This window comes from Arthrobacter crystallopoietes, from assembly GCF_017603825.1.
GTDB classification, from domain to species: domain Bacteria; phylum Actinomycetota; class Actinomycetes; order Actinomycetales; family Micrococcaceae; genus Crystallibacter; species Crystallibacter crystallopoietes_B.
In genome coordinates this window covers 3660212-4121584 of the sequence record NZ_CP072014.1, presented here as the reverse complement: position 1 = coordinate 4121584, position 461373 = coordinate 3660212, and the positions used below count along the sequence as shown (strand labels likewise).

General features: G+C 63.8%; 440 protein-coding genes, 3 tRNA genes, 1 other RNA gene, 1 pseudogene and 2 riboswitches (2 of these 447 only partly in view). Of the genes and pseudogenes, 282 read left to right on the top strand and 163 right to left on the bottom strand.

The window, feature by feature from the left end; all coding sequences use genetic code 11:
• The 28 genes from rplP to J5251_RS18800 all read left to right on the top strand — a co-directional run.
• Window positions 1–116, top strand: partial view of a 50S ribosomal protein L16 gene (rplP, locus tag J5251_RS18935; protein ID WP_074701292.1) — the 3' end only. 301 nt of this gene lie to the left of the window's left edge; only the last 116 of its 417 coding nucleotides appear in the window; its start codon lies off the left edge, out of view; it ends in the stop codon at window positions 114–116.
• A gap of 2 nt (window positions 117–118) precedes the next feature.
• Window positions 119–451: a 50S ribosomal protein L29 gene (gene rpmC, locus J5251_RS18930; protein ID WP_139005746.1), complete on the top strand. Its 333-nt coding sequence runs from the start codon at window positions 119–121 to the stop codon at window positions 449–451.
• Window positions 448–738, top strand: a complete 291-nt coding sequence (gene rpsQ / locus J5251_RS18925) for a 30S ribosomal protein S17 (protein WP_074701294.1) — start codon at window positions 448–450, stop codon at window positions 736–738. Before rpmC ends, rpsQ begins: the two co-directional genes overlap by 4 nt.
• A 396-nt stretch (window positions 739–1134) precedes the next feature.
• Window positions 1135–1503 carry a 50S ribosomal protein L14 gene (gene rplN, locus J5251_RS18920; RefSeq protein WP_139005747.1) on the top strand — a complete coding sequence of 123 codons (369 nt, stop codon included), beginning with the start codon at window positions 1135–1137 and terminating at the stop codon, window positions 1501–1503.
• A 3-nt stretch (window positions 1504–1506) separates the two neighbouring features.
• Window positions 1507–1875: a 50S ribosomal protein L24 gene (gene rplX, locus J5251_RS18915; RefSeq protein WP_074701296.1), complete on the top strand. Its 369-nt coding sequence runs from the start codon at window positions 1507–1509 to the stop codon at window positions 1873–1875.
• A complete protein-coding gene (rplE, locus tag J5251_RS18910) occupies window positions 1875–2444 on the top strand; it encodes a 50S ribosomal protein L5 (protein ID WP_139005748.1) in 570 nt (189 codons plus the stop codon). The genes rplX and rplE overlap by 1 nt, the downstream gene beginning before the upstream one ends.
• An 82-nt stretch (window positions 2445–2526) precedes the next feature.
• Window positions 2527–2925 (top strand): 30S ribosomal protein S8, encoded by a 399-nt coding sequence (rpsH, locus tag J5251_RS18905; RefSeq protein WP_139005749.1) that lies wholly within the window; start codon window positions 2527–2529, stop codon window positions 2923–2925.
• Between the two features lie 18 nt (window positions 2926–2943).
• Window positions 2944–3480: a 50S ribosomal protein L6 gene (gene rplF / locus J5251_RS18900; RefSeq protein ID WP_139005750.1), complete on the top strand. Its 537-nt coding sequence runs from the start codon at window positions 2944–2946 to the stop codon at window positions 3478–3480.
• A gap of 2 nt (window positions 3481–3482) precedes the next feature.
• Window positions 3483–3854 (top strand): 50S ribosomal protein L18, encoded by a 372-nt coding sequence (gene rplR, locus J5251_RS18895; protein ID WP_139005751.1) that lies wholly within the window; start codon window positions 3483–3485, stop codon window positions 3852–3854.
• Window positions 3851–4567: a 30S ribosomal protein S5 gene (gene rpsE, locus J5251_RS18890; RefSeq protein ID WP_139005752.1), complete on the top strand. Its 717-nt coding sequence runs from the start codon at window positions 3851–3853 to the stop codon at window positions 4565–4567. Before rplR ends, rpsE begins: the two co-directional genes overlap by 4 nt.
• Window positions 4567–4785 carry a 50S ribosomal protein L30 gene (gene rpmD, locus J5251_RS18885; RefSeq protein WP_208574855.1) on the top strand — a complete coding sequence of 73 codons (219 nt, stop codon included), beginning with the start codon at window positions 4567–4569 and terminating at the stop codon, window positions 4783–4785. The genes rpsE and rpmD overlap by 1 nt, the downstream gene beginning before the upstream one ends.
• Before the next feature lie 2 nt (window positions 4786–4787).
• A complete protein-coding gene (gene rplO, locus J5251_RS18880; protein WP_139005754.1) occupies window positions 4788–5243 on the top strand; it encodes a 50S ribosomal protein L15 in 456 nt (151 codons plus the stop codon).
• A gap of 198 nt (window positions 5244–5441) precedes the next feature.
• Window positions 5442–6755 (top strand): preprotein translocase subunit SecY, encoded by a 1314-nt coding sequence (gene secY / locus J5251_RS18875; protein WP_139005755.1) that lies wholly within the window; start codon window positions 5442–5444, stop codon window positions 6753–6755.
• Window positions 6752–7327, top strand: a complete 576-nt coding sequence (locus tag J5251_RS18870) for an adenylate kinase (RefSeq protein WP_139005756.1) — start codon at window positions 6752–6754, stop codon at window positions 7325–7327. The genes secY and J5251_RS18870 overlap by 4 nt, the downstream gene beginning before the upstream one ends.
• Window positions 7328–7427: 100 nt before the next feature.
• Window positions 7428–8255 (top strand): type I methionyl aminopeptidase, encoded by an 828-nt coding sequence (gene map, locus J5251_RS18865; protein ID WP_139005757.1) that lies wholly within the window; start codon window positions 7428–7430, stop codon window positions 8253–8255.
• Window positions 8256–8592: 337 nt separating this feature from the next.
• Window positions 8593–9324, top strand: coding sequence for a hypothetical protein (locus J5251_RS18860; protein ID WP_208574854.1), 732 nt, complete (start codon window positions 8593–8595; stop codon window positions 9322–9324).
• Window positions 9325–9921 carry an RNA polymerase sigma factor gene (locus tag J5251_RS18855; protein ID WP_208574853.1) on the top strand — a complete coding sequence of 199 codons (597 nt, stop codon included), beginning with the start codon at window positions 9325–9327 and terminating at the stop codon, window positions 9919–9921.
• A gap of 2 nt (window positions 9922–9923) precedes the next feature.
• Window positions 9924–10520: a hypothetical protein gene (locus tag J5251_RS18850; RefSeq protein ID WP_208574852.1), complete on the top strand. Its 597-nt coding sequence runs from the start codon at window positions 9924–9926 to the stop codon at window positions 10518–10520.
• 7 nt (window positions 10521–10527) lie between these two features.
• Complete coding sequence (locus tag J5251_RS18845) at window positions 10528–11334, top strand: phosphotransferase enzyme family protein (RefSeq protein ID WP_244250729.1); 807 nt, start codon at window positions 10528–10530, stop codon at window positions 11332–11334.
• A 9-nt stretch (window positions 11335–11343) separates the two neighbouring features.
• Window positions 11344–12324, top strand: a complete 981-nt coding sequence (locus tag J5251_RS18840) for a P1 family peptidase (protein ID WP_208574851.1) — start codon at window positions 11344–11346, stop codon at window positions 12322–12324.
• A 161-nt stretch (window positions 12325–12485) separates the two neighbouring features.
• A complete protein-coding gene (gene infA / locus J5251_RS18835) occupies window positions 12486–12707 on the top strand; it encodes a translation initiation factor IF-1 (protein WP_005267757.1) in 222 nt (73 codons plus the stop codon).
• A gap of 72 nt (window positions 12708–12779) precedes the next feature.
• Window positions 12780–12893, top strand: a complete 114-nt coding sequence (gene rpmJ / locus J5251_RS18830; protein ID WP_005267758.1) for a 50S ribosomal protein L36 — start codon at window positions 12780–12782, stop codon at window positions 12891–12893.
• 152 nt (window positions 12894–13045) lie between these two features.
• Entirely contained in the window at window positions 13046–13420 is a 375-nt protein-coding gene (rpsM, locus tag J5251_RS18825; RefSeq protein WP_139005762.1) for a 30S ribosomal protein S13, read from the top strand.
• Window positions 13421–13464: 44 nt separating this feature from the next.
• Window positions 13465–13866, top strand: coding sequence for a 30S ribosomal protein S11 (gene rpsK / locus J5251_RS18820; protein WP_074701315.1), 402 nt, complete (start codon window positions 13465–13467; stop codon window positions 13864–13866).
• A gap of 153 nt (window positions 13867–14019) precedes the next feature.
• Entirely contained in the window at window positions 14020–15030 is a 1011-nt protein-coding gene (locus J5251_RS18815) for a DNA-directed RNA polymerase subunit alpha (RefSeq protein ID WP_074701316.1), read from the top strand.
• 68 nt (window positions 15031–15098) lie between these two features.
• Window positions 15099–15656 carry a 50S ribosomal protein L17 gene (rplQ, locus tag J5251_RS18810; protein ID WP_139005763.1) on the top strand — a complete coding sequence of 186 codons (558 nt, stop codon included), beginning with the start codon at window positions 15099–15101 and terminating at the stop codon, window positions 15654–15656.
• Between the two features lie 34 nt (window positions 15657–15690).
• Complete coding sequence (locus J5251_RS18805; RefSeq protein WP_208574850.1) at window positions 15691–16617, top strand: tRNA pseudouridine synthase A; 927 nt, start codon at window positions 15691–15693, stop codon at window positions 16615–16617.
• 159 nt (window positions 16618–16776) lie between these two features.
• Window positions 16777–17634: a Rieske 2Fe-2S domain-containing protein gene (locus J5251_RS18800; RefSeq protein WP_208574849.1), complete on the top strand. Its 858-nt coding sequence runs from the start codon at window positions 16777–16779 to the stop codon at window positions 17632–17634.
• Here J5251_RS18800 and J5251_RS18795 read toward each other — a convergent pair.
• The 10 genes and pseudogenes from J5251_RS18795 to J5251_RS18750 form a co-directional block, all read right to left on the bottom strand.
• On the bottom strand, window positions 17620–18255 hold the full coding sequence (locus J5251_RS18795; protein WP_208574848.1) for a prepilin peptidase: 636 nt from the start codon (window positions 18253–18255) through the stop codon (window positions 17620–17622). The genes J5251_RS18800 and J5251_RS18795 overlap by 15 nt on opposite strands.
• A gap of 22 nt (window positions 18256–18277) precedes the next feature.
• Entirely contained in the window at window positions 18278–19162 is an 885-nt protein-coding gene (locus J5251_RS18790) for a type II secretion system F family protein (protein ID WP_208574847.1), read from the bottom strand.
• Between the two features lie 13 nt (window positions 19163–19175).
• The gene (locus J5251_RS18785) at window positions 19176–20111 is read right to left on the bottom strand and encodes a type II secretion system F family protein (RefSeq protein WP_208574846.1); all 936 of its coding nucleotides are present in this window, start codon (window positions 20109–20111) and stop codon (window positions 19176–19178) included.
• Window positions 20112–20113: 2 nt separating this feature from the next.
• Window positions 20114–21565: a CpaF family protein gene (locus tag J5251_RS18780; RefSeq protein ID WP_244250728.1), complete on the bottom strand. Its 1452-nt coding sequence runs from the start codon at window positions 21563–21565 to the stop codon at window positions 20114–20116.
• Window positions 21562–22758: an AAA family ATPase gene (locus J5251_RS18775; RefSeq protein ID WP_208574845.1), complete on the bottom strand. Its 1197-nt coding sequence runs from the start codon at window positions 22756–22758 to the stop codon at window positions 21562–21564. The genes J5251_RS18780 and J5251_RS18775 overlap by 4 nt, the downstream gene beginning before the upstream one ends.
• The gene (cpaB, locus tag J5251_RS18770) at window positions 22755–23492 is read right to left on the bottom strand and encodes a Flp pilus assembly protein CpaB (protein ID WP_208574844.1); all 738 of its coding nucleotides are present in this window, start codon (window positions 23490–23492) and stop codon (window positions 22755–22757) included. The genes J5251_RS18775 and cpaB (J5251_RS18770) overlap by 4 nt, the downstream gene beginning before the upstream one ends.
• A gap of 23 nt (window positions 23493–23515) precedes the next feature.
• Window positions 23516–24532, bottom strand: coding sequence for a Tad domain-containing protein (locus J5251_RS18765; protein WP_279633603.1), 1017 nt, complete (start codon window positions 24530–24532; stop codon window positions 23516–23518).
• A complete protein-coding gene (locus J5251_RS18760; RefSeq protein WP_208574842.1) occupies window positions 24520–24924 on the bottom strand; it encodes a TadE/TadG family type IV pilus assembly protein in 405 nt (134 codons plus the stop codon). Before J5251_RS18760 ends, J5251_RS18765 begins: the two co-directional genes overlap by 13 nt.
• A 99-nt stretch (window positions 24925–25023) precedes the next feature.
• Window positions 25024–25245 (bottom strand): Flp family type IVb pilin, encoded by a 222-nt coding sequence (locus J5251_RS18755; RefSeq protein WP_208574841.1) that lies wholly within the window; start codon window positions 25243–25245, stop codon window positions 25024–25026.
• A 257-nt stretch (window positions 25246–25502) separates the two neighbouring features.
• Window positions 25503–27137: pseudogene (locus tag J5251_RS18750) on the bottom strand (putative PEP-binding protein).
• A gap of 131 nt (window positions 27138–27268) precedes the next feature.
• On the opposite strand from J5251_RS18750, the gene J5251_RS18745 reads away from it, so the two are divergent.
• The 7 genes from J5251_RS18745 to glmM all read left to right on the top strand — a co-directional run bounded on the left by J5251_RS18745 (window position 27269) and on the right by glmM (window position 35282).
• A complete protein-coding gene (locus J5251_RS18745; RefSeq protein ID WP_208574840.1) occupies window positions 27269–27994 on the top strand; it encodes a TetR/AcrR family transcriptional regulator in 726 nt (241 codons plus the stop codon).
• A gap of 64 nt (window positions 27995–28058) precedes the next feature.
• Window positions 28059–30083: a PTS mannitol transporter subunit IICBA gene (locus J5251_RS18740; RefSeq protein ID WP_208574839.1), complete on the top strand. Its 2025-nt coding sequence runs from the start codon at window positions 28059–28061 to the stop codon at window positions 30081–30083.
• Window positions 30083–31231, top strand: coding sequence for a mannitol-1-phosphate 5-dehydrogenase (locus J5251_RS18735; protein ID WP_208574838.1), 1149 nt, complete (start codon window positions 30083–30085; stop codon window positions 31229–31231). The genes J5251_RS18740 and J5251_RS18735 overlap by 1 nt, the downstream gene beginning before the upstream one ends.
• Window positions 31232–31303: 72 nt before the next feature.
• Window positions 31304–32389, top strand: coding sequence for an inositol-3-phosphate synthase (locus J5251_RS18730; RefSeq protein ID WP_208574837.1), 1086 nt, complete (start codon window positions 31304–31306; stop codon window positions 32387–32389).
• 388 nt (window positions 32390–32777) lie between these two features.
• Window positions 32778–33221 carry a 50S ribosomal protein L13 gene (gene rplM / locus J5251_RS18725; protein ID WP_074701333.1) on the top strand — a complete coding sequence of 148 codons (444 nt, stop codon included), beginning with the start codon at window positions 32778–32780 and terminating at the stop codon, window positions 33219–33221.
• A 39-nt stretch (window positions 33222–33260) separates the two neighbouring features.
• Window positions 33261–33761, top strand: coding sequence for a 30S ribosomal protein S9 (rpsI, locus tag J5251_RS18720; protein WP_139005780.1), 501 nt, complete (start codon window positions 33261–33263; stop codon window positions 33759–33761).
• A 153-nt stretch (window positions 33762–33914) separates the two neighbouring features.
• Window positions 33915–35282, top strand: a complete 1368-nt coding sequence (gene glmM, locus J5251_RS18715; protein WP_208574836.1) for a phosphoglucosamine mutase — start codon at window positions 33915–33917, stop codon at window positions 35280–35282.
• A gap of 15 nt (window positions 35283–35297) precedes the next feature.
• On the opposite strand, the gene J5251_RS18710 is transcribed toward glmM, so the two are convergent.
• Window positions 35298–36290 (bottom strand): SMP-30/gluconolactonase/LRE family protein, encoded by a 993-nt coding sequence (locus tag J5251_RS18710; protein WP_208574835.1) that lies wholly within the window; start codon window positions 36288–36290, stop codon window positions 35298–35300.
• A gap of 181 nt (window positions 36291–36471) precedes the next feature.
• On the opposite strand from J5251_RS18710, the gene J5251_RS18705 reads away from it, so the two are divergent.
• Entirely contained in the window at window positions 36472–37866 is a 1395-nt protein-coding gene (locus tag J5251_RS18705; protein WP_208574834.1) for a cation:dicarboxylate symporter family transporter, read from the top strand.
• A gap of 150 nt (window positions 37867–38016) precedes the next feature.
• Here the strand turns inward: J5251_RS18705 and mscL are convergent, their stop codons facing one another.
• The 3 genes from mscL to coaA form a co-directional block, all read right to left on the bottom strand.
• A complete protein-coding gene (gene mscL, locus J5251_RS18700; RefSeq protein ID WP_139005785.1) occupies window positions 38017–38397 on the bottom strand; it encodes a large conductance mechanosensitive channel protein MscL in 381 nt (126 codons plus the stop codon).
• 65 nt (window positions 38398–38462) lie between these two features.
• A complete protein-coding gene (locus J5251_RS20425; RefSeq protein WP_244250727.1) occupies window positions 38463–39356 on the bottom strand; it encodes a M15 family metallopeptidase in 894 nt (297 codons plus the stop codon).
• Window position 39357: 1 nt separating this feature from the next.
• Window positions 39358–40335: a type I pantothenate kinase gene (gene coaA / locus J5251_RS18690; RefSeq protein ID WP_139005786.1), complete on the bottom strand. Its 978-nt coding sequence runs from the start codon at window positions 40333–40335 to the stop codon at window positions 39358–39360.
• Window positions 40336–40482: 147 nt separating this feature from the next.
• On the opposite strand from coaA, the gene glmS reads away from it, so the two are divergent.
• Together glmS and J5251_RS18680 are read left to right on the top strand one after the other, a co-directional pair.
• Window positions 40483–42405: a glutamine--fructose-6-phosphate transaminase (isomerizing) gene (gene glmS / locus J5251_RS18685; protein WP_208574833.1), complete on the top strand. Its 1923-nt coding sequence runs from the start codon at window positions 40483–40485 to the stop codon at window positions 42403–42405.
• Between the two features lie 107 nt (window positions 42406–42512).
• On the top strand, window positions 42513–42863 hold the full coding sequence (locus tag J5251_RS18680) for a holo-ACP synthase (protein ID WP_139004653.1): 351 nt from the start codon (window positions 42513–42515) through the stop codon (window positions 42861–42863).
• Window positions 42864–42866: 3 nt separating this feature from the next.
• Here J5251_RS18680 and J5251_RS18675 read toward each other — a convergent pair whose 3' ends face one another.
• Window positions 42867–43412: a hypothetical protein gene (locus tag J5251_RS18675; protein WP_208574832.1), complete on the bottom strand. Its 546-nt coding sequence runs from the start codon at window positions 43410–43412 to the stop codon at window positions 42867–42869.
• A gap of 127 nt (window positions 43413–43539) precedes the next feature.
• Between J5251_RS18675 and J5251_RS20420 the strand changes: the two genes are divergently transcribed.
• Window positions 43540–44697 carry a DUF6226 family protein gene (locus J5251_RS20420; protein WP_244250726.1) on the top strand — a complete coding sequence of 386 codons (1158 nt, stop codon included), beginning with the start codon at window positions 43540–43542 and terminating at the stop codon, window positions 44695–44697.
• Between the two features lie 43 nt (window positions 44698–44740).
• Here J5251_RS20420 and J5251_RS18665 read toward each other — a convergent pair whose 3' ends face one another.
• Entirely contained in the window at window positions 44741–46417 is a 1677-nt protein-coding gene (locus J5251_RS18665; protein ID WP_208574831.1) for a glycoside hydrolase family 10 protein, read from the bottom strand.
• A gap of 102 nt (window positions 46418–46519) precedes the next feature.
• On the opposite strand from J5251_RS18665, the gene J5251_RS18660 reads away from it, so the two are divergent.
• Entirely contained in the window at window positions 46520–46903 is a 384-nt protein-coding gene (locus J5251_RS18660) for a VOC family protein (RefSeq protein ID WP_139004656.1), read from the top strand.
• A 35-nt stretch (window positions 46904–46938) separates the two neighbouring features.
• Window positions 46939–47148, top strand: coding sequence for a hypothetical protein (locus J5251_RS18655; RefSeq protein WP_208574830.1), 210 nt, complete (start codon window positions 46939–46941; stop codon window positions 47146–47148).
• A gap of 19 nt (window positions 47149–47167) precedes the next feature.
• On the opposite strand, the gene J5251_RS18650 is transcribed toward J5251_RS18655, so the two are convergent.
• The gene (locus tag J5251_RS18650; RefSeq protein WP_208574829.1) at window positions 47168–47533 is read right to left on the bottom strand and encodes a TfoX/Sxy family protein; all 366 of its coding nucleotides are present in this window, start codon (window positions 47531–47533) and stop codon (window positions 47168–47170) included.
• A gap of 148 nt (window positions 47534–47681) precedes the next feature.
• Between J5251_RS18650 and glgX the strand changes: the two genes are divergently transcribed.
• Genes glgX through J5251_RS18630 form a run of 4 tightly spaced genes read left to right on the top strand, consistent with a single transcriptional unit; the run spans window position 47682 to window position 55523 of the window.
• Window positions 47682–49871, top strand: coding sequence for a glycogen debranching protein GlgX (gene glgX, locus J5251_RS18645; RefSeq protein WP_208574828.1), 2190 nt, complete (start codon window positions 47682–47684; stop codon window positions 49869–49871).
• The gene (gene treY / locus J5251_RS18640; protein WP_208574827.1) at window positions 49868–52171 is read left to right on the top strand and encodes a malto-oligosyltrehalose synthase; all 2304 of its coding nucleotides are present in this window, start codon (window positions 49868–49870) and stop codon (window positions 52169–52171) included. Before glgX ends, treY begins: the two co-directional genes overlap by 4 nt.
• Window positions 52168–53928: a malto-oligosyltrehalose trehalohydrolase gene (gene treZ, locus J5251_RS18635; protein WP_208574826.1), complete on the top strand. Its 1761-nt coding sequence runs from the start codon at window positions 52168–52170 to the stop codon at window positions 53926–53928. The genes treY and treZ overlap by 4 nt, the downstream gene beginning before the upstream one ends.
• Window positions 53929–53933: 5 nt before the next feature.
• Window positions 53934–55523, top strand: coding sequence for an NAD(P)H-hydrate epimerase (locus J5251_RS18630; protein ID WP_208574825.1), 1590 nt, complete (start codon window positions 53934–53936; stop codon window positions 55521–55523).
• Between the two features lie 42 nt (window positions 55524–55565).
• Here the strand turns inward: J5251_RS18630 and J5251_RS18625 are convergent, their stop codons facing one another.
• The gene (locus J5251_RS18625) at window positions 55566–56237 is read right to left on the bottom strand and encodes a helix-turn-helix transcriptional regulator (RefSeq protein ID WP_208574824.1); all 672 of its coding nucleotides are present in this window, start codon (window positions 56235–56237) and stop codon (window positions 55566–55568) included.
• Window positions 56238–56328: 91 nt separating this feature from the next.
• On the opposite strand from J5251_RS18625, the gene J5251_RS18620 reads away from it, so the two are divergent.
• Window positions 56329–56739 carry a hypothetical protein gene (locus J5251_RS18620; RefSeq protein WP_208574823.1) on the top strand — a complete coding sequence of 137 codons (411 nt, stop codon included), beginning with the start codon at window positions 56329–56331 and terminating at the stop codon, window positions 56737–56739.
• Between the two features lie 45 nt (window positions 56740–56784).
• Window positions 56785–57822, top strand: a complete 1038-nt coding sequence (mgrA, locus tag J5251_RS18615) for an L-glyceraldehyde 3-phosphate reductase (protein ID WP_139004665.1) — start codon at window positions 56785–56787, stop codon at window positions 57820–57822.
• Here the strand turns inward: mgrA and J5251_RS18610 are convergent.
• Window positions 57800–58531: a hypothetical protein gene (locus tag J5251_RS18610; protein WP_208574822.1), complete on the bottom strand. Its 732-nt coding sequence runs from the start codon at window positions 58529–58531 to the stop codon at window positions 57800–57802. The genes mgrA and J5251_RS18610 overlap by 23 nt on opposite strands.
• Window positions 58532–58794: 263 nt before the next feature.
• Between J5251_RS18610 and J5251_RS18605 the strand changes: the two genes are divergently transcribed.
• The 4 genes from J5251_RS18605 to J5251_RS18590 all read left to right on the top strand — a co-directional run bounded on the left by J5251_RS18605 (window position 58795) and on the right by J5251_RS18590 (window position 63256).
• Entirely contained in the window at window positions 58795–59361 is a 567-nt protein-coding gene (locus J5251_RS18605) for a hypothetical protein (RefSeq protein ID WP_208574821.1), read from the top strand.
• A 63-nt stretch (window positions 59362–59424) separates the two neighbouring features.
• Window positions 59425–60063: a TetR/AcrR family transcriptional regulator gene (locus J5251_RS18600; RefSeq protein ID WP_139004668.1), complete on the top strand. Its 639-nt coding sequence runs from the start codon at window positions 59425–59427 to the stop codon at window positions 60061–60063.
• Between the two features lie 3 nt (window positions 60064–60066).
• On the top strand, window positions 60067–62685 hold the full coding sequence (locus J5251_RS18595) for an MMPL family transporter (RefSeq protein WP_208574820.1): 2619 nt from the start codon (window positions 60067–60069) through the stop codon (window positions 62683–62685).
• Between the two features lie 76 nt (window positions 62686–62761).
• Entirely contained in the window at window positions 62762–63256 is a 495-nt protein-coding gene (locus J5251_RS18590) for a GNAT family N-acetyltransferase (RefSeq protein WP_208574819.1), read from the top strand.
• Here J5251_RS18590 and J5251_RS18585 read toward each other — a convergent pair.
• The gene (locus tag J5251_RS18585; protein ID WP_208574818.1) at window positions 63253–63567 is read right to left on the bottom strand and encodes an MmcQ/YjbR family DNA-binding protein; all 315 of its coding nucleotides are present in this window, start codon (window positions 63565–63567) and stop codon (window positions 63253–63255) included. The genes J5251_RS18590 and J5251_RS18585 overlap by 4 nt on opposite strands.
• 233 nt (window positions 63568–63800) lie before the next feature.
• On the opposite strand from J5251_RS18585, the gene J5251_RS18580 reads away from it, so the two are divergent.
• Window positions 63801–64019 carry a hypothetical protein gene (locus tag J5251_RS18580; RefSeq protein WP_139004672.1) on the top strand — a complete coding sequence of 73 codons (219 nt, stop codon included), beginning with the start codon at window positions 63801–63803 and terminating at the stop codon, window positions 64017–64019.
• A 9-nt stretch (window positions 64020–64028) separates the two neighbouring features.
• Here the strand turns inward: J5251_RS18580 and J5251_RS18575 are convergent, their stop codons facing one another.
• Window positions 64029–65381 (bottom strand): helix-turn-helix domain-containing protein, encoded by a 1353-nt coding sequence (locus J5251_RS18575; RefSeq protein WP_244250725.1) that lies wholly within the window; start codon window positions 65379–65381, stop codon window positions 64029–64031.
• Window positions 65382–65557: 176 nt separating this feature from the next.
• On the opposite strand from J5251_RS18575, the gene J5251_RS18570 reads away from it, so the two are divergent.
• Window positions 65558–67348 carry an NAD(P)/FAD-dependent oxidoreductase gene (locus tag J5251_RS18570; protein ID WP_208574817.1) on the top strand — a complete coding sequence of 597 codons (1791 nt, stop codon included), beginning with the start codon at window positions 65558–65560 and terminating at the stop codon, window positions 67346–67348.
• Between the two features lie 139 nt (window positions 67349–67487).
• Here J5251_RS18570 and J5251_RS18565 read toward each other — a convergent pair whose 3' ends face one another.
• Window positions 67488–68828, bottom strand: a complete 1341-nt coding sequence (locus J5251_RS18565; RefSeq protein ID WP_208574816.1) for a 6-phospho-beta-glucosidase — start codon at window positions 68826–68828, stop codon at window positions 67488–67490.
• A gap of 72 nt (window positions 68829–68900) precedes the next feature.
• On the opposite strand from J5251_RS18565, the gene J5251_RS18560 reads away from it, so the two are divergent.
• The 13 genes from J5251_RS18560 (at window position 68901) to tsaD (ending at window position 79019) form a co-directional block, all read left to right on the top strand.
• Window positions 68901–69998, top strand: coding sequence for a carbohydrate kinase family protein (locus J5251_RS18560; protein ID WP_208574815.1), 1098 nt, complete (start codon window positions 68901–68903; stop codon window positions 69996–69998).
• Window positions 69999–70073: 75 nt separating this feature from the next.
• On the top strand, window positions 70074–71309 hold the full coding sequence (alr, locus tag J5251_RS18555) for an alanine racemase (protein ID WP_208576228.1): 1236 nt from the start codon (window positions 70074–70076) through the stop codon (window positions 71307–71309).
• A gap of 23 nt (window positions 71310–71332) precedes the next feature.
• On the top strand, window positions 71333–71941 hold the full coding sequence (gene tsaE / locus J5251_RS18550) for a tRNA (adenosine(37)-N6)-threonylcarbamoyltransferase complex ATPase subunit type 1 TsaE (RefSeq protein WP_208576227.1): 609 nt from the start codon (window positions 71333–71335) through the stop codon (window positions 71939–71941).
• Window positions 71942–72101: 160 nt separating this feature from the next.
• Window positions 72102–72563 (top strand): hypothetical protein, encoded by a 462-nt coding sequence (locus tag J5251_RS18545; protein WP_208574814.1) that lies wholly within the window; start codon window positions 72102–72104, stop codon window positions 72561–72563.
• 152 nt (window positions 72564–72715) lie between these two features.
• The gene (locus J5251_RS18540) at window positions 72716–73420 is read left to right on the top strand and encodes a hypothetical protein (RefSeq protein WP_208574813.1); all 705 of its coding nucleotides are present in this window, start codon (window positions 72716–72718) and stop codon (window positions 73418–73420) included.
• A gap of 173 nt (window positions 73421–73593) precedes the next feature.
• Window positions 73594–73914, top strand: coding sequence for a DUF6507 family protein (locus J5251_RS18535; protein ID WP_139004678.1), 321 nt, complete (start codon window positions 73594–73596; stop codon window positions 73912–73914).
• Window positions 73911–75107, top strand: coding sequence for a hypothetical protein (locus J5251_RS18530; protein ID WP_208574812.1), 1197 nt, complete (start codon window positions 73911–73913; stop codon window positions 75105–75107). The genes J5251_RS18535 and J5251_RS18530 overlap by 4 nt, the downstream gene beginning before the upstream one ends.
• A complete protein-coding gene (locus tag J5251_RS18525; RefSeq protein ID WP_208574811.1) occupies window positions 75086–75451 on the top strand; it encodes a hypothetical protein in 366 nt (121 codons plus the stop codon). Before J5251_RS18530 ends, J5251_RS18525 begins: the two co-directional genes overlap by 22 nt.
• Complete coding sequence (locus J5251_RS18520; RefSeq protein WP_208574810.1) at window positions 75451–75915, top strand: hypothetical protein; 465 nt, start codon at window positions 75451–75453, stop codon at window positions 75913–75915. The genes J5251_RS18525 and J5251_RS18520 overlap by 1 nt, the downstream gene beginning before the upstream one ends.
• Entirely contained in the window at window positions 75916–76731 is an 816-nt protein-coding gene (locus J5251_RS18515) for a hypothetical protein (protein ID WP_208574809.1), read from the top strand. It begins immediately after the preceding gene.
• A gap of 34 nt (window positions 76732–76765) precedes the next feature.
• Window positions 76766–77434 (top strand): tRNA (adenosine(37)-N6)-threonylcarbamoyltransferase complex dimerization subunit type 1 TsaB, encoded by a 669-nt coding sequence (gene tsaB, locus J5251_RS18510; protein WP_208574808.1) that lies wholly within the window; start codon window positions 76766–76768, stop codon window positions 77432–77434.
• 41 nt (window positions 77435–77475) lie between these two features.
• Complete coding sequence (rimI, locus tag J5251_RS18505) at window positions 77476–77955, top strand: ribosomal protein S18-alanine N-acetyltransferase (RefSeq protein ID WP_139004683.1); 480 nt, start codon at window positions 77476–77478, stop codon at window positions 77953–77955.
• A complete protein-coding gene (gene tsaD / locus J5251_RS18500) occupies window positions 77952–79019 on the top strand; it encodes a tRNA (adenosine(37)-N6)-threonylcarbamoyltransferase complex transferase subunit TsaD (protein WP_208574807.1) in 1068 nt (355 codons plus the stop codon). The genes rimI and tsaD overlap by 4 nt, the downstream gene beginning before the upstream one ends.
• Window positions 79020–79051: 32 nt before the next feature.
• On the opposite strand, the gene J5251_RS18495 is transcribed toward tsaD, so the two are convergent.
• On the bottom strand, window positions 79052–80200 hold the full coding sequence (locus J5251_RS18495; RefSeq protein ID WP_208574806.1) for a glutamate--cysteine ligase: 1149 nt from the start codon (window positions 80198–80200) through the stop codon (window positions 79052–79054).
• A gap of 111 nt (window positions 80201–80311) precedes the next feature.
• Here J5251_RS18495 and J5251_RS18490 point away from each other — a divergent pair, with 111 nt between their 5' ends.
• The gene (locus tag J5251_RS18490; RefSeq protein ID WP_208574805.1) at window positions 80312–81955 is read left to right on the top strand and encodes a glycoside hydrolase family 3 N-terminal domain-containing protein; all 1644 of its coding nucleotides are present in this window, start codon (window positions 80312–80314) and stop codon (window positions 81953–81955) included.
• A gap of 4 nt (window positions 81956–81959) precedes the next feature.
• Here J5251_RS18490 and J5251_RS18485 read toward each other — a convergent pair whose 3' ends face one another.
• Window positions 81960–83222: a THUMP-like domain-containing protein gene (locus tag J5251_RS18485; RefSeq protein WP_208574804.1), complete on the bottom strand. Its 1263-nt coding sequence runs from the start codon at window positions 83220–83222 to the stop codon at window positions 81960–81962.
• 81 nt (window positions 83223–83303) lie between these two features.
• Here J5251_RS18485 and J5251_RS18480 point away from each other — a divergent pair, with 81 nt between their 5' ends.
• On the top strand, window positions 83304–83903 hold the full coding sequence (locus tag J5251_RS18480) for a maleylpyruvate isomerase N-terminal domain-containing protein (RefSeq protein ID WP_208574803.1): 600 nt from the start codon (window positions 83304–83306) through the stop codon (window positions 83901–83903).
• Between the two features lie 3 nt (window positions 83904–83906).
• Here the strand turns inward: J5251_RS18480 and J5251_RS18475 are convergent, their stop codons facing one another.
• Window positions 83907–85061: a sulfite oxidase gene (locus J5251_RS18475; protein WP_244250724.1), complete on the bottom strand. Its 1155-nt coding sequence runs from the start codon at window positions 85059–85061 to the stop codon at window positions 83907–83909.
• Between the two features lie 31 nt (window positions 85062–85092).
• Complete coding sequence (locus J5251_RS18470) at window positions 85093–85275, bottom strand: hypothetical protein (RefSeq protein WP_139004690.1); 183 nt, start codon at window positions 85273–85275, stop codon at window positions 85093–85095.
• Window positions 85276–85470: 195 nt separating this feature from the next.
• Here J5251_RS18470 and J5251_RS18465 point away from each other — a divergent pair, with 195 nt between their 5' ends.
• Window positions 85471–85848, top strand: a complete 378-nt coding sequence (locus J5251_RS18465; protein WP_139004691.1) for a VOC family protein — start codon at window positions 85471–85473, stop codon at window positions 85846–85848.
• Between the two features lie 39 nt (window positions 85849–85887).
• On the opposite strand, the gene J5251_RS18460 is transcribed toward J5251_RS18465, so the two are convergent.
• The 4 genes from J5251_RS18460 to J5251_RS18445 form a co-directional block, all read right to left on the bottom strand.
• Entirely contained in the window at window positions 85888–86646 is a 759-nt protein-coding gene (locus tag J5251_RS18460; protein ID WP_139004692.1) for an iron ABC transporter ATP-binding protein, read from the bottom strand.
• Window positions 86643–87650, bottom strand: a complete 1008-nt coding sequence (locus tag J5251_RS18455; RefSeq protein WP_432264408.1) for an iron chelate uptake ABC transporter family permease subunit — start codon at window positions 87648–87650, stop codon at window positions 86643–86645. The genes J5251_RS18460 and J5251_RS18455 overlap by 4 nt, the downstream gene beginning before the upstream one ends.
• The gene (locus tag J5251_RS18450) at window positions 87643–88659 is read right to left on the bottom strand and encodes an ABC transporter permease (protein WP_139004926.1); all 1017 of its coding nucleotides are present in this window, start codon (window positions 88657–88659) and stop codon (window positions 87643–87645) included. The genes J5251_RS18455 and J5251_RS18450 overlap by 8 nt, the downstream gene beginning before the upstream one ends.
• A 66-nt stretch (window positions 88660–88725) precedes the next feature.
• The gene (locus J5251_RS18445; RefSeq protein WP_208574802.1) at window positions 88726–89679 is read right to left on the bottom strand and encodes a siderophore ABC transporter substrate-binding protein; all 954 of its coding nucleotides are present in this window, start codon (window positions 89677–89679) and stop codon (window positions 88726–88728) included.
• 442 nt (window positions 89680–90121) lie between these two features.
• Here J5251_RS18445 and groES point away from each other — a divergent pair, with 442 nt between their 5' ends.
• From groES to J5251_RS18395, 10 genes are all read left to right on the top strand, one after another.
• Window positions 90122–90418 (top strand): co-chaperone GroES, encoded by a 297-nt coding sequence (gene groES, locus J5251_RS18440; RefSeq protein WP_074701392.1) that lies wholly within the window; start codon window positions 90122–90124, stop codon window positions 90416–90418.
• 63 nt (window positions 90419–90481) lie between these two features.
• Window positions 90482–92092, top strand: a complete 1611-nt coding sequence (groL, locus tag J5251_RS18435; RefSeq protein WP_139004695.1) for a chaperonin GroEL — start codon at window positions 90482–90484, stop codon at window positions 92090–92092.
• A gap of 246 nt (window positions 92093–92338) precedes the next feature.
• Window positions 92339–93844, top strand: coding sequence for an IMP dehydrogenase (guaB, locus tag J5251_RS18430; protein ID WP_208574801.1), 1506 nt, complete (start codon window positions 92339–92341; stop codon window positions 93842–93844).
• A 247-nt stretch (window positions 93845–94091) separates the two neighbouring features.
• The gene (locus tag J5251_RS18425) at window positions 94092–95231 is read left to right on the top strand and encodes a GuaB3 family IMP dehydrogenase-related protein (RefSeq protein WP_139004697.1); all 1140 of its coding nucleotides are present in this window, start codon (window positions 94092–94094) and stop codon (window positions 95229–95231) included.
• Window positions 95232–95260: 29 nt separating this feature from the next.
• Window positions 95261–96985: a glycerol-3-phosphate dehydrogenase/oxidase gene (locus J5251_RS18420; RefSeq protein ID WP_208574800.1), complete on the top strand. Its 1725-nt coding sequence runs from the start codon at window positions 95261–95263 to the stop codon at window positions 96983–96985.
• 38 nt (window positions 96986–97023) lie between these two features.
• Entirely contained in the window at window positions 97024–97494 is a 471-nt protein-coding gene (locus J5251_RS18415; RefSeq protein ID WP_139004699.1) for a PTS sugar transporter subunit IIA, read from the top strand.
• A gap of 78 nt (window positions 97495–97572) precedes the next feature.
• On the top strand, window positions 97573–98409 hold the full coding sequence (locus tag J5251_RS18410) for an SURF1 family protein (RefSeq protein WP_244250723.1): 837 nt from the start codon (window positions 97573–97575) through the stop codon (window positions 98407–98409).
• Between the two features lie 8 nt (window positions 98410–98417).
• Window positions 98418–98915 (top strand): DUF3817 domain-containing protein, encoded by a 498-nt coding sequence (locus J5251_RS18405; RefSeq protein ID WP_074703308.1) that lies wholly within the window; start codon window positions 98418–98420, stop codon window positions 98913–98915.
• Window positions 98916–99084: 169 nt separating this feature from the next.
• Window positions 99085–100674 (top strand): glutamine-hydrolyzing GMP synthase, encoded by a 1590-nt coding sequence (gene guaA, locus J5251_RS18400; protein ID WP_139004700.1) that lies wholly within the window; start codon window positions 99085–99087, stop codon window positions 100672–100674.
• A gap of 115 nt (window positions 100675–100789) precedes the next feature.
• On the top strand, window positions 100790–104812 hold the full coding sequence (locus tag J5251_RS18395; RefSeq protein ID WP_208574799.1) for a DUF4011 domain-containing protein: 4023 nt from the start codon (window positions 100790–100792) through the stop codon (window positions 104810–104812).
• Between the two features lie 3 nt (window positions 104813–104815).
• On the opposite strand, the gene cpaB (J5251_RS18390) is transcribed toward J5251_RS18395, so the two are convergent.
• From cpaB (J5251_RS18390) to J5251_RS18380, 3 genes are all read right to left on the bottom strand, one after another.
• A complete protein-coding gene (gene cpaB, locus J5251_RS18390) occupies window positions 104816–105475 on the bottom strand; it encodes a Flp pilus assembly protein CpaB (RefSeq protein WP_208574798.1) in 660 nt (219 codons plus the stop codon).
• 161 nt (window positions 105476–105636) lie between these two features.
• The gene (locus tag J5251_RS18385) at window positions 105637–105918 is read right to left on the bottom strand and encodes an FmdB family zinc ribbon protein (protein ID WP_139004703.1); all 282 of its coding nucleotides are present in this window, start codon (window positions 105916–105918) and stop codon (window positions 105637–105639) included.
• Window positions 105919–105998: 80 nt separating this feature from the next.
• Window positions 105999–106613, bottom strand: coding sequence for a 5-formyltetrahydrofolate cyclo-ligase (locus J5251_RS18380; protein WP_171059313.1), 615 nt, complete (start codon window positions 106611–106613; stop codon window positions 105999–106001).
• Between the two features lie 104 nt (window positions 106614–106717).
• On the opposite strand from J5251_RS18380, the gene galU reads away from it, so the two are divergent.
• The 4 genes from galU to J5251_RS18360 all read left to right on the top strand — a co-directional run bounded on the left by galU (window position 106718) and on the right by J5251_RS18360 (window position 110689).
• The gene (gene galU / locus J5251_RS18375) at window positions 106718–107620 is read left to right on the top strand and encodes a UTP--glucose-1-phosphate uridylyltransferase GalU (protein WP_139004705.1); all 903 of its coding nucleotides are present in this window, start codon (window positions 106718–106720) and stop codon (window positions 107618–107620) included.
• Window positions 107621–107639: 19 nt separating this feature from the next.
• Window positions 107640–108263: a GNAT family N-acetyltransferase gene (locus J5251_RS18370; RefSeq protein ID WP_139004929.1), complete on the top strand. Its 624-nt coding sequence runs from the start codon at window positions 107640–107642 to the stop codon at window positions 108261–108263.
• 269 nt (window positions 108264–108532) lie between these two features.
• On the top strand, window positions 108533–109342 hold the full coding sequence (locus tag J5251_RS18365) for a hypothetical protein (protein WP_208574797.1): 810 nt from the start codon (window positions 108533–108535) through the stop codon (window positions 109340–109342).
• Between the two features lie 114 nt (window positions 109343–109456).
• Window positions 109457–110689, top strand: coding sequence for an aminoglycoside phosphotransferase family protein (locus tag J5251_RS18360; RefSeq protein ID WP_244250721.1), 1233 nt, complete (start codon window positions 109457–109459; stop codon window positions 110687–110689).
• Here J5251_RS18360 and J5251_RS18355 read toward each other — a convergent pair.
• From J5251_RS18355 to J5251_RS18340, 4 genes are read right to left on the bottom strand one after another with little or no spacing between them, the layout of a single operon-like run.
• Window positions 110665–111333 carry a response regulator transcription factor gene (locus J5251_RS18355; protein WP_139004707.1) on the bottom strand — a complete coding sequence of 223 codons (669 nt, stop codon included), beginning with the start codon at window positions 111331–111333 and terminating at the stop codon, window positions 110665–110667. The genes J5251_RS18360 and J5251_RS18355 overlap by 25 nt on opposite strands.
• Window positions 111330–112766 carry a sensor histidine kinase gene (locus tag J5251_RS18350; RefSeq protein WP_244250720.1) on the bottom strand — a complete coding sequence of 479 codons (1437 nt, stop codon included), beginning with the start codon at window positions 112764–112766 and terminating at the stop codon, window positions 111330–111332. The genes J5251_RS18355 and J5251_RS18350 overlap by 4 nt, the downstream gene beginning before the upstream one ends.
• Before the next feature lie 26 nt (window positions 112767–112792).
• Window positions 112793–113224 (bottom strand): hypothetical protein, encoded by a 432-nt coding sequence (locus J5251_RS18345; RefSeq protein WP_208576239.1) that lies wholly within the window; start codon window positions 113222–113224, stop codon window positions 112793–112795.
• 43 nt (window positions 113225–113267) lie between these two features.
• Entirely contained in the window at window positions 113268–114983 is a 1716-nt protein-coding gene (locus tag J5251_RS18340; RefSeq protein WP_208574796.1) for a hypothetical protein, read from the bottom strand.
• A gap of 204 nt (window positions 114984–115187) precedes the next feature.
• On the opposite strand from J5251_RS18340, the gene J5251_RS18335 reads away from it, so the two are divergent.
• From J5251_RS18335 to J5251_RS18305, 7 genes are read left to right on the top strand one after another with little or no spacing between them, the layout of a single operon-like run.
• The gene (locus J5251_RS18335; protein WP_171059315.1) at window positions 115188–115709 is read left to right on the top strand and encodes an NUDIX hydrolase; all 522 of its coding nucleotides are present in this window, start codon (window positions 115188–115190) and stop codon (window positions 115707–115709) included.
• Between the two features lie 47 nt (window positions 115710–115756).
• Window positions 115757–116824, top strand: coding sequence for an ABC transporter ATP-binding protein (locus J5251_RS18330; protein WP_139004933.1), 1068 nt, complete (start codon window positions 115757–115759; stop codon window positions 116822–116824).
• Complete coding sequence (locus J5251_RS18325; protein ID WP_139004709.1) at window positions 116824–117579, top strand: ABC transporter permease; 756 nt, start codon at window positions 116824–116826, stop codon at window positions 117577–117579. The genes J5251_RS18330 and J5251_RS18325 overlap by 1 nt, the downstream gene beginning before the upstream one ends.
• Window positions 117566–118285: an ABC transporter permease gene (locus tag J5251_RS18320; protein WP_139004710.1), complete on the top strand. Its 720-nt coding sequence runs from the start codon at window positions 117566–117568 to the stop codon at window positions 118283–118285. Before J5251_RS18325 ends, J5251_RS18320 begins: the two co-directional genes overlap by 14 nt.
• A 40-nt stretch (window positions 118286–118325) precedes the next feature.
• Window positions 118326–119246: an ABC transporter substrate-binding protein gene (locus J5251_RS18315; RefSeq protein WP_139004934.1), complete on the top strand. Its 921-nt coding sequence runs from the start codon at window positions 118326–118328 to the stop codon at window positions 119244–119246.
• 27 nt (window positions 119247–119273) lie between these two features.
• Window positions 119274–120488 carry a pyridoxal phosphate-dependent aminotransferase gene (locus J5251_RS18310; RefSeq protein ID WP_139004711.1) on the top strand — a complete coding sequence of 405 codons (1215 nt, stop codon included), beginning with the start codon at window positions 119274–119276 and terminating at the stop codon, window positions 120486–120488.
• 25 nt (window positions 120489–120513) lie between these two features.
• On the top strand, window positions 120514–121365 hold the full coding sequence (locus tag J5251_RS18305) for a PPK2 family polyphosphate kinase (RefSeq protein WP_139004712.1): 852 nt from the start codon (window positions 120514–120516) through the stop codon (window positions 121363–121365).
• Window positions 121366–121375: 10 nt separating this feature from the next.
• On the opposite strand, the gene J5251_RS18300 is transcribed toward J5251_RS18305, so the two are convergent.
• Window positions 121376–121642, bottom strand: coding sequence for an exodeoxyribonuclease VII small subunit (locus tag J5251_RS18300; protein ID WP_139004713.1), 267 nt, complete (start codon window positions 121640–121642; stop codon window positions 121376–121378).
• Between the two features lie 32 nt (window positions 121643–121674).
• Complete coding sequence (gene xseA, locus J5251_RS18295; protein ID WP_139004935.1) at window positions 121675–122877, bottom strand: exodeoxyribonuclease VII large subunit; 1203 nt, start codon at window positions 122875–122877, stop codon at window positions 121675–121677.
• Window positions 122878–123103: 226 nt separating this feature from the next.
• Here xseA and J5251_RS18290 point away from each other — a divergent pair, with 226 nt between their 5' ends.
• Together J5251_RS18290 and J5251_RS18285 are read left to right on the top strand one after the other, a co-directional pair.
• Complete coding sequence (locus J5251_RS18290) at window positions 123104–123928, top strand: hypothetical protein (RefSeq protein ID WP_139004714.1); 825 nt, start codon at window positions 123104–123106, stop codon at window positions 123926–123928.
• Window positions 123929–123944: 16 nt separating this feature from the next.
• Window positions 123945–125030, top strand: a complete 1086-nt coding sequence (locus J5251_RS18285) for a 4-hydroxy-3-methylbut-2-enyl diphosphate reductase (protein ID WP_139004715.1) — start codon at window positions 123945–123947, stop codon at window positions 125028–125030.
• Between the two features lie 33 nt (window positions 125031–125063).
• On the opposite strand, the gene rmuC is transcribed toward J5251_RS18285, so the two are convergent.
• Window positions 125064–126275, bottom strand: a complete 1212-nt coding sequence (gene rmuC / locus J5251_RS18280) for a DNA recombination protein RmuC (RefSeq protein ID WP_139004716.1) — start codon at window positions 126273–126275, stop codon at window positions 125064–125066.
• A 113-nt stretch (window positions 126276–126388) separates the two neighbouring features.
• Here rmuC and ychF point away from each other — a divergent pair, with 113 nt between their 5' ends.
• The 5 genes from ychF (at window position 126389) to J5251_RS18255 (ending at window position 132838) form a co-directional block, all read left to right on the top strand.
• A complete protein-coding gene (gene ychF, locus J5251_RS18275; RefSeq protein WP_139004717.1) occupies window positions 126389–127474 on the top strand; it encodes a redox-regulated ATPase YchF in 1086 nt (361 codons plus the stop codon).
• Window positions 127475–127503: 29 nt separating this feature from the next.
• Window positions 127504–127872: an iron chaperone gene (locus tag J5251_RS18270; RefSeq protein ID WP_139004718.1), complete on the top strand. Its 369-nt coding sequence runs from the start codon at window positions 127504–127506 to the stop codon at window positions 127870–127872.
• A gap of 390 nt (window positions 127873–128262) precedes the next feature.
• The gene (locus J5251_RS18265; RefSeq protein WP_139004719.1) at window positions 128263–130074 is read left to right on the top strand and encodes an ABC transporter family substrate-binding protein; all 1812 of its coding nucleotides are present in this window, start codon (window positions 128263–128265) and stop codon (window positions 130072–130074) included.
• A gap of 191 nt (window positions 130075–130265) precedes the next feature.
• Window positions 130266–131807 (top strand): ABC transporter permease, encoded by a 1542-nt coding sequence (locus tag J5251_RS18260; RefSeq protein ID WP_139004720.1) that lies wholly within the window; start codon window positions 130266–130268, stop codon window positions 131805–131807.
• Window positions 131804–132838, top strand: coding sequence for an ABC transporter permease (locus J5251_RS18255; RefSeq protein ID WP_208574795.1), 1035 nt, complete (start codon window positions 131804–131806; stop codon window positions 132836–132838). The genes J5251_RS18260 and J5251_RS18255 overlap by 4 nt, the downstream gene beginning before the upstream one ends.
• Before the next feature lie 34 nt (window positions 132839–132872).
• Here J5251_RS18255 and J5251_RS18250 read toward each other — a convergent pair whose 3' ends face one another.
• Window positions 132873–133496, bottom strand: a complete 624-nt coding sequence (locus J5251_RS18250; RefSeq protein ID WP_139004722.1) for a PH domain-containing protein — start codon at window positions 133494–133496, stop codon at window positions 132873–132875.
• A gap of 88 nt (window positions 133497–133584) precedes the next feature.
• Here J5251_RS18250 and J5251_RS18245 point away from each other — a divergent pair, with 88 nt between their 5' ends.
• The 8 genes from J5251_RS18245 to J5251_RS18210 all read left to right on the top strand — a co-directional run bounded on the left by J5251_RS18245 (window position 133585) and on the right by J5251_RS18210 (window position 144295).
• Window positions 133585–135402, top strand: coding sequence for an ABC transporter ATP-binding protein (locus J5251_RS18245; RefSeq protein WP_240793026.1), 1818 nt, complete (start codon window positions 133585–133587; stop codon window positions 135400–135402).
• Window positions 135403–135513: 111 nt separating this feature from the next.
• On the top strand, window positions 135514–136050 hold the full coding sequence (locus J5251_RS18240; RefSeq protein WP_139004724.1) for a hypothetical protein: 537 nt from the start codon (window positions 135514–135516) through the stop codon (window positions 136048–136050).
• A gap of 308 nt (window positions 136051–136358) precedes the next feature.
• The gene (locus J5251_RS18235; protein ID WP_208574794.1) at window positions 136359–137990 is read left to right on the top strand and encodes a peptide ABC transporter substrate-binding protein; all 1632 of its coding nucleotides are present in this window, start codon (window positions 136359–136361) and stop codon (window positions 137988–137990) included.
• A gap of 125 nt (window positions 137991–138115) precedes the next feature.
• Window positions 138116–139042, top strand: a complete 927-nt coding sequence (locus tag J5251_RS18230; RefSeq protein WP_208574793.1) for an ABC transporter permease — start codon at window positions 138116–138118, stop codon at window positions 139040–139042.
• The gene (locus J5251_RS18225) at window positions 139035–139991 is read left to right on the top strand and encodes an ABC transporter permease (RefSeq protein WP_139004727.1); all 957 of its coding nucleotides are present in this window, start codon (window positions 139035–139037) and stop codon (window positions 139989–139991) included. Before J5251_RS18230 ends, J5251_RS18225 begins: the two co-directional genes overlap by 8 nt.
• Window positions 139988–141679 carry a dipeptide ABC transporter ATP-binding protein gene (locus J5251_RS18220; RefSeq protein ID WP_208574792.1) on the top strand — a complete coding sequence of 564 codons (1692 nt, stop codon included), beginning with the start codon at window positions 139988–139990 and terminating at the stop codon, window positions 141677–141679. The genes J5251_RS18225 and J5251_RS18220 overlap by 4 nt, the downstream gene beginning before the upstream one ends.
• Before the next feature lie 192 nt (window positions 141680–141871).
• On the top strand, window positions 141872–143794 hold the full coding sequence (typA, locus tag J5251_RS18215) for a translational GTPase TypA (RefSeq protein WP_208574791.1): 1923 nt from the start codon (window positions 141872–141874) through the stop codon (window positions 143792–143794).
• 9 nt (window positions 143795–143803) lie between these two features.
• Entirely contained in the window at window positions 143804–144295 is a 492-nt protein-coding gene (locus J5251_RS18210; RefSeq protein ID WP_208574790.1) for a hypothetical protein, read from the top strand.
• Here J5251_RS18210 and J5251_RS18205 read toward each other — a convergent pair.
• Together J5251_RS18205 and J5251_RS18200 are read right to left on the bottom strand one after the other, a co-directional pair.
• On the bottom strand, window positions 144292–144786 hold the full coding sequence (locus J5251_RS18205) for an ArsR/SmtB family transcription factor (protein ID WP_139004731.1): 495 nt from the start codon (window positions 144784–144786) through the stop codon (window positions 144292–144294). The two genes, J5251_RS18210 and J5251_RS18205, sit on opposite strands and share 4 nt — an antisense overlap.
• Before the next feature lie 72 nt (window positions 144787–144858).
• Window positions 144859–145101: a hypothetical protein gene (locus J5251_RS18200; RefSeq protein WP_240793009.1), complete on the bottom strand. Its 243-nt coding sequence runs from the start codon at window positions 145099–145101 to the stop codon at window positions 144859–144861.
• A gap of 91 nt (window positions 145102–145192) precedes the next feature.
• Here J5251_RS18200 and fdxA point away from each other — a divergent pair, with 91 nt between their 5' ends.
• The 3 genes from fdxA (at window position 145193) to J5251_RS18185 (ending at window position 148123) form a co-directional block, all read left to right on the top strand.
• Window positions 145193–145516, top strand: coding sequence for a ferredoxin (gene fdxA, locus J5251_RS18195; RefSeq protein ID WP_139004732.1), 324 nt, complete (start codon window positions 145193–145195; stop codon window positions 145514–145516).
• A gap of 2 nt (window positions 145517–145518) precedes the next feature.
• Window positions 145519–146646, top strand: coding sequence for a succinyldiaminopimelate transaminase (gene dapC / locus J5251_RS18190; protein WP_208574789.1), 1128 nt, complete (start codon window positions 145519–145521; stop codon window positions 146644–146646).
• A gap of 193 nt (window positions 146647–146839) precedes the next feature.
• Window positions 146840–148123, top strand: coding sequence for a citrate synthase (locus J5251_RS18185; RefSeq protein ID WP_139004734.1), 1284 nt, complete (start codon window positions 146840–146842; stop codon window positions 148121–148123).
• Between the two features lie 155 nt (window positions 148124–148278).
• Here the strand turns inward: J5251_RS18185 and galE are convergent, their stop codons facing one another.
• Window positions 148279–149292, bottom strand: a complete 1014-nt coding sequence (galE, locus tag J5251_RS18180) for a UDP-glucose 4-epimerase GalE (RefSeq protein WP_139004735.1) — start codon at window positions 149290–149292, stop codon at window positions 148279–148281.
• A gap of 108 nt (window positions 149293–149400) precedes the next feature.
• Between galE and J5251_RS18175 the strand changes: the two genes are divergently transcribed.
• Entirely contained in the window at window positions 149401–150012 is a 612-nt protein-coding gene (locus J5251_RS18175) for a hypothetical protein (RefSeq protein WP_208574788.1), read from the top strand.
• 22 nt (window positions 150013–150034) lie between these two features.
• Here J5251_RS18175 and J5251_RS18170 read toward each other — a convergent pair whose 3' ends face one another.
• Window positions 150035–150883 carry a hypothetical protein gene (locus J5251_RS18170; RefSeq protein ID WP_208574787.1) on the bottom strand — a complete coding sequence of 283 codons (849 nt, stop codon included), beginning with the start codon at window positions 150881–150883 and terminating at the stop codon, window positions 150035–150037.
• Window positions 150884–150901: 18 nt separating this feature from the next.
• Window positions 150902–151870 carry a 2,3,4,5-tetrahydropyridine-2,6-dicarboxylate N-succinyltransferase gene (gene dapD / locus J5251_RS18165; protein WP_208574786.1) on the bottom strand — a complete coding sequence of 323 codons (969 nt, stop codon included), beginning with the start codon at window positions 151868–151870 and terminating at the stop codon, window positions 150902–150904.
• A gap of 54 nt (window positions 151871–151924) precedes the next feature.
• On the opposite strand from dapD, the gene dapE reads away from it, so the two are divergent.
• The gene (gene dapE / locus J5251_RS18160; protein WP_208574785.1) at window positions 151925–153016 is read left to right on the top strand and encodes a succinyl-diaminopimelate desuccinylase; all 1092 of its coding nucleotides are present in this window, start codon (window positions 151925–151927) and stop codon (window positions 153014–153016) included.
• Between the two features lie 74 nt (window positions 153017–153090).
• Here dapE and J5251_RS18155 read toward each other — a convergent pair whose 3' ends face one another.
• The 4 genes from J5251_RS18155 to J5251_RS18140 all read right to left on the bottom strand — a co-directional run bounded on the left by J5251_RS18155 (window position 153091) and on the right by J5251_RS18140 (window position 156430).
• Complete coding sequence (locus J5251_RS18155) at window positions 153091–153954, bottom strand: amino acid ABC transporter permease (protein ID WP_208574784.1); 864 nt, start codon at window positions 153952–153954, stop codon at window positions 153091–153093.
• Window positions 153951–154646: an amino acid ABC transporter permease gene (locus tag J5251_RS18150; RefSeq protein ID WP_139004741.1), complete on the bottom strand. Its 696-nt coding sequence runs from the start codon at window positions 154644–154646 to the stop codon at window positions 153951–153953. Before J5251_RS18150 ends, J5251_RS18155 begins: the two co-directional genes overlap by 4 nt.
• Before the next feature lie 69 nt (window positions 154647–154715).
• Window positions 154716–155564: a glutamate ABC transporter substrate-binding protein gene (locus tag J5251_RS18145; protein ID WP_208574783.1), complete on the bottom strand. Its 849-nt coding sequence runs from the start codon at window positions 155562–155564 to the stop codon at window positions 154716–154718.
• A 50-nt stretch (window positions 155565–155614) separates the two neighbouring features.
• Window positions 155615–156430 carry an amino acid ABC transporter ATP-binding protein gene (locus J5251_RS18140; protein WP_431188543.1) on the bottom strand — a complete coding sequence of 272 codons (816 nt, stop codon included), beginning with the start codon at window positions 156428–156430 and terminating at the stop codon, window positions 155615–155617.
• Window positions 156431–156586: 156 nt separating this feature from the next.
• Here J5251_RS18140 and J5251_RS18135 point away from each other — a divergent pair, with 156 nt between their 5' ends.
• The 5 genes from J5251_RS18135 to J5251_RS18115 all read left to right on the top strand — a co-directional run bounded on the left by J5251_RS18135 (window position 156587) and on the right by J5251_RS18115 (window position 161025).
• Complete coding sequence (locus J5251_RS18135; protein ID WP_208574782.1) at window positions 156587–157396, top strand: TIGR00730 family Rossman fold protein; 810 nt, start codon at window positions 156587–156589, stop codon at window positions 157394–157396.
• Window positions 157397–157426: 30 nt separating this feature from the next.
• Window positions 157427–157801, top strand: coding sequence for a DivIVA domain-containing protein (locus J5251_RS18130; RefSeq protein WP_139004743.1), 375 nt, complete (start codon window positions 157427–157429; stop codon window positions 157799–157801).
• Window positions 157798–159030, top strand: a complete 1233-nt coding sequence (locus tag J5251_RS18125; RefSeq protein ID WP_208574781.1) for a glycosyltransferase family 39 protein — start codon at window positions 157798–157800, stop codon at window positions 159028–159030. The genes J5251_RS18130 and J5251_RS18125 overlap by 4 nt, the downstream gene beginning before the upstream one ends.
• 181 nt (window positions 159031–159211) lie before the next feature.
• Window positions 159212–159391: a DUF3117 domain-containing protein gene (locus J5251_RS18120; protein WP_074703315.1), complete on the top strand. Its 180-nt coding sequence runs from the start codon at window positions 159212–159214 to the stop codon at window positions 159389–159391.
• Window positions 159392–159402: 11 nt separating this feature from the next.
• Window positions 159403–161025 carry a leucyl aminopeptidase family protein gene (locus J5251_RS18115; protein WP_208574780.1) on the top strand — a complete coding sequence of 541 codons (1623 nt, stop codon included), beginning with the start codon at window positions 159403–159405 and terminating at the stop codon, window positions 161023–161025.
• A gap of 2 nt (window positions 161026–161027) precedes the next feature.
• Here J5251_RS18115 and J5251_RS18110 read toward each other — a convergent pair whose 3' ends face one another.
• Window positions 161028–161660: an O-methyltransferase gene (locus J5251_RS18110; RefSeq protein ID WP_208574779.1), complete on the bottom strand. Its 633-nt coding sequence runs from the start codon at window positions 161658–161660 to the stop codon at window positions 161028–161030.
• A gap of 254 nt (window positions 161661–161914) precedes the next feature.
• Between J5251_RS18110 and sigE the strand changes: the two genes are divergently transcribed.
• From sigE to J5251_RS18095, 3 genes are read left to right on the top strand one after another with little or no spacing between them, the layout of a single operon-like run.
• Window positions 161915–162532, top strand: a complete 618-nt coding sequence (gene sigE / locus J5251_RS18105; protein ID WP_139004747.1) for an RNA polymerase sigma factor SigE — start codon at window positions 161915–161917, stop codon at window positions 162530–162532.
• A gap of 7 nt (window positions 162533–162539) precedes the next feature.
• Entirely contained in the window at window positions 162540–163556 is a 1017-nt protein-coding gene (locus J5251_RS18100) for an anti-sigma factor family protein (RefSeq protein WP_208574778.1), read from the top strand.
• 50 nt (window positions 163557–163606) lie between these two features.
• Window positions 163607–164071, top strand: coding sequence for a twin-arginine translocase TatA/TatE family subunit (locus J5251_RS18095; RefSeq protein WP_139004749.1), 465 nt, complete (start codon window positions 163607–163609; stop codon window positions 164069–164071).
• Here J5251_RS18095 and J5251_RS18090 read toward each other — a convergent pair.
• The 3 genes from J5251_RS18090 to J5251_RS18080 are packed head-to-tail and all read right to left on the bottom strand — an operon-like array spanning window position 164068 to window position 167092.
• Window positions 164068–165216 carry an Mrp/NBP35 family ATP-binding protein gene (locus J5251_RS18090; RefSeq protein ID WP_240793010.1) on the bottom strand — a complete coding sequence of 383 codons (1149 nt, stop codon included), beginning with the start codon at window positions 165214–165216 and terminating at the stop codon, window positions 164068–164070. The genes J5251_RS18095 and J5251_RS18090 overlap by 4 nt on opposite strands.
• Before the next feature lie 3 nt (window positions 165217–165219).
• On the bottom strand, window positions 165220–165816 hold the full coding sequence (locus J5251_RS18085) for a DUF1003 domain-containing protein (RefSeq protein WP_139004750.1): 597 nt from the start codon (window positions 165814–165816) through the stop codon (window positions 165220–165222).
• The gene (locus J5251_RS18080; protein WP_208574777.1) at window positions 165809–167092 is read right to left on the bottom strand and encodes a magnesium transporter MgtE N-terminal domain-containing protein; all 1284 of its coding nucleotides are present in this window, start codon (window positions 167090–167092) and stop codon (window positions 165809–165811) included. The genes J5251_RS18085 and J5251_RS18080 overlap by 8 nt, the downstream gene beginning before the upstream one ends.
• A 119-nt stretch (window positions 167093–167211) precedes the next feature.
• On the opposite strand from J5251_RS18080, the gene J5251_RS18075 reads away from it, so the two are divergent.
• A complete protein-coding gene (locus tag J5251_RS18075; protein WP_208574776.1) occupies window positions 167212–168108 on the top strand; it encodes a general stress protein in 897 nt (298 codons plus the stop codon).
• A 123-nt stretch (window positions 168109–168231) separates the two neighbouring features.
• Here J5251_RS18075 and J5251_RS18070 read toward each other — a convergent pair whose 3' ends face one another.
• On the bottom strand, window positions 168232–169689 hold the full coding sequence (locus J5251_RS18070; protein ID WP_244250967.1) for an aminopeptidase P family protein: 1458 nt from the start codon (window positions 169687–169689) through the stop codon (window positions 168232–168234).
• 196 nt (window positions 169690–169885) lie between these two features.
• On the opposite strand from J5251_RS18070, the gene J5251_RS18065 reads away from it, so the two are divergent.
• The 3 genes from J5251_RS18065 to J5251_RS20415 all read left to right on the top strand — a co-directional run bounded on the left by J5251_RS18065 (window position 169886) and on the right by J5251_RS20415 (window position 172965).
• The gene (locus tag J5251_RS18065; RefSeq protein WP_208574774.1) at window positions 169886–170767 is read left to right on the top strand and encodes a PHP domain-containing protein; all 882 of its coding nucleotides are present in this window, start codon (window positions 169886–169888) and stop codon (window positions 170765–170767) included.
• Between the two features lie 354 nt (window positions 170768–171121).
• On the top strand, window positions 171122–172822 hold the full coding sequence (locus J5251_RS18060) for a sodium:solute symporter family protein (protein WP_208574773.1): 1701 nt from the start codon (window positions 171122–171124) through the stop codon (window positions 172820–172822).
• An 11-nt stretch (window positions 172823–172833) separates the two neighbouring features.
• A complete protein-coding gene (locus J5251_RS20415; protein ID WP_240793011.1) occupies window positions 172834–172965 on the top strand; it encodes a putative transporter small subunit in 132 nt (43 codons plus the stop codon).
• Between the two features lie 97 nt (window positions 172966–173062).
• Here J5251_RS20415 and J5251_RS18055 read toward each other — a convergent pair whose 3' ends face one another.
• The 3 genes from J5251_RS18055 to J5251_RS18045 all read right to left on the bottom strand — a co-directional run bounded on the left by J5251_RS18055 (window position 173063) and on the right by J5251_RS18045 (window position 177509).
• Window positions 173063–173968, bottom strand: coding sequence for a DNA-methyltransferase (locus J5251_RS18055; protein WP_208574772.1), 906 nt, complete (start codon window positions 173966–173968; stop codon window positions 173063–173065).
• 38 nt (window positions 173969–174006) lie between these two features.
• Complete coding sequence (locus J5251_RS18050; protein ID WP_244250719.1) at window positions 174007–175725, bottom strand: DEAD/DEAH box helicase; 1719 nt, start codon at window positions 175723–175725, stop codon at window positions 174007–174009.
• Between the two features lie 299 nt (window positions 175726–176024).
• Complete coding sequence (locus tag J5251_RS18045) at window positions 176025–177509, bottom strand: RNB domain-containing ribonuclease (RefSeq protein WP_208574771.1); 1485 nt, start codon at window positions 177507–177509, stop codon at window positions 176025–176027.
• A gap of 51 nt (window positions 177510–177560) precedes the next feature.
• On the opposite strand from J5251_RS18045, the gene J5251_RS18040 reads away from it, so the two are divergent.
• Window positions 177561–178268, top strand: coding sequence for a ferritin-like fold-containing protein (locus tag J5251_RS18040; RefSeq protein WP_139004757.1), 708 nt, complete (start codon window positions 177561–177563; stop codon window positions 178266–178268).
• A 32-nt stretch (window positions 178269–178300) separates the two neighbouring features.
• On the opposite strand, the gene thiE is transcribed toward J5251_RS18040, so the two are convergent.
• Window positions 178301–178942, bottom strand: a complete 642-nt coding sequence (gene thiE / locus J5251_RS18035) for a thiamine phosphate synthase (protein WP_208574770.1) — start codon at window positions 178940–178942, stop codon at window positions 178301–178303.
• Window positions 178943–179046: 104 nt separating this feature from the next.
• Window positions 179047–179181, top strand: a riboswitch (TPP riboswitch).
• Between thiE and thiO the strand changes: the two genes are divergently transcribed.
• From thiO to J5251_RS18015, 4 genes are all read left to right on the top strand, one after another.
• On the top strand, window positions 179177–180328 hold the full coding sequence (gene thiO / locus J5251_RS18030; RefSeq protein WP_208574769.1) for a glycine oxidase ThiO: 1152 nt from the start codon (window positions 179177–179179) through the stop codon (window positions 180326–180328). It overlaps the preceding riboswitch by 5 nt.
• On the top strand, window positions 180325–180561 hold the full coding sequence (thiS, locus tag J5251_RS18025; protein ID WP_139004760.1) for a sulfur carrier protein ThiS: 237 nt from the start codon (window positions 180325–180327) through the stop codon (window positions 180559–180561). The genes thiO and thiS overlap by 4 nt, the downstream gene beginning before the upstream one ends.
• Window positions 180562–180564: 3 nt before the next feature.
• Window positions 180565–181332, top strand: coding sequence for a thiazole synthase (locus tag J5251_RS18020; protein WP_208574768.1), 768 nt, complete (start codon window positions 180565–180567; stop codon window positions 181330–181332).
• 14 nt (window positions 181333–181346) lie between these two features.
• On the top strand, window positions 181347–181679 hold the full coding sequence (locus tag J5251_RS18015) for a 4a-hydroxytetrahydrobiopterin dehydratase (protein WP_139004762.1): 333 nt from the start codon (window positions 181347–181349) through the stop codon (window positions 181677–181679).
• A gap of 22 nt (window positions 181680–181701) precedes the next feature.
• On the opposite strand, the gene J5251_RS18010 is transcribed toward J5251_RS18015, so the two are convergent.
• From J5251_RS18010 to J5251_RS18000, 3 genes are read right to left on the bottom strand one after another with little or no spacing between them, the layout of a single operon-like run.
• Entirely contained in the window at window positions 181702–182001 is a 300-nt protein-coding gene (locus J5251_RS18010) for a hypothetical protein (protein ID WP_139004763.1), read from the bottom strand.
• A gap of 14 nt (window positions 182002–182015) precedes the next feature.
• Window positions 182016–182240 carry a DUF3107 domain-containing protein gene (locus J5251_RS18005; protein WP_074701505.1) on the bottom strand — a complete coding sequence of 75 codons (225 nt, stop codon included), beginning with the start codon at window positions 182238–182240 and terminating at the stop codon, window positions 182016–182018.
• A 47-nt stretch (window positions 182241–182287) separates the two neighbouring features.
• Window positions 182288–182908 (bottom strand): TetR/AcrR family transcriptional regulator, encoded by a 621-nt coding sequence (locus tag J5251_RS18000; RefSeq protein ID WP_139004764.1) that lies wholly within the window; start codon window positions 182906–182908, stop codon window positions 182288–182290.
• 149 nt (window positions 182909–183057) lie between these two features.
• On the opposite strand from J5251_RS18000, the gene moeB reads away from it, so the two are divergent.
• Window positions 183058–184242 carry a molybdopterin-synthase adenylyltransferase MoeB gene (gene moeB / locus J5251_RS17995; RefSeq protein ID WP_244250718.1) on the top strand — a complete coding sequence of 395 codons (1185 nt, stop codon included), beginning with the start codon at window positions 183058–183060 and terminating at the stop codon, window positions 184240–184242.
• 10 nt (window positions 184243–184252) lie between these two features.
• Here moeB and J5251_RS17990 read toward each other — a convergent pair whose 3' ends face one another.
• Window positions 184253–185596: a glutamyl-tRNA reductase gene (locus tag J5251_RS17990; protein ID WP_208574767.1), complete on the bottom strand. Its 1344-nt coding sequence runs from the start codon at window positions 185594–185596 to the stop codon at window positions 184253–184255.
• A 158-nt stretch (window positions 185597–185754) separates the two neighbouring features.
• On the opposite strand from J5251_RS17990, the gene hemE reads away from it, so the two are divergent.
• From hemE to J5251_RS17945, 9 genes are all read left to right on the top strand, one after another.
• Entirely contained in the window at window positions 185755–186816 is a 1062-nt protein-coding gene (gene hemE / locus J5251_RS17985; RefSeq protein ID WP_139004767.1) for a uroporphyrinogen decarboxylase, read from the top strand.
• A 2-nt stretch (window positions 186817–186818) separates the two neighbouring features.
• The gene (gene hemG / locus J5251_RS17980) at window positions 186819–188336 is read left to right on the top strand and encodes a protoporphyrinogen oxidase (RefSeq protein ID WP_208574766.1); all 1518 of its coding nucleotides are present in this window, start codon (window positions 186819–186821) and stop codon (window positions 188334–188336) included.
• A gap of 67 nt (window positions 188337–188403) precedes the next feature.
• Window positions 188404–189111: a hydrogen peroxide-dependent heme synthase gene (gene hemQ / locus J5251_RS17975; protein WP_208574765.1), complete on the top strand. Its 708-nt coding sequence runs from the start codon at window positions 188404–188406 to the stop codon at window positions 189109–189111.
• Window positions 189112–189164: 53 nt separating this feature from the next.
• Entirely contained in the window at window positions 189165–190307 is a 1143-nt protein-coding gene (locus J5251_RS17970) for a ferrochelatase (RefSeq protein WP_208576219.1), read from the top strand.
• The gene (gene hemC / locus J5251_RS17965; protein WP_244250717.1) at window positions 190304–191275 is read left to right on the top strand and encodes a hydroxymethylbilane synthase; all 972 of its coding nucleotides are present in this window, start codon (window positions 190304–190306) and stop codon (window positions 191273–191275) included. The genes J5251_RS17970 and hemC overlap by 4 nt, the downstream gene beginning before the upstream one ends.
• 2 nt (window positions 191276–191277) lie before the next feature.
• Window positions 191278–192213, top strand: coding sequence for a uroporphyrinogen-III synthase (locus J5251_RS17960; RefSeq protein ID WP_208574763.1), 936 nt, complete (start codon window positions 191278–191280; stop codon window positions 192211–192213).
• Complete coding sequence (hemB, locus tag J5251_RS17955) at window positions 192200–193183, top strand: porphobilinogen synthase (RefSeq protein WP_208574762.1); 984 nt, start codon at window positions 192200–192202, stop codon at window positions 193181–193183. Before J5251_RS17960 ends, hemB begins: the two co-directional genes overlap by 14 nt.
• 3 nt (window positions 193184–193186) lie before the next feature.
• Window positions 193187–194512, top strand: a complete 1326-nt coding sequence (gene hemL / locus J5251_RS17950; RefSeq protein WP_208574761.1) for a glutamate-1-semialdehyde 2,1-aminomutase — start codon at window positions 193187–193189, stop codon at window positions 194510–194512.
• Between the two features lie 27 nt (window positions 194513–194539).
• The gene (locus J5251_RS17945; protein WP_139004774.1) at window positions 194540–195667 is read left to right on the top strand and encodes an AI-2E family transporter; all 1128 of its coding nucleotides are present in this window, start codon (window positions 194540–194542) and stop codon (window positions 195665–195667) included.
• Between the two features lie 123 nt (window positions 195668–195790).
• Here J5251_RS17945 and J5251_RS17940 read toward each other — a convergent pair whose 3' ends face one another.
• The 4 genes from J5251_RS17940 to J5251_RS17925 all read right to left on the bottom strand — a co-directional run bounded on the left by J5251_RS17940 (window position 195791) and on the right by J5251_RS17925 (window position 199345).
• Entirely contained in the window at window positions 195791–196624 is an 834-nt protein-coding gene (locus J5251_RS17940) for a MetQ/NlpA family ABC transporter substrate-binding protein (protein WP_208574760.1), read from the bottom strand.
• A 133-nt stretch (window positions 196625–196757) separates the two neighbouring features.
• Window positions 196758–197501, bottom strand: coding sequence for a methionine ABC transporter permease (locus tag J5251_RS17935; RefSeq protein WP_139004776.1), 744 nt, complete (start codon window positions 197499–197501; stop codon window positions 196758–196760).
• Window positions 197498–198490, bottom strand: coding sequence for a methionine ABC transporter ATP-binding protein (locus tag J5251_RS17930; protein WP_139004777.1), 993 nt, complete (start codon window positions 198488–198490; stop codon window positions 197498–197500). The genes J5251_RS17935 and J5251_RS17930 overlap by 4 nt, the downstream gene beginning before the upstream one ends.
• 126 nt (window positions 198491–198616) lie before the next feature.
• Window positions 198617–199345: a 3'-5' exonuclease gene (locus J5251_RS17925; RefSeq protein ID WP_139004778.1), complete on the bottom strand. Its 729-nt coding sequence runs from the start codon at window positions 199343–199345 to the stop codon at window positions 198617–198619.
• 92 nt (window positions 199346–199437) lie between these two features.
• Here J5251_RS17925 and J5251_RS17920 point away from each other — a divergent pair, with 92 nt between their 5' ends.
• The 3 genes from J5251_RS17920 to J5251_RS17910 are packed head-to-tail and all read left to right on the top strand — an operon-like array spanning window position 199438 to window position 206434.
• A complete protein-coding gene (locus J5251_RS17920; protein WP_139004779.1) occupies window positions 199438–199815 on the top strand; it encodes an MGMT family protein in 378 nt (125 codons plus the stop codon).
• Window positions 199816–199823: 8 nt separating this feature from the next.
• Window positions 199824–203075 (top strand): ATP-dependent helicase, encoded by a 3252-nt coding sequence (locus J5251_RS17915; RefSeq protein WP_208576218.1) that lies wholly within the window; start codon window positions 199824–199826, stop codon window positions 203073–203075.
• Between the two features lie 47 nt (window positions 203076–203122).
• A complete protein-coding gene (locus J5251_RS17910; protein ID WP_208576217.1) occupies window positions 203123–206434 on the top strand; it encodes an ATP-dependent helicase in 3312 nt (1103 codons plus the stop codon).
• A gap of 2 nt (window positions 206435–206436) precedes the next feature.
• On the opposite strand, the gene J5251_RS17905 is transcribed toward J5251_RS17910, so the two are convergent.
• A complete protein-coding gene (locus J5251_RS17905; protein ID WP_208574759.1) occupies window positions 206437–207774 on the bottom strand; it encodes a macrolide 2'-phosphotransferase in 1338 nt (445 codons plus the stop codon).
• 151 nt (window positions 207775–207925) lie between these two features.
• Between J5251_RS17905 and nudC the strand changes: the two genes are divergently transcribed.
• Window positions 207926–208879: an NAD(+) diphosphatase gene (gene nudC, locus J5251_RS17900; protein ID WP_240793014.1), complete on the top strand. Its 954-nt coding sequence runs from the start codon at window positions 207926–207928 to the stop codon at window positions 208877–208879.
• Complete coding sequence (locus J5251_RS17895) at window positions 208876–211005, top strand: ATP-dependent DNA helicase UvrD2 (RefSeq protein WP_208574758.1); 2130 nt, start codon at window positions 208876–208878, stop codon at window positions 211003–211005. The genes nudC and J5251_RS17895 overlap by 4 nt, the downstream gene beginning before the upstream one ends.
• An 18-nt stretch (window positions 211006–211023) precedes the next feature.
• On the opposite strand, the gene J5251_RS17890 is transcribed toward J5251_RS17895, so the two are convergent.
• Window positions 211024–212094, bottom strand: a complete 1071-nt coding sequence (locus tag J5251_RS17890) for a TOMM precursor leader peptide-binding protein (RefSeq protein WP_208574757.1) — start codon at window positions 212092–212094, stop codon at window positions 211024–211026.
• 132 nt (window positions 212095–212226) lie between these two features.
• Here J5251_RS17890 and J5251_RS17885 point away from each other — a divergent pair, with 132 nt between their 5' ends.
• A complete protein-coding gene (locus J5251_RS17885; protein ID WP_208574756.1) occupies window positions 212227–212853 on the top strand; it encodes a M48 family metallopeptidase in 627 nt (208 codons plus the stop codon).
• Here the strand turns inward: J5251_RS17885 and J5251_RS17880 are convergent.
• Window positions 212850–214256, bottom strand: a complete 1407-nt coding sequence (locus tag J5251_RS17880; protein WP_139004784.1) for a zinc-dependent metalloprotease — start codon at window positions 214254–214256, stop codon at window positions 212850–212852. The genes J5251_RS17885 and J5251_RS17880 overlap by 4 nt on opposite strands.
• Before the next feature lie 320 nt (window positions 214257–214576).
• On the opposite strand from J5251_RS17880, the gene J5251_RS17875 reads away from it, so the two are divergent.
• The 3 genes from J5251_RS17875 (at window position 214577) to J5251_RS17865 (ending at window position 218994) form a co-directional block, all read left to right on the top strand.
• The gene (locus J5251_RS17875) at window positions 214577–215671 is read left to right on the top strand and encodes a YlbL family protein (RefSeq protein WP_240793015.1); all 1095 of its coding nucleotides are present in this window, start codon (window positions 214577–214579) and stop codon (window positions 215669–215671) included.
• 187 nt (window positions 215672–215858) lie between these two features.
• The gene (locus J5251_RS17870) at window positions 215859–218870 is read left to right on the top strand and encodes a UPF0182 family membrane protein (RefSeq protein ID WP_432264407.1); all 3012 of its coding nucleotides are present in this window, start codon (window positions 215859–215861) and stop codon (window positions 218868–218870) included.
• Window positions 218871–218920: 50 nt separating this feature from the next.
• Window positions 218921–218994, top strand: a tRNA-Met gene (locus J5251_RS17865).
• A gap of 162 nt (window positions 218995–219156) precedes the next feature.
• Here the strand turns inward: J5251_RS17865 and J5251_RS17860 are convergent.
• Window positions 219157–219897 carry a PspA/IM30 family protein gene (locus J5251_RS17860; protein WP_074701538.1) on the bottom strand — a complete coding sequence of 247 codons (741 nt, stop codon included), beginning with the start codon at window positions 219895–219897 and terminating at the stop codon, window positions 219157–219159.
• Between the two features lie 69 nt (window positions 219898–219966).
• On the bottom strand, window positions 219967–222018 hold the full coding sequence (locus J5251_RS17855) for a TPM domain-containing protein (protein WP_208574755.1): 2052 nt from the start codon (window positions 222016–222018) through the stop codon (window positions 219967–219969).
• A 301-nt stretch (window positions 222019–222319) separates the two neighbouring features.
• Between J5251_RS17855 and J5251_RS17850 the strand changes: the two genes are divergently transcribed.
• Complete coding sequence (locus J5251_RS17850; protein ID WP_208574754.1) at window positions 222320–223987, top strand: S1C family serine protease; 1668 nt, start codon at window positions 222320–222322, stop codon at window positions 223985–223987.
• 205 nt (window positions 223988–224192) lie between these two features.
• On the top strand, window positions 224193–224960 hold the full coding sequence (locus tag J5251_RS17845) for a PIG-L deacetylase family protein (RefSeq protein ID WP_208574753.1): 768 nt from the start codon (window positions 224193–224195) through the stop codon (window positions 224958–224960).
• 49 nt (window positions 224961–225009) lie between these two features.
• On the opposite strand, the gene J5251_RS17840 is transcribed toward J5251_RS17845, so the two are convergent.
• The 6 genes from J5251_RS17840 to J5251_RS17815 form a co-directional block, all read right to left on the bottom strand.
• Window positions 225010–225621: an anti-sigma factor gene (locus J5251_RS17840; RefSeq protein WP_208574752.1), complete on the bottom strand. Its 612-nt coding sequence runs from the start codon at window positions 225619–225621 to the stop codon at window positions 225010–225012.
• 60 nt (window positions 225622–225681) lie between these two features.
• Window positions 225682–226149, bottom strand: a complete 468-nt coding sequence (locus J5251_RS17835; RefSeq protein WP_208574751.1) for a tRNA (cytidine(34)-2'-O)-methyltransferase — start codon at window positions 226147–226149, stop codon at window positions 225682–225684.
• Window positions 226150–226183: 34 nt separating this feature from the next.
• Complete coding sequence (locus J5251_RS17830) at window positions 226184–227122, bottom strand: J domain-containing protein (protein WP_208574750.1); 939 nt, start codon at window positions 227120–227122, stop codon at window positions 226184–226186.
• 142 nt (window positions 227123–227264) lie between these two features.
• Window positions 227265–228065, bottom strand: coding sequence for a pyrimidine reductase family protein (locus J5251_RS17825; protein WP_139004791.1), 801 nt, complete (start codon window positions 228063–228065; stop codon window positions 227265–227267).
• 16 nt (window positions 228066–228081) lie between these two features.
• Window positions 228082–229014: a dihydropteroate synthase gene (gene folP / locus J5251_RS17820; protein ID WP_171059318.1), complete on the bottom strand. Its 933-nt coding sequence runs from the start codon at window positions 229012–229014 to the stop codon at window positions 228082–228084.
• A complete protein-coding gene (locus tag J5251_RS17815) occupies window positions 229011–230234 on the bottom strand; it encodes an NAD(P)/FAD-dependent oxidoreductase (protein ID WP_139004792.1) in 1224 nt (407 codons plus the stop codon). Before J5251_RS17815 ends, folP begins: the two co-directional genes overlap by 4 nt.
• Window positions 230235–230382: 148 nt before the next feature.
• Here J5251_RS17815 and J5251_RS17810 point away from each other — a divergent pair, with 148 nt between their 5' ends.
• The 4 genes from J5251_RS17810 (at window position 230383) to J5251_RS17795 (ending at window position 234487) form a co-directional block, all read left to right on the top strand.
• Complete coding sequence (locus J5251_RS17810) at window positions 230383–231609, top strand: cysteine desulfurase family protein (protein WP_208574749.1); 1227 nt, start codon at window positions 230383–230385, stop codon at window positions 231607–231609.
• Between the two features lie 69 nt (window positions 231610–231678).
• Window positions 231679–232815, top strand: coding sequence for a tRNA 2-thiouridine(34) synthase MnmA (gene mnmA / locus J5251_RS17805; protein WP_139004794.1), 1137 nt, complete (start codon window positions 231679–231681; stop codon window positions 232813–232815).
• 206 nt (window positions 232816–233021) lie between these two features.
• Window positions 233022–233423 (top strand): chorismate mutase, encoded by a 402-nt coding sequence (locus J5251_RS17800; protein WP_139004795.1) that lies wholly within the window; start codon window positions 233022–233024, stop codon window positions 233421–233423.
• A complete protein-coding gene (locus tag J5251_RS17795) occupies window positions 233420–234487 on the top strand; it encodes a hypothetical protein (protein ID WP_208574748.1) in 1068 nt (355 codons plus the stop codon). Before J5251_RS17800 ends, J5251_RS17795 begins: the two co-directional genes overlap by 4 nt.
• Before the next feature lie 60 nt (window positions 234488–234547).
• Here J5251_RS17795 and J5251_RS17790 read toward each other — a convergent pair whose 3' ends face one another.
• Genes J5251_RS17790 through J5251_RS17765 form a run of 6 tightly spaced genes read right to left on the bottom strand, consistent with a single transcriptional unit; the run spans window position 234548 to window position 240913 of the window.
• On the bottom strand, window positions 234548–235192 hold the full coding sequence (locus J5251_RS17790; RefSeq protein WP_139004797.1) for a DUF4166 domain-containing protein: 645 nt from the start codon (window positions 235190–235192) through the stop codon (window positions 234548–234550).
• 9 nt (window positions 235193–235201) lie between these two features.
• The gene (locus tag J5251_RS17785) at window positions 235202–236494 is read right to left on the bottom strand and encodes a DUF58 domain-containing protein (RefSeq protein WP_208574747.1); all 1293 of its coding nucleotides are present in this window, start codon (window positions 236492–236494) and stop codon (window positions 235202–235204) included.
• Window positions 236495–236509: 15 nt separating this feature from the next.
• Window positions 236510–237577, bottom strand: coding sequence for an AAA family ATPase (locus tag J5251_RS17780; RefSeq protein ID WP_208574746.1), 1068 nt, complete (start codon window positions 237575–237577; stop codon window positions 236510–236512).
• Window positions 237574–238815, bottom strand: coding sequence for a DUF4350 domain-containing protein (locus tag J5251_RS17775; protein WP_208574745.1), 1242 nt, complete (start codon window positions 238813–238815; stop codon window positions 237574–237576). The genes J5251_RS17780 and J5251_RS17775 overlap by 4 nt, the downstream gene beginning before the upstream one ends.
• On the bottom strand, window positions 238812–239516 hold the full coding sequence (locus J5251_RS17770) for a DUF4129 domain-containing protein (RefSeq protein WP_139004800.1): 705 nt from the start codon (window positions 239514–239516) through the stop codon (window positions 238812–238814). The genes J5251_RS17775 and J5251_RS17770 overlap by 4 nt, the downstream gene beginning before the upstream one ends.
• On the bottom strand, window positions 239513–240913 hold the full coding sequence (locus J5251_RS17765; protein ID WP_139004801.1) for a glycerophosphoryl diester phosphodiesterase membrane domain-containing protein: 1401 nt from the start codon (window positions 240911–240913) through the stop codon (window positions 239513–239515). Before J5251_RS17765 ends, J5251_RS17770 begins: the two co-directional genes overlap by 4 nt.
• Window positions 240914–241155: 242 nt before the next feature.
• Here J5251_RS17765 and mtrA point away from each other — a divergent pair, with 242 nt between their 5' ends.
• The 7 genes from mtrA (at window position 241156) to secA (ending at window position 251239) form a co-directional block, all read left to right on the top strand.
• Complete coding sequence (gene mtrA / locus J5251_RS17760) at window positions 241156–241833, top strand: MtrAB system response regulator MtrA (RefSeq protein ID WP_139004802.1); 678 nt, start codon at window positions 241156–241158, stop codon at window positions 241831–241833.
• Window positions 241834–243537 (top strand): MtrAB system histidine kinase MtrB, encoded by a 1704-nt coding sequence (gene mtrB, locus J5251_RS17755; RefSeq protein WP_139004803.1) that lies wholly within the window; start codon window positions 241834–241836, stop codon window positions 243535–243537.
• Window positions 243518–245248 carry an LpqB family beta-propeller domain-containing protein gene (locus J5251_RS17750; RefSeq protein WP_171059319.1) on the top strand — a complete coding sequence of 577 codons (1731 nt, stop codon included), beginning with the start codon at window positions 243518–243520 and terminating at the stop codon, window positions 245246–245248. The genes mtrB and J5251_RS17750 overlap by 20 nt, the downstream gene beginning before the upstream one ends.
• Before the next feature lie 106 nt (window positions 245249–245354).
• Window positions 245355–246167 (top strand): ComF family protein, encoded by an 813-nt coding sequence (locus J5251_RS17745; RefSeq protein WP_208574744.1) that lies wholly within the window; start codon window positions 245355–245357, stop codon window positions 246165–246167.
• Window positions 246168–246415: 248 nt separating this feature from the next.
• The gene (gene hpf / locus J5251_RS17740; RefSeq protein ID WP_139004806.1) at window positions 246416–247141 is read left to right on the top strand and encodes a ribosome hibernation-promoting factor, HPF/YfiA family; all 726 of its coding nucleotides are present in this window, start codon (window positions 246416–246418) and stop codon (window positions 247139–247141) included.
• A 40-nt stretch (window positions 247142–247181) separates the two neighbouring features.
• Complete coding sequence (locus J5251_RS17735) at window positions 247182–248453, top strand: winged helix-turn-helix domain-containing protein (protein ID WP_139004807.1); 1272 nt, start codon at window positions 247182–247184, stop codon at window positions 248451–248453.
• A 44-nt stretch (window positions 248454–248497) separates the two neighbouring features.
• Window positions 248498–251239, top strand: a complete 2742-nt coding sequence (gene secA / locus J5251_RS17730) for a preprotein translocase subunit SecA (RefSeq protein ID WP_139004808.1) — start codon at window positions 248498–248500, stop codon at window positions 251237–251239.
• 18 nt (window positions 251240–251257) lie between these two features.
• Here secA and J5251_RS17725 read toward each other — a convergent pair whose 3' ends face one another.
• Both J5251_RS17725 and J5251_RS17720 read right to left on the bottom strand, forming a co-directional pair.
• Window positions 251258–251863 carry an Rv3235 family protein gene (locus tag J5251_RS17725; RefSeq protein ID WP_139004809.1) on the bottom strand — a complete coding sequence of 202 codons (606 nt, stop codon included), beginning with the start codon at window positions 251861–251863 and terminating at the stop codon, window positions 251258–251260.
• 38 nt (window positions 251864–251901) lie between these two features.
• A complete protein-coding gene (locus J5251_RS17720) occupies window positions 251902–252636 on the bottom strand; it encodes a LysM peptidoglycan-binding domain-containing protein (RefSeq protein ID WP_139004810.1) in 735 nt (244 codons plus the stop codon).
• Window positions 252637–252793: 157 nt separating this feature from the next.
• Between J5251_RS17720 and J5251_RS17715 the strand changes: the two genes are divergently transcribed.
• Window positions 252794–253360, top strand: a complete 567-nt coding sequence (locus J5251_RS17715) for a hypothetical protein (protein ID WP_139004811.1) — start codon at window positions 252794–252796, stop codon at window positions 253358–253360.
• Between the two features lie 60 nt (window positions 253361–253420).
• Here J5251_RS17715 and J5251_RS17710 read toward each other — a convergent pair whose 3' ends face one another.
• Window positions 253421–253639 carry a helix-turn-helix domain-containing protein gene (locus tag J5251_RS17710; protein WP_139004812.1) on the bottom strand — a complete coding sequence of 73 codons (219 nt, stop codon included), beginning with the start codon at window positions 253637–253639 and terminating at the stop codon, window positions 253421–253423.
• 267 nt (window positions 253640–253906) lie between these two features.
• On the opposite strand from J5251_RS17710, the gene J5251_RS17705 reads away from it, so the two are divergent.
• The 4 genes from J5251_RS17705 (at window position 253907) to J5251_RS17690 (ending at window position 262230) form a co-directional block, all read left to right on the top strand.
• On the top strand, window positions 253907–254554 hold the full coding sequence (locus tag J5251_RS17705; protein WP_244250716.1) for a hypothetical protein: 648 nt from the start codon (window positions 253907–253909) through the stop codon (window positions 254552–254554).
• Window positions 254551–255840, top strand: a complete 1290-nt coding sequence (locus J5251_RS17700) for an AAA family ATPase (RefSeq protein ID WP_139004814.1) — start codon at window positions 254551–254553, stop codon at window positions 255838–255840. The genes J5251_RS17705 and J5251_RS17700 overlap by 4 nt, the downstream gene beginning before the upstream one ends.
• Window positions 255841–255917: 77 nt before the next feature.
• Window positions 255918–260750: an NAD-glutamate dehydrogenase gene (locus J5251_RS17695; protein ID WP_139004815.1), complete on the top strand. Its 4833-nt coding sequence runs from the start codon at window positions 255918–255920 to the stop codon at window positions 260748–260750.
• A gap of 1 nt (window position 260751) precedes the next feature.
• A complete protein-coding gene (locus tag J5251_RS17690; RefSeq protein ID WP_139004816.1) occupies window positions 260752–262230 on the top strand; it encodes a sensor histidine kinase in 1479 nt (492 codons plus the stop codon).
• A gap of 61 nt (window positions 262231–262291) precedes the next feature.
• On the opposite strand, the gene J5251_RS17685 is transcribed toward J5251_RS17690, so the two are convergent.
• Entirely contained in the window at window positions 262292–262540 is a 249-nt protein-coding gene (locus J5251_RS17685; RefSeq protein ID WP_026818945.1) for a WhiB family transcriptional regulator, read from the bottom strand.
• 317 nt (window positions 262541–262857) lie between these two features.
• Here J5251_RS17685 and J5251_RS17680 point away from each other — a divergent pair, with 317 nt between their 5' ends.
• Complete coding sequence (locus J5251_RS17680; RefSeq protein ID WP_346764114.1) at window positions 262858–263226, top strand: hypothetical protein; 369 nt, start codon at window positions 262858–262860, stop codon at window positions 263224–263226.
• 12 nt (window positions 263227–263238) lie between these two features.
• On the opposite strand, the gene J5251_RS17675 is transcribed toward J5251_RS17680, so the two are convergent.
• Complete coding sequence (locus tag J5251_RS17675; RefSeq protein WP_208574743.1) at window positions 263239–267168, bottom strand: FtsK/SpoIIIE domain-containing protein; 3930 nt, start codon at window positions 267166–267168, stop codon at window positions 263239–263241.
• Window positions 267169–267358: 190 nt separating this feature from the next.
• On the opposite strand from J5251_RS17675, the gene J5251_RS17670 reads away from it, so the two are divergent.
• Genes J5251_RS17670 through J5251_RS17650 form a run of 5 tightly spaced genes read left to right on the top strand, consistent with a single transcriptional unit; the run spans window position 267359 to window position 272685 of the window.
• Window positions 267359–268648 (top strand): nucleotide sugar dehydrogenase, encoded by a 1290-nt coding sequence (locus tag J5251_RS17670; protein ID WP_208574742.1) that lies wholly within the window; start codon window positions 267359–267361, stop codon window positions 268646–268648.
• A gap of 59 nt (window positions 268649–268707) precedes the next feature.
• On the top strand, window positions 268708–269346 hold the full coding sequence (locus J5251_RS17665; RefSeq protein WP_208574741.1) for an acyltransferase: 639 nt from the start codon (window positions 268708–268710) through the stop codon (window positions 269344–269346).
• Window positions 269347–270441, top strand: a complete 1095-nt coding sequence (locus J5251_RS17660; protein ID WP_139004820.1) for a DegT/DnrJ/EryC1/StrS family aminotransferase — start codon at window positions 269347–269349, stop codon at window positions 270439–270441.
• Between the two features lie 3 nt (window positions 270442–270444).
• Window positions 270445–271470, top strand: coding sequence for a Gfo/Idh/MocA family protein (locus tag J5251_RS17655; protein WP_139004821.1), 1026 nt, complete (start codon window positions 270445–270447; stop codon window positions 271468–271470).
• A gap of 6 nt (window positions 271471–271476) precedes the next feature.
• A complete protein-coding gene (locus tag J5251_RS17650; RefSeq protein WP_139004822.1) occupies window positions 271477–272685 on the top strand; it encodes a glycosyltransferase in 1209 nt (402 codons plus the stop codon).
• Between the two features lie 26 nt (window positions 272686–272711).
• Here J5251_RS17650 and J5251_RS17645 read toward each other — a convergent pair whose 3' ends face one another.
• A complete protein-coding gene (locus J5251_RS17645; RefSeq protein ID WP_139004823.1) occupies window positions 272712–273854 on the bottom strand; it encodes a glycosyltransferase family 4 protein in 1143 nt (380 codons plus the stop codon).
• 180 nt (window positions 273855–274034) lie between these two features.
• On the opposite strand from J5251_RS17645, the gene J5251_RS17640 reads away from it, so the two are divergent.
• The 6 genes from J5251_RS17640 to J5251_RS17615 are packed head-to-tail and all read left to right on the top strand — an operon-like array spanning window position 274035 to window position 279580.
• The gene (locus J5251_RS17640; RefSeq protein WP_139004824.1) at window positions 274035–275150 is read left to right on the top strand and encodes a glycosyltransferase; all 1116 of its coding nucleotides are present in this window, start codon (window positions 274035–274037) and stop codon (window positions 275148–275150) included.
• A gap of 52 nt (window positions 275151–275202) precedes the next feature.
• On the top strand, window positions 275203–275868 hold the full coding sequence (locus tag J5251_RS17635) for a glycosyltransferase family 2 protein (RefSeq protein ID WP_240793017.1): 666 nt from the start codon (window positions 275203–275205) through the stop codon (window positions 275866–275868).
• Window positions 275869–275872: 4 nt separating this feature from the next.
• Window positions 275873–276241, top strand: coding sequence for a DUF2304 domain-containing protein (locus tag J5251_RS17630; RefSeq protein ID WP_074701598.1), 369 nt, complete (start codon window positions 275873–275875; stop codon window positions 276239–276241).
• A complete protein-coding gene (locus J5251_RS17625) occupies window positions 276234–277397 on the top strand; it encodes a glycosyltransferase (protein ID WP_139004825.1) in 1164 nt (387 codons plus the stop codon). The genes J5251_RS17630 and J5251_RS17625 overlap by 8 nt, the downstream gene beginning before the upstream one ends.
• Window positions 277394–278533, top strand: a complete 1140-nt coding sequence (locus tag J5251_RS17620) for a glycosyltransferase (RefSeq protein WP_240793018.1) — start codon at window positions 277394–277396, stop codon at window positions 278531–278533. The genes J5251_RS17625 and J5251_RS17620 overlap by 4 nt, the downstream gene beginning before the upstream one ends.
• Before the next feature lie 3 nt (window positions 278534–278536).
• On the top strand, window positions 278537–279580 hold the full coding sequence (locus tag J5251_RS17615; protein WP_139004826.1) for a glycosyltransferase: 1044 nt from the start codon (window positions 278537–278539) through the stop codon (window positions 279578–279580).
• On the opposite strand, the gene J5251_RS17610 is transcribed toward J5251_RS17615, so the two are convergent.
• On the bottom strand, window positions 279577–281400 hold the full coding sequence (locus J5251_RS17610; RefSeq protein ID WP_139004827.1) for an ABC transporter ATP-binding protein: 1824 nt from the start codon (window positions 281398–281400) through the stop codon (window positions 279577–279579). The genes J5251_RS17615 and J5251_RS17610 overlap by 4 nt on opposite strands.
• A gap of 158 nt (window positions 281401–281558) precedes the next feature.
• Between J5251_RS17610 and J5251_RS17605 the strand changes: the two genes are divergently transcribed.
• The 13 genes from J5251_RS17605 (at window position 281559) to ssrA (ending at window position 292017) form a co-directional block, all read left to right on the top strand.
• Window positions 281559–282785: a CpaF family protein gene (locus J5251_RS17605; RefSeq protein WP_208574740.1), complete on the top strand. Its 1227-nt coding sequence runs from the start codon at window positions 281559–281561 to the stop codon at window positions 282783–282785.
• Entirely contained in the window at window positions 282782–283645 is an 864-nt protein-coding gene (locus J5251_RS17600) for a type II secretion system F family protein (RefSeq protein ID WP_208574739.1), read from the top strand. Before J5251_RS17605 ends, J5251_RS17600 begins: the two co-directional genes overlap by 4 nt.
• Window positions 283642–284583: a type II secretion system F family protein gene (locus tag J5251_RS17595; protein ID WP_208574738.1), complete on the top strand. Its 942-nt coding sequence runs from the start codon at window positions 283642–283644 to the stop codon at window positions 284581–284583. The genes J5251_RS17600 and J5251_RS17595 overlap by 4 nt, the downstream gene beginning before the upstream one ends.
• A gap of 100 nt (window positions 284584–284683) precedes the next feature.
• A complete protein-coding gene (locus tag J5251_RS17590) occupies window positions 284684–284872 on the top strand; it encodes a hypothetical protein (protein WP_244250966.1) in 189 nt (62 codons plus the stop codon).
• A 1-nt stretch (window position 284873) separates the two neighbouring features.
• Window positions 284874–285284 (top strand): TadE/TadG family type IV pilus assembly protein, encoded by a 411-nt coding sequence (locus J5251_RS17585; protein ID WP_208574736.1) that lies wholly within the window; start codon window positions 284874–284876, stop codon window positions 285282–285284.
• Between the two features lie 43 nt (window positions 285285–285327).
• Window positions 285328–285759, top strand: a complete 432-nt coding sequence (locus J5251_RS17580; protein WP_208574735.1) for a hypothetical protein — start codon at window positions 285328–285330, stop codon at window positions 285757–285759.
• Entirely contained in the window at window positions 285756–286265 is a 510-nt protein-coding gene (locus tag J5251_RS17575) for a Tad domain-containing protein (RefSeq protein ID WP_208574734.1), read from the top strand. The genes J5251_RS17580 and J5251_RS17575 overlap by 4 nt, the downstream gene beginning before the upstream one ends.
• 80 nt (window positions 286266–286345) lie before the next feature.
• The gene (prfB, locus tag J5251_RS17570) at window positions 286346–287461 is read left to right on the top strand and encodes a peptide chain release factor 2 (RefSeq protein ID WP_208574733.1); all 1116 of its coding nucleotides are present in this window, start codon (window positions 286346–286348) and stop codon (window positions 287459–287461) included.
• A gap of 360 nt (window positions 287462–287821) precedes the next feature.
• A complete protein-coding gene (gene ftsE / locus J5251_RS17565) occupies window positions 287822–288523 on the top strand; it encodes a cell division ATP-binding protein FtsE (protein ID WP_208574732.1) in 702 nt (233 codons plus the stop codon).
• Window positions 288520–289434 carry a permease-like cell division protein FtsX gene (gene ftsX / locus J5251_RS17560; RefSeq protein WP_074701616.1) on the top strand — a complete coding sequence of 305 codons (915 nt, stop codon included), beginning with the start codon at window positions 288520–288522 and terminating at the stop codon, window positions 289432–289434. Before ftsE ends, ftsX begins: the two co-directional genes overlap by 4 nt.
• Before the next feature lie 4 nt (window positions 289435–289438).
• Window positions 289439–290914 (top strand): M23 family metallopeptidase, encoded by a 1476-nt coding sequence (locus J5251_RS17555; protein WP_139004836.1) that lies wholly within the window; start codon window positions 289439–289441, stop codon window positions 290912–290914.
• A gap of 76 nt (window positions 290915–290990) precedes the next feature.
• Window positions 290991–291467, top strand: a complete 477-nt coding sequence (smpB, locus tag J5251_RS17550) for an SsrA-binding protein SmpB (RefSeq protein ID WP_139004837.1) — start codon at window positions 290991–290993, stop codon at window positions 291465–291467.
• Window positions 291468–291647: 180 nt separating this feature from the next.
• Window positions 291648–292017: a transfer-messenger RNA gene (ssrA, locus tag J5251_RS17545) on the top strand.
• A 75-nt stretch (window positions 292018–292092) separates the two neighbouring features.
• On the opposite strand, the gene J5251_RS17540 is transcribed toward ssrA, so the two are convergent.
• Window positions 292093–292464 (bottom strand): hypothetical protein, encoded by a 372-nt coding sequence (locus tag J5251_RS17540; RefSeq protein ID WP_139004838.1) that lies wholly within the window; start codon window positions 292462–292464, stop codon window positions 292093–292095.
• Window positions 292465–292902: 438 nt separating this feature from the next.
• Between J5251_RS17540 and J5251_RS17535 the strand changes: the two genes are divergently transcribed.
• A complete protein-coding gene (locus J5251_RS17535) occupies window positions 292903–293577 on the top strand; it encodes an AfsR/SARP family transcriptional regulator (protein WP_171059321.1) in 675 nt (224 codons plus the stop codon).
• A gap of 10 nt (window positions 293578–293587) precedes the next feature.
• Here the strand turns inward: J5251_RS17535 and J5251_RS20550 are convergent, their stop codons facing one another.
• The 14 genes from J5251_RS20550 to J5251_RS17470 form a co-directional block, all read right to left on the bottom strand.
• A complete protein-coding gene (locus J5251_RS20550) occupies window positions 293588–294166 on the bottom strand; it encodes a carboxylate-amine ligase (RefSeq protein WP_279633602.1) in 579 nt (192 codons plus the stop codon).
• The gene (locus J5251_RS20545; RefSeq protein ID WP_279633601.1) at window positions 294114–294686 is read right to left on the bottom strand and encodes a carboxylate-amine ligase; all 573 of its coding nucleotides are present in this window, start codon (window positions 294684–294686) and stop codon (window positions 294114–294116) included. The genes J5251_RS20550 and J5251_RS20545 overlap by 53 nt, the downstream gene beginning before the upstream one ends.
• A gap of 74 nt (window positions 294687–294760) precedes the next feature.
• On the bottom strand, window positions 294761–295147 hold the full coding sequence (locus J5251_RS17525; RefSeq protein WP_348272939.1) for a fluoride efflux transporter FluC: 387 nt from the start codon (window positions 295145–295147) through the stop codon (window positions 294761–294763).
• Window positions 295144–295605 (bottom strand): fluoride efflux transporter FluC, encoded by a 462-nt coding sequence (locus tag J5251_RS17520; RefSeq protein ID WP_208574731.1) that lies wholly within the window; start codon window positions 295603–295605, stop codon window positions 295144–295146. The genes J5251_RS17525 and J5251_RS17520 overlap by 4 nt, the downstream gene beginning before the upstream one ends.
• Window positions 295602–296333 (bottom strand): metal-dependent transcriptional regulator, encoded by a 732-nt coding sequence (locus J5251_RS17515; protein WP_208574730.1) that lies wholly within the window; start codon window positions 296331–296333, stop codon window positions 295602–295604. Before J5251_RS17515 ends, J5251_RS17520 begins: the two co-directional genes overlap by 4 nt.
• 8 nt (window positions 296334–296341) lie before the next feature.
• Entirely contained in the window at window positions 296342–297235 is an 894-nt protein-coding gene (locus tag J5251_RS17510) for a metal ABC transporter permease (RefSeq protein ID WP_171059322.1), read from the bottom strand.
• Complete coding sequence (locus J5251_RS17505; RefSeq protein ID WP_208574729.1) at window positions 297222–298001, bottom strand: metal ABC transporter ATP-binding protein; 780 nt, start codon at window positions 297999–298001, stop codon at window positions 297222–297224. The genes J5251_RS17510 and J5251_RS17505 overlap by 14 nt, the downstream gene beginning before the upstream one ends.
• Window positions 297998–298915: a metal ABC transporter substrate-binding protein gene (locus J5251_RS17500; protein WP_171059323.1), complete on the bottom strand. Its 918-nt coding sequence runs from the start codon at window positions 298913–298915 to the stop codon at window positions 297998–298000. The genes J5251_RS17505 and J5251_RS17500 overlap by 4 nt, the downstream gene beginning before the upstream one ends.
• Before the next feature lie 104 nt (window positions 298916–299019).
• A complete protein-coding gene (locus tag J5251_RS17495) occupies window positions 299020–299784 on the bottom strand; it encodes a class I SAM-dependent methyltransferase (protein ID WP_139004952.1) in 765 nt (254 codons plus the stop codon).
• Between the two features lie 147 nt (window positions 299785–299931).
• Entirely contained in the window at window positions 299932–301311 is a 1380-nt protein-coding gene (locus J5251_RS17490; protein ID WP_139004845.1) for an aminotransferase class V-fold PLP-dependent enzyme, read from the bottom strand.
• 41 nt (window positions 301312–301352) lie between these two features.
• Window positions 301353–301465, bottom strand: a riboswitch (SAM riboswitch).
• Between the two features lie 114 nt (window positions 301466–301579).
• Window positions 301580–302467 carry a histidinol-phosphatase gene (hisN, locus tag J5251_RS17485; RefSeq protein ID WP_208574728.1) on the bottom strand — a complete coding sequence of 296 codons (888 nt, stop codon included), beginning with the start codon at window positions 302465–302467 and terminating at the stop codon, window positions 301580–301582.
• 68 nt (window positions 302468–302535) lie between these two features.
• Window positions 302536–303639 carry a ribosome small subunit-dependent GTPase A gene (gene rsgA, locus J5251_RS17480; RefSeq protein ID WP_139004847.1) on the bottom strand — a complete coding sequence of 368 codons (1104 nt, stop codon included), beginning with the start codon at window positions 303637–303639 and terminating at the stop codon, window positions 302536–302538.
• Window position 303640: 1 nt separating this feature from the next.
• Window positions 303641–304987, bottom strand: coding sequence for a 3-phosphoshikimate 1-carboxyvinyltransferase (gene aroA, locus J5251_RS17475; RefSeq protein WP_208574727.1), 1347 nt, complete (start codon window positions 304985–304987; stop codon window positions 303641–303643).
• 5 nt (window positions 304988–304992) lie between these two features.
• Window positions 304993–305541: a DoxX family protein gene (locus tag J5251_RS17470; RefSeq protein WP_208574726.1), complete on the bottom strand. Its 549-nt coding sequence runs from the start codon at window positions 305539–305541 to the stop codon at window positions 304993–304995.
• 321 nt (window positions 305542–305862) lie between these two features.
• Between J5251_RS17470 and J5251_RS17465 the strand changes: the two genes are divergently transcribed.
• Window positions 305863–306549 (top strand): sigma-70 family RNA polymerase sigma factor, encoded by a 687-nt coding sequence (locus tag J5251_RS17465; protein WP_139004850.1) that lies wholly within the window; start codon window positions 305863–305865, stop codon window positions 306547–306549.
• Window positions 306546–306821 carry a mycothiol system anti-sigma-R factor gene (gene rsrA / locus J5251_RS17460; protein ID WP_139004851.1) on the top strand — a complete coding sequence of 92 codons (276 nt, stop codon included), beginning with the start codon at window positions 306546–306548 and terminating at the stop codon, window positions 306819–306821. The genes J5251_RS17465 and rsrA overlap by 4 nt, the downstream gene beginning before the upstream one ends.
• 112 nt (window positions 306822–306933) lie before the next feature.
• Here rsrA and J5251_RS20710 read toward each other — a convergent pair whose 3' ends face one another.
• The 3 genes from J5251_RS20710 to J5251_RS17450 all read right to left on the bottom strand — a co-directional run bounded on the left by J5251_RS20710 (window position 306934) and on the right by J5251_RS17450 (window position 311638).
• Window positions 306934–307008: a 50S ribosomal protein bL37 gene (locus tag J5251_RS20710; protein WP_369299106.1), complete on the bottom strand. Its 75-nt coding sequence runs from the start codon at window positions 307006–307008 to the stop codon at window positions 306934–306936.
• 128 nt (window positions 307009–307136) lie between these two features.
• A complete protein-coding gene (locus tag J5251_RS17455) occupies window positions 307137–307736 on the bottom strand; it encodes a GDSL-type esterase/lipase family protein (RefSeq protein ID WP_139004852.1) in 600 nt (199 codons plus the stop codon).
• Window positions 307737–307819: 83 nt separating this feature from the next.
• Window positions 307820–311638 carry a multifunctional oxoglutarate decarboxylase/oxoglutarate dehydrogenase thiamine pyrophosphate-binding subunit/dihydrolipoyllysine-residue succinyltransferase subunit gene (locus J5251_RS17450; protein WP_208574725.1) on the bottom strand — a complete coding sequence of 1273 codons (3819 nt, stop codon included), beginning with the start codon at window positions 311636–311638 and terminating at the stop codon, window positions 307820–307822.
• A 293-nt stretch (window positions 311639–311931) separates the two neighbouring features.
• Here J5251_RS17450 and J5251_RS17445 point away from each other — a divergent pair, with 293 nt between their 5' ends.
• The 6 genes from J5251_RS17445 to J5251_RS17420 all read left to right on the top strand — a co-directional run bounded on the left by J5251_RS17445 (window position 311932) and on the right by J5251_RS17420 (window position 318951).
• A complete protein-coding gene (locus J5251_RS17445; protein WP_139004854.1) occupies window positions 311932–313386 on the top strand; it encodes a GuaB1 family IMP dehydrogenase-related protein in 1455 nt (484 codons plus the stop codon).
• Between the two features lie 243 nt (window positions 313387–313629).
• Complete coding sequence (locus J5251_RS17440; RefSeq protein ID WP_139004855.1) at window positions 313630–314988, top strand: hemolysin family protein; 1359 nt, start codon at window positions 313630–313632, stop codon at window positions 314986–314988.
• Entirely contained in the window at window positions 314985–316046 is a 1062-nt protein-coding gene (locus tag J5251_RS17435) for a hemolysin family protein (RefSeq protein WP_139004856.1), read from the top strand. Before J5251_RS17440 ends, J5251_RS17435 begins: the two co-directional genes overlap by 4 nt.
• A 155-nt stretch (window positions 316047–316201) precedes the next feature.
• A complete protein-coding gene (locus tag J5251_RS17430; protein WP_208574724.1) occupies window positions 316202–317179 on the top strand; it encodes a metal ABC transporter solute-binding protein, Zn/Mn family in 978 nt (325 codons plus the stop codon).
• Window positions 317180–317248: 69 nt separating this feature from the next.
• On the top strand, window positions 317249–318046 hold the full coding sequence (locus tag J5251_RS17425) for a metal ABC transporter ATP-binding protein (protein WP_240793019.1): 798 nt from the start codon (window positions 317249–317251) through the stop codon (window positions 318044–318046).
• A 2-nt stretch (window positions 318047–318048) separates the two neighbouring features.
• Window positions 318049–318951, top strand: a complete 903-nt coding sequence (locus J5251_RS17420; protein WP_139004858.1) for a metal ABC transporter permease — start codon at window positions 318049–318051, stop codon at window positions 318949–318951.
• Here J5251_RS17420 and J5251_RS17415 read toward each other — a convergent pair.
• Window positions 318938–319375, bottom strand: coding sequence for a Fur family transcriptional regulator (locus tag J5251_RS17415; RefSeq protein WP_139004859.1), 438 nt, complete (start codon window positions 319373–319375; stop codon window positions 318938–318940). The genes J5251_RS17420 and J5251_RS17415 overlap by 14 nt on opposite strands.
• Before the next feature lie 111 nt (window positions 319376–319486).
• On the opposite strand from J5251_RS17415, the gene J5251_RS17410 reads away from it, so the two are divergent.
• The 4 genes from J5251_RS17410 to J5251_RS17395 all read left to right on the top strand — a co-directional run bounded on the left by J5251_RS17410 (window position 319487) and on the right by J5251_RS17395 (window position 322700).
• Window positions 319487–320143, top strand: coding sequence for an MBL fold metallo-hydrolase (locus J5251_RS17410; RefSeq protein WP_208574723.1), 657 nt, complete (start codon window positions 319487–319489; stop codon window positions 320141–320143).
• Between the two features lie 76 nt (window positions 320144–320219).
• Window positions 320220–321119: a sulfurtransferase gene (locus tag J5251_RS17405; protein WP_208574722.1), complete on the top strand. Its 900-nt coding sequence runs from the start codon at window positions 320220–320222 to the stop codon at window positions 321117–321119.
• A gap of 25 nt (window positions 321120–321144) precedes the next feature.
• Window positions 321145–322275: an NAD(P)-dependent alcohol dehydrogenase gene (locus J5251_RS17400; protein WP_208574721.1), complete on the top strand. Its 1131-nt coding sequence runs from the start codon at window positions 321145–321147 to the stop codon at window positions 322273–322275.
• Complete coding sequence (locus J5251_RS17395; protein WP_208574720.1) at window positions 322272–322700, top strand: HIT family protein; 429 nt, start codon at window positions 322272–322274, stop codon at window positions 322698–322700. Before J5251_RS17400 ends, J5251_RS17395 begins: the two co-directional genes overlap by 4 nt.
• A 28-nt stretch (window positions 322701–322728) precedes the next feature.
• Here J5251_RS17395 and hrpA read toward each other — a convergent pair whose 3' ends face one another.
• Window positions 322729–326682, bottom strand: a complete 3954-nt coding sequence (gene hrpA, locus J5251_RS17390; RefSeq protein ID WP_208574719.1) for an ATP-dependent RNA helicase HrpA — start codon at window positions 326680–326682, stop codon at window positions 322729–322731.
• A gap of 340 nt (window positions 326683–327022) precedes the next feature.
• Between hrpA and J5251_RS17385 the strand changes: the two genes are divergently transcribed.
• The 3 genes from J5251_RS17385 to J5251_RS17375 are packed head-to-tail and all read left to right on the top strand — an operon-like array spanning window position 327023 to window position 329745.
• Window positions 327023–328027, top strand: coding sequence for an ABC transporter substrate-binding protein (locus J5251_RS17385; RefSeq protein ID WP_208574718.1), 1005 nt, complete (start codon window positions 327023–327025; stop codon window positions 328025–328027).
• A 19-nt stretch (window positions 328028–328046) separates the two neighbouring features.
• Window positions 328047–328952 carry an ABC transporter permease gene (locus tag J5251_RS17380; RefSeq protein ID WP_208574717.1) on the top strand — a complete coding sequence of 302 codons (906 nt, stop codon included), beginning with the start codon at window positions 328047–328049 and terminating at the stop codon, window positions 328950–328952.
• A gap of 1 nt (window position 328953) precedes the next feature.
• A complete protein-coding gene (locus J5251_RS17375; protein WP_208574716.1) occupies window positions 328954–329745 on the top strand; it encodes an ABC transporter ATP-binding protein in 792 nt (263 codons plus the stop codon).
• A gap of 61 nt (window positions 329746–329806) precedes the next feature.
• Here J5251_RS17375 and J5251_RS17370 read toward each other — a convergent pair whose 3' ends face one another.
• Window positions 329807–330757 carry a helix-turn-helix transcriptional regulator gene (locus J5251_RS17370; protein ID WP_208574715.1) on the bottom strand — a complete coding sequence of 317 codons (951 nt, stop codon included), beginning with the start codon at window positions 330755–330757 and terminating at the stop codon, window positions 329807–329809.
• A 131-nt stretch (window positions 330758–330888) separates the two neighbouring features.
• On the opposite strand from J5251_RS17370, the gene J5251_RS17365 reads away from it, so the two are divergent.
• Window positions 330889–331446, top strand: a complete 558-nt coding sequence (locus J5251_RS17365) for a DinB family protein (protein ID WP_208574714.1) — start codon at window positions 330889–330891, stop codon at window positions 331444–331446.
• Window positions 331447–331488: 42 nt separating this feature from the next.
• Here the strand turns inward: J5251_RS17365 and J5251_RS17360 are convergent, their stop codons facing one another.
• The gene (locus J5251_RS17360) at window positions 331489–331650 is read right to left on the bottom strand and encodes a hypothetical protein (protein ID WP_171059325.1); all 162 of its coding nucleotides are present in this window, start codon (window positions 331648–331650) and stop codon (window positions 331489–331491) included.
• 81 nt (window positions 331651–331731) lie between these two features.
• Between J5251_RS17360 and J5251_RS17355 the strand changes: the two genes are divergently transcribed.
• Window positions 331732–332706, top strand: coding sequence for a GlxA family transcriptional regulator (locus tag J5251_RS17355; RefSeq protein WP_139004870.1), 975 nt, complete (start codon window positions 331732–331734; stop codon window positions 332704–332706).
• 94 nt (window positions 332707–332800) lie between these two features.
• Here the strand turns inward: J5251_RS17355 and J5251_RS17350 are convergent.
• A tRNA-Arg gene (locus J5251_RS17350) sits at window positions 332801–332873 on the bottom strand.
• Window positions 332874–333115: 242 nt separating this feature from the next.
• Here J5251_RS17350 and argS point away from each other — a divergent pair.
• From argS to murA, 23 genes are all read left to right on the top strand, one after another.
• Entirely contained in the window at window positions 333116–334759 is a 1644-nt protein-coding gene (gene argS, locus J5251_RS17345; protein WP_139004871.1) for an arginine--tRNA ligase, read from the top strand.
• Between the two features lie 4 nt (window positions 334760–334763).
• Complete coding sequence (gene lysA, locus J5251_RS17340; protein WP_139004872.1) at window positions 334764–336239, top strand: diaminopimelate decarboxylase; 1476 nt, start codon at window positions 334764–334766, stop codon at window positions 336237–336239.
• A gap of 69 nt (window positions 336240–336308) precedes the next feature.
• A complete protein-coding gene (locus J5251_RS17335; RefSeq protein ID WP_208574713.1) occupies window positions 336309–337628 on the top strand; it encodes a homoserine dehydrogenase in 1320 nt (439 codons plus the stop codon).
• The gene (gene thrC / locus J5251_RS17330; protein ID WP_139004874.1) at window positions 337629–338729 is read left to right on the top strand and encodes a threonine synthase; all 1101 of its coding nucleotides are present in this window, start codon (window positions 337629–337631) and stop codon (window positions 338727–338729) included.
• 7 nt (window positions 338730–338736) lie between these two features.
• The gene (gene thrB / locus J5251_RS17325; protein WP_208574712.1) at window positions 338737–339699 is read left to right on the top strand and encodes a homoserine kinase; all 963 of its coding nucleotides are present in this window, start codon (window positions 338737–338739) and stop codon (window positions 339697–339699) included.
• A gap of 310 nt (window positions 339700–340009) precedes the next feature.
• Complete coding sequence (rho, locus tag J5251_RS17320; RefSeq protein WP_208574711.1) at window positions 340010–342142, top strand: transcription termination factor Rho; 2133 nt, start codon at window positions 340010–340012, stop codon at window positions 342140–342142.
• A 130-nt stretch (window positions 342143–342272) separates the two neighbouring features.
• The gene (gene prfA / locus J5251_RS17315; protein WP_139004876.1) at window positions 342273–343352 is read left to right on the top strand and encodes a peptide chain release factor 1; all 1080 of its coding nucleotides are present in this window, start codon (window positions 342273–342275) and stop codon (window positions 343350–343352) included.
• Between the two features lie 6 nt (window positions 343353–343358).
• A complete protein-coding gene (gene prmC / locus J5251_RS17310) occupies window positions 343359–344204 on the top strand; it encodes a peptide chain release factor N(5)-glutamine methyltransferase (RefSeq protein WP_208574710.1) in 846 nt (281 codons plus the stop codon).
• 28 nt (window positions 344205–344232) lie between these two features.
• Entirely contained in the window at window positions 344233–344955 is a 723-nt protein-coding gene (locus tag J5251_RS17305) for an L-threonylcarbamoyladenylate synthase (protein ID WP_208574709.1), read from the top strand.
• Window positions 344952–346769, top strand: coding sequence for a polysaccharide biosynthesis protein (locus tag J5251_RS17300; protein ID WP_139004879.1), 1818 nt, complete (start codon window positions 344952–344954; stop codon window positions 346767–346769). The genes J5251_RS17305 and J5251_RS17300 overlap by 4 nt, the downstream gene beginning before the upstream one ends.
• Window positions 346766–347770 carry an MraY family glycosyltransferase gene (locus J5251_RS17295; RefSeq protein WP_139004880.1) on the top strand — a complete coding sequence of 335 codons (1005 nt, stop codon included), beginning with the start codon at window positions 346766–346768 and terminating at the stop codon, window positions 347768–347770. Before J5251_RS17300 ends, J5251_RS17295 begins: the two co-directional genes overlap by 4 nt.
• 107 nt (window positions 347771–347877) lie before the next feature.
• Window positions 347878–348375: a hypothetical protein gene (locus J5251_RS17290; protein ID WP_208574708.1), complete on the top strand. Its 498-nt coding sequence runs from the start codon at window positions 347878–347880 to the stop codon at window positions 348373–348375.
• A complete protein-coding gene (locus tag J5251_RS17285) occupies window positions 348375–348641 on the top strand; it encodes an AtpZ/AtpI family protein (protein ID WP_208574707.1) in 267 nt (88 codons plus the stop codon). Before J5251_RS17290 ends, J5251_RS17285 begins: the two co-directional genes overlap by 1 nt.
• 86 nt (window positions 348642–348727) lie before the next feature.
• Entirely contained in the window at window positions 348728–349534 is an 807-nt protein-coding gene (gene atpB, locus J5251_RS17280; protein WP_139004883.1) for a F0F1 ATP synthase subunit A, read from the top strand.
• 65 nt (window positions 349535–349599) lie between these two features.
• A complete protein-coding gene (gene atpE, locus J5251_RS17275; protein ID WP_074701684.1) occupies window positions 349600–349803 on the top strand; it encodes an ATP synthase F0 subunit C in 204 nt (67 codons plus the stop codon).
• Between the two features lie 46 nt (window positions 349804–349849).
• Window positions 349850–350413: a F0F1 ATP synthase subunit B gene (locus J5251_RS17270; RefSeq protein WP_139004884.1), complete on the top strand. Its 564-nt coding sequence runs from the start codon at window positions 349850–349852 to the stop codon at window positions 350411–350413.
• Window positions 350413–351228 (top strand): F0F1 ATP synthase subunit delta, encoded by an 816-nt coding sequence (locus tag J5251_RS17265; RefSeq protein ID WP_208574706.1) that lies wholly within the window; start codon window positions 350413–350415, stop codon window positions 351226–351228. Before J5251_RS17270 ends, J5251_RS17265 begins: the two co-directional genes overlap by 1 nt.
• Before the next feature lie 113 nt (window positions 351229–351341).
• Window positions 351342–352979, top strand: coding sequence for a F0F1 ATP synthase subunit alpha (gene atpA / locus J5251_RS17260; RefSeq protein WP_139004886.1), 1638 nt, complete (start codon window positions 351342–351344; stop codon window positions 352977–352979).
• Between the two features lie 94 nt (window positions 352980–353073).
• A complete protein-coding gene (locus tag J5251_RS17255; RefSeq protein WP_139004887.1) occupies window positions 353074–353967 on the top strand; it encodes a F0F1 ATP synthase subunit gamma in 894 nt (297 codons plus the stop codon).
• A gap of 73 nt (window positions 353968–354040) precedes the next feature.
• Window positions 354041–355501, top strand: a complete 1461-nt coding sequence (gene atpD / locus J5251_RS17250) for a F0F1 ATP synthase subunit beta (RefSeq protein WP_139004888.1) — start codon at window positions 354041–354043, stop codon at window positions 355499–355501.
• 4 nt (window positions 355502–355505) lie between these two features.
• Complete coding sequence (locus J5251_RS17245) at window positions 355506–355793, top strand: F0F1 ATP synthase subunit epsilon (RefSeq protein ID WP_074701693.1); 288 nt, start codon at window positions 355506–355508, stop codon at window positions 355791–355793.
• 18 nt (window positions 355794–355811) lie between these two features.
• Window positions 355812–356243, top strand: coding sequence for a DUF2550 domain-containing protein (locus tag J5251_RS17240; RefSeq protein ID WP_139004889.1), 432 nt, complete (start codon window positions 355812–355814; stop codon window positions 356241–356243).
• 74 nt (window positions 356244–356317) lie between these two features.
• Window positions 356318–357619 (top strand): UDP-N-acetylglucosamine 1-carboxyvinyltransferase, encoded by a 1302-nt coding sequence (murA, locus tag J5251_RS17235; protein WP_208574705.1) that lies wholly within the window; start codon window positions 356318–356320, stop codon window positions 357617–357619.
• A 76-nt stretch (window positions 357620–357695) separates the two neighbouring features.
• Here murA and J5251_RS17230 read toward each other — a convergent pair whose 3' ends face one another.
• Both J5251_RS17230 and nucS read right to left on the bottom strand, forming a co-directional pair.
• Window positions 357696–357899, bottom strand: coding sequence for a cold-shock protein (locus tag J5251_RS17230; protein ID WP_074701697.1), 204 nt, complete (start codon window positions 357897–357899; stop codon window positions 357696–357698).
• 289 nt (window positions 357900–358188) lie between these two features.
• Window positions 358189–358884, bottom strand: a complete 696-nt coding sequence (gene nucS / locus J5251_RS17225) for an endonuclease NucS (RefSeq protein ID WP_208574704.1) — start codon at window positions 358882–358884, stop codon at window positions 358189–358191.
• A 58-nt stretch (window positions 358885–358942) separates the two neighbouring features.
• Between nucS and J5251_RS17220 the strand changes: the two genes are divergently transcribed.
• Complete coding sequence (locus J5251_RS17220; protein WP_139004892.1) at window positions 358943–359269, top strand: hypothetical protein; 327 nt, start codon at window positions 358943–358945, stop codon at window positions 359267–359269.
• A 21-nt stretch (window positions 359270–359290) separates the two neighbouring features.
• On the opposite strand, the gene J5251_RS17215 is transcribed toward J5251_RS17220, so the two are convergent.
• Window positions 359291–360577 carry an AI-2E family transporter gene (locus J5251_RS17215; protein ID WP_431188545.1) on the bottom strand — a complete coding sequence of 429 codons (1287 nt, stop codon included), beginning with the start codon at window positions 360575–360577 and terminating at the stop codon, window positions 359291–359293.
• Between the two features lie 281 nt (window positions 360578–360858).
• Here J5251_RS17215 and J5251_RS17210 point away from each other — a divergent pair, with 281 nt between their 5' ends.
• The 8 genes from J5251_RS17210 (at window position 360859) to J5251_RS17175 (ending at window position 370895) form a co-directional block, all read left to right on the top strand.
• Window positions 360859–362580 carry a hypothetical protein gene (locus tag J5251_RS17210; protein ID WP_208574703.1) on the top strand — a complete coding sequence of 574 codons (1722 nt, stop codon included), beginning with the start codon at window positions 360859–360861 and terminating at the stop codon, window positions 362578–362580.
• A 59-nt stretch (window positions 362581–362639) separates the two neighbouring features.
• Window positions 362640–363608: a tetratricopeptide repeat protein gene (locus tag J5251_RS17205; RefSeq protein ID WP_139004894.1), complete on the top strand. Its 969-nt coding sequence runs from the start codon at window positions 362640–362642 to the stop codon at window positions 363606–363608.
• Window positions 363609–363619: 11 nt separating this feature from the next.
• On the top strand, window positions 363620–364732 hold the full coding sequence (locus J5251_RS17200) for an NADH:flavin oxidoreductase/NADH oxidase (RefSeq protein ID WP_139004895.1): 1113 nt from the start codon (window positions 363620–363622) through the stop codon (window positions 364730–364732).
• 48 nt (window positions 364733–364780) lie between these two features.
• Window positions 364781–365644 carry an ABC transporter ATP-binding protein gene (locus tag J5251_RS17195; RefSeq protein WP_244250714.1) on the top strand — a complete coding sequence of 288 codons (864 nt, stop codon included), beginning with the start codon at window positions 364781–364783 and terminating at the stop codon, window positions 365642–365644.
• Window positions 365626–367197 (top strand): transporter, encoded by a 1572-nt coding sequence (locus J5251_RS17190; protein WP_208574702.1) that lies wholly within the window; start codon window positions 365626–365628, stop codon window positions 367195–367197. Before J5251_RS17195 ends, J5251_RS17190 begins: the two co-directional genes overlap by 19 nt.
• A 99-nt stretch (window positions 367198–367296) precedes the next feature.
• Window positions 367297–367605 (top strand): DUF3039 domain-containing protein, encoded by a 309-nt coding sequence (locus J5251_RS17185; protein ID WP_074701707.1) that lies wholly within the window; start codon window positions 367297–367299, stop codon window positions 367603–367605.
• 84 nt (window positions 367606–367689) lie between these two features.
• A complete protein-coding gene (locus J5251_RS17180; protein WP_208574701.1) occupies window positions 367690–369117 on the top strand; it encodes an MFS transporter in 1428 nt (475 codons plus the stop codon).
• The gene (locus tag J5251_RS17175; protein ID WP_208574700.1) at window positions 369114–370895 is read left to right on the top strand and encodes a DEAD/DEAH box helicase; all 1782 of its coding nucleotides are present in this window, start codon (window positions 369114–369116) and stop codon (window positions 370893–370895) included. The genes J5251_RS17180 and J5251_RS17175 overlap by 4 nt, the downstream gene beginning before the upstream one ends.
• A 27-nt stretch (window positions 370896–370922) precedes the next feature.
• Here J5251_RS17175 and J5251_RS17170 read toward each other — a convergent pair whose 3' ends face one another.
• Window positions 370923–371555, bottom strand: a complete 633-nt coding sequence (locus tag J5251_RS17170) for a nicotinamidase (RefSeq protein WP_208574699.1) — start codon at window positions 371553–371555, stop codon at window positions 370923–370925.
• Window positions 371552–372892 carry a nicotinate phosphoribosyltransferase gene (locus tag J5251_RS17165; RefSeq protein ID WP_244250713.1) on the bottom strand — a complete coding sequence of 447 codons (1341 nt, stop codon included), beginning with the start codon at window positions 372890–372892 and terminating at the stop codon, window positions 371552–371554. The genes J5251_RS17170 and J5251_RS17165 overlap by 4 nt, the downstream gene beginning before the upstream one ends.
• A 90-nt stretch (window positions 372893–372982) precedes the next feature.
• Here J5251_RS17165 and clpS point away from each other — a divergent pair, with 90 nt between their 5' ends.
• The 7 genes from clpS (at window position 372983) to J5251_RS17130 (ending at window position 377974) form a co-directional block, all read left to right on the top strand.
• The gene (gene clpS, locus J5251_RS17160; RefSeq protein ID WP_431188547.1) at window positions 372983–373333 is read left to right on the top strand and encodes an ATP-dependent Clp protease adapter ClpS; all 351 of its coding nucleotides are present in this window, start codon (window positions 372983–372985) and stop codon (window positions 373331–373333) included.
• Window positions 373334–373335: 2 nt separating this feature from the next.
• Window positions 373336–373911 carry a DUF2017 domain-containing protein gene (locus J5251_RS17155; RefSeq protein WP_208574698.1) on the top strand — a complete coding sequence of 192 codons (576 nt, stop codon included), beginning with the start codon at window positions 373336–373338 and terminating at the stop codon, window positions 373909–373911.
• A gap of 117 nt (window positions 373912–374028) precedes the next feature.
• Window positions 374029–374997: a glutamate racemase gene (murI, locus tag J5251_RS17150; RefSeq protein ID WP_244250712.1), complete on the top strand. Its 969-nt coding sequence runs from the start codon at window positions 374029–374031 to the stop codon at window positions 374995–374997.
• On the top strand, window positions 374994–375788 hold the full coding sequence (locus tag J5251_RS17145) for an MBL fold metallo-hydrolase (protein ID WP_208574696.1): 795 nt from the start codon (window positions 374994–374996) through the stop codon (window positions 375786–375788). The genes murI and J5251_RS17145 overlap by 4 nt, the downstream gene beginning before the upstream one ends.
• 28 nt (window positions 375789–375816) lie before the next feature.
• Entirely contained in the window at window positions 375817–376587 is a 771-nt protein-coding gene (rph, locus tag J5251_RS17140; RefSeq protein WP_208574695.1) for a ribonuclease PH, read from the top strand.
• The gene (rdgB, locus tag J5251_RS17135) at window positions 376584–377219 is read left to right on the top strand and encodes an RdgB/HAM1 family non-canonical purine NTP pyrophosphatase (protein ID WP_208574694.1); all 636 of its coding nucleotides are present in this window, start codon (window positions 376584–376586) and stop codon (window positions 377217–377219) included. Before rph ends, rdgB begins: the two co-directional genes overlap by 4 nt.
• A 74-nt stretch (window positions 377220–377293) precedes the next feature.
• Entirely contained in the window at window positions 377294–377974 is a 681-nt protein-coding gene (locus tag J5251_RS17130) for a DedA family protein (RefSeq protein ID WP_208574693.1), read from the top strand.
• Between the two features lie 16 nt (window positions 377975–377990).
• Here J5251_RS17130 and J5251_RS17125 read toward each other — a convergent pair whose 3' ends face one another.
• Complete coding sequence (locus J5251_RS17125; protein WP_208574692.1) at window positions 377991–378593, bottom strand: HAD family hydrolase; 603 nt, start codon at window positions 378591–378593, stop codon at window positions 377991–377993.
• Between the two features lie 63 nt (window positions 378594–378656).
• Between J5251_RS17125 and J5251_RS20540 the strand changes: the two genes are divergently transcribed.
• Window positions 378657–378785 carry a hypothetical protein gene (locus tag J5251_RS20540; protein WP_279633600.1) on the top strand — a complete coding sequence of 43 codons (129 nt, stop codon included), beginning with the start codon at window positions 378657–378659 and terminating at the stop codon, window positions 378783–378785.
• Between the two features lie 219 nt (window positions 378786–379004).
• Complete coding sequence (locus J5251_RS17120) at window positions 379005–380024, top strand: exonuclease domain-containing protein (protein ID WP_208574691.1); 1020 nt, start codon at window positions 379005–379007, stop codon at window positions 380022–380024.
• 54 nt (window positions 380025–380078) lie between these two features.
• Here J5251_RS17120 and J5251_RS17115 read toward each other — a convergent pair whose 3' ends face one another.
• Both J5251_RS17115 and J5251_RS17110 read right to left on the bottom strand, forming a co-directional pair.
• Window positions 380079–381005 (bottom strand): SDR family NAD(P)-dependent oxidoreductase, encoded by a 927-nt coding sequence (locus J5251_RS17115; RefSeq protein WP_139004909.1) that lies wholly within the window; start codon window positions 381003–381005, stop codon window positions 380079–380081.
• Between the two features lie 29 nt (window positions 381006–381034).
• Window positions 381035–382087, bottom strand: coding sequence for an ADP-ribosylglycohydrolase family protein (locus tag J5251_RS17110; RefSeq protein ID WP_208574690.1), 1053 nt, complete (start codon window positions 382085–382087; stop codon window positions 381035–381037).
• A gap of 173 nt (window positions 382088–382260) precedes the next feature.
• Here J5251_RS17110 and J5251_RS17105 point away from each other — a divergent pair, with 173 nt between their 5' ends.
• The 4 genes from J5251_RS17105 (at window position 382261) to J5251_RS17090 (ending at window position 389061) form a co-directional block, all read left to right on the top strand.
• On the top strand, window positions 382261–383298 hold the full coding sequence (locus J5251_RS17105; protein WP_208574689.1) for an MIP/aquaporin family protein: 1038 nt from the start codon (window positions 382261–382263) through the stop codon (window positions 383296–383298).
• 136 nt (window positions 383299–383434) lie between these two features.
• Window positions 383435–384595 carry an exonuclease SbcCD subunit D gene (locus tag J5251_RS17100; protein WP_208574688.1) on the top strand — a complete coding sequence of 387 codons (1161 nt, stop codon included), beginning with the start codon at window positions 383435–383437 and terminating at the stop codon, window positions 384593–384595.
• Window positions 384592–387669 carry an AAA family ATPase gene (locus J5251_RS17095; protein ID WP_208574687.1) on the top strand — a complete coding sequence of 1026 codons (3078 nt, stop codon included), beginning with the start codon at window positions 384592–384594 and terminating at the stop codon, window positions 387667–387669. Before J5251_RS17100 ends, J5251_RS17095 begins: the two co-directional genes overlap by 4 nt.
• Before the next feature lie 192 nt (window positions 387670–387861).
• Window positions 387862–389061 carry an MFS transporter gene (locus J5251_RS17090; protein ID WP_348272938.1) on the top strand — a complete coding sequence of 400 codons (1200 nt, stop codon included), beginning with the start codon at window positions 387862–387864 and terminating at the stop codon, window positions 389059–389061.
• Here J5251_RS17090 and J5251_RS17085 read toward each other — a convergent pair whose 3' ends face one another.
• A complete protein-coding gene (locus J5251_RS17085; RefSeq protein ID WP_139004915.1) occupies window positions 389062–389826 on the bottom strand; it encodes an IclR family transcriptional regulator in 765 nt (254 codons plus the stop codon).
• A gap of 355 nt (window positions 389827–390181) precedes the next feature.
• Between J5251_RS17085 and J5251_RS17080 the strand changes: the two genes are divergently transcribed.
• Entirely contained in the window at window positions 390182–391570 is a 1389-nt protein-coding gene (locus J5251_RS17080) for an MFS transporter (protein WP_139004916.1), read from the top strand.
• 966 nt (window positions 391571–392536) lie between these two features.
• Here the strand turns inward: J5251_RS17080 and J5251_RS17075 are convergent.
• The 3 genes from J5251_RS17075 to J5251_RS17065 all read right to left on the bottom strand — a co-directional run bounded on the left by J5251_RS17075 (window position 392537) and on the right by J5251_RS17065 (window position 395894).
• Window positions 392537–393952, bottom strand: a complete 1416-nt coding sequence (locus tag J5251_RS17075) for an APC family permease (protein ID WP_346764117.1) — start codon at window positions 393950–393952, stop codon at window positions 392537–392539.
• 250 nt (window positions 393953–394202) lie between these two features.
• Entirely contained in the window at window positions 394203–395174 is a 972-nt protein-coding gene (locus tag J5251_RS17070) for a helix-turn-helix domain-containing protein (protein ID WP_244250711.1), read from the bottom strand.
• A 123-nt stretch (window positions 395175–395297) separates the two neighbouring features.
• Window positions 395298–395894 carry a TetR/AcrR family transcriptional regulator gene (locus tag J5251_RS17065; protein WP_139004918.1) on the bottom strand — a complete coding sequence of 199 codons (597 nt, stop codon included), beginning with the start codon at window positions 395892–395894 and terminating at the stop codon, window positions 395298–395300.
• A gap of 151 nt (window positions 395895–396045) precedes the next feature.
• Between J5251_RS17065 and J5251_RS17060 the strand changes: the two genes are divergently transcribed.
• The 3 genes from J5251_RS17060 to J5251_RS17050 are packed head-to-tail and all read left to right on the top strand — an operon-like array spanning window position 396046 to window position 400050.
• Window positions 396046–397956: a primary-amine oxidase gene (locus tag J5251_RS17060; protein ID WP_208574685.1), complete on the top strand. Its 1911-nt coding sequence runs from the start codon at window positions 396046–396048 to the stop codon at window positions 397954–397956.
• Between the two features lie 42 nt (window positions 397957–397998).
• Entirely contained in the window at window positions 397999–398460 is a 462-nt protein-coding gene (locus tag J5251_RS17055; RefSeq protein ID WP_208574684.1) for a hypothetical protein, read from the top strand.
• Window positions 398461–398505: 45 nt separating this feature from the next.
• On the top strand, window positions 398506–400050 hold the full coding sequence (locus J5251_RS17050) for an MFS transporter (protein ID WP_208574683.1): 1545 nt from the start codon (window positions 398506–398508) through the stop codon (window positions 400048–400050).
• A gap of 137 nt (window positions 400051–400187) precedes the next feature.
• Here J5251_RS17050 and hpaD read toward each other — a convergent pair whose 3' ends face one another.
• The 11 genes from hpaD to J5251_RS16995 form a co-directional block, all read right to left on the bottom strand.
• Window positions 400188–401261 (bottom strand): 3,4-dihydroxyphenylacetate 2,3-dioxygenase, encoded by a 1074-nt coding sequence (gene hpaD, locus J5251_RS17045; protein WP_208574682.1) that lies wholly within the window; start codon window positions 401259–401261, stop codon window positions 400188–400190.
• A 26-nt stretch (window positions 401262–401287) separates the two neighbouring features.
• On the bottom strand, window positions 401288–402805 hold the full coding sequence (gene hpaE, locus J5251_RS17040; RefSeq protein ID WP_208574681.1) for a 5-carboxymethyl-2-hydroxymuconate semialdehyde dehydrogenase: 1518 nt from the start codon (window positions 402803–402805) through the stop codon (window positions 401288–401290).
• A 41-nt stretch (window positions 402806–402846) separates the two neighbouring features.
• Complete coding sequence (locus J5251_RS17035) at window positions 402847–403530, bottom strand: GntR family transcriptional regulator (RefSeq protein WP_240793269.1); 684 nt, start codon at window positions 403528–403530, stop codon at window positions 402847–402849.
• Between the two features lie 16 nt (window positions 403531–403546).
• Complete coding sequence (locus J5251_RS17030; RefSeq protein ID WP_244250965.1) at window positions 403547–405013, bottom strand: fumarylacetoacetate hydrolase family protein; 1467 nt, start codon at window positions 405011–405013, stop codon at window positions 403547–403549.
• A gap of 105 nt (window positions 405014–405118) precedes the next feature.
• Window positions 405119–405523, bottom strand: coding sequence for a hypothetical protein (locus tag J5251_RS17025; RefSeq protein ID WP_208574679.1), 405 nt, complete (start codon window positions 405521–405523; stop codon window positions 405119–405121).
• 122 nt (window positions 405524–405645) lie between these two features.
• Window positions 405646–406602: a serine/threonine-protein kinase gene (locus tag J5251_RS17020; protein ID WP_139007169.1), complete on the bottom strand. Its 957-nt coding sequence runs from the start codon at window positions 406600–406602 to the stop codon at window positions 405646–405648.
• Between the two features lie 147 nt (window positions 406603–406749).
• Window positions 406750–407556 carry an alpha/beta fold hydrolase gene (locus tag J5251_RS17015; RefSeq protein WP_208574678.1) on the bottom strand — a complete coding sequence of 269 codons (807 nt, stop codon included), beginning with the start codon at window positions 407554–407556 and terminating at the stop codon, window positions 406750–406752.
• Between the two features lie 4 nt (window positions 407557–407560).
• Complete coding sequence (locus J5251_RS17010; RefSeq protein ID WP_074701752.1) at window positions 407561–407890, bottom strand: biotin/lipoyl-containing protein; 330 nt, start codon at window positions 407888–407890, stop codon at window positions 407561–407563.
• Window positions 407883–408863, bottom strand: coding sequence for an alpha-ketoacid dehydrogenase subunit beta (locus J5251_RS17005; RefSeq protein ID WP_432264429.1), 981 nt, complete (start codon window positions 408861–408863; stop codon window positions 407883–407885). Before J5251_RS17005 ends, J5251_RS17010 begins: the two co-directional genes overlap by 8 nt.
• A gap of 115 nt (window positions 408864–408978) precedes the next feature.
• Window positions 408979–410025, bottom strand: coding sequence for a thiamine pyrophosphate-dependent enzyme (locus J5251_RS17000; protein ID WP_208574676.1), 1047 nt, complete (start codon window positions 410023–410025; stop codon window positions 408979–408981).
• A 206-nt stretch (window positions 410026–410231) separates the two neighbouring features.
• On the bottom strand, window positions 410232–411557 hold the full coding sequence (locus tag J5251_RS16995; protein WP_240793270.1) for an amino acid permease: 1326 nt from the start codon (window positions 411555–411557) through the stop codon (window positions 410232–410234).
• Between the two features lie 243 nt (window positions 411558–411800).
• Here J5251_RS16995 and J5251_RS16990 point away from each other — a divergent pair, with 243 nt between their 5' ends.
• On the top strand, window positions 411801–412292 hold the full coding sequence (locus J5251_RS16990; RefSeq protein WP_139007165.1) for an Lrp/AsnC family transcriptional regulator: 492 nt from the start codon (window positions 411801–411803) through the stop codon (window positions 412290–412292).
• Window positions 412293–412404: 112 nt separating this feature from the next.
• On the opposite strand, the gene J5251_RS16985 is transcribed toward J5251_RS16990, so the two are convergent.
• Window positions 412405–412980 carry a recombinase family protein gene (locus J5251_RS16985; protein WP_208574675.1) on the bottom strand — a complete coding sequence of 192 codons (576 nt, stop codon included), beginning with the start codon at window positions 412978–412980 and terminating at the stop codon, window positions 412405–412407.
• Between the two features lie 846 nt (window positions 412981–413826).
• Here J5251_RS16985 and J5251_RS16980 point away from each other — a divergent pair.
• From J5251_RS16980 to J5251_RS16925, 12 genes are all read left to right on the top strand, one after another.
• Complete coding sequence (locus J5251_RS16980) at window positions 413827–414558, top strand: hypothetical protein (RefSeq protein WP_208574674.1); 732 nt, start codon at window positions 413827–413829, stop codon at window positions 414556–414558.
• 215 nt (window positions 414559–414773) lie between these two features.
• The gene (locus tag J5251_RS16975) at window positions 414774–415262 is read left to right on the top strand and encodes a hypothetical protein (RefSeq protein WP_208574673.1); all 489 of its coding nucleotides are present in this window, start codon (window positions 414774–414776) and stop codon (window positions 415260–415262) included.
• 196 nt (window positions 415263–415458) lie between these two features.
• A complete protein-coding gene (locus J5251_RS16970) occupies window positions 415459–415710 on the top strand; it encodes a hypothetical protein (protein ID WP_208574672.1) in 252 nt (83 codons plus the stop codon).
• Window positions 415711–415729: 19 nt separating this feature from the next.
• Window positions 415730–415876, top strand: coding sequence for a hypothetical protein (locus J5251_RS16965; RefSeq protein ID WP_208574671.1), 147 nt, complete (start codon window positions 415730–415732; stop codon window positions 415874–415876).
• 218 nt (window positions 415877–416094) lie between these two features.
• A complete protein-coding gene (locus J5251_RS16960) occupies window positions 416095–416745 on the top strand; it encodes a hypothetical protein (protein ID WP_208574670.1) in 651 nt (216 codons plus the stop codon).
• A 197-nt stretch (window positions 416746–416942) separates the two neighbouring features.
• Window positions 416943–417644, top strand: a complete 702-nt coding sequence (locus J5251_RS16955; RefSeq protein WP_208574669.1) for an NUDIX hydrolase — start codon at window positions 416943–416945, stop codon at window positions 417642–417644.
• Between the two features lie 42 nt (window positions 417645–417686).
• Window positions 417687–418979 (top strand): quinolinate synthase NadA, encoded by a 1293-nt coding sequence (nadA, locus tag J5251_RS16950; RefSeq protein ID WP_208574668.1) that lies wholly within the window; start codon window positions 417687–417689, stop codon window positions 418977–418979.
• Window positions 418976–420604 carry an L-aspartate oxidase gene (gene nadB / locus J5251_RS16945; RefSeq protein ID WP_208574667.1) on the top strand — a complete coding sequence of 543 codons (1629 nt, stop codon included), beginning with the start codon at window positions 418976–418978 and terminating at the stop codon, window positions 420602–420604. Before nadA ends, nadB begins: the two co-directional genes overlap by 4 nt.
• Complete coding sequence (gene nadC, locus J5251_RS16940) at window positions 420601–421470, top strand: carboxylating nicotinate-nucleotide diphosphorylase (protein ID WP_208574666.1); 870 nt, start codon at window positions 420601–420603, stop codon at window positions 421468–421470. The genes nadB and nadC overlap by 4 nt, the downstream gene beginning before the upstream one ends.
• Before the next feature lie 20 nt (window positions 421471–421490).
• On the top strand, window positions 421491–422633 hold the full coding sequence (locus J5251_RS16935) for a cysteine desulfurase family protein (RefSeq protein ID WP_208574665.1): 1143 nt from the start codon (window positions 421491–421493) through the stop codon (window positions 422631–422633).
• A 107-nt stretch (window positions 422634–422740) separates the two neighbouring features.
• The gene (locus tag J5251_RS16930) at window positions 422741–423538 is read left to right on the top strand and encodes a hypothetical protein (RefSeq protein WP_208574664.1); all 798 of its coding nucleotides are present in this window, start codon (window positions 422741–422743) and stop codon (window positions 423536–423538) included.
• Window positions 423535–424341: a transglutaminase-like domain-containing protein gene (locus tag J5251_RS16925; RefSeq protein ID WP_208574663.1), complete on the top strand. Its 807-nt coding sequence runs from the start codon at window positions 423535–423537 to the stop codon at window positions 424339–424341. The genes J5251_RS16930 and J5251_RS16925 overlap by 4 nt, the downstream gene beginning before the upstream one ends.
• A gap of 20 nt (window positions 424342–424361) precedes the next feature.
• Here J5251_RS16925 and J5251_RS16920 read toward each other — a convergent pair whose 3' ends face one another.
• The 5 genes from J5251_RS16920 to J5251_RS16900 all read right to left on the bottom strand — a co-directional run bounded on the left by J5251_RS16920 (window position 424362) and on the right by J5251_RS16900 (window position 432690).
• A complete protein-coding gene (locus J5251_RS16920) occupies window positions 424362–424823 on the bottom strand; it encodes a MarR family winged helix-turn-helix transcriptional regulator (RefSeq protein ID WP_139007155.1) in 462 nt (153 codons plus the stop codon).
• Complete coding sequence (locus J5251_RS16915) at window positions 424816–425922, bottom strand: LLM class flavin-dependent oxidoreductase (protein WP_139007154.1); 1107 nt, start codon at window positions 425920–425922, stop codon at window positions 424816–424818. The genes J5251_RS16920 and J5251_RS16915 overlap by 8 nt, the downstream gene beginning before the upstream one ends.
• A 135-nt stretch (window positions 425923–426057) precedes the next feature.
• Window positions 426058–429369, bottom strand: a complete 3312-nt coding sequence (locus tag J5251_RS16910; protein WP_244250710.1) for an efflux RND transporter permease subunit — start codon at window positions 429367–429369, stop codon at window positions 426058–426060.
• 9 nt (window positions 429370–429378) lie between these two features.
• Window positions 429379–430872: a malate:quinone oxidoreductase gene (locus J5251_RS16905; RefSeq protein WP_139007153.1), complete on the bottom strand. Its 1494-nt coding sequence runs from the start codon at window positions 430870–430872 to the stop codon at window positions 429379–429381.
• 138 nt (window positions 430873–431010) lie between these two features.
• The gene (locus J5251_RS16900; protein ID WP_244250709.1) at window positions 431011–432690 is read right to left on the bottom strand and encodes an ABC transporter substrate-binding protein; all 1680 of its coding nucleotides are present in this window, start codon (window positions 432688–432690) and stop codon (window positions 431011–431013) included.
• A gap of 126 nt (window positions 432691–432816) precedes the next feature.
• Between J5251_RS16900 and J5251_RS16895 the strand changes: the two genes are divergently transcribed.
• Window positions 432817–434538 (top strand): dipeptide ABC transporter ATP-binding protein, encoded by a 1722-nt coding sequence (locus J5251_RS16895; RefSeq protein ID WP_244250708.1) that lies wholly within the window; start codon window positions 432817–432819, stop codon window positions 434536–434538.
• The gene (locus tag J5251_RS16890; RefSeq protein ID WP_139007150.1) at window positions 434513–434785 is read left to right on the top strand and encodes a hypothetical protein; all 273 of its coding nucleotides are present in this window, start codon (window positions 434513–434515) and stop codon (window positions 434783–434785) included. The genes J5251_RS16895 and J5251_RS16890 overlap by 26 nt, the downstream gene beginning before the upstream one ends.
• A gap of 12 nt (window positions 434786–434797) precedes the next feature.
• On the opposite strand, the gene J5251_RS16885 is transcribed toward J5251_RS16890, so the two are convergent.
• From J5251_RS16885 to bcp, 5 genes are all read right to left on the bottom strand, one after another.
• The gene (locus tag J5251_RS16885; RefSeq protein ID WP_208574660.1) at window positions 434798–435742 is read right to left on the bottom strand and encodes an ABC transporter permease; all 945 of its coding nucleotides are present in this window, start codon (window positions 435740–435742) and stop codon (window positions 434798–434800) included.
• Window positions 435739–436743, bottom strand: a complete 1005-nt coding sequence (locus tag J5251_RS16880) for an ABC transporter permease (RefSeq protein WP_208574659.1) — start codon at window positions 436741–436743, stop codon at window positions 435739–435741. Before J5251_RS16880 ends, J5251_RS16885 begins: the two co-directional genes overlap by 4 nt.
• Window positions 436744–436867: 124 nt before the next feature.
• A complete protein-coding gene (locus J5251_RS16875; protein ID WP_208574658.1) occupies window positions 436868–438565 on the bottom strand; it encodes an ABC transporter substrate-binding protein in 1698 nt (565 codons plus the stop codon).
• 280 nt (window positions 438566–438845) lie between these two features.
• Window positions 438846–438930 (bottom strand) — tRNA-Leu (locus J5251_RS16870).
• A 114-nt stretch (window positions 438931–439044) separates the two neighbouring features.
• A complete protein-coding gene (gene bcp / locus J5251_RS16865) occupies window positions 439045–439515 on the bottom strand; it encodes a thioredoxin-dependent thiol peroxidase (protein ID WP_139007146.1) in 471 nt (156 codons plus the stop codon).
• Window positions 439516–439611: 96 nt separating this feature from the next.
• Here bcp and J5251_RS16860 point away from each other — a divergent pair, with 96 nt between their 5' ends.
• Window positions 439612–440094 (top strand): MarR family winged helix-turn-helix transcriptional regulator, encoded by a 483-nt coding sequence (locus J5251_RS16860; RefSeq protein WP_171059499.1) that lies wholly within the window; start codon window positions 439612–439614, stop codon window positions 440092–440094.
• Between the two features lie 155 nt (window positions 440095–440249).
• On the opposite strand, the gene J5251_RS16855 is transcribed toward J5251_RS16860, so the two are convergent.
• Together J5251_RS16855 and J5251_RS16850 are read right to left on the bottom strand one after the other, a co-directional pair.
• The gene (locus J5251_RS16855; RefSeq protein ID WP_208574657.1) at window positions 440250–440981 is read right to left on the bottom strand and encodes a DUF72 domain-containing protein; all 732 of its coding nucleotides are present in this window, start codon (window positions 440979–440981) and stop codon (window positions 440250–440252) included.
• Window positions 440982–441549: 568 nt separating this feature from the next.
• Window positions 441550–441852 carry a DUF4193 domain-containing protein gene (locus J5251_RS16850; RefSeq protein ID WP_139007144.1) on the bottom strand — a complete coding sequence of 101 codons (303 nt, stop codon included), beginning with the start codon at window positions 441850–441852 and terminating at the stop codon, window positions 441550–441552.
• A 495-nt stretch (window positions 441853–442347) separates the two neighbouring features.
• Between J5251_RS16850 and J5251_RS16845 the strand changes: the two genes are divergently transcribed.
• Window positions 442348–442509, top strand: a complete 162-nt coding sequence (locus J5251_RS16845) for a hypothetical protein (protein WP_171059521.1) — start codon at window positions 442348–442350, stop codon at window positions 442507–442509.
• Between the two features lie 390 nt (window positions 442510–442899).
• Here J5251_RS16845 and J5251_RS16835 read toward each other — a convergent pair whose 3' ends face one another.
• From J5251_RS16835 to J5251_RS16815, 5 genes are all read right to left on the bottom strand, one after another.
• Window positions 442900–444258, bottom strand: coding sequence for an MBL fold metallo-hydrolase (locus tag J5251_RS16835; protein ID WP_208576210.1), 1359 nt, complete (start codon window positions 444256–444258; stop codon window positions 442900–442902).
• A 39-nt stretch (window positions 444259–444297) separates the two neighbouring features.
• The gene (locus J5251_RS16830; RefSeq protein WP_171059520.1) at window positions 444298–444453 is read right to left on the bottom strand and encodes a hypothetical protein; all 156 of its coding nucleotides are present in this window, start codon (window positions 444451–444453) and stop codon (window positions 444298–444300) included.
• Between the two features lie 53 nt (window positions 444454–444506).
• The gene (locus J5251_RS16825) at window positions 444507–445376 is read right to left on the bottom strand and encodes a sulfite exporter TauE/SafE family protein (RefSeq protein WP_208574656.1); all 870 of its coding nucleotides are present in this window, start codon (window positions 445374–445376) and stop codon (window positions 444507–444509) included.
• A 37-nt stretch (window positions 445377–445413) separates the two neighbouring features.
• Window positions 445414–445710, bottom strand: coding sequence for a rhodanese-like domain-containing protein (locus tag J5251_RS16820; RefSeq protein WP_139007372.1), 297 nt, complete (start codon window positions 445708–445710; stop codon window positions 445414–445416).
• 83 nt (window positions 445711–445793) lie between these two features.
• Window positions 445794–446387: a rhodanese-like domain-containing protein gene (locus tag J5251_RS16815; RefSeq protein ID WP_240793287.1), complete on the bottom strand. Its 594-nt coding sequence runs from the start codon at window positions 446385–446387 to the stop codon at window positions 445794–445796.
• Window positions 446388–446511: 124 nt separating this feature from the next.
• On the opposite strand from J5251_RS16815, the gene J5251_RS16810 reads away from it, so the two are divergent.
• The gene (locus tag J5251_RS16810) at window positions 446512–446769 is read left to right on the top strand and encodes a metal-sensitive transcriptional regulator (protein WP_139007370.1); all 258 of its coding nucleotides are present in this window, start codon (window positions 446512–446514) and stop codon (window positions 446767–446769) included.
• A 100-nt stretch (window positions 446770–446869) separates the two neighbouring features.
• Here J5251_RS16810 and J5251_RS16805 read toward each other — a convergent pair whose 3' ends face one another.
• From J5251_RS16805 to J5251_RS16790, 4 genes are all read right to left on the bottom strand, one after another.
• Window positions 446870–447571, bottom strand: coding sequence for an MFS transporter (locus J5251_RS16805; protein ID WP_431188610.1), 702 nt, complete (start codon window positions 447569–447571; stop codon window positions 446870–446872).
• Window positions 447526–448935, bottom strand: a complete 1410-nt coding sequence (locus J5251_RS16800) for an MBL fold metallo-hydrolase (RefSeq protein WP_139007369.1) — start codon at window positions 448933–448935, stop codon at window positions 447526–447528. The genes J5251_RS16805 and J5251_RS16800 overlap by 46 nt, the downstream gene beginning before the upstream one ends.
• A 155-nt stretch (window positions 448936–449090) precedes the next feature.
• The gene (locus J5251_RS16795) at window positions 449091–449426 is read right to left on the bottom strand and encodes an HAD family hydrolase (RefSeq protein ID WP_139007368.1); all 336 of its coding nucleotides are present in this window, start codon (window positions 449424–449426) and stop codon (window positions 449091–449093) included.
• Window positions 449410–450504: a zinc-dependent alcohol dehydrogenase family protein gene (locus J5251_RS16790; RefSeq protein ID WP_348272937.1), complete on the bottom strand. Its 1095-nt coding sequence runs from the start codon at window positions 450502–450504 to the stop codon at window positions 449410–449412. The genes J5251_RS16795 and J5251_RS16790 overlap by 17 nt, the downstream gene beginning before the upstream one ends.
• Window positions 450505–450656: 152 nt before the next feature.
• Between J5251_RS16790 and J5251_RS16785 the strand changes: the two genes are divergently transcribed.
• From J5251_RS16785 to J5251_RS16770, 4 genes are all read left to right on the top strand, one after another.
• A complete protein-coding gene (locus J5251_RS16785; protein WP_139007367.1) occupies window positions 450657–451091 on the top strand; it encodes a four-helix bundle copper-binding protein in 435 nt (144 codons plus the stop codon).
• Window positions 451092–451180: 89 nt separating this feature from the next.
• Window positions 451181–453568 carry a phosphoenolpyruvate synthase gene (gene ppsA / locus J5251_RS16780; RefSeq protein ID WP_208574655.1) on the top strand — a complete coding sequence of 796 codons (2388 nt, stop codon included), beginning with the start codon at window positions 451181–451183 and terminating at the stop codon, window positions 453566–453568.
• Window positions 453565–454020: a universal stress protein gene (locus J5251_RS16775; RefSeq protein ID WP_208574654.1), complete on the top strand. Its 456-nt coding sequence runs from the start codon at window positions 453565–453567 to the stop codon at window positions 454018–454020. The genes ppsA and J5251_RS16775 overlap by 4 nt, the downstream gene beginning before the upstream one ends.
• A gap of 230 nt (window positions 454021–454250) precedes the next feature.
• On the top strand, window positions 454251–455606 hold the full coding sequence (locus J5251_RS16770) for a wax ester/triacylglycerol synthase domain-containing protein (protein ID WP_208574653.1): 1356 nt from the start codon (window positions 454251–454253) through the stop codon (window positions 455604–455606).
• A gap of 40 nt (window positions 455607–455646) precedes the next feature.
• Here J5251_RS16770 and J5251_RS16765 read toward each other — a convergent pair whose 3' ends face one another.
• Window positions 455647–456504, bottom strand: a complete 858-nt coding sequence (locus J5251_RS16765; RefSeq protein WP_139006564.1) for a hypothetical protein — start codon at window positions 456502–456504, stop codon at window positions 455647–455649.
• Here J5251_RS16765 and J5251_RS20630 point away from each other — a divergent pair.
• The 3 genes from J5251_RS20630 to J5251_RS16755 all read left to right on the top strand — a co-directional run bounded on the left by J5251_RS20630 (window position 456461) and on the right by J5251_RS16755 (window position 457788).
• Window positions 456461–456973, top strand: a complete 513-nt coding sequence (locus J5251_RS20630) for a pyridoxamine 5'-phosphate oxidase family protein (RefSeq protein ID WP_348272936.1) — start codon at window positions 456461–456463, stop codon at window positions 456971–456973. The genes J5251_RS16765 and J5251_RS20630 overlap by 44 nt on opposite strands.
• Complete coding sequence (locus J5251_RS20405) at window positions 456873–457079, top strand: hypothetical protein (RefSeq protein ID WP_244250970.1); 207 nt, start codon at window positions 456873–456875, stop codon at window positions 457077–457079. Before J5251_RS20630 ends, J5251_RS20405 begins: the two co-directional genes overlap by 101 nt.
• A gap of 301 nt (window positions 457080–457380) precedes the next feature.
• Window positions 457381–457788 (top strand): CPBP family intramembrane glutamic endopeptidase, encoded by a 408-nt coding sequence (locus J5251_RS16755; protein ID WP_348272935.1) that lies wholly within the window; start codon window positions 457381–457383, stop codon window positions 457786–457788.
• Between the two features lie 278 nt (window positions 457789–458066).
• Here J5251_RS16755 and J5251_RS16750 read toward each other — a convergent pair whose 3' ends face one another.
• Entirely contained in the window at window positions 458067–459518 is a 1452-nt protein-coding gene (locus J5251_RS16750) for a multicopper oxidase family protein (protein ID WP_139006563.1), read from the bottom strand.
• Complete coding sequence (locus tag J5251_RS16745; RefSeq protein WP_139006562.1) at window positions 459515–459763, bottom strand: SHOCT domain-containing protein; 249 nt, start codon at window positions 459761–459763, stop codon at window positions 459515–459517. Before J5251_RS16745 ends, J5251_RS16750 begins: the two co-directional genes overlap by 4 nt.
• 510 nt (window positions 459764–460273) lie before the next feature.
• On the opposite strand from J5251_RS16745, the gene J5251_RS16740 reads away from it, so the two are divergent.
• Window positions 460274–460528 carry a magnesium transporter gene (locus J5251_RS16740; RefSeq protein ID WP_205676849.1) on the top strand — a complete coding sequence of 85 codons (255 nt, stop codon included), beginning with the start codon at window positions 460274–460276 and terminating at the stop codon, window positions 460526–460528.
• A gap of 277 nt (window positions 460529–460805) precedes the next feature.
• On the opposite strand, the gene J5251_RS16735 is transcribed toward J5251_RS16740, so the two are convergent.
• The gene (locus J5251_RS16735; protein ID WP_139007412.1) for an IS3 family transposase occupies window positions 460806–461373 on the bottom strand (it continues 622 nt past the right edge of the window). Within the gene, window positions 460806–461373 belong to an annotated coding region that runs on past the window's edge; the region does not span the whole gene.

The following is a 461373-nucleotide window of genomic DNA, read 5'->3' as shown; positions in this document are numbered from 1 at the left end:
GGGTTCTGTTCGAACTCTCCGGTGTCAGTGAAGAGGTAGCTCGCGAGGCACTGCGCCTGGCGATCCACAAGCTCCCGTTGAAGGCACGCATTGTGCGTCGCGAAGGTGGTGAATAGAAATGGCAATTGGTTCAAAAGAATTGGCAACAGACCAGCTCGAGACTTTCGATAAGGACCGTCTCGTAGAAGAGCTGCGCAAGGCCAAGGAGGAACTGTTCAACCTCCGTTTCCAGTCCGCCACCGGTCAGCTGGAGAACCACGGCCGCCTCAAGGCAGTCAAGCGTGACATCGCCCGCATCTACACGGTGCTGCGTGAGCGCGAGCTGGGCATCCGCCCCGAGGTCGTAGCTCCCGTTGAGGAAGCTAAGACCGAGAAGAAGGCAAAGAAGTCCAAGAAGGCCGAGCCTGCAGAAGAAGCAGAGACTCCGGCCACCGAGGATGATGCCAAATGAGTGAGAAGGAAGCATCTGTGACTGAAGCAGCACAGGCTCGTGGCAACCGGAAGACCGCCCGCGGCTACGTTGTCTCGGACAAGATGGATAAGACCATCGTCGTCGAGATCGAAGACCGCAAGAAGCACGCCCTTTACGGGAAGGTTCTTCGTCGGAACTCCAAGATCAAGGCCCATGACGAGCAGAACACCGCCGGCATCGGCGACCTGGTCGTCGTCGCCGAGACTCGTCCGCTGTCCGCTACCAAGCGGTGGCGCCTGGTCGAGATCGTCGAAAAGGCTAAGTAAACCCTAGGGTTTACGGTTGGGCCCGTCCGTTTCGACGGGCGGGCCCAACCCCTTAGATTTCCCGCCCCATAGCTGGTTTCCGGCAGTTGCCGCAAACCAGTCGGGACCGGGTTTGAAGGGGAGCGATCCCCTTGAAAAATACGAGCCCCTGGCCGCTTAGTTCTCGGAAAAATCCGGTGAATTTCGCGTCTGGGGTGTCTTAGTAATAAACTAGTAATCTTGCCTGTGCCGTTTGGAAAGACTATCCACCTTTCCGTATGGACAGAATAGGCAAATTCCCACTTCCGCCTTCGGCCCACGCTTGCGCGCGGGCAGGGGGAGTCCGGGGTGGGGGTATCCCATATCCGTTCCGCAAGGCTCACATGATGAGAACCAGCGCGACGACAGGAGTAATAAGTGATTCAGCAGGAGTCGCGGCTTAAGGTCGCCGACAACACGGGTGCCAAGGAAATCTTGACCATCCGCGTTCTCGGTGGATCCGGACGTCGCTACGCAGGCATTGGCGACGTCATCGTTGCCACCGTCAAGGACGCAATTCCCGGCGGCAACGTCAAGAAGGGTGACATCGTCAAAGCTGTCATCGTTCGTACCAAGAAGGAACGCCGCCGTGCGGACGGTTCCTACATCAAGTTCGATGAAAACGCTGCAGTGATCCTGAAGAACGACGGCGACCCCCGCGGTACCCGTATCTTCGGCCCGGTTGGCCGTGAGCTTCGCGATAAGAAGTTCATGAAGATCATCTCGCTTGCTCCGGAGGTGCTGTAGTCCATGGCTGCAAAGTTCAAGATCAAGAAGGGTGACCTGGTTCAGGTCATCACCGGTGCCAAGCAGGAGCGCGGCGGCGACCGCGGCAAGCAGGGCAAGGTCCTCAAGGTTTTCCCGGAGACCAACCGCGTACTGGTTGAAGGCGTAAACACCGTCACCAAGCACACCAAGGTCGGTCAGTCGCAGCGCGGCACGAAGACCGGTGGCATCGAGACCGTAGAGGCCCCGCTGCACATCTCCAACGTTGCCGTTGTTGACCCCGAGACCAAGAAGCCGACCCGTGTTGGCTACCGCACCGAGACCGTCGAGCGTGATGGCCGTGAGCGCACTGTGCGTATCCGCGTTGCCAAGAGCTCCGGGAAGGATCTCTAATGACTGAGACCGTCACCAAGATCGTCCCCCGTCTGAAGACCCGTTACGCAGAAGAGATCAAGCAGACTCTGCGCGACGAGTTCAAGTACGTCAACGTCAACCAGGTTCCGCGCCTTGTCAAGGTTGTTGTGAACATGGGTGTTGGAGATGCCGCCAAGGACTCCAAGCTCATCGACGGCGCAGTGCGCGATCTGACCCAGATCACCGGCCAGAAGCCCCAGGTCACCAAGGCCCGCAAGTCCATTGCACAGTTCAAGCTGCGCGAAGGCATGCCGATCGGCGCGCACGCAACACTGCGCGGCGACCGTATGTGGGAATTCGTTGACCGTCTGGTCAGCCTGGCTCTGCCCCGTATCCGCGACTTCCGCGGCCTCAACGGCAAGCAGTTCGATGGCAATGGTAACTACACCTTCGGTCTGACCGAACAGGCAATGTTCCACGAGATCGATCAGGACAAGATCGACCGCGTCCGCGGTATGGATATCACTGTAGTGACTACCGCAAAGACCGACGACGAGGGTCGTGCGCTGCTCAAGGCGCTTGGCTTCCCGTTCAAGACCGAAGATTAATTCAACTACGTAAAAGGTCCCGTTCCGCTGGTTGAGCCTGCCGGAACAAGGAAACCGTTACGAGGAAGGGCAAGAGCCCACAATGACTATGACAGATCCTGTCGCAGACATGCTGACTCGTCTGCGCAATGCAAACTCGGCTTACCACGAATCCGTGTCCATGCCGTACAGCAAACTCAAGGCACGCGTTGCCGACATCCTGAAGGCCGAAGGTTACATCGCCGGCTGGAAGGAAGAGGAAGCTGAGGTTGGCAAAAAGCTGACCATTGAACTGAAGTTCGGCCCGAGCCGGGAGCGTTCTATCGCCGGTATCCGCCGTATTTCCAAGCCCGGTCTCCGCGTCTACGCGAAGTCCACCAACCTGCCGCACGTGCTGGGTGGCCTGGGTATCGCAATCCTGTCCACCTCTTCCGGGCTGATGACTGATCGTCAGGCCGGCAAGAAGGGCGTGGGCGGCGAAGTCCTCGCTTACGTCTGGTAACGGAAAGGAAGAGATAAAATGTCACGTATTGGACGTCTCCCCATCACCGTTCCCGCCGGCGTAGAGGTCAAGGTCGACGGCAACGTTGTCTCCGTCAAGGGCACCAAGGGAGAACTGACCCACGCGGTTGCTTCCCCGATTCAGGTAGCCCTGGACGAGAGCACGCTGACCGTGTCCCGCCCGAACGACGAGCGCGAATCCCGTTCCCTCCACGGCCTGACCCGCACCCTGATCAACAACATGATCATCGGTGTGACCGAAGGCTACAAGAAGGACCTCGAGATCGTTGGTACCGGTTACCGCGTACAGGCCAAGGGTTCGGACCTCGAGTTCGCCCTGGGCTACAGCCACCCGGTTGCCATCAAGGCACCCGAAGGCATCACCTTTGCAGTAGAGGGTCCGACCAAGCTCTCTGTATCGGGAATCAATAAGCAGCAGGTCGGCGAGGTTGCTGCCAACATCCGCAAGCTGCGGAAGCCGGACCCCTACAAGGGCAAGGGCATCCGTTACGCAGGCGAGCAGATCCGCCGCAAGGTCGGAAAGGCTGGTAAGTAACCATGGCTCTCGGAATTAAGGGTAAGAGCAAGTCCGCTGCACGCGGCCGCCGCCACCTGCGCGTCCGTAAGCGCATCACCGGCACCGCGGTCCGTCCGCGTCTGGTTGTCAACCGCTCCGCACGCCACGTATTCGTCCAGGTTGTCGATGACAGCAAGGGCATCACCGTGGCTTCGGCTTCCACCATGGAAGCTGACCTGCGCGGATTCGAAGGTGACAAGACCGCAAAGTCCAAGCGCGTTGGCGAGCTCGTAGCCGAGCGCGCCAAGGCTGCCGGCATCGAGGCCGTTGTCTTCGACCGTGGTGGTAACAAGTACCACGGCCGTGTCGCAGCTGTTGCCGAAGGCGCACGTGAAGGTGGGCTGGCACTGTGACCGCAGAGAATAACGAAAAGGATACTCAGGTGACTGAAGCAACTGAGACCGCCGCAGCCGCGGGTACCGCCGATAAAGCTGCTTCTTCCCAGGATGACCGCCGCGGCGGCCGTCGTGGAGAGCGTGGCGACCGCGGTGGCCGTGGCGAGCGTGGTGGCCGTGGTGGCCGCGACAACGCACGCGATGCCGAGAAGGACAAGTACCTCGAGCGCGTCGTTACCATCAACCGTGTTTCCAAGGTCGTCAAGGGTGGTCGTCGCTTCAGCTTCACCGCTCTGGTAGTTGTCGGCGACGGCAACGGCCTGGTCGGCGTTGGTTACGGCAAGGCGAAGGAAGTTCCCGCAGCTATCGCCAAGGGTGTTGAAGAAGCCAAGAAGTCCTTCTTCCGCGTCCCGATCATCGGCGGCACGGTGCCCCACCGTGTCCAGGGTGAGGCCGCTGCAGGCGTCGTCATGCTCCGTCCGGCCGCTGCCGGTACCGGTGTTATCGCCGGTGGCCCGGTCCGCGCCGTACTTGAGTGCGCCGGTGTCCACGATGTGCTCTCGAAGTCGCTCGGCTCGGCCAACGCGATCAACATTGTGCACGCAACGGTGGACGCACTGCGCCGTCTCGAAGAGCCTCAGGCAGTAGCAGCCCGTCGTGGCCTGCCGCTGGATGAGGTTGTTCCTCCGATCCTGCTCCGCGCAATGCAGCAGCAGAAGGCAGGTGCGTAATGATCCAGACGACTCGTAGCAACTTGGTTGCGTCTGATGCACAGTTGGAAATCACCCAGATTAAGTCCGTCATTGGCGGCAAGCAGAATCAGCGCGACACGCTGCGTTCACTGGGCCTGAAGCGTATCGGACACACCGTTGTCCGTAACGCCGACGCCGTGACCGTGGGCATGCTCAACACTGTTTCTCACCTGGTAAAGGTTGAGGAGGCGAAGTAGAGATGGCAGAAGAGAACAACACTCTGAAGGTCCACCACCTGCGTCCTGCCCCCGGTGCCAAGACCGCCAAGACCCGTGTTGGTCGTGGTGAAGGCTCCAAGGGTAAGACTGCAGGCCGTGGTACCAAGGGTACGAAGGCGCGCTACCAGGTCAAGGCAGGTTTTGCAGGCGGCCAGCTGCCGCTGCACATGCGCCTGCCGAAGCTGCGCGGCTTCAAGAACCCGTACAAGGTGGAATTCCAGGTTGTGAACCTGGATAAGCTCAACGAGCTGTTCCCCGAAGGTGGCGAGGTCACCGTGGAGAACCTGGTCGAAAAGGGCGCGGTTCGCAAGAACCAGCTCGTCAAGGTTCTGGGTACCGGCGACATCACCGTCAAGGTTGATGTGAAGGCTCACGCCTTCTCCGCCAGTGCTGCTGAGAAGATTGCCGCCGCCGGCGGTTCCGTCACGGAGCTGTAGCCAAACGGCTTCGGTAGTGATCTCTCACAACCAATGACTAAACTCTTGGTGGTCGGTGTATTCCGGCCACCAAGAGTTTCATTGGGTTAAAGGCAGTTTACGTTTTAGTCCGCGAGTTATTCCGGACGCGGCCGAGCAGATAGACTCGGTTCTTGTGCATCGCCGCTCGGCGGCATCAAAGACTTTTCAGGAGGACGCTTGCTCAGCGCAATTGGCCGGGTTTTCCGGACGCCGGACCTGCGGCGCAAGTTGTTGTTCACCCTCGCCATCATCACCATTTACCGCGTGGGTGCCTTCATCCCTGCCCCCGGTGTTGATTACGGAAACGTGCAGCAATGCTTGGCGCTCGGCAACACCAGCGGCGGGCTGTACCAGTTCGTCAACCTCTTCAGCGGCGGCGCCCTGCTGCAGGTGTCCATCTTCGCCCTCGGCATCATGCCGTACATTACGGCGAGCATCATCGTGCAGTTGCTGCGGGTGGTCATTCCCCGCTTCCAGGAGCTGCATCAGGAAGGCGCGCAGGGCCAGTCCAAGCTGACCCAGTACACCCGCTACCTGACCATTGCCCTCGGCCTGCTCAACGGCACCACGCTCGTCTCGCTGGCCCGCTCCGGTGCCCTCCTGGGCGACTGCCCGGTACCGATCATTCCGGACGACAGCCTGATCGTGATCGTGCTGCTCATCCTCACGCTGACGGCCGGTACCGGCCTGATCATGTGGATGGGCGAACTGGTCACCGAAAAGGGCGTCGGCAACGGCATGTCCCTGCTGATCTTCGTTTCCATCGCTGCCGGCTTCCCGAGCTCGCTGGGAGAAATCCTGCGGGCACAGGGCGTCAACATCTTCATCGGCGTGATCATCATCGGCCTGTTCACCGTGGCCGCGGTCATCTTCGTGGAGCAGTCCCAGCGCCGCATCCCGGTCCAGTACGCCAAGCGTATGATCGGCCGCCGCACGCTCGGCGGCACCAGCACCTACATTCCGATCAAGGTGAACATGGCCGGTGTTATCCCCGTCATCTTCGCCTCGTCGATGCTCTACCTTCCCTCCCTGGTAGCCCAGTTCAACACCCCCACAGATGGCACCACCCCGCCGCCGGAATGGGTCAACTGGATCAACACCTTCCTGGTCAGCGGAGACCACCCGGTCTACATGGCCGTGTACTTCGCCCTGATCGTTTTCTTCACCTACTTCTACGTGGCCATCACCTTCAACCCTGAAGAGGTGGCGGACAACATGAAAAAGTACGGCGGTTTCATCCCGGGGATCCGGGCCGGCCGCCCCACCGAGGAATACCTCTCCTACGTGCTGTCCCGGATTACCCTTCCGGGCGCGCTTTACCTCGGCGTGATTTCTCTGATTCCGCTGATCGCCCTGGTGCTGATCAACGCGAACCAGAACTTCCCGTTTGGCGGCGTCTCGATCCTCATCATGGTTGGTGTTGGTCTGGAAACCGTGAAACAGATAAATGCCCAGCTACAGCAACGTCACTATGAAGGACTACTGCGATGACAAAGATGCTCATTATTGGCCCGCCCGGATCCGGCAAAGGAACCCAGGCATCACGTATCTCCGAGCGGTTGGGCATCGTCGCCATTTCCACCGGTGATATCTTCCGCGCGAACGTCAAGGAAGAGACCCCGCTGGGCCTCGAGGCGAAGAAGTACATCGACAACGGCGACTTCGTTCCGGACAGCGTCACCAACAACATGGTGCGCGACCGCCTTTCCAAGGACGACGTCGAACCGGGTTTCCTCCTCGACGGCTACCCGCGCACCACGGCGCAGGTAGATGAGCTGGACAGCATCCTGGCCGAGAGCGAGGATCAGCTGGACGTCGTCCTGCAGCTGACTGCCGACGACGAGGAACTGGTCAAGCGTCTGCTGGGCCGCGCGGCGCAGGAAGGCCGCGCCGACGACAACGAAACCGTCATCCGGCACCGCCTGGATCTGTACCACGAGCAGACCGAGGCAGTCGTCTCGCGCTACGAGGAACGCGGCATCGTGACCAAGGTGGACGGACTGGGCGCCATCGACGACGTCACCAACCGCATTATGGAAGCACTCAAGAGCGTCACCGCTTAGCAACGGGAGCTGCCGCTCCAACCTAGGCCCAGGCCCTGATCCTTCGGATTCGTTGGACAGGGCCTGCGGCATTTCGCAAAACAGAAGGAACACAGAACACATGGCATTCGGCCAGCCCAGCATCGAGTACAAGACCAAAGACCAGATCCGCAAAATGCGCAAAGCGGGTCTGGTGGTCAGCCGCGCCCTCGATGCTGCGGTGGCCGCCGCCGTCGTCGGTGCCACCACCAGTGATGTGGACGCAGCCTTCGAAGCCGTCCTCAATGAGGCCGGCGCCAAGAGCAACTTCAAGGGCTACCACGGTTTCCCTGCCACCGTCTGCGTTTCGGTAAACGAGGAAGTTGTCCACGGCATCCCCGGCAACAAAGTGCTCGAGGACGGGGACATCCTCTCCATTGACGGCGGCTGCAGCATCGACGGCTGGCATGGCGACTCCGCGCGGGGCGTCATTGTGGGCACGGCCGATCCCGAAGACCAGCGGCTCTCCGATGTGACCGAGGAAGCCATGTGGCGTGGGATAGCAGCCCTGGCCAACGGCTCGCGCGTCGGCGACATCGGCAACGCCATCGATGACTACGTCAGCAGCGTCGAGGGCAAGCCGCTGGGCATCCTCGAGGACTACGTGGGCCACGGCATCGGCACCGCCATGCATCAGGCGCCCGACGTGCTGAACTACCGCACCAGCCACCGCGGCCCGAAGATCCGTCCTGGCCTGTGCCTGGCCATCGAGCCCATGCTGGTCCGCGGGGACATCGAGACCAAAACCCTGGCCGATGACTGGACGGTCGTCACCACCGACGGCTCGCGCTCGTGCCAGTGGGAACACACGGTTGCCGTGCATGACAAGGGTATCTGGGTTCTCACCGCCGAAGATGGCGGCGCTGCCAAGCTGGCGCCGCTGGGCGTCACCCCGGTTCCGCTGGACTGACCGGCCTCAGTTTCAAGCGAACGACGGCGGCTCTTGGCTTGGTCTTGGAGCGTTGCGTTCGGCGGGTCTCGCCCGGGATGAAAAAACTTTCATCCCAGGCGAGACCTTTTGCGTCCCCGGCACATTAGATAAGTAGATGGCCCGCAAGGGACCTGATTCCGGCTGAGGAACGAACGGCTTCGGCCCGTCAGGATGCATTGCGTGGAGAGTGGTCATCGAGGGTATGGCCGCGGGGCGGTGGGAGCGAACGGCTCACCGCTCCGTGGGCCGGCCACACTTTTCCTCCCAATCCACAGGGCTTTAGGAGCCCGGGAAGGGGCTCTTATATGGTGGAAACATGGGCCGCCAAGTACTGAAACAGCGCAAGTATGCCGTCTTCGCGGCAGTGATCACGGCAGGACTGATCGGAATAGGGGCCGTTCCGGCCGTCGCCGCGGCCAGTCCAGCTCCCCCCGGAACCTCGGAGACGACCTCGACTAAGCAGTCCACCGGCGCGGAACATTGCTGGTTCAACGCCGTTACCTCGGCGTCTGAATGCTACGGAACCGAAGCCGCCTTGGACACCGCACTCGAGCAGCTGGGCGTGGACCAACTGGCCGGCACCGTTGAGCAGACCGCAACCACGCAGTTGGCTGAACCGGCCGTGGCCACCCATGCGGCTGAGCCGGCCGTGGCCACGCAGCAAACCGCCGAGCCGGCCGCAGTAACGCCGGCAACAGCTGGGCCTGCGATGGCAACGCGGCCAATAGCTGCTCAAGCGCCCGTGACCGAGGAGGCGCCGCCGTCGTCGTTTGTTACGGCGGCAATTGTGTACGCGAACGCTGGGTACTCCGGGGACTCGTACCGGATCCTGAACTACGGGGGCTGCTTCGCGGGCGGCTCGGCCTTCATCAATCTGGCCGACGTCGGCTGGAATGACCAGGTCACGTCCTTCCGCGGCTACAACGGCTGCAGCGTGCGGCTGCACGAAGACCGCGACGGCGAAGGGGCTACCTATGGTGACTACCAGTTCTCGAGCTGGATCGGTGCTTTCAATGACCAGGCTTCATCCGCCAGTTTCTTCGGCTAGATGGCAGTCGATGACGAGCCGGCGGCCGACGGGTCGCCGGATGAGTCCGTGCTGCTCCGGCGCTGCGGACGCAGGGACGAAGACGCGTTCGGCGTGCTCTACGAGCGCCATGCCGACGGTGTGCTGCGGTACGTGGGCAGGATCACCGGCGACGTCGGGGCAGCGGAGGAGCTTGCCCAGGAAACCTTCTTCCTCATGTGGGAGAAGGCGAAGCGCATCAAGTGCGTCAACGGCTCCGTCTTCCCCTGGCTCTACACCACAGCCAAATACCTGGCGGCGAACCACCTGCGCAAAAAAGGCAACCAGCACATGCTGGACATCGACCGGATGGACATCGGTCGGGTCCTTGCCGAGGTCTCGACCGAAGAGAAGGTCATTGCGCAGGACACCCTCAACCGGGTCCACCGCGCCGTGTCGGCCATGCCCGAAGCAGACCAGCGGATCTTCCTGGTCCACTTCGTCGGCGGCCGCCCGCACGGCGACATTGCCAAGGAACTCGGCCTGACCAAGGCCGCCGTCAAAAACCGGGTGCTGCGCCTGCGCAACCGGCTGAAAAACCAGTTTTCGGACGTGCTCACAGCGGAAGAAGGTGAATAGGAATGGACGAACTCCAGCTCAGTAAAGCGCGCGTGCGCTCGGCGCTGAATGCTCGGATCACGCGGGACATCGCCCGCCACAAACGACGACGGCGGGTGGTCACCGCTGCGGTCGCCGTGCCGGTGCTGGCCGGTTCCGCCACCGCCGGCTTTGCCATTCTGAACCTCACCGACGACCAGAAGCGCTTCACCGCCATCTGCTACATGGGCTCCACCCCCGATGCCCCGCAGCAGGAGGCGGGCTTTGCCAGCGGCGGCGAGATCGTCGGCACCAATCCGGACGGCAGCGTCATGGTGGACCTGACCGGGGTGCCGCAGCGGATCGACCCGCAGGAACTCTGCGGGGCACTGTGGCGGGAGGCCCCGCTGCCGGAGCCGGGACAGTCTTCGCCGCAGGAACCGGCGCCGGGGGAGGCCCGGTCCGAGGAAGGACGGGACCAATCGGCACCGGGAAGCGAACCGCCGGCCATGGTGACCTGCGTTCGGGACGATTGGCGCTACGCCGTCTTCGCCACGCCGGACGGATTGCCCGCGAATGTCCAGGAGTTCTGCGAAGCCATCGACATGAAGCCCGGCACCATCGACGTCACCAAGCTCTGAGGATCCAATGAACGACGGCGGAGGGCAGCAGCTGGGCGAGGGCGGCTGGACCACGGTGGTCAGAATCGGGGACACGGTCCGCCGGCCGGTCCGCCCGTTCACCGCAACCGTCCAGGAGTACCTCGCACACCTGCACGCCCAGGGCTTCGACGCCGCTCCGGTCCCGCTTGGCTACGACGACGCCGGACGGGAAGTCCTCTCCTATGTCCCGGGCGATGTCCCCGTGGAACCGCTGACCGCAGAGGCAACGGGCCCGGAGGTACTGACCGCGCTGGCCCGGCTCATCCGCCGGATGCACGACGCCGCCCAGGGATGGGTGCCGCCGGAGGATGCGGTGTTCGGCAGCCTACCCGGCATCCGTCCGCCAGAGGTCAAGCCCCTGTTCACCACGCCCGAACTGGTCTCCCATCAGGACTACTGCCCGGGCAACGTCGTCTTCCGCAACGGCGTTCCGGCGGCGCTGATCGATTTCGACCTGGCCAGGCCAACCACCCGGGTCGCCGACGTCGTCAATGCGCTCTACTGGTGGGCGCCGCTCCTGCACCCGGCAGACCGGCCTCCGGCATTGGCGGAAGCTGACATCCCGGCACGGGTGCGGTTGTTCGCCGACGCCTACGGCATGAACGCCGAGCAAAGAAGCACGTTGGTTGATGTCGCCATCCAGCGCGGCCGCAATGCGTCACTCACCGCCAAAGCCGCCGCCGACGCTGACCCGGTCTTCCGGCGCTGGTGGAACGAGGGCGTGAAGGACCGGGTGCCGAGGGCCGAAGCCTGGCTCAGCGACAACTCCGGTCTGATAAGGGCAGCCCTCTAGAGTGAAGGCATGACTTCCTCCATCACCGATGTCCCCGGAATCAAGGTCGGCCAGGTCCAGCGGATCGGCGGGGGCTGGCTGTCCGGCGTCACGGTAGTGCTGCCGCCGCCGGGAACCATCGGTTCCGTGCACGTGGGCGGGGGAGGGCCCGCCACCCACGAAACCGACGCGCTCGATCCAACCACCCTGGTCCCAACAGTGGACGCAGTGGTCCTCACCGGCGGCAGCGCCTTCGGGCTGATCACCGCCCACGGCGCGCAGCGCTGGCTCGAGGAGCAGGACAGAGGCTTCCGGACGGACGCCGGCGTAGTCCCGATCGTGCCCGCGGCAGCGATCTTCGACCTCGGCCGCGGCGGCGATGCCAAGGCCCGCCCGACCGAACAGATGGGGTACGACGCTGCCGCTGCAGCGGGTGCCTCTCCGTACTTTGCGCCGGTGCAGCGGGGCAACGCGGGTGCCGGCACCGGAGCGGCACTGGACTACCAGCGCTATAAAGGGGGAGTGGGCAGCGCTTCGCTGCGGATGAGTGGCGGCAACTCCGATGTGGTCATCGGTGCTATCGCGGTGGTCAACGCGGCCGGCGCCCCCGTTGGCCTCGGTACCGAACAGGTCTCGAGATCAGCTCCCGCACTGCCGCCGCTGCCCACCCAGGCATCGCCACCCAGCCAGGCCCCGCTGAACACGACGCTTTGCGTCATCGCCACCAACGCTGTGCTGGATCCCGCACAGGTCAAGCGCACTGCTTCGGCCTCCCATGCGGGACTGGCAAGAGCGCTCAACCCCTCCCATACCCTCGGAGACGGGGACGTGGTCTTTGGTTTGGCCACCGGCGAGAAGCAACTGGTGCAGGAGGGTCCGGTGACTCCGGTCCTGGAACTGCAGATTTTGGCGGCGGAAGCCGTCCGCCTTGCCATCCTTGACGCGGTGGCGAGTGCCGAGACGGTGGAAACTCCCGCCGTCGTACTTGCAAAGCATCCCGATTTAACTTAAAGCGGCGCGCGGAGTACAGTTATCTGTTGGTTGTCTCTACTTTCGTGCCCGTTGCCGGGCCCGGGGCCGCTCTTTGAGCGCATTCCACCGGAAGTCTAGTGGCAAGCAAAACCCAAAAACTAGCCCCACGCAAGTGGTGGTTACTGACGTTAGCGGAGGATATGGCTAAGAAAGACGGTGTCATAGAGATTGAAGGCACTGTGCAGGAAGCTCTGCCCAACGCGATGTTCCGCGTTGAGCTGACTAACGGACACGTTGTGCTTGCTCACATCTCGGGAAAGATGCGTCAGCACTACATCAGGATCCTCCCAGAGGACCGTGTTGTAGTGGAACTCAGCCCGTACGACCTCTCACGGGGCCGTATCGTCTACCGCTACAAGTAAAGACTTAGCTCCGCGGGCCACCGCGGAAATAGGTAGTTACGCAAGCGACAACTGCAAACGCAAAGGATAACCATGAAGGTCCAGCCGAGCGTCAAGCGGATCTGTGATAAGTGCCAGGTGATTCGTCGCAAGGGCAACGTCATTGTGATCTGCGAGAACCCGCGCCACAAGCAGCGCCAGGGCTAAGCTTCCTGCTTCGAAGCAGGAACTACCCACGCGTAGTAATTCAATAGGCAGTGCAGCAGGATTTCCTGCACACCCCCGGGCTCGGAGGCCGGGGACCTGGTAACAGGGATGCATTGCTTCAGACCTCCGGATACAACAAGGAGAACCGCCATATGGCTCGTCTCGCTGGCGTAGATATTCCCCGCGAAAAGCGGGTAATTATCGCCCTGACTTACATCTACGGCGTGGGTAAGACCCGTGCAGAGCAGATCATCGCGGACACCGGCATCAGCCCGGACACCCGTGTTAAGGACCTCACCGATGCAGAGCTCGTGCAGCTGCGTGACAACATCGAGGGCAACTACAAGGTAGAAGGTGACCTCCGCCGTGAGGTTGCCGCCGACATCCGCCGCAAGGTTGAGATCGGTAGCTACGAAGGTATTCGCCACCGTCGTGGCCTGCCCGTTCGCGGTCAGCGCACCAAGACCAACGCTCGTACCCGTAAGGGCCCGAAGCGCACCGTCGCCGGTAAGAAGAAGACTCGCTAAACAGCCGGTCTGCTAGCTACCAACCAACTTTGTAGGAGAAATATATGCCCCCCAAGACTCGTGGAGCGGTACGTAAGCCGCGTCGCAAGGATAAGAAGAATATCGCGCTCGGACAGGCGCACATCAAGAGCACCTTCAACAACACCATCGTGTCCATCACGGACCCGAACGGTGCTGTTATCTCGTGGGCTTCGGCCGGCGAGGTTGGCTTCAAGGGCTCGCGTAAGTCCACCCCGTTCGCAGCGCAGATGGCTGCTGAGTCCGCTGCAAAGCGTGCCCAGGAGCATGGCCTGAAGAAGGTCGACGTTTTCGTGAAGGGTCCGGGATCCGGACGCGAGACTGCAATCCGTTCGCTGCAGGCCGCTGGCCTCGAGGTTGGCTCCATCTCGGATGTCACCCCCAGCGCCCACAACGGTTGCCGTCCCCCGAAGCGCCGCCGCGTCTAACCAGCCGCCGTTAGGTTCCTTCGGCCGCCGTCGATCCCCATGTAAATGGGAATTACGACGGCGGCTGAAGGTTCCGCTCCCGGCTGTCTAGCCGTTCTTTTCCACCAATTCGTGCTGCGTCATATAGCGGACGCTCGCTGAAAGGAAATCTAAGTGCTCATTGCACAGCGCCCCACCCTTACCGAAGAAGTAGTGGCCGACAACCGCTCACGGTTCGTTATCGAACCGCTTGAGCCGGGCTTTGGCTACACCCTGGGAAACTCTCTTCGCCGCACCCTGCTGTCCTCGATCCCCGGTGCTGCTGTAACCAGCATCCGGATCGACGGTGTGCTGCATGAGTTCACCACCGTTCAGGGTGTGAAGGAAGATGTCACCGAGATCATCCTGAACATCAAGAACCTGGCAGTCTCCTCCGAGCATGACGAGCCAGTGGTCGCCTACCTGCGCAAGCAGGGACCCGGTGTTGTCACCGCTGCGGACATTGCACCGCCGGCCGGCGTGGAATTCCACAACCCGGATCTGCACATCGCCACGCTGAACGAGAAGGGCAAGTTCGAGCTCGAACTGACCATCGAACGCGGCCGTGGCTACGTTTCGGCGAGCCAGAACAAGTCCGGCGACTCGGAGATCGGCCGCATTCCGGTTGACTCCATCTACTCGCCGGTCCTGAAGGTTACCTTCAAGGTTGAGGCAACCCGTGTTGAGCAGCGCACCGACTTCGACCGCCTGATCGTCGACGTCGAAACCAAGGACTCCATTGCACCGCGCGACGCCGTCGCCTCTGCCGGAACCACCCTGGTTGAGCTGTTCGGCCTGGCACGCGAGCTGAACACCCAGGCTGAAGGTATCGAAATCGGCCCGAGCCCCACAGATGCCGCCCTGGCGGCTGACATGGCTCTGCCGATCGAGGACCTTGAGCTGACCGTGCGGTCCTACAACTGCCTCAAGCGTGAGGGCATCCACACCGTGGGTGAGCTCGTTGCCCGCTCCGAGGCTGACCTCATGGACATCCGCAACTTCGGTGCGAAGTCCATCGATGAGGTCAAGGCAAAGCTTGTTGAGCTTGGTCTGTCCCTGAAGGATTCCCCTCCAGGATTCGACCTTGCCGCGCGTGCCGCAGCCATCGAAGAGGACGAAGAAGCCTTCGGCGAGGACGAACTCTAAATCGCAAGAATTCTGCCGTCATGGTGCTCTGTAGCGCCAAGAGCGGCACCATTTGAGGAGAAAACATAATGCCTACCCCCGCTAAGGGTCCGCGCCTCGGAGGCGGTCCGGCTCACGAGCGACTGATGCTCGCCAACCTGGCCGCTGCTCTGTTCGAGCACAAGCGCATCACCACCACTGTTACCAAGGCAAAGCGTCTGCGTCCGTACGCCGAGCGCCTGGTCACCTTCGCCAAGCGCGGAGACCTGGCCTCGCGTCGTCGCGTGCTGTCCCTGATCAGCAACAAGGGCATCGTCCACGAGCTGTTCACCGACATCGCTACCGCCGTCGAGAACCGTGATGGTGGCTACACCCGCATCACCAAGATCGGCAACCGCAAGGGCGACAACGCTCCCATGGCTGTCATCGAACTGGTCCTGGATCCGGTATCCCCGAAGCAGGCCGTTGTGGCCGAAGCTGAGAAGGCTGCCGCCAAGTCCGCTCCGGCTCCGGTTGAGGAAGAGGCCGTTTCGGCCGAATCCGCTTCCTCTGCTTCGGCTGAGTCCGCTGACTCGCCGGCTTCCGCTCCCTCGGCTCCTTCCGCCGAAGAAGCTGCTGAGGCTCCGGAAGCTGACGAGAAGAAGTAATTCTTCGAGTCTGAATCCGGCTAGCATTTAGAGCATGCATTCCCAGAAGCCCGCTGTCCCGCAACCGGACAGCGGGCTTCTGCGTGTCCGGATGAATTTAGCGTACGACGGCGGTCCGTTCAGCGGGTGGGCAATCCAACCGGGATTGCTGACCGTCCAGGGAGTGCTGGAAGAAGCACTTGCCACGCTGCTGCGCCGGCCCATCCGGCTGACCGTGGCCGGCCGGACCGATGCAGGTGTCCACGCCCGCGGCCAGGTGGTGCACTTCGATCTGGAACCGGGGGAGTGGGAGTCGCTCGCCCGCGGCAAGATGATCGATCCATCGGCCTCCCTGCTGCGCCGGCTGCGCGGCGTCATTACCAAGGTCCTCGGCGGCCGCGTCGGCGCACCGGTGCCGTACCGCGATCTCGCCGGCGCCATCGAAGTGCATACTGCCGAGCTGGCCCCGATCGGCTTCGACGCCCGGTTCTCCGCCCTCTGGCGCCGGTACAGCTACCGCATTGCTGACCGCGCCGAGTCGTGGGATCCGCTGACGCGCAACATCACCCTCTGGCACAAGCACGCCCTCGACGTCGATGACCTGAACTCCGCGGCGAGGCGGATTCTGGGAGTGAACGACTACCTGTCCTTCTGCAAGCCGCGCCAGTTCTCCACGACCATCCGCGAACTCCAGGACTTCAGCTTCACCCGCAATAACGACGGCGTTGTGGTCGCCACGGTGCGCGCGGACGCCTTCTGCCACAACATGGTCCGTGCCCTGATCGGTGCGTCGTTAGCTGTTGGTGCGGGGGAGGAGCAGCCGGATTGGCTGCATGAACGCCTCGTCGCCAAGGTCCGGGACTCCAAAACCATACTGGCCCCTCCGCATCCGCTGGTCCTCGAAGAAGTGAAATATCCGGACAACTCCGCTCTGTTCGGCCGCGCCGAGCAGACGCGGGCCCTGCGCACCGCGGAAGACTGACGTCTCCGCCGGCGTACCTTCGCTGAGTGGCCCCGCCTAACGGTCTCTGTCCCTTGCCCACCTTCCGCCGCGATGGCAGACTCGGGTGGACTGGGATGATGCCCGTTGTGATGGCTTCGTTCCGAAACCGACATCGGGCGAGGGCCTCAGGAGGCTGCAATGAACGTGCTGCATCAGGTCGTGGAGAAGCTGGAAGACCTCGAAATACTGGACAAGGTAGCCGAACCGTATGCCGCCATCGTCCATCGGGTATACAAACCCCGATTCTTGCGCAACGTGCTCAGCGGTACGTATCTGGGACACCCGTTGCATCCGCTACTGACCGACCTGCCCATCGGCGCGTGGAGCATGGCTACCCTGCTCGACACTCTGGGCGGAGAGTCTTCCGAACCGGCGGCCGATCTGCTGGTGTTGGCCGGGATTGCCACGGCGATTCCGACTGCCGCATCCGGTTCCAACGACTGGTCCGATACGCAGGGCAAGGAGCGCCGCGTCGGACTGGTGCACGCACTGTCCAACTCAACCGCTGTGAGCCTTTACGCAGCATCGCTTATCGCCCGCAAGAAGGGCAATCGCCAAGCAGGCAAGGTCCTCGGGCTGGCCGGTTTCGGTGTCCTGACGGTCGGCGGCTATCTCGGCGGCTACCTGTCCTACTCCAAAGGGGTCAACGTCAACCGCACCGCCTGGCGCGAAGGTCCTGCAGAATGGCAGACGGTACTTGCGGAGTCCGAGCTGAGCGAGGGCCACCTGCGCAAGGTTGATCTGGACGGAGTTTCCGTGGTGCTGTACCGCGACGGCGGACAGATTCATGCCCTGGACAGCGTGTGCAGTCACATGGGTGGGCCGCTGGAAGAGGGAACTGTCAGCGACGGCTGCGTGACCTGCCCTTGGCACGGCAGCACCTTCCGGCTCTCAGACGGTGGCATAGTCCGCGGCCCGGCGAGCAACCCACAGCCGGTCTACGAGGCGCGCGTCATTGACGGTGGGATCGAAGTCCGCCGGTCACCCGACTCCTGAAACAAGCGGAACTAGTAGCGTTGCCGCAATCATCGACGGGCCAAAGGGGATTTCGGATTTCCTGTTCAATACACGCGCCAGCATGAGGACCACTATCGCCAGTGCGTTCAGGACGAAGGCCCCTACCAGCACCAGCAACCAGGCGTTCAAACCAAGATAGCCCGCATAAAGCCCGACGACGGCGGCTAGCTTCACGTCGCCCATGCCGAGCCCACCCGGCTTGATCAGCGCCATGAGCAGGTACACGGCGAACATTGCCACGCCACCCGTTAGACCCCCGAGCAACTGTAGCCATGAGCCGCTGATCAGGCTGGCGATTCCGAAAAGAGCGAGTGCACCGAGCAGGAACGGCAGCACCAGTCGGTTGGGCAGGAGCTTATGTCGGGCATCGATCGCGCCAAGCGTTATCCCCATTACCGCGAAGTAGAGGAACCCCGGCAGAGCGGGGGCAGTGCCAAACATCCATGCCACCAGTCCGCAGAGCAGCCCGGCCAACACTGCCAGCGGCCCGCGCCAAGTCTGCGGCATCGGTGTACGCTCCTCGCGTTGTGCCAAGGGAAACAGCAGCCAGGCGGCAATAGTTCCGGCAAGGACACATACAAGATCAGGTACAACGGTCATGGCCTGGATCTGACAGTTGCTATCACTGGCTGCTGAATGTGTTGAGGGTGTTGATGGCGGCAGGTCCGAGAATCGCGATGAAGAGGACCGGGAAAATGAAGAAAAGTAGTGGAAAAAGAACCTTGACGGGTAACTTCATGGCCTTCTCTTCGGCACGTTGGCGCCGTTTGACCCGCATGACCTTGGCTTGGGTCCGAAGCACACCGCTGAGGGCGATGCCGTATGAGTCCGCCTGCACTATCGCCTTGACGAAGCTCTTGAGCTCGGGAATGCTCGTCCGTTCGGCTAGAGCGAGATAAGATTCTCTCCGGCTTCGGCCTACCTGCATATCTTGTAGCGTCCGGACGAGTTCCTCGGCCAAGGGTCCCTTTCCGTTGGTTCCGGCTCGAGCCATGGCCGCTTCGAAGCCAAGACCCGCTTCCACGGAGATCAGCATCTGGTCAAGTGTGTTGGCCAATTCCAACTGCATAGCCTGCTGGCGCTCTTGTCCTTTGCTATATAGCAGCAGATCTGGGATGAAGTATCCCAGTGCAACCATGAACATTCCGAGCAAGAACATGGTCGACGTCGGGTTCGCCCTGATTATCACGAACGCAAGAAGAGCGCCCAGCAGAGCCAACGTGGGTTTTGCCGCCAGCAGTCGGTTTAACGGCATGGTCGCCGGTCTACCAGCCAATGCCAACAAGCGGTCCAGCTTCTTGACATACCCTTCGGGCGTGAGCCTTTTCCCAATCTGATATAGAACTCCTAGATTACGTCGGCCCTGGACTCCCGTGGATTCAAAGCCGCGCGTCAGATTGGCTCTGACGGCGTTCAACCCCTTCTTGTCGTATGCGAAAAGGATCCAGACGACAAACCCGGTTGAGCCACAGACCAGAGTGGCTCCTATTATCACTAGTGCGTTCATTTTCGATTCGCCATCAGAATTTGAGATCGATTATTTTGCGCAGCCACAGCCCGCCAATGACCATAAGGATGACTGATACGCCGATCATTACCCAACCAAGCGGCTCAGTGTACAAAACGCCGATATACTCCGGGTTCGCGACGCTAAGCATTACGACAATACCCAAGGGCAATGCCATCAGAATGTACGCGGAGAACTTGCCTTCCGCGGCCAAAGCCTTGATATGTCCCTTGATCTCAGTCCGCTCACGAATAGTGCCACTCACCTGGTCCAGCACCTCCGCGAGGTCTCCACCGACTTCCCTGTTGATCTGGATGGCTTGGGCGATCCACATGAAGTCCTCGCTAGCCATGCGGTCCGAGGTGTCATTCAGTGACTGCTGCAGGTCTTTGCCGAGGCTTGTCTCCGTGATTATTCGGCGCATTTCCTCGGATGTAGGGCTGTCAGCTTCAACAGCAGCTGCATCGATAGCCCGAAGTATGCTATGGCCCGCGCGGAGTCCTCCGGTCAGCAGTTGCAGCGTATCCCCTAGCTGAGCATCGAACTTGGTGCGCCGTTGCATTGTAAGTACCACGAGAACAAACTGCCCAGCGAACGGGGCACTTAGGAAAAACAGCAGCGCGAGGCCGATGCCGCTGAGGAGGAGCCCAATCAGGCCGCCGACGATGCTCCCTGACATGACGAGGATTATGTAGTCCGCTTGGCTGAGCTTAAGGCCAGCCATCTCAAGAAGCTCTCGCCGGTAGAACCTTGTGGGCCGACGTGCCAGTTGTTCTTCGATAATGCGCACGGCAGATCCTGCGAAACGGGAAAGCTGGGAGGTGGAATCTTCTTCGAACGGTCGGCGGCGGTCCCGTGGGATGCTCGCCTTCGGTGGTTGGAGGGCAAAATGACCTAGGAAGAGACCCCCGAACAGCAGCAGGGTGCCGACGAATAACAGTGCGCTCATGATCAGTGCCCGCCTGGCGCGCTCATCGCACTTCCAAAGACTGCTGGCGAGACCTTTATACCCATGTCCTCAAAACGTTCGATGAAGCGTGGACGGATGCCAGTTGGAACAGGCTTGCCAAGGAATCTGCCGTGAGCGTCAACACCAGCAGAATAGTCAAAAACAAAGGCATCTTGGAGGGTGACTACATCACCTTCCATACCCTGAACCTCGGTGACATGGGTGATCCGCCGTGTGCCATCGCGCAGGCGCGCAATCTGGATGATCAAGTCGACAGCGGAGGCTATCTGCTCCCTAATGGCTCGGAGTGGCAGGTCCATGCCGGCCATGAGAACTAGTGTTTCCAGCCGGGCGACCGCGTCGCGTGGCGAGTTCGAGTGCACCGTGGAAAGGGAACCGTCGTGACCGGTATTCATGGCTTGGAGCATGTCCAGGGATTCTCCGCCGCGGACCTCCCCGACCACGATGCGGTCCGGACGCATTCGCAGTGAGTTTCGCAGCAGATCACGGATGGTCACCGCGCCTTTCCCCTCGGTGTTAGGCGGCCGGCTCTCCAAACGGACCACGTGCTGCTGCTGAATCTGCAGCTCAACAGCGTCTTCAATAGTGACGATCCGGTCAGTTGCAGGCAAGAACGAGGATAGAACGTTCAGCAAAGTAGTCTTACCCGTTCCGGTACCGCCGGAAACGATAATGTTTAGTTTGGCTTTGACGCAGGCATCCAATAGCTCGGCCATCTCCGGCGTCATCGTTCCGAAATCGATTAGGTTTTGGACCGTCAGTGGAACCTTGCTGAACTTACGAATAGTCAGGGACGACCCGTTGACTGCCAGTGGCGGGATGACAGCATTCACACGTGAGCCATCTTCGAGACGCGCATCCACAAGTGGCGAGGACTCATCGATTCTGCGTCCTACTTTCGACACGATACGCTCAATGACCTTCCGCAGGTGCTCCTCTGAGCTGAATCGGCCGTCCGTCAAAGTCACGAGCCCTTTACGTTCCACGTAAATCTGATCCATGCGATTCACCATGATTTCTGTGACGCTTGGATCATCTAGGAAGCGTTGCAACGGGCCGTAACCCATGACATCGTCAGCGACATCTCTGATAAGGCGACGTCGTTCGTCGGCAGAGAGTGGGACTTGTTCCTCGTCAATAATCTGACCGAGCTCTTCGCGCGCAGCAGCACGCAGATCCTCTTCGCTCAGGGTCGAATCATTGAACCGGGCACCCATTCGGTCAAACAGAGAATTCGCGGCCCGGCGTTTGAGCCCTGACAGCGCATCAATGGGCACCGCAGTAATATCAATAGTTGCGGGGGCAGCGGCTGCAGACTTGACGGCTACTTCAACCAGCGCTGCAGGTACCGCTGCATTTGTCGATTCCCCGGACGACTCATGGACGAGTTGTTGCTGCTTGAGCGCTGAATTCATACGGTCGGAGAGCTTCATTGGACAACCGCCCTTCGATGCTGCTTGCGCCGTTTCTCCTTCGTTTTCGGATCAAATCGCTGCACAAGAGCTTTCAGACTTTTCGTCGCAGGATCTTTCGCATCGTCCTGTAATACTGGAATCCCACGATTTGTCGAGTACGACAGAGCCTTGGAACGTGGGATTGCAATATCGATCGGAGCAGCGAGACTCGCTTCGATGTCTTGAACGCTCAAACCGGACTTCGCATCCGCAAAGTTTAGGACCACATGGCGGTTTTCTGGCGTAAGCTCAAGCTTCCTCAGGACGTCAAGTCCAGTACGAAGGCTTCTTACACTGGAAACGTCCATTCCCGCAACCCAGACTGCGTCCGTGCACTGCTCAAGAGCAGCCAATGTATGTTCGGTCAGTCCAGGACCGGTATCGACGATCACATATTTGAACTGTGCTGTCAGTTGCTGTAGCACGTGCGTAATTTGATCGGCCGTTATCAAATCGGCAGATACTGGATCCCGCGGCGCGCACAATGCGTAGATGTTCGCCGGGTGAACGGTCAGGAATGCCTTGAGCACCATGGAATCCTGGCTCGCAGAATTCGAGACGGCGTCTGTCATGGTGTGCTCAGGGTTCAGGTAGAGGCCCGAAGCGACATCGCCGAACTGCAGATCCAAATCCACAATGACGACATTCATCGGGGCTACTTTGCCGAGCCCGACGGCGAGGTTGGTGGCTATGGTCGTTTTGCCGACACCGCCCTTTGGCGAAAACACACCAATCACGAGCCCCAGTTCGCTGGGTGGCATCGTCCCTTGAGACCCTGATCGGTATCTACTGGCGAAAACGTGACCCGCCCGCTCCAATAGGATCCGGATCGACGGTATGTCGGCTAGTGGACTCATGACGTCCCGGACGCCGGAACGCATTGCCTGGAGAACGAGTTCAGGGGTCGTTTCGGCGACTAGGACGACGCTTAGTCCAGGGAACTGGACGTCTAGAACCATCGCGAGTCTCAATGCGTCCTCTGTCACGAGATCGGGGCCAAGGATAATCACTTCGGGTCGATTATCCGCCACCAGAGATAGCAGCTGTTGTGCCTCCCTCATGGCGGTGCTCGAACTGACTCTTGCCACGTCACCCGGCAGCCCGCCAGCTACAGCCAGTCGAAGCTTCTCCTCGAAGGAGTCATCTGAGCCGATGAAAAGGAAGCGGCTCATCGGTATACCTTCGTCTTTTGTACTACTTCCGATTTGCTTTCCTTGGCATCACTCGGTTCCTTGCTCAACCAAAGTTTCGCAAATTCAGCGGCAAAAACAATTTTCTGCGCCTGAAGATCATCGACCGCGACAGTTAGAAGGAGGGAACCCTGAGGGAGGGCTTGCGCCGCTTCCTCGGCACTTTCCGATACAACCTCAGGAGCACGTTGGACAGCAGTCACTAGGACCTTGCGAAGTACTAACTGCGTTGTCTGTTCTTCAGGAGCATCCTCTAACGCACCACCATCGAAGGAGATGAATATCCCCACGTGGTCTCCTGGAACGAGGCGTCCGCCTACAACTTTCTGAGGTTCCAGTTGAAAGGACACCTCCTGCAACCCCTTCGGCACTTCGATTGTGCCGCCCGTCAAGTCTTCGGGAGCGACCATACGCTCAGCAAGCAACTGCTCGCCAGGCACTAGATCCACGGCGGTAACTTTGCCCTCGAACCCTGACAAATCTCTGATTGCAGAAGCAGCAATGGCGGTGCTAGGAAGGGACGTTGTCTGGACGTATTCTCCCAGGGCTTCGACGGCAGTGCCTGCAGGGACCTGTGAAGCAACGACTAGGACATTTGCCGGCTCCATTTCCGCCATGGCCCTGTCGTTTGCATTTCCCGCATATGCGAAGACGAGTAAACCTCCGACCAGGGCGAGCACGACGGCAAGGAAGCCAGCCAGCAAACGAGATTTCATGATTATTTCCCCCAACTTACGAATCACTCAGTGAGCGATACGATTTTGGCGCCGTATTTTGTACTACCGCCAAATTCCATGCTGTCATCGATTGCGACATATTCGACGAACTTTCCGATAAACCCAGTCTCGCTGTAACCAGAAGACGGCATGTAGGGCTGAGCTTCAGAAAGGGCGAACTTGCCGGTGCCGTTGTAGAAATTCCAGCCCCGAACATCAAAGGCGGCAAATGCCTCGATTCGATACTGCCCGTTGACGATCTTGTCGAATACGGGGAAGAACGCTATAACTGGTTCGCCCTTTTCGAGTTGCTTCTTCCAATATTCAAGAACAGCCTCACAACCGGTTTTGAAGTTGCTGCCGGGATCTCCGGTTTCTAGTGGGCTTGACAGCGTGATGCTGACACTGCAAGAGAGTTTTGGTTCTTGAACTAACCAGCCGAAGCCGCCAGGAAGTTCTTGACCAGAAGATGTCGATGTACAGGCCTTGTCATTGGAACCAACACCATGGGCTCGTAGGAACTGCAAAGAACCGTCATCGGACGGTCCTGAATCGATCTCGCATTGAGAGAAGGCGATTGAGAAAGGGGCCGAACCTGCGGAAGGCCCTCCCCAACGCGCCACGGCAGAGGCATTCACCGAAATGAACTCGATCCCGAATACAGGTGCGAACAGCATCGTAATGCTGTTTGGTTCATGGCCTGGCTCATGAGCGTCAGTTCTAACCGTGACTGACCCAACTGATTTTTCGACGACGAGCTCTTGAAGTTCACTGAGACCGTCATTCGCATTCGCACTTGTGAGCATTTTGCCGACGCTGGACATAGTCTCACATCTTGTATCCGCCGAATTTGCTGCGCATATTTGAGCTACGCCAAGTGCGGCGGCATCAGCTCCGTTCTGCAACTGTGCCTTCTCGGCATAAATTCGTCCGATATCCAAAGCGAGCGCTGCGAAGCCGAGCAGAGCTACTAACAAAAGTGCTACCACGACTCCGACAGCGCCCCGCTGAGACTCGGATGCCTCACCTACCCGCCGCATCTCATCGTTCCGATGCCTCTTATCTTATAAGCATTGAAAAATCCTGTTATGGAAGCGAGATCGTATTCAATCTGGACAGTGACATCATGTTCAGGCCTACAATCATCAACGATCACTGTTCCTGACGGGTCTCTTGGATCTTGTGCCGTAATGTCAATCGTCATTAGTGTGGGGTCAAGCAACCCTGACGAGCGCGTTGCGGCGCTGCGGGCAGCTACATTGTCGTCAGCTATAGCCATGACCCGGACACTTTCTCGAGCACCTTGTGACAGTGTAATTTGGGCGTTGTATGCGCGCCCGAATTCGATAATTCCTAAGAAAAGGAATAAGAGAATCGGAAGTAGGATTGCAAATTCGATTGCCACAGCCCCGCGCTCGGATGACTCGCGCATCTTGAGCCTTTCAATCGTTGCGGAAGCTGCGGGACGAGCGGAAACCCGCCCCACAGCCGTTGCCACACAGAGGCGGACGGATGCCTTCGATTAAGGCTGCTAGCAGGTCTTGCCTGCAGCGGTAGCGCCGGTTTTGTCGAGTTCGCATGCGACACCGTCGAAAGCATCGCTTAGGGAACCACCGATGAGGTTAACCGCGACAATAATGACCACGGCGATGAGTGCGACCATGATGCCGTATTCGACGGCTGTAGCTCCTTTTTCCTCGCGGGAAAGACGGGTGGAAACGAAATTGCGCGCGTTCATGTAAAGTCCGAGCATGAGATTCAACTCCTGAAAAGCAAATGACCATAAAGGCCATTGGACGGATATAGACCAATGGCAGGAGGTTTTGCAGAAATTGCCCCCAACTATCTCGAGAGGGAAGTCTCGAAAGGAGTTGTTTGATCGCCCCCAACCGAGAATATCGTAAGGGGTAAGTGGAAGGTTTCACCAGCCTTGTTCGCAGCCGTTATGAAACCGTTATCATAATCTCGTCACTTTTTGGCAGCAGAGCAGGTACTGACTAGGGCTGAGGGTCAGGGCGGCTGGCGATAATGGCAGTGGCGGCGTTGTAGGTCGAGTTCTTCGAGTCGGGCAGATTGGCGCGGACGCAGGACCTCGCATCGAGCGCGTCGGGGGCGGTCAGGGCCAGACGGGGCAGCTCCTGCGCCTGTTCCAGGGTGACCGACTTCAATCCCGCCGGTGGCCAGGAAACGCGGGGTCATCGAGAGCGTCGAAGCGCCCAGTCCAACCAGCACGACGGCGGGGGCCGGATCTGCAGCCGCCTCACCGCAGACGCCTCCAGGTTTGCCATTGCCTTCCGCCACGGTACCCGCCACCGTCAGCTGGATGAGGCGCAGCACGGCTGGCTACCACGGGGAATCGAGCTGGGCAAGGGAACGAGTTGCCGGTCCGCGGCCATGGCGTACTGGGTCAGGTCGTTAGTGCCGATGAATGCAAAGCCCAGGTGGCGAAGCACCGAGGCTGCGGTCAGTGCGGCGGACGGAACTTCCACCATGACCCGGGCGTCCGGAGTCCGGCGGCGGCGCACAGCGAGGCAGACCACGCGGCTGCGGCCGCCGTCGAAATCATCGGGGCCATCACCCACACATCAGCCGACGAGGCCGCCGCGGCTTCGGCAATTGCATCCAGCTGGCGCTCCAGCACCCCGGGGTTGGTGAAGTCGGTGCGGTAGCCGCGGACGCCGAGGGCCGGGTTGGGCTCGGTGGCGTCGGTGAGGAACGGCAGTGGCTTGTCGGCCCGGCATCGAGCGTCCGGAGCGCTGCCTTCTTCCCGGGAAAGGCGTCGAAAACGCCCTGATAGGCGGCAGCTTGTTCCTCGACGCTCGGTTCGGTGTCGCGATCGAGGAAGCAGAATTCCGTGCGAAAGAGTCCCACGCCTTGGGCTCCCAGCGCTACGGCAGCCACCGCGTCCTTGGCTCCACCCACATTGGCGAGGAGCGGGATCAAGTGGCCGTCCGCCGTCGTGCCGTTGCCGTCAAAGACGGCAAGGGTGGCCGCAGTGTCGGCCCAGGCCCTGGCGGCGGCGTGCTGTTCCTCCGACGGGTCAACCGTAACGCTGCCGGCGGCACCGTCCACAAAGACTTCCGTGCCGTCTGATAGTTCGTCCACGCCGGGAGCGGCGACGACAGCGGGCAGCCCGAGCGAGCGGGCGATGATGGCAGTGTGGGACTGCGGCCCACCGCCTGAGATCACGAGCGCGAGCACGACGTCGGGTCCAGCGTCGCAGTGTCGGCCGGGGCCAGGTCCTCGGCCACCAGGATGACGGGCTTGTCCGAGGCCGGCGTGCCGGGGCGGGAACTACGCGCAGTTGGGTGACGACCCGGGCTCGGACGTCGAGGACATCCGTGGCGCGTTCGGCCATGTAGCCGCCTAGACTGTGCTGCGTTTCGGCAATGGTGGCTCCTGCTTTCCAGATGGCGCGCTCCGCCGAAGTGCCCGAGTTGATGAGTTTGGCGGCCGACTTCAGCAGCATGGTGTCCGTGGCCATCAGGGCGGTGGCATCCTGTACGGCCGTGCCGTCTCCGCCCGGGCCTTGAGCTCGTCGTGCACGGCTTTCGCACCCGTTTGAGGCTGGTGACGGCGTCCTCCGTGCTGGTCTAGGCATTGAGGCGCTCGCCGATCGTCGGCTCTCTGATTGGGTTTAGCCATCTGTTGGACGGTGCTGGTGAAGCGGCGGGGCCTGACGCTTACTCCAAAAAGTCTCGAAGGTGGAGACTGCGGCCCGCAAAATCCTGTGATTCACTTCATATAGCGGCGCTATAGGTGCTAGGGTAGCGGCTATGAGTGTCGAGGACCGGCTTCCGGCGAAAACCCGGTTGCTCCGTGCGGCTGCCGAGCTGTTGGCGGATGCGCAGGGCTCGGCGGTCTCTACCCGACAGATCACGAAACTGGCCGGCGTTACGGCGCCTACGCTCTATCACCACTTTGGCACCAAGGAAGGCCTTTTCGACGCCGTCGTTGCCGGTGGGTTCGAGGAGTATGTGGCGCGGGAGCGGAAATTTGCGCTGACAGGGGATCCTCTGGAGGACATTCGGCGGATGTGGGACAACCACGTCCAGTTCGGCCTGAGCCAGCCGCACCTCTATCTGGTGATGTTCGGGAACATCCGCCCCGAGAGCCGCCCGGCCCTTGTGGCAGATGCCGAGGCACTCATGGAGGAGATGCTCAACAAGGCGGCCATCGCGGGGAAGCTCAATGTGCCGCCGCGGGAGGCAGCAAGGAGCATCCTCGCGGCCAACGTGGGCGTGACCCTCATGCTCATCTCGGAACCCGCCGAGGAGCGGAACCTGGAATTGTCCACCATGACCAGGGACTCCATGATCTCCGCTATCTCGGCCGACCATGCCAATGCGGCTGCAGCGGAAGACTCCGGCAAGTCTTCCGTTGTCGTTGCAGCCATCGCCCTGAATGCGGCCCTCCAGGCCTCGCATTCGGATCAACTATCCGGCTCGGAATTGAGGCTCTTCCTCGAATGGCTCCACAGAATATCGAGCAGCTCGGCATGAGCTCACTCCTTCGACAGGTATCCGCTGACCCCGCATCGCTGCGGGACTCACGTTAGGAATTCACATGGCAACAGAGACCGCTGCGAGGCCCAAGACAAGCTTGCGCGTGGGTGTCCAAAAGTTCGGCACCTTCCTCTCCGGCATGATCATGCCCAACATCGGGGCCTTCATCGCCTGGGGCATCATCACAGCCCTCTTCATTCCCGACGGGTTCCTGCCGAATGAGACACTGGCAGCCCTGGTCGGGCCGATGATCTCCTTCCTGCTGCCGCTGCTCATCGGCTACACCGGCGGCCGGATGGTCCATGGCATCCGCGGCGGAGTGGTGGGTGCTGCCGCCACCATGGGGGTCATCGTGGGAACCGATATCCCGATGTTCATCGGCGCCATGATCATGGGTCCGCTGACGGCCTGGATCATGAAGAAGCTGGACAAGGTCTGGGAAGGCCGGGTCAAGCCGGGCTTCGAGATGCTGATAGACAACTTCTCTGCCGGCATTCTCGCCTCCATCATGGCCATTGTCGGCATGCTGGTGATTGGCCCCGTAGTGACGATTTTCAGCAACGCTGCAGCCGCCGTCGTCGAATTCCTGGTCAATAACGGCCTCTTGCCGCTGACCAGCATCCTCATCGAGCCCGCCAAGGTGCTGTTCCTCAACAACGCCATCAACCACGGCATCCTGACCCCGCTCGCCACAGAACAGGCGCTCGCCGAAGGCAAGTCCATCCTGTTCCTGCTCGAGGCCAACCCCGGCCCGGGCGTGGGTATCTTGCTCGCGTACATGGTCTTCGGCAAGGGGCTGGCCCGCGCGTCTGCACCCGGCGCCGCGCTGATCCAGTTTGTTGGCGGTATCCACGAGATCTACTTCCCGTACGTCCTGATGAAGCCGATCATCATTCTTGCTGCCATCGCCGGCGGCATGACGGGTATCTTCACCCTGGTGCTCACCGGTGCGGGCCTGCGTTCGCCGGCAGCACCCGGCAGCATTCTCGCGGTCTATGCGGCCACGGCGAGCGACAGCTACTTCGGCGTCACTTTGTCCGTGGTGCTTGCCGCGGCCGTATCCTTCCTGATCGCTTCCGTCATTCTGAAGGCCAGCAAAACCACGGACGTGGACGGTCTCGGCGAGGCAACCGCCAAAATGGAAGGGCTCAAGGGCAAGAAGAGCTCTGTTGCTTCCGCCCTGGGCGGAGGAACCGGGGACACCGCAGTCCTGGCCGGTCCCATCCGGAACATTGTGTTCGCGTGCGACGCTGGCATGGGCTCCAGCGCGATGGGCGCCTCTGTTTTGCGCAACAAGATCAAGGCGGCCGGCTTCCCGGACGTGAAGGTCACCAACTCGGCCATCGCCAATCTGAGCGACACGTACGACGTCGTCGTTACCCACCAGGACCTGACCGAGCGCGCGCGCCCGGTCACCTCGAGTGCGGTGCACGTCTCCGTGGACAACTTCATGAACAGCCCGCGCTATGACGAGATCGTGGAGCTGGTCAAGGACAGCGCCGAAGGCTCGAGCGGAGTGCCCGCCGCAGAAGCTGCAGCCGAAGAGCTGACCGCAGACGGCGTTGCCGCTGCCGGCAAGGATCCGGCCGCTGTGGCCGCAGCTCCAGCCGCCGAGGTGGCTGCGGGAGCACATGCCGCGGAACCGGCCGTCGGCAGGGGAGTCCTGTTGGAGGAGAGCATTGTCCTCAACGGCACTGCGAAGGACCGCGATTCGGCGATCGATGAGGCGGGCCAGCTGCTGCTGGACCGCGGCGCCGTCGATATGAGCTACGTGCACTCGATGCATGAGCGCGAGGAATCCGTCTCCACATATATGGGCAGCCTCCTGGCCATCCCGCACGGTACCAACGCCGCCAAGGACCACATTATGAAATCGGCAGTGTCGCTGGTCCGCTACCCCGAGGGCATCGACTGGGGCGGCAAGCAGGTCAAGTTCGTAGTGGGCATAGCCGGCGTCGACAACGAGCACCTCCAGATCCTGGCCTCCATCGCCAAGATCTTCACCAACAAGGCGCAGGTGGCCCAGCTCGAGCAGGCCACCACGGTGGAGGAAGTCATGGAACTCTTCGGAAAGGTCAACGCATAGTGAAGGCAGTGCACTTTGGAGCAGGCAATATCGGCCGCGGCTTCGTGGGGCTGCTGCTTCACGAAGCAGGATATGAAGTGGTGTTCGCTGACGTGGCGGACGCCCTGATCGACCAGCTCTCCGCGGCGTCCTCGTACGAGGTCCACCAGGTAGGCGAAAACCCTTCGGTCAAGACGGTTAACAACTTCCGTGCGCTGAATTCCGGCAAACAGGAAGCGGACGTCGTGGCGGAAATAACGACGGCGGACGTGGTCACCACCGCTGTGGGCCCACACATCCTCAAGTTCGTGGCGCCGGTCATTGCGCGTGGACTGGCCGGACGCGGACCGGAACAGCGGCCGCTACAGGTGATGGCCTGCGAGAACGCGATCAACGCAACCGATATTCTGCGCCGGGAGATCGAGTCCGTCTGGGATTCGTCGGCGGGGGAGCTGTCCGACGTGGCGGTGTTCGCCAACACCGCCGTGGACCGGATTGTGCCTAACCAGGCGGAGGGCCATGGCCTGGACGTGACAGTGGAGACGTTCTTCGAGTGGGTCATCGAGCGCGCACCATTCGGCGCGGCTACACCGGAAATCCCGGGAGCAACGTTCGTGGACGAGCTGGGACCGTATATCGAGCGGAAGCTGTTCACGGTCAACACCGGCCATGCCTCCGCCGCCTACTTCGGTTACGCCGCGGGCGTCGAGAAGATCTCGGACGCCATGGCGGACCCAGCCGTGGCCGCCAAGGTGAGCGCCGTGCTGGATGAGACCAAGCAGCTTCTGGTGGCTAAGCACGATTTCGCCGGGGCCGAGCAGGAAGCCTACGTGCAGAAGATCCTCTCCCGCTTCACTAATCCGTACCTTCCGGACACGGTGAACCGGGTGGGACGGGCCCCGCTGCGCAAGCTGAGCCGGCACGAACGGTTTATCGGTCCGGCCGCCGAACTCGCCGAGCGCGGCGTGGTTCCTGTGGCACTGCTCGAGGCGATGGCCGCTGCCCTGAGGTTCGACGACCCTGCGGACGCGGAAGCCCAGGAGCTGGCGCGGATCCTGGCCGATTCCGAACCTGCCGCAGCCGCCGAACGGATCACCGACCTGACAGCAGAGCACCCGCTGTTCCCGCAGGTGCAGAAGCTGATCGAAGCCCGTCAGGCCGAGCTGTAACCCTGCCGCTAGAATGGACTGGCCGCTTCCACCGGAGGCGGCCCCCATCGCAGTGTTTGTCGAAGGAGAACCGTGGCAGAGAACCCCATCAGGGTAGCGATCGTTGGCGTTGGTAACTGTGCGGCCTCGCTGGTGCAGGGCGTGCAGTACTACCGGGATGCGGATCCGGATTCGACCATTCCCGGCCTGATGCATGTGCAGTTCGGCAAGTACCACGTGAACGACGTCGAGTTCGTTGCCGCGTTCGATGTGGACAGCAAGAAGGTCGGCCTGGACCTGGCCGACGCCATCGGCGCGAGCGAGAACAACACGATCAAAATCGCCGATGTCCCGGCCACGGGCGTGACGGTCCAGCGCGGCCACACCCTGGACGGCCTGGGCAAGTACTACCGCGAAACCATCGTCGAATCCGACGACGAGGCCGTGGACATTGTGGCGGAGCTGCGCGCGGCGAAGGTCGATGTGCTGGTCTGCTACCTGCCGGTCGGTTCCGAGGCCGCGGCGAAGTTCTACGCCCAGTGCGCGATCGACGCCGGCGTGGCGTTCGTCAACGCCCTGCCGGTGTTCATTGCGGGGACCAAGGAATGGGCGGATAAGTTCACCGCCGCCGGTGTCCCGATTGTCGGCGATGACATCAAGAGCCAGATCGGCGCGACCATCACGCACCGGGTGATGGCGAAGCTGTTCGAAGACCGCGGCGTGACCCTGGACCGCACGTACCAGCTGAACGTCGGCGGGAACATGGACTTCAAGAACATGCTCGAGCGGGACCGGCTGGAGTCGAAGAAGATCTCCAAGACCCAGGCCGTGACCTCCAACGTCGAGGCGGAGCTGCACGCCGACGATGTGCACATCGGCCCGTCCGACTACGTGGCCTGGCTTGATGACCGCAAGTGGGCCTTCGTCCGGCTCGAGGGCCGCAACTTCGGCGACGCCCCGGTGTCGCTGGAGTACAAGCTCGAGGTCTGGGACTCCCCGAACTCCGCCGGCGTGATCATCGACGCGGTGCGCGCGGCGAAGATCGCCCTGGACCGCGGCGTGGGCGGCCCGATCCTGTCGGCGTCGAGCTACTTCATGAAGTCCCCGCCCGAGCAGTACAACGACGACATCGCCCGCGACAAGGTCGAAGCCTTCATCCGCGGCGACGTCGAACGCTAAAAACCACGCTCAGTACACAAGGCGTCCGCAGTAGTTGTCTGGAATGGGCCGATTTCCCGCCCTGTTCCGGCCATAACTGCGGACGCGTTTGTGTTCCTCCGGCGGCTGTGTCCGGGGCCCGGTGGATCAACTCTCAGGTCCTTTTGACCTGATCCACTCAAACACGGTAACCTTGGTAGTCGTTGTGCGTGTCCAACCTCGATACGTCTATGTCCGTGAGACGGCTCAGTTGCAGAGTCACCTGGTCCATGGAAATAGCCGAGATTCTCTGGACCACTGGTTACATTTCAGTCCTCACCTGAAGTTCCGGTAGCGCATAGATGAACTTGCGTGCGTGTCCGCTACGGATGCGCCGCTACCCTGAGAACAACAAACGAAGGCAAAAACCGTGCGTACGTACACCCCGAAGCCCGGCGATATCAACCGCCAGTGGCACGTCATTGACGCCACCGACGTTGTCCTGGGTCGTCTTGCCAGCCAGACCGCAACACTGCTGCGCGGAAAGCACAAGCCGACCTTTGCTCCGCATATGGACATGGGCGATTTCGTCATCATCATCAACGCTGAGAAGGTTGCCCTGACCGGCGCCAAGCTCGAACAGAAGCGTGCCTACCGCCACTCCGGTTACCCGGGTGGCCTGTCCTCCGTCAACTACGCCGAACTGCTGGAGAAGAACCCGGTTCGCGCAGTCGAGAAGGCAATCCGCGGCATGCTGCCCAAGAACTCCCTGGCTGCCCAGCAGTTGGGCAAGCTGAAGGTCTACGCAGGTGCCGAGCACCCGCACGCTGCCCAGCAGCCGAAGACCTTCGAAATCACCCAGGTCGCCCAGTAGTCCTGGCCACCAAACTAAAGAATTTATTCAAGGAGAATCGTGGCTCAGAATACTGAAGAGCTGAACACCGCTGGCGAGAACCTCACCAGCTACACCTCGGAAAGCAGCTCCGAAGCAACGCAGGCCGTTGCCAAGGAACGCCCGGCCCTGACCGTTTCCGGTTCCGCTGTTGGCCGCCGCAAGGAAGCTGTTGCCCGCGTGCGCATCGTTCCGGGTTCCGGCAACTGGACCATCAACGGCCGCGAACTGGCCAACTACTTCCCGAACAAGCTGCACCAGCAGGAAGTCAACGATCCGTTCAAGCTGCTTGATCTGGATGGCGCTTACGACGTGGTTGCACGCATCAACGGCGGCGGCCCCTCCGGCCAGGCCGGTGCGCTGCGCCTGGGCATCGCCCGTGCGCTGAACGAGGTTGACCGCGAGAACAACCGTCCGGCCCTGAAGAAGGCCGGCTTCCTGACCCGCGACGCCCGTATCATCGAGCGTAAGAAGGCTGGTCTCAAGAAGGCCCGTAAGGCACCGCAGTACTCGAAGCGCTAAATCTGCGCTTTCCGGAAGCAGCGCTACCAGCGTTACCCGGACTGCTTCAGAACCCCGCCCAGTGCAATCCACTGGGCGGGGTTCTGGCGTTAACACGGGCTTCGAGGGCAACATGTCATGCTGCTCTGTTTCCCTCCCGTAAAATGGTCTCCTGTGTCTAGATTATTTGGTACCGACGGTGTCCGCGGATTGGCCAACGGACTGATCACTGCAGAACTGGCGATGGAAGTTTCCCAGGCCGCTGCAGTAGTCCTTGGCCACCGGCAGGTTCAAGACGGAAAGCGGCCCACCGCCGTGGTTGCGCGGGATCCCCGTGCCAGCGGCGAGTTCATCAGCGCTGCCGTCTCCGCAGGGCTCGCCAGTGCCGGCGTGGATGTGTACGACGCCGGGGTGCTGCCGACCCCTGCGGCCGCCTACCTGGTCGCGGACCTGGGTGCGGACTTCGGCGTGATGATCTCCGCCTCCCACAACCCAGCGCCGGATAACGGCATCAAGTTCTTCGCCCGCGGCGGCCACAAGCTGCCGGACGAGGTCGAGGACGCCATCGAGGCCGAAATGAAGAACCCCCGCCACCGTCCCACGGGCGCCGAGGTCGGGCGTATCCAGCGCTTCGCCGACGCCGAGGACCGCTACATCGTCCATCTGCTGCAGACCCTGCCGGCCCGCCTGGACGGCCTCAAAGTCGTTCTCGACTGCGCGCACGGTGCGGCCAGCGGCTGCTCTCCGCAGGTCTTCTCCGACGCCGGCGCCGAAATTGTTGTCATCGGCGCCGACCCCGATGGACTGAATATTAACGACGGCGTGGGCTCCACCCACCTGGAGGAGCTGCAGAAGGCCGTGGTAGCCCACGGCGCGAACCTCGGCATCGCGCACGATGGCGATGCCGACCGCTGCCTGGCGGTGGATGAGAACGGCACCGTGGTTGACGGTGACCAGATCATGACCATCCTGGCCCTGGCCATGAAGGACGCCGGCAGGCTCAAGGACAACGTCCTCGTGGCCACGGTGATGAGCAACCTGGGCATGAAGCTGGCCCTCCAGGAAGCCGGTGTCCGGATCGAAGAGACCGCGGTAGGGGACCGCTACGTGCTCGAAAGCATGCGCGCCCACGGCTACTCCCTGGGCGGCGAGCAGTCCGGCCACGTGATCTTCTCCGACTACGCCACTACAGGCGACGGAGTCCTCACCGGCCTGCAGGTCGCGGCCCAGATCGCGAAGACCGGCAAACCGCTCTCAGAACTGGCCAAGGCCATGAACCACCTTCCGCAGGTGCTGATCAACGTCAAGGACGTGGACAAGGCCGCGGTGAAGACCAACGCCGAGCTGCAGGCCGCCATCGCCGCCGCCAGCGCGGTCCTTGGTGAAACCGGACGTGTGCTGCTGCGCCCCTCGGGCACCGAGCCCGTGGTCCGCGTGATGGTCGAAGCCGCCGACATGGCAACCGCCCAGACCACCGCTGATCAGTTGGCTGCTGCCGTCAAGCAGCATCTAGGGTTGCCGCAGCCGGTCGCCGCAGACTAGCGGCCTCGCAAAGGATCAGTCTTCGCCGAAGGCGTCTACGATGACGAACTCGTAAGTGTCGGCCGTCGGTGGGAGGCCGGTGTCGAACTTGGCGTTGACCACGGCCAGATCATCGTCGATGAGTGCCGCCGTCGTTGGTGTTTGGAAGAGCTTGTCGGTGATGACTTCCTTTACTTCGCCGCGGCGCAGGTCATCGGAGACTCTGATCCGGCTCACCTGATTAATCATGTTCTGAACGGCCCACACATTGCGGCCGTCGACGACGATGCCGTCCACGTGGGGCAGGTCCAGATTGCGAATGAGCCTGCTTTCCCCGCTCCGGGTGTTCACGGTGAAGAGCGATGCCTTGGCCGAGTGCGCGACCACCAGTGTGCGGCCGTCGTCGGCTACGGCTATGCCGTTGAGGTTGAAGTCTCCGGGTGTCTCGCCAGCCGGCCCCTTCAGGTCCAGTGTTCTTGCCTTCCTAAGGCCGCCATCGTGGCGGTCGATGGGTACGAAGTACAACTCGCCCCGCAGCGAGTTGGTGAACCAGGCGCCGCGTCGGGTCAGCGTGACGTCATTGATGAAGGATGCTCCCGCCTTGGCCAATTGGTACTTGGCCACGGTTTCCCCCGTGTCCGTGTCGTAGAAGTAGGCCTGGCCGGTATCACCGCCGGCCACGGCGAGCAGTTCATGCCGTTTGCTGAAGTCCATACCGACTGCCTTACGGCCGTCCGGGGCGTCAATGATCTCCTCGGCAGATCCGCTGCGCAGGCTGCCGCGGTAGATGTCGCCCTCGAAGAGGTCACCCGCGTAGAAGGAGCTGCCCCTTCCGGCGGTGATGCCTTCGGCCGACGAAGCGTCGGGAAGTTCAATGCTGTCCGGCGGACTGTCTGGACGGTCATGGTGGCTGGGGTGGGCCGAGACGGGTCCGGCCGAGGCGATCAGGGCAGCTATCCCGAGAAGTCCTGCGGCGGTCTTGCCGAGCCGCGGGCGCCGGGAGGGAATCGGGGCTGGGGTGTTGTGCATGGGTGTCTCCGTGCGGAAAGAAGTCCGGGAGTCACCGGAGCGGGCTCCCAGTGTCTTCTCCAATGCTACGCGGGAAAGAACGCCTTTGACCCTTGTAATTGGCCCTTTTCTATGGTGCTGGAACATGGCCGGTGGGACAGTTATTACATCAGCAGGAACAGCGGTGACAAAGGAGAAAGCTATGTCTTCCCCGGCTGAACGCCCGTCGCAAGAACCGGCAACGGCAGGTGGCCCGACTAAAAAGAAGGACCGTACACATCTGCTCTACGTGTCCGTCATCGTGGCTGTGGTGCTCGGCATCATCATCGGCTTCGTGGCGCCAGACTTCGCCCAGCAGCTCAAACCCTTGGGCACCGCGTTCATCGGGCTGATCAAGATGATGATTGCGCCGGTGATCTTCTGCACTATCGTGCTCGGCGTGGGCTCGATCGCTAAGGCAGCCACGGTGGGCAAGGTCGGTGGGCTGGCGCTAGGCTACTTCATCCTGATGTCCACCTTCGCGCTGGCGATCGGCCTGATCGTGGGCAACATCATCCAGCCGGGAGCTGGACTGGACATCGGCGCTACCGAGTTCGAAGCGGGTGGTGGCGAGGAAGAGGCTGGCGGGACCGTGGAGTTCCTGCTGAGCATCATTCCGACCACGCTGTTCTCCGCGCTTACTTTCGGCAGCATCCTGCAGACGCTGTTCGTCGCGCTGCTGGTGGGCTTCGCGCTGCAGAAAATGGGACCCAGCGGTGTACCGATCCTGAGGGGGGTTGGCTACCTGCAGACCCTGGTCTTCCGTATCCTTGTCATGATTATGTGGCTCGCTCCGATCGGCGCCTTCGGTGCCATCGCCGCCGTCGTCGGTGAAACGGGACTGGATGCGATCATCAGCCTGGGCACCTTGATGATCGCCTTCTACATCACTTGCGCCCTCTTCATTGTCGTTATCCTCGGCGGCCTGCTGAAGCTCGTGACGGGGATAAACATCTTCATGCTCATGCGCTACCTCGCGCGGGAGTATCTGCTGATCGTGTCCACCTCGTCCTCCGAGGTTGCACTGCCGCGGCTGATCGCGAAGATGGAGCATCTGGGTGTGGCCAAGCCGGTGGTCGGCGTCACGGTGCCAACGGGCTATTCCTTCAATCTGGATGGCACAGCGATCTACCTGACTATGGCTGCCTTGTTTGTCGCCGAGGCTCTGGGCAAGCCCCTCCAGTTGGGAGAGCAGATCTCGCTTCTGGTCTTCATGATCATTGCCTCGAAGGGCGCCGCCGGCGTCACCGGAGCCGGACTCGCTACATTGGCCGGCGGCCTGCAGTCCCACCGGCCTGACCTTGTGGAAGGCGTAGGCCTGATCGTGGGCATCGACCGGTTCATGTCGGAGGCCCGTGCCTTGACCAACTTCACCGGGAACGCAGTGGCCACGGTCCTGATCGGCAAGTGGACCCAGGAAATTGACCCGGAGCAGGTGGACAGGGTCCTGGCCGGTTCTGATCCCTTCGATGAGACCACCATGGACGAGGACCACGGCTACACCGGAACAGAGCCGGTTGGCACGCCGGGGCACCCCTACAAGGCGCACGCACACTAGCTCCTGCCGGCGGCAGGGGTAAATCCGGAGGACCGGACCGCACAACGGAAAGTGGCCCCCATCCGAATGGATGCGGGCCACTTTTTCGGTAACCGTCCGGCTGGATAGCCTAGGGGGTTGAGCCGGTTGGTAGGCGGACAGGTCGGATTACTACTGGCGGGCGCGCAGTGAATCGCGGATTTCGGTCAGCAGGACGACCTGCGGATCGGCTTCTTCTGCTGCCGGGGTGATGCCGAGGCGGCGGTTGCGGCGTTCAATCATGTGGTTCATGGGAACAACGACGACGAAGTAGATGGCGGCGGCTACGAGCAGGAAGTTGATGACTACGGTCAGGAAGGCGCCGAACCTGACTGCACCGAAGACCAGGAAGTTGCTGAAGTCGGGCTCTCCGACCAGCATCGAGATCAGCGGCATAAGGACGTCTCCGACGAGGGAGTTGACCACGCCGGCAAAGGCGGCGCCGATGACCACAGCGACGGCAAGGTCTACGACATTGCCCTTCATGATGAATTCCTTGAATCCTTGTAACATGCGCCCCAATGTACCGCTTGTCGTACTGAATGCAATGGATACTTAGCGGCTTTTAGGAAAACAGCTCAAAGATAATCAGGTGCTGCAGGCAGTCCGTAGTAGGTCTCCAGGGCCTTGGCACCGCTGTTGTACATGTCGGCCGCGTCGGCTTTGCCGATGAAACGCAGGTGCCATGGCTCAGGCGAATAACCCGTGATGTCTTGCTGCCCGGACTGGTAGCGGACCACGAAACCGAAGCGGTGGGCGTTCTGCGCGGCCCAGCTGCCGGCGGCGGTGTCCGCGAAGCAGGCGCTGAGATTGCAGGCTCCGCTGCTGTCCCCGATGTCCAGGGCAAGGCCGGTCTGGTGTTCCGAGTAGCCGGGGCGCGCCGATACTTCGTCGGCCCCGGCCTTGCCATTGACATTGACCCAGTGCTGGTAAGTGGAGACCTGCGTGTCGTAGGAGCGGAAGCCGCTCACGATGGTCATGCCCACGCCCTCCGCAGCGGCGGCGGCGAACATCTCCTCAGCGGCACCCGCAGCGGCAGCGCGCAACTGGGCACCGGCGCCGCCCGGACCAGTGGTCACGTTGGGGGAGCGGAGGTCGGCCGGGTAGTAATCTGCCGGTTCCAGCGGCCGGGTCTTATTAACAACGACGTCGATGCTCGCCGGATCGTCGTGACCTTCCGCGCCGGGCTGGTCGGCTTGCTGGTCTGGTTCCTCTGGCTCCCCGGGCTGCTCGGTCTCCTCCGGCTCGACACGGGCTTGGGGCTCGTCCGTCTCGGGCACGCTGGTTTCTCCCGGTTCCGGGGCAGCCGTGCCCTCGTCGCGCCCCGCGCCCGACGGCGACGGTGACGACGCAACGGAGGATGACGCCGTCGTGCTTTGGCTGGAAGGTTCAGGGGACGGGCCTGCGCAGCCGGTGAGCACGGCAATGGCGGCGGCGATGGCTAGCGTCTTGATGGCAGTCCTGCTATTCATCTCAGGTTTTCCGCAGCAGCATCCGGCGGACCGAGTGGTCCGCGTCCTTGGTGAGCACCAGTTGTGCCCGGCCCCGGGTGGGAAGCACGTTCTGCTCCAGGTTCGGCTCGTTGATGCGGCGCCAGATGCTCAGCGCCGTTTCCACGGCTTCCTCGTCCGTCAGAGAGGCGTAGCGGTGGAAGTACGATTCCGGATTCGCGAACGCGGAGGTGCGCAGCTTCTGGAACCGGTTGACATACCACTGTTCAATATACGAGGTCTTCGCGTCCACATAAATGGAGAAGTCGAAGAAATCACTCAGGGCCAGGCCGGAGCGGCCGTCCGCGCGGGGCCGTGCCGGCTGCAGCACGTTCAGCCCCTCGACGATCAGCACGTCGGGACGGCGGACCACAACTTCCTTGCCCGGGACAATGTTGTAGGTCAGGTGCGAATACCAAGGAGCCCTGACTTCCTCGGCGCCGGACTTGACCTCGCTGACAAAGCGCAGCAGGGCGCGGCGGTTGTAGGACTCGGGGAAGCCCTTGCGGTCCATCAGGCCACGGCGCTGAAGTTCCTCGTTCGGGTAGAGGAAACCGTCCGTGGTGATCAGCTCGACATTGGGCGTGCCCTCCCAGCGGCGCAGCATCTCGCGCAGCACGCGGGCGGTGGTGGATTTTCCGACGGCGACGGAGCCGGCAACGCCGATGACAAAGGGAGTGCGGCGGGTCTGTTCACCCAGGAAGGTGGTGGTTGCCTTGTGCAGTTCGCCGGCCGCGCCCACGTAGAGGTTCAGCAGCCGGGACAGCGGGAGGTAGACCTCGCGCACCTCGTCCATGTTCAGTTGTTCGCCCAGACCGCGCAGCCGCTCGATATCTTCCTGGTTGAGGGGCTGTTCGATCTCGTTGGAAAGCCGGGACCATGTCTGCCGGTCCAGCTCGACAAAAGGTGTGACGTTACTCTCACCATTGGATGACGCCGTCTTCGGTGTCTCTTCACTCACTTAACGAATTGTGCCTGTTGGGCGGCACATTACCCAATATCAAGACGACGTATACCCGGCGGCCGAAATCGGGTGCTAGCTGGTGGTGCCGCGTTTCATGCCCGCCCGGTGCGGTGCTCGGCCGGTGGGGCAGGTACGCTTTATGGCATGTGTGGAATCGTAGGTTATGTAGGCCGCCGCGACATGCCGGCCGTAAGCAGCAGTGCTGATCTTGCTCCCGGAATTGACAGCCACAGTGCTCTCGACGTGGTGCTGGAAGGTCTGCGGCGTCTGGAGTACCGCGGGTACGACTCTGCCGGCGTTGCCGTTATTGCCGACGGCGGCATTGAGTCCCGTAAGAAGTCCGGCAAGCTGAGCAACCTGGTCACCGAGCTCGAAGAGCGCCCGCTGCCGGTGTCGCTGACCGGCATTGGCCACACCCGCTGGGCCACTCACGGTGGTCCGACCGACCAGAACGCCCACCCGCATCTGGCCGATGACGGCAAGCTCGCCGTCATCCACAACGGCATTATCGAAAACTTCGCCGAGGTCAAGGGATCGCTGCTGGCCAAGGGCCACACCTTCCTCTCCGAAACGGACACCGAGGTGGCCGCCGTACTGCTCGGCGACATCTACCGCTCGCTGGTCAAGACGAACACCGGCTCCGGTGCCCTGGCGCAGGCCATGCAGCAGGCCTGCCAGAAGCTCGAAGGCGCGTTCACGCTGCTGGCCATCCACGCCGATGAGCCCGACGTCGTCGTTGCCGCCCGCCGCAACTCCCCGCTGGTAGTCGGCCTTGGCGAGAACGAGAACTTCCTCGGCTCCGACGTTTCCGGCTTCATCGACTTCACCCGCCGCGCGGTGGAACTGGGCCAGGACCAGATTGTCACCATCACCCCGGACAGCTTCGAGATCACCGACTTCTTCGGCAAGCCGGCCGAAGGCACCGAGTTCCATGTGGACTGGGACGCCGCGGCAGCGGAAAAGGGCGGCTTCCCCTCCTTCATGGAGAAGGAGATCAACGACCAGCCCGAGGCCGTGGGCCAGACCCTGCTGGGCCGCTCCGACGCCGACGGCCGGCTCACCCTTGACGAGGTCCGAATCGACCCGGCCGAGCTGAAGAACGTCAACAAGATCATCGTGCTCGCCTGTGGTACCTCCGCGTACGCCGGGCAGGTGGCGAAGTATGCCATCGAGCACTGGGTCCGGATCCCCACCGAGGTGGAGCTGAGCCACGAGTTCCGCTACCGCGACCCGATCGTGGACGAGCGCACCCTGATCGTCTCGATGTCCCAGTCCGGCGAGACCATGGACACCCTGATGGCCGTGCGCTACGCCAAGGAACAGGGCGCCAAGACCCTGGCGATCTGCAACACCAACGGGTCCACCATTCCGCGTGAATCCGACGCCGTGCTCTACACGCACGCCGGTCCGGAGATCGCCGTCGCCTCCACCAAGGCGTTCCTGGCACAGATCACCGCCGCTTACCTGCTGGGCCTGTACCTGGCACAGTTGCGCGGCAACAAGTTCCAGGGCGAGATCAAGGACATCCTCTCCGATCTGGCTGCCATCCCGGCCAAGATCCAGTCCGTCCTGGACAACGCGGACCAGATCAAGAAGCTGGCCCGTGAAATGGCGGAAACCCGCTCCGTGCTGTTCCTGGGCCGCCACGTCGGCTTCCCGGTCGCCATGGAAGGCGCGCTGAAGCTCAAGGAACTGGCCTACATCCACGCCGAGGGCTTCGCCGCCGGTGAGCTCAAGCACGGCCCGATCGCGCTGATCGAGGAAGGCCAGCCGGTCTTCGTGGTGGTGCCTTCGCCGCGCGGGCGCCACTCGCTGCACTCCAAGGTTGTCTCCAACATCCAGGAGATCCGGGCCCGCGGCGCCAAGACCATTGTCATCGCCGAAGAGGGCGACGAAGCGGTCAAGGCCTACGCCGAGCACGTCTTCTACATCCCGGAGACCCCGACCCTGCTTGCACCGTTGCTGGCCACCGTGCCGCTGCAGATCTTCGCGTGCGAGCTGGCGAACGCCAAGGGCTACGACGTCGACCAGCCGCGCAACCTGGCCAAGAGCGTCACCGTCGAGTAGAGGCTTCCCGCCAAGTACGTAAACGATAGCTGTCCGATGGGATCTCCCAACGGGCAGCTATTGTTCATTCAAGGCCTGTGCGGCCGCTGTGTGGATAGGTATGAATCATGATCGTGGGAATCGGCGTTGATGTGGTGGAGGTTTCGCGCTTCCGGAAGCAGCTGGAGCGGACGCCTGGATTGGTGGACCGGTTGTTCACGCCGGCCGAACGGGTCCTGAATACCCGCTCCTTGGCAGCGCGCTTCGCCGCCAAGGAAGCCATTGCCAAGGCCCTTGGGGCACCCGCAGGGATGAACTGGCAGGACTGCACTATCTGCATTGACGACGGCGGAGACCCGTACCCGGAGTTCACCGGGACTGTGGCTGCGGCATCCGAGGCCAAAGGCGTGAAATTCTGGCACCTGTCCATGAGCCACGACGGGGACCTGGCTACCGCAATGGTTGTCGCCGAGAGGTAGCTTCTACTCCGAATTGCTCGTCTGCCTGCATCTGAACCTGCGTTTTGTGCGCATCAGCAGGTTCGGAGGCGGAGGTTCCCCAGTCTGAACGAGGCCTGACGCCTCGGTGCGTGAACGGTAGGCCCTCGCTAACTCATGGATGGTGGCGGTATCGACACCCGCGCTCTTGGTCAGGGTGTCACGCACCCATCCCGACTGCAACAGGCGGCTGATTCGTTTCCTGACGGCATCCCTGGAAGGTGAGCCAGCCAAGTAGTCCCATGCCATTGGTGCGCGGAAATCCGGCCTCATGAGCAATTCCCGAAAGGCGGAGGCTTCCTCGTGATTCCCGGCGGTTTCAAAACTTCGTTCTGCCTGCGCAGTAATCACCCGGTAGGTCCGCTCCAGCAACAGGTCCAGACGCACCTGCTCACTTTCGGGGGCATCCGCTAACAATCCGTTGCAGTACTCCAGGACGTTGATATCCGTATCTGGAGAGCCATCCTCACGGTGTTGATCTGCAGACGTTCGAGGCAACAGCGGTCCGTCCTGAAACGGGGAAGAGTGCATGGGCCGAGACTAGTGGCCGGTTCTTGAAGCAATCTTGGGTGCTCTGACAACGGCAACGGCAACGGCAACGGGACGTGGGGGTTCTCTGGCCACTGCGGCAGCGGAGGCTACCGGCTAGGATCTGGTCATGGGAGATGCTGAGGATGTTTTCGAGGGACCAGCGGTAGAACTGCCTGAACCGATGCAGCGCTCGCGGGCGCTCTACCGGCCAGAGTCCGAAGTCCAGCCGCCGGTCCGGCACGCGCGAGGGTACGCTCCGTTCGTGGCCTTCTGCAGGGAGCAGGACGTGGACGCAGCGCAGCTGGGAACCGATCCCGCCAGGCTCGTGGAATTCCTGCACTCGTCCGGTGGCCGGATCGCCAACGACAGTGCGCTCGAAGCCGCGGCGGGAATGTTCGCCGGAAACGTGCTGGCCAGCCTGAGGCCGGACGCGCAGTGGCGGACCTTCGAGGGCAGTTCACCGACCGTCGGAAACGATGATCTGCAGTTCGAGATCGAGGGCCTGCCCACCCGGATCCGCGATGCCGACGCCGAGTGGCTGCAGGGCTTCATCTCCGTTATCCAGGAGTGGGAGAGTGAAGAGGCCGAAATCCTGCCGGCCATGCAACTGAAGCCGGTGCCGCCTGCGCCAGACCAACCGCCGTACATCCGGCCGACGCTGCCGGTGCAAGAGTTCAGCTCGCCGGACGGGCAGCCCATTCCGTACGGGAGCAGGTGGGGCGACGAGGGTCCGCCGGCGGAGGCCTACACCATGGACAGCAATACGGAGCGCTTCGCCGGGCTGCACACCGTGGCCCGTGCACTGATCGAGCACCTTTGCGAGGTGTACGACGTCGATGTGGATCCTGACCCTGAGCGCGTGCCGGATCTGCTGGTGCACTCCGATGAGGTGCGGGAAGCGGTCCGACTTTGTCCCCGCGACCCTGGCGCAGCGGTCCTGACTTTCGGACTTACCAGTTACCCCGGCGTGGTGGTGCATGCCGGGCTGCTGCACGAGTTCATCTTCCCGTCCTGCGGCTGCGACGCCTGCGACGAGACAGCCGAATCGGAGGCGGACAGGCTGGAACGGCTGGTGCTGGCGGTAGCCGCCGGCGGCTACGGTGAACGCTATCCGGTGGGCCGGCGCGGGTGGAGCGAATATGCGTTGACGGCGGCGGACGGTTCCTGGGAGGAAGGCGGCAGAGGAGAGCCCGATGCCGTCGCCGGGATCCGGCTCCGCGAGGCTGAGCTGAAGCTGCAGGAAGTTCCGGAGGGCTGGCGTCCCTGGCCGCTACGGACTGGTTGATGGGCAGGGCCGTCCAAGCGGGCACCCGGTTTGTCCGGTGCCCTCAGGCCCGGATGAAGATTGCGGAGGCGGCGGCGGACTCCACCATCAGGTCGCTCAGTCCGACGACGACGTACCAGTACGTACGTCCCCGCACCACTCCGGTATCCACGAACTTTTCGGGGTTGCCGCGGCGGCGGTGCACGCGGCGCAGGGCCCCGGCCTGTGAGGGGATGAATGCGCTGGAATCCGCCTTGGCTTCCCAGCGATAGATAGCGTAATGCCGCGGCAGCGTCCCGCTGTTGGAACCGCGCCAAATAAGCTCGACGCCAGAGCCGTTCCAGCGCGCACTGCTGATCACGGGGGTGTAGGGACGCTGGGCGCCAAGATGGGACATGACCGGCGTCATGGCCACCCGCTTGTAGTATTTGTCCTTCACCAGGCCGATGCTGCCCAGCTTGTTGGCCCGCACGGACTTGGCCGAGAAGTACACCTGGCCGCTGACCCGCGCCGTTGCCCGGCACTTGGCGGTGTGGTTGTACAGCTCCCGCCGGTCCTGCCAATCGGCGCCCTGGGCAGGGTCGCCGACCTTGTAGGCGGCCTCGCCGATGTAGAGCTTGCAGCTGGTGCCGCTGACCTGGGCCGACCACCAGTTGACCAGCGTGTTGTAGTCCGCGGCTGGATTGCCCTGGTGCCAGTAGAGCTGCGGCACCACGTAGTCCAGCCAGCCCTGCTTCACCCAGAGCCGCGAGTCCGCGAAGATGCCGTCGTAGCTCTGGAATCCGGAGGTCGCGGAGCCGCGGCTGTCCGTCGACTGGTTGCGCCAGATCCCGAACGGGCTGATGCCGAACAGCATCCGCGGTTTGGTAGCGGCGATCCTCGCGCTCAGGTCTCGGACAAAGACGTTCACGCTGCGCCGCCGGAAGTTCGCCAGGCTCTCACCGGGCAGCCGGTAGGCGTTGTAGGCAGCCGAGTCCGGAATGCTTTGGCCGGTCACCGGATAGGGATAGAAATAGTCGTCCAGATGCACGCCGTCGACGTCGTACTTCGCCACGACCTCCGCAATCACTTTGATGATGAAGCTGCGTACGGCGGGGATGCCGGGGTTGTAGTAGCGGCGGCCGCCATAGGCGAAAGTCCAGCTGGGGTTCTTCCGCGCCGGATGCCAGGAGATCAGGTCGGCCAGGTTCGCCGTCATGCCGGCTCGGAACGGGTTGAACCAGGCGTGCAAATGCAGGTTCCGGGCGTGGGCCTGGCTGACCGCGTAGGCCAGCGGATCGTAGCCGGGATTCCTGCCCTGGGTGCCGGTCAAGTAGCGGGACCACGGTTCGCCGACTGTGGACGGCCAGAAGACGTCGCCGGCCGGGCGCACCTGCAGCATCACGGCATTCAGGTTCCGGCTGCGGGCCAGGTCCAGCCAGCCGCGGAGCTCGGTCTGCTGGACGGCGGCGGTCAGCCCGGAACGCGACGGCCAGTCGATATTGACCACGCTGGAGAGCCAGAACCCGCGGAACTCGTGCTTCGGCGCGTCCGTGACCCGGGCACGCTCCCGCGCGGTGATGCGGTAGACCCTGTTGGGGACCGCCGCGGCGAGGCTGACCTCGAGCGGCCGCGGACCTGCCGCCGTCACCGCCCTGGACAGGCTGCCGCCGAGCAGACCTGCGGCGCCAAGCACGGTTACGGCCGCCGCGGCATTGAACTGCCGCCGCGAGAATGTAGACCCCAAATCGCTGCCAGTCATGGCCAGCTCACCTCGATAAAGAATGCTGCTAGCTCAACGATACGCTTGCGATCATCACCGCAACAGGGGAGTGTTGAAGTCGTGTCCGAAGGAGAATAAGCCATGACAGCACCGAATGAATACGCCAGTGTCCGGTACCTCGTCGACGATGTTCAGGCCGCCGTCGACTTCTACACAACGCACCTCGGCTTCACCGTTAACATGCAGGCGCCTGCCTTTGCCGACGTGATCCGTGGCCCGCTGCGGCTGCTGCTCTCCGGGCCAGCAAGCTCGGGCGCCCGCGCCACCCCGGCGGAGTATGGCGCTCCCGGAGGCAACCGCATCCACCTGATTTTTGCGGACCTCGACGGCGAGATCGAGCGGCTGCGCGGTGCCGGCCTGTCGTTCCGCAGCGACGTGGTGGCCGGACCGGGCGGGCGCCAAATCCTGCTCGCCGACCCCGCAGGGAACCTCATCGAACTCTTCGAAGCCGCCCAGCGGCCCTGACCCCGCAAACGACTCTCGAAAGGGACGGACGCCTCATGACGACCAAGATTTCCAAGGGTATCGCCACCCTGGTGGCGCTGTGCGCACTGCTCCTGACCGGCTGCGATAACCCCAACGAGGACGAAGGAAACAATCAGGACGTCCAACAGGAACAGAACGGGAACAACGGCGAGGAACAAGAGAACGACGGCGGCGATCAAGGCGGCAACGAGCAGGACAGGGAAGGCGGCGAAGCCGACGATTAGGGGATAGCCTGCCCGAAAGTCACTCGGGCCCGAGACTTTTCACATAGGCATACGCTTCATCGACAGCGCGGGCGCAGCACTGCTCGGTTTCCTGCGGATCTTCCCAGACCGCAGGGTAGGCCACCCATTCCTTCATCGTCCTGGTTCCCATCGTGACAGGCTCTGCTTCACCGGCCGCAACGGCCGCCTCCGCCCGGTGCCGCGGGATCCTCACGATCAGCCGGTCGGCGCCGCCCAGGAACGCGAAGACCGTCCTGCCCACTTTTATGCCGGGGCTGCGGAACATGGTGCCGCGTTCGACCAGCGGGTCTTCGGAAAACCGCACCGTGAGCGTATCCAGGAGCGCAAGCGAGGCCTCATTGCCGGGCCGGTGCTGGTCCGTCATGATACGGTCCTTTCTTCCTGCCTCGGTGGGATTCGAGCGGTAGCCGCTTCCCGCCGTCGTAATTCGTGCGATCTGCCCGAATCATCATCAAACTGTCTTTCGCATACTGTATGAAAGATACAGAAGCGTCTAATGTCAGGAGCAGTACATGGAAGTTTGGCCCGGAGAAGCCTATCCGCTGGGTGCCACCTACGACGGCAATGGAACTAACTTTGCCCTGTTCAGTGAAGCAGGCGAGCGTGTTTACCTCTGCCTGTTTGACGACGACGGCGAGGAAACCAGGGTTGAACTTAAGGATGTGGACGGCTACGTCTGGCATTGCTACCTCCCGCATGTTTTGCCGGGCCAGAAGTACGGTTTTCGCGTTGACGGACCGTATGAGCCGGCGAACGGGCTGCGCTGCAATGTCAACAAGCTGCTGCTGGACCCGTACGCCAAGGCCGTGCACGGGGAGATCGACTGGGACCAGTCGTTGTTCGGCTACAACTTCGGCGACGAGAACTCGCGCAACGACGAGGACTCCGCCGCGCACATGATGATGGGCGTGGTGGTCAGCCCGTTCTTTGACTGGGACGGGGACCGCAAGCCACGTATTCCGTACCACCGTTCGGTCATTTACGAGGCGCATGTGAAGGGCCTGACCCAGCTGCACCCGGACATCCCCGAGGAGCAGCGCGGAACCTACGCCGCCATTGCGCATCCGTCGGTGATCGCGCACCTGCAGAAGCTGGGCGTCACAGCCATCGAGCTGATGCCGGTGCACCAGTTCGTCAATGACAGCACGCTGCAGGAGAAGGGGCTCTCCAACTACTGGGGCTACAACACCATCGGCTTCTTCGCCCCGCAGAACACCTACTGCTCCACCGGGGACGCCGGGCAGCAGGTCCAGGAGTTCAAGGCGATGGTGCGCGAGCTGCATCTGGCCGGCATCGAGGTCATCCTGGACGTGGTCTACAACCACACCGCCGAGGGTAACCACATGGGCCCCACGCTGTCCTTCCGGGGCATCGACAACTCCGCGTACTACCGCCTCATGGAAGATGAGAAGCAGTACTACATGGACTACACCGGCACCGGAAACTCGCTCAACGTGCGCCACCCGCACTCGCTGCAGCTGCTGATGGACTCGCTGCGGTACTGGGCCACGGAGATGCACGTGGACGGTTTCCGCTTCGACCTGGCCTCCACGCTGGCGCGCGAGTTCTACGATGTGGACCGGCTGTCCACCTTCTTCGAACTCTGCCAGCAGGACCCGGTGGTTTCGCAGAGCAAGCTCATCGCCGAACCGTGGGACGTTGGCCCCGGCGGCTACCAGGTGGGCAACTTCCCGCCGCTGTGGACGGAATGGAACGGGCTCTACCGGGACACCGTCCGGGACTTCTGGCGCGGCGAACCTTCCACCTTGGGCGAGTTTGCCTCGCGCATCACCGGTTCGGCGGACCTGTACGAGAGTTCCGGCCGCCGCCCCGTGGCCTCGATCAACTTCGTCACCGCCCATGACGGCTTCACGCTGCGGGACCTGGTCTCCTACAACGAGAAGCACAATGAGGCCAACGGCGAAGACAATAACGACGGGGAATCGCACAACCGCTCGTGGAACTGCGGCGTGGAGGGGGAGACGGACGACTCGAAGGTGCAGGGCCTGCGCGCCCGTCAGCAGCGGAATTTCCTGGCCACCCTGCTGCTGAGCCAGGGCGTGCCGATGATCGCGCACGGCGACGAGCTGGGCCGCACCCAGCAGGGCAACAACAACGTGTACTGCCAGGATTCCGAGCTGTCCTGGGTTGACTGGGACAAGGTGGACCAGCCGCTGCTCGAGTTCGTCGCTGCGGTCAACAAGCTGCGCACCGAACACCCCACGTTCCGTCGACGTCGCTTCTTTGACGGACGGCCGGTGCGCCGGGGCGAAGGCGAGGCGCTGCCGGACATTGTCTGGCTGACCGCGGACGGCACCCTGATGGAGCCCGAGGACTGGGATGCGGCGCTGGGCCGGTGCATCGGCGTCTTCCTTAACGGCCAGGGTATCCCGGGCCGGGACGAGCGCGGGCAGCGGATCACGGACGAGAACTTCCTGATCTACTTCAACGCGGACGACAACGACGTGGAGTTCGTCCTGCCGCCCAAGGAGTACGCGGCCAAGTGGGACCAGGTGATTGACACCGCCGGCAAATACGCTGATTCCGAACCGATCGCGGCCGGGAAGCCCATGACCGTGCAGGCCAAGGCGATGGTGGTGCTGCGGGCCTACACGCCGCCGGCCGAAGAGCCTGACCACTCCGTGGCAGCGTCTCTGGCAGCGATGGCTGACGCCAAGGGCACCGGCAAGGGATCCGCATGAAAACCCCGCTCTCCACCTACCGGCTGCAGATCCGTGAGTCCTTCAACCTGTTCGACGCGGCGCGGCTGGTGCCGTACCTGCGCGAGCTCGGGGCTGACTGGGTGTACCTCTCGCCGATCCTCACCGCCGAGCCCGGCTCGGACCACGGCTACGACGTCGTCGACTTCACCGCGGTGGACCCGGCGCGCGGCGGAGCCGAGGGGCTGAAGGCGCTCTCCGAGGCCGCGCACGCCGCCGGGATGGGCGTGCTGGTGGACATCGTGCCCAACCACATGGGCGTGGCCACGCCGGTGAACAACCGCTGGTGGTGGTCGCTGCTGGCCGAGGGGCGCGGATCGCGCTATGCGGAGGCGTTCGACGTCGACTGGGACGCCGCGGACGGGAAGCTTCGGCTGCCGGTCCTCGGCGACGGCGGCGCAGAACTGGACGCGTTGGAGCTAGTGGACGGCGAGCTGCGCTACTACGAGAACCGCTTCCCCGTGGCAGCCGGAACGGCCGATGACGGCGCGGATGCCCGCACCGTTCATGAGCGGCAGCACTACCAGTTGGTGAACTGGCGCCGGGCGGACAGCGAACTGAACTACCGCCGGTTCTTCGGCGTGAACTCGCTGGCCGGAGTGCGCGTGGAAGTGCCATGGGTGTTCGAGGAATCGCACGCCGAAATTCGGCGCTGGTTCACCGAGGGGCTCGTGGACGGGCTGCGCATCGACCACCCGGATGGTCTGGCGGATCCTGGCGGTTACCTGCGCCAGCTGCACGAGCTGACCGGCGGGGCGTATGTGCTGGTGGAGAAGATCCTGGAACCGGGGGAGAGCCTGCCTTCGGGTTGGTTCTGCCACGGCACCACCGGATATGACGCGCTGGCGGACGTGGACCGGCTGTTCGTCGACCCGGAGGGCCGGGAACAGCTGACCGATGTGGCGCCCGTGGAACCCTACCGGCACATGATCCACGACACCAAGCGTGCTATTGCGGACGGTATCCTGCGCTCCGAGGTGCTCCGGTTGACCCGGCTCATCCCGGCCGAGGCGGACCTGGAGCAGGACATTGCCGCAGATGCGCTCGCCGAACTGCTGGCCTGTTTCCCGGTCTACCGCAGCTACCTGCCGCAGGGCGCGGAGTATCTGGAGGAAGCGGTGATCGCCGCGCAGGTCCGTCGCCCGGATCTGGCCGAAACGATCGTCGCACTGCAGCCGCTGTTGAACCCTGAAGGAGAGCTGACGGCGCTGGCCGTCCGGTTCCAGCAGACCTCGGGCATGGTGATGGCCAAGGGAGTGGAGGACACTGCGTTCTACCGCTACTCGCGGCTGACCTCGCTGAACGAGGTTGGCGCGGACCCGTCCATCTTTGCCATCGAGCCGTTCGACCTGCAGACCAAGCTGGTCCGCCGGCAGCTGGAACAACCGTTGGCCATGACCGCGCTGAGCACACACGACACCAAGCGCAGCGAGGACACCCGAGCGAGGATCAGCGTCCTCTCCGAGATGGCCGGCGCGTGGTCCGGGAAGTTCGCGGAGCTGGATGCGGCCGCGCCGCTGGGTGACGTGCCGTTCGCGGACCTGCTGTGGCAGGCTGCCTTGGGCGCGTGGCCGTTCAGCCGCAAGCGCGCCCACGCCTACGCGGAGAAGGCGGCGCGGGAAGCAGGAAACAGCACCTCCTGGCTGGACCCGAACGAGCAGTTCGAAGAACAGCTGCATGCCGCCGTGGATGCCGCGTTCGACAACCCTGAAGTCAACCGGATCCTGAGCACGCTGGCGGAAGAGACCAAGCTGCCCGGCTGGACCAATTCGCTCTCGGCCAAGCTGGTGCAGCTGACCATGCCCGGTGTTCCCGATGTCTACCAAGGCACCGAGTTCTGGGACCATTCGCTGGTGGATCCGGACAACCGGCGGCCGGTGGATTTCGACGCCCGGCACAAGGCCCTCGCCCGGCTCGGCGAGGGGACGGTTCCGGTCATCGACGAGGGCGCGCAGGCTAAGATGCTGGTGGTGGCCCGGGCTCTGCGGCTGCGCCGCGACCGGCCGGATCTGTTCATTGGTTACGAAGCCGTCAACGCCGAGGGCGCCGCAGCGGAGCATGTCTTCGGTTTCGACCGCGGCGGAGCCATCACGCTGGTCACCCGTTTGCCGCTGGGACTGCAAAGCGGCGGCGGATGGCGGGACACCGCCGTCGTCATTCCGGCCGGACGTTACCAGGACGTGCTGACCGGGCTGGTCTTCAGCAGCACCGGGTCGCTCCCGGTTGGTGACGTTTTCGCCGGCCTGCCCGTGGCCCTGCTGGTCAAGGAGGAAGAACAGTGAGTAACGGATTTGCCCCGGCACGCTTTGACGTCTGGGCTCCGCTGGCCAAGACCGTCGAGCTGAAGGCCGCCGGACAACTGCTGTCCATGGAGCAGAGCCAGGACGGCTGGTGGACGCTGGCCGACCCGGCGGCTGTTCCGGCGGGGGAGACGGACTACGGCTACCTGCTGGACGGCGAAACCACGCCGCTGCCGGATCCGCGGTCGCGCCGCCAGCCGGACGGCGTGCACGGGCTGTCCCGCAGGTTCGACGCCGATGCCCACCAGTGGGCGGACGGCGGCTGGCAGTCACCGGGACTGAACGGCGGCGTGATCTACGAGCTGCACCTGGGCACCTTCACTCCCGAGGGGACGCTGGATGCCGCCGCTGCCAAGCTGGACTATCTCGCCGGACTCGGCATCGACTTCGTGGAACTGCTGCCGGTCAATGCGTTCAACGGCACGCACAACTGGGGCTACGACGGCGTGCACTGGTACGCGGTGCAGGAAACCTACGGCGGTCCCGCGGCCTACCAGCGGTTCGTGGACGCCGCGCACCGCCACGGCATCGGCGTGATCCAGGACGTGGTCTACAACCATCTGGGTCCCAGCGGGAACTACTTGCCGCGCTTCGGCCCTTACCTGAGCGCTGCCGGGGGCAACAGCTGGGGTGACTCGGTGAACCTGGACGGCCCGGATTCGGACGAGGTCCGCCGCTACATCCTGGACAACGTGCTGATGTGGTTCCGCGACTACCACGTGGACGGGCTGCGGCTGGATGCCGTCCACGCGCTGCAGGACGAGCGCGCCGTCCACATCCTCGAGGAGTTCTCGGCCGCCACGGATGAATGTTCCCGGGAGCTGGACAAGCCGTTGTTCCTGATCGCGGAATCGGATCTTAACAATCCGCGGCTGCTGGAGTCCCGGGCTGTGAACGGGTACGGGCTCACCGGCCAGTGGAGCGATGATTTCCACCATGCCGTCCATGTGAACCTGACGGGCGAAACCGCCGGCTACTACGCGGACTTCGAGGGCCTGGATGTGCTGGCGAAGGTGCTCACGGAGGGCTTCTTCCACAACGGCACGTACTCCTCCTTCCGGCACCGGCACCACGGCCGGCCGATCAACAAGGAACGGGTGAAAGCGCGCCAGCTGGTGGTCTGCACGCAGAACCACGACCAGATTGGCAACCGCGCCGCGGGGGACAGGCTGTCCTCCACACTGGGCTATGGTCGGCTGGCGATGGCTGCCGTGCTGAACCTGACGTCGCCGTTCACGCCCATGCTCTTTATGGGCGAGGAGTTCGCCGCGTCCACCCCCTGGCAGTTCTTCACCTCCCACCCGGAGCCGGAACTGGGCGAGGCCACGTCGGCCGGCCGGCTCCGGGAGTTCGAGCGGATGGGCTGGGATCCGGACCTCGTGCCGGACCCGCAGGCCGAGACCACCTTCACCAACTCCAAGCTGGACTGGTCCGAGCCGGAGCGCGGGGACCACGCGCGGCTGCTGGCGCTGTACAAGGACCTGATTGCGCTGCGCCGGCAGACCCCGGAACTCACGGACCCGGATTTCGCTTCCGTCCAGGTGGAGTTCGACCAGGATCACGGCTGGTTCATTCTGCGCCGCGGCCGGATCAGCGTGTGCTTGAACTTCGCGGACCGGACCTGCACCGTGGATGCGGGCACCGGCCGGTTGCTGCTGGCCACGGAAGACGAAGCGAAGCTGGACGGTGTGCTGACGCTGCCGGCCAACTCCGCCGCCATCATCCGGGGGCAGGGCTAAGGGGCATGATCAGCGCCTGGACCGGTCGCCAGATCCGCGCCGCCGAGCAACCGCTGCTCGACGCCGGGCACGGCGACCGGCTCATGGCCACCGCCGCCCAGGGGCTGGCCAACGCCGTGGTCCGTGCAGTGCGGGAAAACCGCGGACGGATCTACGGCGCGCGGCTGGCAGTGATCGCCGGCAGCGGCAACAACGGGGGAGACGCGCTCTTCGCCGCCGCCACCCTCGCGCGCAGGGGAATGAGTACGACGGCGGTCCTCACCTCGGCGCGCAGCCACCCGCAGGCGTTGGCCGTGTTTGAGAAGGCCGGCGGGACTGTGCTGCGGCTGGCCGCTGGTGGTGCCGGTACGGGCGCGGGTGGTGACGATTCCGCCGCCGCGGCAGCCGGTCCTTTCGTCACGCCCGACGAAGCCGCAGCCAGCTGCTCCCGTGCGGATGTGCTGATCGACGGGATTCTCGGAACCGGAGCCTCGGGCGGTTTGCGCAGCCCGGGCAAGGATCTGGTGGAGAACATCATCGCGCGGGGAACCCCGGCCCTGACCATCGCCTGCGACCTGCCCAGCGGAGTCTCTGCCGATACCGGGGAAGTCTTCGGGCCCGTCCTGCCGGCCGACCTCACCGTGACTTTCGGTGGAGCCAAAGCCGGACTGCTCACCGATCCCGCCGCAGAGGTTGCAGGCAGGGTGCTGACCGTAGACATCGGCCTCGGTCCGCTTCTCCCGGTGCCGGAACTTCGGCGGCTGGAACCGGCGGATCTGGCCGACTGGTGGCCCGTACCGCAGAGAACCAGCCACAAGTACACGCGCGGCGTGCTCGGAATCGTCGCCGGGTCGGCCCAGTATCCGGGCGCCGCACTGCTGTGCACGCAGGCGGCCGCAGCCACGGGCGTGGGCATGATCCGCTATCTGGGCCCCCAGGAGATCTGCCGCCTGGTCAACCTCTCGACGCCGGAAGCGGTTTGCAGCCAGGGCACCGTGGGGGAGAGCCGTGTGCAGGCCTGGCTGGTGGGACCAGGCGCCACCGGGGATCGGGACCAGCAGGTCCGCGTTCGGGACGCGCTCGCTTCCGGACTGCCGGTGGTGGCGGACGCCGGCGCGCTGGACAGCCTTCCGGCCGACCTGGGCCCGCAGGTGATCCTGACGCCGCACGCCGGTGAACTCGTCCGAATTCTTGCCGAGCAGGACGTGGAGGTGACGCGCGAGCAGGTGGAGGCATCGCCGTCGGACTTTGCACGCCTTGCCGCCGGGCTTACCGGTGCCACCGTGCTGCTCAAGGGAGCAGCCACCGTCATTTCCTCACCGTCCGGTGCTCTCTTTACCCAGGACAACGCCACGCCCTGGCTGGCAACGGCAGGTTCCGGGGACACGCTCGCCGGGATCCTCGGCGCGCTCGCCGCCACAGTCCAGCGCGACCGCCTGACCGAAGCAGGCCTTCCCGAGCCCGACCATTGGGCGGCCGTGGCTGCCATGGCCGCCGCTGTGCATGGGATCGCCGGAACCGAGGCCGCTGCCGGAGGACCCGTCGCCGCCTCGGACTTCGGCCGGGCCGTGCCCGAAACCGTGCGGACGCTGCTGGAACTCCGTCAGGACGGCTAACGCTCTCACCTGGCGGCTGGACCTTGGGCGGAGTCGCGGGGTTCAGGCGGGATCGGGCGGCAGGATCCTGACGCAGCAGCGCCCGGGCGCAGGATCCAGCACCGCGGTGCAGCCGGCAGGCCCGGTCTTGCCGGTCACCGCCGACAACAGATCCAGGTTCAGCCCGCAGATGGTGGCCGTGTGGCTTTGGGACAGGCGGTGGAACGGACAGTTTTGCAGGACGACGCTGCCGTCCGCTTCGCTCTCGGGCTTGAACCCGTACTTCTCCAGGGCATGCTCAAGATTGTCCGCGTCCTCGCCGATGGCACTACCCGCCTCGGCGGCCACCCGCCGCAACGACTCGTCCACCGGGGCTCCGGTTCGGTGGGAATTCTCGACGGCGGCCGCAAGAAGTTCGGCCGCCAGGTCGTAGTGTCGTTGCGGCAGGCTGACCGAGACCTCTCGGACCGCCGGAGCATACAATTTGGTCGGCCGGCCCGACCCTGGACCGCTGCGCCCGGACAACCGCCGGTAGCTCACCGTCAGCAGTTCTTCCCGCGCCAACCGGTCCAGGTGGAAGGCCGCCGTGCCGCGCACCATGCCCAGCGCGCCGGCGACGTCGTCCCGGCTGACCGGTCCCTCCGCCTCAAGGATGTATTCATAGACCCCACGCCGGGAGGAATCCGCTAAAGCGGCAACTGCGCTGACCGAATCGGACTCCGTGCGTGCTTTCATACCTGCAATTTTACTCTAAAAACAACAACCATTGACATAACAGCCCGCTCTTTCTAAAGTCAAGTATTACTACTTTTAGAAAGGAACGGTCATGGTCACCCACCAGCCCCGCCTTACAGACCGCCCCGGTCTGCGCAGCCATACGCACCAGGCCTTTTTGCTGCTGCGTACCGTCTTCACCATCGCGCCGATTCTCTTCGGCCTCGATAAGTTCTTCAACGTGATGGTCGATTGGACTAGCTATCTGGCCCCCATTGCGACCGACATCATCCCGGTTTCTCCGCAAGCGTTCATGTATGCAGTCGGCGTCATAGAAATCCTCGCCGGCATTCTCGTGGCATGGAAGCCGCGGATCGGCTCGCTGGTCGTAGCTGCCTGGCTCGCCGGCATCATTATCAACCTGCTGTTGGTGCCCGGCTACTTCGACGTCGCCCTGCGTGATTTCGGACTCCTCGTGGGCGCTCTGGCCCTTAATCGCTTGTCCTCTGACGACAAGCACTGAATTTTCGATTTGAAAGGGACCGGGGGGTAAACGCATGATGGACGAATGACGTTTGAGGCTGCGGGCAACCGCTACGAGAAGATTCCATACCGCCGGGTAGGACGCAGTGGGCTGCGGCTCCCGGCGGTTTCTCTGGGCCTGTGGCACAACTTTGGCGACGACAAGCCTTTCGAAACCCAGCGCGCTATCCTGCGCCGTGCCTTCGATCTGGGTGTTACCCACTTCGACCTCGCCAACAACTACGGCCCGCCCGCCGGCAGTGCCGAGACCAACTTCGGCCGGCACATGCGCGAGGACTTCCTGCCGTACCGCGACGAACTCATCATCTCCACGAAGGCGGGCTACCTGATGTGGCCCGGCCCGTACGGCGAATGGGGATCGCGGAAGTACTTGCTTTCCAGTCTCGACCAGTCCCTCAAGCGGATGGAACTGGACTACGTGGACATCTTCTACAGCCACCGGCCGGATCCGCAGACCCCGCTCGAAGAGACCATGGGCGCTCTTGACCAGGCCGTCCGCTCGGGCAAGGCACTGTATGCCGGCATCTCCTCCTACACCCCCGAGCAGACCCGCGAGGCCGCACGGATCATGCGCGGGCTCGGCACGCCGCTGTTGATCCACCAGCCGTCCTACTCCATGCTCAACCGCTGGGTCGAAGATGGCAGTCCCAACCTGCTCGAAGTCCTCGAGGAGGAGGGCCTTGGCTCCATCGCTTTCTCCCCGCTGGCGCAGGGTCTCCTGACCGACCGCTATCTCGGCGGGATCCCGCAGGACTCGCGGGTTGCACAGAACAAGTCCTTCGCGGCGGACTGGCTGAATGAAGATCGGCTTTCGCGGGTCCGTGCCCTGAACCAGATTGCCGCCGGACGCGGCCAGTCCCTTGCGCAGCTCGCCATCGCCTGGGTGCTCCGCGAGCAGCGCAAGGGCGGCCAGGTCACCTCGGCGCTCATCGGTGCCTCAAGCGTGAAGCAGCTCGAGGATAATCTTGCCGCCGTCGAAAACCTGGACTTCTCCCTGGAGGAGATCGACATGATCGACCAGTATGCGGTGGAATCCGGCATCAACCTCTGGGCCCAGCAGTAGCGCCAGGCCTGGCGGTTCCGGACTGATCGGGTTCTGAAGTCGCGGCCACGCCATTCGCCTGCGGTGGCCGCAGCAGGAACGTGTATTTGTCGAGCAACTGGGCCAGCAGATCCAACGCCGCGTCTATGTCCGACGGCGGCGGCATGGCCGAGTGCGGATCCAGCTGGGCATGGGTTATGTGCTGGTCCACGTAGCACTTGATCCCCGCGGTCTTCTCGCTCAGCGCGGCCAGGTCCGCGCGCGGCACGGCCGGGTTCAGATGCCCAAACTTCAGCGTGTCTGCTTCTGCCATGAAAGCAAGTTCCAAATCACGACGGCGTTCTCCGGTTGCATCGCCGAGGAACCACTCACCGGCCAGCACCCTGGGCTCTTCCGCCATCTTCTGCAGGAGCCGCTTGAGGGAGCCGGTCCGGCGGTCGCCGTCGAGCATCCGCCGAATCCCCAGCGCCGCATCGCGGTAGTAGAGCGCATCCAGCCAGCTTTGCCCGTCCGGTGAAGCTGCAGCGCTGCCCCGTCCATCGGCACCCTGGAAGTGCTTGTCGGTCTCCTGCTCTGTAGAACGTGCAGTCGTTCTCAACCAGATCTGCCGGTTCTCCAGCAGTTCCCTGATCTCAGCGGTGATTCGCGCCAGCAAGACGAACCAGTCGGCAGGGGGCTGCCGGAGTGCAGCCTGCCCTTTTTCCTTCTCCCCGCCGTGAAGTGATGGCATGAATCCATCCTGACAGTTCGCCACGTCCGTGGGCCAGAGCCGCCCGTACCGCGGGGAAGCCATCCCTCAATGCTTGCCTGCCGACGCATGATCTCAATCGGACCGTAACAGTCGCAGTGGAGGCGTGTCGTAAGTGACGGGTCACCTATTCTTCTTAGGTCATTCACCCTTTTCTTGATGCATGGCCTTTGGCGGTCACCCTGCGAGCCGACGGCCTGCAAGGCTGAGAATCTACCTTGTATTTGCTAGGAGCGGTTATTCCTGTGTCACTGGCTGAAATCAGTATCGAAGTATTAAGCGCGGGCATCTGGATACTGGCAATCCTTGTGGGGCTGTCGATGCACCTGTGGCATCCGGGTGAGCGTCTGTCGCATCTGCCAAAATACCTGCGGCAGGCGCGAAAACTGCTCGCGGGGGCCCTTGGGGCCGTGACCACCTTCATTGCTGCCAACATCGCTTCCGGAATCTACGTGGTTGCGCATCCGGGGGATCCACGCTGGTCTGACAATGCTCCGCTGGCCGCCCCATCATTGTCAGGCACTCCGATGATTGGGCAGCACCTGCAATCGCTCGACTCTGTCATGGACGACGTCGTGGCGAGGATCAATGATGTCCGGGATATTCAGCAGGCCATTCCCGTTGCTCTCGACTTCTTCGCTGCGGCCGGCTGGGGATTCCTTGTGGTGATTCCGTTGGCACTTTTCGCCCTCGCCACCAGCTACCGCGAGAAGAAATGGCAGAAGGCTGAGTTCGCGCGCTACAAGCGGACCATGGAAGATCTCCAGCAGGAGCTCGACGACGTCAAACGGTTCGTGAATTACCAAGGCTGACCGATAGACAATGCCTCGTGTGCAACTTTGCATCCTGTGCAAGTTTAGGTTTATCGTAGACGAGTGCCATCCGAACAACTATCACCAGCCGACTCCGGCGGCCGGCGGGAGCTGAACAAGCGCGCCACCCGGACCGCCATATCGACGGCGGCGCTTAGCCTTGCCCGTGCCCATGGGCCCGGCGGCTTCACCGTCGACCAACTGGCCGAAGAAGCCGGAATCTCCCGCCGCACGTTCTTCAATTACTTCCCGTCCATCGAGGCCGCGCTCACGCGTCCGGTGGAGGAGTTCCTGGAGGGTGCCTTCGCCCAGCTCTACGACCGGCCGGCCGACGAGCCGATCATGGACGCCGTGCTCGCCACCTTGGGCGGGGACGTATCCCAGGAACAGATGGCGCTGCTCTGCGAGATCTATGCCATGGGCGAGGACGATCCCCAGCTGGAGCGGGTGCAGCTACAGGTCTGGAACAAGGCCCAGCAGAAACTCGAAGAGGGCCTGCGTGTCCGTTTATCCCGCTCCGAGAGCGACCTGCTGATCAATTCGCTCGCCGGTGCCCTGATCGCCTGCGGCCAGGCGGCCATGCGGGAAGCCGCCGCCGAAACTGCCGGCCGCTCGCCGGACACGGGAGCATTCCAAAAGTATCTGCTGGCGAGCATCGGGATGCTCCGCACCGGCTTCAATTCACTTTCGAAGGATTCCTGACGCATGGCCTCGTTGCTGTATGCCCTTGGCAAGTTCGCCGCCCGCAAGCGGTGGTGGTTCGTCTCCGCCTGGCTGGCCGTCATGGTGGCGGTCGGCGGTTCCCTCGTTGCGTTCAGCGGCACGCTGTCCAACAGCTTCACCATCCCCGGCACCCCTGCGCAGGGCGTGCTGGATGAGTTGAAGGAGAAGATGCCCGAGGCCTCGGGCGGCCTCGGCACCATTGTCTTCACCACTGAGGATGGCAAGGCCTTCACTGCTGAGCAGGAAGACGCGATCGCCGCGATCTCGGAGGAACTCACGGACAACGACGCCGTCAAGAGCGCCACCGATCCGCTGGAACTGCAGAGCTCCCTGGACGCTGCGCCGGAAATGATCGACGACGGCCTAGCCGAGCTGGACGCAGCCAAGCAGCAGCTGGAGGCAGGCCAGACCGAACTGGACGCAGGCAAGGCTCAGCTTGCGCCGGCCCAGCAGCAGCTCGAGACTGCCGAGGCACAGATCCAGCAACTCGAGGCGGCCGGCCAAACTGCCATGGCGGAGCAGGCCCGCGCCCAGCTGGAGCCGCAGCGGGCACAGCTGGAAGCGGCCCAGGACCGGTTGGCCGAAGCCGAGCAGCAGCTCGAAGACGGCCGCGCGGAGTATGAGTCCGGCGTCGCCGAGCTTGAAGCAGCCAAGCTGCAGCAGCAGTCCTCCGAGGGCCTGCGCTTCGTTTCCGAGGACGCTTCCGCCGCCTTTGTACAGGTCCAGTTCGAGCAGCCCCTGATGGAGGTCGCCAGGGCTGACCGCGACCAGGTCCAGCAGATCACCGAGGCGGGCCTCGTCCCGGGCCTGCAGGCGGAGTACAGCAAGGACATCGTCGAGGACATTTCGCAGCTCTTCGGCGCCGCGGAGATCATCGGTATTGCCGTTGCCGCAGCCGTCCTGATCCTCATGCTCGGCACTCTCATCGCCGCCGGACTGCCGCTGCTGATGGCGGTCATCGGCGTCGGTGTTGGCGTCGGCGGAACCATGGCGCTCAGCGGCGTGGTGGAAATGAGCTCGATCTCGCCGGTCCTGGCCCTGATGCTCGGTCTGGCCGTGGGGATCGACTACTCGCTCTTCATCGTCAACCGCCACCGCACCCAGCTGCTCTCCGGCGTCCCGCTGGTCGAGTCCATCGGCCGCGCCACCGGAACCTCGGGCAACGCGGTGCTTTTCGCGGGCCTGACGGTGATCATCGCCCTGGCCGCGCTCGCGGTCCCGGGCATCCCGTTCCTGACCGTGCTGGGACTCGCCGGTGCCGCGACGGTGGCGGTCGCCGTCGTCGTTGCTTTGACGTTGACCCCGGCCATGCTGGCCATCATGGGCAAACGGATTCTGTCCAAGCGGGCGTGGGCAAAGGCCGGAATGAGCGGACCCGTGAGTGAAAATACCGCTCAAACAACGACGGCGGGTGGGCAGTTCCACAACGACCCCAAGCGCAGCTGGGGCAAGGCCGTCACCCGGCATCCGTGGCTGTCCTTGGTGGCCGGCGTCGCCGTTCTTGGAATCATGGCGGTTCCCGCCGCCGAACTGCGTCTGGGTCTGCCGGACGGCAGTTCCGAGCCTGCGGATTCCACGGCGTACCAGGCCTACACGCAGCTCGGCGAGAACTTTGGCGAAGGCATTAACGGCCCGCTGATCATCGTGGCTGACCTGCCGGAAGGCCTTGAAGGCACTGCCAAGGACGAGGCGCTGCTGGAGCTGTCGCAGGAACTGCGCGCCATGGACCACGTCTCCGCCGCGGTGCCCACCGGCACCAGCGAGGACGGCCGCACCGCCGTACTGCAGGTCATCCCGGAGGAAGGTCCGGCAGCGGAGAGTACCGAGGACCTAGTCCACAACCTTCGCGCTGAAGCCAGCGCGCTCGAGGCGACCACCGGCGTCGGCGTTTCGCTGACCGGCCAGCCCGCCATGCAAATCGACGTCTCGGACAAACTTGCCGACGCCATGCCCATTTACTTGGCCATTGTCATCGGGCTCTCGCTGATCCTGCTGCTGCTGGTCTTCCGCTCCATCCTGGTGCCGCTGCTGGCGACGGCCGGCTTCCTGCTGTCGCTCGGAGCCAGCTTCGGTGCCGTCGTGGCGATCTACCAGTGGGGCTGGCTGAGCGAGGTTTTCGGCGTCCACCATCCGGGCCCGATCCTGAGCTTCCTGCCGATGATCCTGATAGGCGTGCTCTTCGGCCTGGCGATGGACTACCAGATGTTCCTGGTCTCGGGCATGCGCGAATCATTTGCGCACGGCGAGGACGCGCGCGCCGCGGTCGTCAGCGGTTTCAACCACGGCGCCAAGGTGGTCACGGCCGCCGCGATCATCATGGTCTCTGTGTTTGCCGGCTTCATCTTCTCCCACCTGACCATGGTCCGGCCCATCGGCTTCGCGCTGGCGCTGGGCGTGCTGCTGGATGCCTTCGTGGTGCGCATGACGCTGATCCCCGCGGCCATGCACCTGCTGGGCAAATCTGCGTGGTGGATGCCGAACTGGCTGGAGAAGATCCTGCCGGACGTCGATGTCGAAGGGGCGAAGCTGGTTCCGGGCGGCCCTGCCTCCGCAGCTGCCCACGGCGCCACGGATACGCTTGAGGAAGCGACCGTCCGCTAACAGCTTTTGGCGGGCGAGCCGAAACTTTCGCCCGCCATTCGGCTATCCGACAGGCGGGCTTGGAAAGAGGAACAACATGCACATCCGCGACGCCACGTCCACCGACTGGGCCGGCATCTGGTCCGTCATGGAACCGATCATCCGGGCGGGGGAGACGTACACCCTGGACCCGGACAGCTCGGAAGAGTCGCTGCGCGCCAAGTGGCTGCATCTGTCCGGCCGGGGACGCACCTTTGTCGCAATTGACGACGACGGTGCGGTCGCCGGGACAGCCGAGCTCCACCCGAACTACGGTGGGGCTGCGGCCCAGGTTGCAAACGCCGGGTTTATGGTGCACCCGGGCCGCGGCGGCAAAGGCATCGCGAGGGCTTTGGCCAACCACGTCCTGGAGCAGGCGCAGGCAGACGGCTACCGCGCGATGGTGTTCAACGCCGTTGTTGCTTCCAACGTCAGGGCTGTGCGACTGTGGCAGTCACTGGGCTTCGAAATCCTCGCGACCATTCCGGACGCCTTCGACCATCCGGTTGACGGGCTGGTGGGGCTGCACGTGATGCACCGGAAGCTGGATTAGCGGGCTTTCCTGACCGTACCTGCGATGCGGTAGGAATCGTCCAGCAGCTCGGCCAGCTCCTCAGCGGAGATCCGACCCAGCCGCACCAGCACCAGCTCGGGCGAGCGTTCATGGTGCGGCGTCCAGAAGAAGATATCCGGGGACGTACCGGCGAGGGCATCGCGTTCCCGGGTCTTGACCGTGAGCACACCATCTTCCCAGATGCGGGCCATCAGGGTCCGCGCGAACCAGGCCGGATTGCCCCAGCTGAGCCTTTCGGTAACTCCGGGAAATGAGAGGCAGATGCGGCGGACGTCGTCCAGGGTTTGCATGGGACTACCTTTGCACGCCGTTGGGGGAGCGTCTACGAACCTGTCCGCAGACGCTCCTGCCGGTGCTATTTTCGGCAATGGCAGGCAGTATCCGACGGTCTGCAGATTTCCCCTGCGATGACTATTGCCAGTTTGGCGGAACGGCGGTCAAATGGAGAAGTCGACACGGCATCAGCCGTTCGCCGAAATCACTGAGGAGGCCCAGCGCGGGGTAGCTGGAGAAGGGATCTGTCATGCCGTTCTCTGCTCTAAAGCCATCGGACGAGTTTCCGAAAGATCTTTCAACCCTGTCGGAGCCGGCTCTGGAAGTTTTGCAGAGGCGGGTGAATGAGGAACTCTTTCGCGAATGCAATGAACGTCTGGTAGCGGACGCTGAAACCGTGTTTAGGTTCAACGCAGTCGCCCACGAAGTTGCCATCCGCGAAGCCTTTCGCGATCTTAAGGGTCTTTAGCCGTTGCGGTCAGCTGCGTAGAGTCCGGTCCAGTAAATCGATCCGGGCGCGGAAGGCAGAGCATCGGGGGTGCGAAGGGCCCAGCAGGTGTTCCAGAGCATCCACAGCGCCGGCATCGCCCGAGCCCATGTCCGTGGCCAGCCACCGGCTGATCAGTTCGGCGGAGCCACTGGCGCGTACGGCGGCGCCGACGGCGAGGTTCAGTTCTTCGCGCAGGAGCTCCACGCAGAGCAGACTTGAGCGGGGCAGCAATGGCGCACTATAGGCATCGAGCGCCTCGCGTAGCTTGCCTTGGCGCAGCAGTTCCATCACCTGGCGGGCATCTGAACCCCGTTCCTTTGACCCGGTCAGCCTGTAGGGCGACGACGCGACGGCATTGCCGAGCGCAGCTCGGATCCGGTGCATTTCTATGCGGACCGTTGAGGGCGTGCCTGTGTCGCCGTACAGCTCGAACGCAAGCTCGTCCGCGCTCCAACCCTGTCTGCGGGAATCCAGCAGTGCCAGGATCTCGGCCCGTCGCAATGTCAGGGGAACCTGCGAGCCATTGGCTAGCACTGCGGCAGGCTTGTCGCCCAACAGTTCCAACCGCACACCCTCGGACGATTGCTCGGCGGCAGGCCCACGGGAAGCCTTGCGGCGCTCCGGTGGAATGGCGGAAGCTGTAGCCCGCGCGCCGTCGTCGTGCTTTGCCAGCAGTTCCTCGGCCACCCGGACGCCGCAGCGCACCATGCGCAGACTGTCCGTGGTCAGCGTGTCCAACGGTCCGGAGACATCCAGCACTCCGAGGATGCGGCCGGTTCGCGGATCCCGGATCGGCGCCGCCGTGCAAGCCCATTCGTGGTGGGTGCGGACCAGATGCTCGGCGGAGAACAGCTGGACCGGAGCGCCCGTGGTCAGAGCCTGGCTGATGGCGTTGGTACCGATGCCGGCCTCGGACCAGTCCGCACCCTCGATAAACTCCAGCGAGTCAGCCCTGCGCAGCACCGAGGCACTGCCGATCCGCCACAGCACCTCGCCCTGCGCATCCGTGATGATGAGCAGGTGCCGTCCGTCGACGCCATCTTCGGCCAGCAGGTCTGTGAGCGCGGGCAGCGTTGTCTGGAGACGGTGGCCGCGGCGGAGATCGGCGACGTCGGCCGGATCGTGCAGGTGCCGGGGGCTGTGCTGATCCGGGTCGATGCCCAAGGCCATGGAGCGACGCCACGAGGCGACCAAAGCGGAAGGAATTTCAGGACGGTGCACCCCGCCGATGACCTGTTCGTGCGCGGTGCGCAGCAACCGGGCGTACTCACGCGGCGCAGTGAAACGCAGCCCCGGTTCCAACGCAGCACCCGTAGTTGGATAGGGCGGGCTTGCAGGCAACCGTGGCTCCTTCGTTCGATGCCAGCCGGAGTGAACGGGGTGCGGCCGCCGTGTAACGCCGTTGCAACCCCCGCGGGCTGACACTGGTGATGTCGATCACGTTCGCACCAGCATACGCGTACCGCCGAAGCTGTTGCGACCCTCAGGACACGAGCAATTGACACAAAGGAGTGGACATGGCGGATTCACCGAACGACGTCGCGCAGGCGTGGCTGGACAACCTGGACGAAGCGCTGCAGGCCGGAAATATCGACGGCGCACTGGAACTCTTCGATGACGAGTGTTTCTGGCGGGACTTTGTTTCCTTCACCTGGAACCTGAAGACCCTGGAAGGCAAGGCGGAGATCCGGCGGATGCTTGAAGCCAGGCTGGCCGATGTGCAGCCCTCCGGCTGGAAGCTGGCGGAGGTCGCCACCGGGGACGCGGCGGCGACCGAGGCCTGGGTCAATTTCGAGACCGGGACCGCCCGAGGCTGGGCCCATCTGCGGCTGCGCGACGGCAAATGCTGGACCTTGCTGACCACCATGCAGGAGCTCAAGGGGTTCGAGGAGAAAAAGGGGCCAAACCGGGACAAGGGCGTAGCGCACCACATCACCAAGGGCCGCAAGTCCTGGCTGGAACTGAAGGAGGAGCAGGAGGCCCGGCTCGGCTACGAGGAGCAGCCCTACACCGTGATTGCCGGCGGTGGGCAGGGCGGGATCGGGCTGGCGGCGCGGCTGCGGCGGCTCGGCGTGCCCACCATCATCATCGAGAAGAACCAGCGGCCGGGGGACTCCTGGCGCAACCGGTACAAGTCCCTGCACCTGCACGATCCGGTCTGGTACGACCACCTCCCGTACCTGAAGTTCCCGGATGACTGGCCGGTCTTCGCAGCCAAGGACAAGATCGGGGACTGGCTGGAGCACTACACGCGGATTATGGAGCTGAATTACTGGTCCGGCACGGAGTGCACCAAGGCCCGGTTCGATGAGGCCGCAGGCGAGTGGATCGTGGACGTTGTACGCGACGGCGAACCGGTCACGTTGCGGCCGAAGCAATTGGTCTTCGCCCTCGGCGTTTCCGGTTACCCCAACATCCCGAAGTTCGACGGCGCGGACTCCTTCCTGGGCCAGCAGCACCATTCCTCCCGGCACCCCGGTGGCGGGGACTGGACCGGCAAGAAGGCCGTGGTCATCGGCTCCAACAACTCCGCGCATGACATCTGCGCCGACCTGTGGGAGCACGGTGCGGACGTGACGATGGTGCAACGTTCCTCCACGCACATCTCCCGCAGCGAATCGCTGATGGACCTGGGGCTGGGCGATCTGTACTCGGAAAAGGCGCTGGCCAATGGTGTGACCACGGAGAAGGCCGACATGCTCTTCGCCTCGCTGCCGTACCGGATCCTGCCGGACGCGCAGAAACCGGTCTACGAGAAGATGGCAGAACGTGACGCAGAGTTCTACTCCCAGCTCAAGGCCGCGGGCTTTGACCTGGACTTCGGCGAAGACGGTTCCGGCCTGTTCGTGAAGTACCTGCGTCGGGGCTCTGGCTACTACATCGACGTAGGCGCCTCCCAGTTGATCATCGACGGCCGGGTCAAGCTGGCCAACGGGCAGGTGGACAAGATTACCGGCAATGCCGTGGTGCTCGACGACGGCACGGAGCTGGAGGCGGACCTGATCGTCTACGCCACCGGCTTCGGCTCAATGAATGGTTGGCTGGCGGACTTGGTGTCGCCGGAGGTGGCCAACCAGGTGGGCAAATGCTGGGGATACGGTTCCGACACGCCCAAGGATCCGGGACCCTGGGAGGGCGAACTGCGCAACATGTGGAAGCCCACGAATGTGGAGAACCTGTGGATCCACGGCGGCAACCTGCACCAGAGCCGGCACTACTCCACCTACCTGGCCCTCCAGCTGAAGGCCCGGATGGAAGGTCTGGAGACGCCGGTGTACGAACTGCAGCAGTCCCACCACGCGCGCTAGCCGGGCAATTCCCGTCCAGGGGAATCTACGGCAGAAGCAATAAAGAACGACGCCGGCCGGTCGCCTCACAGCGATCGGCCGGCGTCGTTTCCCGGTCAGCCTTGTGAGCGCGAATCCTAGCGCGGGCTGGACCTCGTTCCTAGGCCCACTTGTAGCCGTGGGCCTGTTCATAGGCCTCGAGCAGCCGGTGCGCCACGTGGCCCGACAGGATCAACGGGTGGATCATGAAGGCCCGCAGGGCTGCATCGCGGTCTCCATGGGCTGCCTTGATCGTCTCCTGTTCCACCGCCTTCAACTGCGCCATGAGCCCCGCCTGGTGAAGAGTCAACGGCTGCCGTACCGGCAGCGGGCGGGCGCCCTCGGCCGTCACTTCCGAAGGGACCTCTATGACGGCGTCCTCAGGAAGCTGGGGCAGGGTGGAGCTGTTGCGGACGTTCAGGATCAGCTCGGTCCGTTCCCCGGAGAGCAATCCCCGCATGGTCTGGAGCGCCACCCGTTCATACCCGCCGCCGGCCACATCGCACTCGTCCCGCGACCCGCCTTCGGGCCTGGCTTCGGCCAGATAGCCCTCTTCGCGCGACCGTCGGACAGCATCCCAGTCCTGGAACGGCGTCGGCGAAGAGTGCAGTTTGGCGTAGAGGTCCTGCTGCTGATCGTGGATGGACTCGCCGCGGGTCCGGGCTGCCCCGGCCATGGCCAGCGTCGCTTCACGGCGGAAGTAGTAGTAAAACAAATACTCGTTGGGCACGGTTCCGAGTACCCGAAGCATTGGCGCGCCGAACACCCGGCCCTCTTCGAAGGAAGCCAGCGCCCGCTCATCGGACAATAATTTGGGAAGCCGATCCTCGCCGTCGTAATTCAGGGCGCGCAGCCAGCCCAAGTGGTTGAGGCCCACGTAATCGACGCCTGTTAACCGCCCCTCCCGAAGAGGAATCCCGACAGCCTGGGACGCGCGCCTGACCAATGCGACGGGGGAGTCGCAGATGCCAATGACCTTCCGGCCAAGGATCTTGTGCAGTGCCTCAGTGACCATGCCCGCGGGATTGGTGAAGTTGATGAGCCACGCGTCCGGACAGTGGACCTGCATCTGCCGGCCGATTTCCAGCACGGCGGGGATGGACCGAAGGGCATAGGCGATGCCGCCGGCACCGGTGGTTTCCTGGCCAAGGATGTTCAGCCGCGCCGCAACGCGTTCGTCGACAGTTCGGCCGGCAGTGCCGCCGGGCCGGATGGCGCAAAAAACCACATCCGCACCGGCCAGAGCGTCCTGGAGGTTTTCGGTCAGCGTGAACCGGGGAGGCTGGGCGCCGCCGGGCAGGGGAAGGTCACCGAGTACGCGTGCGATGGCCTGAAGCCTGCTGCCGTCCGTGTCCTGCAGCACCAGCTCATCTATGAGCCCCGCGTAAGGTCCGGTGGAAAGGGCGCGGTAGACCAACGGCACCCGGAAACCTCCGCCGCCCAGAATTACCAGCTTGACCACAGCACCCCTTTGAGACGATTTACCCGGCTGGATCAAAAATGACAGCCAGCCCCCTGCTTGTATTGTGCCAGTATGACCAACATCCTCAACCAACCACACGGATATGACCCGCTGGCTGCAAGCCGCACGCCGGAAAGCCCGGCTTTCGACCTGCTGCTGACGGGTCCGGTCTTTCTGGACATTATCTTCACCGGTCTCAGCTCCCTGCCGGAGCCGGGGGAAGAATTGTGGAGCGAGGGAATGGGATCCTGCCCCGGGGGTGTGGCGAACCAGGCCATTGCCGCCAGCAGGCTGGGATTGAACACCACGCTCGCCGCGGCTTTTGGGGACGACGCGTACGGCGAGTTCAACCGCGACACCATCGGCGCGCAGGAGTACGTTGACCTGTCCCTGTCGCGGAACTTCCCCGGATGGCACTCGCCGGTTACGGTCTCCCTCTCCACCACGAGGGACCGTTCGTTTGTTACGCATGGGCACGCCGCCCCGCTCAGCGCATCCGAACTGGTCGGCAATCCGCCGCCGTGCAGGGCCGCCATCACGTCGCTGGCGCCGGACCTGGAACCGTGGGCACTTGCCGCTGCGGCAAACGGGACAAAACTCTTCGGCGATGTTGGCTGGGACCCCACCGGCCAGTGGTCTAAGTCCACCCTGGCCAATCTCGAAAGATTCCACGCCTTCCTGCCGAACGACGCGGAGGCCATGCGCTATACAGGAACCGACGATCCGTGGGCGGCACTGTATGCCCTCGCGGACCGGGTTCCGGTGGCCGTGGTGACCTTGGGCTCGCGCGGGGCGATTGCCATCGATTCGATCACCGGCGAAGAGGACTGGGTTCCCGCACTGCCGGTGAAGGCCTACGACTCCACCGGTGCAGGGGACTGTTTCAGCGCGGCGTTCCTGATGGGCACGCTGGCCGGATGGAGGCTGGCCGACCGCCTCGCATTTGCCAATCTGTGTGCTGCTCTGTCTGTCCAGCAATTCGGCGGATCGCTCGCGGCGCCGGGCTGGGGCGACGTGGCGGACTGGTGGCAGCGGGTCAACGATGCGCGCGAGGGAGTCCGCGGCCAGTGGCTGCGCCGGTATGCCTTCCTGGAAAAGATCGTCCCCGAGATTCCGCCGCTGGCAGTCCGCCGGGCCACCGCCACCGTGGCGCGGCATTCGGACGTCTGACGTGGGCCGGGGGCGGGCCTGAGCCGGATTCCGGGCTGCTGATGAAAGAATGGACTGGTGAGTTCTCCAGCAGGCATGAGTTATGACCGCCAGGCAGTAATTGACCTGGACGCCATCCGGGCCAACGTCCGGCACTTCCTCGAGATCGCCGCCCCCGCGCGGGTGATGGCCGTGGTCAAGGCGGACGGCTACGGACACGGCGCCCTTGAGGTTGCCCGCGCGGCGTTGGAAGCCGGGGCAAGCTGGCTTGGCACCGCGCACATTTCCGAAGCGCTCAAACTGAGGTCGGCGGGCTTCGACGCCCCGATCCTGGCCTGGCTGCACACTCCCGACAGCGATTTCGACGCCGCCATCAACGCGAACGTGGATCTGGGCATATCCGGCTGGGAGCTGGAGTACGTGGCGGCGGCGGCCAAGCGGCAGGAACGGCCGGCGCGCGTGCAGCTCAAGATCGATACCGGCCTGGGCCGCAACGGCTGCCCGCCTGCCCAATGGGAGCCGCTGGTCAGCCGGGCCGTGGAGTTCCAGGAGGAAGGGCTGCTGCGCGTGGTCGGGGTCTTCTCGCATCTGGCCGTCGCCGATGAACCGCACCGGCCGGAAACGGATGAGCAGATTGACCGGTTCCGGGAGGCGGTGGCGGTGGCCGAGAACGCCGGCCTGGACCTTGAAGTGCGCCATCTGGCGAACACGCCCGGGACCCTGACCCGACCGGATTCGCACTTCGACCTGGTGCGGGTTGGCCTTGGCCTGTACGGTCTTTCACCTTTTGAAGGGCAGGTGCCGGAGGAACTCAAACTCAAGCCGGCGATGACCCTGCGTGCCCGGGTGGCCAACTGCAAACTCGTTCCCGAGCACCAGGGTGTTTCCTACGGCCTGCGCTACCACACCGAGGAGCCCACAACCCTGGTCCTGGTGCCGATGGGATACGGCGACGGCATTCCCCGCAGCGCCAACGGAGCCCAGGTTGCCATCGGCGGCAAGCGCTACGACGTGGTGGGCCGGGTAGCTATGGACCAGTTCGTGGTGGACCTGCGCACCTCCGAGGCCGAGGACCTTGTCGGCGCGGAAGTCATTCTGTTCGGCCCCGGCGAGGATGCGCCGGGGGCGGAGGACTGGGCCGCAGCGGCCGGGACCATCAACTATGAGATCGTCACCAGGGTCAGCCCGCGCGTGCCCCGCGTCTACATCGGCCAGGACCTCGCGACAGGTGCGGCGGCCGGCATGGAGCCTTCCGTGGACTTCACCGCGAATTACGACGGCGGGGCCTCCGCCGCTGCAGACGGCAGCAATGGCGCGGGGGACCGCGAGTGACTGAACCCGAGGAACCGACACAGATGTGGGAAACGGAGTATTCCGTAGCCAGTGCGGAAGAAACCCAGGCTCTGGCCGCCCGGATCGGTGCACAGTTGCAGGCCGGGGACCTGATCGTCCTGACCGGGGAACTCGGGGCAGGCAAGACCACTTTCACCCAGGGGCTGGGCGAAGGTTTGGGCGTGCGCCCCGGCATCATCTCGCCCACTTTTGTGCTGGTGCGGGTACACCCCAGCCTGGGAGACGGGCCGGACCTGGTGCACGTGGACGCCTACCGGCTGGAGTCGGCCGGCGAGATTGACGACATTGACCTGGAAAACACCCTGGACACCGCGGTAACAGTGGTCGAGTGGGGCCGCGATCGGGTGGAACACCTGGCAGAGAGCCGGCTGGACATCACGCTGGTGCGCGCCACCGGAGCTGACCTGGCCGCAGCAGAAACAAACATCGCAAAGAACGGGAGCACCGCGAGCACCGCGAGCTCAGCCAACTTAGCGGGCACAACAGACACTGCGGAAGCTGGCGGCAGCCCCGCCGTCGTACTTGATTTTGATGAACCGGACGAGGCTGAAGATCGGCAGATCCGCATCGTCGCGCACGGTCCACGCTGGGCCGGCGGCATTCCTTTCTAGGAGCCTCGCCGGAGGGTGCCTTCGTTAGGTCCATGCTCGCCCGCATGCCGGCGTTGCGGTGTCAACGAGCAGGCATGGGCAGTCCTCCCCATCGCGCGGGCACGGCCGGTCTGCCTACGCTGGAGAGCACAATTGAACGGGTTGATCGAGGAGCTCCAGCGTGGCCGGATGGGTGAAAAGGACTATCCGTCCGCCCCTCGAAGTATCCGTAAGCGCCCCCGCCGGTTGGGAACGGATCGACGTCGAACACACCGAGCTGGTTCTGGCGCTGGCCGGCATGCCCGCCGGGGTGTTCCGCCCCAGCCTCGTGGTGGTGAGCTACTTCTCCGAAGAACCGCTGCCGCGGATCGCGCTGCGTGCCGCCGAGGAGGCCCAGCAGCAGTACGAGGACCCGCTGCTGATCTCCAGCGATTACCTGGAACATTTTGGCCGGGCGGGCCGAAGGATCGAGTTCACCTACCGGATCGGCGAGACCACGGTGTTTGTGCGCCGCTGGATCCTGAAGCTCGACAGCCGCTGCCTGGATGTCATCGCCAGCAGCACGGTCGGGCAGGTGCCGCTGGTCCGGGGCAGCTTTGAGGCGATGTTCAGCTCGCTGGCGTGGGAAAGTGCTGCCGCGTGAGCGTGCTGATGCAGCCGGAGTCGCCGGCCAAGGCAGCCGATGTGCAGCCTTCTGGACCCGCAGAATCGGCGCCCGAAGACCTGGCTTCCCTCGCCGGACGCTAGGGCTACTTTTCCACCGGGCCTTGGTTGTCGGCGGATGCGACGGAAGTCTTGATTGACAGTGCCTCACGCGGCTCGGCCAGATTCGGCCGGACCGCGGCGCTCCAGCGTCCGGACATCGCCCGCGAGTTCGCCAGCTGGGGTTTCACCAATTCGCGCGGCGCATACACAACGGACAGCAGGTTCTTCCGCCACGCCATCCTGGCCGCCCGCACAACGGCCCGGATCGATGGCTGGCATTTGGGGAAGCGGACAAGCCTGCGGCTGTGGGTCGGCAACCGCTGGACCGCCGTCGTTGCGGGAAGCTCGGCGGGTGCCCTGCTACTCGGGTACGAATCCGGCCACCGCGGAACGATGGTCCAACTCGATGTCGCAGGCGTGGACGATGCCGCTTCCGTCATGGCCGCCTGGACCGGGCTCGCCCCGGCATGGCCCATGGCCGGAACCGCCGGCACCATCAACACCGTCAACAGTGGACTGTTCGAGCGCAGGCTCCAAGATGCGAAGGTGCCCGTACCTTCCAACGCGGACGGCCAGCTGCGCAGCCTGTGGCAGGAGCCTTGGTTCGTCTGGGTAGTCACCGTAGGACGGGAAAGATTCCGCCGTGGTTTCATCAACGCCGGGGCCGCCGGGCATTTCCTGTTCGGCCTGAATAACGACGGCGATGTGCAGTTGGCGCCGCAGGCCTCCTCCCTGGTTTGGCACACACTGCGCGACGCCGTGGAAGACGCACGGTTCCACGAGCTGCAGTATTGACCGCCCACATCCGGCAGTCGTCCTGGAGCCGCCGTATCGGGCAGAGGCGGTATTCGGGTTTCATCAGGGCATGGATAGTTGTCCCCATCGCGGCCGGACAGCCGTTCACATATTGTGTAAAAGGCGTCTGACGTGCATGGATAGCAATGGGACAAGACAAGCAAAGGTTGGTAATGGTCGACTGGGATATCGATGTGGCAGCAGCCAGCGGAATCGTGGCCCAAACGGTGGATGAAATGCTGAAGTTCCACCAAGTGGAGAAGGACATGCAGGCCGCGATCGACGGAGCAGCCGGGGCCAGTGCCAGTGCGGGGATTAAGGCTGCCCTCGAATCTGCCCAGAACGACTATCTGGGCCTGCTGCTCTCCAACGCAACAGCCCGTTCCACCAACGCGTGCAACGGCACTGCCCAGGCGATTAACTGGTACAACGCCGGGAACCTGGAAATGGCTGCCAACGCGCAGCGGAACGCTTCCAAGGTGCCGCAGCCATGACTGTCTCCTTCGCCAGCGTCCCGGTCTTTGCCGACCCGGATGCGCTCGAGACCCAAGCCGACGACATTGCCGCAGCCGGAACTGAAGCCAACACCATCGGTGTCAACTGCCACAGCACGTGGTCAGGTCTGGCAGCTGTTTACACTGCACCTGAGGCAGAGCAGGCCGTCCGCGCGTTCGACAAGGTCAAGGCCTACGGCGATGAAGCCCTGACGGTGTCCGGCCTCATCAAAGCGGCCCTGACTACCTTCGCGGGCCAGGTACGCGGCTTCAAGACGCGGTATGACGCCCTGGTCCTCGCTGCCGGAGCATGCACGCCTGACGGCGAGGAGCAAACCGATGAGGAAGCCGCTGCCGAACGGGAACTCCAAGGCAAGGTGAACCAGCTTGTCCGGGAGTATGAAGAAGCTGAAGCCCAGTGCATCTCGGCCATTGGAGGAGCCACCGGCCAAATCAGCACGCCGGGCTGGGCCGACGGTCTCGGTACCGGCACGACCGTCGCTGACACCATCCGGGAGCACATTCACCAATCCCCGATCCATGTGCGTAAACCCCTGGAAGTGGTGACCAGTCCAACCGTATTCGACCTGGAACTGGGCCCGCCTCTCCGGCTGGAGGGACCGCTGCACATGGATGACATGCCGTACGACTATATCGACGGCAACGGCAACAAATTCGTGAAAACCGCGTCCGGAATCCTGGCACCGGTCGGATCGGCGGTGGACGTGAACCGGCCGCCGATTGATCCGGGTGCCTACGAACGGCCGGGACCAACCCTGAGGCTGGATCCGGACGCAGTTGTTCCGCCGGACTGGGCCAGGAACGCTGGCCGCGGACTGTTTGTGGTGGACGCTGGCCTGACGGTCTGGGAACAAGGATCGTCACAGTACAACGAGGATCTGGCAAGCCATCCGGACTGGGACAGCGGACAACGTGCCGCCAGCGTGACGGAAAATGTGGTCATTGTCGGTGGCATGTCGTTAGCCGGTGGTGCCGCGGGTGCCTGGGCCGGGGCGAAGGGCGGCGCGCTTCTGGGCGGCGCCATCGGCTCCATCTTCCCCGGGCCCGGCACGGCAATCGGCGGCGTTGTCGGCGGTATCGTGGGGGGTCTAGCCGGCGGTATCGTGGGCAGCGGCCTCGGTGAAAAAGTCGGCGAAGGGATCAAGAGCGCGTGGAACTCTCTGTGGGATTAATGGCCATCGCGGCAGGTGCCGCCATGGTGCTGGCCGGCTGGAGGGCCTACTCCGGCCGCTGGCGCAGATGGCTCGCCTACGGCGGCTTGTTCCCGAACCTGCGCAGCTACCCGGGGCTCGGCCTGCTCTATGGCGGAATCAGTTTCCTGCTGGCGCCCGCGGCGGCGTGGGCCTCTGAAGCCGGTGCACCGAAGGCAGCCGTGGCCGCGCTGGTTCTTCCCGTCATTGCCGGCATGCTGATTTGTCTGCTGAGCCTTGCCTGGCTTCCCCGCTTCATGACGCCGGCGTGGGTGCGCACCGCCGTACAGGAGCAGATGCCGCGCGTACGGCAGAAAGGGCGTTGATGAGCACGTCGAATGCCCAGGCCTTTCCACTTGAAGCTTCGGAGGACATCACGATTCCCCGCCCGGCAGACTGGACCCGCCAGGATACGGAAGGCACCGACATGGTGTTGCTGTCCCCTCCGGTCCGCGCAGGTGTGTTCCGCCCCAACGTCGTGGTAACGAGCCAGCCCTATGAGGGATCCATCGCCAAATTGTCCACCTTCGCCATGGCGGCAGCCCTCGGAGAGCTGACGAGCCCGCACCTGATTGCGTGCAACATCTGGCCGCACCCTGCCGGCGACGGACGCCAGATCGAGTACACCCACCAAATGGGCAACCAGATCCTGCATGTTCAGCGCTGGACCTTCGCCGTCGACGGCAAGGCTGTTGACGTCACGGCCACCTGCAGTTCGACCCAGCTGACCGCAATCGACGAGCTGTTCGGCTATATGGCCGCGAACATTGAATTCCGGAAGGCTGCCTGAGTGACCGAGTTTCCGCATAAAGAACCCCGGACCGAGGTCTTCGCGTCCTCCCACACGGGCGAGCAGCTTGAGCAACTCTCGGGCATCGTGGGCAAACAGCCCTACGTCTCGGACGGCCCGTGGATTTCCGCCACGGGGCTGGAGCTATTGCAGACCGCTGCCGAGGCAGGCAAGCTCGGCCGCTTTGGCATTGCCGGCAAGTCCGCCGAACTGGCACCGCTGGTGGATGCCGGGCTGCTCACGTCGAAGGGTGCGCTGACGGGACAGGGACGCCTGGTCACCAGCCCGTGGAAAGACTCGCTCGCCTCGTTGAGGATTTCGGCGCAGTTCCGTGGCCACGCTGCGGCCTTCCAGGCCTGGCTTGCGCCGGAAGGATGTCTGGTGCTGGCAGGCCCGTCCTACAGCCAGTTCCTGGCCGGAACGCCGCGTACCGGCTTCCACCAACTGGATTTCCTGGCTCTTGACCATCTGTACCCGGCCATCGCGGCCTGGACCGGAATCGCACCGGCCTGGAGCCTGGCCGCGGCGCCGCTCGCGGTGGATCCGCAGGTTCTCCAAGCCCGGTTTACCAGCGAAGCCGTTCCCGTCCCAGCGGGCGCGGATGCACCGCTGGCGAATATGTGGCGCCAGCCCTGGTTCATCTGGCAGCTGGTGCTGGAACCGTCCTCCGGCCCGCCCCTGACCTACGTCAACGCCGGCGAGGCAGGCCATTACCATCTGGGCAGGGACGACGCCGGAGCCCACCTCAATGTCCGCCCGTCAAGCAGGCTGTACCGGGACATTGCCACTGCCGTCGACCGCGCCGTCCACCGCTGACACGGGAGCTACCCAAACCGCGTAAAATGGTCTGGTGCTGATTCTCTCCATCGATACCTCCGCCATTGCCAGCGCGGCTCTCATCACCGGAGACGGAGAGACCCTGCAGGCATTTGCCACCGAGGACACCCGGACCCATGCCGAGGTGCTGGCCCCCGGCATCCAGGAAATACTGACGACGGCGGACGTCACCGCCGCCGATATCGACGCCTTGGTCGTGGGCGTGGGGCCCGGTCCTTTCACCGGGCTGCGGTCCGGGATCGCCACGGCCCGATCGCTGGCGTTCGCGTGGAACAAGCCACTGCATGGGGTGATGAGTCTGGACGCCATCGCCGTGGAGGCAGCACTGGATGCTTGGCGGCTGGGGATCGACGAATTCATCGTGGCCACGGACGCGCGACGCAAGGAAGTCTACTGGGCGCAGTACCGCAGCACCGGCGGAACCCCCGAATTGCTGGACGGTCCGCACGTCTCCGCGCCGGCGGAGGTGCCGGAGCTGCCGGCCTACGGCAAGGGGGCGGGAATCTATCCGGACCAACTGCACGCCGTCGCGGACTTCAGCGGCACCCAACCGACCGCTGAAGCGCTCGGCCGCACCGCCGTCGTCAAGCTGACACGGGGCCTGCCCCTGCTGGAAACCACACCCCTTTACCTGCGCGAATCCGATGCGAAGGTCCCCGGGCCGCGGAAGCGTGCGCTGTGAAGGCGGCGGACAGGGCCGTGCAGCGCGGAAGCATCCGGCCGATGACCGAGGCCGACATACCCGAGGTCGACGCCCTGGAGAAGAGCCTGTTTCCAATGGACGCCTGGCCCACCCAGATGTTCTTCGATGAGCTGTCCCAGCCCGAAACCCGCAGCTACTATGTCGCCGTCGACGCCGCTGGAACGGTGATCGGGTACGCCGGACTGATGTGCATCGAGCCGATCGCGGATGTTCAGACCATCGCCGTGGTGCCGGAGCGGGAAGGGCAGGGGATCGGCAGCCTGATGCTGACCCGCCTGATCGAGGAGGCCGCGGGGCGCAAGGCCAAGGACGTGCTGCTTGAGGTCCGGGCGGATAACCCGCGGGCGCAGCGGCTGTACCAGTGGTTCGGGTTCGAACAGATCCACCGCCGCCCGCGCTACTACCGTGACGGCGCGGATGCGCTGATCATGCGGCTGGAACTCGCCGGCTGGACCGGAGCGCCCGGCGCAACCACAACCACTTCGGAGGAGACCCGATGAACCGCAGCGAACCGCTGGTACTGGGCATCGAGTCCTCCTGCGACGAAACCGGTGTAGGCATAGTCCGCGGCGACACCCTGCTGACCAACACCGTCTCCTCCTCGATGGAGGAACACGTGCGATTCGGCGGCGTGATTCCGGAGATTGCCTCGCGGGCCCATCTGGATGCGTTTGTCCCCACGCTGCAGCAGGCGTTGGACGAAGCCGGGGTGACCCTGGACGAAGTCGACGCTTTGGCTGTGACCTCCGGTCCGGGCCTTGCCGGTGCACTGATGGTGGGAGTCTGCGCGGCCAAGGCGCTCGCCGTCGCAACGGGCAAACCGCTCTACGCGATCAACCACCTGGTGGCGCACGTGGGCGTGGGCCTGCTGGACGGCGGGGAACTGCCCGAAAACCTCGGCGCGCTGCTGGTCTCCGGCGGTCACACGGAGATCCTGCGGGTGAAGTCCATTACCGACGACGTCGAACTGCTCGGCTCCACCATCGACGACGCCGCCGGCGAAGCCTACGACAAGGTGGCCCGCATCCTCGGACTCGGATACCCGGGCGGGCCGGTGATCGACAAGCTGGCCAAGGAAGGCAACCCCAAGGCCATCCGTTTCCCGCGCGGCCTGAGCCAGCCCAAGTACATGGGCTCAGCGGAGCAGCCCGGCCGGCACCGGTACGACTGGTCCTTTTCCGGGCTGAAGACCGCCGTGGCCCGCGCCGTGGAGCGGTTCGAGGCGGCCGGCCAAGTGGTCCCGGTGGCCGACATCGCCGCATCCTTCCAGGAAGCGGTGGTGGACGTGATCACCGCCAAAGCCATGCTCGCCTGCACCGAACACGGCATCACCAATCTGCTGCTCGGCGGGGGAGTGGCCGCCAATTCGCGGCTCCGGGAGCTGACTGCGGAACGCTGTGCGGCCAACGGGATCACGCTGCGCGTCCCGCCGATCAACCTCTGTACAGACAACGGCGCCATGGTCGCGGCACTGGGCTCGCAGATCGTCATGGCCGGGGGAGAACCGTCCGGGATCGCCTTCGCCCCGGACTCCTCCATGCCGGTGACCAGCGTCCACCTGTAAGCGGCGCGCCTCATTCGAGGAGGCGGTGGTAGTTAGGCTTCGCCGCGCATCTGCCGGACGACATCGAGCACGACGGCGCGCAGATCGCCATCGTTCTCTGCGGCAATCCGGCGCTGGCGCTGGTAGCCGGCGCCGCGCTCGATAATCTTCTCCACGTCCGCCAGTTCGTTGCTGCAGCCGAGCTTCTTCGCCACCGGTTCCAGCCGGTTGAGCACGTCTTCGCGCAGGTGCTCGGTGACCAGCTTTTCCTTGCCGGCGCCGTCGAGGATGACGATCGCTTCCATGCCGTACCGGGCCGCGCGCCACTTGTTCTCCTGCACATGCCACGGCGGCATCGTGGGGATGGCCCAGCCGTCGTCGAGCACGGTGGAGAACTCGTCCACCAGGCACTGGGTCAGCGCGGCGATGGCGCCGACATCCTGCAGCGAGGACATGCCGTCGCAGATGCGCATCTCGATGGTGCCCAGGGCGGCGACCGGGCGGACGTCCCAGCGGATCTCGCTGAGCGTGTCGATCACCCCGGTGTTGAACATGTCCTGCACATAGTCTTCATAATTGGCCCAGGCGGGGAACTGGAACGGCAGGCCGGCCGTCGGCAACTGCTGGAACATCAGCGCGCGCTGCGAGGCATAGCCGGTATCTTCGCCGCCCCAGAAGGGGGAGGATGCGGACAGTGCCTGGAAGTGCGGGAAGTAGTTGACCAGGCCGTCCAGCACCGGCAGGGCCTTGTCCCTGTGGTCCAGACCCACGTGGACATGCACGCCGTAGATCACCATCTGCTGGCCCCACCACTGGGTCCGGTCGATCAGCTTCGCGTAGCGCTCCTTGTCCGTCACCGGCTGGGAGCGCGGGGCGGCAAAGGGGTGGCTGCCGGCGCAGAACAGCTCCACGCCCATCGGATCCGTCACATCGCGCACCGCCGTCAGCGCATCGCTTAGTTCGCCCTTGGCCTGCTCCACCGACGTGCAGATCCCGGTTACGAGCTCCACCGTGTTCAGCAGCAGCTCCTGTTTGATGTGGGGGTGCTCGTCGTCGTCCTTGAGTTCGGGATGCCCGGCCGCGACGTTGCGCAGCACCTCTGAGGCCGCGGAGACCAGCTCGCCGCTTTGGCCGTCCACCAGCGCCAGTTCCCACTCGACACCGAGGGTGGACTGGGCGGACGGTGCGAACTCGATATTCAAACTGACTCCTGATCTGCGCGGCTTGCCGGAACTGCCCCGGCTGTGCTCCCGTCACGCGGCTTGCGGCAGAGAACCCAAGTCAGATTCTACGGCAGTGGTACCGTCAAAGACGTGAAAAAGTTCGGTTCCCGGCGTCTGGCGCTGGGTGTGTTGGCGGCCACGTCCGCACTCCTCATTTCCTCCTGTACCGCCCCTGGCCCCGCGCCCGAAAGCGGCAGTTCCGCGCCGCCGTCGTCCGTTGCCGCGCCCACCGAAGCGCCCGCGCTGTCCTGGGGGCCGAGCCAGGATCATTACGACGACGCCGCTGCCGCCGTCGAGGCGATGAGCCTTGAGGAAAAGGCCGGGCAGGTCATGGTGTCCTTCTACTCCGGAACGGATCCGGCACCGCAACTGACGGCCATTGAGGAACTGCATCTGGGCGGCAGCATCATTATGGGCGACAACGTCCCGCTGACCGCTGACGGCACGGTGGATGTGGCGGCGATGGCGCAGATCAACAAGTCGCTGCAGGACGCAATGTTCAACGCTCGGGACTGGCCCGGGATCATCTCGGTGGATCAGGAAGGCGGGATGGTGGCCCGGCTGGGCGCGCCGCTGACCGAGTGGCCTACGCCGATGACCTACGGCGCCGCTGCGGAAGAGACCGTCTCGCGGGACTCCATGGCGGCGATGGCCACCGAACTGGCCGCGCTCGGCTTCACGATGGACCACGCGCCGGGCCTGGATCTGACCATCGGACCGGCGGATCCGACCATCGGGGCGCGCTCCCTGGGCAGCGACCCGGAGCGGGCGTCGGCACAGGCCCCGGCGCTGCTGGAGGGCTTCGAGAAAGCCGGGGTCATGCCCAGCGTGAAACACTTCCCGGGCCATGGCTCCGTGACCACCGATTCCCACCTTGCCCTGCCGGTGCAGGACGCCTCCGTGGCGGAACTGCAGGCGCGGGACTGGAAACCGTTCAAAGCGGCGATCGACGCCGGGGCACCGGTCATGATGATGGGCCACATAGCCGTTCCCGCGCTGGAGCCGGGTGTTCCGTCGTCGTTGTCGGCACCGAGTTACCAGGCGCTGCGGGACCTGGGGTTTGAAGGCGTCATCATCACGGATGCGCTGAACATGGGCGCGGTGGAGAACCAGTACCCCGGCGGCCAGGCTGCCCCGATGGCACTCGCCGCGGGCGCCGACCTGCTGCTGATGCCGGCGGATCCGTATGCCGCGCATGCCGCGATTCTCGCCGCAGTGGAGGACGGCACGCTGGCCGAGGAGCGGCTGGATGAGGCCGCCACCCGGGTAGTCACCATGCAGCTGTGGCAGAAGTCCATCGCGCAGACGCCGTCGCTGGCGGAAATCGGTACCCACGCGCAGGACTCGCAGGACGCCTCGGCCACGGCGCTGACCATCCTGACCGGGCAGTGCTCGCGCGAGGACCAGTTGGACGGTTCGCTGACCATCCAGGGAGCAGACCCGGTGGCCAACCAGCGGCTGGCGGAGGCCGCCGAGGCGCGCGGGCTGACAGTAGGTTCGGGGCCAACGGTCACGCTGCTGGCCGGGCCCGAGAGCGGAACCGGGGACATCGTTGTCTCGCTGGATGCACCGTGGGGCCTGGAACTGTCCTCAGCCGAGGTAAAGGCCGCGCTCTACGGCGACACCCCGGCAGCGTTCGAAGCGCTGCTGGACTACCTCACGGGCGAGGCCGGTGCACCCGGGACCCTTCCGGTGGACGTCGGCGAATACGAAACCGGCACCGGCTGCCGGTAGCATGCTACGGCCGGGCGCTGCGGCTTCGGCTGCGGTGGCCGGCTGTCGGGATGGGCTCGACGACAATGGCCACCCGCTCCTCGCCCATGCGGGTCAGCACCAGCGTGGCCTTGTTCGGTCCCTTGCCGGAGCCGGTGAGCAGGGTCTTGCGCAGTTCCTCCGGCGTGACCGAGGTGCCGCGCTTCTTGATTTCCAGCGTCCCGATCCTGCTAGCCTTCACCCACGCCTTGAGCTTCTTGACGTTGTACGGGCGGACCTCCAGCACTTTGTAGGCACGGGCAAACGGAGTCTGAAGCAGGTCCGGCGCGCAGATGTAGGCAATATGCTCATCGAGCAGGTGCCCGCCGAGCTGCCGTGCCACATCAGCCACCAGTCCCGCCCGGATCACCGCGCCGTCCGGTTCATACAGGTAGCCCTCTGCCGGCCCAACCGACACATCCTGCTCTGCGGGCACGTAGCCGATGTCGCTGGTGAGCTCGGCCGAACCGCCGTTCGAGATGACCAGGGCGGCCCGCCGGACACCTGGCCGGGCCAGGCTGTTGAACCACAAGGTCGCCTCGGTCACGTCGCCGTCCACCGAAACCCATTGGGCCTCGCAGTCCGCCGGCAGCGCGTCATGCGGAATGCCAGGTCCCATTTTGACGCCGACCGGAAGTCCTTGGTCCGCCAGTTTTTCGACAAAGGACAGCGGCGGTGAGAAAGCCTCCGGATCGAACAAGCGGGTGGTGCCGGACGTCGTCGTCGTTCTTCTGGCCGGATCCAGCCAGACGCCGTCGACGCCGTTCAGGTCCACGTGCTCCGCGTCGGCATTAACGACGGTGGCGTTGGGCCAGGGCATAAGGTTAATGGTGGCCACCGCGGCCGTGGTCTCATCACGTTCGACGGCGGTGACTTTGCGTTCCAGCGTGGCCAGGGCCAGGGCGTCCGCGCCGATTCCGCAGCCAAGGTCCGCGACATGTTCGACGCCGGCCTGGACGAACCGCTGGGCATGCAGCGCCGCGATATTGAGTCGGGTTGCCTGTTCCAGGCCCGCCTTGGTAAACAGCATCTGCTCGGCAAACGGACCGAATTTCGCGGCGGCCTTGGCCCGGAGCTTGGATTGGGTCAGGGCAGCCGCGACCAGTTCGGGGGAGTGGCCGGCCTTGCGCAGGGCGGTGCTGGTCTTGAGGCTGTCGGCTTCCGAATACGGCTCCAGGGAGTTCAGCAAGTCCCAGCCTTCCGGCGTGAGGATGGGAGCAATATTCTCGGCGGAGGTCTCGGATGCCATGCTTTCAAGCCTAGACCAGCGCGTGCCATCGGCTGGACACGGTTGATAGTAGAGGTCTCCTTGCGGTGGCATTATGAGGTCATGATTCAGGGAGCGGCAACATACCTAGAGGCGGCACGGCACTTCCACGAGGTGCTCGCCGGGATCCCGGACAGTGCCTGGGACGAACCGGGGCTGGGGGACTGGAGCGTGCGGACGCTGGCCGGACATACCAGCCGTGCGCTGATTACGGTCCTGACCTATTTGGAGCGTCCGGCTCAAAATATCGACGTCGGATCCACCGCAGAATACTACTCCGGGCTGGACTTCACCTCGTCGCCGGAGATTACCGCCCGGGCGGTGGCGGCCGGGGAGGATCTGGGAGCCAAGCCCGTTGAGACCGTGGACCGGCTGCTGGCGCAACTGGAGAACGTGGTGCCGGTAGTCTCGGATCGCGTCATCGAGACGATTGCAGGCGGGATGCGGTTCAGCGATTATCTGCCCACCAGGATTTTCGAACTGGCGGTCCACAGCCTGGACCTGGCGTCCGCGTGCGGAGTTCCGACGTCGTTGTCTTCTGAAGTGGAGAAGGCGGCCATGAACGTGGCGGTGGAAATTGCCGCCGCGCGGGGCGAGGGCAGTCTGTTGTTGCGGGCATTGACCGGCCGGACGGCTCTGCCACCCGGTTATTCCGTCGTGTGAAGGCTAAGGCAATGCCGTACCGTCGGAAATCGATGGCAGCACGGTGACTTGCAACCGCTGCACCGCGTTGTTGGCCATGCCCTGGTAGTTCCACTCCGGTTCCAGCGGCTGGATGTTCCCTGCGTCGTCTTCGGCACGGCACATCAATTCATGATCGCCCTCCTCGGCCTGCCAGAAGCAGGACCAGCCCCGCCAGGCGTGCCTGCCATCCTGCTCGTCCAGCTGTGCTGGCAACCAACGGCCGTCGACGCCCACCTGCACAGACTTGATGAGGCCGTAGCCGGACCAGGCGCGGCCCACGAGTTTGGTCGCGCCGGCGGGAACAATGGGCCGGCGGGACATGAAATCGGGAATGCCCGGGGGAGCCATGAGCGAGCGGACACGTATCCGCGAGACCGGTTCGCCCGGATCGTCGGCGTCCTGCTGCAATCGGTAGGCAAAGCGCTGCTGGAACCCCTCGAAAGCCTGGGTGACGGCGTCGATGCGGTGCAGCCACTTCACGCTCGCCATGCCGTACCAGCAGGGAACCACCAGGCGAAGGGGAAAGCCGTGCTGCGGCGGGAGCGGCTGGCCGTTCATTTCGTAGGCCAGCAGGACATCACCGGAGACGGCGGCGCGGACGGGCAGACTGCGTTCGTACGCGTGCGCCACTCCGCCCTGAAATCCGCGGTCCAGTGCGCTGAAGACCAGCTCCACCGCGTCCGGCCGCAGCCCGGCTTCGTCCATCAGGGCTACGAGCGGGGTGCCCGTCCACTCCGCCGTGCTGACACCCCCATGGATCCAAGGCTGTGATACCGGGCGTGGCTGGAACAAGCTCCGGCCGTTGCCTGCGCACTCAAGGGTCACACCCATGGACATCCTGTCCCGGGCACGGAGGTCAGCCAGCGAGAACTCCACTGGCTCGGCGACCGCTCCGCCGATCTTCAGTCGCCAGGCCGCCGGATCGACCATCGGAACATCCCAGTGTATGACCAGATAGTGCATGCCTGCCGGCGTCCGGTCCCAGCGCAGCAGCTCCAACGGCATCGCGTGGTTGCGGGATGCCAGCAGCACCTCTTCCCTGCTGAAGTCGCCGGTAGTGGGTTCCGCGGCGTGCGGCCGTGGCGTGCTGCTGGCCGCGCGCTCCGCAGAGTGCACTCGACCGGTTGTCGTCGTCATGGTTTGATAATGCGCTTCTTCTGCCCGCATGTCAGTGCCCTGGGTTCCATTTGCTCAGTTCGTTGAGCAGATCCGGCTCGAGCATCACGATGCGGTCCCGTTCGCTGCCGGTCAGCAGCTCACCGAGCAGTTGGGGCGGGAGCTGGCGCAGGCGGGAATCAGCTATGGCCCGGGCCATGGCAGCATCCGCAGTGGCCGATTCCAACCTGACCATGCTGTCCTCCGTGTCAAGGGGAGACAGCCCGCGGCGTCTCCTCGTTCCATGGTAGGAGTCTTCAGAAAGAAGATCGAGGGGCCTCCGGTGGCCGAAAGGCGCCGGGCTGAAGAGCGCTGCCCGTGGTATGGCAAACGCGACGTCACGGTGCCAAGCTGGGTAATGTCCAGCTATCCGTCCTCAAGGGAGAACACCATGTTCACTGCCAAGCAAGCGGTCAGCAGCTTTAGCGTCAATGACACAGCTGCAGCGAAAGACTTTTATGGCCAGACCCTCGGCCTTTCTGTCCAGGACGGGGACATGGGCACGCTGGACGTGACCATTCCAGGCGGGGCCACCGTCATGATCTACTCCAAAGAGAATCACGAGCCTGCTTCGTTTACCGTCCTGAACTTCGTCGTGGACGATGTCGAAGCCGCCGTGGACGAGCTCAACCAGGCCGGGGTGGAAACGGCTATCTATGACCGCCCGGATCTTCCCACGGACGCCAAGGGGATCATGCGCGGCAACGGCCCGGACATTGCCTGGTTCAAGGACCCGGCAGGGAACGTCCTGTCAGTGCTCAAAGCCTGAAATAACGACGGCGGACGGCTGTCCTTAACGCACAGTGCCTTAGGCGAAGTAGACGCCGATCCGGTTGCCTTCGATCTCCTCGATGCGGATGTCGATCTCGTAGACATCGCGCAGCACCTCCGGCTGCATGATCTGTGCGGGTGCGCCCTGATGCACCAGCCGGCCATCGCGCATGGCCACAATGTTGTCCGAATAGCAGGAGGCGAAGTTGATGTCGTGGATGACCAGGACCACCGTCTTGCCTAGCTCGTCCGTCAAACGCCGGAGCAGGCGCATCATCTCCACCGCGTGCTTCATGTCCAGGTTGTTCAGCGGCTCATCGAGCAGCAGGTAGTCCGTGTCCTGCGCGAGCACCATGGCAATGAACGCGCGCTGGCGCTGGCCGCCGGAGAGCTCGTCCACGAACTTGTCTGCCAGGGCGCCCAGATCCAGGTATTCCAGCGCCTGGTCAATGTACGCCTTGTCCTCGATGCGGGGCCGCCCGCCGTGGTGGGGAAAGCGTCCGAAACCCACCAGATCGCGCACCGTCAGCCGGACCGTGAGCTGGTTGTCCTGCCGCAGGATGGCCATTTTCCGCGCGAGTTCCCGGCCGGGGGTGTCGTTGACGTCGAGCCCGTCGATGGTGACGGAGCCGGAGTCCATATCCAGCAGCCGACTGATCATGGACAGCAGCGTGGATTTCCCGGCACCGTTGGGGCCGATGATCGAGGTAATGCCGCCGTCCTTGATGTAGCAGCTGACGTCGTCGACGACGGTCTGTGTGCCGTAGCGCTTGGAGACGCCGGAGACGTGGATCATTTGACTTTGCCTTTCAGCAGCAGGGCGATGAAGACGATGCCGCCCACAAATTCAATGACGATGCTCAGCGCCGTGTCGAAGGCGAAGACCTGTTCCAGCACCAGCTGGCCGCCCACCAGGGCGATGATGCCGAGCAGGACGGCGATAGGCAGTACGTACGCGTGCCGGAAGTGCGAGCACAGCTGGTAGGCCAGGCTGGCAATCAGCAGCCCGAAGAACGTGATCGGACCGACCAACGCGGTGGACACGGCCACCAGCACAGAGCAGATGATCAAGACCGAGATGACGGACCGCTTGTGGTCCACGCCGAGGTTGATCGCGGTTTCGCGGCCCAGCGAGAGCACGTCCAGCTGGTGGCGCATGCGCCAGGCGAGCGTGCTGACCGCGGCGACAGCCAGCGCAGAGACGAGCAGCAGCAGTCCGTCCACATTGTTGAAGCTGGCGAAGAAGAGGTCCTGCAGGATGATGAACTCGCTGGGATCGATCAGCCGCTGCAGCAGGGAGGAGATGCCGCGGAACATCGTGCCGAAGACGATGCCTACCAGCAGCATCAGATGCAGGCTCTTGCCGCCGCCGGTGAACAACCAGCGGTAGAGCAGGAAAGAGAACCCCACCATAAGGGCCACTTCGGTGACAAACCGGGCCGGGGCGCCCATGGTCAGCAGCGCCTGGCCGCCAATGGCGAAAGTCAGCCCGGTCTGGATGAGCATGTAGAGGGCGTCAAAACCCATGATCGACGGCGTCAGGATCCGGTTGGACGTGACCGTCTGGAACAGCACGGTGGAGACGCCGACGGCGTAGGCCACCAGGATCATCGAGCCCACTTTAATGGCCCGGCGGGGGAGGATGTAGCCGATGTTCCCGCGCAGGTCGATCAGCATGAAGGCCGCCACCACGGCCACGGCGACAACCGAGAGGGCGATGATCCACGTCTTCGGGGAGATGCCCTTGATGGGCCGGCGCTGATGCTGGGTCAGTGCCGTCGGCAGGCCGGTGCTAACCACGGCGTTCACGCTTTCGAAGGAGCAGGTACAGGAACATGGCGCTGCCGATCGCCGAGACGATGACTCCGACGGGGATTTCGTAGGGGAAGCGGATAGTCCGGCCGATGATGTCGCAGACCAGGACAAACCCCGCGCCGAATACGGCCACCCAGGGCACGGCCCGGCGAACATTGTCGCCAAAAATAATGGACACCAGGTTCGGCACAATCAGCCCAAGGAAAGGAATGGAACCGATATTGACAACGACGACGGCGCTGATCAGCGAGACAATGATCAGGCCGAGGGTCATCACCCGGTTGTAGTTCAGTCCGAGGTTGGTGGAAAACTCCTGGCCCATGCCGGCCATGGTGAAGCGGTCCGCGCAGAGGTAGCCGACCAAAGTCAGCACGGCGACAATCCAGAGCAGTTCGTAGCGGCCGCGCAGGACGCCGGAGAAGTCGCCGATCATCCAGCTGTTCAGCGTCTGCAACAGGTCGTAGCGGTAGGCGAAGAAAGTGGTGATGGCGGCAATTACGCCGCCCAGCATGATTCCAACTAACGGAACCAGCAGCGTGTTGCGCAGCGGTATCCGGCGCAGCACCAGCAGGAAGAGCGCGGTGCCGGCGGCCGCGAAAACGGTGGCCGTGGACATCTTTGCCAGCAAGGAAGCGCCGGGGACCGCCACCGTGACCACGAGGATGCCCAGCGACGCGGATTCAACCGTGCCCACGGTGGAGGGTTCGACGAATTTGTTGCGCGCCATGAGCTGCATAATCAGGCCCGCAACGCTCATGGCCATACCGGCCAGGATGACGGAGATGGTCCGCGGCACCCTGCTGATCCAGAAAATATCCCATGCCGTCCGGTCGCCCGCGAGCAGCGCGGGCAGTGAAACGTCGCTGACCCCAACAAACATGCTGGCAATCGCGAGGGCGATAACGGCGGCACCGGCCACCGCCAACTGGCCGCCGGAACCGCGCGGGCGGGCCAGAGCTACCCGGCCGGAGACTGCCGGGGTGGATCGGGTCATCGTCGAGGAAGCCATGGTAGATGTCTTCCGCTGCGGGCCGGATGCGCCGGCCCGCAGCGGTATTGACTACTTGACCAGTGCTGCCTGTACGGCGCCGACCATGGAGTCGACGTTGTTCAGGCCGTAGCCCACCAGGTACCAGGAAGCGGAATCCAGGTAGGTGATGTTGTCGTTCTTGGCGGCGTCGGTGCCCGCGACCAGTTCGTTGTCCAGGACCGCGGCGGCGGCCTTGCCGGCAGCCTCGCCGATGGCCGCATCGCGGTCGATCACGAAGAGATGGGCCGGGTTCTTCTCGGCGATGTACTCGAAGGAGATGGCCTCGCCGTGTGATCCCTCGGACTTGACGTCGGCCGCGGTCTCCACGCCCAGGACATCGTGGACGATGCCGAAGCGTGAACCGGCGCCATAGGCGGTCAGTTCGCCGCCGCTGGTCATCACCACCAGGCCGGTGCCTGCGTCGGCAGCGGCGGCCTTGGTCTCCTCGATCTTGGTATCGATCGCGGCCAGCTGCTTCTCGACCTCGGCTTCCTTGCCGAAGATCTCGCCGAGCGTGGTGGAAACTTCTTTGAAGCTCTCCACCGGCGTGGCGGCATCAACGCTGACGTCGATGGTCGGAGCGATCTTGCTCAGTTCCTCGTACGCACCGGCGGTGCGGCCCGAAATGATGATCAGATCCGGAGCGCCCTCGCTGATCGCTTCGAAATCCGGTTCCTTCATGGAACCGATCTTGGTGACGGCATCCTCGCCGTACTTGGCCAGCGACTCCGGGTACTGCGCGGTCGGAGCGCCGTCAACCTCTACGCCGAGGGCATCCAGGCTGTCCAGCGCGCCAAGGTCAAAGCTGTAGACGGTTTCCGGGTTGACCGGAACCTCGGTGGAGCCCTGCGCGTGCTCAACGGTGATGGTCTCCGTGTTGGCGTTGGCGTCGGCTGCCCCGGCGTCCTGGCCGCAGGCGCTCAGCGCCAGCAGCGAGGCAACGGCCGAGACTGCCAGGAGGCGGGACTTCACGGACTTATTCATATATGGCTCCAGGAAAATCGGTGCTCGGGCACCTCCCGGTACCCGCCGCAATAGATCACAAAATCATTGGCTAATTCTTACGCGCCTTCGAACCGTATCGGGTTAGGTTAGCCTTAGGCAACTTTCTTGCAGAATAATGTCCTCAAGCAACAACGGCATCAATTAACGACGGCGAATGGCGCCATCCGTGTGGACTCTCGTTGGCGTTTGGGGCCATCAGCGGGCCGGCTATAGGGGCTGATGTTGGGGGTCGGGCAAGGGGGCGTTGCGACGCTTTTGGCACTCACCTTGACCGAGTGCTAATCCGGCACATAGAGTCTTATTAGCACTCTCCCCGTGCGGGTGCTAATTACTCAAGGAACCTCCTGCCGGCACCGCGACGACGGCAGAAAAGTCCTTGGCCAAAGAACCTATTCGTAGCTCATGCAAAGGAGAGAGCCGAGTGTCGGTCTCTATTAAGCCTCTTGAGGATCGTATTGTTGTCCGCCCGCTCGAAGCAGAGCAGACCACGGCTTCAGGCCTGGTCATCCCGGACACCGCCAAGGAAAAGCCGCAGGAAGGTGAAGTTGTTGCAGTAGGCCCCGGCCGCGTTGACGACAACGGAAACCGCGTCCCGGTCGATGTAGCCGAGGGCGACGTCGTTATCTACTCCAAGTACGGCGGAACCGAAGTCAAGCACAGCGGCCAGGAGTACCTCGTACTCTCCGCCCGCGACGTACTGGCGATCGTCGTCAAGTAGTTTTCCGATGACCCCGGCCAGGTGACTGGCCGGGGTTTTTGGTCCAATAAGGAGAATTAATAAATGGCAAAGCAGTTGAAGTTTGACGATGCCGCCCGCAAAGCTCTGGAAGCCGGCGTCGACAAGCTGGCCAACACCGTCAAGGTGACCCTGGGCCCGCGCGGACGCAATGTCGTGCTGGACAAGAAGTGGGGCGCACCCACCATCACCAATGACGGCGTGACCATCGCGCGTGAGGTTGAGCTCGAGGACCCGTACGAGAACCTGGGCGCACAGCTGGCCAAGGAAGTTGCCACCAAAACCAACGACGTAGCCGGTGACGGAACCACCACGGCTACCGTCCTGGCGCAGGCGCTGGTCAAGGAAGGCCTGCGCAACGTAGCCGCTGGCGCAGCTCCCGGTGCCCTCAAGCGCGGCATCGAGGTGGCTGTCGAGGCTGTTTCCGCACGCCTGCTGGAGAACGCCCGCGAGGTCGAGGGCAAGGTCGCCGAAGTGGCAACCATCTCGGCCCAGAGCCCCGAGGTCGGCGAGCTGCTGGCCAAGGCTTTCGAGCAGGTCGGCAAGGACGGTGTCATCACCATCGAGGAGGCCTCCGGTCTTCAGACTGAGCTGGTCCTCACCGAAGGCATGCAGTTCGACAAGGGTTACCTGTCGCCGTACTTCGTCACCGACGCTGAACGCCAGGAAGCTGTCCTGGAAGACGCCCTGATCCTGATCAACCAGGGAAAGATCTCCACCGTGCAGGAATTCCTGCCGCTGCTGGAGAAGGCGCTGCAGGCCGGCAAGCCACTGTTCATCATTGCCGAGGACATCGACGGCGAAGCGCTGTCGACCCTCGTGGTCAACAAGATCCGCGGCACCCTGAACGTGGTTGCCGTCAAGGCTCCGGGCTTCGGCGACCGCCGCAAGGCCATGCTGCAGGACATTGCTACCCTGACCGGCGCCCAGGTTGTTTCCCCGGACCTCGGTCTGAAGCTGGACCAGGTCGGCTTGGAAGTTCTGGGTTCGGCACGCCGCATCACCGTGACCAAGGATGCCACCACCATCGTTGATGGTGCCGGCTCCGAATCCGATGTTGCAGACCGCGTCGCGCAGATCCGCGCTGAGGTCGAGCGCACCGATTCCGATTGGGACCGCGAGAAGCTGCAGGAACGCCTGGCCAAGCTGGCAGGCGGCATCGGCGTTATCAAGGTCGGCGCAGCCACCGAAGTTGAGATGAAGGAAAAGAAGCACCGCATCGAGGACGCAGTGTCCTCCACGCGTGCTGCCTTGGAAGAGGGCATCGTGGCCGGCGGCGGTTCCGCACTGGTCCACGCCGCCCAGGCCCTGGACACCGATCCCAACGTTCTGGCGCTCGAAGGCGACGCAGCCACCGCTGTCGGACTTGTCCGCCGCGCGTTGGTCCAGCCGTTGCGCTGGATCGCCGAGAACGCCGGCCACGAAGGCTTCGTCGTTGTGTCCAAGGTGGGCGAGCTTGAGGTCAACCACGGCTTCAACGCCGCCACCGGGAAGTACGAGGACCTGGTTGCTGCCGGCGTCATCGACCCGGTCAAGGTCACCCGTTCGGCGCTGGTCAACGCGGCATCCATTGCCGCGCTGGTCCTGACCACCGAAACTCTGGTCGTCGACAAGCCGGCCGAGGACGAGGACGCCCACGCAGGCCACAGCCACTAAGACCGCAGCGCCCGCGCTTCGGTTCCAGTAGCCGCAGAGGGGATCCGGCCAGTTCGCACTGGCTGGATCTCTTTTGCATTTTAAGCCGTTAAGGTTCGAAGTTGAGTTAGTTCCACCACATGGCTGCGGGAACGAAATAGAGCCGGGTGGCAAATGGTTTTAGGATGTAACTACCCACCTCTGTACCGGTAACCCCCGCGACATTGGCCGCTCCCCATTTCCGGTGTATCTCCGAAAGGCCGCACAGTGACTGAAGAATTTAACCCGTTCGCCTTCGAGGGCTTGACCTACGACGACGTGCTGCTGCTGCCCGGCCCGACAGATGTCATCCCCTCCGAGGCTGACACCAGCTCCCGGTTGTCGAAGCGCATCACGGTCCAGACTCCGCTGCTCTCGGCGGCCATGGATACCGTGACCGAGTCCCGGATGGCCATCGCGATGGCACGCCAGGGCGGTCTCGGCGTTATCCACCGCAACCTCTCCATTCAGGATCAGGCCGAGCACGTGGACCGGGTCAAGCGCAGCGAATCCGGCATGATCACCAACCCCGTGACCATCTCCCCGGACGCGACCCTGGCCGAACTGGATGAGCTCTGCTTCAACTACCGCGTGTCCGGCCTGCCCGTGGTGGACACGGACGGGAAGCTGCTGGGCATTTGCACCAACCGGGATACCCGCTTTGTGCCGCGCGCGGACTACCCGACCACCAAGGTGCACGAGGTGATGACCGCGATGCCGCTGATCACCGGCAGGGTCGGCATCAGCCGGCCAGAAGTAATCGAACTGCTGGGCAAAAACCGGATCGAGAAGCTGCCGCTGGTCGACGACGCCGGAATGCTGCAGGGCCTGATTACGGTCAAGGACTTCGACAAGGCCGAGCAGTACCCGCTGGCCACCAAGGACGATGAGGGCCGCCTGCGTGTCGGCGCCGCAATCGGCTTCTTCGGTGACGGTTACGAACGCGGCATGGCCATGATCGACGCCGGTGTTGACCTCCTCGTGGTCGATACGGCCAACGGCCATAGCAGCGGTGTGCTGGACATGATCGCTCGGCTAAAGAAGGACCCGGCTGCGGCACATGTGGACATTATCGGCGGACAGGCCGCCACCCGCGAGGGTGCCCAGGCCCTCATCGACGCCGGTGCCGATGCCATCAAGGTCGGCGTGGGCCCGGGCTCGATTTGCACCACCCGCGTGGTGGCCGGCGTCGGCGTGCCGCAGGTGACCGCGATCTACGAGTCCGCCAAGGCGGCTATCCCGGCCGGTGTGCCGCTGATCGCCGACGGCGGCCTGCAGTACTCGGGCGACATCGGCAAGGCCCTGGTTGCCGGCGCCGATACCGTGATGCTGGGGTCGCTGCTCGCCGGTGCTGCCGAAAGCCCGGGCGACTTGGTCTTCGTCAACGGCAAGCAGTTCAAGGCCTACCGCGGCATGGGTTCGCTGGGCGCCATGCAGACCCGCGGCAAGAACACGTCCTACTCGAAGGACCGCTACTTCCAGGCTGACGTGCCGGACGACGAGAAACTCATCCCCGAAGGCATCGAAGGACAGGTGCCGTACCGCGGCCCGCTCTCCGCCGTCGCACACCAGCTCGTCGGCGGTCTGCGCCAGACGATGTTCTACACCGGCGCCCGCACCATCGCCGAACTCAAGGCAAAGGGCAAGTTCGTCCGAATCACCGGTGCCGGGCTCAAGGAGTCCCACCCGCACGACATCATGATCACGGCGGAGGCACCGAACTACAAGCGGTAGCCAACAACAGTACAAGCAGTAGCCGCACTGCGCGGCGCCCGGTTTCCAGCAACCGATGGCGCCATTGCCAGTAGCGTCAGACGAAGGCCCGGAGCAAGTCCGGGCCTTCGTCGTGGTTAATCGCATCCGGTTGCCGCATGCGTTTCGCGCTCTATCTGCGCCGTGTTGTGCTGCCGGTGGTGCCCCGGCTGTCCACAGTCCGCGCCCCGGGCCCGGTATGCGCGCCGTGGTGGGATAACCTAGAGCCGTGACTTACGAGATTGAGATTGGCCGTGGCAAGCGTGGGCGCAGAGCCTACTCCCTGGATGACGTAGCGATTGTTCCCTCGAGGCGCACGCGTGACCCCAAGGATGTCTCCGTCAGCTGGCAGATCGATGCCTACCAGTTCGACATGCCGGTGATCGCCGCGCCGATGGACTCGGTCATGTCCCCGGCCACCGCGATCGCGGTCGGCAGGCTCGGCGGCCTGGGCGTGCTCAACCTCGAAGGTTTGTGGACCCGCTACGAAGACCCGGAACCGATGCTTGATGAGATCACGGCACTGAGCGAAGAGAGCTTCAGTCCCGCCGCCACCAAGCGGATGCAGGACATCTACGAGGCTCCGATCCAGGCTGACCTGATCACCTCGCGCCTGGCCGAAATCCGCGAAGCCGGTGTGACGGTGGCCGGCTCCCTGACCCCGCAGCGCACCCAGGAGTTCTACAAGACCGTGCTCGCCGCCGGCGTGGACATTTTCGTGATCCGCGGCACCACGGTTTCTGCCGAGCACGTTTCCCGCGAGCACGAGCCGCTGAACCTCAAGCAGTTCATCTACGAACTCGACGTTCCCGTGATCGTCGGCGGCGCCGCGGGCTACACCCCTGCGCTGCACCTGATGCGCACCGGTGCAGCAGGTGTGCTGGTGGGCTTCGGCGGCGGCGCAACAACGACGACGCGGCGCGCGCTGGGTATCCATTCGCCCCTCGCCTCGGCGATCTCCGACGTGGCCGCGGCACGCCGCGACTACATGGACGAGTCCGGCGGCCGCTACGTCCACGTGATTGCCGACGGCGGACTGGGCACCAGCGGGGACATCGTCAAGGCCATCGCCATGGGCGCAGATGCCGTCATGCTCGGTGCCGCCCTGGCCCGCGCCGAAGAGGCTCCGGGCCGCGGCTGGCATTGGGGCCAGGAAGCCCACCACCACGAGCTGCCGCGCGGTGACCGGGTCAAGATCGGTACGGTGGGTCCGCTGTCCGAGGTGCTCTATGGGCCCTCACACCACACCAACGGCACATCCAACCTGGTGGGCGCGCTGCGCCGGTCCATGGCCACTACCGGCTACTCGGACCTGAAGGAGTTCCAGCGGTGCGAGGTAGTCCTCTCGCCGTACATATCCAACGAGTGATCCGCCGACATCTGGAGGGCTAACTGAGTATGAGTTCCGGAGCCATGAGTCCTGAAAGCCGTGAGGAGGCCCTGGCCGCCCTGCGGGCCACGCAGGACCACGACCGGGAGCTGGACATACTGATCGTCGGCGGGGGAGTGGTCGGCGCCGGCGCCGCGCTGGACGCCGTCACCCGCGGCCTCGACGTCGGCATTGTGGAGGCCCGGGACTGGTCGTCCGGCACGTCTTCCCGGTCCTCCAAGCTCATCCATGGCGGGCTGCGCTACCTGGAGATGCTGGACTTTGCCCTCGTCCGTGAAGCCCTGCAGGAACGCGGCCTGCTGCTGCAGCGCATCGCGCCGCACTTGGTCCGCCCTGTGCCTTTCCTCTATCCGCTGACCAAACGGTTCGTTGAGCGTCCCTACGTGGGTGCCGGCGTCGCGCTTTATGACGCGCTGTCGGTGGCCAGCGGCCACGGGCGCGGGGTGCCGTTCCACAAGCACCTGTCGCGGCACGGCACCTTGCGGGCGGCGCCGAGCCTGAAGAAGGACGCCTTCGTTGGTTCCATCCGCTACTACGATGCGCAGGTCGACGACGCGCGGCTGGTAGTCAACCTTGTCCGGACGGCGGCGGAGTACGGAGCGCATGCCGCCAACCGGCTGAAGGTCATCAACTTCCTGCGCGAGGGCGAACGCGTGGTCGGCGCACGCGTCCGCAACCAGGAGGACGGCACCGAGTTCGACATCCGGGCCAAACAGGTGGTCAATGCCACGGGAGTCTGGACCGACGAAACCCAGGCCATGGTTACCGAGCGCGGCCAGCTGAAGGTGCGGGCCTCGAAGGGCATCCACCTGGTGGTGCCCCGCGATCGCTTCCAGTCCACCGTGGGGCTGATCCTGCGGACCGAAAAGTCCGTGCTGTTCGTTATCCCGTGGGGCCGGCACTGGATCATCGGCACCACGGATACCAGCTGGGACCTGGACAAGGCCCACCCAGCGGCGTCGTCCAAGGACATTGACTATCTGCTCGAGCACGTGAACCAAGTGCTCAGCCGCCCGCTGACCCGCGAGGATGTGGAGGGCGTTTACGCCGGACTGCGGCCACTGCTGGCGGGCGAGAACGACGACACGGCCAAGCTCTCGCGCGAGCACGTGGTTGCGCATCCCGTTCCCGGGCTGGTGGTGGTGGCGGGCGGCAAGTACACCACCTACCGTGTTATGGCCAAGGATGCGGTGGACGAAGCAGCGCGCGCCCTGGACGAACGCGTGCCGCAGAGCTGCACGGAGATTGTTCCGCTGCTCGGCGCCTCCGGGTTCAAAGCGAAGTGGAACAAGCGCAGCCGCATGGCCGACCGCGCGGGAATCCATGTGGCACGGGTGGAGCACCTGCTCAACCGCTACGGATCCATGACGGACGAAGTGCTGGACATCATCACCGGCAGCCCGGAACTGGCCGAGCCGCTGCCGGGCGCCGATGACTATCTGAAGGCCGAAATCGTCTACGCCACCACGCATGAGGGTGCCCGCCATATCGACGACGTGCTGACCCGGCGTACCCGGATCTCCATTGAGGCGTGGGACCGCGGTGTCTCCGCCGCCCCCGTGGTAGCGGCGCTGATGGCGCCGCTGCTGAAGTGGAGCGACGAGCAGGAAGCGCGGGAAGTTAAGCACTACCTTGCCCGGGTGGAAGCCGAACGGCTGAGCCAGGAACAGCCTGACGATGTCACCGCGGACAGCGCACGCATGGGTGTGGAAGACATTGTTCCGCTCAGCTGAGGCGCCGGCTGTGAGCACGGACGGAGGCGCTGACGCGAATGACTGAGCTCGATCTCACCACGCCGGCACTGGTGCTGCTGGACCTGGTGGCGGTGGACAAGCAAGACGCCGCAGCGCAGCTGGCCGGAACACTGCATGCCGCCGGCCGCATCTCGGATCTGGAGGGTTTTCTGGCGCAGGTCAATGCCCGGGAACACCAGTTGGCCACAGGACTCCCCGGCGGCGTGGGCCTGCCGCACGCACGCAGCGAGTTCGTGCAGCACACATCCATCGCCGTGGGGGTGACGAAATTCGGCCACAGCCTCGATTTCGGCGCCGTGGACGGGCCAGCCAACCTCGTACTGCTGATGGCGACGCCGGCCGCGTCGTTTTCGGAGCATCTCGAGGTGCTGGCCACGCTGGCGCGGTCCCTGATGAAAGAGAACTTCCGGGAGTCGCTGCGCCGTGCCTATGACCCGGGCGTCATTGCCGAGCTGATCAACTCCACGATCGACTTCTCCGATTCCTGAGTCACCGCCGGTCCCGGGAAGGCTTCCGGATGCGCAGGCAGATTCGTTTTCTACAGAGGCACGAAGTAGGGTTAATAGGTGCTGAAAACTGCCCTCAAACCCCGCTGGATCGCGGCGTTGGTGCTGGCACTGGTCGTTTCGACAGTCTTTGTACTCTTGAGCCAGTGGCAGTTTTCTGCATCCCAAAGCGAGGCCCCGCCGCCGCCCGGCCAGACCGAAACGGTCCAGCCGCTGACCGAGGTCTTTGAGCCCGGCACGCCGATGCATGCGTCGCAGGCCGACCAGATGGTCAGCCTCGGCGGCCGGTTCCGCCCGCGGGACCAGGTGCTGGTGCAGACCCGGCTGCAGGACGGCGAGGAGGGGCACTGGGTAGTCACCGCGTTTACCGTCGATGGTGCTCCCGAACAGAACGGCGAAGACGTTTTCATCCCCGTAGTCCGCGGTTGGGTGGCGGATCCGGCGGACGCGACGACGGCACCGGAGGGTGAGGCGACCGTCGTCGGACGCCTGTTGCCGACCGAAGCACCAGTGCCGGGGCAGACCCCTCCGGGGGAAGTGGCCACCCTGTCCGTGGCGGAACTGATCAACCTCTGGAACGCCCCGGCGTATGCAGGTTTTGTGGTCGGCACCGACTTCACCGTGGCGGGCGAGGATCTGGACACGGCCACCGCCGGCACCTCCATGGAGCCGGTTGTCGTGGGCCCGCAGCCGCAGGAGACACCGGTCAACTGGATGAACATCTTCTACGCGGTGGAGTGGGTAGTCTTCGCCGGCTTCGCCATCTTCCTTTGGTGGCGGCTCGTCGCTGACGACTACCGCCGGACGCTCGAGGACGAAGAATTCGCCGCCGAAGAGGCCCGCTATCTGGCCGGCCTTCCAGGCGGCACCGATAAAAACAACGAGGTAAGCAAGTGACAGATAACGTGAACCAGCCGAACCCGGATGCCCCGCAGGCTCCCGCCAAGGCCCGCCCTGCCAAGCGGCGGTACGGCGGCACGCACGCGCAGATCCGCTCGGCACTGACGTTCTACAAGGTCACTTCCTACATCACCGGCGTCATGCTGCTGCTGCTCTGCGCGGAGATGATCCTGCGCTACGGCTTCAACCTGTTCCTCTTCGCCGGAGCCACCAATACGCTCACCGGGGAGACGTTCGCGCTCGGTCTGGCGCAGGCAGAACCGTCGGTGGTAGAAGGTGTGAATCTCTCCATCGCCGTCCTGATTGCCCACGGCTGGCTGTACGTGCTGTACCTGATCGCCGACTTCCGCCTGTGGTCCCTGATGCGCTGGCCCTTCACACGGTTCATCCTGATCGCTTTGGGCGGTGTCATCCCGTTCCTCTCGATCCTGCTGGAAAAGCGCGTCCACCGGCAGGTGGAAGAAGACCTGGCCGAACATCCCGAAGCGGCCAAGCGCTACTAAGCCAGCAAGGCCAACCCAAACGGATAAACCTCAACGCATCAAACCCAAGCGGACGACGGCGGGTACCCACCCGCCGTCGTCCGCTTGGCGTTAACAGCCGGATCAGTAGGTGGCGGCTCCGCTCGAGCCCAATGTGCAAGCAGCCGCGCGCGGCGACTATCCTTAGTGGGTGACTAATCCAGCCCCCGCCGCCACGGACCACCGGCCCGTACTTGTCGTTGACTACGGGGCCCAGTATGCGCAGCTGATCGCCCGCCGCGTACGCGAGGCCAACGTGTATTCCGAAATCGTTCCGCACACCCACACCACAGAGCAACTGCTGGCCAAGAACCCGGCCGCGATCATCCTCTCCGGCGGGCCGTCCAGCGTCTACGCCGACGGCGCACCGCGCGTCGGCGCCGACCTGTTCGAAGCCGGCGTGCCGGTGCTTGGCATCTGCTACGGCTTCCAGGCCATGGCAAACGCCTTGGGCGGCAAGGTCGCCCAGACCGGACTTCGCGAATACGGAGCTACGGACACCACCACGGTGGGCCAGGCACGCTCCATTCTCGAAGGCGTGCCGGAAACGCAGAACACCTGGATGAGCCACGGTGACTCGGTGCACGAAGCTCCGGATGGCTTCGAGGTTCTCGCCAGCACTGCCGGCGCCCCGGTAGCCGCCTTCGCCAACGAGGAGAAGGCGCTGTACGGCGTGCAGTGGCACCCGGAGGTAAAGCACTCGGTGCACGGCCAGCAGGTTCTGGAGAACTTCCTGTTCAAGGGCGCCAAGGTGGAACCGAACTGGACCACCGGCAACATCCTCGAAGAGCAAGTCGAGCGGATCCGCGAGCAGGTCGGCACTTCCCGCGTGATCTGCGGACTCTCCGGCGGCGTGGACTCCGCCGTGGCCGCCGCCTTGGTGCAGCGCGCCGTGGGGGACCAGCTGACCTGTGTGTTCGTGGACCACGGTCTGCTGCGCGAAGGCGAAGCCGAACAGGTGGAGCGGGACTTCGTTGCTGCCACCGGCGTGAACCTGTACGTGGCCAACGAGCAGGAGCGCTTCCTGAGTGCGCTGGCCGGTGTCAGTGATCCGGAAACCAAACGCAAGATCATCGGCCGCGAATTCATCCGCGCCTTCGAAGAGGCCGAACGCGCCATCATTGCCGAAGCCGCGGCTGAGGGCGAAAGCATCAAATTCCTGGTCCAGGGCACGCTGTACCCGGACGTCGTCGAGTCCGGCGGCGGCGAGGGTGCTGCCAACATCAAGAGCCACCACAACGTCGGCGGCCTGCCCGAGGACCTGCAGTTCGAGCTGGTGGAGCCGCTGCGCACCCTGTTCAAGGACGAGGTCCGCTCCGTTGGCGCCCAGCTGGGCCTGCCGGCCGAGATCGTCGGCCGCCAGCCGTTCCCCGGCCCCGGGCTGGGCATCCGCATCGTCGGCGACATCACGGCCGAGCGCCTGGAGCTGCTGCGCAAGGCGGATGCGATCGCCCGCGCTGAGCTGACCGCGGCCGGCCTGGATAACGAAGTCTGGCAGATGCCCGTCGTGCTGCTGGCCGACGTACGCAGTGTCGGGGTCCAGGGCGACGGCCGCACCTACGGACATCCGATTGTGCTCCGCCCGGTCTCCAGCGAGGACGCCATGACCGCGGACTGGTCACGGCTGCCCTACGACCTGCTGGCGCGGATCTCGAACCGCATCACGAACGAGGTCGACGGCGTGAACCGCGTGGTCCTCGACGTCACCAGCAAGCCGCCGGGAACCATTGAGTGGGAGTAACCCTGACGGGTGGCCGCAGCCTCGCAGCAGGTAAAGCTGTGAACTCCCCGGCAAATTCTGCCGGGGAGCGTTGCGGTCACCCGTTTGCCATGTCCTATCGGATAGTTTGAGACACATGCCAATTTGGTCAAGGCTTGTGCCCGAGAGTGAAGAAAAGAGAGTAGCCGTGTCGCGCGATCGCACTGACGAGGCTGCCGAGGATATTCTGACGCACTGGCTGAAACAGCTGGGCCAGCACGCGGGAACAGATACCCTGCTGTACTTCGCGCCATCCTCGACGAACAGCATCGACCTCACCCATGCCCATCCGTCCGGTCTTGCCCAGCTGCTGACCGGTCGGCGTACCCGGCTGTCCACGTTGCTGCGGGACCAGGCGCAGTACTCGGCGGCGATGAAGACCGCCCGCAGCCTACGCTCCAAAATCTTCGAGCTCGGCACGGAGCGCGGCATCGACGTCGGCTATCTTGCGGCGGGCACGGCCTCCTGGCGTGTTCCCGAGGTTGGCCGGTCCGAGACCCTGAACGCCCCGATCATGCTCACCCCGGTGGCGCTGACGGTCCGGCCCAGCCAGGATGACTACGAACTCCAGCTCACAGACCAGGCCAGGCTCAACCCGGCGCTGGTGAGGCACCTTGAAGCCGAACAGGGCCTCGACATCGACCCCGAAGGCGTGGCCCGGCTGGCGTACAGCACCGCACGGTTCGATCCGCATCCGGTGCTGGAGCGGCTGCGGTCGCTGACGCAGGATGTGCGCAGCATGACCATCGAGCATCACCTGCTGGTCTCCACCTTCGCCGATGTGGCGAACACTGCCGATACCTCCGTGCTGGATTCCGCGCATCCGCTGCTGAACGCCATGATGGCGGCAGATCTGGATCCGGAAACCGGCTACCACGTGCCCGTGCCCGAGGTGGACCTGCCGCCGCTGGACGAGCGCGCACCGCAGGACGAGTTCCTGGTGCTTGACGCGGACCCGGCCCAGCAGCACGTCCTGGATCTGGTCCAGAGCGGCCACTCGGTGGTCGTCTCCGCGCCGCCGGGCACAGGCCAGACCCAGACCGCCATCAATGCCGCGGCGACGCTGGCCTTCGAAGGCAAATCCGTCCTGGTGGTGGCGGAGCGGCGCACTACGCTGAACCAGTTCGCCAAGCAGCTCGACGAGCTCAAGCTCGGTTCCCTGGTGCTGCAGCTGAACGCCAATATCACCAGCCAGCAGCTTAAGGACCAGCTGGTCCGGGCCATCATGCGCAATGAGCAGGCCACGGCGCCGCAGCTGGAAAAACTGCACAGCACGCTCAACGACCACCGCCACCAGCTGATGGACCATGTTCAGTCGCTGCACAATGTCCGCAAGCGCTGGAACTGCTCGCCGTACCAAGCCATGCAGTCGCTGGCCAAGCTCACCTCGCTGGATCCGGCTCCGGCCACCACAGTCCGGCTCAAGCGCTCCGTGCTGGACAGCATCGCCGACCGGGCCGAACTGACCGGCCGGCTGCGCCGCGCGGCGGAACTAGGCAGCTTCAGCAAGTCCTCGACCAACAGCCCGTGGTTCGGTGCCAAGCTGCTCAACCGCAAGGAAACCGAAGACGCCCACCAGCTTTCTGTTGATCTGGCTCGCGACATTCCCAAGCTGCGCGAGCAGATGAACCGGGTGGCGGAGCATTCCCAGATTTCCCTGGGTACCAGCTTCCGCGAATGGGGGCAGCAGCTCCTGCTGCTGGTCGCCGTGCGCGGCAGCCTGGACAAGTTCACGCCGGACATTTTCGACAGGCCGGTCACGGACCTGATTTCCGCAACGGCCTCTTCCGGGTGGCGGCGCGAGCGCGGGATCGAAATGAGCTCCATGACCCGGTCCCGACTGCGGCGGGTGGCCAAGGAATATGTGCGTCCCGGCGTTCATATCTCGGACCTGCACGAGTCCCTGGCGGACGTGCAGCAGCAGCGCAGCAAGTGGGCCGAATACGCCACCACGCAGCGTCATCCGTCGGTGCCGTCCGGCTTGGCGGAACTGAACAGTTTCTACCTCGGCATCCACAAGAAGCTGCAAAAGCTTTCCGGGCTCCTTGCGGAACCGGCCGACGGCGTGCTGCTGGCCGACCTGGACCAGGACGCACTGGTGGAGCGGTTGGAAGCACTGGCGGCGGACCGCGAGACGCTGGTGAACCTGCCGGAGCGGACCCTGCTGTTGGAGCAGATGCGCGAGCACGGTCTGGGCGAACTGCTGGATGATCTGGCCGAGCGTGAAGTGGCTACCGAGAATGTCGGCGCCGAACTGGACCTTGCTTGGTGGCAGTCGGCCCTGGAAGCCATGATCAGCGGTGACGACTATCTGGCCATGTCCGACGGCGACAACCTGCGCAAGCTGGAAGCGGTCTACCGGCTGGCCGATAACGCCCATATCGCGTCCGGCGCGGCACGTCTGCGGTGGGAGCTGGCCCAGAACTGGCGGCACGCCATCAAGAGCCAGCCCAAGGCGGCGGAGCGGCTGCGGGAGATGCTCAAGACCTCCGAACCGACCCTGCGGTCCTTGAGCGAGCAGTCGGGCCAGTTGGTATCGTCATTGATGCCTGTCTGGGCGGCCTCACCGCTGGTTCTGCCGATGGTACTGCCGGCCCAGAAACGGTTCGATGCCGTTATTATTCTCGACGCCGAAGCCACTAGCCTGCAGTCCGCGGTCGGAGCCATGGCACGGGCAGAGCAGGTCATCGCCTTCGGCGACGGCCAGCTGGGCATGGCGGAACCGTTTGAAGTCAATGTGGACCGGAAGCGCGACCTAGCGCCGGGCACCGAGACGGATCCGGTCATCAGCAGCTATCACGCGCTGGCACGTGTCCTGCCGGTACTTCCGCTGACCACCTTGTACCGCGCGGTCGACATGGAACTGGCGCAGTCGTTGAGCAAGGAATTTTACGACGGCGCCCTCACCCGGCTCCCCTCCGCCTGCGAAATCACCGGCGGTGATGGACTCGTGGTGGAATACCTGCCGGACGGAACAGGCCTGCCCGGTGCCGGCCATGAGGGTGTTGAAAGCGTTCCGGCGGAAATCAACCGGGTTGTGGATCTGGTGTTTGAACACGCACGTCACCGGCCCCAGCGTTCGCTTGCCGTCATCACCTCCACGGTCCGCCACGCGGCACGCGTGGCTGAGGCGATCCGTCTGCAAATGCCCAATTATCCTGCGGCTTCGGAGTTCTTCAAGCGGGCGGAGGATTCCTTCCGCGTGGTTCCCGTGGAGCGGTCCTCCGGGCTGGTCCGAGACGACATCGTCTTTTCACTTGGTTACGGCCGCACGCCGCATGGCCGGGCAGTGCATAACTTCGGCCCTTTGTCGGAGCCGGATGGCCGGAGCAGGTTCGCCATGGCTATGACGCGGGCCCGGCGTTCGCTGCGGGTGCTCACATGTTTCCGACCCGAAGACCTTGATCCCGATCGGCTGAGCCATGGTGCCATCGATTTCTATGAACTGATCAACCGCAAGCTCGGTACCGGCGGGGTAACCGTATCAGCTGCCTCTGCCGGGATTGATGATCCGCTCGTCGCGGATCTGGTCGAGCGGATCCGCAGCCGCGGCGCGCAGGTGCAGGACCACTACCGGGGAATCCTGGACATTGTCGCAGCGGCAGACCCCTTGCAGTTGCCGGGAGACCACCATCCGACCCTGCCGGTGGCGTTGGAGTCGGACGGCACGTCGCAGTACCGGAAGATGAGTGTGCGCGAGCGCAGCCGGCTGCGGCCACAGCTGCTGGAGCGGCTCGGATGGCGTCCGCTGACGTTGTGGACCATCGAAGTTTTTGCCGACCCGGAGAAGTGCGCGCGGCTGATCGGAGGATACTTGGGACTACAGGATCCGGATCAAGAAGGGACGGGAAGGCACTTGGCCAAGGAGGACAAGCCTGCGGAACGTTCCGGGGACCGGCAGGCAGGCGGCACGGACAATTCCGTCGACCCCACCGAAGGCGCCGCAGCCCAGGCGGAACCCCAGGACCAGCAACCGCAAACACGGAAGGCCGCCGCGGCGGCGCTTCGCGAAAGTGCCATTCCGGACCGGGCCAAAGAGGACGATCCGAGTGCCTGGGGCGACAACCGGGAGGACCGGGACGCCTGGCTGAAGGAACAGCGCCCGCCTCACTGGGGCTGACTCCTAACCCACAAGGACCAGGAAGACCGTGCCCCGGCTCGACGCACTTGCCAGCGCCGTGGCTTCGGTCGGTGATGCTGCCACCACCACGAGGCCTTCGCTTTCCTGGCGGCCCAACAGCCCGGAACCGTCGGTGGTGCTCCCGGCCTTCCACAGCACGGGCACGTCGCTTGCCAGCACTTCCGAGGCTGCCGGTTCTTCATAACCGTTGCCGGTGCTGAGCACGATGTCCACCCGTTGGCCGGGGCTGAGCAGTTGCACCGTCGACTGGTCAGCCGGCCTAACCGGAACCGCGACGGTGCCCGGCGGGCTACCGGCCAGGAGCCCGGGACCCACGATCGAGGTATCCAGGACAGGGGAACCGGCCCGCAACGCCGTGGCCAGCCGTTTTCCCGTCAGGTCGTGGACTGAAGCAGTTGATCCGGAGGGCACGGCCGAGGCGGGAAGTCTGCCGGTCACCAGATCCGAATCGGCCAGGACGGTTCCCGCAGCCAGGTCTGCGGCCGCAGTGACCACGGGAACGGTCTCATGCGGGGCCGGAGTGAGCTCATGGACCGTGAGTCCGGCGGCTGCGCAGAGCAGGGCAGCTGCGATAAGTCGGTAATGGCGCCTGATCAGACGCCGGACAAGGAACGGGAGGGTCGCCCGGGGTGAATGCTGCATAGGGCCACAGTAAGGACGCCGGGAGCCAGCGGGGCAGGGGTTTGCCGCGGATTGTGCACGGGGGCTGCGGTAGTTCCTGTTGTGGAGGAAAGGAACGTCACCGGACGCAGAACACCCGGGGTGCCGTGGCATCCCGGGTGGCGTACTGCTAAGGCAGGTTTCTAGCTGGCAGCGGGGGCGGCAGTGGCCGGTGCGGGTGCCGCGGCAGGCGCCGACGCCGGGCTTTCGGACTTGCTGGCGGCCGGAACCGTGCTGGTGCTCTTCGTATCGCGTGAATCGGTCCGGTAGAAGCCGGAACCCTTGAAAACGACGCCGACACTGTTGAACTTTTTGCGCAGGTTGCCGCTGCACTCAGGGCAAACGCTCAGCGAGTTATCGCTGAAGGACTGCTGGATCTCGAAAGCGTGGCTGCAATCTTTGCAGGCATAGGCGTACGTGGGCACTTGAATCCTCCTGAAAATTCCCGGGGAACATATCCGGGGCTACCCCCTGGGCTGGCACTCGATAGTTCCGAGTGCTAATTCTACACTGTCCCGGGCCCGAACCATATCCAACCCTCTGCGGTCACGGCACCGTCCAGCGGGGCGTCCAGTTCAGTGACCTCGAAGCTGCCGGGAGCCACGACCTCGTGAGGGTAAAAGACCCCGACTTCCTTCGGTTGCTCGGGCAGCCGGGCGACCCCTGCAAGGAAACGGTCGTAGTAACCGCCGCCCTGGCCTATCCGGTTGCCATCGGCGTCGACCGCCAGACCGGGTAGCAAGATCAGCGGGACATCGGCCATGATGGCTGACGGCAGTCGTTCCCCAACCGGCTCATAGACCCAGGCCCGTGGACTGCGCACCAGCTCCACTCCGTCGTACCACTGCACCCAGCTGAGCTGGTACTCCGGCTCGCAGACGGGGACGACCACTCGGTAACCGGCCCGGGTCAGAGCAGGCAGCAGCAGTTCGGTGGAGGGCTCCGCGCCGGTTGAGAGATAGCCGGCAACGGTACTGCCGCGTTCCGCCCCGGCCGCTTCCAGCCCCGCCATGACGTGGCTGGCCAACTGTTCGGCAGCCGCGCGCCGGTCGGTCTCGGGCAGATCCTGCCGCAGCTTGCGGAAATGTGCACGGGCGGAGTCTTTATCCAGAGGTGTCACGGCAATCCTTGTTCGAAGGGCTCATTGCCGCCGTCGAATGCACTTAGGCGGCAGCTGTCATGCTAATTCATATTTTGACGCCGCGGATGGGTAATCTTATTTCCATGAAGTCTCTTCGCACCGTACGTAAGGCCGTCATTCCGGCCGCCGGTCTCGGCACCCGCTTCCTGCCCGCAACCAAAGCCATGCCCAAAGAGATGCTGCCGGTAGTGGATAAACCGGCCATCCAGTATGTGGTTGAGGAAGCGGTCCGCGCGGACATCACGGACATCCTGATGATTACCGGACGGAACAAGCGACCGCTGGAAGACCACTTCGACCGGGTGCCCAACATCGAGTTCGTCCTCGAGGAAAAGGGTGACCTCGACAAGCTGGCCTTGGTGCGCGAGGCATCGAACCTGGCTGATATCCACTACGTGCGCCAAGGCGATCCCAAGGGACTGGGACATGCCGTGCTGCGCAGCCGCCAGCACGTTGGCGACGAGCCCTTTGCCGTGCTGCTCGGTGATGACCTGATCGACGAAAACGATGAGCTGCTGCGCCGGATGATCGACGTCCAGGAGAAGACCGGTGGATCCGTCGTCGCACTGATGGAGGTCGAGCCCGCGCAGATCAGTGCCTACGGTTGTGCCGACGTCAGCGAGATGGACGGTATCGACTGCGTGCAGGTCAACCGGCTGGTTGAAAAGCCGTCGCCCGAAGAGGCCCCCTCGAACCTGGCCATCATCGGTCGGTACGTACTGCATCCGTCGGTCTTCGACGTGCTGGAAGAGACCGGTCCCGGACGGGGCGGAGAAATCCAGCTCACCGATGCGCTCGAGACCCTGGCGTCCCGTGAAGGCGAAGGCGGGGGCGTCTACGGTGTGGTCTTCCGTGGACGGCGGTACGACACCGGTGACAAGCTGAGCTACCTGAAGGCTGTAGTGACCATCGCCTCGGAACGCGCCGACATCGGTGAGGATCTGCGCTCCTGGCTGAAGGAATTCACCGAAGGCGCACAGGGCTGAGACCAGGCGGGCGGCGGTGCTGAGTTCGGCCATCTGGCCCGTCAGAGTTGAATGCGGTAGTTTGGCGCTGCGCCCGATCTCCCGTCGGGACAAGCGTGAGTGGCTGCAGTTGCGCCAGCAGAACGCGGCGTGGCTCGCCCCTTGGGAAGCCTCCAATCCGGATCCCAACGGTTCCTTGCCGCAGTTCGCCGAGATGGTTCGATCGCTGAACAGGCAGGCGAAGCTGGCAACAGCGCTGCCGTGGATCATCACCGAGATCCAGCCGGGCCGGCCTGCACCGGTGATCGTCGGGCAGTTGACCGTATCCAGCATTGTCTGGGGATCGGCCATGATGGCTACGCTCGGTTATTGGGTGGATCAGGCGTCGGCCGGTCGCGGCATCGCGCCAACGGCAGTAGCAATGGCCACGGACCACTGCTTTCGCGATCTGGGGCTGCATCGGATGGAAATCAATATCCGACCGGAGAATTCCGCCAGCTTGCGGGTAGTGGAAAAACTTGGCTTCCGGGATGAAGGGCTGCGTCCGCGATACCTGCACATCAATGGTTCATGGGCCGACCACAGGTCTTTCGCGCTGACTGCGGAGGAAGTTCCGGACGGACTTCTTCCCGGCTGGCTCGAAAGTAGCGGACGTTCGTGCTGACCTGCTGGTTTATCAATTTCCGGTGACTTTCGCCGACACACCGTGACTAATACCGCATCCGGCATGTTTTAGCTTCTACGGTTTTGATTGTGGACATTCAAAGCTCAGTGATCTTCGTGGTGATCGTGGGGCTTTGGCTTGTCTGGGTAGGACCGTACTTACTTCGCTTTCTTGGAACCGCAACGCTGGCCGAGGCGCTTCCGGGCCAGGGAATATCATTCGACTCAGGACCCGTCACGGCCACAGGCAGTGCAGCTCAGGGGATCATCATGGAAAACAACGCCCATTCCGGAACAGCCCGCGCCGCCTCCGGGCCTGGGCGCGTCGCCCCGGAGGGCGCTGCCCCGGAGCAACATGCGCCCGCGCCCTTGAACATCCGCTACGGCCGTACTGTTCTGGCTCTGGTGGGAGCCGGTGCATTGCTGACTTTCGTCATCGGCGGGGGACTGGCCCTCTTCGGGGTGGTCTCGGGCAGTGTCCCGGGGGTCGCACTGCTGGCTGTTGCCACCGTCGTACTTATGCTGCGTGCGCTGGTGCGGCGTGACCGGCGCCGCCGCGCAGCCGCCCGCGTGAACAGGGCCTTCGAAGAAGCGATGAATCCGCCGGTCCACCATCTTTCACCACTTCCGCAGAGGGAAACGGTGCTTTTCGATGCGGCGGCCGAAGCGGAAGCCGAAGCAGCGTCGGGTTCGGAAAACCAGGAACAGGCTGCCGCGCCTGAACCAAGGCGTCTGACACCGGAGGAACTCCGCGCGGAAGCACTCAAAGTTGCTGCCGAAGCCGAGTCAAAAAACGCAGCGAATTCCGCGCCCGGAACCGGTCCCACCTGGGAGCCCGTAGAGGTGCCGAAACCGACCTATGTTGCATCGGCCAAAGCGGAACGGCCGGCCCCCGCACCGCTTCCGGCCCCGGAAGTAAAAAAGCCAACGGCGAAGACGCCCATCAAGCAGGGCGCCGTGGCTCCGAAAACCGATCTGCCGGTCGCCGCGAAGGACGGCGCGTCTCCGGCTGCCAAGGAAGCGGCGTCGCCGGCGGGCAAGATCAATCTGGACGCGGTGCTGCAGCGGCGCCGGGCGTGACGGCCGCAGCGCTGGCAAGTGGCGATCAGAGGGTCCGCTCCGGTAAGGGCGGGCCTTCTGCTTTTCTCCGGCCGGAGGAAGCCGTTCCTGCGCCGGGATGATATGAAAAGGAGTATGAACGCTCCGAGCCGCGACCTGATGCGGGCCGAGACCGATGGCATCGACCTGTTGGAGAGCAGGAAGATGCAGCAGCCGCTGGAAATCGCGGTCGGCACTCTCGGCGCAAGTATCCAGGGATGGAAACTGGCCAAGCTGCAGCACCGACCGGGCGCCGGAGCGACCGGGATCTACAGTGTGGACGTGCGGGTCCCTGACGGGACTGTACGCACCGAATACGTCTGCATCACTACTTCAGTGGTTCCGGATACTGGCGTTCCCGTGGTGCGGCTGGATGACGGGAACATGGCGTTGACCGCTTGGCTGTATCCCGCGGATCCGGTGTTGACCGGGTTGGCGACTGCCTGTGATTCCGCCGCTATGGCACGCGCCGCCTTCGGCGGTGGAGACGCCGACCTGCGGATGGTCAACTACCGTCCTCTCCGCCGGGCGGTGTTGGAAGCCTCGCAGGGAGCATCGCGCGTGTTCATTAAAGTGGTCCGCCCCGACAAGGCCGACGCGTTGTTGCGGCGCCATCGGCTGCTCACGGAGGCCGGACTCCCGTCGCCGGAGCTGATTCCCGGCCCGGCTACCGGCGTGGTGCTGCTGCGTGAGGTCCAGGGCACGCCGCTGGCCCAAGGGCTGATGAATGACGGTGCATCGCAATTGGCCCCCGACACCCTGCTGGAGCTTCTGGACCGGTTGCCCGCCGGGGTGATGAAGCTGTCCCGCCGCCCGGCATGGGCCGAACGCGCGGCAGACTACGCTCGGGCGGCCGCAGCCGCTCTTCCGCTGGAGCAGGATCGGATTTTCCGCCTGGAGGAGAAGATCTCGAAAGTGCTGGCGGCGACGAGGTCTGGTCCGTTGGTACCAACGCACGGCGACTTTTACGAAGCGAATCTGTTGATCGACGGCGGCACGGTCACGGGAGTGCTGGACGTGGACTCGCTGGGGCCCGGCTACCGGATCGATGATCTCGCCTGCTTCATCGGCCACCTGGCGGTACTGCCGGCTGTTCATGAGGGATACATCCACGTACCGCAGGCTATGGAGCGTTACCTGGCCGCCTTTGACAAAGCTGTCGATCCGGCAGGGCTGAGAGCCCGCTCCGCCGGCGTGGCCTTGTCCCTGGTGGCCGGCGCCAAGACCTTTGGCCAGGGCGAAGGCTGGCAACGTGACGCACTGGAGCGCCTGGCCATTGCGGAGCGGCTTGCTGTCGAAGCGGTTCAGCTGTCCGAGGCCAGCCGGTAACCCATGCCCCGTACCGTGGCGAAGCGCTCGGCCCCAAGCTTGTTGCGCAGGTAGCGTACGTACACATCGACCACATTCGAACCGGGGTCGAAATCGTAGCCCCAGACACGGGAGAGGAGCTGCTCGCGGCTGAGGACCTGGCCGGGGTTGCGCAGAAAGGCTTCAGCCAAAGCGAATTCGCGGGCCGACAGGTCTATCTCTTTGCCGTCAATGGCGGCACGCCGGGTGCGCAGGTCGAGCTGCAGGTTTCCGCTGCTGAGAGTGCTCATATCCGACGTCGGTGCTTCCGTCCGCAGCCGTAAGCGCACCCGGGCGAGCAGCTCTTCAAAGCGGAAGGGCTTGGCCATATAGTCGTCGGCACCGTTTTCGAGGCCGGCCACCGTGTCGTCGACGGAACTGCGTGCGGTCAGGATGATGACCGGAGTATCGTTCCTGGCCTCGCGGATCCGGCGGAGCACCGTAAAACCATCCTGGTCCGGCAGACCGAGATCCAGCACGATCAACTCGAAATCACCCGTCATGGCCAGGTGATAGCCCTCACGGCCCGTGGCTGCAACAGTAGGTACGTAGCCGGCCGATTTCAGGCCCTTGGCGACAAACGAACTGATCCTGTCCTCGTCCTCGATAACCAGAATCTGGCTCATACTTGATCCTCCTGCTCAGGCTCGTGTTCTTGGATAACGATGGTGAAAGTGGAACCGTGTCCGGGCGCGCTGGCCAGTTCAACCGTCCCGCCGTGGGCATGGGCGATGGCGTTGACGATGGTCAATCCCAGTCCGGATCCTTCGGCCCTGGTCCCGTTGGCGCCGCGGGCGAAGCGCTCGAAGATCCGGCTCTGGTCCTCGGAGGCGATGCCGGCGCCCTCGTCGCGGATCCAAAGGCGCAGTTCTCCAGGGGTGGCACGGGATCCGACGGCAATGGTTGAACCTATCGGCGAAAACTTGACCGCGTTCGCAGCCAGTTGCAGCCAGGCTTGGGTCATGCGTTTCGGATCGAGGCTCCACATGTGTTCGGCGCGGGAGTCGACAACCCACCGCCGGTCGCCCAGTGTGCGGGCTTTGTCCAGCACGTCATCCGTCAGCTGCCCGACCTCCAGAGGGCGGGGTTTGACGAATTCGGGACGTTCGGCGCCCGCGAGCGTAACAAGGTCATCAACCAGCAGCCGCATGCGGTCCAGTTCGTCGAGGGCAATAGCGCGGACGGAGTCAACATCTTCCGGATCGCGCGAGTCCTGCAGTTCCAGGTGCCCCTGGACGATCGTGATCGGCGTACGCAGCTCGTGTCCGACGTCGTCGAGCAGCTGGCGCTGGGCTGTCATTGAGCCCTGAAGCCTGTCCAGCATCTCGTTGAAGGTCTGCGAAAGCTCGGAGAGGTCATCGTTCCCACTGACCGGTATGCGGCGGGACAGATCGGTTTCGGTGATCTTCTGGGCGGTTTCCCGCACTAGTCGGATAGGTGCCAGTAACCTTCCGGCCACCAACCAGCCCACTCCGGAAATGAGTACAAGCGCGGCCAGGCTGATCAGTGTGTAGGTCCGGAAGTTGTCGCCGAGCTCCTCGAGTTCCGCATCGTAGTCGAAGGCCAGCAAAAATATGCTGTGGGTGGGATCCGAGGAGAGCTGGACAGGTACCGTCACGGCCCGGTACGTAGTCTGCTCGGTTTGGATGGAGGTGAGGATGATCCGTTCAGTCTCCGGCTGAGCCACGACTTTGTCGATAAGTTCCTGATCGTTTTCCAGCCGCAGCTGGACCGAGTTGTTGGCGGTCAGCGCAACCTGACCATTAACGATGCCAACCATGCCTTCGTTTTCCGCCGGTGCCGTACGCGCCATCACGGTCCGGACCAACTGGCTGCCCCGGGTGAATTCCTGTCCCGTTTCGGGGTCGATGCCGATGTCGGCCAAGGTATCGAACTCTTCGACGGACCGTCTCAGCGAGTCATCGATGCGTTGAATAATCTGCCCACGCTGGAGACCAAAGAGCACGGCGCCGGCTACTGCGAGGCCCAACGCGGAAAGTGCGAGTACGGCCGCGAGGACACGGGTGCGGACGGACAGGCCGTCCAGGCGCCTAAACATCCGTCCCGGTCATCATCAGGTCGATTTTAGTCGTCATCGTCACCGCCGTCGTCATCATGGAAATCGTCGTCTCCGTCGTCGTAATCAACCGGCGGTGCGGGTGGCACCGGGACGGGCGCAGGAGCGGGGGCAGGTGGCGGAGCGGGCGCGGGAGGCGGCTCGGGGGCAGGGGTCGGGGCCGGCGCAGGATCAGGTGCCGGGTCGGGATCCGGCGCTTCCGGCTTCGAAGGCCTTCCGGCGTCGGGATCGGGTGCTGCCGAAGCGTTGTCCCCGGAACCGGCACCCGGCGATTCAGCCGGCGCCGTGGAGGCCGAGGGGGAGGGCGTGAAGACTATCGACGGTCCCAGATCGGAGGGGGCCGGGCTGCGGAGAGTGCTCGCCACGGCATAGCCTGCCAGCCCCATGACGAGCACGATGCCAACGGCCATGAGCACATAACGGATGGTCGCGCGCTGCATGCTTCAAGTATTCCGACGCAAGATGAGACGAATATGAGAAGCGTCAGTTCTCGGCTGCTTCTTCCGCCGCGCGGCGTGCCTCCTCGGCCTCATCCTTGCGGCCGAGCGAGTCCAGGGCCGCTGACAGCCCGAGGTTGGCAGCCACACGCAACATTCGGCTGACCTCGGGTTGGGCCAGCACCATCCGGAACATCGGTACCGCGTCCGCGGGACGGTCAAGCTCCGCCAGGACGTGCGCGGCGAAAAGTTCGGAGTTGCCGGCCGAGGCAGCGTCGTCCGCCGCGGAGTACAAGTCCGCGGCCTGCAGAGCCGCGGAGACGGCGGCAGGCCCATGGTCGAGGGCCCACAGCCCGCGTGCCCTGGTGTCGCTGTAGTCCGCCTCGTACCAGTGCGCGCCGTAGTCCCGCGCCAGCCGGATTGCCTCGTCCAGCTGGGTGATCCCGTCCTGGTCACCGGCTTCGCACATCGCATGGCCGAGGGCATGGAGGGCCTGCGGCAGGGCCGCTGCGTCGTCGGAAGACTTGCGGGCGGCAGCAACGGCCGCCTCGAAGCAGACGATCGCGTCAGCGTCATGGTCTTCCCGCGACAGCAGGGTGCCGATGGCCAGCAGCGACCGGGCGGCCTCGCCGTACTCTCCGCCGCCAGTGAACTCGGCTACTGCCTCGCGCCAGCAGTCCAGGGTGTCGGCGGTGCGTTCGGCATGGCGGTGTGCATGTCCCAGGCTCATCAGGGTTCGGGCCTTGTCCGAGTGCGGGGCGTCGGTCAGCCGCTGTCGCTGCAGCAGCTTGCCCAGTACCTGGGCAGCGAGTTCATACTCCTCCGCCTCCAGCAGTTGGTTGCCCAGCGCCAGGCGCAGAGTCAGTTCCTCCTGGACTTCGCCGCGTTCGGCCTGCTGCACGGCCGCGCGCCAGGCCAGTACCGAACTCTCCGCGTCCCCGGCGGCAGCACAGAGCTGTGCCACGACGACCGCCGCGGAAATGGCGCCCTTGCGGACGCCGCAGGCAGCGTAGAGTTCAAGAGCCGTCAGGGCATACTCGATGGCGTCGTCGTCATGCTCCCCGGTGTTGGCGAGGTTGGCCTTCAGCAACCACATGGAGGCCGCCAGTGCGCGGTTGGCCGGAATGGCGAGCAGCCGGTCTGCCGCGGCGACAGCCTGCCCGGGCTGGTCCATCTGCAGGTAGGTGTGCGCCAGATACATCAGTGCCCCGGCGAGACTGTCGGTGCGCTCGCCGGCAGCATAGCCCTCCACCGCGTCCTCAAGCAAGGCGACCGCCGTGGATCTCACCCCTTTTTGCGAATGTGCGACGGCGATGGCCAGCTTGACGTCGGCCAGGACGCCAACGGGGGCCTTGGCTGCCTGAAGCTGCTCCAAAGCCGCTTCGAGCACGGGCAGTTCCGCGGCGGTCGCTTCGCGGAAGAGGACCGTCCCGAGGTCCGCCTCGACGGAGGCTTGGACATTGCGTCCGGCGCTGCGCAGCCGGTCCACCCGCTGCGCCAGATAGTACTCGGCATCCGAAGTCTGGTCTTGGATCTGGGCCACGGCTATCAGGACCGAATACAACGCCAGCACGGTGTCGGTGTCGGATTCGGTAGCCTGCTCAAGTCCGAGGCGTGCCAAGGTAACCGCGCCATGGTGGTCCTCCGCGTAGGCCGCTTCATAGGCCCGGTCCAGGCAGTCACGGGGATTCGCCGGCGTTGCGGCAGGGTCCGGCCCGGCGGCAGCGAGGACTTCCAGAAGCCGCCGCTCGATGGCGGGCATAGCCACGCTCCAATCCGGCGGGACGGGGTCCGCGCGATGCCTTGCTGGCCTGATCCCCATGCATTCAGTTGTAGTCCCCGCTGGCCCCGGACGCAACGCTCGGGCCGCCAAAGATACGTTGGCGAAAGCATGGCTGCGGATTCATTGCCAAACGCGGCCCGGCACTTCCGGGGTGCAGGATGAAGCCCGCATAGACTGAAAGGCATGTCCTTCGATACCCGCATCGGCGCCTACGGCGTGATTGTTCAGGAGAATGCCGTGCTGCTGGCACGATGGACCGGATCGGGCACCCCGCGCTGGACGTTGCCCGGCGGAGGGCTTGAAGCGGGGGAAGATGCTCCCACGGCCGCCTTGCGGGAAATCACCGAAGAAACCGGCTACACCGTGGAACTGGGCCGCCTGCTCGGCGTCGACAGTAAATTCATCCCGGCGGAACGACGGCTGCACGGCCGGAATGTGCCGCTGCACGCGCTGCGGATCATTTACGCTGCGACGGTAACCGGCGGCGATTTAACCCATGAGCTCCAGGGGTCCACGGACCAGGCAAAGTGGATCCCCTTGGACGAGGTGCCAGCACTCGACCGGGTGGACCTGGTGGACGTCGGCCTGAACCTCTATTTTGCGGAACCTGCTGCGGCGCCAGCCGCCGTCAGGCAAGCTGTCAGCAGTTCCGAGGCCGCCGTGCAAAACGGTTCCCCGATCAGGACAGAGAGCGAAACGCGATGACCGAAGCACAGTCGATGGCCCCGCTGGCCAGCCCGGGCAACTCGCCCATGGTCCAGTTCCGCAACGTATCGAAAAGCTATGCTTCGGGGCAGCCGGCGGTGCATGACCTGAACCTGGAGATCAACCGCGGTGCCATCACCGTGTTTGTCGGTCCGTCCGGCTGCGGCAAGACTACATCCTTGCGGATGATCAACCGCATGGTGGAGCCCACGCAGGGAACAGTTCTGGTGGACGGGCAGGACGTCTCGGAGCAGCCCGCTGCGGCACTGCGGCGTTCAATGGGCTACGTGCTGCAGTCCTCGGGCCTGTTGCCCCATCGTAGCGTGCTGGACAACATCGCCACCGTTCCCCGCCTCAATGGTGTCCCTCGGCGGCAGGCGAGAATCCGCGCCGAGGAGCTGCTCGCCGTCGTCGGTCTTTCTCCGGCGCTGGGTAAGCGCTACCCGGCGCAGCTCTCCGGTGGCCAGCAGCAGCGGGTGGGCGTAGCACGGGCGCTCGCAGCGGATCCGCCGATCCTGCTGATGGACGAGCCCTTCAGCGCAGTGGATCCGGTGGTGCGCGCGGAACTGCAGCAGGAGTTGCTGCGGTTGCAGCAGGAACTGGCGAAAACCATCGTGTTTGTCACCCACGACATCGACGAGGCCACGGTCATCGGGGACAAGGTGGCCGTCTTCGCCACCGGCGGCCGCCTGGCGCAGTACGCGCCGCCGGAGGAGCTCTTGCGTGCGCCGGTGGACGATTTCGTGGCCGGGTTCGTCGGCCGGGACCGCGGATTCCGCTCGCTCTCGTTTGCCTCCGCCCGGAACTTGCCGCTGCAGCCCGCGGTCACGGCGACGGCTGGGACGCTGGCGTCTGCGCCTGCCGAAGGCTGGCTGCTGATAACCGACGACGGCGGTGCTCCCCTCGGGTGGCTGCCGCCCGGACAGCGCACGTCCGCAGCCGTGGTCACCGGCGGCTCGCTGTTCACCGTAGGCAGTTCGCTCCGGCAGGCGCTGGATGCTGCGCTGTCCTCTCCCTCCGGCCAAGGCGTGGCAGTGGACGCCGCCGGCAAGGTAGCAGGGCTGGTGGACGCCGGCGAGTTACTGCAACGGCTGGACGCGGAGCGCCGCGGCTGATGGACTGGTTCCTGGCCAATCTGCCCTTTGTGCTGGAGCTCTCCGGGCACCATCTCTACCAGTCGGTGCTGCCGCTTGTGCTGGGCTTGCTGATATCGGTACCCCTCGGCTACCTGGCCTGGCGGATTCCGATGGTCCGCGGCGTCATCCTGTCGGCCAGTTCGGTGCTCTACACCATTCCGTCCCTGGCCCTGTTCGTCATTCTTCCGGTCATCCTGGGCACCAGGATCCTGGATCCGGCCAATCTGATTGTCGCCCTGACCGTCTATGCCGTCGCCTTGCTGGTACGCTCCGTCGTGGACGCGCTGGAGTCCATTGACGACGGCGTCCGGCAGGCCGCCGTGGCCATGGGATACCGGCCGTTGAGGCGGTTCTTCGCCGTGGACCTGCCGCTGGCCGTGCCTGTCCTGTTTGCCGGCCTGCGCGTGGTGTCGGTCAGCAATATTTCGCTGGCCAGCGTGGGCGCACTGATCGGGATACGAAATCTCGGCGTGCTCTTTACGGACGGGCTGCTGCGCCACTTCCTGACCGAGATCGTCGTCGGTATCGTGATGACGCTGGTCCTGGCGCTGTTGATGGACTTTGTCCTGGTGGGCCTGGAGCACCTGCTGACGCCCTGGAACCGGCACCGCAAGGCCGGACGCAAACAGCGGACGGCCACGTCCGGTCCCGGGAACCACGGCAGTGGGGACAGCGCCGGTACCGCGCGCCGTCCAGATGCGGCTGAAACGGCGGTGCTGCATGAATCTCTTTGAGCAGGTTGGTCTGTGGTTCGCAGACCCCGCGCAATGGGCCGGGCCCGCCGGAATTCCGGCCCGGCTGGGGGAGCACCTCTGGTATACGGTCCTGACGCTGCTGATCGCCGCAGCGATCGCGATTCCCGCCGGAATGTACGTCGGGCACACTGGCAAGGGCAAGGTCGCCGTCGTCTCTGTGGCCAGCGCACTGCGGGCACTGCCCACGCTGGGCCTGCTGACGCTGTTTGTCATCCTAATGGGCCTGGGCCTGATGCCACCCATTTACGCGCTCGTCATCCTGACTGTCCCGCCGCTGCTGGCCGGCACCTACTCGGGGATCGCGGCGGTGGACCGGCAGTTGCTGGACGCCGCACGCGGTCTCGGCATGACCGAGTGGCAGGTTCTGCTGCGGGTGGAACTGCCCAACGCCCTGCCGGTTATGCTCGGCGGTCTGCGGGCCGCGGTACTGCAGGTCATCTCCACTGTCGCCGTCGTTGCTTATATCAATCTCGGCGGGCTGGGCCGGTATTTAATTGACGGATTGGCCGTCAGCGACCCCGTCCGGCTGTTTGCGGGCGCTATTCTGATTGCGGTGCTGGCGCTGATTGTCGATTTGATCCTGTCATTGGTGCAAAAGTACGCGGTGTCACCAGGTTTGAAGTCTTCCCCGGCCTCGCCGGGGCAGGGAACGAAGAATGTTGGCGCCACGGGTGCCGGCCAGTAAAGGAGAAGCCTTGAAGAACCAGACATCCTCCCGCCGGGCAATGTTGGCGGCAGCAGCCATGACTGCCCTGACCGTCACGCTGACGGCATGCGGCGCCAATTCCAATCCGTTGGAGGGTTCATCCGATATGGCCGCCTCTTCAGGCGCAACCGGTTCGCTGGTGGTCGGATCCGCCAACTTCCCTGAAAGCCAGATCGTCGCCGAGATCTATGCCGGGGCGCTTACCGCTGCTGGTTTCGACGCCACCACCAAGCCCGGCATCGGCTCCCGTGAGGTGTATGTCAAGGCGGTCGAAGAAGGATCTGTGGACATCATTCCGGACTACAGCGGCAACCTGCTGCTGTTCCTGGATCCGGAGGCAACGGCCGCTTCCGCCGGGGACATCATGGATGCCCTGCCCGCGGCCCTGCCGGAGGGGCTGGGCGTCCTGGAGGCGGCGTCAGCCGAAAGCAAGGACGCCATGGTGGTCACCAAAGCCACCGCTGAAAAGTACCAGCTCAAGAGCATCGCAGATTTGGGGCCGGCGTGTGACGAACTGGTGCTCGGCGCCAATCCTGAATTCGCCGAGCGGGAATACGGATTGCCCGGGCTGAAGGAGAATTACGGCTGCGAGCCGAAATCCTTCGAACCGATTAACGACGGCGGCGGCCCCGCCACTCTGCAGGCGCTGATTAACGACCAGATCCAGATCGCCGACATCTACACGACCACCCCGTCGATCGAGGATAACGACCTGGTGGTGCTGGAGGACCCGAAGAACAACTTTATCGCCCAGCAGGTGCTTCCTTTGGTTAGTCAGGACAAGGTCAGCGAGGAAGCAGCAGAAGTGCTGAACGACGTTTCGGCCGCGCTGACCACCGAAGACCTGGTTGACCTCAACCGACAGGTCAGCGGGGACGAAAAGCGCAATCCGGCAGACGCGGCGGCCGACTGGCTGAGCGAAAACGGGCTGACCAAGTAAACCCATCCGATATGCGAAGATGCTTAAATGGCCCAGTTCAAGCAGTCCAACAAGCTTCATAACGTCCTTTACGATATCCGCGGTCCATTGCTTGAGCATGCCCACCGCATGGAGTCCGAGGGCCACCGGATCCTGAAGCTGAATATCGGCAATCCGGCGCCCTTCGGGTTCGAAGCGCCGGATGCCATCCTCGTGGACATGATCCGGAACCTGCCCGATGCCCAGGGCTACAGCGATTCCCGCGGGATCTTCTCGGCCAGGACCGCGGTCTCGCAGTACTACCAGACCCGCGGCATCCAGGACATCGGCGTTGACGATGTCTACCTGGGCAACGGAGTCAGCGAACTGATCACCATGAGCCTGCAGGCTTTGCTCAATAACGGCGACGAGGTGCTGATCCCCGCGCCGGACTATCCCCTCTGGACTGCCTCCGTGAGCCTGGCCGGCGGCCATCCCATCCACTACCTGTGTGTGGAGGAAGAAGGATGGCTGCCCGATCTGGAGGATCTGGAACGGAAAATCACGCCCAATACCAAGGGCATCGTGATCATCAACCCGAACAACCCCACCGGCGCGGTGTACCCGAAGCAAGTGCTCGAGGGCATGCTCGAATTGGCCCGGAAGCACAATCTGGTGGTGTTCTCGGACGAAATCTACGAGAAGATCCTTTATGAGGATGCCCAGCATATAAATACAGCTTTGCTGGCCGACGACGTGCTGGTCATGACCTTCAGCGGGCTGTCCAAGGCCTACCGCGTCTGCGGATTCCGCAGCGGGTGGATGGCCATCTCCGGGCCGAAACACCTGGCTACGGATTACATCGAAGGCATCAACCTGTTGACCAACATGCGTTTGTGCGCGAACGTTCCCGCACAGCATGCCATCCAGACAGCACTCGGGGGCTACCAAAGCATCAACGATCTGATCCTGCCCGGGGGCCGGCTGCTGGAACAGCGGGACAAGGCCTTTGAGATGCTCAACGCCATTCCAGGCGTCAGCACCCAGCAGGCCAGGGGGGCGCTCTACCTGTTTCCCAAGCTGGATCCGGAAGTGTACCCGATCAAGGACGACGAGAAGTTTGCGCTGGATCTTCTCAAGCAGCAAAAGATCCTCGTCTCCCACGGGAGCGCTTTCAACTGGCATAAACCGGACCATTTCCGGCTGGTGACCCTGCCCAATGTCGGCATCCTCGAGGAAGCCGTGAACCGGATCGCCGAATTCTTGAGTACGTACAAACCGTAAGCGGCACGCGCAGAGGAAGGCCACCTTGGAGACAACCGCGTTCAGCCAGAGTCCGACCGCCCTGCTGCGCGTGCAGCAGGGCTTCGACCTGCGCCATGTCGACGCCGGATCGACCCCGGGGTTCACCGGCGATAAGGATGCTGGCAAGGAACTGCTCGGCAGGGAGGACGAACAGCTCACGGAACTGCAGGAGAAGCTCTTCGCGCAGAGCCGGTTCGGCGCCCGCGACAGCGTGCTGCTGGTCCTGCAGGCCATGGATACCGGCGGCAAAGGCGGCATCGTCCGCCATGTCATCGGCGCGGCCGACCCGCAAGGCATCCACCACAAGGCGTTCAAGGCACCGACGGCGGAAGAACAATCCAAGGGCTTCCTATGGCGGATCGAAAAAGAGCTGCCGGAGCCTGGAATCATCGGTGTCTTCGACCGCTCGCACTACGAGGATGTGCTGGTTCAGCGGGTCCGCAAGCTCTCTCCGGCCGACGAGATCGAACAGCGCTACAACCTCATCAGGGACTTTGAGGCCAAGGTCGCCGCGGGCGGTACCCGCATCATCAAAGTCATGCTGCACATCAGCAAAGACGAGCAGAAACGCCGCCTGCAGGAACGGCTGGACCGGCCGGACAAGCACTGGAAGTACAACCCCGGCGACGTTGATGACCGCTCATTCTGGGACCAGTACCAGCAGGCGTACCAGATCGCCCTGGAGCGTACCAGCACAGCTACCGCGCCCTGGTACGTGGTCCCGGCGGACAAGAAATGGTACGCCCGGATTGCCGTCCAGCAGTTGCTGATCGACGCACTCGAAGACATCAATCCCCAGTGGCCCAGCGCGGATTTCGACGTGGCGGCAGAGAAAAAGCGCCTGGCTGAAAGCTGACCCGCGAAGGTCAGTCGCTGCCTGGTTCCGTCATTCCCGTCGCCGCAGTTCCGTCTGCCGCGTTGGCCCTGGCTGCGTCGAGGCGTTGCCTGGCCCCTTCCAGCCACGCTTCGCAGCGGGCCGCCAGGGCTTCGCCGCGTTCCCACAAGGCCAACGACTGTTCGAGACTGGCTCCGCCGGTTTCGAGCTGGCTTACGACGGCGACAAGCTCCTCCCGTGCCTGCTCGTAGCTCAGCGATGCGACATCGGCATTTTCGACGGAATTCTTTGCATCCACGCTGGTTCCCGCTTTCGGATTGATGGTGTTGTTCAGTGTTTCGGAGCGACGTCGGCTGACAGTTCGCCGACGGCAACACGCACGCGCAGCCGCGTTCCAGCTGCAGCGTCAGAGCTGTTGCGCAGGACGCTGCCATCCGGAAGCTGTACGACGGCGTAGCCGCGGTCCAGAGTGTTTTGCGGCGAGAGGGATCGAACCTGTGCCCTGAGATGGGCGATCCGGTCCGAGTCCCGGTGTACGGCGGCCGAGATGCAGTTATAGGCGCGTGTGGTCAGTCGCTGCAGGTCTTCGTGCCGGGCTTCCACCATGCTGGCCGGATTGGCCAGCACGGGACGGGAACGGATTGCGGTCAGCCGCTCGCTCTCGACCCGGATCAACTGGTCCACCCTGCGGTCCAGCATCTGCCGTGCCTGGGCTATCCTGGCGAGCTCCTCGTTGACATCCGGGACAATTCGCTTTGCGGCATCCGTGGGAGTGGAAGCGCGCAGATCCGCCACCTCGTCCAGCAGGGGACGGTCCGCTTCGTGTCCGATGGCGCTGACCACCGGCGTGCGGGCAGCAGCAACCGCGCGAATCAGATCCTCGCTGCTGAACGGCAGCAGGTCTTCAAGGGACCCGCCGCCGCGGGCGATGACGATGACGTCGACATCCTCGCGGGCGTCCAGCTCCACGAGTGCGCGCTGGATCTGGGTTACGGCATTTACACCCTGGACAGCGACCTCCCGTACTTCGAAGGCCACTGCGGGCCAGCGCAGGGAAGCGTTGCGGATAACGTCTTTCATGGCATCCGAATCGCGGCCGGTAATCAGCCCGATGCGGTGCGGCAGCATGGGAAGCGCTTTCTTTCGTTCGAGCGCGAAGAGGCCCTCGGCAGCAAGGGCCTGGCGAAGCCGTTCGAGCCGCGCCAGCAGATCGCCCAGCCCCACAGGGCGGATATCGCGGGTCTGCATCGAAAGCCGGCCCGTCTTTACATACAGGTCCGGCTTCAACTGCGCCACGACGCGCGATCCGGGCTCAAGGGGAAACTCCAGCCGGGCCATGACACTGCCCCAGGCCACGAGGCTGAACGATGCTTCCGCTTCTGTGTCCCGCAGGGTGAGGTACGTGACATTGTTTCGCCTGTTGAGCTCAATGACCTGGCCTTCGATCCAGGTGGGCGGGACACGGTCAATGTGGCTCTTGAGCTTTTGCGAAAGTAGCCGCAATGGCCAGGGGTTCTCCGCCGACGTCTCCATGGCGGTAGCAGGCAGCGTGGATGGCTTGGCCGGGGCATCCAGCTGGCCACCGGTGGGTGGCCCCGGGTTCTGGTTCACGTAGTGTCCCTCTCGGCGGTGCTTGGCGCAGCTGCAGTACAGCGATCCTTACATTCTTATCAGCTATCGCAGACATTATTGATTCTGTTCTACTTATCCCAAGAGGCATCCTGCGCCTCTCGGGAAGCCGGCGGAGAGGAGCCTGCGGATGCGTTCCGTCCTTGCCTTGGTGATTGGCCTGGTCACATTGGTGATGACAGCCGTCGCGGTGCCGGCGGCATGGACCAGCCAGCACCTGACGAACCAGCAAGGCTTCGTTGAATTGGCGGCACCCATGGGGCAGGACGCCAAGTTCCGCAGTGCCCTGGCAGCGGCGATTGCGGAAGAGGTGCGCAATCAAAGCCAGTTGCCGCCGGGGCTCCAGGAGCTGGTTGATCCGATTATCGCCAGGGCGGCCGGAGCCGTCACCGGACTGGAAGAGTTCCCGCAGGCGTGGAATGAAGCTTTGGCGAAGTCCCATGCCCTGACGCTGGAGGCCGAAGGCCCGGGTGAAGGGGCCCTCCGGCTTGATATCGCTCCCATTGTGGCCTTGGCGATTCAGCGCGTAGCGGACACCTTGGGCACAGAGATCCCCGTGCAAGAGGAGCTGATCGTCGATATCGGCCAGGCAGGTCAGCAGCAATCCATCGACCTTGTACAGCGTATTGCCAACGAGTGGCGCTGGATCGCGGCAGGAGCGTTGGCCGGCCTGTTGCTGACCCTGTTGGTAGCGCGGAGGGCGTCGACGGCCCTCGCCTGGCTTGGTATTGGCGCCGTCATTCTAGGCGTCGGGTTCTGGCTGGCAGCAGAGGCGGCCCCGGATACGGCGGCGCAACACGATGCCGCCGGCCCTGTTGCCGATGCGTTCACGTCTCGGTTCGTCGAACTCGCGGCAACGTCATTCCAGCCCTGGGCCGTTGTGCTCGCGGGGGCGGGATTGGCTGCTGCGGTGATTGGTGTAACAGCCCGCCAACTCTCGGGTCGAAGGGCCTAACGGCTAGCATGGAGATATGAGTAGCACTGCTGTCTCCGTTCCGATGCCCACTATTCCGCGCAGGCGCCGCAGCCCCGAAGACATTGCCTCCGCCGCACCGGTCGAAGGCCGCCGCAAGGTCCTGCTTGCTGCCCCGCGTGGATATTGCGCCGGGGTGGACCGCGCCGTCATCGCCGTCGAAAAGGCCCTCGAGCATTACGGCCCGCCGGTTTACGTGCGTAAGCAGATTGTGCACAACCTCCATGTGGTCAGCACATTGGAAGAAAAGGGCGCGATCTTCGTCGAGGAGACGGACGAGGTGCCCGAGGGCGCACTGGTTATCTTCTCCGCCCACGGTGTATCGCCGGCCGTCGTGCAGTCTGCCAACGATCGCGGACTGCAAACGATCGACGCGACGTGCCCCCTAGTGACGAAGGTGCACCGGGAGGCCGTCCGTTTCGCAAAGGACGATTTCGACATTCTCCTCATCGGACATGAGGGCCACGAGGAGGTCGAGGGAACCGCCGGGGAGGCTCCCGAGCACATTCAGATCGTGAACGGCCCTGAAGATGTCGACAAGGTTGAGGTCCGGGATCCGAACAAGGTGATCTGGCTGTCGCAGACCACGCTGAGCGTGGACGAGACAATGCTGACCGTCAACCTGCTCAAGGAGCGCTTCCCGACCCTGCAGGATCCGCCCAGCGACGACATTTGCTATGCAACCTCGAACCGGCAGGCTGCGATTAAGAAGATCGCCCCGCAGGCGGAACTGGTCATCGTGGTGGGGTCTGCGAATTCCTCCAACTCCGTGCGCCTGGTGGAAGTGGCTCTGGAATACGGCGCCAAGGCTTCCTACCGCGTCGACTTCGCGAACCAGGTCGACGAGTCTTGGTTTGAAGGCATCTCCACCGTCGGGGTGACCTCAGGAGCCTCCGTGCCGGAGGTCCTCGTGCGCGAAGTTCTGAGCCTGCTCGCTGACTACGGTTATGCCGATGTTGAGGAAGTCGTTACCGCAGAAGAAGACATCTTGTTCTCGCTGCCCAAGGAATTGCGCGCCACTCTGAAGGAAAAGGGCGACGTTTCACGCGGTCTTGGCGGCAGGGGCGCCCGGCCCGCACGCTAGAAGTGGCGGGACAGGGCACCTGCGCTTCGATGGCTAGGCGCTGCGCTCCTGGTCTGCAATGAGCTCCGGTGCGGCCAGCAGCCGCGGGGTGCTCTCCAACGACTGGGGCGCGGGTGCTTCCTTCAGCGAAGACGGATCATACGCACTGATCTTCCGCGCTGTCGGCAGGACCCTCGACTCCAGTGTTCCGACGAAGGCGTTGTACTTTTCCACCGATCCCTTCAGGGACGAGCCGAGCTTCGTCACATGCTCCCCAAGGGTGCCCAGCCGGTCGTAGAGCTGGCGCGAGAGCTCGAAGATCTCCCGGGCGTTCTCGGTGAGGACTTCCTGGCGCCAGGTGAAGGCAACCGACTTCAGTGTGGCCAGAAGGGAGACGGGGGAGACCAGAGCGACATTGCGCGAGAACGCGTAATCCAACAGGCCCGGCTCACTGTGCAAGGCTGCTGAAAGAACGGACTCGGCGGGCAGGAAACACAGCACGAGTTCTGGCGAGGCGTCCACTACGTCCCAGTATTTCTTGTTTGCCAGGGCATCAACGTGTGACTTGACGGCCTTGGCATGTGCAGTCAGCAGGCTGGCACGCTTTTCACGTTCCTCAGCCGATCCGAAGGACGGAAGTTCCTGGGCTTCCAGATATGCCCGCAGCGGCACCTTGGCATCCACCACGAGGGATTTGGAGCCGGGCAAATGGATCAGCATGTCGGGTCGAAGGGTGCGCTCGGTCCCCACCAGATGGACCTGCTCGCTAAAGTCCACGTGGGCCAGCATGCCGGCGGCCTCCACCACCCGGCGGAGCTGAACCTCTCCCCACTGTCCGCGGGCGGAGTTGGACTGCAACGCCGCAGTCAGGGTCTGTGTGGAGCGCAGCAACTGCTCGTCGTTGAGTTGGGCAGCGCGCAATTGTTCGGCCAGCTGGCCGAATTGCTCGACGCGGTCCCGCTCGAGCACATTGACCTGCTGCTGGACGGTCTTCAGTTTTTCCCCGACCGGGACCAGGGCGCGGAGGACGGAGTTGTCCTGCTCGCTGCTGGCGGTAAGCTGCCGGTTCTGCTGGGCGAGCAAACGGCTTTCCGCCTCGGCTGCCGCCAAACGGGCCGTTGCGTTGCCGAGCCGGGCACCGGCGTCGTCAATTTCTTCCACCAGCACTGCGACCCTACGCCGGTATGCCACCGCAGTTCCCGCAGCCCCGGCCGCTGCCCCTAAAACCAGCATGAGCAATGTGAGCACAATCTGAAACGCATCCATAGCTCAACCATGCCAGCCGGCTATGACAATTTAGGCGAAGCCGAAGCGTCGTTTGCGCTACCGTTTCCCGCCGAATCGCTCAGCCGGGTACCTCACCGGTATCCTTGGATACCGTGGCTCTTACTATTGGCATCGTCGGACTGCCCAACGTCGGCAAATCAACTCTCTTCAACGCACTGACCCGCAACCAGGTCCTGGCGGCGAATTACCCGTTCGCGACCATCGAGCCGAATGTCGGCGTAGTGCCCCTGCCGGATTCCCGGCTGGATAAGCTTGCGGAAATCTTCGGCTCGCAGCGCATCCTGCCGGCGACCGTGTCTTTTGTCGACATCGCCGGGATCGTCCGGGGTGCCTCCGAAGGCGAAGGGCTGGGCAACCAGTTCCTTGCCAACATTCGTGAAGCCCAGGCCATTGCCCAGGTCATCCGCGTGTTCGATGACCCCGATGTGGTCCACGTAGAAGGCAAGGTAAATCCGCGTTCCGACCTGGAAACTATCAACACCGAACTGATCCTCGCGGATCTGCAGACGCTGGAAAAGGCACTGCCCCGGGTTGAAAAGGAAGTGAAGATCAAGAAGCGCGACGCCGCCGAACTGGCCGCCATGGAGGCAGCCCGGAAGGTGCTTGAGCGCGGGGATACGATCTTCTCGTCTGTCGAGAGCGACAAGCTCGACGTCGAGAACCTGCGTGAGCTGAGCCTGTTGACGGCCAAGCCCTTTATCTATGTCTTCAATGTCGATGACACTATTTTGGGCAGCGCCGAGCGCCAGGCGGAGTTGCGCGAACTGGTTGCTCCGGCGGACTGCGTGTTCCTTGACGCGAAGCTGGAGTCGGATCTGGTGGAGCTGGAACCGGAAGAAGCCCGTGAGATGCTGGAGATGAACGGCCAGGACGAATCCGGCTTGGACCAGCTGGCAAGGGTCGGATTCCATACGCTGGGCCTCCAGACTTACCTGACGGCCGGGCCGAAGGAAGCACGCGCTTGGACGATCAACCAGGGCGATACCGCTCCACAGGCAGCCGGTGTTATCCACTCCGATTTCCAGCGTGGCTTCATCAAAGCTGAAGTCGTCTCCTTCGCTGACCTCGTAGATGCCGGTTCGATGGCTGAGGCTAAGGCCCGCGGCAAGGTCAGGATCGAAGGCAAAGAGTACGTCATGTCCGACGGCGACGTCGTGGAGTTCCGCTTCAACGTTTGAGTTTGTATCGATGCCGGCAAGGTAGTCCTATGGCGATACAACATAAGAGCGTTGACGAGTACATAGATTCGTTCCCCGTGGCCGTCCAACCGCGGCTTCGGGAATTGCGAAGAATAAGCCGCGCCGGCGCTCCACATGCGACCGAAGGACTCAAGTGGGGTAGCCCGGCCTACTCGCTGGGAACAATCCTGTTCGTCTTCAGCGGACATCAAAAGCACGCAAATTTCGTCTTTACTCCGTCCACCCTGGCTACTTTCAGCGGCAGGCTCAGTGGATACAAGACCGGCAAAGGATCGGTACAGCTTCCGTACGATGCGCCTGTACCCACAGACGTTCTCACCACAATGATTGCCTACCGGATACAGGAGTACGAGGAAGACGGCGTGAAGTGGATGTAGCTGCCCGCGTGTCGGCGCCACACATGCAAACCGGTTAGCGGCCAATAACTAAATATCGACTTGCCCAGCGGCTCCGTTTCGAATAGAACCGGGCCGCTGGGTCTTTTGTGCCCCGTTCTGCCCCGTGATTGCAGGGATTAGTCTGCTTTGTGTTCGATGCGAAGAAGCTGTTTCAGGGCGCTAGCTTGCCAGCCGCTTTGATTGCATCTCTATAACAACCCGTTCTGAAGCAACTTTTTTATACCCATGAGTAGGTATCGCGGTTTACGCTCTTATGCATGTGAGGCACGCCACTTTACGGCAGTCTTTCGGGGGGCAGCCAAATCGTGCTTCCCGGATGCCTATCGGCGAACCGGCCACACACATCACTCTGAGGAACTAGGAGGCGGAATGCGTTTCGGACGTACTTCCAAAGCAATCGGTGTTGCTGCTGTTGCGGCCATGGCATTGAGTGCCTGCGCGTCGACGGGTGGCGGAAATACCGCATCCGAAGGCGCAGGTGATACCGCGGCTGCCGGTGGAACCATTAGTGTCGCTGAGACCAATGCGTTCAGTTCGTTCAACTCGGACACCGCCGCAGGCAACGTTGATATCAACGGCAAGATTGCTTACATGACCCGCGGCGGTTTTTACCACATCGATAGTGAACTCAACGTCGTCCGGAACGAAGAATTCGGAACGTACGAAAAGCTTTCCGACGACCCGCTGGTCGTGAAATACACCGTCAACGAGGGAGTCCAGTGGTCTGACGGCAATGCTGTCGACGCGGCTGACCTCATGCTGAACTGGGTCTCCGAATCCGGCTACGCCAACGATGCGACTGTCGATCCTGAAACCGGCGAAGTAACCGAAGGGACTTCCTACTTCGATTATGCCGGCGACACCAGCGGCCTGGCACTGACCGAGATCCCCGAGATCGGCGACGACGGGCGCTCCATCACATTGACCTACTCCAAGCCGTACGCCGACTGGGAAATTGTCTTCGGCGGACTGAACGACGGCGGGGTCGGCATGCCGGCCCATGTCATTGCAGAAAAGGCCGGCCTGGCTGACGAGCAAGCCCTCATTGATCTGATCCAGGGACTCGAACGCGGTGACGCGGCCAACCCTGCGGATCCGAATGCCGAGCTGCAGTCAGTCGCCGACGTTTATAACACCGGATTCGACACGAAGTCGCTGCCCAACGAGGAATCCCTGTACCTCTCCAGCGGGCCTTTCGTAGTGGACAGCATCACGCCGGACCAGTCAATCACTCTGGTACGCAATGAGTCCTATGACTGGGGCCCGACCCCGAACGTGAACGAAATTACCGTCCGGTTCATCGGCGCTGCCCCCGACCAGGTCCAGGCCCTGGAGAACGGCGAGGTGGACATCATTGCACCCCAGCCCTCCGCGGACACAGTCGAGCTGCTCGAATCCATCGAAGGCGTCACGGTAGAAGTCGATGACCAGCTGGCCTATGACCATATCGACCTCAATTACACCGGCGTTTTCGCGGACGAGAACGTCCGGGAAGCCTTCATGAAAGCTGTTCCCCGGCAGACCATCGTGGACCGCATCGTGAAGCCGCTGAAGGAAGACGCTGCACCGCTGGACTCGCAGTTCTTCGTTCCTGCCCAGGAAGCCTATGAGACGTCCGCTGCCTCCAACGGCTCCGACGCCTACCAGGAGGCTGACATCGAGGGCGCCAAGAAGCTGCTCAACGGTGAGACTCCCGAAGTTCGGATCATGTACAACAAGGACAACCCGAACCGCGTGGATGCCTTCGCACTGATTCAGGAATCTGCCGAGCAGGCAGGGTTCGAAATTGTCGACGGCGGTCTGGGAGCCTCTGACTGGGGTGCTGCTCTGGGAACCGGCACCTATGATGCATCCATCTACGGCTGGATCAACTCCGGCGTCGGTGTCAGCGGCGTGCCGCAGATCTTCCGCACGGACAGCGGCTCAAACTACAACGGCTTCTCCGATCCCGAAGCCGACAAGCTGATGGACGAACTCATGGTGACGACGGACGCTGCTGCACAGGATGAGATCATCACCAAGATCGACAAGCTGGTGTGGGACTCGTTCTATGGCCTGCCGCTCTTCCAGTCGGTAGGGCTGGATGCTTACAACAGCGAACGTGTCGAAGGCGTTGTTTACCAGCCGAACCAGACCGGTGTCTTCTGGAACTTCTGGGACTGGAAAGTCAAGGGCGAGTAACTCCCTAACGTTCTAACGCGCAGGCTACTGCAAGGCGCTGGGACCATATGCACCAACGGTCCTGGCGCCTTTGCAGTCTCCTGAAACGTCCCTGACCCATTGCGGCCCTGGTTCTCCCCTCGCTGAACGGGGTGCCAGCGGCGGGCAACCGGATTACGTCGTCCGGGAAGTGAAACGAGGTTATACAAACGATGGTGACCTATATTGTGCGGCGGCTCTTCACAGCCGTACTGATTCTCCTGGGTGCCTCATTCTTGGTCTACCAACTAACGGCACTGTCCGGCGACCCTCTTGCTGACCTTCGGACAAGTAACCAGCCGAACAAGGAAGAGCTCATCCAGCAGCGTATTGAGCTTTTGGACCTGAATGTGCCCGCACCAGTACGCTACTTCCACTGGTTGGGGGGCGCGGCAAAATGTCTGGTGCCATTCGTCGGCCAGTGTGATCTTGGATTTTCAATCACGGGACAGCCCGTGACCGAGGCGCTGGGCAGAGCCATGGGCATGACGATACTTCTGGTCAGCGCGGCCGCAATTCTAGCGGTGCTTATCGGCGTTTCGCTCGGCATCGTGACAGCGCTGCGTCAGTACAGCACACTCGACTATGGCGTCACCTTCATGGCGTTCCTCTTCTTCTCGCTGCCGGTTTTCTGGGTGGCAGTTCTGCTCAAGGAATACGTTGCCATCGGGTTCAACAACTTCCTGCGGGAACCGCAAATCCCTTTGGTAACCATAATCATCGTGAGTGTGGTTAGCGGGTTGATCTGGTTCATCTGCGCCCGTGGAACAGTGCTGGTCCGACTCAAGGCCGCCGGCATCGGGCTCGTGCTGGCCGGCGGCGTACTCTGGCTGCTGTCTGCGACCTCCTGGTTCAGCTCGCCAGGGCTTGGGCTACCGGTTATAGCAGTCGCAGGTGCAGGAGTCGCCTTCGGCGCGACCTTGTTGACCGCTGGCTTGAAGAACCGGCGGGCCCTGTATTCGTCCCTGACGATGGTTGCCGTCGGAATCGTATTGTATTTTCCCATCCAGCCGTTGCTGGCCCAAGCGACGGGCCTGATGATTTTCCTGCTGGCCGTAGCCACAATCCTGGTGGGGCTGGGCGTTGGATACGTCATGGGCGGCTACGACCGACGCCAGAACATGAGCGCGGCAGTCATCACGTCGTTCCTGACCGCGGGGCTGGTCCTTCTGGACCGGTACATGCAGGCATGGCCTGCTTACTTCAACAACAACAGAGTCAACGGTCGGCCAATAGCCACCATCGGAGCGGAGACGCCGAACCTGGAAGGTGACTTCTGGGTGCACGGCCTGGATACCTTTACCCACCTGCTCCTGCCCACCATTGCGCTGCTGCTGATTTCACTGGCTTCCTACAGCCGGTATTCGCGCTCTTCGATGCTGGAAATCATGAACATGGACTACATCCGTACCGCGCGGGCGAAGGGGCTCGGCGAGCGGACGGTGGTTATGCGCCACGCATTCAGGAACGCGCTGATTCCCATCGCCACCATCGTGGCCTATGACATCGGCGGACTGATCGGCGGTGCCGTCATCACGGAGCGGGTATTCGCATTCGCCGGCATGGGGCAACTCTTTATCCAGGCACTCGATCGCGTCGATCCGAATCCCGTCATGGGAGTTTTCCTGGTCACGGGCGTCCTGGCGCTCGTCTTCAACCTCATAGCGGACCTCGTCTACTCCGCTCTGGACCCGAGAGTGAGGGTCAAGGCATGACCACCACGAGTACTGTTTCAACCGAGCCTGCGGTACCTCAAGAAAAAGCAGGACTAAGCCAAGGCCAGATTGTCCGCAAGCGGTTCATGGGCAACACTGCGGCGCTTATCAGCTTGGTGCTGTTCTTGCTCATTCTGGTTCTGGCTTACTCAGCCGGCGGATTCTTCGGCCTGCCGGGCTGGTGGAAATTCACCTACAACGAGGTCAATGACCTGGCCAATGGAGGAAAGCCAACACTGCAGCTCTTCCCGTTCAGCTTGGGCGAGCACCCGTTCGGCCAGGACCGGCTGGGCCGGGATACCTTTGCCCAGACGATGCGGGGTGTGCAAATTTCTGTAGCCGTGATGTTTATCATCGGCGTCGTCGGCGGCGCAATTGGCGTCGTGGTTGGAGCTGTCTCCGGCTTCTTCCGCGGCAGGATCGAAGCGGTGCTCATGCGCCTTACGGACGTCGTCATCGTGATTCCGCTGATCATTCTGGCAGCCGTTCTCGGGCAGCTTGCTGCGCGCTGGATACCAGCGGGAATCCAGCCCTATTTTCTGGGCCTCTTTGTCGGGCTCGTCGCGTGGACCGGTCTCGCCCGGCTGGTGCGAGCAGAATTCCTCTCGCTGCGCGAGCGCGAATTCGTGGATGCAGCCCGTATCGCCGGCGCTTCGAACGCCCGGATCATCTTTAAGCACATTCTGCCCAACGCCGTCGGCGTCATCATTGTCAGTGTGACGCTGAGTATGTCCGCTGCCATTCTGCTGGAGACCAGCCTGTCCTATATCGGCATGGGAGTGAAGGCACCCGACGTTTCACTGGGCTCGCTGATCAGCCAGAATCAGGAAGCGTTTTCCACCCGTCCGTGGCTCTTCTGGTGGCCGGGAATTTTCATTGTGGCCATCTGCTTGTGCATCAACTTCATCGGCGACGGACTGCGGGATGCTTTTGACCCCCGACAGAAGAAGTTCAATGCCAGGAAAGCCGGTGCGGCAGCTGCAGCGGATGATGGTCGTGGAGCTGAAGGCTTCCGGACAACGAAGGTCTGACATGATGACTGAAAATCTACTGAGCTCGCGCTGTTCAGCCGGTCAACGACAGCATGCTGGCTACAATCAGGACTGCTGCGGCAATGAGAACCAGCCAGTTCGGCCTTTTCGCGACTGTAGCAGTGTCTGCCTCGCCAGTCGCCACCGTGCCGGAAGCGATCAGTTCGGCCCAACGGGAGCGGACATGGAAGGCCGCGGCACCGGAATCGGAATTGGAAAGGTCACCGGGACGCACGGACTCGCCCGGCCCATAGGTCACCTCCGGCAGCCCGCGGACATGCCCCGGCTGTGCGCGCTGGACGCCGAAGATGCCAGGCGCCGGCGCCGCCCATGCGGCGAACTTTCCCTTCGGCGTGACCAGTGTCAGCGCGTATTTCGTATCAACCATGATCAGTGCGTTCCACGGGACCTGAACTGTCAGCAGCGGATTGCGCAAGGCCACCCCGGCATCGGAAACAACGACGGCGGGGTACCAGGCCAGCCACCACGCCAGATACCCGAGGGCCACCAACGGCGCAAGCTGCACGAGAGCCGGGAAACCATGCGTCACGGCCGTAGAGGCCGCGCTGAACAACACGATGAGCCAGACAACACCCGTCAACCAAGCGGCACTTCTCGGCCGGAAAACAACAGGAGCGTCGGTGGCATGACTGGACATGCTTCCATCGTGTCAGGGTCGTGCGCCACATCACTAATGGAACAAGCCGGCTGCGAGCAGTTGGAAGGACAAACCCGCAATGACTGAAATGATCGATCCTGCCATCCCCATTTATACCGGATTCCCCGCTGGCGGGTCAGAACCGCCGGTGCTGGAGGTTTCGGATCTGAGCGTCGATTTTGGTGTTGAGAAGGAATGGGTGCCGGCCGCCATCGGTCTGAACTATCACGTTTCGGCAGGGGAGGTGCTCGCCATTGTCGGTGAGTCCGGTTCGGGAAAAAGCGCCAGCTCCATGGCGCTTCTGGGACTGCTGCCGGCCAATAGCCGAGTGAGCGGCAGTGTGAAGCTCAATGGCAAGGAGATCCTGGGACTCAACCCCAACAAGCTGCGGCAGCTTCGCGGCAATGACGTGGCCGTCATTTTCCAGGAACCGATGACGGCGATGAACCCGGTCTACACCATCGGTTTTCAGATTGTGGAGACGTTGCGCCTGCACAACGCTATTTCTCCCGAGGATGCCAAGGACCGCGCCATCCGCCTGCTCGAGCTGGTCGAACTGCCCGATCCGGAGAAGGCATTCAGGTCCTATCCTCACCAGTTGTCTGGCGGGCAACGGCAGCGCGCCATGATCGCGCAGTCGCTGTCATGTGATCCCAAGCTGCTGATCGCCGACGAACCGACCACTGCTCTCGACGTGACGGTTCAGGCGGAGATCCTGGACCTGATGCGCAATCTCCGCAACAAGCTGGATAGCGCCATCGTCCTGATTACCCATGACATGGGTGTGGTCGCTGATCTGGCGGACCGCATCGCCGTGATGCGTCGTGGCCGGATCGTCGAAACGGGAACGGCGCAGGAGATCTTCAACGATCCGCGGCATGAATACACCCAGCAACTGCTGGCTGCCGTTCCTCACTTGGGAGGCCACAACACAGGCAGCGACGACATCGATATCACCGCAGCCCTCGCTGCAGCAACGGGCATTACGCTTCACGAGATTGATGAGACGGAGTTGCAGCGCAGGGAAGCTGCCAACGAGGCGGCGCTGGACATGGCTGCCAGAGAAAGCACACACGGCGAGCCGGTCCTGGAGCTGACCAACGTCGCCATCGAATACCCCAAGCAAGGCAGAGTACCGGCGTTTCGGGCGGTGGAAGGAGCGAACCTGGCGATCTATCCGGGTCAGGTCGTAGGCCTTGTCGGTGAATCGGGCTCCGGGAAAACAACCATCGGCCGTGCCGCCGTCGGACTGCTGCCGGTGGCAGAGGGCTCCCTGAAGGTCGTCGGACGCGAGATAGCGGGAGCCAGCCGCAAGCAACTGCACGCACTCCGGCGTCAAGTCGGCATGGTCTTCCAGGATCCTTCTTCGTCGCTGAATCCGAGGCTCCCTATTGGAGAAAGCATTGGCGAGCCCATGTTCCTTGCCGGTGTCGCCAAAGGTGCGGCCCTGCAGCGGAACATCGAGACACTGCTGGATCAAGTTGAGCTGCCCCATGGCTACCGGAACCGTTATCCGCACGAGCTCTCCGGCGGGCAGAAGCAGCGTGTAGGCATTGCCCGGGCCCTGTCATTGGAACCGAAGCTGATGGTTGCAGACGAACCGACTTCGGCGCTTGACGTGTCCGTCCAAGCCACTGTGCTGGAACTTTTCCAGAATCTGCAGCGCGAACTAGGTTTCGCCTGTCTCTTCGTCACCCACGACCTCGCAGTCATCGATGTCCTGGCCGACCGGATCTGCGTTATGCGGCACGGCAACATTGTTGAGCAGGGTACACGCGACCAGATACTCCGCCATCCTCAGGAGCTGTATACGCAGCGTCTGCTGGCAGCGGTACCGCTGCCGGATCCGGACAAGCAGCGTGAGCGCAGGGAATTGCGCGCCCAACTGCTGGCCACAGCGGATTAGGCGGCCATCCTACGATCTCCACCATCCATAGCACAGGGGTCCGGACCGTGAAAGGATGCTGTCCGGACCCCTGTGGTCCCCCGCTGAATGGTCGAAACGAAGGAGTGACCGATGATCCGCACCATGAACATTGAGGCGATCGAACGCGGCATCGGACGGTCATGGACCGAGGTTGAAGAGTTCCTGGCCTCCATCGATGCCAAAGACAAGAGCCATAAGGAGATAGCCCAAGCCCTGCAGGATGCCGGTCTGGCCAAGGATTGGTGGGCGCAATCTGCCACAGTCGCTTTTGAGCAGTTGATTGGGCGGCGTGTGCCGGGGCAGGACTGCGATGGCAGGTTCCAGACTTCTGCGAGCAAGACAGTGGCCGGCACCATGGACGAGGCGAGGGATAAGTGGCTGGCCCTGATCGGTGCCGCTGAGGATTTCTCCGGAGTCGGCATAAGCAGAGGCCCGGAACTGAGCGAAACCGTCAAGTGGCGGTACTGGCGCTGCGGACTGGCCGACGGCTCACGCGTGAACGTCAACATCTATGAAAAGGCCCCGGGTAAGTCGGCGCTGTCCCTGCAGCACGAGAAGCTGGAGACGCCGGAGCAGCTGGATCATTGGAAGTCCTTCTGGAAGGCGACGCTAAGCGGACTCTCATAGCCGCCTTACCAAGGGTTTTGACACGCCCGGGTGCCCTCTCACTTAGCCGATGCAATAACGTTACATCTCGATTTTGGCTAATGCCGCCACTTTCCCGTACTGGCGCGGGAGAATGGCGCTGAAAGGGCTTGCTGCCGCCTCTTCGGGGCAAATTGCAACCCAATCGAAAAGCCAATACTGTTACCGAGGTCACAAGTCGGGAATATCCTGATCACGACCAAGAGCTGGGGCGGACTCAGATTCAAGTCCGCACTGGCTGGTCCGGCGCAATCCGATGCCGGGCGTTCCGACTGCAAAGAGGAATCGACATGCGTTTCGCGCGAACATCGAAACTGATCGGTCTGGCCGCAGCTGCTGCCTTGGCCCTGAGTGCATGCGGCGGGGGAGGTGGCACCGAAGGCGGAGAGGGCAACGCTGCTGCAGTTATTACCGCCAACAGTACGGAGCCGCAGAATCCGTTGATCCCAACCAACACGAACGAGGTCGGCGGCGGCCGCGTGGTGGACCTCCTCTTCGAAGGGCTGATCAGTTACGACGCCGAGGGCAAACCGGTCAACGAGATGGCGGAGTCGATCGAGACCGAGGATTCGCAGACCTACACAATCAAGCTCAAGGCCGACCAGACGTTTACCAACGGCGAGCCCGTTACTGCCAACTCCTTCGTGAATGCCTGGAACTATGGCGCCGCAGCCGAGAACGCGCAGCTGGGCCAGTACTTTTTCGAGAGCATCGCCGGGTATGACGAAGTCAGCGCCGAAGGCAGTACCCAGACTGAGATGTCCGGTTTGAAGGTCGTCGATGACCTGACGTTCACCGCCGAACTGGCCCAGCCGGAATCCGACTGGCCGCTGCGGCTTGGCTACACGGCCTTCTCGCCGCTTCCGGAGGTCGCCTTCGAAGACATGAAAGCCTTTGGCAACAACCCGGTGGGCAACGGCCCGTACATGCTGGCAGACGAGGGCGCCTGGCAGCACGATGTCGAGATCGCGTTGACGCCCAACCCTGATTACCAAGGATCCCGGACGCCGAAGAACGGTGGCATCACCTTTAAGTTCTACTCCGGCTTCGAAGCGGCGTACCAGGACCTGCTAGCGAACAACCTCGATCTGCTCGATACGATCCCGCCGAGCTCGCTGGCGAACTTCAAGACGGACCTCGGAGAGGGCCGCTGGCTGGAAAAGGCCTACGCGGGCAACCAGACCATCACCATTCCGCAGTACCTCGATGAGTGGACCGGCGAGGCCGGCGAACTGCGCCGCAAGGCCATTTCGATGGCCATCAACCGGGACGAAATTACCGAGGTCATTTTCTCCGGCGGACGCCAGCCGGCAACAGAATTTACTGCGCCCGTGCTCGACGGATACGACGAGAGCATTCCGGGCAGCGAAGTGCTCGAATACAACCCCGAAGAAGCCAAGAAGCTTTGGGCGCAGGCCGATGAAATCGATCCCTGGGGCGACAAGACGTTCACCATCGCATCGAATGCCGACGGCGGACACAAGGAATGGATCGAAGCCGTGGTCAACGGCCTGAAGAACGACCTGGGCATCGACGCGCAGTTCGAACCGTACGCAACCTTCGCCGAAGCCCGCACCAAGATCACGGCGAAGAACATGACCGGAGCATTCCGCACTGGCTGGCAGGCAGACTATCCGTCACTGTACAACTTCCTCGGCCCGCTGTTCGGTACAGGTGCCGGTTCCAACGACGGCGACTATTCCAGCGAAGAGTTCGATAAGAAGCTCAACGAGGGTCTGAATGCCGAAACTCCGGAAGAGGGCAACGCTATCTTCAACGAGGCGCAGGAGATCCTGCTTCAGGATCTGCCCGCGATCCCGCTGTGGTACCAGGTTCGGCAGGTGGGTTGGAGCGAGAACGTTGAGAACGTTGATACCGCCTGGAACGGTGTTCCCATCTACCACAACATCACCGGGAAGTAAGAACCAACTATCGGCTGTTCGGGGGCCGGCCATCCTTTGGCCGGCCCCCGTGCTGTGCCGGACTCGCAAAGAACAGGCATGTGAATGACTAGTCTCCTGCTGGTTCCGTCGGAAGAAGCTATGCAATGACGTGGTACATCATCCGGCGGTTCCTCCAAATGATCCCCGTCTTCTTCGGGGCAACCTTTCTCGTATATTTCCTGGTATTTTCGCTGCCGGGCGACCCCATCCAGGCGCTGTTCGGCGACCGTCCGGTCAATGAAGCAGTTGCCGCCCAGCTCAGAGAGCAGTACAACCTCGACGAGCCCTTCCTGGTGCAGTATTTCCTGTACCTGAAGAATCTGGTCACCTTTAACCTAGGCAATGATTTCTCGGGCAGGCCGGTCGCCGAAGTGCTGGTCCAGATCTTCCCCGTGACGATCAGGCTGGCGATCCTGGCACTGATCTTCGAGGCCGTATTCGGCATCATTTTCGGCGTCATCGCCGGCCTGCGGAAGGGCAAGTTGTTCGACGGCACCGTCCTGGTGGCCTCGCTGGTCGTCATCGCCATCCCCATCTTCGTGCTGGGTTTCGTGATGCAGTTTGTGGTCGGAGTGAAACTTGGCTGGGCCAAACCCACGGTCGGCGGCGATGCGGGCTGGCTTGACCTGATCCTGCCGGCGATCGTGCTGGGGCTGGTGTCCTTTGCCTATGTGCTGCGCCTAACCCGAACGTCGATTATCGAAAACATGCACGCGGACTACGTGCGCACCGCGACGGCCAAGGGCTTGAGCCGGCAACGCGTCGTCGTCGTTCATATCCTGCGGAACTCGATGATTCCTGTGGTCACCTTCCTTGGAGCGGATCTCGGTGCCCTCATGGGCGGCGCGATTGTCACGGAAGGAATCTTCAATGTGCCCGGTGTCGGCCAGCGGCTCTATCAGTCCGTGCTCCGCGGCGAAGGGCCGACCATTGTGTCCATTGTCAGCGTGCTGGTGATGGTCTACATCCTGGCCAACCTGCTGGTCGATGTTCTGTACGCCTGGCTTGATCCGAGGATTCGTTATGCCTGAGAAACCCACTGAAAAGATCGAACACTACGTCGCTCCGCTGGATGAGACCCCGCTCCAGGCCACGGACAATGTGGCCGAGGACGTACAGCCGCTGAGCCTCTGGGCCGAGGCCTGGCGTAATCTGCGCAAGCAACCACTGTTCATCATTTCCACCCTGTTGATTGTCCTGATTGTCTTCGTGGCGGTGTTCCCCGGCGTCTTCACCCAGACGCCGCCCAACCAGAACTGCCTGCTGGCGAATTCCGACGGCGACCCGGCACCCGGACACCCGCTGGGCTTCACGCTCCAGGGCTGTGACGTCTTTTCCCGGATTGTCTACGGTACGCAGGCGTCCCTCACCGTGGGCATCTTCGCCACCCTGGGGGCACTAATTATCGGTGGAACCCTAGGCGCCATCGCAGGCTTCTATGGCGGCTGGCTCGACTCCGTGATCGCGCGTCTGGGCGACGTATTCTTTGCCCTGCCGCTGATTCTTGGCGCCATCATCATTATGCAGTTGCCGTTCTTCCGGGAAAACCGAAACGTCTGGACAGTGGTGATCACGTTGACGGTTTTCGGATGGCCACAGATTGCCCGGATCACCCGTGGCGCGGTCCTTTCCGTGCGGAACGCAGACTTCGTGACCGCGGCCAGATCGTTGGGCGTCTCCCGGCCCGCCGCGCTGGTGCGCCATGTCATTCCGAACTCGCTGGCGCCGGTCATCGTTGTGGCCACCGTTAACCTCGGCATCTTCATCGTCGCCGAGGCAACGCTGTCCTTCCTCGGTATCGGACTGCCGCCGGACGTGATGAGCTGGGGCAACGACATCTCCTCGGCGCAGGTTTCCCTTCGCTCGAATCCCTCCACCCTGCTGTGGCCCGCTGCCGCACTCTCCGTGACCGTCCTGAGCTTCATCATGCTTGGGGACGCGCTGCGGGATGCCCTGGACCCGAAGGCCAGAAAACGATGACAGTAATCAACGAAGCCAATAGCAACGAACCCCTGCTGGAGATCCGCGACCTGGCCATCAGCTTCGCCACGTCCACGGGCGAGGTGCAGGCAGTCAAGGATGCCCATCTGACAGTCATGCCGGGCGAGACGGTGGCCATCGTGGGGGAGTCCGGATCGGGAAAGTCCACGACGGCACTGGCCGCCATCGGACTGCTGCCGGGAAACGGCAGGGTCAGCGGCGGCCGGATTACCTTCGCCGGCGAAGATCTGACGGGGGCCAGCGGCAAGCGAATTGTGGAACTGCGGGGCAGTTCCATCGGCATGGTCCCGCAGGATCCCATGTCCAATCTGAACCCGGTCTGGAAGATCGGTTTCCAAGTACGGGAGACGCTGAAGGTCAACGGTCTCCCGGCCGGGCCTTCCGACGTCGCCAAGGTGCTGGCCGAGGCGGGGCTGCCGGACGCCGAACGGCGCGCCAGGCAATTCCCGCATGAGTTCTCCGGCGGCATGCGTCAGCGCGCGCTGATCGCCATCGGACTGTCCTGCCGTCCGCGGCTGCTGATCGCCGATGAGCCCACGTCGGCCTTGGACGTCACCGTGCAACGGCAGATCCTGGACCATCTGGAAACCATGACGGCGGAGCTGGGCACGGCGGTGCTGCTGATCACCCACGACCTGGGACTGGCCGCCGAACGCGCGCGGAAAGTGGTGGTCATGTACAAGGGCCGCGTAGTGGAATCCGGTCCCGCCCAAGAGATTCTGACCAACCCGCGCCACCCGTACACCAAGCGGTTGGTGGAGGCGGCGCCCTCGCTCGCTTCCCGCCGGATCCAATCGGCCAAGGCAGCCGGAATCGAGACCGGGGAGTTGCTCGCTCCGGCAGAGGCAGCCGCGGAAACGGCCGACAACGTTATCGAGGTCAGCAACTTGACCAAGGTGTTTAAGTTACGGGGAGGGTTCGGTAAGTCCACCGACTTCACAGCTGTGGATGACGTGTCCTTTGCGATCAAACGCGGAACCACGACGGCGGTGGTGGGGGAGTCCGGCTCGGGCAAATCCACCGTCGCCAGGATGGTGCTGAATCTCGAGGATCCGACGAGCGGGAAGATCCGGTTCGACGGCGTCGATATGGGCTCGCTCAAGGGCAAGGAATTGCTGGCTTTCCGCCGGCGGGTCCAGCCGATCTTCCAAGACCCGTACGGCTCGCTGGATCCGATGTACAACATTTTCCGCACCATCGAGGAGCCGTTGCGCGTCCACAACATCGGCGACAAAAAGAGCCGCGAAGCCAAAGTGCGCAAACTGCTGGACCAAGTGGCCTTGCCCGCCTCAGTCATGCGGCGGTTCCCGAACGAGCTCTCGGGCGGCCAGCGGCAAAGAATCGCCATTGCCCGTGCTTTGGCTCTCGACCCCGAAGTGGTGATCTGCGACGAAGCGGTATCGGCTCTGGACGTGCTGGTGCAGGACCAGATCCTGAACCTGCTGGCCGATCTGCAGCACGAACTGGGGCTGAGCTATTTGTTCATCACCCATGACCTCGCGGTGGTGCGGCAGATTGCGGATCATGTTTGCGTCATGGAGAAGGGCCGGGTGGTCGAAGCCGGCACTACGGATGCGGTTTTTGACGAACCTGAGCAGGAATACACCCGCGCATTGCTGGCGGCTATTCCGGGATCAAGTCTGGAGCTGCCTCCCCAGGTAGTCTGACCCGGATCCCACCTGAGTGGATGGCCGGACCGGGGCTGCGCGTTGTCCGCAGCCCCGGTTCGGCGTGCCCGGAAAATCTGCATTAGGTGAGGATTTGCCTGTACCGCTAGAATGTACATGCCCCCTTTTGAGGGCGCACGGCTGTGCATTGCGCCGTCCCTTTAGTTCTCCACCTGAATTGAGCCTTCTCGCATGTCTGAAACCACCACGTCGACGCAGAGCGCCGTCCGCAGCGACCTTCGTAACGTCGCTATCGTTGCCCACGTTGACCACGGTAAGACCACTCTGGTGGACGCCATGCTGAAGCAGACCGGGGCATTCTCCAGCCATGGCGATGTCGAAGAGCGCGTCATGGACTCCGGTGACCTGGAGCGCGAAAAGGGCATCACCATTTTGGCGAAGAACACCACCGTGTTCTACTCCGGTCCCTCCGCCAAGGGTGAAAATGTCACCATCAACGTCATCGACACTCCCGGCCACGCCGACTTCGGCGGCGAGGTCGAGCGCGGCTTGTCCATGGTAGACGGCGTCGTGCTGCTGGTTGATGCTTCCGAGGGCCCGCTGCCGCAGACCCGCTTCGTGCTGCGCAAGGCACTGGCTGCCAAGCTCCCCGTGGTGCTGCTGGTCAACAAGACCGACCGCCCCGATGCCCGCATTGACGGGGTCGTCGCAGAATCGATGGATCTGCTGCTCGGTCTCGCCTCGGACCTCGCCGACGAAGTTCCGGACCTGGACCTGGACGCCGTGCTGAACGTGCCGGTTGTCTACGCCTCCGGAAAGCTCGGACGCGCCTCGCTGGAGCAGCCGGCGGACGGCACGGCTCCCGACAACGAAGACCTGGAACCGCTCTTCGCCACCATCATGGAGCACATCCCGGCACCTACCTACGATCCGGCCGGTGTGCTGCAGGCGCATGTGACCAACCTGGATGCTTCCCCGTTCCTGGGCCGCCTGGCCCTGCTGCGCATCTACAACGGCACCCTGAAGAAGGGCCAGACTGTTGCTTGGGCCCGCCAGAGCGGCGAGCTGAAGAACGTGCGTATTTCCGAACTGCTGGCTACCAAGGGCCTGACCCGCGTTCCGGCCGAAGAAGCCGGCCCGGGCGAGATTGTCGCCGTCGCCGGCATCGAGGAAATCACCATTGGTGAAACCCTGACTGATGCCGATAACCCGCAGCCGCTGCCGATGATCACCGTTGATGATCCGGCCATCTCCATGACCATCGGTATCAACACCTCCCCGCTGGCCGGCAAGGTCAAGGGCGCCAAGGTCACCGCGCGCCAGGTCAAGGACCGTCTGGACAAGGAACTGATCGGCAACGTATCGCTGAACGTTCTGCCGACCGAACGTCCGGATTCCTGGGAAGTCCAGGGCCGCGGCGAGCTGGCGCTGGCCATCCTGGTGGAGCAGATGCGCCGCGAGGGCTTCGAGCTCACCGTGGGCAAGCCGCAGGTGGTCACAAAGACCATCGACGGCAAGACCCACGAGCCGATGGAACACATGACCATCGACGTGCCCGAAGAGTACCTCGGCGCTGTCACCCAGTTGATGGCTGCCCGCAAGGGCCGCATGGTCAACATGGCGAACCACGGCACCGGCTGGTGCCGGATGGAATTCATCGTGCCCGCCCGGGGCCTGATCGGCTTCCGTACCCGGTTCTTGACCGAGACGCGCGGCGCCGGCATCGCGTCGTCCTACGCGGAGGGCTACGAGCCGTGGGCCGGACCGATCGAGTACCGCACCAACGGCTCCATGGTGGCGGACCGCGCCGGCGTGGTTACGCCGTTCGCCATGATTAACCTGCAGGAGCGCGGTTCGTTCTTCGTGCAGCCGACCTCCGAAGTTTACGAAGGCATGATCGTGGGCGAGAACTCGCGCGCCGACGACATGGACGTGAACATCACCAAGGAAAAGAAGCTCACCAATATGCGTGCCGCTTCTTCCGACAGCTTCGAGAACCTGACCCCGCCGCGGAACCTGACGCTGGAAGAGTCCCTCGAATTCGCCCGCGAGGACGAGTGCGTCGAGGTCACGCCCGAGTCCATCAGGATCCGCAAGGTGATTCTTGACTCCAACGAACGGGCCAAGGCAAACCGCGCCCGCGCCAAGGCCTAAACTGGTCCTATGACTGAGCAGAGGCAACCCACGGACTATGGAAGTGGGTTGCCTCCGGCGTTTAAATCCCCGGATGCCCGGGAACCGGGAACCAGAGTACGACGGCGGCAACATCCGTTCGCAGGGTGGGGCACCGCCGTCGTTGGTGGCGTTATCGCCGCCGTGCTGGGCACCAATCTCCACGGCCGGATTGCCTATGCGGGGGACCAGGCTTACCCCTGGGGAGCGGTCCTGGCGCTGGTTTTCGCTTTCGCGGTGATGGTCTGGGTCGGCATGCGGGCGAATAATGTCCTCGCCACCGGCCTGACCGGCATGGTGACCTACCTGCTGGTGGGCATCATGGCCACCAGTGTCTTCGGGGACCCGCTCATCGTTACCGAGACCACGGCCGAGATGCAGCTGGGCATCGAACTCGCCGGAAAGATCTGGATGATCGGGCTGGCGGTCGCCGTCGTGCTGGCCATCATGGCCGCCGCCTGGGCGTTCAAACCGCGGCGCTAGTTGGCCGTACGGTCCACGTGGTGGGCCAGGAAGATCGACGTCGCAGTGCCGTCCTCATCCGCCGGGCGGCGGGCATACTCTTCCAGCACGGCGCGGATCTTGTCCATCATTTCCTTGCGGTTGGCATCATTGAGCTTGATGCCCATCCGGGTGGTTTCGATCTCGTCCGGGGCCAGCCCGTCGATCTCTTGCAGGAACGTCTCGACCAGCACGGGTGCGGCGTCGGGCATTTTGGCGCCCCAGGACATCCGGGTGGCCCGATACGGCACTTCTTTGGCTCCGCGGTTGCCCTTGCGCGGCTCTTCCGCTTCGAGGAACCCGGTGTTGAGCAGGGTCCGCACGTGGTGCAGCGAGGTGGCCGGATTCATCTCCAGCAGTTCCGCAATCTCCTTATTGGTCCGCGAGCGGTGCAGGCAGAGACGGAGTATGCGGAGGCGGACAGGGGAGCTGAGCGCGCGTCCGGTAGCTTGAAGATCCTGGTCCGATGGCATGTTTCCAGCATACGTGAGGCAGGGCAGATGATTGACGATCCCCAATCACAAGTCCGGACTCTGTGCGTAAAGCTACCGGGCCGGGTCGCGGGGTGCCCTCGGCGCCGGGGGAGGAGGCACTTCCTTCGCGGCCTCGACCCGGTCCAGCGGGACCACCACGTCGCCGCGGCGGGTGCGGACCGTGCACTCGGCGGTTCCGACGCTGGCCAGGTAGCCCAGCGCGTCCGTGACGCCGTCGTCGATGCGGTAGCGTACCACTACCCGGGTTCCGGGCGCGGCTCCTCGCAGGAAGTCCAAGGGCGTAGCCGATCTCACCCCTTCATAGTACGTGTGACCTCGGCCGCTGTTGGATAATGGACCAAGCGATACCCTTGGTGGTAGCTGACAACGAAAGGTGCTCAAGGACGTGACGTATGTAATCGCACAGCCGTGCGTGGATGTCAAAGACAAGGCGTGCATTGAAGAATGCCCGGTGGACTGCATCTATGAAGGCGAGCGTTCTCTCTACATCCACCCCGACGAGTGTGTGGACTGCGGCGCGTGTGAACCCGTGTGTCCCGTCGAGGCCATTTATTACGAAGATGACACCCCCGAGGAGTGGGCCGAGTACTACAAGGCCAACGTCGAGTTCTTCGACGATCTCGGCTCTCCGGGCGGTGCCGCCAAGATCGGCAACACCCACAAGGACCACCCGATCATCGCCGTGCTGCCTCCCCAGAACCAAGAGTAGGCATGGAAGGTTTTGGTCTCCGCCTGCCCGAGTACCCGTGGAACGCGATGCAGCCTTATCTGGAAAAGGCCTCGCTGCATCCGGACGGGGCAGTCAATCTCTCCATCGGTACGCCGGTGGATCCCACGCCGGCCGTGGTGCAGGATGCCCTGAAGGCAGCTTCGGACGCCCCCGGCTATCCCACAACGCACGGTACACCGGCGCTGCGTGAAGCCATCGCCGACTGGTTTGCCAGCCGCCGCAACGTTTCCGATCTGGATCCAGCGGCCATCATGCCCACCGTCGGTTCCAAGGAGCTGGTGGCGTGGCTGCCGCTGCTGCTGGGCCTGGGTAAGAACGACGTCGTTGTGCGGCCCGTGGTGGCCTATCCGACTTACGACATCGGTGCGCTGCTGGCAGGTGCCACTCCGGTTGCCGCGGACAACCTGGACGACCTCGAGCCCGACCTCCGCCGCCGCGTCAAGCTGGTGTGGGTGAACTCTCCCGGTAATCCCACCGGCATCGTCCGGAACCGCGAATCGCTGCGCGAGATCGTGGACCAGGCCCGTGCCATCGGCGCCGTCGTTGCGTCGGACGAATGCTATGCCGAACTGGGCTGGGGCCAGTGGGATCCCGAACGCGGCGGGGAAACCGTTCCCAGCGTGCTGGATCCGCTGGTGGCCCAAGGCAGCCACGAGGGGCTCTTGAGCATCTACTCGCTCAGCAAGCAGTCGAACCTGGCCGGCTACCGTGCAGCGTTCATCGCGGGCGACCCGGTGTTGATGCCGAACCTGATCAACAGCCGCAAGCATGCCGGCATGATCGTGCCGTACCCCATCCAGGAAGCGATGCGCACCGCGCTGGCGGACAACGGCCACGTGCAGGCGCAGAAGGATCTCTACCGCGGGCGCCGCGAACGCCTGCTGCCGGCCCTGCGGAGATTCGGCATCGACATCCAGCATTCGGAGGCCGGGCTGTATCTCTGGGGAACCGCGGGCGAAGATACCTGGACCACGGTGGACCGCCTGGCTCAGCTTGGTGTCGTCGTCGGGCCGGGGGTCTTCTACGGCGAACAGGGCAAGGGTTTCATCCGGGTTGCGCTAACCGGCAGCGATGAACGGATCGACGCCGCCGTGGAGCGGCTGAGCTGATTTTGATCGACTTGTGCGGTCACGCAAGCACGAATCCGGGCCTATGTTGCCTGCGTTAGTGACCAAAAAGTGACCGTACGATTAGTTATCCCGGGCACTATGCGGGTAGCGTTTTACCCGAGTATGCATACGTTCGGCGCCCCGATACCGCCGTGTGTGCGCTAGTTTCCATACACCTCCTGAAGGGGACTCAATGACTGAGCAATCCGGTGCTACCCTGCATTACGATGGCGGCGAACTCGACCTCCCGCGGCTCAAAGCGGCCGAAGGCAACGACGGCTACGACGTTTCGAAGCTGCTGAAGCAGACCGGTGCCGTCACCTTTGACCCCGGTTTCATGAACACCGCGGCCACCACCTCGGCCATCACGTACATTGACGGCGATGCCGGCATCCTGCGCTACCGCGGGTACCCCATTGACCAGCTGGCCGAGAACTCGAGCTTCCTCGAGGTTTCCTACCTGCTGATCTACGGCAACCTGCCCACCCCTTCGGAACTGGAAAACTTCGACCAGCGCATCCGCCGCCACACCCTGCTGCACGAAGAGCTCAAGGGCTTCTTCGGTGGCTTCCCGCGTGACGCGCACCCGATGCCGGTGCTCTCCTCGGCCGTTTCCGCGCTGTCCACGTTCTACCAGGACTCCCTGGACCCGTTCGACGACGAGCAGGTGGAACTGTCCACCATCCGCCTGATGGCGAAGATGCCCGTGATCGCGGCCTACGCGCACAAGAAGTCCATCGGCCAGGCGCTGCTGTACCCGGACAACTCCATGAACCTCGTGGAGAACTTCATGCGGCTGAGCTTCGGGCTTCCGGCCGAGCCGTATGAAATGGACCCCACGATGGTCAAGGCGCTGGATCTGCTGCTGATCCTGCACGCAGACCACGAGCAGAACTGCTCGACCTCCACGGTGCGTTTGGTGGGCAGCTCGAACGCGAACATGTTCGCCTCCGTCTCCGCCGGCATCAATGCCCTCTTCGGCCCGCTGCACGGCGGCGCCAACGAGGCCGTCCTCAACATGCTGCGCCAGATCCAGTCCTCCGACATGCAGCCCGAGGACTTCATGGAGAAGGTCAAGAACAAGGAAGCCGGCGTCCGGTTGATGGGCTTCGGCCACCGGGTCTACAAGAACTACGATCCGCGCGCCAGGATCGTGAAGGCAACCGCACACGAGATTCTCAGCAAGCTCGGCGGCAACGACGAACTGCTGGACATCGCCATGCGGCTGGAAGAAAAGGCCCTGGCCGATGATTACTTCATCGAGCGCAAGCTGTACCCGAACGTGGACTTCTATACCGGCCTGATCTACAAGGCCATGGGCTTCCCGGAGAAGATGTTCACGGTCCTGTTCGCCATCGGCCGCCTGCCGGGCTGGATCGCCCAGTGGCGCGAAATGATGAAGGACCCGCAGACCAAGATCGGCCGACCGCGCCAGCTCTACACGGGCGAGGGCGAGCGCCAGTACCCCATGCGCTAACCCGCAGTTGTGCAAAGCGCCAGGGCTCCGGTTGTCCGGGGCCCTGGCGCTTTAACGCTCGACCGGCGATTTATTGCTTGGACGACGGCGGCGGCAGTCCTCCTTGCGCTGGGAGGCTGCCGCCGGCGTCGTTGTTGGCTTTATGCCGTGGGGCTTTATTCGGCGTAGCCGTTGGGGTTGTTCTTCTGCCAGCGCCAGTGGTCTTCGCACATCGTCTCCAGCGTCCGGTGCGCGGACCAGCCCAGTTCCGCCAACGCGGCGGAAGCGTCGGCGTAGCTGATGGCGGCATCGCCGGGCCGGCGGTCGGCGAGCTCGTACGGAATCTCAAAGCCCGCGGCCTTGCCGAACGCCGCGAGGACTTCCAGGACCGAGGATCCGCGGCCGGTGCCCAGGTTCCACCGCCGCACGCCCGGCCTGCCGGCGATGAAGTCCAACGCCGCCAGGTGCCCTGAGGCCAGGTCCATCACGTGGATATAGTCGCGCACACCGGTGCCGTCCGGCGTCGGATAGTCGCTGCCGAAGACCCGCACCTTGTCGCGGCGGCCCACGGCCACTTGGGCGACGAATGGCAGCAGGTTGTTGGGGACGCCCGTAGGATCCTCGCCAATCCGGCCGGACTCGTGCGCGCCTACGGGATTGAAGTAACGCAGCAGGGCAACGTGCCAGCGCTCGTCCGAGGCGCCGAGGTCGGAGAGGATGTCCTCGATCTGTTCCTTGGTCCGGCCGTAGGGGTTGGTGGCATCCAGCGGCATCTTCTCCGTTAGCGGCACCTCATCGGAGTTGCCGTAGACGGTGGCGGATGAGCTGAAAACGATGGTGCGTACGTTGTGCGCTTCCATGGTGCGCAGCAGGTTGAGTGTGCCGCCCACGTTGTTGTGGTAGTAGTGCAGCGGCTGGTCCACGGATTCGCCCACGGCCTTCAGACCGGCGAAATGGATCACCGCATCGACGCGCTCGGCATCGAAGACTTCGCCGAGGCGGACCTCGTCGAGAAGATCCACCTTATGGAACGCGGCCTTCCGTCCAGCCAGCTCCTGCACACGGCGCAGCGATTCCTCGCTGGAGTTGGCCAGATTATCCACGACTACCACGTCGTGTCCCGCCTCAAGTAAGGCCAATGTTGTGTGCGAGCCGATGTAGCCGGTGCCCCCGGTGACCAGAATCTTCATGGCATCAAGCCTAGTAGCTGATGCCTAATGCGCTGACATTTTGCGGTGGTCGCCTGCCTCACCACGGTCTAGAGTGGATCTTAGGGCGGTTCGAAAGGATCTTGGTCTATGCATCACACCGGCGGGCCCGGGTGGCGGATAACAACCGACACCTCGGCGCATTTGCTTCTGGCCTTGTACTTGCATGATGTGGCCGGCCTGGACGGCGCAGGCTTGCCTGCCGTGTGCGGTGCTGATCCACCGGTCAGGAAAGCCGATCCGCGCCAGCTGACCGCGCATGTCGGCGGGACGCGGGCGTTGCGGCGGGAATGGGAGCAATGGTGGTCGCTCCTGATCCAGGAGGACCATGCCGCGGCAGAGGCGTTGGTGCCGCCTGCCTTCCCGGCCTTCGACGGCAGTCCAGCACTGCAGAAGCTGCTGCAGGCCCATTTCGGGGCGGCGATGAGCTGGTCCAGCGAGCGCGTGGCGGATTACCGCCAGCTGGCCGAGGAGCGCGAAGCCAGCGGCAAGACCAAACTGATCGGGCAGATGGTGCAGGACCGGGAAATGGAGCTGGGCCGCGATGCCCGCGGTTTCGAACTCAAGTTCATCGAACTGCCACTGCGGGAACGCCGCGCCTGGTATGTGGAACCTGACAAGGTTCTTCTGAACCAGTCCCTGATCGATGACGAGGGGGCGTACCGGAGCTTCATCCAGCCGATCGTTGAACTGCTCGTCTAGTCACGGCTACCGCTGGCCGGCTTCAGGGCCGGTCCGCCACCGTGATGACCACAGTTCCGGTTTCCGATCCGGCGGCGAGCCACTCGCCGTGGGAACGCTGCCAGCTCAGGCCGGCAAAGGACACCGAGTCGATATTGAGTTCCTTGGCTGACGCCACGGCCCATTGGGCTACCGCCCAACCTTTCCTGTCGCCGGCCTTCACGCGCAGGGTCCCGTCCTCGACCGCAGTTTCCAACCCGGGGTGCGAGACCTCCAGGGCGCCTTCAACCTCGACAGGGTCGCCCGCTGACTCGGCTTCCTTGAGCACGCAGTTCAAGGCGGCGGGGGAGTGGCCGGTCAACGCTGAGGCGAAGGCTTTGCCCTCGCCCTCATGGTCTGCATAGGCTTCGGGATAAGCGCTGCGCTGAACCTGCTGCGCTGCGACGGTAACCGGCAGGCTTTCGTAGTGGGGAATCTCTTCCAGCACCGAGAAAAAACGGTTGGTCGCATAGACCGGATCCATGACCTGCTCCTCGCTGCCCCAGCCCTGCGTGGGCCGCTGCTGGAACAGGCCGCGCGAATCCGGACCAGCGTCGTCTCCGTGCTCAATGTTGCGCAGCTTCGACTCCTGGATCGCCGTGGCCAGGGCAATCGAGGCAGCGCGGGCGGGCAGCCCGCGCTGCATGGAAATACCGGCGATGAGGGCTGCGTTGGCCGCCTGGTCCGGTGCCAGTTCAAAGGTCTCCGGACCCACCACAGCGGTGCAGCGCTCACGGACGAGCAACTGGGAACGGTCGATGGAGGTGGCAGCCAGCCAGAGGCCACCCACTACCAAGGCAAGCAGCACCAGCAGCACGAGAAGGCTGCGACGGCGCCGCCGTGAACGGGCCATTGTGGTTACACGTACCTTCTAGTTGGCGTGCAGGGCAGCGTTGAGCTCAACGGTCTGGCCCTTGCGGGGCAGGACTTCAACGACGCCGGAAATGGAGTTGCGGCGGAAAAGCAGGTTCGATACGCCGGACAGCTCCACTGCCTTCACCTGGCGGGCTTCGCCGTCGGCCGACAGCAGGTTGACCCGGGTGCCGGCGGTGACGTAAAGACCGGCCTCCACCACACAGTCATCGCCGATGCTGATGCCGACGCCGGAGTTGGCGCCGAGCAGGACGCGTTCGCCGATCCTGATGCGTTCCTTGCCGCCGCCCGAGAGGGTACCCATGATGGAGGCGCCGCCGCCCACATCGGAGCCGTCCGCGACTATGACGCCGGCGGAGATCCGGCCCTCGACCATGGACGTGCCGAGTGTGCCGGCGTTGAAGTTGACGAAGCCTTCGTGCATGACCGTGGTGCCTGCCGCCAGGTGTGCGCCGAGCCGCACGCGGTCCGCATCCGCAACCCGCACGCCGGAGGGCAGGACGTAGTCCACCATGCGCGGGAACTTGTCCACGCCATAGACGGTGACTGCGCCGCGGCGGCGCAGCCGCAGACGCGTTGCCTCGAAGTTCTCCGCGGAACAGGGACCGAAGTTGGTCCAGACGACATTGGCCAGCAGGCCGAAAATGCCGTCCATGTTCAGCGAGTTGGGGGTGACAAGGCGGTGCGAGAGCAGGTGCAGCCGCAGGTAGGCATCGGCCGTGTCGGCCGGGGCGGCGTCAAGCTCAATGCTCCGGCTGACCAGCTCAAGCCGGGTGCCGCGCTCGGCGTCGTCGCCCTGCTCTGCGAGGGACTTCAGTTCGGCATCGGTCTCAGCAGCGGCGGGAGCCTGGCCGAGGCCGGGAGCCGGGTACCAGACATCCAGAACGGTTCCGTTGGAAGCGACGGTGGCAAGGCCGGTGCCGTAGGCGGTACGGGAGACAGTTGCAGCGGTGTTGTTCTCAGGCATGCATTCAAGTCTACCGACGAGATCTGAGCGTCCTGACACGGTTACGCTAGGGGAGTGACTGCTTTCACCACTGCCCTGGATCTGACCTCCGATGTTGCCGACCTTACGGCGGCGCTCATTGATATAAATAGTGTCTCCGGTAATGAACGGGAACTGGCCGATGCTGTGGAGACGGCGCTGCGGGCACTGCCGCACCTTGAGGTCACGCGCGACGGCGATGCCATTGTTGCCCGGACCAATGTTGGCCGCGACGAGCGCGTTATCCTGGCCGGCCACCTGGACACTGTCCCGCTGCCGTTGGCGGCCGGATCCCGAGGAACCGTCCCGTCCAGCTGGGACGGTGAGGTCCTCTATGGCCGCGGCACCACGGACATGAAGGGCGGCGTCGCCGTCCAGCTGGCACTGGCCGCCCGCTTGGCCAATCCGGCCAGGGACGTGACCTATGTCTTTTATGACCATGAAGAAGTCGAAGCTTCGCTCAGCGGATTGGGCCGGTTGGTCGACAACTATCCGGAATTGCTGCAGGGTGATTTCGCCATTCTGCTGGAGCCGACGGACGGCACGGTGGAGGGCGGTTGCAACGGCACCAGCCGGTTCGAAGTGACCACGGTGGGCAAGGCAGCCCATTCCGCCCGCGCCTGGATGGGGCAAAACGCCATACATGCGGCGGCGGAGATACTGGCCCGGCTGCGGGACCACGAGCCGGCCACGGTCACTGTGGACGGCCTCGAGTACCGGGAGAGCCTGAATGCGGTGAAGATCCACGGCGGCACCGCCGGTAACGTCATTCCGGACCGTACTGTCGTCGAAATCAACTACCGCTTCGCCCCGGATAAGTCTCCGGACGATGCCGAGGCCTACGTCCGGAACCTGCTGGACGGCTTCGCCGTGGTCCGGACCGATGCGGCAGCGGGCGCCCGGCCCGGCCTGCACCATCCGGCTGCCGCAGACTTCGTGGCGGCTGTGGGCGCGGAGCCGAAGCCTAAATACGGTTGGACCGATGTGGCCCGCTTCAGCGCGTTGGGTATTCCCGCCGTTAATTTCGGCCCCGGGGATGCACTCCTGGCCCACACGGACAATGAGCATGTTCCGGCAGAGGCCATCCGCGAATGCTTCCGGGCCTTGGAAAGGTGGCTCTCGGCCTAGCCTTCCGGTTCTTAACGGCTGAGGGTCCCCGGCAGCATGCCTGCCGGGGACCCTCAGCCGTTTTGTTCTTTCTGTCAGACTTTGGCGACCAGCGTCGGCACGCTGACGGGCCGTGTCTTTCCGGACGTGCGGCTGCTGAGCAGCCCGGAAAGTTTCTGCGCCACCCACGAAAGCGCAAAGTTCACGATGATGAACAGCACCGCGGCCACGGTGAGGGCCTGCAGAATGGGGCCGGCCGAGCCGTAGATCTGCATGCCACGCAGTAGTTCGGAGTAGGTGATGATGGAGCCGAGCGCCGAGTCCTTAAGGATGACCACGAACTGGCTGATCAGCGAGGGCAGCATGGCTACCAGAGCCTGCGGAAGCTCGATGTTGCGCAGCGACTGGCCGCGGGTCATACCGATGGCCATTCCCGCCTCGCGCTGTCCCTTAGGCAGGCCGTAGACGCCGGAACGGACCAGTTCCGCGATTACCGAACCGTTGTAAAGCGTTAGCGCCAGCACGACGGCGAAGAACGGAGTGTCGGCGGGTTCAACGACTTGGAGCCGGCCAAGCAGCAGCCAGAAGAAGATCATCATCAGCAGTACCGGAACGGCACGGAAGAATTCGACAACGATGCCGCAGAGCCAGCGGACCGCGCGGTTTGTGGCGAGTCGCCCGACGCCGAACATCAGGCCGAATACCACGGACGTGACGATGGCCGCGGCAGCTGCCTTGAACGTGTTCATCAGCCCGGGAAGGATAGTGAACTGCCACACATCGGCGGTCAGGAACGGTCTCCATAGTTCCGCCTCGAGCTGGCCCTGGTCGTTTAGCCCTTTGAGTACGAACGCCGCGGCACCGAGGAAAAGGATGATGCCCAGGACGTTGGTGGCCAGGATCCGGCGTTGGGCCTTCGGACCGGGTGCATCGAAGAGGACGCTTTGCTGGATTTTCATCGTGCCACCGCCAGTTTGTTGGAAAGCCAGGTCGTCAACAGACCGATAGGTATGACGATGATGACGAAGCCCAGTGCGAAGGTAGCGAAGATTGCCATGATGACGTCAGGCCGGAACTCGATCATGGTCTTCATCAGACCGGCGGCTTCTGCAACGGACGCCACTGTTGCCACGGTGGTGTTTTTCGTCAGCGCGATCAGCGTATTGCCCAGCGGGGCAACGGCCCCACGGAAGGCCTGGGGCAGGATCACCAGACGTGCCGCCGGAAGGAAGCTCAGGCCGATGGCACGGGCCGCCTCGGCCTGCCCCAGCGGCACGGTGTTGACGCCACTTCGGATGGCTTCGCAGACGAAGGCGGCGTGGTAGACCGACAGACCGATGATCGCCCAGAGGAAGAAGTTGAAATTGAAGTCGCTGGAGAGGTTCAGTTGAAGCTGGAAGATGGCAACCAGGATGCAGAAGACCATGATGATGGTCAGTGGCGTATTTCGAAAAATGTTGACATATGCGGTGCCGGCCCAGCGGAAACTCGGTACCGGGGATATCCGCATCAGGGCCAGAATGGTGCCGAGTACCAGCGAGCACAGACCGGCCCAGAAGGTGAGTTGGATATTGACCCACAGCGCCGCAACGACATCATAGGTCTCCAGCGCCGTCAGATAGCTCTGGAAATACTCTGACAAACTGTCCATCCCCTCTCATGGGAGTGACTTTGCTTGACTGTGGGGCAGACCAGGAGGCCTGCCCCACAGCATCTGGAACTACGCGCAGGAGTCGCCCGGCTTCGGCGGGTTGAGCTCCTCGTTGAACTTGTAGTCAACACCCTCGGTGTTTGCCGCAAGGGCTTCTTCCCAGGCGCCTTCTTCAACCATCTTGTTGATTGCTGCATTTATGGCGGCGCACTGGTCGCTTCCCTTGGGCAGGCCCACGCCGTAGTTCTCCTCAGAGAACGGGTTACCGACAACCTTGAACTTCCCGGCGAAGTTCTCCTGGGCAGCCAGGCCGGCCAGGATGATGTCGTCGGTGGTGACGGCGTCGATCTGGCCGCTCTGCATCGCCGTCACGCATTCGGCGTAACCCGGGCGTTCGAGGAGGTTCACTTCCTCGGCGTGCTCGTCCTTGATCCGCTGGGCCGAGGTGGAGCCGGTGACGGAGCAGAGGTTCTTGCCATTGAGGTCGTCCGGGCCCTGGATCTCGGTGTCTTCGGCGCGGACGAGCAGGTCCTGGCCGGCGACGAAGTACGGCCCCGCGAAGTCCACGGTCTGCTTACGTTCGTCGGTGATGGAGTAGGTCGCAAAGATCATGTCGACCTGGCCATTGGCCAGCATGTTCTCGCGGTTGGCCGAAGGGGATTCGACGAACTCGATCTGTTCCTCGGTGTAGCCCAGCTCGTTGGCGACGTACTTGGCGACGTCGACGTCGAAACCGGTGAACTCGCCGCCAGATGAGAAGCCGAGGCCCGGCTGATCGTACTTAATGCCGATGCGGAGGGTTTCGCCCTCTCCGCTGCCGGCCGTTTCGCCCCCGTCGCCGCCGTCGCCGCCACAGGCGGACAGTGTCAGTGCGGCAATGGCACCCATTGCCGCCATTGCAAAGCGGGTCTTGCGCATGTTTTCTCCTTGCTAGTGATTACTTCGGATGAAATTTCCGGTCGGGGAGGTCAGTGGTTGAGGATTTTGCCCAGGAAGTCCTTGGCACGGTCGCTCTTGGGATTGGTGAAGAATTCTTCCGGCGTGGCCTGCTCCACGATCTGGCCGTCGGCCATGAAGATCACCCGGTCCGCAGCCTTGCGCGCGAAGCCCATTTCGTGGGTCACCACGATCATGGTCATGCCTTCTTTGGCGAGCTGGACCATGGTGTCCAGCACCTCGTTGATCATCTCCGGGTCCAGCGCAGACGTCGGCTCGTCGAACAGCATGACTTTCGGCTTCATCGCCAGGGCGCGGGCAATCGCAACGCGCTGCTGTTGGCCGCCGGAGAGCTGGGCCGGCAACTTATCCGCCTGATTCGCGACACCGACGCGCTTGAGCAGGCTCATCGCCAGCTCCTTGGCCTCGCCGTTCTTCATTTTTTTGACCTTCAGCGGCCCGAGCGTGACGTTTTCCAGGATGGACTTGTGCGCGAACAGGTTGAAGGACTGGAACACCATGCCGACATCGGCGCGCAGATTGGCCAGTTCCTTGCCCTCGGCCGGAAGCTTCCTGCCGTCGATGAGGATCTCGCCGTCGTCGATCGTTTCCAAGCGGTTGATGGCACGGCAGAGCGTGGACTTACCGGAGCCCGACGGACCAATAACGACGACGACCTCGCCCTTGGTGACTTCAAGATTGATGTTCTGCAGCACATGCAGCGAACCGAAGTGCTTGTTGACGTCTTTGAGCAGGACCAGAGGCTGGGTTGCGTGTGGAGAACGGCCGGCAGCCTCGCTGCTGGATGCGGTCGGCGTCGATTCACTGTGTTGGGCGTCACGGGTCATGACTTGAATCTAGCGAAAGATTCCCACGGAGCAATGCATTTGGGGGAACGAATGGCCGAATCGTGATTGAAGTTTAATGTGGCCGATTCGGCTATCGGTTGGATAAACGTCGCAAAAACCGCGTCGCCGCGCGGGTTTGGTAGGTAGCCTTGGGGGATGAGTAACCACCAGCATGAAATTCCGCTGCCATCCGATATCGCGGCACGGTTGCCTTCACGGCATAAAGGTTCCGTGGAACTGCGCCGTTCCCAGGCGAATATCCCGCAGGCCGACCAGTATCTTTTGGACACGCGCGATAAAGCGGATTTCACCCATACGGACCCCTGGCGAGTGCTGCGCATCCAGAGTGAATTTGTGGAAGGATTCGGCACGCTCGCCGAGCTGGGGCCTGCCGTCAGTGTTTTCGGGTCGGCCCGCACCCGTCCCGGCACCAAGCACTACGACATCGCCGAACAGATCGGGCGACGGCTGGTGGAGAATAATTTCGCTGTCATCACCGGCGGCGGTCCGGGCTCGATGGAAGCGGCGAACAAAGGTGCCAGCGAAGCCGGCGGGCTCTCCGTGGGACTGGGGATAGAACTGCCCTTCGAGCAGGGGCTGAACGACTGGGTTGATCTCGGGATTAACTTCCGGTACTTCTTCGCCCGTAAGACCATGTTCGTCAAGTACGCGCAGGGCTTCATCGTGTTGCCCGGCGGCCTCGGAACCATGGACGAGCTGTTCGAAGCCATGGTGCTGGTGCAGACGCAGAAGGTTACGTCGTTTCCCATCGTGCTGGTGGGAAGTGCCTTCTGGGGCCCGCTCATCGAATGGGTCCGCGGCACGTTGCTGGAGGAGGGCATGATCGCGGAGGTCGACCTGGATCTGGTGCGCGTGGTGGATACCGCAGAGGATGCGGTGGAGGGGATCCTGGCGGGACTCTTGCAGACCCGCGGCCGCCCCTCTGAGAGCATTGTGGACGTGTAAGGTCATGGCCGCATCTGGCACGATGGTTCCGTGAGCCTGTTCCTGGTCTTCCTCGCCATAGCCGCCGCAGGCGCCGTGGCCTTGGTTGTCTCCGGACGGGTCAGCCGGCGCGCCAAGACGGAGGCCGGCCAAGGCTGGGAAAGAGGTGAAGTTCCGGCGCTGGACGGACTGAGCGAAGCCGATCCACGGCTGCCGGCAGTGCTGTTGCCCGAACACCCTGTTGCCTCAGACATTGACCGGCTGCGGTTCTCAGTGGCCTTCCGCGGCTACCGCATGGACCAGGTGGACCAGGTCCTGGACAGGCTGCGCCGGGAACTGGCGGCAAGGGACGAACTCATCAGCGAATTCAGGAGAGAAAGACACTGGAAGAACGACGACGGAACTCCGCTCCCGCCGGCCTCATGACTAGTCCGCCGCGCCAAAGTGGAGCCGGCAGCTTCCTTAGGGACGAACTGGCGTTTTGGAAAAAGCGGGTCATTGCCTTGCCGTGGTGGATCCACGTGGTCGTCCTTTACACACTGGCCCGGCTCTACTCGCTGTTTGTCTTCCTCGCGGTTGCGCGCCAACAAGGACCGAGTCCTTGGGGCCGCGCCCATCCCGATTACCTTTCCTTCATCGGTATCTGGGACAGCGCCTGGTACGAGCAGATCTATCGGGATGGGTATCCGTCCGAAATCCCCCGTGCCGGGGACGGTCAGGCCGAGGAAAATCCGTGGGCGTTCTACGCATTGTTTCCGGCGATCATCCGCGGGCTGAACGCGGCCACGGGTCTGGATTGGGAGGTCCTTGCCCCTGTTGCGGCGACGCTGGCCGGTTTCTTGGCGGCAGGGATCATTTACAAGCTGTTCCGGCGGTTTGCCGGGCACGGCACGGCCCTTTGGGCCGTGGTGTTTGTGGCCGTCTTTCCGGTATCGCCGATACTGCAGGTTCCCTATGCCGAATCACTGAACCTCGCGCTGCTGGCCGGCAGTCTGTATCTGGTCATCACCCGGCGCTATCTGATAGCGGTCCCGGTGGTCCTGTTGATGTGCCTGTCCAGGCCAACAGGTGTGCCATTCGCCGCGATGATGGGGGTGTACTTGTTGTGGCGGATTTGGCGCCGGCAACAGGAGGAACTTCAGACGCCAGAGTTCCTGCGCATCGTAGCGCTGGCGCTCGTTAGTTGCGCCGGCGCGCTCATCTGGCCTGCGCTCGCCTGGGCCGTTACGGGCGAAATGGATGCGTATACGGCAACGGAAACCGCGTGGCGCGGGGATGATCTGGTGCTCTTCATGCCGTGGTTCGATATGGGCAAGGACCTGTTCGGCCCCGTAGCCGGCGTACTTGCTCCGCTGGTGCTGGTGGCAGCGGCAGTGTTGTGCCTAAGCAGCGCGCCGGCGCGGAAAATCGGCATGGAGCTCCGGCTGTGGTGTGCTGCCTATGCCGCTTACCTTTTCGCGTTCCTGCATCCGCAAACCAGCACGTTCCGCTTGCTGTTGCCGCTGTTCCCTTTGGCGCTCGTGGCCGCAATGGCCTCTCGCAGTACCGCCTACCGGGTGTGCCTGGGCGTGATGTTCCTTGCCGGACAGATTGTCTGGGTGGCGTGGCTGTGGTCCTGGGCGGAGCTGCCCGGTGGGGGAGACTACCCGCCGTAGTGCTGGCTGTAGCGTTCCGACACGATGTCTGACACGTGGCGGGATGATTAGCACCGGCCTGTGATGTACGCGATAATGGTGAATGGATGACGCACGGCCGACTGCCAAATCTTGCCGTGCTGACATGTTGACGGGCGAACAGGTCACGGACTTGTCCGCCCACGGTGAAAGGGAAAACCAAATGGCTGCGATGAAACCGCGTACAGGTGACGGACCCATGGAAGTCACCAAAGAGGGGCGCAGCCTCATTCTGCGGGTTCCGATCGACGGCGGTGGCCGCTTGGTACTGGAACTCAACGCCGAAGAGGCCGGCAATCTCAAGGACTGCCTGCTCGGTGTCACCGACAGTGTCGCCAGCTAAGGCCTGAGCGAGTGGGCCACCCTGCAGCTACACCAGACGAACTGACCGCCGGGACGCTTGAAGCGGCGCTGGCCGCACCGAGCCTTTCCACACTCGTGGCCCGGCCCGGGCTGGACAAGGACCACGTGGTGCCGGAACCGGGCACAGGACTCAGCGTGCTGGTGGTTCCTATCGGCACCTCCGGCGTTACGGGTGTCCCGGGCGGGAATTCCGACGAGCGGGCAACACCGCAGCCGCGGCAGGGTGCAGCGGAAGCTGCCGCCAGGTACGACGTCGACGTAGCTGTCCTGGCAGAGGTGAACTCGGTGACCGGCAAGGCCGCTGAAATTCTGGCCGTTACTGCACCTCGCCGGCAATCCGGCCTGCCTCAACGGTTGCTGTTCCTTGGTGTCGGTGACGAATCGCCGACCAGCCTGCGCAAGGCGGGAGCGGCCCTGGCCAAGGCGACTTTCGGTGTGGAAACCATTCGCGCCAGCGTCGTCGACGGGCTGGATGAGCTGGCACAGCAGGCCTTCGTCGAGGGTTTCCTGCTCGGTGGTTACCGTCCGCCGAGGGCCGGCACCTCGCCTGCTCCGAAGCCGATGGCCCGCACCTTGGAGCTGACGGGGGCGTCCGAGACGGCCTTGGCCGCGGCGGGCGCAACGGCCAAGGCCGTCTGGCTGGCCCGCAACCTGGCGAACATGCCTTCAAACATCAAGAACCCGGCGTGGATGGCTGGGCAGTCCGAACGCCTCGCTGCCGAGAGCGGGCTCGAGGTGCGCATTTGGAATGACGCAGAGCTCGCAGCCGGCGGATTCGGCGGCCTGCTGGCGGTGGGCCGGGGGTCCGAGCATGAATCCCGGCTGGTCCAGCTGTCCTACACCCCGGCGAATGCCGCCCCGGATGCGCAGCATATTGTCCTGGTGGGCAAAGGCATCACGTTCGACACGGGCGGGGTATCGCTGAAGCCGCGTGAAGCAATGGTGCCGATGAAAACGGACATGGCGGGTGCCGGCGTCGTACTGGCCGTGCTGAACGCGGCCGCCGAACTTGGTATTCCGCACCGTGTCACCGGCCTGCTGGCACTGGCCGAGAATTCCATCGGGGCCGCCTCCTATCGTCCGGGTGACGTCGTCAGGACCTACGACGGCACCACCGTTGAAATCGGTAATACCGACGCCGAAGGGCGCATGGTGCTCGCCGATGCCCTTGCGTTTGCCCGTGACGAACTGGCACCGGATGTGCTGATCGACATTGCAACGCTGACGGGCGCGGCTTCACTGGGACTGGGCCGGCGGCATGCCGCATTATACGGAACCAGGCAGGATCTGGTGAGCGGTTTCGAACGTGCAGCCGAGCTGTCGGGGGAGCGGGTGTGGCATATGCCCCTGGCGGAGGCAGCGGAGGAGTACCGGTCCTCGCTGGATTCCACCGTGGCGGACCTGTCCCATATTTCTTCACCGAAGTCCAAGGTCCAGGCCGGTTCGATCACGGCGGCGCTGTTCCTTCGGGAGTTTGTCGGCCAGACCCCGTGGATCCACCTGGACATCGCCGGTCCGGCCCGGGCCACCGCCGATGAAGCAGAGGTCACCAAGGGCGCTACCGGCTACGGCGCACGCCTCCTGCTGTCGTTCCTGGCCGGTTACCGCGGCTAGCCTCAGCGTTTGACGGCCAGCAACAGTCCGTCACCGGTGGGCAGGACGGTCGAGATCAGGTCTTCGTTTTCCCGGACGCTCTTGCCCACCTGCCGCAAGGTGTTGGTGGTCTCCTCCCGGATGGCCGGGTCCGAGACACGGTCCTTGTCCAGCGCGTCGTTAATGATTAGCATCCCGCCGCTCTTGAGCAGCCGTACGGCCCGCTCCACATAGAGGGGGTAGGAGGGCTTATCGGCATCCACAAAGACCAGATCGTAAGCGCCGTCTGTCAGCCGCGGCAGCACGTCGGCCGCGCGGCCGGAAATGGTCCGGGTGCGGTTGCTGGGAATTCCTGCCTCGGCGTAAGCTTCGCGGGCGGCCCGCAGATGGTCCACATCGGAATCAATGGTGGTAAGCACGGCATTGGCGGGCAGGCCGCGCAGCAGGCAGACGCCCGAAACGCCCGCGCCCGAACCGATCTCTACCACGGTGTGTGCTTTGGAACCTGCGGCCAGAACCGTCAAGGCGGCGGCAACGCCGGGACTTACCGTGGCGACGCCGAGTTCGTAGGAGCGTTCACGTGCGCGGAGCAATACCTCATCCTCGGTGGGCAGTCCCTCCGTGTAGGACCAACTGGTCTGCTTATCGGCGCTCATGAACCATCACTTTCTCAGGAAGAATCTTCATATTCCAGCCCCAGCCTACTGCTACTGCCGCCTATCCGGGCCGCGGGAGAGCGAGACGCCCTCGTGTTGCGCCTTCATGCAGGTGACTAACAGAATTCTCCCAGCTTTCTGGGTGAGGATAGACATCCGTAGGTCAAATGTGTTTCACGGTTGCCGGGGGACGTACCTCAGACCCGAACGTAGCCAGGGCTGAAGCGAACGGGCAACTGCCGAGGGGAGTAGCTATGACTAGGTTGCAGCAGGACGCCACTGAAGAGCCGGCCGCTGCCGGGGCGGAGACGCCGTGGGTTGCTCCGACCTGGGAGGAAGTAGTCACCAACCACTCGGCCAAGGTCTATCGGCTCGCCTACCGACTCACCGGCAACAAGCACGACGCCGAAGACCTCACCCAGGAAGTCTTCGTCCGGGTGTTCCGCTCCCTCGAGAACTTCAAACCCGGCACGCTTGACGGCTGGCTGCACAGGATCACCACCAACCTCTTTCTGGACCAGGCCCGGCGGAAGAGCCGGATCCGTTTCGACGGGCTCGCCGAGGACGCGGAAGCACGTATTCCCGGCCGCGATCCGGGGCCGGAACGCAGCTTCGAATTCAACAATCTCGACGTCGATGTGCAGGCAGCGCTTGAAGATCTTCCGCCCGACTTCCGGGCGGCGGTTGTACTGTGCGACCTGGAGGGCCTTTCCTACGACGAAGTCTCCGCAGCCTTGGGCGTCAAGCTCGGCACTGTGCGTTCGCGCATTCACCGCGGACGCAGCATGCTGCGTGAGAAGCTGGCACACCGCGACCCTGCTGCGAAACGGCCTTCCCGGCTGAAACTACCCCGCGTGGCCGGAGCACACTGAATCCACCATGCGCCACCCCGAACGTGATCTGGCGGAGTATCTGGACGGCGAACTCGCTGACGAGCGCCGGCCAGGTTTTGAACGCCACCTGCAGCGCTGCGCGCGATGCCGTGACTCTGTTGCGGAACACCGCGCCATTCAGGAGCGCCTGCGTGCCCTCGACGTGCCGCCGCCCGGCCCGGACCTGACCAGTAGAATCCTGAGCCGCAGTTCCCAGGCCTTCGTAGCCGTCTCCACGGGTACGCCCGATGATGCACCGGCCTCGCCGGGGGCAGCGATGCCGTACGCGGAGAGGGAATCAGCAGGGTCTCCGCGCCACCGCACTGCGCTGACGGTGTGCAGCGTCTTGACGGGTTTCGCGGCCCTGACTGCGGGGACGGCCTATGTGCTCGGCGGTGAAGACTCCAGTCCCGATGCCAGCGGTGCCGGTTCCTCCGGCTCGGACTGGCAGGGAACACAGGAACTGCAGCCCAGTCTCGCCGGCAGCGTCCATGAACTGGACCGCGAAGGACTCGCCGAACTCCGTGGCCACGGATGGAACTGTCCACAGCTTGTCGGGATGGGTTATGAGTTCGTCTCCGCACGAAAAATCGAAATTGCCGGAGCGCCGGCCGTCCGGATAGAGCTCGCGAATGAAGAGACCGGCACTGTTGTCGTTACCGAACAACGTCGCGGCACGGAGCGGATCAGGAACGATGAGCCTGATGCCACCCGCGCCGAGGCCGCGGTGAATGCCGTGACAGGAAACACCGTGGCAGCTGACGGGTTCCATCCGGTGGACGGCATGGACCGGGAGATGTGGGTGCACTCGGGCACTGACTGGACCGTTGTGCTGGACTCGGACAACGTGACTTACACAGTGTGGGCGGACATCCCGCTCTCGGCCCTGCCGGAGACGGTCAACCAGATCATCGTGACGGAGAAGTCACGACTGATGCTTCCGGAAGAAGAACCCGCGGACGATCCGGTCAACCGGATCATCCGCGGGCTGGGAAAGCTGATCGAACCTGCGGGCGAGCGATGATCCCTGACCAAAGTTGGCTGTTACAGGTCCGGAACAGGTAATCTTCAAACGTGCTCGGAATTAACGGATCGGAACTGATCATTCTCGCGGTAATTGCCGTGATAGTGCTCGGTCCTGAGCGTTTGCCCGAATACGCCGCCCAGTTGGGCCGGCTGGTTAAGCAGCTGCGGAGAATGGCGGCCGGGGCCAAAGACCAGCTCCGCGAAGAAGTCGGCGACGAAATTGTTGATATGGACTGGCGCAAGCTCGATCCACGTCAGTACGACCCGCGCCGGATCATCAAGGAAGCTCTGCTTGACGACGATGAAGACGACTATTTTGGCCCGCAGCGCAGTACAGCGAAGTCAACTCCTGCCCTGGCGGCCGGAGCCGCTGGCGCGGCCGCTGCCGCAACGGCGACGAAAACGGCTGGAACCTCTACAGCAGCAGCGGGTCCAGGAGCAGGCCCCGGGACCAGACGGATTGAGCGGCTCGAGCCGGGCCAGGCTGCACCTTTCGACGTCGAGGCCACCTAGGCCGGGCTGACCCCCAACGGACGGCCGGCGAGGCCGCGGGGGCGGGATGCCAGCTCCGCGGCGATGCTCCGCAAGGCCTTGGCTGCCGGTGAAGACCCTGCCGGCCCGCCAGCCAGGACGATGGGTTCGCCGCGGTCGCCACCTTCCCGAAGGCGCGGATCCAAGGGGACACTGCCCAGAAGTTTGATGTCTTTGTCCAGCGTGCTGCTCAACCGCTCGGCCACCACCTGCCCGCCGCCGGCGCCGAAGACTTCCACCCGGCTGCCGTCCTCCAGCTCAAGCCAGGACATGTTCTCGATGACGCCTGCGATCTGCTGGCCCGTTTGCACCGCGATGGACCCCGCCCGTTCTGCGACATCGGCGGCAGCGCTTTGCGGCGTTGTGACCACGAGTATCCGGGACTCGGGCAGCAGCTGCGATACGGAGATGGCGATGTCCCCGGTGCCGGGCGGCAAGTCCAGGAACAGCGCGTCAAGGTCGCCGAAATAAACATCGGTCAGGAACTGCTCCAGTGCGCGGTGGAGCATCGGTCCGCGCCACGCCACAGGCTGGTTTCCCGAGACGAACATGCCGATGGAGATGGTTTTCACGCCGTAGGCCACCGGCGGCAGGATCATTTCGTCCACGCGCGTGGGGGCACTGGTGATGCCCATCAGGCCGGGGATGGAGAAACCGTAAACGTCGGCATCGATGATTCCCACCCGCAGTCCTTGGGCCGCCATGGCGCACGCGAGATTTACGGTGACGCTGGATTTGCCCACGCCGCCCTTGCCGCTGGCCACGGCGTAGATCCTGGTCAGCGAGGACGGATCGTTGAAGGGAATGCCGCGTTCCGCGCCAGGGCCCTTGAGCCGTTCCTTCAAGGCCGTGCGCTGTTCCTGGGTCATCACGTCCAGCACCACCGAAACCGCGCTGATCCCGGGTAAGGCTGCCAAGGACTTCTCAACATCGTCGGTAATCGTGTCGCGAAGGGGACATCCTGCGATGGTGAGCAGCACTTCCACGGTGACAGCGCCGTCGTCGTCAATGGAAAAATCCTTCAGCATGCCCAGCTCGGTGATCGGCCGGCGGAGTTCCGGGTCGATAACTTTTTCCAGGGCCCGCTGGACGGATTGCCTGTCGGGTAGGAGACGATGCGGTGTCACGGCCTAGCTTTCGGATTGTTTCTGGGGACGCGCGGAAATTCGGGGCAAGGCAGCAGTCGCGTCCGAGACCTTCTTCTTACCCCTGCGGACGGGACGCTCGTCGCCGTCGTCGGACTCAAGGAGTTCCTCGAGGACGCTTCGGAGTTCGCTGCGGACGAAGTCGCGGGTGGCCACTTCCTGCAGCGCAATGCGCAGCGCCGCCAGTTCACGCGTCAGGTACTCCGTATCGGAAAGGTTCCGCTCGGCCCGCTGGCGGTCCTGCTGGAGCGAGACCTTGTCCCGGTCGTCCTGACGGTTCTGGGCCAGCAGCAGCAACGGTGCGGCGTAGGATGCCTGCAAGGAAAGCATCAGCGTCAGCGCGGTGAAACCCAGTGCCGCGCTGTCGAAGCGCAACGACGGCGGCCCCCACGTATTCCAGCCGAGCCAGATCAGACAGAAGACCGACATCCAGACCAGGAACTGCGGGGTTCCCATAAACCGGGCGAAGTTCTCGGTGGCGCTGCCGAAAGCATCCGGGTTGGGCCGCAACCGCGGAAGCAGACGGGCGCGCGCCTCGCGGGGGATGTCCAGCGCACCGGCGGTATTCTTCTTCTCAGCCATTGCGGCCCACCTTCCGGCTCAGCGATACTTCATCATCCTGCGCCCTCCAGTCGTCGGGCAGCAGATGGTCGAGCACATCATCCACCGTAACCGCACCAACGAGCCTGTCGTCCTCGTTCACCACAGCGAGCGAGTTCAGGTTGTAGGTGGCCAGCATCCGTGCCACCTCGCTGACGTCAGCCTGGTCCGACACCGGATCAAGGTCCGTATCCACAATATTGCCCAATGCCTCCGGCGGCGGATAGCGCAGCAACTGCTGGATATGCACGACGCCGAGATAGCGCCCAGTGGGTGTTTCCAGCGGCGGCCGGCAGACGAAAATGGCCGATGCCAACGCGGGCGTCAGTTCCTCGCGGCGCACGTGGGCCAGAGCCTGGGCCACCGTAGCTTCCGGAGGCAGGATAACCGGAACCGGGGTCATGATGGAGCCGGCAGTGTTCTCCTCATACTCCATGAGGCGTCGGACGTCTTTGGCTTCCTCTGGCTCCATGCGCTGGAGCAGTTCTTCTTTCTGCTCTTCGGGCAGTTCCGCCAGCAGGTCTGCTGCGTCGTCGGGGTCCATTTCTTCCAGGACATCCGCGGCACGTTCAATGTCCAGCGAGGACAGGATCTGGACCTGGTCGTCGTCCGGAAGCTCCTGCAGCACCGCGGCGAGCCGCTGGTCCTGCAGCTCGCTGGCTACCTCGATCCGGCGTTTGCCCGTCATCTCGTGCAGGGCTTCGGCAAAGTCCGCTGCTTTGAGGTCCTCGTGGCTGGCCACGAACGCCGTTGCGGCCTGCGGCTCGTTCCGGGCGCCCTGCTGGGCCTCGTCCCAGTCAATGATGAGCGTCTCATTGCGGCGCAGGCTGCGTAGCGGGGACGTGGAATGGCCGCGCCGGACAAACAGCTGGGAGACGTACCAGTCGCCGTTCCTGGATTTTTCCATCGCAATGTCTTCGATGGTGGCGTCGCCGCTGCCGTCCGCCAGAGTGACCCGGCGGTCGAACATCTCCGCGACCATCAGCATTTCCGCGCCACGCTGTTCGAACCGGCGCAGGTTGACCAATCCGGTACAGATGATTTGGCTGGAGTTGATCGAGGTAATCCTGGTCATAGGCACAAAGACGCGTTTCTTGCCGGGTACCTCGACGACAATGCCCACGACCTGGGGCGGCTTGGCCCCGCCGCGGTCAAGCGCTACGGCATCACGCAGCCGACCCAGACGGTCGCCCAAAGGATCGAAAACGTCCAGGCCGAGCAGGCGTGCAACGAAGACTCTGGTTGGATTTGTGCTCACCCCATTAGGCTACGTGGTATGCGCCGTCCAAGCCGCACCGGGGCGCGCCAAAGGCTGCAGACGTTCACCTGAAGCGATACCGGGCACATTGACGGGACAATGTGGGAGACAATGAAGATATGTCAATGCTTGGCCGTACCGAATCACGTGACCTGAAGCCAGGGCTTCCGCAAGGCGAGTTGCTCGGCAACTACCGGACTTACCTGGACGCGCAGAAAGTGGTGGACTACCTGGCGGACCAGGAGTTCCCCGTCCAGCACGTGACCATTGTAGGCAATGACCTCAAGTCCGTGGAACGCGTCACTGGCCGGCTGAGTTATCCGAAGGTTGCTCTCTCCGGGGCGGCAACGGGTGCATGGTTCGGTCTGTTCGTTGGGCTTCTGCTGATGTTGTTCGGCGGTGGCGGAAGCTACATGCTGGTGCTCTCTTCGATGGCCATGGGCGCCGCGTTCTGGATCCTGTTCGGTGTGGTCAGCTATGCGTTTACCCGCGGCAAGCGGGACTTCACCTCGACCCAGCAGACGGTTGCTACCAGCTACGACGTCGTCGTTGCCACCGAAGTGGCGCACGAGGCACGCCGGCTGGCCTCACAGCTGCCGATGCCCGGCCATGCTTTCCACCCGGGTGCACAGGGGCCGGGCCACGGTCAGCAGCCGCAGCAACCCCAGCAGCAGCAGCCGATGCCTGACCGTCCGGCACAGTGGGGCGATCCGTACCAGCAGCCCGGCCAGAACCAGCCCGGCCAGAACCAGTCCGGCCAGCCAGGCATCCCGCCGCAGCCAAGCAGCCAGCCGTCGGCAGGTGCCGGCGAGGAAAACGGCGGCGAGACAACGGGTATGCCGGTGCGGGGCCGTTTCCCGGATCTGCCGGACGGCCGTCCCCAGTACGGCGTCCGCATCTCGCCGGAGCACGAACAGGGCCAGCCGGATGACCGCGGCGGGCCTTCGGGTAATCCGGACGACGAGCGGAAACAGGACCAGCATCCGGAGGGTCCTGCGGGGCAGCCGCGGCAGTAAGGCCGCCGGCTTCCAGCGAAAACAAAACAGTAAGGGACGGAACCGCAACGGCTCCGTCCCTTACTGATTTTGCTGTCTGGTCCTGCGGCAATTGGCCGGACAGAGGCTGCCCGGCCAGGCAGGCTATTCCCCCGTGGGGCTGTAGATGCCGGCCATCCAGGACTCGACCTCGTCAGGTTTGCGCGGCAGCGCTGCGCTGAGGTTTACCGGACCATCGGCGGTCATCAGGATGTCATCCTCGATCCGGATACCGATGCCGCGGTATTCCTCCGGAACCGCCAGGTCTTCGTTCTTGAAGTAGAGGCCCGGTTCGATGGTGAAAACCATGCCTTCCGTGAGGATGCCGTCCAGATAGAGCTCGCGCTTGGCCTGCGCACAGTCATGGACGTCCAGCCCCAGGTGGTGGCTGGTCCCGTGCGGCATCCAGCGCCGGTGATGCTGGCCGCGCTCCGACAGCGCCTCCTCCAACGAAACGGGCAGCACACCCCACTCGTCCAGCCGCTCGGCCAGTACCGTTACGGCAGCTGTGTGGACATCGCGGAACTTCGCGCCCGGCTGGGCGGCGGCGAAACCGGCATCAGCCGCGTCCAGCACGGCCTGGTAGATCTTGCGCTGGATCCCGCTGAAGCTGCCGTTGACCGGAAGGGTGCGGGTTACGTCCGCGGTGTACAAGGAGTCGGCCTCCACCCCGGCATCGAGCAGCAGCAGATCGCCGGCGTTGACCCGGCCGTTGTTGCGGATCCAGTGCAGGATCGTTGCGTTGTTGCCCGCTGCGGCAATCGTGTCATAGCCGAGATCATTGCCCTCTTCACGGGCGCGGGCGAAGAACGCGCCTTCGACCACGCGCTCACCCCGGTCATGGGTAATCGCGCGCGGCAGGACCTTGACCACTTCATGGAAGCCGTTGATGGTGGCGGCTACGGCCTTTTTGATTTCCGCAATTTCCCACTCGTCCTTGAGCAGGCGCAGTTCGGACAGGGCTTCGGCAAGCAAGGCGTCGAGCTTGTCGGACTCTTCCAGGTCCACCCCCGTGTTGATGCGGGAAGTGTCGACGAGCGCGTCCACGTTCATGTCCACTTCGCGCAGTAGGCGGATACGCATTCCGCCGACGCTGACCACGCCTGCGCCCTTGGTGATGGCCACCTCGAGCTCGCTCAGGTCCGCGGTGTCCAGGTCCAGCAGCTGGTTGAGCTCGGGCAGGGTGGGCCGTGGGCCGATCCAGAATTCGCCGTAGCGTGCGTTGGCATAGAAATCCGGCGTATCCCGGCCCGACAGCGGACGGAAGTAGAGCGTGGCATGGTGGTGGCCGCCGTCGTCGCCCGTGCCTTCTGCCGTCGGTTCCAGAACCAGGACGGCTTCGGGCTCATGGTCCAGTCCGAGGCCGGTCAGGTGGGCGAAGCCGGAATGCGGGCGGAACCGGTAGTCCGTGTCATTGGAGCGGACCTTGAGCGGACCGGCGGGGATGACCAGCCGCTCGCCACGGAACTTCTCCGAAATGGCACGACGGCGGCGTGCGGCATGTGGTGCCACCTCGGCTTTGGCGGGAGCTTGGGGGGTACTGGGGGCCCAGTTGCTGCCCATGAAGTCTTTAAAAGCATCGGATTCAGGGCGTTGCGATCGGTTGTTTCCGCGCTCTTCGAGCGGCTGCCCTTCGGAAGCCTGCAGGGGGGCGCTGTCATTGACGTCTGTACTCACCGAACCATCGTCTCACCGGCGCCAAGACCTGCCAAACGTTCCAGCACAGCATTCCGGTGCCGGTGCGCGGTAGATTGGTGGCGTGAGAATCGATCTGCACGCACACTCCACAGTCTCGGACGGCACGCAACCGCCCGCCGACGTTGTACGTTCGGCTGCCGCCGCAGGCCTGGACGTAGTCGCGCTCACCGACCACGATTCGACGGCAGGCTGGGAGCCCGCTTTCGCGGCTGCACGGGAGTACGGCATCGGGCTGGTACCCGGCATGGAAGTGACCTGCCACTCTGTGCAGGGGATCAGTGTGCACGTCCTGGCCTACCTGCACGACCCGGCCCACCCAGGACTGCTGGCAGAAATTGGCAAAGCCCGGGACGCGCGGCTGACCAGGGCCGAACGGATGGTCGAACTGCTGGCGGAGGACTATCCGATCACCTGGGCGGACGTTAACGCCCATACGGCCCACGGCGCAACGGTGGGGCGTCCGCATATCGCTGATGCCTTGGTGGCGGCGGGCATCGTTTCCGACCGCAGCGAGGCGTTCGCACATATTTTGACGTCCCGTTCGCGGTATTACATCACGCACTATGCCCCGGAACCCGCGCGCGCCGTCGAACTGATTAAGCAGGCGGGCGGCGTGGCCGTCTTCGCCCATCCCGTCGCCTCCAGCCGCGGCAGGGTTGTCGGTGAAGAAGTCTTCCGGGAAATGATCGACGCCGGGCTCGACGGCGTGGAGGTTGACCACCGGGATAATCCGGAGGAAGGCAAGGCCTGGCTCCGGCGGCTGGCCGCCGAAAACGGGCTGCTGGTCACCGGATCCAGCGACTACCACGGGGCGGGCAAACCCAACCGGCTGGGGGAGAATACGACGTCTGTGCAGGTGCTCGAAAGGATCCTCGAACGGGGCACGGGAAGTGCTGCCTACCTCCCGCAGCGGGACACAAAAGACGGCTACCAGGCACAATGATGCTAAAGTATTGAAAGTACGATGCTTGCTTGTGGCAATCTTCCGATGTCTTTGAGCCGGAAAACGCGCAAGTAGGAAGCATTACTAATCCCGTAGTCGGCTGAAGAACAGCCACTGCCTTTGCGGCGCGGACGGATTCCGGCCGCATTTTTGTGTGTTGCAGCGAATGCAGCTTGTTTGGGTCCGGCGTCGTGCCGGACGGGAGTGCGCGCCTCGAATCCATCACCGGATTCAGAAGTCCGCGGCCTTTTTGACGAGGAACCGCCGGACGAAACGTGGAAATAGAGCCTCGACGGCCGGCGCGCGTTGAATCTGGCAGGTGCCCGGTGAGCCTGTCATGAGGAGAGGAAACGAATGACGCCAGAGGCGGAGTTCTATCAACTGAGCGGCTGGACGGTAATCCTGCTGTTGGTGCTGTTTTATGGCGGCACACTCCTGATGTCCACACTCATCGGGAAAAAGAAGGAAAACGCCGACGGTTACATGACCGCAGGCAACAAAGTCGGCTTCGGGATTTCCGCGGCCAGCATGACGGCGACCTGGATCTGGGCGTCCTCCATGTACGCCTCGGCGACGTCGGGCTACACCTACGGCATTTCGGGACCGATCCATTATGGTCTCTGGGGTGCACTGATGATCCTGTTCATCTACCCCTTCGGCAAGCGCATCCGCAAAGTGGCGCCAAAAGCCCACACGCTCGCTGAGGTTATGCACGCCCGACACGGTCGTTCCAGCCAGCTCATGCTGGCCGGTTCGAACGTCGTCGGGAGCCTTATCAGCCTCACCTCGAACTTTATCGCCGGCGGTGCACTGATTGCGTTGCTGTCACCGTTCAGCTTCTCCCAAGGCATCATTGTGATTGCCGCCGGCGTGCTGCTCTACACGCTGTGGTCCGGCTTCCGGGCTTCCGTGATGACGGACTTTGCCCAGGTCGTCGCCATGCTTGGCGCCGTCGTCGTTATTATCCCGGTGGTCTTTTTCTCCGCAGGCGGCCCCGACATGTTTGCCCAGGGTGCGGCAAATCTGACGCCGCAGCAGTCCAACTTCTTCTCTTCGGATGCGTTCCTGAACCAGGGTGCGCCGTACATCGCAGCAGTGCTGGCCTACGCTATCGGCAACCAGACCATCGCCCAGCGGCTCTTTGCAGTGCGTGAGGACCTGATCAAGAAGACCTTCGTCACCGCGACGGTCGGCTATGGAGCCACCATCATCGGTATCGGCATGCTCGGCGTCATGGCGCTGTACCTTGGTATTTCGCCTTCCGGCGGAGACACCAATAACCTGATCCCGCAGATGGCCTCCACCTACCTGGGGCCGATCCTGCTGGGTGTCTTCCTGATCATGATCATCGGCGCTCTGTCTTCGACGGCCGACTCTGATCTGGCCGCATTGTCCTCGATCATGATGGCGGACGTCTACGGACAGAACATCGCCAAGGGCAACGCCAACCCGAAGACCATGCTGATGGTTGGCCGCATCTCGATGATCGTTGCCACCGCCGCTGCGTTGTATTTCGCCAGCGGACAGATGAACATCCTCGACCTGCTGGTCTTCGTCGGTGCATTGTGGGGAGCGCTGGTCTTCCCGGTGATCGCCAGCTTCTACTGGGGCAAGGTCACCAACAAGGCGTTCACTGTTTCGGTGCTGGCGGCACTGGCCGTCTTCATCCCGGTCCGTTTCGAATGGTTCCCGATGGACGGCGCCACCGGGATCATCTTCGACGTGGTCTCCGTGGTGGGTATCGGCGTTGTGCTGGGCCTGATGTCCTTTGGGTTCTTCGGACTCAAGGCAGCCAGGATCATTGGTGCCCTGGGCGCGTTGGTTGCGGCACCGTTCGTCATCGGCTTCCTGCATGATTACACGGTTCTGACCGGTTCGCTGGTGGCCTACGCCGTCAGTACCGTGATCTGCTACGCCATGTCGGCGCGCAGCAAGCAGGACTTCGACTTCGCCCTGATCAAGCAGCGCATCGGCGATTACGACACGGATTCCGAGACGGAGCCGCAGCTCGACGCTACTGCTGCCGGCACCGCTGCAAGCGGCGCAGGAAAGTAAAGGAGAGATCAATGGAAACCATCCTTTTGACCATTTATGTACTGATGTGGCCGGTGATCGTCGGCGGAACCCTGTTCATGATCTGCAAGGGCTTCTTCCGCGACTGGGCCGAGGCTCGTAGAGAGGGTCGCACCATCATCTAAGCGACCCGATGCCAACAAAGGCGGCCGGACAGTTTCAATGAACTGTCCGGCCGCCTTTGTTCTGCCTGCGGCGTGCAGGACAGCGGATGTTTAGGCCCTAAGGTGCAGCTGCCGTTCCAAAGCGAACAACAGAGGCCTGGGGCGAGAGACGCTTGTCCATGACTTCGATCGCCTGCGGGTTCTGGTCCACGCAGACAAAGCGCCGTCCCAGCTGCCCCGCCACGGCGCCGAGGGTACCCGAACCGGCAAAGAAGTCCAGTACCCAGTCGTCTTTGCGGCTGCTGGCGGCCACAACGCGCCGGAGCAGGCCCTCGGGCTTCTGCGTGGGGTAGCCGGTCTTTTCCTTGCCTGTCGGGGACACGATGGTATGCCACCAGACATCCGTGGGAAGTTTGCCTCGGGCTGCCTTTTCCGCGGTGACCAGGCCCGGAGCCATATAAGGCTCGCGGTCCACCTCGGCGTTGTCGAAGTGGTAGGTGCGGGGGTTTTTCACATAGACCAGGATGTTGTCGTGCTTGGCGGGCCAGCGGTTCTTCGCACGGCCGCCGTAGTCGTAGGCCCAGATGATTTCGTTCAGGAAGGACTCGCGGCCAAACAGGGCATCCAGCAGCACCTTTGCGTAGTGCACCTCGCGGTAGTCCAGGTGCAGGTACAGTGTGCCGTCGTCGGCGAGCAGCCGCCATGCCTCGGCCAGTCTGGGCTCGAGGAAGGACCAGTAGTCGTCGAAGGCATCGTCGTAGCTGGAGAGCATGCCCTTGATGGTCTGGTAGGAGCGGCCCTGGAAGCCCACCCGGTCTCCCTCGCCGTCGACGCTCCGGACCATGGATAGCTGCTGCCGGCGCTGGGACCGACCGGTATTAAACGGGGGATCGACGTAGATGAGCGTGAAGGCGCCGTCCGGCAGCGTCGGCAGGAACTCCGCGTTGTCCGCGTGCACCACCAGATTGCTGCCGTCCGGCGACCACAAAGAACCGGGCCCGGGCCCGGAGACAGTCTCCGTCATAACTGAAGCGGTAGCCTTTTCTCGTCCGCTACTGCCGGTTATTCCGCGTTACCGGCGCCGGAGGTTTCCGGCGAACTAACCACTTCGCCGTTGCGCCGCCGGGTACGGCTGCGGCTGCGGCGCGGACGAACGCTCTCACCCTCGGTCTTGGCGGTGTTCTCGGCCTGGGCCGGACGCTCGGCGGCCGTACGGCCGGCAGCATCTTCGGTTTCGGAAGAACGACGGCGGCGCCGTCGGGGTCCGTCCGACGGTTCGGCTGCTGTGCGGGATCCGGCGTCGGAACGGCCTTCGCCGCGGCCGCGGCTGCCACCACGTTCGGAACCACGTCCGCCCTGGCGGCCGGAATCACGCCCGCCATGCTTCTTACCGGTTTCGCCCAGGTCTTCAAGCTCCTCGGCGTCGATGCCGGCGAGCTTGCGCTGGTTGCGGGGCAGGCGACCCTTGGTACCCTCGGGAATGTCCAGATCCGTGTACAGGTGCGGCGATGAGGAGTAGGTTTCTACCGGCTCCGGCTGGTCCAGGCCCAGAGCCTTGTTGATCAGGCCCCAGCGGGGAACATCGTCCCAGTCCACGAACGTGACCGCGGTGCCCTTGTTGCCAGCACGGCCGGTGCGGCCCACACGGTGCAGGTAGGTCTTCTCGTCTTCCGGGCACTGGTAGTTGATTACGTGGGTGACGTCGTCGACGTCGATACCGCGGGCAGCGACGTCGGTGGCGACGAGCACATCCACCTTGTCGCTGCGGAAGGCACGCAGCGCCTGTTCACGGGCGCCCTGGCCCAAGTCGCCGTGGATGGCGCCGGCGGCGAAACCGCGGTCAATCAGTTCTTCGGAGACCTTGGCAGCGGTGCGCTTGGTCTTCGTGAAAATGATCGTCCGGCCGCGGCCGCGGGACTGCAGGATTCGCGAGACAACCTCGGTCTTGTCCAGGTTGTGCGCACGGTAGATGACCTGGCGGATGTCTTTCTTGGTGATGCCCTCATCGTCCGGGTCAGCGGCGCGGATGTGCGTCGGCTGGGTCATGTAGCGCCGCGCCATGGCGACGACGGGGCCGGGCATGGTGGCTGAGAAGAGCATGGTCTGCCGGATGGCAGGGGTGGCGGCGATCAGCGTTTCCACATCGGGCAGGAAGCCTAGATCCAGCATTTCATCCGCCTCGTCGAGGATTACGATGCGCACGTTCTTCAGGTTCAGGTGGCGCTGCCGGTGCAAGTCAATCAGGCGTCCCGGAGTTCCCACAACCACTTCGACACCCTTGGCCAGCATCTCGGTCTGCGGCTCATAGGCCCTGCCGCCATAGATGGTGGCGATGCGCGCATTGCGGTGGCGCGAAGCGGTGGTGAGGTCCTTGGCCACCTGCACGGCCAGCTCGCGGGTCGGAACGATGACGAGGGCCTGCGGGGCGCCGGGGACGGGCAGTTTGTCATAACCGTCGTCTTCAGGGCCGACAACGCGCTGCAGCGCGGGAATGCCGAAACCCAGCGTCTTGCCGGTACCGGTCTTGGCCTGGCCGATGATGTCATGGCCGTCGAGCGCCACGGGCAGGGTCATGGACTGGATCGGGAAAGGGTGCGTGATGCCGGCGTCGAAGAGGGAGCGCACGATGTCGGCGCGGACGTTGAAATCGGCGAAGGTCTGCTGCGGAATCTCGTGCGGACGTTCATCGGAAGCGAGGCTTGCCTCGACTTCGATTTCTTCAAGGCTGTTTTCCGCATGGAGCAGGTTGTTCTGGTCCACGAGGGAATTCTCAGTGTTCAATTAAATACCATTCAAATAAGGCGCCTGGGCCCCGGTGCTCAACGACACGGCCATCTGGCGGCCGTGCGGAACTGTCCGGTTGCGTGACGCAGCCAGTGGAAGCCGATCGCGGGCTAACAACTGCGTGCCGGTGCAAGCCATCATGGCCATGCCGGCGGGTTAAAGATCGCGTAGGTGCGGACCTGTTGATGAATTTACTAACAATCAACGACCGGGCATCCAGTTCTACAGTGACCAGTCTACCGGCTGACACCAAATCGTCTCCCGGGCTGGCTCCGCGGCGCGGATGGACGGACCGCTCAGGCCGGGATGATCAGCTCGAATCGGACAGTGCGCTTCTCGATATCGGCCTCGACCAGACGGGCCCTGATGGCTGTGCCGGCCTGCAGTTCGCCGTCGCAACGCGCACTGACAGCCGGATCACTGATCTGGATAGTGCCGTGCGGGACGGCATCCTTATGGCCATTTCCATTGGAATTATGGTTGGAGTGGTTATTGGAATTGCGGGCCGATATCACCACGGCGTCGAATTCCTCACCCACCCGGTGGCTGAGCAGGGCCGCTTCCACCGCGTCCAGCGCCGCACGTTCCAGCCGTCCGGACAGCTGGTCCGAGGCAGCCATCAGCTGGGGGAGTAGCGGTAAGGCCTGCCGGGCCCAGTTGGGCACTTCGGTCCTTGCACACAACGCCTCGCAGATGACGAGGACGAAGCGGTCCACCAGACGGCGCAGCGGTGCGGTGGTGTGGGCATAGGCTGCAGCGATCGCGGCCTGAGTCTGCTCCTGCGGCACCTCGCCGTCGAACGGCGTGTAGCCGGCGCCGCGGAACAGCGATCCGGCGGCGTTCATCAATGCCAGTTGTTTCGGATCCGCGGTGTCGAGGCCGCGCAGATATTCGCCGTACGCAATTCCCTCCGGCCAGGGGTGGCCCAGAGCCTTGGTCTGGCGGCGGAAGCGGGCTTCCGACTCCCCGTCCGGAGCGGGCATGGTGCGCAGGATCCCTACCTTGCCCTCGAGCATGATTTCCGCTGCTGCCATGCCGGTCATCAGCGAAATCTGGGCGTTCCAGTCCTCGACCGGCCGTGCCGGCCGAGCCACGATGAAGTAATGGCGCCCGTCATGGGCTATTTCCTCATCCGGCAGGTTCAGGCTTGCGCCGCCGCGCTGCCGCTCCAACTCGATGCGCTTGAGCCCTACTTCTTTGAGCAGCTGCAGATAGACCGGCGCCTCGCCGGAATCAATGTCCTGCTGGACCTGTTCATAGTTCAGCTTGGCCCGGCTGCGCATTCTTGCCCGGCGCAGCGACACCGTACTGACGACCGCTGCGGCGTCGAGCTCGAATTCCCACACGAACGCGCTGCGGTCCTGGTCCGGGAGGAGGCTGCCGGCGTCTTCGCTGATCACCGGCGGGTGCAGCGGAATGCGTCCATCGGGAGCGTATATGGTCTGGCCGCGCCGTCGCGTCTCAGCATCTAGTTCACCACCGGGAGCAACAAAAGCGGGAACATCGGCGATGGCATACCAGAGCCGGTAGCCCTCGCCGTCGCGCTCGATGTACATCGCTTGGTCCAGGTCAGTGGAGCTCGGTGGGTCGATGGTGACGAAGTCCAGCCCGGTCAGGTCCACGGCAGGCATGGACTGCTCCGCCACGGCCTTTTCGGCCTCTGCAATGACCGAAGGGCTGAACGCCGCGGGAAGTTCCAGCTCACTGCGCAGTTCCTTCAGCACGCGGGCGAGCAGATGCTGTGATTCATTAACTCTGGCGTCAACGTGTGAATACGGCACAGGCCCAGCCTATCGCCACAGCGACACAGGTGGGGCGTTAGGGTAGTGCTCATGAGCTCCGAAGGATCCTTCCCCACAGATCGTCCAGCCGCCAGCAACGGGACCGGAGCGGAACATCTGCAGCATGTCGTTGATCTGTACGGCGTCATGGCCTACGGCGAGTTGTCCGCCTTCGAGCGGTTCTCCTCGGACGCCCGTTTCTCGCCGACGTTGAAAGACCGCGCTGATCTCGGGCGCCTCGCCGTCGTCGAATTCGGGCACTTTGAACTTGTCAGCGCCGAGCTGGCGCGCCTTGGTGTCGACGTGCAGGTTGCCATGGCGCCTTTTCAGGCTTCGATCGACGCGTTCCACGAGCGGACGCGGCCCGGAGACTGGTACGAATCTTTGATGAAGGCGTACGTCACCGATGCCGTTTCTGGAGATTTCTACCGTGCGATCGCCGACCGGCTGGATCCGGATACCCGGGCGCTCGTGTCCAGGATCAAGGAAAACGGAGACCAGTTGGCCCTGCTGACCACACGGCTGCGCAGGGCGCTCGAGCATGACGAGCGGCTGGCCTCGAGGCTGGCCCTGTGGGGTCGGCGGCTAGTCGGCGAGGCGTTGACGCAGGCGCAGCGCATCGGTATCGAGCGGGCTTTCCTGGGCGCCCTGCTGGGACTGGATGAACCGGCCTCCCAGCAGGCGGTCACCGCGGAGCTCTTCGCGGAACTGACCCGGAACCATTCCCGCCGGATGAATGCCCTGGGCCTGACCGCCTGAACGTTCACGCCACCGGCCGGCCGAACAGGGGGTTACAAGGGCGGCAGCGCGGACTTCAGCGCCCGGGCGGCCTCGGCCGGATCGTCGGCATCGGTGACGGCGCGAACGACGACGACGCGTTTGGCCCCGGCCTCCACTACCTGCCCGATGTTGTCCAGATCGATGCCGCCAATGGCGAACCACCGCTTGCCGGAACCAGTCTGAGCCTGCCGGGCGGCAGTAAACTCCACCAGCTGAAGACCGACGGCGGCCCTGCCCGGCTTGGTCGGGGTGGCCCACAGCGGCCCGGTGCAGAAATAGTCCAGGGCCTCATCGGCCATGGCGGCTGATGCCTGTTCCGGAGTGTGGGTGGAGCGGCCGATGGCGGCAGCGGGCCCGAGCACGGACCGGGCCGCGGCCGGCGGAAGGTCCTGCTGGCCGACGTGGAAGACCGGTGCCCCGGCCACTGCAGCCAGGTCCGCCCTGTCGTTGACGGACCACGGCTTTGAATGCCGGGCGGCAACGTCGGCAAGCACGCCGAGCAACTCCAGCTCTTCGGCGGCATCGAGGGACTTGTCCCGCAACTGGATGATGTCCACGCCGCCGGAGTAGGCAGCATCGAGGAACTGCTCGAAGTCCCCGCGGTCACGGCGCGCGTCGGTGCAAAGGTAAAGCTGGGCAGAGGAAAAATCCATACCTGCAACCATAATGGCAAACCGCGCAAGGAACTCCGCGCCCGCGGGACGTCGGCTTGCGGCAGTATGTGACGCCGGCGAAGCCACGACTATGGCTACACTGGAGAAAACACTGCGGGAGCCTGATACGGCGGCACGTGCGGCAATTGCCGGCGGCCGACAGGCTGAGAGGGTGCCTGGCACCGACCGTCGAACCTGATCCGGGTTATGCCGGCGTAGGGAAGGAAGCTCAAAGTGTCCAAACACGTTGCCGTCATCGGCGCGGGCATAGTGGGACTGGGAATCGCCGCAGAAGCCAGCCGCCGCGGCCACTGTGTCACCGTCATCGATCCCGCTCCCGCCACGGGCGCCACCTACGCCGCCGCCGGCATGCTGGCCCCGGTCAGCGAACTGCACTACCAGGAAGAGCGGCTGCTTGCCCTGACAAGCGAGTCCGCCCGGCTCTACCCTGGGTTCGTTGCGGGGCTGGGGGAGACCGGCTATCAGGAAACCGGGACCTTGGTCGCAGCTTTCGACGCTGCGGACCGCACCGCGCTCGCAGACCTGAAACAGGCGCAGCTGGCCGAAGGACTCGAGGTCCACGAGATCACCAGCCGCGAGGCACGGCGGCTCGAACCCAGCCTGGGCCCGGCCCTGACCGGCGCTTTCTACGCGCCGGGCGACCACCAAGTGGATCCACGGGCCCTTTCCGCGGCGTTAGTCAAGATGCTGCGGAACTCAGGCGCCGCCGTCGTAAGTAAAGAGGCAGCCGGACTCATCACCGATGCTGAGGGCACAGTTGTTGGCGTGCAGCTAGCCGGCGGAGAGGTCGTCGCGGCAGACGAAACGGTGGTCGCGAACGGGCTTGCGGCCGCCGCACTGTCCGGCTTGCCCGAAGGGCTGCGGCTACCGCTGCGTCCGGTGCACGGGGACATTCTGCGGCTGCGCGTGCCGACAGCCCTGCAACCACTCCTCACCTCCACAATCCGTGGCATCGTACGCGGGCACCCGGTTTATCTTGTCCCCCGCGGGGACGGGACGGTGGTGATCGGGGCCACCCAGCGTGAGGACGGGTCGGCGGATGTGTCGGCCGGCGGGGTGTACCAGTTGCTCCGCGACGCCCAGACACTGGTGCCGGCCGTCGCGGAACTCGCGCTCGAAGAGATGACCTGCCGCGCCCGGCCGGGAACACCGGATAATGCGCCGCTGCTGGGACGGGTGGCGGCAGGGGCGGAGGACCTTCCTGGTTTGGTCGTTGCCACCGGATTCTTCCGCCACGGAGTGCTCCTGACGCCGGCCGCGGCCAAGATCTGCGCCGACCTCATCGACGGAGTGCAAATCTCCGTCGAGCTACTGCAATTCAATCCCGACAGGTTCAGCAAAATGACCAAGGAGAGTCACGCATGAAGATCACCGTCAACGGCAGTCCGCAGACTTTGCCGGCCGCGCCGACACTGCTCGAGCTGGTGGCCCTGACCACCGGCCGTGAATTGGCGGCGGACGGGCGACCGGCCGACGGCGGACGGCTCGGTGTGGCTGTCGCGCTGAACGCGGAGGTAGCGCCGCGCGGAAGCTGGGCCCGGACGGTGCTGGCCGACGGCGACGGCATAGAACTCGTGACCGCAGTCCAGGGAGGCTGAGTAATGGACGAATTGATGATCGATGGGGTCAAACTCGGATCGCGCCTGATCATGGGCACGGGCGGGGCGCCGAGCCTGGATGGTTTGGGCGACGCGCTGCTGGCTTCCGGAACAGCACTTACAACGGTAGCGATGCGCCGCTACGCCGCCGGCACCGGCACCTCGGTCTTCGACCTGCTGGAGCGCCATGGCATCCGCGTGCTTCCGAACACGGCGGGCTGCTACACGGCGCGGGAAGCGGTGATGACCGCCGAACTTGGGCGCGAAGCCCTGGAAACGAACTGGGTGAAACTCGAAGTCATCGCTGACGAAGAGACGCTGCTGCCCGACGCGGTGGAACTTGTGGAGGCAACCGAGGCACTGGTCAACCGCGGGTTCAAGGTCTTCGCCTACACCAATGACGACCCGGTGCTGGCCCGCCGGCTCGAACTGCTGGGGGCAGCTGCGGTGATGCCGCTGGGTGCTCCGATCGGTACCGGACTGGGGATCCTGAATCCGCACAACATCGAGTTGATTGTCTCGCGCGCCGGGATTCCGGTGGTGCTGGACGCCGGTATCGGCACGGCGTCGGACGCTGCGCTGGCCATGGAGCTTGGCTGCGACGCCGTCCTGCTGGCCACGGCGGTGACCAGGGCCCAACACCCGGTCCGCATGGCCGAAGCCTTCAAACATGCGGTCATCGCCGGTAGGCTGGCGGCAACAGGCGGCCGGATTCCCAAACGGGAGCACGCATTGGCTTCATCATCGTTTGCAGGCCGCCCGGATCTCTAGCCGCAGGAGGAGCAATGGGCGCCGAGGACAAGCTGGACAGCAAGCAGATCGATGAACAGCTCAGGACGCTGCCGGATTGGCGCCATAGCGAAGGTGCGCTGGTCACCGTATTCAAGCTTGAGAACGGGCGGGCTGCGCTGGATTTCATCGCCGGGGCGGGAGAGTTGGCCGAGGAGGCCAACCACCATCCGGACCTCGACTGGCGCTACAACAGGGTCTTCATCCGGTTGACATCACACGATGCGGGGTCCGCGGTAACAACCCGCGACGTCGCTGCAGCCACTTCGCTGAGCGAGCTTGCCATCCGCCTGGGGGCCACGGCCCAACCGGACAAGTACCCGGCCTGACGGCCAGGTACCCTCCGACGGGTCAGCGCAGGGCTTCGGTCAAGCGCTCCACATCCGCGGCGACGCGACGTCGTCCGACCAGGAGCGCCGTGAACCAGGCCACGGGAACGGTCAGCACCATGGGCAGCAGCCAGCTCAGATAATCCACGCCGGGCTGAGAGCCAAGGCCAGCGAACATCAGGATGAGCCACAAGAGGGTGGCGGCCAGGATGGCCGATGCCGGCAGCAGCAGGACGCCGTAGGCGTGGCGCTTGTTGTCGATGCCCCACGCGCTCATGCCTACGGCGGCTGCCACCAGAATGATCAGAACGAACTGGACCACGGTGCTGTTAGGAGTTAGAGGGCCCCGAAGCCGACCTTGCGCGGCTCCTCGGCGCCAATTTCCACATAGCCGAGGACATTGGTCGGGACGATGACCAGATTGCCCTTGCTGTCCTTCAGACGCAACTCGGCGCCGCCGTTCATGGCACGGGAAACCATTTCGGCAACTTCATCCGCGGACTCGTCGGACTCGACGACAATCTCGCGGCCGACGTTTTGAATACCAATCTTGATTTCCACTACTGATGCCTCCTGGTGTGCGAACGATGTCTAATTCGAAATCTATCTTAGGATTCCTTCGGGAACCGTGAAATTCCGCGCCAAGCTAAACGGTAGATCAAATCGACGGCGGTATCGCGCTCAAGCTCGTTGTCGGCCTGGAGCCAGTAACGGGCGCTGATCTGTGCCATCCCGGCCAGCGCCCGCCCCAGCAGCGTCGCCTCCACTTCCGACAGCTTCGTGTCGTCGGCGATGACAGCGGCTATGGCGCTGGCCAGCTGGGCGTTGAAGTCCTCCAGGCGTTTGCTGACGTCCGGATCATTGTTCAGGTCCGATTCGAACACCAGCCGGTGTGCCTGGCTCTCCTGTGAAATGAAGCGGTAGTAGGCGTCCATGGTGGCATGGACGCGCAGCTTGTTGTCGTTAGTGGAGTTCAGGGCAGCCATCAACATGGCCGTGAGCGATTCCAGATGGTGGTCCAGCAATGCCAGATAGAGCTCCCGCTTGCCCGGGAAATGCTGGTACAGCACAGGCTTGCTGACCCGGGCCGTCTCCGCGATTTCGTCCATCGCGGCGCCATGGTAGCCGTTAGCGACAAAAACTTCGTGCGCTGCCTGGAGCAGCTGGCGCCGGCGCTCCTCACGGGGCAGGCGTGCAGGCTTGGCCGCCGGCCGGGAATCAGTACTCACTGTCTTCGGACCTCATCTGGCACCGGATTGTGGCCGCGCGCCGGTATAGCAGGAATCTTGACTATCGTTCTCCAGCCAGTTTACGCGTCGGTAATACAGATCAATTCATCTATTCTGCCAACCCGTGCGCGTCGGCGTAGATTGGCACTATGAATACCCAGCAATCAGTGTTGTTGCCGCCATTGGTGGAGCCCGCGGCGGAACTGACGCAGGCCGAGATGGAGCGTTATTCGCGGCACCTGATCATTCCCGAAGTCGGCATGGCCGGACAGCTCCGGCTGAAGAACGCCAAGGTCCTCGTGATCGGTGCCGGCGGGCTGGGTTCTCCAGCCATGTTGTACCTGGCGGCGGCCGGAGTGGGCCGGATCGGCATTATTGACGATGACGTGGTCGAGACCAGCAATCTGCAGCGGCAGGTCATCCATACCGTCGCGGATCTGGGTCGCACCAAGGCGCAGTCGGCACGGGAAAGCATCCTGAACCTCAACCCCGGAGTGGACGTGGTGCTCCATGAAGTGCGGCTGGACAGGTCCAACGCGCTGGAGATCTTCACCGGCTATGATGTGATTCTGGACGGAACGGATAACTTCGCCACCCGTTATCTGGTCAACGACGCCGCCGCGATCCTGGGCAAGCCCTATGTCTGGGGGTCGATCCTGCGGTTCGACGGGCAGGTCAGTGTTTTCTGGGACAAGTACGGTCCGAATTACCGTGACCTCTATCCGGAAGCTCCGCCGGCCGGTTCCGTGCCCTCCTGCGCCGAAGGCGGCGTTCTGGGCGTGCTCTGCGCGCAAATCGGGTCCGTCATGGTTAACGAGGCCATCAAACTGATCACCGGCATTGGCCAGACGCTATTGGGCCGGGTCCTGATCTTCAACTCGCTCCAGATGAGCTGGCGCGAACTTCGCGTGCGCAAGGACCCGGACGGTGAACCGATCACCGAGCTGATGGACTACGAGGCATTCTGCGGCGTCGCGCCCGGAACCACGGTGGATGCCGACCATAGGGTCTCAGCGCGCCAACTGGCGGCCATGCTCCAGTCCCGAAGACAAGGCCAAGGAGACTTTGAGCTGATCGATGTGCGCGAGCCGGGCGAATTCGAGATCGTCAGCATTCCCGGTGCCACGCTGATTCCGAAGGGGCGGATCCTGTCCGGAGAGGCCTTGGGCGAGCTGCCCAGAGACCGGGACCTGGTCTTCCACTGCAAGGCCGGGACGCGTTCGGCCGAAGTGCTGCAGAATCTGCTGGACCACGGCTATACCCGGGTCCGGCATCTCGACGGCGGCATCCTCAGCTGGGTGCGTGAAATGGAGCCGGAAAAGCCGGTGTACTGAGCCGCAGGGTTCAGGCGGTGGCGGCCTGCCCCCGGCTGCCTGCCGTATGGTCAACGGGGCAGCTGTCATCGCTGGCGGCGCTGGCCGGCGCCGCCGCGGGTTCTGCAACGCTGATGCCATAAAGTGCGTCAAGGGCCGCGATGTACTGGTCCTGCTGGCCGTTGGCTGCGAGCTCGCGGGCACGCACGGTCGGCAGGTGAAGCAACTGCTTGACCATCCGCCGCATGGCGAATTCCACTTCCTGCGCAGGGCCGGTGCAGCCGTGCTGGTTGCGGACTTTTTCCAGCTCCGTTTCCAATACCGCCATGGTGTGCCGGCGCAGTGCAACAATGGCGGCATCCACGGAGCGTGCCTGCTGGCTTTCCTCGAAAGCCCGGGCGGCGTGATCCACGATCTTCGCCGCCTGGTTGACCGACTCTGCCTGCTCTTCCGGAGCGGCCAAACGCACGGACTCCAGCGTGATGAGCTCGACGCCGTCCAGTTCGCCAACAGCGGGATCGAAATCGTGGGTCAGGGCCAAGTCGATGATGGTCAGGGGTTTGGCATCGGCTTCACGGTCGGCGGCAACCTCGGCGGCGCTGATCTGGCGGTCGCTGCCGCTGCAACCGATGACGACATCCGCAGCTGCGACGGCCGCGCCCAAGGTCTCTTCCGTCAAAGGGAATCCTCCGCGGGTCTCGGTGAACGTCCGCGCCCGGCCGGAGGATGAGTAGACGGAAATACTGGTGCAGCCGCGTCCGCGCAGCAGCGCCATGGTGGCGCCGGCATACGCCCCGGTGCCGAAAACGACGACGTTCTTGGACGCCCAGTCACGGTCTTCGGAAAGATCGGTGGCCAGGTCCAGGGCAACGGAGACGATGGAAAGCCCGCGGCCACCCAGCGCAGTCTGTGCGCCAACGTCCTTGGCGGTGCGGGAAGCAGTCTGGAACAGCCGCACGAGCGCCCCGCTGGCGGTGCCCTCCTGCTGGGCTTCGTTCAGGGCACGGCGTACCTGCCCGGCGATTTCACGCTCGCCCACAACGGCTGAATCGAGGCCGGCGCCGACGGCAAAGAGGTGACGGGAGACCTCGGGGCCGGTATTGGTGGTGAAGGAGCGGGCAACCAGGTTTTCGTCCAGTCCGGAACGGTCGCTGATCTCGGAGATGACGGCCGTGCGTGCGGCATCAATGTCGGCTTCGGAGCCGGTTTCGCAGTAGATCTCGACGCGGTTGCAGGTGGCAAGGACCACGGCGCCGGAGATCGGGCTTCCGTCCTTGAGCACGCTGGAAGCGACCTGGGAGGAGCCGGCACTCAGGCGGGCTACCGTTTCCAGATCAAGATCGGAATGGGTCGCAACCAAGGATAATAAAACCACAACGCCTCATATCTTAGCCCGTAGGGACTTCAGGTTCTTCTTAGGATGGCCTGTTTACCTTGGGTTTACCCAATTTGGCCGGGTGACTTTTGCCACCAGCCCGGTCCCGAAACGGTCGCGTTGGCCTTGAGCGCGCGGGTGGAGCAGAATCTATAAGCATGACGTTGAATGCTTCCCACCCCATGATGGATGGCCGGACCTCGGATTCTGCCCTGATTACCGCTTACCGCGGCGGGAAGCCCGACCGGCGGCCGGTATGGTTCATGCGGCAGGCCGGCCGTTCGCTGCCGGAATACCGCGAGCTGAGGCAGGGGATCGCGATGCTCGATTCCTGCCTGAACCCGGAGCTGGCCGCCGAAATCACGCTGCAGCCCGTGCGGCGGCACGATGTGGACGCCGGAATTTTCTTCTCCGACATCGTTATTCCGCTGAAGCTGGCGGGGGTGGACGTTGACATTGTTCCCGGTGTCGGACCGGTGCTCGGCAGCCCGGTGCGGACCGCAGCGGACGTCGCGAACCTGCCCACCCTGACCGATGAAGCGCTGGAGCCCATCCGTGAAGCCGTGCGGCTCACGGTCAATGAACTGGGGAAGAAGCCGCTGATCGGCTTCGCCGGTGCGCCGTTCACTCTCGCGGCCTACATGGTGGAGGGCAAGCCGTCGCGTGACCACCTGGGTCCGCGGACCATGATGCATGCCGACCCGGAAACCTGGCGGGCCCTCACCGACTGGGCGGCGGACGCCTCCGGAAAGTTTCTCCGCGCCCAGCTCGAAGCCGGAGCCAGCGCAGGACAGCTCTTTGACTCCTGGGCAGGCTCGCTGGGCCTGGAGGACTACCGCCGCCACGTGGCGCCGGCTTCCTCCCGCGCCTTGGACCACGTCCGCGACCTTGGCGTTCCGCTCGTCCACTTCGGCACCGGGACTTCCGAACTGCTGGTCGCGATGCGCGATGTCGGGGTCGACGTGATCGGCGTGGACTACCGTCTGCCGCTGGACGAGGCCAACCGCAGGCTGGGCGGCAAGACCCCGCTGCAGGGCAACATTGATCCGGCGTTGCTGTCTGCCCCGTGGGAAGTGCTGGAACAGCACGTCCGCGAAGTACTCGCCGCCGGCGCCGCGGCCCCGGGACATGTGGTCAATCTGGGGCACGGTGTCCCGCCGGAAACGGATCCGGAAGTGCTGACCCGCGTGGTCAAGCTGATCCATTCGGTGGACCTGTAGCCATGCCGCACCAGCGTCACGACGCCGGGCACCAGGACCGCGTTGCCTCCCGCAGCAACCCGTGGACGGGCCGCCTTCCGGCACTCAAGGCTCCCACCGCCGTCGTTGTTGGAGGTGGGATCGCCGGGCTGGTCGCCGCGCGCGAACTTGCCATGCAGGGCGTGCAGGTCACCGTGCTGGAAGCGTCCGCGGACTTTGGCGGCTGCGTGGCGCGCCACGAGGTGGCGGGGTTCACGCTGGACGCCGGCGCGGAGTCCTTCGCAACACGCTCGCAGGCCGTCTCGGGGCTGGCCGGGGAACTCGGGCTGGGGGAGAGCATCGTGGCTCCGGATCCGGGCGGTGCCTGGGTGCAGCTGCCCGGTTCGGCCCAGCGGCTACCCAAAACCGGGCTGCTGGGCATTCCTGCCGACCCCACCGACCCGCAAATTGTGGCGGCCATTGGACGCACGGCTTCCCTGCGCGCGGCGGCCGATCGCGTGCTGCCGCTGGGGAACCTGCTGGGCAAAGACCAGCTGAGCCTGGGCGAGCTGGTCCGTACCCGGATGGGCAGCACCGTGCTTGAGCGGCTGGTGACCCCGGTGGCGGCCGGTGTCTATTCGGCCGATCCCGATGTGCTGGATGTGGACTCGGTGGCTCCAGGCCTGCGGGCTTCCGTGGCAACCCACGGTTCGCTGCAGGCCGCGGTGGGCGCCATGCGCAAAGCCACCCCGGCAGGTTCTGCCGTGGCCGGACTAGCGGGCGGCATGGGCCGGCTGACCGAGGCCCTGCTGGCGGATCTGAAGCGGCGCAAAGTCCAGTTGCACGCCTCCTCGCCGGTTAAGGCAATTTCAAAGCACGACGGCGGCTGGCGGGTAGCGTCCGCGGACGGCACCTTTGACGCGGCCGGGCTGGTGATGGCGGCGGACGGTGTCTCCGCCGTGACGCTGCTGCAGGAAAGCATTCCCGGGATCGCGGACTTGAAGCCGGCAGCCGGGCCCTCGGTGGCATTGGTGACGCTGGTGGTGGACCAGCCGGAGCTGGATGCCAAGCCGCGCGGCACCGGACTGCTGGTAGCGCCGGGGGTCGAAGATATTGCGGCGAAGGCGCTCACGCACGCCACGGCAAAGTGGCCCTGGCTGGCGGCCGAAACCGGCCCGGGCAGCCACGTGCTGCGTCTGTCCTACGGCAGGGCGGTAGGACAGACGGGTACCGCAAAGCCGGAGGACTTCACCGGTTGGCCCGACGAGAAGCTGTATCGCCAGGCGCTCAGCGACGCCTCGGCGCTGATGGGCACCTCGATCACCGAACCGGATGTGCTGGGCTGGAAGGTGGTCCGCTGGGTCGGCGCGCTGCCGTCCGCCACCGTGGGACATCGGGACAGGGTAGCCCGGGTGCGCGAGCTCGCTGCCGACGGGAAGCACCTGCAGCTGACCGGTGCCTGGTTGGCGGGGACTGGGCTGGTTGCCGTGGTCGCCGACAGCCGGACCCGCGCCCGTCAGCTTGCAGCCGAACTGAAGGCCGCGGCGCCGTCGTCGTCCTGAATTGCTTCTACAATGGGTAGAAGATCCGTTTTCGACTAATAACTACTGAAGAAGGCAGACTGTAAGCATGAGTGAAACGTCCACGTCCGGATCCGCCAGCGCCGTCGAAACTGCCGGCGAAGAAGAGCTGTTCTACACCCTTTGGACCGTGTTCAAGCGGTCCGGTGCTGACATTGCGGACTCTGCCGTTGCCGACTTCGAATCCGCCATCGCCCGCCTCGGGGATGCCGGCGTGACCCTGCGCGGCGCCTACGACGTCTCGGCCATGCGCGAAGACGCCGATGTCATGATCTGGCTCCACGGACCCAAGCCGGATGAGCTGCAGGCAGCCGTGCGCACTATCCGCCGCACCGCCCTGTTCGAAGAGACGGACATTGTCTGGTCCGCCATGGGTGTCCACCGCGACGCCGAATTCACCAAGAGCCACTCTCCGTCCTTCGCGCTGGGCAAGGAGCCGGAAGCCTGGCTCTGCGTCTACCCGTTTGTGCGCTCCTACGAGTGGTACCTGCTCCCGGCCGAGGAGCGCGGCAAGATGCTGCGCGACCACGGCATGCTTGGCCGCGATTTCCCGCAGGTGCTCGCCAACACCGTGGCGTCTTTCGCTCTGGGCGACTGGGAATGGATCCTGGGCCTGGAAGCGCCGGAACTGATCGATCTGGTCGACCTGATGCGCCACCTGCGCTACACCGACGCCCGCAACCACGTCCGCGAGGAAATCCCGTTCTACACCGGCCGCCGCATCAGCCCCGCCGAGATTGCCGAGGTACTGCGGTGACCACCGCTGAAACAAACTTCGATCCGCGCGCGGGCGTGGACGAAAACGGCAGGATGGCGCCGAAGAACTACGATGCCATCATCCTGGCGTCCTTCGGCGGCCCCGAGGGCCAGGAAGATGTCATCCCGTTCCTGCGCAATGTCACGCGGGGGCGCGGCATTCCCGATGAGCGGCTCGAAGAGGTGTCCCACCACTACCGCGCCAACGGCGGCATCAGCCCGATCAATGCGCAGAACCGGGCGCTCAAGGCTGCCATGGAGGCCGAACTGGCCAGCCGCGGGATCGACCTGCCCGTGTTTTGGGGCAACCGGAACTGGGCGCCCTTCATCGCGGACACCTTCCGCGAAGCGTACGACGCCGGCCACCGCCGCGTGCTGGCCATCACCACCAGCGCCTACTCCTGCTATTCCAGCTGCCGCCAGTACCGCGAGGACTTCGGCGTAGCGCTGGTGGAAACCGGGCTGGAAGGCAAGCTGGAAGTGGACAAGGTCCGCCAGTACTTCGACCACCCGGGCTTTGTGGAGCCGTTCGTCGAGGGCGTGCGCGAAGGTCTGGCCAGCGTCCGGGCCGACCTTGCCGCCAAGGGCGAGGCCGATGCGCCCGTGCACATCATGTTCGCGACCCACTCCATTCCCATGGGAGACGCCGAGGCAGCCGGGCCGCGCTTGGCGGACGGCGCCGGGTACGACGGCGGCAGCGCTTACGTGGCGCAGCACCTGGCTACCGGCCAGGCTGTGCTGGACCGGATTCCGGAGGCTGCCGGCGTCGCGCATTCGCTGGTTTACCAGTCCCGGTCCGGGGCACCGCATGTGCCGTGGCTGGAGCCGGACATCAACGATGCCCTCGAAGAGTTGGCCGCGCAGGGCGTCAGGGGCGTTGTCATCGTCCCGCTGGGCTTTGTCAGCGACCATATGGAAGTGATCTGGGACCTGGACACCGAGGCGCTGGAGACCTGCGGCAAGCTCGGCCTCGCCGCCGCCCGGGTACCGACGCCGGGCGTGCACCAAAAGTTCGTTGCCGGCCTGGTCGACCTGATCTGCGAACGGACCGCCGAGCACAACATCGCCGAACGCGCCGCCACTACCCGGCTGGGGCCGTGGATGGACGTATGTTTCCCCAACTGCTGTGCCAACCGCCGCGGCGAAAAACCCACGGTTGCCGGCATGGATTCCACCGTAGGAGTACCCGCACCGTGACAAGCACCGTCCGCATCGGCACCCGGGGCAGCGCCCTGGCCGTCACCCAGACCACTACCGTGGCCGAAGCCCTCGCCGCAGCCGGCGGGGTGGACTACGAGCTGGTCCGGATCAAGACCGAGGGCGACATCCTGAAGGGTTCGCTGGCGCAGATCGGCGGCACCGGTGTGTTCGTTGCGGCCCTGCGCGAGGCCCTGCTCGATGACCGCTGCGATGTGGCTGTGCATTCGCTCAAGGATCTGCCCACCGGTGTGGCCGACGGGCTCCAGATCGCGGCGTATCCGGCACGTGTTGATGTCCGGGACGCACTGTGTGCCCGGGACGGACTCACGCTGTCCGAGCTGCCGGCCGGTGCGAAGGTCGGCACCGGTTCCCCGCGCCGCGCGGCCCAGCTGCGCGCCGCCCGGCCGGACCTGGAGGTCATCGACATCCGCGGCAATGTGGAGACCCGGCTCGGCCGCGTCCGGGGAATGCATGGCCCCGAGGTCATCAAGGGTAAGCAGGGCGACCTGGACGGCGTGGTCCTGGCGGCCGCCGGCCTCAGCCGGCTGGGCCGGACCGAGACCATCACCGAGCTGCTGGATCCGACCGTCATGCTGCCGGCCCCGGGGCAGGGCTCGCTGGCCGTGGAGTGCCGGACGGCCGACGCCGCGGACGGAAGCGCACTGGCGAAGGCCATGAAAGATTACGACGACGAGGCCACCCGCCTCTCGGTGACCGCCGAACGTGCGCTGCTGGCCCGGCTGGAGGCCGGCTGCAGTGCACCCATCGGTGCCCTGGCAACGCTGGCCGGGGATGTTCTCCGGCTCGAAGCGGTAGTATGCCGGCCGGACGGAACACGGCTGCTGCGCAGCAGCCTGGAGACCAACAGCCCGGATATGGAAGCTGCGGCCGGCCTGGGAGCCCGGCTGGCCGAAGACCTGCTGGCCCAGGGAGCCGGAGAGCTGACCCCTCTGGCAGGCAGCTGAGCATGCCCCTGCTGCGGCCGCGAGGCAACCCCGGGAGTCCGCTTGCCGGGCTGGTAGTAGTGCTGCCGCGCAGTGCTGACCGCGCAGGTGCCATGGTGGCGGAGCTGGCCGGCAGGGGCGCCGAACCGAAGCTGATGCCGCTGATCGACTTCGAGGAGCCTGAGTCCAGCCGCGAGCTGGACGAAGCGCTGCGTATGCTCGGCCAAGGCCGCTTCGCGTGGATGGTCATCACCAGCATCACCACCGTGCGGGCGCTGAAGCAGCGCGCCGCCGCACTCGGCACCACGCTGAAGGCACTCTCCGGCGACACCAAAATCGCGGCAGTCGGCTCGGGAACGGCCGCGGCCCTGGTAGCCGAGGGCCTGCACGTTGACCTTGTTCCCGAGGGCACCATGGACGCCGTCGGACTGGTGGCTGACTGGCCGCCGCCGGGCGAACCGCGTCCGGAAACGGCCCTGCGCACCAACGTCTTCCTGCCGCAGGCGGATATCGCGGCTGACACCATTTTCGAGGGCCTGATGGACAAGGGCTGGCAGGTGCTGCCTGTGGTCGCCTACCACACGGTGGACCATCCGGCCCGGACGGAGCGGCGCCTGAGCGCTGTGCTCGAGTCCGCCTCCCCGGCGTCGACCGGAGCCGAACAGGAACCGATTACGGTGGAAGAATTCAATCGCGGCGTCGCCGAAAAAGCGGTTGATGCCGTTGTTCTTACGTCTCCGAGCGTGGCCCGCCGGCTGCATCAACTCGCGCCGGATCTGCCGCCGCACGTACTGCTGGTGGCCATCGGAAACAGCACCGCGAGGGAAGCCGGAACACTCGGCCTGGAGATCGCCGCGACCGCCACCGCGCCGACGCCGGCCGGGATCGCGGACGCGCTTACCGAGGCCCTCAAGACCCGCACCGCACCAAAGCCGAAGGATGATGATGAGCTTTCCTAGCCACCGCCCGCGCCGACTCCGCGCCACCGCAGCGCTGCGCAAACTCACCGCGGAAGTGCGGATCGAGAACTCGCAGCTGATTCTGCCGGCATTTATCCGCGAGGGCATCTCCGAGCCGGCGCCGCTGCAGTCCATGCCCGGCGTCGTCCAGCACACCACCGATTCCCTTAAGCGGGCGGCGTTCGAAGCGGTGGAGCTTGGCCTGGGCGGCATCATGCTCTTTGGCGTGCCGGCCACCCGCGACGCCACCGGCAGCGCGGGCGTGGACCCGGACGGAGTGCTGAACAAAGCCATCGCGGATGTGAAGGCCGAAGTAGGCAACGATCTGGTGGTCATGAGCGATGTTTGTCTCGACGAGTTCACGGACCATGGCCACTGCGGTGTCCTCACTCCGGATGGGGCAGTGGACAATGACGCCACGCTGGAGATCTACGCGCGGATGGCCGTGATCCAGGCACAGTCCGGCGCGGACGTCCTGGGCCCGTCCGGCATGATGGACGGCCAGGTTGCCGTGATCCGCCAGGCCCTGGACGAGGCAGGCCTGAAGGACACCGCGGTGCTGGCCTACGCGGCCAAGTACACGTCCGCCTTCTATGGTCCTTTCCGCGAGGCAGTCGATTCGCAGTTGAGCGGTGACCGGAAGACGTACCAGATGGATCCGGCCAACCGCCGGGAGGCCATGCTGGAGGTAGAGCTGGATCTCGAAGAGGGTGCGGACATGGTGATGGTCAAGCCCGCCATGAGCTACCTCGACATCGTGGCGGATGTGGCGGCCATGTCTCCGGTACCGGTGGCCGCCTACCAGATTTCCGGCGAATACGCGATGATCGAGGCGGCGGCGGCCAACGGTTGGATCGACCGCAAGCCTGCCATCCTCGAGTCCGTGCTGGGCATCCGGCGGGCCGGGGCGGATATGGTTTTGACGTACTGGGCTGCCGAGATTGCCCGCTGGCTGAAGGAAAGCAACTAAGCAATGACTAGCTCTGAAGAACTGTTCGAACGCGCGCGCCATCTGATGCCCGGGGGAGTGAACTCGCCCGTGCGGGCCTTCGGATCCGTAGGCGGGACGCCGCGCTTCATGGTCTCCGCCAAGGGGCCCTACCTCACCGACGCCGATGGCCGCGAGTACGTTGACCTGGTCTGCTCCTGGGGCCCGGCACTGGTGGGTCATGCCCACCCCGAGGTGCTGGCAGCCGTCCACGCTGCCGTGGACCGCGGCTTGTCCTTCGGCGCGTCCACGCCCGCCGAAGCCGAACTGGCGGCCATCGTGATGGAGCGCGTTTCCGCCGTCGAGCGGCTGCGTATGGTATCCACGGGCACCGAGGCCACCATGACCGCCGTGCGGCTGGCCCGCGGCTTTACGGGCCGCAACCTGATCATCAAGTTCGCAGGCTGCTACCACGGTCATTTGGACGGACTGCTGGCGGCCGCCGGATCGGGTCTTGCCACGCTGGCTCTGCCTGGCTCTGCCGGTGTCACCGAGGCAACGGCGGCGGAGACTCTGGTCCTTCCTTACAACGACCTGGCAGCGGTTGAAGCAGCGTTCGAAACCCACGGGCCCAACATCGCCGCGGTGATCACCGAAGCTGCACCGGCCAATATGGGTGTCGTGGAACCGGGTGCAGGCTTCAACGCCGCGCTTTCCCGAATCACTGCACAGCACGGCGCCCTGCTTATTCTGGACGAGGTCCTAACCGGCTTCCGGACCGGCTATGCAGGCTACTGGGGCCTCACCGGAGGAGCCGAGGGAACGGACGCCCCGTTCACGCCGGACCTGCTGACCTTCGGCAAGGTCATTGGCGGCGGCATGCCGGTGGCAGCACTGGGCGGCCGGGCCGAGGTCATGGACTACCTTGCCCCGGTGGGTCCGGTCTACCAGGCCGGCACACTGTCCGGAAATCCGATCGCGATGGCGGCCGGTGTGGCCACTCTGACCGCCGCCACGCCCGAGGTCTACGCGGGGATCGATAAGCGGTCCCTGGAGTTGTCCGGTGCGGTCTCCGCCGCGCTGGGCGAAGCAGGAGTGGACCACAGCATCCAGCGTGCCGGGAACCTCTTCAGCGTGGCCTTCGGAACCTCGGCCAACGGAGTCCACAACTACGAGGACGCCCAGGGACAGGAAACCTTCCGGTACGCTCCGTTCTTCCATTCCATGCTGGATTCCGGCGTCTACCTGCCGCCGTCGGTCTTCGAAGCGTGGTTCCTCTCCGCGGCGCATGACGACAAGACCATGGACCGGATATACGCTGCCCTTCCGGCCGCGGCGAAGGCGGCGGCCGCTGCCTCACCTGGAGCCTGATTTCCAACCACTTCAAGGAGCATGTTGATGGCGTTGTTTGCCCGGCGGGACCAAGTTCAGGAACAAAATCTGTGGACCGATGGTATGGGCCGGGTGGGCACGCGCTCCGCACAGCTGCTGCTGATCCTGACGCTGCTCTCGGTCAGCGTGTACGTGATGCTGCAACTGCAGTTGCTCGTGATCCCGGTGCTGATTGCACTCATCCTGGCAGCCGCGGTCTATCCGGTGGTGAACGTCCTGAGGCGCTGGGGCTGGTCCAGTGCCTTGGCCACCGCGACGGCGTTCCTGGGCATCCTTGTGGTGCTCGGCGGAGTCATTACCGGGATCGTTGTCGCGGTTCGGAACGAGCTGGATGAACTCATCAGTTCGGCTACCGAAGGCTGGGCGCAGCTGCAGGGATTCCTGGCCGATTTCCCGCTCCCGGTAGACCAGGCGCAGATTGACGAGGCGCTGGCCGGCATTCTGGACTTCCTGACCAGCGCCGCCGTCGGCCGCAGCGCGCTCAGCGGCCTGTCCACGGCCACACAGTTCATCACCGGCGCGGTCCTGATGGCCGTAGTGCTGTTTTACTTCCTCAAGGACGGCGAGCGGATCTGGACGTTCCTGCTGCGCTGGTTCCCCTACCGCCGCCGGGCGAAGATGGCGCTGGCCGGTTCGCGCGCCGTCGACGTATTGGGCAATTACGTCCGGGGCACCGCCATCGTGGCGGCGGTCGACGCCATCTTTATCGGTCTGGCCTTGTTTATCCTGCAGGTGCCGCTGGCGCTGCCGCTGGCGGTGCTCATCTTCATCGGCGGCTTCGTGCCGATCGTCGGCGCCACGGTCGCCGGGGTGCTGGCCGCCCTCGTCGCACTGGTGGCCAACGGTCCTGTTGCCGCGCTGGTGGTGATCGGTGTTGTGGTCCTGGTGAACCAGCTGGAAGGGAACTTCCTGCAACCCGTCGTGATGGGCCGTTCCGTCAGCCTCCATTCCCTGGTCATTCTGCTCGCACTGACGGCCGGCACCATCCTTGGCGGTATTGTCGGCGCCATTCTTGCTGTTCCGGTGGCTGCGGTGGCCTGGGCCGTCATCCAGGTCTGGACGGGCGATACGAAGCCGGAGGCGTCAGGCCGGCGGGTGCGCCTGGAGGAGAAGGCCGTGGAGACGGTGTCCTGACCCGGCGGAGGAACCAGCCAGGCGGAACTGGCAAGGGGCGGAACTGACAAGGGAGCCGGCAGCGTGTGCTGCCGGCTCCCTTGTTCTCAAGCGTGGTGGTGCGGACCTGCTCGCCGGGAAGGTTTAAAACGCCGGGGTGACGTCACCGTTCGGCCAGGTCTCCACAATGTAGTCCTTGACCTCGGGGGAGTGCAGGAGCTCCTCGAGCTTTGCGATGGCAGGATTTTCGTCGCCGGCCTGCCAGGCTAGGAAGTTGGCGTAGGGATTGTTCTCTACGGATTCGACGGCGAGGGCGTCGTCGGTGCTCAGCCCCGCCTGAAGGATGAAGTTGCCGTTAATGAGCGCCAGGTCGATCTTGGGGTCCTCAACCAGCGGAAGGATAATTTCCGGCTGGTTCTCCTCAAATGTCAGGCCCTTCGGGTTCTGCTCCTCCGTTAGGGTCAAAGCAGCGGAGTCTTCCTCAATGCCATTGAGCAGGCCCGTTTCTTCGAGCATCTTCAGACCACGGACCTGGTTGGCGGGGTCATTCGTGATGGCGATAGTGCCACCATCGGGAACGTCCTCAATGTTCTTGTGCTTCGAGGAGAAGGCAGCGTACGGCTCGATGTGGACGCCCTCGCCATGCTCGAACTCGTACCCCTTGGTAGCGACCTGGTCTTCAAACCAAGGCAGGTGCTGGTAGTAGTTGGCGTCGAGCGACCCGTCGCTGAGCGCGATGTTCGGAGTTTGGTAGTCATCGAACTCCTGGATTTCCAAGTCGATGCCGGCTTCTTGGGCCAGATTCTGGTCAACGAACTCAAGGATCCGGGCATGCGGCACCGGGCTGGCCCCGACAGTAACCGTCACGGGACTGGCCGGATCGAGAGTAGCGCTGGGGGTAGATTCGGATCCACCGCAAGCCGTCAGCGCCAGCGCAGTGGCCAAGCCTGTGCCGATCAGAGATAGTGTTTTACGCATCCGAGTGCGTTCCTTTCAAATAACGCAGACCCCGGACGAATATCAAGTCGCCGGGATCCGGGTGTGGTGCAGCTAGCGGCTACTCGCTGCATTCTTCCGCTCGGCTGTCGACGATGCGGAAAACTTTGGAGGATTAGACCCCAATAGTAGTGGCTGGCTCATGCCGGCGCGCCTTCTTCGATCCGGCTGTGGCTGCGCTCCGGTGGTCGACCCGGCGGGCAACCGCGTCGCCGATCCATTGGAGTGCCTGGACCAGGATCACCATGATGACGATGGTTACGATCATGACAGTGGTATCGAAGCGCTGGAAGCCGTAGTTGTACGCCAGCCTTCCCAAACCGCCGCCGCCGGTGATGCCGGCCATTGCGGAGTATCCGACCAGGGTGACCATCGTCGTCGTCAATGCCGCCACCAGCCCAGGAAGCGCCTCAGGGACGAGCACCTTGCGAACGATCTGCATCCGTGTCGACCCCATAACCATGGCGGCGTCGATCTTGCCGGAACTTACATCCCGGAGCGCAGTCTCGACCAGGCGGGCGAAGAAAGGGACGGTGCCGATTGTCAGCGCAACGCAAGCGGCGATTGGGCCGATGCTGCTGCCGGTGATAACTCGTGCCAAGGGAATAAGCGCCACCATGAGGATGGCGAACGGAATGGATCGCGTGATGTTGACGACGACGTCAGAGACGATCCGGTTCGTCACAGGCATGGGCCGTAACCCGCCCGAGGCGCTGGTGTAGAGGAAAATCCCCAGCGGCAGTCCGATCGCCAGAGTGAAGATCCCGGAGATCGAAACCATCTGCAGGGTTTCCATGATGGCAGTCGGGAGCGCCCTCGTAATGCCGGGGTTGGTGCTCAGCTCTTCGAGGAAATTCATGCGGCTTCCTTTCCTGTGGCACGCACGGAGACACCCTGGCTGTGCAGATATTCGACTACCGGACCGGAATCCACGCCGGTGGGCAGCTGAATTCGAAGGTGTCCGAATTGTGTTCCGGCCAGGGTCTCGACGCTGCCAGCAAGTACATTCAGGTCCATATTGAAGCGCCGTGCGGCGGAAGTCAGGACCGGCTCCGAGGCCGTTTCCCCCGAGAAAAGAATCTCCAGCACGGCTCCGGTGCCCAGCGGTTCCGCCGAAGGCAGCGGCAACAGCGTGCGAGATAGTTCGCTGCCTAGCGTGGCTGCGACATCCCGCAGCGGGCCGTGTTCGACGATGCGGCCGGCGGCCAGGAGGGACACCGAGTCGCAGACGCGCTTGACCACGTGCATTTCGTGCGTGATGATCAGCACCGTCAGCTGCAGGCGCTCGGTGAGGTCCTTGATCAGGACAAGGATCTCTTCGGTGGTTTTCGGATCCAAAGCAGACGTGGGCTCGTCGCAGAGAAGGACATCCGGATCGGAGGCGAGGGCGCGGGCAATGCCTACGCGCTGGCGCTGGCCGCCGGAGAGCTGGGAAGGATAAGCGTTTTCGAAGCCTTCCAGTCCCACAAGTTTCAACAGTTCAGTCACCTTGGTGCTGATGGCATCCTTGGAGGTGTTGACGATTTCCAACGGATGTGCGACATTCTGCGCGGTGGTCCGCGAATCCATCAGGTTGGCATGCTGGAAGATCATGCCGATGCGCCGGCGTGCGCTGCGCAGGTCTGCATCCCGGGCCGAGCTCAGTTCGGCTCCATTGATGCTCACCGACCCCGAGGTGGGGGAGTCCAACAGAGTCAGGCAGCGGACCAAGGTCGATTTGCCCGCTCCGGAATGTCCCACGATGCCGTGAATTGATCCCCTCGGAACCTCAAGGCTGACGCCGTCAAGGGCAACAATTTCACGGTTGCCTTGACGATAGACCTTGCGCAGGTCAGAAACAGTGATCACATGAATCCTCGGCTGATTGGGGACGGGTCCTGGTCTGCGGCGGCCAGCACGGGCAGCGAACAGCTTAAATTATGACAGGACTGGGCGCGCTCCCGAACCCGGGCAAAGATTCGTAATATTCAGACCCTAAATTGACTGCCCTGCCGTCGCTGTGGGCCGCGCATGCACAACGCCTTCCCGCAACGGCCACACGCCATCGACCACTGCGTCCGGTTTGGTCCGCCGCAACCACGCCTGGAAATTCGTCGCCTGTTTGGCGCACCATTCAACTTGCGATGCGTGGAGTTCAGAGGGATCGACCTGAAGCTCTGGGTATCTCCTGGCCAATGCATCGGCAACACCGATGGTAGCCAGCGCGTCCGCGGCGGAAGTGTGCGCGTTCTCCAGCGGGACTTGGTAAAACTCGCTCAGTGCTACCAAGGTCCGCTTGCCACGCCGGTACCGGTCCATCTGCTTGTCCAGAACAAAGGGATCGATAACGGGTCTGGGCTCCGTCATGTCGATGCCGTAGCGTCCGCATTCCTCGGCCAGAACCGTGAAGTCGTAAGGTGCGTTGAACGCCATGACCGGGATGCCGGCGTCGAAATAGCTGCCGATTGTCTGGGCGATTTCGGCTGCAGCCTGGGCGGCATCCATTCCCTCACTAGTGGCTTTGTCGTTGGTAATGCCGTGAATGGCAGAGGCTTCGGCAGGGATGGAAATACCGGGGTTGACCAGCCATTCCAGCTGTTGCAGTGGCTGCCCCAGGCCGTTGACAAGGACAATGGATGCGGTGACGATGCGTGCTTCGTGCGGATCCCGCCCTGTCGTTTCGACGTCGAATGCTGCCCGGGGAAGTTCATGCCAGCTGCTCATGCCGGCAACGCTACCTGCCGGCACCGACATTTCCGGGGCGGGCCCGCCGCCTGTGGATAAAAACACATCCGCTGCCATTTAGAGTAGATCGCATGCGCCGGGAGTTTGTTGATGCCGTTCTCGAAGTGGCGGCACTCATACCGGCCGGTCGAGTCCTCTCCTATGGGGACATAGCGGAGCTGCTCGGCTCCGGTGGTGCCCGCCAAGTCGGTCGCGTGATGTCGCTCCACGGCGGGGCGGTGGCATGGTGGCGGGTTATCCGAGCGGACGGAACGCTGCCCAACGAGCTGATGGACCGCGCGGTGCGGCGCTATCAACGGGAGCTCACACCGCTTATGATCCGGGAGGCCGGAAGCGAGCCGAAGGTCAAGATGCAGTCGGCCCGGTGGTTTCCGGATGACGATGACTTTGATCGCATTGAAGAGATCCGCCTAAAAATGTCACTGCCGGCTGATGGAATGGAGCCGTGATCAAACCAATGCAGCAAGCACCGGAACTCAAACTGGTGCGGCCGAACCGATCCCGGGCGGAGCAGCCGACCAAACGCCCGGAGCAGGATGCCGTTATCTCGCTGCCCGAGGGCTGTGGGCCGGTGCTCGTTTATGGAGCCCCGGGGACCGGTAAATCCACGGTGCTGATCGAACACGCTGTCCACCGGGTCGAACAAACCGGACTGGACCCTGCACAGATATTGATGCTGGCTCCGTCGCGTCTGGCAGCTGCACGTCTGCGGGACCAGCTCACGGCTCGGTTGAACCGAAGCCTCAGTACAACGCCGGCACGGACCTGGGCTGCCTACGCCTTCGACCTGATCCGGCGAGCCCGGGCCGAAGGCCGGCTGCCGCTGCTGGAACGGGCCCCGCGTCTGATGTCCGGCCCGGAGCAGGATCAGATCATTGCCGAACTGTTGCAGGGACACCGTATCGGGCACAGCGGTGCCGTCAGGTGGCCCAGCGATCTTGATGAAGCGCTCGGAACCCGAGGATTCCGGCACGAGATCCGGCAGCTATTCGACCGCGTCATTGAATACGGGAGCACCGCCGAACAGTTGGAGGCGATGGGGGCCGCCAACGGGCGTGAAGACTGGCAGTCGGCGGCGCGGCTGTTCCGGGAGTACCGTGACCTGATTGATCTGCGCATGCCGGAAGCCTTCGACCCGGCCGGTATCATCACAGCGGCGCGGCAACTGCTCATGGACGATGAAGACTTCCTGAACCGCGAACGGCAGCGGCTCGGACTGATTCTGGTCGATGACCTGCAGGAGGCCAATCCTGCTGTCTACGAATTGCTGGCAGTCCTCGCAGAGGGTAAGGACACTATTGTCACGGCCTCCCCGGACACCGTTGTGCAGGGCTTCCGTGGCGCGCGGCCGGATCTGCTGGCGCGCCTGTCCGAGCTGCTGGCATCCGGCGGCGGACCGTTTCGGACCATGGCCTTGACCGATTCCCACCGCATGGGGCCAACTGTTTCAGCAGCTTGGCAACGGGTTGCCTCGCGGATTTCCTTGGTCGCCGGAGCGCAACAGGCACGCGAACTGACATTTCCGGAGCCTGACGGATGGCAGACGGAGCCGGCGCATTCAGTGCTGGCTCCGGAGGCCAGTTCCCATCTGGTTGATTCACCGGTCCACGAGCAGCGCTACGTTGCCCAGCGCATTCTTGAAGCCCGGCTCTTTGATGGCATCAAGCTCAGCGACATGGCAGTTATCGTCCGTACTGGCGGCCAGCTTTCGCAACTGGCACGTTACCTCTCCGGGCAGGGGATCGCCGTGAAGATCCCGGTGGCGGAAACGGCGGTCCGCGACGAAGCCGCCGTTCGGCCGCTGCTGGACGCCTTGGGCATGGTGTTGGAGCCGGACCGGCTGGACGCAGAAACGGCAGTCCAACTGTTAACGTCGCGGATAGGCGGGGCGACCGCCATTGACCTGCGCAGGCTCCGGCAGTCACTGCGCCGTGAAGAACGGCTAGGCGGGGGCGGCCGATCCAGCGATGCGCTGCTGGTGGAGGCGCTGCGGAACCCGGCGACCCTCCAGACTCTGGGCCGCGAAGCAGGGCCGGCCAAGCGGATCGCGGCGATGCTTAGTTCCGGTATGCAGGCGGCACAGGAGCCGGGCGCCAATGCGGAGACTGTGCTGTGGGCCTTATGGTCCGCCGCGGGCCTTGCCGACAGGTGGTCGGCGCAAGCGCTCCAGGGCGGTCCGGCGGGTGTCCGGGCGGACCGGGATCTGGATGCTCTCATGGCCCTGTTCCAAACAGCGGAGCGGTATGTTGACCAGTTGCCAGGCTCCAGCCCCGCCCAGTTCCTTGACTATCTGTTGAACCAGGAACTGCCGATGGATAACCTTGCTCCCCGCGCGCAGTTGCGTGATGCAGTGGAACTGATGACTCCGGCCAGCGCAGCAGGACGTGGTTGGCCGATGGTCATCGTCGCAGGTGTCCAGGAGGGTATCTGGCCCAACACCCGATTGCGTGGAGAGCTGCTGGGCAGTACGCAGTTCGTGGATGTCCTTGAGCACGGCATCGAGCAGGCGGGACAAATCGACGTCGTATCCAGGCTTCGGGAGACGCGGTACGACGAGCTCCGAAGCTTTTCAACGGCTATCTCGCGTGCTGAGCGCAGGCTGATCTGCATTGCCGTGCAATCGGAGGACGCCCAGCCTTCCGGGTTCCTCGATGTGGTGGATCCGTGGCTGGACGAGGAAGTGGCGCGGCCGGTGACTACGGTCATGCGGCCGCGGACGGTACGCGCCCTGGCCGCCGAATTGCGGCAGTGGGCGCAGCAAGGAGCCAAGGAACCAGAACGCGCTGCCCAGGCAGCGGCGGGGCTCGCCATGCTGGCCTCAAGCCCTGTTCCCGTACCGGGGGCGCATCCATCCCAATGGTGGGGGCTGCTGCCCCTGACTACCGATGCACCGATCGTGCCCCCGGACCAGCCGGTGCCGGTGTCGCCGTCCCGGGTGGAAGCGGTCCATGCCTCGCCGATGGACTGGTTTGTTCAGGCGGCCGGTGGCGAGGCCGCCACAGACTTTGCCCGAAGTCTGGGCAACCTGGTCCACGCCATCGCCCAGGACATGCCGGATGCGACCGGAAATGAATACGTCCAGGAGCTCACCCGGCGGTGGCCGGCGTTGGGCATGAAAGAAAACTGGGAAGGCCGCCTGGACTTCCAGCGGGCAGAGGGCATGGTGCGGCGGCTGGCCCAGTACGTACTCCACATGCGGGCAGAGGGACGTAGTCTTCTGGGCGTTGAGCGGGACTTTTCGGTTGATATCGAAGGCCCTGAACGCATCGCCAGGCTGAGGGGACAGGTGGACCGGCTGGAAGTGGACCGCGAAGGCAGGCTCGTGATCATAGACCTGAAGACCGGCAAATCGGCGCCGAGCGCGGCGGATCTGGACCGGCATCCGCAGCTGGGCAGTTATCAGGCCGCGGTCAAGGCCGGTGCCTTTGACGAGGCCGGAAACCGGGAACCGAACGTCGGCCGCCAGCCCGGCGGAGCCGCGTTGGTCCAGCTCGGCAAGGAGTTGAAGAACGTCAAGGTCCAGCACCAGGGCGGACTGGACACCGCCGAAGACTGGGCTACTCCGATGATTCATGAGGCGGCCGGACTGATGTCCGCTAATCAGTTTGAAGCCCGCCACGATCCGCAGAAAGTGCGCGGTGGTTCGCACGGGTGCCGTGTCCCCGAACTCTGCCCGCTGTGCGCCGAAGGAAAGCAGGTAACCGAGTGAGCGTCGGACAGGTCCTCACAACCTACGCCCCGGATGAACTTGCCCGGATGCTGGGCCAGCATCTGCCCACCCCCGAGCAAGCGGACATCATCAGCTCGCCGCTGCAGCCGCTGCTCATCATTGCCGGCGCGGGCTCGGGCAAAACGGCCACGATGGCGGACCGCGTGGTGTGGCTGGTAGCCAACGGGATGGTCCGGCCGGAGGAGATCCTTGGTGTGACTTTCACTCGGAAGGCGGCTGGCGAGTTGGCGGCGAGGATCCGCGTCCAGCTCAACAAGCTCGCCCGCCACGGCCTGCTGCCGGAAGGCGCGGATGACGCGGCCGGACTGCTGGAGCCCAAGGTATCGACCTACCACTCGTACGCCAACGGCCTGGTTTCCGACTACGGGCTCCGGCTTGGCATCGAACGTGACGTGGTGCTGTTGGGCAGCGCGCAGTCGTGGCAGCTTGCCAGCCAGGTGGTGGAGGCTTATGACGGGGATATCGGACATCTGACGGCGGCCAAGTCCACTCTGGTCAAGGCCGTCATGCAGTTTGCCTCGGAGTGCTCGGAGCATTTGGCAACGCCGCAGGAGGCCATCGGCTTCCTGCGGGACGACGTTGAGAGGATCAGTTCGCTGCCCTACGTCGACGGCAGCACACGGCAGCCAAAAGCCGCCGTCGTGTCTCTGTTGAACCGCTTGCGGACCAGGATCACTGTTGCCGAACTCGCCGCCCAATACGGCAGGGCCAAGCGTGAGCGCGGAGTGCTGGACTACGGCGATCTCGTTTCACTCGCGGCAGCGATCGCTAAGGACGTACCGCAGGCCCGCGAACTGGAACGTCTGCGGTACAAAGTGGTGCTGCTGGATGAATTCCAAGACACCTCGCATGCGCAAATGGTGCTGTTCTCCAAACTTTTCGGCGACGGCCATCCCGTTACCGCAGTAGGGGACCCGAACCAGTCCATTTATGGGTTCCGGGGAGCCTCGGCCGGACAGCTTTTCGCCTTCCGCCAGCATTTCCCGCTCGTCGATGAGGAAGGTCAGCACAGCGTCGCTCCCGCCAGCTTCCTGACCGTGGCCTGGCGCAATGCCGTCAACGTGCTCGCCATGGCCAACACGATTTCGTCGCCGCTGAACAGGGTAGACCCGAACCGGCCGAAGCCGGGCCGGCTCGAGGTGCCTGCACTCAAGCCGCGTCCGAACGCCGTCGAGGGCACTGTTGTCCTCTCCCGCTACCGCAGCGAGTCCGAGGAAGCGGAACAAGTGGCTGCCGGCGTGGCAAGGGCGCGCCGGACCGTATTCGAGCGCGATCCGGAAACCGGCAGGGCTGAACCTGTCACTACGGCCGTGTTGTGCCGCCGGCGCGCGCAGATCGCCGGTGTCGCGAAAGCACTCGCGGACAAGGGCATTCCCTATGAGATCGTCGGACTGGCCGGGCTGCTGAGCCAACCGGAGATAATCGACCTCGTCGCCACGCTCCGCGTCCTGGCCGATCCCGGCCGTTCCGACTCCCTGATGCGCCTGCTGGCTGGTGCCCGCTGGCGCATAGGGCCCGCGGACCTGATGGCGTTTGCCGATTGGTCCCGCTTTCTGGAGTCGCAGCGGCGCCGGGCGGCCGAGGACAGGCAGACGGTGGATTTGGATGCCGACGAACAGGCATCCCCTCAGGTCGTCCAGCAGGATCTGGCCGAGGCGGCCTCCCTGGTGGAGGCCCTGGACCGGTTGCCCAAACCCGGCTGGACGTCTCGCAACGGACGCTCGCTGACTCCCGAGGCGCTGGCCCGACTGGAGCGGCTGTCGGCGGAGGTCCGGCAGTTGCGGACATTCGTGGGGGACGAACTTCCCCTGCTGCTGGGCGAAGTCGAACGGGCCATGCTGCTCGATATCGAAGTGGCTTCCAAACCCGGCGTTACCATCCACCAGGCACGGCGGCATCTGGATGCCTTCCATGATGCGGCCGCGACTTTCATGCAGACTGCTCAGCGAGTTGACCTGTTGGCTTTCCTGGCCTGGCTCGAAGCCGCCGCGGCAGAGGAAGGCGGGCTGGATGTCGTCCAGGTCGACGTAAGCAAGGACGCCGTGCAATTGCTGACCGTCCACGCTTCCAAGGGACTGGAGTGGGACGCTGTGTTTGTCCCCGGGCTCAACGACGGCGCTTTTCCCAGCGGATCCGATAACCGCTGGAGCAGTGGAAACGAGGCCTTGCCCTGGCCCCTGCGTGGCGATGGGGCGGACCTGCCGCAGTGGGACACTGAGCAGCCGGACCAGTTATCTTGGTTCACCGCCGAAGAAGTCTACAAAGGTGAGGTCCAGGCCCACAACGAGCAGGAGGAGCGGCGGCTGGCCTACGTGGCGTACACCCGAGCCAAGCACCTGCTTGTCTGCAGCTCCTCGGGCTGGGCAGGCAGCAAGGTCAAACCCTCCGCCCCGTCCGTGTTCCTGACCGAATTGGTTGCACTGGCGCAGCAGGATCCGGCGACAGTGCAGGTTGGTACCTGGATCTCCGACGAGGAACTTGGCGATACCAACCCGTTCCGCGAAGAAACCGAAACGGCCTTCTGGCCCTACGATCCCTTGCAAGGTCCGCAGGTATACCGCGGAGGAGAACCGGAACCGGCCCGTCCCGGCCGGCGTGCTGCCATGGAGGCAGCCAGCCAGGCAGTGCTGCAGGCCATTGCGGAGGACCGGAAGCTGGAGCCGGGGGCGCCGTGGGCCAGGGAAACGGAGTTGCTGCTCCAGGAGCACAATGCCTCCCGTGGAGCCAACGAAATCGAACTACCGGCACACATCTCCGCCTCGATGCTCGTGGAGCTGAAAGACAACCCTGCCGAAGTCACGCGGTCCTTGCGTCGGCCCGTGCCGCGCAGGCCCGGCATGGCCGCGCGCAAGGGCACCGCATTCCACACTTGGGTGGAGGAGCATTTCGGCACCGCCGGCATGCTGGATCTGGACGACTTGTCCTCGCCTGCGGACTCCTATGTGGACGAGGCCTACGACCTGGAGACCATGAAGGCCACTTTCAAGACCTCCGAATGGGCAGAGAAGGCGCCGGCGGCCATCGAGGTACCCGTCGAAACCAGGGTGGATGAGGTTGTGGTGCGCGGCCGGATCGACGCTGTCTTCCGGGACCAGGACGGAACCTGGGACCTGGTGGACTGGAAGACCGGTTCGCCTCCCTCGCCCGACAAGCTGGCTATACGGGCCGTGCAGCTCGCCGTGTACCGGCTGGCCTGGGCCCGTTTGCAGGGCATTGACCCTGCGAAGGTCAAGGCCGCGTTCTACTATGTGGCGGCGGATAAGACCGTGCGGCCGCACAATTTGGCTGGCGAAGCCGAACTTGAGGCCATCGTGCGCGCTGCATACGCCGGCTCCTAATGCTAGGAACCTGAACGGGGCTCAATGACGGGGATCGCTGTGGTTATCAATGATTCATCAGCGGCTGCGGTCCCCGTGTCGGAGGCATCGCCGTCGTTCTTCTCTGCGGCAGTCTTCGGTTTCGCATCCGCCGAAGCATGCGGCTGGTCCGCCGTCGGCGCGTCTTCCTTGGGCGGTTGCAGGCCGGAATCGCCGGACTCCTTGTCCGTGTCGGTTTCCTTATTGTCCGGCCGGGTATCCGTATCGTCGACTGGTCCAAGGCCAGCGGCTGGCTTATCCGAAGGGACCGCGCGAACTATCGGCTCCGCCGTCACGCGCTCGCTGATCCGGGGCCCGGCGGCGGGCCGCTCAGTTTCGGGGGCCGCCGACGGCGGACCCGCCGGTGCCACGGGCACGGGGAGCTTTTCGCTGCTGATCTCCTGGCCGCCGTGTTCGCGGATATCCGACTCCAGTTCCTGCAGCATCTCTTCAGCTTCGGCAATCATCGCGGCATCCTCGGCAGCGACACCGCGCACCAGCCACTGCGCCAACGCGAATTCCGCGGCCAGCGCGGCACGGCGCATGAGGTGCGGATCCACCGGCTCCTTGCGGTACTTGTTGTACGACTCCAGCACGACGTCGGCAAAAGACTGTTCGTGGACGGCGATAAGCCAGGCAAAATCATCCGCTGGATCGCCGATCCGTAGATCAGTCCATCCGGTGACGGCGCTGACGGCACCATCCCAGATGACGAGGTTGTCCTCGTGCAGGTCACCGTGGACCACGGACGGGTTGAACTTCCAGAGCGTGACATCCTCGAGCGCATGCTCCCAACGCCGCAGCAAAGCCGGCGGGATCTTGCCCGTCGTGGCGGCCTGGTCGAGTTCATTCAGCCGGCGCTGACGGAACTCGTCAGCGGTGTAGCTCGGCAAATCCGCGCGGTCCACCATGGCCTGCGGCAGGTCATGGATGCCGGCCATGGCCCGGCCGATTTCGGTGGGCACTCGGCCGCCCTCGGCGACGAGCGTCTCTAGCTCCAACGTAGCCCCGGGGACGTGGTTGTAGACAAACGTGCGCAGTTCCCCTTGCTGTACGGTGCCCGCCACCGAGGGCACCTGGAACGGCAGTTCGGCCCGGATACCGGGGGAGAAGGACCGAAGGACCAGCAACTCCGTTTCGAGCCTCATGCTGGCTTCCGGATGGCGGGGAGAGCGGACTCGCCACTGCTTGCCGGCGTCGTCGATCACTACCGCGGAAGTGAAGTCCGCGGCATCGTCGGGAGCTCCGGAAACGCCGGCAGGCGCCAGTCCGGGTACGGCTGCGCTGGCCATGGCAGCCAGTTCCATAGGAGTCTTTCTCACGTAGTCCACCGTAATTGGAATGTTGCCCCAGCCACGGTGGATGCCGCGGCGAGTCGCTAGAACGTGACGGACACCAAGCGCGGGCCCAGTGTTCTCCCCAGATTGCGGGTCCAAATATCAATTGGTCCGCCGCGCTTAGTACGGTAGAGGCATGAGCACCACAACCCACGCCACAGGCTTTCCTCCGTTGGGCGGCCTGACCCTTGCCCGCAGCGCTATGGACCGGGGTTGTGAGCGCCGCAGCCAAGCGGTTCTGTTCGACGATATCTGGGGCTTGGATTCCACCTGCGTCATGGTGATGGATGCTGGCAAAACGCTCGTGCGGGACAACAAGATTGTGCTGCAGCCCTCGCTCGGGCGCAGCATGCCGGAAAATCTTGTCTATCTAGGCCGTGCAGTGGCAGGAGCGGAAGTTCCCGAGGGAACGGATATTGTCTTGGAAGACCTGACGGGGATAACTGCTGAAGTAAAGAACGACGGCGAGTGGCTGGGACTGCGCGACGTCGCAACCTTGCTCTCGCCCCAGGACGCCGGCCTGTTCGCGGAAGCAGCGGCAATTTCAAATTGGCACGCTGTCCATACGCATTGCCCGCGGTGCGGGACAAGAACCACCGTGGAAAGCGGCGGCTGGGTCCGGCGCTGCCCGGCTGACGGCAGTGAGCACTATCCCCGTACCGATCCGGCCATCATTGTCTCGGTCGTGGACGCGGAGGACCGGTTGCTGCTGGGCAATTCGGCCAGTTGGCCCGTTGGACGGTACTCAACCCTGGCCGGTTTCGTGGAACCGGGGGAGTCCCTTGAAGCGGCCGTAATCCGGGAAATCGAGGAAGAATCCGGGGTAGTGGTGCACTCGCCGCAGTACATGGGATCGCAGCCGTGGCCCTTCCCATCTTCTCTGATGCTGGGCTTCACTGCAGTCGCAACGGGAACCGAAACGGTCCCGGACGGCGTGGAAATCAGGGACGTGCGCTGGTTCACCCGGGCCGAACTCGCGCAGGGAATTGAGTCCGGTGAGATCCAGGTCGCGGGCGGCATCTCGATCGCCCGGGCCTTGATCGAACACTGGTATGGCAGCGCGCTGCCGGAACCGCTGGGCAGGAAGTGAGTCTGGAACTACCGGTGGATGTCACTGACAATCTCGAAGCCAGAATTCTCGGCGGGCTCGACGAGGAGCAGCGCCACGTTGCGTCGACGCTGACCGGACCCATGTCCGTGCTTGCCGGTGCGGGTACGGGCAAGACCCGTGCCATCACCCACCGCATTGCCTACGGCGTACATTCGGGAGTTTACAAGCCGCAACAGGTGCTCGCGGTAACCTTCACGGCCCGTGCGGCGGCTGAAATGCGCACACGGCTGCGGGACCTGGGCGTGGGCGGGGTTCAGGCACGCACTTTCCATGCTGCCGCGTTGCGCCAGCTGCAGTACTTCTGGCCCCACGCCGTGGGCGGCCCGTTGCCCGGATTGCTCGACCACAAAGCCCAAGTCATCGCCGAGTCCGCGCGGCGGCTGAGGTTGACCACGGACCGAGCCGCGATCAGGGACCTGGCCGCAGAGATCGAGTGGGCCAAGGTTTCGATGCTGACCCCGGACACCTACCTCAAGGCTGCGGCAGGCCGGGTCGAACCGGCAGGGTTTGATCTGACGACCATTTCCCGGCTCTTCCAGGCCTACGAAGATGTCAAGACCGACCGTAACATCATCGATTTTGAAGATGTCCTGCTGATCACGGTTGGCATCCTGCAGGAAGATGCCAAGGTCGCCGCCACCGTGCGGGACCAGTACCGGCACTTTGTCGTGGACGAGTACCAGGATGTGTCCCCGCTGCAGCAACGGCTGCTGGACCTGTGGCTGGGTCCAAGGGACGAGTTGTGCGTGGTTGGCGATGCCAGCCAGACAATCTATTCCTTCACCGGCGCTACTTCCCGGCATCTGCTGGATTTTACCAAGAGGTTCCCCGAGGCCGAGGTGGTCAAGCTGGTGCGGGACTACAGATCGACTCCGCAGGTGGTTAACCTGGCCAACTCGCTGCTGGCGGCACGTACGAAGCAGCCGCGGCGCGGCAACGATCCCTGGTCCGCCCCGCTGGAACTCATCGCCCAGCGCCCTACCGGTCCGGAGCCTTCGTTTACGGAATGCGCCGACGACGAGGCCGAAGCCGCACAGGTAGCCGGAAGGATCCGGACGCTTCTGAATGAAGGCGTCGCCGCAAGCCAGATCGCCGTGCTGTACCGGACCAACGGACAATCGGAAGCCTACGAGCAGGCACTGGCGTCGGCGGATATCGGCTACCAGTTGCGTGGCGGTGAGCGGTTCTTTCGCCGGAAAGAAGTCCGGGATGCGATGCTGCAGCTCCGTGCCGGCGCACGGGCCGCAGGGACCGATCCCGTGCCGCAGTTGGTCAGGGACATCCTTGCCAACCTTGGCTACACCGCGCAGGCTCCACGATCCGGCGGTGCGGTGCGCGAACGCTGGGAGTCTCTGGCCGCGCTCGTGGCCCTGGCGGATGAATTGGACAAGGCGCGCGGAAGCGCGGCCGGTGGTGTGTTCACGCTGCAGGATCTCGTTACTGAGCTGGAAGAGCGTGCTGCAGCCCAGCACGCGCCTACTGTCCAAGGCGTCACGCTGGCCTCGCTGCATTCGGCCAAAGGCCTGGAATGGGATGCCGTGTTCCTGGTCGGACTCAGCGAAGGCCTGATGCCGATCTCGTTCGCGGACACGGACGACGCCGTGGATGAAGAACGTAGGCTGCTTTACGTCGGGATCACGCGGGCACGCGAGCATCTTGCCCTGTCATGGTCCCTGGCGCGCACCCCTGGGGGCCGGGCCAACCGGAAGCCTTCACGCTTCCTGGACGGGCTGCGGCCGCAATCATCGTCCTCCGTGCAAAACCGGGCAGGCGCCAAGCCCTCCCGCCGCAAGCAAGCGGCACCCGCGGTGTGTCGGGTGTGCGGAACCCTGCTCAGCTCAGGCGCCGAACGCAAAGTCGGCCGCTGCCAAAACTGCCCGCCTACCTACGAGGAATCGACCTTCGATGCTTTGCGGCAGTGGCGCAAGGATACGGCCCTGGAGGCTTCGGTGCCGGCCTTCGTCGTGTTCACCGATGCGACGCTGGTGGCTATTGCCGAAGCGCGGCCCCAGTCCATGCAGGAACTCTCGCGTCTCGCCGGTGTCGGGCCCGCCAAATTGGAACGCTATGGCGAAGACGTGCTGCGCATACTTTCGGCTAACTAGGCCAGAGTTCCTGGCCCGCTAGCTGTCCTGCAGCGCCGGCTGCAGCTGGCAGGCACACTCGGGGTGGGGCCGGTACTCGTGCCGGCCAACGGTGCCATCGGCTGAACGCAGCTGCAGGACGGCCGACCAAGCTGCCGGGCGGTTCCTGCCATCCAGAAAGAGCAGCGACTGCAGGCTTGCCAGCCCCGCCGCGGCAACGGACTGTGCCACTTCGTCGACGGCGCCGGTTTCTGCGCTGGCATCGTGTACCTGCGAGCACAGCTCATACCAGTCGGGATCTGTTTGGGCATGATGGCGGTCCAAGCAGTCCATGCACGCGGATTGCCCGGGTACTACCAGCGGGCCAATCAACGCGTCCCGCTCGCGAAGCAGCAGCGACAGGTGGGGATTGTCCCCTTCGGAGAGGCCGTGGCTGATGCGTGCGTTGGGCACATCGCGGTCAGTGTAAATTACGAGATTCAGGAAGCGTGGGCGGCCCGCGGCGGCTTCCGGGGCCATGCTGTTGGACAGAATGTGCGTGGAAACCGTCGGGTCGATATTGCGGATCATCTTCCGAACAGCTTGCGCCCGGTTCAGCCCGACGTCCGCCAGCCTGAATGCTCCCGACCCTACGTCGGCGGGCCCGACGCTGGCTCGGTCTTCCAGCAGTAGTGTGCCGACGCCCGCAGCGGCCAGGGCACAGGCGACGGCACCGCCTGTCCTCCCCAGCCCGATTAAATGAACGGCTGCCCGTGCCCGGTTAGCCAGCAGCGCCGACGAGTCGACGGAGTACACCGCGGACCAGTGAGCCCGATCAGGCGTCAGACGGTCCAGGCGCAAGCCGCTGAGTTGCTCCGACTTGGCCGGCGGAGCGACCAGCACACTTTCCAGCGCTGCCACCAACGCCCGAGCCCTTTCCTGGCTGATGGCACAGTTCACTGCAATGCGCTGCAGTTCCGTGTCGTCGAAACCAGTCCGCAGACGGTACAAAAATTCCAGATCCCCCTGGCCTGTGCCCTCGAGCACCAGACCGGTGGACCCCAAGCCTATCTGCACTGCGTCCCCGCGCTCGATCAGGCGCAAACCGGGATTGATCTTCAGCTCGGCCACTGCGTTCTCCTTCTCGAGTTCCGGGATTCCATGCTGGCACGCTGGCAGCGGCGGGGAGGAGTTATCCACAGAATCGAAGGTGCGGCGGGTGCGTGATTCTGGCAATCGCCCATTCACGGTAACGTCGTTGCCATGCGGGACGGACAGAAGAGTACAGCTTTACGGGCAGGAGACGGCCCGGCCGCGCTGACCACCAAGGACGGTAAGCCGGTAGTGGTCAAGCGCTCCAACCGGCGACGGCGCACGGTATCTGCGGGCTGGCGCGATGGTGAAATGGTTATCTCCATTCCCGGCCACTTCACAGCAGCCCAAGAACGTGAATGGGTTGCCAGGATGGTCGCCCGCCTCGAGGCGAAACCGGACGCCGACGTCGGAAAGCGGAAGGTCCGCAGTGACGAAGCACTTATGCACAGGGCCGCCATGCTGTCCGGCAGATACATTTCCGGGAATCCCTGCCCGGAGAGCATCCGTTGGGTGTCCAACCAGAACGGTCGCTGGGGGTCCTGTACCCCGGCCCGCGGCACCATCAGAATTTCGGACAAGATCGAAGGCATGCCGCAATGGGTCATCGATTACGTGATCCTGCACGAACTAGCCCACCTAGTAGTTCCCGGACATGGGCCAGATTTCTGGGACGTGCTCGCGCCATATCCTGACCTTGCCCGTGCCAAGGCATTTCTGGATGGGGCAGCGTTTGCGATGGGCCGGGGCCTTAACGACAGCGGCGGTGATTTACTGGATGACGATGTGGAGGACTAGGAGTCCTGGCGCCCCTCCTTGGGGCCGCCGTTCTCATCCTCGTCGGTATCGGCATCAGTACCGTTGGTCGGCTCATCAAACCCGCCCGCCAACAGCTTTTGCAGGGCCTCGTCGACCTCCGTATCCGACGCTTCCAGCAATTGGCGCCGGGAACTGAAGCCTGCCGGGTCGTCCAGATCTTCCGACGTCGGCAGCAGGTCCGGGTGATGCCAGATGGAATCCCGGCCTTCGATGCCGCGTTCCTCAGCCAGAGCAGCCCAGAGTGCGGCCGCGTCGCGTAGACGCCGGGGACGCAATTCCAATCCGACCAAAGCTGAAAAGGCATGCTCGGCGGGTCCGCCCGTTGCACGACGTCGGCGCACGGTTTCCCGCAATGCACTCGCGGATGGCAGATTTACCGTAGCCGCGGCTGTCAGTTCATCGACCCAGCCTTCGACCAGCGCCAAAGTCGTCTCCAGCTTCACCAAGGCCGTGTCTTGCTCCGGTGTCCTTTGCGGCATGAACACGCCCTGGGAGAGCGCATTCTGCATGGATTCGGGATCGGTAGGATCGATTTCCCGTGCCACTTCTTCAATCCGCGCCATGTCGATATGGATGCCTCGGGCATAGCCTTCGATTGCTCCCAGAAGGTGTCCTGCCAGCCAGGGAACATGGGTGAACAAGCGTGCGTGGGCCGCCTCCCGGACTGCAAGGAAGATCCGGATCTCCGACTCGGGAACGTCCAAGCCCTCGCCGAAGGCCCTGACATTGGCAGGTAACAGCGCCATTTTGCCTTCCGCCAGGGGGATGCCGATATCCGTGGAGCCGACAACCTCCTTGGACAAAGCGCCGACGGCCTGTCCCAGTTGCATACCGAACAGGGCGCCGCCCATGTTCTGCAGCATCGAATGGGCCCCGCCCATCATCGCCTTCATGTCCTCCGGCACCTGTTCGGAGAGTGCACTCGTAAGGGCGAAAGCAATACTGTTGGCCACCGGTTCGGTCAACCGCTTCCAAGTCGGCAATGTCGCCTCAACCCATTCGGCCCGCGACCACGCCCTGCCCATGAGCCCGGTGCCGGCGAAATCCGTTACCGGGTCGAGCCACATCTCGGCCAGGCGCAATGCCTCGTCCACCTCGCGGGATTGGGCGGGAGAAACCGACGGGTCACTGTCCGAGGCCGCAACCTTGCGCGCGCTCTCGTGGGCCAGCTTCCAGTTCACCGGGCCTTCATTTCCGGCACTCATCATGGCTTGGACCTGCTGCATTATCTGCGCCAGGACGTTGGGATCGGAAGGCAGACCTGCCGCCTTGGCTATTTCTGCGGGATCCATGCCGGCTCCCTCGGCGCCGAAAAGCTTGGCAAACATTTCGGACAGCGGATCCTTCGGATCGTCGCCGTTGTTGGATGGGTTGGAGGTCATCTATACCACCGGTCCTTGTGAGGGTGTGCTGGGGCATGCGGGCCTGGAACAGGGCCCTGGGGCCGTCGCCGGATTGTTGCTTCTGACTACACGTTACCGCTAGTTTTCACGCCATGTCGTGCTTGTTGAGCCCGGTTCGCTCTAGGCAAATGAGAAGCGCCGCCTCGTTGCTCGGTGAAGCGTCCGAGGGGAGCGCTACGGATTTCGGGGCCTTCTCTCAGGCAAAGCGCGTAGGCTGGTGAAGGGCTCCGGTTTGACCGGTGCCCTTCCTGCTGTGCCTGGAGTAAGCCGCGGGAGACGCTGAGAGAAGGAAACCACAGTTGACTGAGCCGACCGAACTCGGCGAGCAAGCGCCGCCGACGCCGCGAATGCCAAACCGGCGGCATCCGGTCATGATTGGCGCGGGCGTCGTCGCCGTCGTCCTTGGCCTGCTTGCGTTGGCTCTGCCATCGCCGTACATCGTGGAGTCTCCCGGTCCTACCTTCAACACGATCGGTGCTGTAAACGACGTCCCGCTGATCGAGATCCCCGGCCAAAAGACTTATCCCACTTCAGGGGCATTGGATATGACTACTGTCTACATGAGTGGCGGTCCCAGTGGTTCTGTGCGTTTGTTCGAAGTGGCCTCGGCCTGGCTGGATCCACGCAAGAGCGTTACGCCGGAAGAACTCGTGTACCCTCCGGGTGTCTCCGGCGAGCAGATCCAGAACCGAAACGCCGCGGCCATGGATTCTTCGCAGGAAACGTCGGTTGCGGCAGCCTTGAGCCACTTGAACGTCGACTTCGAGGAAGACCTGTCCGTTGTCGGTTTCGCCGAAGATGCAGCTGCGGCAGACCTGCTGGCGCCGGATGACGTCATCGAAAGCATCAACGGCACCGCGGTTACCAACATCAATGTTCTTCGTGATGAGCTCAATGCCAGCGGTGGCGAACCGGTTGAGCTCAAGGTCCTCCGCGACGGCGAGCCTGAGACCGTCCAGGTTGCTCCGGAGGCGAACGCCCAGGGCGCGTATCAGCTCGGCGTCCTGCTTGAGACTGACTTCGAGTTCCCGTACGACGTCAAAATCCAGCTGGAAAACGTCGTCGGGCCCAGCGCCGGCATGATGTTCGCCTTGGGCATCGTGGACAAACTGACGCCAGGGGAACTGACCGGGGGGCTGCATGTCGCCGGTACCGGCACCATCGATTCGTCCGGAAACGTCGGTCCGATCGGTGGCATTGAACAGAAAATGTATGGTGCGCATCAGCGCGGCGCGACCGTTTTCCTTGCTCCCGAAGCCAACTGCGGCGATGTTGTCGGCAATGTGCCCGATGGGATGCAGGTGGTCAAGGTGGCAACTCTCGAAGACGCAGTGGAAGCCGTGACCCTGCTCGGCGAAGGCAAAGACGGCTCAGCGCTTCCTGCCTGTGGCTGACGTGTCACAATCGTGCGTCAGAAGCCGGCGGTGGTCGCTCCCGACTTCGTTGTGGCGTTCCCACAAGGCAGAATGGAAGGAAAGCGGAACCTCCCGGGCTGCTCATTCGTGGTTTAGACGGAGGGGCCCTCATGCGTAGGCATGAATCCGCCGTCAAGCACAACGCACGCTGACAATGAGGTAAAGAGTGACATTCGGACAAGACCGGCCCCGTGATGACCGGCCAACCGCGCCCACCCAACAAACACGGAAACGCTCCCCGCTGATACCCACCCTCATTGTGGTGGCCGTGCTGGTGGTCGGGTTCGTCTTCTTCTCGCAGATTTATGCGGACATCCTTTGGTACAACCAGCTCGGCTATCTGGAAGTGTTCCTGAAAGAGAACGGCACGAAAATTGCCATCTTCCTGATTGCCTTCCTGGTCATGGCTGTCGCCGTGTACCTGAGCCTGCGCCTCGCCTACCGTTCGCGTCCGGTCTATGCGCCCGACAGTGCCCTGCAGGATAACCTCAACCGGTACCAGGAGCAGCTCGAGCCCGTACGCAAGCTGCTGATGATTGGTATTCCGATTGTGCTCGGTGGTTTCGCCGGTACCGCGGCGGCATCCGCCTGGCAAACCGCGCTGCTGTTCTTCAACCAGGTTTCCTTTGGACAAAATGATCCCCAGTTCAACCTGGACTACAGCTTCTACACCAACACGCTGCCCTTCCTGGGATTCCTGACCGGGTTCCTGGTCAGCGTGGTACTGATCGCAGGCATCGCCGGTCTCCTGACCCATTACCTCTACGGCGGGATTCGGCTGGAAGAGAAGGGCTTTTTCGCCTCCAACGCTGCACGTATCCACGTAGCCGTCTTCGCCGGCCTGTTCCTCCTCCTGCAGGGTGTCAATTACTGGCTGGACCGCTACAGCACCCTCCAGTCGGATTCGGGTAAATGGACCGGCGCGCTCTACACCGATGTCAATGCGGTCATCCCGACCAAGGCGATTCTGGCCGTCGCTGCAATCATTGTGGCAATCCTGTTCATCGTTGCCGTTGTCTCGGGGCGCTGGCGCCTGCCGATCATCGGTACGGCCATGCTGATCATTACAGCGATCCTGGCTGGCGGCGTGTACCCGTGGGTCATTCAGCGCTTCCAGGTGGAACCGTCCGAATTGAGCCGCGAAGCGGAATTCATCGAGCACAACATTGCCCTGACTCGTCAAGCCTACGGGCTCGACGAGGTCCAGACGTCAACCTACAATGCGACCGTTGAGGCCGAGGCCGGCGCCCTGCGGCAGGACGCCGAAACAACGGCGAACATCCGGCTGCTCGATCCCAACCTGGTCTCGGATGCCTTCAGCCAGCTGCAGCAGTTCCGCCAGTACTACCAGTTCCCGGAAATTCTGAACGTGGACCGCTACGAAATTGACGGCGAGATCCAGGACACGGTCATCGCCGTCCGTGAGCTCAACACAGCGGGCGTGCCCGCAGGCTGGGTCAACGAGCATGTGCTCTACACCCACGGTTACGGAGTGGTTGCCGCCGCCGGTTCCAGCGTTGAGCCCGATGGCAAGCCGACCTTCCTCCAGTCCGGCATTCCGACTACCGGCATGCTGGGGGATGAAGAGTCCTACGAACCCAGAATCTACTTTGGCGAGCAATCTCCCGAATACTCCATCGTTGGCGCGCCCGAAGGGGCCAGTCCCACTGAGATCGACCGTCCGCAGAGCGAAGAGTCCGAAACAGAGTCCCGGAACACCTTCGAAGGCAATGGCGGCCCCAGCGTGGGCAATGCCTTCAACCGTCTTGTCTATGCGCTGAAATTCCAGTCCACAGACCTGATGCTCTCCGACCAGGTGAATTCCGAATCCCAGATCCTCTACGACCGGGATCCGCGGGAACGGGTGGAGAAGGTTGCACCGTACCTGACGGTGGATGGAAACGTTTATCCGGCCGTGATCGACGGCCGGGTCAAGTGGATTGTTGACGGCTATACCACCAGCAAGCACTTCCCGTACTCGACTCCGCAACAGCTCCAGTCTGCGACAGCGGATTCTTCGACCGCAGGCGGCCAAAGCGTGGCTCTGCCGCCCGAAGAGGTCAACTACATCCGCAACGCCGTCAAGGCCACGGTCGATGCTTACGACGGTTCCGTGGACCTGTACGCCTGGGATGATCAGGATCCAATCCTTCAGGCCTGGCAGAAGGTGTTCCCGACGACGCTCAAGCCGTTCAGCGAAATGTCCGCCGGCCTGATGGACCACGTGCGCTACCCGGAGGACCTCTTCAAGGTCCAGCGTGAACTCCTGGCCCGTTACCATGTGACGGATGTCGATAAGTTCTACACCAACAGCGACGCCTGGGCAGTGCCTACGGATCCGACGTTGGGCGCGAATTCAGACGTCAAACAGCCTCCGTTCTACTTGTCGCTGAAGATGCCCGAACAGGAAAATGCGGCCTTCTCCTTGACGACGCCGTTCATTCCATTCGTCCCTGCCGGTGAGGAAGCGCGAAACGTGCTCTATGGCTTCCTCGCAGCCGAGGGCGACGCCGGAACCGGTGAGGACGGCGTCAAGAGCGAGGAATACGGCACCCTGAGGCTGCTTGATATTCCACGATCATTGTCGGTTCCCGCACCGGGCCAGGCGCAGAACCTGTTCAACTCGGACACCGCGGTATCGACAGAACTGAACCTGCTGCAGCAGGGCGCTACCGAAGTGCTCAAGGGCAACCTGCTCAGCCTGCCTGTTGGCGGCGGCATGCTGTACGTCCAGCCGGTGTATGTCCAGTCCTCGGGTAGCTCGGCTTACCCGACGCTCCGTCGCGTACTTGTCAGCTTCGGTGAAGTGGTCGGCTTCGCTCCGACCTTGGACGAAGCACTTGACCAGGTCTTCGGCGGTGACTCCGGTGCCACGACCGGCGACGCCGGGAACGTCGGCGAGACACCGGACGATCCGGCTGCGCCGCCTGCAGAAGGTGGCGGCGGCAACGCGGAGGCTGATCTGCGGGCGGCACTCGAAGCGGCGAACGCCGCGATCCGTGAGGGCGAGGCGGCTCTGGCAGAAGGCGACTTCGCGGCCTACGGTGCAGCTCAGGAGAAGCTGAACCGGGCATTGCAGGACGCGCTCGAAGCTGAAGGCATTGTCTCGGGTGAGGCTCCCGCCGAGGGCGGCGAAGAGGCTCCGGCGGAAACGCCGGCCCCGGCACCCGAGGGCTGAGCCAGCCGATTTGCGTAGCAACCCCGCGGCCGGTAGAGTAAAGACCGCGCCGCGGGGTGGAGCAGTTCGGTAGCTCGCTGGGCTCATAACCCAGAGGTCAGAGGTTCAAATCCTCTCCCCGCAACAAAGAAAAGGTCCCGATCGGAACATCCGGTCGGGACCTTTTGGATTAAGACCTAAGCTTAGTTTCCCACGCTAGCGGGAAGCCGCCCATACGTGGCTGTGGCGCATCCTTCACACCACAGCCACGTGCAGGAACGGCCGCTGTGAGGCCGCCGCTGGCTGATTACTGGCCGGACTCGATGGAGGCAGAGCTGGAGCCGGATTTCAGGGCAGCCAAGCGTGCTTCGATCTCGGTTTGCTCTCCGAGGTCCTCGAGGCTCTCAAACTGTGCATCCAGGCTGGACGAAGCCAGTTCCTGAGCGCCGCGGACCCGCGCCTCTTCCCGCCGGACCTTTTCCTCGAACCGTCCTACTTCGCTGGTCGGATCCATGATGTCGATGCTCTTGAGGGCGTCGTGTACCTGGGTCTGGGCCTCGGCCGTACGGGCGCGCGCGACGAGTTCGTTGCGCTTGTTTTGCAGCTCGGTCAGCTTGCCCTTCATCTGGTTGAGTCCGGTCTTGAGCTTTTCGACAACCTCGTTCTGGGAGGCGATGGTGGGCTCGACACCCTTAGCCTCGTTCTCTGCACTGATCTGGCGCTGGATGGCGACCTTAGCGAGATTGTCGAACTTTTCCGCATCGGCGGGATTGCCCGCGGCACGGTACTCGTCGGCCTTTCGGCTGGCAGCCAAGGCCTTGTTGCCCCAGCTGCGCGCGTTCTCCATGTCTTCGTTGTGATCGTCCTGAAGCATGCGCAGGTTCCCGATGGTCTGGGCGACGGCGCTCTCGGCCTCGGCAATGTTGTTCGAGTAGTCGCGGACCATCTGGTCCAGCATCTTCTGGGGGTCTTCGGCCTGATCCAGAACTGCGTTGATGTTCGCCTTCGCCAGCTGTGCGATACGGCCAAAGATTGACTGCTTAACCACTGTGATACCTTTCATCCTGCTATCTGATTCTTGACTACAGCCCCTTGGGCTGCCCGGTTTCTTATCCAGTTAGAAGTTGCCGCCGGCACCTCCACCGTCGCCAAAACCGCCGCCGCCGAAGCCGCCGAAGCCGCCGCCGCCGAAGATGTCACCACCGCCACCGCCACCGCCGCCGAAGCCACCGTGGCCGCCGTGGCCGCCATGCAGAATGGAGTCGATCAGGATTCCACCAAGGATGGCACCGCCGAGGCCTCCGCCGCGGCCACCAAACATTCCGCCGCCGCCGAAGCCTCCCATACCACCCATGCCGCCAAAACCATCAACATCCTGCTGTGCCATCTGGCTGGCCTGCTGTGCTAGCGCATTTGCCTGCTGGGCATAGTTGAGGGCCTGTTCGGGATCTGATTCGGCGATCTGCAGAGCATAGGCAAGGTTGCGTTCGGCTTCAGCTAACCGGGTCCGGGCTTCACTGCCGACGCCGCCGCGGCGGGCCTGGATATAGTCCGAGGTTCCCGAGATCTGCGCCTGGGCCGACATGATGGTGTGCTGGAGCGACTCGCGTGCCCGGCGGGCACGTTCCTGGGCATCGCGGATGCCGGTCAAGGACCGGTCCAGCGAGTTCGCCGAATCGAGGCGCTGGACAATGCTGATGGGATCGATCCGGCCGCCGGCGATTTCACGTTGGATGCCTTCCAGCGCGGTTTCGACTTCGGCCACCGGCCCTGCGAGTTCCGGATGGTGTCCGTTGGCGATGAGGGCACGCGCATGGGCAAGATCCTGGGCGGTGTCCGAAATGGCACTTTCCATGGCCGACCTCGCGCCGTCCAGGTCCTTGGACGTTTTGCCGATGGCATCGAGGAGGACATTGGCTTGGTAGACGCTTTCTTCGGCCGCCCGGACGGCGACAACCGCGGCGCTGCGGTCTCCGGCGTCGAGCTTCTCCTGCGCGGTGGCCGCAGCATTGTCCACAAAATCGAGCCGTTCCTGCGCCTGATCGATATTGTCGCGGACCTGCTCAAGTGCGGAATCTGCGTACCGTTCACGGAGCCGGTCAAGGTCGGCGCGGCCAGCATCCAACCTTTTGCGTGCAACCTCGGCAGCTTCACGGGCGCTGGCCAAGGCTCCGGGGGCGTTCTTTTCCAATTCCCGTAGTGCGTCGAAATCTTCCTTGTGTTCCTGAAGCGACGCGCTAACCGCTTCGCAGCGTCGGATGATGTCACCAAGCCAGGCCCGCTGCTGTTCCTCGGTATCCGGAATGTGGTCATCGAGCTGCTGCTGGAGTTTGAAGGACTCCATCATGTGCGTTTTGGCCGCGGTGATGTCATCGCGGAAAGGCTTGACAGCTGTCTCGCCGTATTGGGCCATGGCAAAGCCGACTTCCTGCTCGCTGGACCGGATGGCGTCATCGGCGGCAATCAGCAGGCTGCCGGCCTTCCTGCGCAGATCCTCGACGCTCATCGCGTCATGCGGATCAATAGGCTTGCCATCCGGTCCACGCTGGATCTGTGGCTCGCCGCGGCCGGCCCCCTTGCGCCGCTTGGATTTCACATACAGATAGGTGCCGACGCCACCTGCAGCGACGACGCCGCCCATCAAGAGCACCGGCGCCAGTGACCCGCCGCCGGAGGAGGAGTTCACGTCTCCGCTGCCGCCGGAGGCCACATCCGCGATGGCCTCTGCCGCCAGCACGCCTGCTTCCGCCCATTCATCCTGGGCGAGCGCGGGGCTGAGTGACTGGAAGATCTGCTGGTCACTGGCTGCGACAGGACTTCCTTCCGCAGACTGGAAGTGGGCCTCGCGTGAAACGACCGCGACAGCGAGCATGCTGTCCGAGCTCCCAAGCTCCTTTTGCTGCGCGGTCTCCACCAGCCACTCGCTCGCATCGGAAGGGTTCTCGAATTCATCCACGTAGACGACGTACAGCCCGAGGCCATGTTCTTCACGCAGGTTGCTGACGGCTTCCTCCACTTCGGCCTGTTCGGCACCGAGGACGCCTGCCTTGTCAATCACAAACTCGCCGGGCGGAATCTCCACCGGTGGTTCGGCGTTGGCCGCGGCCGGAGCCATGAAGACCGCCGAGAGCCCAACAGCGGCCCCCAAACGAGTGAGCAGTGATCGCATGTAGAACCCTTCAGTATCGTCCGGAAGCCCGGTTGATATCGTGGCGGATACCGGAGCGCACCGTTGATCCGCCCCGATTTTGATTCTATGGGCCGGTAGTGGGAGCGTCCACCCGAATCGACTGTCCCAAGAGCGGGTACGCCGGAAGCGCAATGTTCTGCTGATAGCACGTCGGCACGCCAGCCGGAGCGGCACCGATCTTGCCCGGTATTCGGCGTATTCCCAGTTTTCTTCCAGCGAATATCCGCCCCGGTGTCAGATTGAGAAGGCATAGTGGTAACAGTCCAAGGAAAGGGAAACTATGACTGAGCAAAACCAGGATCCGGAGGCCACCTTCCGGCGCCAGGCCCCGCCGCCGCCGGCGAAACCACCGGCAGGAGCGGACAACGCTAATTACCGCACTCCAGGTGGCGAATCGGATACGGGCGAGCCGGCCGGTTCTGAGCAGAATCCGCGTACTCAGTCAATTCCCCAGTCATCGCAGCCGACCGAGCCGCTTACAGGCTGGCACCGGCCGGATGGCTCCGAACATGCCCGCCCGGAGATGCTCGGCGAAACCAGCAACGAGGACTCCGCAGGCAAGACATGGACCGGCGCAGCTTCACAGCAAACCGGATACAGCGATGCCAGCCCCTATGGCCAGCAGAACCCCTATGGGCAGCAGAGCTCCTACGGACAGCAGCCTCCCTACGGAGGACACAATCCCTACGGGCAGCATGGCTCCGTCCCCTATTACGCGTCGGATGCGTCTACGGGCACCCAAGCGCCCAAGCGAGCCGGCAAGAAGCGCTTCGGAAGCGGCACACTGGTAGCCGGCATGCTCCTTGCCGGGCTCGCAGGCGGCGGAGTCGCGGTGGGAGCGCAGTCGCTGGCGGGTGACATCCCGCCGTCGTCGGTTGCCTCCGGTTCAGCGGAGCAGCTGATCGTTAACAACACCGACTCGGTCAACGAAATCACTGCTGCCGCGGCCAAGGCATCCCCGAGCGTCGTGACGATTTCCGTAGCCTCGGGAAATTCGGGCGGCTCAGGTTCGGGCATCATCCTCGATAAGGAAGGCCACATTCTCACCAACACGCACGTGGTTACTTTGGGCGGGCAGGCTGCGGACCCGAACGTGGAGGTCCGCACCAGCGACGGCAAGGTCCACCGGGCCAGCATAGTGGGAACGGACCCGCTGTCGGATCTGGCCGTGATCAAGATCGACGCGCAAGGTCTGACGCCTGCTTCCTTCGCCGACTCAAGCGAGCTCAACGTTGGGGACACCGCCATCGCCATCGGGGCGCCCCTCGGCCTGAGCGGGACAGTGACGGACGGCATCATCTCGACGCTGAGCCGGACCATCAGCGTGTCTTCCTCGGAAGTGCCCGAGGAACCCCAAGAAGAGGAAGCGCCCAATCCCGGCGACCAGTGGAACTTCCAGTTCCCCGAGGATTCCGGCAACCAGTCCTCCGGTCAGGGCAGCATCTACCTCAATGTCATCCAGACAGACGCAGCCATTAACCACGGCAATTCGGGCGGCGCCCTCGTGAACACCAACGGGGAAGTCATCGGCGTAAATGTTGCGATCGCATCCGCCAGCCAGGACAGCGGGAGCATCGGTGTAGGTTTCGCCATCCCCAGCAGCTATGCCGAGCGGATCGCCCAGGACCTGATCGCCGACGGCAAAGCGACGCACGGCTATCTAGGCGTCACCGTCACGGCCAAGGCTGCTGAGGCTTCAAGTGGGGGCACCCAGTTCTCCGTCGGGGCTGAGGTCGCCGGCGTCAGCGGGGGGTCGCCTGCAGAGAAGGCCGGACTGCGCGAAGGAGATGTCATCACCGCGGTCGGGGAACGGGTCATCGAGGACAGCCTCTCACTGACGGCGGCCATTCGTGAGCAGCCCGTGGGTGACACCGTAACGCTGAAAGTCCTGCGCGGGGGCGAAGAGCAGAGCATCGATGTAACAGTGGGCGAGAACCCGGAAAGCTGAATCGGCCTTTAGCAAAGAACCAGACCGGCTGCGGAACCTCCATAGGGTTCCGCGGCCGGTTCTTTTTGCGTCCTTTCCGAGCTGCGGCTGTTGGGGGCCTCAAGCCCCGGATGCGGCCGGTATGGTTAGCTAAGCTGTACCGGCCGAGCCCTGCGCGACCGCAGGCAGCCGCGGAAAGCCGCAAGCGGAAGGGTTAAGAAAACACATGCCAGCATTGCCTACGGAAGCCGAGGGGTCAGCCACCGCGCCTGAGCGGGTCCTGGTCTTCGCGGCTCATCCTGACGACCTGGATTTCGGTGCCGCCGGAACCATCGCACGCTGGACCGCCGGCGGCACGCAGGTGAGCTATTGCATCATGACCGACGGAGATGCCGGGGGATTCGACGCGGCCCACCGTCCGGAAATCGTGGCGATGCGCGCGGCTGAACAGGCCGAGGCAGCACGGATTTGCGGCGTGACGGACCTGCATTTCCTCCACCAGCGGGACGGTTTTCTGGAGCCGAGCTATGAGGTTGTCGGCATGGTGGTGGAATTGATGCGGAAAATCCGTCCGGATATTGTGCTCGCCATGCACCCGGAACGGGCGTGGGACCGGATCCAGAAGAGCCATCCGGATCATTTGGCCTGCGGTGAGGCGGTTACCCGTGCGGTCTATCCCGCGGTGGAGAATCCGTTTGCTTATCCGGAACTTGCCGAAGCCGGCCTGCCCGCCTACAAAGTCCCGTATCTATGGTTCTTCGGCGGGCCGGCCGAGCGGGAGAACCATTTTGTCGATATCACCGAGTTTGTCGACACCAAGGTGCAAGCAATCCGGATCCATGCTAGCCAGCACCCGGACGTGGAGCGGATGGATGCAAGGGTCCGCTCGATGTTGCGTACCAACGCGCGCCGTGGCGGTCTGGAGGAAGGCCGCAGTGCCGAGGCCTTCCATGTAATTGGCATCAACACTCCAGCCACGATCGCCGGTTTCTAGCGAACCGAGGGCCCTTGCCAGGCAACATGCGGCGAGGGCCCTCGTGCGGCTACTGGTCCAGCGGGACGGACAGGGTGAACGGGGGCGTCGGCGACTGCGCGCCGCCGCGGGCCTCCAAGGTCAAGGCAACCTCACTGAAACCGATCACATTTTCGATGATCACAGGTTCCTCGCCGGAGATGTTTTCGCTGCTGAGCGCTCCCACTGATTGCGGTGCCGACCCGTTCGCCGGGATTTTCCAGAGCTGGTATATCTGGCCGTCGCCGGCGGCAGACAGGCTCCGGAAGGTCAGGACGGCGGCGTTCCTGTCGGTGGAGACTGCAACGTCGGCACTGGCGCCGTCGTTGCCTTCCACGCTGGCGGTGGCTACGTCCGACGCATCGAGTACATCCTGCTCGGCGGAGCGGCCCAGAGTTTGTACGGCGGCAATAGCTCCGATAATCAAAACAACGACGGCGACAGCTACCAGGATCCACTTGGTCGCGGCCGGCATCGGCCTGCGCGCTGGAATATCGTCTTCTGCCGTGAGCTGGTCTGCGTGCAGCACCGACGGGTCCTCGGAAGCGCCGGTATCCGATGCGTTCTGCTCGGGTTCGTAGTCAGGCTCGTAATCCGGGGTAGATGAAGAAGCCTTGTCGTCTCGGGGCAGTGGCGTTTCCATAAGTCCTTAGCATAGTGCCGCGGCCTTCAGAAGGGCGGCGGGGTGAATGGGGATGAAGTTCTAGAGTTGTGCGCCGGCGAAACCGTGCTGCCGCCAGGCCTCATAGATGGCGATGGACGCCGAGTTTGCGAGGTTCAACGAGCGCAGGGACGGCCGCATGGGCAGGCGCAGGCGGGCGGTGACGTGGGGATCGTGCTTGACATCCTCGGGCAGCCCCACCGATTCGGGGCCGAAAAGCAGCACGTCGCCGGGAGCGTAGGCGATCTCCGTGTAGGCCTGTTCACCGTCGGACGTGAACGCGTAGACACGTTCGGGCTGCAGAGCGTCCCAGGCTGCCTGCAGCGACTTGTGAACATGGACCACCGCCAGATCATGGTAATCCAGTCCGGCACGGCGAAGCTTGGCGTCATCGAAGGAGAAGCCGAGCGGTTCCACCAGATGCAGTTCGGCGCCGGTAATCGCGGCCAGGCGGATGGCGTTTCCCGTGTTGCCCGGGATTTCAGGGGTATAGAAGAGAATGCGGAACACGCTCTCCATCCTATGCACGCCGCGGCGTCAAGGGTTATTTGTGCATGCCGGAGAGCAGCCGTCCCAGCGAGGGGACATGCACGGTATTGGGAGCGGGGCCGCTGCCCAGGAAATTTTTCAGCTCGCGGATCAGCCGGGCGGCGTTCACTACATGGACCGGGGCATGCGAGTGGGGATCGTAGCCGCGCGCGTAGTCGACCACAGGTTCATGCAGGTTACCATCCGGCGAATGGATGACTGTCCACCCCTGCACATTCAGTTCTGGAAAGAGGTCTTGCATGCGCCGGACCGCGGGCACCAGCTGGGGCGGTTCGACAATACGACCGTCCTTACGCAGGGTGTAGCCGTCCCACCGGAAAATCCCTTTGGGCAGCAGCATGGAATCAATCAGGGCCAGCCGGTAGCCGGCCAGCAGGGCGTGGTCGATGAAACCGCGGCCGGCGGGGGAATGGAGGCCGTTGACAAGGCGGGCGGAGGGCATCTCGGGCAGGATCTGCTGGGACAGCAGCCGTACCGTCCGGGCTTCCCGCTGCAGCCGTGATGCCGCGCCGAAGACGCCGCGTTTGCGTGGTGCCCCGTGGATCTGCTGACCCGCCAGGGACGGCGGCACAAGGCTTGACGCCTCGGCCGAGTCATAGGACGGAACATAGACGGCCGGGTCTGCGACGGCCGGACGCCGTTCGCCGGGACGGCGATGAGGAGCAGTAGTGAAAGTGGAGCCGGCGGCAAAGGCCTCTTCACTGTCCGTGGGTGGATTAGGGACCGACGCCGTCCCATAAGACCGGTCGTACCGGGCCCGGGCCTGTGGGTTGCTGAGCACTTCGTAGGCGAGGGTCACCTGGCGGAACGCTGAGGGGTCGCCGCCGTGGTCCGGATGGGTGGCACGCGCGGCCCGGCGGTATGCCGCCTTGATCTGCTGTGCGGTGGCATTGGCAGGCAGCCCCAAGGTCTCATAGTGGGATGGGGGAGTCACCTGCCGCCTTTCCTGTAGCCGACCGAAACGGCCGGTATTTCGAACGCAAGTCTAGCGCTGCCTGCGCCCGTTCTTCCGTCGGGATTTCAACGAACCGGAGACGGGCGGGGTTCCGGGTGCCGTTGGCTGCTCCGGCAGCGACTCAGCGCTGGGTAGCCGGAGCCATCGAGACGTAGCGCAGCAGCAGCATCGAGTCCGATTCGAGGATATGGGCCAGCGTCATGGCCTGCGGTGCGTGGTCGGCTACATGATCGGCCACCCGTTTGCCGGTTCCCCCGGCCAGGATGGGACTCATGGTCAGGCACAGTTCGTCGACCAGTCCGGCGGCTTCGAAGGAGCCAAGGAGGGTCGGCCCGCCCTCGCTGTGGATCTGGGTCAGGCCCCTGGAGGTCAGGATCTCAACGATCCTGGCCGGTTCCACCCACTGGTCCCCGGCATCGACGACCTCCGCAACCTCTTCCAGTGCGCGCCGGCGGCCGGCATCGGCCCTGGCGGTGGTGAGCAGCAGCGGACGGACCGGTGCCTGGACAAACAGTTCGCTGTCCGGGTCCAGATTCAGGGAACCGGAAACGACGGCGAACGCAGGGCGGGCCGGCATGCCGTGTTCTATCCGCCACTGCCGGCTCTCGGCCGAGAGCAGTTCTCCGCCGTATCCCTCGGCGCGGATGGTGCCGGCTCCGATGAGGATGACATCGGCAAGCCTGCGCAGCAGCGAGAAAACGTGCTGGTCCACCTCGTTGCCCAGGGGGCCGGATCTGCCCTCGTGGGTGGCGGCGCCGTCGAGGCTGGAGACAAAATTGAAGCGCACCCAGGGCCCGGTGCGCGGCAGTTCGCCGTACCACTGAAGCAACTGCTCGTCGGTGGCGTCAGCGGCCGGCTCCGGAAAGATCCGGTTGATGGCGGCAAGCCGTGCAGCAGTCCTGGGCACCGAGCCGTCCGTCATAAATTCTTCCCTTCGGTCACGGCTGCGCCGGCTCGTTGAACTCGCCCATGTTGTGTTTCAGATATGCCGGCTCGCGCCAGCCCAGCGCCGCTTCAGTAAAGCGCACGGCCGACTTGGCTTCGGGGACGTTATGCATCCGGACGATTCTGGCCCCGTTCATAATGCAGATGACGGCGGCAGCGAGGGATCCGGATAAGCGGTCCTGCTTGGGCTGGTCCAGCGTCTCGCCGATGAAGTCCTTGTTCGACACGGCGGCCAGCGCAGGGAAACCGAGCGCGGCTATTTCCTGGAAACGGCGGGTGATCTCCAGCGAGTGCAGGGTGTTCTTGTTCAGGTCATGGCCCGGGTCGATGACGATTTTCCCGGGGGCGATGCCCAGCTCCACGGCCAGATCCACTTTGCGCCGCAGGAAGTCGGTAATTTCGCTGACAACGTCGTTGTACTGGGGACGCGGATAGACGGTACGCGGTGCCGCCAGCGAATGCGTGATGACCAGATGGGCGCCGCCGGCGGCCACGGCGGCGGCGAGGTCTTTGTTCTGCAGTCCGGTGGTGTCGTTGATAACGTTGGCGCCAGCCTTAATGCTCGCCTCTGCGACCTCGGGCAGAAAAGTGTCGGCCGAAATGATGACGTTGGACTTTGCGCGGACAGCCTGAATGACCGGCACGATCCGCTCGGCCTCTTCGGCTGCGCTCAAAGCCGGCCCCGGCGCAAACGGTACGCCACCGATATCGACCCAGTCGGCGCCATCGTCAACTGCCTGCAGACACGCGTCCACCGCTGTCTCCAGCGCAAACGTCCGGCCGCCGTCGTAAAAGGAATCGGGCGTGCGGTTGATGATGGCCATCAGCGCTACCTGGCTGTTGAAATCGATCTTCCGGTCACCGAAGGTATGGACCGGATGGTCGAGGGTCGGCAGGTAAATGCCGGGTAGCGCAGTCTCCGTCACAGGCTCTTCAGCTCCTTGGCAGCGTTGGATAGGTCCACCGCTTCAACGGGGCGGCCGGAGCGGATCAGGTCCTGGATGTCGTCCTGCACATCCCAGACATTTACATTCATACCAGCCACCACGCGTCCTTCCCGCAACCAGAACGCAATGAACTCCAAAGCGTCCAGGTCGCCGCGGATGACCGGTTCGGCCGTGGCCCAGGGGAAGTAGCCGGAATACTCCATGCCGATATCGAACTGGTCCGTGTAGAAGTAGGGAATGTCGTCGTTGACCGCATCCTGGCCCAGCATCACCCGCGCCGCCGTCTTGCCCTGGGCGATCGCGTTGGCCCAGTGTTCGCTGCGCAGCGGGCGGCCGAGTGCCGGATGATAGGCGTTGGCGACATCTCCGGCGGCGAACACGTCCGCTGCGGAAGTGCGCAGGCTTTGGTCCGTATCGATTCCGTTGGTCACGGCCAGCCCGGCCGCCTTGGCCAGGGCGGTGTTCGGGACGGCTCCGATGGCAACGAGCACCAGGTCCGCGGGTAGGCGCTCGCCGCCCTCAAGGACCACTTCCTCAACCCTGTTCTCCCTACCGGTGAACTCCAGCGGCGTCATGCCGGTACGGATGACAACGCCTTCCCGCCGGTGCCGGTCCGCGAACTGGTTGCCGATGAGAGTGCCCAATGCATGGCCCAGCGGCACATCCTCGGGCCCGACGAGCGTTACGTCGTTGCCCAGCTGCCGGGCCGTGGCGCCGACTTCCATGCCGATCCACCCAAGTCCGATGACCACGAGCTTTTTGCCGCCTCCGGCCAGCGCGGAGTGGAGCGCGCTGCTCTCTTCGAGGGAGCGCAGGTAATGAATGCCCTGCAGATCCGCGCCGGGGATATCCAGCCTCCGGGATGAAGCGCCGGTAGCAAGCAGCAACTGTCCGTAGCCAAGCTTCGTGCCGTCGGCCAGAGTCACGGAATGGCCGGGCGGATCGAGGAACTCCACTGATGTCTGCTGCCGCAGATCAACCTTGTTCTCCGCGTACCAGCCGGGGTCCTTGACCAGGGCAGCGGCAGCGTCCTCGCTCCCGGCCAGGTAGGCCTTGGACAGCGGCGGCCGGATGTACGGCTCGTGGGGCTCTGCGCCGACCAGCGTGATATCGCCGGTGAAGCCTTCGCTGCGCAGGGTTTCGGCAGCTGTGGCGCCGGCGAGGCCCGCACCCGCAATAACGATTGATGTGGTCCCCATGATGGCGCTCCTTGACTGCATGGCGTGCGGTGCTGGCTGCGGATTGCTTCTGCTCTAAAACGGGTATTTATGACTTTAGAAAGGGTGCTGATGGAAGTCAATGGAGTGGATTTTCGTGAACTCTTCGTGCGACCGGTAGAATTCTGGTGTGCCCGTGTATCTAGACCACGCGGCGACCACGCCCATTTCGGCGCAGGCCCTGGCCGCACTCACCACTGAACTCAGCCGCAGCGGCAATCCTTCCTCGCTGCACGGCTCCGGCCGCCGTGCCCGAAGGGTGGTCGAAGATGCCCGCGAATCCCTGGCCGGGGCCGCTGGAGCACATCCGAGCGAGATCATCTTCACCTCCGGCGGCACCGAAGCGGACAATCTGGCAGTCAAGGGCCTCTACTGGGCACGGCACGACGCTGACCCCGGCCGCCGGAAGATCATCTGCTCCCCGGTGGAGCACCACGCAGTGCTGGATACTGTTGAATGGCTGGCCGCCCATGAGGGCGCTGAAATCGTGTGGCTGCCGGTCGACGCATACGGTGTCGTTTCGCTTCGTGCCCTGCAGGCTGAGCTCGACGCCGACGCCTCCTCCGTGGCGCTGGTTACGGTCATGTGGGCCAACAACGAGGTGGGATCGGTCCAGCCCATCGCCGAAATTGTCGAGGCGGCGCACACCCACGGGATCCCTGTCCATTCCGACGCCGTCCAGGCCTTCGGCTCCCTGCCGGTCTCCTTTAAGGAATCCGGCTTGGATACGATGGCGATCAGCGGACACAAGATCGGCGGACCGGTGGGTGTCGGCGCGCTGCTGGTGGGGCGCAGCGTCAAGCTGACGCCGGTCCAGCACGGCGGCGGGCAGGAACGGGACATCCGCTCCGGCACCTTGGATACGCCGGCCATTGCTGCCTTTGCCGCCGCGGCGGAGGCAGCGGTCGGGAATCTTGCCGAAGAAAGCGAACGTTTGGCGAGGTTGCGCGAGAAGCTCATCGCCGGCGTCGTTAGTGCAATTCCTGAGGCGGTGCTGCGCGGCACGCCGGATCCGCAGCTGGCGGGAAGGCGGCTGCCAGGCAATGCGCATTTCACCTTCCCCGGCTGCGAAGGCGACTCCCTGCTGTTCCTGCTGGATCTGGCTGGGGTGGAGTCCTCGACCGGTTCCGCCTGCACCGCCGGCGTGCCGCGGCCCTCGCACGTGCTGCTGGCCATGGGGCTGGGCGAAGACGAAGCGCGCGGCGCCCAACGGTTTAGCCTCGGGCATACATCGACCGCCGAAGACGTTGAGGCATTGTTGAAGGTGTTGCCGGACGCCTACGCGCGGGCCAAAAAAGCCGGCATGGCCGGGCACATGTCCAGCATCGTCACGGCCGGCACCGAGCGCTGGCAATAGCAGCCAGCCGTCAGAGTCTTCGGTCCGGCGTGGACCGCTGCATTTGAACACAACACATAAGGATTTTTCATGAAGGTATTGGCAGCGATGAGCGGCGGGGTTGACTCCGCCGTGGCAGCAGCGCGCGCGGTGGAAGCCGGACACGATGTGGTCGGCGTCCATCTGGCACTGTCCCGCATGCCCGGCACGCTGCGCACCGGCAGCCGCGGCTGCTGCACTATCGAGGATTCCCGCGACGCTTGGCGGGCCTGCGACATCCTGGGCATACCGTACTACGTCTGGGACTTCTCCGAGCGGTTCAAGGAAGACGTGGTGGATGACTTCATCGCCGAGTATGCCGCCGGCCGCACCCCGAACCCCTGCATGCGCTGCAACGAGCGGATCAAGTTTGCCGCGCTGCTGGAGAAGGCGCTCGCGCTGGGGTTCGACGCCGTGTGCACGGGGCACTACGCCAAGGTGATCGAGGATGCGGACGGCAACCGGGAGCTGCACCGGGCCGCCGACTGGGCCAAGGACCAGTCCTACGTGCTCGGGGTGCTCACCCACGAGCAGCTCAAACATTCCATGTTTCCGCTGGCCGAGACCCCGTCCAAGGCCGAGGTCAGGGCGGAGGCCGAGAGGCGCGGACTTTCCGTGGCCAACAAGCCGGACAGCCACGACATCTGCTTTATTTCCGACGGCGATACGCGCGGCTGGCTGGCCGAGAAGATCGAGATGGAAACCGGACAGATCGTGGACCAGACCGGCGAAGTGGTTGGAGAGCACGACGGCGCCAACGCCTTCACGGTGGGCCAGCGCCGCGGCCTGAAATTGGGCCGCCCGGCAGCGGACGGCAAGCCCCGCTTCGTGCTGGAGATCCGGCCCAAGGAAAACAAGGTTGTAGTTGGCCCCGAAGCGCTGCTGGCCGTGGACCAGATGCGCGGTATCAAGGTCTCCTGGGCCGGCGTCCCCATCGCCGAGGTCGAGTCGCAGACCGAGTTCGACTGCATGGTCCAGGTGCGCGCCCATGGCGACCCGGTTGCGGCCCGGGCACAGGTGCAGCCAGCTGACGACGGTCGGCCGGAGCTGGTGGTAACGCTGGTGGAGCCGATGCGCGGCGTGGCGCCCGGGCAGACCATGGTGCTGTACCAGGGCACCCGCGTGCTGGGGCAGGCCACCATCGATTCGGCACGTTCACTCAGCTGGGATCCGGCACAGGTTTCCTAAGCTCTAGGCTGGCGTCATGGCTGCGGGCTGGAGACCCGCTCTTCGGGGTGTATTCGTACTGATGATGTTCACGCCGGCGGTCGCCATGCGTCCGCCGGGCTGATGTTCGTCTTCGTCATGGCGGACTTGCCGGCCAGGTCCGCCCGGCGGCTTCATACTGAGTCCAGAGGACGCAAAGCCCGACGGCGAAACCCTAGACTGGACGCATGACTGAACCACGCTTTGCTGAAGATTTCGATCCGTCGGCCAGCTCCTTGTCCGGAGAGGTTGCCCCTGAGATCATGGCGGAGCTGTTGTCAGTGCGGGGCAGTATCGACAACATCGATGCGACGCTCGTGTATCTCCTGGCGGAGCGGTTCAAGGCCACGCAGCGGGTGGGATACCTCAAAGCACGTTACAAGCTGCCGGCGGCAGACCCTGACCGGGAGGCAGCCCAGATCACCAGGCTGCGGCGCCTGGCAGAGGAAGCGCACCTCGACCCGGCATTTGCCGAAAAATTCCTGAACTTCATCATTTCCGAGGTCATCAGGCATCACCAGGCCATTTCCAACGAACACAATGGCAGTACCAGCCGCGATGCCGAACAGGACGAGTCCGCCGGAGTATGACCAGCCAACGAGAAGTACCTCCGGCAGCGCCGGACCATACTGTACTGTCCGTCAGCGCTACCGGGCTGGGCAGCTGGCCGGGCACCGATGCGGCGGAAGCGGTTCCGATTATCCGCGGCGAGCTGGGGGAGCCGAACCTACCGCATCTGGTGGAACTGCCGGACCGGGGCGTCGGCTCCGATCCGGTGGGCCGTACCGCTGCCATGCTGCTGGAACTGGCCGTAGATCTCCAGCCCCACGGCTGGCGGCTGGTTGACCGACCGGGGCTGGACCACCGCCGGGCGGTGTCTGCGCTGAGTACCGACGTGAACGTTCTGGCAGACGTTGCCGGCGCAGAAGAGAATCCCGGTTCACAGCTGAAGCTGCAGTGCCGCGGACCGCTCTCCATGGCGGCCAATCTGTATCTGCACAATGGCGAACGGGCTCTGCTGGACAGCGGCGCGCGCCGCGACATTGCCGAGTCCCTGGCCGCCGGCGTCGTCGAGCATCTGCAGCGGGTCCGCACGGCGGTGCCCGGCGCGGACATCATCGTCCAAGTGGACGAGCCCGAGATTGCGCTGGTCCTGGCCGGCGCGATTCCGACGGCCAGCGGTTACCGCACCCTGCGGGCTGTTCCCGAACACGAGGTGAGTATCCAGTGGCGCCAACTGGCGGACTCGCTGCACGCTGCCGGCGCCCGGCAAGTAGTCGTGGCGCTGCCGGTGGCGGATGCTCCGTTCGATCTGGTCCTGGACGGCGGCATGGACGGCGTCGCCGTTCCGCTTGAGGGTTTGACCACCGGCCAGTGGGAGGCACTGGCAGCAGCGGCCGAAGCGGACAAGGGCATTTGGCTGGGGGCGGTGCAGGCCGGCCGTCCCGTCCGGGAGCTTGCGCGCGTTACCGCCATCGTGGATTCCGTCCTGCGCCCGTGGCGGCAGCTCGGGCTCCCCGTGTCGAGGCTGCCCCAGCTTCGGCTCACCCCGTCAACCGGACTGGCCGCGCAGTCGCCTGAGGCGGCCCGCCGGATTCTGGCGAGGCTAAGCCAAAGCGCGGATGCGCTGAACCAGGTTGTCGCCGAAGGATAGATTAAACCGGACAGCTGCTCGGCACTAGGCGGACTGCCCCCGCGGACTGCCGCTCAACGGCTAGGAGCGCACCAGCCGGTAGGAGAACGATCCCTGGTACTCAAGTATGGTGCCCATCTGGCGTTGCAGTACCTTGGTGCGGATCCGGAAGCGGCCTTCGGAGCGGTCCCACCATTGCTCGGTGAAGGCCGCGGCTTCCAGCAGCATCGGCAGGCCCAGCCGGAACCGGCCGGCGCCAATGCTGGTGCGGCGGGAGACCAGCCGCATCCGTCCGTCGGCTCCGGCCGCGCAGGCCAGGTCGGTCCGCACGGCGCCGCTGCGACCCAGCACGTCTGTCAGTCCGGCCCGGTCCTCCCACACCGTCGTGTCCTGCATGGTCCGGCGGACGCCTTCGAAATCAATGGTCCGGACGGCGGTAAGGGCGGGCCTGCCGTCAGCGTCCGGATGGGCACGGTTTTCAATGCTGAACGGTACGTCCCGCTCGTATTCCGGGAAGAGCGCGTTGTCCCGGCCTGCCAGCCGCAGGAGCGGGCGGAGCGCCGGACGCGGACAGCCGGCGACGTCGAAAATCCCCGTGCCGAGACCAACGGCGTCACCGCCGGCAGCGGCCGGGCCGGAATCCGACGCCAGGCTGAAATACTCCTGCAGCTCGGGTTGCAGCAGGGCGAAGTCCTGGCCCATGGCCAGCTGGTAGACCGAAGCCATCCGGATCTCCTATAGCCGGCCGGCGGCTTTGAGCCGGATATACGTATCGGCCAGCTGGGGCGGCAGCTGGTGCGGATCCGCGTCCACCACCTCGGCCCCGAGCTGCTTGATCTGCTGGGTGATGGCCGCCCGGTCCAGGAGTGCGCGTTCCGCGGCGGCGGCCCGGAAAACATCGGTGGCGGTGCCGCGCTCAGCCCGCAGCTCATCCAGCAGCGGATCCCGGACGGAGGCGACCACCACCACATGCTTGGCAGTCAGCTGGGCCAGCATCGGCAGCAGGGATTCCTCGGCCGAGCCCGAATCCAGCGAAGTCAGCAGCACCACCAGGGAACGGTGGGAGGAGATATTGTGGACCTGTGCGGGGATCTGGGACCAGTCTGCTTCGATGAGCTCCGGCTCCACCGTGGCCATCGCATTGACCAACTGGTTGAGCAGGTTCCCTTTGGAGGCCGACCTGACCGTTGCGCGGGCCCTGCGGTCGAACGCGAGGAAATCCACGCGGTCCCCGCCCCGCTCGGCCAGAGCCGCCAGCAGCAGGGACGCTTCGATGCCGGTGTCCAGCCTGGGTTCGTTGTCGATCCTTGCCGCCGCGGTCCGCGAGGTGTCCAGCACGATTACCACTCGACGGTCGCGTTCCGGACGCCACGTGCGTACGACGACGGCCTGCCGCCTGGCGGTGGCACGCCAGTCGATCGAGCGGACGTCGTCGCCGCGGACATAGTCGCGCAGGGAATCGAACTCGGTCCCGGCACCTCTAATCTGGACGGCAGCCTTGCCGTCCAGCTCGCGCAGCTTGCGCAGTTTCGAGGGCAGATGCCGTTTGGCGTGGAAAGGCGGGAGCACCCGCAGCCGGGCGGGGGCCTGGACGGAGAGCTGTCGGGCGGCCAGGCCCAGCGGGCCCAGCGATCGCACGGCTACGTGGTGCGCCAGCAGATCGCCGCGCCGTTCGGGACGGAGCCGGACAGCAAGCAACCGCCGCTCGCCCGCTGGAATGCTGATCCGCTGGATCGGGTTAATGGCACCGGCGGAAGGCTGCCAGCCGTCCCGCAGGAGCGCTTTCAGCTTGCGGGTCCCGTGGTTCGTCAGCAGCAGTTCCGCGGTGCATTCTTCTGTCAGGCGGACGCTCGAGGGTATGCGGCGTTCCAGGCCGATCTTTCGCGGCGAGCCGGCCAAACCCAGGTCGGCTGCCAGCACCACGGCCAGAAACAGGCACCACCACAGGGCAGTCTGTCCCGTTGGGAACAGGATCAGCGGGAAGATGCCGGCCAGTGCCAGCAGGATAAAGCGTCCGGTCAGCGCCATTGGAGTCCCATCACATCAACGGGGAACCGGAACGGTGGCCAGGATGCTGTGCAGCACATCATCGACCTGGACGCCGTCCATCTGCGCTTCGGGGCGCAGTCCGACGCGGTGCCGCAGAGCCGGCAGGGTCAGGGCCTTCACGTCGTCCGGTGTGACGTAGCTGCGGCTTGAGAGCCACGCCCAGGCTTTGGCCGTGTTGAGCAAGGCGGTAGCGCCGCGCGGCGAGACCCCGAGCTGGAAGCTCGGCGCGGAACGGGTGGCGCGGGTGATGTCGACGATGTAGCCGAGCACCTCAGCGGAGATGCTGACGCGCGCGACGGCCGCCCGGGCCCGGGCCAGGTCCTCGACCGAGGCAACGGGCCGTACGCCGGCGGCCTGCAGATCACGGGGGTCGAAGCCCATGCTGTGGCGGCGGATGATCTCGATCTCGGCATCGCGGTCCGGCAGGTTCATCGTCATTTTCAGCAGGAAACGGTCCAGCTGGGCCTCGGGCAGCGGATAGGTGCCTTCGTACTCGATGGGGTTCTGCGTGGCGGCGACAATGAACGGTTCGGGCAGCTTCCGGGGCACGCCGTCCACCGACACCTGACGCTCTTCCATCGCCTCGAGGAGGGAAGCCTGGGTCTTCGGCGGCGTTCGGTTGATCTCGTCGGCCAGCAGGATGTTGGTGAAGACCGGGCCGTGGCGGAAGGTGAATTCGGCAGTGTGCGCGTCGTAAATGAGCGAGCCTGTTACGTCGCCGGGCATGAGGTCCGGGGTGAACTGCACGCGCTTGGTATCCAGGCTCAGCGCGGCGGACAAGGTGCGGATCAGCAGTGTCTTGGCCACACCCGGAACGCCCTCAAGCAACACATGGCCATGGGAGAGCAGGGCGATGAGCAGTCCGGTCACCGTGGCGTCCTGGCCGACCACCGCCTTGGCTACCTCGCTGCGAACATCCAGCAGCGCCTGGCGGAGGCGGTCGTCGGAGGTGCCGGGACCAGCCGGATCGGGCTGGGAGGCGGCCGGTCCATCTGCCGAGGCGGATCGCTGCGCCGCGGTGCCCGCCATGGAACCGGGGGCCTGCTGCGGATAGTCGCTCATTGGTCCAGGATCTCTTTCTCTAGGGATTGCAGGTTCTGTGCCCAGTCCACCAGCTGGGATTCGCTTTCGGGGATGTAGGTCCGCAGCAACCGGTCCAGCTCGGCGGGGGGTCGGTTGCTGTGCCGGGCCACGGCGTCGACGACGGCGGCCGCACTACTTCCGGAGCCCAGGCGCAGCTTCGCAGAAAGCCGGGTCAGGGTTGCCGCGCGCAGGTTGGCGGCTGCGCGCCGGATGGATTTGGAGTCCTGGTACAGCCGGGCGCGTCCGGCTGCGGTTTCCGCGGCGGGTACGACGACGGGCAGCGGCTCCTGGATCAGCTTGCCCAGGCGCCGTCCCTTCCACAGCATGGCCAGCGCACCCACGGCCAGCAGCCACAGCGTGACGGGGGCGACCCAGGCCGGCAACAGCGCCAGCGGGTTTTGCGGTTCCTCCGCAGCGGCGAGGTCCGACAGCGACGGCCGGTACCAGACGAGCCGGTCTGCACTGCCCAGGGTGTTCAGGGCCAGGGCGGCATTGCCCCGCTCGACAATCTGCTCATTGCTCAGGACATGGCCGGCGCCAAGCACTATCGTTCCGCCGTCCGCCGAAGTGACATAGGAAGCTGCCGGTTCGGCTCCGGTTTCGAACGTGAAGCACATGACGGGGCCCCGGTAGCCCAGGCCGCCGCGGCTGATGCTCCCGGCTGGCAGCGTCCCGGAATCCGGTCCGTCCGGCACCGGACTGCCCGCGCCGTCGTCGTTGGTCAGGCATTCCGCGGCCAACGGGCCGCCCTCCTCGGGAACCCGTCCAGCCGCACTGATCTCCGGCGCCAGTTCCTGCAGGTGCTGGAAGCCGGGCCGGACCAGGACCGTGCGGCCGCCATGGTCGGACAGCCGGGCCAGCTGCTCCGGTTCCAGGTAGTTGTTGGTGTCGTGGAACAGCAGGGTTCCGCCGTCATCCAGAGCGGCCAGCGTCTCGTCCAGCGAATCCGTGGAAATCACCTCAACGCCTTGCTGCCGAAGCACCTCGGCCACCGCCATGGCGCCATTGGGGGCAGGGTTGGCGGGGGAAAGGTCCTCGCGGTCGGCCGCTGGTGAGCGCAGCAGCTGGACGAGGACGGCAGCGATCAGCAGCACGCCCAGCAGCAGCCAGAAAGCCCACCGGCGAAGCCGCTGCCTCCCCAACGACCACGCTGTCTGCTCCTCGCCGCTGCCATCAATGTTGTCTGCCGATGCGCGCGTGGCCGTTGCCTGGCTCATCGCGGCACCGCCAGATCCGACGGTGCGCCCGGGCCCAACACAGGACTGGTTCCTGCGAGAGCGTTGCCCAGGCCGAGCACCGCGTTGTAGTCCTGCTCCGACGCCGGGACGTTGCCATAGCGCACGCCGTCGAACAGGGCTGCACTGCGCCGGACTTCGGCAGCGTGCCCGGGGAATGCCGGCGCGATGCTGGCAGCGGCTTCGTCGGCCGTCTGGCCGGGCTGGGGCTGCAGGATGACGCGTTCCTCCATTGCCCGGACCAACGCGCGGAATTCCTCGGCGACGGCCGTGTTCCACTCCTGCCTGGCCGCGGCAGCTGCTGCCCGCCGTCGGTGTTCGGCCGCGGTGAGCTGGACGGTGTCGTCGAAGACCTCGGCGGCGGCGCGCTTGCGGGCGTTCAGCCGCGGGCGGACCAACCAGATGGCGGCGCCGATGACTACCACTGCCGCCAGGACGATCAGTGCCGTCCCCAGGTTCGGGCTCACTCCCTCCAGGGACTCGATGAGATCGGTAAACCAATCGGTGATCGCCGTTAGTATCCGGTCGAGCAGTCCCGGCTTGGCCTCCTGGTACGGCTCCTTGGCCAGCTCACGGATGAGCAGTTCGCGCGCTTCGTCCTCTCCGGGCGCCACCGGAGGGACGGCGGCAGGAACCGGAGGCAGCGAAAAAACCGGCGGAACGGCCGAATAGCCCGCGCTCACGGCGCTCCGGGACTGCTCGGATACCCGGACGGGCCGGGTTGGCCCGGTTGGCTTGCCGGACCCGAATGACCCGCCGGGCCCGACGGCCCGAACGGTCCGGAGGCATCGAAGCTTGCGGCATCTCCGGCGACGGAGCCGAGGCCCGGGATGGTTCGGGTTTCGCGTCCCGCGGCCTGCTCATGTTCACGGAGCAGGACAACATCAAACCCCTCGCGGCGGATCCGCAGGTCGGTGTAGACCAGGGCGATGACCGCGGCCTGGAAGGCGTAGCCGATCGCGGAGAACAGCGAGGAAACCAGCATGGAGACCAGCGTCAAGGGACCCATCGCGGTGAGCATTGCTTCCGGATCGGACGGGTCTCCCATGGCCGGTCCGGCAATGCCGATCAGGAAGGAGATCGGCATGCTGATCACCGAGGTGATGACGCCGACAATGATGGTGCACAGCAGCACGATGCCGAAGGTCCGCCACCAGCTGCGGTTGGTCAGCTGCCAGGACCGGACGAAAGCACCAATGATGCCCTTGCGCTCCATAACGACGACGGCGGGTGCCAGCATCAGCTTGACGCCGATCCAGATACTCAGGAAGGTCAGGGCCAGAATGATCCCGACGATGATCCATACCGAGGTCACGCCGAGCTGGTCGGCGAGGAAGAATGAGCCGGCAATGACTGCCACCAGCGCGACCACGGTCAGGACCAGATACAACAGGCCCATGCCGATGAGAGCCCAGACCCGTCCTCGCGCCAGTGACCACATCAGGCCGAAGCTCGTTTTCTGGTTGACGGTAGCGCGGGCCGTCGGAATGGCCAGCAGGCCTTGCAGCAGCAGGATTCCGACGCTGGAGAGCAGCCCCAGTACCAACGAGGAGGTCGCCAGGGACAGCACCAGGGCGATGGCCGATTCGTCCGATAGCTCTTCATTGGTCATGACCTGGAGCCCGCCCAGCAGGGAAATGATCAGGCTGCCGGCGATCCAGGCCAGGACGCTGATGCCGATCTGGAACAGGACGGCCGTGCCGAAGACAGCGGCCGCGTTCTTGCGGGCCGCCTGGAAGGCGCCGTCCAGGATCTCGCCCACGCCGAGGGGGCGCAGCGGAATGACGCCCGGCTTCGGCGGAGCAACATAGCCGTTGTAACCACCATACGGATTCGGCGGAGTCTGCCACCCGGCGGGCTGCCCATAAGGCGGCGGACCGCCCTCACCGTAAGGACTCTGCTGGCCCCACTGCGGCTGTTGGCCCCACTGCGGCTGGCCGGGCTGGCCCTGTCCCCACGAGTTGGGCTGGCCCTGTCCCCACGAGTTGGGCTGGCCCTGTCCCCACGAGCCGGGCTGCTGGGGCTGACCGGGAGCGGGCTGCTCCGGCTGCTGCGCGGCGCCGTCTGATCCCTGAGCCATGGAGTTCCCCTTGTTGATCGTTGAGCACCCGGAACGCACGGCGAGAGCCGAGGTGCCGCCGTCGTGGCGTGTCGGCCGGCAGGCTTACCGGCCGTACGAAGTGCTAGCCTCACAACAGCCTATAGTTTCCGTCTCCCAACTTCACTCAGCACTCGGCCGAAGGGTCACCGGGAGGGAATATAGCGCTGTACTGCACTGTGCCCAACGCGACATTGCAAGGGCCAATAGGGGAATATGGAGATATGAAGGCACGCATACTTGTCGTAGACGATGATGAGGCTTTGTCCGAAATGATCGGCATTGTCCTGCGCAATGACGGATTCGACCCGGTGTTTTGCGCGGATGGAAGCAAGGCGGTGGAGGTATTCCGCAGCTCCAAGCCGGACCTTGTGCTCCTGGACCTCATGCTGCCCGGTATGGACGGCATTGAAGTCTGCCGGCTGATCCGCGGCGAGTCCGACGTGCCTATTGTCATGCTGACGGCAAAATCCGATACCTCGGATGTGGTCCGCGGCCTGGAATCCGGTGCAGACGACTATGTGCCCAAGCCCTTCAAGCCTGCCGAACTCGTGGCCCGCGTGCGCGCCCGCCTGCGGCCCGGAGACCAACGTGCGCCGGAAACCCTGCGGATTGCCGACGTCGTTATCGATGTGGCAGGGCATGTGGTGCACCGCGGCGACGAGAAGATCTCGCTGACGCCGCTGGAATTCGACCTGCTGGTTGCGCTGGCCCGTAAACCCTGGCAGGTATTCACCCGCGAACTTCTCCTGGAACAGGTCTGGGGCTACCGCCATGCTGCAGACACCCGGTTGGTCAACGTCCATGTCCAGCGGCTGCGTTCCAAGATCGAACGGGATCCGGAAGCGCCCGAGGTGGTCCTGACCGTCCGCGGCGTGGGATACAAGGCTGGCCAAGGTTAGTTGAATCCCGCGCTCACGCGGTGGTTATCGGGGCTGAAGGCGGCAGCCGCCCCGTTCTGGCGCGCCGTTCTGGCTGGCCGCGACAAGATTGCGGCCAGATGGCGGCGCTCGCTGCAGTTCCGTACGGTGACGGCAACCGTTCTCCTAACCGCTTTTGCCTTTCTTGGCGTGGGCGCATTCCTCTCCAGCCAGATTGCCTCGGGGCTGTACCAGGACCGGCTGCAGCAGGCGGAGGCGGAGTCCCGGCAGGAACTGAACCGGGCCAAGAGGATTTTCGAGGGCTCCGCGGCCAGCGACCGAGCCACAGTCACCAGCATGGTGGCGGACACCTTGAAGCTGCTCGAAGGCACCGGCGGGGGCACGCCGCGCTACTATCTGCTGACTCCAATGAAGGACGCGCAGAACCTCTACGTTGCCAGCCGGTCAAACACCAGCATTACCGCGAGCATCATCCCTGAAGGGCTCAGCCAAGCGGTTGCCAGTGGGACCGGCCAGTACCGCCAGCCCATGGCCCTGCCCCGGGGAGACCACGATGTACCCGCAATTGCGTTCGGCACACAGGTGTCGCTGCCACCGGGCAACACTTACGCGCTCTATCTGATCTATGACCTGTCCGCGGTCCAGCAGACCCTGGACTTCATCCACGGCATCCTCTGGATCGGTGGAGGCCTGCTGCTGATACTCACCGGCGGGATTGTCTGGCTGCTGACGCGCGCCGTAGTGCATCCCGTGAGCCAGACTGCCATCGCGGCCGAGAAGCTGGCGGCCGGTCAATTGCAGGAACGGGTGGAGGTCCGTGGCGAGGACGAACTGGCGCGGCTTGGCGAGTCCTTCAACCGGATGGCGGCCAGCCTGCAGGAACAGATCACCCAGCTCGCCACGCTGTCGGAGATGCAGCAGCGGTTCGTTTCCGACGTCTCCCATGAACTGCGCACCCCACTGACCACGGTGCGGATGGCAGCCGAGGTCCTTTACGATGCCCGTTCGGACTTCGACGCAATCAATTCCCGATCTGCCGAATTGCTCTATCACCAGGTGGAGCGGTTCCAGGCGCTCCTGGCTGACCTGCTGGAGATCTCCCGTTTCGATGCCGGCGTGGCGGTGCTGGAAGCAGAGCCAACCGAAATTTTCGACGTCGTCCGCCACGCCATGGAGGGTGCGCAGCCGTTGGCGGAGAACTCCGGGTCGGAACTTGAGCTGGTGTCCGCCGAAACCAGTTGCGTGGTGGAGATGGATCCGCGCCGCATTGACCGGATCCTGCGTAACCTCATCGTCAACGCCCTGGAGCACGGCGAGGGGCAGCCGGTGGAAGTGATTGTTGCTTCCTCCGAGGACGCGGTTGCCGTTGAAGTGCGGGACCACGGCATCGGCATGACGCCACTGGAAGCATCCCGGGTTTTCGACAGGTTCTGGCGGGCGGATCCGGCCCGGGCACGGACCACTGGCGGCAGCGGGCTCGGGCTGTCCATCGCGACCGAGGACGCCAGGCTGCATGGCGGCTGGTTGCAGGCCTGGGGCCAACCCGGAAAAGGATCCTGCTTCCGGCTGACTTTGCCGCGGCGGCGGGACACGGTGCTGACGCGGTCTCCGCTGCCGCTGCCGCCCGCCGAGGCCCACGGCGGGCCCACGGAAATGTCCGCGTCGGAACGGCAGGATGTGCAGGTCACGATGGAGGGGGAACACCATGCAACGGACGTTGGGTGAGCGCAAAGGCGGGCCGGTCGCGCTGCTGCGCGCCGCCGTCGTACTTCTTGCCGCCTTGGTCATGCTCAGCGCCTGCTCCTCCATTCCCATGTCGGGCCCGGTAGGAACCAGCCAGGGCGAAGAGCCCCAGACTGAGGCGGCCGAGTACACCTTCAATCCGCCGGGACCTGTCCCGGGCGCGGATCCCAAAGCCATTGTCGACGGCTTCCTGCTGGCGGGAACCGCTGCGCAAGACGATTACCGCACGGCGCGTGAATTCCTTGCACCGTCGCTCGCGGGCGAATGGCAGCCGGTTGAGCGCACTGTTGTCTACCGGAATTCAGTGAACATCGTGGGCTCGCCCACGGACACCGAATTCGTGGTGCAGCTCGAAGTCGCCTCGGTCATCGACGAACACGGAATCCGCGAGCCGGCGGAGGAAGGCGCCACAGAGTCAGTACCGGTGGTGTTGACCGATGTGGACGGCGAATGGCGGATCGCCGAGATCCCGGACGGCACCATGGTTTCCAACGTCGATTTCCAGACGCTGTTCTCCGCCTACAACCTCTACTTCTACGACGCCACGTACACCTATGCGGTGCCCGATGTGCGTTGGTACGCCAGCCGCCAGGGGGTATCGGCGGCGATTGTCTCCTCGCTTCTGGAAGGGCCGGCCCCGTACCTCAGCGGCGCGGTGATCAGTGCCTTCCCGGAGGGATCCACGCTGGTCAGGCGTTCGGTGCCGGTGGAAAGCGGGGCGGCTACGGTTGACCTCTCGGCCGAAGTCCTGACCGGCACCACGTTCTTGCGCCGACAGCAGATGCAGCAGCAGCTGGAGCTAACGCTGGGCGGGTTGAACACGGTCAGCACAGTGCACATGACCGTGGACCAGCGGGAGGTCGATCTGGGGCCGTCCCCGGATCCTGCCTTCCAGGCCGCCGTGACCAATCCCGCAGTCGGCAGCCTCCAGATCGGCGTACTGGACAATGAGCTCACGTTCTACGAAGGTTCGCGTCCGGTCGAGCCGCAGAACCTGCCCGCTGTCTCGGAACTCAATCCCCGTGATCCGGCCATGTCCCTGGACCAGGAGCACTTCGGCTTCCTGAATGCGCGGCGCAACCGGATGTACGTTATTGGCCCGGACAGGACCGCGCATCAGGCGGTGGCCGGAACACAGCTGACGGCCCCCAGCGTCGATCCGTTCGGCTGGACCTGGACTGCCGCCGGCGACCAGAGCGGAGCGGTTTACGCTATCGCCCCTGATGAGGAGCGGACGCGGGTCGACATCACCGCACAATGGTTCTCGGAGCGGACCATCGAGGAACTGAGGATCTCGCGGGAAGGCGCCCGCGCCCTGGTCATCGCCCGTGAAGGAGACGAATCCAAGGTCTACGTTGCAGGCGTGGTCCGGGACCAGGACGGACAGCCGCGCAGCATCAGCACGCCGATCGAGCTGGATGCTTCCGTTCCTGCGGATTCAGGGGTGTGGGCCAACGAATCGACGGTGATCGTCATGCAGTCATCGGCCGACGAACCGGTGGAAACGGAAATATTAAGGCTCGACGGCGGCTCGCAGCGGATGGCGCCACTCACCGGAATGCTGGACATCAGCGCCGGCAACGGAGACCAGGACGTTTATGCCCAGACGGAGGAAGCGCTGTATATCCGGGTCGGCAACAGCTGGGCACCACAGCCGCCGCCGCTGGTGATCGATCCGTCATTCCCGGGATAACCGGAAGGGCAGCCCCATTAGGCTGCCCGCTCAGCAGGGGTGGCTCGTTGTCCACAGGCGGCGCACGGGCGTTGCCTGGCCGTCAATGATGCTTGAGGGTGGAAGCATGTGGTTCCCCGCCGCCCTGTTTGATGCTGTTTACTTCCACGCCGCGGTGCAGCGGGTGCTGCGGTGGATCGCGGAGTTCGGCCACCTTGTGCTGCCTACCGATTGCGTCAGCTGCGGGGCCGAGGACCATACTCTGTGTCCGCCCTGCCGGAGCAGGCTGCGCAGGGCGACCGTGCGGCCCTACCGCGCCGAGGACGGAGCCGAGTCGTTGCCCTTCGTCGGGACGGACTTCGCCGAGGTTCTGCCTGTTATGGCTGCCGGCCGTTACCGGCACGAGCTGTCCCAGGCGATCCTGGCATATAAGAACCAAGGCCGGACGGACCTTTTGCACGCGCTGGCCCCTGCGCTCGCTGCCGCGGTCCATGCCGCGGCGCACATCGACGGCGGCCACCCACGGGTTTTTCTGGTGCCGGTGCCCTCCCGCACCAGTTCGCGCAGACGGCGTGGCTACGACCCGCTGGACTTGCTGCTGCGCCGACTGGAGCGGCAGCAACTCCTGCCGCCTGAATTGTCCGTGCTGCGCGCGGCCTGCGTCCGATCCGGTATAGCCGGATTGGCGAAAGGCATCGTACCGGCAGCTTCGCAGAAGTCGCTGGGCAAATCCGGCCGGCGCAGCAACGTCTCCTCATCCATGAGGATCAAGCGGCGCTACACCGCGTCCCTGCAGAACCGACACTGCATTCTGGTCGATGACGTGCTGACAACCGGAGCGACCCTGGCCGAGTTGACGCGGGCCCTGCACGAGGCAGGCGCAGTAGTCGATGCAGGCGTGGTTGTGGCTGCGACATCCGCGCCCTCCGGTACGGCCTGATGCACCGCGACACAAACCGGAATCAGCCGCAGGCGTAATGGCGCGGATCCGCGCAGATACAAGGCGGAAGCCAACAATGTGGGACGTTTTAGGAAAAATCCGCGGGGGAGGGGGTGAATAAAGGATGACGTTGCTTTAACGTGAAGTATGGGCTCCGCAAAAAGGGACGAGGGCCTGTCTTCAGCGACTGGGAGGAGAAATTTTCTTCAGTCGCTGTTGTGTCATCTAAAGCAGTTATGGAGGGCACCATGGAATTCAATATCAACGGCCGCAACCTCTCGGTCTCCGACCGGTTCCGGGAATACGCCGAAGAGAAGATCTCCAAAATAGAGCAGCTGGGCGACAAGGTTCAGCGGCTGGATGCCAAGATTACGAAGGAAATAAACGCTCGTCAGGCGGACAGCTCCATGACCGTCGAGCTCACAGTACTAGGCCGCGGCCCCGTTGTTCGTGCGGAAGCCACCGCAGCTGACAAATTTGCCGCCTTCGATCTGGCCTACGGCAAGCTCATGGAACGCCTTCGCCGGGCCCGTGACCGCCGCAAGGTCCACCACGGACGCCACAACCCCAAGGGCGTCCATGAGGCTACTGCGTCGCTCGAACCTGCAAGCACCACCAAGCCGTTGCATGTCGAGACATCGGAGGCCAGCCTGAACGGCTCCACTCCGTCAGCGCAAACTATGGACGAATATGAAATAGAGAATGACATTCCGGCCGGCGATTCACCGGTCCTGATCCGCCGGAAGGTCTTTCCGGCCCCGCCGATGACGCTCGACGACGCTGTCGACAACATGGAACTCGTCGGGCACGACTTTTACTTGTTCATCGATTCGGCAACGAACTCTCCGAGTGTGGTCTACCGGCGCCGTGGCTGGACCTATGGTGTGATTTCGCTGGACGCCGATTGCAAAGAGGAATCCACCGCGAAGGAAGAGCTTCTGGCGTACCGCGCGGCAGAAGGAGCAAACGCTTAGAACCTTAAGGCAAGCGCAATCCAGTGCCTAGGATAGGTGGATGGCTGCACCTGTAAGTCTCCGCCAGGCCCGGCGCATCGCGCTCGCTGCACAGTCCCTCCACAGGGAGCGGCCCACCGGTCTTGTTTCGGCAAGAGCGGTGGGCCGTACCTTTGACCGGCTGCAACTGCTGCAAATTGATTCGGTGAACGTGCTGACCCGGGCCCATTACCTGCCGTTGTTTTCCCGGCTGGGTAATTACGACGTCAAAATCCTTCATCGCTTTGCGGGCAAGGCTCCGAGACGCATGGTTGAGTACTGGGCGCACGAAGCTAGCTACATCCGGCCGGACCACTTCAACGACCTGCGCGTGTGGCAGCAAAGAAAATGGGTGGGCGCGTCTGCGATGGACCCGGATACCCGGGCTGACTTGTCGGAGCGGATCATGCAGGCTCTCGCTTCGTCGCGTCCGTTGAGCGCCCGAGCCGTTGCCGAACGGATTGGTCATGCCGAAACTCGTTCCACAGCCCAGTGGGGGTGGAACTGGAACGCGGCCAAACGCGTGCTTGAAGACCTGTTTGAACGCGGTGACATCAGCGCTGCTGGCCGGAACGCTCAATTCGAGCGGTTGTACGCTTTGACCGGGAAAGTGATGCCCAAAGGCATCGATCCCTCCTTACGGCCCGAGAAACACGATGCGATGGTTCGGTTGTTAGATGCCGCCGCAACAGCCCATGGCATTGGTACGCTCAAATGTTTCGCCGACTATTTCCGGATTCCGGTTCAGCCGGCTGCGGTGGCCTTGCAGCAGCTCCTGGCCGAAGGCAGGGTGGAAGAAGTATCTGTCGACGGGTGGCAGGGACCGCATTATCTGCACACCGAGGCGCTCCGGCCTCGGACGGCGAGTGGCCGCGCATTGCTCGGACCCTTCGATTCGCTGGTCTTCGAGCGGCGCCGGCTGGAACGCCTTTTCCACTTCCACTACCGGATCGAAATTTATACCCCTGCCGCGCAGCGGCGCTACGGGTACTACGTCCTGCCGTTCCTGCTGCGGGAGTCCTTGTGTGCCAGGGTGGACCTCAAGGCAGACCGGTCGGCAGGCCTGCTCCTGGTCAAGGGCGCCTTCAGCGAGGCGGATGCACCTGCGGATACCGCCGTCGAACTTGCTGCCGAACTGGAGCTGATGTCCAACTGGCTTGGTCTGGAGGGCGTCCGGGTCGAGGACCGCGGGGACTTGGCTGGGCCGCTTAGGAATCTGCTGTCGGGGCGGCGCCGGAGTTCACTTGTCCGCCCTGCGGGAACCAAAGCAGAGGTTGATACGTCTCTCCCGTAGACTGATGAAGCCAGAATTCTGTGCAAACGACTGGGAGCAATGTAGTGCCATCGATTCTCGAGCGAGTCCTAAGAACCGGCGACAAAAAGACGCTGAAGAGGCTTCGCAACTATGCTGACGCGATCAACATTCTCGAAGAGGACTTCAAAGCCCTCTCGGATGCTGAGCTTCGCGGCGAGACGGACACTTTGAAACAGCGCTACCAGGACGGCGAGCATCTCGATGATCTCTTGCCCGAAGCGTTTGCCGCCGTTAGGGAAGCGTCCAGCCGTACACTGGGCCTGCGCCACTTCGATGTCCAGCTTATGGGTGGCGCTGCACTTCATCTAGGCAATATCGCCGAAATGAAAACCGGTGAAGGCAAGACCTTGGTAGCGACAGCTCCTGCCTATCTGAATGCCTTGACCGGCCAAGGCGTCCACGTCATCACGGTCAACGACTATCTGGCCGAATACCAGTCCGACCTAATGGGCCGTGTCTATCGCTTCCTCGGTCTGACCAGCGGTTGCATCCTGTCCAACCAGAACCCGTCCGTCCGCCGCGAACAGTACAACGCCGACATCACCTATGGAACCAACAACGAGTTCGGCTTCGACTATCTCCGCGACAACATGGCCTGGAGCAAGGACGAGCTGGTCCAGCGCGGGCACCATTTCGCCGTCGTTGACGAAGTGGACTCGATCCTGATCGACGAGGCCCGTACTCCTCTGATCATTTCCGGTCAGGCTTCGGGGGACGTGAACCGCTGGTATACAGAGTTCGCCCGCGTGGTGAAGCGGCTGAACGTTGAGGACGACTATGAAGTCGATGAAAAGAAGCGCACGGTCGGCGTGCTGGAATCCGGTATCGAAAAGGTCGAGGACTACCTCGGCATCGACAATCTCTATGAGTCAGCCAACACACCGCTGATCGGGTTCCTCAACAACGCCATCAAGGCCAAGGAACTGTTTAAACGAGACAAGGACTACGTCATCCTCAACGGCGAAGTCCTCATTGTCGACGAACACACGGGCCGAATTCTCGCCGGCCGCCGCTATAACGAGGGCATGCACCAGGCCATTGAGGCCAAAGAGGGTGTGGAGATCAAAGCCGAGAACCAGACGATGGCCACGGTCACGCTGCAGAATTACTTCCGGCTCTACGAAAAGCTGTCGGGCATGACGGGTACGGCCGAAACCGAGGCCGCCGAATTCATGAGCACCTACAAGCTCGGCGTCGTTCCCATTCCTACCAACAAGCCGATGGCCCGCGTTGATCAGTCGGATCTGATCTACAAGAACGAATTGGCAAAGTTCGACGCCGTCGTCAAGGATATTGCGGAGCGCCATGAAAAGGGGCAGCCGGTGCTCGTCGGCACCACGAGTGTCGAAAAGAGCGAGTACCTGTCCAAGCAGTTGGCGAAACAGGGTGTACGCCATGAGGTGTTGAACGCCAAGAACCATGCGCGTGAAGCTGCCATTGTGGCCCAGGCCGGGCGCAAGGGCGCGGTCACAGTAGCGACGAACATGGCCGGCCGCGGTACAGACATCATGCTTGGCGGCAACGCGGAATTCAACGCGGTGGCCGAAATGGAGAAGCGCGGACTCGATCCCGCGGAAAACCCCGAAGAGTACGAAGCGGCCTGGCCTGCGGCGTTTGAAGCGGCGCAGAAGGCCGTGAAGGCGGAACATGACGAGGTCAAGGAGCTAGGTGGGCTCTACGTGCTCGGTACCGAGCGCCATGAGTCGCGCCGGATCGATAACCAGTTGCGCGGACGTTCCGGCCGCCAGGGCGATCCGGGCGAGTCGCGCTTCTACCTCTCACTGACTGATGACCTGATGCGGCTCTTCAACTCCGGTGCAGCCGAACGCATCATGAACTCGTCCCGTATGCCTGACGACGTGGCCCTGGAATCCAAAATGGTGTCCAAGGCAATCGAAAATGCCCAGGGCCAGGTCGAGGGACGCAACGCCGAACAACGCAAGAATGTGTTGAAGTACGACGACGTGCTGAACCGCCAGCGCGAGGCGATCTACGGTGACAGGCGTCGCATTCTCGAAGGCGATGACCTGCATGAGAAGGTCGCTTTCTTCCTCGAAGACGTCATCACGGCCATGGTGGACGAGGCAACCCAGGAAGGTCACGGCGATGACTGGGACTACGAGCAGCTTTGGACGAACCTCAAGCAGCTGTACCCGATCCAGCTAACCATCGACGAAGTGGTCGAGGAAGCTGGCGGCAAGTCGAAAGTCACGGCGGACTTCCTCCGTGAAGAAATCGTTTCCGATGCCAAGGTCGCATACGCTCAGCGTGAAGAGGCTCTTGGAGCCGCAACCATGCGCGAGCTGGAGCGCCGGGTTGTGCTGTCGGTGATCGGCAGGAAGTGGCAGGAACACCTCTATGAGATGGACTATCTCAAGGAAGGTATCGGCCTGCGTGCGATGGCACAGCGGGATCCTCTGGTGGAATACCAGCGTGAGGGTTTCATCATGTTCCAGGCAATGATGGAAGCCATCCGCGAAGAGAGCATTGGGTATCTGTTCAACCTTGAAGTCAAGGTCAAAGAACCTGCTCCAACAGGTCTTCCCGGTGTAACGGATGGCCGCGGTGCAGTTCGGGCACCGGAGATTACCGCGGCAGGTCTGGAGGCACCTCAGCGCCCGGCGTCGCTGCAGTTCACGGCTCCCACCGTTACCGGCGAAGCGGTGACCCGTGTCGAGCGGCAGAACTCGGGCAAGCCAGGGAACCAGGCTCAAGCTTCCGACGGCGCAAAGGCGGCAAAGGACGCCAAACGTCGCCGGAAGTAAACCACTCCTGATCTGTTGTCACCCGATTTCCAACGCGGTGACCTTCCAGAGTCCGCGCCTGAATTCAAGGCGTAGCGCCACGGCGCGGACTCTGGATGATTCAGCGATCACCAGCGACGCTTCATAAGCGTTGTCCGAGACCTGGCACACGCGGGAGGAACGGATGGTGGCACTGCGGTGGAGCCGTAGGACGGCTTGTCCAGCAGCAGCTCGGCGGTCCTGGCGTTCCCTTACCAAGCCTGCGCGCCGGGCGACCTTTTCGTAGCAGACCGGATCAAGCCAGCGAGCCAACTGCTGGACGGGGCGGGTGCCATCAATCGCTTCCATTGCGGCCTGAGCCACGGATCTGGCGGTAGCAGTGACCTGCCGCAGTTCCTGGGCGTCCACGCCGTGGGTTTGCTCCGATACCGGCCCGCCCGGCGCCCGATGCGTTGCCTGGCCGGCGGGCTGCGCAGGAGGGCGTGGCTGGAGCCGGATAACGGGTGTGAAGTACTCCTCCGGATCCGGCGACCTGACTGGCCGGACCGTGAGTGGCCGGGGCGCTCCGCTGGCAGGCGCAAGCGCCTGTACCTCGGTTAGCTCCTGTTCCGGCTTGTCCTGCCGCAAAGGGGTGGCGTTGTTCATGGCATGGCCTTTCCTCATCTGACGGTGCGATTGCGAGTTCAACGGTTTGCGGGCGCTATAAGGACTTGTCCGGGCAGAAGTACGGCAGGATCTGGTCCGATTACCTCCTTGTTGGCGGAATACCATTTGGGCCAATGGGCCGCTATCTCGGTGTCGGTGGCAAGCTTGCCCAGATCCTTGGCGGCGATATCCCACAGCGTGTCTCCGGCTACCACGGTCACGGCCCGGCTTTCCTCGTTCGTCTGGCTGATCGGCATGGCAACGAGACCCGGTGACGTTGGCGGTGCAGCTGGCTTCCACCAGGGGCTGACCGATTGGGATTCACCTGATGAGGCCGGGGCCATCCGGAGGTATGGGGAAGCTGTACCGCTCTGGAGCGACGCTGACTGGGATACGGTGTCCATTCCGGATACCGGGGTCGCGGCATTGGCCACCACTGGTGCGGTTAGGACATTGAGTCCGATAACGGCAGTGGCGAGCCGTTTCATGAATGCGGGGCTACAGGCAAAGGACGCAGCCGCGAGCTTGGTATGTCCGGCACGCTCAAGTGCGGCACCGACGACAGCGCAGACGATGCATACCAACCACCAGGCGACAATCGCCAAGCCAACCAGGGCCGCGCTGGAAGCTAGCAGTTCCGAGTATGTGTGCATGACCAAGGGACGCCATGTTCCGTCGTCGTCGACGCTGATGCGGCCTCCTGCCAACAGCAGTGCGGCTCCGCAGAGCGGAATCATCGCGGTGAGGACTGTGTCCGTTCCTACCTTCTTCATGTCACGCTCCACGTAGAGAATGTCTGGTTTGACGTAGTTTGATGCCGTTTGATGGCGTTGAGTTGCTTGTGATTCTTGATGATGGCATCAGCGCGCGGCGGTGTAAACCCCTTTGGTGCAGTTTGACCGTCTTTGGCGCTGCTTCTAGGCTGGAGCAGTGCGATGGGACTCGTTGTTTGCGGACATGGAAGGGCAACTGCATGCCGCCGACCAGCGGGGGCTTGAATCCGAAGCCAATGAGCTTGCGCGGCTGAACCACGCCGAGACGTCGCTGGGGGACCGGTTACGAGGGCAAGTTGGTTCGGGAATCCGGCTGACAGTTTCCGGCGGACTGCAGTTCACCGGGGCCTTGGCACACGTTGGATCCACTTGGCTGGTCCTTAACGAACGGGCCAGGAGCGTTCTCGTGCCATTGCCGGCAATCCAGTTATTGGAAGGGCTAAGCCGTAGCTCGTCAGTTGAGAAGTCATCCGTGGCAAAGCGGCTCGGTATGGGCTCCGCGCTGCGCGCGCTCGCACGGGACCGAGCCGACGTCGTACTTCATCTGGCATCGGGCACAGCGGGCAGGACTGTCAACGGCATGATCGACCGCGTCGGCAGCGATTTTTTGGAGCTTGCAGCTGTTCCTTCAGGCGAGGCGCGGAGAGCCAGTAACGTGCGGACCGTATATGCCATCCCATTTACTGCGATTGGTGCCCTTGCCTCAGTCCGCGCAGGGGATTGAACCGACTCCGCCAGATTCAAAGCGCTTGATTCCTCCCGCTCAGGGGGAAGGCAGGAATACCTAGTTGTTCTTTCCTGATTTGGCTTCTTCGACCAAACGACGAGTCTCGGCGTACTTATTGTCGATGTATTGGTCCAGCATCAGCTGTTCCACACGCCACTGGCCGCGGCCGCCAATCTGGATGGCTGGCAACTCACCGCTGCGCACTAGTGCATAGGCCTGGGAAGATGATATCTGCAGTATTTCGGCAACATCGGTCAAAGTCAGAAACCGAGGCATCAGGTCCTCCTCGACAGCAGTTGTTGTGCAGGGGTTCAGTTCATTATGGCATCGCTTGATACTGTTTGACGCAATCAGGGTCTCGATGTTGTGGACTGAGGCAAAAACGACACTTGGTTATCCACAATTCGTGGCATCAGCAACCCGAAGGTTTGTTTTTGTGTCCGTCTCCATGAGAATGGTCGGAGCCCGCAATGTCAGCCGAATGTCTCAGCAGATCAGAGGATTTGTCTTCGGTGCGTTTGCTATTCCAACAGGGGGAGTACCTTGAGCGCTGTTACCGACCTTGCTGCTCCCGCAGCACGATTGAAGAAGCCATCGTGGAAGGACCCCCGGCTGCTCATCGGTATCCTGCTGGTTCTCGTTTCAGTTGCCTCCGTGACGGCGTTGCTGGGGAACGCGGACAAGACGGTTGAAATGTTCGCAGCGAGGGACGACATCAGTCTCGGCCAGAAAATAACGTCGGACGAATTCTCCATCGTGAACGTCAGCCTGGGCGAAGTCGAGCACACTTACCTCAGCGCGGAAACCGGCATTCCTGAGAATGCGGTTGCGACAACCTTCATACGTAAGGGAGAGCTTATCCCGGGGGCCAGCCTGGGCACAGCCGACGCATTGGACCGAAAGCCGGTCGCGCTGACCATCGATAGTGCGCTTCCCGAGGGTGCTGGCGCGGGGGCTAGGGTGGATGTTTGGGTCGCCATGCCTGACGGCAGAAACGGCTTCAGCCCGCCCGAAAGACTCTTGGAAAGTGCCGAAATTTCCCAGCTCACGGAGACAGGACCTGCGCTGGGATCGGCGCAAATAGAGCAGCTGCATGTACTGGTCACAGATGAAAAGATGCCGGGCTTACTAAATGCCCTGTCTAACGGTGCACGGATCAACGTGGTTCTGAACCCGGGCAGCGGTTCATGAGCATCCCCGTTATTACATACGGCGATACGTTTACGGACTTCGTTGGCGGATTGGAACGACTGCATGGTCCGGTAACTGTCGTACGCAGATGCAGTGCCCTCGCTGAACTGATTGCTGCCTGCCAGACCGGGCTCGCCCGTGCTGCAATCGTTGCCGGCGACACGTGCGAGGTTGGCAGCGTTGTCCTGGAACGGCTTCACAGCTCACAGGTTGCCGTCGTCGTGCTTACGGACGATGAAGGGGAGCGCCGGCGGTTCGATGCGCTGGGGATTGCCCACGGGCCGGTTTTGATGGAGCCTTTGCAACTGGCCGACCTTGTCACCGATGCCGTCGCGAACCTTCCCGTAACAGGCACCCGGGTGGCGGTAGGTTATGCCGACCCGGCCCATGCCCTGTTGCCGGTCGCGATCCCGGACGACCAACCCGCCGAACTGTCAGCAGGCGGTCAGGTAATCGCTGTCTGGGGACCAACCGGCGCGCCCGGCCGAACGACGGTCGCGGTGAATCTGGCGGCAGAATATGCGGCATCAGGAAAGACGACGCTCCTGATCGATGCCGACACCTATTCTGCGAGCGTAGCGGCGTTTCTCGGCCTGATGGACGAATCCGCCGCACTGGCCCAGGCCTGCAGACTGGCAGATCAGGGAATCCTGGATGGACCAGCCCTGGCGCGTGTCAGCGTCAAGGTAGCGGTACAAGGGGCGCACCTCCAGGTGCTGACAGGCATCACGAGGGCCGAGCGGTGGCCGGAACTGCGGCCCGGAGCCATGGCCACGGTAGTAGGCCTGGCCAGGTCTCTCGCGGACTACACAATCATCGATTGCGGTTTCTGCCTGGAGGCCGACGAAGAACTCAGCTTTGACACGATGGCTCCACGCCGCAACGGTGCGACCCTTCGTTGCCTCGAATTGGCCGATACTGTCTTTGCAGTCGGAGCTGCCGACGCCGTTGGAGTCCCCCGGCTGGTCCGGGCTCTTGCAGAAATTGAACAGGCTGTTCCCAGTGCTGCGCCTCGTGTCGTCCTGAATAAGGTGCGCGCATCATCGGTCGGATCGGTGCCCGTCGACCAGCTCCGGGACTCCTGGGAGCGTTTCGGGCCAGTCAAAGAGGTGCAGTCATTCCTGCCAGCCGACTTCGATGTCGCGGATGCGGCATTGCTCAGTGGTTCCGTACTTCTCGAAATCGCCCCGGATTCACCCCTGCGCCGCGCTATCGCATTGCTGGCTGGTTGCGACCTGCCTGTCCGCCGCAATGGTCCGCGCAGACGCAGGCGCCTCAAAGTGTAGTTTTAGCCGGCTGGCGTTAGGCTTGCAGGTGTGGCCGCAATGGGGCGGCCTTGAACCACCTATCGGAGGCGTTTTTCATGTCGTCAGGATCCAGTGCTACGGATCTTTCCACTTCAGGCAAGCGTCCCGGGGACTTCCTCGGGAACTATTACGAGCACCTGGCTGCCGAGGATGCTGCAAGCTATAGCGGCGACACTTTGGAAACTCGAGCCATGGCGCATCGAGAGCTCGCCTTGATGCGGCCCAGCGGGCAAGCAGTGATCGGCATTCGCAACGAACGTAATTCCAGCATCATCATGATAGCGACTGATGACATGCCGTTCCTGGTCGATTCAGTTACAGCAGAAATTGTGCGTCAGGACCTGGCTATCCGGATGCTCATGCATCCCACTTTTATCGCCATACGTGACCGGACCAGCCACGAACTCGTAGAGCTCAAACGCGTACCGGCTCACTTGGGTGCCTCCAGCGGCGACACCGCCGCGCTGCCTAATCTCGCAGAGTTCATCGCCACGGGTGACAAAGCCTCGCACATTGAGTCCTGGATTTCAGTGGAGACTGTACGTATCTCCGGCGACGAAAAGGCACAGCAGGTCATTGAGGGAATCCGCAAGGTGCTGGGTGACGTTCGCGTCGCTGTGGAGGACTGGTCTTCCATGCGCAGCCGAGTCAGGCAGATTGCCGCATCGCTGGATTCTGTTGTCGGCGCCGAGGAGATACCCGACCTTGACGAGGCCAAGGAGCTCCTGGCGTGGCTGGACAATGGTAACTTCACTTTTCTGGGATACCGGGAATATGACCTTGCCAATCAGGCGGGGGAGGACGTGCTGTTGCTGCGCGAGGGCACTGGTCTCGGGATCATGCGTGAACTGCCGGAGGACCGGCATGTCCAGCATCTGACAGAGGAGGGCCGCGCCCGCGCCCGCGAGAAGCGCGCATTAGTCATTACCAAGGCGAACTCACGTTCCACGGTGCACCGGGCGGCTTACCTGGACTACATCGGAGTCAAGAGCTTTGATGCTCAGGGCAACGTCAACGGTGAGCGCAGATTCATCGGCCTATTTGCCAGCAGCGCTTACAACCGTTCAGTACGCAGCGTTCCCATCGTGCGCGAAAAGGTCGATGCAGTCCTCAAGCATTCCGGTTTTGCGCCCGACTCGCATTCGGGTAAAGACCTGCTTTCCATTCTTGAGTCGTACCCCCGGGATGAGATATTCCAGATGGGCACCCAGGAGCTGGCGGACATCGCCATGGGCATCCTGCGGCTCCAGGAACGCCGGAGGACCCGGCTCTTCCTCCGCCAGGACGTGTACGGGAGGTTCGTTTCGGCACTGGTCTACCTGCCACGAGACCGTTACACCACTGCGGTACGGCTGCGAATGCAGGACGAACTGCGCAAGACCTTCGAAACGAAGGCCATTGACTATGAAGCTCGGATGACTGAGTCTTCCTTGGCACGGTTGTTCTTCCGCATCAGGCTCAGGCATGGTTCGGAAGTGCCGCAGATCGATGTGGCAGACCTTGAGAGGCGGCTGGCGGCTGCGGCGCGGTCGTGGTCCGAGGGCATCGACCAGATTGTACGGACAAAATTTGATGGTGAGGAGGCCGAGAAGCTTTCGGCGAAGTGGGCCGAAGCGTTCCCTGCCAGTTATCGGGTCGATTATGAGGTCGAAGATGCACTCGAGGACATTGCGCGATTCGAGAGCTATGGCGAAAAGGCCGACGTTAGCCCGATCATGCACGTGTACATTCCTGCGGATGTGCAGACGAAGGTCGAGGACGCCCGGCTCAAACTCTATTTGCCTGAGCCGCAGTCACTGAGCCAGATTCTGCCCGTCTTTCAAAACCTCGGCCTCGAGGTTTTGGACGAACGGCCATTCGAGATCATCACCGCCGACGGCGAGGATTTCTTCCTTTACGATTTGGGCCTGAAGTATCCGCCGGAGGTGGACCCGCTCGCGACCGGCGGACTCGTGCAGGACGCCTTTGGCGCCGTTGTCACCGGGCGGAGCGAATCCGATCGGTTCGACCGGCTGGTCGTGCAGGAACGGGTGCCTTGGCGAGAGGTCTCGATGCTGCGCAGCTATGCCCGTTATGTGCGGCAGCTGGGCTATGCAGGTTCGTATAGTTTTACCGCCGATACCTTGCTTGCAAACCCGGCGGTAGCCCATGCCTTGATCTCGTTGTTCAAGGTCCGGTTCGATCCCGATATGGACGAGGATTCCCGGGCAGCTGCCCTCGAGCAGGCGCGCGCAAGCCTGGCCGACGGGCTTCAGGCTGTTCCGACTCTCGACGCGGATCGTGTGCTTCGGACGCTGACCAACGTCATTGAGGCCACTTTGCGGACCAACTACTTCCAGAACAAGCCCTACTTGAGCTTTAAGCTGCGTCCGGAGGTCATCGAAGGAGCACCGTTCCCGCGGCCGAAATTCGAGATCTGGGTCTACTCACCGCAGGTCGAGGGGGTGCACCTGCGCTTCGGTGAGGTGGCACGTGGCGGGCTTCGGTGGTCCGACCGCAGAGAAGACTTCCGCACGGAAATCCTCGGCTTGGTCAAAGCGCAAACGGTCAAGAATGCTGTTATCGTACCGACCGGCGCAAAGGGCGGTTTCTACGCCAAGCAGTTGCCTGACCCGGCGAATGACCGAGCTGCCTGGATGGCAGAAGGCCAGTCGAGCTATCGGACATTCATCCGCGGTCTGCTCGATATCACCGACAATCTTGTCCGGACGCCTGCGGGCCAGCAGGTTGTCCCACCCGAACGCGTTGTCCGTCTGGATGGGGATGATACATATTTGGTTGTTGCGGCAGACAAAGGCACGGCGAGCTTCTCCGACATCGCCAACGAGATATCCGCAGAGTACGGTCACTGGCTGGGGGACGCATTCGCCTCCGGTGGCTCCGTCGGTTATGACCACAAGGCCATGGGGATTACCGCTCGCGGTGCATGGGAATCGGTAAAGCGCCACTTCAGTGAGCTGGGCATCGATACTCAGCAGGAGGACTTTACGGTTGCCGGTGTCGGGGATATGAGCGGCGATGTCTTCGGCAATGGCATGTTGCTCTCGAAGCACATTCGCCTTGTGGCAGCCTTCGACCACCGTCACATTTTCCTGGATCCCAATCCTGACCCGGCATCGTCCTACATGGAGCGTAAGCGTCTGTTCGAACTGCCCCGGTCGTCCTGGGCAGACTACGATGCGTCACTGATCAGCGCGGGAGGAGGAGTGTATTCCCGATCCATCAAGTCGATTGAGCTTTCCCCGGAAGTCCGTCAGGCTCTAGGACTGGATGAGAGCGTGACCGCGATCAGTCCGCCGGAACTACTGCGCGCTATTCTGCAATCCCCCGTGGATCTGCTGTACAACGGCGGCATCGGTACCTATGTTAAGGCATCCACAGAGTCCAACGCGGAGGTCGGAGACAAGGCCAACGACAACATACGGGTCAACGGAAAAGACCTGCGCGCCAGGGTCGTCGGCGAGGGCGGCAACCTTGGTATGACCCAGCGGGGCCGTATCGAGGCTGCTCTCAACGGAGTCATCCTCAATACTGATGCTATCGACAATTCCGCTGGTGTGGACTGCTCAGACCATGAGGTCAATATTAAAGTCTTCGTAGACCAGCTGGTGGCAGCTGGCAAGCTGCCGGCAGCAGAGCGCACGCGACTTCTCCAGTCCATGACCGACGAGGTCGGCCGGCTCGTGCTAGAGGACAACATCGACCAGAATGTCTTGCTGCTCAATGATCGTCAACGTGTCATCGAGTGGAGTCCAAGTTACGAACGGCTGATGGATTGGCTGGAAAAGACAGCCGATCTCAACCGTGAGCTTGAGGCACTGCCGACTACCAGCGAACTCCACGAGCGCATCGACAAAGGCCTGGGTCTGACATCGCCTGAGTTGTCGGTTCTGGCCGCGTACGCCAAAATCGAACTGACCCGCGCGCTGACTCTCAGCAATCTTGCCGACGATCCGTACTTCGACAAAGTACTTCGCGGCTACTTCCCGATCCCGCTGGTCGAGCGGTTTGGGTCGGACCTCGCCTTGCATCCGTTGCGGCGCGAAATCATCGCTACGGTAGTCGCCAATGACATGATCAACATGGGAGGCATCACTTTTGCCTTCCGGGTGATGGAAGAGACATCCGTTGACGAAGCTGCGGTCGCCAAAGCGTTCGTCACGCTTCGCGAGATCTACGAACTGGACGAGCAGGTAGCTCAACTCAACCAGCTACCAGCCAGTTTCCCGACCGAGGTCTGGTCGACGATCCATCTGGACATCCGCAGGCTGCTCGACCGGGCAGTGCGCTGGTACGTCAACCATACGGACAGCGCCACTCCGGTCGGCGAAGGCATTGTGGCCTTCAAGCCGCTGATCGATCCGCTTCGGACCAAGCTGGTTAAGTACCTGCGTGGCAATGACCTGGAGCGAGTACAGGAGTGGCGGCAGCAGGGCGCGCAGTGGGGACTTCCCGAGACGATCGCCCATCAATGGGCCGAACAGTTCGAAAGCTTTGGATTGCTGGATATAGCGCGAATTGCAGTGCGCGTTGAAGAGCCGGTCGATACCGTCGCCCAAATCTACTACACCGTGTACGACAGGTTCGCAGTCGACGCCCTGCTAAACCGCATTACCAAGCTGCCGCGCGAAGACCGGTGGCAGGCACTGGCGCGTGCCGCGATGCGTGATGATCTCTATTCGACCATCACGGATATGACGCTTGCCGTTATGAACAGCACAGAAGCGGATCTTGATGCCGATGACCGGATGCAGAAGTGGGTAAATGCCAATTCCGAGAGCATAGAACGAGCGAAGAAGATGTTCGAGGAAATCAACCAGCTGGAGCATGATGACATGGCCTCCCTATCAGTTGCCCTGCGACTGATGCGCTCGACTGTACGGAGCTAATTTGGCCATCTTTACGGACCCGATAAAGGATTATGCAGATTTTGGGCCGGGGGACGCAGAGTGGCTCCACCTGTTGGTGGGGGATTGGCAGCTAATCGCCGATCTGGCGTTCGCCGATCTGGCATTGTGGTTTCCAACTCCCGACGGCGGCTACGTAGCCTTGGCGCACGTCCGGCCATCAACAACGCACACCGTCTTCCACAGCGACTTCGTAGGTGAGCGTATCCGGGCGGATCTGAAACCTCTCGTTGACGCTGCCCGTGAATCGCAGGTTATTGAGCGCTCTGGCGAGACCAACTGGACCACCGAGATGGCCATGCGCGTCGAAGCCGTACCGATGGTACGTAATGGCAGGACGTTGGCCATCGTCACTTCCCATATGGATCTGTCGAGCTCCCGGATGCCATCCAGGCTCGAACTGACCTATCGGCAGTGCGCTTACGATCTGCTGCACATGTGTACACTCGGCCTGTGGCCCGATTTCGCTTCACCCACGGGGTCCCGCCGAGGTGCTCCCCGTGTCGGGGATGGACTCATTCGTATGGATGCCGAGGGAACCGTTGAGTACGCCAGCCCGAACGGCGTCTCTGCCTTCCGAAGGCTAGGCGATGTGGAATCCTTGGAAGGCCGGTCGCTGGCTGAAATCACGACAGGGCTGCTCAAAGACCGCCGGATGGTCGACGAAACGCTTCCGCTGGTCGTCACGGGACGGATGCCGTGGCGGACTGAAATTGAATCACGCGGCGTAACCCTGACCCTTCGGGCCATTCCTTTGCGAAATGAGCGGGAGCGTTTCGGCGCGCTGGTGCTTTGCCGGGATGTCTCAGAGCTGAGGCGAAGGGAAATGGAGCTGGTCTCCAAAGATGCGACGATCCGGGAAATCCACCACCGTGTCAAGAACAATCTGCAGACCGTGGCCGCACTGCTCAGGATGCAGTCACGGCGGATGGTCAGTGAGGAAGGCAAACAGGGGCTGGAGCAAGCCATGCGTCGTGTTTCCACTATCGCCTTGGTGCATGAGACATTGTCGCAGGGGTTGGCGCAGAATGTGGATTTCGATGAGTTGATCGGGCGGCAGTTCAGGCTTTCGGCGGAAGTAGCCTCACCTACACAGACTGTCAGCACCGAACGCAGCGGCGATTTTGGCGAACTGCCGAGTGAATTTGCAACGCCGCTCGCGCTGGTCATCAATGAGCTGGTGACAAACGCCGTCGAGCATGGCTTGGACGGACGGACGGGCACGGTCTGGCTGACGGCTCACCGGGAGCCAGGTGAGGAGGAGACGGAACTCCTCAAAGTCACCATTGCCGATGATGGCGTTGGGCTGCCCGAAGAGGCCAAGAGCGACGGCCTCGGTCTGCAGATTGTACGGACACTGGTTACCAGTGAACTGGGCGGAACCATTGAGTGGAGCCCGAGGGAGGGCGGCGGAACGTGCGTCAATATTGAACTGATCCTTGACCCGACGATCCCTCGTTGAGTCCAGGCATGGGGGAGGCCGCCACCTTTTCGGTGACGGCCTCTTACCTAGGCACTGCGGTTCAGGAAGCGCGGCGGGCCCGTGCGGCACGGCGCTTGAGAGCACGGCGCTCGTCTTCGCTCATGCCGCCCCAGACCCCGGCATCCTGACCGGACTCAAGCGCCCACTGGAGGCAAGTGTCGATCACGGGGCAGCGCCGGCAAACGCTCTTTGCTTCCTCGATCTGGAGCAGTGCCGGACCGGTGTTTCCCACGGGGAAAAACAGCTCCGGGTCCTTGTCGAGGCACGCCGCGCGGCTACGCCAATCCATGCTGATCACATACTCCTTTTAAACGGGGTCCGATGGAATTCTCTTGTGAAAACGTTCACGAACGGACTCATAGTAAAGGGGGCTCTGATGGCCCCCGTTCGCTTCAGATCAAGAGTTTCACGTTAAATCCGTGTAAACAAGGGGTTCTGCTGACTTAATCGTTCAGAAACGTGAGTCATTCATCACAGGCTTGATACGATGCCGCTTTTGCTCTGATTTATGGCCACCGGCTGGGTACCGACTATCTAAGGTAGGGTGCCTATGTGTCAATACCTACGGCCCCTTCAGTACCTGCCCGGCGTCCGATTGCGATCATCGTGATCGCTGCAATTGTCGTCCTTGAGGCAGTGGCGCTTTTGGCGGTCGCTGGGTGGTTCGTCTACGGCTTGCTGACGCAAACGCCGACCTCTTTCGGCGGAGCCGTGTTCCAATTGGTGCTGTTGGTGCTGCTTGCCGGGTGGCTTCTGGCCGTAGGTCATTTTCTTTTTCGTGGTTACCGATGGACGAGAGCGGCAGCCCTGGTGTGGCAGCTGTTCATCATTGTCATCGGGGTGCCGACTCTCTCCGGAGGACTTGTAGGCCCAGGGCTGGCGTTGCTGTTGCCGGCCGCCGTGGTGATGCTGCTGATATTTACCCGTCCCGTGACGGAATTCCTGACCAAAGGCGCGGCACCGACCGCCCTATAGCTCGGACCTGCCTCAGCCCGCGAAGGCTATTTGCAGCGCCACGTTCCGGCCATGCCGCATTGACCAAGCCCGCCCTGGCGGGGACTGCGCCTGGTCAAGCCGCATCCCGAAAAAATCACCGTCGCTCGGAGATTGCGGCGAAAGTACCATACCTGTTCCGGCGGCCCGCGCCGCGGAGGCTAGCGGAATCTGCTGCAACAATGCTGGGCCGGGAACGGCGGTCATAACCGCGGCAGCGCCGGCCGCGACCAGCTCAGCGAGACGCCGCTGTGCCGTCGGACCAAACCCGTGGGCGTTATCGACGAGCATCAAGGCCCCGGGTTGCCTGATATCCAGCTCCTCCCAGAACCGCTCTGGTTCAATTCCGGCAGGCGGCCGATGGCACCGGAACTTTCCGGCGGACTGGCGATTTAGAACCTGGAGTAAGTTGGATTTGCCACTCCCGGCCCGACCCAGGACCAGCAATGCCTCTCCGGGGATTATCTTCACAAGCGATGCTTCCAACTCATCGCCTTCGACGCCGATGACGAGATGCTTGTCATCGGGCAGGATGGCTTCCGGCAGGTTAGAGAGGCCGATGCACGCAGGCAGCGGCTCCACTTTGAATGGGCGGCTTCGTGGCTGCATTGGAGGAAGGCGGATCCCAGCGGCCAGCAACTGGGCAACGGCAGTGGATTTAGGGCCGATCTGTCCTTGGATCATGGCGCGGCCGGCAACGAATTCCATCGGCGGAAGCTTTGGCCACCCCATGAGGTTCTCCGGGCTACTGCCGGCCGGAAGGAAGAGCTTGTTGCCCAGCAGCCCGAAATACCTGCCGGTCACGAGTTCCCGTTCTCCGGATATCACCAGGATGACGGACGTCCTGCCGCCGTCCCTGGCAATGTCCTGTACACACTCCTCCGCCCAGGCCAGGCGGCTGTTCCGAAAAGCAGAGGCCCAGCGGCCCCACCCGGTGACAAGGACAACCAGAGGTATTGGGGCGGGGTCAGCCCCGATGCCCCCGGCGGCGGATAAGCGACCCAAGCGGTCAGCGACCACATCCGCGAGCTTGCGCAAAAGGCGTGCGGCGCGTTCGACATCCTGCGGGCCGACGTACGCCCCCGTCCGTCCGGCGCCTGCCGATGCAACCAGAGAGCCATCCCCGTCAAGTACGTAGCAATGGCGTTCCGGATCTCCGGCGAGTAGTGACATGGACAGAGCACCGACCAGTTCCCGGGCTCCGCTGCCGTCCACCCCGACAATAGCTAGGTGTCCGTCCTTCTCGGGGTGCCATCGGAGGACGCGCTGGCACTGTTCCTCTGGGAGATCCAGCAGTCCCAGGGCGACGTCGCCGGTGCCAGCATTCCCGGTTAAGAGATCTTCCGTAACGATTACTTCCGGCAACGGTGGCGTCAGTTGGCGGAAGGGTGCGGGCAACTGCGCCGCAGCAGCGGCATCGCGCAGTTCCTCGACGAGAGCCTTGGCAAGGTCAAGGGAAGGAGACCACGTCTGCCGGCAAGTTAGGTCACCTTCAACATCTTCAACAGGCAAACCGGTGCCCCGCTCAAGCCAGTCCTCCAGTCGCATCGCCAAAAAGTTTGTCCCGATGCTGCGAACCGTCGCTGATGCAGACTGGAATTCGTACGGTACTCCTGAACCGGTCCTTAGAAAGGCTCGTCCCGGTGAACCGACATCGATGGCGGCTGCGGCGGATGAGTCGATCACATCGGAAGACTCCAGCGCTGTCTGCATGCGCAAGGCGATCGCCGTCGTGACGTTGGCGCGGATGTCGGAGGTGATGGCGCCCTGCGGCCGCTGTGTTGCCATCACCAAATGGACGCCGAGCGATCTTCCCAACGCCGCTATTCGCATGAGTTCCGGAACTGCCCGCGGCACCTCGTCGGCTAGCATCCGGAACTCATCAATGACAACGACGAGCCGCGGCAGTACGCTGGGCCGGCATTCGCTGATGTCGGTTGCCCCTAAGCCTGTCAATTCCGTTTCACGCCGTTGGACTTCGGCCCGCAGCCAAACGAGGGCGCGGTTGACGTTCTCCGCCGAAAGATCGGTCAGGAGGCCGATGCTGTGCGGTAAGTCCGCGAGCAGCCCGAGCCCCGCCCCACCTTTGAAATCCACCAGGAGGAAGTGCACCTTCTGCGGCGGGTGCTTGTGTGCCAGACCGAGGACCAGCGACCGAAGCAGTTCGGATTTACCTGATCCGGTAGTGCCGGCGACGAGCAGATGAGGACCGTCAACGGTCAGGTCAAGTTCCAGCGGGCCGTACTCGCCGACGCCCAGTACGGTGCCCAGCCCGTGCACCGCAGCGTTGGCCGCCCATCGTGGCCCCGCCAAAGTCTGCGGTAGAAGGGATTCCAAGGCACACGTTTGCGGAAGCCCAACCAGCGCCGCGTCGGTGCCGGGCGGTACGGCGGCCGCGGACAAGCGGGCGAACCGCTCCAGCGTCTGGTCCGAAACGAGGTCCGGCAAGAAACCACGACGACGCGCGGTCTCGTGCAGCAAGCCCTGTTGGAAAGACAAATCGATCCGTAAGCCGGCATCGGCTCCGCCTGCGAACCAGAGGACTGCCGGCCGGTTTTCAAGTCCCTCCAGGACGGCCGCGGCTTCATCCGGCCTGCCGGTGATAAGCACGACGGCTTCATCCGGAGCGGATCCCAATAGTTCGGCAAGCACATCCGGACGGCTGCAGAGCGCTGTGCTCGGGAGGAACCGTGCCGCTGCCGGAAGTGACTGTGGATCGCCGAAGCAGATCACCCGAAACCGGGCACGAAGAGCCCGGGCGCCCAGCTGCAGCAAGCAGGAATTTAGCATCCGGTGCAGCGCACGAATGCTGCCTTTGAAGACGATGTTGCGTTCCGCCAGCAGGTCCAAGGCCAGCGGCATCCCAGGCAGGGTCGGCAGCTCCCGGCCGTCCGCCCCGGCCGGGAATTCTATCTTCGGCGCATTTGCTGCTGTCCCGAGTCGGAGCCACAGGTGCTCCGGCCTCGCCGGCATGATGGGAGACGGCTCGTTCAGGAGCAGGCCGTACAACAATCTCGCCGGGTCCGGTGCGCTCAGAAAACGCCGCGCGGCATCATGTGCAACGGCCCGGTCCACGGCCGCTTTGAACCGTTTGCGCTGTGATTTTCCTGCCGCATAGGGAATGGCAGCCGTCAGCAGGGACAGGCCGCTGAACGCGAGGAAGAACCACATCCCGGTCAGGACGGACAGGACCACGCCTGCTACCAGCGGGAGCGCTGCCAGCAGCAGTGTCATTTTTCCTCGGCCCTCGGGCACACGAGCATTAACGGGCACCGGTGCTGCGAGGTCCTCGTCAGGGGTGAGCGGTTGGGGCTGCTCGCTGCCGACCCACAAAGAGAGCCTGCTGTTACCAGCAGCGACAAGCATCCCGGACGTCAGTGCGGTAGACTTCCCCGCTTTTCCATCTACCTCGATGCCGTTGGCCGACCCGAGATCCGAGATACGGATCTCACGCTCAGTGATACTGAGCGACGCATGCTTTCGCGACAGTGCCGGGTCATCGATGCCGACGGCGCAGCCGTCCCGACCTATTGAATGGTTTCCTCGGGGAAGTTCAAAGATCCGGCCGGAGTCCGGCCCGCCCGTTACCGCCAAAGTGAGTCCAGAGGCGGCACCTGAGGCGCCTGCACCGTGGGTGTCCGAAGCGGACGACTGCTGCCGGGGCCGGAACGCAGCCGCGCCGCTGCAGACCACAACGGCACCGTTCACCAGCGGGAAGCTGTGGGGCATCAGGGATTCCAACGGCTCGCCGCCAACGCTCAGCACCAGCTGCCTACTCCCCAGCTGATGGTGCAGCCACTTCGCTACGACGTTCCCTGACGAGGTCCCGTTGGTTTCAACGACGATTTCGCGATGGTCGGCAATCCAGCGGGCAGCGGATTCAGGCAGACCTGCTGCGGCGGCAAGGGTGAGGTGCAGGGGCATCGGCTTTCCTTGACAGCTGGCGGGACGTTCACCAGCACCATAGTCCGCGGGGCACGGCTTGTGCTGGCGTGTCGCACCCGCCTGTGGATAACCAACGTTCAATCCGAAGCGCCGGGCCAAGTAGCGATACGCTTGGACGTGGGCCGCCGTAGGGCGGGAGATTCAAGAGATAAGAAAAGGTTCCCCTCTGGTGAAGATAGCTGTCATAGCTTTGGGAAAGATCGGTCTGCCGCTGGCTGTCCAGTTCGCCTCCAAGGGGCACGAGGTTCTCGGCGTTGACGTCAATGCCGACTTGGTGGCGAAGATCAATGCCGGACAGGAGCCGTTTCCGGGCGAGGCGCACCTGCAGGAAAAGCTTGCCGAGCTGGTTCCTTCAGGCGGGCTGCGGGCCACCACCAGCTATGCCGAAGCGGTACCGGAGGCGGACGCCGTCGTCCTGGTGGTTCCCTTGTTCGTTGACGAGCAGGCGCGCCCTGACTTCGCCTGGATGGACGCGGCGACGGCGGAGCTGGCGCGGCATTTGCGGCCCGGGACGCTGGTCTCCTACGAAACGACGCTGCCGGTCGGCACCACCCGCACCCGGTGGAAGCCGATGCTGGAGGAAGGATCCGGGCTGAGCGAGGGTACGGATTTCCATCTGGTGTTCTCTCCGGAACGGGTGCTGACCGGTCGGGTGTTTGAGGATCTGCGCAAGTACCCGAAGCTGATCGGTGCCCTGTCCGAAGCCGGCGCCGCCAAGGCTGCCGAGTTCTACGAAGCCGTGCTGGACTTCGACGAGCGTCCGGATCTGGTCCGGCCCAACGGCGTCTGGGATTTGGGCTCCGCCGAGGCGTCCGAGCTGGCGAAGCTGGCCGAGACGACGTACCGCGATGTCAACATCGGGCTGGCCAACCAGTTTGCGCGTTACGCTGCCACGGCCGGGATCGACATCTACCAGGTGATTGAGGCCTCGAATTCGCAGCCCTACAGCCATATCCACCAGCCCGGCATTGCCGTGGGCGGGCACTGCATTCCGGTGTATCCGCGGTTGTATCTGTGGAATGATCCGGAGGCCACCGTGGTCCGGGCAGCCCGCGAGGCGAATGCGGGCATGCCCGATTACACCATCGGGCTCCTGGAAGGTACCTTCGGCGACCTGGCCGGCGCGCGCGTCGTTGTACTTGGTGCTGCCTACCGCGGCGGGGTGAAGGAGACGGCGTTCTCGGGCGTGTTCGGTGCGGTGGAGGCGATTACGGCCCGCGGCGGCAAGGCGCTGGTCCATGACCCGCTCTACAGCGACGAGGAACTGGTGCAGCTGGGCTTTGCGCCGTACCAATTGGGCGAGCCGGCCGACGCCGCCGTAGTGCAGGCCGACCATGGCGAATACCGGAATCTCGGACCGGCGGACCTGCCCGGCGTCAGGGTTTTCGTCGACGGCCGGCGTGTTAGCTCCGCCGAGCAGTGGCCCGGCGTGACCTATCGTGTGATCGGCAGGGCCTGAGCGGTTGCGCACGGTCAAGATAACGACGGCGGCCGGCACCGCCAGGGAAGGAATCACCTGTGAGCTTCATCGCTGAGACGGCGGACGTCTCGAACCGCGCACGGCTGGGCGACGGAACCAAGGTCTGGCATCTGGCCCAGGTCCGCGAGGAAGCGGTGCTGGGGACCCACTGCATCGTGGGCCGAGGCGCCTATATCGGCACCGGCGTAGAAATCGGTGACAACACCAAGATCCAGAACTACGCCTTGGTCTACGAACCGGCGCGGTTGGGCCGCGGGGTCTTCATCGGCCCGGCAGTGGTGCTCACCAATGACGCCTACCCCCGCTCGGTGGGCCCGGATGGTTCCCTGAAGAGTGCCGATGACTGGACTCCGGTGGGTGTGACCATCAAAGACGGCGCCTCGATCGGTGCCCGTGCGGTGTGTGTTGCCCCGGTAACCATCGGCCAATGGGCAACCGTCGCGGCCGGCGCCGTGGTGACTAAGGACGTCCCGGCGTTCGCGTTGGTGGCGGGCGTTCCGGCCAAGCGGATCGGCTGGGTGGGCCGGGCAGGCCACCCGCTGCGACAGAACGACGGCGGCGATCCGCTTTCGTGGGTCTGTCCCGAGACCGGGGCCACCTACATCGAAGACGGCGGAACGCTGCGGGAAACCGGATCCGCCGGCGCGCACGAGGCCCTGGCAAACGAGGAGAGCTAATTGAGCAAGGACTTTATTCCGGCTGCCAAGCCGATCGTCGGCGAGGAGGAACGCGCGGCGGTCGATGCCGTGCTGGTCTCCGGCATGCTGGCGCAGGGCGCTGAAGTTGCCTCTTTCGAAGTGGAGTTTTCTTCGGTCCTGCTGGATGGCCGCGCCGCAGTCGCCGTGAACTCCGGTACCTCGGGGCTGCATCTGGGGCTGCTGGCGGCCGGCATCGGTCCGGGCGACGAGGTGATCGTGCCGTCCTTCACGTTCGCCGCCACGGCAAACTCGGTGGCGCTGACCGGGGCGACTCCGGTTTTCGCCGATATCGAACCTGACCATTACTGCCTGTCCGCGGCGGCTGCGGAAGCAGTCCTGACCGAGCGGACCAAGGCCATCATGCCCGTCCACCTGTACGGGCATCCGGCCAACATGGATGACCTCGGCGCCCTGGCCAGCTCCCGCGGCCTTGCGTTGTTCGAGGACGCGGCCCAGGCCCACGGGGCCGCCCTGCACGGCAAGAAGGTCGGCACCTTCGGCACGTTTGCCATGTTCAGCCTGTACCCGACGAAGAACATGACTTCAGGCGAAGGCGGGATGGTCTCGACCGCTGACGACGACGTCGCGCGGCGGCTGCGGCTGCTGCGGAACCAAGGCATGGAACGCCAGTACGAGAACGAACTCGTCGGCTTCAACGCCCGTATGACCAATCTGCATGCCGCTATCGGACGGGTGCAGCTGAGGAAGATAGTCGGCTGGACAGAACGCCGCCAAGCCAACGCCGCGTTCCTGACCGGCAACCTCGACGGAGTGGGCACACCGGCGGTGGCCGACGGCGCCGAGCACGTCTACCACCAGTACACTGTCCGGGTGCCAGCGGGGGAGCGGGACCGTTTTGCGGCCGCGCTGAAGGAGGAATACAACATCGGTTCCGGCGTGTATTACCCCATCCCGAACCACCGGCTGCCGTCCTTCAATCGGGACGCGGACCTGCCGCACACCGAACAGGCCTCACGCGAAGTGCTCTCGCTGCCGGTCCACCCGTCACTTGACGCCGAGGACCTGGACCGCATCGTCACCGCGGTCAACGCCTTAGCCAAGGCAGGTGCGTAAGCGATGGCCAAACTGCGGGCCGGACTGATCGGGCTGGGCATGATGGGTCGCCATCATGCCCGCGTGCTGGGCGAAACCGACGGGGTCGAACTGGTCGCCGTGGCGGATGCCTACGGAGACCCGCATGGAGTGGCCGCGGACGTACCGCTCCGGAACACCGTGGATGAGCTCATAGCGCACGGGCTGGACATGGTGGTGTGTGCGGTACCCACAGGGCTGCACGAAGAAGTCGGCCTGGCTTTGGCCGAGGCGGGCATCCACACCCTGATCGAGAAGCCGATCGCCTCCACCGTCGACGGCGGTCTGCGCTTGGCCGAGGCCTTCGAAGCCAAAGGCCTGGTCGGCGCCGTCGGACATATCGAGCGCTACAATCCCGCACTGCAATCGCTGCGTGCGCGGCTGGAAAACGGCGACCTGGGCACGGTCTACCAGATCGCCACCCGCCGGCAGGGGCCGTTTCCGGCGCGGATCGCCGACGTCGGAGTGATCAAGGATCTGGGCACGCACGATATCGATCTGACGGCCTGGCTGGCACAGAGCGACTATCAGTCGGTCAGCGCCCGCGCGACCACCCGGTCCGGCCGCGAGCACGAGGACATGGTCGCGGCCACCGGACAGCTGGCCAACGGCATCATTACCAGCCATCTGGTCAACTGGCTTTCGCCCATGAAGGAACGCATCACGGTTGTCACCGGTGAGCGCGGATCCTTCCTCGCCGATACGCTCACCGCTGACCTGACGTTCTACGAAAACGGCACGATCAGCACGCAGTGGGACTCCGTGGCCAACTTCCGCGGCGTCTCCGAAGGCAATGTCACCCGCCTGGCCATCCCCAAACGGGAGCCCCTGAAGGTGGAACACGAAGCCTTCCGCGACGCGGTGCTGGCCGCCCGCGGAGAATCCGCGCCGGCCCCGGAAACGCCGGCTGCGCAGATCGTGACCATGCGCGAGGGGCTGAACACCCTGCGCGTTGCCGAAGCCATGGTGGACTCCAGCCGCGAGGCCAGAACCATCCTGCTGCAGGGCTGACCGGACGTGCGTATTCTGGTCGCGACGCGTATCTACGCACCGGAAGCGGGGGCCGCTGCCTACCGGCTTGCTGCTACCGTCCGGGCACTGGTCGAAGGCGGGCATGATGTCACCGTGCTGACCACCCGGACCCCGCAGAATTCCGGCAGTTCCGCCCGCAGTGTTGCTTCGGCCGGAAGTGCGGCGGGTAGGCCTGCAGCACGGGAGGCGCGGCTGAAACGCTGGCCGGTGTTGCGCGATAAAACCGGTGCCGTCCGAGGCTACGTGCAGTACGCCAGTTTTGATATCCCGCTGTTTTTCCGCCTGCTGGCAGCACGAAACTTTGACGCCGTGCTGGCGGAGCCGCCTCCCACCACGGGCGTGGTGGTCCGCGTGGGCTCGTGGATGCGGCGCCGGCCGTACATTTATTTTGCCGCCGACGTCAGTTCGAACGCGGCCGCGGGGATCGGTGTCAACCCGGTGGTCGTCAAGGTGCTGCGCGCCGTGGAGAAATGGGTGCTTTCCGGGGCAGCGGGAGTGCTCAGTGTTTCGTCCGGCGTCAGCGATGCCGTTCGGGAACTGACGGACGGCCGTGCCGCCGTGACCGAAGTCGGCACGGGAATCGACACGGATACGTTTGCCCTGCAGGCCACGGACGGGCAGGAACTGACGGCCGGTCCGGCAACGTTCGTTTACGCGGGCACGATGTCCGAGATCCAGGGCGCCGGCGTTTTCGTGGACGGCTTCCTGAAGATTCTGGACAGCCATCCCGAAGCCCGGTTGTTGATGTACGGGCAGGGCGTGGAGCTTGAAGAGCTCAAACGCAGGGCAGCTCCGGCAGGGAACCGTATCCGCTTCATGGGTGTGGCCGGCGGCGAGGAGATAGCTGCAGCGATGAGCCAGGCAGCAGCCGGGCTGGCCTCCGTCCGGCCCGCACGGGGCTATGACTTCGCGTTCGCCACCAAGGCCTTCGCCAGTCTGGCCTGCGGCGCACCGGTCATCTACTCCGGCGTCGGCCCGCTGCGCGCGATCGTCGCGGAAAATTTGCTGGGACACAGCGTCGACTGGGACGCAGGAGCCGTGGCAGCAGCCATGAGCGAAGTGTTGGAGCAGCCCGCGGACCAGGACGAACGCCGCCGCTTGTCGAGCTGGGTCGAGCAAAATTACTCATTGCGCAGCGTCGGGAACCGCGCGGCTGATGCTGTTGCCTCCGCAGCCGGACGGGACCGGAACTGAACGGGCTTGCCCGGTAAGAGGAATCCTCAGCCCAGTAAGCGGTTCAGCAGACCCCGGGTGACCGCCTCGTCCTCGGCAGAACTGAGGGCTTGCGCGGCACGGTGAACATTCGCTTTGTAGCGTTCCACTTCCTCGGCGGTGAGCCCAGCCAGCGTGCGGGACAGTGATTCCGTGCTGAAGTCCTCGGTCACGGCACCCAGATCGTACTGGTGCATCAGCCGGGCGGTTTCGGGGGAGGGGCTGAACACCAGGGCCAGGCGTGCCTGGACGAAGTCGAAGAACTTGTTCGGAAGCATGAGCCTGTGGTTGGTGGTGCGCGGCGGGAGGCTGAAAACGCCGACGTCGTACTTATTCAGCGTGGCCGGCAGCTCGTCAGGCGCGACAGCGTCGTGGAAGGTGATGCGGCGGTCTCCCGCCGCCAGTTCCTTGAGTTGCTGCCAGTACCGGCCGCCGTCGCGTGCCTTGACCAGATACAGATCCAAGCTGAAGCGATCGTCCAGGGCTCGGAAGGCTTCGATGGTGCCCTCGAGGTTCCGGCCCGGAATTGCTGCGCCGCTGTGGACCAAGCGGATCTTGCCGGGGACCGGCACCGATGGCTCCAAGTCCCGGTACGGGCCGGCATTGCGGACCACCTCGGTTTCGATGCCGAACTGTTCCGCATACAAGGCCGCGATCGAAGCGTTAACGGCCGTCACCGCCGTCGTACGTGGTAGGTATTTGGCGCAGATTGCCCACATGTAGGGCTTGACGAGCAACCGCCACGACATTACATGGGCGCGCTCTTCCGGGGCCCATTCGTGCATGTCGCCCCATACCGGGGTGCCGCCGGCGATGGCGTGGGCCAGCGGCAGGGCACGGGCCTCGTTGGCTACGATCAGGTCGAAGGTCCGGCCGCGGACCAGGGCGAGCGCCTGTTTGACCGCGGGGGCCGCCAGTTCTACTGCGGCATATCGGCGGAGTCCCAGGCGCAGAACGCCGGACAGGGTCTGTGGCAGGGAGGGCAGGGCCGAATCGATTTCCAAGTGGGTGGTGGAGCCGGGCGAACGGCTGCCGTAGGAGAGGGTGGTCACCTCGCCGGCCTCCGCGAGCAAGGCCAGCTGGCGCAAGACCCGTGAATCAGCCTCGATGTCGGAGAAGGAGATACAAAGTATCTGTTTGGGCACCGTCATTCCTTACCTCAGTGCTGGGAAGCGGCACGCGTGGGGCCGGTGCCTGTCCGGACCGTATCCGGACCGTGACCAGCCTACCTGCCGCCGGGTCTGCAGCCGTTCCGTGTTGCCGGGCTACTATGGCTGTGACAGACGCGGCCGCGGCCGCCGCACCAGCCAACAGCCGGGTCAGGAAGCCACGTGAAGATCGCGATTACCAAGAGCACCTTGCGTGTACCGCCGACGTACTTCGCCACGGCACACGCGGAGCAGCTCAAGGCCAGCCACGATTTCCACCTCTTTACCTTGGTCGCCGAGATCACCGACAGGTCCGTTACCGTCCCCGTAACCGACTTTGTGCCCGGCCAGCTGCTGGGCTTCCGCCGTCGTGAATTGGTCATGCCCGCGTTCATCCCCGCCATGACCCTGGCCATTCGGCGCTTCAAACCGGACCTGATCCACCAGCACTTCGGTACCTGGTCCCAGCCGGCGGTGCAGGCCTCCCGCCAGGGCACTCCGCTGGTGACCACGCTGCACGGTTCCGATGTGGTCTCGCTCGGGAACCCGGCCGATACACTCATGGCCAAGTGGCACCACCGCAATGTGCTGGCCGCCGCTTCCCAGAGCAAGCGGATCCTGGCCGTCAGCAGCTATTTGGCAGGCCGTGCCACGGCGCTCGGACTGGACGCGGACAAAATCGAGGTGCACTACCAGGGCGTCGACACAGACTACTTTGTGCCGGGCAGCCACGACAGCGAGGGCATTCCGGTGGTGCTCTTCGTGGGGACCTTGAACACCCAGAAGGGCATCAGGGATCTGATCGATGCCTCGCTGGCCGCCTGGCGGAAGGCCCATCACCGGTTGGTCGTGATCGGGGACGGACCCTTGCGGGATGCCGTCGAGGAACAAGCCGCCAGCCACCCGCACATTGACTTCCTCGGCCGGCTGGACCGGGAAGCCATCCGCGGCTGGATGCAGCAGGCGCACATTCTGGTGGCCCCCAGCCAGGAGGCTGGCGGGGCGCGGGAGGCTGCCGGCCTGGTGCTGCTGGAGGCACAAGCCTGCGGAACGCCGGTGCTCGCGTACCGCAGCGGCGGGATTCCGGAAATGCTCGACGACGGCACCACCGGCCTGCTCGCCAGCGAAGCGGACTTCTCCCAGCTCCAGGGCCGGCTGCTGCAGCTGCTTCAGCTCGGCAGCGGCGAGTATCTGGGCATGCGGCGCGCGGCCCGGAATTTCGTCGTCGAACATCGCAGCCTCGCCGGTAGTAGCAAAGAGCTGGACGCCCATTATCGGCAGGTGCGCGAGCTCGGTTGAGCGGCTGCTGAGGCTGCACGCCGTCCTATGCCTGTTGTGGAATACTAGGCAGGTGAGTCGTTGCTGGGTAGTCGTGCCGATGTATAACGAGGCTACCGTCGTCGGTTCGGTAGTTTCCGGACTGCTCGAAGAGTTTCCGTACGTAGTCTGTGTGGATGACGGGAGCTCGGACGGTTCAGCGGCCATCGCACGCTCCGCCGGCGCCGTCGTTGTTGAACATCCGGTCAATCTGGGGCAGGGAGCGGCCCTGCAGACGGGGATCGAATTCGCCCTCCAGGACCCGCAGCTGGACGCTATTGTCACCTTCGACGCCGACGGCCAGCACCGGGTTGAAGATGCCGCCGCGATGCTCGCACGGATCCGTTCCGGCGAAGCCGAAGTCGTGCTCGGGTCGCGCTTCCTCGAAGGAACGGCCGACGTCTCCGGGCTTAAGCGGCTGGTGCTGCGCACAGCCGCAATGCAGTCCCGTTTCTCCACCGGGCTGCGGCTCACTGACGCGCACAACGGGCTCCGGGCGATCTCGGCTCCGATCGCGGCGAAGATCCAGCTGACGCAGAACCGGATGGCGCACGCCTCCGAACTGATCCAGCAGCTGGCCGACCTGAAACCGGTACTGGTGGAGCACCCGGTAAAGATTGTCTATACGGAATATTCCAAGGCCAAAGGGCAGTCGCTGCTGAACGGCGTCAACATCCTCGCGGATCTCTTCTTCAGGTGAACCAATGATCATAGTTGTCCAAATTGTCCTGGTTCTTGCCGTCATCATCGGCGCACTGGCCCTGATGCGGGGTGCCGGCAACGCCCGGCACCAGGCCGTACGGCGCATTCTGCTGGTACTCTTCGCCGGTGTTGCCGCTTTGTCGGTGTTCTTCCCCGGACTGCTCACGCGCGTGGCCAATCTCCTGGGCATCGGCCGCGGCACAGACTTGGTGCTCTACGGGCTGATTGTGTGCTTCCTGATTTTCATGGCCAGCTCCTACCACCGAACGCGCCAGCTGGAAGCGCGGATCACCAAGCTGGCGCGTCGGATTGCCCTGGACGAGGCGCCGCGGCCGGACGCCGCAGCCGGGGAAGGCCGCGGGAATGACTGACCGGCAGGCCCCGGCGGCCGAGCTGATCATTGCCGTCCACAGTGCGGACCGACCGATTCGCCGTGCGGTGGAGTCTGTCCTCGCGGCGGCCGTGCCCGGCCGGGCACTGGCGACCGTTGTCTGCCACAATCTCGATCCCGTGCCCATCCGCGACAGGCTCGACGGGCTGCCCGCCGAACAGGTCCGGGTTTTGGCCCTGGCGGACGGTATCCGTTCGCCGGCCGGACCGTTCAACTACGGGCTCGAACACGCAGTAGCCCGATTCGTGGGGATCATGGGCTCCGACGACACACTGGAAGAGGCAGCCGTTGACGCCTGGCTGGCCACCGCGGAAGGTGCCGGCGCCGCCGTCGTTATGGCACCCCTGCGGCTCCAAGGCGGACGGCGGATCCTGACCCCGCGGGCGCGTGTGTTCCGTGGGATGCTGGTGGATCCCGTGCGGGACCGGCTGGCCTACCGGACCGCTCCGCTGGGGCTGTTCCGGCGCGACCTGCTGTCCAAACACGGTCTGGCCCTGACCCCCGAACTACGGACCGGCGAGGATCTGGAGTTCGGGCTCAAGTTGTGGTTTTCCGGCGAACGGATCGCCTACCCGGCACAGGGTCCGGCCTACGTGGTCGGGAACGACGCGGTGGAACGGGTGACCGCGGCAGTGCTGCCCTTGGCGGAGCAGTTCCGCGATGTGCGGGCACTGGTAGCCGGAACATGGTTCGCCTCGCTGCCCGAGGGCAAGCGCGCTGCTATCGCGGTTAAAATTCTGCGCGGTCATGTCATCAGCGCCGCAGTACGGCGGGGGCGGGACTTCAACTGGCCGGCAGTTGACCGACGGGAGCTAAGCCGCGTCATTGAACTGGTGACCGGGTTGGCTCCGGCCGCGCCCAAGGTACTCAGCGCCCCTGATGAACGGCTGCTGCTGGAACTGCGCGATGCCGGCAGCGCCGAAGCCGTCCGGGAATCATTACGACGGCGGGATGCCGCCAATGCGCTGTGGCGCAGCCTGACGCTTCGCTGGCAGGATAATTTTCGCATCGAGGCGCCCCTGCGCAGCAACCTCAACTCGCTGCTGGCCGCCGGCACAGACACTGTACTTTCCGCCTTGCCGCCGGCTGCCCGGCGGCGACGGTCCAGCCCGCAACGCCGAAAGGATGCTGCATGAACCGCTCTGCCAGCAGACTGCTGATCCTGTCCCTCTCGCCCCTGCGCAACGATCCGCGCGTGCTGAAGCAGATCAACCTGTTCCGGGACAAGTACCAGGTTCTCACCTGCGGTTTTGGCCCGGCGCCGGAGGGCGTGGCCGGACACTTCGAACTGGACCGGGTGCTGCCGAGCTGGCCACGGGACCCGAAACGGCTGGCCGCGCGGCGGTACCGCCAGGTGTACTGGAACATCGCCGCGGTTGCGGAGGCTTCGCGAATGCTGCGCGGGCAGCACTTCGATGCTGTCCTGGCCAACGATGCGAACACAGTGCCCCTGGCGCTGAGCCTGGAACCCGTGCGCGGCGTGCACGCGGACCTGCATGAATTCGCCCCGAAGGAGCACTTCAACAAACCCGCATGGCGTGTGCTGGTTGCCCCCTATGTCCGCTGGCTATGCCGCACGTACCTGCCCGCGGTCAGCTCCGTGACCACGGTTTCCGAGGGTATCGCCGAGCAGTACCAGAAGGACTTCGGGGTCGACGTGGATGTGGTCACCAACGCGGCGCCGTACGCCGAGCTGAAACCGCGTCCGACCGGGGAGAAAATCCGCCTCATCTACAGTTCGGCCGGTCAGCGCTACCGCCGGATCGAGGACATCATCGCAGCGATGGACGGGGTGCCTGAGGATCTGGAACTGGACCTGATCGTTATGCCCAACGAGCCGGAGTATGTGGACCAGTTGCGCAGCCAGGCCGAGCCGCTGCCCAACGTGCGGTTTCGCGATCCGGTGCCGTACACCGAACTCGTCAAGACCATCAGCGAGTACGACGTGTCCATCTCGGTCATTCCGCCGACCAACTTCAATTTGGCCCAGGCCCTGCCGAACAAGTTCTTCGAGGCCGTCCAAGCCCGGACGGCCCTCATCATCGGTCCAACGCCGGCCATGCAGACGCTGCTCGAACGGCACGGCCTCGGCGCGGTGACCGAGGACTTCACCGCGGAAGGACTGCGTGCGGTGCTGCAGTCGCTGACCCGTGAACAGATCGACCACTGGAAGGCCAACGCGGACAAGGCCGCCGATGAATTGTCCTCCGAGCACCAGAACAGGGCCTGGGAAAGGGCGATCGCCGCCCTCCTGGAAACGACGGAAGTCTGATAAATGCCGGATTCAAGGACAGTTCCCCGCGCCGAGGCTCCCGGACCCGTTACGGAGGCAGACCCGAAGGTCCTGCATCTGTACGATGCCGCCGACGTCGGCCGCACTCTGGTCAAATACGGCAGGAAGTACGGACATCCCTGGCGGCAGTTCAACCGCACGCCGCCCGCGGATTCCGGCGTCCCCGTCGGCGCAGCAGGAAAAACCAGGGGGTTGCTGGCAGGCCTTTCCTGGCAAGCGGGCCGGGCGGCGGGGATTCTGCGCGCCGATCTGCTCCATGTCCACTCCGGCTCCCGTATAGGCGTGGTGCGCTCCCGGCCGTACAAGCCCTTTGTGCTGCACTTCCACGGCACCGACATCCGCACTCAGTATTATGATCCGGCCCGCAGACCCGCTATCCAGTGGGGCGCGGACAACGCCGCCGCCGTCCTGTACTCCACGCCCGATCTGGCCGAGCACGCCCAGGCTGCGCATCCCGGGTCCCGTTACTTGCCGAATCCGGTGGATGTGGAGGAACTTCCGGATTGGGCACCGGTAGACCGGCCGCGCGTCATTTTCGCCTCGCGTTGGGACGGTTCCAAAGGAGGCCAAGCGCAACTGGAACTCGCGCGCTCACTGCTGGCCGCCGTCGGACCCGGAACGGAAGTTATGGGACTGGATTGGGGCGCCGAGGCAGGCCGGGCTGCCGCTCTGGGCGTTCAGCTGATGCCGAAAATGGCCAAACCGGACTACCTGCGCTGGCTGGCCGGCGCGCACGTAGTGGTCGGCCAGAGCGCAGGAATCCTGGCAATGAGCGAACTGCAAGCCATAGCCATCGGTGCCCCGGTGGTCATGCAACTCGGCGCCGGCTACTATCCGACACCGTCTCCCGTGCTCCAGGCCGACACCATCGATGGCCTCGCCGCGCAGGTGCTGGCCGCGCTCGCGGACCCGCCCGCGGTCTCCCGTGCGCTCGATGGCCGGGGCTGGATCAACACGAACCACTCACCCGAACAATCAGTGCGGCAACTCGTCGGGGTGTACCGCGAAGTTATGGCCGGCCGCTAGGCCTCCGAACGCTCGTCGGCCGCCACTTCCTGCGGTGTGAGGCCAGCCAGTGCCGCCTGCTCGGCGAAATCCGGGACCCGGGCGACGACGTCGTCAAAGGTTCCGTAGGCGGCCACTTCGCCGTCGCGCATGAAGAAAACGATATCGGCGTGGCGGATGGTGGCGAGGCGATGGGCCACCGTGATGACCGTGACGTTGCCGTGGAGTTCGTTGATCGCCTTGGTCACCGCGGCCTCCGTGGCCGTGTCCAGCGCCGACGTGGCCTCATCCATCACGAGCACCTGCGGGTTGTCGTAAAGCGCCCGGGCGATGCCTAGCCGCTGCCGCTGGCCCCCGGAAAGGGCCATGCCGCGCTCGCCGACCACGGCATCGATGCCGCCGTCGCGGGCCAGCAACGTGTCAAGGAGCTGTGCCCGGCGCAGCGCCGTTTCCACCCGTTCCCGGTCAACTTTGGATTCGTCCCAAGCCAGGGCTACGTTCTGGGCAACGGAGGCATCGAAGAGGGACACTTCCTGCGGCACATAGCCGATCCGCTTGCGCCAGGAAGTCAGGACGAATTCGAGCCGCTCGCCGCCCACTTCGATGTGGCCCGCGGTCGGCTCCAGCAGCCCGAGCAGAATATCCACCATGGTGGATTTTCCGGCACCGGAAGACCCCACAAAGGCCACATGGCTGCCGGCTGGAATCCGGATGCTGATCCGGTCCAGCGCAGGAGCTTGGGCACCCGGATAGCTGAAAGAGACATCGTTGAGCACAATATCCGCCGGTGCATCGGCAAGGTCGTGCTGCGGCCGTTCTTTGCTCTGTCGCGCCATTTCCTCGTCGCCTTCGCGGATGTCTTCGACGACCTGGCGGGCAAAGGAGGCGCTGGTGTTGACCGAGGACTGCACTGCCTGCATCCGGGTCAGCGAAGGGATCAACCGGAATCCCGCGATGGCGAACAGCCCGATGGCGCTCACGGCGCCGGCGGGGCCGCCGACAAGCAGGCCAACACCGCCGACCAGGGCGAACCCGACCACCAGAGCGGTTTCCAAAACATAGCGGGGAATCTGCGATATCTGGATGGCGCCGGCCCGGGCCAGAGCCGACTTGGTCCGGGTGCCGTGGACCTGCTCCTGCACCTCCGGTCCGCGGTCCGCAAGGGTGATTTCCTTCAGTGCACCCAGCGCCTCGTAGAGTGTTTTGGCTGTCCGGTTGGACCACTCGCGGTTCTGGCGTCCGATCGCCACCGCCCGCGGCGATATCACCTTGGCCAGCAGCAGCGCCACCAGACCCAGATACAGCATGGTGACAATGGCGATCAGCGGCTGGGCAATGAAAAGTACGACGACGACCGCCACCATCGTGCCCAGCTCGCCGAAGAGGGTCATCGCCGGCATCAACACACCCGAAACCGTGATGCCCACGCCCACGTCAACGGACCGGACAATCTCAGCGGAGTTGCGGCCCAGCCGCTTCTCCCATGGAGAGGCAAGATAGGCCGCGAACAGCCGGTCCCCGATGGCGACCTCGTGGCGGGCGAAGCGTTTGGTGGCGAATCGCAGCAGCATCACCGCGAGGATGCCCTTGAGGACAATCAGCAGGCAGATAAAGATCAGCAGCGGCAGGACCAGGCCCTTTTCCGTGATGTCGCCCAGAACCGGCCACACCATCGGCTGCCCGCTGACCAGCCCCGGGAGCAGCGCGGCCACCAGCCCCAGAGCCACGATGTCAAGCAGCGCCAGGGCTGCGGAAGCAGCGGCGTAACCGGTCAGGAATCGGCGGCTGCCTTCGGGCAGCGTTTTCAACAACGGCCCAAGGACCTTCAAAATGCTATTCATACTGGCACTAAGACTAGTTGTTTATCCACAAGCCGCGTCACAGACCTAGCTTGCTGCAAACGTTTCACCTACTCTCGGGAGAGAAAACGTACACCGACGGCGGAAACAGTCTCAAAAGTTCCGGCGTCAGGACGGCGCTGCGCGCCAGGGGGATACGCATGGACGCTATCCGCATTGTCGAAGATGAGGTGCGTGAGCTCATCCGCCGCAGGGGCATCGACCCGGCACACCAGGGCGGGGAAGTGCGCCGCCTGGTGGAGGCCGCGGTCAATGATTATGACGAGCGGTCCCTGCTGGGGACGCTGCCGCCGCTAGGGCACCTTGACTTTGCCAGGAAGTACGTCTTTGATGCGGTCGCAGGGTTCGGCGCACTGCAGCCCTTGCTGGATGATCCCTCGGTTGAGGAAATATGGATCAACTCCCCGGCCGAGGTGTACGTTGCGCGCGGCGGGGAATCCGAGCTGACTTCGGTCACGCTGAGCCAGCAGCAGGTACGGGACCTGGTGGAAAGGATGCTCAAGTCCTCGGGCCGGCGGCTTGACTTGTCGTCGCCATTCGTTGACGCGGCCTTGCCCGATGGCTCGCGTCTGCACGTGGTCATTCCTGATATCACCAAACGGCACTGGGCCGTCAACATCCGTAAGTTCATTGCCCGAGCGTCGAAACTGGACCATTTGGTGGAACTGGGGTCGCTCTCGCCGGAGGCGGCCCGGTTCCTCTCAGCCGCGGTAGCCAGCGGGCTTAACATCCTGGTTTCCGGGGCAACGCAGGCGGGTAAGACGACGATGCTCAATTGCCTTGCGGCAAGCATCGGCAGCCGCGAGCGCGTGGTGACGGTCGAGGAAATTTTCGAGCTTCAGCTGCCCTTACGCGACGTGGTCGGCCTGCAATGCCGCCAGCCGAATCTGGAGGGCGGGGGCGAAATCCCCCTGCGGCGCTTGGTCAAGGAAGCTCTGCGTATGCGGCCGGACCGCCTGATCGTGGGGGAAGTCCGGGAAGCCGAAAGCCTGGACATGCTCATTGCCCTGAATAGCGGCATGCCAGGGATGTGCACCATCCATGCGAATAGTGCCCATGACGCCATCACGAAGGTTTGCACACTGCCCCTGTTAGCTGGCGAGAATATCTCCAGTGCCTTCGTCCTGCCGACGGTGGCTTCCTGCATTGATTTGGTCGTGCACTGTACACGCAGTGCCTCCGGCCACCGGCAGGTTGCCGAAATAGTCTCGCTCGGTCGCCGAGTCGAGAACGGCATTATCGAGACATCAACTCTTTTCAGCCGGCAGGACGGAGATCTGCTGGCCAGCGGTTCGGCCAGCCCGGGAGAGGACAAACTCGCCCGTGCCGGGTACAACGTCATGCAGTTGCTCGGTGGCATGTCATGACTGCTGCCACCGGCCTAGTCGGCGGGTTCGGATTGTTCCTGATCTGGTGGTCCTGCTGGGAGTTGCCGGAACCGCCTCCCAAGAGCCCCCGCAACCCACGGTTCACCCGCTTGCAGGAGGTCATCAATCAATCGGGTATTGAGAAAGTTTCTGTCCACGGCCTTATTGCCAGTTGTACCGGAACAGCCGTGTTTACCTTCTTGCTGATTTGGGTGATTACGCAATCTCCTCCGATCGCGAGCTGTTTCGCGCTCTTTGGCGGATGGCTGCCGTTGGTGCTGGTGCGGTGGCGCGCGAGACGCCGTGTGGCGGCGATGCGCGAAATCTGGCCGGACGTAGTCGACCACCTTCGTTCCGCCATTCGTGCCGGCCTCTCGTTGCCGGAGGCTCTGGTACAGCTGGGGATCCGGGGACCGGTGGAGCTGCGTCCGGCGTTCGTCGAATTCGGGGCAGATTACCGGGCCGGAGGGCGCTTCGACCAGTCGTTGGAGCGGCTGAAGGATCGGCTCGCGGATCCAGTCGCAGACCGGATCATCGAAGCACTCAGAATGACAAGGGAGGTGGGCGGCTCCGACCTGGGCAGGCTGCTGGGTACCCTGGCGGATTTTCTTCGCGACAGCGCGCGCACCAGAAGCGAGCTGGAGGCCCGCCAATCATGGACAGTCAGCGCCGCGAGGTTGGCAGTTGCCGCACCATGGATCATCCTGATGCTGCTGGCTACGCGGCCCGAGGCTGTTACCGCCTATAACTCGACGACGGGGGCCATGGTACTGCTCGGCGGTCTGGTCGTGTCTTTGGTTTGTTACCGGCTGATGCTTCGCATCGGTGCCTTACCCGAAGACGAACGGGTGATGAAATGACGCAGTTAATGACCATGGGCGTCCTCGCGGGGACAGGCCTGGGCGCCGGCTTGTGGCTGGTCCTGGCGCGGCTACCATTTATGCGCAGGACACGGTTCGTCGACAGGATCGCACCTCAGCTGAAATCGGTGGACGTCCAGTCCAGGCTGCTGACTGCAGGACCTGTCAACGTGACCCCGTTCGGCCCGTTGGAACGCATTATCCGGCCGGTCCTTCTCGACGCCGTTTCCTGGCTGGGCAGATTCAACTTGGGGATGACCGTGTTATCCAAGCGTCTGGCGCAGGCCGGGCGCCGCCAGACGGCCGTCGACTTCAGGGCGGAACAACTCTTGTGGGCGGTCCTGGGACTAGCCGTCGGAATTCTGCTGGCCCTGGTGTCAGCGGCAGGGGGAGGGCTGGATCCCATCACGGGCATCGTTCTCACAATCGGCCTTGCCGCGGGCGGATTCCTGCTGCGCGATTACATGCTGACTGTCCAGATACAGCGCCGGGAAACCAAGATGCTGGCCGAATTTCCCAGTTTGGCGGAACTGATGGCGTTGGCCGTCAGCGCGGGGGAGAGCACCACTGGTGCGCTCGAACGAATCTGCCGCAGCGCCCACGGCGAACTTGCCGACGAATTCGCTACCGTCCTGGCAGATACCCGGTCGGGGACTCCATTGCTGGCGGCGCTGCAGGACTTTTCGCGCCGGAGCCGGCTGCAGGCCTTGGTGCGGTTCGTTGACGGCATCACGGTGGCAGTGGAAAGAGGTACGCCGCTGGCGGATGTGCTTCGTGCACAGGCACAGGACGTCAGGGATATGGCCAAGCGCAGCCTCATGGAATCGGCGGGCAAAAAGGAAATCGCCATGATGGTTCCACTCGTGTTCGGTGTCTTGCCCCTCACAGTCCTGTTCGCTGTATATCCGGGGCTGGCCCTGATCAATCTGGGTTGGTGAAGGTGCAACCAAGGAGAATCTCACAACGGATCAAAGGTAAAGAAGGCGGAAAATGAACAAGTATTCCTTCACTCTGAAAGCAGCTGTACTGCTGTCGATCATGCTGGCACAGCTCGCCGGTCGGTTCCGCACGGTCGTGTCCGGCGAGGACCCCGAGCGTGGCGATGTGCCCGGGTGGGTCATGATCACACTAATGTCGGCCGTGCTTGTCGCCGGGATCCTCGCCATTGCCAAGCCCGCGCTCGAGGGCCTTTTCAACGATGCCATGGGACGCGTCGGCCAGCCTTGATATGCGCCGCTTGATAACGCTGGTGCGCGCTCCGGGCGGTCTTCGCTGCGAACGTGGCTCAGCGGTTGTGGACTTCGTATTGGTCGGCGGTGTGCTGACGCTGATCTTCGTCTCGATCATGCAGCTGGCCCTTGTTCTGCATGTGCGGAACACCTTGATCGATGCCGCCGGTTCCGGGGCCCGTTACGGTGCCTTGGCAGACCGCGGGCCTGAAGACGCCCGGGGTCGCACAGTATCCCTGATCACCGGTTCCCTGAACTCTGCCTATGCCAGGAACGTACAGGTGGAAGAGATCCAGCGTGGGGGAATCAGGACACTTCGTGTGACGGTGAACGCGCCGTTGCCAGCAGTCGGGCTGGTTGGTCCTGCGGGCGGAATGGAGGTGGAGGGCCATGCTGCATTGTCGCGGTAGCGAATGCCGGCTGTCGGGGTGGCGGGACAAACTTCGCCGGCGCTTGGCAGCGGGGGCAGGTCCTTACGATCCTGCGGAGCGGGGCAGTGCTCTTGTGGAGTTCGTCTTCCTCGGCGCGCTGCTGCTCGTACCCGTGGTCTACTTCGTCATCGCGGTGGCTCAGGTTCAGGGCGGCTCTTTCGCCGTCGTCAGCGCCGCCGACCATGCAGCAAAGGTTTTTGTCGCAGCAGACACACCCGCGGCCGCTCATGGCCAGGCTGAACAGGCAGCACTGCTTTCCGTACAGGATTTCGGCTTTGGGCCAGGCGATCTCGGAATGGCTATCGGCTGCGGTGGCGGCGCATGTCTCGAACCAGGTTCAACTGTGACCGTCAACGTCTCCCTGGAGGTGCCGTTGCCGCTGATGTCGGGGGTGGACCTGTCCTTCGCCACAGTGACCGCCACCGCCACCCAGATCGTCGAGCGTTACGGATGAATCCGCCCGGAGCCAGGAGGCGCTTCATCGGGTGCCGCACCCCGGCGGGCCTCGGCGGCTACGGGCGGAATGCGCGGGACGATGACGGCCAGGTAGCGGTCCTGATCATCGGGTTTGTGATGCTGAGCCTGCTGATACTCACCGTGGTCATGGCTGCGTCTGCCGTGTACGTAGAGCGCAAGAAGTTGCTCTCGGTGGCGGACGGTGCCTCGTTGGCCGCAGCGGACACTTTTGCGCTTGCTGATGTCCAGGGCTCTGCCGGTGCTCCCGTTCCAACCTTGAGCGACGGTGCCGTCCACAGCACCGTTCAACGCTACCTTGCGGATACCGGTGCAGCGGGCCGGTTCGACGGTCTGTCCATCAACCCAGGCACTGGTTCGCCGGAGAGCCGCACTGCCCATGTGGTCCTCTCCGCCGTGGTGCATCCGCCCATCGTGAACTTTCTGATCCCGGCAGGTGTGCCGATCACCGTGTCCAGTGATGCCCGTTCGGAGCTGCGCCGCTGATATCAGGTGCCAGCGCTGAATGGATGCCACGCGTCGGGAAGCGCATCGGCGTTCCCACCATGGCGTAGGCTTGGAGAACCATGGCTGAGATCGACTTTCCCGCAGAAATCCGCGCCCTGCGCGCCACCTATGACTCCATCGAGGCAGTGACCGATGTCGAAACCATCCGCAAGGACATCGCAGAGCTGAGCGAGCAGGCCGGCGTGCCCGATCTCTGGGACGATCCCGCCGCTGCGCAGCAGATCACGTCAAAGCTCTCGCACCGCCAGTCAGATCTCGAACGGCTCGAAAAACTCGAGGCACGGATCGACGATCTGGAGGTGCTCGTTGAGCTGGGCCAGGGCGAGGACGACGCCGACTCGATGGCGGAAGCAGCCAACGAGTTGGAGGCCTTGAAGAAAGCGCTCGCCCAGCTCGAAGTCGTCACCTTGCTCTCGGGCGAGTACGACGAGCGGGAAGCTGTTGTCACCATACGTGCCGGTGCCGGTGGCGTTGATGCGGCGGATTTCGCGGAAATGCTCATGCGTCTATACCTGCGCTGGGCGGAGCGCCACGGGTACCCCACGACGGTACTGGACACATCCTATGCCGAAGAAGCAGGGCTGAAATCGGCGACCTTCGAAGTCAAAGCACCTTACGCCTTCGGTACCTTATCGGTCGAGGCCGGTACCCACCGCCTGGTACGGATCAGTCCTTTCGATAACCAAGGCCGGCGCCAGACGTCCTTTGCCGCGGTCGAGGTGATCCCGCTGATCGAGCAGACAGACTCCATTGAGATTCCGGACAACGAGATCAAGGTCGATGTTTTCCGTTCCTCCGGACCGGGCGGGCAGTCTGTGAACACCACGGACTCGGCCGTGCGGCTGACGCACCTTCCCACCGGCATCGTAGTTTCGATGCAGAACGAGAAATCGCAGATCCAGAACCGCGCCGCCGCGCTCCGCGTGTTGCAATCCCGGCTGCTGCTGCTGAAAAAAGAGCAAGAAAACGCGGAGAAGAAGGCCCTCGCTGGGGACGTCAAGGCATCCTGGGGTGACCAGATGCGTTCCTACGTACTCAATCCGTACCAGATGGTCAAAGACTTGCGCACCGAACACGAAGTCGGCAATACGTCCGCCGTGTTCGACGGTGAGATTGATGACTTTATCGACGCCGGTATCCGCTGGCGTGCTAACACCCGAAACGCGGCGGATTAGCCCCGACCGTACCGGCGGAGCCGGCCCGGATCCCAGTCGCAGGCTGGGGGAAACCGGTATTTTCCGGCCAATGCCAGGACCAAGGGTGACATGAATCACTATACAATTGTGGTGGAACGAAGCGCCTGCGCCGTTGCCGGAGAGACGTTCATTCCGCGCCTGCTGTCACAAGGAAGAATGCCACGCGGATGGGTGCATCACCTACCCCGGCTTCCTGTCGCTGGCCTTGCCTGAACGACACGCCCGCCAGGGGCCTGCAGGTAAATCCCAAGGCGTACTGCATATAGTCAGTACGCCGATGATTTTTCCTTCAACCATAGGCCCGAGCCGTCGGCAGCTGTATTTGGGCACGAAGTAGTCATGATTAGATTCGACAACGTCACTAAGATTTACGACCAGAACACACGACCCGCTCTGGACACGGTCAGCCTTGAAGTGGACCGCGGGGATTTTGCGTTCCTGGTCGGAGCTTCGGGATCAGGGAAGTCCACCTTCATCCGGCTGGTCCTCAAAGAGGACCGGGCTACCCGTGGCTCCGTTTACGTGGCCGGCCAGAACGTCGCCAACATTCCAAGCTGGCGGGTGCCCAAGCTGCGTCGCGGCATCGGCGTTGTCTTCCAGGATTTCCGGCTATTGCCGAACAAGACCGTAGCCGGCAACGTTGCCTTCGCCATGCAGGTGATCGGCAAGAGCCGGGCCATGATCCGCGAGACGGTTCCCGAAGTTCTCAAGACGGTCGGCCTGGAAGGCAAGGACCACCGTATGCCCCATGAGCTCTCCGGCGGCGAACAGCAGCGCGTGGCTATTGCCCGGGCCATCGTGAACAAGCCGGGTATCCTGTTGGCCGACGAGCCGACCGGAAACCTTGATCCCACCACCTCGATGGGCATCATGAAGGTCTTGGACCGCATCAATCAAAACGGCACCACCGTCGTCATGGCGACGCACGACAACGTGATCGTGAACGACATGCGCAAGCGAGTGATCGAACTGGTCGACGGCGTATTGGTCCGCGATGAAGCCGAAGGCATCTACGTTGGCGCCCAGGGTGATAACAAATGAGACTCGCATTCATCCTTGGTGAAATCGGTTCCGGTTTGCGCCGGAACCTTTCCATGGTCGTTTCCGTCATCCTGGTCACTTTCATCTCGCTGACGTTCGTCGGGGCTGCCGGCATGCTCCAGCTGCAGATCAACCAGATGAAGGGCTACTGGTACGACAAGGTCCAGGTCGCGGTTTTCCTCTGCGTCGATACGTCGACGGCTGCAAGCTGTGCCTCTGGACCAGTAACCGACGAACAGCGAGCGGAAATCAAAAACACGCTTGAGTCGCCTGCTGTCGCGCAGTACGTGGACACCTACCTGTACGAGTCGCAAGAGGACGCGTTGGGACACTTCCGCGACCAGTTCGCCAACTCGCCGATTGTGGATTCCGTAACCGCGGATCAGCTGCCGGAGTCCTTCCGGGTCAGCCTCGTGGATCCGGAAAAGTACGAGGTCATTAACGAGATCTTCTCCTCGTTGCCCGGCGTCGAAGTTGTTGTGGACCAGCGGGAGATTCTGGAACGAGTCTTCAGCGTGATGAATATAGCCTCCCTCGTGGCGGTCAGTATCGCCGCCATCATGATTGTCTGCGCGATCCTGCTGATCGCGACGACCATCCGTCTCTCGGCGTTCAGCCGACGTCGCGAGACGGGCATCATGCGTCTGGTAGGAGCTTCAAAGGCGGTGATCCAGTTGCCGTTTGTGCTGGAAGGCGTCATCGCCGCCGTCATCGGCGCACTGCTGGCCTCGGTTACGTTGTGGGCAGTGGCACGGTTCTTTATTGGCGACTGGCTGGCACAGCAATATCCGGACACGGCCTTCATCTCGGAGGGATCGGTGCTCCTGATCGCACCTGCGCTGATCCTGCTCGGAACCGTGCTGGCAGGAATTTCCTCTCTTCTTACCCTCCGACGCTATTTGAAGGTCTAGAATCATGTCTACTGAGCAGAACAACAGGTTGGGGAACCGGACAGTGAACCGTTTACACGCGGGTAGGAAGTCGTGTCTGCCGCAGGGGATTATCAGCGCCGCGCTGGCCGCCTTCCTGGCATTGTCTCTCGGCACCGCAGGTCCGGCACAGGCGGATCGACTGGACGATCGCAAAGAAGCGCTCGAGCAGGAAATGGCCGAAGTTGAGCATTCACTGGAGTTCCTGGACGCCGACATCATAGAGACGGTAAAGCAGCTCAAGGAGTACCAGAGCCAGTTGCCCGCGGCCCAGCAGAAACTGGCAGATGCACAGGGACGGGTCGAGGAAGCGGCGAACAAAGTCGCCGCCCTGGCGCAGCGCGTGGACATGGCGTTGCAGACCAAAGACAACATTAATAAGCAGCTCGATGACGACAAGGAAGAGCTCGCTGAAACCCGGGAAATCATAGGGCAGATCGCCACCCAGGCGTACAAGCAAGGTGGGGTCCCGTCTAACCTGACGCTGTTCTTCGGCTCGGAGGGTGACTCTGGCCTGGCCGATACTATCGGTTTGGCGGACCAGGCCTTGCGGAGCCAGAACGCCGCCTTGAACAAGCTTTCCCAGCAGAACGCTACGAACGTGAACTCGAAGGCCCGCCTCGAGGCGGTCGAGGAAGAAATCCGGGACCTCAAGCAGCAGGCCGAAGAGGCATTGGCTGCCGAGCAGGCTGCCAGGGATGAGGCCGCAGCTGAGAAGGAGAAGGTGGACACCCTGATCGCGGATACCTCCGCCCTTTCGGACAAACTGCAGGCCCAGAAACCGAAGATCCAGCAGCAGTTGGCTGACGTCGAAAAACAGCACCAGCAGGTGCAGGCCGATATCGCCGAACGGCAGGAAAGGCTCCGACGCGAAGCCGAAGAACGCCGCAGGAAGGAAGAAGCCGAGCGGAAGGCGGCCCAAGCGGCCTGGGAGAAGGAGCAAGCGCGGATCAAGGCTGCGAAGGCGGCTGCCGCGGCAGCCAACCAGCCCGTCCCGCAAATTGTTCCCACGGTCGAACCACCGCCCGCCGCGCCCAGCGAGTCGTCCTCGTTCGGTCTGGCCTCTCCGGTGTCCGGCCCGGTGACCTCCGGCTACGGGTGGAGGGCTACACCTGCCGGCACAATCGATTTCGGTGGTTCCGGCGGTTACATGCACACGGGACTGGACTATGGGTCAGCCTGCGGCACCCCGGTGCGCGCGCCTGCCAGCGGCGAAGTTTGGACGTCAGGGTGGGGCGGTGCGGCCGGAAACATGGTAGTGATCAGCCATGGGGTAGTGTCCGGCAGTGCGTTAGCGACGAACTACTTCCACTTGACTCGGTCCGCCGTGTCCGTGGGCCAGAGGGTCAGCCAAGGGGAGGTCATCGGTTACGTTGGAACAACCGGCAACTCGACCGGATGCCATCTGCACTTTGAAACCATCCTGAACGGTTCGCTGGTGAACCCTATGGGCCTGCTGTAGCCAGCGAGCGATTTGTTCCACGCCGGTATACTGGATATTTTCAACCAAGAGGATCTGAACCTGAAGGAGTCGCCCCGTGCCCAGGGAAAGTGGTCGGAAGGTAGTGGCCACCAATCGCAAGGCCCGGCATGACTATCACATTCTGGATACCTATGAGGCCGGTATGGCGCTCATGGGGACCGAGGTCAAATCGCTGCGCGAGGGCAGAGCCTCCCTGGTCGATGGATTCTGCGTTTTCTACAATGATGAGCTGTACCTGGAAGCGGTCTATATTCCGGAGTATCTCAACGGCAGTTGGACCAATCACTCCGCCCGGCGTCGACGCAAACTCCTGCTGCACCGCGAAGAGCTGAACAAGATCTCACACAAGATCCGCGAGTCCGGCTTCACGATTGTGCCCCTTCAGCTTTACTTCAACGACGGCCGGGCGAAGGTGGAAATTGCAATTGCCCGCGGCAAGAAGGACTACGACAAGCGCCAGACGCTGCGGGAACAGCAGGACAAGCGTGAAGCGCTACGTGCCATGCGTGAGCGCAACCGCGGCTCTGCCTGACCAGCGTTCATCCGGAACCTCGGTGAGCGAGACCTTCAGTCGCCGGCATGCCTACATAGAGCGTAAATCAGCCCGTGCCCGCAGGGCCATAAAGCAGCAGGGACCTCGGGGAATACAATCGCGGATGTTGTGGTTAGAATAGATAGTCCGGTGTGAACCACCGGTTTGGTAATTCAATATGGGGATGACAGGTTTCGACGATGTTAGTCGCGCCAGGGGAAGCGGGCCGAGGATGCAGGGCTATCTCGTTAACGCTCTCTGCAAAAAAATAACTGCTGAATCTAAACAGCACGACTTCGCTCTCGCTGCCTAAGCAGCGGGCATAGTCCGTCAGTCCGGGTACGCTCTCGACCCGGTTTCTGGCGTCATTTAGAGGGCCACTGCTGGACACTTTCGCCGTTGGAGTGTCCGGGACTTTTAGACGGCTGGGCCCGGGTCAGCCACTTGTTTGCAGGATGGCTGGGGCCGAGAAATCCCGAAGCAAACTGCGCCCGGAGAAGTCCTGGCAACGCAACATCGGACGGGGGTTCAATTCCCCCCATCTCCACCAACGGAAACAGGCCGGAGGCATAACGCTTCCGGCCTGTTTGTCGCTTAAGCATGCTGGCCGCTGATCAGGACGGCGTCAGGAACCGTCTACAGGATCCTCGACTATGCCGACGAAGCGGCTGCCCACACCATCGAATTCGCTTCGGCGCATCCCGGCCCCGAGTTCGGGCAGCTCTTGCGGGTCGTGGAATTCGCAGATGACGTATGTGAACTCAGGCCACCACTTCTTTGGCCGCGCCGCCTCCGAAAAGCCGCAGACATAGCACTGTAATTCAACCCAGACAGGCCTCTTGCCTGTGCGGTTGGCGCGGGACTGCAGCAGCCACTGCGGCGGATTAGCCACAATCTCGGCGAGGTCCTCCTCGCTGAGCCGCGAAGGTATGCCGTGCCGCCGGGCCATCTCAAGCGGAATATCAAGGGCCAAGGCTGCATCTCGTCTCGTAATCATCGTCATCAACAATAGGCCAACGCCTCCATTAGCGCCGATTCGAAACTGATCGGGAAATACTACTTCCCCGCCAGTGGGCCGATTTGTCGCCGGTGTCGCCGCATGACCGGGCATTCGCCATCAATGGGCCGACCGTCAGCCCATGACGCCTCCGAGCTGACAGCTTCCATTTAGTGACAAGCCCCTGGGTCTTGATTTCTTGCCTGGACCTTTAGCTTTCCTGATACCGTTTGTCCGATTCATTGACACTGCCGCGCGCATTAGCGATCCTGAAGACTCCAAGCGGTGGGGCCCGCGAGGGGAGCCGGGGCCGGAGAGTCCGGCTGGCTCTGTGGGGAGTGTACTGTGGGGATCACTGCGGCTATGGCTACCGATCGACCTTGGGATTTACGCCTTGTGGGGGGCTGGCAACTGCATCGCGGGGGTCAACCTGTGAAAGTGGCTCTGCGCCAGCAGCGCCTTCTTGCGGCCTTGGCGCTGTACGGCAGGCAGTCCCGTACTTTTTTGGCCGGATTGCTGTGGCCGGACAGCTCCGAGCATCAGGCCGCGGGCAGCCTTCGGGAGAGTGTTTTCCTGGTTAACCGGACATTGCCACAACTCCTGTCGTCGACCCAGGATCCGCTGGACTTGGACGAGCACGTCAGCGTTGACGTCCGCGATCTCAGGGCGCAGGCAGCCCGTCTGGAGGAACATGCCAATCCCGGCCTCCAGCAGAGCCTGCTGGAGGCGGTACAGGATGCCGAACTGCTGCCGGGCTGGTACGAAGACTGGGTCATCTCCGAGCAGGAGAGGTGGCAGCGACTACGGCTGTCGGTGCTTGAACGGCTGGCCAAGCAGTTTCTGCTGCTGGGCAGAATCGATCCGGCGATGGAAGCGGCGCGCGCAGCGACGACCGTAGAGCCCCTACGCGAGAGTGCGCAGCGGTTACTGCTTCAGTGCTACCTGGCAGAGGGAAACAATGCGGAAGCGCTGCGGGCCTACCAGTCCTTCCGGATCAGGCTGCGCCAGGAATTCGGCGTTGCTCCCTCGCCAATCATTTCGGACTTGATCAGTTCGCTTGTGGAAGGGTCGGATGGCGAGCAGCAACTGGGGCGGAGCGGTGGCCGCGGATAGCCCGCGGCGCTCAAGCCTCGGCGGTCAGCGAGCCCGCGTAGAGATCCATCAGCGCCGGCATTCCGCCAGCTGCCATGACCCGCCGTTGGCGTTCGGCACCGATGCCGTCGGCCCATAAGCGTTCCAGAGAAGCGTCCACCCACTCAGCGTCGCCGGCTTCCTCAAGGGCAGGCCGAATGCGCCGAACCAGCAGGTTGACCACATCGCGTGCGGGCAGGAGAAGTCCGGAGAACGGGTCGATCAGCTTATCGGCCAGCCCTTGCCTTCCGGCTTGCCAGACGGCCGCGTCAAGGAGTTCGGCGTCGAGGTCGGGGAACTCCTTACCGGCCTCTGCTTCGGCGAGGGCCGTGACGACAAGTCCGCGGATCAGCGCGGCGATGAGGACTGCATCCTGGGCTTCCAGTTGCACATCGGCCGCGCGCACTTCCAACGTGGGGTAGCGGTCGGAGAGGCGCGCCAGCCAGGTGAGGACGCCCCGGTCGATCACAACTCCGGTTTCCACCAACCGCTGGATCCGCCGCTCGTAATCCGCAGCATCAGCGAACAGCGGGGGGGCAGCCTTGGACGGGCCAACGGCGGTAGTGCACAATCCTCCAGCTGGCGAACCCGCTGTCGCGGTCCAACCAGAACGGTGAATTCGAGCTCAGCGCCACGATGACCGGCAACCAGGGCCGGATCCGGTTCAAGGCCTGCACGCCCGACTCCTTGTCCGGGACTGAAACATGTACGTGCTGGCCATTGACGAATTGGTCGGCGACAATCCCTTTGGCGCTTGCTTTGAGGTCGTGGTAGCGCTGCTTGTCCGTCAGCTCCGGGTAGTCTTCGTGGATCCGCGCTGCTGTGCCAGTGGCGGCCGCACGGACGCCCGCTTTCCGCGCCGCGGTATCCAGCTGGCGGCGGAAGTTCAGCAACGATTCCTCTGCCTCGGTCAGTGTTGAGCAGACGGCCGTGGCGGTCTCGATCTGGCAATTGAGCAGCTCCCGCTGGATGTCTCCGCGGGCCACTTGCAGGGACTCCAGGTTCTGCGCAACCTTGTCTGCGACCGCTTCGGGCAGTCCCGTGGCCGGATTGAGCAGCAGGTACTCTTCCTCAATTCCCAGCGTTGCCATTAAACGCCTTTCCCTAGCCTGAAACGGACAAACCTGAGCTTACCCAAATTATCAGTGTGCTGATGACAGCACTCTCATCTGAGCAGCAGCAGTCCAAACGCGGCCGCTCCCAGACCCAGCGCCAGATTGGCTGCAAGATTGACGACGGCGGCTACGGGCCGCCGTTCTGCCCATAGTCTGACGGTGGCAACCGTCCAGGAGCTGAACGTGGTCAGGCCGCCGGCCAGTCCCGCCGCTACCGCCGTGCTCCATGGCTCCGCCAACGAACTCTGCGCAGCCGTTGAAGCGGCCAGCCCGATAATGAACGAACCGGCTACATTGACCAGCAAGGTTGACCACGGCCACGCCATCCGCGCGGTCCGGGAGTCAGCGGCCCGGCTGAACAGATTATCCGCGGCGAACCTGGCCACCGCCCCCGCCATGCCGAAGACACCTACCAGCAACGCGCCCAGAGCGGTCACGGCTGTCCGTCCCCTGAGCGGGCCGCGCGCCTCGCAAGCACTCGGCCGAGCACCAGACCGGCCACGGCCGCGGCGAGTCCGGCGACGGGGGACAGTCCCAGATACGCCAGCCAAACATCATGACGGCCGGCAGCGGCGAGTTGGTCGATGGCGATGGTGACGGCCGAAAACGTGGTGAAGGAACCCAACAGACCGGGGCCAAGCCCGGCATGGAGCCAGACCGGAGCGCCCGGTCTTTCCTTCCAGAAGGCTGTGACCATCCCCAGCAGGAGGCTACCTGTGACATTGATCGCCAGTGTGGTCCACGGAATACCGCCGTCTTCGGGAAAGAGCAGCCCCAGGCCGTAGCGCGCCTCGGTGCCGAGCAATCCGCCGACGGCCACAGCCGTCCACACAGTGGCGGGCGGCAGCGGAGGTTTTCCCGGCCGCTCGAGGTCAGCCCCCGGCGTCGTTCTCATGCGGTGAGGGCGCAGCCAGCGTGGGGTATGTCGCTGAAGACCCACAGTGCCAATGCGGCCTCGTCGCCTAGATCCAGCTCACGGTTGCGCCCGGCGGTGCCGACGCGGACTGCCAGAGGACCGCCGAACGGCTTGCGGCCGATGACCTCCACGCGATCATCCAGGCCGATGTCCTCTGCGCTAAGGAACCTCAGGAGTTCAGGGTTCGCGTCGCTGATGCGGGTGATCCGGCCCGTATGGCCCGCATCCAGACTGGCGAGTTGGTGTGCCTGCGGGATGTCTACTGCGCCGTGCGCATCCGGAATCGGATCGCCGTGCGGGTCCCGGTCGGGATAGCCGAGTTTGGCGGACAGCCGTTCGATGAACGTGTCCGAAACGGTGTGTTCGAGCAGTTCGGCCTCGTCGTGGACCTCGTCCCAGGCATAGTTAAGTTCTTGGACCAGGAAGGTCTCCAGCAGCCGGTGCCGGCGGACCATGGCCAGAGCAAGCCGGCGGCCCTCGTCGCTCAGCTCCACAGCGCTGTACGGCTCGTGGATGGCGAGCCCAAGCTCGACGAGCTTGCGCACCATCTCGGACACCGAGGAGTTGGCGACGCCCAGCTTATTGGCCAGCTGGGACGAGCTAATCGGTTCGTCCTGCCACTCGGTGAAGGAGTAGATCACCTTGACGTAGTCCTGGACACTGGCGGAGCTGCTGCTGAGGGCGGGACTGTGCTTGTTGGGAGGCATCTTGTTCTCTAGACGGACGTGGGGATGCTCGGCTGTTCGGAGACCCGGCGCTTGGCGCTGCGCCGCCGCTGCCATTGCCAGACTACCCCGTTGCGCCGGGAGAACAGGTAGACGGCGACGAAGACCACGGACTGGGCCAGGACCACGGAGGCACCGGTGGAAATGTCCAGATAGTAGCTGGCATAAATGCCGGCAACCGCGGCCGATGCCGTTATCGACGCTGCGATCAGCAGCATCGTGTCGAAGCGGCGGGTCAACAGGAAAGCAGTGGCGCCGGGCGTGATCAGCATGGCCACCATCAGAATAATGCCGACCGCCTGCAGGCCCACCACAACGGTCAGGGCCAGCAGGCCCAGCATGAGGGCGGAAAGCCAGCGGGTGTTCAGCCCGATGGCGTGGGCATGGATCCGGTCAAACGCGAGCAGCGTCAGGTCACGCCGTTTGTAGAGCAGCACGGCCAGCGTTATGGCACCCAGCACGAGCACCTGGAGCAGTTCGGCGGTGTTCACCCCGAGGACGTTGCCGAACAGGATGTGCTGCAGATCCGTTTGGCTCGGAGTTTTGGAAATGATCGCCAGTCCTAGGGCAAAAAGCCCGGTAAAAACGACGCCGATGGCCGTATCTGCTTTGAGTTTCGTGGTGGAGCGGACGGCGCCGATCAGCGCTACGGCGCCGGCTCCGAAGATGAAGGCGCCCAGCGAGAACGGCAGGCCGACAATGTACGCCAACGCGACGCCTGGCAGCACCGCGTGTGACACGGCATCGCCCATCAGGGACCAGCCCATCAGGATCAGCCAGCAGGACAGTACGGCCGAAACCACGGCCGCCGCCAGCGTCACCAGCAGCGCGCGGGTCAAGAAGCCGTACTGCAGCGGCTCCAGCAACCAATTAATGACGTCCATGATGTGCTCCTTCCGGGGCGGTGGCCAGGGCTGTGCCGAAGGCCCGGGCGAGGTTCTCGTTGGTCAGGACGGCTTCGGGTTTGCCATGGGCGAGCACACGTTGGTGGAGCAGGACCGCTTCATCGCAGAGCTGGGGGATGCCGGCCAGGTCATGGGTCGAGACCAGTACGGTCCGGCCTTCATTCCGCAGCTCCTTGAACAGGGTAATCAAGGCCCCCTCGGAGCCCTTGTCCACTCCGGCGAACGGCTCATCGAGCAACAGCAGTCCTGCATCCTGCGCGATTCCCCGCGCCACGAAGGCCCGCTTCCGTTGACCTCCCGAGAGCTCGCCGATCTGCCGGTGCTGGAGCTCCGATAGGCCAACACGTTCCAGTGCTGCCGCCACAGCCTCCCGGTCGGCACGGTGCGCGCGGCGAGCCGGTCCGAGCCGGCCATAGCGGCCCATCATGACGACGTCGCGGACCGACACGGGAAATGTCCAGTCGACATCCTCGGACTGCGGAACGTACGAGACGACGTTGAGTTTCCGCGCGTCCTTGGGTTCGACGCCGAAAAGCCGCACGTTGCCGTTGGTCGGCTGGACGAGGCCCATGAGGGACTTGAACAGCGTGGACTTGCCGGACCCATTGACGCCGATCAGCCCGCAAATGGTCTGCGGCCGGACAGTCAGCGTGACGCCGTCCAGGGCTATGACCTCGTTGTACGCCACGTGCAGCGACCTCACGGTGATGGCGTCGGCGCCGGTGGGAAGTTCATGCACACTCATGAGGCGAGTCCTTCTTTGATTAGGGCGATGTCATGCCGGATTAGGTCCAGGTGGCTCGGCACCGGGCCTTCGGGACCGGACAGCGAATCGACGTAGAGCGGGGTGACGAGCTCGGCGCCGGTCGCGGCAGCAACCTGTTCCATCGCGCCGGGATTTACCGTGGATTCGCAGAACACGGCCGGAACCTGGTTCTGCTGCACAAAGGCGATCGTGTCTTTGATCTGCCGCGGGGTGCCTTCGGCGTCGGAGTTCACCGGCCAGAGGAAAGCCTCCTTCAGGCCGGCGTCCCTGGCGAGATAGGAGAAAGCGCCCTCGCAGGTTACCAGGGCAGCAACGGCGGCGCTGTCCTGGAAAGCGTCCTTCAGTTCCTGCATAACACCGTCCAGTTGGTCCTTGTACTGCTCGCCGTTGGCCTTGAAGTCCGCGGCATGCGCCGGATCCAACTCGCTCAGGGCAACAACAGTGTTATCGACGTAGACCTTGGCGGCCTCCGGCGACATCCAGGCATGCGGATTGGGCTTGCCCTCGTAGTTTCCGGAACGGATATCCACGGGCTCGACCCCCTCCGACAGGACTGCGTGCGGGGCAGGTACCGCCGTCACAAACCGCGCGAACCAACGCTCCAGACCCAGTCCGTTGTCGAGAATCAGGTCCGCTTCCTGGGCGCCGACCAGATCCGAAGGGGTGGGCTGGTAGCCGTGGATCTCCGCGCCCACCTTGGTGATTGATTCCACCCGCACATGCTCGCCGGCCACCTGACGCACCAGGTCTGCAAGCACTGTGAAGGTGGTCAGCACCATGGGGCGCTCGTCGGACGGCTCCGGGACCGCCGCCGAACCGTTGCCCACGGGACCGCAGGCCGTCAGCATGACCAGCGACAAGGCGGCCAGCATGGACCACAGTTTTTTCGGCATGCCTAAATTTATCGTAAAGGGGTACCGGATAATAGGGTGCTGCAAAAATTTCTTCTGGTTGCCGGGCGGAGCGGCGGGGAACGTTGACACCAAAACCCTCGAACTTAGCGGTCAGCGGTCACTGCGCGCCAAGTCAGGGTCAAGTAGGGGAGCTGGATGACTTCTTCCCGGTCATGGCCGAGATGTTCATGCAGGTACCAGTCCAGATTGGCCAGGACTTTTGCGCGCGTCTGTTCGCTCGCCCGCAGGTAGTAACTGCGCGACTTGACCAGTTCCAGCAAGTCGGCGGGCGTCAGTGGGTCGGCCCAGTGGGTTTCGTGGCCCTCATGCCGGATGAACTCAGGACCGATGAAGGGGCGGAAGTCCGGCCGGTAAACGTCACCGGCATGCATGATCCGGGAGAGCCGGTGGACCCACGGAATGGAGACATCGAGCTGGTTCCAGATCAAGCCCAGCGTTCCCCCGGGCTTCAGGATCCGGGCAGCCTCCGCGCTGGCCGCCGCCTGGTCCACCCAGTGCCAGGCCTGCGCCACGGTCACCAGGTCGACGGCGTCATGGGCGATGCCGGTATGTTCGGCCGTCCCCAGCAGGATCCGGGCCGCGGGATAGTTGGTTGCCAGTTGCTCCAGCATGTCGGCTGAAGGATCCACTGCGGTCACCCGCAGGCCCCGGGCAAGCAACGCGGCCGTATATTTTCCGGTACCGGCGCCTACATCCGCGGCGTCCCGTGCCGACGGCGGCACTAGCCAATCGACGGCGTCATCGGGGTAGCCGGGGCGGACCCGGTCATAATGCGCGCCACCCTGCTGGAAGCTGCTGCCGAACTCCCGGCGCCGTTCGTCATCCATCCGGGGTCCGCCGCGAACCACTGCCACACTCCTCGTGCACCCTATGCCCTCTGTCAGGGGCCTCTCATTGACCTGTCAACGCCGCTGGCAGCCCGTGCGGCTGCACAGGCGGCTTTGCAAACGACGGGTCAATTAGATCATGCTCCATCTGGCGGGCAGCGATACGGCCTAGTCCAAGGAGCACGGTGCCGCCCCGGCGGTTCCCGGCGTCGCCGGTGCCCACTCGGGGAAGGCCCGTGTTTCCACCGCTGGAACCCAGCGTCCGCTCTCCACGACATAGTCGTGGCGCAGACCGTCGCGGACCAGCGCTGCCACTCCGTCCGCGAGCCGGGCCGCATCTTCCAAGCGGGAACCCAGCCCGAAGCTGGCGCGTAGCGAACCGGACGGCAGGCCGAGGCGGTTGAGCAAGGGATGGGCGCAGAACTTGCCGTCCCGCACGCCGACGCCGTGTTCTGCGGAAAGATACGCCGCCACGAGGCCCGCGTCGTATCCGGCCACCGAAAAATTAACGACGCCGATGGCATCCAGCGGGGTGGCGTCGCCGCTGAAAATCCGGTGCACGGTGACCGAGTCCACCGACTCCAGCCGCTCGATGATATACCCACGGAGCACGGACTCATGTTGCTGCCAGGAAGCCTCATCCAGCTGCACAATGTGCTCGGCGGCCCGGGCCAGAGTGGCCGCACCGAGCACATTGGGCGAGCCGGCTTCATGCCGGGCCGGCCCCTTTGTCCAGACCACGCCGTCCAGCCGGACCTGTTTCACCGCGCCGCCGCCAGCCAAATGCGGTGTGCCGGAATCCAGCCAGTCGGCCCGGCCGATGATCGCTCCTGCGCCGAACGGGGCATAGAGCTTGTGCCCGGAGAGGACCACATAGTCAATGTTGTCCCGGGCGATGTCGAGGCGCCGGTGCGGGGCGAGCTGTGCCGCATCCACCACTACCCGGGCACCATGCCGGTGGGCTAGCCGTGCGGTTTCGGCAATCGGGAAGATCTCGCCGGTAACATTCGACGCGCCGGTGATGGCAACGAGGGCCACCTGGCCAGCGGTCAGCTCGGCCTCGATGGCCTCGAGCGTGGCGGCGACACTCGGCCGGGCCACCACGCTGCGGTGCGGTACCGCCTGCCAAGGCAGCAGGTTGGCGTGGTGTTCGATGTCCAGGTACAGTACTTCGCCGCCGGCCGGGATGCAGCCGGCGAGCAGGTTCAGGGAGTCAGTCGTGTTGCGGGTGAAGATGACCAGGTCATCGGTCCGCCCGCCCACAAAAGAACGCAGGACTTCGCGGGAATGCTCGTAGACGGAGGTGGAGACCTGGGATGCGTACCCGGCACCGCGGTGGACGCTCGCGTAGTAGGGGAGCAGTTGCTCCAGGTAGGCGGTGACGGAAGCCAGCGCGGGTGCCGACGCGGCGTAGTCCAGATTGGCGTAGCGGATGGTGCCGCCGTCCAGCAGTGGAGCGGCGAGCTCTGCGCCGGTAACTTCCTGGAACGGTCGTTCCGCTGCCAGGAGCTCGGGAGACAGGGCGGAGTCGATAACAGTGGTACTCATATGACCTCATCTGGTGAGGGATCCGTGCGCATGGCAGAGCGGATCCGCGCTTGCCGTGCCAGTCAGGCACGGCCAGGTCGTCACCCGGGGCACCCCGCCGCGTCAGGAGGGTTGCCGGCCAGCAAACCGGGGTTTAGCGCTGGCACTCGTGACCTGCCAGCGAGATTATTGTCCGGCCGGAGCGGCCGCATCTTTGTTACGGGAACGAAAAGGCGGCCATCCCAGGAAAGGGGACGGCCGCCGTCGTAATTCGTCACAAAGGCTTACGTCAGCGCAGGCCGTCCGCCTCCGCGGAGGCCTCCGGAGCGGTTTCCGGCAGGGGCGCCTCCTCCGGATGGGCGGCCGGACGCTGGCCGCGCAACAGGGGATTGAGCCGGTAGAGCACCTCGTCGTGCAGCGTGCCGTTCGTGGCCAGCGCGTTGCCGCCGAAGGGGCCGTCCTCGCCCTCGAGTGAACTGAACCGTCCGCCGGCCTCGGTCACGATCGGCACGAGCGCCGCCATGTCGTAGAGGTTGAGTTCCGGTTCGCAGGCAATGTCGACGGCGCCCTCGGCTACCATGCAGTAGGACCAGAAGTCCCCGTAGGCACGGGTACGCCAGACCGATTCGGTGAGGCCGAGGAACTCCGGGAAGTTGCCCCGTTCCTTCCAGCCGGTGAGGCTGGAATAGGAGAGGGACGCGTCCTCGAGCCGGTTGACATTGGATACCCGGAGGCGGGTGGCCGCGGACAGGGACCGTCCCATGTAGGCGCCGGTTCCGGTCGCGGCCCACCAGCGCTTGCCTAAAGCGGGAGCGCTGACCAGGCCGACCACGGGCCGGTCTTCGTCCACCAGCGCGATCAGGGTTGCCCAGACCGGCACCCCGCGGACGAAGTTCTTGGTGCCGTCGATGGGATCGATGATCCAGCGGCGGGAGCCGTGGCCGCTGCTGCCGTACTCCTCGCCGAGCACCGCGTCGCGCGGCCGGGCCCGGGAGAGTTGGCCGCGGATGGCCTCTTCGGCGGCGCGGTCCGCATCCGTGACAGGGGTGAGATCCGGCTTCGTTTCGATTTTCAGGTCCAGCGCCTTGAAGCGGGCCATGGTCTGCGAATCCACGGAATCGGCCATCACATGGGCCAGGCGCAGATCGTCGTTATAGCTTTGAACGTCACGGGTCATAGGCTTCAACTTATCCTTATTCGGTGGCCGGATGCGGGATGTGAAGTCCCCGGCCGACGACGGCGGTGCTACTGGAACCCTAGTTCCTTGGCTTGGGCGCGTTCTTCCGTTCCCAGCAAACGGCGCAGCGACGCCAGCCGCGCCGGGCCCGATTCGCCGGCCTGTCCGGACGCTACCCAGGCGTCCACGCCGCAGTTGACGGCATGATCGTCGTGCTTGCAGCCCCGCTCGCAATCGGCTGTCCCGGGCTCCAAATCCGGAAAAGCGGAGATGATCCGGTCCGGGTCCACATGGGCGAGCCCAAAAGAACGGATGCCGGGCGTGTCGATGATCCAGCTGCCCGCCGGAGCGTCAGCCAGCTTCAGTGCCAGCGCCGAGGAGGAGGTATGCCGGCCACGCCCGGTCACCGCGTTGACGCCCCCCGTAGCGCGTTCCGCTCCCGTGAGCGCATTGACCATGGTGGACTTGCCCACGCCCGAATGGCCGAGCATGACGCTGACCATTCCGTCCAGATAGCCCCGGAGCGCCGCCACGGCGTCACGGTCGAGCCGGGCGGACAGCCCATCGGCGGACCGTGCATCCACCCCGGAGCCCTCCGTGCCGGCTGTCCGGCTGACGATTACCGGCAGATCCAGGTGCCGGTAGTTGGAGAGCAGTTCTTCAGGATCTTTGACGTCCGCTTTGGTGACGCACAGCAGCGGGCTGATACCGGCGTCGTACGCCGCTACCAAGGCACGGTCGATAAAACCGGTGCGCGGCTCCGGATTGGCTGCGGCCACGACGATGACCAGTTGGTCCGCGTTGGCGACGACTACCCGCTCCACCGGGTCGGTATCGTCGGCGCTGCGGCGCAACAGTGTCCGGCGTTCCTCGATCCGGACCAGCCGGGCCAAAGTGTCCGGCTCTCCGGTAATGTCACCGACGAGCGCTACGAAGTCGCCGGCCACCACCGGACTGCGACGAAGCTCCCGGGCACGGGCGGCGACAACCACCCGTTCCTGTGCAGTGTCTTCATCGACGACCGCGGTGTAGCGGCCGCGGTCCACAGTGATGATCCGCCCGATGACGGCGTCTTCGTGGGCAGGCCGTTCCTTGGTGCGCGGACGGGAGCCGCGCTTGTTGGGACGGATGCGGACATCGGACTCGTCCCACGTACGGTTGCCGCGCACCACCTTAGAGCGCTCCCGCCTCGGACTGGCGGACGGATGTCTCGAACAGGTGCTGCCATAGCCGCGGGAACTCGGGCATGGTCTTGGCCGTGGTGCCGATGTCTTCGACTTCCACGCCCTCGACTGCCAGCCCGATAATGGCTCCGGCAGTGGCCATCCTGTGGTCCTCATATGAATGGAAGACCCCGCCATGCAACGGCCTCGGACGGATGATCAAGCCGTCGTCGGTTTCTTCGGCATCGCCGCCCAAAGCATTGATTTCCGCGACCAGAGCCGCCAGCCGGTCTGTTTCATGTCCGCGCAAATGGGCGATTCCGGTGAGCCTGGATTCGCTGCCGGCGAGGGCGCAGAGCGCCGCCGTGGTCGGGGCAAGTTCGCTGGTGTCGGCGAGGTGCGCCCCGGTGATCTCAGGCCCGCCGGTCACCGTGAGGGTGCCGTTCTCATAGCTGACGGTGGCGCCGAGTTGCGCCAGAATGCTGCGCCATTTGTCACCGACCTGGGTGGTTTCCTCCGGCCAGCCCGGGATCCGAACCGTTCCCTTCGTGGCCAGGGCCGCCGCGAGGAAGGGGCCAGCATTGGAAAGGTCCTGTTCGACAGTGACGTCGAAAGCCCTGATCAATCCGGGCCGGACCACCCAGTGGTTCCGCCGGGAATCGTCAACTTCAACCCCGACGCTGCGCAGTACCGCCACGGTCATGGCAACGTGGTCCAGACTGGGGACGCTCTGGCCGGAATGTTCGAGATGCAGCCCGTTGCCGAATCTGGCGCCGACCAGCAGCAGCGCCGAGACGAACTGGGAGGAGGCTCCGGCGTCGATGACCAGATGCCCGCCGTCGACGCCGCCGGAAGCGGCCAGCGTGAACGGCAGCGAGCGGTTCCCGCCGTCCTCCAGCCGGATGCCGAGGCCGCGCAGCGCGTCGATGGTACTGCCCATCGGCCGCTTCCTTGCCTGCGGATCGCCGTCGAAGGTCACGGTTCCCGTGCACAATGCTGCCAGCGGCGGTACGAAGCGCATCACGGTACCGGCCAGCCCGCAATCCACTCGCGTCTCGCCCAGCTCCCGGTCCTGTTCAATAGGCGTGACCAGCAGGTCGGGACCGAACCGGCCCTCGCCCGGCGTTTCCTCGACGCGGGCCCCGAGCGCGCGCAGTGCATCGATCATGAGAACCGAATCCCGCGAGTGCAGCGGTGCCCGCAGCCGCGACGGACCGTCCGCCAGAGCTGCGAGCACAAGGTAGCGGTTGGTCAGTGATTTCGAGGCCGGTACGTAAACCGTGGCATCGACCGGCCCCGGGGCGAAAGGTGCGGGCCAGTGAGTGCTCTTGCCGCCGACGCTTGCTTGCTCAGTCATGAAAACTAGGAACCCACCACATCGGAGGCAGCTGCCCGCACGGTCCGCTCAGCCTTCTGCAGCTGTTTGCGGGCATCCTTGCTGAAGGTCTGCACATTTCTGCGCGCGTCAGAGGCGAGATGTTCGGCACGCCAGACCAGTCCGGGACGGCCGTTGGTATCAACGGCGGCCAACAGAACGCCGCCGATGAGGGACACGTTCTTAAGTAACTGGTTGCGCCGGGCCCGGCGGGAATCAGGCGACGTAGCGTCCGCGGCATTGAATTCCACCAGTGCGTTCGCCGCTGCCGTTCCTGCCAGAAGCAGTGCCGCAATGCGTGGGAATTTGCCGATCCCCAGCAAAACGCCGGCCCCAACCTGAGTGGCACCAATGACCTGGGCAACCAGCTTCTCGTTGCCTGTTACCGGTGCTGCGGAGGGAACCATGGACTGGACCTGCCGCAGGGCCGGCTGAAGCTGGTCCGCGGTGTCCTGCGCATTTCGCAAGCGATCGACTCCCGAAGCCACAAACGTTGCGGCAAGCATCGGGCGGGCAACAAAGCGAACGATGGTCATAAGTACCTCCTGGCTGGCGCTGTCCGCAGTGCGGAAGCTGTTTCTAGGACTGCTGGTGACGCTGTTCTCTAGTCTGGCACTTTTGCGTGCCCTGTACATCCTGCAGGCGCAACGTTGGGGAATCCACGATGACCGAGGGCGGAATAAGTACGGTGCCTGCGTCGTTGTGAAGAGCAGCAATAGGTGCGGGTTCTCGAACATAGCGCCGGCGCCAACGTGTCGAAAGGACAATCAGTGCCATCAGCAACTCTTCAGCCTGCTGCGGGACTGCAGCTGCGTTTGGACCCTGCCCGGAACACCTCCAGCGTAGACTTGGTGCCGATGACAACAGACAAATCCGATGAGGCTGCCCCCCTGGAGGCTACGGAGGAATCCGCGCCGGCAGCGGCCGCTGACACCGAGACACCAGAAGAACGCAGTGCCCGCTTTGAGCGCGACGCCATGCAGTACGTGGACCAGCTCTATTCAGCTGCCATGCGTATGGCCCGCAATCCCAGTGATGCCGAAGATCTGGTCCAAGAGGCGTACACGAAGGCGTTTTCGGCCTTCCATCAATACAAGCCGGGGACCAACCTCAAGGCGTGGCTCTACCGGATCCTGACCAACACCTATATCAATCTGTACCGCAAACGGCAGCGCGAACCGCTCCAATCCAACGCGGACCAGGTTGAGGACTGGCAGATGTTCCAAGCGGCTTCGCACACTTCGACGGGCCTTCGGTCCGCCGAAGCGGAGGCCTTGGACCACCTGCCGGATTCGGACGTCAAAGAAGCCCTCCAGGCGATCCCGGAGGAGTTCAGGCTGGCCGTCTACTTTTCAGACGTAGAAGGTTTTGCCTACAAAGAAATATCGGAAATCATGAACACCCCGATCGGAACGGTTATGTCCCGTCTCCACCGCGGACGCAAGCTATTGCGCGATCTGCTGGCCGACTACGCGCACGAACGCGGAATGGGCAAAAAGACGGACAAAACCACAGTCGGGACAAAACAGGAGAACGGCAAATGAGCGACTGCCACGGCTTGGGCGACTGCGAAGACGACCGCATGAAGCGGATCTATGAGTACGTTGACGGCGCGTTGTCCCGCGAGGACCTCAACGAGATCAAACAGCATCTGGACGGCTGCGAGGAATGCGCCCAGGAGCATAGCCTGGAGTGCCTGATCCGAAGCGTAGTCAAGAGGTCGTGCCAAGAGGCTGCGCCGCAGACACTGAAGGAACGGATTCTGGACCGGATCGGGCACTTGGAAGCCGCTGACTCGGTGCAGGCCGACGCCTAGAAGTGCGTCCCGGCATAAACAAAGAGGAACCCCCGCGACCTGCTGGTCGTCGGGGGTTCCTGCATTATTCAGCTGGCGGGTGACCCGTAAGCCTTACCGGGGAACCGGTAGCTCAGGTGTTGGGGCGCTTACCGTGGTTTGCGCCGCCGCGCTTACGGTCACGACGCTTGCGTGCTCGCTTGCTCATAGCTGCCTCCTTACCTTGATGAAAAAGAACTGCGTACCAGTCTCCCACATCCGTCCATGCACGCCTAACCGGTGACGGCGGCTGAACGGTGTTGACCGGCGGACCACGGCCAGGGGAGCGTTAGTTAGTCAGGAGGGCTCGGGCAGTTCCAACCAGCTGTACCAGCCGCGGTGGAGGACCAGCCAGGCGATCAAACCGTAGCCGGCCTGCCCGGGAGCACCGCCGTTAGCGGCAAGATCCGTGCGCCACTGTTCGTGATTGAGCAGGGGAGTGAAGGTATCAACGTAGACGTGCTTGCGTCGGGTGGTGACATCGCCGAATGCAGCGGACAGTTCGGCAAGGCGTTGGTTGCGCTCTGCATCGAGGCCGGGCGGTGGACCGACGACGAAAGCCTTGACGCTTAACTGCGCTGCACCATCAAGAATGTTGGCCAGATTCAGCCGGCTCCGGGCGGTTGTCAGCTCCAGATCCAGGTCGCGGTCGGACAGTCCGATAACGAGCCGGTTTTCGTAACCGTCATCAAACCGACGTCCTGCCTCCTGCAGCCAACGTCCGGCAAGCTCCTCCGTGCCCTCGTTAGGCGATGCCAGAGTGAACGATTCGAGGCTGGCCGGCGCGGGATTGGTCCGGGCCAGAGTCCGTCCGAGCCAACCGAGGGCGCGCTGATCACCGGTACCGGCAAGGAGTTCGTCGCCGACAGCGGCGATCCTGATTTTGCGTTGCTCCACAAGATGCTTTCTGGTTGGTTAGGGCAGGCCTCTGGTTAAAAAGAAGTGGGTGGGGTGTCTGTGCACCCCACCCAACATCTTACTTACTTACGCTCAAACACCTTTTTCACAAGGACGTCCTGCTCGACAGCGTGCCGTTTGGCAGAACCTGTTGAGGTGGCGGCGGACGCGGGACGCGAAACCAGACGCAGGTTCATGTCCACCCTCTGCGGCAGCATCATTCCGATGACAGGCCACGGTCCCTGGTTCGCGGGCTCGTCCTGGGCCCAGACCACTTCGGCGTTCGGATACTTGGCCAATTCGGCCTCGATTTCTTGGGCTGGCAGCGGGTACAGCTGCTCGACCCGCACCAGAGCCGTCTTGGTGTCGCCGTTCTTTTGGCGGGCAGCCAGCAGATCGTAGTACAGGCGTCCAGATACCAGGACCATCCGGTCGACTTCCCCAGCGTTCAGTTCCTGGACCTCGGGGATGACCGGCTGGAAGCGGCCCTCCGTGAAGTCCTCGACCTTGGCGGAGGCAGCCTTGAGACGCAGCAGCTGCTTGGGTGTGAAGATGATCAGCGGCTTGCGCGGGCGGCTGTAGGCCTGGCGGCGCAGCAGATGGAAGTGCGACGCCGGGGTGGTCGGGTTGGCCACGATCATGTTGTCTTCAGCGCACATCTGCAGGAATCGTTCGATGCGAGCGGAGGAGTGGTCTGGCCCCTGGCCTTCATAGCCGTGCGGCAGCATGAGGACCAGCGAGGAACGCTGTCCCCATTTCTGCTCAGCCGAGGAGATGAACTCGTCGATTACGGTCTGTGCGCCGTTGACGAAGTCGCCGAACTGCGCTTCCCAGATGACCAGCGCGTCCGGCCGCTCTACCGAGTAACCGTATTCGAAGCCCATGGCCGCATATTCAGAGAGCAGCGAGTCGTAGATCCAGAACTTGGCCTGGTCTTCGGACAGCTGTGTAAGCGGTGCCCATTCCTTGCCGGACGACCGGTCATGGAAGACGGCATGGCGCTGGACGAAAGTACCGCGGCGGGAGTCCTGGCCAGCCAGACGGACCGGAACGCCTTCCATCAGCAGGCTGCCGAAGGCGGCAATTTCGCCGAAGCCCCAGTCGATGCCACCTTCACGCGACATCTGCTCTCGCTTCTCCAGCAGCGCCTTGAGCTTCGGGTGCACGGTGAAGTCTTCGGGGATGCTGACGTGCGCCTTGCCGATCTGGGCGAGCACCTCGGAACTGACAGCCGTGCTGGCTGGTAGGCGGATCTCGTCTTCGGCCTGCTGGGACAGCGGGCGTTCGATGTCCGAGACGGCGGCCGCGTCCTTGGTGACAACCGGAATCGGGGAGGTCTGGGCGGCATGCGTTTCGGCGAAGACTCGCTCCAGGCGTTCCTGATAGTCGCGAAGCGCCTGGTCTGCCTCGTCCTGCGTGATGTCGCCGCGGCCGACGAGGGCTTCGGTGTACAACTTGCGGGTGGAGCGCTTGGCTTCGATCAGGTTGTACATCATCGGCTGGGTCATCGAGGGATCATCGCCCTCGTTGTGCCCGCGCCGGCGGTAGCAGACCATGTCGATGACAACGTCCTTGTGGAAACGCTGGCGGTATTCGTACGCAAGCTGTGCCACCCGGACAACGGCTTCGGGATCATCCCCGTTGACGTGGAAGACCGGCGCTTGGATCATCTTGGCTACGTCGGTGGAGTACACCGAGGAGCGCGACGCGTGCGGCGAGGTGGTGAAACCGACCTGGTTATTGACGATGACGTGCACCGTACCGCCTGTGCGGTAGCCGCGCAGCTGGGACAGGTTGAGCGTCTCCGCAACGACGCCCTGGCCCGCGAATGCCGCATCGCCGTGGATGATGATGGGGAGCACGCCGAACGCACCGTCGCCCTGGTCGAGACGGTCCTGCTTGGCACGCACGATGCCTTCGACGACCGGGTCAACGGCTTCAAGGTGGGAAGGGTTGGCGGCGAGGTAGACCTTGGTCTCGTTGCCGTTGTCCGAGGTGAAGGTGCCCTCGGTGCCGAGGTGGTACTTCACATCACCCGAGCCTTGGACGCTGCGCGGGTCCTGCGTCCCTTCGAACTCGCGGAACACCTGGGCGTAGGTCTTGCCGGCAATGTTGGTCAGCACGTTCAAGCGGCCGCGGTGGGCCATGCCGATGGCGACTTCGTCCAGGCCGTCGTCGGCTGCGTCGGAGATGACAGCGTCCAGCAGCGGAATCAGGGATTCGCCGCCTTCCAGCGAAAAGCGCTTCTGGCCCACGAACTTGGTCTGCAGGAACGTTTCGAACGCCTCGGCTGCATTGAGCTTGCCCAGGACGCGCAACTGCTCCTCGCGGCTGGGTTTCGCGTACGGGCGCTCCAACTCGTCCTGGAACCACTTACGTTCTTCCGGATCCTGGATGTGCATGTACTCGATGCCGGTGGTGCGGCAGTAAGCATCGCGGAGCACGCCCAGGATATCGCGCAGTTTCAGCCGGGACTTGCCGCCGAAGCCGCCCGTGACCCACTCGCGGTCCAGGTCCCACATGGTCAAACCGTAAGTGAGGATGTCCAGGTCAGGATGCTTGCGCTGGACGTACTCCAGCGGGTTGGTGTCCGCCATGAGATGGCCGCGGACCCGGTAAGCGTGAATGAGCTGCTGGATGCGGGCAATCTTGTTGACCTGCAGTTCTACGTCAACCTGGTTGTCCGGACGCCAGCGAACCGGCTCGTACGGGATTCGCAGGGCTTCGAAGATCTCGTCGTAGAAGTCCTGCTCGCCGAGCAGAAGCGACTCCACGAGGCGCAGGAACTCGCCCGAGCCGGCGCCCTGGATGACGCGGTGGTCATACGTGGAGGTCAACGTGATGATCTTGCCAACACCCTGCGCGGCTATGGTCTTCTCGCTTGACCCGCGGAATTCGGCGGGGTATTCGAGAGCGCCGACGCCGATGATGGTCGCCTGGCCCTTGGACAGCCGGGGCACCGAGTGAACAGTGCCGATGCCGCCCGGGTTGGTCAGTGACGAGGTGGTGCCCGCGTAATCGTCGGCGGTCAGCTTACCGGCACGGGCGCGCTTGATGAGGTCCTCGTAGTTGTGCCAGAACTCCGAGAAGTTCATGGTTTCTGCCTTCTTGATATTCGGAACAACAAGAAGGCGGGAACCGTCGGGCTTGGGCATGTCGATGGCGATGCCGAAGTTAACGTGCGCCGGCTGGACCGCAACGGGCTTGCCGTCGACCTCGTCATAGTGCACGTTCTGGCTGGGGAACTGGCCCAGTGCCTTGACCACGGCGTAGCCGATGAGGTGGGTAAAGGAGACCTTGCCGCCGCGGGCGCGTGCCAGGTTGGAATTGATGACCACGCGGTTGTCGATCAGCAGCTTCGCGGGCACAGCGCGCACCGTCGTAGCCGTCGGAACACTCAGGCTCTGGTCCATGTTGGTGGCGATGGCCTTGGCGGGGCCGCGCAGGACCGAGATTTTGTCTTCCTCGGTCTGGGAGTTGGGTGAAGACTTCGGCAGCTGAGCCGGGATGGGAGCTGTCTTCGGCTCGGGCTTGGCCGCATCGGCAGCGGCGGCGGGCACAGCCTTGTCCTTGGAAGTATTGGGTGCAGGCTCGGCATCCGCGGGGATCCGCTTTTCCGCACTGCGGTTGTTTGCGGTGGTTTCGGCGGACGCAGCCGGGGTGCCCTTGGGCTCCTTGACTACCGGCAGTTGGCGCGTCTGGGGGTCGGTTTCCTCCCTTGCAGCGCGCGGTGCATTGCCATTAGCGGTTTGAGCTGAGCCGGCGCCGGCCGATTCAAAAATGCTCCACCATTTCTTGTCCACCGAATTCTTGTCCTGGAGGTACTGCTCGTAAATCTCGTCGACGAGCCATTCGTTACCGCCGAATTCCTCGGGTAGACGAAGATTGGGATGCTCTGGCACTTGTTATACGCCTCTTCCATGTGTTGCCGCTTGCCCTGCAGACCACACGCTGCGGCCCATGGCAACAACCTGCTGCAGTCGTCACGGGCGCGTGAGGTGCGTTTGGACGCACCGGGTCTGGACCTCTAGCCAGTCTAATGACACATCCGCTGTGCAGGCCAATCTCATCCGATTGTTTTGAAACCAATGTGACGAAGCACCAACGGACCCGTCAAAAGCGGGGCGACGGTGATTTCGCTCGGGGTCGTAGACTCGTGCTGTCGTTGCCTGCACGTCAATCTCAGGAGCAGAACATGCAGTTCATCAATCAGCCGCAGACGGACCTAACGTACTCGGACGTTTTCTTGGTTCCGTCCAGGTCGGAAGTGGTGTCACGGCTGGACGTGGATCTGGCTTCGGGGGACGGAACGGGGGCAACCATTCCGCTGGTTGTGGCGAACATGACCGCGGTGACCGGCCGCCGGATGGTCGAGACGATTTCCCGCCGCGGTGGTCTGGCGGTCCTGCCCCAGGATGTTCCCCTCGACGTGCTGGCCGAAGTCACCGGCTGGGTCAAAGCGCGCCATGCGGTTTACGAAACCCCGTTGAAACTGCAGCCCTTTAACACCGTCATCGACGCGCTGCACCTGATGAATAAGCGCGCCCACGGAGCCGTTGCGATTGTCGACGGCGAAGGGCGTTGCCTCGGTGTGGTCCGGGCTGAAGAATGCGAAGGCGTGGACAGGTTCGCCTCGCTGGAATCGGTCATGCGTGCGCACCCGCTGACGTTGCAGGCATCGATGTTTTCCGGTGAGCTTCAGCCTGCGCTCCGGAAGGCCTTTGAGCTTTTCGACGGCGCCGGGGTCGGCTTCGCACCGGTCGTCGACGACGAGGGCTACCTCCTCGGGGCTCTGACCCGCACCGGTGCGTTGCGCTCAACGATCTACCGCCCCGCCGTGGATGGTAAGGGGCGCCTCAGGGTCGCGGCCGCCGTCGGGATTAACGGAGACGTCGAGGCCAAAGCCGCCGCCCTGCTCGAGGCCGGCGTCGACGTTCTTGTTGTTGACACTGCCCATGGACATCAGCAGAAGATGTTCGACGCGCTGCAGGCGGTACGGGGATTGGATCCTGCTGTCCCGGTGGTGGCTGGGAACGTGGTCAGTGCCGAAGGCGTACGCGATCTGGTCGCAGCAGGTGCGGACATCGTCAAGGTCGGTGTGGGACCCGGCGCGATGTGCACCACGCGGATGATGACCGCCGTCGGCCGGCCGCAGTTTTCCGCCGTGTACGAATGCGCGGCCGCCGCCCGCGAACTTGGCGCCCATGTTTGGGCCGACGGCGGAGTGCGTTACCCCCGCGACGTGGCTCTGGCGCTGGCAGCGGGTGCCAGCCAGGTCATGATCGGTTCCTGGTTCGCCGGAACCTACGAAAGCCCGGGGGATCTGATGACGGATAGCAATGGCCGGCAGTACAAGGAAAGTTTCGGCATGGCCTCGGCACGTGCGGTGCAGTACCGGACGCAGCGCGAGGGGGCGTTTGAGCGTGCCCGCAAGGGCCTGTTTGAGGAAGGCATTTCCTCCTCGAAGATGTACCTTGAGCCTGCCCGCCCCGGCGTCGAAGACTTGCTGGACGAGATCACGTCGGGCCTGCGCAGTTCCATGACCTATGCGGGAGCGACCAACCTCGCCGAATTCCGTGAGCGTGCCATCGTCGGGGTGCAGTCCGCGGCCGGCTATGAGGAAGGCCGGCCGCTGCCTCAAAGCTGGTAGCGCCTGCTACGCTTAACGAATAATGGACAGCTATTCTAGGCGCCGGTCCGTGGGCACGATTGCAGCAGTGGCAACGCAATCGGATGGCTCACACAGCACCGGCAGACCCCGTACCCGTGCCCATCATTCACTTCCTGACGCCCCGGCGGCCGGACAGGAGCCTTCTAGTCCGGGCTCTGACGACAAACCCCCGCCGGCGCAGTCTGCGCTCCTAACTTCACCGTGTGCGGTGGTGGTCCTCTGATGGAGTGGATCCAAATTGCTGCCGGCATGCTTTTGATTCTCGGAACCGGCTTCTTTGTGGCGGTTGAATTCGCCCTCGTGGCGCTGGACCAGGCCACCGTGCAGCGGGCCATCGACAAGGGCGACAAGGGCGCCGTTGCTGTGATGAAGTGCCTGAAATCCCTTTCCACGCAACTCTCCAGCTGTCAGCTGGGTATTACCCTGACCACCTTGCTGACGGGTTTCCTGCTGGAGCCGGCCATCAGCAGTCTGCTGCGCGCGCCGCTGGCGATGCTGGCTCTGCCTGAAGCCATCATCCAGACCGCCGGAGTTGTCATCGCCATGACGGTGGCAACCCTTCTCTCGATGCTGATCGGCGAGTTAGTACCTAAAAATGCCTCCATTGCCCTGCCCATGGCAGTCGGCAAGGCGGTTGCCCGGCCACAGCTGCTGTTTACGGCAGTATTCAAACCCGCGATCATCGTCCTTAATGGCTTTTCCAACAAGGTGCTTCATCTGTTCGGCCTGGAAGCCAAGGAAGAACTCTCCGGCGCCCGGACGCCATCTGAGCTGGCCTCCTTGGTACGCCGGTCCGCCGAAATGGGCACGCTGGATGCCGGTACCGCAAACTTCCTGTCCCGGACCTTGAGGTTTTCCGGCCGTTCGGCTGCCGATGTCATGACCCCGCGTATCCGGGTCGAGTTCATCGATGCCGATGACACCGTCGAGGACATCGTGGCAGCTGCCCGAAGAACCGGCTTTTCACGGTTCCCCATCCTGGGCGACTCGCCGGACGATGTCCGCGGCGTGGTCCACATCAAAAAGGCTATCGGAGTGCCACGTTGGAAACGGTCCGAGTTGGCCGCTGCAACGATCATGACCGATGTGCTGCGGGTGCCCGAGACTGTGCACCTGGACTCGCTGCTGTCGGAGCTGCGCGCATCAAACCTGCAGTTCGCCGTCGTTCTCGATGAATACGGTGGCACAGCGGGAGTTGTGACGCTCGAGGACTTGGTGGAAGAAATCGTCGGTGAGGTCTCCGACGAGCACGATCGGGTCAAGCCCGGCGTGTTGCAGAGCGCTGCCGGCAACTGGTACTTTCCGGGGCTGATGCGTCCGGACGAAGTCTCCGAACAAATCCCGCTGCTCACTGTTCCGGATGAAGCAGGCTACGAGACCGTCGGCGGATTCATCATGAGCGAGCTGGGCCGCATAGCTGCCGCCGGCGATCGCGTCGACGTACCCGGCGGCGTACTGGAAGTGGAGCGCATGGACGGGCGCCGGGTGGACCGGGTCCGATTCATTCCGGATCCGGTGGTCGGTGAGGGCGGCAGTACGACGACGCCCGGGGCCGCGGCTGCCGAAGGGGGCGTCCGATGAGCGCCGGGATGGGCATACTCTGGCTAGTGCTGCTGTTGCTCGGCAATGCCTTCTTTGTCGGGGCGGAATTTGCTGTCATGTCGGCCCGAAGGAGCCAGATCGAACCGTTGGCCGAGGCGGGATCGAAGCGGGCCAAAACCACGCTGTGGGCCATGGAAAACGTTTCCCTGATGCTGGCCTGTGCACAATTGGGCATTACCGTATGCTCCTTGCTCATCCTCAACGTCGCCGAGCCCGCCATCAAGGAGCTGCTGCTGATTCCGCTGGAGCGCTGGATCGGAATACCGCACGACGTCTCCTACGGGATTTCGTTCGTCATCGCCCTTCTGCTGGTGACGTTCCTGCACGTGACCTTCGGCGAGATGGTCCCGAAGAACATCTCGGTGTCCACCGCGGATAAAGCGGCCCTGCTGCTGGCTCCGCCGCTGGTCTTTGTCGGCAGAATCGTCAAGCCGGTGATCGTTGTCCTGAACTGGTCGGCGAACCACATTCTGCGTGCGATCCGGATTGAACCGAAGGACGAGGTGACCTCCACCTTCACCTTGGAGGAAGTCCAATCCATCGTGCAGGAATCCACCCGGCACGGCCTGGTGGAGGATGAAGCGGGGCTGATCTCCAGCTCCCTGGAGTTCTCCGGCCAGACGGCGGAAAGCATCATGGTTCCGCTGGATGACCTGGTGACCATCGGCGTGGACACCACGCCGGCGGAGTTCGAACGGGTGGTGGGCCGGACGGGTTTCTCCCGCTTCGCGGTGGCCGATGGCGACGCTAACCTCACGGGGTATCTGCATCTGAAGGACATCATGACGATCCCGGAGGAACGTTATTCGATGCCCATACCGGTGACCAAGGTGCGTACGCTGGCCAACCTGTCGCTCGACGAGGAAATCGAAGACGCGCTGGCTGTCATGCAGCGCACCGGTTCCCATCTGGCCCGTGTGATTGGCCCGGGCGGCCAGACCCACGGGGTGCTGTTTTTGGAGGACGTGCTCGAGGAACTGGTGGGGGAGATCCGGGACACTACCCAGAATCAGGGTGTGCGTCGGCTGGGCGCTTGATCCCGGCCGTGGCCCGGAGCGTCACAGCTCCGGGCCGCAGCCGGCCGTCGGCAGGAGGGCGGTCTGCCGCCGGTAATGCGAACCGTTCGCGTTACGTTACACTGTATTAGTTCCCAGTTGGTATTGATTCTCATTATGAGTAGATCGAGGTGTCGATGAGGCCTTTTCGTGGTCTGACTGCTATTTCCGGTGTCGCCGGACTCGCACTAATGCTTTCGGCCTGCGGCCAGGGTGGTTCCGGGGCCGGCGGGACAGACGGCGGGGAAGCCGGAAAAGTCCAGGTCGTCGCCTCAACCGATGTCTACGGCGACCTCGCGGCCACCATCGGCGGTGAAGCCGTGGAGGTGACCTCCATTATCAACAAGCTCTCTCAGGATCCCCATTCCTACGAGGCAACCGCCAGGGACAAACTGGCCGTGTCCGAGGCGGACGTCGTCATCGAAAACGGTGGCGGCTACGACCCCTTCCTGCACGGCCTGGTCGATGAAGCTGGTAAGGACCACGAGTATGTACTCAGCGCCGTGGACGTCTCAGGTTTGGGCGGGGAGGCCGGGGAATCCGCCCAGCCGGAAGCCGACGATGAGCACGCAGGCCATGGGCATGTCGAAGGCCTGAACGAACACGTCTGGTATGACTTCGAAACCATGGGCAAGATGGCTGACGTCGTCGCCGAAAAGCTCGGCGAGCTGGATCCAGCCAACGCCACAATGTTCGAGGCTAACAGCGCCGCCTTCCAAGAGGACCTTGACGCCTTGGTGCAGGAACGCGATGCGCTGGCCGACCGCGTTGGCAACGCCGAAGTGGCGGCCATGGATCCAGTGCCGCATTATTTGCTCGAAGCGCTGGGCCTGCACAACGAGACGCCGGCCGACTTCCTGCAGGCAGTCGAGGAAGGCAGCGATGCCGCGCCGGTTGCCGTAAAGGAGACGCAGGACTTGATCAGCGGGGGAGACATCCGTTTCGTGGCCTACAACGAGCAGACTGAAGGCCCCCAGACGCAGCAACTGCGCGCGGTGGCCGAGGATGCCGGCGTCGCCGTCGTTGTTTTCACTGAAACGCTGCCTGAGGGCCAGGACTACCTGTCGTGGATGGGCAGTAACCTGGACAATATTTCCACCGTGCTCGCGGTCTAAGTGACGACAATGACCAGCAGTACTGTGATTGACTTGTCCCAGCCAACCGGAGCGAGTTCAAGGAACCGTGTGACAACACCCGCCGTCAGCCTGCAGGGGGCCTCCCTTTCCTTTGGCAACCGTGTGCTGTGGCATGATCTGGACCTTGAGATCAACCCGGGCGAGTTCTTCGCGGTACTCGGGCCGAACGGGTCCGGCAAAACGAGTTTCCTGCGGGTACTGCTCGGTCTGCAGCCGCTGACGCACGGAAGCGCGCGCATCAACGGCGGCTCGGTGGCGCGGGGGAGCCGCGACATCGGCTACATCCCGCAGCAGAAGTCTTTTGTTCCGGGTACGCCCTTGCGTGCGAGGGACCTTGTTGGTCTCGGCCTGGACGGTCACCGCTGGGGCGTCCGGCTCAATGGGCGCAAGCACCGTCGGCGCGTGGACGAACTGCTGGACCTGGTCGGTGCTTCGTCCTATGCGGAAGCTCCGGTCGGCTTGCTTTCCGGTGGCGAGCAACAGCGGCTGAGGGCCGCGCAGGCGCTGGCCACGGATCCCAAGGTGCTGCTGTGCGATGAGCCGCTGCTGTCGCTGGACCTGCACCATCAGCAGGCGGTGAGTGCACTGATCAATGCGCAATGCCATGAGCAGAACAGCGCCGTGGTGTTCGTCACACACGAGATCAACCCGATCATCGATTACGTGGACCGGGTGCTGTACTTGGCGGGCGGCCGGTTCCGGGTCGGGGCGCCCGAAGAGGTCATGACCACCGAAGTCCTGTCGGATATGTACAACAGCCATGTCGAAGTCATCCATAACGAGGGCCGCATCATCGTGGTCGGGCTGCCGGACGCCACCACCCATCACCACGGCGAGGAGGACTGAACATGGACCTCAATGAGTTCATGAACGCGGTCTTCAACTTCGAAGACTATGCCGAGCTGCTTCCGCTGGTAACCAACTCGCTCATCGCCGGAGCCGTGCTCGGACTGGTCGGGGGCCTCATCGGAACCTTCGTCATGATGCGGGACCTGGCCTTTGCCGTCCACGGCATCGCCGAACTGTCTTTCGCCGGCGCCGCTTTCGCGCTGCTCGTGGGAGCCAACGTGGTTTTCGGCTCGCTGCTGGGTTCGGTGATTGCCGCCGTCATCCTCGGTGTCATGGGCATGCGGGCGCGGGACAGGAACTCCATCATCGGAGTCATCATGCCGTTCGGCTTGGGTCTGGGCATTCTTTTCCTGTCCTTGTACGAGGGCAGGTCCGCGAATAAGTTCGGCCTGCTCACCGGGCAGATCGTCTCGGTAGACACCGTACAGCTGAACGTGATGCTGGGATGCTCGCTGTTCGTTATCGTGGCCCTGCTGGCGATCTGGCGGCCCCTGACGTTTGCCAGCGCGGATCCGGATCTTGCCGAAGCCCGGGGAGTGCCCGTGGGTAAGCTGGCCATCGCGTTCATGTTCCTGCTGGGGCTGGCGGTCGCCCTGTCCATCCAGGTAGTGGGCGCGCTGCTGGTGCTGGCGTTGGTCATCACACCGTCTGCCGCCGCACTTCGGGTCACCGCTTCTCCGCGGTTGGTTGTCGGCCTCAGCGTGATCTTCGCATTGGTTTCCGTGGTGGGCGGCATTCTGCTGGCTCTGGGCGGGCGCATTCCGATCAGCCCTTACGTCACCACGATCTCGTTCCTGATCTACCTGGTCTGCCGGTTGATCAGTGCGCGGCGCGACAAGCTGGGCAGGACACGGCGGAGCGCTTCCCCGGATATCGCTGCGGTGAAAGTTACTGCCGCTTAGCGCTGCATTCCGGGCATAGCCCATACATTTCCACGGTGTGCGCGACTTGCGTGTAGCCGTGTTCAGCCGCAACACGGGAAGCCCACTGTTCCACTGCCGGCGCCTCGATCTCCACGGCCTTGCCGCAGTCCCTGCAGAGCAGGTGATGATGGTGGTGCTCAACGGCGCAGCGCCGGTACACGGCCTCCCCGTCGTCCTTGCGCAGTACATCCACCTGCCCGTCCTCGGCCATGGACTGCAGGATCCGGTACGTGGTAGCCAGTGAGACCGATTCACCGCGGCCATGCAGCAGCCGGTGCAGTTCCTGGGTACTGACGAAATCGTCGAGGCTGTCCAGTGCGCCGCTGACGGCGAGCCGCTGCCGGGTCACTCGTTGCTCCGAGCCACGGCGGGGTGCCTGGAAATCGGCAGAGGGGGTCGACATTGGGTGGGAGGTCTCCTTGACAGCGGGTGGTGCGGCCTGAAGGCTGACCTCCAGCCTATCAGTCGGTCCGGAACCGGTTCCCGGACTGCGCCGGCTGGGTAGGCTGGGACCATGCTGCTAACCAAGTACACCCACGCATGCGTCAGGCTTGAGCGCGACGGACACGTGCTGGTCCTCGATCCCGGAAACTTTTCCGAGGTTGACCGGGCTCTGGACGGTGCCGGCACCGTCCTGATTACACACGAACACGAGGACCATGTCGACCGGGAGCGGCTGCCTTCGGCCATCCTTGCCATGCCGGAACTGCAGGTCTACGGGCCGGCGGGCGTAGCAGAGGAACTACGTGCGTTGGTACCCGAGGCTGCCGCGCGCATCCATGCATCGGATTCCGGAACCCGGTTTTCGGTGCCCGGCTTCGACGTCCGCACGTTTGGCGGACAGCACGCCCTGATCCACCCGCATATTCCCATGGTCGCCAACATCGGTTACCTGATTAATGACGAGGTGTACCACCCAGGAGATTCCTTTATTGTGCCCCATGGCCTGCAGGTTCCAACGGTCCTGGTGCCGATCCATGCCCCCTGGTCCAAAGTGGGCGAGGTGATCGATTTCGTCACGGCTGTGCGGGCAGAACGGGCGTTCCCGATTCATGACGGCCTGTTGAACAGCGCGGGCAAGGGTATTGTCGAAAAACACGTGAAGTCCTTCGGCGAACGGTACGGCACCCGCTACGAACATCTGGAGCCGGGGCAAAGCGTTACATTGTAAAACCCAGCTGTCCAAACCCTTGGGCAGCAGCACATCCGCCGGCAACGGGGCCGGCAACAGTTCAGGAGGAGATCTCATGAGGACTCTGATGGACGTACGGACCCTGCAGGACCGGATGACCTCCGGCCTCCGCACGGTTGTACTCGATGTCCGCTGGGCGCTGGGCGACCCCCACGGCCGCGAACACTATCTTGGCGAGCACATTCCAGGCGCTGTCTACGTCGATCTGGAAACGCAGTTGGCCGCGCCGCCGTCCCCACAAGCCGGGCGCCATCCGCTGCCCGACGCAGCCGCTTTCGAGGAAGCAGCCCGGGAATGGGGAATCAACAACGGGGATACGGTGGTCGCCTATGACAACGTGGGCGGGCTTTCCGCCGCACGGCTCTGGTGGCTCCTCAAAGACGGTGGCTTCGACAACGTCTTCCTGCTCGACGGCGGACTGGCTGCCTGGCAGGCTGCGGGCTTTGACACCGAACGCGGCGACGAACTGCCGAGCCTCGGCTGCGTCACCCTGGCGCCGGGACAGATGCCCGTGCTGGAGCTTGGCGAAGTCACCGCGTTTACCGGCTACGGGTTGCTGCTCGATGCCAGGGCGCCGGAGCGGTACCGCGGCGAGAGCGAACCGGTGGATCCGAAGGCGGGTCACATTCCCGGTGCCCTCAACGCTCCGGCCGGCGCCAATCTGGATGCGGCGGGCAGGTTCTTGCCCCCGGAACTGCTGGCCGCGAGGTTCCGCGAGTTGGGTGTGCTGCCGGGCAAGGCCATTGGAGTGTACTGCGGGTCCGGCGTCACGGCGGCCCTAGAGGTTGCCGCACTGGCCCACGCCGGCCTCAAGGCCGCTTTGTTCCCCGGTTCCTGGTCGCAGTGGTCGCAACGGTCGGAGCTGCCCGTGGCTCTGGGGAGCGAGCCTGGCGGGTACGCCGTCGACGCCGTCCCTGAACCAGGGACAGCGCCTCGTTCGCGACTGGCAGGCTGATACGGCAACAGGGTAGCGTCGCTGTATGAGTCTTGGCCGTCCCAAACCGCCGCCGTTGGGCCAGCCCCTGCCAGCGCCGAATCCGAGGAGATCCATGAGCACCGCGCAGGCCTATGCCGCGACATCGCCGACGTCGGGGCTTCTTCCCCTGCGGATCGAGCGGCGTGAGCCCGAACCTCACGATGTGGAAATCGCGATCGCCTTCTGCGGGCTGTGCCATTCGGATGTGCACGCCGTGCGCAGCGAATGGCGGCCATCGCGGTATCCGCTGGTGCCCGGCCACGAGATCGTCGGACGGGTGACGGGGATTGGGCAGGACGTGACGCTCCACGCCATCGGTGATCTGGTGGGTGTGGGCTGTTTGGTGGATTCCTGCCGCGAATGCGTTAGCTGCGAAGAGGGTCTGGAGCAGTACTGCGAGAACGGTTCCACCGGCACCTACGGCGTGCCCGACCGGCGGCGCGGCGGCGAGCCAACGCAGGGCGGCTACGCCACGTCCATCGTGGTCGACGAAAACTACTGTCTGCGCGTTCCGGAGAGCCTCGACCCGGCGGCCGCCGCCCCGCTGCTGTGTGCCGGCATCACCGTCTACTCACCCATGCGTTACTTCGGGGTGGAGGCCGGCGACTCGGTGGGAGTTGCGGGCCTGGGCGGCCTCGGGCACATGGCCGTTAAGCTCGCCAAGGCCATGGGCGCCGAAGTCACGGTGTTTACTACGTCGGAAGGCAAAGCCGAGGCAGCCCGCGCGCTGGGGGCGGACCGCGTAGTCCTCTCCTCGGACAGCGCGTCGATGGCGCAGGCCCGGGACAGCATCGACCTGATCATCGACACCGTCGCCGCTGCCCACGATCTCGGCCCCTACCTGCGGACCATACGCAGGGATGGCGCCCTGATCCAGCTGGGGTTGCCTCCTGGGGACATGCCGCCGGTTCCGGTCGGCGCGCTCATCCGCAAGCGCATCGCCTACGGCGGCTCCATGATCGGCGGGATCGCCGAGACCCAGGAGATGCTGGAATTCTGCGCCGAACACAACATCACTTCCGACATCGAAATGGTCACCGCGGACCAGCTCAATGAGGCGTACGACCGCATGGTGGCCGGTGATGTGAAGTACCGGTTTGTCCTGGATATAGCATCTGTGAAGGAGAAAGCATGAGCACGCTGTTCACGAAAATCATCAACGGTGAGATCCCCGGCAAATTTGTGTGGAAGGACGACGACGTCGTTGCTTTCCTCAGCATTGGGCCCTTGGCGGACGGCCACACGCTGGTGGTTCCTCGTGCGGAAGTGGACCGCTGGACGGACGCGCCGACGGAGCTTTGGCAGAAAGTTACGGCCGTTGCCCAGACCATCGGCAAGGTGCAGGTTGAAGTGTTCGGGGCACCGCGGGCGGGCATGATTATCGCCGGCTTCGAAGTGGACCACCTCCACCTTCACGTGTGGCCGGCAAGCTCGGAAGCCGAATTCGACTTCAAGCGGGCAGAGCAGAACCCGGATCCCGAACGGATGGAGAACAACGCCCGGCAACTGCGCGCGGGCCTGCGCGACGCCGGCTACGGCGAATTCATCCCGGCAGATTAGGCTGTGACGCTGGGCCGCCCGTCCGGCGTCACTTGCTGAGGGCCTCGTTCAGGGCAGCACGCACGCGCTTTTCTGAAATGGAATAGGCCGTTCCCAGTTCCTGGGCGAAGAAACTGACCCTCAGCTCCTCGAGCATCCACCGCACTCTGCGCAGCGCTCCGGGGTGCCGTGAGCCGGGACGCAAAGCCGCGACCGCGTCGTCGTACTCGTCTTCAAGCTTTTGCACGGCCGCCATCTGCTGGCCGTCCCGCGCCACGTTGGTTGGCAGCTTTTCCAGCCTGCGCTCGATCGCGGCCAGATAGCGGGGGAGGTGACTCAGCTGGGCATAGCCGGTACGGGCGACGAAACCGGGGTAGACCAGCTGCTCGAGCTGGCTCTTGATGTCGTTCAGCGCGCTGATCAGGGCCAGGCTCGTGCTGGCCTTGAGCGATTTCTGGATCCGCCGGTTGCTGGAGAGAATCTTTTCGACGACGGCGGTCACGGAGAAGACGGTGTCGATCAGTTCCGCACGGACCACCTCATACAGGCGGTCGAACTCTTCCTTGGACCACGGCAGCTCCTGCGGCACCAGCTTGTCGATGGCCGCCAGCGTACAGTCATCGATCAACGAGGCGACAGAACCATGCGGGTTCTGGCTGAAGGTGAGTTTCTCGGTATTGTTCAAATGGTCCAGCACGTAGCGCTGCGGGGACGGCACACGAAGCGCCAGCAGCCGGATGACGCCGGACCGCATGGCGGACTCCTGCTCCGCGGCAGTGGGATAGATCCGCTGCGCCACCGTCTGACCTTCATCCACGAATGCCGGATAGCCCGTGACTGTGTGGCCTGCTACCAGTCGCTTGACCTCGCGTTCGAGCGTGCCACCCGTCCACTCGGTCAGCCCTGTCAGTTCCTGGATGCCGCTCGACGCCGGAGCAGCAGGCGTCGATGCCGCCCTGGCCTGTTTCACCGGCTTGGCCGTCTTGGGGGTGGCACCGAGTGAATCGGCGATGGCGCGGCGGGTCTGCGGTGCAAGCTCTTCCTGCAACCGGGCCAGGTCTTTGTCCTCGCCCAGGACTTTTCCGCGCGCGTCCACCACACGGAAACTGACCCGTAGGTGCGGCGGCACTACTTCCCAGTTCCATGAACCGGGCGGGATGATGTGGCCCTTGAGCCGGCGGAGCACCAGCTCCAGCGAAGGTTCCAGCTCATCTTCTTCCGGGACAAACTCCTCGGCAAGAACCGCTGCAGCAGTACGCGCCACATCGGGCGCCGGCACAAAGTTCTTGCGCACCTGCTTGGGCAGGGACTTGATCAAGGCGGTCACCAAGTCCGCCCGCAGGCCGGGAATCTGCCAGCGGAAGGGCGCCGGATTGAGCTGGTTCAGGAACAGCACCGGCACCTCTGCCGTGACACCGTCCGAAGGGTTGGGAGTCCCTCCGGGCGCTACCGGAGAAAAAACATAGCTCAGCGGCAGCTCAAACGAGCCTTGACGCCAGATTTTCGGGAACGCGCCGGCGTCGAGCTCTTCGGCTTCTTCGGTCAGGAGCGCATCGGGATCGAAGTCCAGCAGCGTGGGATTTTCCTGCCGCGCCGCCTTCCACCATTTGTCGAAGTGACGCTCGGAGACCACGTTCTCGCCGATGCGCTGATCGTAGAACTCGAAAAGGGCCTCATCATCCACACGGAGGCCGCGTCGGCGCGTACGCGTCTCCAGCTCTTCGACCTCGGCCAGCAGGGCGCGGTTGCGGTGGAAGAACTTGTGGTGCGTGCGCCAGTCACCTTCAACCAGAGCATGGCGGATGAAGAGATCCCGACTGAGCTCGCGGTCGATCCTGCCGTATTGGATGCGCCGCTGCGGGATGATCGGGACGCCGTAGAGGGTGACCTTCTCATAGGCCATGACCGAACCCATGCGCCGTGACCAGTGCGGCTCGGAATAGGTCCGTTTGAGCAACTGCGGGGCGATTTCCTCGGCCCATGCCGGATCAAACCGGGCAGCTACGCGGGCCCAGAGCCGGGACGTCTCCACCAGTTCGGCCGCCATGACCCAATCGGGTGACTTCTTGAACAGCGCCGAGCCTGGGAAAATTGCGAAGCGGGTGCCGCGGGCGCCTGCGTATTCGCGTTTGCGCTCCTCGTAGGCGCCGATGTGGCTGAGCAGGCCGGCCAGCAGGCTCTTGTGGATGTCGTCGTGTTTGCCCACAGGGTCTACTTCGCTGCCGGACGAAAGAGTAATGCCCAGCGGCTTGGCGAGTTGCCGCAGCTGCGCAAACAGATCCTGCCATTCGCGAATCCGCAGGTAATTGATGAACTCGGTGCGGCACAACTTGCGGAACTGGGTGGAGGAAAGTTCCTTCTGCTTGTCCTGCACGTAGCGCCACAGGTTCAGGATGCCGGTGAAGTCCGAGCTCTCGTCCACGAACCGCTTGTGGAGTTCGGCGGCCTGCTGCTGCTTGCTGCCGCTGTCTGCAGAGGGCCGTTCACGCGGATCCTGGATGGTCAGCGCCGCAGCGAGGATCATGACCTCGCGGACGCACCCGCGTTTGCCGGCTTCGACAATCATGCGGCCCAGACGAGGATCCACCGGCAACTGGGCCAGCTGGTGTCCGACGGCGGTTAGGCCGGGTTCGCGGCGCGGCCCGCGGCCACCTCCGCGGCCGGGGGCCTGCGGTTCGCGGGCCGCGTCTGCCGGTTTGCTCGGCTCGGCCAATGCGCCGAGCTCGCGGAGGAGGTTGACGCCGTCGTTAATCGCCCGGGTTTCCGGCGGCTCGACGAACGGGAAATTCTCGATGTCCTTCGGGCTGCGGGCCACACCCATGGCTGTCATCTGGAGGATGACGGCGGCCAGATTGGTGCGCAGGATTTCGGGATCGGTGAACTCACGCCGTGCTTCGAAGTCCTCTTCCGAATACAGCCTGATCGCGATGCCGTCGCTGACACGGCCACAGCGTCCGGAGCGCTGGTTGGCGGACGCCTGGGAGATCCGCTCGATGGGCAGTCGCTGGACCTTGGTCCGGTGCGAATACCTCGAGATGCGGGCCGTGCCGGTGTCGACGACGTATTTGATTCCGGGTACGGTCAGGGAGGTTTCCGCCACGTTGGTGGCCAGGACGATCCGCCGCCGGCCGCCGGCACCGGGCGAAAAGACCCTGTGCTGTTCGGCCAGGGAGAGCCGGGCATAGAGCGGCAGAATCTCGGTTCCCGCCAACCGGCGGTTTGTTTGCACCCGAGACCGCAGTGCATCCGCGGCATCGCGGATTTCCCGCTCCCCGGAGAAGAAGACGAGGATGTCCCCGTGGGCTTCGCCGGCCAGTTCGTCCACCGCATCGCAGACCGCGTCCAAGGGATCGCGGTCCTCTTCCAGCTCGTCGTCCGAGTCGATGGTGCCTGCCGGCATGTTGAGCGGACGGTACCTGATTTCCACGGGGTAGGTGCGGCCGGAAACCTCGATGATCGGAGCCGGCTCATCGTCACCGAAATGCTTGGCGAAGCGCTCCGGATCAATGGTGGCGGACGTGATGATGACTTTCAGATCCGGGCGCTGGGGCAGAATCCGCTTGAGGTAGCCCAGAATGAAATCGATGTTGAGGCTTCGCTCATGCGCCTCGTCGATGATGATGGTGCTGTATTTCTTCAGCAGCTTGTCATGCTGGATTTCGGCGAGCAGAATGCCGTCCGTCATCAGCTTGATCCGGGTGCTGCGGCCCACTTGACCGGTGAAACGGACCTGGAAGCCGACTTCCTCGCCCAGCTTGACGTCCAGTTCCTCCGCGATCCGCTCGGCAACGGTGCGGGCGGCGAGCCTGCGGGGCTGGGTGTGGCCGATCAGGCCTGTCTCCGCGAGCCCCAGCTCAAGGCACATTTTGGGAATCTGGGTGGTCTTCCCCGAACCGGTTTCGCCGGCGATGATGGTGACCTGGTTGGCAGCAATGGCCGCCATGATGTCATCCCGCCGTTCCGAAACCGGCAACATTTCGGGATAAGTGATTTTCAGTGTCATGATTGCGCCCAGTTTATCGGTTCCGGGGCATGCACACATCCATGGACAGAACCTAAGCCTCGCTGCCGTTTCGGCACGGATCGTCCATTCGTAGGGCCGCGTGAGTGGACTCTTGTCCTAGGCTTGGACTGTAGATTAGACAATGTGACGCTGTTCACAGGTACTATCAGAGTGGACTTTCCGCACGGAATGACTGTCCGTGTCCGCAGCCGGGTAATGACGCCGCCGGCAAGCGGCATATTCCACCGTCAGGGAACCTGGTGGAGCGCATGGACGGCTGTGACTTGGGGAGCGGGCCGGGAGCATCCGGCACGTTTGCGATTTGAAAGGAATCACTGGCATGAAACGGTCAACATACACAACCATGGGCGCCTCGCTGTTCGCCTCGGCGCTGCTGATGACGGCGTGCGGCAACGGCGGCGGCGAGGCCGGATCCGGCGAGAGCGGGGCGGCCGGCGAGATGGTCGAAATCGGCATCACGCAAATTGTTTCCCATCCCTCACTGGACGCGTCGCGGGAGGGCTTCAAGAAGGCCCTGGCCGAGAACGGCTACACCGAGGGTGAAAATGTCACCTACGACGAGCAGAACGCTCAGGGCGACCAGGCTACCGCGACCTCGATTGCCGGCAAGTTTGCCACGGACCAGAAGGATCTTGTCCTCGCGATCGCCACTCCGACTGCCCAGGCGGCCGCGCAGGCCATCCAGGACATCCCCATCCTGATCACTGCCGTCACCGATCCCGTCGAGGCTGGTCTGGTCGAATCGCTGGAGGCTCCCGGGGGCAACATCACCGGGACGAGCGACCTGAATCCCGTGGAGGAACAGCTGGGCCTGCTGAAGGAACTGGTTCCGGACGCCAAGAGCGTGGGCATCGTCTACAGCTCCGGCGAGGTGAACTCGCAGGTCCAGGTCGACCTGGCGAAGAAGGTCGCTGCCGACATGGGCCTTGAAATCAAGGAAGCCACCGTCAGCAACTCCAGCGAGGTCCAGCAGGCCGCGCAGTCCCTGGACGTCGACGCGTTCTATGTCCCGACGGACAACAACGTTGTGTCGGCGCTGAAATCGCTTATCGGCGTTGCGGAATCGAAGAAGATCCCCGTGATCGCCTCGGATGCTGCGAGTGTTGAAGGCGGTGCCGTCGCTACCGAAGGCATCAACTACGAGGACCTGGGTTACCAGACGGGCATGATGGCCATTGAGGTCCTCAAGGGTAAGGACCCTGCGTCCATGCCGATCCAGACGGCCTCCGAGCTGGAAGTTGTCGTCAATCCCGCAGCCGCCGAGCGCATGGGCATCGAGATTCCAGCTTCGCTGCTGGAATCCGCCGACCGCGTCATTGAGTAGAACCTGAGGATACCGACACATGATTGTCGCGGTTGAGCTGGGCCTGATCTACGCGATCATGGCTCTGGGGGTCTACCTGACCTTCCGCATTCTGAATTTTCCCGATCTGACGGTTGACGGCAGCTTCACCACTGGGGCTGCTGTCGCCTCGATCATGATTATCAATGGCTATTCGCCGGTTGTTTCCACCGTCGCCGCTTTCGGCGCAGGACTGGTTGCCGGTTGGATTACCGGGATACTGCATACCAAGGGCAAGATCAACGGGTTGCTGGCCGGCATTCTGACCATGATCGCGCTGTACTCGATCAACCTGCGCATCATGGGCAGGGCCAACCTGCCCCTGCTGCGCGAAGATACGCTCATTACGCCCCTGCGCGACGCAGGTCTGCTGGGCACTGCCATGGCCGTGGTGGTTTTCGCGCTGTTCGCCCTGGCGGTCAAGTTCGTCATCGACTGGTTCCTGCACACAGACGTTGGTCTGGCCATGCAGGCTACCGGTGACAACGAGGAAATGATCCGCAGCTTCGGGGTGAGCACCGACCGGATGAAAATCCTCGGTCTCGCGCTTTCCAACGGCCTGGTCGGCCTTTGTGGGGCACTCATTGCCCAGTACCAGGGCTTTGCCGACATCGGCATGGGCATCGGCCTGATTCTGGCTGGTCTTGCGTCGGTCATCATCGGTCAGGCGATCTTCGGCTCGAGGCTCATCATCATCGCCTCGCTGGCCGTAGTTCTCGGCTCCGTCTTGTACCGCGTGGTCATCCAGCTTGCCCTGCAGGCCGGCCTGAACCCGAACGACATGAAACTGATCTCCGCGGTGCTGGTGGTCATCGCCCTGGTGCTGCCACAATGGAAGCTCTTCAAGCGGATCGGCGGACTGGCCAACATGAGGAAGTCGCTGACCGGGGCGGGAGCTAAGGGCTGACATGCTGGATATAACTAATGTGCACAAGACCTTTTTCGCCGGCACCGTCAATGAACGGGTGGCACTGAAGGAGATCAACCTCTCGCTGTCGCCAGGCGAGTTCGTCACGGTGATCGGCAGCAATGGGGCCGGTAAATCGACGGTCCTGAACATCACTTCGGGCAAGCTCCGCCCGGACACCGGTACGGTCAGGATCGACGGCAATGACGTGACCAAGCTGGCGGACCACCAGCGGGCGAAATTCATTGGCCGGGTCTTCCAGGATCCGATGGCAGGAACCTCGCCGGACATGACCATCGAACAGAACATGTCCATGGCTTATGAGCGCGGTAAGACGCGAGGCCTGGGCCCCGGTGTCACGAAGAAGAAGCGGGAGTTTTTCCAGGAGGAGCTCAAATCCTTGGAGCTGGGCTTGGAGAACCGGCTCAAAGCCAAGGTGGGCCTTCTGTCCGGAGGGCAGCGCCAGGCGCTCTCACTGCTCATGGCCACCTTCAGCAGTCCGAAAATCCTGCTGCTGGATGAGCACACCGCGGCGTTGGACCCGCAACGGGCTGACCTCGTGAGCCGCTTGACCGCGGAGGTCGTGGAACGGCACCAGTTGACTACCCTGATGGTCACCCACAATATGGAGCAGGCCCTGCGCCTCGGGAGCCGGCTGATCATGATGCATGAAGGCCGGATCATCCTGGATATTGGCCAGGAACAGAAGCGGAAAACCACGGTCCAGGACCTGTTGCACGAGTTCGAAAAGATCAAGGGCGGCGCCCTGGACGACCGCACCATGCTGCAGTAGATCTTCCGGGACACAGGCTGCGGGCCAGTGTTTGGGCGGAACTGATGGAGGCCGGACGCGTTTAGCGTCCGGCCTTCGCCAGTTTTCCCGCCAGTTCCAGAGCGCGGTCCTTGAATTCGGCGGGCTGCAGGATTTCAAACTCGAATCCCAATGCCGCGAGCTGCATCAAGGGGTAGTCCAGCGAATCGAAACCCGAACGCAGAACAGTACTGCCGCCGTCGTTAGTTAGCTCCGCTACTTGGGGCGGTATCCGTTCGGCCACCGTTTCAAGTGGCGCGAAAATGCGTACGACGACGTCATAACGGTAGGGCGAGCGTGTGATCGAGCGCTGGACATACGTTGCCAGATCCTTTTGCGGCAGCGGCCTGGGTGTGAAGCGCTCCCGTGCAGAAGGAACGCTTTCGAACCTGTCCACGCGGAAAGTCCGCCAGTCCCGGCGGCCCAGATCCCAGGCCACAAGGTACCAGCGGTGTCCGGCATCCACCAGGCCGTACGGCTCGGCCAAGCGCCGGGAGGACTCGCTGTCCGGCTTGGCGTAACGGAAGGCCACAACGCGGCGGTCAGCGATGGCAGCGGAAACGCTGGTCAGAGTCTCCGGGTTCACCACAGTCCGAGGGCTGCTCAAGGTGGTGACCGCGTTCTTGAGCATGGTGAATTTGGGCCGGAGCCGCGACGGGAGTACCTGCTCAAGCTTGGTCAGCGCGCGTACCGAAGCTTCGGCAACACCGGAAACCGGGCTGGCGGTGACGGCGCTGAGTCCCAGCGCAACGGCCAGGGCTTCGTCATCGTCCAGCAACAGCGGCGGTAGCTGCGCACCAGCGCCGAGTTGATAACCGCCCGCCACGCCGGGCGATGCGTTAATGGGGTAGCCGAGACTGCGCAGCTTGTCGATGTCCCGTCGGACTGTCCGCTCCGTGACACTCATGCGCGCAGCTAGAGCCGAACCGGTCCATTCGCGGCGCATTTGCAGCAGGGACAGTAGCTGAAGCAACCGTGCCGACGTTTCAAGCATGCACACAATCTACGCCCCAATGCGGACAGCCGCCGTCCTGAATTCTCTGGGCAAACCGGCGGCGGCACGACATGATGGAGACAAGCTGCAGCGCCGACGCGGGCGGAGCTGATCGGGAAAGGGCGCGGGAAATGGTGTTCAACGCTGAATTCGAACTGCTGGACCAGCTTCAGTGGCACTGGGAGAACCAAGCCAGGCCCCGGCTAAAGGGGCTGACCGAGGAGGAATATTTCTGGGAACCGGGGGAGGACTGCTGGAACGTCCGCCACCGCGGGACCAGCCATGCGCCGATGGCCGTAGGCTCCGGTGATTACACGATCGACTTCGCTATCCCCGAGCCCTATCCCGCCCCCGTGACCACCATCGCCTGGCGGCTCGGCCATATCTTGGTCGGAGTGCTGGGAACCAGGAATGCGTCCCACTTCGGCGGGCCGGCGGTAGATTACGAAAGCTTTGACTATCCGGGAACCGCAAACGGTGCGCTTGCGCTGCTGGACGAATATTATGCCCGCTGGATCGACGGCGTCGGTTCCTTGGACGAACTGGGCCTGGAGAAACCGTGCGGGGCGGCAGAAGGACGGTTTGCCGATCGATCCATGGGTGCGCTGGTACTGCACATCAACCGCGAAATGATCCATCACCTTGCCGAAGTGGCGCTGCTTCGGGATCTCTTTGCCCACCGGCAGTAGGGGTCTCGGCAGCGCCGTCTTCGAACGGGGAGCAGCGGGCGCTTACCAGCGCATCAGCTGGGAGAACGGGCGGCTTGGCAGGGCGCCGTCGGACCAGTCCTGCAGGGACCGCTCCTCCGGAGTGTGGCCGTGTCCATCGCTGGGGATGATGGCGACGGTGGCAACGATGACGAGGATGAAAGCCAGGGCTAGAAGAAGTTCCATGACTTCATGGTGCGCCGGTACGGACCAAAAAAAGAGTGGCAGAAATGACCACTAACGATAAAAAACTGCCATAATGAACACATGCTTAAAAACGTAGCTGTGCTGGTACTTCCAGGTACCTCGCCGTTCGAATTCGGCGTCGCATGCGAGGTGTTCGGCATTGACCGATCCGCGCGTGGAACGGGGGTGCCGGCCTTCGACTTCAAGGTCTGCACGCCTACGCCGGGGAAGGTGGACACCAAGACCGGGTTTTCCATCGATGTCGCCCTGGGGCTCGAAGCGGCCGAGGACGCAGATCTGCTCATCGTGGCGCCCTATCAATGGGACGCACCCGTGCCGGAAAAGGTTAAGCAGTCACTCCGCCGCGCCCATGCGCGCGGAGCGTGGGTGATGTCATTGTGCACGGGTGCCTTTGTCCTGGCCGGAGCCGGATTGCTGGACGGCCGCCGCGCAACCACGCACTGGCAGTACTCGCAGCAGCTTGCCCAGCAATATCCGCAGATCCATGTAGACGAGAACGTGCTCTACGTCCAGGATGACCGGATCATCACCAGTGCCGGTACGTCGGCCGGGATCGATGCCTGCCTGCATCTGGTTCGGACCGAGCTTGGCGCCGGAGTGGCGGCAGCCATTGCCCGGGACATGGTCGTACCGCCGCACCGGGAAGGTGGCCAGGCCCAATACATCGCGCGACCCTTGTCGCTCGAAGGCTGCAGCACCCTCAAAGACCTCGTAGTCTGGCTCAGCGAGAATCTTGACCGCGAGGTCTCCATCGCGGAACTGTCCCAACGCGTGCACATGTCGGAACGGACTTTCGCCAGGCGGTTCCGCGCCGAGACCGGTGCCACGCCTGCTGCCTGGATCAATGCCCAGCGTGTGTTGCTGGCCCAGGAGCTGCTGGAAACCTCGGATCTGAACATCGACGAGATTGCCCGCGCCACCGGTTTTGGCCAGGCGGTCCTGCTGCGCCATCATTTCGTCAAAGCACTCAACATTTCGCCAGCGACCTACCGCCGGACGTTCCGTGGAAGCTCCGCGGCCATGGCGGTTCATTAACCGCGGCGCGCGCCAAGCTTCCCTGGCGCACCCGTGCCTGACGGAACGGAAAAGCCCCGCCAACTGGTATTCCAGCGGCGGGGCTTTTCTGACGTGCCCTCGATAGGATTCGAACCTACGGCCTTCTGCTCCGGAGGCAGACGCTCTATCCCCTGAGCTACGAGGGCGCGGTGCCGGGTAAATCTTCAGCACCTTTTGGGACGTCAATGAGCTTATCAGGAACTACCCCCACAGGCACAAACCGTCAGTATCCGAGGAAGGCGTACAGATGAATTCGGCGGACGCCTCGGGGTGGAAAATCCCTGGCGAAACCATGTGGCGGTACCGGTCCGGCAGGTCTTCCGTGGTGGCAGCCCCAGGTCACGGGGCGACGGCAGAATCCGGTTTGCACTGCACTTATGCTTAACGGGTGACTCCTGAAGAACTTTCCGCTGCCATTACCGCCTGCCTGCAGGATGCCGTCGACGCAGGTGACTTCGCCGTCGAGATGCCCCGCGAGGTGCGGGTGGAGCGACCGAAGAGCCGCGAGCACGGTGACTGGGCCACCAATGTGGCCATGCAGCTGGGCAAGAAAGCGGGGATGAATCCGCGCCAGTTCGCCGAAATCCTCAGCGCCCGGCTGGCCAAGATCGACGGCGTTGCCAAGGTTGACATTGCCGGCCCCGGCTTCCTGAACATCACGCTGGACGCCGCTGCGGCGGGTTCACTGGCCCAGACCATCGTCGAAACCGGCGATAGCTATGGAACCGGTGAGGAGTACGCCGGCACCAAGATCAACCTGGAGTTCGTCTCCGCCAACCCCACCGGGCCCATCCACTTGGGCGGGACACGCTGGGCTGCCCTGGGGGATTCGCTGGCCCGCATCCTGCAGGCGCAGGGAGCTGAGGTTACGCGCGAGTACTATTTCAATGACCATGGCAACCAGATCGACCGCTTTGCCCGGTCCCTGCTCGCCAGCGCGAAGGGCGAACCCGCACCGGAGGACGGTTACGGCGGAGACTACATCGCGGATATTGCCAATGCCGTGCTGGCCCAGAATCCGGACGCGCTCTCGGCCGCAGACCCGCAGGAAGAGTTCCGCAGCCGGGGCGTCGAACTGATGTTTGCTGCCATCAAAAAGTCGCTGCATGAGTTCGGCGTCGATTTCGATGTCTACTTCCACGAAAATGCGCTCTTTGAAGACGGTGCCGTCGACGCGCTGCTTGAACAGCTCAAGACCTCCGGCAGCCTCTACTTCGACGAGGGCGCCTGGTGGCTGAAGTCCACGGACTTCGGCGACGACAAGGACCGGGTGGTCATCAAATCGGACGGCCATGCAGCCTACATCGCCGGCGACATCGCCTACTTCAAGAACAAGCGAGACCGTGGCTTCGATCTGTGCATCTACATGCTCGGAGCCGACCACCACGGCTATGTGGCACGGCTGAAAGCTGCCGCCGCTGCCATGGGCGACAGCGCGGACCGCGTCGAGGTCCTCATCGGCCAGATGGTGAACCTGGTCAAGGACGGCAAGCCGGTCCGGATGTCCAAGCGCGCCGGCACGGTGGTCACCATGGAAGACCTCGTGGACGCAGTCGGCGTGGACGCGGCCCGCTACGCGCTGACCAGGTCACACGCGGACTCCAATATCGACGTCGATCTGGACCTGTTGACCAAGCGCAGCAACGAGAACCCGGTGTTCTACGTGCAGTACGCCCATGCCCGTACCTGTGCCGTTGCACGAAATGCGGTAGCCGCAGGGGTGGAACGCAGCGCCTTCGACGCCTCCTTGCTGGACCACGCCACCGAAAACGAACTGCTGGCCTACCTCGGAGCCTACCCGTCCGTCGTGGCCACGGCGGCCAAGCTGCGCGAACCGCACCGGGTGGCCCGCCATCTGGAAGTCATCGCCGGCGCCTACCACCGCTGGTACGATTCCTGCCGCGTGACACCGTTGGGCGATGCCGAAGTTACCGACCTGAACCGGACCCGACTGTGGCTCAATGATGCAACCACGCAGGTTCTGGCCAATGGCCTGGGCCTGCTGGGCGTCAGTGCGCCGGAACGGATGTAAGCACATGACTTCAACAATTCGCGAAGCCTCCCCGCTCGCTCCCCAGTGGCTGAGCTATCCGGCAGACGCGAACGAACTGCAGCCGAAGATGTGGGCCCGCGGCGTGGCCCGCGGTGCCAGCGGCGAATTGGAGATTGACGGCGTCGGCGTCAGCGACCTCAAGGCCCGTTTCGGCTCGCCGCTCTTCGTCATGTCCGAGACGGACTTCCGCGCCCGCGCCCGGGACTTCAAGGAGTCCTTCGACGCCGCTTTCGCCGACCTGTGCGGGGGAGTGGACGTCTACTACGCCGGCAAGTCCTTCCTCTGCATAGAGGTAGCGCGCTGGGTGGAGCAGGAAGGCCTGCGGCTGGATACCTGCTCCGGCGGCGAGCTGGCCGTAGCCGCACGCGCCGGTATCTCCGGTGAGAAGCTCGGCCTGCACGGGAACAACAAGTCCGATGCGGAACTGAACCGGGCCCTGGACATGAAGCTGGGCCGGATCGTGGTGGACAGCCTGGATGAACTCCAGCGGCTGGCTGCTATTGCCGCAGCCCGGTCCGAGCGGGCCAATGTCATGCTGCGCCTGACGCCCGGCGTGCACGCCCATACGCATGAATTCATTGCCACCGCGCACGAGGACCAGAAGTTCGGCCTGTCCATGGCCGCCGCGGACACAGAGTCCGGCACAGTGAACGACGGCGGGGCGTTGCCTTCCGCAGGCAGCTCACCAGCCGCACGGGCCGTCAGCGAAGCCCTGGCAGCCGAGTCCATCAATCTGCTGGGACTGCATTGCCACATCGGTTCCCAGATTTTCGAACCCGAAGGGTTCGCCCTGGCTGCGGAGCGGCTGCTGACCTTCGTCGCCCAAATCCGCGATGAACATGGCGTGGAGCTCCCGGAGCTGGATCTGGGCGGCGGCTACGGCATCGCCTACACCGAGGCCGACACGCCGCGCCCGCCAGCCGAACTCGCGGAGGCGATGGCCGCCGTCGTTAATTCCACTTGCCGCAGGCTGGAACTGAAGGTTCCGCGGATCTCGATCGAACCGGGGCGCGCCATCGTGGGTCCGAGCACGTTCACTCTGTATGAGACGGGCACGCTGAAGACCGTGAACGTGGACAGCGAGGACGGACGGACCTATCCGCGGCGTTACATTTCCGTGGACGGCGGCATGAGTGACAACGCCCGCCCGGTACTGTACGACGCCGACTATTCGGCTGTGCTGGCTTCCCGTGTGACGGATGAAGACCCGATTATTTCCCGCGTGGTTGGCAAACATTGCGAAAGCGGTGACATTGTAGTCAGGGACGTTTATCTGCCTGGTGACGTAGCCGCCGGGGATCTGCTGGCGGTGCCGGGCACCGGTGCGTACTGCTGGGCGCTGGCCAGCAACTACAACTATGTTCCACGGCCGCCGGTGGTTGCGGTTAGCAACGGCCAGCCACGGCTGATTGTGCGCGGTGAAACAGAAGAGGATCTTCTGGCCCGCGACCTGGGCTGAGGCACGATCAGTCTGCTCGGGGCGGCGGATTTCTTGGAAACAACAATGGCTTTGGGAGTAAGTACAGCAATGAACACGCTGAAAGTGGCACTGTTGGGATGCGGAAATGTCGGATCCCAGGTGGCCCGCATTCTCCTGGACGACGCCGCTGAACTGGCCTCGCGTTCGGGAGCCCGGTTGGAATTGGCCGGAATCGCCGTCCGCAACGTTGACGCGCCGCGCGATGTCGACCTGCCCCGGGACCTGTTCACCGACGACGCCGAGACGCTGGTCAAGGACGCGGACATCGTCATTGAGCTCATGGGCGGTCTGGAACCGGCACGTTCGCTGATCCTGCGCTCCATCGAGCACGGTGCCTCCGTGGTCAGCGGGAACAAAGCACTGCTGGCAGCCGACGGGCCCGCCCTTTACGAGAAGGCCTCTGCCGCCGGCGTCGAGCTCTACTATGAGGCGGCCGTGGCCGGAGCCATTCCGATTCTGCGCCCCATTCGGGAGAGCCTTTCCGGGGACCGGATCAAGCGGGTGCTGGGCATCGTCAACGGCACGACCAACTACATTCTCGACCAGATGGACACCACCGGTGCAGCCTTCGAGGACGCGCTGAAGGCCGCCCAGGCCCTCGGCTACGCCGAGGCGGATCCAACGGCCGACGTCGAGGGGCTGGATGCAGCGGCGAAGGGTACCTTGCTTGCCTCGCTGGCTTTCCACACCATGTTCCCGCTGGACGCGGTCAAGTGCGAGGGCATCACCGGCATCACCTCCGCAGACATCGACGCAGCCAAAGACACCGGTTTCGTGATCAAACTGCTGGCGATCGCCGAGAAGCAGCCGACCAAGGACGGCGGCGAAGGGGTGTCCGTGCGCGTGCATCCGACCCTGCTGCCGCGTACCCACCCGCTGGCGGCTGTCCACGGCGCCTTCAACGCCGTCTTCGTCGAGGCGGAGAATGCCGGCGAGCTGATGTTCTACGGCCAGGGCGCCGGCGGACGCCCCACGGCCTCGGCCGTGCTCGGCGACGTTGTCAGCGCCGCCCGCCGCATGGTCAGCGGTGGCCGGGGACGCACCGAAACCACGGGCCAGCAACTTCCGGTCCTGGGTGAAGACAGCATCCTCACCAGCTACTACATCGACATCGACGCAGCGGACCAGCCCGGCGTCCTGGCCAAGATTGCCCACGTTTTCGCAGGCCATGGGGTTTCGATCGAAGTCATGCGCCAGACCATGCACACGGAAGACCTGGTCTCGATCGCCGACGGGACCGCCTCCGCGGAACTGCGCATCATCACCCACCGCGGCACCGAGAAATCGCTGGCCGCGACGGTGGAGGCCATCAAGGATCTCGACATTGTTAATTCAGTTACTTCCGTACTGCGAGTAGAAGGAGTCTAAGTGGCCCACCAATGGCGCGGCGTTATCCGCGAGTACGCCGAACGTCTGCCCGTCACGGACCGGACCGAGATCATCACGCTCGGTGAAGGCGGAACGCCGCTGGTCCATGCCAAGGCCCTCTCCGAGCTGACCGGCTCAGCCGTGTACCTGAAGGTGGAAGGGATGAATCCCACCGGCTCCTTCAAAGACCGCGGGATGACCATGGCCATCACCGCAGCCGTGGAGGCCGGAGCCAAGGCCGTAGTGTGCGCGTCAACGGGCAACACCTCGGCTTCCGCCGCCGCCTATGCCACCCAGGCGGGCCTGAAGTGCGCCGTGCTGGTGCCGGCCGGGAAGATCGCGATGGGCAAGATGAGCCAGGCCATCGCCCACGGCGCCGAGATCATCCAGATCAACGGCAACTTCGATAATTGCCTCGAAGTTGCCCGCAAGCTGTCGGAGGCGTACCCGGTTTTCCTGGTCAACTCCGTCAACCCCGCGCGGATCCAGGGCCAGAAGACGGCGGCCTTCGAGACCGTTGACTTCCTCGGGGATGCCCCGGACATCCATGTGATGCCCGTGGGGAACGCCGGCAATATCACCGCGTACTGGAAGGGCTACCAGGAGTACGCCAAGCCCTACGAATCCGAGACTGCTGGCACCCTCGAAGCCGTCGCTACCAAGACACCCACACTGTGGGGCTTCCAGGCCGCCGGCGCGGCACCGCTGGTGCTGGGGCACCCGGTCACCGAGCCGGAAACCATCGCCACCGCCATCCGGATCGGCAACCCGGCGTCTTGGGACACCGCCATTGCCGCCCGTGACGAGTCGGGCGGGCTGATCGATTCGGTGACGGACGAGGAAATCCTCAACGCCCACCGCTGGCTGTCCTCCAAGGAAGGCGTGTTCGTCGAGCCCGGTTCGGCAGCGGGTGTTGCGGGCGTCATCAAGAAGCACGCTGCCGGTGAAGTTCCTGCGGGCAAGACCATTGTGATCACAGTGACCGGCCACGGCCTGAAGGATCCGCAGTGGGCCCTGCAAACCGAAGACGGCCATGAGGTTACACCCGTCAAGGTGGATTTCGACGTCGTGAGCGTGGCTGCAGCTCTTGGTCTCGAATAACACCGCCGTGAGGACCGCAGAGCGTACCGCCGTGGTGCCCGGGCAGCGCGTAAGCGTCCGGGTGCCGGCGACCAGCGCCAACCTCGGGCCCGGCTTCGACAGTCTCGGCCTGGCCGTAAGCCTGTATGACACGGTCAGCGTTGAAACCACCGACGACGGCGTATTCCATGCCGAGATCTCCGGTGAAGGCGCCGCAAACCTGCCCACGGATGAAAGCCATCTGATCATCCGCACCATCCAGGACACGCTGGGACGCGCCGGCTACCGTGCGGAAGGCCTGCGGCTGCAGGCCGAGAACGTGATTCCGCACGGCCGGGGACTGGGAAGCTCTGCGGCGGCCATCGTCTCCGCGGTGCTGCTGGCCAACTCGTTGCTGCCCGTGGCTGCCCGGCTCAGTGCTCAGGAAGTCCTGCAGCTTTGTTCCGCCCAGGAAGGCCATCCTGACAACGTGGCACCGGCGCTGGCGGGCAAGCTGGCCATCTCCTGGGAAACGGCGGGTTCTTTTTTCAGCACCGCCGTTGATGTCGCTTCGGAAATTGTTCCGGTTGTGGCCATTCCATCCTATGAATTGTCAACCGAAACGGCCCGAAACCTGCTGCCGGTCTCGGTACCACACCATATCGCCGCGGCCAATGCCGGACGGGCCGCCTTGTTGGTGCAGGCGCTGACGCGTGACCCGGAACTGCTGCTCGCGGCGACGGTGGACGAGCTGCACCAGAGCCACCGGGCGCCTGCCATGGCACCGAGCGCAGCCTTGCTGCAGTCGCTTCGTGCCTCTGGTTTCGCCGCTGTTGTCTCCGGTGCCGGGCCGACGGTGATGACGCTGGCTGCGGGGTCCGCGCAGGCGGATGCGGTCGAGCGGCATATTGCCGCCACATTGGAGTCCTCGCAAATGCCTGACGGCTGGCGTGTCCTTAAACTGACGGTTGACACAGATGGTGCTAAAGTGGAAGTGCACCGCCGGAAATAACCGGCTTGGCAATCTGTCGAAAGTCCCGCGTGGACATACAACATCCGGCAGCGAACCAAAGATCGGTGCAACCTTCCAGGATCCGTCACGGAATTACTGAGTGCTGTATATGCGCGTAAGAGTGCGGGCAGCATATCCCTAAGACCATGGTGAACGAGATCCATTCAAGGTTTTTCTCATGTCACTCGGCGTTGCCTGGTCTCACACTTGGGCAACCCCGACCCGGCCTTGTTTCTTATGCATAGGCCGGGACGCAAACAACGCGGTCCACTTCACATGCGGACCGCCCGACGAGGGGGAAGGATCCTTCGTGACTGAAACCACTGACCTGGCTGCAGGTGTGGATACATCATCAGACTCTGCTGCGCCGAAGAGCGCAGGACTTGCCGGACTCAAGCTTGCCCAGCTGCAGGCCTTGGCCGGCCAGCTTGGCATCACCGGCGGTTCCAGGATGCGCAAGAGCGACCTGGTGGCGGCTATTTCGGACCACCAGCGTGGTTCCGCAGTAGCCGACCGTCCTGCCAAGAAGACCACCGGCCGTGCAAGTGCAAAAGAAGTTGCTCCCGCAGCTGAAGAGCCCGCGGCTCCTGCAGTGCCTGCAGCCGGTACCGCGGACAAAGCGGAGGCGAAAGACAGCGGTGACCTCAACAAGGCCGCCGAACGCGTCAGCCGGACCCGCAACCGCAACCGCCGCGCGACCAGCGACGGCAACGTGACGCCGGAAGCTGCGCAGGCACCCGCTGCAGCCGAAACATCAACGGACGGTGAAGTTGCCGTCTCCAAGGCTGCAGACGCCCAGCAGGCCGATGTGCAGCCCGCCGAGGCGAAGCCGGAATCCGAAGGCGGCCGCGAGGGCCGTCGTAGCCGCGGCCGGAGCCGCCGCGAGGACCAGCCGGAGCAGCAGGCGGAGAAGCCCGCTGACAAGCCGGAGCCGTCCGAGACTCCTGTTGAGGGTGCGAAGGAAGGCCAGACCGACCGCGCTGACCGCGGTGAGCGCAGCGACCGTAACGATCGTGGCGACCGTAATGACCGGCGTGAGCGCAGCCGTACCCGCGGCCGCGACAACGAGTCCACCGGCAGCGACAACCGGGACAGCCGCAGCGATAACCGCAGCGACAGCCGCAGCGATGACGGCGACGACGGCGGCCGCGGACGCAACCGCCGTAACCGGAACCGCCGCGACCGCGACACGGACACCAGCAACCGGTACCGTGACCGCAACGAGCGCCGCCGCGGACGCGGCCAGAACCCGGACGTGGATGATACCGAGGTTACCGACGATGACGTGCTGCTGCCCGTGGCCGGCATCCTCGACGTGCTCGAGAACTACGCGTTCGTGCGCACCTCCGGCTACCTGCCCGGTCCGAACGATGTCTACGTCTCGCTGGCACAGGTCAAGAAGTACAACCTGCGCAAGGGTGACGCCGTTGTTGGTGCCATCCGCGCCCCGCGGGACGGCGAAAACGCCAACCAGAACAGCCGCCAGAAGTTCAATGCGCTGGTGCGTCTGACCTCCGTCAACGGCAAGCCTGCCGAGGATAACAAGGACCGGGTCGACTTCACCAAGCTGGTTCCGCTTTACCCCTCGGAGCGCCTGCGCCTCGAAACCGAACCGAAGAAGATCGGCCCCCGCGTTATCGACCTGGTGGCGCCGATCGGCAAGGGCCAGCGCGGTCTCATCGTGTCGCCGCCGAAGGCCGGTAAGACGCTGATTCTGCAGTCCATCGCCAACGCGATCACCATCAATAATCCTGAGGTCCACCTCATGATGGTTCTGGTCGATGAGCGTCCCGAAGAAGTCACCGACATGCAGCGCACGGTCAAGGGCGAGGTCATTGCCTCCACCTTCGACCGTCCCGCCGACGACCACACCACAGTTGCCGAACTCGCCATCGAGCGCGCCAAGCGCCTGGTGGAAATGGGAATGGACGTCGTCGTTCTGCTCGACTCGATGACCCGTCTGGGACGCGCCTACAACCTGGCTGCTCCTGCTTCCGGACGTATTCTCTCCGGTGGCGTGGATTCCTCTGCGCTGTACCCGCCGAAACGCTTCTTCGGTGCTGCCCGCAACATCGAAAACGGCGGTTCGCTGACCATCCTGGCCACCGCGTTGGTCGAAACCGGTTCCAAGATGGACGAAGTCATTTTCGAAGAGTTCAAGGGCACGGGCAACATGGAACTTCGCTTGTCCCGCAATCTGGCGGACAAGCGGATCTTCCCGGCCGTGGACGTCAACGCTTCCGGCACCCGTCGCGAGGAGAACTTGCTCTCGTCGGAGGAAGTCAAGATCATGTGGAAGCTGCGCCGGGTCCTTTCCGGACTCGATACGCAGCAGGCGCTTGAGCTCCTCACCAACAAGATCCGGGACACCCAGTCCAACGTCGAGTTCCTGATGCAGGTACAGAAGACGACACTGGGCGCGAAGTCCGACAACGACAAGTAGCTGCCCAGACCGCTCATGATCTCTCCGGTCCCGCAAATGCGGGAGCGGAGAGATCTGGGCGGTTCGTTGTTTAAGCGGCCGGTTGGTGTCTTATCTAGACTTATTGAAGAAGTCGAAAGAGGTTTGAGAAATGTTTGAATCCGTACAGGGATTGCTCGAGGAGCATGCAGAGCTGCAGAAGCGGCTGAGCGATCCGGCCGTGTACGCGGATCAGGGACTGGCTCGCAAGCTGGGACGTCGGTCGGCGCAGCTGAACGGAATCGTCGAAGCATACAACCGCTGGAGCCAGCTGGAGGGCGATCTGGGTGCGGCACGGGAAATGGCCGCCGAGGACCCCGAGTTTGCAGCGGAAGTCCCTGGGCTTGAAGCTGAACTTGAGACGGCGCAGGCGAGACTGCGCCGGTTGTTGATACCGCGGGATCCGGATGATGCACGCAACGTCATCATCGAGGTGAAGGGCGGTGAAGGTGGCGACGAAGCCGCCTTGTTCGCCGGTGATCTGCTGCGCATGTACACGCGGTATGCGGAACAGCGCGGGTGGAAGACCGAGATCATCTCCGCCACCGAGTCCGATCTGGGCGGCTACAAGGACGTGTCGATGGCGATCAAGGGGTCATCCAACGATCCCGCGGAAGGCGTGTGGGCCAGGATGAAGTTCGAAGGCGGCGTGCACCGGGTCCAGCGCGTTCCGGTCACCGAGTCCCAGGGCCGTATCCACACGTCCGCCGCAGGTGTCCTGGTCCTGCCGGAGGTGGACGAGCCGGAAGAAGTCGACATCAGCCAGAACGATCTGAAGATCGATGTCTACCGCTCCTCCGGGCCGGGCGGGCAGTCAGTCAACACCACGGATTCCGCGGTCCGCATCACTCACATCCCCACCGGGATCGTGGTCGCGATGCAGAACGAAAAGTCCCAGCTTCAGAACCGTGAAGCAGGCATGCGTGTGCTGCGTGCCCGCCTGCTGGCGCACCAGCAGGAGCAGATCGACGCAGCCAACTCCGAGACCCGGAAGTCTCAGATCCGGACCATGGACCGCTCGGAACGCATTCGAACGTACAACTTTCCGGAAAACCGCATCGCGGACCATCGCACTGGTTACAAGGCTTACAACCTTGATGCCGTCATGAATGGGGAGCTCGAACCTGTCATCCAATCAGCTATCGAGGCGGACGAACAGGCGCGGCTTGAAGCACTCGGCGAGGATCGCTAGGCACCAGTGAGCGGAGAAACGCTTGCCGAGGCTCTCGCGGAGGCAACTCAGATATTGGAGCGGGCGGGGGTGCCCAGTCCACGCGTAGATGCAGAGCTTCTGGCGGCGCACCTCATGGCGGAGTCCTTGGGCAGGATCAGGTCGCTGGCGCTGACCGGCGCATTGGTCCCGCCGGAGTTCGGCGAGCTCGTGGCGGAGCGGGCGCGCAGGGTTCCGCTCCAGCACATTACGGGCAAGGCGTATTTCCGCCATCTCGAACTGCAGGTCGGACCCGGAGTCTTTATCCCGCGACCGGAGACGGAGACGGTTGCCCAGTACGCCATTGACCGCGCCGCGAAGATCAGGCGTGCCAAGGTTGTTGATCTTGGTACCGGGTCGGGTGCGATCGCGGCGTCCATTGCCCAGGAAGTTCCCGAGGCGGAGGTCTTCGCCGTGGAACTGAGCGACCTCGCCCATGCCTGGGCAGGACGCAACCTGGAGCCGTGGGGCGTGACCCTGGTGCAGGAAGACCTACGTACTGCGCTTGCCGAACAGGACGGGACCTTCGACGTCGTTGTGTCCAATCCGCCCTATATTCCCGCCGAAGCCGTGCCGAGGGACCCGGAAGTGGCCGAACATGATCCGCAGATTGCGCTGTACGGCGGCGGCGCCGACGGTCTACAGTTGCCGGCGGCCACGGCCAGCACCGCCGCACGGCTGCTGAAATCCGGCGGTTACTTCATCATGGAACATGCGGAAGTCCAGGCCGAAGCTGTGTCGCACCTGCTGCACAGCGCCGGGTGCTGGGACGATGTTGCCACAGTCTACGATTTGACCGGACGCGAACGGGCCACCGCCGCCGTCCGGCGGTAGCGCTGCCCCGAAATGAAAGAATGATCCTGTGACCACCACATTCAACTGCACGGACGACGTCGAACGCAGCGAAGGCCTTGCCGCCGCGCAGACGGCGATCGCGTCTAAACAGTGCATTGTCATGCCCACGGATACGGTCTACGGCATCGCCGCGGATGCCTTCTCGCCGCAAGCGGTTGCCACGCTGCTGGCTGCCAAGGGCCGGGGCCGCACCATGCCCCCTCCGGTCCTCATTCCCCGCCCGCAGACCATAGACGGCCTCGCAGTGGACATCGCCGAGGAGGCTCGACGTCTGGCGGACGAATTCTGGCCCGGCGGGCTGACCCTGATCTTCCACGCCCAGCCCTCGCTGACCTGGGACCTGGGTGACACAAAAGGCACCGTGGCGCTGCGGATGCCCGATGACCGTCTGGCACTGGACCTGCTGGCCGTAACAGGCCCGCTGGCGGTCTCGTCGGCGAACCGCACAGGACAGCCTGCCTCGCGGACCGCCGCCGAAGCCCACATGCAGCTCGCAGAATCCGTGGAGGTCTACCTGGAAGATGGACTGCGCGGTGATGCCGAAGACAGCCAGTCCCTGCCGTCGACTATTGTCGATTGCACGTCACAGCCTTTCCGTGTGGTTCGCGAGGGAGCCATACCGGTACACCGGTTGCGCGAAATCGTGCCGGATCTCCTCGGCATTGGGGAGGAACCGGCCGAGATGACGCCGGACCCCGCGGAGACGCCCGGGGAGAGCAGTCAGCTATGAAGATTGGACGTGGCCCGGTCTCCGGTAAGACCGCCAGCAGCGACAAGGTTCTCTGGCTTTGGTCGCAGTTCCTGCTCGATTCATTCGCCTGGATCGTTTCGATCGTCCTGGCCGTCTTCCTGCGGTACGAGATGGTGCTGGATCCCTCGAAAATCCCCGGCATCATTATCCTTTGCGCCATAGCGATCGCCTCACAGTTCGCAGTAGGTTCAGCTTTCGCTCTGTATAAGGGCCGGTATAGTTTTGGCAGCTTCCACGAGGCGAAGCTGCTTGTGATCGTGACGGTGGCGGTTTCGGCCATCACCACGGTTGCCCTGCTGTTCTTTGGCATCTCCATGGGTATTGCCCGTGGTACAGGTATCATCGCTTTCCCATTCGCCTGCCTTTTCATGGCGGCTATCCGCTACCTGAAGCGGATGTACGTTGAGAGCAAGGCCAAACCCGGTGAAGAAGCCGCCCGGACCTTGATCTACGGCGCTGGTTTTGTGGGAAAGTCCATCGTGACCCGCATGTGCAACGACCCGCAGTCGCCCTGGCTGCCTGTCGGCCTGATTGATGATGACCCAGCGAAGAAACACCTGCGGATTGTCAGCGTTCCCGTGCTCGGCCGGATGGAGGACCTGCCGGAAATCGTTGCCCGAACAAATGCCACGGTCCTGTTGATTGCCATAGCGGACATCGATGCGAAGCAAGTCCGCCGGATTTCCGACGCAGTCGCAGGCCTCAACATCAAGGTACTGGTTGTCCCGCCGCTGAAGGACATGCTGACCGGCGGGTCCGACTTTTCCTTCCGTGAGGTGGCAATCGAGGACCTGATCGGACGGCAGCCGGTCGACATCCACGTTGATGAGATCGCCCATTATGTCAAGGGAAAGCGCGTGTTGATCACCGGGGCCGGTGGCTCCATAGGATCGGAACTATGCCGGCAGATCAACGAATTCGAGCCGCGTGAATTGATCATGTTGGACCGTGATGAAACAGGGCTGCAGTCCACCCAGATATCGATTACGGGACAAGGCCTGCTCAACGGCAAAGACACGGTGCTGGCCGACATCCGCGACGCAGCTGCCCTGGAGGAGATCTTCCTGGATCGGAAGCCCGAGGTGGTGTTCCACGCAGCAGCGCTCAAACACGTTTCCCTGCTTGAGCAGTATCCCGAGGAAGCCTGGAAGACCAACATCATGGGCACGTTGAACGTTCTGCAGGCCGCCCGGCTGGCCAATGTCCAGACGTTCGTCAATATCTCTACTGATAAGGCAGCGAATCCGACGACGGTGCTTGGGCATTCCAAACGCGTAGCGGAGAAGATCACGGCGTGGGTGGCGCAGCAGACCGGATTGAAGTACGTTTCGGTCCGTTTCGGAAATGTCCTAGGTAGCCGCGGTTCCGTGTTGCCGCTGTTCAACGAGCAGATCCGCAACGGGGGACCGGTGACAGTGACCGATGCGGAGGCAACCCGTTTCTTCATGACGATTCCGGAAGCGTGCCAGCTGGTCATTCAGGCTGGAGCCATCGGACGCGGGGGAGAGGTCCTGATTCTGGATATGGGAGAACCAGTACGGATTCTCGACGTAGCCCAGCGCATGATCGCGATGTCCGGCAAAGAGATTGACATCGTCTTCACCGGTCTGCGTCCAGGCGAAAAGCTGCATGAAGAACTTATCGGTATCGGTGAAGACGATTCGCGTCCACTGCACCCGAAGATTTCGCATGCTGCCATTGACGCGCTGGATCCGCACCAAATGAGTCTTGAGGAGTGGAAAAACCGACAGCACCTGCCACTGGCCAGTAGCGAGCCGGAGTCGGCCAAATGACCGGAGTGCTTTCAGGTGCTGTTGCCCTCGTCCTCAGCCTGTCACTGCCCCTTGCCCTGAAGCCATTGCTGCTCAAGCTGGGCGTGCTGGACATACCGAACGAGAGATCGTCGCATACAAAAGTAGTTGTCCGGGGTATGGGCATCACCGTGGCGGTCGGCGTCCTTGGCGGGTTGCTCACGGCTGTGCTGACCGGGGCTGCCGTGGATGGTGCGGCAATCATTGGTACTGTGGCCGGTGTTTGTGCAGCGGCCGCTCTGTTGGGCTGGCTGGAGGACTTCCGCGGTGTCGCCATCTCCGTACGCTTCCTGCTGCAGTTGGCCATTGGCGCCGCCGGCACGGCCATTATCGTCGTCCTGACCGATACCTCCTGGTTGTGGATTCCGGTCGGCGCGCTGGCCATTGCGGGCTACATCAATGTTGCGAACTTCATGGATGGGGTAAACGGCATATCGGGCCTGCATGGGCTGGTCGTGGGACTGTTGTTTTCAGTGGCCGGGATGATGTCATCGCTTGACTGGCTGACGGTCTCGGGGCTTGTGGTTGCCGCCGCGTTCGCGGCTTTTCTGCCCTGGAACCTCTCCGGCAGCAACTTCCTTGGCGACGTCGGCAGCTATCTGTTGGGCGCTTCGCTAGCCGTCTTAGGGGCTGCGGGTTTTCTCAGCGGGGTCCAGCCGGAGTATCTGCTGGGACCGGTGACCATCTATCTTGCCGATACCATGACCACCTTGCTGCGACGGATCAGTGCGGGAGAACGGTGGTACGCGGCGCACCGCCAGCACGTCTATCAACGGCTGACCGACGTTGGTCTCAGCCATGTGCAGTCGGCCCTGGTGGTGGCGGTTTGCTCGCTGCTGACCGGTTTGTGCGGACTCGTGGCTGCCGCCAGCAGCATGCCAGGCAAGGCGTCAGCGCTGCTGGTTTGCGCCGCCGTCGTACTTTTTTACCTGCGCTCGCCACGCATCTTCCGACGCCGCGCAGCCGACGCCGCGACCGGGTAGCGTCAGGAGCAGGACATGCATTCACAGGCTGACTTCTATCTCGTGTAGAATTCTTGTCGGCCGGTCTACCGGTCATCATCCCCGCCTGTGCACCCGATCGGACAGCTATGAGCACACATCATTCCAACGGCAACAGTGCCGCTGGCAGTGCCGTACCTGTCTCCGGTCCCACGGCTACGCCATGGCTGAAGATTCTGAAGACATCCTCACTTGGTGCCGCTGCAGCCACTCTTCTGGTGGTAGTGCTGGCGTTCATTGTTGCCGGGGGTGTCGGTGCCCTTAGCGCTGTGCTTGGTTCGGCGCTGGTAGTACTCTTCTTCGCCATCAGCCTTATGATCGGCCATGTTGTTGGGCGGAGAAATCCCTCCGGCGCAATTGGTGCGTTCGTAGCCACCTATGTGCTCAAGGTTGTTGGATTCGGCGCTGCGCTCTTTATTATCGGCACGCCGGACTGGTTGCGAACGACCTGGTTCTTCATTGCTGCCGTCGTCAGTGTTGTGGTGTGGCAGATTGCAGAAGTTTTCGCATTCTCCCGCGTCCGCTACCAGATTTACGACGATCCGGAAGACGGCGGAAGCAGTGCAGCAGGGAAGGAAGCCCGTTAATGTCTGGCAAGAACCCCCGCAATTCAGATCGCGGCAGCAGCAACTCTGGCTACCAGGGCGGCAACACGGTCTTGACCTATATAGTTGGCGGGATCATAGCCTGGGGTTTGATAGGCTGGGGGCTGGACTATCTGTTGAATACCCGGTGGCTGTTTATCGTCGGTGCCCTTCTAGGCGCTGGCGGTGGATATTATCTGGCCCGAAAACACAACCTCACCCGCAGCGCTAAGCGCCGCCATGGGGACGGTCAAGGGAACAACATCTAAATGTCAGAAAACTTCATATGGTGGCGTGCCGAGACGGCAATCCACCCTGAAACGCCCAATGATGGACACTGCAGAGAGGAAACGCGTTGATCGCGCTTGCGCTTCCGGCGGCCGCTAATGAAGGTGGCTTCGTCCCACCGACCCTCGAAGATATGCACCTTCCGGAGATTCTCCCTTGGGCTGCCGAGTACGGAACAGGTTTCGGCAAGCAGATGCTGCTGGTCCTGCTCTCTGTTGCACTGATTGCCTGGTTCTTCCTGGCCGCGTCACGCCGCGGTCAGCTGGTGCCAGGCAAGCTTCAGCACCTGGGCGAAATGAGCTACAACTTCGTCCGCAACTCCGTAGGTAAGGACATCATCGGTGAGCGGGACTACCGGCCGTATGTTCCGCTGCTGTTCTCCCTATTCTTCTTTATCCTGGTAAACAACCTTTTCGGTTCGATTCCTCTGCTTCAGATCCCGACGCCGTCGCATGTCGGCACGGCCTACGCCTTGGCCGGGATCGTTTACATCACCTGGATCGTTCTGGGCCTGAAGAAGCACGGCATCGGATACTTCAAACTTGCCGTTGTGCCAGCAGGCGTCCCGAAGGCAATCCTGCCGCTGATCGTCATCATTGAGATCATCTCCACCTTCCTGGTTCGGCCCGTAACCCACAGCCTCCGTCTTTTCGCCACCATGCTGGCCGGACACTTGATCATCATGCTGTCGGCAGCGGGCTCCGAATTCCTGATCATGGACGCCGACTTCTGGTTCAAGCCCCTTGGCGTTCTTACGATTGCCGGCGGAGTCGGCATGTACATGTTCGAAATCCTGATCCAGGTCCTACAGGCGTATGTCTTCGTCCTGCTGACCGCGATCTACATCCAAGGCTCCCTGGCCGAGGAACACTAAATTTCCCCGCTGGGGAAGCACCTGAACCAAACAACCTGCCCAATGGGCATCTTGAAAGGAAAATAATGGAAGGCAATATCAACCTCGTAGGTTACGGTCTCTCCGCAATCGGCGGTGCCATCGGTGTGGGCCTCGTTTTCGCCGCTTACATCAATGGTGTGGCACGTCAGCCGGAGGCACAGCGCGTGCTGCAGCCGATCGCCTTCTTGGGCCTGGCGCTGACTGAAGCTCTGGCCATCCTCGGTCTGGTTTTCGCGTTCGTTCTCTAGTAGGCAACGCTTACTTTTCAAACCGAGTAGATAGGACGGGTGAGATATGAAACAGGCAGTTATCCTCGCCGCCGAAGAGGGCGTCAACCCTCTAGTCCCTAATATCTGGGAAATCGCGGTAACACTGCTTGGCTTCGCCGTACTTATGTACATCGTCACGAAGTTCGTCGTTCCGGCGTTCGAGAAGACGTATGCAGAGCGCGCCGAAGCTATTGAAGGCGGCATTGCTAAGGCGGAGGCCGCCCAGGCCGAGGCCAGCGCCGCTTTGGATGAATACAAGCAGCAGCTGCTGGACGCACGCACCGAAGCCAACCGCATCCGTGAGGACGCGCGTGCAGAAGGTGCCCAGATCCTCGCAGAGCTGAAGGACAAGGCCGCAGCTGAAGCTAACCGCATCAGCGAGCAGGCGCAGGTGCAGATTGCAGCCGAGCGCCAGGCAGCCGTTACTTCGCTGCGCAGCGAAGTCGGCGTGCTGGCCACCGAACTGGCCGGCAAGATTGTCGGGGAATCCCTCAACGATGACGCGCGTTCCGCACGTGTTGTTGACCGGTTCCTGGCCGATCTTGAAGCTTCGGCTCCGGCATCCCAGAATGCAGGTGCTTCGAGCTAATGGCAGGTGTATCGAGCGAGTCACTGAAAGCGGCACAGCAGGAGCTGGAAGCAAAGCTTCCCACCGCTCCGCTGTCCCTGGCAGAGGAACTCTTTGCAATTCTGGGTCTGCTGGACAGCAATGCCGGACTCCGCCGGAGCCTCACGGACCCGGCACGCAACAGCGAGGACAAGGCACGGCTGGTCTCCCAGCTGGTCGGCGGCAAAGTCTCGGCTGACGCCAGGGCTGTAGCCGAAGGCCTCGCCGCATCCCGCTGGGGCTCTGCACGTGACATTGGTGATGCTCTGGAAACCCTTGCGGCTACCACTGCTATCGCTGTTGCGGAGAGCAAGGGCGCTGGAGTTGACGGACTCGAAGGTCTGGAGAACGACCTGTTCAATTTCATCCGGCTCGTCGAGGCAGATCACGATCTGCAGCGTGCGCTGGTTGAACCGCAGGCATCGGCCGAGGCTAAATCGGCTCTGGCTCTGAAACTGGTCCCGAACGCCGGACCCGAAGCACAGGTCTTGATCCGCCAGGCAGTTACTGCACCGCGGGGGATCAAGCCGACAGCTCTGGTCCGGCGCTTTGTGGAACTGGTTGCCCAGCGCCAGCAGCGTTGGATCGCTAACGTCAGCGTTTCCCGTCCGCTGACCCAGGAGCAGATCTCACGTCTGCAGGCAGGGCTCAATGGGTTGTACGGCCGCGAGCTGAAGATCAATGTCAACGTTGACCCATCACTAGTTGGCGGAGTCCGCGTGCAGGTAGGCGACGAAGTGGTTGATTCCTCGGTCGTCACCCGCCTGTCCGAACTTCGTCGGAAGCTCGCGGTCTAGCACTCTTCCCTTAGGGGAACGGGGAGCTGGAGCCGAAAGCCTCAACACAGACTGATATACACACAGGTCGTCGCCCCCGCGATGATCACAACATAGGAGAGCAGGGACTGCAGATGGCCGAATTGACCATCAACGCCGACGACGTCCGTAATGCGTTGAACGAGTTCGCGGCGTCCTACGAACCGGGCAGCGCCGAACGCGTTGAAGTTGGCCGCGTAACGACCGCCAGTGATGGCATTGCCCGCGTTGAGGGTCTTCCCTCAGCAATGTCCAACGAACTGTTGCGTTTCGAAAACGGCATTCTGGGCCTGGCCCAGAACCTCGACACCCGCGAAATCGGTGTCGTAATCCTCGGTGACTTCACCGGTATCGAAGAAGGCATGGAAGTTCACCGTACCGGTGAGGTTCTGTCCGTTCCCGTGGGAGATAACTTCCTCGGCCGCGTTGTGGATCCGCTGGGTGAGCCCCTGGATGACATGGGCCCCATCGAATCCGAAGGCCGCCGTGCCTTGGAACTGCAGGCACCGGGCGTGACCCAGCGCAAGTCGGTCCACGAGCCGATGCAGACCGGCATGAAGGCCATCGACTCCATGATTCCGATCGGCCGTGGACAGCGTCAGCTGATCATTGGCGACCGTCAGACCGGTAAGTCGGCCATCGCGATCGATACGATCATCAACCAGAAGGCCAACTGGGAGTCCGGCGACGTCAACAAGCAGGTCCGCTGCGTCTACGTTGCGATCGGCCAGAAGGCTTCCACCATCGCTGCAGTCCGCAAGTCGCTGGAAGAGAAGGGCGCGATGGAGTACACCACCATCGTGGCGTCTCCGGCATCCGACCCGGCCGGCTTCAAGTACCTGGCACCGTATGCCGGTTCGGCAATCGGCCAGCACTGGATGTACGGCGGCAAGCACGTTCTGATCGTGTTTGATGACCTCTCCAAGCAGGCTGAAGCCTACCGCGCTGTGTCGCTGCTGCTGCGTCGTCCGCCGGGACGTGAAGCCTACCCGGGTGACGTCTTCTACTTGCACTCCCGTCTGCTGGAACGTTGTGCGAAACTCTCCGACGAACTGGGTGCGGGTTCGATGACCGGTCTGCCGCTTATCGAAACCAAGGCCAACGACGTTTCGGCATACATTCCCACCAACGTCATCTCGATCACTGACGGGCAGATCTTCCTGCAGTCGGATCTCTTCAATGCCAATCAGCGTCCTGCTGTCGACGTGGGAATCTCCGTTTCCCGCGTTGGTGGTTCGGCGCAGGTCAAGGCCATGAAGAAGGTCTCCGGTACGTTGAAGCTGGAACTGGCGCAGTACCGCGACATGCAGGCGTTCGCGATGTTCGCGTCCGACCTCGATGCGGCTACCAAGCAGCAGCTCAACCGCGGTGCCCGCCTGACCGAGCTGCTCAAGCAGGGTCAGTACTCGCCGTTCCCGGTCGAAGACCAGGTTGTCTCCATCTGGGCCGGTACCAATGGCCATCTGGATGAAGTTCCGATCGAGGACATCAACCGCTTCGAGACCGAGTTCCTTCAGCATCTTCGTCACCGCTCGTCGGTCCTGACCACGATCGCGCAGACAAACCTGCTTGAGGACTCCACTGTCCAGGAACTTGATCAGCAGATCACGGAATTCAAGAAGGGCTTCTTCGGGGAAGGCGACAACCAGCTTGTCGGCGCCGGCCACGAAGAGTATGACGCTCTGGCCGAGGAAGCCGTGGATCAGGAAAAGATCGTCCGGCAGAAGCGCTAATTCATTTTCGTTGATTGAGCGGGGTCGAAATCCAGACGCCGTCATGCATAGGAATCGACTTCGCTCAATCAGCGAGGATTAGGAAAGGAAAAGTATGGGAGCCCAGATTCGGGTCTACCGCCAGAAGATTGCTTCGACCACGTCGATGCAGAAGATCTTCAAGGCGATGGAACTGATCGCTGCCTCGCGCATTGGAAAGGCCCGCACCCGTGTGGCTGCGTCACTGCCTTACGCCAATGCGATCACCCGTGCCGTTTCTGCTGTGTCGTCACAGTCGGAGATCGAACACCCGCTGACCACCGAGCCGGAGCAGATCCGGCGCGCGGCCGTCGTGGTTATGACTTCCGACCGCGGTCTGGCAGGAGCGTATTCTGCTTCGATTCTGAAGCAGGCACAGTCTCTGACCGAACTGCTGCGGGCAGACGGCAAGGAAGTGCGCCATTACCTTGTTGGCCGCAAGGCGCAGGCTTACTTTGATTTCCGCAGTCTTCCTTATGAGCAGGTGTGGACCGGCGGCACAGATGCGCCGGCCTTTGAGGTTGCCCGCGAGATCGGCGACGCCGTGCTTGCAGACTTCAACACTGCGTATGAAGAGGGCGGTGTCGACGAGATTCACGTTGTCTACACTCGCTTCAAGTCCATGGTTACCCAGGAGCCGACGGTCATTCGACTGCTGCCCCTGGAAGTCGTGGAGGAAGAGGCTGCATCAGAATCCGATCTGCTGCCGTTGTACGAGTACGAGCCGGAACCTGAGCAGGTACTGGACGCATTGTTGCCGCGCTACATCGAATCGCGCATCTTCGCAGCCATGCTCCAGTCTGCCGCCAGCGAACTTGCCGCCCGTCAGCGGGCCATGAAGTCTGCCGGCGACAACGCTTCGGACCTCATCAAGAAGTACACGAGGCTCCGAAACAACGCCCGTCAGGCGGAAATCACGCAGGAGCTGACTGAGATTGTCGGCGGTGCGGACGCTCTAAGCGCGCCCTGACCTTCGGCGTCGAAGGCGCCTCAGGCAAAAGTAAACTTTAACCCACGCCATCTAACTGAATGAAGTGAGAGAGATGACTGCCCAAACTATCGAGCACGGAACCGGTTCCGTCGGCTCGGGCGCCACTGGCCGTATTGCCCGTGTGATCGGCCCCGTTGTCGACGTCGAATTCCCGGCTGATGCCATTCCCGGCATCTACAACGCATTGACCGCTGAGATCACGCTCAACGGCGACACCCACACCATCACCTTCGAGACCTCGCAGCACCTCGGCGACAACCTCGTCCGTGCCATCTCCCTGCAGGCCACGGACGGTCTCGTCCGCGGTACCACGGTCACCGACACCGGTTCGCCGATTTCCGTGCCCGTCGGCGACGGCGTCAAGGGACACATCTTCAACGTGCTGGGCGAGCCGCTCGACGTTGAAGCCTCGGAGCTGGAAATCAACGAGCGCTGGCCGATCCACCGCAAGGCTCCCAACTTTGCCGATCTGGAAAGCTCCACGGAGATCCTCGAGACCGGTATCAAGGTCATCGACCTCCTCACCCCGTACATCAAGGGTGGAAAGATCGGTCTGTTCGGCGGTGCCGGTGTTGGCAAGACTGTGCTGATCCAGGAAATGATCACCCGTGTTGCCCGTAACTTCGGTGGTACCTCGGTATTCGCCGGTGTCGGCGAGCGTACCCGTGAAGGCAACGACCTCTGGGTCGAAATGGAAGAAGCCGGCGTTCTGAAGGACACGGCCCTTGTCTTCGGCCAGATGGACGAGCCGCCGGGAACGCGTCTGCGCGTGGCACTGTCGGCGCTGACCATGGCGGAATACTTCCGTGATGTGCAGAACCAGGACGTGCTGCTCTTCATCGACAACATCTTCCGCTTCACCCAGGCCGGTTCCGAGGTCTCCACGCTGCTGGGCCGCATGCCCTCCGCCGTTGGTTACCAGCCGAACCTTGCCGATGAAATGGGTCTGCTGCAGGAACGTATTACGTCGACCAAGGGCCACTCGATCACCTCCATGCAGGCGATCTACGTCCCGGCGGATGACTACACCGACCCGGCTCCGGCAACCACCTTCGCGCACCTGGATGCAACCACGGAACTTTCCCGTGAAATTGCTTCCCGTGGCCTGTACCCGGCTGTTGATCCGCTGACCTCGACTTCGCGAATCCTGGATCCGCAGTACATCGGTCAGGCACATTACGACGTTGCCGTCCGCGTCAAGCAGATCTTGCAGAAGAACAAGGAACTGCAGGACATCATCGCCATCCTCGGTATCGATGAACTCGGCGAAGAGGACAAGATCGTCGTGGCGCGTGCCCGCCGTATCCAGCAGTTCCTGTCGCAGAACACCTACACCGCCAAGCAGTTCACCGGCGTGGAGGGCTCCACCGTCTCGATCAAGGACACCGTTGAGGGCTTCAAGGCCATCTGCGACGGCGACCTGGACCACGTTGCGGAGCAGGCGTTCTTCAACATCGGTGGCCTGGACGACGTAGAGCGCCAGTGGGCCAAGATCCAGGAACAGAGCAAGTAAGCCAATGGCTAACGAAGCGGCTGAACTGGAAGTGGAGATTGTGGCGGCGGACCATTTCGTGTGGTCCGGTGCGGCAACTTTGGTCAAGGCTCGCACCGCAGAAGGCGAGATCGGAATCCTGCCCGGCCACTCGCCGGTGCTGGCTATTCTGGCTCCCGGCGAACTGGGGATCAACCCGGTCAACGGCGAGCGGATCAACGTGACCGTGGACGGCGGATTCTTCTCCGTCGACAGCAACCGCGTGGTCATCGTGGCGGATAACGCCACGGTCAATGACCTGGCCACGGCTTAGGTACAGCTAGCGGCGCCAGTGGAAGAAGTCAGTTACACGTTCGCTATTCTGGCGGCACTGTTCCTGCTGCTGCTTCTGGCGCTGCTTGCCTTCGGGGTGCGCCGCTATCAGCTGCGGCGCGCCCTTGGCACTTTTGACGCCTCCATCTGCATGCTGCCTGGCAGCTGGCAGATGGGGGTTTGTCGTTATGCGGACAAACATCTGGAGTGGCTGCGGCTCTTTTCCTTGAGTCCCAGGCCGCGCTACAGATTCCGGCGCAGCGCCTTGGAGCTGCAGGGCTGGCGCCAGCCTACGGAGGCCGAGCGGGCGAAAATCCAACCCGGGGCCATCGTGGTAATGCTTCGCCATGACAAGCAGGAATTACTGCTCGCCATGAGCTTCGATGTTTACGCTGGTTTGTCCTCCTGGTTGGAGGCTGGTCCGGTGATAGGGATCGGTACCTGGCGTTGAAAATGCATTCGCGGCGCGGCTCTCACTGGAGCCGCGCCGCTGTTCTTTACGGAGCGCTCATTAGGATGGGGACTATGGAAGATGTGATCGTCGTCAACGGACCGAGCACCCTGTCGGGGCGGGTTGAGGTGGCCGGGGCGAAGAACAGTGTCTTGAAACTGATGGCGGCCGTGCTGCTGGCCGAAGGCAAGTCCACGATCACCAACGTGCCGAATATCCAGGACGTGTGGATTATGGCGGAGTTGCTGCGAAGGCTTGGCTGCACCGTTGATTACGACGTCGATGCCTCCTGCGTGCACATTGACGTTCCTGCGGAGCCGGCCCATCAGGCTGACTACGATCTGGTCCGTGCTATGCGGGCGTCGATATCGGTGTTGGGACCGCTGGTAGCACGCTGCCACCAGGCAGAGGTAGCGCTGCCCGGGGGAGACGCCATTGGCTCCCGCGGACTGGACATGCACCGCAGCGGCCTGGAGCTGATGGGGGCGGAAATAGTCATTGACCACGGCTATCTTGTCGCGCGTGCGCCCGACGGCCTGCACGGCGCCCACCACAGGCTCCCGTTTCCTTCGGTGGGGGCTACTGAGAACTTGATGATGGCTGCGACCTTGGCGCACGGCATCACGACCATCGACAACGCGGCACGGGAACCGGAGATCTGCGACATCGCCGAGTTGCTTGTGGCCATGGGAGCGCAGATCGAAGGGATCGGCTCACCGACGTTGGTTATCACCGGCGTCGAACGCTTGCGCCCTGTCACGCACCGGACTGTTCCGGACCGGATCGTTGCGGGCACGTGGGCGTTTGCCGCTGCCATGTGCGGCGGAATCGTCGACGTCTGCAACGCGGTGCCGGAACATCTGGCCGTGGTGCTGGACAAGCTTGCCCAGGCTGGCTGCACCATCACGACCCGCGCGGACGGATTTATCGTTGAGGGCAACGGCCGTCCCGCCCCGATCAACGTCTCCACGCTGCCGTATCCGGGTTTCCCGACCGACCTCCAGCCATTCGTTGTTGCCTTGAACGCGGTGGCGGATGGCAACGGTATGGTGACCGAAAACGTTTTTGAGGCGCGGTGGGGCTTCACCTCTGAACTGGCCCGTCTCGGCGCCGTGGTCCGGTTGGATGGACACCATGCCTTGATCAGGGGAGTGCCGCAGCTTTCCGGGGCGCCCGTGGTGGCAAACGACATCCGTGCAGGAGCCGCCCTGGTGATCGCCGGCCTGGTAGCTGATGGCGTGACCGAGGTCCGGGGCGTGGACCATATAGACCGCGGCTATGAGCGTTTCGACGAGAAGCTGCGCACCTTGGGGGCAGCCGTGGCCCGGCAGGGGAGCGAACCGGAGCCCGGCGCGCTGGCCGGCAGGTTGCGTTAACGTCAGAGGTCCCCGGATCTCTCCGGGGACCTCTGTGCAAGTCCGTCGCAGCGGTGCCGCGAGGTGGTATCCGAAATCAGATGACGGTTACGCCGGTGGCCTGCGGTCCCTTGGCGCCCTGCCCGATCTCGAAGGTCACACGCTGGTTTTCATCCAGGGTCTTGAAACCACCCGTCTGGATTTCAGAGTAGTGGACAAAAACATCGCCGTCGGAATCATCCGGGGTAATGAAGCCGAAGCCCTTTTCAGCGTTGAACCACTTGACGGTCCCCTGTGCCATTTATTTCTCCTCATAGTGGAACTTTTTAGCCCGGCACACCTCGTACCGGACCGGGGTCACTCCGTGGAAGACCTCATGCCCGGCTGGTCACCGAAACCGTGAGGAGCTTCACACTCGCAACATGTCCTGCGAGCATGAAAAACACACATACACAAAGACTGCGTTAAGCATCACATACGCAAAAGGGCAGGTCAACGGCCTGTGGGGGCATTCAATCGTTTGTTAAGCAAATGTTCTCCCGTGGTTGTGGGAGCGCCCGTGCCGGCTTTCAAAGTCGATCCGGACAGGCTCAGAACAAGCGGGCTTCGCTGTCGTCAACGCCGCGCATGGCGTCGTAGTCCAAGGTCAGGCAGTCTATGCCGCGGTCCGATGCCAGCACCCGCGCCTGGGGCTTGATCTGCTGGGCCGCGAAGACCCCCTTCACCGGGGCCAGCAAGGGGTCGCGGTTCAGTAGTTCAAGGTAGCGGGTCAGCTGCTCCACGCCGTCGATATCGCCGCGGCGTTTGAGCTCCACGGCCACCGTCGCGCCGGTGGCATCGCGGGCAAGAATGTCGACCGGACCGATGGCGGTCATGTACTCCCGGCGGATCAGGCTGTAGCCCTCGCCGAGAGTGTGGATCTGCTCGGCCAGCAAACGCTGCAGGTCTGCTTCCACGCCGTCCTTGACCAGGCCCGGATCGACGCCGAGTTCGTGGCTGAACTCGTGGAGCTGCTCGTGGATCTGGATGACCAGCCGGTCGTCGCTCTTGGCATGCTGGACGTGCCAGACTTCGGCTACTCCGCCGGCAGCATCCGTTTCGTCCGGAGCCTCGACACGGAGCCTGGCGGGTGGGCTCATCCAGTTCAGCGGCTTGTAGGAGCCGCCGTCGGAATGGATGAGAACGGAGCCATCCGCCTTGACCATCAGCAGGCGTGTTGCCAGTGGCAGATGGGCACGGAGACGGCCGATGTAATCAACTGAGCAGCGGGCAATAACTAAACGCACAGTAGGCCACTTTACGTTAGTTTGTGCAGGCCCCTGTTTGGTGGGGCAGAATTGAGCCATGCCCCGTTCAAACCGTCCACGCCGCCGCACCGCGACGGCGTCACGTAAATGGGCACAGGGCGCCGAGCTTGACCTGGACCGCGCCCGGGCCGGCATCCCGGAACGGCAGAGCGCGCCCGACGGGGAGTGGAACGTGCGGCGGATAACGCCGGGCAGCGCTGCCAAGGACTACACCTGCCCGGGGTGCGGGCAGATGATCCGCCCCGGCGTGGAACACCTGGTGGCATGGCGGCAGGACTCGCTCTTCGGTGCGGAAACGGCGCTGGCCGAACGGAGGCACTGGCACCCGCATTGCTGGAAGACCCGAAGTTTCCGTTACCGCTAGCCGAGGAATTCCCGCGTTAGGCTAGCGCTGGTCTTGCCGGCTAATGATGACCTCCTTGAGCAGCAGCATCACGGCCGCCGCTGCAGGAATCGCCATGAGGGCACCGAGGACGCCCATTAGCAGTCCGCCGGCAATGACGGCGATGACCGCAACGGCACCCGGCACGGCGACCGCGCGCTGCATGATCCGGGGCGAGACGAAGTACGCCTCGAACTGCAGGTAGGCGAAGTAGATGATGGCAAAGAGCACAGCCGTCTGCCAGTCCACGGTGAGCGCCACGAGCGAGACCATGATCCCGGCGATCATGCCGCCCACCAATGGGATGAAGGCGAGCAGTGCTACGAGGAATGCCAGCAACACACTGAATGGAACGCCGGCGATGGACATGGCGATGAAGGCTACCAGTGCGTTGACGAGGGCAACGCAGGCCTGCCCGATCACATAACTGCCGACGCTGCCGGTGATTTCCTCGGCGAGGAACTGGACGCGTTGCCGCCGCGACCTCGGCGCGAGCCGGTAGGCCCAGACCTTCATTGCCGGCAACGAGGCGAGGAAATACAGTGTCAGAACCAGCACGATCAGTGTCCCGAAGGCACCTTGAAAGACCCTGCTGCCGACGCCGAGCACGCCCCCGAAGATGCCGGTGACCGCGTCTGAGTTGGCAAAGAACCTGGCCACTTCCTCATCCACGCGGTTGCGGACCTGGAACCGTTCGTCGATGGATTGGAATACCGGCGACTCCAGGAATTCGTCGACGTATCTAGGCGCGTTGGCCACGATCTGTGTTGTCTGATTGACGATTGTCGGAATGAGCGTGGAGAAGAACGCTGCCAGAAGCCCGGCCAACGCAAGGACGACGGCGACAACTCCGGCCGGCCGCGGCAAGCCCTTGCTCTCCAGCCACCGCACAATCGGATCCAAGCCGAGTGCGATGAAGAGCGCGGCGGTGATCCAACCGAGCAGTTCACCGATGTTGGTGAGGATGAAATACAGCAGCAACGCCATGCCGACTCCGACGGTCGCCATGAAACCGAAGTGGATGGGATGGTGGGCAGCGGTATAGCCGGAGACAGCGGCGGGAGGCGGCGGCTCGACGTCGTCAGCCTCATCAGGTGTCCGGGCTTCCGGTGGCATTTCGAACCGGAGACGCGGCTGGGCGCGCGGAATGGAGGCGCCGATCCGGCCGAGGGCGGTGAGGACGGATTTCCGGCGGGCCTGCGTCGTGGCCGGGACCGGGAGCGCGGCCTCCGGTTCACCGGAGTTGTCGTTGCCCTCGGCATCAGCCGGATTTCCTGTATGCTCCCTCACGCGTACTAACCTGTTTCCCTCAGCCCGCGAACGTAGACGGGATGGACTTTCTCGAAGAGTATCAGCGGTTGCCAGCAGTAACCACGGTGGCAGGGCCGGAACGCCGTTGCCCGGGTGGCGGCTGTCACCAAGAAGGCACTCTAACAGTCTTTTTCGTTACCATAGGGTTATAAAAGCTCGGCCGATGACGAGCGATGACATTTCTACCCGCGGATTGACCCTGTCCTGCCGCGGTTTGACGCGGGCGTCATGCCCCGCAGCGACGATTGATAGGTATTTTTGTGCGTTTGAAAATTGCAGTTGCCCTGATTGCAGCCGGCCTCCTCGCCGTGGTGCTCGGAATCGCGCTGCGAACCGTCTGGGCACCTCCCGAGACAGTTTCCGCGAACTATTCAGCGGCTGAATCAACGGCACCGGTAACGGTGATCGAGCCCGGCGTACTGGGCGTGGATGATGAACGCGTGGACATCACGGTTGAAGGCGAGGGAGAGTTCTTCCTGGCGGTGGGCCGTGCCGGCGACGTCGACGCCTGGGTCGGCGAGGCCGCGCATACTTCAATTTCCGCCATAGAAGACGGACAACTGCAGGGCACCGCCGTAGAGGGAGACGCCAAGGTTCCCAACCCCGCAGGATCGGACCTGTGGGTCAGCGAGGAGACCGCCGAGCAAAGCACCGAGCATCGGTGGATTGCGCCGGCCGAGGGCGAGTGGTCGATCCTGCTGGCCGCGGACGGTACCAAGCCCGCCCCCACGAACGTGACGGTTAGCTGGCCGAACGACACCTCTTCTCCCGGGAGCATCGCCCTGATCATTATCGGCGCGCTGCTGGCAGTGCTCGGACTGGCCATCGGCATCATTTCCCGCCGCGGCGGCGGAGCTGCCCCGGCCGGTGGGCCGGGTAACCGGCCGACCGACAGCCTAAATGAGACCGCAACTGTCGGCGGCCGCCGTGTGGCAGCAGGGGGCGGCCAGCGTGACTCTGCCGGAACGGCTGAATCGCGTGCCGTTACACGTCGTTCCGGCGCCGGCGCCTTGGCCGTCGTGCTCGCCGCAGGAACAGCGCTGACCGCGCAGGTCCTGCCGGCGCACGCCAGCGAGCCCGCCGCTTCGCCCGAGACGGCAGCGGCCGGCTACCCCGTCGTGCTGGACGGGCAGTTGAACCGCATTATGGATGCCGTGGCCGGAGCTGTCACCGCGGGTGACGCTGCTCGCGACGCCGGCGAACTCAACGCCCGGGTCGGCGGCGCAGCCCTCGCACTGCGCGAGGCCAACTACAAGGTGCGTGCGGAGAACGGCGATGTGGCTGCACCCGTGCCCGTTGCCGCCGATCCGGTTCTGACCTCCATGGTCGACAGCGGCCCGGAGTGGCCCCGAACCGTTGTGGCGGTGACTCGGGGCGACGACAACCCGGTTCCGCAGGTAGTGGTGCTCTCGCAGGCAACGCCGCGGGAGAACTACAAGATGATTCACGCCGTGCAGATGCTGCCCGGTACAACCTTCCCCCAGGTCTCCACCGAAAAGGGAGGGTCCCCGTCGGTGCCGGCCGACAGCAAGGACGGCCTGCTGCACGCGCCGCAGGAGGCCCTGGACCTGCTGGCCGGCTACCTGACGGACGGCAAGAACAAGGAAGCCGTCGCGGAGAATACGTTCGCCGAACAGATCACGTCCTTCCAGAAGGATCAGGTCGCGTCCAATGACAATGCGGAGATCTCCTTCAGCCGCAGCGTCGACGGAAAGTCCGTACGGGCGCTCAAGACCGCCGACGGCGGTGCCATGGTCTACGGCTACATGCGCAACGTCATGAGCAGCGTTCCTTCGGAGCCGGGAGCCACCGTCGGACTCTCTGAAGAGTTTGCGGCGCTGGCCGGGGAGAAGTCCACCACGAAGGGCGTGGACGTAACTTACGGTGAGTCCGTAGCCATCTATGTTCCGCCGGCAGGATCGAAGGAGCCGATCACCGTTATCGGCGTGGCCCAGGACCTGGTGGATGTCCGCCTGAAGTAAGACCGAACACCGGCCCACAGAATTCGGAAGGCCCCGAGGATCCGTATTAGTGTGATGTCATGAGCATTCCAGCTTCAGGGCAGGGCCCTGCGCCGTCATCCCTCAATCTCCGCGGAGCCGTGGATCTGTCCGCGCTCAAGCGGCCGCAGCAGCCGGCGGGCAACGCGCCCGGTTCGGCGGCGCCCGCCGGTCAGGACGGCAACGGCGCCCGCGTGCCTTACATCGTGGACGTCAATCAGGAGAGCTTCTCTTCCCTGGTCCAGCTTTCCGCGCAGGTTCCGGTGATCGTGGAACTCACGGCCGGATACAGCGATCTCGCCCAGCAGTTGTCCGCCGTGTTCAAGAAGGTGGCGGACGAATACGCCGGCCGGTTCATTCTGGCGCGGGTTGACGTGGAGGCCAGCCCCGGCATCGGGCAAGCGTTCCAGCTGCAGAGCGTGCCTGCGGCCGTGGCCTTGCTGAAGGGCCAGCCCATTCCGTTGTTTCAGGGCCTCGCCAGCGAAGAGGAACTGCGCTCGTTTGTCGAGGAACTGCTCAAGGTGGCTGAAGCCAACGGAGTGACGGGGCGCGCCGGTTCTGCCGACGGCCAGGAGGAGGCCCCGGCCGAACCGCCGCTGCCGCCTCTGCACCAGGAGGCGTTCGACGCGATCGAAGCCGGCGACTATGCTGCCGCTGCCGCCGCCTACCGCAAGGCGCTGGCCGAGCAGCCTGCCGATAACGAAGCTAAGACCGGGTTGGCGCAGGTTGAACTGATGCAGCGCCTGGAGGGTGCCGATGGCGCAGCTATCCGCGCCGCCGCGGCGGAGAACCCGGATGATCTTGCAGCACAGCTGGCGGTGGCGGACCTGGACGTCTCCGGCGGCCATGTCGAAGATGCGTTCGCGCGGCTGGTCAAGTTTGTCGCGCGGACCGCGGGCGATGATCGCGAAGCGGCACGCGCGCGCCTGGTGGACTTGTTCGAGGTTGTCGGAGCTACGGACCCACGGGTTTCCAAAGCCCGTCAGGCCTTGGCCCGGGCGCTCTTTTAAAGGCGGGCCCGGTGGCTGCCGACGCAACAACCGGACTGTTCAGTCCGATAGCGCTGCGGGGTCTGGAGCTGGCGCACCGCGGATGGGTGGCACCGATGTGCCAGTACTCCGTGGACGGCTCGGATGCCCCGGGAGTGCCCAACGACTGGCATCTGATGCATCTGGGCCAGTTCGCGGTCGGGGGAGCAGCACTGATCCTGACCGAAGCCACGGCGGTAAGCGCCGCAGGGCGCATCAGCGGCCGCGACACCGGCATCTGGACCGACGCGCAGGCAGATGCTTGGAGCCGGATCACGGAATTTGTGCACCGGCACGGGGCAGCGGGTGCGAAGATCGGCATTCAGCTCGCCCATGCCGGCCGTAAGGCGTCTACCTACTGGCCTTTCGCCGTCGAACGTGGAAGTGTCCCACGCTCGGAAGGCGGCTGGCGGACCCTCGCCCCGACCAGCGAACCGTTTGGCGGACTGGACGCACCGGAGGCCCTGGATGAAGACGGAATCCAGCAACTCATTACGGACTTCAGGGATGCGGCAGCGCGTGCCGTCTGGGCCGGTTTCGACACCATCGAAATTCATGGTGCCCACGGCTACCTGCTGCACCAGTTCCTCAGCCCCCTGGTCAATAACCGGGACGATGCCTGGGGAGGATCCGAGCTGAAGCGGTCAAAGCTGCTGCTTGCGGTCATCGACGCAGTCCGCGGGGCGATCCCTGATGCCATGCCGCTGCTGCTGCGTGTTTCGGCCTCGGACTGGGCCCCGGGCGGGCTGGACCCCGAGTCGGTTTCGCGGATCGCGGCGGCCGCGCGTGAGCACGGAGTGGATTTCGTCGATGTTTCCAGCGGTGGGGCCGTACCCGGTGTCCGCATTCCGCTGGCTCCCGGTTACCAGGTGCCCCTCGCAGCAGAACTCCGGCAGCGGACGGGCCTGCCCGTCGGCGCGGTCGGGCTGATTTCCTCGGCCAGGCATGCCGACCGCATTATTTCCGACGGCGATGCCGACGCCGTCCTGATCGCGCGCGCCGCCCTGCGTGACCCGCACTGGTGGCAGCGCGCCGCAGTCGAACTCGGCCATGATCTGCCCTGGGCCCCGCAGTACGAGCGTGCCGCCGTGAGGGAAGATTTTTAGTCCTTGCGGATGATGTGAACAGGGAACCTGCGTTGTTACCGTGGGTTCATGACATCCCCCGACGCCTGGCCGCCTGCCGATTCCGGCACGGCTTCTCCTGCGCCATCTGACTACTCCGAGCCGGTCCAGCAGGCCGAGGCAGCCGCAGTTCCGCCGCGTGCACCGGCGCTGGCCGTCCGCGGTCTGGCCAAGCGCTTCGGCGGGAAGATCGCCGTCAACGGCGTGAACCTGGATGTGCCGGCAGGATCCTTTTACGGCCTGGTGGGGCCCAACGGCGCGGGCAAGACCACCTCATTGTCCATGGCAACGGGATTGCTGCGTCCCGACTACGGCCAGGCCTGGGTGCACGGTATCGATGTGTGGGCCCAGCCGCTGGAAGCCAAGCGGCTGATGGGAGTGCTGCCCGACGGCGTGCGGCTTTTTGACCGGCTGACCGGTGAGCAACTGGTCACCTACGCGGGCCTGCTGCGCGGGATGGACCGGGAGACCGTGGCCAGCCGGGTGGCGGACTTGCTGCGGGCGATGGACCTGACCAATGACGCAGGCACGCTGGTGGTGGATTACTCGGCGGGCATGACCAAGAAAATCGCGCTGGCTTCTGCATTGATCCATGCGCCCAAACTTCTGGTGCTGGATGAGCCCTTCGAAGCGGTGGACCCGGTGTCGGCGGCCAACATCCGCGACATTTTGCACGATTACGTGGACTCCGGCGGCACCGTGATCGTCTCGAGCCACGTGATGGACCTCGTCCAGCGCATGTGCGACCATGTTGCCGTCATCGCTAACGGCAACGTGCTGGCGGCCGGCACTGTGGACGAGGTCCGGGCCGGCGCCAGCCTCGAGGACCGGTTCGTGCAGTTGGTCGGCGGCCGGAACCAGGCGGAGGGGCTCGAGTGGTTGCGCACCTCGTAAGGCTCAAGCTGACCCTGTTGCGCAACGGCTTCAAGCGCAGCCCCTGGCAGTTGGTCGGTGTCATCCTGGGCGGCCTCTATGCGCTGGGTGTCCTGGTGCTGCTCATCGCCGGGCTCATCCTGCTGGCTACGCACGAACCGGGGATAGGGCGGATGGCCGTCATCCTCGGCGGTGCGGCAGCGTTCCTGGGCTGGGCGCTGATCCCCATGGTGGCCACCGGCGTCGATATGACATTGGATCCGGCCCGTTTTGTCACGTTCGCCGTGCCCATGCGCCAGCTGCTGCTGGGACTGGCCATCGGTGGCGTCATAGGAATTCCGGGCCTGGTCACCTTGCTGGCGGCGTTGGGCCAGGCGGCCATGTGGTGGCGCCAGCCCGTGGCGATGGTTGCCGCCATACCCTGTGCCGCCGTCGCTGTTCTGACCTGCATCGCGCTCTCCCGGCTTACAACGTCAGCGTCGACCACGCTGGCAAGCTCCCGCCGGTTCAAGGACCTCAGCGGGATTATCGGCATCATTCCGCTGATGCTCCTGGGCCCGATCATCATTGGCGTCACCGAGGGGCTGCAGAGCTCGCGCGACTTCCTCCCCTCGCTGGCCGACACCCTCGCGTGGACCCCGCTGGGGAGCATCTGGGCAGTGCCCGGCGATTTGGCGCTGGGAAACTGGGTCGTGGCGGCGGCCCGTTTCGCCATCGGTGTGGCGTTCCTGGCCCTGATCGCCTGGTTGTGGAAAATCAGCCTGGCCCGTGCACTGGTGACGCCGCCGTACAATTCGGTAACCCGCCGGGCCGGCGGCCGCCTGGGCTTCTTCTCCCGCTTTCCGGCCACGCCCGCCGGCGCCGTCGCGGCCCGGGCCCTCACTTATTGGTTCAAGGACCCGCGGTACGGTGCTTCGCTGATTTCCGTTCCGCTGATTCCGGTGGTGATGGTCTTCGCCTTCTCGCAGGGCGGCGATTTCAGTTTCATGATGTGGCTTGGCCCGATCATGGCGTTCCTGCTCGCCTTCGGCATCTCGGCTGACATCTCCTACGACAACACCGCCTTCGCCCTGCACCTGACCACCGGCGTCAGCGGTCTGGCGGACCGGGCCGGGCGCGTGCTGGCCTGCGCGGTCTTCGCGCTGCCGGTGACACTGGTTTTCGCCGTCGTACCCTTCTTCTGGCTGGGTAGCTGGGAGCTGCTGCCCGGCGTGCTGGGCCTGTCGCTGGGCACCCTGCTGACCGGCTTCGGGCTCTCCAGCGTGGTGTCGGCCCGCTATACCTACAACGTGCCGTTGCCAGGGGAGAGCCCCTTCAAGACTCCGCCCGGCTCAACCACCCGGATGATGATTGTGCAGATGGGCGGCATGGCGGTCCAACTGCTGCTGGTGCTCCCGGAAGCAGGTTTGCTGCTTGCCGCGATGCTCACCGGCAACGCGATCTGGAGCTGGGCCGCGCTGGCTGTCGGTTTGGTGCTGGGCGCTGTGCTGCTCTTTGTCGGGTTGCGGGCCGGCGGGAAGTGGTACGACCGCCGGGCCCCCGAACTGCTGCAGGCCGTGGCCGTCAACAAGTAGCCTCAGCTGCACGGAAAAGTCCCAATAACGACGGCGCGGCCTTGGGCTCCGCCGTCGTCCCTACCTCGGGTGGGGGGAAGCGGCGGGTAAGATGGACACATGACTTTGCCTCCTGATCCCTTCGAAAACGACCCGTACCGCGATCCCTCGGGGCCGGGCGGTTCCACCGCGACCATTGAACGCGAAGAGCAGCGCGAGGAACTCGAGCCCGGAGACCGGGAGCGCTTTGCCCACTATGTGCGCAAAGAGAAGATCATGGAGTCCGCGCTCTCCGGCGAGCCGGTGATTGCCCTCTGCGGCAAGGTCTGGACGCCGGGCCGCGATCCCAAGAAGTTCCCGGTTTGCCCCGAGTGCAAGGAAATCTACGAGGGCCTGCGTCCCGGAAACGACGATTCCGGAAAGAAGTAAACCGCTCTTCCCTTCACCTGTGGCCGTCGGAGGTTCCATCCGGCGGCCGCTGCCCGCTGCCTGAAAGTATGTACTGATTACCAGATGACCGAACCACCAGCCGCCGCAGAGGGAGCGTTGTCGGTTGCCTATCGGTCGCTGACCATCGGGCTGCTGGCCATCATCACGCTGACCGCGTTCGAAGCGATGGCCGTCGCCACTGCGATGCCGGTGGTCGCTCAGGAGCTGCACGGCCAGTCCAGCTACGGGCTGGCGTTTTCCATGTTCCTGACCGCCTCGCTGCTGGCCACCGTTGTCGCCGGCATCTGGTGCGACGTCAGGGGCCCGACGCCCTCGCTTGGTCTCGGCCTGGCGCTGATGGTGGTGGGCCTGGTGCTCTCCGGCGTGGCGGATAGTTTCTGGCTCTTCACCGCCGGCCGGGCCATTGCCGGGCTCGGCGGCGGTTTCCTGATCGTGGCGGTCTACGTGATCATCGGGCAGGCGTATCCCCAGCAGGTGCAGCCGGTCGTTTTCGGCTGGCTCGCGGCGGCCTGGGTGGTGCCGTCGCTGATCGGCCCCTACGTGGCCGGACTGCTGGCGCAGTACTTGTCCTGGCGGCTGGTCTTCTACGGCGTGGCACCAATCGTGCTGCTGGCGGTGCTGGTGATCTGGCCCTCGGTGCGCCATCTCGGTGCGCCGGAAGAGCCGACCATGGACCGGCGCCTGGGCAAGCAGCAGGTTGTCCGCGGACTGGTTCTGGCCGGCGGCGTGTTCCTGGCCCAATGGGCGGTGTACCAGGCAGTCCAGATGCCCGAGGCAGGAACGGCCGCGGCACTTTATGCCGTGGCGGGCGTTGGTGCCGTACTGGGGTTGCTGGCGTTGCCGGGTCTGATGCCTGCGGGCACGCTGCGTCTGAAGCGCGGGCTGCCCAGCGTCGTCGCCACCCGCGGCTGCATCAACCTCGCGTTTTTCGGCGCCGAGGCTTTCATCCCGCTGATGCTTGTTGCTTCGCACGGCATCTCGCCGGCGACCGCAGGCCTGGCGCTGACTTCGGGAGCGGTGGGCTGGAGCATCGGCTCGTTCGTGCAGGCGCGGGTGCGGACAGACCGGCATTGGCTGCTGGTCATCGGTTCCGGTGTGCTCGCCGCCGCCATGGGACTGATGTCGCTGCTGACCAACCCGGCGGCGCCGTTCTGGCTGCTGATCCTCGTGTGGGGAATCGCCGGTTTCTCCATGGGCATGGCTTTGTCCACGACGTCGGTCATGATTCTGAAGATGTCCGCTCCGGCCGAGCGGGGCCGGAACTCGGCGTCGCTGCAGCTGGCGGACCAGCTCGGCGGCGTGGTCGGCACCGCGGGAGCCGGGAGTTTGTTCGCGCTGCTGCGGAACCCGGACAACCCTGCGGATACCGGCGTGTACGTGGTGATCTGGCTCGCACTGGCCGTCTTCGCCGCAGCCTCCATGTACACTGGCTGGCGCAGTGCTGAACAGGATCCATTAGCTGCAAACCGCAAGGAGTTTCGCAAAGTATGAGTCAGGACACTCTCTTCGGTTCCGGACCGGCGCTACCCCCCGCCTACCCCGAACGGGCTGCCTGGGGTACCGCGCCCAAGCTGCGTCAGTGGCAGGCCGAAGCGCTGGAGAAGTACTTCTCGATGGCGCCGCAGGACTTTCTGGCGGTTGCTACTCCCGGCGCCGGTAAAACCACGTTTGCGCTCCGGGTCGCGACAGAGCTTGTCGAGCGCGGGACGATCAACCGCATCGTCGTCGTCGCCCCGACCGACCACCTGAAGCGCCAGTGGGCCGACGCCGCGGCGCGGGTGGGACTGTCCATCGATCCGAACTTCAAGAATTCCGACGGCGCCCATGGCCGCGACTTCATCGGGGTGGCCGTGACCTATGCGCAGGTGGCCATGAAGCCGATGCTGCACCGGGCCAAGACGGAGGTCGCCAAGACGCTGGTGATCCTGGACGAAATCCACCACGGCGGCGACGCACTCAGCTGGGGCGACGGCATCCGCGAGGCATTCGAACCGGCTACCCGCCGCCTGGCCCTGACCGGTACACCCTTCCGCTCGGATACGGCGGCCATCCCTTTCGTCGAATACGCCGAGGACAAGGACGGCATCCGCCGCTCCAAGTCCGACTACACCTACGGCTACGGCAATGCGCTGCGCGACCATGTGGTCCGCCCGGTGATCTTCATGGCGTATTCGGGGCAGATGCGCTGGCGCACCAGCGCGGGCGAGGAGTATGCCGCCTCCCTGGGTGAAGCGGCAGTCACCAAAGACATCACTGCGCAGGCCTGGCGGACCGCGCTGAACCCGCAGGGGCAGTGGATTCCGTCAGTGCTGGCGGCGGCCGACAAGCGTCTGACCGAGGTCCGCCGTGCCGTCCCGGATGCCGGCGGACTCGTGATCGCCACGGACCACGAGGATGCCCGCGCCTACGCCGGACAGCTCAGCCGGATCACCGGCGAATCGCCCACGGTGATCCTGTCCGACGATGCGGGCGCCTCCGAGAAGATCGAAGAGTTCTCAGCCTCGGACACCCGCTGGATGGTGGCCGTGCGCATGGTGTCCGAAGGCGTCGACGTGCCGCGCCTCTCCGTGGGAGTGTACGCCACCTCCACCGCGACGCCGCTGTTTTTCGCCCAGGCTGTCGGACGCTTTGTGCGTGCCAGGACGCGTGGAGAGACCGCCTCGGTGTTCCTGCCCTCCGTGCCCAACCTGATGGCCCTGGCCAACCAGTTGGAGCTGGAGCGCGACCATGCGCTGGACCGCCCGGACAAAGACAACGACGAGGGCTTCATCCCCGAAGAAGGCCTGATGGAGGCCGCCAACCGGGAGGACAAGGCTTCGGACTCGCTGACCAAGGGCAAGTACGAGGCGCTGGAATCCCAGGCTTCGTTCGACCGGGTGCTTTTCGACGGCGGCGAATTCGGCACCGGCGGCGAAATCGGGTCCGAGGACGAACTGGACTTCCTCGGCATTCCCGGCCTGCTGGATGCGGAGCAGGTAGGCACGCTGCTGCGCCAGCGCCAGCAGGAGCAGCAGTCCCGCAAACGCCTGCGCAGCGGCGCTGCCCCGGAACCCGAGCCGCAGGTGGTGGACCACCGGCAGCTGACGGAACTGCGCGGGCAGCTGGCCAAGAACGTTTCAGCCTGGTCCGCTCGCTCCGGCATGCCGCACGGTATGGTGCATTCCGAACTGCGCCGGATCTGCGGGGGTCCCGCAGTTGCCCAAGCCAATGAGGAACAGCTCAACAAGCGGCTGAAGAAGCTCCAGGACTGGTTTATCGGCCGCAAGTAGGCCCTGTAGCAACTGTCCGTCCGGCGGTTAGTTTCGGACTTGTTCCTGCACTACCTCGATGCCGTTGTCTTCGAGCTCCGCGATGGTTTCGGCCACCCGCCCCTCGTTGATGCCCGCGGTCAGATCCAGAAGGACGGACGTCGAGTAGCCGGCCTGCACGGCGTCCAGGGCAGTGGCACGGACGCAATAGTCCGTGGCGATGCCTGCGACCACCACTTCGTCCACCTCGTTCTGGCGCAGCCAGTCATCCAGGCTGAGTAGCTCCGCATCGTCCTCGTCGCCGTCGTCCTCAAGGTCGCCGGTGGCCACCTCGTCTTCAGGGGCAAGCAGGCCCTCGAAGCCGGAGTACGCAGCCGCATAGGCACCTTTGCGGAAGTAGGCATCGATTTCGTCGGTGTCCAGATCCGGGTGCAGCTGCGCGCCCTTGGTGCCGGCCACGCAGTGCGGGGGCCAGCTATCGACGAAGTCCGGCGCCTCGGAGAAATGGGTCCCCGGATCGATGTGCCAGTCCTGGGTCGCCACCACGAAGTCGTAGTTGATGCCGTGGGCCTCCAGATGCTCGCTCAGGTCTGCGGCAACCCGGGCGCCGCCGTCGACGCCCAGCGAGCCACCTTCGCAGAAATCGTTCTGCACATCCACGATTACCAGTGCACGGGTCATGATTCCTCCTCAAACTCCTCGAACTCAGTGGGAATTACCGCTTCGCCGCGCTGCAGGCGGCGGATGGTGCCGGGCAGCTCGGCCATTGACTTGTGGTGCCGCTCGGCCGCACGATCGACGCCTTCGGCGCCCGTCCATCCCGGCAGCAGTTCGCCGTTCTTCATGAACTGTTCGATTAGCGGGCGGTCATTGCCATCGTCCTTCGGCCGGTGCCCGATGCCGATGATTTCGGCGGTAGCTGTGCCGCGTTCATTCAGCCGGCGCAGGGCGTATTTGCGGCCGCCGACGGAGACTTTGTTCTTGGCCGCCTTCGCCACCGGCACCGGATTTCCATTGTCGTCTTCGCGGCTGACCAGCTTGTACACCATGCTCGCCGTGGGGGCACCGGAACCGGTGACTAGTTCCGTGCCTACGCCGTAGGAGTCAACCGGGGCGGAGGCCAGGGCCGCGATAGCGAATTCGTCCAGGTCCGACGTGACGGTGATGTGCGTATTGTGGTTGCCCAAATCGTCCAGCAGCTTGCGGACCCACTGGGCCTGCGTGACCAGATCACCCGAGTCCAGCCGCACGCCGCCAAGTTCGGGACCCGCCAGCTCAACGGCGGTTCGGACGGCATTTTCGACGTCGTACGTATCCACCAGCAGCGTGGTGCCCTTGCCGAGGGAAGCCAGTTGGGCCTCGAAGGCAGCCCGCTCGCTGTCGTGGAGCAGGGTGAAGGAGTGGGCAGCTGTGCCCACCGTCTTGATGCCGTACCGGAAGCCCGCCTCCAGGTTGGAGGTGCTGGTAAACCCCGCGATCACCGCCGCGCGCGCGGCGGCCACGGCGGATTCTTCCTGCGTGCGCCGCGAACCCATCTCGATGCAGGGGCGGGCGCCGGCTGCACTGGTCATCCGGGAGGCTGCCGATGCGATGGCGCTGTCATGGTTCAGGGCGGAGAGGATGAACGTTTCGAGCACACATGCTTCGGCGAAGGAAGCTTCGACGATGAGGATGGGCGAGTACGGGAAGTAGGCTTCGCCTTCCGCATAGCCGTAAATGTCCCCGCTGAACTTGAAATCCGCCAGCCAGTCGAGGGTGGGGGAGTCGACTACTTTGGTGCGGGCCAGGAAATCGAGCTGGGCTTCGGGGAAAGTGAAGTTCTGCACGCCCTCAAGGATCCGGCCGGTGCCGGCAACCACGCCGTAGCGGCGGCCGTCCGGCAGTCTGCGGGCGAACGCTTCGAAGACGGAGCGCCGGTGGGCAGCTCCGGAGCGCAGGGCGGCCTGCAGCATGGTCAGCTCGTAGTGGTCGATATACAAGGACGTGCTGGGAGGAACCCAGCCGGATTCGGTACTCACACCACAAACTCTAATCCGGTGTTCGCCGTCTGAGTACCCGGCACGGTCAAAGCGGCGCGGGGAGTCCTGAAGCCTACAATGGAATCCATGATGTCGAGCATTTACCCTGATTTCGCCCTGCCCGCGGTGGTGGTCAACACCATCGTCGACGCCGAAGCAGAAACGGCCCGGGACGCAGAAGTCGAGGAGCTCTCCGCAACGGACGTGCCTTGGGTTGTCATTGTCTGGAATGATCCGGTCAACCTCATGAGCTATGTCAGCTACGTCTTCCAAAGCTACTTCGGCTACTCGGAAGCCAAGGCCAACAAACTGATGCTCGAGGTGCACCGGCAAGGCAAGTCGGCGGTGGCCAGCGGCACGCGGGAAAAGGCAGAGCAGGACACCGTGGCAATGCATTCATTCGGCCTGTGGGCCACGTACCAGAAGGCGGACCAGGCGTAAGTATGGCCAAGGCATTCAGGAACACACGCAAGGGCATTACCGGCGAGCTGGAAGCGGCGGAGCGGGACCTCATCCGCCGGCTCTTCGAGGACATCATCAGCATGCTCGAGCGCGAGGGGATCGCCGACGAGGACCCCTTGGCGGCCATGGTCGGGCTCGACAGCAAGGCCGTCAAACCCGGGGACAGCGCCCTGCTTCGCCTGCTGCCGGATGCGGTGAAGAACGACGACGGCGAGGCGCTCGAGTTCCGCCGGCTCACCGAACGTTCCCTGCGCGAAGACAAGGTGGCGGCGCTGCGCGCCAGCTCGTTGCTGCTGGAGCAGAGCCAGGTCCAGCTGACCGCCGAGCAGGCCCGGCTCTTCGCCCGCGCGGTCAATGATGTGAGGCTGGTGCTGGCGGACCGGCTCAAGATCGAAACGGATGAAGACGCCCAGGCCCTGCACGGCATTGACGACTGGTCCCAGGCCGAGGATCTGGACACCTACCTCGCCCTGGTCTACAACTTCATGACCTGGCTGCAGGAGACCTTGATGCAGGCGTTGCTGGACGGGTTGGGCAGGCCGGAATCGAACAGTTGATGCCCGCCGGTGGGCGTCGGGCAGCGTCATCAGACTGTGAGATGGCTTACAGCTGCTGCACGGAAGTTCTGCAATAGCACGGCCAGGACTTATCCTCGTTAGATCATGAGCCCGGACGTGAGTGCGACCTTGAAGAACAGCCAACCCTCTGCCCCCATCGGCATTTTCGATTCGGGCGTCGGTGGGCTGACCGTTGCGCGTGCTGTCATTGACCAGTTGCCGCAGGAGTCCGTGCTGTACGTCGGGGATACCGCGAACGGCCCCTACGGACCCTTGCCGATCGCCGAAGTGCGGGCCAACGCCTTGGGCGTCATGGATGAACTGGTGGACTCGGGCGTCAAACTATTGGTCATCGCCTGCAACTCGGCCTCCGCGGCCGTGCTGCGCGATGCGCGGGAACGCTATACCGCCCGCTACGGAATTCCGGTGATCGAAGTCATCCAGCCGGCAGTACGCCGTGCCGTCGCCTCGACCCGCAGCGGCCGGATCGGCGTCATCGGTACATCCGCAACCGTCGGCTCCCGCGCCTACGAAGACACGTTTGCCGCCGCGCCGCACCTGGACGTCACATCGGTTGCCTGCCCGCGGTTCGTTGAATATGTGGAAGCCGGCGTGACGGCGGGGGACCAGCTCTTGTCCACGGCCGAGGAGTATCTTGCGCCGCTGAAGACCGCGGAGATCGACACCCTGGTGCTCGGCTGCACCCACTATCCGCTGCTGACCGGCGTCATCTCCTACGTGATGGGGGACAATGTCACCCTGGTCTCCAGCGCCGAAGAAACGGCGAAGGATGTCTACCGTGCCCTGGTGCGCCATGGTCTCCTGCGCCAGGACGGCTTGCCGCCGCAGCACCACTTCATTGCTACCGGCGACGCGGCCGCGTTCGAGGTGCTGGCCAGACGCTTCCTGGGGCCCGAGGTCCGCACCGTGGAGCACGTGGACCGCGTGGCGGCGCAGTACCCCACCGGAGCCATGGCGCGGATTACTGACGAGATGATCGCCGCGGCGAAGTCCGGGAACGGCGGGAACGAGAGCTCGCGGCTGTCGCATTTCGTCGGTGCCGGACGTGAGGACGCGGGGATATGAACCTGACCATTATCGGCTGTACCGGTTCGTTCCCGGGGCCGCTGTCACCTGCGTCCTGCTATCTGGTGTCGGCACATGACGGCGAAAGGACCTGGCGGATCCTGCTGGACCTGGGCAACGGTGCGCTCGGAACGGCCCAGCGTTATATGGACCTGGAAGACATCGATGCAGTCTTCCTCAGCCACCTGCATCCGGACCACTGCATGGATCTGTGCGGGCTGCATGTTGCCGTCCGGTGGCATCCGGACGGCTGGTCAAAGGGCCGCATCCCGGTTTGGGGGCCGGCCGCCACCGCGGATCGCATGGCAACCGCCTACGGACTCGAGCTGGACCCCGGCATGCACGAAGAGTTCGACTTCCACAACTGGACGGATAGGGAAACCGTCAAGCTGGGGCCCTTTACCATCACCCCGTACGCGGTACGCCACCCCGTGGACGAGGCGTACGCCATGCGCGTCGAAGCCACCGAGCCGGGCCCAAGAGGTTCGGTCACAAAGATCCTGACCTATTCCGGCGACACGGACAGCTGCGACGCACTGATCGAAGCTGCGCAGGATTCGGATATGTTTCTCTGCGAGGCGGCCTACCATGAGGGCCGCGATGACGCCATTGAAGGAATCCACCTGACGGGAAAGCGGGCCGGTGCCGCAGCGACCAAAGCCAATGTCAGCCGGCTGCTGCTGACCCATCTGCCGGTGTGGAACGACTCCGTGCGTACGGTCGAAGAAGCACGTGAGACCTACTCCGGCGGTTTGGCCGTAGCCGTGGCCGGAGTCAGCTACGTCGTCTGAGCCGTGGCCGTGCGGATAAGCTGGATTCATGACTTCAGTTGATTCGAGCTCCGCCCTGCCTGCAACCATCGTTCGTGCCGATGGGCGCGCACCGGACCAGTTGCGGCCCATCAGCATTACCCGGGGATGGTCCAACCAGGCCGAAGGCTCGGCGCTGATCGAATTCGGCAACACCCGCGTACTGTGCACCGCATCCCTGACCCAAGGGGTGCCGCGTTGGCTCAAGGGCGAGGGCCGCGGCTGGGTCACCGCCGAATACGCCATGCTGCCCCGGGCCACAAACACCCGCTCCGACCGCGAATCCGTCAAGGGCAAGATTGGCGGCCGCACCCACGAGATTTCACGGCTCATCGGCCGTTCGCTGCGCTCCATCATCGACCTCAAGGCCCTGGGCGAAAATACGATTGTGCTGGACTGCGATGTCCTGCAGGCTGACGGCGGAACCCGCACCGCGGCGATCACCGGGGCGTATGTGGCGCTGGCCGACGCCCTGCGCTGGGCCAAGGAAAACAAGCTGGTGGCCCGCAATGCCCAGCCGCTGATCGACACGGTGGCAGCAGTCAGCGTGGGGATCATCGACGGCGTGCCTATGCTCGATCTGCCCTACGTGGAAGACGTGCGTGCCGAGACGGACATGAACGTCGTCGTTACCGGATCCGGAAAGTTCGTCGAGGTCCAGGGCACCGCCGAGGGCGCGCCGTTTGACCGGGACGAACTGAACGCCCTGCTGGATCTCGCCCTCGCCGGCACCGTCGAGCTCGCACAGATCCAGCGCGAGACGCTGGGGGAGAGCGCATGAGCGGCTCGCCCGAGCAGGCCGGTGGGGCCCGCCTGGTTTTGGCCACCAGGAATCCCGGCAAGCTACGTGAACTGCGCGAGCTACTGCGGGGCCAGGTTCCGGGTCTCGACGTCGATACCCAGGTTATCGACGCAGCCACCGCCGGCGTGCCCGACGTGAAGGAAACCGGGGTCACCTTCGAAGAGAACTCCCTGCTCAAGGCACGGGCCGTGGCGGAAGCGACCGGGCTTGTCGCCGTCGCCGATGATTCCGGCCTGGAAGTCGATGTCCTCGGCGGGGCCCCGGGCATCTTTTCGGCCCGTTGGTCTGGTTCGCACGGTGACGACGCCGCCAACCTGAAGCTATTGCTGGCCCAGCTTGAAGACATCGGACCGGAACACCGTGCGGCTTCCTTCGTCTGCGCGGCCAGCGTTGTTTCGGCGAATATGGACGCAGTGGTGGAGGGCAGGCTTCGGGGAACGCTCCTGCCCGAGCCGCGCGGCGCCGGCGGCTTCGGCTATGACCCGATCCTTCAGCCTGAGGGCATGGACCGCAGCTGTGCCGAACTGTCCCCGGAGGAAAAGAACGCCATCAGCCACCGCGGGCAGGCCTTCCGGGCGCTGCTGCCGCATCTGGTCAAAGCCCTGAGTTGAGGCAGTGGGCTTCGTCACTGTGCAGACGTGCCGTTCGGCGAAGCGGAGGAGCGTAAGGCACACTTGAAGGCATCATGAGCATCCAATTCCACGCTGCCGTTTCCGCCCAGTCCACTGACTCCGCCGCGAACCTTACGGGCGTGGCCCAGTGGGCCGTGGACATGATGGAGACCATCGGGGCTCCCGGCGCCGGCCTGGCCATCGCGTTGGAAAACCTCTTCCCGCCTCTTCCCAGCGAAGTTATCCTGCCGCTGGCAGGCTTCACGGCCAGCCGGGGAAATTTCACGCTCATCGAGGCGCTGCTGTGGACCACGCTGGGTTCGGTACTCGGCGCCTGGCTGCTCTACGGGCTTGGTGCCTGGCTGGGACGCCGGCGGATGTACGCCATTGCTGACAAACTTCCGCTGGTCGACGTCGAGGACGTCGAAAAAGTAGAAGCCTGGTTCAACCGGCACGGTTACAAGGCGGTCTTCTTTGGCAGGATGATCCCGATCTTCCGGTCCCTGATTTCCATTCCGGCGGGTATCGAACGAATGCCCGTGTGGAAGTTCCTGCTGCTGTCCACGGCCGGCAGCCTGATCTGGAACACCATTTTTGTTTTCGCCGGGTTCTACCTGGGCGAAAACTGGCACTTCGTGGAGCAGTACGCGGACATCTTCCAGAAGATCGTCATCGCCGCAGTGATTATCTTTGCGGCCTACTGGCTCATTTCCAAGATCGTGAAGATCCGCAACAGCCGGAATTCAGCCTCCTGACTCAGGCTCCGGGCGGCTAAAGTCCGAGCTCGCGCAGCAGGTCCGTGCCCGGGATGTGATGGACCGTGGTCATCCCAAGCGCCTTGGCGGCCGCAATGTTTTCGGCCTTGTCGTCGATGAAGACGATCGCGGCCGGATCCGCGTTCAGTGCTGAGAGCACGTGCTGGAAAGCGCCGGGGTCGGGCTTGACCTTGCCGATTCGGGAACTATAAAAGCACTGCGAAAAATATCTCGTCCATGCCGCAGAGGAAAATTCGTCCGCCATGGCCAGCGGCATATTGGACAGCACCGCCAGCTCCGCGGTCCGCGAACTGAGCAAATCCAGGACATCGAGTGTGTCCAGATTCAGATGCGACCACTGGATAGCGTCCAGTGAATCCAGTTCCATTGCCCTGCCCTCGGAGACTGCCGAGCCGACTACCCGTGTCCAGTAGTCTCTTGAGGAGAGCCGGCCCTCGTCGTACTGCAGCCGGTGAAGCCAGTAAGCGCTGTCCGTCTGCCGCAGATTCAGGCCTGCCGCCTCTTCCAGTACCTGCCAGTCCGCTTCTTCCGGGGCGGTGGAAATCACCATGCCGTAGTCGAACAAATACCACTGCGGCCCGGGGGTGAGAGTAGCCATGTCTCAAGGGTAGCGCTGCGCCCGCCGGCTTCTAAGAGCTCCTGTGTAAACAGTTCGTGAAGCTTGTCCGCCGCATTGCTCCAAGGCATACCTCTTGACCTTCGGATCGTGTGGATCGCGATTGCCTTGGCGCTGCTGGGCTTGGTGGCGTTGACCACATGGCAGGGCTGGTGGCCCGCGGTCGTCGCGTAGTTCGTTGCGCAGACGCCGCTGAGCGTCTCGGGCTGGGTTGCGCTCTTCTGCGCCGTCCTCGCCGCGGGCTACTACCTCACCCTGCGCCGGGCCGAGCCGTAGGGGGCAAAGCCACGCTCCAGGAACACGCAATAACGACGGCGGCTGCCGGCCTTGGTGCCCGCAGCTGCGTCGTGTTTATGGCAGGAACTGTCCTGGCGGGCCGGTACTCTTGAGGGCGTGGGAATTGAGTTCACGGCCATAGACTTTGAGACAGCAAACGGGTTCAGGGGCTCTCCGTGTTCTGTGGGTCTGACCAAGGTGCGTGACGGGCAGGTGGTGGAAGAAGCTTCCTGGCTGATGCGTCCGCCGGAAGGCTTCGACCACTTCGATCCGCGCAACGTCCAGATCCATGGCATCACCGCTGACATGGTCGCCGGCAGCTCGCGGTTCGGGGAGATCTTCCCCGAGATGGCCGGCTTTATCGGTGCGGATGTCCTGGTGGCACACAATGCGGCGTTCGATATGGGCGTGATCCGCTCGGCGCTGGAGGTTTCTGAGCTCTCCGGGCCCGCCTATGACTACGCCTGCACTGTCATTCTTTCGCGGCGCAGCTACTCGCTCGTGTCCTATTCTTTGCCGTTCGTCGCCGAAGCCGCCGGCGTTCCGCTACTGAACCACCACGATGCGGTCGCCGATGCCCGGGCCTGCGCGGGCATCATGGTCGACATTGCAGCCCGGAACTCGGCGGCCAGCATTGCCGAACTTCTGGTTGCCATGCAGCTGCCGGCATCGCGGCTGCAGGAATACGTTCCGGGCCGCGACGGTCTCTCAAAACCAACAGTGAACGCCCGCAACCGCCAGGAACTGGCCGGCACAGCCGGGGGAGCGGCGCCGAGTACCGCCTGGACTTACTGGCCGCAGGAAGGCACCAATCCGCCGGCCAATCCCGAGGCGGACGAGACGCATCCACTGTTCGGCCAAACCATCGTGTTCACCGGCAACCTCGGAATCGAACGCCAGCAGGCCAAGATCCGTGCGGCCGCCCTCGGCGCCCAGCCAGCCAGCACCGTAACGCGCAAGACGAGTGTCCTGGTGGTGGGGGACGGCTTCGTCGCGGCGGACCTCACGCGGGGCCGGATCACTACCAAGGCCCAGAAGGTCCTGGCGCTGCACGGCCGCGGCCAGCAGGTCGAGGTCCTCTCCGAGGGGGAGTTCCTGCAGATGCTCGGCGGCGAATGGCCGTCCACCAGTGCCTGACCCGGGTAGCCTAAGCCGCGTCCTACTAAACCTGCGTACTACTAAACCCGCGCCTTAAAGGTCCAGCCGGAACCCGGTCAGTTCCTGGGACAGATCGATCAGTCGTGACGCGGCGTTCCGCTCCAAGGCATGGGGCTGCGGCTGCACCAGCGCGGGCCGGCCACGGAGCTGGAACGGCCCGTCCGGCCCCCAATAGTCCCCGTTGCGGACCTCGTTGTCCACGGCGGCGCGCACCAGTGGCCAGGCGCCGGCGTCCTTGCCCTGGGCGAAGGGGCGGCTGAACCGCCGCTGCATACCCGGGGCGGGCCGATAGGTAGCCACGCCGGGCCGGCGCGGGGTGAACATGCTGCGCGCGTAGCCGGGATGAGCCACCACCGAGGTGGCCGGGGAGCCCAGCAATTCCAGCCGGTGTGCCAGTTCAAAACCGAAACTCATGACTGCCAGCTTGGACAGGGCATAGGAGTGGTAGCTCGAGTACTTGCGGGGATGCGCCGCCGTGGTGAAGTCCGGCCTCACCCAGCGGTGGCTGACGCTGCCCAAATGAACAATCCGGCTGCCGTGGGCGGCCAGCGCGGGCATCAGTTCGGCGACCAGTGCAAAATGGCCCAGGTGGTTCGTGCCGAACTGGAGCTCGAAGCCATCCGCGGTGCTTTGCCGGAGCGGGGATCCGATGACGCCGGCGTTCGCCACCAGACTGTCGATATGCTCCAGCTCCGAGAGTTTCGCGGCCGCGTGCCGCACCGAAGCCAGGCTCGCCAGATCCAGATGCTGGTAGGTTACAGCTGCATCCGGACAGCGGGCCTTGATCGCGGTGATGGCGGCTTTGGCCTTCTGCGGATTCCGAGCTGCGATGACGACCTTGGCGCCCGCCTCGGCCAGTTGCTCCGAGGTGAAATAGCCCAGGCCGGCGTTTCCGCCGGTGACGACCACCGTTTTTCCGTGCAAGGGCGGCAATGCGTTGGGGATCCAGTCCTGAGTCATGGAACCAGCGTATCGGCCGGTCCGGCTGCTTACGCCGGGGCTTCGGTCTGGGCCAGGAAACGGCCCGCCATGCCGAGGACCACCTCCGGCGCTTCTGCCGCATCGATCCAAGACGGGGGCAGCGCCGCCTCGCCATAGAAAGCCCCGAGGATGTTCCCCGCGATGCTCCCGGTGGAGTCGCTGTCGCCGTCGTGATTAATGGCTATGGCGAGGGCACTGCGGAAGTGCTCTTCCGGCGTCGTATTCCCTGCGGTAGCCAGGACTGAATAAAGCGCGACGGCGAGTGCCTCCTCGGCGACCCAGCCCTCACCCAGTGCTGCGGTGAGTTCCGTCGGTGCCACCGCACCTTGCTCCGCCAACGCGATGGCTGCGCGGAGACTGGCGGCGAGCTCGGGGGCGGATGTTTCCTGCTCGGCACGGGCGAGTACGGCAGACGCGGCGCCGGCGAGTTCGACGTTCTCGTGGGTCAGCAGCCGGATGAGGGAGGCAAAGGCTGCGGCGCTGTGGTGTGCTGCCGGGTGCCCGTGGGTCAGTGCCGAGCCGTTGACCGCGAACGTGTACACCGTCTCCGGCGGGACGAACGGCAGCAGCCCGAACGGGGCGGAGCGAATCACGGATCCGCAGCCTTTGGACCGTGGATTCAGCGGCCGGGCCAAAGTCCCCATGTCGCCCGTGGCAAGCGCCGACAAACATGCTTTGCCCGGAGCGCGGCGCTGCTTGAGAACCGGTTGGGCGTCGATCCAGCGCGGGGCCGGTTCCGGGGCCGACTCGGGAAAACCGCCTTCCTGACCGGCGTACCAGCGTAGATAGGCCAGCCACAGGAGTGCTGTCTCGTCGGCGGCAGTGCCACCGTTGGCCCATTCCAGCGCTTCCACCAGGGCGTCTACTGTATAAAGGGTGAGCTGTGTGTCGTCCGAGATATGGCCCGGGAAATCCAGCTGGGAGAAATCCCGCAGCCCGTCGGGGCCGAAAAGCTCCTGGATCTGGTCCCAGCGGGAAAACTCAACGGCAGAGCCCAGTTGGTCGCCGAGGGCACCGCCCAGCAGGCAGCCGCGGACGCGGGAAGCGAAGTCAGTAGTCACCCCTCCACCTTATCCGTGCCCCATCACTGTTGGGCCGGGCAGAGCGAGCTTCATCAAGCGTCGTCGCAAGCTGTTCAGCGAACGTTCAGCTTTTTCCCAGTATTAGGTGAAACGCTGTAGTCGTTTTGTGATCGGACGCCGGTCCAGCACCGGCCCAAGGAGGTAATAACCAGATGTCGACAGAGCAGGCTGAGAACCCCCAGCCACGTCCCGCACCGCCAGCCGTGAGGGAGCTGCCTCCCCGGCTCGGGGAGGGCTATGGGATGTCGGCGCGGATTGCCGCCGAGATTGCGGGTGCCTTTCTGTTGTTCTTCGGTGCCTTGGGCATCGGCATGTTCAACCCGCAGGGCGGATTCGCCGTACCGTTCGGGTTCGGCCTGGCCGTGATCGCCGGCATGCTGGCGTTCGGCCACATCTCCGGCGGACAGTTCAACCCGGCGATCACGCTGGGCAGTGCGCTCGCGGGCAGGACCAGTTGGAAGAACGTTCTGCCGTACATCATCGCCCAGCTGGTCGGGACATCGCTGGCCGCCGTCGTGCTGTGGGTCATTATGCGCAGTCACCCGGTGGGATCCCAGGCCGCCCAGGTATTCTCCTCCGTCGCCAATGGGTATGCTTCCGGCGAAGACCTCGGCTTCACGATGGCCGGCGTCTTCCTCGCGGAAACCATCGGCACCGCGATGCTCGTGGCGATTTACCTCGGTGCCACGTCTTCGCGCGACCGCCTGCGCAGCGCTCCCTACGCCGTGGGTCTGGCCTTCGCCGTGCTGACCGCCGCCCTGCTGCCGATCTCCAATGCAGGCATGAACCCGGCACGCTCCACCGCGGCGGTCTACTTCGCCGAGCCGGCCGCCCTGGGGGAGCTGTGGCTGTTCTGGGCCGCTCCGGTGCTCGGTGCGCTCATTGCCGGGCTGCTGTACCGCAGCGCTGAAACCGTTCCCGCCAAGACGAAAACAGCGGACGACGCCGGACGGCGGGCTTCGGCTGCCGCCGATACCTCCACTACCGCTTCCGTTACCGGTACGGGGACGGGCACCACGGCCGGCGAAGGCGTCGCCGGGGGCAATGCGGTGGTAGACACCGTCGAAGACGACAAGAGCATTACTGACGGCAAGCCTGGCCGGGACGATCTCGGTGCCGCCGAGGCCCGTGACTTCTTTGACCAGAAACCGGCTCCCAAGGACACCGGCCGCAAGGACTCCGCCGAGTAAGGCGCTACCGCTGCCTGCTTTACCCAGCTGTGTCCCGTCCCTGCAGCAGGGGCGGGACACTGCTGTGTAAAAGGACACCTGTGGATGACGGCAGGTCTGCGAAAAACTGTCAGAGCCGGCAGGTAGCTTTGAAGTCATGAAGCTTTTGCACACATCGGACTGGCACCTTGGCCGGTCTTTCCACGGCGTCGGCATGCTTGGAGCGCAACAGCACTTCCTCGACCAGCTGGTGGATACGGTCCGGGAACAGGGCGTGGATGTCGTGCTCATTGCCGGGGATGTGTATGACCGTGCCCTGCCGGGGGTGGACGTCGTGACGATGTTTTCGGACGCGCTGTCCAGGATCCGGTCGGCCGGCGCCCGGATCATCCTGACCAGCGGCAACCATGACTCAGCCTCGCGCCTGGGTTTCGGCAGCGCCATTCTGGCCCACGGCGGCGTCCACCTGAGGACCCGGATTGCCGAACTGGCCACCCCGGTGGAACTTGAGCTTGACGGCGCCACCCTGGCCGTTTACGGCATCCCATACTTGGAGCCGCGGCTGACGGCAGAGGAACTGGAGGCAGCCGCGCCTACGCACACTGCCGTGATGCGTGCCGCACTGGAACGCATCCACCAGGATCTGGAGAGCCGCAGGGCACACGGGCCGGTCCGTTCGCTGGTCATGGCCCACACCTTCGCCAGCGGCGGATTGACCTCGGACAGCGAGCGGGACCTGAGCATCGGGGGAGTAGGGGCAGTCCCGTTGGATCTCTTCGATGGCCTCGACTATGTGGCGCTGGGGCACCTGCATGGGCGCCAGGAGCTGAGCGTATCGGTGCGGTATTCCGGTTCGCCTCTGCCGTATTCGTTTTCCGAAGCCGGCCACCACAAGGGCGGGATCCTGCTTGAATTTAACCGGGACGGCCTTGTGGGCGCGGAGAACGTCACTTGGGACACCGGGCGCCGGCTCGCCGTGCTGCGCGGCAGCATGGCGGACCTGCTGGAATCCGACAAACATGCCGCTGCAGAAGACTCCTACTGCCAGATCACTGTTACGGATGTCGAGCGGCCGCTGAAAGCCATGGAACGGCTCCGCGCCCGTTTCGCCCATACACTTGTCCTCGCTTTCGATCCGGAAGGCGGCCCACGTACGGACCGCCTGACCTACAGCGAACGTATCGCCAAAGCACAGGATGACCTGGAGGTCTGCTGCGGTTTTCTTGACCATGTACGGTCCCGGTCGGCGGGCGATGCGGAACGAGGATTGCTGATGGAAACCCTGGCCAAAGTGCAATCCGCGGAGGTGTCCGCATGAGACTGCACCGGCTGGAGATCCAGGCCTTCGGCCCGTTCGCGCAACGCCAGAGCGTGGACTTTGATGAGCTCAGTGCCCACGGCCTGTTTCTGCTCAACGGCAAGACCGGCGCAGGCAAGACCAGCATTTTGGATGCGGTATGTTTCGCCCTGTATGGATCCGTTCCCGGTGCCCGGCAGGGCGGCAAGCGGTTGCGCAGCGACCACGCGGACCCGGCCTTGGCACCGGAAGTAGTGTGTGAGTTCAGCGCCCGGGGCCGGCGCTTTGAAGTGACGCGCTCGCCGCAGTGGGACCGGCCCTCCACCAGGTCAAGCAAGGGCAGTGTTACCGAGCAGGCGCGCACCCTCCTGCGCGAACTCGTCGACGGTAGTTGGATCGAGAAGTCGGCCAGGAATGACGAAGCCGCCGTCGAACTTGGCGATGTGCTGGGCATGAGCCTTGACCAGTTCACCAAAGTGGTCATGCTGCCGCAGGGCGAATTCGCGGCCTTTCTCAGGGCGGACGCCAAAGAGCGGCGTCCGCTGCTGCAGCGTTTGTTCGATACGGACCGCTATGAGCTGATCGAGGAATCCCTGGCGGCCGATGCCGCCGCGGCACGGGCGGCTTTTTCAACCGCCGAATCGGAGCTGGGACACCTGCTGCGTCGTGCGGAGGAAGAAGCGAACCGCCACCTGGCGCCGGAACAACTGCCGGAGGACAGTGCCCCGGCCACCGAGAAGCTGCGGCATCTGCACTCGTCCGTCGAGCGGCTTGCGAAGGAGGCAGAGGATGCCGTCGTGAGTGGCCGTAGGAAACTCGAAGAACTCAGGAGCGGCATTGCGCGGCAGGAAATGCGCCTGGCCGACCACACGGACTTGCTTCTCCTGCAGAGGCTGGAGGCGGAGCAGACGGCAGGGGCGAACGAATCCAGCCGGCGCGCCCACGTACTTATGGCCCACCGGGCCGCGGAACTGCTGCAATCCAGCATCCGGCACCGGGACCAGGCTTCGTCCAGGACCGAGGACAGCCTCCACGCGGCACAGACAGCATTCGAACGCGCAGCGCGCCATCCGCTATGCGGCATTTACGCGCCCGATTTCGTATCCGGGAAGCTGGAACTGCGGGCTACGGGAGCCGGCCGGGCACAAGAGTTGATCGAAACTGTTGCAGGCAGCATTGGCCACGAACTGGGCAGGATCCGCGCCCTCTTACCTGAGGAAGCCCGCCTGAAAGAGGCAAGGGCCCAGGCAGAGAGGCTGCTGCAGACTGCGGATCAGCTTGACCGCCGCTACGAAAAGGTAGATGCGGAGGCAGAAGCTACCCGCGCTGCCGGCGAACAATTCGCCGCCGACCTGGCCGCCGCCGACGGCGCAGACTCGGACGTCGAACGGCTCGGGCAGCGGTTGAAAGAGGCAGAGGCGGTCGCGGAAACGGTGTCCGCCTACGGCGCATGCCGCGCCCGGACTGACTCTGCCAGGCGGATGCGCGATGAAGCCAATGCCGTGCAATTGCAGTTGAAACAGCACTGGCTGGACCTTCTGGAGCGGCGGCTGGAGCAATCAGCCGCTGAGCTCGCCCACACACTCGAACAGGGTGAACCGTGCCCGGTCTGCGGATCTGACGAACATCCGCGGCTGGCAACAGCAGACAGCGACAGCATGGTCAGCCGGGAAGAAGAAGCCGCAGCCCGGCGGGAGCATGCCCAGGCCGAGACCGCCTACGCGAAATCGCAGGAAAGCTTTGCTGCCCTCGAGAATAAGTTGGCGGCCCTGGCGGCCCAAGGCGGGGAAACCGAACCGGAAGCGGCCGCTGCCGGTGTCCGCGACCTGCAGGAGCTCCTTGGCAAGGCACAGGAGGCCGCACAGAACCGCGAGCGTCTGCGCGGCCTGATCGAAAAGAGCCGGGACGAGCTCGCAGCGCTGCTGAGCCAGGGGTCGGAACTGGCGGTCGCTGCGGCCGGTGCCCGCTCGGATGCCGAGGCGGCGGCGCGGCATGCCGACCAACTGGAGCAGAAGATTGCTTCGGTTCTGCCGCCGGGCGGCACACTGCAGGAGCTGGCGGAGAGCTTGACTGCACTGGACGGCCTGCTCAAGCGATGCCGTCAGTTGCTGGGGGAGTACACGTACGCGCTGGCAACGCTGGAACGGTGCAGCAGTGAGCTAGAGGACGCCATAGCGGGTTCCGATTTTGGCTCGGAAGCCGATGTCCTGTCCGCGCTCCTCTCGGCGCGCGAGCTGGAACAGGCCCAGCTGCAGGACCGTGAATATGCCTCCCTTGGCCAGCGGATCGAACTGCTGCAGGCCTCAGACCGCGTTGCCCGTGCTCGGCAAGCCCAAACGGATGGGGAACCGCTGCCGGACGAGGCGGAGTTGGAGCAACTACGGCACAAGGCGCTGGCTATGGAAACGGAGCTGCAAACCGTGGCCGTGCGGCACGGGGTGCTGCAGGAGTCCGCGGAACAGCTGCTCGGCTATTCCCGGCGGCTGGAGGCAGCGGCAGCATCGCTGGAGCCGGTCCGGGCACGTTTTGAACTGGTGCAGTCCGTTGGCGATACGGTCCGCGGCCTGGGCGAAAATGAACGGAAAATGACTCTCACCACCTATGTCCTTGCTGCCCGGCTCGAGCAGATCGCCGCGGCGGCCTCGGAACGCCTGCATGCCATGACGGACGGACGTTACCGGCTCGTCCATGACGACTCGAAGTCTGGCAACAAGAAGTCGGGTCTCGGGCTCCATGTCAGTGACGAATGGACCGGACAACGCCGCGATACCTCGACGCTCTCTGGCGGTGAATCCTTCATGGCATCGCTTGCCCTTGCCTTGGGGCTTGCAGATGTGGTCCAGGCGGAGGCCGGCGGAGTCGATATCGAAACTCTCTTTGTGGACGAAGGATTCGGCAGTCTGGACGAACAGGCGCTCGAACAGGTGATGGACGCCCTCGAAGGCCTCCGCGACGGCGGCAGGGTCGTAGGACTGGTCAGCCATGTGGCCGAAATGAAGCAGCGAATCGGAGCGCAGCTGCTGATCAGCAAAGGTCGAGATGGATCCACCGTGCGGATGATGACGGCGGAATCACCCATCTTGCAACCGGTGTAGGATTATGCCGTTATCCGGGTTGGGCGCATCGGGAGGCGGGACGATGCGCGGTTCTTGCTATCGGAAAACGACATGACACGAAGTGCGGACTCCACTCCAACTCCCAACGCCCCAGCGGCTGAGGCCACGGGCGACGTATCGGAAGCATCACCGTCAGGCAGCATTTTCGGGCGTTACGCACGCTTGCCAGCCTTGGCGGGACCAAGTTTCCTGCCTATTGCCTTCCTCGCACGGCTTCCCTTGGCCATGCTCACGGTGGGAGCGCTGACTCTGCTGACTGCCGTTAGCGGTTCCTACGCAATCGGTGGCTTCGCCGCCGGCGCAGTTGGCATCGGATCCGCCATTGGCGCTCCCGCGATCGGCTATTTCGCCGACCGGGCAGGCCAACGCCCGGTCCTGCTGATTTCGGCTGTTGCCCACACACTGAGCATTGGCCTCGTCCTTGCCGCCGCCTACCTCACCGCCAATTTCGCCGGGCCGGACATCCTTTTCGCCCTCGGCGCTGCGCTGCTCATGGGAGCCACTTGCCCGCAAGTGGGTCCGCTGGCGCGCGTGCGGTGGATGGCGATGACGAGGAACAACAAGCAGGACCTCGATACGGCCCTGTCCTACGAAAGTACTGCCGACGAGCTGACCTTCGTGCTGGGGCCGGCACTGGTGGGGCTGCTTGCGGCCTTGGTAGCAGCCTGGCTGCCGTTTGCGCTGGCGGCTACCCTGACCCTCGTCATGGTTTCGGCCTTCGCTGTCCACCCGACCTACCGCAGCGTCCAACCACTGACCCCGAAGCTCGTTGAACGGCACCCGCAGGCAGCGGCGGCGGCACGGAAGACTCCGGTGAACTGGGGCGTGGTCATTATTCCTGTTGCCGGGATGATTGCCATGGGGACGTTCTTCGGTGCCACCCAGAATGCTCTCAATGCGTTTGGCGGTAGCTTTGGTGCGGCGGACACGGCAGGATTGCTCTATGCCGTGCTTGGACTGAGTTCCGCAGTCACGGCGTTGTCTGTCGCCTACTGGTCGGAGACGTTTTCCCATGCCTCACGCTGGATCGCCAGTGCCGCAGCGATGGCCGTCCTCAGCCTTCTGCTGTTCCTGCCAACTGAAGTTGTGCCGATGCTGGTAGTACTGCTGCTCGTGGGCCTGCCGGTCGGACCCACGATGGTCACCATCTTTACCATCGGGGGAAAGGTCGCTCCGGACGAGCGGCTGGGCACTGTCATGACCCTGCTGGCTAGCGGCGTAGTGCTCGGCTCGGCCCTTGGTTCGGGAATTGCCGGGGCGATTGCCGAAACATCCGGCTACCGGGGTGCCTTCGCGGTCGCGGCCGCTGCGTCCGTAGCGATGCTGGCCGTAAGCATTCTCGGTGCAATCCTGGTTCGCAAGCGGAGCTAGTCAGCGAAGTTCGTCCTCTATCACGGCAGCCGCCCGGACCAATTGTGCTCCCAATTCATCCTCCGGCTTGTCCGTCCAGACATAAACGACGGCGATCGCAGCCGGCAACTGTCCAGGAATCCGGATGGGCGCCGCCACGGAGGACGTTCCCGGAATAACTTCCTCATGGCTGACGCTGTAACCAGCTTCGCGGGCCTTTCTGGCCTCGGTACGGTAGGGCTGTCCCGGGGCGATCTGCTCCCATTGCTCCTCCGTCAAGGCGGATTGGATGGCGATGCCGGGACCGCCTGCGGTGAAGGAGTGTCGCGTGCCCGGTCGTGGGGCCAACGTGGCTGAAGCATGGCGGGGCTCCACCGTGACCAGGGTAACGCAGTCGTGCTGGTCCCACACGGCAAGGAACGCCGTCATGGCCAGTCCGTTCGCCAGCGCGGTTAGCTCGGGAAGTGCCGCTGATTGCAGATCACGGGAGACACCGCGTGCCAGCGCGGCCAGACCCGGCCCGGCCTGTACCCGGCCTGCTGAGTCACGCAACAGCAACGAATGATCCTCCAGCGTCCGTAGAATCCTGTAGGCGATCGACCGGTGCACGCCCAGAGCCTCCGAAAGTTCTGTGATAGTCATCGGCGACTGTGCCTCGGCCAGTATCTCGAGGGCCCGGATCCCGCGGGACAGAGTCTGCGAATGGGCGGGCGTTTTGGCGGACGCCTCCGCGCGCGCCGGGGCACCAGCGGGAGCCGCTGGAGCCGAAATACGAGCCTCACTCATCAGACCATCCTAATTTCCGTCGGGGAGAACCAGCACACAAGGAATTGTGTCTGCACTCACATTCCTACATTGTTCTATATCGGGACGTGATGTTCAACTATAGAACGCGATCGCTAGGTTCGAGGAGGTCTCGCGGCGCCTCGGCGTGCAATGCGGGCGCCGCGCAAGATGAGCAGCCGGGCGCGTGCTTCGAGGAGATGGTGTAGCGCCGTTTCGCTGCTGCAGGCGGAGGTGTGCCGTTGCCCAATCGTTAGGCTTCGGCCTGTGCCCCAGGTCACCTTCGTGTAATATTGCCAGAGTCACATTACCGACCGTTCTGTAAGTAATGTTCCCGTTCGGACAATCGGAGTTTCTTATGTCAACGTCAGAAGAACTGGCAGACAACCTTCCTCCCGCTACGCGGCACGAGGAACGGAAGGTTCTTGCCGGAACGCTGGTCGGCACCACCATTGAGTGGTACGACTTCTTTATCTATGCCCAGGCAGCCGGCATGGTGCTGGCTGGTCTGTACTTCGCGCCGCTGTCGCAGGAGAGCGCGGGTCTAGCCCAGATTGTGGCCTGGGCCTCGCTGGGCATCAGTTTCCTCTTCCGCCCGCTGGGTGCCATTGTTGCCGGCCATCTGGGGGACCGCCTTGGACGCAAGCTGATGCTGGTATTTACCCTGCTCCTGATGGGTCTGGCGACTACCCTCATCGGTGTCCTGCCGACCTACGCGGAAATTGGCGTTTGGGCTCCGATCCTCCTGGTCTTCCTCCGGATCCTCCAGGGCTTCTCCGCCGGTGGTGAATGGGGCGGTGCCGCCCTGATGTCCGTGGAGCATGCTCCGCGCAACAAGCGTGGTTTCTTTGGGGCGTTCCCACAGATCGGTGTTCCCTGCGGAATGATCCTGGCTACCGGAGTCATGTGGCTCTTGACCACGTTCATGACAGAAGAGGCCTTCCTGACTTGGGGCTGGCGTATTCCATTCCTGTTCTCCGTGGTACTGATTGTTGTCGGCTACTTGATCCGCCGGACAGTCGACGAGAGCCCGGTCTTCAAGGAGATGCAAGAGCGCAAGAAAGAGTCTGCTGCTCCTTTGGGCCAGTTGTTCAAGCACAACTGGAAAGAAGTCATCCTGACAGCATTGATCTTCATTGCGAACAATGCTGCCGGCTACCTGCTGATCGCCTTCTTCGCCTCCTATGCAACCAAAGAAATCCCCGACGGCGGGCTGGGCATGGACCGCTCCGCCGTGCTGCTGGCGAGTACGCTGGCAGCGTTCGGCTGGCTCGCTTTCACCATGTATGGCGGTATCCTTTCCGACAAGATCGGACGAATCCGCACCTTCCAGATCGGCTACGTTTGGGTCCTGCTGTGGGCCGTTCCGATGTTCTTGCTTATCGACACCGCCAGTATCATCTGGTTCACGGTGGCAGCCTTTGTGCTGACCATCGGGCTCGGCCTCTCCTACGGTCCCCAGTCGGCGTTGTACGCGGAGATGTTCCCCGCCAACGTCCGTTACTCCGGTGTCTCAATCGGTTACGCGATCGGCGCGATCCTGGGTGGCGCTTTCGCTCCGATGATCGCGGAGTTGCTGCTGGGATGGACGGGAACCACCATTTCCATCGGAATCTACATCGCGGTGCTGTCTGTGATTTCCCTGGTCGCCGTGTCCGTGGTCAAGGAAACCCGGGGTGCCAATCTGCGCGTGGAAGAAGCGCACCGGGAGTACCTGCAGAAGCATCCTGAGGCCCGCCAGAACTAGGATTCCTCGGGTCAAGAAGGCGGGCGGGCTGTTGCGGATCTCCACGTACCAGCCGGCCCGCCTTTTTGTTTTGCACCGGATGGTCGCGTCCCTGGCGGTGTCACTGCAGACCTGCGTCCGCCTGCTAGAGACAGGTGGAGAGCCAGCGGGCCGCTCGGGAATCTGATAATCCGTGCATTGACCGTAGTGGTCACTTGGCTGCCTTGCGGCGTCAGGCTCCGCTATCCGCCAGCACCGAGCTACGGCCAGGGACGGTCCATGGACGCCGCACCGGTGCATGATGTAATCGATCGATCCGACGGCCGGGGTCCAACGGCATGTCGCGTTGGCGGACCAGAATATTGTGCGGGCTGAAGGTGAAGCCGGGTTCATGCGGATAGTTTTATCGTCCAGGAGTCCTGGTAGGCGACTCTGACCCGTTCCAAGGACTGCCGGCCCGTCCAGAACCTGATGCTGGCAGAGTCCGGTGGGCGTGGACTTTGGCAATTAGAGCCGAGTAGCAGCTCTCAGCAGAGGTACGTGGCGAAACATCCAAGTCCCGCACCTGAAGCACCACCACGGGCCATCGGGAAGCATTCACAGCATCAGTGCCGTCAGGCGCCCTCCTGTTGTACCGCACGATGTAGTACCCGGATCCGAAGAGCCCGGCTGCCGAGACATAGGTTCCGGTGGCATCGATTTCCTTACCGAAGTGCTGGATCCGGTGTGCTCTCCGTACTGTCAGCATTCCTGTCAGAGGTCAAGCCAGCACGATGGGTAGTTCTCCCCATCGCAGGTTTCTGCGCCAGTCCATAGGCTGGGGGAGGAAGCCGGGCTTGGGAAGAAGCCCGCTTCGTCTGATCCCAGGTCGTTGAACGAGAGGCCTGAGACGGAAAAACCGGCGCTGCACAGCCCCCCAACCTCTGCAGCCCCGGTTCTTCTGTTTAACGCGTGATTGTCTTGACTCCAACTCGCACTCACACCGTCTTAGTCATCCCCGTTTCCGCCGCCACCAATGCCGCTGTAGATCTGAGGCCTGGCACTTTTCAGGTACAGTCCCCAGAGCACTCCGAGTACCCCGGGCACCAACGCAACCGCGGGAAGGATCCATGAAAGCGGTGACGTTCCCTCGGTGCCTATGAGTACATCGAAGTTGACGACGATCATGATGAATACGGCGCCCAGGAGCGCGACAGCGAGTGCTGGAGCCAAAATACGCGTCCAGACTGAATATCCTTCACCGTGCCTGCGGAAGTATCCGATGACGGCCAGCGAAATCAGGACGAGCAGCAGGACAAGACCGAATGCCCCGGTGTTCGTCAACCATGTAAAGAAGGTCAGGACAGGATACAGCGGGCCGAGCTCGGAGCCGATGCCAGCGACGGCGAAAATGAACAGCATCACCAGGGCAAGCGCGGATTGGACGAGCGAGCCGGCAACGGGAGCGTGGCTTTTCGGACTGACGTAACCCAGCCGTCTCGGGAGGACGCCTTCCCGTCCCAGCGAGAAGACATACCGCGCTACGGCGTTGTGAAAGGCAATGAGTGCTGCCAGAAGACTAGTGATGAACAGGATCTGCGTGATGTCCGCTGCGACAGTACCCGCATGCGCGCTCAGAAAGACGAAGAGCAGGTCGGGGCCGAATTCCTGGGATTGAGCGACAACCTGGCTAGGCCCTGTCGCGATGGTTGTCGCCCAGGCCGAAAATGCGTAGAAGAGTGAGATGACGGCAATGGCGATGAACGTGGCCCGCCCGATCGAACGCTTGGGATCCTTGGCCTCCTCACTGTAGATGGCGGCCGACTCGAAGCCCATGAATCCGGCAATGCTGAACGCCAAAGCTGCCCCCACTCCTGCAGTGAACAGGTTCGATGGGGCCAGGCCCGCTGCCGAGACACCCTCCGGCTGCACGGCCAAGGCGACAATGTCGAACACAATGACAGCCAGGAATTCCAGACCTACCAGAACGGCGATCACTTTGACCGACAGATCTACTTTATTGATGCCGAGCCAGCCGACTATCAAGAATCCGACGGCGGCGGTCAGCCACCATGGAACTTCTGCGCCGATCTTGCTGCCAATGAACGAGGCCGACGCGAAGCCGAACAGGCCGTAGATGCCGATCTGCATGGCGTTGTAGGCGACCAGCGCCACCCACGCCGCGCCGACTCCGGCCGCCCGTCCCAACCCCTGGGCAATGTATGCGTAGAAGGCCCCGGCATTGCGGATATGGGCGCTCATTGCCGAGTAGCCCACCGCAAAGACCGCCAAACAGATCCCAAGGACCAGAAAGGACGCAGGAATTCCCACCACACCGGTAACGGCGAAGTTGCTGGGTGTGCCGCCGGCGATAACAGTCAGCGGCGCTGACGCGGCAATGATCATGAAAACAAGGGCAGGCACGCCCAAAGTCCGGCGGCTTAGGCCTTGAATCTCTGTGCTGGGTGGAGTTTGAAGTGCTCGTTGCTGTGCCATTAAAACCTCCAACGGGAGAATAAAAGATCTCTCAATTGTGGCATCAATCACTCGACGAGGGGTTGTCGTCGCGGGCAGCGGTCTTGTCTAAGCGTGCACAGCTTGCATTACGGTGCTGCTTGCGGTGATGTACGGGCTCTAGGTGATGCTAGGAGAGTGGCGCTCGGATGCCTGTTATTCAACCCAGACGGTAGGCGCTGGGCGTTTGTCCGTAGGCACTGCGGAAGATTCGGCTGAAGTGCGCGGCATCGACAAAGCCCCACCGGTTGGCAATGGTTCCGACGGACCGGTCGGCAAGAATCGGATCGCGGAGGTCCCGCCGGCAGTGTTCCAGCCTCCGTGCCCTGATCCAGGTGGCGACAGTGGCATCGGCATTGTGGAAGATGTTGTGCAACTGGCGGGTGGAAATGTAGTGGGCAGCCGCGATGTTCGACGGAGCGAGGCCTGGATCGCCAAGGTGGGCTTCGATGTACTGCCGGATGCGGACCAGCAGTTCGCTGTGGCGTCCTTCCTCGGTGCTTCGTCTGGTGCTGAGTTCATTGTCGAACATGGTGGCGATCAGATCGACGGCATTGTGCGCCAGTCTGTGGCCGCTCGGTCCGGTGAGCACTTCCAGGTTTTCCGCCAGTTGCATCATGAATGGGCTGATCATTCGGCCCAGACCTTGGTCTCCAGCCATCCGTACGGCTGTCAACTGACCTACCTCGTCGGGGGAGAGGTCCAGGATGTCATGGGGAAACATGACCACCAGTGTCCGGAAGTCCTCCTCAAACGCCAGGGTGTAAGGCCGGTGGGTGTCGTACACTGCAATGTCACCCGGACGCAACGCGGCTTCCCGGTTGTCTTGGATGAGGATGCCGTGGCCGGAGAGTTGCAGGTTCAACTTGAAGAATAGCCGCTCGGACCGTTCGATCAGCGCGGGAGTGCGCAGTACCTGGTGGCCTTGTGCGGTCACCTCTACGATGGAAAGTTCGTCCAGCACCCGCGAACGCAGCACGCCACTGAAATCTTGGATTTTGTCCGAGCGGACTTCCAAGGGCACGAAGGATTCGGACACGAGGTGGTGCCACTGACTGAAGTTGTTGGCGACTGCCGTCTGCACATCACCGGACTGCTTTGCCCGCACACCGCGGACTGTAGTTGCTGGCACGACGTCCCCTTTACTCCTACCCGCCCTTTGCTGCGGGGGTGTGTGGTAAAGCACACTCCGTCTAATCTAGCGGCTTTTATCGACCGCCGCCACGTTTTTCGACAGCTGGCGAAAAACTAACGATCAGGGGCAAGTCGCTAGTAGCTCCAGGTAGCCATCCAACTGGGCCGCCAGATGGGTCGGGGAGTAGTGGTCCGGATCCAGGACCGCAGTTATCTGGGCGCCCAGTACCATATTCATGACATGCCCCGCGATTGCCTCATCGCTGACTGCGGTGGAAACCTCGCCGTGGGCGCGAGCCTGCTGCAATTGCCCGACGAGGCTTGTCCGCCACTGTTCCATTGAGGAATCGTGAAGCTCCGCCTTGGACTGGTCTGTCAATGCTTTTTGCCAAAACGGAATCACGATGCGGGCCTCGTTGAGCCGGTCTTCGTCCAGCGGAAGAATTTCCCTGCAGTACGCGCGAAGCGCGGCCAAGCCGGTCTTGCCTGTGGTGGCAGCGGCCATGCGCCGGTTCGTCTGATTGAAGACGTGCTCAAACGCAAACGCGAGCAGATCGTCTTTTGTTGGGAAGTAGGGCTTGAGTGCCCCATTGGCAAAGCCTGCTTCGGCTGCGATCTCACGCATGGTGGCGGCATCCATGCCAAGACGGGCGATGATTCGCCAGGTGGCGCTCACCAGTTCCAGCCTGCGTTGGTCGTGGTCGACGATCTTCGGCACTTCTTGCTCCCTCGGAAATTTTTGGGTCTCATCCCTTGTGATGCATCTTACTGACCGTTATTCTCTACAGATATAGAAAAACAAGTTCGTAGCCGAGGCTTGTAATGAGGGCATCGGTACGGCCAGGAAAATCCTATTTGAAAGGGTAGCCATGACCACCACACCGGGAGTCACCAACACTGCCTATGCTTTGGCTACGGCCGATGAAATCATCCGGGTCCGCGAAATCCTTGCCGACCAGGGTCTGGTAGGCGACGCGACGAGATTCGCCTACCTCGGACTGAGTGATCCTTCACGTGGGCCGCAGGGCGCGGAAGACCGGACGTTTCGCGCCTTTCTGCATGATGTCTCGGGTGCGGCGCCCCGGGATGTCACAGTCTCGGTCACTGAGGGCCGGGTGCTGTCCGTGGCTGAACTGGATACTTCGCTCACCGGTGAACTACCCGTGCTGGAGGAAGAATTCGAAGTTGTTGAGCAGATTCTTGCTCAAGACGAACGCTGGAAGAAAGCGCTCGCGGAGCGGGGGCTCGACGTCGACAAAGTGCGCGTTGCCCCGCTATCCGCGGGGGTGTTCGAGTATCCGGAGGAGAAGGGCCGCCGGATCCTGCGTGGGCTGGCCTTCTACCAGGAGTTCCCGGAGGACAGCGCCTGGGCCCACCCGATCGATGGTCTGGTGGCCTACGTCGACGTAGTCGATAAGAGCGTGGACCAAGTGCTGGATTTCGGCGCGGTGCCGGTCCCCGCCGAGCACGGCAACTACACGGACCCGGAGCTGACCGGGGAACTGCGTACCACCCAGAAGCCGATCGAGATTACCCAGCCGGAGGGGCCGAGCTTCACCGTGACCGGTGGCAACCACATCGAATGGGAAAAGTGGAGCTTCGACGTCGGTTTCGACGCCCGTGAAGGCGTGGTGCTGCACAATATCGCGTTCCGGGACGGAGAACGCCACCGCTCCATCATTAAGCGCGCTTCCATTGCCGAGATGGTCGTTCCTTACGGTGATCCGTCGCCTGTGCGCTCCTGGCAGAACTATTTCGACACAGGCGAATACCAGGTAGGTCAGTACGCCAACTCCTTGGAACTGGGCTGCGACTGCCTGGGCGACATCACCTACCTCTCGCCGGTCATCGCCGATGGCTTCGGCAACCCACGCGAGATCCGCAACGGCATCTGCATGCATGAAGAGGACTCAGGCATTCTCGCCAAGCACTCCGACCTGTGGACGGGTATCAACTACACCCGCCGCAACCGCCGCATGGTAATCTCCTTCTTCACCACCATCGGCAACTACGACTACGGCTTCTACTGGTACTTGTACCTGGATGGAACCATCGAGTTCGAGGCCAAGGCCACCGGCATTGTGTTCACCAGTGCGTACCCAGGCAAGGGGTACGAATACGCGTCGGAGATGGCGCCAGGACTCGGTGCGCCTTACCACCAGCACCTCTTCAGCGCACGGCTGGACATGGCTCTGGACGGTTTTACTAACCGGGTAGAGGAAGAAGAAGCGGTAAGGGTACCCACCGGCGAAGGCAACGAACGCGGCAATGCCTTCACCCGGCGTCGTACGTTGCTGGCCAGGGAGTCGGAGGCGGCGAGGGAAACGAACATGGCGGCGGGGCGTACCTGGCACATTTCCAATCCCGAATCGCTGAACCGGCTCGGCGAGCCGGTGGCGTACAAGCTGTACCCGGAGGGCCAGCCGAGCCTGCTGGCGGATCCAGGTTCGTCGGTAGCCAGGCGCGCGGCTTTCGCCACCAAGGACCTTTGGGTTACGCGTTATGACGAGGCCGAGCGGTACCCTACCGGAGACTTCGTCAACCAGCATGCGGGCGGGGCAGGCCTGCCGGCCTATGTTGCCCAGGACCGGAATATCGACGGCGAGGACATTGTCGTGTGGCATACTTTCGGACTGACGCACTACCCCCGGGTTGAGGACTGGCCGATCATGCCGGTCGATACGGCGGGCTTCAAGCTCCGCCCCGACGGTTTCTTCGACCGCAGTCCCGTCCTGGACGTGCCGCCGAGCAAGCCCTCCGGCGGGCACTGCCACCGGTAGCGGGTCATGATGTTGCAGCTGATGAGGCCGAAGGCGGTGGCTGTGAACGGATGGCACGCCCGTCTTTGTTCCCTCGCCGCCTTCGTCGCGATCGCGGCCCACTTTTGGATGGCCTGGACGCACCGGGACAGCTGGTGGCAGGCCGGAGTGATGCTGGCGATGGCTGTAGCCTGCCTGCCCTGCGCCCTCGTCCTCTGGCGCGCGGCCGGCGTGGGACCGGCCAAGATGCTGATGCTTGCAGCCCTGTCGATGGCGGCGTTCCACGCCGTGCTCCTGCTGGCGCCGAACGGCGGGGTAAGCCACAGTCATCATGCCGCAGCCGCGGCCTTGGCTCCCGCCGCTACGGCAGGCGGCGCAGGATCGGGCGGAATGCTGGTGCTGATCAGTTGGGAGATCGTAACCGGGATGCTGGCGGCAACCTGGCTCCGGCGCCGAAGGGAAACGCTCAACTATAGCTCGGCAGAAGCTCCAATGGTAGACCGGTGCGCAGCCTTGCCGACATAACCGCCGAAGTTTTGACCCCGACAGGTGCGGGCGTATGAATGGAGGGTGACCGCACCGCTGAATCCGACCCAGGATCCGGACTATGTTCCGGATCCTGGCCGTTGGCGCATTCTCGGGGTCCTGCTGGTCACCGTCTTCATGGCGCTCGTGGGCGTCAGCATCGTCAACGTCGTGCTGCCCTCGATCCAGACCGGGCTGGGTGCCAGCCAATCCGATATCCAGTGGGTGCTCTCCGGATATGCGCTGACCTTCGGTATCGTGCTGGTGGCCGCCGGGCGCGCCGGGGATATCTTCGGCCGGGGCCCGATTTTCATAGCCGGATTGGTGATCTTTACCCTCTCGTCGATCGCCGCAGGCCTGGCCCCCGATGCTTTCACCCTGAACATTGCCCGGTTCATCCAGGGCATAGGCTCCGGCCTGCTTAACCCGCAGGCAATCGGAATGATCCAGCAGTACTTCCGGGATGGCGAGCGGGCCCGTGCTTTCGGCCTGATGGGCACGGCCATTGGTGTTTCGGTTGCTATCGGGCCGTTGCTGGGCGGTTTGCTGGTCCAGATATTCGGCGTGGAGAACGGTTGGCGCTGGACGTTCCTGGTCAACGTTCCCGTGGGTGTTCTGGCCTTGGTCCTGGCCTTCCTCTGGTTCCCGAAGCCCATGCTTAACGGCTCACCTCCGGCACGTGCCGCACCCGTGGAGGTCGCCGATCCGGAGTCCATCCCGCTGGGCCCGTCATGGTTGCCGTTTGCCAAAACACGGCACCCCGGCTATCAACCACGGGACCTGGACCCTGTCGGGGCGTTCCTTCTGGGTCTGGCCGTCCTTATGGTGTTGTTACCCTTCGTCGAGTCGCGCGGCTCCGCCTGGACCTGGGCCATGCTCCCCGCTGGCCTGGCTGTTCTGGCCCTGTGGGCGTGGTGGGAGCACCGTTACAAACTTCGCGGCCGCAGTCCGATGGTGGATCTGGACTTGTTCCGGAGCGCAGGCTTCACCAACGGCACCATCATTTCCGGGCTCTACATGCTCGGCATGACCAGTGTCTGGGTTCTCGTTGCGCTCTATGTCCAGAACGGGTTGGGGCGCACTGCGTTGGAGGCGGGCCTCGTCAGTTTGCCCGCTGCCATCATGGCGGCCCTAGGGTCCCACTGGTCCGGCGGAAAGGTGATGGAGTACGGGCGGCGGGTAGTCATCTGGGGAATCTTATGCGCCCTCTTCGGGCTCGGGTCGAGCGTACTGGTCATCCACTGGCAGACGGCGTTCGGCCTGAACTTTTGGTGGCTGCTCTTTACGCTGTCGTTTGTGGGTACGGCGCAAGGGCTGGTGATCAGCCCGAACCAGACGTTGACACTTGCCGACGTTCCCCTGGATTACGCGGGCAGCGCCGGAGGAGTACAGCAGACCGGACAGCGGATCGGCACCTCCGTGGGGATCGCAATGATGATGGCCATCGCCTTCGCCACGCTGGCCCATACTGATTGGCAAACGGCCATCACCGCGGGGTTCGGTGCCATCGCCTGCGTCGTCCTGGTAGCGCTGGGTGTTGCGGTCAAAGACCACCGGCGTCGGTTGGTCGAAGTAGCCGGTACCGCGTAGATACCGGTATCGCATGGAAGAGCCAATGCTGTGTCTTGAAGGTTCGCCGGAACGCACAGCGACTAAGGCATTCAAGCGCACGACGGCGGGGTGCGGCTGTGTGCCGCATCCCGCCGCCGGACCGTGCTACAGCTTTGTTACAGCTGGGCGCCGACCTTGAAGCCGCGTTCTTCGCCCGGCTCGCGGGTGTAGGAGAATCCGTCGGCCCCGATGGTGACGGCCATTTCGGACGCGTCGGTCCGCTTGATGACCTGCTGGGGGTTGCCGTCCAGGTCCAGGACCAGGGAGGCCTCGGTGTACCAGGAGGGGACTACCGGGTTGCCCCACCAGTCGCGGCGCTGGTTGTCGTGGACGTCCCAGGTGACGGTGGGGTTGTCCGGGTCGCCGGTGTAGTAGTCCTGGGTGTAGATCTCGATGCGGTGGCCGTCCGGATCGAGGATGTACAGGTAGAACGCGTTGGAGACGCCGTGGCGGCCGGGGCCGCGTTCGATCCGGTCCGAGATGCGCAGGGCGCCCATCTTGTCGCAGATCTGGATGATGTTGTGCTTTTCGTGCGTGGCGAAGGCAACGTGGTGCATGCGCGGGCCGTCGCCGCCGGTGAGGGCGGTGTCGTGCACGGTCTGCTTGCGGTGCATCCAGGCGGCGTAGGTGACGCCGTCGGAATCCTTGATGTCTTCGGAGACTCGGAAGCCCAGGTCCTCGAGGTATTTGCGGCCGCGGGGCACGTCCGGGGTGACCTGGTTGAAGTGGTCCAGGCGGACCAGTTCGCCGGCGCTGTAGAGGTCGTAGCGCTGGGTGAGGCGCTCGACGTGCTCGACGTCGTAGAAGAACTCGTACGGGAAGCCCAGCGGGTCCTCCACGCGGACGGAGTCGCCGATGCCCTTGGAGAAGCCGTCTTTGCGGCGTTCGGTGCGGCAGCCGAGTTCCTTGTAGTACGCCTCGGCGGCGTCCACTTCGGCCGGGGACTTCACCCGGTAGGCAAACGACGCCACGGCGGCGACCGGGCCCTTGCGCAGCACCAGGTTGTGGTGGATGAACTCCTCCAGGGAGCGCAGGTAGATGGTGTTCTCGTCCTCTTCGGTCACGTGCAGGCCGAGGACGTCCACGTAGAACTCGCGGGACTTGGCCAGATCGGTGACGACCAGATCCATGTACGCGCAGCGGACAATGTCCGGAGCAGGGACGCTGGGCTTGGGAATTTCGTTGCTCATGATGATTCCTTCGTCGCTGAAGCGGTTTAGTAGTCGATCTCGGACGCCGCCTGGGCGCCGAACTTCGGGGTGTGGACGCTGCCGAGCGTGATGTGCACGGCCTGCTGGTCGGTGTAGAAATCGATGGAGCGGTAGCCGCCCTCGTGGCCGAGGCCGGATGCCTTCACCCCACCGAACGGCGTGCGCAGGTCGCGGACGTTGTGGCTGTTAAGCCAGACCATGCCGGCTTCAACGTTCTGGGAGAAGTTGTGTGCGCGGGTCAGGTTTTGGGTCCAGATGTAGGCAGCCAGACCGTACTTGACACCGTTGGCCAGTTCCAGGGCTTCCTCATCGGTCTCGAATGGCGTGATGGCGACAACCGGGCCAAAGATTTCTTCCTGGAAGATCCGGGCGTCCGGCTTGACGTCGGCAAAGACGGTGGGGGAGACGTAGTTGCCCTCCTCCAGGCCTTCGGGACGGCCGCCGCCGGCGATGAGGCGGCCTTCGGATTTGCCGATCTCCACGTAGCTCATGACCTTCTTGTAGTGCTCGGGGTGGACCAAGGCACCTACCTGGGTCTTCGGGTCATGCGGATCGCCAACCACAATGTTCTTTGCCCGGGCGGCGTACTTCTCGAGGAACTCGTCGTAGACCGGGCGCTCCACGAGGATGCGCGAACCGGCGGTGCAGCGTTCGCCGTTCAGCGAGAAGACGCCGAACAGCGCCGAGTCGATGGCCGCGTCGATGTCCGCGTCGGCGAAGACGACGCAGGGGCTCTTGCCGCCGAGCTCCATGGACAAGCCCTTAAGGTTCTCGGCCGCGTTGCGGAAGATGGTCTGTCCGGTGGTGGTCTCGCCGGTGAACGAGATCAGCGGGACCTCCGGGTGCTTGACCAGTGCGTCGCCTGCTTCTTCGCCGAGGCCGTTGACCAGGTTGAAGACACCGGCCGGTACTCCGGCAGCGGTGAAGATGTCGGCCCAGAGCGAAGCGGACAGAGGCGTGAACTCAGCCGGCTTGAGCACCACGGTGTTGCCGGTGGCCAGGGCCGGGGCAAGCTTCCAGGACTCAAGCATGAACGGGGTGTTCCACGGCGTGATCAGGCCCGCGACACCGATCGGCTTGCGGTTGACATAGTTGATCTGCGCGCCAGGGACCTTCATGGCGTCGTCGAACTGGGCGACAATCAGGTCTGCGAAGAAGCGGAAGTTCTCGGCGGCACGGAGCGCCTGGCCCTTGGCCTGGGTGATCGGCAGACCGGTGTCGAAGGTCTCCATTTCGGCCAGGCGTGATTCCTGGGCTTCCACGGCATCGGCGATCTTGTTAAGGACCCGGGCGCGTTCGCGCGGCTTCATTTTCGGCCAGGGGCCGTTGACGAATGCCTCGCGGGCGGCGGCGACAGCGGCGTTGATGTCTGCCTTCTGGCCGGCTGCAGCTGTGGCGTAGGTCTTGTTGGTCACCGGATCCAGCACATCGAAGGTCTGGCCGCCGACCGAGTCGACGAACTTACCGTTGATGAAGTGCTGGATGTGGGTGGGCAGGTTCTCGGGAACGTAGTGTTCGGCCACGATGCACCTTTCTTTCCTGGGTTGTTCTTGCGCTTGTTCGGCTAGATGGCTGACGCTGGCTGGTTGTGCTGGGCCATGTACGCGTTCAGCGTGGCCGTCCGGTGTGCCCGGGCGGCCATCTCGATCTCGTGGACGTCGGCCCGCGATTCGATCAGGGCGATGAGCTGGTCGTGTTCTTCAACTGACTTGCGTGCACGTCCCGGTACCAGGTCGAAGCTGGATGCCCGCATGGCGTTCAACCGGTTCCAGCCGCGGTGGACCAGGTCCAGGATGTGCGGGTTGGGGCAATGGCCGTAGAGGATGGCATGGAGTTCGTTGTTGATCCGTGTGAAGCGTTGCGGTTCGAAGTCTTCCAGGCACCGGCGCAGTTCAACATTGAGCCGGCGGGCGTTGTCGATGTCCGCCGCGGTGATGAGCGGGGCGGCCAGGGCAGTCGCGGCTCCTTCGATCACGCTCAGAGTCTGCATGGTGTGCAGGTAGAGCGTGGCGTCGACGCCGGCGACCGTGGCCCCGACATTGCGTTCGAACGTGACTAGTCCCTCGGCTTCCAGCCGCCGGATGGCCTCGCGCACCGGCACCACACTGAAGCCTAGTTCTTCGGCGATGCTGCTCAGTACCAAGCGGTAACCGGCCACGAGTGCACCGCTGGTAATCCGGTCTTTGAGCACCTCATAGGCCTGTTCCGATTTCGATCGGGCGTCGGTGCGCGCGGGGATGGCGGCCATGGACATCGTCTTGCCGTTACTGCCCGCCGCCGGCGGCGACCCATTCGTTGTACTTGGCCAACCAGTCTTCGTTCATCGGGAACAGTCCATCAACCTTGTGTCCCTCCTGAACCATCTGGAAGACAAAGACATCGCGGCGCTCTTGCTCGACGGCCTCGTCGGCGACTTCCTCGGCAAGCGACGGCGGCAGCACCAGGATGCCGTCGGCATCTGCCACGATGATGTCGCCCGGCTGCACGGTGGTTCCGCCGCAGGCCACGGTGATGTCGGTGTCCCACGGAACGTGCTTGCGTCCGAGCACGGCCGGATGCGCCGAGGCATAGAAAGCCGGGATGTCCAGGCCTGCGACGGCGGTGAGGTCGCGCACGCCGCCGTCGGTAATCACACCGGCGGCGCCGCGCTTGTGGGCGCGCAGGGCAAGGATGTCGCCCAGCGTGCCGGCGCCCTTTTCGCCGCGGGCCTCCATGACCAGCACATCGCCTTCGTTCAGATCATCGATGATGCGCTTCTGGGCGTTGAATCCGCCGCCGTGGCTCTTGAACAGATCCTCGCGGTTGGGCACGTAGCGCAGTGTGCGGGCAGTACCGATGACCTTGCGGTCCGTCTTGGTCGGCTGCAGGCCATCGATGCTGACATTGTTTAGCCCGCGCTTGCGCAGCGCGGCGGAGATGGTGGCGGTGGCGACGGAAGCCAGTTTGGCCTTCAGTTCCTCTGTCAAGACCGGCTTCTTGGCTGCCAGTCCGGCGGCTTCGGCCGAACCGAAGGCATCCTCGCGGTCCTTGTCAGTGATCTTGGGGGTGTTGCCGAATTCCGCGAACGGTACGTCGCCCTGGGTGACGGTGGTTACCAGGCGGCCGCTGCTCAGCGACGTGGAGGGTGAATCGACCTCAACCTCGACGACGTCGCCCGGGACGATGACCGAGGAACCGGCCGGGGTGCCGGTGAGAATCATGTCGCCCGGTTCCAGCGTCATCAGCTGGGACAGGTCGGCGACGATCTGGGCAAAGGGGAAAATCAGTGCCTCGGTGGTGTCATCCTGGACCAGGTCGCCGTTGACCCAGGTGCGGACGCGCAGCGCCGCCGGGTCTACCTTGTCGGCCGGAATGAGGGCGGGGCCCACCGGCGTGAAGCCGTCGCCGGACTTGGACCGAATGTTTGAACCCTTGTCCGCATACTTGATGTCGTAAACGCCGAGGTCATTGCTGGCGGTGACGGCGCCGACGTAGCTCCAGGCGTCTTCGACACTGACGCGGCGGGCGGGCTTGCCGATGACCAACGCAACTTCGCCTTCGAACGCGAGCAGTTCGGTGCCGGCTGGACGTTCCACTGTGCCGCCGCTGAGGCTCAGCGAGGACGAGGCCTTCATGAAGTAAGACGGGTTGGCCGGAACGCGTCCGCGCTGGGCCGCCCGGGAAGAGTAAGAGAGGTGCACTGCGAGCACCTTGCCGGTGTTTTTCAGCGTGGCGGAATCGACGGGCTGCAGCGTGACCGCTTCGGTTTCCTGAGCGACATGTGCTTCAGACAAGACATCCTCCTGCTTATGTATGAAATCGTATACGATCCATCATGGCCTGTGCCGATCGTCACGTCAAGCCCCGCCGGACGGGTTTTTCCCGTTCGTGCAGTAAACCGCGGAATCGCCGACGGTCAGAGGGAGACGAGGGGCGGTCATCCCGGCCTTGATTCCGCTGGCAATACCGCCAGCCGGCAGCGTAATGACAGAATCGGGTCCGTCCGGAGTGCAGCCGTCCGCTCCCACCACCGGGTAATCGAAAGCTGCTTCGCGGAATTGCGGACCCGCAGGGGCCCGCTTCACCAAGGTATTGAGCAGGGCGCGTCCCGTAGTAATCCCGCCGCGGGGGTAGCCGTCGGACGGGGCGTCGCTGGCCTGGGGTGCCGTCGGGGTTGCCGGGAGCCCTTCGGTGGGCCCGCCCGCCCCGCCCGCGCAGGGCGCAAGGGAAATGGCAGCGGCAAACACGGTGCAGTGCTTCAAAGCTCGACTCATTGCCGTGCCCAAACTGTTGCCCGTCAGTGTTTGTACCCCGGATTCTACGCCGGATGGCCCGGCGGGCGTAGCCCGCGGGGCGACTCACTGCGCGGTGAAGCCAGCCGAAGCTAACCGACGCTGGGTGCCCGGTTCGGCGGAGCCGGAATGATGACGTTGCCCGTGGTGACATTGCCCGTGTCAACGCCGGAATGCCCGGCCGGTTCCCCTGCCAGCTCCCGTACCGGGTGCAGCGGGATGGGAGTCTCTGTCCAGGACCGCAAAGTCAAGGCGACATCGTGCGCGGTGGGTCGTGCCGCTGCCTCGCGCGCAGTCATGGCTCGAAGCAGCTGTCCCCATTCGGCCCCGAGGTCCTCGGGGATTTCAGGATCACGCAGCAACCGGGCAACTGCGGCTTCGACAATCGGGCCGGGAAAGGCCTTTTCGCCGGTGAGGCATTCCAGCAGCACCAGACCGAGGGAATAGATGTCTGAAGCAGGCGTCACCGGATGGCTCAGTGCCTGCTCCGGACTGAGGTAATTCGCCGTTCCGATGGTCGCGCCATGAACGGTGGAGACGGAAGCGTCCACCACGCGGGCGATGCCGAAGTCGGAGAGTTTTGGATGCAGACGCGTGTCCTGGCTACCGGTGTCGGCGATCAGGATGTTGGCCGGCTTGACGTCGCGGTGGACTACACCGTTCTCGTGGATGTAGTTCAACGCATCCGCGAGGTCCGCACCGATCTGGGCAGTCGTCGTCTGATCCAGTTGTCCGACTGCTGCCAGGGTTTTGCGTAGATCCCGGCCGTCAATCAGCTCCATCACCAGATAACTCGTGGTGGCCCCGTCTTCCGCCTGGTAGAGACCAGCGTCGAAAAGCGTGACGAGCACAGGATGGCTCAGCGTCGCCAGCAGCAGCGTCTCGGTATGCTGGCGCCGGTATTCGTCGTCGTCCGGGGTGGTGGGAGAGAACAATTTGACGGCAACTTCACGTCCGAGTGATTCATCCGTCGCACGGTATACCGAGGCCGCACCACCGGTACCAATAAGGTCACCGGTCCTGTAGCGTCCCCCGAGGAGTAAGTCCACTAAGCCTCCAGGCCCGGGTAAAAAAGGTGTTTTATTTAGTAAGTAGTCTACCTTCCCGCGTGGAGCAGTAGACGCCATATTGGCAAAATGGCAGGCACGCCACATTGCGACGTGCCTGCCATCCACGCCGGATCGCGGCGGGACGGTTCAGCCAGCGAGGAATTCGATGGCCGCATTCTTGAACGCGCGGCTGGTGACCGCGTTGGCATGGGTGCGGGCCGGCAGCCACAGCAGCTCCGCGTTGCCGCTGAGCTTGGCCAGCTCCGGCGCCGTGGCGGCCAGTTCGTCCTTCTCGCCCGCCACCAGCAGCACCGGCATCCGCGGCACTGCCTCGGCCGGGACGAAAGGCTCCATCTTAATGGCCTCGATCATGGTCAGCAGCGCGAAGACGTCGTTGCTGGGCACCAAGGTTGCCATCCGGAGCAGTTCGGCGGTCGTCGGGTCGGCGATCTCCGACCCGTCGGCCAGGTACTGCTGGGCAGCACGCAGATCGAAGTCCGCCAGCGGATCCCCGACCCCAGGTCCGCCCAGGACCATCCGGCGCACCATTTCCGGCTGCGTGGCCCCGAACTCCCAAGCTAGGCGGGCGCCCAGCGAGTAGCCGACCAGATCCACGCCGGTGGAATCGTCGTTGTCCTTCAGCGGCCGGACGTGGGCGTTGTAGATCAACTGCAGCAGATCCGCGCGGATCCGGCTGGGGGAGTAGGCATCCATTTCCTCCGGGGAAGGGCTGCCGCCATGGCCGGGCAGGTCCACCGTGACCACCCGCCGGCCCGCCTGCGTCAAGGCGGTGATCCAGCCGGCGTCCTCCCAGTTGAGCTTGGCTGAGGACGCGAACCCGTGCAGCAGTACCACCGGCCGGCGCGGACCTGTGGTGCCCTCGGCGGCCTCGTGGATCCGCACGTTCAGGTGCGGATCCACGCCTTCGACGGTCTGTTCCCGGTGCCTGCCCACCGGACTAGTCCTCGTCCAGGTTGGCGCTGAGGCGGACGCGTCGCTTGGGCGCCTCCTCCTTCGGCACGGTGCCGACGATGCCTGCCGTGTCGTCCGGAACTTCGAAGACGATCAGCGGGTCGCCCACCTTGATGGTCTCGCCGGGTTCACCATAGGTCCTGACCACCTTGCCGGCCTGCGGCGAGGGCAGCTCCACCGCCGATTTGGTCGTCTCCACTTCCACCAGCGGGTGGTTGCGTTCGATCATTTCGCCCTCGGTGACCAGCCATTCAAGCACGGTGGCCTCGATCAGGCCCTCGCCCAGGTCCGGGAGGGGGAAGGAAATTTCAGCCACGGCGATACTCCAATACTCGCTGGATCCCGTACAGGATGCGGTCAATGTTGGGGATGTACTCGTCCTCGAGGTCTCCTGAGGGATACGGTACGTCGAAACCGGTCACCCGCTCAACGGGTGCCTTCAGGGTGCCGAAGCAACGCTCGGAAATGATCGAGGCGACTTCGGCGCCCAGACCGGAGGTCCGAGGCGCTTCATGAACGACGACGGCGCGGCGCGTCTTGGCCACGGAAGCCGCGAGGCCCTCGGCGTCGATCGGCTTGAGCCAGCGCAGGTCCAGTACCTCGATCTCGATGCCGTCCTCGGCCGCCAGCTCGGCAACCTGCAGGCAGCGGGCCACCATGGCGCCCCAGGCGACCAGGGTCAGGTGCTTGCCCTCGCGAACCACCCGGGAGCCGGTCGGGCGGTATCCTGCTGCGTCGGCGCCGGTGTTGACCGGGCCCTTCTGCCAGTACCGGGACTTCGGCTCCATGAAGATGACCGGGTCCTGGCGCGTGGCCGCGTACTTGAGCAGGTGGTACGCCTCGTTCGGTCCCGATGGGGAAACAACCTTGAGTCCGGGCACGTGCGCGAACATTGCTTCCAGCGATTCGCCGTGGTGTTCCGGTGCCCGGATGCCGCCGAAGCTCGGCACGCGCAGGGTAATGGGCATCGGCAGTTTGCCGCGGCTGCGGTAATTCATCCGGCCGACCTGGCAGATGATCTGGTTCACCGCAGGGTAGGCAAAGCCGTCGAACTGTACCTCCGGGATGGGGTGGTAGCCGGCCATGGCCAACCCCACGGACATGCCCAGGATGCCGGACTCGGCCAACGGCGTGTCGAATACCCGCGCCTCGCCGAACTTTTTCTGCAGGCCGTCGGTGATGCGGAAGACGCCGCCAAGCTGGCCGACGTCCTCACCCAGGATGAGGGCCCGCGGATTCTCCGTCATGACTTCAGCCAGAGCCCGGTTCAGGGCCTGCTGCATGGACATGGTATCGGTGGCTCCGGCGTCAGCGGCCTCCGGGAAGTTCTGCACGGATTCCTGCTGGACATCGGCGGCAGCGGTGTTGTCCTGGGCGGCTTCGAGGTCGCTCAGGGTTGTGTGCTCAGACATGTTCCGATTCCTCCCGCCAGGCGCTCGCCTGTGCCTTCAGTGCTTGTGTAGGTTCCTGGTAGACGAAGTCGAACATCTCGGTGCCGGGACGTGGGCCGAGCGCGTTGATGCCTGCGCGGATCTGCTCTTCCTCCGCCCTGGCCGCAGCCAGGGCTTCTTCGAAGAATGCTTCATCGGCGATCCCGTCGGCCAGCAGCCGGGTGCGCATCCGCGCCAAGGGGTCTTCGCCGCCGTCGGTACGTTCTTCTTCGAGAGTGCGGTAGCGGCCCGGATCATCACTGGTAGAGTGCGGCCCGCGTCGGTAGGTCATGGCCTCGACTACCGCAGGTCCGTTGCCAGCACGGGCGTGCGCCAGCGCGGTGGCAGTCGCCTGGGTGACGGCAACGACGTCGTTCCCGTCCACCTGGATGGAGGGCATGCCGTATCCCGCGGCCCGTCCGGCCACCGAGCCGCCGGCTACCTGGCGCTCGGTCGGGACCGAAATGGCCCAGCCGTTGTTCTGGATGAAGAAGACGACGGGCGCCTTCATCACGGCGGCAAAGTTCATGGCCTCATGGACGTCGCCCTGCGAGCTGGCGCCGTCGCCAAAGTAGGTGATCGCTACGCCGAGTTCTCCCGCCGGTGTTCCATCCAGGGTTTGGCCGTGCGCCCAGCCGACAGCGTGCAGTACAGAACCGCCCACAACGGCCTGGATCGGGGCGAAACGGGAGGCCTTGGGGTCGTACAGGCCGCCGTGCCAGGTCGCCTTGTGGGTGGACATGTATTCCACCATGTCCACCCCGACGGTGCGGGCGACGCCCATTTCGCGGTACGTGGGGAAGACAAAGTCACGGCTCATGTCCAGTGCGTAGCCGCTGCCGACCTGTGCCGCTTCCTGGCCTAGCTGTGGAGCGTATCCGGGGATCAGCCCCTGGCGCTGCCAGCGGATCGCCGATTCGTCCAGGTGGCGGACCGCCAGCATCAGCCGGTACAGCTCCCTGAGTTCCTCATCGGCCAGCTCGGCCCGGCCTGTCCCATCCAGAGCAAGAACATCAGCCATGCTGTTTCCTCCATATCGTCTGCGTGGCCGCCGTGCCATGCCCGCAGCCGGAAGCCGCAGGGGGCGCGGCGGCCGTCCTGTAAGTGACCATAGTCACGGACAATCGGGTGTGCAATATGGAAGAGAAGTACCGTGCACTGTGCACAGATAATGTGGACTTGCAGGGTTTTAGCCTGGCATTTTGCTAGGTCGTGGCCGGGTGCGGGTTAGCGGATTGCCGACCGCCGGTGGGCAAAGAGTTTGTTCAGGATCGCGATGCCCGTGATGAGCACTGCCGTTGAAACAAGTTGCGCGCTGGTGCCGGGGGAGAAGAACCCGACGGCCAGGATTGCGGCCAGCAGGCCGAGGCCCAGGTAGGTGATGGCAGGAAAGCCCCGCATTCTCATCGGCAGGTCCTGGCCCTCGCGGTCCGCACGGCGGCGGAGGATCAGCTGCGACGTCAGGACCATGCCCCAAACAACCAAGCAGGTTGATCCGACAAAGCTCAACAGCACGGGCAGAACCTTCTCCGGGAACAGGAGCTCCATGACCGTCGCCACGAAGCCGAAGGCAACCGAGGACAGGACCGCCGCGATAGGGACGCGATGCAGGCCTATCCGCTGGAGCAGGGCCGGGGCCTCGCCGCGCTGGGAAAGGGAGAAGATCATCCGGGAGGCGCCGTACAGGTTCGCGTTCAGGGCCGAGAGCAGGGCAAAGGCGGCGATGATCGTGATGGCGACATCCGCGCCCGGTATGGCGGCGACGGACAGCACCGCGGCGAAGGGGGAGGCGAGCGCTTCCGAATCCCACGGGACCACGGTGGCGATGACCAGTACCGAGCCGAAGTAGAAGACCAGAATCCGCCACACCACAGTCTTGATGGCCCGGGAGACGCTGTGCTGCGGATCCTTCGTTTCCGCCGCTGCTACCGCGACGATTTCGGTCCCGCCAAAGGCAAAGATCACTACCAGCAGGCCTGCGGCTATGCCGGCCAGGCCTGCGGGGGCAAAACCGTCGCTGCCAAACAGATTGGACAGTCCGGGCGAGGGAGCGTGGGGGAGCCAGCCGAAGATCAGGGCTGCACCGAGGGCCAGGAACGCCACGATCGCGACGACCTTGATGATGGCAAACCAGAATTCGAACTCACCGTAATTCTTGACGCCCATCAGATTGATGGCGGTGAAGACGACCATGAAAGCCAAAGCCAGCAGCCATGACGGCAGGACGGGCCAGACCGAGGCGAGCAGTGCCGCCGCGCCGACGGCCTCGGCCGCAATGACGGTGACCAGCTGAAGCCACCACAACCAGCCGATGGTTGCCCCGGCCGTCCGGCCCATGGCTTTTTCGGCATAGGTGGAGAATGCGCCGCTGCTCGGATGTGCCGCGGCCATTTCGCCGAGCGCCCACATCACGATGATGACCAGCGTTCCGGCAAGCAGGTAGGAGATCAGCACTGCCGGTCCCGCAGCCTGGATGCCCGCACCGGAGCCGAGGAAGAGTCCGGCACCGATTGCGCTGCCCAGCCCCATCATGGTCAGCTGGCGCGAGGTCATGGACTGGCCAAGACCTTGGCGGGCTGTGCCTGCTTCATCGATGCTGGACTGCATCTGTCCGCCGTCGGCGGTGGAGTGGTGCGGGCTCATGCGAGTCATGCGGATTCCTGTCATCGGCTGTGGCCTTATAACTGTAGATCTGAGGGCCAGCGGCGGCAGCATTTGGTGAATACGCCGCCCCGGCTGACAATTTGTATACTCCTGCAGCCGTGGGTGTCTCAGATTGGAAGGGAAAGCAGCGCCGTGAACATTGACTCACTGGATTCCCGGATCGTCACGCTCTTCACGGAGGACCCCCGGATGTCCGTGCTGGAAGCATCGCGGGTGCTGAAAGTGGCCCGTGCCACAATACAGGCGAGGCTGGATAAAATGCAACGCCACGGGGTCATCGCCGGCTGGGGGCCGCGGCTTTCGCCAGCCGAGCTGGGCTATGTGGTGAAGGCTTATTGTTCGCTGGTTATCCGGCAGGAATCCGGGCACGACGGGGTAGCCGAAGCGTTGTCCAGGATTCCCGAAGTGCTGGAGCTGCACACCGTATCGGGGGAGAGCGACCTGCTCGCCTGCGTGGTGGCGAGGTCGAATGCCGATCTGCAACGCGTGCTGGACGAAATGACGGCTACCAATACCGTGCTGCGGTCGTCGTCGGTGATTGTCTTGAACAGCCATTTTGAAGGCCGCACTTTGCCGTTGGTCCAGGCGGCCGGCGCTGTTGCGGAGCCAGCTCCTTCGGAATAGCACGGACCTGCGAGCGTGGCCTCGGTCCAGCTTCAGATGTGAATTGCGGTGCCACGTGGCGGTTTTTCGCAGCGCTAAGCGGAGGTCTTGACAGTAGGCGCCACATCGGCCTTCATTGGGAGCGCCGTTGGAGCTCGCGGTACACCGTGGTGCGCGATACCCGGAACAGCTCCGCCAATTCAGCCTGCGTATGCTCCCCTTCGTCGTGCAGCTTCAGGAGAAGTTTCCGTTGCGTCTTGGATAATTTTGGCTGTTTGCCTTTCAACCGCCCCTTAGCTTTGGCGACCGCCATTCCCTCACGTGTGCGCATCCGAATCAGGTCTGCTTCAAACTCGGCCACCATTCCTAGGACGTTGAACAGCAGACGGCCTACCGGATCAGTTGGATCGTGAGTGTTGCCGCCGAGGCTGAGCGCCACCCCCTTTGCCGTCAGCTCGTCGGCTATATCTCTGGCATCGGAAAGTGACCGCGCCAAACGGTCGAGTTTGGTTACCACGAGCGTATCGCCGCTTCGACATGCTGCCATCGCTTCACGGAGCCCAGGGCGCATCCTGTTCGCTCCCGTCAGCCCGTGGTCAACGAAGATCTGCTCCTCTTCAACGCCTAGGGCAAGGAGAGCGTTTCGCTGTGCGGTCAGGTCCTGGTCGTTCGTTGAGACGCGGGCATAGCCGATCTTGATTCCAGTCATACGAAACATGGTTGCAGTAATCCCCCCACCGTCGTGCATCACGATCGTGCGGGTCTTACGTACATGACTCCGACCTCCAATTGCGCCGACCTGTCAGCGGGCTCGCATAGCACCGAGACCGACCGGCTTACGGGACGGTTCACCTTGGGACGAACCTGGTGTTACGAACTCAAGAAAACGAAAGGTCTCTAGGGTTTTAATAAGTGATAACAGGCACACTCGAAAGGTGGTGCAGAGATTTACTGTATGACTTCGTAGGCACGCCGACTGAATTGGATGCTCGATGTTTCCGAAAAAGGGTCAGGTTTGGACCTACCGTGAAAGAGGCAGATTCTTCTCCATCATGATGATGGGCCTACCTAGCCTCGGGTTGGTGGTCATTGGGATCTTTTTGGCCATAGCCAGAGGCGAATGGCTCCTGCTTGTACTGGGGATTCTGGCTCTCACCGCTGCAGCTACGGTCTTCTTCGAGAATGAACGCAAGCGTCGCGATGAGCCTTAAGCACGCTGAGTGATCCTTCAACGGGCCGTTTAATCCTGTCGTTGTCCGCCGCAAATACTCGGCTTCTTCAACGGCAACTGAGCCCTAGAGTCGAAGCCTCAATTCGCCGCATTGGCATCGTTGCCGATCAACCAGATAAGGCCACGTCCCCCTACGCGATAGCCGTGGCCATATGCCGTTCACAGGGGGGGGTAAACCTGCTTGCCCGCTGCAAGCTTCCAGGACCGGGTGAATGCTGAAACCAGCTTTTTCCAAGAGGACCCGTGAAGCATGTGCCATGTAGCCGTGCATTGTGCCGGCTCATTCGCGACCGGTGACCGGCGAATCGAGGGAGACGGGAAGAAATGGCACGCAATACCGGGATTTACGCAGTGTTTCTGTCCGCAATGCTGATGCTCGCAGCCTGCGGAGGTGAAGCAGCGCCGGAAGAGACCGGCGAGCCTGCCGCTTCCCCTGCCGTGGAATCGACACAGGCCACCGGGGAGCCCAAAACATATACCAACGATGATCTGAAAGAGGTGATCTCGGGCCTGGAAGACGCGCAGGGACAGCAGCTCTCTGTCCTTCCGGCGGCCCAGATCGATCAGGGACTCGCCGCCGGGAAGGAGCTTCTGGCGGACGCGACCATCACCCCGGAGGCCTGTTCCATGTTCGCCACGGAACAAACCCAGATACCCGAGGGCAGCACCTACGCTGCGGGAGCCAGCCAATCGGCGGAGGAAAAGTCCCAGACCATCATCACCCTCACAGCTGTCAAAGACCCGAAGGTCATCGCCGACCAGCTCGAACAAGCACAGGAATCCATGCGAGAATGCGCCGAATTCGAGATCGAAGCCCAGGGACAGAAGATCAGCAGCAAGATCACCCCGCTGGAGGTTACCACCGACGGTGAGCAGTCGCTCGGCTCAATCACTACCCAGGAGCTGCCGAACGGGCAGAGCCAGCAGGTCATGTCCGTAGCCGGAACGCAGGGAACCCTCGCGGCCACCGCGGTCAAAATCGGCCCGGACGTCCAGGAAAAAGCACAGGACGAACTCATCAAACTCGTTAACGACGCCCTGGCTCAAAGCAAATGACCCATCACGCCCGGCAGCTCTCAAGGCCGATCGCTGGTATCAACCGGTGACGGGTCGAACCGGGACCATGGCACGCCCTCTTCGAGACAGCAATCATGTGGTGTTCGCTGCCGCCGTTCCGAGCGCGGCTTATCGGATGGACGTCAACGAGCGGCGGGGACAAATACCCCTCAGAGTGTGCTTTGCTTTTCGTGAAGCCGACGATGGGACCGGCGGTGGAGACTGTGCGCAGACTTGAACTGGCTCCTTTGCTGGTTAAAATCCTGGGCGCGGTAATAGCCACGATGGCCGTGTTCCTCTTCGTCCGGAATCAAGTCGTCCTCAGCCTCGTGGCCGCTTCGGTGTTTCTCCTGATAGTCATCGTCGGGCACCGCGCGCTAAAACACAGGCGGATCAAAAACAGCTACGGTCTCGGACAAGAAGAAGAGTCAACAATCGGGGTCCCTCAGCCTCCCGGTAAGAAAACGAACAGGAGCAGGGCCGAAGTTCAGTACCAGCTGATCGATTTCTTTGCCGGGCTCCTTGGTATCGCGGCCGTAGCGCTGTTCGTCAAGGACCAGATGATCTGGGGCTTTGCCGCCGGCGTCATATGCTTTTCGCTGTTCTCCGTGGGACATCCGGCTGCTCCGGCGCAGCCGGGAAGAGGAAGCCCTGGAGGCCAAGGCCGAATGGGACCGATTACACGGCGACGACCAGACCCATGAATAATTTCGGATTCCCAATTGATCACTGCGCCCGGAAGCCGGTTAGTCATTCCCGCAAGCTGATCCGAATCTCGCGGATGACCTCGGGAACCTCTGGGATGGACGCTGCCTCCGGCATCTTTGATGGTCGCTGCTTTGACTGCGAGACTGATAGCCAGAAGGTGCACAGGGGGACGCGCTTCCAGATCGGAGGCCAATGAGCGGCACAGGAGCGATGACCTTCTCCTTTCCGGAGATCCATGCCTATTGGCTTCTGGGCGTACGGCAAAACCTGGTCCAACTGGCACTGATGCTGATGCTTCTGGCTTTTGCGTGGCTCACCATGGGACAGGACCGGGTCGGCGACGACTGGCACTCCACCGTGCTGATGACCCTATACGGCCTGGGAATTATCCTGTCGCTGACAGCCTCATCCCGGCAGAAGAAACTGGTCCCCGGCAGTCAATGAGAGATTCGCTGTCGAATTCATGCTGCGTACCGGCTACCCGCCCTACCCCGACAATATTGACGTCCTGCAGGTCAAGCGCACGATCGCCGTCGTTACCGAGGAAGGCAACGTGCGCTTATGGAAAGTGAAGCGCAAAGGCGACATGTTTACGATCGAGCCTGCCTGAGCCGGGATACGTGCCCGTTGGCGGATGGTACAGAACGGTCCCGAGGTTCCCGCCCTCCGTCCCGTCTGCGAGCTGGTCCCAGTAGCGCTCGGGACCGACCCAGAGTTCATGGCGTTGTAGCGGAAATACAGCTTGGCCAAGGTGGTCCTTTCGACAGCGGCGACGACGATTCTACGCAACGGCGTGCGGCGGGCCCGCCGGAGCCGTACGGTAGCCGGATGGAACGCTTTACAGGGTTCATTGCGGGTCTGGGCACCGGCGCGGGTCGCCGACTGGTGGTCGGGCACTGGATGGACTCGCCGCTCGGTGCCTTCACTGACGTCATGACCGAAGACCGCGACGGGCTGCGGACGCTGCTGGCCCCCAACCGGGCGGTCGCCGACTATGTGTCCGCGACCTACCGCTTCGACGACGTGGTGGTGGCGCCGCTGGACTCCAGCCTGAGCCCCGCCGGGGAACGGAGCGCGGAACCGGGGAACGAACCCGGGACCGCCGCACTGGTCCTCCGCGTTTCCGGCGGCCCGCTGGAGCTGCGCGCCGACCTGGGCCCCGTTACGCCGCCGGGCAGGATGCTGCAACTGGTCCCCGCCCGGATCGCCGTCCACCCGGCGTGGCTGACAGCCGTGAACCGCGCCGCGGGGATCCTGCTCCCGGGGGTGGCCACCGCCGGCTCCGCCGGAGGCGGACGTCGGGAATACTATGGCGTGCGCTCCATCCGTAGCGTCGAGCGCGCCGCGGCGAGCTGGAACGGGGCCGGCCTCGGACCCCTCGCGCCGGTGTATCCGCCCGTGCGCTTCGGCTTCAGTTCCGTCCCCCGCACGCCGCAAGCCGTGGCCGTCACGACGTCGATCCTCCCCGCCCGCCTCTGAGGCGGGACCGGTGGCGGAAGGGGGCCCCGTCACTGACCGGGGTTTGTGGTGAGTGCCCACTAACTCTGCGAAGTCATAAGCTTCTGTAACTTCATAATTCCAGGGCCGCCAACGGTGATTATGTCACTTTGACTTTTACAGGCTAGAATGTGTTCTTGTCACAATGACCATTACTGTTGAGGGTGCGGAGGTGTGCAATGGTCTACTCGGCGAACGTTTCGGAACGCAGGCAGCAGCCGCCCGAGCTTGCCATTTCCACCGTCATCTTTGCGCTGCGTCCGGATGAGGATTCGGCGCGCCCCACGATCTGGCTCCCGCTGGTCCGCCGCACGCGGCAGCCCTACCGCGATCTCTGGGCTCTGCCCGGCGGACCGCTAAGTCCAGATGAGTCGTTGCCGGACGCGGCCCGGCGGAACCTGCAGGACACCACATCGCTGCAGCCGAGCTATCTGGAACAGCTGTACGCTTTCGGCGGGCTGGACAGGTCGCCGGTCCAACGCGTCGTTTCGATTGTCTACTGGGCGCTGGTAAAGCCCGACGTCGCGGCGCTGGCGCGCGAAACGGAAAACGTGCGGTGGTTCCGCGCCGACCACCTTGGCCAGCTCGCCTTCGACCACAACCAGATTGTGGACTATGCGCTGTGGCGGCTGCGGAACAAGGTGGAGTACAGCTCCATCGCCTACGCCTTCCTGGGCGAAAAGTTCACCCTTGCCCAGGTCCGCGAGGTCTACGAGGCCGTTCTGGGCAAGGAACTGGACCCGGCCAACTTCCGCCGCCAGCTGCGTGCCGCCACGGACATTGAGGCCACCGACGAATACCTGCAGGGCGGCCGGCACCGGCCGCCCCGGCTCTACCGCTACACCGGGAGCACCAGCCCCGGGAACGGACCCCTCGGCTAAACAGCCGGAACTTTTGCCAACCGCCAGAAACCGGAGAAGACCATGGGATCAACCAACAGCACGATCGAGCTCATCACCCGCGAGCAAGCCGAGACGCGCCCGGCGGCCGCCGGCAGCTGCAGCCCTGACCTAGTCAAGGCCCCGTGGAATTTCGACGGCGGCGCCACGCCTGCGTACGGACCTGGTGCCTCCATGGCCGATATTGCCCCGGCCGCAACCCCGCGGCAGGGCCAGATCCCGGAGGAATACCGGCTGGCCAGCGACGACGAGCTGCACGCCAGGATCATGGCGGCCAAGGAAAAGCTGGGCGAAAAGCTGGTGGTGCTGGGCCACTTCTACCAGCGGGACGAAGTTGTCAGGTATGCGGATTTCGTGGGGGATTCGTTCCAGCTGGCGCGGGCCGCGAAGGAAAAGCCGGAGGCGGAAATCATCGTCTTTTGCGGCGTGCACTTTATGGCCGAAACCGCGGATCTGCTCTCCGGTGCGGACCAGTCCGTTATCCTGCCGAACCTGGCAGCCGGCTGCTCCATGGCGGACATGGCGGACATCGACTCCGTGCAGGCCTGCTGGGACCAGCTCACGGACGTGCTCGGCTCGGAACCGGATGCGGACGGCAGACTGCCGGTCATCCCGGTGACCTATATGAACTCCTCCGCCGCGCTGAAGGGCTTCTGCGGCGAAAACGGCGGCATCGTCTGCACCTCATCGAACGCCGCGACCGTACTGGAATGGGCCTTCGAGCGGGGCCAGCGGGTGCTGTTCTTCCCGGACCAGCACCTGGGCCGCAACACCGCCAAGGCCATGGGCGTAGGGCTGGAGCAGATGCCGATGTGGAACCCGCGCAAACCGCTGGGCGGCAACGACGAGCAGACCCTGCAGGATTCCCGCGTCATCCTCTGGCACGGCTTCTGCTCGGTGCACAAGCGCTTCACCGTGGACCAGATCGAGAAGGCACGCTCGGACTACCTCGGCGTGCGGGTGATTGTGCACCCCGAGTGCCCGATGCCGGTCGTGGATGCAGCGGACGAGGCCGGATCGACCGACTACATCCGCAAGGCCATCGCCGCCGCCACCGAGCCGACCGTCTTCGCCGTCGGCACCGAGATCAACATGGTGAACAGGCTGGCCGCGGAGTATCCGCAGCACACCATTTTCTGCCTCGATCCGGTGGTCTGCCCGTGCTCCACCATGTACCGGATCCACCCCGGCTACCTGGCCTGGGTCCTGGAGGCCTACGCCGAGCGCGGCGAAGTCCTGAACCAGATCACCGTTGAGGACAGTGTGGCGGTACCGGCGCGCGTGGCCCTCGAGCGGATGCTGGCAGCCAAGCCATGAACACGCGGCGCCGGACAGGCGGCCGCCGGATCCTCGTCGTCGGTTCCGGCATAGCCGGACTGTACGCGGCGGCGCTCGCCGCCGGGGAATCTGACGGGCATCAGGTGACGCTGGTGACCAAGGGGGCGCTCGCGCAGAGCAACACCTGGTTCGCGCAGGGCGGGATCACCGCCGTGACCGGACAGGGCGAGGCCGCGGGCGATTCGGTCGATGCGCACGTGGCGGACACGCTTTCCGCGGGTGCGGAATTAAACGACGACGCCGCGGTGCGGCTGCTTTGCGAAGCCGCCGGCGCCGAGATCGACACCTTGCTCCGGTGGGGAGTCCCCTTCGACCGGAAGGGGACACGGCTGGCGCTGGGACTCGAGGGTGCCCATTCGGCGGCGCGGATCCTGCATGCCGGCGGCGACCGGACCGGTGCTGCCATTGCCGAGGTGCTGATCCGCCGGGTTAGGTCCCTGGCCGGCGCCGGACGGCTGGAGCTCCGCGAGCACAGCTTCGTGACCCGTCTGCTGGAAACCGACGGCCGGGTTACCGGCGTCGAACTCTTCGGAGCGCCCGAAGGCGAGGTGCGCACGCAGCTGCAGGCCGACGTCGTTGTTCTCGCCACTGGCGGGGCCGGGCAGCTTTACGATGCAACCACCAATCCGGAGACCGCCACCGGCGACGGTGTCGCGCTCGCCTGGGCGGCCGGAGCGGTCCTGACGGACCTGGAATTCATCCAGTTCCATCCCACGTTGCTGGATCCGGCCGCGGCCAACGGAACAGCCTTCATGATCTCCGAGGCCGTTCGCGGGGAGGGTGCCCTGCTGGTGGATTCCACCGGGCACCGCTTTATGCCGGATTATCATCCGGATGCCGAGCTCGCGCCCCGGGACGTTGTCTCGCGCGCAATCTGCCGGCAGCGGCTGCTGCTTGAGTCGCGCGGCGAAGCGGCCCAGGTCTATCTGGACGCCACCGGTATCAGCCGCGCCAAGGGGCCGGGGTTCCTGGCACGGCGTTTCCCCACCATCCATAACACTGTGACAGCGCTGGGCCTGGACTGGAACTGGCAGCCGCTGCCGGTGGTGCCCGCCTCGCATTACTGGATGGGCGGGATCCGTACGGACCTCGCCGGGCGGACCTCGGTGCCGGGCCTGTTTGCCGTGGGGGAGGCCGCGTGCACGGGAGTGCACGGAGCCAACCGGCTGGCGTCGAACTCGCTGCTGGAAGGGCTGGTCTTCGCCCGCCGGGCTGTCCGGGCGCTCGCCGGCGGGGAGCCGACCCCGGTGTTCGAGGCGCACCCGCTGGAGCTTTCGGAAGGCACCGGGCCCTGCACCCGTGCCGACCTGCAGCGGCTGATGTCCTCGGCAGCGGGCGTGGCACGGGACGGAGCAACCCTGGAGCTCGCCGCCAAGCAGCTGGGAGAGTGGGCCGTGGAACCGACGGACCAGGCGGGCGCCGAAGACGCAAACCTGCTCACCACCGCCCGTCTGGTGGTTGCCGCGGCCAGCGCACGCGAGAACTCCATCGGAGCCCATTACCGTACCGATTTCGAAAACCGTCCGGTGGGCGGCGGCCGCCTCAGTTTTGTCAATCCCCGTGCCGGCGCCCCCGGCCGCAGCGCCAGCCAGGAGCAGCCATGAACCACATTCTTCCGCCCGACCAGCCGACGCTTGAGCGTATTGTCGCCGCCGCGCTCGCCGAAGACGCCCCGTGGGGCGACATCACCTCGAACGCCTTGATCCCAGCTGATGCTACGGCGACGGCAGAGCTTGCGGCGCGCGAGCCAGGCGTGTTCGCCGGCATTCCCGTGCTGGAAACAGTCCTGCACCAGGTCGACGCCTCCGTGTCCGTACAGTTCAAGGTGCAGGACGGGGACACGTTCGACGCCGGCCAGGTACTGGCGGTGATCAGCGGCAACGCTCGCTCCATCCTGCTGGCTGAACGCGTGGGACTGAACCTGCTGCAGCGTCTGAGCGGCATTGCCACCCAGACGGCTGCCTTCGTCGGGGCGGTGGCCGGAACGGCGGCCCGGGTGGTTGATACCCGCAAGACAACCCCCGGGCTGCGCGCGCTGGAGCGCTATGCCGTGAGGTGCGGCGGCGGGCACAACCACCGCTATTCGCTCTCCGATGCTGTGATGGCCAAAGACAATCACCTCGCCGTGATTACCGACGGCGGCCGGAAGGATCTGACCGAGGCCTTGCGGGAGGCGAAGTCGCGGTTGCCGCACACGGTCCATTTTGAAGTCGAAGTGGACCGGGCTGAGCAGATCGAACCCGTACTGGCAGCCGGGGTGGACACGATCATGCTGGATAACTTCTCGCTCGAGGGGCTCCGCGCCGGTGTGGCCCAGGTGGCGGGACGTGCCTTGGTGGAAGCCAGCGGCAATGTCCGGTTGGAAACGGTGGGGGAGATCGCCCGCACCGGAGTTGATGTGATTTCTTCCGGCGCGCTCACCCACAGCGTCAGGTCTCTGGACCTGGGGCTGGACATCCACATCTCCTGACGAAAGCAGTAGCTGATCCCATGATTTACCTGGACGCCGCCGCCACAGCTCCCGTACGGCGGGAGGTACTGGAAGCGATGTGGCCGGCCTTGACGCAGGATTTCGGCAACCCCTCCAGCCACCACACGGTCGGCGAAGCAGCCGGGCGGGCCTTGGACTATGCACGCAGAACCGCGGCACAGGTACTCGGCTGCCGGCCCGGGGAGATCATCTTCACCTCGGGGGGCACCGAAGCCAACAACCTCGCCATCAAGGGGCTGGCGCTGGCCACGCCCCGCGGCAAGCGCATCGTGGTGAGTGCAGTGGAGCATCCCTCTGTTCTGGAGACCGTGGAGTACCTGGAACGGTTGCACGGTTTTACGCTCGTCCGCGTCCCGGTGCACCCGGACGGCGTCGTCGATCTTAAAGCCCTGGCTGCCGAGCTCACGCCGGAGACCACGTTGTGCACGGTGATGTACGCCAATAATGAGGTGGGCACCATCCAGCCGGTCGAAGAGATCGCCAGGCTGTGCCGCGAGGCGAAGGTTCCTTTCCATACGGATGCGGTGCAGGCCGCCGGCTGGCTGGACCTGGACGTTGGCCGCCTTGGTGTCGACGCGCTGAGTATTTCGGGACACAAACTCGGTGCGCCCAAGGGCTGCGGGCTGCTGTACGTCTCCGGCCGGCGGCCGCTGGAACCGCTGGTCCATGGCGGCGGACAGGAAAACGGGCGCCGGTCCGGCACGGAAAACGTTGCCGGTGCTGTCGCCATCGCCACCGCCTTGTCCCTGGCCGAGAAGGAGCGGGCCGAGACAGTGCCGCGGGTCACCGGTTACCGCGACTACCTGATCGAGCAGGTGCTGAAGGCGCTGCCGGAGGCGCAGCTGACCGGGCATCGGACGGAGCGCCTGCCGGCCAGTGCTTCCTTCTGTTTTCCGGGGACTTCGGGAGAAGCCGTCCTCCTCGAGCTCGAGCGGCGGGGCGTGGTGTGTTCCAGCGGGTCTGCCTGCTCGGCCGGTTCGGATGAGCCGTCCGGGGTGCTGCTGGCCATGGGCATTGATCCGGCGGTGGCCCAGACCGCGGTGCGGCTGACCTTCACCGCAGCAGTCAAGGAGGCCGAGATCGCGCTGGCGGCACGGGCGGTGGCCAGTGCGGTGAGAGACGTCCGGAAGCTGGCGCCCTAGCCGGCCCGCCGGACTTCGCAGACACGCCCCGGCGTGCGGCAGTTTGGCGGCGGGGGATCGGTACCGTGGAAGGAAACCCCTTGCCGCGACCGAAGGAACGTGATCCCTTGCCTGCAGCGCGACGCAACCGGCGCCTGCGGTCAGTTGCCGCCCTGGCCGTCGTCGGCGTAACACTCTCCGGCTGCGGCCTGCTGGACCTTGCCCCGGACGCAGGAGCAGCCGCTCCACCGGCGCAGGCCGCGCCGCCGTCGTCAATGACCATGCCGCGCCCTTCTCCCGAACCTTACGGGACAACCCGGGAAGGCTGGAAGACCTACACGGACCCGGCCGGCACCCTGGGCTTCGACCTGCCCGAGGACTGGACCGTGCAGCAGCAGCGCGAGCCGACGCAACCATCCGACGGCGGCATCCATCTGGAAATCCGCGACGGCGGGGGCAGGCCGGTGGCCCAGCTGCACACCCGGTTGATCCTGGAGGAAGCCCAGTGCACTCCCGGTAACGTGACCGACTATGTGGTGCTGGCCAGTGAGCCCTTCGATGTGGCAGCGGTGGACGGAGCCGGCAACATTGAACCGCGGTTCGTGTTCCGCATGCTGCGCGGCTATAAGTTCTTTGCCTCGATGGGCATCACGAATAAGGTTGGCGGTGTGGACAACAAGGCCTGCGCCATTCAGAATGCGGTCGCGGGACCGGATAAGGTGGGCCTTTACTCGTTTTCGGATACCCCTGTGCACGGCGTCCCGTCGGCGGACGAGCCGGCCGGGGAGCTGAAGAGCTACAACAGCGTGCAGGAAGCGCTGGAGTATCTGGAGACGGACCGCTTTGCGCAGCTGCGGGAGATGATCACCTCCCTGCGGATCGCAGAGCAGGCCTCCGCACCATCCAGCCAAAGGGAGCGTTCATGAAACGAGCCGCCTCGGCCCGTCTCGTCGCCAGGACCACAGCCAACACGTCCATGGTGTTTGCCATTGCGGCCGCCCGGAACTCCGGCTACACAGCCTTCGACGAGACCTTCACCGTGACAGTGGACGGCGTTGAGGTACAGCTGGAGGAACTGGCGGACAACCATTCCGGCCGGCTGCACACCCTGCACGTGGATGAACCGTCCACGGTTGAAGTGGATTACTCGGTGACGGTGGAAGGCCTGGCGGGGCCGGAACGCATCGACCGGACCGAACTGATCAGGTACGTGCGCCCCAGCCGCTACTGCGAGTCCGACAAGTTGCTGCCGACGTCGTACGCCGAATTCGGGTCGCTGCACGGGATGGAACTGCTCAACGCCGTGCGTACGTGGGTGGGGCGGGAGCTGCGCTACGTCAGCGGCTCCTCCCGGCCCACGGATGGAGCAGTGGAAACCCTGCTGGAACGCAGGGGGGTCTGCCGCGACTTCGCCCACCTGGTGGTATCGCTGCTGCGGGCCAAGGACGTGCCGGCGCGGCTCGCCGCCGTGTACGCCCCGGGACTGGACCCGATGGACTTCCACGCGGTTGCCGAAGCCTATATCGACGGCGCCTGGCACGTGGTGGATGCCACCGGCATGGCACCGCGGCAGACCTTGCTGCGTATTGCCACCGGGCGGGATGCCTCGGACACGGCCTTCCTGTCCACCGTGGGCGGCAGCCTCTCCCTGAAGGAGCTGAAAGTTACCGCCGTGGTGGATGACTTCGTGCCCGAAACGGACCCCGCGGCGGCCGTGCAACTGCGCTGAGAGCCGGCCGCCGCCGAAGTTCAGCGGTCTTTGAGCCCGGTGCGGAGCTTGTCCGTGAGGAACTGGAGCTGCTTGAACTCCTCCTCGCTGAGGGCCGGCGCGAGCATCTCATGCAGATGTCGCACGTGCACGCGGCCGATCTCCTGCTGCAGGGTACGGCCTTCCTCGGTCAGGGCGATCTCGATGCCACGCTGGTCCCGCTCAGCCGTTCGGCGCTGCACCAGGCCCTTGGCTTCCAGCCGCTCGACCATCCGGCTCAGGCTCGGCTGGCTGATCAGCAGGGCCTCGTTGAGCTCATTGAGCCTGGTCCACCCGGTGGGGCAGTGGCTGAGGTTGAACAGCACATCGTATTCGCGCATGGCCAGCTTCTTGAACTCCGGCAGCTGCTGCATCCGGCGCATCACAGCCACCTGGGTGCGGAAGAGCGACTCCCAGGCTTCCGACGTCGTCCTGATTTGCGGCGGGGATTGCTCATCAGCCATTGGACACGGTCTCCCCGGCCAAGGCCGCATCCCGGGCTGCCTTGCGGCTGGCGTGGGTGGGCGCCTCGGGTACGTGGGCGGGCTTGCGGGCGGCGAACTCCCGCTTGAGCACCGGCAGGACCTCCTCGCCGAAGAGGTCCAGCTGTTCGAGCACGGTCTTCAGCGGCAGGCCGGCGTGGTCGATCAGGAACAGCTGCCGCTGGTAGTCGCCGAAGGCGTCGGCGAAACTGAGGGTCTTCTCGATGACCTCTTGCGGGCTGCCCACGGTCAGCGGGGTCTGCGCGGTGAAGTCCTCCATCGACGGGCCGTGGCCGTAGACCGGGGCGTTGTCGAAGTACGGGCGGAACTCGTTCACCGCGTCCTGCGAGTTCTTGCGCATGAAGAACTGTCCGCCAAGGCCCACGATCGCCTGGTCTGCAGTGCCGTGGCCGTAGTGCTCATAGCGTTCACGGTAAAGGCCGATGAGCTGCATGTAGTGCTCCTTCGGCCAGAAAATGTTGTTGGCAAAGAACCCGTCACCGTAGTACGCGGCCAGCTCCGCAATCTGCGGGGTGCGGATGGAGCCGTGCCACACGAAGGGCGCCACGCCGTCCAGCGGGCGGGGCGTGGCGGTGAAGTTCTGCAGTGGGGTACGGTGCTTGCCCTGCCAGTTCACTACGTCTTCGTCCCAGAGCTTGCGCAGCAGGGCATAGTTCTCCACCGTCAGCTCCAGCGAATCCTGGATGTTGCGTCCGAACCACGGGTAGACCGGAGCGGTGTTGCCGCGGCCCAGCACCAGGTCCACGCGGCCGTCCGCCAGCTGCTGCAGCATGGCATAGTCTTCGGCGAGCTTGACCGGATCGTTGGTGGTGATCAGCGTGGTCGCGGTGGAGAGGGTGATCCGCTCCGTCTGGGCAGCGATGTAGCCGAGCAGGGTTGTCGGCGAACTGGCGTAGAACGGCGGGTTATGGTGCTCGCCGGTGGCGTAGACATCCATCCCGATCTCTTCGACCTTCTTGGCAATGCTGACCGCTGCCTTGATGCGTTCGCGTTCGGTCGGAGTCCGGCCGGTGGTCGGGTCCTGGGTGATATCAGAAACGCTGAATACGCCAATTTCCATGCTGTGCCTCTTTCTCTGCTGCGAAGTCTAGAACCAGTTTACATGCTTTTGCATCTACTGACACAACCCGCGGCCTGCGGAAATCATTCCGTGGCGGCAGCGTGGGGCCCACCACACGCAGGCAGGACCGGGACGTTAGCTTCCCACGGTGGCCGGCTCACGGATCTGAAGCTGCTCGGCTTTGGTCAGGGCGCGGCGTTCGCGGCGGCCCTCGACCAACCGGTAGAGCACGGGCACCAGAACCAGCGTTAGCGCCGTTGACGAAATCAGACCCCCAACAACGACGACGGCGAGCGGCTGCGAGATGAAGCCGCCTTCACCGGTGAGTCCCAGCGCCATCGGCGTCAGCGCGAAGACTGTCGCCAATGCAGTCATCAGGATGGGCCGGAGCCGTTGGCGCGCGCCGTGCCGGATAGCATCCGCAACGTTCATCCCGGGGCGGTCGCCGCGGGGCCGCCGGTACTGGTTGATCAGGTCGATCAGGACAATCGCATTGGTCACGACGATGCCCACCAGCATCAGCATGCCGATCAGGGAGGGCAGTCCCAGCGGAATCCCGGTGATGACCAGCAACGCGATGGCGCCGGTGGCGGCGAAGGGGATGGAGACCAGCAGGATCAGCGGCTGGACGAGGCTCTTGAACGTGGCCACCATGATGACGTACACGATCGCCACCGCGGCGAGCAGCGCCAGGCCGAGCTGCTCGAAGGACTCGGCCTGCTGGGTCGCCGCGCCGCCCAGGGATGCCGTGACACCGGCCGGAAGTTCGACGGAGTCCAGCACCGTCTGGACCTCGCTGCTCAGCGCGCCGAGATTGTCCCCGGCAGGAGTAATGGAGACGACGGCGGTCCGCTCGCCGCCGGAACTGGTGATCGACGTCGGAATTTCGGTTTCCTCCACCGTGGCCACCTCGGTCAGCGGCACCGGTCCGGAAGCCGTGGGCACTTCGACGTCGCGCAGTTCCTCCACACTGGCGAAGTCCGTTCCTTCGCCGATGAACACCGGATAGTCCGTGGTGTCGATCCTCACCGTGCCGCCGGGGAGCGGGCTGATGGTGGAGGCCAGCAGGCCGGCAATTTCTTCTTCGTTGAGCCCTGCCGCTACGGCCTTGGCCCGGTCGATGGAGACCTGGACCACCGGTTCGGCGGCGGCAAGGTTGCTGGACACCTCGGCTGCCCCCGGGAGATCCTGCAGCTCGGCCACCAGTGTGTCGGAAGTCGACTGCAGTTCCCCGGAGTTGCTGGCGGAAATGTCGATGTCCACCGAGCTGGAGGTGCCGAATCCGCCGCCCCGGGTACTGAGCGTGATGGTCCCGGCATCCGGCAGCTTCTCGACGTCGTTGCGTACGCGTTCGCGCAAGGCCACCTGGTCGGCGCCCTCTTCGGTAATGACCGTGAACTGGGCGACGGAGGCGCCGGCGGAAAGGAACGTGCCGAGCCCCGACGTGGAATTGCCCATGGTGACCTGGACGTCGGCGATACCTTCGGTGCCGGCCAGCAGTTCCTCGACCTGGGACGCTGCCTCGTCGGTGACTTCCAGGCTGGTGCCCGCGGGCAGTTCCTGCCGCAGGCTGAAGCTGTTCTGCCCGGTATCGCCGAGCAGATTGGTCTGCATCAGCGGCACCATGGCCACCGTGCCCAGCAAGACCAGGGCCGCCGCACCCAGCGTGATGACGGGGTGCCGCTGCGTGGAGGAGAGCACCGGCAGGTACCCGCGCTGGAGCCGCGAGGCCCGTTCCTTGGCATCCGCGGTTGCACGCACCTCGGCTGGATCCTGCCGCTGCGAGGGGGACTTGACGAACCAGTAGGCCAGCACCGGGACTATGGTCAGGGACACCGCCAGGGACGCCAGCAGTGCCAGGGCGGTGGTGATGGCAAAGGGCCGGAACAGCTCGCCGGCCAGGTCGGCGACAAACGCGATCGGCAGGAACACCGCGACGGTAGTGAGGGTGGAGGCGGTAACGGCACCGGCCACTTCCCGCACAGCCGTCACGATGGCGGTGCGCTTATCCTCGCCGTAACCCAGATGCCGTTTGATGTTTTCGACGACGACGATCGAGTCGTCGACAACCCGGCCGATGGCGATGGTTAGTGCGCCCAGCGTCAGGATGTTCAGCGAATAGCCGAGTGAGCTGAGGCCGATGAACGTGACCAGCAGGGACAGCGGAATGGAGATGGCCGTGATCAGGGTGGAGCGGGCCGAGAGCAGGAAGACCAGGATGACCAGCACGGCGAAGCCGAGACCCAGCAGCCCCTCGGTGGTCAGGTTCTTGATGGACTCCTCGATGAAGGGCGCCTGGTCAAAGATGGTGGTGAAAGCGGCCCCGTTGCCCAGCTGCGCTTCAAGCTCGGGGAGCAGGTCGTTGATCGCATGGGAAATTGCCACCGTGTCCCCGTCCGGCGTCTTCGTCACGGCCAGGGCCAGCGTTTCTTCGCCGTTCGTGCGGGTAATCGAGGTCCGCTCGTCGTCGACAATCCGGACCGCCGCAACCTCGCCAATGGTCACCGGATCTCCGGTTGCAGCCTCGGCCCCGGGCCTCTCGGCGCCGGAACCTTCCGGGCCGGAATCCACCGGAGCTGGATCTGCCGGAGCTGGATTCACCGGGGCCGGCGGTGCGGGCTGTGATTCGCCGGGGAACTGACCGGGAACCCGTCCCGGTATTTCGGAAACCGACGACGGCGGCGCGGGCTCCGCCGTCGTTGTTTGAGTGGGGGCCAGCGGCAGGTTTTCGATGGTTTCCAGGCTGTCCAGCGGGCTGCCGATCTGGACGGAAAGGGTCTTCTCATCCTGCTGGACCGTGCCGGCGGGCACGAGGCCGCCGCTGTTCTGCAGGCTGTCGACGATGGATGACACGCTCACGTTGCGATCGGCCAAGGCGCCATCGTCGGGAAGGATGGCGATGTGCTGGCCGGCACCGCCTGTGACTTCGGCGCTGCGGACGCCCTCCAGCTTCTGCAGCCTGGGGACCGTGAGCCGTTGCAGCTCGGTATTGAGTTCGCTCAGCGGCAGGTCGGACGAAACCGCCATGAAGACGATCGGGAAGTCATTGATGCTGCCGGCCACGGACTGCGGGGAAACGTCCTCGGGCAGCAGCTGTTGCGCGTTGGAGATGGCCCGGTCCACCTGGCTGCGGGCCCGGTCCAGATTGGTGCCATAGACAAACGTCAAGTTCACTGTGGAGAGACCGGTCCGCGACGTTGCGGTCGAGGATTCAAGCCCCTCGACCGCGTTCAGCGCGTTTTCCAGTGGTTCGCTGACCTGTTTGTCCACTACCTCCGGAGACGCCCCGGGCATGGCGGTGACTACCGTAACCCGGGGGAACTCCAGCGACGGGATCAGCTCCTGCTTGAGCGAACCCATGGTGATTACACCGAAGACGGCCACAAACACCGTGATCAGAGCGATCAGGGCCCTGTTGGCCAGGGACAGCGTGGCCAGCTTATGCATGGCTGAAGCTTAACCGAGTTCGAGGACCTGGTTGGTATCCGCGGTGATATCCGCCAGCAGGGACGGGTTCTCGTTCAGCTTGGCGCCGTAGCCCGGAATCATTTCCTTGAGCTTCGGCTCCCAGCCCTTGAACTCGCTGGGGAAGCAGCGCTGGAGAACCTGGATCATGATCGGTGCTGCCGTGGATGCGCCCGGCGAAGCGCCGAGCAGGCCGCTGATGCTGCCGTCGGCGGAAGTAATGACTTCCGTGCCGAACTGCAGGACACCGCCCTTCTTGGGGTCCTTCTTGATGACCTGCACGCGCTGGCCGGCCGTAATGAGCTCCCACGAATCGCCGTTGGCCTCCGGGTAGAAATCGCGCAGGGCGGCGACCTTCTTCGGCCGGCTCTTGAGGACCTCGGTGATCAGGTACTTGACCAGGCCCAGGTTGTCCTTGCCGACGGCCAGCATGGGAATGAGGTTGTGGGGGCGCACGGACAGCGGCAGGTCCAGGAACGAGCCGGACTTCAGGAAGTTCGGGGAGAAGCCGCCGTACGGGCCGAACAAGAGGGAGCGCTTGCCGTTGACGAAACGGGTGTCGAGGTGCGGGACGGACATGGGCGGGGCACCCACGGACGCCTGGCCATAGACCTTGGCGTTGTGCTGGGCGATGACCGCGTCATCAGTGGAGCGCAGAAACTGCCCGGAGACCGGGAAGCCGCCGAAGCCCTTGGCCTCGGGAATGCCGGAGCGCTGCAGCAGGTGTAGCGCCCCGCCGCCGGCGCCGACGAAGACGAAACGGGCGGAGACGGTTGAGACCTCGCCGGTGGTGTTGTTCTTGACCTTCACGTCCCAGCGGCCGTCGGTGGCCCGGGAGACGTCGAGCACCTTGTGTCCGTAGTGCAGTTCAGCGCCCTGGGCGTCCATGAAGCCAGCCAGTTCGCGGGTCAGCGCGCCGAAGTCGACATCAGTGCCGCCTGCTACGCGGGAGCCGGCCACACGCTGCTGCGGATCGCGGCCCTGCATGACCAGCGGCACCCACTTTTCCAGCTCGGCATGGTCTTCGGAGAACTCAATGTCCTGGAACAGCGGTTCGGCGCGGAGCGCTTCGTAGCGGCGCTTGAGGTAGTCCGCGTGGTCGTTGCCCCAAACGAAGCTCATGTGCGGCAGGGGATTGATGAATCCCTTCGGGGACCCGATGTGTCCCTGGGAAACCATGTGCGACCAGAACTGGCGCGAAACGTGGAACTGCTCGTTGATGCCCACCGCTTTGGCCGTAGCCACGGAGCCGTCCGCAGCGGCCGGGGTGTAGTTCAACTCGCAGAGTGCGGCGTGTCCTGTTCCCGCGTTGTTCCACGGGTCGGAGCTCTCCAGCCCGGCCTGCGCCAGGTTCTCGTAAAGATTGATGCTCCACTCGGGCTGCAGCTGCTTGATCAAGGAGCCGAGCGTGGTGCTCATGATGCCGCCGCCGATCAGGGCAACGTCGATGTTCTTGGATGATCCCGAAGGGGTATTAGCAGTCAACTTCCATCTCCCATAGCAGCTTTGCCAGCGCTTAGAAGACTACCGCGCCCCTGTGGTGAGACTAAAATTGCCCGAGCTCATTGTGACCCATTAGACAGACGTTTCGGCGCAGTGCCGTTAATATACGCCGCACCGCTCTTAGGCGTCCGTCCGCAGCCTGACCAGATTGTAGACCTCGTCCAGCATCGGACTGGCCGGATAGCTGGCCACCCTGGCCCCCATGGCAAGGGCGGAAACCGGGAACGCCAGCGGGACCGCCGGTACCAGCCGGGCTACCTGGTTATTGATGGTCAGGTACGCCTGGTTGCGTTCCTCACCGGCGGGGAGGGTCCGGGCACGGGCAATCCGGTTGAACAGCTGCATATTCTTGAAACCGAACTCGGGGCTGGGCGCACCGAACAGTGGTCCCAGGAAGTTGTCCGGATCCCGGTAACTGCCACTCCACCCGCCGAGATGGAGAGCGTGGTCCGAGGACGTCTGCACCCGGTCCAGATAGCCGTCCTCCCATGCCAGGGGCTTGGGCTGGATATTGACGCCGACGGCGGTTAGCTGACGGCTGAGCTCGGCATAGATTTTCTCCGGTGTCGGCAGATAGGCCCGCGTTACGTTCAGCGGGTAGTAGAAAGGGATCTCCTCGCCGTCGTAACCGGCTTCTTCCAACAGTTCCCGGGCGCGCTCGGGGTTGTACTCGAAGTAAGGGATGTCTTCACCGGTCACGCCCAGGCTTCGGGGTACAAACTGCTTGGCCTCGGTAGTCCCCTGCAGGAAGAAGTCCTCGATCAGCACGGAGCGGTCAATGGCGTGGGCGATCGCCTGACGCATCCGCAGATCCGCCAGCAGGCCGAATTGCTGGTTCATGCCCAGGTAGGACACGGAGAAGGGATCCCGCTGCAGAATCTGCATCCCGCTGCGGGCCAGCCCCGCATACGTTTCCGGAGTGACCAGGTCATAGCCGTCAATCCTGCCGGACTGCAGCGCGCGCAACCGGGCAGCCGGATGGGGCAGTGTCTGGAAGACAACCGAGCCGGCCTGCGCCGCCGGGCCCCAGTAGTTCTCGAAGGCGGTGAGCTTGACCTGCTCTTCGGACCAGGCCTCGAACCGGAACGGACCGGTCCCGACGGGGTGCTGCGCGAACGCGGAGAGCCTGATTCCGCCGCGCTCCTGATTCAGCTCATCGGCATTGCCATCCGCGAGCGCAGCCGGCGACGCTATGGCGAAGGCCGGCGTGGACAGGGCTGCAACCAGCCCGGAGAACCTGCGGTTGAGGTTCAGCCGCAGTTCGTTCGGTGCCAGGACCTCGCAGTCCTTGTACAGAGAAGTCTCACCTTCATCGGCGAAGGCTTCGAACACTGAAGCGAAGGACAAGGCGGCTTCAGCCGGCCGGGCATCCCGGGGCAGCCTGTACCAGCGTTCAAAATTGGCTTTCACAGCTTCGGCATCGAACGGCGTGCCGTCGTGGAACACGACGCCTTCGCGCAGCCTGAAGAGGTAGGCGCGGCCGTCGTCGAGCTCTTCCCATTCGGTAGCGAGCTGGGGCTTGGGGACTCCCGTGTCGGGATCGACGCCGATCAGCGTTTCCATGATCTGCCGTGTCACCCGGAACGACTCGGAGTCCAGGAGCAGCGCGGGATCGAGGCCGGCGGGATTGGCCGCCGTACCCATGGTGAAAGTCAGGTTAGCGGCCGGTACGGACGTCCCCGTGGGCGCCGCCGTTCCCGTCGTTGGCGAACCGGGCTCGCTCGTGCAGCCGGTGAGGATGACAACAGCTGCCGCCGCGCCAGCCTTTAGAAAGCTGCGGCGCGCGGGCAGGTGTGACACTCGTGAGCTCCTCGTGGGCCGAATTTGCGGAATTTCCAGTCTAATTGACATCAGGGGAGATAAAGAAGCCGTAAAACCTTGGCGAGATGCAGGCCACACCCAGCGTTGATGGGGCACGATAGAGCAATGAGCGAATCTGCCGACGCTGCGCCGCTGCTCGAAGTCAGAAATCTGGCCGTCAATTTCCGGACCACTTACGGCGATGTGCCCGCCGTGCAGGATGCCAGTCTGCGCTTGCATGCGGGCAGGACGCTGGCCATTGTCGGCGAGTCCGGTTCCGGCAAATCGACCACGGCGATGGCCGTCATCGGGCTGTTGCCGAAAAACGGCCGCATCACGGCAGGAAGCATCGTCTTTGACGGCCAGGAACTTGTGGACCTGCCCGAGGATAAAATGCGCAGGATCAGGGGCCGCCAGATCGGATTGGTACCGCAGGATCCGATGTCCAACCTTAATCCGGTCACGAAAATCGGCTCTCAGGTGGCCGAAACCCTGCTGGTTCACGGAATGGCCACGGCCAGGAACGTCGATGTACGGGTGGTGGAAGCGCTGCAGGCCGCCGGATTACCGGACGCGGCCGAACGCGCCAAGCAGTATCCGCACGAATTCTCCGGCGGCATGCGGCAGCGGGCCCTGATCGCCATCGGGCTGGCCTGCCGGCCGCGGCTGCTGATTGCCGACGAGCCTACCTCGGCGCTGGATGTCACGGTGCAACGGACCATCCTGGACCAGATCGACCGAATGACAGAAGAACTGGATACATCCGTCCTGTTGATCACCCATGATTTGGGCCTCGCGGCGGAACGGGCTTCGGAGCTGGTGGTGATGCACCGCGGCAGAGTTGTGGAGACCGGGCCCGCCGAACAGCTGCTCAATGACCCGCAGCACCCGTACACCCAGTCCCTGGTCAAAGCTGCACCGAGTGTGGCGGCTGTGCGGCTACAGCCGGGCGCCTACACGGCAAGTGCCGACGAACGGATCCGGCATGCGGAAGAAACGTTCTCCGAACATGCGGGAACCGCCGCTGAGCCGCAGCGGACCGACAACATCGTGCAGTTGCGGGACCTCACCAAGATCTACAAGATCAGGGGAAAATCGGAAGACTTCTACGCCGCCAGGAATGTCACTCTGGATGTGCCGCGGGGACGGACAGTGGCCATCGTGGGGGAGTCAGGATCCGGGAAGACGACCACGGCGCGGATGCTGCTGAAACTGATCGAGCCCTCAAGCGGCACCATGACGTTCGACGGAATGGACGTGGCCAGGCTGACCAAGGTACAGCTGCGTGATTTCCGGCAGCGCGTCCAGCCGGTGTTCCAGGATCCCTATTCTTCGCTGAACCCGATGTTCACCGTTGGACGGATCGTCGAGGAACCTTTGAGTACCTATAAAAGAGGTAACGCCCAACAGCGTGCGGCGCGTGTGCGTGAGCTGATGGACCAGGTGGCCCTGCCTCACAGCATGCTTCGCCGCTACCCGTCCGAACTCTCCGGCGGCCAGCGCCAGCGTGTGGCCATTGCCCGTGCCTTGGCGCTGAAGCCGGAACTGTTGATTTGCGATGAACCCGTGTCGGCCCTTGATGTTCTGGTTCAGGCACAGATCCTGAAACTGCTGGGTGACCTGCAAGCCGAAATGGGCCTCAGCTACCTCTTCATTTCTCACGATCTGGCCGTCGTCCGTTTAATCTCGGACTATGTCTGCGTCATGAAGGACGGTGAAATCGTCGAGTCCGACACTTCGGAGGAGGTCTTTACGAATCCCCGCCATCCTTACACCCGGCAGCTGCTTGCCTCCATCCCGGGCAATGAGTTGGAGATCTACGATGACGACGCCGGCATTGCCTCCTGACGACGAACACCGTCCGGAGGGCTTTGGTTTCAGGACCGGAGTCCGCAGCGAGGCTGTTGCAGTCGGGTGTGCGGTGTTCGTCCTCGTCCTCGGCACGGTTCTGCTAATCATCGGCGCCGTGATTTTTGCCGCGGAAGGGCAGTGGGGCTTTGTACTCGGACTGGCGGTCTTGGAGCTGCTGTTTATCGCCGGATTCGTTGCGATGATGCACATGGCCAGGCAACGCCACCGGCCGCGCCCCGACTGACCGGTCGGCTATTTATTTCTGGCGGGACTTGGGATCCAGCGCTTCCCGCAAGGACTCGCCGAGGAGAGTGAAGCCCAAGGCCGTGATGGCTATGCAGAGACCCGGCAGGAAGGCCAGCTGAGGTGCAATGCCGAGCTCGTCCTGGGCATAGGTCAGCATGCGGCCCCACTCGGCGGTCTGCGGCCGGCCGCCGCCCAAACCGAGAAAGGACAGCGCAGCCGCGTCGATGACCGCGGTGGCCAAGGTCAGGGTTGCCTGGACAATTACGGGGCCGACGCTGTTGGGCAGCAGATGGCTCATGGTGATGGTGCCCCGGCTCAGGCCAAGGGTCTGCGCGGCCAGGATGTAGTCCGCACCACGCTGGGAAATCATGGAAGATCGCAGCAGCCTGGCGAAAATCGGAACCTGGGACACCCCGATGGCGATCATGATCGCGTAGGCTCCCTGTCCGAGGGCAGCGGCAATGGACACGGCCAGCAGCAGGTTCGGGACCGACAGCAGGATATCCACCAGCCGCATGATCACGTTGTCCACCCAGCCGCCGAAGCCGCCCGCGAGCACGCCCAACAGCATTCCCCCGGCGAGGCCCAGTGCCGTAGAGACGACACCGATCAGCAGCGACGACTGCGCACCCCAAATGAGCTTGCTGAGCAGATCTCCGCCGAAGCGGTCCAAGCCGAGGACAAATCCGGGAACTTCACCCGGTCCCGGGATATGGGTCGGCGTGATGTGGGTGCGTCCCGGCAAGTCCTCGCCGCCGTAGGGGGCCAGCACCGGTGCCAGCGCAGCGACGAGCAGGAACGCCATGACGATGATGGCCCCGGCAATGGCCTGCGGGTTGCGGCGCAGCCGGTAGAACGCGTCCTTCCAGAGACTGGTTCCGCCGGAGTCAGGTAACACGGGATCTTTGCTGGCGGAGTCGTTCCCGCCCGGAGCGGGGGGAAGAGTTGTGCTCATTGGACACGCACCCTCGGGTCAATGACGCTGTAGGAAATATCGACGATGAGGTTGATCAGGGAATAGAGGATCGCGATGAAGATGATGAACCCCTGGAGAACCGGGTAATCGAGATTAAAGATCGCATCGCGCAGGAAACGGCCGATGCCGCTGAAAGCAAAGACTGTCTCGGTCAGAACGGCACCGGATATCAGCAAACCCAGCTGCAGGCCGATGGTGGTGGTTACCGGAAGCATGGCGTTGCGCAGGATAAAGCGGTTGCGGATGGTTCTTTCGAGCAATCCTTTGGCCTTTGCAGTTCGCACGTAATCAGCGTTCTGGACTTCCAGAACCGAGGCGCGGGTGATCCGCACGATGATGGCCAGGGGGATGGTTCCCAAGGCAATGCCGGGCAGGACCAGGTGCATGAAGGCGTCCCAGGAGGCATCCCATTCCCGCGTCAGGAGACCGTCGAGTACGTAGAAGTCCGTCACATGGGTGGCGTTGATCCGGGGGTTCTGCCGGCCATCTGTAGGGAAGACCGGGATCTTGATTGCGAAGAGCCATTTCAAGATGAAGGCCAGGAAGAAGACCGGAATCGTGATGCCGATCAGGCTCAGGACAACGGAGCCGTGGTCCGGCCAGCGGCCGTAGTGCTTCGCGGCAAGGTAGCCGAGCGGAATACCGATCCCGATGGCGAAGATGAGCGCTACGATCGTCAGTTCCAAAGTCGCGGGAAAACGCGTGGCGAATTCTTCCAGTACCGGACGGCCGGTCAGCAGCGACGTACCGAAGTCTCCCTGAAGGAGCTTGCCCATGTAAATGAAGTACTGCTCGATGAGCGGACGGTTGAAGCCGTACAGCTCGTTGATTCTTTCGACCGCCTCCGGTGTTGCACGGTCCCCGAGCAGAGCGGTGGCGGGTCCGCCTGGGAGGCTCCGCACCCAGAGGAACAACAGGATCGATAACCCCAGCAGGGTCGGAACGAGCAACGCCAGGCGTTTGCCGATGACTCTTAACACTGTGTCCTTTCGCCCGGCTGTCTACGGTGTGGACTCTAAATAGGCCCGCTCGTCCGGCCCGGGCGCAATAAGGCCCGGACCGGACGACTACGGAGCAGCACGCTTCTAGCTGGTTGCGCCGGCGCTATTCGCTGAGCTTGATCATGTTGAAGACCTCGTCGTTGACCGGGCTGGCCGGGTAGGACTCTACGCGCGGAGCGAAGCCCAGGGACGGGGCAGGGTGTGCCAGCGGGATCGCCGGAATGTACTCCGCGATGTCCGCATTGATCTCTTCGTACAGCGGAGTCTGCTCTTCCAGTTTGCTGACCTGACGCGCTTCGTCCAAGGCCTTGAATAGGTCAGGATTGTTGAAACCGAACTCTGGCTTCTCCCGGCCGAAGAAGACACCGACAAAATTGTCTGTGTCGTTGTAGTCCCCGGTCCAGCCCAGCAGATGGATGCCATGGTCAGAGCTGCCCTGGACCCGGTCGAGATAATCGGGAGACCACTTGTCCGGCGCCGCTTCGATGGTGATTCCCACTTCTTCAAGCTGGGCGCTCAGGTTGGTGAAGACCTGTTCCGGAGTCGGCATGTACGGCCGGGAGACGCCCGTGGGGTAGTTGAACTCCAGGGTCAAGCCGTCGCCATAACCTGCTTCTGCCAAAAGCTCCTTGGCCCGTTCCGGGTCGTATTCGTACGTGGGCACGTCTTCGTTGTAACCGTTGACGATCGGCGGGATGAACTGGCTGGCAACCTGCGTCCCTTCGGGCAGGGTCTGCCGCACCAGGGCTTCCTTGTCGATGGCGTGCGACAGTGCCTGGCGGACCAAAGGATCTGCCAGCGCCTCGACTTCCTGGTTGATGCCAAGGTAGAGAATTGTGAAGGGGTCGCGGTTGATGATCTTGAAACCGGCATCTGCCAGCGCTTTAGTGTCGGCAGGAGCCACGAGGTCATAGCCGTCAATGGTCCCGGCTTCGAGGGACTGGCGGCGGGCCTGCGGATCGTCCAGGACCCGGAAGATGACCTTCTGGACCTGGCCCTGTTCTCCCCAGTAGCCGTCGAACGCGGAGACCTCGACCTGCTGGCCTACATCCCAGCTGTCGAACTTGAACGGCCCTGTGCCCACGGGGTGGGCCTTGGCATACTCGCTCAGGACCGGGGCTTCGGCTGACCCGCCGATGTCATCGGCGTTGAATTCCTTGAGGGCCGTCGGACTCTGCATCGCGAAGGCCGGGAGGGACAGGGCTGCGATGAACCCGGCGAATGGCTGTGCCAGATTGACGGTCACTTCCGTCTCGCTCACTGCTTCGCAGGAATCATAAACGGCAGTGTCCGGGCTGTCCGAAAACCCCCGGAACAGCGAGTTGTAGTAGTAGCTCACCGATTCGGACTGCTGCAGCCCCTCGAAGTTGTACCAACGGTCAAAGTTGAAACAGACTGCTTCGGCGTTGAAGGCGGTGTCGTCGTGGAACTTAACGCCTTCCTTCAGCTGGAAAGTGTAGGACAGGCCGTCATCGGAATTTTCCCACGATTCGGCCAGCAAGGGAGCCGGATCAGCGGTGCCCGGTTCCACTCCCACGAGCCCTTCGAAGATTTGGCGGCTGACACGGAATGACTCACCGTCACTGGCGAAGGCCGGGTCGAGGGACTTCGGGTCGGAGGAGGCAGCAAAGATGAAGGTGGAGTTGACGCCCGTGTCCTCTCCGTTCCCTCCTGTAGCGCCGCGCTCGCTTTCGGCGCAGCCGGTCAGTATGAGGGCGCCGGCGGCAAGCCCTGCTGTTATCGCGGCCGTACGCCGGCGTGCGCGTCGCCATCTGCCCGGTGTTGTGCCCCTGAACGACATGAATTTCTCCTCGCCAACGAGTGATGTCTGGACAGCGCGGAGGTCTGCGCGCCCGGGCCTCCCGTGTTGTACACGGGTCTGCTTGTTGAGAGCCTAGTCACAAGTTCAAAGGAAAGCATCGCTTTCACACTTGGTTCGGTGCAAATACCATCACAATTTGGTCACGCGGCCCGGATGGTGTGCCGACGTTGAGCCGGGCGCAGGCGTGGCGAACGACGACGCCGGGACGCCGCTTAACGACGAAACGGTTCCCGTGAGAACGGGAACCGTTTTCTTTACATGGTGCGCAAGGCGGGACTTGAACCCGCACGTCCGAAGACACTGGAACCTAAATCCAGCGCGTCTGCCAATTTCGCCACTCGCGCAGTGCTCTACGGCGTAGCCGCAAGCCAGCATCAATTGTACCTGCTCCCGGCCTCCGGCTGGTGCAGTCTGGTCCCAGACTGTTAAGGCCGGAAGCCTGGGTGATACAAACAGGGTTAGTCGAGCCCAAGGTCCCGGCGCAGTTTCGCTACGTGTCCCGTAGCCCGAACGTTGTACTGTGCCAACGAGATCTTGCCCTCAGGGCCCACGACGATAGTGGAGCGGATCAGCCCCTCGTAGGTCTTCCCGTAGTTCTTCTTCTCACCCCAGGCGCCGTAAGACTCGGCAACCGAGTGGTCCTCGTCGGAGAGTAGCGGGAAGTTCAGTTCTTCCTTTTCTGTGAACTTTACGAGTTTCGGAAGCGGATCGGGCGAGATCCCGACCACGTCGTAACCGGCTCCCTGCAGCGAAGCGATGTTGTCGCGGAAATCGCAGGCTTCCTTGGTGCAGCCTGGCGTGGATGCCGCAGGGTAGAAATAGACGACGACGTTGCGGCCGCGGAAATCAGTCAGGGAGACATTGTTCCCGGTGGAATCCTGCAGTGTAAAAGCGGGGGCGTCGTCGCCTGAAGTCAATCGTTCGGCCATTCCGGCAGCTCCTTTGTAGGTTGGTACGTCGCACCTAGCTTAGCCAATTGTGCACATCGGCCCTCATGAGAGAAGCATGCTGGCTATAATCGGATAATGCCGGATTTAAACAACTGGCCGACGCCACGGTTGCTGTCAACTGCCGCGCGATTGGTCGAGCATGCTTGGAATGAAAAGCTCGCCTCCCTGGGGCTGACCCATGCGGGCGTCATCGCGCTGGAAGTCCTCGACGGTGAAGGGCCTCTGGCGCAGGCCCAACTCGCTGCCAAAGTACGTGTGCAGGCGCAGACAATGGGGAAGACCCTGTCCAGGCTGGAGGCGCATGGGCACATTACGCGCGTTCGCAACCAAGCTGACAGGCGGTCGCAGCAGGTAGCTGTTTCCGAATTGGGCCAGACGGCGCTTCAACAGGCTCGGGAGCTTGAACGGAACCTGACTCCCGGCGGGGAAGTCGGAGTAGAGGAACTGCGCGACCGGCTGGCGGCAGTGATTCGACGGCTCGGTTCCACGCGTTGGGGCGGGGACATTCCGGACACCATGCCGATGGCGGCTGACGAGCGTCTGCCAGACAAGAGCTGAACCCCCAGGGGAGTTGTAGCTGCAGGATTTTTCGAGGCGGGAACGCACCGAGCCGGATCAGGTTCCGGCCGCGGGACGTTCCCGTTTCTGCGCCGCAATGGGCCTGGCGAAGGGCTTCGTGTCATGAAGGATTCGCAGGGATTGCCCGCGTCGTCTCAGTCTTGGCCGAGGAAGTGGCGCAGCGTGGCTGCGTTGTGGACGGCGTGCCCATGGCCGTCGTTGTTGAAATACACGAAGATGTCTTTCCCGCCGGCGTCCCATTCGCGGATCCTCCCCGCCCACCAGCCTAGGTCCTGATCGGAGTAGGACCCGGCATAGAGATGGTTGTGGTCGGGGCCGTGTAAGCGCACGTAGACGAAAGGCGCCGTGGCTTCCAGGACGCACGGTAGGTTGGCACCACTCATGATGCAGTAAGCGGCGCCGTGGTGTGCCAGCAGCGCGTATATGTCCGGGTGGTGCCAGCTGGCGTGCCGGAACTCGACAGTGACCCGGATCCATCCCGGTAGCCGGTCCAGGAAGTAGCCGAGACGGGCATCGTCTCGTTCCATGCCCGGCGGCAGCTGCACCAGCAGGACGGCGCGCTTGTCGGCCAGCTCGTGCCAGGAGGACTTGATCCGCTGGATCCAAAGCTCCGGCGCGTAGAGCTTCTTGGCGTGGGTGAGCCCACGGGGTGCTTTGACCGAAAGGGCGAATCCGTTGGGGAGCCGGCGCCGCCAACCGGCGAACGTGCCATCGCGCGGCCAACGGTAGAAGCTGGCGTTCAGCTCAACGGTGTCGAACCGGCGCACGTAATGGCCCAGGCGGTCCCGGGATAAGGTGCCGCCCGGGTACAGGACGTGGTCCCAGTGGGCATAGCTCCAACCGGAGGTGCCGATTCGGATGCTCAATGGCACGCACCTTCGCCGCGCAGCACGTCCTTCAATGTCTTCACGCTTTTCACATGGCGAGCATACTGTGCTGCCCATTCCACCTCGTGCCCCCCGTTACCTAGTAGGCTGCTTGATCCCTGGAGGTTCTCAGAACGACTCTCCCGGAAGACAGGAATCGCCGGGCGCTTTCTGTGGAGGGGTCGTCCACAGTCGGGGGCCCGTGCCTCTATACGCGGCAGTCGGTGTGGACACCCTGTGGAGGGGCGGCTGGGTGTGGGAAGGCCCGGGCCACACCTTGCCCATGCGGGTCTAGGATGGTTCCTCCCCACCGAGAGAGGAGACGTTCATATCCCTAGACCACTTGAGCTGGTTCGGTCAGTCTTGGATCAGCAGATGGCGAGAGTTGAAGCTGGAGCCCGTGCTACTGGGGAGTGCAAGGACTGTCAGCGGCCGGCTCGTCTCGGCTCATCGGGTGCGGGGCACGGCAGGACTTTGGGGAGGCCTGCCGGCCCCGGCACTCGAATACCTCCGGTCAGGCTTCGGTGCCGGAACCGCGCTGCCCCACGCCTGAGCACAGCTTGAGGGCTTAGGCTTCGCAGTCTTTGCAGTAAGCATGGGTGCCCTGCTGCCGGGCGATCTGGGAGCGGTGCCTGACGAGGAAGCAGGAGTAGCAGGTGAATTCGTCGTCGGCCTGCGGGATGACCTGGACGTTGAGCTCCTCGGCGATGAATTCGCCGCCGGGAACGCCGGCCCCGTCCAGGCCGTCTGCCTCATCCAGTTCCAGGGTGACACTGCGGGCGCTCGGTGCATTTGCGGACTGCAGTGCCTCCAAGGACTTTTCCTGGGACTCCTTGACGTCGGCACGAACCTCGTCGTAATCGGTTGCCACTTGGTTTGTTCTCTTTTCTTTCAAAGTTGGATGAACGCCGTACAACGTACAGCACCGCCCGGCTATTCCCGGTCAAGGGACGCCATAACCTGCATATGCGGGCTGTTGCCCGGTGTCCAGGGCTGTTGGGGGAGCCGGGCTGCTTCGAAGCCCTGTAAGTGTAAGGCCGCACCACCGAACCGAAAAAGTCCAGGGCGCCAGCATCCATCCGCAGGCGAAGAATCAGCCAAGACATCAGGAACGGTCACGGATCCAAACCCGGAGGATCCCCATGTGCCTGAGCCGGAGAGACGGCAAAAACGTGCGGACCCACGCTAACGTACGCACCGTATTGGTGGTGCTCCCGTCCTATCATGGCTCGTTCTGAGAGGCCCCACTGGAACAGGATCCGTCCGCCGTTGAGTTCCTGTCCAAGATCTGCTGTTCTGAAGAAACCGGTCCGACGCGCTGCATCGTTGCAGGCTGGAGGAATGGAACGGCGGCACAATGAACAACATGGGGAAAACAGCTTTCAGGTTCGGCTATGCCGCGCTGGCACTACTCGCTCTGGGGGCCGCAGCCACGGGGCATATGATCGTGCAGGAAATCGGCGAAGCCCTAGCCGTTGGGTGGACCACAGCAGACGGTGAAGCGGCAGCCGCACGATCTCACGGCTAGGCGAACGCCAGATCCTCAATGCTTATCCGGGGAGCTTGAGGTTTTGCCGTCCGTCGAAGCCGGGGACTGGTGACGGTCTACCGGGAGAGCGTCACCAGGGCGGCTTTTAGCCGATTGTCGGCGTCGTCGGCCACCTCGCGGATGGCCGCGGTGCCGGCTAGCTGGACCATGGTCTGGGGGATCGATGGATTCCACCGTGGTCTCCGAGGCTTTGGGAGCGCCGCGGACGACGACGTTGCACGGCAGAAGGGCGCCGAGCTGTGGCTCGGCGGAAATGCCGCATTGGGGGAGTCGAGGGCTTCGCAGGTGCGTGGGACGGCGTCGTCCCAGGCGAGCGGGACCGTGATGGAGTGCGTGTAGGCGATGGTTTTCCTTGTCTGCGGTTGAGGGTCAGTGCTGGTTTTCTGCGAGTTTGAGTCCGGATTTTTCCGCGTCGTTGAACTTGGCGTCGATGTGGACGACGTTGCAGCCGTCGCGCTGCAGGAGACTTGCCGCGACAGAGGCGCGGTAGCCCGAGCCGCAGTGCACCCACAGCCGTCCGGCGGGCACTTCATCCATGCGCCGGAGTAGATCGTGCAGCGGGACGTTGACCGCCCCTTCGATGTGGGATTGTTCGAATTCGTCGCTGCGCCTGACGTCCAGGATGGTGTCGCTCTCCGGTTTTCCTTGTACTTCCTTCCAACTGACGCTGTCATAGGACGAGACGGGTGCCTCGGGTGCGAGTTCTTCCGGTGCGGCGCCGATGGCCGCGTCCGGGTTGTCGATACCGATGCGGGAGAGGTCCCGGATGGCGTTTTCGACGTCCCGGCGTTCACCCACGAGCGTCAGCTGTTCGTTCCAGGGCAGGCCCCAGCCGAGGAAGGCGGTGAATTTGGTGCCGTCGCCGTACTCGAAGCTGACGCTGCCGCTGAGGTGGGTGTTGGCAAAGGCGACCCGGTTCCGCAGGTCCACGACCCACTCTCCCTGCTCCAGTCGCGACTGCAGCTCGTCCGCTGCCAAGGAACCTGGCACCTCCAGGTTTGGTGGTGTGGGGCCGGCCATGTTGATGGGCGCCATGTGCGCGTAGTAGGAGGGGTAGGCCGTGAGATTGTGGATGAGTTCGCGGACGAAGTGGTCCTCGTCGGGATCGGTCAGGGCGTGGTTGTCCCGCAGCTGCTCGCCGATGGTGGAGGATTCGGCTCCGCTGGCAGGACCTGAGGAGCAGAAGGAGCCGAAGCCGTGTGTCGGATAGAGTCCCGCGTCCTTGTCCGCCTCCTGCGCGAGCCGCCGCACGGAGGCGTACTGGGGGTGGGTGAGCGGGACGGTGTCTTCCTCGCTGACCAGGTCGGTGCGGCCCACCGAGCCGTAGAGCAGGCTGCCGCCGGAGAAGACCGCCTGCTGGTCGCCGTCCGTGACGATGTAGGACAGGTGGTGGTGGGTATGACCGGGAGTGGCGACGGCTTTGAGGGTCAGTTTCCCGGCGTGCACCGTTTCGCCGTCTGAGATCGGCTGCCGGCTGTACGGGACGTCATCTGCTGCGTTGACCAGGTACGCCGCGCCATGGTCTTTGGCAAGCTGCAGTCCGCCGGTGACGTAGTCGTTATGGATGTGGGTCTCGGCGACATGCGTGATCCGCACACCCGCATCGGAGACGGCCTTGTCTATCCGGTCGGTGTCCCGCTGGGGGTCAATGACCAGGCCTACTTCGCCGTCGTGGACCAGATAAGTGCGGTCGCCCAGCTGGGGCGTTTCGATCGTGATTACCTCCATGCCGGATTCATCCTTGACGGCGGTCATCTGATCGCCACGTTACCGCTCGGGCCTCCCTTGCGGTACCCGTAGGGGTGTTGACGGCGGTGCCGGGCTCAGCTGTGCCCGGGCGGTTGGCCGCAGGATCAGGACGGTGGCTGCGGTGACGCGAAGCGCCACCTGCAGGGCGATGAACGCCGTAGTAAACGACTTCATGACCCCAGGATCGAGACCGGTTTGTCCTTGCGGTGTCGGGTGTTCGCCCGCTCCTACAGGGCCGTTGCCGGGACTCTGCGGAGGGGGCAGGCCGGAACCGCGTAGCGGCAGGTGATGGCAGCGGCGGCCAGCACCGCGGCGGTGATGACGACGATGGTGTTCGCGGGTGCGGGGAGTTCCTGGACGAGGACGAAGACACCCATGGCCAGGACGAAGATGCCGAAGGCTTTGCGCAGGGCCGCTTCGGGGATGTGGCCGGCGAGGCGGGAACCGATGACCGATCCGACGATGGCGGTCGCGGTAACCCCGGCGACGAGGCCCCAGTCGAGGCTGACGATGGTGAGGTAGCCGCCGAGTCCGGCGAAGGATTTCATCGCGATGACGACCAGGGAGGTACCGACGGCGACGGGCATGGAAAGGCCGCCGAGGAGGGCCAGTGCCGGGACGACCAGGAACCCGCCGCCGGCGCCGACGAGCCCGGTGACGAGCCCCACGATGAGGCCTTCGATAATCACCTTGAAGACGGGCAACTCGCTGTTGTGGGTGGCTGCGGTCTTGTTTTTGCGGCCGCGGATCATGGCCAGAGAGGTGGCGACCATCATCAGGGCGAAGGCGATCATCAGGATTGTGCCGGGGATGTGACCGCCGAGCAGGCCGCCGGCGAAGGCTCCGCCCATGCCGGCGGCGCCGAAGACCAGACCGGTGCGCCACTTCACACGGCCTTTCCTGGCGTGGGCGATGGAGCTGGCGGCCGACGTCGCGCCGACCACGAACAGGGAAGCCGCGATGGCTTCCTTAGGGTCAAGGCCGGCCACATACGTCAGGATGGGGACGGTGAGGATGGAACCCCCGCCGCCGAGCAGGCCGAGGGAGAGCCCGATGACGACGGAGAGGAGCAGGGTGGCCGCAAGGGCGAGGCTCATGTGATCTGTCCTTGTCTTTTGCCTGTCGGCGGGCTGGTTAGCGGACCGGCAGGCCGGCGGCCTGCCAGTCCGTCATGCCCCCGGTCATGGTGTCGGCGGTGTAGCCGGCGGCGTTGAGCGCGTCCGCGACCCGGGCGCTGCGGTTTCCGCTGCGGCAGACCGCGATAACGGGGCGGGTGCGGTCGAGCTCCGTGATGCGGGCGTTGAGGTCACCCATGGGGATGTGCAGGGCTTCGGGGATCATGCCCTCGGCGGTTTCGAAATCTTCGCGGACATCGATGATTTGGTCGCGGGTGCGGCGGTCATTGGTGTCCTGGACGGTGGTTTCGGCCATGACGGCTCCTTCTGATGCATCGGAAAAGGTGGTTCCCGCCCGGTGTGGGGCCCGGGCGGGAACCGGCTTAGGGGGTAGGGGGGTCAGGCGGAAGCGGCGGGTAGTTGGCCGATGGCACTCTTGGCGGTGGGCTCGGCTGCAGTCTTGTTCCACGGCATCTTGGACAGGGCTTTGCCCATGGCGCAGGTGTTGGTGGCCGCGGAGAAGGTCAGGCCGGTGCCGATGGCGCCGGCGAGGAGGCGCAGCTTGGGGGAAACGAACTTGCCCGCGAGCAGTCCGCCGACCACGAGGGTGCCGGCCGCCATGCGGACCTGGCGTTCGAGGTCCCAGTGCTGGGCGCTGCGGACAACGTCGCCGCCGGCGGCAGCGAAACCGGGGACGCCGCCGGTGAGCACACGGGCCGAGCCGATCCCTACGGTGCCCAGGCGCTGGCGGGCCTGCTCGGCGCGGACGCCGGACTGGCAGACCAGAACCACCCGGGCGCCGAGTCGTTCGGCGAGCTCGTCCGTGTGCTCGGAGAGCAGCGGCAGCGGCACGTTGTAGGAACCGCGGATGTGCATGGTTTCGAACTCGGCGGCGGAGCGCACATCGATCACGATCAGGTCCTCGTGCTGATCCAGCCACTCACGCAGGGTCTGCGCGTCGAGGGCGGTCACGGTGGAAGTTTTGGAAGCCAAAGGGGGAGTGTCCTTTCCAAAGGTGTAGGTGTTCCGCAAACAGTCTGGCACATACCCCATGGGGTATGCAAGACACCCTAGGGGGTATACAATGGCGGAAGGCTTTCAATCCGAGGAGAACACCATGCAGCTCGACACCACCGAACTCACCCCGGTCATCAACCGGCTCAAGCGCGCGCAGGGCCAGCTTGCCGCCGTAACGCGCATGCTGGAGGAGGGCCGCGACTGCAAGGACGTCGTCACCCAGCTCGCCGCCGTATCCAAAGCGCTGGACCGGGCGGGCTTCGCCATCATCTCCACCGGTCTCGAGCAGTGCCTGGCCAAGCAGGACAACTCCCTCGACAAGAAGGAGCTGGAAAAGCTGTTCCTCTCTCTGGCCTGAGCGGATACATCGGCAGGACCGGACAAGGCGACCCCGCGCGGTGTATTGCGCGGGGTCGCCTTTGCGCGGGGTGGGGGTCCGTGGTGTTGGTGTGACGGGCCTACCGGGTCCGGGGCGGGAGCGTTTCGTACATCCTGGCGGCCACGACGGCCGCGGTGCCTGCGCTGAGGGCCGCCGCTGCCCAGACGGCGGCGTGCAGGCCCATGAGGTCCGCGATGATTCCGCCCAGGACGGCGCCGACGGCGTAGCCGAGGTCGCGCCAGACCCGGTAGATCCCGACCGCCCGGCCGCGCCACGCCGGGTGGGCGACGTCTCCGACCACGGCCAGCAGCGTCGGGTAAACCATCGCCGTGCCGGCTCCCAGCAGCCCCGTTCCTGCGGCCCAGCCGGTGAACGCATCGGAGGCCGCGATGACCGCCAGGGCTGCGGCCTGCAGTGCCATGCCCGCCGTGATCAGGTGTTTCCTGCCGATCCTGTCTGACAAGGCTCCGGTGACCAGTTGGCCCGCTCCCCAGACGCCGGGGTAGAGCGCGAACAGCAGTCCGATCTGTGCCGCCGGCAGGCCGGCGGTGGCGAAGAGGAGCGGGAACAGGCCCCAGGAGAGGCCGAAGTTGAGGTTGTTGACCAGGCCGGCCAGGCTGGCAGATGACAGGGCCGGTTCCCGCAGGCTGGTCTGCAGCAGGATTTGCCGGTCGGTCAGGTCCTGATTGGGCCCGCACGTTCGTGCGGACCCATCACGAATTGTGTGGGTAGTGGCTAGCGGACCGGGGTGTCCGCTCCGGCGTTCTTCCAGGCTTCCCACCCGGCGTAGCTGCCGTCGAGCTCGACAACGTCGTACCCTGCACGGCGCAGGGCGGTGGCGGCCACAGAGTTACGCACCCCGCTCTGGCAGTACGTCACGATGGTTCCCTCGGCCGGAAGCTTGTCCCGGTGCCAGAGCACCCGGCCGGCGCTGAGCTGTTCGGAGCCGGGGATGTGCCCGGCAGTGTGTTCGGTTTTGTTCCGCACGTCCAGCACCAGGGCGGCATCGAAGCTTTCGAGGTCCTCGGGACGAAGCAGTGCCGGAACCGTGATCGGCAGCCCGTCCAGGCCCGTGGTGTATCCGGTCACATTGTCGATGCCGACGCGCACAAGGTGGTCCCACATCTTTTGTGCGGCGTTCTGGTCCGGCGCGAGCAGGACCAGCGGGCGGTTGTCCGTCTCCGGGTCATAGGCCCAGGCGCCGAAACTGGCGGCTTTGTTGCCGGCCGGGATGTTCAGCGCGCCGGCCACGGTCCCTTCATGGACCTGCCCGTTGGGACGGGTATCGACGAAGGTCACCTTGTCCGCGGCCAGGTCCGCGGCGATCGCTTGGTTGTCCAGTTCGGGCAGAGGTGCGCGTTCGCCCATGATCTCGGGGCCGAGGCGGTTCTGGCGCTTCATCCGCCCGAAGTACGCGTGCGCGTCGGGTTGGCCGTCGAGCAGTTCGTCGATGAAGCCCTGTTCGTCGTTGGCCTCCAGGTACTTGCCCCACCAGGAGTAGAGGCGCTCGTAGCCGACCGTGGTCGACGGGATCGCGCCCAAAGCCTTGCCGCAGGCGCTTCCTGATCCGTGGCCCGGGTACACCTGGACGTGGTCCGGCAACGCCAGGAACTTGTTGCGCAGGCTGACGAAGAGCTGCTTCGCGCCTTCGAAGCGGGTGTCGACGCCGCCGGCCGCCTCGTCGAGCAGGTCCGGACGGCCCAGGTCGCCGGCGAACACGAAATCGCCGGAGAGCAGGTAGCCTGGCTGGTCGCTGAAGGCGCCGTCGGTGACCAGGAAGGAGAGGTGCTCCGGGGTGTGCCCGGGGGTGTGCAGGGCCTGGACGGTAATGTTTCCGACCGAAATCCCATCGCCGTCGCTGAGCCGCATGCCGTCGAAGCCATACTGCCAGTCCGTGCCGCCTTCACCGGAAACATAGATGTCCGCGCCGGTGGCCGCGGCCAGTTCGCGGGTGCCCGAGAGGTAGTCGGCGTGGATGTGCGTCTCCGCCACCGCGACGATCTTCATCCCGTTGGCCTTGGCCAGGTCGAGATACACGTCGGTGTCACGGCGGGCGTCGACCACCACGGCCTCGCCCTTGCGCTGGCAGCCGATGAAATAGCCGGCCTGGGCCAGATCCTCGTCATAAATTCGCTCGAGCAGCATGTCGTCTCCTTGTCATCGCGCTTTTTATGTACCCCGGGGGGTATCGTGAATACAACAATAATACCACGGGGGGTATAGGACAAGTACATCCTCCGGCTAATGCAAAATACCCATGGGTGTATGTAGGTCGAGAGGGCACCGGAGGCGGTGGCCGATTAAATCGATTGGTATCGGAGGATGCTTATGTGCGGGGTGGCGACATGCCACTCGATGAAAGTGAAGTAGTCGCTGTCCTGGAAAGGATCAGCTGCGGAAGTTTCCAGTATCCGGGCATCGGCGAGAACGGTGTCGAACAGTTTCTTCCATGCGGTGCGGTGAACAGAAGCGGTGTCCGTGACGACACCGTCGAGGTCGAAGATCACCGCGTCGAAGGGCGAGAGGGTGCCCGCAACGGTCGGGGAGCCGGTCCACTGCCGCGGGACGGACGCCGGCAACCGTGCGTCCTGCCTTTGGCCCGGGCTGCCGCCGGGGTGGTCAGGAGGCGTTGGCATCAGGGCCGGCGACATGCAGAACGGCAGCACCTGTGACACGGTCCGTTGCGAGATCCGCCAGCGCCCGGTCGGCCTCCATGAACGGGTACGCCGTGGTTGTCGGGCGGATGGGGATTTGCGCCGCCAGGGCCAGGAGCTCCCGGCCGTCCTGCCGTGTGTTCGCGGTCACGCTGAGCACCTGGCGTTCCTGGAACAGTTCTGCGGCGTAATGCAGCGTCGGAATGTCGCTGAGATGGATTCCGGCGATGGCCAGGGTGCCGCCGCGGTCCAAGGCCCGCAGCGCGGCCGGAACCAGCGTCCCCGCCGGGGCAAAAAGGATGGCCGAGTCCAGCGGTTCCGGGGGCTCTGCCGCGGCATCCCCGACGAACGCGGCCCCCAGGTCCGACGCCAGCCGCCGGGCCTCCTCCGAGCGGGTCATGACGTACACTTCACCACCCTCGTACATCGCGACCTGGGCCGCCAGGTGGGCCGAGGCTCCGAAACCATAGATGCCCAGCCTGCCCCCGCGCTTGAACCGGGACCGGCGCAGGGCCCGGTAGCCGATGATGCCTGCGCAGAGCAGCGGAGCCGCCTCGTCATCAGCGAATACTTCCGGAACGGCATAGGCGAACGCTTCGGGCACGGTCGCCAGTTCGGCGTAGCCGCCATCGTCGTCCCAGCCGGTGAAGCGCGGATAAAGGCAGAGGTTTTCGTCGCCCCTCCGGCAGAAACGGCACTCTCCACAGGTTCCGCGCAGCCAGGCGATGCCCACCCTGTCACCGGGAGCGAAATCGCGGCAGCCCGGTCCCCGGCCGATGACTTCGCCCACGACTTCATGCCCGGGCACGACACGCGGCCTCTTCGCCTGCAGGTCGCCTTCGCACAGATGCAAGTCCGTGCGACAGACACCGCAGACATGGACTTTGACCAGCAGCTCACCTCCGCCTGGGAGGGGGTCGGCGCGCGTGCCATAAACCAGGGGTCGACCGCTCTGCGGGCCGGTCAGCGGGGCTGGATGATCAATCCACCAGGCGCGCATCTCCACCCCTATCCCGATGACGGACGGATGCCAGCCCGCTGCCCCCTGGGTCGGCGGCACCGCCGGCTTCAACCCCCTCCAGTCTAGCGGCGTTGAAGCCGGCCGGGCAGGTGCAGGACGATCGGATCGGGCGTAACCTGACAGGGTCAGCCCTGACACGGGTGGCTGGGCGCCCGGGTCGCGCTGAATCCGACTATCAGTGGGAGAACGCAATGAGCACCACTCACCATGTGCTTGCCGTGCATCCGGCGGCCCCCGAGACAGCTCCCGACCACCGTGTCGCCCGGGCCGAGTGCATTGATGCCTGTCTTGACTGCGCGCAGGCCTGCACGTCCGGCGCGGACGCCTGGCTGGATGAACCGGGAGAGACAGATATGCGCGCGCTCCAACGCGCCCAGCAGAACTGCGCGGCCATCTGCGTTGCCACCGCCTCGATCCTGCCACGCCTGGGCTCACCGGGCACAGACAGCGGCAAGGCCTTCCTTGAGACTTTGCTCCAGGCCTGCCGGTCAGCCTGCACGGCCTGCTTGGAACAGTCCAAGCCCCACCTCTCATACCCCCACAGCCGTCTGAGCCACGAAGCCTGCGCCCGGTGCGGGCAGACCTGCACCGCCCTGCTGGCAACGATGGAACTCACGCGGCCCTGACCGGGCCATCCCTCACCGAACATTCGGCCATGGCCGGGACCGGCAGGGGCACGTAGCATCACAGGCCACCGGACGAAGCGGGAGGCAGTATGGAACAGTATGCAGCGTGGTTCGAAGAAACCGGGCTCGGGGACGTTCCGCTCGTGGGCGGCAAGAACGCCTCCCTCGGAGAAATGGTCCGCAATCTGGCAGGTGAAGGCATACGGGTTCCGGAGGGATTCGCCACCACCGCCCGGGCCTACCGTGACTATGTGGAAGCGAACGCCATCACCGACACGATCCGTGACCGGATCGGCAGCTACCGGGCCGGCGGGATGCCGCTGAGTGAGGCCGGACATGCAGTCCGGGAATCGTTTCTGGCCGGAGAATTCCCCGAAGAAGTGGCCGCAACCATTGTCCGGTTCTACCATTCTCTCTGCACCCGGACGGCAGTACGGGACCTTCCGGTTGCCGTGCGCAGCAGCGCGACGGCGGAGGACCTTCCGGATGCAAGTTTCGCCGGCCAGCAGGAAACCTTTCTCAACGTTGCCGGCGACCAGGCATTGCTGGACGCCTGCCGGCGCTGCTTCGCGTCGCTGTTCACGGACAGGGCCATCAGTTACCGTGCCATGAAGGGATTCGATGACCTCGACGTTGCGCTGTCCATCGGTGTGCAGCGGATGGTCAGGTCAGACCTCGGAGCCTCCGGAGTGATGTTTTCGCTCGAAACGGAGACAGGGTTCCCGGACGCGGTCGTCATCAGCGCGGCATGGGGCTTGGGGGAAACCGTCGTCCAGGGCAGCGTGAATCCGGATAAGTACCTAGTTTTCAAACCGCTCCTGCAAATCCCGGGATGCTTCCCGGTCATTGAAACCACAAGGGGTGCCAAGGAACGGAAACTGATCTACGGGCAAGGCGGCACAGCACGTACCAGACTGGTCGACACCACCAGGCGCGAACGGCGCGCGCTGGTACTGAACGAGGGCGAAATCTTGCAGTTGGGACGGTGGGCCGCGGCCATCGAGCAGCATTATGGCTGCCCGATGGATATGGAATGGGCCAAAGACGGGCACAGCAGCGAACTGTTCATCGTCCAGGCCCGCCCCGAAACCGTCCAGGCCGGCAGGAGCGCAACCCGGTTCACCACCCAACGCCTCCTGCGGACGGGACCCGTCTTGGCCACGGGGGCCGCGATAGGGGATTCGATTGCTATCGGCCCCGCCTGCGTCATCCGCCATGTCTCGGACATCGACCGGTTCCGGGACGGGTCCATCCTGGTGACCGAGATGACTGACCCGGACTGGGTTCCGGTGATGCAACGGGCCGCCGGGATCATCACCGAACACGGCGGCACAACCAGCCATGCAGCCATCGTCAGCCGTGAACTGGGCGTCCCGGCCATCGTCGGCACGGGCAACGCCATGGAATCCATTACCGACGGACAAATGCTGACGCTCTCCTGCGCCGAAGGCGATGAAGGCCATGTCTACGACGGGACGTTGGAATACGAGACCGAGGACATCGACCTTCAGGCCCTGCCCCCGACCGGGACGAGCATCCTGGTCAACGTGGCCAGCCCTGCCGCCGCGTTCAAGTGGTGGCGGCTGCCAGTTAGCGGCGTGGGCCTGGCCCGTATGGAGTTCATCATCAACGACCTGATCCGTGTCCACCCCATGGCCCTCGTCCATCCCGAACGGGTCACCGACCGGAAGCAAGCCCAACAGATCCGCGAACTAACCCAGGGTTTCCGAGACCCGGGCGAGTACTTCGTCCGCACGCTCGCGGCGGGGCTGGCCAAACTTAGTGCCCCCTACTATCCGCACCCGGTGATCGTCCGGCTCAGTGACTTCAAAACTAACGAATACGCCCACCTGATCGGCGGTGAGGCTTTCGAAGAACCGGAAGAGAATCCCATGCTCGGGTTCCGGGGAGCTTCCCGGTACTACAGCGACCGCTACCGTGAAGGCTTCGCACTCGAATGTCGCGCGCTCAAACGGGTGCGTGAGCACATCGGCTTCACCAACGTCATCATCATGGTTCCTTTCTGCCGCACACCTGTCGAGGCTGACCGGGTGCTCGAAGCCATGGCCGGGAACGGCCTGGTGCGGGGGGAGAACGGACTGCAGGTCTACATGATGTGCGAGATCCCCTCCAACGTTGTCCTCGCAGAAGAATTCGCTGCCCGCTTCGACGGGTTCTCCATCGGTTCCAACGACCTGACCCAGCTGGTGCTCGGCGTCGACCGGGACTCCGCCCTGCTGGCATCCCTGTTCGACGAACGCGACGCAGCCGTGACACGGATGATCAGCGACGTCATCACCAAAGCCCACGCCGGCGGCATCAAGATCGGCATCTGCGGCCAGGGCCCCAGCAACCACCCGGATTTCGCCGCCTTCCTGGTCGGCCAAGGGATCGACTCCCTCTCGCTGAACCCCGACACCGTCCTGAAAACCATCCCCGTCATCGCAGCGGCAGAACAACGGAAGGGAACATCATGAACCACACGGACCAGAACGGCCGGATTGTGGTGCCCGTGGATGGATCCGAGCATTCCATCCACGGCTTAAAGGAAGCACGGCGCTACGCGGAGCTGTCGGCGCCCGGATGCACGCCGTCACGGCCTGGCTATCCGTTGATGCTCAGCGCCTATCCCGTGATGGAATGGAACCCCGGCCAGGACGCCGCCGAAATTCTCGACAATGCCCTGGCCACGGCGTTCGGGCAGGACGGCCCCGCCGACATCGGGAAAACCGTGGCCCAGGGCCAGCCAGCCCATGCCCTGCTGGAAGCCAGCCGCGGAGCCGAGCTGCTGGTAGTTGGCTGCCGCGGCAAAGGAGGGTTCTCCGGACTGCTCCTTGGCTCAGTCAGCTCCGCCGTCGCCGCACACGCACACTGTTCCGTCCTCGTCACGCACCTGGACGAGCATCGGCACGAGGAGAACAGCGGGTAACGCATTTTGGCTGTGCTGTGACCTCGCCACGAATAACCGGAACCACGTTAGTCCTGGCCGTACCCTTCGAGACCTGTGTAGGCCTGGTCGGCACGGTCACCATTATGATCGTCCTTCGATGAAGCCTGTAGGAGGCCCGGTGGGCGGGGCTCTGCGGCCTACCTTTAAAGCCAGGGGACGGGCCGGTTCCACCGCTGTCCTGTCGGGGAACTATTGGAAGGCGCCTTGAGATGACGCGAAGGGCACCGTTTGACCGGATCAGTAGTGAAGACCTGATGTCACTGGTCGGGGATACCGGTTCGGCACCTATGCAGGTCGGAGCCGTCCTGACGCTCCGAACCGGGCCTGATCCTGATGCGCACGCGCTGTTCGATACCCTCGCGCACCGGCTGCACGCCGTCCCCCGGCTTCGCCAGCGGCTCCTGAAGGTTCCACTCGGTTGCGGCCGGCCCGTCTGGGTCAATGATTCCGGTTTCGATCCGGCCCGCCATCTGTCCGTCGCACTTTGCCGGCCCCCCGGCGGCCAGGAAGCAGTGCTGCAGATAGCGGCTGAGATGCTCACCACGCCCCTTCCCCATGACCGGCCTCTCTGGACGGCCAAACTGGTCACGGACACAGCCCCGAACCAGGTAGCGCTCGTGTTCGTTTTTCATCATGTCCTGACCGACGGGATCGGCGGCCTGGCGATCCTTGCCGCCTTGGCGGCCGCAAAAGCCTCTACGCAGGACGGGAGGGGAGAGACCCACCCTCTGCCATCCCGATTGCCGCTGGCCCTCGATGCGGCGGGGGAGCGCATCAGGGGTCTGAAACGTTTGCCGACAGCGGTGCGCCGGCTCGCAGCGGCCCGTACGGAACTGCGGCCCTCCGGCGGGGTCCGGCCGGCCCCGTCCTCGCTTAACCGCCCGACGGGACCACGACGACAGGTTGCCGTGGTACGGGCCGATCTCGAAGGCATCAGGGCCGCCGCCCGCGTGCAGGGGGCGACGGTCAACGATGCCGTCCTCACCGCAGCCGCCGCGTCCCTGCACCGGTTGCTGCAAGAACGCGGCGAATCTGTTGAACAGTTTGTGATCTCCGTACCCTTTTCCTCCCGGCGGCACGCGGACGCCGGCGAGCTGGGAAACCGGAGCGGAGTGATCCCGGTGACGGTTCCTGCGGTTGGTGACCGCGTCAGGCGCCTGGCGGCGGTGGCCGCGATAACCACCGCGGCTAAGAAAAACCCACCCGGTGCCTCGACTGCACTCCTTGGACCCCTATTCCGCCTGCTCGCACGCGTCGGGGTGTACCGGACGTTCATCGACCACCAACGGATGGTTCACACATTCGTCACGAACGTCCGCGGCCCCGAACATCCACTGACACTCTGCGGCTGGCCGGTCACCGGGATGATTCCGCTGGGCGCAGTCACCGGAAACGTAACCGTTGCCTTCGCCGTGCTTTCCTATGCGGGCACCTTGGTGGTTTCCCTCATCGCAGACCCGGACACCTGCCCCGATCTGGGGAAACTTCGGGACGGATTGGAGAACGAATTCCGGGCCATGACCAGGCATCCCCCGGACCCGGGCGGACAGGCCGCGGAATCGTGAACGGACACGTCACCGGGGCAGCCGGAGACTATCCGGGGATTCAGCTGTCCTTCTGTCCTTGGGGCCGCAACTTCCTGCAATCCTGCCCGGATCCTTGCCTGTCCGCGTTCCGGGTACCGATTACGAGCCGGGTCAGATGCATCAGACCTAGAACCAGGAACAATCCCGAGAGCAACAGCGACTGCCAGAATGGGACCGGTTCGAACGCGGCTCCGAACCGGCCTTTCGCCAGTTCGGCCGCGGCGAGGGAAAAGATCAGCGTAAAACCCAGGACATAGGCGGACGGCAGCAGGACGAGCCCCGGGGTCCTTCCCCGGAAGACGCCCAGAGACAGCAGCAGGAACGCGGGCATGATGAAGCACAGATCCAGGATGAACACCGAGTAGACGGACTGGATTTGTTCCCTCGAAGACATCAACGGCAGCAGCATCGCGATCCACAGCGGATAGAACAGCAGGGGCTGGAGCATCGCTCCCGACGCCGAAGTCAGCCGTACACCGCGGGGGAGGCTGGCCCGGGGCCAACGACGCACCAAGCCAATTGCCCCGTACACGGCTCCCCAGAACGAGAGGGCGAAGACGGCCATGTACAGCAGGTACAGGCTGTTGTACACGCGTTCGATTGTGTAGATGCCGTAGGCGTAGAAGAAGTATCCCAGGACTCCGAGTGCCACGATCATCAGCTTTGGTCGGTCCGCCCGTGCAACCACCGCCAGCCAGAGCAGCCCTGCCGCCGCTACGACGGAGACAGCGTCCTGGGAGTAGGCGCCCGGAATATAGGCAGGTTCGACCAGTCCGTCATAGATAGCGGGCTCGAGCAGGCCTGCCGCTGCCGTGGGCAGGACCAGGAGGGCTATGACTACCCAGGGCAACCGATCCCTGAACCTGTCCTGGCCCATTATCACCCTCCTTGTCAGATGCTGGTCCTGGGTTGCCGTGGTGACTTTGGAACCCGACTCCAATCGCGGACGGCGGGTCACGCGAAATACGGCCCGCCATCGCAAGCATCGGGTATGTACCCTGAATAAACCCTGTCCTGCCCGCTCACTCCGTCGGTACCTCCAACCCGGGGCAGTGCCAGCCGACACCACGCCCGCCCTATCGGCCCGCCGCCGTGATCCATACACTGCGACCATGACAGCCTCCGAGAGGCCAGAAGGTATTGAAAATCTTTCCGCCAGCCAGTGCTGGGAACGGTTCCGCAGCACCGACCTTGACAGACTGGCCGTGACTGCCGCCGGCCATCCCGAAATATTCCCGATCAACTATGTCGTGGACCATGGGTGCCTCGTGTTCCGCACCGCGCCAGGTACCAAGCTCGATGCGGCCCTGGCCGGTGCGAGTATCGAGGGAAACCGACGGCTATAATCCCTCGACCAAGGTCGCCTGGAGTGCCGTGGCCAAGGGGCCGGTTGAGCGTCTGGGCAGCATCGACGATGTCATTTCCTCGGCGATGCTGCCGCTGTTTCCCTGACAGGGCGGGGAAAAGGATAACTTCATCCGGGTCATTCCCGCCGAGATAAGCGGCAGACGTTCCGGGTTACCCCGGCAACGTGCCGGGGACCGGGACTCAGCAACGGACGGCGGAGGCTGGACCTCGAATAACGCCCGGTCCGGCTACGCAGCTTCTCCAGTTACCGGGCTGGAAGGGTAAACACTTTTACTGCAGTGGGTTGGCAGGCTGGCAAATCCGGGAAGAAGGACCATCGCTCGTCATCGGTCTGGGGGGAGGAGTAGCCATGGAAATGAGTGCGTGCTAACCGCGCTGTTCTTCCTTGTCCTCTCAGTCGGGTTGTTCCTGTACACGTGAAGCGCAACGGCTGGACCGGCCGCTCCGGCGGACCGACTCCAAGGGAACACTCCTCTGCCTGCCTCTGCTGTTCATCGTGCTGATAATGTGCGTCGGTGTCCTCGAGGAACTATTGTTCCGTGGGTTCCTGTTCCGGGGAACCCTGGCCCGGGCGGTGGTGGTCACGGGCGTAACCTTCGCGATCGGGCACGCGGTAAACGCCGCCCGGGGCTATCGAACAGGTCGTCCAGGTCGGCTCGGTCTCGTGCTGGGCATCGTCCTTGCCCTGCTGTTCGCCACTATCGGAACCCACTGGCCGCTGGTTGCCTTCCACGCCGTGCCGAATACCAGCGGGACCTCACGCTTTCGGGCCACTCCGGAATCGACGCCGTGATGCTAGTTGCCGCTACGCTCATCAGCATCGTGCAGGGCGTTTACCTCGTCAGGGGCGTCCGCGCCAACGGGGCAAGCGGCCAGAACGCACTTCCGCAAGAGCCGGTTGTCCGGCTTTAAACGTTTACCGGCGACGCTCACGGGCCGGAGGCTCCTTCTCACCGCTTATGGCCGGAGAAGATTAGCCGGCCGCGTTGACGCCGGACCGCGTAGGATGCTCCGGCTCCAAGACATAGTTCCACGCCCGGACCGCCGAGGCTACTGCTTTCACTTTCACCGCTAACGGGCTTCGATAACGCTCATCATGCCCAGATCTTCATGGTCGAGAATGTGGCAGTGGAAGACGGTGCGGCCGGGAAAATTGTCAAAAGCGACGAGTACTTTCACTTCACTGTTGGCCGGGACATTCACCACATCCTGCCACCGGGGCCGGGCGGGGCCACGTGCGCCGTCCAGGATGACCTGCATGGGCCAGACATGTAGGTGCACGGGATGATCCATGGGACTACTGTTGGACAGCGTCCACTCTTCGACGCTTCCCACGCTGACTGTTTCATCGACGCGGCCGGCGTCGAATTCCTTTCCGTTGATCGTGAACCGCATGGCTGCAGGGCCCATTCCGTGGCCTGGGCCCATCGAGAAGTCGAGCCGGCGGCGGCCGGTGACAGGTTCTTCACGAAGGTCCCGCAGAGCCGGTAACGGGGGAACCGGACGCGGTTCCGGAGCCGGTTCACCCCGGGCATCCAACGTCAGGAGATCCGCCGGGGTGTCCGCGGACGCTCTTCCGCCCATCATCATTCCTGCCATGGTGCCGCGATCGTACGTGTCAGTGCGCAGAGCAGACCGTCCTTCGCCCGGTGTGACGAGAAAATCGGCGCGGTTTCCCGGGGCCAGCAGGAGGTTGTCTGTATCGCGGGCCGAGGCAAGCAGGCGGCCGTCGAGGGCGAGCAATTGATACCGGGGTCCTTCCAGGCGCAGGTTCAGATAACGGGCGGGGCAGGCGTTGATGAGCCGCCAACGCTCGCGTTCTCCCGGAGCGGCGTGAAGTGCCGGCCGGACCTGCCCGTTAACGAGTACGGTCCTGCCTTCACGTCCCATCATCCGTTCGGGCAAGGAAACCGGCTCGATCTGCCCGGCGCTGTCCAGGCTGATATCGGAGACGATGAGCATCCGTTCCCGGGAGACGGGTACCGGGGACGGGTCCTGCACAATGATGGCGCCGTACAAGCCTGCAGCGACCTGCTCTGCCGCCATCCCGTGGTGGTGCGGGTGGTACCAGAACGTTCCCGGCGGGTGGTCGGGCGGCAGGGCGAACTCATACTCGTACGACTGCCCCGGTGCCACACTGGTGAACGGGTTATCACCATTGCCGGCGGGGGAAACATGCAGGCCGTGCACGTGGAGATTCGTGGGTTCCTCCAACGCGTTTACCAGGGTGATGTTGAGTCGGTCGCCCGGGTCAAGACGAAGGGTCGGCCCGGGCAGGGACCCGTTAAAGGCGGCCACGGAAGCCGTTCTGCCTCCGATGCCGGTTCGGGCCGGTCCAGCCTCAAGGCGGACCGCCAGGCGGCCTTGCTGGCTGGCCAGGGTTGCCGGTTCTTTCAAAGCTGCACCGCCCCCGGCGCTAAGACCGGCAGCACGAGACCAGCGGAGTCCCGCGGCGCCGGCACCCACGGCGGCGGTGCCGGTGATGCCGAGGGCAAGGGCGCTGCGACGGCTGAGGGGTTTCATGCCCCGCCATCATCGAGGGCCCGGAGCCGTTCACGGTATTCGTCGGGAGTCAGCTCACCGCGCGCCAAGCGTTCGGCGAGGATGTTCCGCGCTTCGCCGCGTCCGGGATGGCGGCTGCCCCGGCTTTCCACGCCACCGGTCAAAAACCTGACCAACAGGATGATGAGCAGGACCAAACCAATAATCAGCAGAATCCAGAAGAACCACATCAAACCCATTCCGAATCCGCCATTGAAATTCATCATCGGTTCAATCCCTTCCACCGCACGTCTGCTTCGATGATAGGCCCGAATCCGCCCCATGGGAGCCCATCGGCGAACCAACTTTCCTATCGGCAAGCACCGGGTGAAGAGCGACTGCCAGACCTGAGCCAACCGTGATCGGCAGGGGCCAAAAAGCCCAGCTGTATCCGGGTCCTTAACCGTTCAGGAGCAGGCAGCCTGGAAAGCCGTCCACGACAGCGAGCCCACCCTTGCCGTCATCGACGAGGGCCGCTTCACCGGTCTCATACCGGCTACCGCCCTGCTCGAGGTGCTGCTGGCCGAGCACGACGAGGACATGGTGCGTCTGGGCGGGTTCCTGCGCTCGGCATCACCTGCCCAGACAACAACCCTTGAGCCGGTGCACCGGCGCCTCTGACACCGCCTACCCTGGCTGGGCGTTGGACTCATCAGTGCGCTGCTGGCCGCCGGGGGCGTGGGAAACTTCGAGGCCGGTCTGGCAGCTAATGTCCTCATCGCCTTTTCGTCCCGGGCGTGGTCTACCTCGCCGACGCGATCGGAACGCAAACGGAAGCGCTTGTCATCCGGGGCCTTTCGCTCGGTGTCGGCGTGCGGCGGATCGTCGGGCGCGAGATCGCCACCGGCGTACTTCTGGGCCTGCTCCTCGGAGGAGTGTCACTGCTCATGGTGGGAACGATCTGGCAGGACTGGCGCGTCGCGTTGGCGGTCGCTCTCTCGCTGCTGGCCGCCGCATCGATCGCCACCATCATCGCCCTGACCCTGCCCTAGGTAATCAGCAAGCTGGCAAGGACCCTGCCTTTGGCTCCGGGCCCCTCGCGACGGTGATTCAGGACCTGCTGACCGTGACGATCTACCTCGCTACCGCCTCCGCCCTCGTGGTGTAAGGCCCCGTTGTCCTGCACCATGCCCGTGACTTCACCCGGTTGCCGGACAGGTGGGGTGCAGCACTTAACCCAGGCGGGCGATATGGGGTAGCAATGGCCCTTTCCGCGGCGCCGTGAACTGGGCTGCTTAGCGAATTTCGGACAGCGGAATTAGCGGTTTCCTATGCTGCCAGGGCTGGCTGCTGGTAACTGTAGTGGACGTTGTTGGGGTACCGGTAATCGAGTGCGGAATGCCTCCTGCGGGAGTTGTAAAAGCCCTCGATATAGCGGATGACGTCCCTGCGGGCCTGAGTCTTCGTCGCGTAGACCGTGCGGTAAACACGCTCGTTTTTCAGAGCGGAAAAGAAGGATTCGGCCATCGCGTTATCCCAGCAAACCCCGGTCCGGCCCATCGAGGACCGCATGCCCAGTCCCGCGACCAGGGCCCGGAACGAGGCGGAGGTGTATTGGCTGCCGCGGTCCGAATGCCAGATCGCGCCGGGCTCGATCACGCTCGTCTCGGCGGCGTTGCGCAAGGCAGTCTCGACCAGTTCCGCACGAATGTGGTCGGCGATGGCCCAGCCCACGACTTTCTTGGAGTAGCAGTCGATGACGGTGGCCAGATAGACGAAGCCCTGCCAGGTGTGGATATAGGTGATGTCGCCGACGAACTTGGTCCCGGGCCGGTCCGCGCTGAAGTCCCGCTTCATCAGATCCGGGATCTTTGCCGCAGCGTCGGCATCGGCCTCG

Bases quoted from the DNA above. Each gene is read 5' to 3' on its own strand.
- J5251_RS17130 (WP_208574693.1), top strand. From the start codon at position 377,294: ATGAGCATCCAATTCCACGCTGCCGTTTCCGCCCAGTCCACTGACTCC.
- J5251_RS18765 (WP_279633603.1), bottom strand. From the start codon at position 24,532: ATGCGGCGGGTAGGTGAGGCATCCGAGTCTCAGCGGGGCGCTGTCGGA.
- xseA (WP_139004935.1), bottom strand. From the start codon at position 122,877: ATGGAGACGTCGGCGGAGAACCCCTGGCCATTGCGGCTACTTTCGCAA.
- murA (WP_208574705.1), top strand. From the start codon at position 356,318: ATGGAAGATGTGATCGTCGTCAACGGACCGAGCACCCTGTCGGGGCGG.
- J5251_RS17060 (WP_208574685.1), top strand. From the start codon at position 396,046: ATGACCACCACACCGGGAGTCACCAACACTGCCTATGCTTTGGCTACG.
- mgrA (WP_139004665.1), top strand. From the start codon at position 56,785: ATGACGTTTGAGGCTGCGGGCAACCGCTACGAGAAGATTCCATACCGC.
- J5251_RS17220 (WP_139004892.1), top strand. From the start codon at position 358,943: ATGCCCCGTTCAAACCGTCCACGCCGCCGCACCGCGACGGCGTCACGT.
- J5251_RS20415 (WP_240793011.1), top strand. From the start codon at position 172,834: ATGGAAACCATCCTTTTGACCATTTATGTACTGATGTGGCCGGTGATC.
- nadC (WP_208574666.1), top strand. From the start codon at position 420,601: ATGAACCACATTCTTCCGCCCGACCAGCCGACGCTTGAGCGTATTGTC.
- J5251_RS16765 (WP_139006564.1), bottom strand. From the start codon at position 456,504: ATGGGCCAGGACAGGTTCAGGGATCGGTTGCCCTGGGTAGTCATAGCC.
- J5251_RS18170 (WP_208574787.1), bottom strand. From the start codon at position 150,883: ATGGCCCGTTCACGGCGGCGCCGTCGCAGCCTTCTCGTGCTGCTGGTG.
- ftsX (WP_074701616.1), top strand. From the start codon at position 288,520: ATGAGACTCGCATTCATCCTTGGTGAAATCGGTTCCGGTTTGCGCCGG.
- J5251_RS17465 (WP_139004850.1), top strand. From the start codon at position 305,863: ATGACAACAGACAAATCCGATGAGGCTGCCCCCCTGGAGGCTACGGAG.
- J5251_RS17515 (WP_208574730.1), bottom strand. From the start codon at position 296,333: ATGCCTCCCAACAAGCACAGTCCCGCCCTCAGCAGCAGCTCCGCCAGT.
- J5251_RS16955 (WP_208574669.1), top strand. From the start codon at position 416,943: ATGGTCTACTCGGCGAACGTTTCGGAACGCAGGCAGCAGCCGCCCGAG.
- J5251_RS17785 (WP_208574747.1), bottom strand. From the start codon at position 236,494: ATGGCGCTGACCGGACGCTTTATCCTGCTGGCACTGGCCGGCATCTTC.
- dapD (WP_208574786.1), bottom strand. From the start codon at position 151,870: ATGCCTGAGAACAACACCGCTGCAACTGTCTCCCGTACCGCCTACGGC.
- J5251_RS18445 (WP_208574802.1), bottom strand. From the start codon at position 89,679: ATGAATAAGTCCGTGAAGTCCCGCCTCCTGGCAGTCTCGGCCGTTGCC.
- rsrA (WP_139004851.1), top strand. From the start codon at position 306,546: ATGAGCGACTGCCACGGCTTGGGCGACTGCGAAGACGACCGCATGAAG.
- J5251_RS16980 (WP_208574674.1), top strand. From the start codon at position 413,827: ATGGCACGCAATACCGGGATTTACGCAGTGTTTCTGTCCGCAATGCTG.
- J5251_RS17505 (WP_208574729.1), bottom strand. From the start codon at position 298,001: ATGAGTGTGCATGAACTTCCCACCGGCGCCGACGCCATCACCGTGAGG.
- J5251_RS18085 (WP_139004750.1), bottom strand. From the start codon at position 165,816: ATGGCTGAGAAGAAGAATACCGCCGGTGCGCTGGACATCCCCCGCGAG.
- atpD (WP_139004888.1), top strand. From the start codon at position 354,041: ATGACTGCCCAAACTATCGAGCACGGAACCGGTTCCGTCGGCTCGGGC.
- J5251_RS18310 (WP_139004711.1), top strand. From the start codon at position 119,274: ATGGCCCAGTTCAAGCAGTCCAACAAGCTTCATAACGTCCTTTACGAT.
- J5251_RS18420 (WP_208574800.1), top strand. From the start codon at position 95,261: ATGAGTTCCGGAGCCATGAGTCCTGAAAGCCGTGAGGAGGCCCTGGCC.
- J5251_RS20420 (WP_244250726.1), top strand. From the start codon at position 43,540: ATGGGAGATGCTGAGGATGTTTTCGAGGGACCAGCGGTAGAACTGCCT.
- J5251_RS18610 (WP_208574822.1), bottom strand. From the start codon at position 58,531: ATGCCATCACTTCACGGCGGGGAGAAGGAAAAAGGGCAGGCTGCACTC.
- J5251_RS18140 (WP_431188543.1), bottom strand. From the start codon at position 156,430: ATGACCCGTGACGCCCAACACAGTGAATCGACGCCGACCGCATCCAGC.
- J5251_RS18020 (WP_208574768.1), top strand. From the start codon at position 180,565: ATGGACGAATTGATGATCGATGGGGTCAAACTCGGATCGCGCCTGATC.
- J5251_RS17335 (WP_208574713.1), top strand. From the start codon at position 336,309: ATGAACACGCTGAAAGTGGCACTGTTGGGATGCGGAAATGTCGGATCC.
- J5251_RS18150 (WP_139004741.1), bottom strand. From the start codon at position 154,646: ATGGACAGTTTGTCAGAGTATTTCCAGAGCTATCTGACGGCGCTGGAG.
- rimI (WP_139004683.1), top strand. From the start codon at position 77,476: ATGACCGAGGCCGACATACCCGAGGTCGACGCCCTGGAGAAGAGCCTG.
- J5251_RS18320 (WP_139004710.1), top strand. From the start codon at position 117,566: ATGAATCTCTTTGAGCAGGTTGGTCTGTGGTTCGCAGACCCCGCGCAA.
- J5251_RS17625 (WP_139004825.1), top strand. From the start codon at position 276,234: ATGACTGACCGGCAGGCCCCGGCGGCCGAGCTGATCATTGCCGTCCAC.
- J5251_RS16875 (WP_208574658.1), bottom strand. From the start codon at position 438,565: ATGTCGTTCAGGGGCACAACACCGGGCAGATGGCGACGCGCACGCCGG.
- J5251_RS20545 (WP_279633601.1), bottom strand. From the start codon at position 294,686: ATGGCAACGCTGGGAATTGAGGAAGAGTACCTGCTGCTCAATCCGGCC.
- J5251_RS17610 (WP_139004827.1), bottom strand. From the start codon at position 281,400: ATGAATAGCATTTTGAAGGTCCTTGGGCCGTTGTTGAAAACGCTGCCC.
- J5251_RS17430 (WP_208574724.1), top strand. From the start codon at position 316,202: ATGAGGCCTTTTCGTGGTCTGACTGCTATTTCCGGTGTCGCCGGACTC.
- mtrA (WP_139004802.1), top strand. From the start codon at position 241,156: ATGAAGGCACGCATACTTGTCGTAGACGATGATGAGGCTTTGTCCGAA.
- J5251_RS17445 (WP_139004854.1), top strand. From the start codon at position 311,932: ATGCAGTTCATCAATCAGCCGCAGACGGACCTAACGTACTCGGACGTT.
- J5251_RS17590 (WP_244250966.1), top strand. From the start codon at position 284,684: ATGCTGGCACAGCTCGCCGGTCGGTTCCGCACGGTCGTGTCCGGCGAG.
- J5251_RS16995 (WP_240793270.1), bottom strand. From the start codon at position 411,557: ATGACCTCGCGCCAGCTGACCATGATGGGGCTGGGCAGCGCAATCGGT.
- J5251_RS18795 (WP_208574848.1), bottom strand. From the start codon at position 18,255: ATGACCGTTGTACCTGATCTTGTATGTGTCCTTGCCGGAACTATTGCC.
- rpsM (WP_139005762.1), top strand. From the start codon at position 13,046: ATGGCTCGTCTCGCTGGCGTAGATATTCCCCGCGAAAAGCGGGTAATT.
- J5251_RS17170 (WP_208574699.1), bottom strand. From the start codon at position 371,555: ATGACCCGTGCACTGGTAATCGTGGATGTGCAGAACGATTTCTGCGAA.
- J5251_RS17395 (WP_208574720.1), top strand. From the start codon at position 322,272: ATGAGCACGCTGTTCACGAAAATCATCAACGGTGAGATCCCCGGCAAA.
- J5251_RS17355 (WP_139004870.1), top strand. From the start codon at position 331,732: ATGCTTAAAAACGTAGCTGTGCTGGTACTTCCAGGTACCTCGCCGTTC.
- J5251_RS17620 (WP_240793018.1), top strand. From the start codon at position 277,394: ATGAACCGCTCTGCCAGCAGACTGCTGATCCTGTCCCTCTCGCCCCTG.
- J5251_RS18680 (WP_139004653.1), top strand. From the start codon at position 42,513: ATGATCGTGGGAATCGGCGTTGATGTGGTGGAGGTTTCGCGCTTCCGG.
- J5251_RS17115 (WP_139004909.1), bottom strand. From the start codon at position 381,005: ATGACTCAGGACTGGATCCCCAACGCATTGCCGCCCTTGCACGGAAAA.
- J5251_RS18285 (WP_139004715.1), top strand. From the start codon at position 123,945: ATGAGTAGCACTGCTGTCTCCGTTCCGATGCCCACTATTCCGCGCAGG.
- prfB (WP_208574733.1), top strand. From the start codon at position 286,346: ATGGCTGAGATCGACTTTCCCGCAGAAATCCGCGCCCTGCGCGCCACC.
- J5251_RS17435 (WP_139004856.1), top strand. From the start codon at position 314,985: ATGAGCGCCGGGATGGGCATACTCTGGCTAGTGCTGCTGTTGCTCGGC.
- nadB (WP_208574667.1), top strand. From the start codon at position 418,976: ATGAACACGCGGCGCCGGACAGGCGGCCGCCGGATCCTCGTCGTCGGT.
- cpaB (WP_208574844.1), bottom strand. From the start codon at position 23,492: ATGAAATCTCGTTTGCTGGCTGGCTTCCTTGCCGTCGTGCTCGCCCTG.
- tsaD (WP_208574807.1), top strand. From the start codon at position 77,952: ATGAACCGCAGCGAACCGCTGGTACTGGGCATCGAGTCCTCCTGCGAC.
- J5251_RS18415 (WP_139004699.1), top strand. From the start codon at position 97,024: ATGACTGAGCTCGATCTCACCACGCCGGCACTGGTGCTGCTGGACCTG.
- J5251_RS18060 (WP_208574773.1), top strand. From the start codon at position 171,122: ATGACGCCAGAGGCGGAGTTCTATCAACTGAGCGGCTGGACGGTAATC.
- J5251_RS17700 (WP_139004814.1), top strand. From the start codon at position 254,551: ATGAGCATCCCCGTTATTACATACGGCGATACGTTTACGGACTTCGTT.
- J5251_RS18355 (WP_139004707.1), bottom strand. From the start codon at position 111,333: ATGAGCCAGATTCTGGTTATCGAGGACGAGGACAGGATCAGTTCGTTT.
- J5251_RS18075 (WP_208574776.1), top strand. From the start codon at position 167,212: ATGTCAATGCTTGGCCGTACCGAATCACGTGACCTGAAGCCAGGGCTT.
- J5251_RS17510 (WP_171059322.1), bottom strand. From the start codon at position 297,235: ATGGACGTCATTAATTGGTTGCTGGAGCCGCTGCAGTACGGCTTCTTG.
- J5251_RS16745 (WP_139006562.1), bottom strand. From the start codon at position 459,763: ATGATGAATTTCAATGGCGGATTCGGAATGGGTTTGATGTGGTTCTTC.
- J5251_RS18220 (WP_208574792.1), top strand. From the start codon at position 139,988: ATGACAGTAATCAACGAAGCCAATAGCAACGAACCCCTGCTGGAGATC.
- J5251_RS16885 (WP_208574660.1), bottom strand. From the start codon at position 435,742: ATGAGCACAACTCTTCCCCCCGCTCCGGGCGGGAACGACTCCGCCAGC.
- J5251_RS17970 (WP_208576219.1), top strand. From the start codon at position 189,165: ATGGCGCCGAAGAACTACGATGCCATCATCCTGGCGTCCTTCGGCGGC.
- J5251_RS17500 (WP_171059323.1), bottom strand. From the start codon at position 298,915: ATGCCGAAAAAACTGTGGTCCATGCTGGCCGCCTTGTCGCTGGTCATG.
- J5251_RS18800 (WP_208574849.1), top strand. From the start codon at position 16,777: ATGAACGTGCTGCATCAGGTCGTGGAGAAGCTGGAAGACCTCGAAATA.
- J5251_RS17775 (WP_208574745.1), bottom strand. From the start codon at position 238,815: ATGAGCCAGGCAACGGCCACGCGCGCATCGGCAGACAACATTGATGGC.
- rpmC (WP_139005746.1), top strand. From the start codon at position 119: ATGGCAATTGGTTCAAAAGAATTGGCAACAGACCAGCTCGAGACTTTC.
- J5251_RS18675 (WP_208574832.1), bottom strand. From the start codon at position 43,412: ATGCACTCTTCCCCGTTTCAGGACGGACCGCTGTTGCCTCGAACGTCT.
- J5251_RS17385 (WP_208574718.1), top strand. From the start codon at position 327,023: ATGAAACGGTCAACATACACAACCATGGGCGCCTCGCTGTTCGCCTCG.
- J5251_RS17490 (WP_139004845.1), bottom strand. From the start codon at position 301,311: ATGAGTACCACTGTTATCGACTCCGCCCTGTCTCCCGAGCTCCTGGCA.
- rplQ (WP_139005763.1), top strand. From the start codon at position 15,099: ATGCCTACCCCCGCTAAGGGTCCGCGCCTCGGAGGCGGTCCGGCTCAC.
- J5251_RS17405 (WP_208574722.1), top strand. From the start codon at position 320,220: ATGAGGACTCTGATGGACGTACGGACCCTGCAGGACCGGATGACCTCC.
- infA (WP_005267757.1), top strand. From the start codon at position 12,486: ATGGCTAAGAAAGACGGTGTCATAGAGATTGAAGGCACTGTGCAGGAA.
- J5251_RS17095 (WP_208574687.1), top strand. From the start codon at position 384,592: ATGAGACTGCACCGGCTGGAGATCCAGGCCTTCGGCCCGTTCGCGCAA.
- moeB (WP_244250718.1), top strand. From the start codon at position 183,058: ATGAATACCCAGCAATCAGTGTTGTTGCCGCCATTGGTGGAGCCCGCG.
- J5251_RS17105 (WP_208574689.1), top strand. From the start codon at position 382,261: ATGTCGACAGAGCAGGCTGAGAACCCCCAGCCACGTCCCGCACCGCCA.
- J5251_RS17265 (WP_208574706.1), top strand. From the start codon at position 350,413: ATGGCAGGTGTATCGAGCGAGTCACTGAAAGCGGCACAGCAGGAGCTG.
- rpmJ (WP_005267758.1), top strand. From the start codon at position 12,780: ATGAAGGTCCAGCCGAGCGTCAAGCGGATCTGTGATAAGTGCCAGGTG.
- J5251_RS18475 (WP_244250724.1), bottom strand. From the start codon at position 85,061: ATGACGACGACAACCGGTCGAGTGCACTCTGCGGAGCGCGCGGCCAGC.
- J5251_RS16910 (WP_244250710.1), bottom strand. From the start codon at position 429,369: ATGCATAAGCTGGCCACGCTGTCCCTGGCCAACAGGGCCCTGATCGCT.
- J5251_RS16830 (WP_171059520.1), bottom strand. From the start codon at position 444,453: ATGAAGTCGTTTACTACGGCGTTCATCGCCCTGCAGGTGGCGCTTCGC.
- aroA (WP_208574727.1), bottom strand. From the start codon at position 304,987: ATGACTGAGCAAGCAAGCGTCGGCGGCAAGAGCACTCACTGGCCCGCA.
- map (WP_139005757.1), top strand. From the start codon at position 7,428: ATGGCATTCGGCCAGCCCAGCATCGAGTACAAGACCAAAGACCAGATC.
- J5251_RS16785 (WP_139007367.1), top strand. From the start codon at position 450,657: ATGAGCACCACTCACCATGTGCTTGCCGTGCATCCGGCGGCCCCCGAG.
- J5251_RS17360 (WP_171059325.1), bottom strand. From the start codon at position 331,650: ATGGAACTTCTTCTAGCCCTGGCTTTCATCCTCGTCATCGTTGCCACC.
- hemB (WP_208574762.1), top strand. From the start codon at position 192,200: ATGAGCTTTCCTAGCCACCGCCCGCGCCGACTCCGCGCCACCGCAGCG.
- J5251_RS16795 (WP_139007368.1), bottom strand. From the start codon at position 449,426: ATGCCAACGCCTCCTGACCACCCCGGCGGCAGCCCGGGCCAAAGGCAG.
- J5251_RS18775 (WP_208574845.1), bottom strand. From the start codon at position 22,758: ATGAGCCGCTTCCTTTTCATCGGCTCAGATGACTCCTTCGAGGAGAAG.
- J5251_RS16810 (WP_139007370.1), top strand. From the start codon at position 446,512: ATGCAGCTCGACACCACCGAACTCACCCCGGTCATCAACCGGCTCAAG.
- J5251_RS17795 (WP_208574748.1), top strand. From the start codon at position 233,420: ATGACCAGCCAACGAGAAGTACCTCCGGCAGCGCCGGACCATACTGTA.
- J5251_RS17400 (WP_208574721.1), top strand. From the start codon at position 321,145: ATGAGTCTTGGCCGTCCCAAACCGCCGCCGTTGGGCCAGCCCCTGCCA.
- J5251_RS18340 (WP_208574796.1), bottom strand. From the start codon at position 114,983: ATGCCCGCCATCGAGCGGCGGCTTCTGGAAGTCCTCGCTGCCGCCGGG.
- typA (WP_208574791.1), top strand. From the start codon at position 141,872: ATGTCTGAAACCACCACGTCGACGCAGAGCGCCGTCCGCAGCGACCTT.
- J5251_RS18535 (WP_139004678.1), top strand. From the start codon at position 73,594: ATGGTCGACTGGGATATCGATGTGGCAGCAGCCAGCGGAATCGTGGCC.
- J5251_RS18265 (WP_139004719.1), top strand. From the start codon at position 128,263: ATGCGTTTCGGACGTACTTCCAAAGCAATCGGTGTTGCTGCTGTTGCG.
- J5251_RS17605 (WP_208574740.1), top strand. From the start codon at position 281,559: ATGGACGCTATCCGCATTGTCGAAGATGAGGTGCGTGAGCTCATCCGC.
- J5251_RS17815 (WP_139004792.1), bottom strand. From the start codon at position 230,234: ATGGGGACCACATCAATCGTTATTGCGGGTGCGGGCCTCGCCGGCGCC.
- J5251_RS16915 (WP_139007154.1), bottom strand. From the start codon at position 425,922: ATGGAAATTGGCGTATTCAGCGTTTCTGATATCACCCAGGACCCGACC.
- rpsK (WP_074701315.1), top strand. From the start codon at position 13,465: ATGCCCCCCAAGACTCGTGGAGCGGTACGTAAGCCGCGTCGCAAGGAT.
- J5251_RS17100 (WP_208574688.1), top strand. From the start codon at position 383,435: ATGAAGCTTTTGCACACATCGGACTGGCACCTTGGCCGGTCTTTCCAC.
- sigE (WP_139004747.1), top strand. From the start codon at position 161,915: ATGACTAGGTTGCAGCAGGACGCCACTGAAGAGCCGGCCGCTGCCGGG.
- rplR (WP_139005751.1), top strand. From the start codon at position 3,483: ATGGCTCTCGGAATTAAGGGTAAGAGCAAGTCCGCTGCACGCGGCCGC.
- J5251_RS18225 (WP_139004727.1), top strand. From the start codon at position 139,035: ATGCCTGAGAAACCCACTGAAAAGATCGAACACTACGTCGCTCCGCTG.
- rplO (WP_139005754.1), top strand. From the start codon at position 4,788: ATGGCAGAAGAGAACAACACTCTGAAGGTCCACCACCTGCGTCCTGCC.
- J5251_RS18230 (WP_208574793.1), top strand. From the start codon at position 138,116: ATGACGTGGTACATCATCCGGCGGTTCCTCCAAATGATCCCCGTCTTC.
- J5251_RS16825 (WP_208574656.1), bottom strand. From the start codon at position 445,376: ATGAGCCTCGCCCTTGCGGCCACCCTGCTCCTCTCCGTCGTCATCGGG.
- J5251_RS18315 (WP_139004934.1), top strand. From the start codon at position 118,326: ATGTTGGCGGCAGCAGCCATGACTGCCCTGACCGTCACGCTGACGGCA.
- J5251_RS18250 (WP_139004722.1), bottom strand. From the start codon at position 133,496: ATGTCCAGTCATGCCACCGACGCTCCTGTTGTTTTCCGGCCGAGAAGT.
- J5251_RS17195 (WP_244250714.1), top strand. From the start codon at position 364,781: ATGACATCCCCCGACGCCTGGCCGCCTGCCGATTCCGGCACGGCTTCT.
- J5251_RS18210 (WP_208574790.1), top strand. From the start codon at position 143,804: ATGACTGAGCAGAGGCAACCCACGGACTATGGAAGTGGGTTGCCTCCG.
- J5251_RS18100 (WP_208574778.1), top strand. From the start codon at position 162,540: ATGCGCCACCCCGAACGTGATCTGGCGGAGTATCTGGACGGCGAACTC.
- J5251_RS18485 (WP_208574804.1), bottom strand. From the start codon at position 83,222: ATGGCATCCGAGACCTCCGCCGAGAATATTGCTCCCATCCTCACGCCG.
- J5251_RS17000 (WP_208574676.1), bottom strand. From the start codon at position 410,025: ATGGCTGATGTTCTTGCTCTGGATGGGACAGGCCGGGCCGAGCTGGCC.
- J5251_RS17080 (WP_139004916.1), top strand. From the start codon at position 390,182: ATGTCAACGTCAGAAGAACTGGCAGACAACCTTCCTCCCGCTACGCGG.
- J5251_RS17595 (WP_208574738.1), top strand. From the start codon at position 283,642: ATGACGCAGTTAATGACCATGGGCGTCCTCGCGGGGACAGGCCTGGGC.
- J5251_RS18650 (WP_208574829.1), bottom strand. From the start codon at position 47,533: ATGACGGACCAGCACCGGCCCGGCAATGAGGCCTCGCTTGCGCTCCTG.
- J5251_RS17155 (WP_208574698.1), top strand. From the start codon at position 373,336: ATGGCCAAGGCATTCAGGAACACACGCAAGGGCATTACCGGCGAGCTG.
- J5251_RS17825 (WP_139004791.1), bottom strand. From the start codon at position 228,065: ATGACGGACGGCTCGGTGCCCAGGACTGCTGCACGGCTTGCCGCCATC.
- J5251_RS17615 (WP_139004826.1), top strand. From the start codon at position 278,537: ATGCCGGATTCAAGGACAGTTCCCCGCGCCGAGGCTCCCGGACCCGTT.
- J5251_RS17420 (WP_139004858.1), top strand. From the start codon at position 318,049: ATGGACCTCAATGAGTTCATGAACGCGGTCTTCAACTTCGAAGACTAT.
- J5251_RS18465 (WP_139004691.1), top strand. From the start codon at position 85,471: ATGTTCACTGCCAAGCAAGCGGTCAGCAGCTTTAGCGTCAATGACACA.
- J5251_RS17285 (WP_208574707.1), top strand. From the start codon at position 348,375: ATGTCTGGCAAGAACCCCCGCAATTCAGATCGCGGCAGCAGCAACTCT.
- lysA (WP_139004872.1), top strand. From the start codon at position 334,764: ATGACTTCAACAATTCGCGAAGCCTCCCCGCTCGCTCCCCAGTGGCTG.
- prfA (WP_139004876.1), top strand. From the start codon at position 342,273: ATGTTTGAATCCGTACAGGGATTGCTCGAGGAGCATGCAGAGCTGCAG.
- J5251_RS18135 (WP_208574782.1), top strand. From the start codon at position 156,587: ATGAGTAACCACCAGCATGAAATTCCGCTGCCATCCGATATCGCGGCA.
- J5251_RS17365 (WP_208574714.1), top strand. From the start codon at position 330,889: ATGGTGTTCAACGCTGAATTCGAACTGCTGGACCAGCTTCAGTGGCAC.
- rph (WP_208574695.1), top strand. From the start codon at position 375,817: ATGACTTCAGTTGATTCGAGCTCCGCCCTGCCTGCAACCATCGTTCGT.
- J5251_RS18290 (WP_139004714.1), top strand. From the start codon at position 123,104: ATGCGTTCCGTCCTTGCCTTGGTGATTGGCCTGGTCACATTGGTGATG.
- rplF (WP_139005750.1), top strand. From the start codon at position 2,944: ATGTCACGTATTGGACGTCTCCCCATCACCGTTCCCGCCGGCGTAGAG.
- groL (WP_139004695.1), top strand. From the start codon at position 90,482: ATGGCAAAGCAGTTGAAGTTTGACGATGCCGCCCGCAAAGCTCTGGAA.
- clpS (WP_431188547.1), top strand. From the start codon at position 372,983: ATGTCGAGCATTTACCCTGATTTCGCCCTGCCCGCGGTGGTGGTCAAC.
- J5251_RS17910 (WP_208576217.1), top strand. From the start codon at position 203,123: ATGCTGGGCCAGCATCTGCCCACCCCCGAGCAAGCGGACATCATCAGC.
- J5251_RS17005 (WP_432264429.1), bottom strand. From the start codon at position 408,863: ATGTCCATGCAGCAGGCCCTGAACCGGGCTCTGGCTGAAGTCATGACG.
- J5251_RS17655 (WP_139004821.1), top strand. From the start codon at position 270,445: ATGGCCAAACTGCGGGCCGGACTGATCGGGCTGGGCATGATGGGTCGC.
- hisN (WP_208574728.1), bottom strand. From the start codon at position 302,467: ATGACCCGTGACGTTCAAAGCTATAACGACGATCTGCGCCTGGCCCAT.
- J5251_RS16750 (WP_139006563.1), bottom strand. From the start codon at position 459,518: ATGAAACCCCTCAGCCGTCGCAGCGCCCTTGCCCTCGGCATCACCGGC.
- J5251_RS18860 (WP_208574854.1), top strand. From the start codon at position 8,593: ATGGGCCGCCAAGTACTGAAACAGCGCAAGTATGCCGTCTTCGCGGCA.
- J5251_RS18330 (WP_139004933.1), top strand. From the start codon at position 115,757: ATGGTCCAGTTCCGCAACGTATCGAAAAGCTATGCTTCGGGGCAGCCG.
- J5251_RS18780 (WP_244250728.1), bottom strand. From the start codon at position 21,565: ATGAAGCTCTCCGACCGTATGAATTCAGCGCTCAAGCAGCAACAACTC.
- J5251_RS17920 (WP_139004779.1), top strand. From the start codon at position 199,438: ATGCGCCGGGAGTTTGTTGATGCCGTTCTCGAAGTGGCGGCACTCATA.
- J5251_RS18850 (WP_208574852.1), top strand. From the start codon at position 9,924: ATGGACGAACTCCAGCTCAGTAAAGCGCGCGTGCGCTCGGCGCTGAAT.
- J5251_RS18845 (WP_244250729.1), top strand. From the start codon at position 10,528: ATGAACGACGGCGGAGGGCAGCAGCTGGGCGAGGGCGGCTGGACCACG.
- J5251_RS18560 (WP_208574815.1), top strand. From the start codon at position 68,901: ATGACCAACATCCTCAACCAACCACACGGATATGACCCGCTGGCTGCA.
- thiS (WP_139004760.1), top strand. From the start codon at position 180,325: ATGAAGATCACCGTCAACGGCAGTCCGCAGACTTTGCCGGCCGCGCCG.
- J5251_RS17440 (WP_139004855.1), top strand. From the start codon at position 313,630: ATGGAGTGGATCCAAATTGCTGCCGGCATGCTTTTGATTCTCGGAACC.
- J5251_RS18665 (WP_208574831.1), bottom strand. From the start codon at position 46,417: ATGACTGGCAGCGATTTGGGGTCTACATTCTCGCGGCGGCAGTTCAAT.
- J5251_RS17855 (WP_208574755.1), bottom strand. From the start codon at position 222,018: ATGCGATCACTGCTCACTCGTTTGGGGGCCGCTGTTGGGCTCTCGGCG.
- J5251_RS17520 (WP_208574731.1), bottom strand. From the start codon at position 295,605: ATGAGAACGACGCCGGGGGCTGACCTCGAGCGGCCGGGAAAACCTCCG.
- J5251_RS17945 (WP_139004774.1), top strand. From the start codon at position 194,540: ATGGCGTTGTTTGCCCGGCGGGACCAAGTTCAGGAACAAAATCTGTGG.
- J5251_RS17370 (WP_208574715.1), bottom strand. From the start codon at position 330,757: ATGCTTGAAACGTCGGCACGGTTGCTTCAGCTACTGTCCCTGCTGCAA.
- hemG (WP_208574766.1), top strand. From the start codon at position 186,819: ATGCCGCACCAGCGTCACGACGCCGGGCACCAGGACCGCGTTGCCTCC.
- J5251_RS18840 (WP_208574851.1), top strand. From the start codon at position 11,344: ATGACTTCCTCCATCACCGATGTCCCCGGAATCAAGGTCGGCCAGGTC.
- J5251_RS18185 (WP_139004734.1), top strand. From the start codon at position 146,840: ATGACTGAGCAATCCGGTGCTACCCTGCATTACGATGGCGGCGAACTC.
- J5251_RS17290 (WP_208574708.1), top strand. From the start codon at position 347,878: ATGAGCACACATCATTCCAACGGCAACAGTGCCGCTGGCAGTGCCGTA.
- J5251_RS18470 (WP_139004690.1), bottom strand. From the start codon at position 85,275: ATGGTCAGGTTGGAATCGGCCACTGCGGATGCTGCCATGGCCCGGGCC.
- J5251_RS17600 (WP_208574739.1), top strand. From the start codon at position 282,782: ATGACTGCTGCCACCGGCCTAGTCGGCGGGTTCGGATTGTTCCTGATC.
- J5251_RS18630 (WP_208574825.1), top strand. From the start codon at position 53,934: ATGATCAGCGCCTGGACCGGTCGCCAGATCCGCGCCGCCGAGCAACCG.
- J5251_RS17780 (WP_208574746.1), bottom strand. From the start codon at position 237,577: ATGAGCGACTATCCGCAGCAGGCCCCCGGTTCCATGGCGGGCACCGCG.
- J5251_RS17575 (WP_208574734.1), top strand. From the start codon at position 285,756: ATGAATCCGCCCGGAGCCAGGAGGCGCTTCATCGGGTGCCGCACCCCG.
- J5251_RS18625 (WP_208574824.1), bottom strand. From the start codon at position 56,237: ATGAAAGCACGCACGGAGTCCGATTCGGTCAGCGCAGTTGCCGCTTTA.
- J5251_RS17885 (WP_208574756.1), top strand. From the start codon at position 212,227: ATGCGGGACGGACAGAAGAGTACAGCTTTACGGGCAGGAGACGGCCCG.
- J5251_RS20630 (WP_348272936.1), top strand. From the start codon at position 456,461: ATGACTACCCAGGGCAACCGATCCCTGAACCTGTCCTGGCCCATTATC.
- J5251_RS17410 (WP_208574723.1), top strand. From the start codon at position 319,487: ATGCTGCTAACCAAGTACACCCACGCATGCGTCAGGCTTGAGCGCGAC.
- J5251_RS18805 (WP_208574850.1), top strand. From the start codon at position 15,691: ATGCATTCCCAGAAGCCCGCTGTCCCGCAACCGGACAGCGGGCTTCTG.
- rpsH (WP_139005749.1), top strand. From the start codon at position 2,527: ATGACTATGACAGATCCTGTCGCAGACATGCTGACTCGTCTGCGCAAT.
- galE (WP_139004735.1), bottom strand. From the start codon at position 149,292: ATGAAGATTCTGGTCACCGGGGGCACCGGCTACATCGGCTCGCACACA.
- J5251_RS18520 (WP_208574810.1), top strand. From the start codon at position 75,451: ATGAGCACGTCGAATGCCCAGGCCTTTCCACTTGAAGCTTCGGAGGAC.
- J5251_RS17255 (WP_139004887.1), top strand. From the start codon at position 353,074: ATGGGAGCCCAGATTCGGGTCTACCGCCAGAAGATTGCTTCGACCACG.
- atpA (WP_139004886.1), top strand. From the start codon at position 351,342: ATGGCCGAATTGACCATCAACGCCGACGACGTCCGTAATGCGTTGAAC.
- J5251_RS18055 (WP_208574772.1), bottom strand. From the start codon at position 173,968: ATGACGGAGACTGTCTCCGGGCCCGGGCCCGGTTCTTTGTGGTCGCCG.
- rdgB (WP_208574694.1), top strand. From the start codon at position 376,584: ATGAGCGGCTCGCCCGAGCAGGCCGGTGGGGCCCGCCTGGTTTTGGCC.
- J5251_RS17725 (WP_139004809.1), bottom strand. From the start codon at position 251,863: ATGAACAACGCCACCCCTTTGCGGCAGGACAAGCCGGAACAGGAGCTA.
- J5251_RS17840 (WP_208574752.1), bottom strand. From the start codon at position 225,621: ATGGAAACGCCACTGCCCCGAGACGACAAGGCTTCTTCATCTACCCCG.
- J5251_RS18620 (WP_208574823.1), top strand. From the start codon at position 56,329: ATGGTCACCCACCAGCCCCGCCTTACAGACCGCCCCGGTCTGCGCAGC.
- J5251_RS18365 (WP_208574797.1), top strand. From the start codon at position 108,533: ATGGAAAACAACGCCCATTCCGGAACAGCCCGCGCCGCCTCCGGGCCT.
- J5251_RS18660 (WP_139004656.1), top strand. From the start codon at position 46,520: ATGACAGCACCGAATGAATACGCCAGTGTCCGGTACCTCGTCGACGAT.
- J5251_RS16820 (WP_139007372.1), bottom strand. From the start codon at position 445,710: ATGGCCGAAACCACCGTCCAGGACACCAATGACCGCCGCACCCGCGAC.
- J5251_RS18270 (WP_139004718.1), top strand. From the start codon at position 127,504: ATGGCGATACAACATAAGAGCGTTGACGAGTACATAGATTCGTTCCCC.
- mscL (WP_139005785.1), bottom strand. From the start codon at position 38,397: ATGTTACAAGGATTCAAGGAATTCATCATGAAGGGCAATGTCGTAGAC.
- J5251_RS18480 (WP_208574803.1), top strand. From the start codon at position 83,304: ATGATTCAGGGAGCGGCAACATACCTAGAGGCGGCACGGCACTTCCAC.
- J5251_RS17175 (WP_208574700.1), top strand. From the start codon at position 369,114: ATGAGTCAGGACACTCTCTTCGGTTCCGGACCGGCGCTACCCCCCGCC.
- J5251_RS18245 (WP_240793026.1), top strand. From the start codon at position 133,585: ATGATCGATCCTGCCATCCCCATTTATACCGGATTCCCCGCTGGCGGG.
- J5251_RS16920 (WP_139007155.1), bottom strand. From the start codon at position 424,823: ATGGCTGATGAGCAATCCCCGCCGCAAATCAGGACGACGTCGGAAGCC.
- J5251_RS17750 (WP_171059319.1), top strand. From the start codon at position 243,518: ATGCAACGGACGTTGGGTGAGCGCAAAGGCGGGCCGGTCGCGCTGCTG.
- bcp (WP_139007146.1), bottom strand. From the start codon at position 439,515: ATGGCCGAACGATTGACTTCAGGCGACGACGCCCCCGCTTTTACACTG.
- J5251_RS18760 (WP_208574842.1), bottom strand. From the start codon at position 24,924: ATGCGCGAGTCATCCGAGCGCGGGGCTGTGGCAATCGAATTTGCAATC.
- J5251_RS17915 (WP_208576218.1), top strand. From the start codon at position 199,824: ATGCAGCAAGCACCGGAACTCAAACTGGTGCGGCCGAACCGATCCCGG.
- J5251_RS16985 (WP_208574675.1), bottom strand. From the start codon at position 412,980: ATGACTGGAATCAAGATCGGCTATGCCCGCGTCTCAACGAACGACCAG.
- J5251_RS17940 (WP_208574760.1), bottom strand. From the start codon at position 196,624: ATGCGTAAAACACTATCTCTGATCGGCACAGGCTTGGCCACTGCGCTG.
- J5251_RS17180 (WP_208574701.1), top strand. From the start codon at position 367,690: ATGACCGAACCACCAGCCGCCGCAGAGGGAGCGTTGTCGGTTGCCTAT.
- J5251_RS16800 (WP_139007369.1), bottom strand. From the start codon at position 448,935: ATGCTGCTCGAGCGAATTTATGACGAGGATCTGGCCCAGGCCGGCTAT.
- J5251_RS16775 (WP_208574654.1), top strand. From the start codon at position 453,565: ATGAACCACACGGACCAGAACGGCCGGATTGTGGTGCCCGTGGATGGA.
- ftsE (WP_208574732.1), top strand. From the start codon at position 287,822: ATGATTAGATTCGACAACGTCACTAAGATTTACGACCAGAACACACGA.
- J5251_RS16835 (WP_208576210.1), bottom strand. From the start codon at position 444,258: ATGGAGGTAATCACGATCGAAACGCCCCAGCTGGGCGACCGCACTTAT.
- J5251_RS17695 (WP_139004815.1), top strand. From the start codon at position 255,918: ATGTCGTCAGGATCCAGTGCTACGGATCTTTCCACTTCAGGCAAGCGT.
- cpaB (WP_208574798.1), bottom strand. From the start codon at position 105,475: ATGCAGCATTCACCCCGGGCGACCCTCCCGTTCCTTGTCCGGCGTCTG.
- J5251_RS16965 (WP_208574671.1), top strand. From the start codon at position 415,730: ATGCTGCGTACCGGCTACCCGCCCTACCCCGACAATATTGACGTCCTG.
- J5251_RS18450 (WP_139004926.1), bottom strand. From the start codon at position 88,659: ATGACCCGATCCACCCCGGCAGTCTCCGGCCGGGTAGCTCTGGCCCGC.
- J5251_RS18790 (WP_208574847.1), bottom strand. From the start codon at position 19,162: ATGAACGCACTAGTGATAATAGGAGCCACTCTGGTCTGTGGCTCAACC.
- treY (WP_208574827.1), top strand. From the start codon at position 49,868: ATGAAAACCCCGCTCTCCACCTACCGGCTGCAGATCCGTGAGTCCTTC.
- nadA (WP_208574668.1), top strand. From the start codon at position 417,687: ATGGGATCAACCAACAGCACGATCGAGCTCATCACCCGCGAGCAAGCC.
- J5251_RS17145 (WP_208574696.1), top strand. From the start codon at position 374,994: ATGAACCTGACCATTATCGGCTGTACCGGTTCGTTCCCGGGGCCGCTG.
- J5251_RS17850 (WP_208574754.1), top strand. From the start codon at position 222,320: ATGACTGAGCAAAACCAGGATCCGGAGGCCACCTTCCGGCGCCAGGCC.
- J5251_RS17125 (WP_208574692.1), bottom strand. From the start codon at position 378,593: ATGGCTACTCTCACCCCCGGGCCGCAGTGGTATTTGTTCGACTACGGC.
- J5251_RS16960 (WP_208574670.1), top strand. From the start codon at position 416,095: ATGGAACGCTTTACAGGGTTCATTGCGGGTCTGGGCACCGGCGCGGGT.
- J5251_RS18530 (WP_208574812.1), top strand. From the start codon at position 73,911: ATGACTGTCTCCTTCGCCAGCGTCCCGGTCTTTGCCGACCCGGATGCG.
- J5251_RS16845 (WP_171059521.1), top strand. From the start codon at position 442,348: ATGGGGAAAACAGCTTTCAGGTTCGGCTATGCCGCGCTGGCACTACTC.
- J5251_RS16895 (WP_244250708.1), top strand. From the start codon at position 432,817: ATGAGCGAATCTGCCGACGCTGCGCCGCTGCTCGAAGTCAGAAATCTG.
- J5251_RS17035 (WP_240793269.1), bottom strand. From the start codon at position 403,530: ATGGCCGCCATCCCCGCGCGCACCGACGCCCGATCGAAATCGGAACAG.
- hrpA (WP_208574719.1), bottom strand. From the start codon at position 326,682: ATGACACTGAAAATCACTTATCCCGAAATGTTGCCGGTTTCGGAACGG.
- J5251_RS17675 (WP_208574743.1), bottom strand. From the start codon at position 267,168: ATGCCCCTGCACCTCACCCTTGCCGCCGCAGCAGGTCTGCCTGAATCC.
- J5251_RS17230 (WP_074701697.1), bottom strand. From the start codon at position 357,899: ATGGCACAGGGGACCGTCAAGTGGTTCAACGCTGAAAAGGGCTTCGGC.
- J5251_RS18350 (WP_244250720.1), bottom strand. From the start codon at position 112,766: ATGTTTAGGCGCCTGGACGGCCTGTCCGTCCGCACCCGTGTCCTCGCG.
- ppsA (WP_208574655.1), top strand. From the start codon at position 451,181: ATGGAACAGTATGCAGCGTGGTTCGAAGAAACCGGGCTCGGGGACGTT.
- J5251_RS17880 (WP_139004784.1), bottom strand. From the start codon at position 214,256: ATGACCTCCAACCCATCCAACAACGGCGACGATCCGAAGGATCCGCTG.
- J5251_RS16935 (WP_208574665.1), top strand. From the start codon at position 421,491: ATGATTTACCTGGACGCCGCCGCCACAGCTCCCGTACGGCGGGAGGTA.
- J5251_RS18855 (WP_208574853.1), top strand. From the start codon at position 9,325: ATGGCAGTCGATGACGAGCCGGCGGCCGACGGGTCGCCGGATGAGTCC.
- rplE (WP_139005748.1), top strand. From the start codon at position 1,875: ATGACTGAGACCGTCACCAAGATCGTCCCCCGTCTGAAGACCCGTTAC.
- alr (WP_208576228.1), top strand. From the start codon at position 70,074: ATGAGTTATGACCGCCAGGCAGTAATTGACCTGGACGCCATCCGGGCC.
- J5251_RS18460 (WP_139004692.1), bottom strand. From the start codon at position 86,646: ATGATCCACGTCTCCGGCGTCTCCAAGCGCTACGGCACACAGACCGTC.
- J5251_RS17960 (WP_208574763.1), top strand. From the start codon at position 191,278: ATGCCCCTGCTGCGGCCGCGAGGCAACCCCGGGAGTCCGCTTGCCGGG.
- J5251_RS20405 (WP_244250970.1), top strand. From the start codon at position 456,873: ATGTCGTGGACCATGGGTGCCTCGTGTTCCGCACCGCGCCAGGTACCA.
- J5251_RS17380 (WP_208574717.1), top strand. From the start codon at position 328,047: ATGATTGTCGCGGTTGAGCTGGGCCTGATCTACGCGATCATGGCTCTG.
- hemQ (WP_208574765.1), top strand. From the start codon at position 188,404: ATGAGTGAAACGTCCACGTCCGGATCCGCCAGCGCCGTCGAAACTGCC.
- J5251_RS17800 (WP_139004795.1), top strand. From the start codon at position 233,022: ATGACTGAACCACGCTTTGCTGAAGATTTCGATCCGTCGGCCAGCTCC.
- J5251_RS18145 (WP_208574783.1), bottom strand. From the start codon at position 155,564: ATGCGCAAGACCCGCTTTGCAATGGCGGCAATGGGTGCCATTGCCGCA.
- J5251_RS16860 (WP_171059499.1), top strand. From the start codon at position 439,612: ATGCCGGATTTAAACAACTGGCCGACGCCACGGTTGCTGTCAACTGCC.
- J5251_RS18260 (WP_139004720.1), top strand. From the start codon at position 130,266: ATGGTGACCTATATTGTGCGGCGGCTCTTCACAGCCGTACTGATTCTC.
- galU (WP_139004705.1), top strand. From the start codon at position 106,718: ATGAAGTCTCTTCGCACCGTACGTAAGGCCGTCATTCCGGCCGCCGGT.
- hpaD (WP_208574682.1), bottom strand. From the start codon at position 401,261: ATGAGCAACGAAATTCCCAAGCCCAGCGTCCCTGCTCCGGACATTGTC.
- J5251_RS18255 (WP_208574795.1), top strand. From the start codon at position 131,804: ATGACCACCACGAGTACTGTTTCAACCGAGCCTGCGGTACCTCAAGAA.
- J5251_RS18705 (WP_208574834.1), top strand. From the start codon at position 36,472: ATGTCTTCCCCGGCTGAACGCCCGTCGCAAGAACCGGCAACGGCAGGT.
- J5251_RS18745 (WP_208574840.1), top strand. From the start codon at position 27,269: ATGAGTGTCGAGGACCGGCTTCCGGCGAAAACCCGGTTGCTCCGTGCG.
- hemE (WP_139004767.1), top strand. From the start codon at position 185,755: ATGACGTTGAATGCTTCCCACCCCATGATGGATGGCCGGACCTCGGAT.
- rmuC (WP_139004716.1), bottom strand. From the start codon at position 126,275: ATGGATGCGTTTCAGATTGTGCTCACATTGCTCATGCTGGTTTTAGGG.
- J5251_RS17745 (WP_208574744.1), top strand. From the start codon at position 245,355: ATGTGGTTCCCCGCCGCCCTGTTTGATGCTGTTTACTTCCACGCCGCG.
- J5251_RS17685 (WP_026818945.1), bottom strand. From the start codon at position 262,540: ATGGATTGGCGTAGCCGCGCGGCGTGCCTCGACAAGGACCCGGAGCTG.
- J5251_RS18655 (WP_208574830.1), top strand. From the start codon at position 46,939: ATGACGACCAAGATTTCCAAGGGTATCGCCACCCTGGTGGCGCTGTGC.
- J5251_RS17245 (WP_074701693.1), top strand. From the start codon at position 355,506: ATGGCTAACGAAGCGGCTGAACTGGAAGTGGAGATTGTGGCGGCGGAC.
- J5251_RS18070 (WP_244250967.1), bottom strand. From the start codon at position 169,689: ATGGGCAGCAACTGGGCCCCCAGTACCCCCCAAGCTCCCGCCAAAGCC.
- J5251_RS17585 (WP_208574736.1), top strand. From the start codon at position 284,874: ATGCGCCGCTTGATAACGCTGGTGCGCGCTCCGGGCGGTCTTCGCTGC.
- J5251_RS18235 (WP_208574794.1), top strand. From the start codon at position 136,359: ATGCGTTTCGCGCGAACATCGAAACTGATCGGTCTGGCCGCAGCTGCT.
- J5251_RS17555 (WP_139004836.1), top strand. From the start codon at position 289,439: ATGTCTACTGAGCAGAACAACAGGTTGGGGAACCGGACAGTGAACCGT.
- J5251_RS17845 (WP_208574753.1), top strand. From the start codon at position 224,193: ATGCCAGCATTGCCTACGGAAGCCGAGGGGTCAGCCACCGCGCCTGAG.
- hpf (WP_139004806.1), top strand. From the start codon at position 246,416: ATGGAATTCAATATCAACGGCCGCAACCTCTCGGTCTCCGACCGGTTC.
- J5251_RS17540 (WP_139004838.1), bottom strand. From the start codon at position 292,464: ATGATTACGAGACGAGATGCAGCCTTGGCCCTTGATATTCCGCTTGAG.
- J5251_RS20425 (WP_244250727.1), bottom strand. From the start codon at position 39,356: ATGAATAGCAGGACTGCCATCAAGACGCTAGCCATCGCCGCCGCCATT.
- J5251_RS18585 (WP_208574818.1), bottom strand. From the start codon at position 63,567: ATGCAAACCCTGGACGACGTCCGCCGCATCTGCCTCTCATTTCCCGGA.
- J5251_RS16890 (WP_139007150.1), top strand. From the start codon at position 434,513: ATGACGACGCCGGCATTGCCTCCTGACGACGAACACCGTCCGGAGGGC.
- J5251_RS18110 (WP_208574779.1), bottom strand. From the start codon at position 161,660: ATGAGCGCCGATAAGCAGACCAGTTGGTCCTACACGGAGGGACTGCCC.
- J5251_RS18580 (WP_139004672.1), top strand. From the start codon at position 63,801: ATGCCGTTCTCTGCTCTAAAGCCATCGGACGAGTTTCCGAAAGATCTT.
- J5251_RS18240 (WP_139004724.1), top strand. From the start codon at position 135,514: ATGATCCGCACCATGAACATTGAGGCGATCGAACGCGGCATCGGACGG.
- J5251_RS18785 (WP_208574846.1), bottom strand. From the start codon at position 20,111: ATGAGCGCACTGTTATTCGTCGGCACCCTGCTGCTGTTCGGGGGTCTC.
- J5251_RS17765 (WP_139004801.1), bottom strand. From the start codon at position 240,913: ATGGCTCAGGGATCAGACGGCGCCGCGCAGCAGCCGGAGCAGCCCGCT.
- J5251_RS17935 (WP_139004776.1), bottom strand. From the start codon at position 197,501: ATGAATTTCCTCGAAGAGCTGAGCACCAACCCCGGCATTACGAGGGCG.
- rpmD (WP_208574855.1), top strand. From the start codon at position 4,567: ATGATCCAGACGACTCGTAGCAACTTGGTTGCGTCTGATGCACAGTTG.
- J5251_RS17085 (WP_139004915.1), bottom strand. From the start codon at position 389,826: ATGAGTGAGGCTCGTATTTCGGCTCCAGCGGCTCCCGCTGGTGCCCCG.
- J5251_RS18395 (WP_208574799.1), top strand. From the start codon at position 100,790: ATGCCAATTTGGTCAAGGCTTGTGCCCGAGAGTGAAGAAAAGAGAGTA.
- J5251_RS18155 (WP_208574784.1), bottom strand. From the start codon at position 153,954: ATGAAAATCCAGCAAAGCGTCCTCTTCGATGCACCCGGTCCGAAGGCC.
- J5251_RS18590 (WP_208574819.1), top strand. From the start codon at position 62,762: ATGCACATCCGCGACGCCACGTCCACCGACTGGGCCGGCATCTGGTCC.
- atpE (WP_074701684.1), top strand. From the start codon at position 349,600: ATGGAAGGCAATATCAACCTCGTAGGTTACGGTCTCTCCGCAATCGGC.
- J5251_RS18205 (WP_139004731.1), bottom strand. From the start codon at position 144,786: ATGCCATCGGACCAGGATCTTCAAGCTACCGGACGCGCGCTCAGCTCC.
- J5251_RS17300 (WP_139004879.1), top strand. From the start codon at position 344,952: ATGAAGATTGGACGTGGCCCGGTCTCCGGTAAGACCGCCAGCAGCGAC.
- J5251_RS18360 (WP_244250721.1), top strand. From the start codon at position 109,457: ATGAACGCTCCGAGCCGCGACCTGATGCGGGCCGAGACCGATGGCATC.
- nudC (WP_240793014.1), top strand. From the start codon at position 207,926: ATGAGCACCACAACCCACGCCACAGGCTTTCCTCCGTTGGGCGGCCTG.
- J5251_RS17295 (WP_139004880.1), top strand. From the start codon at position 346,766: ATGACCGGAGTGCTTTCAGGTGCTGTTGCCCTCGTCCTCAGCCTGTCA.
- J5251_RS18120 (WP_074703315.1), top strand. From the start codon at position 159,212: ATGGCTGCGATGAAACCGCGTACAGGTGACGGACCCATGGAAGTCACC.
- J5251_RS17185 (WP_074701707.1), top strand. From the start codon at position 367,297: ATGACTTTGCCTCCTGATCCCTTCGAAAACGACCCGTACCGCGATCCC.
- tsaE (WP_208576227.1), top strand. From the start codon at position 71,333: ATGTGGGAAACGGAGTATTCCGTAGCCAGTGCGGAAGAAACCCAGGCT.
- J5251_RS17710 (WP_139004812.1), bottom strand. From the start codon at position 253,639: ATGCCTCGGTTTCTGACTTTGACCGATGTTGCCGAAATACTGCAGATA.
- J5251_RS17270 (WP_139004884.1), top strand. From the start codon at position 349,850: ATGAAACAGGCAGTTATCCTCGCCGCCGAAGAGGGCGTCAACCCTCTA.
- J5251_RS17645 (WP_139004823.1), bottom strand. From the start codon at position 273,854: ATGACGGTGCCCAAACAGATACTTTGTATCTCCTTCTCCGACATCGAG.
- J5251_RS18345 (WP_208576239.1), bottom strand. From the start codon at position 113,224: ATGCAGCGCGCGACCATCCGTTATGTGCTCATGGCCGTTGGCATCGTG.
- J5251_RS18015 (WP_139004762.1), top strand. From the start codon at position 181,347: ATGGGCGCCGAGGACAAGCTGGACAGCAAGCAGATCGATGAACAGCTC.
- J5251_RS17375 (WP_208574716.1), top strand. From the start codon at position 328,954: ATGCTGGATATAACTAATGTGCACAAGACCTTTTTCGCCGGCACCGTC.
- J5251_RS17790 (WP_139004797.1), bottom strand. From the start codon at position 235,192: ATGGCTTCGGTCTACCAGCTGGCCATGGGCCAGGACTTCGCCCTGCTG.
- mnmA (WP_139004794.1), top strand. From the start codon at position 231,679: ATGAAGGTATTGGCAGCGATGAGCGGCGGGGTTGACTCCGCCGTGGCA.
- J5251_RS16770 (WP_208574653.1), top strand. From the start codon at position 454,251: ATGACGCGAAGGGCACCGTTTGACCGGATCAGTAGTGAAGACCTGATG.
- J5251_RS17630 (WP_074701598.1), top strand. From the start codon at position 275,873: ATGATCATAGTTGTCCAAATTGTCCTGGTTCTTGCCGTCATCATCGGC.
- J5251_RS18755 (WP_208574841.1), bottom strand. From the start codon at position 25,245: ATGCTCGGACTTTACATGAACGCGCGCAATTTCGTTTCCACCCGTCTT.
- dapC (WP_208574789.1), top strand. From the start codon at position 145,519: ATGGAAGGTTTTGGTCTCCGCCTGCCCGAGTACCCGTGGAACGCGATG.
- rplX (WP_074701296.1), top strand. From the start codon at position 1,507: ATGGCTGCAAAGTTCAAGATCAAGAAGGGTGACCTGGTTCAGGTCATC.
- thiE (WP_208574770.1), bottom strand. From the start codon at position 178,942: ATGGATTTTTCCTCTGCCCAGCTTTACCTTTGCACCGACGCGCGCCGT.
- J5251_RS17720 (WP_139004810.1), bottom strand. From the start codon at position 252,636: ATGAAGAAGGTAGGAACGGACACAGTCCTCACCGCGATGATTCCGCTC.
- J5251_RS17470 (WP_208574726.1), bottom strand. From the start codon at position 305,541: ATGACCATCGTTCGCTTTGTTGCCCGCCCGATGCTTGCCGCAACGTTT.
- glmS (WP_208574833.1), top strand. From the start codon at position 40,483: ATGTGTGGAATCGTAGGTTATGTAGGCCGCCGCGACATGCCGGCCGTA.
- hemL (WP_208574761.1), top strand. From the start codon at position 193,187: ATGACTAGCTCTGAAGAACTGTTCGAACGCGCGCGCCATCTGATGCCC.
- J5251_RS18125 (WP_208574781.1), top strand. From the start codon at position 157,798: ATGACTAGTCCGCCGCGCCAAAGTGGAGCCGGCAGCTTCCTTAGGGAC.
- J5251_RS18710 (WP_208574835.1), bottom strand. From the start codon at position 36,290: ATGCACAACACCCCAGCCCCGATTCCCTCCCGGCGCCCGCGGCTCGGC.
- J5251_RS18335 (WP_171059315.1), top strand. From the start codon at position 115,188: ATGTCCTTCGATACCCGCATCGGCGCCTACGGCGTGATTGTTCAGGAG.
- J5251_RS17205 (WP_139004894.1), top strand. From the start codon at position 362,640: ATGAGCATTCCAGCTTCAGGGCAGGGCCCTGCGCCGTCATCCCTCAAT.
- J5251_RS18870 (WP_139005756.1), top strand. From the start codon at position 6,752: ATGACAAAGATGCTCATTATTGGCCCGCCCGGATCCGGCAAAGGAACC.
- J5251_RS18040 (WP_139004757.1), top strand. From the start codon at position 177,561: ATGAGCTCCGAAGGATCCTTCCCCACAGATCGTCCAGCCGCCAGCAAC.
- J5251_RS17735 (WP_139004807.1), top strand. From the start codon at position 247,182: ATGGCTGCACCTGTAAGTCTCCGCCAGGCCCGGCGCATCGCGCTCGCT.
- J5251_RS16970 (WP_208574672.1), top strand. From the start codon at position 415,459: ATGAGCGGCACAGGAGCGATGACCTTCTCCTTTCCGGAGATCCATGCC.
- J5251_RS18175 (WP_208574788.1), top strand. From the start codon at position 149,401: ATGCATCACACCGGCGGGCCCGGGTGGCGGATAACAACCGACACCTCG.
- J5251_RS18595 (WP_208574820.1), top strand. From the start codon at position 60,067: ATGGCCTCGTTGCTGTATGCCCTTGGCAAGTTCGCCGCCCGCAAGCGG.
- rpsQ (WP_074701294.1), top strand. From the start codon at position 448: ATGAGTGAGAAGGAAGCATCTGTGACTGAAGCAGCACAGGCTCGTGGC.
- J5251_RS18570 (WP_208574817.1), top strand. From the start codon at position 65,558: ATGGCGGATTCACCGAACGACGTCGCGCAGGCGTGGCTGGACAACCTG.
- glgX (WP_208574828.1), top strand. From the start codon at position 47,682: ATGGAAGTTTGGCCCGGAGAAGCCTATCCGCTGGGTGCCACCTACGAC.
- J5251_RS16925 (WP_208574663.1), top strand. From the start codon at position 423,535: ATGAAACGAGCCGCCTCGGCCCGTCTCGTCGCCAGGACCACAGCCAAC.
- J5251_RS18325 (WP_139004709.1), top strand. From the start codon at position 116,824: ATGGACTGGTTCCTGGCCAATCTGCCCTTTGTGCTGGAGCTCTCCGGG.
- J5251_RS18740 (WP_208574839.1), top strand. From the start codon at position 28,059: ATGGCAACAGAGACCGCTGCGAGGCCCAAGACAAGCTTGCGCGTGGGT.
- J5251_RS17925 (WP_139004778.1), bottom strand. From the start codon at position 199,345: ATGAGCAGCTGGCATGAACTTCCCCGGGCAGCATTCGACGTCGAAACG.
- J5251_RS17415 (WP_139004859.1), bottom strand. From the start codon at position 319,375: ATGTCGACCCCCTCTGCCGATTTCCAGGCACCCCGCCGTGGCTCGGAG.